This is a genomic window from Georgenia sp. X1117, from assembly GCF_057784635.1.
Genome location: NZ_CM173492.1, coordinates 57,672 through 514,997 on the forward strand (window position 1 = coordinate 57,672; position 457,326 = coordinate 514,997).

General features: G+C 73.8%; 395 protein-coding genes, 6 tRNA genes, 1 other RNA gene, 3 pseudogenes and 2 riboswitches (2 of these 407 running past the window's edge). Of the genes and pseudogenes, 209 read left to right on the forward strand and 196 right to left on the reverse strand.

Annotated features, from left to right (window positions below; translation table 11 throughout):
- The 5 genes in view from AC3D3D_RS00295 to AC3D3D_RS00315 are tightly spaced (at most 10 nt apart) and all read left to right on the forward strand, a layout consistent with a single transcriptional unit that may run on beyond the window.
- Window positions 1-1,261, forward strand: the 3' portion of a protein-coding gene (locus AC3D3D_RS00295; RefSeq protein ID WP_463661576.1) for an HNH endonuclease signature motif containing protein. Its footprint begins 875 nt before the window's first position; the window shows 1,261 of its 2,136 coding nt (coding positions 876-2,136); its start codon lies beyond the left edge, outside the window; the stop codon is at window positions 1,259-1,261.
- Window positions 1,262-1,271: 10 nt separating this feature from the next.
- Window positions 1,272-1,868 carry a thymidine kinase gene (locus tag AC3D3D_RS00300; protein WP_463661575.1) on the forward strand — a complete coding sequence of 199 codons (597 nt, stop codon included), beginning with the start codon at window positions 1,272-1,274 and terminating at the stop codon, window positions 1,866-1,868.
- Between the two features lie 10 nt (window positions 1,869-1,878).
- The gene (locus AC3D3D_RS00305) at window positions 1,879-3,114 is read left to right on the forward strand and encodes a Nif3-like dinuclear metal center hexameric protein (RefSeq protein WP_463661574.1); all 1,236 of its coding nucleotides are present in this window, start codon (window positions 1,879-1,881) and stop codon (window positions 3,112-3,114) included.
- A gap of 1 nt (window position 3,115) precedes the next feature.
- Entirely contained in the window at window positions 3,116-3,856 is a 741-nt protein-coding gene (locus AC3D3D_RS00310) for a zinc ribbon domain-containing protein (protein ID WP_463661573.1), read from the forward strand.
- Window positions 3,853-5,226, forward strand: a complete 1,374-nt coding sequence (locus AC3D3D_RS00315) for a histidine phosphatase family protein (protein ID WP_463661572.1) — start codon at window positions 3,853-3,855, stop codon at window positions 5,224-5,226. Before AC3D3D_RS00310 ends, AC3D3D_RS00315 begins: the two co-directional genes overlap by 4 nt.
- A 10-nt stretch (window positions 5,227-5,236) precedes the next feature.
- Here the strand turns inward: AC3D3D_RS00315 and AC3D3D_RS00320 are convergent, their stop codons facing one another.
- Both AC3D3D_RS00320 and AC3D3D_RS00325 read right to left on the reverse strand, forming a co-directional pair.
- Window positions 5,237-5,647, reverse strand: coding sequence for a hypothetical protein (locus AC3D3D_RS00320; RefSeq protein ID WP_463661571.1), 411 nt, complete (start codon window positions 5,645-5,647; stop codon window positions 5,237-5,239).
- A gap of 15 nt (window positions 5,648-5,662) precedes the next feature.
- A riboswitch (SAM riboswitch) is annotated at window positions 5,663-5,776 on the reverse strand.
- 93 nt (window positions 5,777-5,869) lie between these two features.
- On the reverse strand, window positions 5,870-6,712 hold the full coding sequence (locus tag AC3D3D_RS00325; RefSeq protein ID WP_463661570.1) for a YaaA family protein: 843 nt from the start codon (window positions 6,710-6,712) through the stop codon (window positions 5,870-5,872).
- 69 nt (window positions 6,713-6,781) lie between these two features.
- Between AC3D3D_RS00325 and rnpB the strand changes: the two genes are divergently transcribed.
- Window positions 6,782-7,145: RNase P RNA component class A (gene rnpB, locus AC3D3D_RS00330), an RNA gene on the forward strand.
- A gap of 18 nt (window positions 7,146-7,163) precedes the next feature.
- On the opposite strand, the gene AC3D3D_RS00335 is transcribed toward rnpB, so the two are convergent.
- From AC3D3D_RS00335 to map, 3 genes are all read right to left on the reverse strand, one after another.
- On the reverse strand, window positions 7,164-8,690 hold the full coding sequence (locus AC3D3D_RS00335) for a hypothetical protein (RefSeq protein ID WP_463661569.1): 1,527 nt from the start codon (window positions 8,688-8,690) through the stop codon (window positions 7,164-7,166).
- A 216-nt stretch (window positions 8,691-8,906) separates the two neighbouring features.
- Window positions 8,907-9,680 (reverse strand): polyphosphate--glucose phosphotransferase, encoded by a 774-nt coding sequence (ppgK, locus tag AC3D3D_RS00340; protein ID WP_463661568.1) that lies wholly within the window; start codon window positions 9,678-9,680, stop codon window positions 8,907-8,909.
- Between the two features lie 43 nt (window positions 9,681-9,723).
- A complete protein-coding gene (gene map / locus AC3D3D_RS00345) occupies window positions 9,724-10,596 on the reverse strand; it encodes a type I methionyl aminopeptidase (RefSeq protein ID WP_463661567.1) in 873 nt (290 codons plus the stop codon).
- Between the two features lie 51 nt (window positions 10,597-10,647).
- Here map and AC3D3D_RS00350 point away from each other — a divergent pair, with 51 nt between their 5' ends.
- A complete protein-coding gene (locus AC3D3D_RS00350) occupies window positions 10,648-10,860 on the forward strand; it encodes an SPOR domain-containing protein (protein WP_463661566.1) in 213 nt (70 codons plus the stop codon).
- A 26-nt stretch (window positions 10,861-10,886) separates the two neighbouring features.
- On the opposite strand, the gene panB is transcribed toward AC3D3D_RS00350, so the two are convergent.
- Both panB and AC3D3D_RS00360 read right to left on the reverse strand, forming a co-directional pair.
- Window positions 10,887-11,708 (reverse strand): 3-methyl-2-oxobutanoate hydroxymethyltransferase, encoded by an 822-nt coding sequence (panB, locus tag AC3D3D_RS00355; RefSeq protein ID WP_463661565.1) that lies wholly within the window; start codon window positions 11,706-11,708, stop codon window positions 10,887-10,889.
- Complete coding sequence (locus AC3D3D_RS00360; RefSeq protein WP_463661564.1) at window positions 11,705-13,405, reverse strand: NAD+ synthase; 1,701 nt, start codon at window positions 13,403-13,405, stop codon at window positions 11,705-11,707. Before AC3D3D_RS00360 ends, panB begins: the two co-directional genes overlap by 4 nt.
- A gap of 109 nt (window positions 13,406-13,514) precedes the next feature.
- Between AC3D3D_RS00360 and glnA (AC3D3D_RS00365) the strand changes: the two genes are divergently transcribed.
- Together glnA (AC3D3D_RS00365) and AC3D3D_RS00370 are read left to right on the forward strand one after the other, a co-directional pair.
- Window positions 13,515-14,852 carry a type I glutamate--ammonia ligase gene (gene glnA, locus AC3D3D_RS00365; protein ID WP_463661563.1) on the forward strand — a complete coding sequence of 446 codons (1,338 nt, stop codon included), beginning with the start codon at window positions 13,515-13,517 and terminating at the stop codon, window positions 14,850-14,852.
- Entirely contained in the window at window positions 14,852-17,914 is a 3,063-nt protein-coding gene (locus tag AC3D3D_RS00370; protein ID WP_463661562.1) for a bifunctional [glutamine synthetase] adenylyltransferase/[glutamine synthetase]-adenylyl-L-tyrosine phosphorylase, read from the forward strand. Before glnA (AC3D3D_RS00365) ends, AC3D3D_RS00370 begins: the two co-directional genes overlap by 1 nt.
- 142 nt (window positions 17,915-18,056) lie before the next feature.
- On the opposite strand, the gene AC3D3D_RS00375 is transcribed toward AC3D3D_RS00370, so the two are convergent.
- The gene (locus tag AC3D3D_RS00375; RefSeq protein WP_463661561.1) at window positions 18,057-18,185 is read right to left on the reverse strand and encodes a hypothetical protein; all 129 of its coding nucleotides are present in this window, start codon (window positions 18,183-18,185) and stop codon (window positions 18,057-18,059) included.
- A 123-nt stretch (window positions 18,186-18,308) separates the two neighbouring features.
- Here AC3D3D_RS00375 and AC3D3D_RS00380 point away from each other — a divergent pair, with 123 nt between their 5' ends.
- Window positions 18,309-19,031 carry a histidine phosphatase family protein gene (locus AC3D3D_RS00380; protein ID WP_463661560.1) on the forward strand — a complete coding sequence of 241 codons (723 nt, stop codon included), beginning with the start codon at window positions 18,309-18,311 and terminating at the stop codon, window positions 19,029-19,031.
- Window positions 19,032-19,059: 28 nt separating this feature from the next.
- Here AC3D3D_RS00380 and AC3D3D_RS00385 read toward each other — a convergent pair whose 3' ends face one another.
- Both AC3D3D_RS00385 and AC3D3D_RS00390 read right to left on the reverse strand, forming a co-directional pair.
- Window positions 19,060-19,761: a DUF981 family protein gene (locus AC3D3D_RS00385; protein ID WP_463661559.1), complete on the reverse strand. Its 702-nt coding sequence runs from the start codon at window positions 19,759-19,761 to the stop codon at window positions 19,060-19,062.
- A gap of 296 nt (window positions 19,762-20,057) precedes the next feature.
- Window positions 20,058-21,089: an NAD(P)-dependent alcohol dehydrogenase gene (locus AC3D3D_RS00390; protein WP_463661558.1), complete on the reverse strand. Its 1,032-nt coding sequence runs from the start codon at window positions 21,087-21,089 to the stop codon at window positions 20,058-20,060.
- Between the two features lie 180 nt (window positions 21,090-21,269).
- Here AC3D3D_RS00390 and AC3D3D_RS00395 point away from each other — a divergent pair, with 180 nt between their 5' ends.
- The gene (locus tag AC3D3D_RS00395; protein WP_463661557.1) at window positions 21,270-22,220 is read left to right on the forward strand and encodes a carbohydrate kinase family protein; all 951 of its coding nucleotides are present in this window, start codon (window positions 21,270-21,272) and stop codon (window positions 22,218-22,220) included.
- A gap of 87 nt (window positions 22,221-22,307) precedes the next feature.
- Here AC3D3D_RS00395 and glnA (AC3D3D_RS00400) read toward each other — a convergent pair whose 3' ends face one another.
- On the reverse strand, window positions 22,308-23,732 hold the full coding sequence (gene glnA, locus AC3D3D_RS00400; RefSeq protein ID WP_463661556.1) for a type I glutamate--ammonia ligase: 1,425 nt from the start codon (window positions 23,730-23,732) through the stop codon (window positions 22,308-22,310).
- A gap of 146 nt (window positions 23,733-23,878) precedes the next feature.
- Between glnA (AC3D3D_RS00400) and AC3D3D_RS00405 the strand changes: the two genes are divergently transcribed.
- Window positions 23,879-24,343: an RDD family protein gene (locus AC3D3D_RS00405; protein ID WP_463661555.1), complete on the forward strand. Its 465-nt coding sequence runs from the start codon at window positions 23,879-23,881 to the stop codon at window positions 24,341-24,343.
- Window positions 24,344-24,414: 71 nt separating this feature from the next.
- Here the strand turns inward: AC3D3D_RS00405 and AC3D3D_RS00410 are convergent, their stop codons facing one another.
- Window positions 24,415-25,143: a DUF4191 domain-containing protein gene (locus tag AC3D3D_RS00410; protein WP_463661554.1), complete on the reverse strand. Its 729-nt coding sequence runs from the start codon at window positions 25,141-25,143 to the stop codon at window positions 24,415-24,417.
- A gap of 162 nt (window positions 25,144-25,305) precedes the next feature.
- Between AC3D3D_RS00410 and AC3D3D_RS00415 the strand changes: the two genes are divergently transcribed.
- From AC3D3D_RS00415 to AC3D3D_RS00425, 3 genes are all read left to right on the forward strand, one after another.
- Complete coding sequence (locus tag AC3D3D_RS00415; protein WP_463661553.1) at window positions 25,306-27,582, forward strand: MMPL family transporter; 2,277 nt, start codon at window positions 25,306-25,308, stop codon at window positions 27,580-27,582.
- Between the two features lie 22 nt (window positions 27,583-27,604).
- On the forward strand, window positions 27,605-29,260 hold the full coding sequence (locus AC3D3D_RS00420; RefSeq protein WP_463661552.1) for a protein kinase domain-containing protein: 1,656 nt from the start codon (window positions 27,605-27,607) through the stop codon (window positions 29,258-29,260).
- Between the two features lie 150 nt (window positions 29,261-29,410).
- Window positions 29,411-30,775, forward strand: coding sequence for an MFS transporter (locus AC3D3D_RS00425; RefSeq protein ID WP_488512610.1), 1,365 nt, complete (start codon window positions 29,411-29,413; stop codon window positions 30,773-30,775).
- Window positions 30,776-30,953: 178 nt separating this feature from the next.
- Here the strand turns inward: AC3D3D_RS00425 and AC3D3D_RS00430 are convergent, their stop codons facing one another.
- The 6 genes and pseudogenes from AC3D3D_RS00430 to AC3D3D_RS00455 all read right to left on the reverse strand — a co-directional run bounded on the left by AC3D3D_RS00430 (window position 30,954) and on the right by AC3D3D_RS00455 (window position 38,863).
- Window positions 30,954-31,907 (reverse strand): TIGR01777 family oxidoreductase, encoded by a 954-nt coding sequence (locus AC3D3D_RS00430; protein ID WP_463661550.1) that lies wholly within the window; start codon window positions 31,905-31,907, stop codon window positions 30,954-30,956.
- Window positions 31,908-31,918: 11 nt separating this feature from the next.
- The gene (locus AC3D3D_RS00435) at window positions 31,919-32,899 is read right to left on the reverse strand and encodes a lipoyl synthase (RefSeq protein WP_463661601.1); all 981 of its coding nucleotides are present in this window, start codon (window positions 32,897-32,899) and stop codon (window positions 31,919-31,921) included.
- A gap of 312 nt (window positions 32,900-33,211) precedes the next feature.
- Window positions 33,212-33,784: pseudogene (gene lipB, locus AC3D3D_RS00440) on the reverse strand (lipoyl(octanoyl) transferase LipB); the annotation flags it as partial.
- Window positions 33,785-33,956: 172 nt separating this feature from the next.
- Window positions 33,957-35,813, reverse strand: a complete 1,857-nt coding sequence (gene sucB, locus AC3D3D_RS00445) for a 2-oxoglutarate dehydrogenase, E2 component, dihydrolipoamide succinyltransferase (protein ID WP_463661549.1) — start codon at window positions 35,811-35,813, stop codon at window positions 33,957-33,959.
- A gap of 27 nt (window positions 35,814-35,840) precedes the next feature.
- Complete coding sequence (lpdA, locus tag AC3D3D_RS00450) at window positions 35,841-37,217, reverse strand: dihydrolipoyl dehydrogenase (protein ID WP_463661548.1); 1,377 nt, start codon at window positions 37,215-37,217, stop codon at window positions 35,841-35,843.
- A 182-nt stretch (window positions 37,218-37,399) separates the two neighbouring features.
- Window positions 37,400-38,863, reverse strand: a complete 1,464-nt coding sequence (locus AC3D3D_RS00455) for a leucyl aminopeptidase (protein WP_463661547.1) — start codon at window positions 38,861-38,863, stop codon at window positions 37,400-37,402.
- Window positions 38,864-38,919: 56 nt separating this feature from the next.
- On the opposite strand from AC3D3D_RS00455, the gene AC3D3D_RS00460 reads away from it, so the two are divergent.
- Window positions 38,920-39,954, forward strand: coding sequence for a quinone-dependent dihydroorotate dehydrogenase (locus AC3D3D_RS00460; RefSeq protein ID WP_463661546.1), 1,035 nt, complete (start codon window positions 38,920-38,922; stop codon window positions 39,952-39,954).
- Window positions 39,955-39,985: 31 nt separating this feature from the next.
- Window positions 39,986-40,906, forward strand: coding sequence for an AEC family transporter (locus tag AC3D3D_RS00465; protein WP_463661545.1), 921 nt, complete (start codon window positions 39,986-39,988; stop codon window positions 40,904-40,906).
- A 39-nt stretch (window positions 40,907-40,945) separates the two neighbouring features.
- Here AC3D3D_RS00465 and xylB read toward each other — a convergent pair whose 3' ends face one another.
- The 4 genes from xylB to AC3D3D_RS00485 all read right to left on the reverse strand — a co-directional run bounded on the left by xylB (window position 40,946) and on the right by AC3D3D_RS00485 (window position 44,736).
- On the reverse strand, window positions 40,946-42,445 hold the full coding sequence (gene xylB / locus AC3D3D_RS00470) for a xylulokinase (protein WP_463661544.1): 1,500 nt from the start codon (window positions 42,443-42,445) through the stop codon (window positions 40,946-40,948).
- 52 nt (window positions 42,446-42,497) lie between these two features.
- The gene (gene deoC / locus AC3D3D_RS00475) at window positions 42,498-43,178 is read right to left on the reverse strand and encodes a deoxyribose-phosphate aldolase (protein ID WP_463661543.1); all 681 of its coding nucleotides are present in this window, start codon (window positions 43,176-43,178) and stop codon (window positions 42,498-42,500) included.
- 108 nt (window positions 43,179-43,286) lie between these two features.
- Window positions 43,287-44,063: a GntR family transcriptional regulator gene (locus tag AC3D3D_RS00480; RefSeq protein ID WP_463661542.1), complete on the reverse strand. Its 777-nt coding sequence runs from the start codon at window positions 44,061-44,063 to the stop codon at window positions 43,287-43,289.
- Window positions 44,064-44,106: 43 nt separating this feature from the next.
- Window positions 44,107-44,736, reverse strand: coding sequence for a DUF3043 domain-containing protein (locus AC3D3D_RS00485; RefSeq protein WP_463661541.1), 630 nt, complete (start codon window positions 44,734-44,736; stop codon window positions 44,107-44,109).
- Between the two features lie 81 nt (window positions 44,737-44,817).
- On the opposite strand from AC3D3D_RS00485, the gene AC3D3D_RS00490 reads away from it, so the two are divergent.
- The 7 genes from AC3D3D_RS00490 to AC3D3D_RS00520 all read left to right on the forward strand — a co-directional run bounded on the left by AC3D3D_RS00490 (window position 44,818) and on the right by AC3D3D_RS00520 (window position 52,555).
- The gene (locus AC3D3D_RS00490; RefSeq protein ID WP_463661540.1) at window positions 44,818-46,179 is read left to right on the forward strand and encodes a M20/M25/M40 family metallo-hydrolase; all 1,362 of its coding nucleotides are present in this window, start codon (window positions 44,818-44,820) and stop codon (window positions 46,177-46,179) included.
- A gap of 2 nt (window positions 46,180-46,181) precedes the next feature.
- Window positions 46,182-47,534, forward strand: a complete 1,353-nt coding sequence (locus AC3D3D_RS00495; protein ID WP_463661539.1) for a glycerate kinase — start codon at window positions 46,182-46,184, stop codon at window positions 47,532-47,534.
- A gap of 145 nt (window positions 47,535-47,679) precedes the next feature.
- Window positions 47,680-48,030, forward strand: coding sequence for a HesB/IscA family protein (locus AC3D3D_RS00500; protein ID WP_463661538.1), 351 nt, complete (start codon window positions 47,680-47,682; stop codon window positions 48,028-48,030).
- 89 nt (window positions 48,031-48,119) lie between these two features.
- Entirely contained in the window at window positions 48,120-49,157 is a 1,038-nt protein-coding gene (locus AC3D3D_RS00505) for an FKBP-type peptidyl-prolyl cis-trans isomerase (RefSeq protein WP_463661537.1), read from the forward strand.
- A gap of 268 nt (window positions 49,158-49,425) precedes the next feature.
- The gene (gene ctaC, locus AC3D3D_RS00510; RefSeq protein ID WP_463661536.1) at window positions 49,426-50,322 is read left to right on the forward strand and encodes an aa3-type cytochrome oxidase subunit II; all 897 of its coding nucleotides are present in this window, start codon (window positions 49,426-49,428) and stop codon (window positions 50,320-50,322) included.
- On the forward strand, window positions 50,322-52,076 hold the full coding sequence (ctaD, locus tag AC3D3D_RS00515) for an aa3-type cytochrome oxidase subunit I (protein WP_463661535.1): 1,755 nt from the start codon (window positions 50,322-50,324) through the stop codon (window positions 52,074-52,076). Before ctaC ends, ctaD begins: the two co-directional genes overlap by 1 nt.
- Window positions 52,073-52,555 (forward strand): cytochrome c oxidase subunit 4, encoded by a 483-nt coding sequence (locus AC3D3D_RS00520; protein ID WP_463661534.1) that lies wholly within the window; start codon window positions 52,073-52,075, stop codon window positions 52,553-52,555. Before ctaD ends, AC3D3D_RS00520 begins: the two co-directional genes overlap by 4 nt.
- 261 nt (window positions 52,556-52,816) lie before the next feature.
- Here AC3D3D_RS00520 and AC3D3D_RS00525 read toward each other — a convergent pair whose 3' ends face one another.
- From AC3D3D_RS00525 to ctaE, 5 genes are all read right to left on the reverse strand, one after another.
- On the reverse strand, window positions 52,817-53,434 hold the full coding sequence (locus AC3D3D_RS00525) for a superoxide dismutase (protein WP_463661533.1): 618 nt from the start codon (window positions 53,432-53,434) through the stop codon (window positions 52,817-52,819).
- A gap of 228 nt (window positions 53,435-53,662) precedes the next feature.
- Window positions 53,663-55,393 (reverse strand): cytochrome bc1 complex cytochrome b subunit, encoded by a 1,731-nt coding sequence (qcrB, locus tag AC3D3D_RS00530; RefSeq protein ID WP_463661532.1) that lies wholly within the window; start codon window positions 55,391-55,393, stop codon window positions 53,663-53,665.
- Window positions 55,390-56,493 carry a cytochrome bc1 complex Rieske iron-sulfur subunit gene (qcrA, locus tag AC3D3D_RS00535; RefSeq protein WP_463661531.1) on the reverse strand — a complete coding sequence of 368 codons (1,104 nt, stop codon included), beginning with the start codon at window positions 56,491-56,493 and terminating at the stop codon, window positions 55,390-55,392. The genes qcrB and qcrA overlap by 4 nt, the downstream gene beginning before the upstream one ends.
- The gene (qcrC, locus tag AC3D3D_RS00540) at window positions 56,490-57,275 is read right to left on the reverse strand and encodes a cytochrome bc1 complex diheme cytochrome c subunit (protein WP_463661530.1); all 786 of its coding nucleotides are present in this window, start codon (window positions 57,273-57,275) and stop codon (window positions 56,490-56,492) included. The genes qcrA and qcrC overlap by 4 nt, the downstream gene beginning before the upstream one ends.
- A gap of 90 nt (window positions 57,276-57,365) precedes the next feature.
- Window positions 57,366-58,001, reverse strand: coding sequence for an aa3-type cytochrome oxidase subunit III (gene ctaE / locus AC3D3D_RS00545; protein ID WP_463661529.1), 636 nt, complete (start codon window positions 57,999-58,001; stop codon window positions 57,366-57,368).
- A 272-nt stretch (window positions 58,002-58,273) separates the two neighbouring features.
- Between ctaE and AC3D3D_RS00550 the strand changes: the two genes are divergently transcribed.
- Both AC3D3D_RS00550 and trpD read left to right on the forward strand, forming a co-directional pair.
- Window positions 58,274-58,708, forward strand: a complete 435-nt coding sequence (locus AC3D3D_RS00550; protein ID WP_463661528.1) for a response regulator transcription factor — start codon at window positions 58,274-58,276, stop codon at window positions 58,706-58,708.
- A complete protein-coding gene (gene trpD, locus AC3D3D_RS00555; RefSeq protein ID WP_463661527.1) occupies window positions 58,705-59,775 on the forward strand; it encodes an anthranilate phosphoribosyltransferase in 1,071 nt (356 codons plus the stop codon). The genes AC3D3D_RS00550 and trpD overlap by 4 nt, the downstream gene beginning before the upstream one ends.
- A 108-nt stretch (window positions 59,776-59,883) precedes the next feature.
- On the opposite strand, the gene AC3D3D_RS00560 is transcribed toward trpD, so the two are convergent.
- From AC3D3D_RS00560 to AC3D3D_RS00575, 4 genes are all read right to left on the reverse strand, one after another.
- Window positions 59,884-60,162: an Lrp/AsnC family transcriptional regulator gene (locus AC3D3D_RS00560; protein ID WP_463661526.1), complete on the reverse strand. Its 279-nt coding sequence runs from the start codon at window positions 60,160-60,162 to the stop codon at window positions 59,884-59,886.
- Between the two features lie 50 nt (window positions 60,163-60,212).
- Window positions 60,213-62,051 carry a DEDD exonuclease domain-containing protein gene (locus tag AC3D3D_RS00565; protein ID WP_463661525.1) on the reverse strand — a complete coding sequence of 613 codons (1,839 nt, stop codon included), beginning with the start codon at window positions 62,049-62,051 and terminating at the stop codon, window positions 60,213-60,215.
- A 10-nt stretch (window positions 62,052-62,061) separates the two neighbouring features.
- Window positions 62,062-63,936 carry an AMP-dependent synthetase/ligase gene (locus tag AC3D3D_RS00570; RefSeq protein ID WP_463661524.1) on the reverse strand — a complete coding sequence of 625 codons (1,875 nt, stop codon included), beginning with the start codon at window positions 63,934-63,936 and terminating at the stop codon, window positions 62,062-62,064.
- 113 nt (window positions 63,937-64,049) lie between these two features.
- On the reverse strand, window positions 64,050-64,694 hold the full coding sequence (locus AC3D3D_RS00575) for a hypothetical protein (protein WP_463661523.1): 645 nt from the start codon (window positions 64,692-64,694) through the stop codon (window positions 64,050-64,052).
- A 135-nt stretch (window positions 64,695-64,829) separates the two neighbouring features.
- Between AC3D3D_RS00575 and AC3D3D_RS00580 the strand changes: the two genes are divergently transcribed.
- Window positions 64,830-66,056, forward strand: a complete 1,227-nt coding sequence (locus AC3D3D_RS00580) for a pyrophosphate--fructose-6-phosphate 1-phosphotransferase (protein WP_463661522.1) — start codon at window positions 64,830-64,832, stop codon at window positions 66,054-66,056.
- Window positions 66,057-66,164: 108 nt separating this feature from the next.
- Window positions 66,165-67,514 carry a class II 3-deoxy-7-phosphoheptulonate synthase gene (locus AC3D3D_RS00585; RefSeq protein WP_463661521.1) on the forward strand — a complete coding sequence of 450 codons (1,350 nt, stop codon included), beginning with the start codon at window positions 66,165-66,167 and terminating at the stop codon, window positions 67,512-67,514.
- Between the two features lie 122 nt (window positions 67,515-67,636).
- Here AC3D3D_RS00585 and AC3D3D_RS00590 read toward each other — a convergent pair whose 3' ends face one another.
- Together AC3D3D_RS00590 and AC3D3D_RS00595 are read right to left on the reverse strand one after the other, a co-directional pair.
- Window positions 67,637-69,943 (reverse strand): Stk1 family PASTA domain-containing Ser/Thr kinase, encoded by a 2,307-nt coding sequence (locus AC3D3D_RS00590; protein ID WP_463661520.1) that lies wholly within the window; start codon window positions 69,941-69,943, stop codon window positions 67,637-67,639.
- Window positions 69,944-70,041: 98 nt separating this feature from the next.
- Window positions 70,042-71,373, reverse strand: a complete 1,332-nt coding sequence (locus tag AC3D3D_RS00595; RefSeq protein ID WP_463661519.1) for a lytic transglycosylase domain-containing protein — start codon at window positions 71,371-71,373, stop codon at window positions 70,042-70,044.
- Window positions 71,374-71,682: 309 nt separating this feature from the next.
- Here AC3D3D_RS00595 and AC3D3D_RS00600 point away from each other — a divergent pair, with 309 nt between their 5' ends.
- Entirely contained in the window at window positions 71,683-72,030 is a 348-nt protein-coding gene (locus tag AC3D3D_RS00600) for an Rv2175c family DNA-binding protein (protein ID WP_463661518.1), read from the forward strand.
- Between the two features lie 138 nt (window positions 72,031-72,168).
- Here the strand turns inward: AC3D3D_RS00600 and AC3D3D_RS00605 are convergent, their stop codons facing one another.
- Entirely contained in the window at window positions 72,169-73,275 is a 1,107-nt protein-coding gene (locus AC3D3D_RS00605; protein ID WP_463661517.1) for a polyprenyl synthetase family protein, read from the reverse strand.
- 180 nt (window positions 73,276-73,455) lie between these two features.
- Here AC3D3D_RS00605 and AC3D3D_RS00610 point away from each other — a divergent pair, with 180 nt between their 5' ends.
- The 6 genes from AC3D3D_RS00610 (at window position 73,456) to AC3D3D_RS00635 (ending at window position 81,465) form a co-directional block, all read left to right on the forward strand.
- Window positions 73,456-74,685, forward strand: a complete 1,230-nt coding sequence (locus AC3D3D_RS00610; protein ID WP_463661516.1) for a DUF4192 domain-containing protein — start codon at window positions 73,456-73,458, stop codon at window positions 74,683-74,685.
- A 159-nt stretch (window positions 74,686-74,844) separates the two neighbouring features.
- Window positions 74,845-75,240, forward strand: coding sequence for a universal stress protein (locus tag AC3D3D_RS00615; protein ID WP_463661515.1), 396 nt, complete (start codon window positions 74,845-74,847; stop codon window positions 75,238-75,240).
- A gap of 98 nt (window positions 75,241-75,338) precedes the next feature.
- Window positions 75,339-76,439, forward strand: a complete 1,101-nt coding sequence (gene gcvT, locus AC3D3D_RS00620) for a glycine cleavage system aminomethyltransferase GcvT (protein WP_463661514.1) — start codon at window positions 75,339-75,341, stop codon at window positions 76,437-76,439.
- Between the two features lie 44 nt (window positions 76,440-76,483).
- Entirely contained in the window at window positions 76,484-76,870 is a 387-nt protein-coding gene (gene gcvH, locus AC3D3D_RS00625; protein WP_463661513.1) for a glycine cleavage system protein GcvH, read from the forward strand.
- Between the two features lie 50 nt (window positions 76,871-76,920).
- Entirely contained in the window at window positions 76,921-79,794 is a 2,874-nt protein-coding gene (gene gcvP / locus AC3D3D_RS00630; protein ID WP_488512612.1) for an aminomethyl-transferring glycine dehydrogenase, read from the forward strand.
- A gap of 159 nt (window positions 79,795-79,953) precedes the next feature.
- A complete protein-coding gene (locus AC3D3D_RS00635) occupies window positions 79,954-81,465 on the forward strand; it encodes an RNA polymerase sigma factor (protein ID WP_463661511.1) in 1,512 nt (503 codons plus the stop codon).
- A 115-nt stretch (window positions 81,466-81,580) separates the two neighbouring features.
- Here the strand turns inward: AC3D3D_RS00635 and AC3D3D_RS00640 are convergent, their stop codons facing one another.
- The 5 genes from AC3D3D_RS00640 to AC3D3D_RS00660 all read right to left on the reverse strand — a co-directional run bounded on the left by AC3D3D_RS00640 (window position 81,581) and on the right by AC3D3D_RS00660 (window position 85,630).
- Entirely contained in the window at window positions 81,581-82,036 is a 456-nt protein-coding gene (locus AC3D3D_RS00640; RefSeq protein WP_463661510.1) for a DUF2510 domain-containing protein, read from the reverse strand.
- A 90-nt stretch (window positions 82,037-82,126) separates the two neighbouring features.
- Complete coding sequence (locus tag AC3D3D_RS00645) at window positions 82,127-83,512, reverse strand: DUF3152 domain-containing protein (protein ID WP_463661509.1); 1,386 nt, start codon at window positions 83,510-83,512, stop codon at window positions 82,127-82,129.
- 80 nt (window positions 83,513-83,592) lie between these two features.
- Entirely contained in the window at window positions 83,593-84,423 is an 831-nt protein-coding gene (locus tag AC3D3D_RS00650; protein WP_463661508.1) for a DUF1206 domain-containing protein, read from the reverse strand.
- A 74-nt stretch (window positions 84,424-84,497) separates the two neighbouring features.
- Complete coding sequence (locus AC3D3D_RS00655) at window positions 84,498-85,190, reverse strand: hypothetical protein (RefSeq protein ID WP_463661507.1); 693 nt, start codon at window positions 85,188-85,190, stop codon at window positions 84,498-84,500.
- Window positions 85,191-85,426: 236 nt separating this feature from the next.
- Window positions 85,427-85,630: a DUF7455 domain-containing protein gene (locus AC3D3D_RS00660; RefSeq protein WP_463661506.1), complete on the reverse strand. Its 204-nt coding sequence runs from the start codon at window positions 85,628-85,630 to the stop codon at window positions 85,427-85,429.
- A gap of 140 nt (window positions 85,631-85,770) precedes the next feature.
- Between AC3D3D_RS00660 and AC3D3D_RS00665 the strand changes: the two genes are divergently transcribed.
- Genes AC3D3D_RS00665 through AC3D3D_RS00675 form a run of 3 tightly spaced genes read left to right on the forward strand, consistent with a single transcriptional unit; the run spans window position 85,771 to window position 89,609 of the window.
- On the forward strand, window positions 85,771-87,888 hold the full coding sequence (locus AC3D3D_RS00665; protein ID WP_463661505.1) for a DNA gyrase/topoisomerase IV subunit B: 2,118 nt from the start codon (window positions 85,771-85,773) through the stop codon (window positions 87,886-87,888).
- Between the two features lie 48 nt (window positions 87,889-87,936).
- A complete protein-coding gene (locus tag AC3D3D_RS00670; protein WP_463661504.1) occupies window positions 87,937-88,491 on the forward strand; it encodes an N-acetyltransferase in 555 nt (184 codons plus the stop codon).
- On the forward strand, window positions 88,488-89,609 hold the full coding sequence (locus tag AC3D3D_RS00675) for a GNAT family N-acetyltransferase (RefSeq protein WP_463661503.1): 1,122 nt from the start codon (window positions 88,488-88,490) through the stop codon (window positions 89,607-89,609). The genes AC3D3D_RS00670 and AC3D3D_RS00675 overlap by 4 nt, the downstream gene beginning before the upstream one ends.
- Before the next feature lie 75 nt (window positions 89,610-89,684).
- Here the strand turns inward: AC3D3D_RS00675 and AC3D3D_RS00680 are convergent, their stop codons facing one another.
- On the reverse strand, window positions 89,685-92,153 hold the full coding sequence (locus AC3D3D_RS00680; protein ID WP_463661502.1) for a DNA gyrase/topoisomerase IV subunit A: 2,469 nt from the start codon (window positions 92,151-92,153) through the stop codon (window positions 89,685-89,687).
- Between the two features lie 107 nt (window positions 92,154-92,260).
- On the opposite strand from AC3D3D_RS00680, the gene AC3D3D_RS00685 reads away from it, so the two are divergent.
- The 4 genes from AC3D3D_RS00685 to AC3D3D_RS00700 are packed head-to-tail and all read left to right on the forward strand — an operon-like array spanning window position 92,261 to window position 97,531.
- On the forward strand, window positions 92,261-95,068 hold the full coding sequence (locus AC3D3D_RS00685) for a GNAT family N-acetyltransferase (RefSeq protein ID WP_463661501.1): 2,808 nt from the start codon (window positions 92,261-92,263) through the stop codon (window positions 95,066-95,068).
- Window positions 95,069-95,113: 45 nt separating this feature from the next.
- Complete coding sequence (locus AC3D3D_RS00690) at window positions 95,114-95,665, forward strand: DUF5998 family protein (protein WP_463661500.1); 552 nt, start codon at window positions 95,114-95,116, stop codon at window positions 95,663-95,665.
- Between the two features lie 10 nt (window positions 95,666-95,675).
- The gene (locus AC3D3D_RS00695) at window positions 95,676-96,839 is read left to right on the forward strand and encodes an alkaline phosphatase family protein (protein WP_463661499.1); all 1,164 of its coding nucleotides are present in this window, start codon (window positions 95,676-95,678) and stop codon (window positions 96,837-96,839) included.
- Window positions 96,839-97,531: a thymidine kinase gene (locus tag AC3D3D_RS00700; protein WP_463661498.1), complete on the forward strand. Its 693-nt coding sequence runs from the start codon at window positions 96,839-96,841 to the stop codon at window positions 97,529-97,531. The genes AC3D3D_RS00695 and AC3D3D_RS00700 overlap by 1 nt, the downstream gene beginning before the upstream one ends.
- A gap of 56 nt (window positions 97,532-97,587) precedes the next feature.
- Here AC3D3D_RS00700 and sepH read toward each other — a convergent pair whose 3' ends face one another.
- Entirely contained in the window at window positions 97,588-99,048 is a 1,461-nt protein-coding gene (sepH, locus tag AC3D3D_RS00705) for a septation protein SepH (protein WP_463661497.1), read from the reverse strand.
- Between the two features lie 368 nt (window positions 99,049-99,416).
- Here sepH and AC3D3D_RS00710 point away from each other — a divergent pair, with 368 nt between their 5' ends.
- Complete coding sequence (locus tag AC3D3D_RS00710) at window positions 99,417-99,716, forward strand: DUF4193 domain-containing protein (protein WP_463661496.1); 300 nt, start codon at window positions 99,417-99,419, stop codon at window positions 99,714-99,716.
- Here the strand turns inward: AC3D3D_RS00710 and AC3D3D_RS00715 are convergent.
- On the reverse strand, window positions 99,686-100,201 hold the full coding sequence (locus AC3D3D_RS00715) for a DUF3093 domain-containing protein (RefSeq protein WP_463661495.1): 516 nt from the start codon (window positions 100,199-100,201) through the stop codon (window positions 99,686-99,688). The two genes, AC3D3D_RS00710 and AC3D3D_RS00715, sit on opposite strands and share 31 nt — an antisense overlap.
- Before the next feature lie 123 nt (window positions 100,202-100,324).
- Here AC3D3D_RS00715 and AC3D3D_RS00720 point away from each other — a divergent pair, with 123 nt between their 5' ends.
- From AC3D3D_RS00720 to AC3D3D_RS00730, 3 genes are read left to right on the forward strand one after another with little or no spacing between them, the layout of a single operon-like run.
- Window positions 100,325-101,080 (forward strand): DUF3710 domain-containing protein, encoded by a 756-nt coding sequence (locus AC3D3D_RS00720; protein ID WP_463661494.1) that lies wholly within the window; start codon window positions 100,325-100,327, stop codon window positions 101,078-101,080.
- Window positions 101,077-101,466 carry a single stranded DNA-binding domain-containing protein gene (locus AC3D3D_RS00725; RefSeq protein WP_463661493.1) on the forward strand — a complete coding sequence of 130 codons (390 nt, stop codon included), beginning with the start codon at window positions 101,077-101,079 and terminating at the stop codon, window positions 101,464-101,466. Before AC3D3D_RS00720 ends, AC3D3D_RS00725 begins: the two co-directional genes overlap by 4 nt.
- Window positions 101,463-102,308: a DUF3159 domain-containing protein gene (locus tag AC3D3D_RS00730; protein WP_463661492.1), complete on the forward strand. Its 846-nt coding sequence runs from the start codon at window positions 101,463-101,465 to the stop codon at window positions 102,306-102,308. Before AC3D3D_RS00725 ends, AC3D3D_RS00730 begins: the two co-directional genes overlap by 4 nt.
- Here AC3D3D_RS00730 and AC3D3D_RS00735 read toward each other — a convergent pair.
- A complete protein-coding gene (locus AC3D3D_RS00735) occupies window positions 102,274-102,942 on the reverse strand; it encodes a potassium channel family protein (protein ID WP_463661491.1) in 669 nt (222 codons plus the stop codon). The genes AC3D3D_RS00730 and AC3D3D_RS00735 overlap by 35 nt on opposite strands.
- Window positions 102,939-103,601, reverse strand: coding sequence for a potassium channel family protein (locus AC3D3D_RS00740; protein WP_463661490.1), 663 nt, complete (start codon window positions 103,599-103,601; stop codon window positions 102,939-102,941). Before AC3D3D_RS00740 ends, AC3D3D_RS00735 begins: the two co-directional genes overlap by 4 nt.
- A gap of 35 nt (window positions 103,602-103,636) precedes the next feature.
- On the opposite strand from AC3D3D_RS00740, the gene AC3D3D_RS00745 reads away from it, so the two are divergent.
- The 4 genes from AC3D3D_RS00745 to AC3D3D_RS00760 all read left to right on the forward strand — a co-directional run bounded on the left by AC3D3D_RS00745 (window position 103,637) and on the right by AC3D3D_RS00760 (window position 111,612).
- A complete protein-coding gene (locus AC3D3D_RS00745; RefSeq protein ID WP_463661489.1) occupies window positions 103,637-105,616 on the forward strand; it encodes an APC family permease in 1,980 nt (659 codons plus the stop codon).
- Window positions 105,609-107,102 (forward strand): class I SAM-dependent RNA methyltransferase, encoded by a 1,494-nt coding sequence (locus AC3D3D_RS00750; RefSeq protein WP_463661488.1) that lies wholly within the window; start codon window positions 105,609-105,611, stop codon window positions 107,100-107,102. Before AC3D3D_RS00745 ends, AC3D3D_RS00750 begins: the two co-directional genes overlap by 8 nt.
- 212 nt (window positions 107,103-107,314) lie before the next feature.
- Window positions 107,315-110,131 carry an aconitate hydratase gene (locus tag AC3D3D_RS00755; RefSeq protein WP_463661487.1) on the forward strand — a complete coding sequence of 939 codons (2,817 nt, stop codon included), beginning with the start codon at window positions 107,315-107,317 and terminating at the stop codon, window positions 110,129-110,131.
- A 179-nt stretch (window positions 110,132-110,310) separates the two neighbouring features.
- Complete coding sequence (locus tag AC3D3D_RS00760) at window positions 110,311-111,612, forward strand: serpin family protein (RefSeq protein WP_463661486.1); 1,302 nt, start codon at window positions 110,311-110,313, stop codon at window positions 111,610-111,612.
- A 10-nt stretch (window positions 111,613-111,622) separates the two neighbouring features.
- Here the strand turns inward: AC3D3D_RS00760 and AC3D3D_RS00765 are convergent, their stop codons facing one another.
- Window positions 111,623-113,593: an alpha/beta hydrolase family protein gene (locus AC3D3D_RS00765; protein ID WP_463661485.1), complete on the reverse strand. Its 1,971-nt coding sequence runs from the start codon at window positions 113,591-113,593 to the stop codon at window positions 111,623-111,625.
- Between the two features lie 108 nt (window positions 113,594-113,701).
- Here AC3D3D_RS00765 and dxs point away from each other — a divergent pair, with 108 nt between their 5' ends.
- From dxs to pflA, 3 genes are all read left to right on the forward strand, one after another.
- Window positions 113,702-115,636, forward strand: a complete 1,935-nt coding sequence (gene dxs, locus AC3D3D_RS00770; RefSeq protein WP_463661484.1) for a 1-deoxy-D-xylulose-5-phosphate synthase — start codon at window positions 113,702-113,704, stop codon at window positions 115,634-115,636.
- 84 nt (window positions 115,637-115,720) lie between these two features.
- Window positions 115,721-118,000 (forward strand): formate C-acetyltransferase, encoded by a 2,280-nt coding sequence (pflB, locus tag AC3D3D_RS00775; RefSeq protein WP_463661483.1) that lies wholly within the window; start codon window positions 115,721-115,723, stop codon window positions 117,998-118,000.
- A gap of 35 nt (window positions 118,001-118,035) precedes the next feature.
- Window positions 118,036-118,800 carry a pyruvate formate-lyase-activating protein gene (pflA, locus tag AC3D3D_RS00780; RefSeq protein ID WP_463661600.1) on the forward strand — a complete coding sequence of 255 codons (765 nt, stop codon included), beginning with the start codon at window positions 118,036-118,038 and terminating at the stop codon, window positions 118,798-118,800.
- 42 nt (window positions 118,801-118,842) lie between these two features.
- Here the strand turns inward: pflA and AC3D3D_RS00785 are convergent, their stop codons facing one another.
- The 3 genes from AC3D3D_RS00785 to AC3D3D_RS00795 all read right to left on the reverse strand — a co-directional run bounded on the left by AC3D3D_RS00785 (window position 118,843) and on the right by AC3D3D_RS00795 (window position 122,983).
- Window positions 118,843-120,930, reverse strand: a complete 2,088-nt coding sequence (locus AC3D3D_RS00785; protein WP_463661482.1) for a 3-hydroxyacyl-CoA dehydrogenase NAD-binding domain-containing protein — start codon at window positions 120,928-120,930, stop codon at window positions 118,843-118,845.
- A gap of 224 nt (window positions 120,931-121,154) precedes the next feature.
- Window positions 121,155-122,402, reverse strand: a complete 1,248-nt coding sequence (locus AC3D3D_RS00790; protein WP_463661481.1) for an HRDC domain-containing protein — start codon at window positions 122,400-122,402, stop codon at window positions 121,155-121,157.
- On the reverse strand, window positions 122,399-122,983 hold the full coding sequence (locus AC3D3D_RS00795) for a DUF3000 domain-containing protein (RefSeq protein WP_463661480.1): 585 nt from the start codon (window positions 122,981-122,983) through the stop codon (window positions 122,399-122,401). The genes AC3D3D_RS00790 and AC3D3D_RS00795 overlap by 4 nt, the downstream gene beginning before the upstream one ends.
- Window positions 122,984-123,048: 65 nt before the next feature.
- Here AC3D3D_RS00795 and AC3D3D_RS00800 point away from each other — a divergent pair, with 65 nt between their 5' ends.
- The gene (locus AC3D3D_RS00800) at window positions 123,049-124,296 is read left to right on the forward strand and encodes a carboxylate--amine ligase (protein WP_463661479.1); all 1,248 of its coding nucleotides are present in this window, start codon (window positions 123,049-123,051) and stop codon (window positions 124,294-124,296) included.
- A gap of 11 nt (window positions 124,297-124,307) precedes the next feature.
- Here AC3D3D_RS00800 and AC3D3D_RS00805 read toward each other — a convergent pair whose 3' ends face one another.
- Window positions 124,308-125,333 carry a lipid II:glycine glycyltransferase FemX gene (locus tag AC3D3D_RS00805; protein ID WP_463661478.1) on the reverse strand — a complete coding sequence of 342 codons (1,026 nt, stop codon included), beginning with the start codon at window positions 125,331-125,333 and terminating at the stop codon, window positions 124,308-124,310.
- Window positions 125,334-125,455: 122 nt separating this feature from the next.
- On the opposite strand from AC3D3D_RS00805, the gene AC3D3D_RS00810 reads away from it, so the two are divergent.
- The 5 genes from AC3D3D_RS00810 (at window position 125,456) to AC3D3D_RS00830 (ending at window position 130,601) form a co-directional block, all read left to right on the forward strand.
- Window positions 125,456-126,511 (forward strand): lipid II:glycine glycyltransferase FemX, encoded by a 1,056-nt coding sequence (locus AC3D3D_RS00810; protein WP_463661477.1) that lies wholly within the window; start codon window positions 125,456-125,458, stop codon window positions 126,509-126,511.
- Window positions 126,512-126,678: 167 nt separating this feature from the next.
- Window positions 126,679-127,689 carry a siderophore ABC transporter substrate-binding protein gene (locus AC3D3D_RS00815; RefSeq protein ID WP_463661476.1) on the forward strand — a complete coding sequence of 337 codons (1,011 nt, stop codon included), beginning with the start codon at window positions 126,679-126,681 and terminating at the stop codon, window positions 127,687-127,689.
- A 95-nt stretch (window positions 127,690-127,784) separates the two neighbouring features.
- Complete coding sequence (locus AC3D3D_RS00820; protein ID WP_463661475.1) at window positions 127,785-128,774, forward strand: ABC transporter permease; 990 nt, start codon at window positions 127,785-127,787, stop codon at window positions 128,772-128,774.
- Window positions 128,767-129,849, forward strand: a complete 1,083-nt coding sequence (locus AC3D3D_RS00825) for an iron chelate uptake ABC transporter family permease subunit (protein ID WP_463661474.1) — start codon at window positions 128,767-128,769, stop codon at window positions 129,847-129,849. Before AC3D3D_RS00820 ends, AC3D3D_RS00825 begins: the two co-directional genes overlap by 8 nt.
- A complete protein-coding gene (locus tag AC3D3D_RS00830) occupies window positions 129,846-130,601 on the forward strand; it encodes an iron ABC transporter ATP-binding protein (RefSeq protein WP_463661473.1) in 756 nt (251 codons plus the stop codon). The genes AC3D3D_RS00825 and AC3D3D_RS00830 overlap by 4 nt, the downstream gene beginning before the upstream one ends.
- A 13-nt stretch (window positions 130,602-130,614) precedes the next feature.
- Here the strand turns inward: AC3D3D_RS00830 and treZ are convergent, their stop codons facing one another.
- From treZ to glgX, 3 genes are read right to left on the reverse strand one after another with little or no spacing between them, the layout of a single operon-like run.
- On the reverse strand, window positions 130,615-132,411 hold the full coding sequence (gene treZ / locus AC3D3D_RS00835; protein ID WP_463661472.1) for a malto-oligosyltrehalose trehalohydrolase: 1,797 nt from the start codon (window positions 132,409-132,411) through the stop codon (window positions 130,615-130,617).
- The gene (gene treY / locus AC3D3D_RS00840; protein ID WP_463661471.1) at window positions 132,408-134,948 is read right to left on the reverse strand and encodes a malto-oligosyltrehalose synthase; all 2,541 of its coding nucleotides are present in this window, start codon (window positions 134,946-134,948) and stop codon (window positions 132,408-132,410) included. Before treY ends, treZ begins: the two co-directional genes overlap by 4 nt.
- A 29-nt stretch (window positions 134,949-134,977) precedes the next feature.
- Window positions 134,978-137,272, reverse strand: a complete 2,295-nt coding sequence (gene glgX, locus AC3D3D_RS00845; protein WP_463661470.1) for a glycogen debranching protein GlgX — start codon at window positions 137,270-137,272, stop codon at window positions 134,978-134,980.
- A gap of 158 nt (window positions 137,273-137,430) precedes the next feature.
- Between glgX and AC3D3D_RS00850 the strand changes: the two genes are divergently transcribed.
- Together AC3D3D_RS00850 and AC3D3D_RS00855 are read left to right on the forward strand one after the other, a co-directional pair.
- Entirely contained in the window at window positions 137,431-137,844 is a 414-nt protein-coding gene (locus AC3D3D_RS00850) for a helix-turn-helix domain-containing protein (protein WP_463661469.1), read from the forward strand.
- 85 nt (window positions 137,845-137,929) lie between these two features.
- Window positions 137,930-138,373, forward strand: coding sequence for a VOC family protein (locus AC3D3D_RS00855; protein ID WP_463661468.1), 444 nt, complete (start codon window positions 137,930-137,932; stop codon window positions 138,371-138,373).
- A gap of 76 nt (window positions 138,374-138,449) precedes the next feature.
- Here the strand turns inward: AC3D3D_RS00855 and AC3D3D_RS00860 are convergent.
- A tRNA-Val gene (locus AC3D3D_RS00860) sits at window positions 138,450-138,524 on the reverse strand.
- Window positions 138,525-138,708: 184 nt separating this feature from the next.
- Here AC3D3D_RS00860 and AC3D3D_RS00865 point away from each other — a divergent pair.
- From AC3D3D_RS00865 to AC3D3D_RS00875, 3 genes are all read left to right on the forward strand, one after another.
- Window positions 138,709-138,781: transfer RNA gene (locus AC3D3D_RS00865), tRNA-Gly, on the forward strand.
- Window positions 138,782-138,835: 54 nt separating this feature from the next.
- Window positions 138,836-138,906 (forward strand) — tRNA-Cys (locus tag AC3D3D_RS00870).
- A 1-nt stretch (window position 138,907) separates the two neighbouring features.
- Window positions 138,908-138,982, forward strand: a tRNA-Val gene (locus tag AC3D3D_RS00875).
- Between the two features lie 69 nt (window positions 138,983-139,051).
- Here the strand turns inward: AC3D3D_RS00875 and AC3D3D_RS00880 are convergent.
- Together AC3D3D_RS00880 and AC3D3D_RS00885 are read right to left on the reverse strand one after the other, a co-directional pair.
- Window positions 139,052-139,585, reverse strand: coding sequence for a hypothetical protein (locus tag AC3D3D_RS00880; RefSeq protein WP_463661467.1), 534 nt, complete (start codon window positions 139,583-139,585; stop codon window positions 139,052-139,054).
- The gene (locus tag AC3D3D_RS00885; protein ID WP_463661466.1) at window positions 139,582-140,085 is read right to left on the reverse strand and encodes a hypothetical protein; all 504 of its coding nucleotides are present in this window, start codon (window positions 140,083-140,085) and stop codon (window positions 139,582-139,584) included. Before AC3D3D_RS00885 ends, AC3D3D_RS00880 begins: the two co-directional genes overlap by 4 nt.
- A 173-nt stretch (window positions 140,086-140,258) precedes the next feature.
- Between AC3D3D_RS00885 and thrS the strand changes: the two genes are divergently transcribed.
- The 17 genes from thrS to AC3D3D_RS00970 all read left to right on the forward strand — a co-directional run bounded on the left by thrS (window position 140,259) and on the right by AC3D3D_RS00970 (window position 158,311).
- Window positions 140,259-142,355 carry a threonine--tRNA ligase gene (gene thrS, locus AC3D3D_RS00890; RefSeq protein WP_463661465.1) on the forward strand — a complete coding sequence of 699 codons (2,097 nt, stop codon included), beginning with the start codon at window positions 140,259-140,261 and terminating at the stop codon, window positions 142,353-142,355.
- A gap of 14 nt (window positions 142,356-142,369) precedes the next feature.
- Window positions 142,370-143,014: an HIT family protein gene (locus tag AC3D3D_RS00895; RefSeq protein WP_463661464.1), complete on the forward strand. Its 645-nt coding sequence runs from the start codon at window positions 142,370-142,372 to the stop codon at window positions 143,012-143,014.
- Window positions 143,014-143,643, forward strand: a complete 630-nt coding sequence (locus tag AC3D3D_RS00900) for a CDP-alcohol phosphatidyltransferase family protein (protein WP_463661463.1) — start codon at window positions 143,014-143,016, stop codon at window positions 143,641-143,643. Before AC3D3D_RS00895 ends, AC3D3D_RS00900 begins: the two co-directional genes overlap by 1 nt.
- Before the next feature lie 2 nt (window positions 143,644-143,645).
- Window positions 143,646-144,665, forward strand: a complete 1,020-nt coding sequence (locus AC3D3D_RS00905) for a phosphatidylinositol mannoside acyltransferase (protein ID WP_463661599.1) — start codon at window positions 143,646-143,648, stop codon at window positions 144,663-144,665.
- Entirely contained in the window at window positions 144,662-145,903 is a 1,242-nt protein-coding gene (locus tag AC3D3D_RS00910) for a glycosyltransferase family 4 protein (protein WP_463661462.1), read from the forward strand. The genes AC3D3D_RS00905 and AC3D3D_RS00910 overlap by 4 nt, the downstream gene beginning before the upstream one ends.
- A gap of 9 nt (window positions 145,904-145,912) precedes the next feature.
- Window positions 145,913-147,055 (forward strand): PrsW family intramembrane metalloprotease, encoded by a 1,143-nt coding sequence (locus AC3D3D_RS00915; RefSeq protein ID WP_463661461.1) that lies wholly within the window; start codon window positions 145,913-145,915, stop codon window positions 147,053-147,055.
- The gene (locus AC3D3D_RS00920; RefSeq protein ID WP_463661460.1) at window positions 147,048-147,623 is read left to right on the forward strand and encodes an NUDIX hydrolase; all 576 of its coding nucleotides are present in this window, start codon (window positions 147,048-147,050) and stop codon (window positions 147,621-147,623) included. Before AC3D3D_RS00915 ends, AC3D3D_RS00920 begins: the two co-directional genes overlap by 8 nt.
- Before the next feature lie 141 nt (window positions 147,624-147,764).
- Window positions 147,765-148,526 (forward strand): YebC/PmpR family DNA-binding transcriptional regulator, encoded by a 762-nt coding sequence (locus AC3D3D_RS00925; protein ID WP_463661459.1) that lies wholly within the window; start codon window positions 147,765-147,767, stop codon window positions 148,524-148,526.
- Window positions 148,527-148,555: 29 nt separating this feature from the next.
- Window positions 148,556-149,314, forward strand: a complete 759-nt coding sequence (locus tag AC3D3D_RS00930; protein WP_463661458.1) for a sulfite exporter TauE/SafE family protein — start codon at window positions 148,556-148,558, stop codon at window positions 149,312-149,314.
- A gap of 23 nt (window positions 149,315-149,337) precedes the next feature.
- Window positions 149,338-149,958, forward strand: a complete 621-nt coding sequence (gene ruvC / locus AC3D3D_RS00935; protein WP_463661457.1) for a crossover junction endodeoxyribonuclease RuvC — start codon at window positions 149,338-149,340, stop codon at window positions 149,956-149,958.
- A gap of 116 nt (window positions 149,959-150,074) precedes the next feature.
- Entirely contained in the window at window positions 150,075-150,719 is a 645-nt protein-coding gene (gene ruvA, locus AC3D3D_RS00940) for a Holliday junction branch migration protein RuvA (protein ID WP_463661456.1), read from the forward strand.
- Window positions 150,703-151,743 (forward strand): Holliday junction branch migration DNA helicase RuvB, encoded by a 1,041-nt coding sequence (ruvB, locus tag AC3D3D_RS00945; protein ID WP_463661455.1) that lies wholly within the window; start codon window positions 150,703-150,705, stop codon window positions 151,741-151,743. The genes ruvA and ruvB overlap by 17 nt, the downstream gene beginning before the upstream one ends.
- A gap of 108 nt (window positions 151,744-151,851) precedes the next feature.
- Window positions 151,852-152,280: a preprotein translocase subunit YajC gene (locus AC3D3D_RS00950; RefSeq protein ID WP_463661454.1), complete on the forward strand. Its 429-nt coding sequence runs from the start codon at window positions 151,852-151,854 to the stop codon at window positions 152,278-152,280.
- Window positions 152,281-152,290: 10 nt separating this feature from the next.
- Complete coding sequence (gene secD / locus AC3D3D_RS00955) at window positions 152,291-154,309, forward strand: protein translocase subunit SecD (protein WP_463661453.1); 2,019 nt, start codon at window positions 152,291-152,293, stop codon at window positions 154,307-154,309.
- Window positions 154,309-155,415, forward strand: a complete 1,107-nt coding sequence (secF, locus tag AC3D3D_RS00960) for a protein translocase subunit SecF (RefSeq protein WP_463661452.1) — start codon at window positions 154,309-154,311, stop codon at window positions 155,413-155,415. The genes secD and secF overlap by 1 nt, the downstream gene beginning before the upstream one ends.
- Window positions 155,412-155,960: an adenine phosphoribosyltransferase gene (locus AC3D3D_RS00965; protein WP_463661451.1), complete on the forward strand. Its 549-nt coding sequence runs from the start codon at window positions 155,412-155,414 to the stop codon at window positions 155,958-155,960. Before secF ends, AC3D3D_RS00965 begins: the two co-directional genes overlap by 4 nt.
- A gap of 53 nt (window positions 155,961-156,013) precedes the next feature.
- Window positions 156,014-158,311, forward strand: a complete 2,298-nt coding sequence (locus tag AC3D3D_RS00970; protein WP_463661450.1) for a RelA/SpoT family protein — start codon at window positions 156,014-156,016, stop codon at window positions 158,309-158,311.
- 63 nt (window positions 158,312-158,374) lie between these two features.
- Here the strand turns inward: AC3D3D_RS00970 and AC3D3D_RS00975 are convergent, their stop codons facing one another.
- The 3 genes from AC3D3D_RS00975 to AC3D3D_RS00985 form a co-directional block, all read right to left on the reverse strand.
- Window positions 158,375-159,412 (reverse strand): saccharopine dehydrogenase family protein, encoded by a 1,038-nt coding sequence (locus AC3D3D_RS00975; RefSeq protein WP_463661449.1) that lies wholly within the window; start codon window positions 159,410-159,412, stop codon window positions 158,375-158,377.
- Window positions 159,413-159,498: 86 nt separating this feature from the next.
- Window positions 159,499-160,062 (reverse strand): hypothetical protein, encoded by a 564-nt coding sequence (locus tag AC3D3D_RS00980; protein WP_463661448.1) that lies wholly within the window; start codon window positions 160,060-160,062, stop codon window positions 159,499-159,501.
- Window positions 160,063-160,143: 81 nt separating this feature from the next.
- Window positions 160,144-162,108 (reverse strand): DUF349 domain-containing protein, encoded by a 1,965-nt coding sequence (locus AC3D3D_RS00985; protein WP_463661447.1) that lies wholly within the window; start codon window positions 162,106-162,108, stop codon window positions 160,144-160,146.
- Window positions 162,109-162,267: 159 nt separating this feature from the next.
- Here AC3D3D_RS00985 and AC3D3D_RS00990 point away from each other — a divergent pair, with 159 nt between their 5' ends.
- The 4 genes from AC3D3D_RS00990 (at window position 162,268) to AC3D3D_RS01005 (ending at window position 167,853) form a co-directional block, all read left to right on the forward strand.
- Complete coding sequence (locus tag AC3D3D_RS00990) at window positions 162,268-163,005, forward strand: MBL fold metallo-hydrolase (protein ID WP_463661446.1); 738 nt, start codon at window positions 162,268-162,270, stop codon at window positions 163,003-163,005.
- Window positions 163,006-163,127: 122 nt separating this feature from the next.
- Complete coding sequence (hisS, locus tag AC3D3D_RS00995) at window positions 163,128-164,486, forward strand: histidine--tRNA ligase (protein WP_463661445.1); 1,359 nt, start codon at window positions 163,128-163,130, stop codon at window positions 164,484-164,486.
- Complete coding sequence (locus tag AC3D3D_RS01000; RefSeq protein ID WP_463661444.1) at window positions 164,483-166,240, forward strand: dynamin family protein; 1,758 nt, start codon at window positions 164,483-164,485, stop codon at window positions 166,238-166,240. The genes hisS and AC3D3D_RS01000 overlap by 4 nt, the downstream gene beginning before the upstream one ends.
- Window positions 166,237-167,853 (forward strand): GTPase, encoded by a 1,617-nt coding sequence (locus AC3D3D_RS01005; RefSeq protein WP_463661443.1) that lies wholly within the window; start codon window positions 166,237-166,239, stop codon window positions 167,851-167,853. Before AC3D3D_RS01000 ends, AC3D3D_RS01005 begins: the two co-directional genes overlap by 4 nt.
- Window positions 167,854-167,904: 51 nt before the next feature.
- Here AC3D3D_RS01005 and AC3D3D_RS01010 read toward each other — a convergent pair whose 3' ends face one another.
- Together AC3D3D_RS01010 and AC3D3D_RS01015 are read right to left on the reverse strand one after the other, a co-directional pair.
- Window positions 167,905-169,815: a DEAD/DEAH box helicase gene (locus tag AC3D3D_RS01010; protein ID WP_463661442.1), complete on the reverse strand. Its 1,911-nt coding sequence runs from the start codon at window positions 169,813-169,815 to the stop codon at window positions 167,905-167,907.
- 209 nt (window positions 169,816-170,024) lie between these two features.
- Window positions 170,025-171,536 carry an MFS transporter gene (locus tag AC3D3D_RS01015; protein ID WP_463661441.1) on the reverse strand — a complete coding sequence of 504 codons (1,512 nt, stop codon included), beginning with the start codon at window positions 171,534-171,536 and terminating at the stop codon, window positions 170,025-170,027.
- Between the two features lie 113 nt (window positions 171,537-171,649).
- Here AC3D3D_RS01015 and aspS point away from each other — a divergent pair, with 113 nt between their 5' ends.
- The 9 genes from aspS (at window position 171,650) to AC3D3D_RS01060 (ending at window position 178,830) form a co-directional block, all read left to right on the forward strand.
- Window positions 171,650-173,479: an aspartate--tRNA ligase gene (gene aspS, locus AC3D3D_RS01020; protein ID WP_463661440.1), complete on the forward strand. Its 1,830-nt coding sequence runs from the start codon at window positions 171,650-171,652 to the stop codon at window positions 173,477-173,479.
- Window positions 173,476-174,255: a GNAT family N-acetyltransferase gene (locus AC3D3D_RS01025; RefSeq protein ID WP_463661439.1), complete on the forward strand. Its 780-nt coding sequence runs from the start codon at window positions 173,476-173,478 to the stop codon at window positions 174,253-174,255. The genes aspS and AC3D3D_RS01025 overlap by 4 nt, the downstream gene beginning before the upstream one ends.
- A gap of 93 nt (window positions 174,256-174,348) precedes the next feature.
- A complete protein-coding gene (locus tag AC3D3D_RS01030) occupies window positions 174,349-174,576 on the forward strand; it encodes a ribbon-helix-helix protein (RefSeq protein ID WP_463661438.1) in 228 nt (75 codons plus the stop codon).
- A complete protein-coding gene (locus tag AC3D3D_RS01035) occupies window positions 174,569-174,919 on the forward strand; it encodes a type II toxin-antitoxin system PemK/MazF family toxin (RefSeq protein WP_463661437.1) in 351 nt (116 codons plus the stop codon). The genes AC3D3D_RS01030 and AC3D3D_RS01035 overlap by 8 nt, the downstream gene beginning before the upstream one ends.
- Before the next feature lie 24 nt (window positions 174,920-174,943).
- The gene (locus tag AC3D3D_RS01040) at window positions 174,944-175,564 is read left to right on the forward strand and encodes an L-threonylcarbamoyladenylate synthase (protein WP_463661436.1); all 621 of its coding nucleotides are present in this window, start codon (window positions 174,944-174,946) and stop codon (window positions 175,562-175,564) included.
- On the forward strand, window positions 175,561-176,064 hold the full coding sequence (locus tag AC3D3D_RS01045; RefSeq protein WP_463661435.1) for a hypothetical protein: 504 nt from the start codon (window positions 175,561-175,563) through the stop codon (window positions 176,062-176,064). The genes AC3D3D_RS01040 and AC3D3D_RS01045 overlap by 4 nt, the downstream gene beginning before the upstream one ends.
- 63 nt (window positions 176,065-176,127) lie before the next feature.
- A complete protein-coding gene (locus AC3D3D_RS01050) occupies window positions 176,128-177,093 on the forward strand; it encodes an ABC transporter ATP-binding protein (protein WP_463661434.1) in 966 nt (321 codons plus the stop codon).
- Window positions 177,086-177,994 carry an ABC transporter permease gene (locus tag AC3D3D_RS01055; protein ID WP_463661433.1) on the forward strand — a complete coding sequence of 303 codons (909 nt, stop codon included), beginning with the start codon at window positions 177,086-177,088 and terminating at the stop codon, window positions 177,992-177,994. The genes AC3D3D_RS01050 and AC3D3D_RS01055 overlap by 8 nt, the downstream gene beginning before the upstream one ends.
- Complete coding sequence (locus tag AC3D3D_RS01060; protein WP_463661432.1) at window positions 177,991-178,830, forward strand: ABC transporter permease; 840 nt, start codon at window positions 177,991-177,993, stop codon at window positions 178,828-178,830. The genes AC3D3D_RS01055 and AC3D3D_RS01060 overlap by 4 nt, the downstream gene beginning before the upstream one ends.
- A gap of 4 nt (window positions 178,831-178,834) precedes the next feature.
- On the opposite strand, the gene AC3D3D_RS01065 is transcribed toward AC3D3D_RS01060, so the two are convergent.
- Both AC3D3D_RS01065 and AC3D3D_RS01070 read right to left on the reverse strand, forming a co-directional pair.
- Window positions 178,835-180,109: an MFS transporter gene (locus AC3D3D_RS01065; RefSeq protein ID WP_463661431.1), complete on the reverse strand. Its 1,275-nt coding sequence runs from the start codon at window positions 180,107-180,109 to the stop codon at window positions 178,835-178,837.
- A gap of 1 nt (window position 180,110) precedes the next feature.
- A complete protein-coding gene (locus AC3D3D_RS01070) occupies window positions 180,111-182,354 on the reverse strand; it encodes an MMPL family transporter (protein WP_463661430.1) in 2,244 nt (747 codons plus the stop codon).
- Window positions 182,355-182,442: 88 nt separating this feature from the next.
- Between AC3D3D_RS01070 and AC3D3D_RS01075 the strand changes: the two genes are divergently transcribed.
- The 7 genes from AC3D3D_RS01075 (at window position 182,443) to AC3D3D_RS01105 (ending at window position 190,790) form a co-directional block, all read left to right on the forward strand.
- Entirely contained in the window at window positions 182,443-183,798 is a 1,356-nt protein-coding gene (locus AC3D3D_RS01075) for a replication-associated recombination protein A (protein WP_463661429.1), read from the forward strand.
- 140 nt (window positions 183,799-183,938) lie between these two features.
- Complete coding sequence (rpsD, locus tag AC3D3D_RS01080) at window positions 183,939-184,562, forward strand: 30S ribosomal protein S4 (RefSeq protein ID WP_463661428.1); 624 nt, start codon at window positions 183,939-183,941, stop codon at window positions 184,560-184,562.
- A 187-nt stretch (window positions 184,563-184,749) separates the two neighbouring features.
- Window positions 184,750-187,431 carry an alanine--tRNA ligase gene (gene alaS / locus AC3D3D_RS01085; RefSeq protein WP_463661427.1) on the forward strand — a complete coding sequence of 894 codons (2,682 nt, stop codon included), beginning with the start codon at window positions 184,750-184,752 and terminating at the stop codon, window positions 187,429-187,431.
- Entirely contained in the window at window positions 187,428-187,928 is a 501-nt protein-coding gene (ruvX, locus tag AC3D3D_RS01090) for a Holliday junction resolvase RuvX (RefSeq protein WP_463661426.1), read from the forward strand. The genes alaS and ruvX overlap by 4 nt, the downstream gene beginning before the upstream one ends.
- Entirely contained in the window at window positions 187,925-189,106 is a 1,182-nt protein-coding gene (gene mltG, locus AC3D3D_RS01095) for an endolytic transglycosylase MltG (RefSeq protein WP_463661425.1), read from the forward strand. Before ruvX ends, mltG begins: the two co-directional genes overlap by 4 nt.
- Window positions 189,103-190,086 carry a shikimate dehydrogenase gene (locus AC3D3D_RS01100; protein ID WP_463661424.1) on the forward strand — a complete coding sequence of 328 codons (984 nt, stop codon included), beginning with the start codon at window positions 189,103-189,105 and terminating at the stop codon, window positions 190,084-190,086. The genes mltG and AC3D3D_RS01100 overlap by 4 nt, the downstream gene beginning before the upstream one ends.
- A 62-nt stretch (window positions 190,087-190,148) precedes the next feature.
- Window positions 190,149-190,790 carry a prepilin peptidase gene (locus tag AC3D3D_RS01105; protein WP_463661423.1) on the forward strand — a complete coding sequence of 214 codons (642 nt, stop codon included), beginning with the start codon at window positions 190,149-190,151 and terminating at the stop codon, window positions 190,788-190,790.
- A 6-nt stretch (window positions 190,791-190,796) separates the two neighbouring features.
- On the opposite strand, the gene AC3D3D_RS01110 is transcribed toward AC3D3D_RS01105, so the two are convergent.
- From AC3D3D_RS01110 to AC3D3D_RS01140, 7 genes are all read right to left on the reverse strand, one after another.
- Window positions 190,797-191,582: a DeoR/GlpR family DNA-binding transcription regulator gene (locus AC3D3D_RS01110; RefSeq protein WP_463661422.1), complete on the reverse strand. Its 786-nt coding sequence runs from the start codon at window positions 191,580-191,582 to the stop codon at window positions 190,797-190,799.
- A 104-nt stretch (window positions 191,583-191,686) separates the two neighbouring features.
- Window positions 191,687-192,337: a class II aldolase/adducin family protein gene (locus AC3D3D_RS01115; protein WP_463661421.1), complete on the reverse strand. Its 651-nt coding sequence runs from the start codon at window positions 192,335-192,337 to the stop codon at window positions 191,687-191,689.
- Window positions 192,338-192,369: 32 nt separating this feature from the next.
- Window positions 192,370-193,407 (reverse strand): zinc-dependent alcohol dehydrogenase, encoded by a 1,038-nt coding sequence (locus AC3D3D_RS01120; protein WP_463661420.1) that lies wholly within the window; start codon window positions 193,405-193,407, stop codon window positions 192,370-192,372.
- A gap of 102 nt (window positions 193,408-193,509) precedes the next feature.
- Window positions 193,510-195,060: a xylulokinase gene (locus tag AC3D3D_RS01125; protein ID WP_463661419.1), complete on the reverse strand. Its 1,551-nt coding sequence runs from the start codon at window positions 195,058-195,060 to the stop codon at window positions 193,510-193,512.
- 219 nt (window positions 195,061-195,279) lie between these two features.
- Window positions 195,280-196,419 carry a bifunctional 2-methylcitrate synthase/citrate synthase gene (locus AC3D3D_RS01130; protein ID WP_463661418.1) on the reverse strand — a complete coding sequence of 380 codons (1,140 nt, stop codon included), beginning with the start codon at window positions 196,417-196,419 and terminating at the stop codon, window positions 195,280-195,282.
- 19 nt (window positions 196,420-196,438) lie between these two features.
- A complete protein-coding gene (prpB, locus tag AC3D3D_RS01135) occupies window positions 196,439-197,332 on the reverse strand; it encodes a methylisocitrate lyase (protein ID WP_463661417.1) in 894 nt (297 codons plus the stop codon).
- The gene (locus AC3D3D_RS01140; protein ID WP_463661416.1) at window positions 197,333-198,859 is read right to left on the reverse strand and encodes an MmgE/PrpD family protein; all 1,527 of its coding nucleotides are present in this window, start codon (window positions 198,857-198,859) and stop codon (window positions 197,333-197,335) included. It abuts the gene before it with no gap.
- A gap of 125 nt (window positions 198,860-198,984) precedes the next feature.
- Between AC3D3D_RS01140 and aroC the strand changes: the two genes are divergently transcribed.
- From aroC to AC3D3D_RS01160, 4 genes are all read left to right on the forward strand, one after another.
- Complete coding sequence (gene aroC / locus AC3D3D_RS01145) at window positions 198,985-200,202, forward strand: chorismate synthase (RefSeq protein ID WP_463661415.1); 1,218 nt, start codon at window positions 198,985-198,987, stop codon at window positions 200,200-200,202.
- A gap of 5 nt (window positions 200,203-200,207) precedes the next feature.
- Window positions 200,208-201,947 (forward strand): 3-dehydroquinate synthase, encoded by a 1,740-nt coding sequence (aroB, locus tag AC3D3D_RS01150; RefSeq protein ID WP_463661414.1) that lies wholly within the window; start codon window positions 200,208-200,210, stop codon window positions 201,945-201,947.
- A complete protein-coding gene (locus AC3D3D_RS01155) occupies window positions 201,944-202,501 on the forward strand; it encodes a shikimate kinase (RefSeq protein WP_463661413.1) in 558 nt (185 codons plus the stop codon). The genes aroB and AC3D3D_RS01155 overlap by 4 nt, the downstream gene beginning before the upstream one ends.
- Before the next feature lie 223 nt (window positions 202,502-202,724).
- A complete protein-coding gene (locus AC3D3D_RS01160; protein ID WP_463661412.1) occupies window positions 202,725-204,191 on the forward strand; it encodes an HNH endonuclease in 1,467 nt (488 codons plus the stop codon).
- Here AC3D3D_RS01160 and AC3D3D_RS01165 read toward each other — a convergent pair.
- On the reverse strand, window positions 204,186-204,932 hold the full coding sequence (locus AC3D3D_RS01165; protein WP_463661411.1) for an SDR family oxidoreductase: 747 nt from the start codon (window positions 204,930-204,932) through the stop codon (window positions 204,186-204,188). The two genes, AC3D3D_RS01160 and AC3D3D_RS01165, sit on opposite strands and share 6 nt — an antisense overlap.
- A 140-nt stretch (window positions 204,933-205,072) precedes the next feature.
- Here AC3D3D_RS01165 and AC3D3D_RS01170 point away from each other — a divergent pair, with 140 nt between their 5' ends.
- The 26 genes from AC3D3D_RS01170 to AC3D3D_RS01295 all read left to right on the forward strand — a co-directional run bounded on the left by AC3D3D_RS01170 (window position 205,073) and on the right by AC3D3D_RS01295 (window position 232,436).
- On the forward strand, window positions 205,073-205,720 hold the full coding sequence (locus tag AC3D3D_RS01170; RefSeq protein WP_463661410.1) for a hypothetical protein: 648 nt from the start codon (window positions 205,073-205,075) through the stop codon (window positions 205,718-205,720).
- A complete protein-coding gene (locus AC3D3D_RS01175; protein ID WP_463661409.1) occupies window positions 205,717-206,214 on the forward strand; it encodes a hypothetical protein in 498 nt (165 codons plus the stop codon). Before AC3D3D_RS01170 ends, AC3D3D_RS01175 begins: the two co-directional genes overlap by 4 nt.
- A gap of 91 nt (window positions 206,215-206,305) precedes the next feature.
- Entirely contained in the window at window positions 206,306-206,863 is a 558-nt protein-coding gene (efp, locus tag AC3D3D_RS01180; protein WP_463661408.1) for an elongation factor P, read from the forward strand.
- The gene (gene nusB, locus AC3D3D_RS01185) at window positions 206,864-207,472 is read left to right on the forward strand and encodes a transcription antitermination factor NusB (RefSeq protein ID WP_463661407.1); all 609 of its coding nucleotides are present in this window, start codon (window positions 206,864-206,866) and stop codon (window positions 207,470-207,472) included. It abuts the gene before it with no gap.
- Between the two features lie 79 nt (window positions 207,473-207,551).
- Window positions 207,552-208,151 carry a bifunctional pyr operon transcriptional regulator/uracil phosphoribosyltransferase PyrR gene (gene pyrR / locus AC3D3D_RS01190; protein WP_463661406.1) on the forward strand — a complete coding sequence of 200 codons (600 nt, stop codon included), beginning with the start codon at window positions 207,552-207,554 and terminating at the stop codon, window positions 208,149-208,151.
- A complete protein-coding gene (locus AC3D3D_RS01195; RefSeq protein ID WP_463661405.1) occupies window positions 208,148-209,155 on the forward strand; it encodes an aspartate carbamoyltransferase catalytic subunit in 1,008 nt (335 codons plus the stop codon). Before pyrR ends, AC3D3D_RS01195 begins: the two co-directional genes overlap by 4 nt.
- Window positions 209,152-210,501, forward strand: a complete 1,350-nt coding sequence (locus AC3D3D_RS01200) for a dihydroorotase (RefSeq protein WP_463661404.1) — start codon at window positions 209,152-209,154, stop codon at window positions 210,499-210,501. The genes AC3D3D_RS01195 and AC3D3D_RS01200 overlap by 4 nt, the downstream gene beginning before the upstream one ends.
- Window positions 210,498-211,691, forward strand: a complete 1,194-nt coding sequence (gene carA, locus AC3D3D_RS01205) for a glutamine-hydrolyzing carbamoyl-phosphate synthase small subunit (protein ID WP_463661403.1) — start codon at window positions 210,498-210,500, stop codon at window positions 211,689-211,691. The genes AC3D3D_RS01200 and carA overlap by 4 nt, the downstream gene beginning before the upstream one ends.
- Window positions 211,691-215,011 carry a carbamoyl-phosphate synthase large subunit gene (gene carB, locus AC3D3D_RS01210; protein ID WP_463661402.1) on the forward strand — a complete coding sequence of 1,107 codons (3,321 nt, stop codon included), beginning with the start codon at window positions 211,691-211,693 and terminating at the stop codon, window positions 215,009-215,011. Before carA ends, carB begins: the two co-directional genes overlap by 1 nt.
- Window positions 215,008-215,874 carry an orotidine-5'-phosphate decarboxylase gene (gene pyrF, locus AC3D3D_RS01215; RefSeq protein ID WP_463661401.1) on the forward strand — a complete coding sequence of 289 codons (867 nt, stop codon included), beginning with the start codon at window positions 215,008-215,010 and terminating at the stop codon, window positions 215,872-215,874. The genes carB and pyrF overlap by 4 nt, the downstream gene beginning before the upstream one ends.
- Window positions 215,875-216,019: 145 nt before the next feature.
- Complete coding sequence (mihF, locus tag AC3D3D_RS01220) at window positions 216,020-216,331, forward strand: integration host factor, actinobacterial type (protein ID WP_463661400.1); 312 nt, start codon at window positions 216,020-216,022, stop codon at window positions 216,329-216,331.
- Between the two features lie 38 nt (window positions 216,332-216,369).
- Window positions 216,370-216,978: a guanylate kinase gene (gene gmk / locus AC3D3D_RS01225; protein ID WP_463661399.1), complete on the forward strand. Its 609-nt coding sequence runs from the start codon at window positions 216,370-216,372 to the stop codon at window positions 216,976-216,978.
- Window positions 216,979-217,037: 59 nt separating this feature from the next.
- Entirely contained in the window at window positions 217,038-217,301 is a 264-nt protein-coding gene (rpoZ, locus tag AC3D3D_RS01230) for a DNA-directed RNA polymerase subunit omega (protein WP_463661398.1), read from the forward strand.
- An 8-nt stretch (window positions 217,302-217,309) separates the two neighbouring features.
- Entirely contained in the window at window positions 217,310-218,596 is a 1,287-nt protein-coding gene (gene coaBC / locus AC3D3D_RS01235; protein ID WP_463661397.1) for a bifunctional phosphopantothenoylcysteine decarboxylase/phosphopantothenate--cysteine ligase CoaBC, read from the forward strand.
- A 5-nt stretch (window positions 218,597-218,601) separates the two neighbouring features.
- A complete protein-coding gene (gene metK / locus AC3D3D_RS01240; protein WP_463661598.1) occupies window positions 218,602-219,807 on the forward strand; it encodes a methionine adenosyltransferase in 1,206 nt (401 codons plus the stop codon).
- A gap of 111 nt (window positions 219,808-219,918) precedes the next feature.
- Window positions 219,919-222,189: a primosomal protein N' family DNA-binding protein gene (locus AC3D3D_RS01245; protein ID WP_463661396.1), complete on the forward strand. Its 2,271-nt coding sequence runs from the start codon at window positions 219,919-219,921 to the stop codon at window positions 222,187-222,189.
- Window positions 222,190-222,247: 58 nt separating this feature from the next.
- Entirely contained in the window at window positions 222,248-223,195 is a 948-nt protein-coding gene (locus AC3D3D_RS01250; protein WP_463661395.1) for a methionyl-tRNA formyltransferase, read from the forward strand.
- Between the two features lie 161 nt (window positions 223,196-223,356).
- Entirely contained in the window at window positions 223,357-224,817 is a 1,461-nt protein-coding gene (locus AC3D3D_RS01255) for an RsmB/NOP family class I SAM-dependent RNA methyltransferase (RefSeq protein ID WP_488512262.1), read from the forward strand.
- A 9-nt stretch (window positions 224,818-224,826) separates the two neighbouring features.
- Entirely contained in the window at window positions 224,827-225,495 is a 669-nt protein-coding gene (rpe, locus tag AC3D3D_RS01260) for a ribulose-phosphate 3-epimerase (RefSeq protein WP_463661393.1), read from the forward strand.
- A gap of 165 nt (window positions 225,496-225,660) precedes the next feature.
- Window positions 225,661-225,984 (forward strand): hypothetical protein, encoded by a 324-nt coding sequence (locus AC3D3D_RS01265; RefSeq protein ID WP_463661392.1) that lies wholly within the window; start codon window positions 225,661-225,663, stop codon window positions 225,982-225,984.
- A 39-nt stretch (window positions 225,985-226,023) separates the two neighbouring features.
- Window positions 226,024-228,600: a hypothetical protein gene (locus AC3D3D_RS01270; protein WP_463661391.1), complete on the forward strand. Its 2,577-nt coding sequence runs from the start codon at window positions 226,024-226,026 to the stop codon at window positions 228,598-228,600.
- Between the two features lie 86 nt (window positions 228,601-228,686).
- A riboswitch (FMN riboswitch) is annotated at window positions 228,687-228,826 on the forward strand.
- Window positions 228,827-228,906: 80 nt separating this feature from the next.
- Window positions 228,907-229,740 carry an ABC transporter permease gene (locus tag AC3D3D_RS01275; RefSeq protein WP_463661390.1) on the forward strand — a complete coding sequence of 278 codons (834 nt, stop codon included), beginning with the start codon at window positions 228,907-228,909 and terminating at the stop codon, window positions 229,738-229,740.
- Window positions 229,737-230,783 (forward strand): ABC transporter substrate-binding protein, encoded by a 1,047-nt coding sequence (locus AC3D3D_RS01280; protein ID WP_488512264.1) that lies wholly within the window; start codon window positions 229,737-229,739, stop codon window positions 230,781-230,783. The genes AC3D3D_RS01275 and AC3D3D_RS01280 overlap by 4 nt, the downstream gene beginning before the upstream one ends.
- Before the next feature lie 17 nt (window positions 230,784-230,800).
- Window positions 230,801-231,064, forward strand: a complete 264-nt coding sequence (locus tag AC3D3D_RS01285; RefSeq protein WP_463661388.1) for a phosphoribosyl-ATP diphosphatase — start codon at window positions 230,801-230,803, stop codon at window positions 231,062-231,064.
- Between the two features lie 50 nt (window positions 231,065-231,114).
- Window positions 231,115-231,960 carry an ATP phosphoribosyltransferase gene (gene hisG, locus AC3D3D_RS01290; RefSeq protein WP_463661387.1) on the forward strand — a complete coding sequence of 282 codons (846 nt, stop codon included), beginning with the start codon at window positions 231,115-231,117 and terminating at the stop codon, window positions 231,958-231,960.
- Window positions 231,957-232,436 carry a PH domain-containing protein gene (locus tag AC3D3D_RS01295; RefSeq protein ID WP_463661386.1) on the forward strand — a complete coding sequence of 160 codons (480 nt, stop codon included), beginning with the start codon at window positions 231,957-231,959 and terminating at the stop codon, window positions 232,434-232,436. Before hisG ends, AC3D3D_RS01295 begins: the two co-directional genes overlap by 4 nt.
- 36 nt (window positions 232,437-232,472) lie before the next feature.
- Here the strand turns inward: AC3D3D_RS01295 and AC3D3D_RS01300 are convergent, their stop codons facing one another.
- Entirely contained in the window at window positions 232,473-233,651 is a 1,179-nt protein-coding gene (locus AC3D3D_RS01300) for a DUF3866 family protein (RefSeq protein WP_463661385.1), read from the reverse strand.
- A gap of 34 nt (window positions 233,652-233,685) precedes the next feature.
- On the opposite strand from AC3D3D_RS01300, the gene AC3D3D_RS01305 reads away from it, so the two are divergent.
- A complete protein-coding gene (locus AC3D3D_RS01305) occupies window positions 233,686-235,689 on the forward strand; it encodes a helix-turn-helix transcriptional regulator (RefSeq protein WP_463661384.1) in 2,004 nt (667 codons plus the stop codon).
- 4 nt (window positions 235,690-235,693) lie between these two features.
- Here the strand turns inward: AC3D3D_RS01305 and AC3D3D_RS01310 are convergent, their stop codons facing one another.
- Window positions 235,694-236,512 (reverse strand): glycerophosphodiester phosphodiesterase, encoded by an 819-nt coding sequence (locus AC3D3D_RS01310; RefSeq protein WP_463661383.1) that lies wholly within the window; start codon window positions 236,510-236,512, stop codon window positions 235,694-235,696.
- 30 nt (window positions 236,513-236,542) lie between these two features.
- On the opposite strand from AC3D3D_RS01310, the gene tatA reads away from it, so the two are divergent.
- The 16 genes from tatA (at window position 236,543) to AC3D3D_RS01390 (ending at window position 257,307) form a co-directional block, all read left to right on the forward strand.
- Window positions 236,543-236,950 carry a Sec-independent protein translocase subunit TatA gene (tatA, locus tag AC3D3D_RS01315; protein ID WP_463661597.1) on the forward strand — a complete coding sequence of 136 codons (408 nt, stop codon included), beginning with the start codon at window positions 236,543-236,545 and terminating at the stop codon, window positions 236,948-236,950.
- A gap of 36 nt (window positions 236,951-236,986) precedes the next feature.
- Window positions 236,987-237,763: a twin-arginine translocase subunit TatC gene (gene tatC / locus AC3D3D_RS01320; protein WP_463661382.1), complete on the forward strand. Its 777-nt coding sequence runs from the start codon at window positions 236,987-236,989 to the stop codon at window positions 237,761-237,763.
- Window positions 237,760-238,851: a diacylglycerol/lipid kinase family protein gene (locus AC3D3D_RS01325; protein ID WP_463661381.1), complete on the forward strand. Its 1,092-nt coding sequence runs from the start codon at window positions 237,760-237,762 to the stop codon at window positions 238,849-238,851. Before tatC ends, AC3D3D_RS01325 begins: the two co-directional genes overlap by 4 nt.
- 9 nt (window positions 238,852-238,860) lie before the next feature.
- Window positions 238,861-241,707, forward strand: a complete 2,847-nt coding sequence (locus tag AC3D3D_RS01330; RefSeq protein ID WP_463661380.1) for a DEAD/DEAH box helicase — start codon at window positions 238,861-238,863, stop codon at window positions 241,705-241,707.
- Between the two features lie 392 nt (window positions 241,708-242,099).
- Window positions 242,100-243,671, forward strand: coding sequence for an apolipoprotein N-acyltransferase (gene lnt, locus AC3D3D_RS01335; RefSeq protein ID WP_463661379.1), 1,572 nt, complete (start codon window positions 242,100-242,102; stop codon window positions 243,669-243,671).
- Window positions 243,672-243,696: 25 nt separating this feature from the next.
- Window positions 243,697-244,518 carry a polyprenol monophosphomannose synthase gene (locus tag AC3D3D_RS01340; protein ID WP_463661378.1) on the forward strand — a complete coding sequence of 274 codons (822 nt, stop codon included), beginning with the start codon at window positions 243,697-243,699 and terminating at the stop codon, window positions 244,516-244,518.
- 167 nt (window positions 244,519-244,685) lie between these two features.
- Window positions 244,686-245,039, forward strand: coding sequence for an RNA polymerase-binding protein RbpA (locus tag AC3D3D_RS01345; RefSeq protein ID WP_463661377.1), 354 nt, complete (start codon window positions 244,686-244,688; stop codon window positions 245,037-245,039).
- A gap of 395 nt (window positions 245,040-245,434) precedes the next feature.
- Window positions 245,435-247,192, forward strand: coding sequence for an ABC transporter ATP-binding protein (locus tag AC3D3D_RS01350; protein ID WP_463661376.1), 1,758 nt, complete (start codon window positions 245,435-245,437; stop codon window positions 247,190-247,192).
- Window positions 247,189-249,186 (forward strand): ABC transporter ATP-binding protein, encoded by a 1,998-nt coding sequence (locus AC3D3D_RS01355; protein ID WP_463661375.1) that lies wholly within the window; start codon window positions 247,189-247,191, stop codon window positions 249,184-249,186. The genes AC3D3D_RS01350 and AC3D3D_RS01355 overlap by 4 nt, the downstream gene beginning before the upstream one ends.
- Before the next feature lie 55 nt (window positions 249,187-249,241).
- Window positions 249,242-251,620, forward strand: coding sequence for an ATP-binding cassette domain-containing protein (locus AC3D3D_RS01360; RefSeq protein ID WP_463661374.1), 2,379 nt, complete (start codon window positions 249,242-249,244; stop codon window positions 251,618-251,620).
- Window positions 251,621-251,753: 133 nt separating this feature from the next.
- Window positions 251,754-252,962 carry an ABC transporter substrate-binding protein gene (locus AC3D3D_RS01365; protein WP_463661373.1) on the forward strand — a complete coding sequence of 403 codons (1,209 nt, stop codon included), beginning with the start codon at window positions 251,754-251,756 and terminating at the stop codon, window positions 252,960-252,962.
- An 11-nt stretch (window positions 252,963-252,973) separates the two neighbouring features.
- On the forward strand, window positions 252,974-253,858 hold the full coding sequence (locus tag AC3D3D_RS01370) for a branched-chain amino acid ABC transporter permease (RefSeq protein WP_463661372.1): 885 nt from the start codon (window positions 252,974-252,976) through the stop codon (window positions 253,856-253,858).
- A complete protein-coding gene (locus AC3D3D_RS01375) occupies window positions 253,855-254,901 on the forward strand; it encodes a branched-chain amino acid ABC transporter permease (RefSeq protein WP_463661371.1) in 1,047 nt (348 codons plus the stop codon). Before AC3D3D_RS01370 ends, AC3D3D_RS01375 begins: the two co-directional genes overlap by 4 nt.
- Window positions 254,898-255,686, forward strand: a complete 789-nt coding sequence (locus AC3D3D_RS01380; RefSeq protein WP_463661370.1) for an ABC transporter ATP-binding protein — start codon at window positions 254,898-254,900, stop codon at window positions 255,684-255,686. The genes AC3D3D_RS01375 and AC3D3D_RS01380 overlap by 4 nt, the downstream gene beginning before the upstream one ends.
- An 11-nt stretch (window positions 255,687-255,697) precedes the next feature.
- Window positions 255,698-256,390, forward strand: a complete 693-nt coding sequence (locus tag AC3D3D_RS01385) for an ABC transporter ATP-binding protein (RefSeq protein ID WP_463661596.1) — start codon at window positions 255,698-255,700, stop codon at window positions 256,388-256,390.
- Window positions 256,390-257,307, forward strand: a complete 918-nt coding sequence (locus AC3D3D_RS01390) for a PaaX family transcriptional regulator (RefSeq protein WP_463661369.1) — start codon at window positions 256,390-256,392, stop codon at window positions 257,305-257,307. Before AC3D3D_RS01385 ends, AC3D3D_RS01390 begins: the two co-directional genes overlap by 1 nt.
- Before the next feature lie 78 nt (window positions 257,308-257,385).
- Here AC3D3D_RS01390 and AC3D3D_RS01395 read toward each other — a convergent pair whose 3' ends face one another.
- The 5 genes from AC3D3D_RS01395 to AC3D3D_RS01415 form a co-directional block, all read right to left on the reverse strand.
- A complete protein-coding gene (locus tag AC3D3D_RS01395; protein WP_463661368.1) occupies window positions 257,386-257,799 on the reverse strand; it encodes an acyl-CoA thioesterase in 414 nt (137 codons plus the stop codon).
- A gap of 35 nt (window positions 257,800-257,834) precedes the next feature.
- On the reverse strand, window positions 257,835-260,210 hold the full coding sequence (locus AC3D3D_RS01400) for a bifunctional salicylyl-CoA 5-hydroxylase/oxidoreductase (RefSeq protein ID WP_463661367.1): 2,376 nt from the start codon (window positions 260,208-260,210) through the stop codon (window positions 257,835-257,837).
- A 27-nt stretch (window positions 260,211-260,237) separates the two neighbouring features.
- The gene (locus AC3D3D_RS01405) at window positions 260,238-261,914 is read right to left on the reverse strand and encodes an AMP-binding protein (protein ID WP_463661366.1); all 1,677 of its coding nucleotides are present in this window, start codon (window positions 261,912-261,914) and stop codon (window positions 260,238-260,240) included.
- 68 nt (window positions 261,915-261,982) lie between these two features.
- Window positions 261,983-262,885: an acyl-CoA thioesterase gene (locus tag AC3D3D_RS01410; RefSeq protein WP_463661365.1), complete on the reverse strand. Its 903-nt coding sequence runs from the start codon at window positions 262,883-262,885 to the stop codon at window positions 261,983-261,985.
- Window positions 262,882-263,343 carry a cupin domain-containing protein gene (locus AC3D3D_RS01415; protein ID WP_463661364.1) on the reverse strand — a complete coding sequence of 154 codons (462 nt, stop codon included), beginning with the start codon at window positions 263,341-263,343 and terminating at the stop codon, window positions 262,882-262,884. The genes AC3D3D_RS01410 and AC3D3D_RS01415 overlap by 4 nt, the downstream gene beginning before the upstream one ends.
- Window positions 263,344-263,488: 145 nt before the next feature.
- Here AC3D3D_RS01415 and AC3D3D_RS01420 point away from each other — a divergent pair, with 145 nt between their 5' ends.
- From AC3D3D_RS01420 to AC3D3D_RS01455, 8 genes and pseudogenes are all read left to right on the forward strand, one after another.
- Entirely contained in the window at window positions 263,489-263,899 is a 411-nt protein-coding gene (locus AC3D3D_RS01420) for a RidA family protein (RefSeq protein ID WP_463661363.1), read from the forward strand.
- A 619-nt stretch (window positions 263,900-264,518) separates the two neighbouring features.
- A complete protein-coding gene (locus AC3D3D_RS01425; protein WP_463661362.1) occupies window positions 264,519-268,145 on the forward strand; it encodes a PQQ-dependent sugar dehydrogenase in 3,627 nt (1,208 codons plus the stop codon).
- Window positions 268,146-268,485: 340 nt separating this feature from the next.
- Window positions 268,486-269,799, forward strand: a pseudogene (locus tag AC3D3D_RS01430) (3-keto-disaccharide hydrolase); the annotation flags it as partial.
- A 276-nt stretch (window positions 269,800-270,075) separates the two neighbouring features.
- Window positions 270,076-273,429 (forward strand): TIM barrel protein, encoded by a 3,354-nt coding sequence (locus tag AC3D3D_RS01435; RefSeq protein WP_463661361.1) that lies wholly within the window; start codon window positions 270,076-270,078, stop codon window positions 273,427-273,429.
- Window positions 273,430-273,884: 455 nt separating this feature from the next.
- Window positions 273,885-274,985, forward strand: coding sequence for a tyrosine-type recombinase/integrase (locus tag AC3D3D_RS01440; protein WP_463662106.1), 1,101 nt, complete (start codon window positions 273,885-273,887; stop codon window positions 274,983-274,985).
- 3 nt (window positions 274,986-274,988) lie between these two features.
- Window positions 274,989-275,321 (forward strand): helix-turn-helix domain-containing protein, encoded by a 333-nt coding sequence (locus AC3D3D_RS01445; protein WP_463662107.1) that lies wholly within the window; start codon window positions 274,989-274,991, stop codon window positions 275,319-275,321.
- Window positions 275,311-276,567: a hypothetical protein gene (locus AC3D3D_RS01450; protein ID WP_463662108.1), complete on the forward strand. Its 1,257-nt coding sequence runs from the start codon at window positions 275,311-275,313 to the stop codon at window positions 276,565-276,567. Before AC3D3D_RS01445 ends, AC3D3D_RS01450 begins: the two co-directional genes overlap by 11 nt.
- Window positions 276,489-277,681 (forward strand): IS3 family transposase gene (locus tag AC3D3D_RS01455; RefSeq protein WP_463662109.1). Its coding sequence is split into 2 segments (ribosomal slippage): window positions 276,489-276,773 and window positions 276,776-277,681, totalling 1,191 coding nucleotides; the frame shifts between segments, so codons are not numbered across the junction. The genes AC3D3D_RS01450 and AC3D3D_RS01455 overlap by 79 nt, the downstream gene beginning before the upstream one ends.
- A 418-nt stretch (window positions 277,682-278,099) precedes the next feature.
- On the opposite strand, the gene AC3D3D_RS01460 is transcribed toward AC3D3D_RS01455, so the two are convergent.
- Together AC3D3D_RS01460 and AC3D3D_RS01465 are read right to left on the reverse strand one after the other, a co-directional pair.
- Complete coding sequence (locus AC3D3D_RS01460) at window positions 278,100-278,978, reverse strand: cation diffusion facilitator family transporter (RefSeq protein WP_463662110.1); 879 nt, start codon at window positions 278,976-278,978, stop codon at window positions 278,100-278,102.
- Complete coding sequence (locus AC3D3D_RS01465; RefSeq protein WP_463662111.1) at window positions 278,978-279,355, reverse strand: ArsR/SmtB family transcription factor; 378 nt, start codon at window positions 279,353-279,355, stop codon at window positions 278,978-278,980. Before AC3D3D_RS01465 ends, AC3D3D_RS01460 begins: the two co-directional genes overlap by 1 nt.
- A gap of 85 nt (window positions 279,356-279,440) precedes the next feature.
- Between AC3D3D_RS01465 and cmtR the strand changes: the two genes are divergently transcribed.
- The 5 genes from cmtR to AC3D3D_RS01490 all read left to right on the forward strand — a co-directional run bounded on the left by cmtR (window position 279,441) and on the right by AC3D3D_RS01490 (window position 283,321).
- The gene (cmtR, locus tag AC3D3D_RS01470) at window positions 279,441-279,800 is read left to right on the forward strand and encodes a Cd(II)/Pb(II)-sensing metalloregulatory transcriptional regulator CmtR (protein WP_463649311.1); all 360 of its coding nucleotides are present in this window, start codon (window positions 279,441-279,443) and stop codon (window positions 279,798-279,800) included.
- Window positions 279,797-281,704, forward strand: a complete 1,908-nt coding sequence (locus tag AC3D3D_RS01475; RefSeq protein ID WP_463649302.1) for a heavy metal translocating P-type ATPase — start codon at window positions 279,797-279,799, stop codon at window positions 281,702-281,704. Before cmtR ends, AC3D3D_RS01475 begins: the two co-directional genes overlap by 4 nt.
- 68 nt (window positions 281,705-281,772) lie before the next feature.
- On the forward strand, window positions 281,773-282,381 hold the full coding sequence (locus tag AC3D3D_RS01480; RefSeq protein ID WP_463649301.1) for a cadmium resistance transporter: 609 nt from the start codon (window positions 281,773-281,775) through the stop codon (window positions 282,379-282,381).
- Between the two features lie 97 nt (window positions 282,382-282,478).
- Window positions 282,479-283,003 (forward strand): signal peptidase II, encoded by a 525-nt coding sequence (lspA, locus tag AC3D3D_RS01485; protein WP_463649300.1) that lies wholly within the window; start codon window positions 282,479-282,481, stop codon window positions 283,001-283,003.
- A 177-nt stretch (window positions 283,004-283,180) separates the two neighbouring features.
- Window positions 283,181-283,321, forward strand: coding sequence for a hypothetical protein (locus AC3D3D_RS01490; RefSeq protein WP_463662328.1), 141 nt, complete (start codon window positions 283,181-283,183; stop codon window positions 283,319-283,321).
- 423 nt (window positions 283,322-283,744) lie between these two features.
- Here the strand turns inward: AC3D3D_RS01490 and trxA are convergent, their stop codons facing one another.
- The 6 genes and pseudogenes from trxA to AC3D3D_RS01520 form a co-directional block, all read right to left on the reverse strand.
- A complete protein-coding gene (trxA, locus tag AC3D3D_RS01495; RefSeq protein ID WP_463662112.1) occupies window positions 283,745-284,068 on the reverse strand; it encodes a thioredoxin in 324 nt (107 codons plus the stop codon).
- Window positions 284,069-284,078: 10 nt separating this feature from the next.
- On the reverse strand, window positions 284,079-285,071 hold the full coding sequence (gene trxB / locus AC3D3D_RS01500; RefSeq protein ID WP_425710278.1) for a thioredoxin-disulfide reductase: 993 nt from the start codon (window positions 285,069-285,071) through the stop codon (window positions 284,079-284,081).
- A gap of 5 nt (window positions 285,072-285,076) precedes the next feature.
- Window positions 285,077-285,487, reverse strand: coding sequence for an arsenate reductase ArsC (locus AC3D3D_RS01505; RefSeq protein ID WP_425710277.1), 411 nt, complete (start codon window positions 285,485-285,487; stop codon window positions 285,077-285,079).
- Between the two features lie 37 nt (window positions 285,488-285,524).
- Window positions 285,525-285,902: an arsenate-mycothiol transferase ArsC gene (locus AC3D3D_RS01510; protein WP_488512614.1), complete on the reverse strand. Its 378-nt coding sequence runs from the start codon at window positions 285,900-285,902 to the stop codon at window positions 285,525-285,527.
- Between the two features lie 159 nt (window positions 285,903-286,061).
- Window positions 286,062-286,190 (reverse strand): annotated as a pseudogene (locus tag AC3D3D_RS01515) (ArsR family transcriptional regulator); the annotation flags it as partial.
- 68 nt (window positions 286,191-286,258) lie between these two features.
- Window positions 286,259-286,648 (reverse strand): ArsR/SmtB family transcription factor, encoded by a 390-nt coding sequence (locus tag AC3D3D_RS01520; RefSeq protein WP_463662114.1) that lies wholly within the window; start codon window positions 286,646-286,648, stop codon window positions 286,259-286,261.
- A gap of 93 nt (window positions 286,649-286,741) precedes the next feature.
- Between AC3D3D_RS01520 and arsD the strand changes: the two genes are divergently transcribed.
- Together arsD and arsA are read left to right on the forward strand one after the other, a co-directional pair.
- Entirely contained in the window at window positions 286,742-287,143 is a 402-nt protein-coding gene (gene arsD, locus AC3D3D_RS01525) for an arsenite efflux transporter metallochaperone ArsD (protein ID WP_425708799.1), read from the forward strand.
- A gap of 53 nt (window positions 287,144-287,196) precedes the next feature.
- Window positions 287,197-288,990 (forward strand): arsenical pump-driving ATPase, encoded by a 1,794-nt coding sequence (arsA, locus tag AC3D3D_RS01530; protein ID WP_463662115.1) that lies wholly within the window; start codon window positions 287,197-287,199, stop codon window positions 288,988-288,990.
- A gap of 250 nt (window positions 288,991-289,240) precedes the next feature.
- On the opposite strand, the gene AC3D3D_RS01535 is transcribed toward arsA, so the two are convergent.
- Window positions 289,241-290,155, reverse strand: coding sequence for a DUF3626 domain-containing protein (locus tag AC3D3D_RS01535; RefSeq protein ID WP_463662116.1), 915 nt, complete (start codon window positions 290,153-290,155; stop codon window positions 289,241-289,243).
- Window positions 290,152-290,742 carry a dienelactone hydrolase family protein gene (locus AC3D3D_RS01540; protein WP_463662117.1) on the reverse strand — a complete coding sequence of 197 codons (591 nt, stop codon included), beginning with the start codon at window positions 290,740-290,742 and terminating at the stop codon, window positions 290,152-290,154. Before AC3D3D_RS01540 ends, AC3D3D_RS01535 begins: the two co-directional genes overlap by 4 nt.
- Before the next feature lie 184 nt (window positions 290,743-290,926).
- On the opposite strand from AC3D3D_RS01540, the gene AC3D3D_RS01545 reads away from it, so the two are divergent.
- The 4 genes from AC3D3D_RS01545 (at window position 290,927) to AC3D3D_RS01560 (ending at window position 297,478) form a co-directional block, all read left to right on the forward strand.
- Window positions 290,927-294,598, forward strand: coding sequence for a PQQ-dependent sugar dehydrogenase (locus AC3D3D_RS01545; RefSeq protein ID WP_463662118.1), 3,672 nt, complete (start codon window positions 290,927-290,929; stop codon window positions 294,596-294,598).
- Window positions 294,599-294,939: 341 nt separating this feature from the next.
- Entirely contained in the window at window positions 294,940-296,358 is a 1,419-nt protein-coding gene (locus AC3D3D_RS01550; protein ID WP_463662119.1) for a hypothetical protein, read from the forward strand.
- Complete coding sequence (locus AC3D3D_RS01555; RefSeq protein ID WP_463662120.1) at window positions 296,247-297,320, forward strand: Hsp70 family protein; 1,074 nt, start codon at window positions 296,247-296,249, stop codon at window positions 297,318-297,320. Before AC3D3D_RS01550 ends, AC3D3D_RS01555 begins: the two co-directional genes overlap by 112 nt.
- Window positions 297,260-297,478, forward strand: coding sequence for a hypothetical protein (locus tag AC3D3D_RS01560; RefSeq protein WP_463662121.1), 219 nt, complete (start codon window positions 297,260-297,262; stop codon window positions 297,476-297,478). Before AC3D3D_RS01555 ends, AC3D3D_RS01560 begins: the two co-directional genes overlap by 61 nt.
- 15 nt (window positions 297,479-297,493) lie before the next feature.
- Here the strand turns inward: AC3D3D_RS01560 and AC3D3D_RS01565 are convergent, their stop codons facing one another.
- The 11 genes from AC3D3D_RS01565 to AC3D3D_RS01615 form a co-directional block, all read right to left on the reverse strand.
- The gene (locus tag AC3D3D_RS01565) at window positions 297,494-299,224 is read right to left on the reverse strand and encodes a DUF2510 domain-containing protein (RefSeq protein ID WP_463662122.1); all 1,731 of its coding nucleotides are present in this window, start codon (window positions 299,222-299,224) and stop codon (window positions 297,494-297,496) included.
- Window positions 299,225-299,413: 189 nt separating this feature from the next.
- On the reverse strand, window positions 299,414-300,919 hold the full coding sequence (locus AC3D3D_RS01570; protein WP_463662123.1) for a hypothetical protein: 1,506 nt from the start codon (window positions 300,917-300,919) through the stop codon (window positions 299,414-299,416).
- 13 nt (window positions 300,920-300,932) lie between these two features.
- On the reverse strand, window positions 300,933-302,480 hold the full coding sequence (locus AC3D3D_RS01575; protein ID WP_463662124.1) for a DUF2510 domain-containing protein: 1,548 nt from the start codon (window positions 302,478-302,480) through the stop codon (window positions 300,933-300,935).
- Window positions 302,481-302,594: 114 nt separating this feature from the next.
- Window positions 302,595-303,113, reverse strand: a complete 519-nt coding sequence (locus AC3D3D_RS01580; protein ID WP_463662329.1) for a MerR family transcriptional regulator — start codon at window positions 303,111-303,113, stop codon at window positions 302,595-302,597.
- A 170-nt stretch (window positions 303,114-303,283) separates the two neighbouring features.
- Window positions 303,284-303,799 carry a bifunctional nuclease family protein gene (locus tag AC3D3D_RS01585; RefSeq protein WP_463662330.1) on the reverse strand — a complete coding sequence of 172 codons (516 nt, stop codon included), beginning with the start codon at window positions 303,797-303,799 and terminating at the stop codon, window positions 303,284-303,286.
- Window positions 303,800-303,919: 120 nt separating this feature from the next.
- A complete protein-coding gene (gene ftsR, locus AC3D3D_RS01590) occupies window positions 303,920-304,720 on the reverse strand; it encodes a transcriptional regulator FtsR (RefSeq protein ID WP_463662125.1) in 801 nt (266 codons plus the stop codon).
- A complete protein-coding gene (locus AC3D3D_RS01595) occupies window positions 304,717-305,220 on the reverse strand; it encodes an FHA domain-containing protein (protein WP_463662126.1) in 504 nt (167 codons plus the stop codon). Before AC3D3D_RS01595 ends, ftsR begins: the two co-directional genes overlap by 4 nt.
- Before the next feature lie 118 nt (window positions 305,221-305,338).
- A complete protein-coding gene (locus AC3D3D_RS01600; protein ID WP_463662127.1) occupies window positions 305,339-306,250 on the reverse strand; it encodes a DUF881 domain-containing protein in 912 nt (303 codons plus the stop codon).
- Between the two features lie 8 nt (window positions 306,251-306,258).
- Window positions 306,259-306,591, reverse strand: coding sequence for a small basic family protein (locus AC3D3D_RS01605; RefSeq protein ID WP_463662128.1), 333 nt, complete (start codon window positions 306,589-306,591; stop codon window positions 306,259-306,261).
- Complete coding sequence (locus AC3D3D_RS01610; protein ID WP_463662129.1) at window positions 306,591-307,472, reverse strand: DUF881 domain-containing protein; 882 nt, start codon at window positions 307,470-307,472, stop codon at window positions 306,591-306,593. The genes AC3D3D_RS01605 and AC3D3D_RS01610 overlap by 1 nt, the downstream gene beginning before the upstream one ends.
- A 123-nt stretch (window positions 307,473-307,595) precedes the next feature.
- Window positions 307,596-308,753 carry a DUF418 domain-containing protein gene (locus AC3D3D_RS01615; RefSeq protein ID WP_463662130.1) on the reverse strand — a complete coding sequence of 386 codons (1,158 nt, stop codon included), beginning with the start codon at window positions 308,751-308,753 and terminating at the stop codon, window positions 307,596-307,598.
- A 159-nt stretch (window positions 308,754-308,912) separates the two neighbouring features.
- On the opposite strand from AC3D3D_RS01615, the gene AC3D3D_RS01620 reads away from it, so the two are divergent.
- The 3 genes from AC3D3D_RS01620 to AC3D3D_RS01630 all read left to right on the forward strand — a co-directional run bounded on the left by AC3D3D_RS01620 (window position 308,913) and on the right by AC3D3D_RS01630 (window position 311,318).
- Window positions 308,913-309,530: a nuclear transport factor 2 family protein gene (locus tag AC3D3D_RS01620; RefSeq protein WP_463662131.1), complete on the forward strand. Its 618-nt coding sequence runs from the start codon at window positions 308,913-308,915 to the stop codon at window positions 309,528-309,530.
- Window positions 309,531-309,580: 50 nt separating this feature from the next.
- A complete protein-coding gene (locus AC3D3D_RS01625; protein WP_463662132.1) occupies window positions 309,581-310,576 on the forward strand; it encodes an ABC transporter substrate-binding protein in 996 nt (331 codons plus the stop codon).
- 157 nt (window positions 310,577-310,733) lie between these two features.
- Complete coding sequence (locus AC3D3D_RS01630; RefSeq protein WP_463662133.1) at window positions 310,734-311,318, forward strand: biotin transporter BioY; 585 nt, start codon at window positions 310,734-310,736, stop codon at window positions 311,316-311,318.
- 19 nt (window positions 311,319-311,337) lie between these two features.
- Here the strand turns inward: AC3D3D_RS01630 and AC3D3D_RS01635 are convergent, their stop codons facing one another.
- Complete coding sequence (locus AC3D3D_RS01635) at window positions 311,338-312,021, reverse strand: TetR/AcrR family transcriptional regulator C-terminal domain-containing protein (RefSeq protein WP_463662134.1); 684 nt, start codon at window positions 312,019-312,021, stop codon at window positions 311,338-311,340.
- A gap of 78 nt (window positions 312,022-312,099) precedes the next feature.
- Between AC3D3D_RS01635 and AC3D3D_RS01640 the strand changes: the two genes are divergently transcribed.
- The 4 genes from AC3D3D_RS01640 (at window position 312,100) to AC3D3D_RS01655 (ending at window position 314,666) form a co-directional block, all read left to right on the forward strand.
- Window positions 312,100-312,738 (forward strand): DUF4386 family protein, encoded by a 639-nt coding sequence (locus AC3D3D_RS01640; protein ID WP_463662135.1) that lies wholly within the window; start codon window positions 312,100-312,102, stop codon window positions 312,736-312,738.
- A gap of 47 nt (window positions 312,739-312,785) precedes the next feature.
- Window positions 312,786-313,319, forward strand: coding sequence for a sugar O-acetyltransferase (locus AC3D3D_RS01645; RefSeq protein ID WP_463662331.1), 534 nt, complete (start codon window positions 312,786-312,788; stop codon window positions 313,317-313,319).
- 61 nt (window positions 313,320-313,380) lie between these two features.
- Window positions 313,381-313,758: an ArsR/SmtB family transcription factor gene (locus AC3D3D_RS01650; RefSeq protein ID WP_463662136.1), complete on the forward strand. Its 378-nt coding sequence runs from the start codon at window positions 313,381-313,383 to the stop codon at window positions 313,756-313,758.
- Window positions 313,758-314,666 (forward strand): cation diffusion facilitator family transporter, encoded by a 909-nt coding sequence (locus AC3D3D_RS01655; RefSeq protein ID WP_463662137.1) that lies wholly within the window; start codon window positions 313,758-313,760, stop codon window positions 314,664-314,666. The genes AC3D3D_RS01650 and AC3D3D_RS01655 overlap by 1 nt, the downstream gene beginning before the upstream one ends.
- 12 nt (window positions 314,667-314,678) lie before the next feature.
- Here the strand turns inward: AC3D3D_RS01655 and AC3D3D_RS01660 are convergent, their stop codons facing one another.
- Together AC3D3D_RS01660 and AC3D3D_RS01665 are read right to left on the reverse strand one after the other, a co-directional pair.
- Window positions 314,679-315,359, reverse strand: coding sequence for a response regulator transcription factor (locus AC3D3D_RS01660; RefSeq protein ID WP_463662138.1), 681 nt, complete (start codon window positions 315,357-315,359; stop codon window positions 314,679-314,681).
- Entirely contained in the window at window positions 315,356-316,522 is a 1,167-nt protein-coding gene (locus tag AC3D3D_RS01665) for a sensor histidine kinase (protein ID WP_463662139.1), read from the reverse strand. Before AC3D3D_RS01665 ends, AC3D3D_RS01660 begins: the two co-directional genes overlap by 4 nt.
- 154 nt (window positions 316,523-316,676) lie before the next feature.
- On the opposite strand from AC3D3D_RS01665, the gene AC3D3D_RS01670 reads away from it, so the two are divergent.
- The 4 genes from AC3D3D_RS01670 (at window position 316,677) to AC3D3D_RS01685 (ending at window position 320,077) form a co-directional block, all read left to right on the forward strand.
- On the forward strand, window positions 316,677-317,147 hold the full coding sequence (locus tag AC3D3D_RS01670) for a hypothetical protein (RefSeq protein WP_463662140.1): 471 nt from the start codon (window positions 316,677-316,679) through the stop codon (window positions 317,145-317,147).
- 82 nt (window positions 317,148-317,229) lie between these two features.
- Window positions 317,230-318,270: a YeiH family protein gene (locus AC3D3D_RS01675; RefSeq protein WP_463662141.1), complete on the forward strand. Its 1,041-nt coding sequence runs from the start codon at window positions 317,230-317,232 to the stop codon at window positions 318,268-318,270.
- Between the two features lie 113 nt (window positions 318,271-318,383).
- Entirely contained in the window at window positions 318,384-318,764 is a 381-nt protein-coding gene (locus AC3D3D_RS01680) for a YciI family protein (RefSeq protein ID WP_463662142.1), read from the forward strand.
- 98 nt (window positions 318,765-318,862) lie between these two features.
- Window positions 318,863-320,077: an RNA polymerase sigma factor gene (locus AC3D3D_RS01685; protein ID WP_463662143.1), complete on the forward strand. Its 1,215-nt coding sequence runs from the start codon at window positions 318,863-318,865 to the stop codon at window positions 320,075-320,077.
- Window positions 320,078-320,101: 24 nt separating this feature from the next.
- On the opposite strand, the gene AC3D3D_RS01690 is transcribed toward AC3D3D_RS01685, so the two are convergent.
- Window positions 320,102-320,395, reverse strand: coding sequence for a DUF2249 domain-containing protein (locus AC3D3D_RS01690; RefSeq protein ID WP_463662144.1), 294 nt, complete (start codon window positions 320,393-320,395; stop codon window positions 320,102-320,104).
- Between the two features lie 52 nt (window positions 320,396-320,447).
- Here AC3D3D_RS01690 and AC3D3D_RS01695 point away from each other — a divergent pair, with 52 nt between their 5' ends.
- The 3 genes from AC3D3D_RS01695 to AC3D3D_RS01705 are packed head-to-tail and all read left to right on the forward strand — an operon-like array spanning window position 320,448 to window position 324,980.
- On the forward strand, window positions 320,448-321,176 hold the full coding sequence (locus AC3D3D_RS01695) for a helix-turn-helix domain-containing protein (RefSeq protein ID WP_463662145.1): 729 nt from the start codon (window positions 320,448-320,450) through the stop codon (window positions 321,174-321,176).
- A 1-nt stretch (window position 321,177) separates the two neighbouring features.
- Entirely contained in the window at window positions 321,178-322,287 is a 1,110-nt protein-coding gene (locus AC3D3D_RS01700; protein ID WP_463662146.1) for a hypothetical protein, read from the forward strand.
- A complete protein-coding gene (locus AC3D3D_RS01705; RefSeq protein WP_463662147.1) occupies window positions 322,284-324,980 on the forward strand; it encodes a multicopper oxidase domain-containing protein in 2,697 nt (898 codons plus the stop codon). Before AC3D3D_RS01700 ends, AC3D3D_RS01705 begins: the two co-directional genes overlap by 4 nt.
- A gap of 141 nt (window positions 324,981-325,121) precedes the next feature.
- Here the strand turns inward: AC3D3D_RS01705 and AC3D3D_RS01710 are convergent, their stop codons facing one another.
- The 8 genes from AC3D3D_RS01710 to AC3D3D_RS01745 form a co-directional block, all read right to left on the reverse strand.
- A complete protein-coding gene (locus AC3D3D_RS01710) occupies window positions 325,122-326,375 on the reverse strand; it encodes a Gfo/Idh/MocA family protein (protein WP_463662148.1) in 1,254 nt (417 codons plus the stop codon).
- Between the two features lie 34 nt (window positions 326,376-326,409).
- Entirely contained in the window at window positions 326,410-327,405 is a 996-nt protein-coding gene (locus AC3D3D_RS01715; protein WP_463662149.1) for an ABC transporter permease, read from the reverse strand.
- Entirely contained in the window at window positions 327,402-328,427 is a 1,026-nt protein-coding gene (locus tag AC3D3D_RS01720) for an ABC transporter permease (protein WP_463662150.1), read from the reverse strand. Before AC3D3D_RS01720 ends, AC3D3D_RS01715 begins: the two co-directional genes overlap by 4 nt.
- Window positions 328,424-329,950 (reverse strand): sugar ABC transporter ATP-binding protein, encoded by a 1,527-nt coding sequence (locus tag AC3D3D_RS01725; protein ID WP_463662151.1) that lies wholly within the window; start codon window positions 329,948-329,950, stop codon window positions 328,424-328,426. The genes AC3D3D_RS01720 and AC3D3D_RS01725 overlap by 4 nt, the downstream gene beginning before the upstream one ends.
- Window positions 329,951-330,129: 179 nt before the next feature.
- Window positions 330,130-331,212, reverse strand: coding sequence for a substrate-binding domain-containing protein (locus tag AC3D3D_RS01730; protein ID WP_463662152.1), 1,083 nt, complete (start codon window positions 331,210-331,212; stop codon window positions 330,130-330,132).
- A 122-nt stretch (window positions 331,213-331,334) separates the two neighbouring features.
- A complete protein-coding gene (locus tag AC3D3D_RS01735) occupies window positions 331,335-332,477 on the reverse strand; it encodes an ROK family protein (RefSeq protein ID WP_463662153.1) in 1,143 nt (380 codons plus the stop codon).
- Window positions 332,478-332,623: 146 nt separating this feature from the next.
- Window positions 332,624-334,855 (reverse strand): hypothetical protein, encoded by a 2,232-nt coding sequence (locus tag AC3D3D_RS01740; RefSeq protein ID WP_463662154.1) that lies wholly within the window; start codon window positions 334,853-334,855, stop codon window positions 332,624-332,626.
- A gap of 97 nt (window positions 334,856-334,952) precedes the next feature.
- Window positions 334,953-336,755: an HSP90 family protein gene (locus AC3D3D_RS01745; protein WP_463662155.1), complete on the reverse strand. Its 1,803-nt coding sequence runs from the start codon at window positions 336,753-336,755 to the stop codon at window positions 334,953-334,955.
- Between the two features lie 372 nt (window positions 336,756-337,127).
- On the opposite strand from AC3D3D_RS01745, the gene AC3D3D_RS01750 reads away from it, so the two are divergent.
- Window positions 337,128-337,832 carry a LysM peptidoglycan-binding domain-containing protein gene (locus tag AC3D3D_RS01750; protein WP_463662156.1) on the forward strand — a complete coding sequence of 235 codons (705 nt, stop codon included), beginning with the start codon at window positions 337,128-337,130 and terminating at the stop codon, window positions 337,830-337,832.
- 219 nt (window positions 337,833-338,051) lie between these two features.
- Here AC3D3D_RS01750 and AC3D3D_RS01755 read toward each other — a convergent pair whose 3' ends face one another.
- A complete protein-coding gene (locus tag AC3D3D_RS01755; protein ID WP_463662157.1) occupies window positions 338,052-338,708 on the reverse strand; it encodes an alpha/beta fold hydrolase in 657 nt (218 codons plus the stop codon).
- 130 nt (window positions 338,709-338,838) lie between these two features.
- Window positions 338,839-338,915, reverse strand: a tRNA-Pro gene (locus AC3D3D_RS01760).
- A gap of 192 nt (window positions 338,916-339,107) precedes the next feature.
- Between AC3D3D_RS01760 and AC3D3D_RS01765 the strand changes: the two genes are divergently transcribed.
- A complete protein-coding gene (locus AC3D3D_RS01765; RefSeq protein WP_463662158.1) occupies window positions 339,108-339,698 on the forward strand; it encodes a hypothetical protein in 591 nt (196 codons plus the stop codon).
- Between the two features lie 44 nt (window positions 339,699-339,742).
- A complete protein-coding gene (locus tag AC3D3D_RS01770) occupies window positions 339,743-340,192 on the forward strand; it encodes a hypothetical protein (protein ID WP_463662159.1) in 450 nt (149 codons plus the stop codon).
- 54 nt (window positions 340,193-340,246) lie between these two features.
- Here AC3D3D_RS01770 and AC3D3D_RS01775 read toward each other — a convergent pair whose 3' ends face one another.
- From AC3D3D_RS01775 to AC3D3D_RS01895, 25 genes are all read right to left on the reverse strand, one after another.
- On the reverse strand, window positions 340,247-341,338 hold the full coding sequence (locus tag AC3D3D_RS01775) for a glycoside hydrolase family 88 protein (protein ID WP_463662160.1): 1,092 nt from the start codon (window positions 341,336-341,338) through the stop codon (window positions 340,247-340,249).
- Complete coding sequence (locus tag AC3D3D_RS01780) at window positions 341,335-343,425, reverse strand: hypothetical protein (protein WP_463662161.1); 2,091 nt, start codon at window positions 343,423-343,425, stop codon at window positions 341,335-341,337. The genes AC3D3D_RS01775 and AC3D3D_RS01780 overlap by 4 nt, the downstream gene beginning before the upstream one ends.
- Complete coding sequence (locus AC3D3D_RS01785; RefSeq protein WP_463662162.1) at window positions 343,422-344,888, reverse strand: MFS transporter; 1,467 nt, start codon at window positions 344,886-344,888, stop codon at window positions 343,422-343,424. Before AC3D3D_RS01785 ends, AC3D3D_RS01780 begins: the two co-directional genes overlap by 4 nt.
- Window positions 344,881-346,458 carry a ribosome biogenesis GTPase Der gene (gene der / locus AC3D3D_RS01790; RefSeq protein WP_463662163.1) on the reverse strand — a complete coding sequence of 526 codons (1,578 nt, stop codon included), beginning with the start codon at window positions 346,456-346,458 and terminating at the stop codon, window positions 344,881-344,883. Before der ends, AC3D3D_RS01785 begins: the two co-directional genes overlap by 8 nt.
- Complete coding sequence (locus AC3D3D_RS01795; RefSeq protein ID WP_463662164.1) at window positions 346,455-347,159, reverse strand: lysophospholipid acyltransferase family protein; 705 nt, start codon at window positions 347,157-347,159, stop codon at window positions 346,455-346,457. The genes der and AC3D3D_RS01795 overlap by 4 nt, the downstream gene beginning before the upstream one ends.
- Window positions 347,156-347,920: a (d)CMP kinase gene (cmk, locus tag AC3D3D_RS01800; protein ID WP_463662165.1), complete on the reverse strand. Its 765-nt coding sequence runs from the start codon at window positions 347,918-347,920 to the stop codon at window positions 347,156-347,158. The genes AC3D3D_RS01795 and cmk overlap by 4 nt, the downstream gene beginning before the upstream one ends.
- On the reverse strand, window positions 347,917-349,056 hold the full coding sequence (locus tag AC3D3D_RS01805) for a prephenate dehydrogenase (protein WP_463662166.1): 1,140 nt from the start codon (window positions 349,054-349,056) through the stop codon (window positions 347,917-347,919). The genes cmk and AC3D3D_RS01805 overlap by 4 nt, the downstream gene beginning before the upstream one ends.
- A 99-nt stretch (window positions 349,057-349,155) precedes the next feature.
- Window positions 349,156-349,806 (reverse strand): FMN-dependent NADH-azoreductase, encoded by a 651-nt coding sequence (locus tag AC3D3D_RS01810; RefSeq protein ID WP_463662167.1) that lies wholly within the window; start codon window positions 349,804-349,806, stop codon window positions 349,156-349,158.
- Between the two features lie 11 nt (window positions 349,807-349,817).
- Window positions 349,818-350,699 carry a tryptophan-rich sensory protein gene (locus tag AC3D3D_RS01815; RefSeq protein ID WP_463662168.1) on the reverse strand — a complete coding sequence of 294 codons (882 nt, stop codon included), beginning with the start codon at window positions 350,697-350,699 and terminating at the stop codon, window positions 349,818-349,820.
- A gap of 67 nt (window positions 350,700-350,766) precedes the next feature.
- Window positions 350,767-351,246 (reverse strand): pyrimidine dimer DNA glycosylase/endonuclease V, encoded by a 480-nt coding sequence (locus AC3D3D_RS01820; RefSeq protein ID WP_463662169.1) that lies wholly within the window; start codon window positions 351,244-351,246, stop codon window positions 350,767-350,769.
- Window positions 351,247-352,827 (reverse strand): SDR family oxidoreductase, encoded by a 1,581-nt coding sequence (locus tag AC3D3D_RS01825; RefSeq protein WP_488512291.1) that lies wholly within the window; start codon window positions 352,825-352,827, stop codon window positions 351,247-351,249. It abuts the gene before it with no gap.
- 11 nt (window positions 352,828-352,838) lie between these two features.
- Entirely contained in the window at window positions 352,839-353,732 is an 894-nt protein-coding gene (locus AC3D3D_RS01830; RefSeq protein ID WP_463662170.1) for a prenyltransferase, read from the reverse strand.
- Complete coding sequence (locus tag AC3D3D_RS01835) at window positions 353,729-354,124, reverse strand: lycopene cyclase domain-containing protein (RefSeq protein WP_463662171.1); 396 nt, start codon at window positions 354,122-354,124, stop codon at window positions 353,729-353,731. The genes AC3D3D_RS01830 and AC3D3D_RS01835 overlap by 4 nt, the downstream gene beginning before the upstream one ends.
- On the reverse strand, window positions 354,121-354,498 hold the full coding sequence (locus AC3D3D_RS01840) for a lycopene cyclase domain-containing protein (protein WP_463662172.1): 378 nt from the start codon (window positions 354,496-354,498) through the stop codon (window positions 354,121-354,123). The genes AC3D3D_RS01835 and AC3D3D_RS01840 overlap by 4 nt, the downstream gene beginning before the upstream one ends.
- Window positions 354,495-356,216, reverse strand: coding sequence for a phytoene desaturase family protein (crtI, locus tag AC3D3D_RS01845; protein ID WP_463662173.1), 1,722 nt, complete (start codon window positions 356,214-356,216; stop codon window positions 354,495-354,497). Before crtI ends, AC3D3D_RS01840 begins: the two co-directional genes overlap by 4 nt.
- Window positions 356,213-357,112, reverse strand: a complete 900-nt coding sequence (locus AC3D3D_RS01850; RefSeq protein WP_463662174.1) for a phytoene/squalene synthase family protein — start codon at window positions 357,110-357,112, stop codon at window positions 356,213-356,215. Before AC3D3D_RS01850 ends, crtI begins: the two co-directional genes overlap by 4 nt.
- A complete protein-coding gene (locus tag AC3D3D_RS01855; RefSeq protein WP_463662175.1) occupies window positions 357,109-358,185 on the reverse strand; it encodes a polyprenyl synthetase family protein in 1,077 nt (358 codons plus the stop codon). Before AC3D3D_RS01855 ends, AC3D3D_RS01850 begins: the two co-directional genes overlap by 4 nt.
- Window positions 358,182-358,751 (reverse strand): MarR family winged helix-turn-helix transcriptional regulator, encoded by a 570-nt coding sequence (locus AC3D3D_RS01860; RefSeq protein WP_463662176.1) that lies wholly within the window; start codon window positions 358,749-358,751, stop codon window positions 358,182-358,184. Before AC3D3D_RS01860 ends, AC3D3D_RS01855 begins: the two co-directional genes overlap by 4 nt.
- Window positions 358,752-358,820: 69 nt before the next feature.
- Window positions 358,821-359,564 carry a pseudouridine synthase gene (locus AC3D3D_RS01865; protein WP_463662177.1) on the reverse strand — a complete coding sequence of 248 codons (744 nt, stop codon included), beginning with the start codon at window positions 359,562-359,564 and terminating at the stop codon, window positions 358,821-358,823.
- Window positions 359,561-360,199: an SMC-Scp complex subunit ScpB gene (scpB, locus tag AC3D3D_RS01870; RefSeq protein WP_463662178.1), complete on the reverse strand. Its 639-nt coding sequence runs from the start codon at window positions 360,197-360,199 to the stop codon at window positions 359,561-359,563. The genes AC3D3D_RS01865 and scpB overlap by 4 nt, the downstream gene beginning before the upstream one ends.
- Window positions 360,196-361,158, reverse strand: a complete 963-nt coding sequence (locus AC3D3D_RS01875; protein WP_463662179.1) for a segregation and condensation protein A — start codon at window positions 361,156-361,158, stop codon at window positions 360,196-360,198. The genes scpB and AC3D3D_RS01875 overlap by 4 nt, the downstream gene beginning before the upstream one ends.
- Window positions 361,148-362,029, reverse strand: coding sequence for a ParA family protein (locus AC3D3D_RS01880; RefSeq protein ID WP_463662180.1), 882 nt, complete (start codon window positions 362,027-362,029; stop codon window positions 361,148-361,150). Before AC3D3D_RS01880 ends, AC3D3D_RS01875 begins: the two co-directional genes overlap by 11 nt.
- A 10-nt stretch (window positions 362,030-362,039) precedes the next feature.
- Window positions 362,040-363,686 (reverse strand): glucose-6-phosphate isomerase, encoded by a 1,647-nt coding sequence (gene pgi / locus AC3D3D_RS01885; RefSeq protein ID WP_463662181.1) that lies wholly within the window; start codon window positions 363,684-363,686, stop codon window positions 362,040-362,042.
- A gap of 125 nt (window positions 363,687-363,811) precedes the next feature.
- Window positions 363,812-364,762 (reverse strand): site-specific tyrosine recombinase XerD, encoded by a 951-nt coding sequence (locus AC3D3D_RS01890; protein ID WP_463662182.1) that lies wholly within the window; start codon window positions 364,760-364,762, stop codon window positions 363,812-363,814.
- Window positions 364,759-365,775 (reverse strand): heme o synthase, encoded by a 1,017-nt coding sequence (locus tag AC3D3D_RS01895; RefSeq protein ID WP_463662183.1) that lies wholly within the window; start codon window positions 365,773-365,775, stop codon window positions 364,759-364,761. The genes AC3D3D_RS01890 and AC3D3D_RS01895 overlap by 4 nt, the downstream gene beginning before the upstream one ends.
- Window positions 365,776-365,973: 198 nt before the next feature.
- Here AC3D3D_RS01895 and tkt point away from each other — a divergent pair, with 198 nt between their 5' ends.
- Both tkt and tal read left to right on the forward strand, forming a co-directional pair.
- Entirely contained in the window at window positions 365,974-368,073 is a 2,100-nt protein-coding gene (gene tkt, locus AC3D3D_RS01900; protein WP_463662184.1) for a transketolase, read from the forward strand.
- Window positions 368,074-368,158: 85 nt separating this feature from the next.
- A complete protein-coding gene (gene tal / locus AC3D3D_RS01905) occupies window positions 368,159-369,277 on the forward strand; it encodes a transaldolase (protein ID WP_463662185.1) in 1,119 nt (372 codons plus the stop codon).
- A gap of 119 nt (window positions 369,278-369,396) precedes the next feature.
- Here the strand turns inward: tal and AC3D3D_RS01910 are convergent, their stop codons facing one another.
- From AC3D3D_RS01910 to AC3D3D_RS01995, 18 genes are all read right to left on the reverse strand, one after another.
- Window positions 369,397-369,747 (reverse strand): RNA polymerase-binding protein RbpA, encoded by a 351-nt coding sequence (locus AC3D3D_RS01910; protein ID WP_463662186.1) that lies wholly within the window; start codon window positions 369,745-369,747, stop codon window positions 369,397-369,399.
- A 1-nt stretch (window position 369,748) separates the two neighbouring features.
- Window positions 369,749-369,994, reverse strand: a complete 246-nt coding sequence (gene secG / locus AC3D3D_RS01915; RefSeq protein ID WP_463662187.1) for a preprotein translocase subunit SecG — start codon at window positions 369,992-369,994, stop codon at window positions 369,749-369,751.
- Between the two features lie 174 nt (window positions 369,995-370,168).
- Complete coding sequence (gene tpiA, locus AC3D3D_RS01920) at window positions 370,169-370,960, reverse strand: triose-phosphate isomerase (RefSeq protein ID WP_463662188.1); 792 nt, start codon at window positions 370,958-370,960, stop codon at window positions 370,169-370,171.
- Window positions 370,957-372,153: a phosphoglycerate kinase gene (locus AC3D3D_RS01925; RefSeq protein WP_463662189.1), complete on the reverse strand. Its 1,197-nt coding sequence runs from the start codon at window positions 372,151-372,153 to the stop codon at window positions 370,957-370,959. The genes tpiA and AC3D3D_RS01925 overlap by 4 nt, the downstream gene beginning before the upstream one ends.
- A 120-nt stretch (window positions 372,154-372,273) precedes the next feature.
- A complete protein-coding gene (gene gap, locus AC3D3D_RS01930; protein WP_463662190.1) occupies window positions 372,274-373,281 on the reverse strand; it encodes a type I glyceraldehyde-3-phosphate dehydrogenase in 1,008 nt (335 codons plus the stop codon).
- Between the two features lie 213 nt (window positions 373,282-373,494).
- Window positions 373,495-374,475, reverse strand: a complete 981-nt coding sequence (gene whiA / locus AC3D3D_RS01935; protein ID WP_463662191.1) for a DNA-binding protein WhiA — start codon at window positions 374,473-374,475, stop codon at window positions 373,495-373,497.
- Between the two features lie 11 nt (window positions 374,476-374,486).
- Window positions 374,487-375,530: a gluconeogenesis factor YvcK family protein gene (locus AC3D3D_RS01940; RefSeq protein WP_463662192.1), complete on the reverse strand. Its 1,044-nt coding sequence runs from the start codon at window positions 375,528-375,530 to the stop codon at window positions 374,487-374,489.
- Window positions 375,530-376,471 carry an RNase adapter RapZ gene (rapZ, locus tag AC3D3D_RS01945; RefSeq protein ID WP_463662193.1) on the reverse strand — a complete coding sequence of 314 codons (942 nt, stop codon included), beginning with the start codon at window positions 376,469-376,471 and terminating at the stop codon, window positions 375,530-375,532. The genes AC3D3D_RS01940 and rapZ overlap by 1 nt, the downstream gene beginning before the upstream one ends.
- 19 nt (window positions 376,472-376,490) lie before the next feature.
- Window positions 376,491-378,659 (reverse strand): excinuclease ABC subunit UvrC, encoded by a 2,169-nt coding sequence (gene uvrC / locus AC3D3D_RS01950; RefSeq protein ID WP_463662194.1) that lies wholly within the window; start codon window positions 378,657-378,659, stop codon window positions 376,491-376,493.
- 74 nt (window positions 378,660-378,733) lie between these two features.
- Window positions 378,734-379,204 carry an OsmC family protein gene (locus AC3D3D_RS01955; protein ID WP_463662195.1) on the reverse strand — a complete coding sequence of 157 codons (471 nt, stop codon included), beginning with the start codon at window positions 379,202-379,204 and terminating at the stop codon, window positions 378,734-378,736.
- A gap of 142 nt (window positions 379,205-379,346) precedes the next feature.
- Window positions 379,347-379,748, reverse strand: coding sequence for an immunity protein Imm33 domain-containing protein (locus AC3D3D_RS01960; protein ID WP_463662196.1), 402 nt, complete (start codon window positions 379,746-379,748; stop codon window positions 379,347-379,349).
- Between the two features lie 2 nt (window positions 379,749-379,750).
- Window positions 379,751-380,329, reverse strand: coding sequence for an ankyrin repeat domain-containing protein (locus AC3D3D_RS01965; RefSeq protein ID WP_463662197.1), 579 nt, complete (start codon window positions 380,327-380,329; stop codon window positions 379,751-379,753).
- Window positions 380,330-380,392: 63 nt separating this feature from the next.
- Window positions 380,393-383,533, reverse strand: coding sequence for a GH-E family nuclease (locus tag AC3D3D_RS01970; RefSeq protein ID WP_463662198.1), 3,141 nt, complete (start codon window positions 383,531-383,533; stop codon window positions 380,393-380,395).
- 1 nt (window position 383,534) lies between these two features.
- Window positions 383,535-383,846, reverse strand: a complete 312-nt coding sequence (locus AC3D3D_RS01975) for a hypothetical protein (protein WP_463662199.1) — start codon at window positions 383,844-383,846, stop codon at window positions 383,535-383,537.
- Window positions 383,843-384,319: a hypothetical protein gene (locus AC3D3D_RS01980; protein ID WP_463662200.1), complete on the reverse strand. Its 477-nt coding sequence runs from the start codon at window positions 384,317-384,319 to the stop codon at window positions 383,843-383,845. The genes AC3D3D_RS01975 and AC3D3D_RS01980 overlap by 4 nt, the downstream gene beginning before the upstream one ends.
- Window positions 384,316-385,272, reverse strand: coding sequence for an immunity protein Imm33 domain-containing protein (locus AC3D3D_RS01985; protein ID WP_463662201.1), 957 nt, complete (start codon window positions 385,270-385,272; stop codon window positions 384,316-384,318). Before AC3D3D_RS01985 ends, AC3D3D_RS01980 begins: the two co-directional genes overlap by 4 nt.
- 137 nt (window positions 385,273-385,409) lie before the next feature.
- Window positions 385,410-388,271, reverse strand: coding sequence for an excinuclease ABC subunit UvrA (uvrA, locus tag AC3D3D_RS01990; protein WP_463662202.1), 2,862 nt, complete (start codon window positions 388,269-388,271; stop codon window positions 385,410-385,412).
- A gap of 72 nt (window positions 388,272-388,343) precedes the next feature.
- Window positions 388,344-389,120, reverse strand: coding sequence for a trimeric intracellular cation channel family protein (locus tag AC3D3D_RS01995; protein WP_463662203.1), 777 nt, complete (start codon window positions 389,118-389,120; stop codon window positions 388,344-388,346).
- A gap of 167 nt (window positions 389,121-389,287) precedes the next feature.
- On the opposite strand from AC3D3D_RS01995, the gene AC3D3D_RS02000 reads away from it, so the two are divergent.
- The 3 genes from AC3D3D_RS02000 to AC3D3D_RS02010 are packed head-to-tail and all read left to right on the forward strand — an operon-like array spanning window position 389,288 to window position 391,822.
- On the forward strand, window positions 389,288-389,986 hold the full coding sequence (locus AC3D3D_RS02000) for a 3-oxoacid CoA-transferase subunit A (RefSeq protein WP_463662333.1): 699 nt from the start codon (window positions 389,288-389,290) through the stop codon (window positions 389,984-389,986).
- Complete coding sequence (locus AC3D3D_RS02005; RefSeq protein ID WP_463662204.1) at window positions 389,983-390,636, forward strand: 3-oxoacid CoA-transferase subunit B; 654 nt, start codon at window positions 389,983-389,985, stop codon at window positions 390,634-390,636. Before AC3D3D_RS02000 ends, AC3D3D_RS02005 begins: the two co-directional genes overlap by 4 nt.
- A gap of 13 nt (window positions 390,637-390,649) precedes the next feature.
- Window positions 390,650-391,822 carry a thiolase family protein gene (locus AC3D3D_RS02010; protein ID WP_463662205.1) on the forward strand — a complete coding sequence of 391 codons (1,173 nt, stop codon included), beginning with the start codon at window positions 390,650-390,652 and terminating at the stop codon, window positions 391,820-391,822.
- On the opposite strand, the gene AC3D3D_RS02015 is transcribed toward AC3D3D_RS02010, so the two are convergent.
- A complete protein-coding gene (locus tag AC3D3D_RS02015; protein ID WP_463662206.1) occupies window positions 391,792-392,778 on the reverse strand; it encodes a helix-turn-helix transcriptional regulator in 987 nt (328 codons plus the stop codon). The genes AC3D3D_RS02010 and AC3D3D_RS02015 overlap by 31 nt on opposite strands.
- A gap of 61 nt (window positions 392,779-392,839) precedes the next feature.
- Between AC3D3D_RS02015 and AC3D3D_RS02020 the strand changes: the two genes are divergently transcribed.
- Both AC3D3D_RS02020 and AC3D3D_RS02025 read left to right on the forward strand, forming a co-directional pair.
- Window positions 392,840-393,421: a DinB family protein gene (locus tag AC3D3D_RS02020; RefSeq protein ID WP_463662207.1), complete on the forward strand. Its 582-nt coding sequence runs from the start codon at window positions 392,840-392,842 to the stop codon at window positions 393,419-393,421.
- Window positions 393,418-393,879: a VOC family protein gene (locus AC3D3D_RS02025; protein ID WP_463662208.1), complete on the forward strand. Its 462-nt coding sequence runs from the start codon at window positions 393,418-393,420 to the stop codon at window positions 393,877-393,879. The genes AC3D3D_RS02020 and AC3D3D_RS02025 overlap by 4 nt, the downstream gene beginning before the upstream one ends.
- Before the next feature lie 58 nt (window positions 393,880-393,937).
- On the opposite strand, the gene pcaDC is transcribed toward AC3D3D_RS02025, so the two are convergent.
- From pcaDC to AC3D3D_RS02085, 12 genes are all read right to left on the reverse strand, one after another.
- Entirely contained in the window at window positions 393,938-395,095 is a 1,158-nt protein-coding gene (gene pcaDC / locus AC3D3D_RS02030; protein WP_463662209.1) for a bifunctional 3-oxoadipate enol-lactonase/4-carboxymuconolactone decarboxylase PcaDC, read from the reverse strand.
- The gene (locus tag AC3D3D_RS02035) at window positions 395,092-396,519 is read right to left on the reverse strand and encodes a lyase family protein (RefSeq protein WP_463662210.1); all 1,428 of its coding nucleotides are present in this window, start codon (window positions 396,517-396,519) and stop codon (window positions 395,092-395,094) included. Before AC3D3D_RS02035 ends, pcaDC begins: the two co-directional genes overlap by 4 nt.
- 102 nt (window positions 396,520-396,621) lie before the next feature.
- Entirely contained in the window at window positions 396,622-397,731 is a 1,110-nt protein-coding gene (locus AC3D3D_RS02040) for a TerC family protein (protein WP_463662211.1), read from the reverse strand.
- Between the two features lie 196 nt (window positions 397,732-397,927).
- Window positions 397,928-400,024: an excinuclease ABC subunit UvrB gene (gene uvrB, locus AC3D3D_RS02045; protein ID WP_463662212.1), complete on the reverse strand. Its 2,097-nt coding sequence runs from the start codon at window positions 400,022-400,024 to the stop codon at window positions 397,928-397,930.
- A gap of 88 nt (window positions 400,025-400,112) precedes the next feature.
- On the reverse strand, window positions 400,113-400,949 hold the full coding sequence (locus tag AC3D3D_RS02050) for a hypothetical protein (protein WP_463662213.1): 837 nt from the start codon (window positions 400,947-400,949) through the stop codon (window positions 400,113-400,115).
- Between the two features lie 272 nt (window positions 400,950-401,221).
- A complete protein-coding gene (locus tag AC3D3D_RS02055) occupies window positions 401,222-401,965 on the reverse strand; it encodes a hypothetical protein (RefSeq protein ID WP_463662214.1) in 744 nt (247 codons plus the stop codon).
- A gap of 125 nt (window positions 401,966-402,090) precedes the next feature.
- Window positions 402,091-402,987, reverse strand: a complete 897-nt coding sequence (locus AC3D3D_RS02060) for a hypothetical protein (protein WP_463662215.1) — start codon at window positions 402,985-402,987, stop codon at window positions 402,091-402,093.
- 193 nt (window positions 402,988-403,180) lie between these two features.
- The gene (gene coaE / locus AC3D3D_RS02065) at window positions 403,181-404,305 is read right to left on the reverse strand and encodes a dephospho-CoA kinase (RefSeq protein ID WP_463662216.1); all 1,125 of its coding nucleotides are present in this window, start codon (window positions 404,303-404,305) and stop codon (window positions 403,181-403,183) included.
- The gene (locus AC3D3D_RS02070) at window positions 404,299-404,940 is read right to left on the reverse strand and encodes a pyroglutamyl-peptidase I (RefSeq protein ID WP_463662217.1); all 642 of its coding nucleotides are present in this window, start codon (window positions 404,938-404,940) and stop codon (window positions 404,299-404,301) included. Before AC3D3D_RS02070 ends, coaE begins: the two co-directional genes overlap by 7 nt.
- 37 nt (window positions 404,941-404,977) lie before the next feature.
- A complete protein-coding gene (locus AC3D3D_RS02075; protein WP_463662218.1) occupies window positions 404,978-405,547 on the reverse strand; it encodes a hypothetical protein in 570 nt (189 codons plus the stop codon).
- 162 nt (window positions 405,548-405,709) lie between these two features.
- Window positions 405,710-407,191: a 30S ribosomal protein S1 gene (rpsA, locus tag AC3D3D_RS02080; protein ID WP_463662219.1), complete on the reverse strand. Its 1,482-nt coding sequence runs from the start codon at window positions 407,189-407,191 to the stop codon at window positions 405,710-405,712.
- 203 nt (window positions 407,192-407,394) lie between these two features.
- Entirely contained in the window at window positions 407,395-407,754 is a 360-nt protein-coding gene (locus AC3D3D_RS02085; protein WP_463662220.1) for a hypothetical protein, read from the reverse strand.
- 130 nt (window positions 407,755-407,884) lie between these two features.
- Here AC3D3D_RS02085 and AC3D3D_RS02090 point away from each other — a divergent pair, with 130 nt between their 5' ends.
- Window positions 407,885-408,700 (forward strand): class I SAM-dependent methyltransferase, encoded by an 816-nt coding sequence (locus AC3D3D_RS02090; protein ID WP_463662334.1) that lies wholly within the window; start codon window positions 407,885-407,887, stop codon window positions 408,698-408,700.
- A gap of 13 nt (window positions 408,701-408,713) precedes the next feature.
- Here AC3D3D_RS02090 and polA read toward each other — a convergent pair whose 3' ends face one another.
- The gene (polA, locus tag AC3D3D_RS02095; RefSeq protein WP_463662221.1) at window positions 408,714-411,419 is read right to left on the reverse strand and encodes a DNA polymerase I; all 2,706 of its coding nucleotides are present in this window, start codon (window positions 411,417-411,419) and stop codon (window positions 408,714-408,716) included.
- A 90-nt stretch (window positions 411,420-411,509) separates the two neighbouring features.
- On the opposite strand from polA, the gene AC3D3D_RS02100 reads away from it, so the two are divergent.
- Together AC3D3D_RS02100 and AC3D3D_RS02105 are read left to right on the forward strand one after the other, a co-directional pair.
- Entirely contained in the window at window positions 411,510-412,877 is a 1,368-nt protein-coding gene (locus tag AC3D3D_RS02100; RefSeq protein ID WP_463662222.1) for an MFS transporter, read from the forward strand.
- Window positions 412,874-413,317, forward strand: a complete 444-nt coding sequence (locus AC3D3D_RS02105) for a PaaI family thioesterase (RefSeq protein WP_463662223.1) — start codon at window positions 412,874-412,876, stop codon at window positions 413,315-413,317. Before AC3D3D_RS02100 ends, AC3D3D_RS02105 begins: the two co-directional genes overlap by 4 nt.
- Window positions 413,318-413,435: 118 nt before the next feature.
- Here AC3D3D_RS02105 and AC3D3D_RS02110 read toward each other — a convergent pair whose 3' ends face one another.
- The 13 genes from AC3D3D_RS02110 to hisI all read right to left on the reverse strand — a co-directional run bounded on the left by AC3D3D_RS02110 (window position 413,436) and on the right by hisI (window position 429,256).
- A complete protein-coding gene (locus tag AC3D3D_RS02110; RefSeq protein ID WP_463662335.1) occupies window positions 413,436-414,062 on the reverse strand; it encodes an ANTAR domain-containing response regulator in 627 nt (208 codons plus the stop codon).
- A 190-nt stretch (window positions 414,063-414,252) separates the two neighbouring features.
- Window positions 414,253-414,334, reverse strand: a tRNA-Leu gene (locus tag AC3D3D_RS02115).
- An 81-nt stretch (window positions 414,335-414,415) separates the two neighbouring features.
- Window positions 414,416-415,846 carry a pyruvate kinase gene (gene pyk, locus AC3D3D_RS02120; protein ID WP_463662224.1) on the reverse strand — a complete coding sequence of 477 codons (1,431 nt, stop codon included), beginning with the start codon at window positions 415,844-415,846 and terminating at the stop codon, window positions 414,416-414,418.
- 42 nt (window positions 415,847-415,888) lie between these two features.
- Window positions 415,889-417,382, reverse strand: coding sequence for a glutamate synthase subunit beta (locus AC3D3D_RS02125; RefSeq protein WP_463662225.1), 1,494 nt, complete (start codon window positions 417,380-417,382; stop codon window positions 415,889-415,891).
- On the reverse strand, window positions 417,375-421,913 hold the full coding sequence (gltB, locus tag AC3D3D_RS02130) for a glutamate synthase large subunit (RefSeq protein ID WP_463662226.1): 4,539 nt from the start codon (window positions 421,911-421,913) through the stop codon (window positions 417,375-417,377). The genes AC3D3D_RS02125 and gltB overlap by 8 nt, the downstream gene beginning before the upstream one ends.
- Window positions 421,914-422,207: 294 nt before the next feature.
- Window positions 422,208-423,287, reverse strand: coding sequence for a prolipoprotein diacylglyceryl transferase (gene lgt / locus AC3D3D_RS02135; protein ID WP_463662227.1), 1,080 nt, complete (start codon window positions 423,285-423,287; stop codon window positions 422,208-422,210).
- Window positions 423,284-424,093 carry a tryptophan synthase subunit alpha gene (trpA, locus tag AC3D3D_RS02140; protein WP_463662228.1) on the reverse strand — a complete coding sequence of 270 codons (810 nt, stop codon included), beginning with the start codon at window positions 424,091-424,093 and terminating at the stop codon, window positions 423,284-423,286. Before trpA ends, lgt begins: the two co-directional genes overlap by 4 nt.
- A complete protein-coding gene (trpB, locus tag AC3D3D_RS02145) occupies window positions 424,090-425,328 on the reverse strand; it encodes a tryptophan synthase subunit beta (RefSeq protein WP_463662229.1) in 1,239 nt (412 codons plus the stop codon). Before trpB ends, trpA begins: the two co-directional genes overlap by 4 nt.
- 95 nt (window positions 425,329-425,423) lie before the next feature.
- Entirely contained in the window at window positions 425,424-426,236 is an 813-nt protein-coding gene (gene trpC, locus AC3D3D_RS02150) for an indole-3-glycerol phosphate synthase TrpC (RefSeq protein ID WP_463662230.1), read from the reverse strand.
- Window positions 426,233-426,547: an HGxxPAAW family protein gene (locus tag AC3D3D_RS02155; RefSeq protein ID WP_463662231.1), complete on the reverse strand. Its 315-nt coding sequence runs from the start codon at window positions 426,545-426,547 to the stop codon at window positions 426,233-426,235. The genes trpC and AC3D3D_RS02155 overlap by 4 nt, the downstream gene beginning before the upstream one ends.
- Window positions 426,548-426,588: 41 nt before the next feature.
- Complete coding sequence (locus AC3D3D_RS02160; RefSeq protein ID WP_463662232.1) at window positions 426,589-427,248, reverse strand: Trp biosynthesis-associated membrane protein; 660 nt, start codon at window positions 427,246-427,248, stop codon at window positions 426,589-426,591.
- Complete coding sequence (locus tag AC3D3D_RS02165) at window positions 427,245-428,855, reverse strand: anthranilate synthase component I (protein WP_463662233.1); 1,611 nt, start codon at window positions 428,853-428,855, stop codon at window positions 427,245-427,247. Before AC3D3D_RS02165 ends, AC3D3D_RS02160 begins: the two co-directional genes overlap by 4 nt.
- Window positions 428,852-429,256: a phosphoribosyl-AMP cyclohydrolase gene (gene hisI, locus AC3D3D_RS02170; protein WP_463662234.1), complete on the reverse strand. Its 405-nt coding sequence runs from the start codon at window positions 429,254-429,256 to the stop codon at window positions 428,852-428,854. Before hisI ends, AC3D3D_RS02165 begins: the two co-directional genes overlap by 4 nt.
- Before the next feature lie 91 nt (window positions 429,257-429,347).
- Here hisI and AC3D3D_RS02175 point away from each other — a divergent pair, with 91 nt between their 5' ends.
- The 3 genes from AC3D3D_RS02175 (at window position 429,348) to AC3D3D_RS02185 (ending at window position 431,916) form a co-directional block, all read left to right on the forward strand.
- Entirely contained in the window at window positions 429,348-430,097 is a 750-nt protein-coding gene (locus AC3D3D_RS02175) for a TIGR03085 family metal-binding protein (protein WP_463662235.1), read from the forward strand.
- Window positions 430,098-430,158: 61 nt separating this feature from the next.
- Window positions 430,159-431,064, forward strand: a complete 906-nt coding sequence (locus AC3D3D_RS02180; RefSeq protein ID WP_463662236.1) for a hypothetical protein — start codon at window positions 430,159-430,161, stop codon at window positions 431,062-431,064.
- A gap of 57 nt (window positions 431,065-431,121) precedes the next feature.
- Window positions 431,122-431,916 carry a ferritin family protein gene (locus tag AC3D3D_RS02185; RefSeq protein WP_463662237.1) on the forward strand — a complete coding sequence of 265 codons (795 nt, stop codon included), beginning with the start codon at window positions 431,122-431,124 and terminating at the stop codon, window positions 431,914-431,916.
- A gap of 52 nt (window positions 431,917-431,968) precedes the next feature.
- Here AC3D3D_RS02185 and hisF read toward each other — a convergent pair whose 3' ends face one another.
- On the reverse strand, window positions 431,969-432,739 hold the full coding sequence (gene hisF / locus AC3D3D_RS02190) for an imidazole glycerol phosphate synthase subunit HisF (protein ID WP_463662238.1): 771 nt from the start codon (window positions 432,737-432,739) through the stop codon (window positions 431,969-431,971).
- A 93-nt stretch (window positions 432,740-432,832) separates the two neighbouring features.
- On the opposite strand from hisF, the gene AC3D3D_RS02195 reads away from it, so the two are divergent.
- The 7 genes from AC3D3D_RS02195 (at window position 432,833) to AC3D3D_RS02225 (ending at window position 438,148) form a co-directional block, all read left to right on the forward strand.
- The gene (locus AC3D3D_RS02195) at window positions 432,833-433,447 is read left to right on the forward strand and encodes a uridine kinase family protein (protein ID WP_463662239.1); all 615 of its coding nucleotides are present in this window, start codon (window positions 432,833-432,835) and stop codon (window positions 433,445-433,447) included.
- A 520-nt stretch (window positions 433,448-433,967) separates the two neighbouring features.
- Window positions 433,968-434,687: a SipW-dependent-type signal peptide-containing protein gene (locus AC3D3D_RS02200; RefSeq protein ID WP_463662240.1), complete on the forward strand. Its 720-nt coding sequence runs from the start codon at window positions 433,968-433,970 to the stop codon at window positions 434,685-434,687.
- Window positions 434,688-434,837: 150 nt separating this feature from the next.
- On the forward strand, window positions 434,838-435,419 hold the full coding sequence (locus tag AC3D3D_RS02205; RefSeq protein WP_463662241.1) for a SipW-dependent-type signal peptide-containing protein: 582 nt from the start codon (window positions 434,838-434,840) through the stop codon (window positions 435,417-435,419).
- A complete protein-coding gene (locus tag AC3D3D_RS02210; RefSeq protein ID WP_463662242.1) occupies window positions 435,416-436,222 on the forward strand; it encodes a hypothetical protein in 807 nt (268 codons plus the stop codon). Before AC3D3D_RS02205 ends, AC3D3D_RS02210 begins: the two co-directional genes overlap by 4 nt.
- Window positions 436,219-436,893 (forward strand): signal peptidase I, encoded by a 675-nt coding sequence (locus AC3D3D_RS02215; protein ID WP_463662243.1) that lies wholly within the window; start codon window positions 436,219-436,221, stop codon window positions 436,891-436,893. Before AC3D3D_RS02210 ends, AC3D3D_RS02215 begins: the two co-directional genes overlap by 4 nt.
- Window positions 436,890-437,660 carry a hypothetical protein gene (locus AC3D3D_RS02220; protein WP_463662244.1) on the forward strand — a complete coding sequence of 257 codons (771 nt, stop codon included), beginning with the start codon at window positions 436,890-436,892 and terminating at the stop codon, window positions 437,658-437,660. Before AC3D3D_RS02215 ends, AC3D3D_RS02220 begins: the two co-directional genes overlap by 4 nt.
- The gene (locus AC3D3D_RS02225; protein WP_463662245.1) at window positions 437,657-438,148 is read left to right on the forward strand and encodes a DUF7507 domain-containing protein; all 492 of its coding nucleotides are present in this window, start codon (window positions 437,657-437,659) and stop codon (window positions 438,146-438,148) included. Before AC3D3D_RS02220 ends, AC3D3D_RS02225 begins: the two co-directional genes overlap by 4 nt.
- An 86-nt stretch (window positions 438,149-438,234) precedes the next feature.
- Here the strand turns inward: AC3D3D_RS02225 and AC3D3D_RS02230 are convergent, their stop codons facing one another.
- The 7 genes from AC3D3D_RS02230 to AC3D3D_RS02260 form a co-directional block, all read right to left on the reverse strand.
- Window positions 438,235-439,089, reverse strand: a complete 855-nt coding sequence (locus tag AC3D3D_RS02230) for an FKBP-type peptidyl-prolyl cis-trans isomerase (RefSeq protein ID WP_463662246.1) — start codon at window positions 439,087-439,089, stop codon at window positions 438,235-438,237.
- A 122-nt stretch (window positions 439,090-439,211) separates the two neighbouring features.
- Entirely contained in the window at window positions 439,212-440,615 is a 1,404-nt protein-coding gene (pafA, locus tag AC3D3D_RS02235) for a Pup--protein ligase (protein WP_463662247.1), read from the reverse strand.
- Complete coding sequence (locus tag AC3D3D_RS02240; protein ID WP_463662248.1) at window positions 440,612-440,800, reverse strand: ubiquitin-like protein Pup; 189 nt, start codon at window positions 440,798-440,800, stop codon at window positions 440,612-440,614. Before AC3D3D_RS02240 ends, pafA begins: the two co-directional genes overlap by 4 nt.
- A 29-nt stretch (window positions 440,801-440,829) precedes the next feature.
- Window positions 440,830-442,413, reverse strand: coding sequence for a depupylase/deamidase Dop (gene dop, locus AC3D3D_RS02245; RefSeq protein WP_463662249.1), 1,584 nt, complete (start codon window positions 442,411-442,413; stop codon window positions 440,830-440,832).
- 7 nt (window positions 442,414-442,420) lie between these two features.
- Complete coding sequence (arc, locus tag AC3D3D_RS02250; RefSeq protein ID WP_463662250.1) at window positions 442,421-444,154, reverse strand: proteasome ATPase; 1,734 nt, start codon at window positions 444,152-444,154, stop codon at window positions 442,421-442,423.
- Window positions 444,155-444,216: 62 nt separating this feature from the next.
- Entirely contained in the window at window positions 444,217-445,488 is a 1,272-nt protein-coding gene (locus AC3D3D_RS02255) for a tRNA (adenine-N1)-methyltransferase (protein WP_463662251.1), read from the reverse strand.
- A gap of 11 nt (window positions 445,489-445,499) precedes the next feature.
- A complete protein-coding gene (locus AC3D3D_RS02260) occupies window positions 445,500-446,258 on the reverse strand; it encodes a metalloprotease (RefSeq protein WP_463662252.1) in 759 nt (252 codons plus the stop codon).
- Between the two features lie 82 nt (window positions 446,259-446,340).
- Between AC3D3D_RS02260 and AC3D3D_RS02265 the strand changes: the two genes are divergently transcribed.
- Complete coding sequence (locus tag AC3D3D_RS02265; protein ID WP_463662253.1) at window positions 446,341-447,192, forward strand: RecB family exonuclease; 852 nt, start codon at window positions 446,341-446,343, stop codon at window positions 447,190-447,192.
- 13 nt (window positions 447,193-447,205) lie between these two features.
- Here the strand turns inward: AC3D3D_RS02265 and AC3D3D_RS02270 are convergent, their stop codons facing one another.
- Window positions 447,206-447,889, reverse strand: coding sequence for an HAD family hydrolase (locus AC3D3D_RS02270; protein WP_463662254.1), 684 nt, complete (start codon window positions 447,887-447,889; stop codon window positions 447,206-447,208).
- 129 nt (window positions 447,890-448,018) lie between these two features.
- Here AC3D3D_RS02270 and AC3D3D_RS02275 point away from each other — a divergent pair, with 129 nt between their 5' ends.
- Window positions 448,019-448,900, forward strand: a complete 882-nt coding sequence (locus AC3D3D_RS02275; RefSeq protein ID WP_463662336.1) for a PAC2 family protein — start codon at window positions 448,019-448,021, stop codon at window positions 448,898-448,900.
- 54 nt (window positions 448,901-448,954) lie between these two features.
- On the opposite strand, the gene AC3D3D_RS02280 is transcribed toward AC3D3D_RS02275, so the two are convergent.
- From AC3D3D_RS02280 to AC3D3D_RS02290, 3 genes are all read right to left on the reverse strand, one after another.
- Window positions 448,955-449,824 carry a VOC family protein gene (locus tag AC3D3D_RS02280; protein WP_463662255.1) on the reverse strand — a complete coding sequence of 290 codons (870 nt, stop codon included), beginning with the start codon at window positions 449,822-449,824 and terminating at the stop codon, window positions 448,955-448,957.
- Between the two features lie 68 nt (window positions 449,825-449,892).
- Entirely contained in the window at window positions 449,893-451,260 is a 1,368-nt protein-coding gene (gene mshC / locus AC3D3D_RS02285) for a cysteine--1-D-myo-inosityl 2-amino-2-deoxy-alpha-D-glucopyranoside ligase (protein ID WP_463662256.1), read from the reverse strand.
- 66 nt (window positions 451,261-451,326) lie between these two features.
- Window positions 451,327-452,190, reverse strand: coding sequence for an undecaprenyl-diphosphate phosphatase (locus AC3D3D_RS02290; RefSeq protein ID WP_463662257.1), 864 nt, complete (start codon window positions 452,188-452,190; stop codon window positions 451,327-451,329).
- A 56-nt stretch (window positions 452,191-452,246) separates the two neighbouring features.
- Here AC3D3D_RS02290 and AC3D3D_RS02295 point away from each other — a divergent pair, with 56 nt between their 5' ends.
- Entirely contained in the window at window positions 452,247-453,215 is a 969-nt protein-coding gene (locus AC3D3D_RS02295; RefSeq protein WP_463662258.1) for an aldo/keto reductase, read from the forward strand.
- Between the two features lie 82 nt (window positions 453,216-453,297).
- Here AC3D3D_RS02295 and AC3D3D_RS02300 read toward each other — a convergent pair whose 3' ends face one another.
- On the reverse strand, window positions 453,298-453,603 hold the full coding sequence (locus AC3D3D_RS02300; RefSeq protein ID WP_463662259.1) for a DNA primase: 306 nt from the start codon (window positions 453,601-453,603) through the stop codon (window positions 453,298-453,300).
- 97 nt (window positions 453,604-453,700) lie between these two features.
- On the opposite strand from AC3D3D_RS02300, the gene AC3D3D_RS02305 reads away from it, so the two are divergent.
- Entirely contained in the window at window positions 453,701-453,925 is a 225-nt protein-coding gene (locus AC3D3D_RS02305) for a DUF5703 family protein (protein WP_463662260.1), read from the forward strand.
- Window positions 453,926-453,934: 9 nt separating this feature from the next.
- Here AC3D3D_RS02305 and AC3D3D_RS02310 read toward each other — a convergent pair whose 3' ends face one another.
- Window positions 453,935-455,251, reverse strand: a complete 1,317-nt coding sequence (locus AC3D3D_RS02310) for a M20/M25/M40 family metallo-hydrolase (RefSeq protein ID WP_463662261.1) — start codon at window positions 455,249-455,251, stop codon at window positions 453,935-453,937.
- 172 nt (window positions 455,252-455,423) lie between these two features.
- Here AC3D3D_RS02310 and AC3D3D_RS02315 point away from each other — a divergent pair, with 172 nt between their 5' ends.
- A protein-coding gene (locus AC3D3D_RS02315) for a S8 family serine peptidase (RefSeq protein ID WP_463662262.1) crosses the window boundary here: on the forward strand, window positions 455,424-457,326 show its 5' portion. 1,550 nt of this gene lie beyond the right edge of the window; the window shows 1,903 of its 3,453 coding nt (coding positions 1-1,903); it begins with the start codon at window positions 455,424-455,426; the stop codon falls past the right edge of the window.

Sequence of the window (457,326 nt, forward strand, 5' to 3'; positions counted from 1 at the left end):
GCTCGACGCCCACATGGGACGCAAGGGCGCCGACGACCGCCGGACACCGGCACAACGGCGCGCAGCCGCCCTGGTCTCGCTCGCCCACCAGTCGCTCGACTCGGGCCTGCAGGGCGGATCGGCGCGTGTTCGTCCCCACCTCTCGGTCACGGTGTCGTACGAGACGTTGCAGGCACTGGCGGATGCGACCGGTTCGGTGGTGCCGCACCCTGACCACGAGCGCGCTGCCGCCCGGCTCGACATCAATGGCGGCCCGGTCAACACCGACCCCACGAACATGCGGCCCGGAGAGGTGCGGCAGTTCGCCGCCCCGGTCCCGCCGCTCACCCCGCGATCGACGCTGACTGCGCCCGGCGGACCGCGGTCCCCGGAGCGCGACCGGTACGCCTCGAGTCCTCTCGATGCCGGGGCCGGTGCTGGTGCCGGTGTTGTCGGCGGAGCTTCGACCGGTGCCGCCTTTGGGTTGCGCGCCGGGGTCCCTGGTCCGGTGGACGGGACAGACAGGACGGTCGGCACCGACCATCTGCGCCCCGAGGCGTCCTCACCTACCTGGAGCCGGGGTGACGACCACGTCATCTCCACGACGCTCGACCCCGAGTTGCTCGTGGGGGTGGAGCCGGCGACGTTCGCGGACGGGCGGCCGCTCGCCCCCGCGCTCCTGTCGCGCCTCGCCTGCAGCTCGATGCTCGCCCGGGTGGTGTTCGGTCCCGATTCCACGGTGCTCGACGCCGGACGCGAGCAGCGGATCTACCCCGCACACATGGCGCGCGCGATCCATGCGCGGGACCGGCACTGCCAGTACCCGGTGTGTGACGAGCCGCCGCAGTTCGGCGAGATCCACCATTCGCTGCAGTGGTACCGGGACCAGGGTCCGACGGACGTCGAGCACGGCATCCTGCTGTGCTGGCACCACCACGACCTCGTGCACGCCCGTGGCATCACCATCCTCCGGCGGCGAGGGCAGTGGGAGTTCTTCGCCGAGACCGGCCAGCACATCGGTACCGACGGCAGCGGATCCGCGCGGGAGTTCGAACCACCACCGGGGCGACCACCCGACAGCCCCGCCACCTCCGAGATGGCGGGCAGTTCCGGCGACCCCGGAGGACACGGTGGACCCAGGGGAAGTGATGCCTCCGGGAGAAGCGTGGACCCTGGCGGGTTCGGCGATCCCGGCAGCCCTGCGTCGGGTGCCCTCGGCGAGCCCGGCGGGTCCGACGACGCCGGCAGCCCTGCGTCGGGTGCCCTCGGCGAACCCACCTAGGCTGGCGCGCGTGCGGGACAACTCCTACGGGCGGCTGCAGGTGGTGGCCGGCCCCATGTTCGCCGGCAAGTCCGAGGAGCTCATGCGTCGTGTGCGGCGGGCCCGGCTCGCCGGACTGGACGTGGTGGTGGTCAACCACGCTCTCGACGTCCGGCACAGCGCAGCATCGGTGACGTCCCACGACGGCCTGTCGATCGGGTCGATCTCGGCGAGCGACCCCGCCGCGCTGCTCGACGCCGTCGGCGAGAGCTCCCCTGACCTCCTCGCCGTCGACGAGGCGCAGTTCTTCGGCCCGGCGTTGGTTCCCGCGCTGGAGGCCGTGCTGCGGCGTGGGACGAGCGTCGTCGTGGCGGGCCTCAGCGTCACCTTCGACGGCCGTCCCTTCGAGCCGGTGCCCACCCTCATGGCGCTCGCCGAGGAGGTCACCCGCCTGACCGCCGTGTGCTCCGTCTGCGGTGCGGACGCCGTCTTCCACCAGCGCCGCCCGGCACCGCCCGCCGGTTACGCCAGGACCGACGCCCTCGTCGGCTCACCGGCCCACGTCGGCGGTACCGAGTCCTACGTGGCGCTGTGCCGCCGGCACTTCACCCCCGAGGCGCCCGAGTAGGCTCGCGGGCATGCCGTTGCCCCTCGCCGACCTCATCGACGCGGTCCACCGGCGCTACCCGCCGGGCACGGCCGAGTCCTGGGACGCGGTCGGACTGGTGGCGGGCGACCCCGCCGCGCACGTCCGCCGCGTCCACCTCGCCGTCGACCCGACGGAGGAGGTCGTCGACGAGGCACTTGCCCTCGGCGCCGACCTGCTCTGGGTCCACCACCCCCTCTACCTCCGGGGCACGACCACCGTCGCGGCCACCGACCCCAAGGGAAGGCTGATCCACCGCCTCGTCACCGGCGGCTGCGCCCTGCTCACCTCGCACACCAACGCCGACATCGCCGTCGACGGCGTCTCGCACGCCCTCGCCGACCTCCTCGGCCTGATCCACCAGCGCCCGCTCGTGCCCACCGCCGACGCAGCCACCACCGCCGACGCTGCTACCAGCAAGAACGCGCCGGCCACCCTGGTGATCCACGTCCCGCGCACCGCCACCACCGCCGTGCTCGACGCCCTCGCGGCCGCCGGCGCCGGGCGGCAGGGCGACTACGAGCGGGCCGCCTTCACCTCACCGGGCACCGGGACGTTCCGCCCCCTCGACGGCGCCCACCCCACGATCGGAGCGGTGGGGACCACCGAGGTCGTCGACGAGGACCGGCTCGAGATCCTCGTCCCCGCCGGCACCGAGCAGGCGGTCCTCGCGGCCCTGCGAGCCGCCCACCCCTACGAGGAGCCCTCCTACGCCCTGCTGCGCCATTCCGAGCCCGCGCAGTCCGCGACCCCGTCCGTGCATCCCTCGACCGGGCACGGCCGCGTCGGCGAGCTGCCCGCGCCCCTCAGCCTGGAGGACTTCGCCCGCCTCGCCGCCGACCGCCTCCCGCGCACGCCTGCGGGCCTCACCGTCGGCGGTGACCTCGCGGCCACGGTGCGCACCGTCGCCGTCTCCGGCGGCTCGGGCGACGCCTTCCTCGCCGACGCGCGCCGCGCCGGCGCCGACGTCTACCTCACCGCCGATCTGCGCCACCACCCCGCCTCCGAGCACCTTGCCGGCGGGACGCCCGCACTGGTGAGCGCCACGCACTGGGCGACCGAACGCCCCTGGCTCGACGTCGCCGCCCGCGTGCTGCGCGAGGACGCCGTACGCCTCGACCCGACCTCGGGCACCGCTCTCGACGTCACGGTCTCCGACCTCGTCACCGACCCGTGGGCCGCGCGTGTGCACGCCGCCGCCCCGACCGCCCCACCCGAAGGGAACTGACGTGCCTACCGCACCACTCGTCGACCAGCTCCGGCTGCTCGACCTCCAGGACCTCGACACCGCGATCGCGCGGCTCGGCCACGAGCGCCGGTCGCTGCCCGTCCTCGCCCAGATCGCCGAGCTCAGCGGCCGGGCGGACGACCTGCGCGACGAGCTGGTCCTGGCCACCTCCGCCGCCGGCGACGCCCGCCGAGCCCTGACGAAGGCGGAGGCCGACGTCGAGCAGGTCCGCTCTCGTGCGGCGCGCAACCAGGAGCGCCTCGACTCCGGCGAGGGACTCTCGCGCGAGCTCCTCGCTCTGCAGGAGGAGATCGAGCACCTGGCCGGTCGCCAGGCCGCCCTGGAGGAGACCGAGCTCGAGGCGATGGAGAACGCCGAGCAGGCCGACGAGCGCGTGAGCGCGCTCCAGGCCCAGTCCGCCTCGGTGGCCACCGACCTGGAGAGCCTGGGCGCCGAGCGGGACGCCGCCTTCACCCGGATCGACGCCGACCTCGAGGCGCGCACCGCCGAGCGCGACGAGCTCGCCGCGACGCTGCCCGCCGCGCTCCTCGACGAGTACGAGGCCGCCCGCCGCCAGACCGGAGGACTCGGGGCCGTCGCGGTGCGCGGCCACCGGGCCGAGGGTGTCGCCGTCGACTTCACGCTGGCCGAGCAGTCCCGGATCGACACCGCGGCCGAGGACGAGATCCTCGTCAGCGAGGACCACGGGTTCATCCTCGTGCGGACGGGGGACCGTCGATGAGCCGCCGGCTGGTCATCCACACCGACGGCGGCGCCCGCGGCAACCCCGGCCCCGCCGGCTACGGCAGCGTCGTCACCGACGCCGATACAGGCGAACGTCTCGCCACCCGCAGCGGATACCTGGGGGAGACGACGAACAACGTCGCCGAGTACACCGCCCTGGTCGAGGGGCTGCGCGCCGCCGCACGGATCGAGCCCGAGGCCCAGGTCGAGGTGCGCGCCGACTCCAAGCTCGTCGTCGAGCAGATGTCGGGCCGCTGGAAGATCAAGCACGAGGACATGCGCCGGCTCGCCCTCGAGGCCCGCGACGCCTTTCCCACGCACCGCGTGACCTACACCTGGATCCCGCGCGCGAAGAACGCCGATGCCGACGCCCTGGCCAACAAGGCCATGGACTCGCGCGCCGACTCCGCCACCGACGAGTGGCTCACCAGCCTCGCCGAGGCCGCCGAGCTCGGCTCGGAGTCCGACGACGTCTGGCCAGGGCCGGGTGACCCGGGCGCCGACGGCCCATCCGACGCCGGCTCGTCCGACGACCCGGCCGACGCCTCAGCAGCACGCGCAGACGCGCCGCCGGCGCTCTTCGACGTCGCCGAGCCGGCACCGCGCGACGAGCCGGGTGCCACGACGTCGGGCGCGCGCCCGACGCCGAACGACAGCACACCGGACGACAGCGCACCGGCCGCCCGCCCGCGGACCGGCGACGCCACGCGCGTGTACCTCGTCCGGCACGGCGTCACCGAGTGGACCCTCCAGAGCCGCGAGTGCGGTTCGGACACGCCCGGCCCGGACCTCACCGAGCTCGGTCGACGGCAGGCGGCGAACGCCGGGACGCTCCTGTCGCGGCTGGTCGAGGGGGACGTCGCCGACCTCGGGCAGGCCGAGCTGCGCGTCTCGCCGATCATCCGCACCCGCCAGAGCGCGGAGGAGCTCGCACGGACGTCCGGCCTGCGCGCCGAGCCGATCCTCGACGACCGCCTCCGGGAGATCGAGCTCGGCGAGTGGCACGGACTGACCGGCGCCGAGATCGACGCCGGCTGGGAGGGCGGCTGGCAGCGGTGGTACCGCGACGTCGACGTCGCCGCGCCCGGCGGTGAGTCGCACCGCCAGGTCGCGGCCCGCGTCGCTCAGGTGCTCCGGGAGGTCATGGGCTCCGAGCGCCGCACGGTGGTGCTCGTCGCGCACGCCGTCGTCGTGCGGACCGCCGTGGCACTCGTCGCCGGCATCGAGCCGGGCGCCTGGGGCCGCGTCCGCGTGCGGCCCGGCTCGGTGACGATGCTCGGCGTGAGCGGCGTCGACGCCCAGGGCCGCTTCGAGGGCCAGGTCAACTACGTCGGTGCGCCCTCGGAGGGGGTCGGCGCCGCCGGCTGACCCGTGACCCTCACCGCCGGCCCGAACGGCACGGCACCCACTGCTCCGGATCCCGGCACGGGTGCATCGCCGGACGTGCCGGGTCGTCGTCCACCTCGGGATTGACGCTGAGCAACCCGTACCCGTACAGGGTGGCGCCGCGGCGCGCCCACTGCTCGAGGCGGCTGCGCGTGCGCTCGTCGTCGTGGAGCCACCAGACCTCGGGGGCGTCCCCGACGAGCACCCGCAGCTCCAGCGGGCCCGGTCCGACCGGCCCGCCTGCCGGCGTCGGGAGGCGGTCCCGTGCCACGGCGCTGTAGGAGACCAGCCGGACGTCCGTGCCGGTCGTCGTCGCGGCCAGCCTGGCCTGGATGTGATGGGGCTGGTGGCCGGCGCGGTACAGGCCGCACCGCGTGTCGGTGGCCGAGGCGTGCTCGCTCATGAGGGGCTCCTGGATGTTCGCGACTTCCCGCGACGCTCCGCCGCGGGCGGATCTTCCTCCGGGGGCACCGTGCGCGAGGCGCGGTTGCCAGGCGACCGGCCGGAGGGCTTCTGGTCGCGCTTCGTGATCCACCGATAAGGCTACGGGCAACCTCCGACATCGACGCCGACCGGCACGGCCCTACGGCAGCTGGACCACCAGCGGCCGTAGGCCGGCCCGGACCTACGGCCGCTGCACCAGCACCAGGGTGAGCGCGTGCGCCGCACCCGCGCGCGCCGGCGGCGCCAGCTCGACGTCGCTCAGCGTCCAGGTGGTGCGCTCGACACCCTTGCGCGGCGCCGCAGCAGCCTCGCGTACCGTCCCGACCAGCTCGCCCGCCGCGGTCCGCAGCGAGTCCGCGTCGTCCGGCGCCGCCCCCGTGCGCCGGAGCAGGTGCCCGACGAGGAGTCCGCGGAAGTACTTGGCGTCGTGGGAGACCACCGACCGGGTCGTGCCACGGACGGTGACCGCGCCGACCTCCACGCGCTCCGCCGTCGGGGGCACCTTCCACAGCGAGCGGTACCCGCCCGAACGGCCGTCGACGACGAGCTCGCCGTCGACCCGCGCGTCCATCGCGTCCGCCAGCGCCCCGCGCCACAGCGGGGGCAGCGCGCCGACGTCGGGCAGGGTGGCCGACGGGCCGAGCCGGTAGGCCGGGATGCGGTCGGCGGGGGAGAGCGCGCCGAAGGCACCGGACATGATGAGGACGTCACGCTCGGCCCGCTCGTGCGCCGGCCCCTCGAGCTCGGCGAGGCCCGCACGGTCGAACAGGACACCGGTGAACACCTGGTCCGCCCGGCCCGCGGGCAGCGAGAAGAGCTCGCGCTGAGCGGCGACCTCGGCAGCCGCGCCGGCCGGGGCGCGCAGCACCTCGAGGGCGTCGGGGCGGCCGCTCAGCCCGACCAACGAGGTCAGCACCCGACGCCGGACATCGGTCAGCGTCGGGAGCGAGAGGGAGCCCAGGTCCAGGGGGTCTCCGGAGGTCGGTGCGGTCTTGCCTTCGGAGGGAGGGAGCAGCACGAGCACCACGGGAGGGTAGCCGCCGAGGTCACGCTCCACGGGTGCTGTCCGCCCGGTAGACTGGTGCGCTGCGGAAGAGTCGGCCGGGCGGCCGCGTCACCCGGTCACCGGGTGCCGAGGAACGTCCGGGCTCCGCAGGGCAAGGTGGTGGGTAACGCCCACCCGGGGTGACCCGCGGGACAGTGCCACAGAGAACAGACCGCCCCGCAAGGGGTAAGGGTGAAACGGTGGGGTAAGAGCCCACCAGCGCCGCGGGTGACCGTGGCGGCTCGGCAAACCCCACCTGGAGCAAGACCAGACAGCAGGCGTTCGAGGGCGGCCCGTCCGATGCCTGCGGGTAGGTCGCTGGAGGCGTGCGGCAACGCACGTCGTAGATGGATGGTCGCCACCGACGGCTCGGCCGTCGGGACAGAACCCGGCGTACAGGCCGACTCTTCCGCCCCGCAGGGTCCCTGCGTCAGGGGGCGAGCACGTAACCGTTGGAGGAGTGGTTGACGGCGACCACCCAGTGCCCGCCGTCGATGACGTCCTCCGGCAGGCACAGGATGAGGTTGCCCTCGGCCTCCTGCCCGGCCGAGATCGGGGCGGTGTTGAACAGGTCGTCGGGCGCGAGGGCGGACGTCGCCCCATACACGTCGCCGGAATCCGTGAGCCAGTAGACCAGGGTCGAGGCGAACGGCTGGAACGGCTCGCTGCTCGTCGTCGAGACCCGCACACGCTGGGTGACGTACACGTACCCCTCGGGCGGGGGCGGGTTGCCCGGGTTCTCGGCGAGCACCGCCTCGGTGGCGTCCCACTCGGTCTCCCCGACGAGCTGGATCTCGACCCCGTCGCCGCTGTCGTCCATCGTCCACTGCATGATCGAGCGCCGACCGAAGGTGTCGGTGTTGACCAGCTCGAGGTCCGCCTCGGTGCCGAGCGGCTCGGTGTTCGTCGGCGTGCCGTCGGGGCCGGTGTGCGCGGCGGTGTCGACCCCCGCGGGGAAGGTGTCCAGGGGGCCGAGCCCGGCGAGGTCCTCGACGGCGTCGGTGCCCTCCGAGGGGCCCTCCTCGGGCAGGTCACCGGGCCCGGTCGGCCCCTCCTCGGAGCCCCCGGCCTGCTGGTCGCCGCCCTGCGGCTCACCCCCGGGTCCCGGCGGCGGCTCGACGTCGAACTTGCCCGGGCCCTCGGTCTCCGGGTCGACGGGCGGTTCCCGCAGCACGAACGCCCACACCGCGACGGCGACGAGGGCCACGCACGACGACGCCGCCACGGCGGTCGGTGCCGGGCGGGTGTACCAGGGGCCGGGGTCCGTCTGAGGCGCCGAGGTCGGGTGGTACGCCTGGTGCACGTGGGGCGAGGAGGCCGAGACCGCGGGGGACCAGGCGGTGGCCGGAGCAGCGGCGGACATCCCGGACGGGGCGTGGGCGGGGCTGCCTGCCGTGGCCGTGGGTGAGGGCGCCCCGTACGCGTAGCCGGGCGCTGGTGCGTACGTCGACGCGTGCGGTGGTGCGTGGCTGGGCGAGTGCGCGCCCTGTGGTGCGGGGCTGGGTGAGTGCGCGCCCGGTGGTGCAGGCGAGGACGCCGTCACGGGGACGGCGGGGGACCAGGCGTGCGTCGACGGGTGCTGCTCGTGCGCCGCGGTCGGGCTCCAGGGGCTCGTGCTGAGGTCACCGGAGCCGGTGTCCTGGTGGTCGGCGCCCCGGTGGCCGGCGCCCTGCAGCGCGCTGCCCTGCTGAGCGTCGGCCCGCTGCGCACGATCTCGTTGCGGGGACCAGGCCTGCGTCTCGGCCGGTTCGGGGGAGGCCCCAGAGGTGCGGCGCAGGCTGCGGCGTCGGGTCGCCTCGAGATGGTCCGGCTCCTCGGGCGAGGGGCACACCGGGTCGACGATCCACAGCTGCCAGCCGTCGGGTATCGGCGCCCAGCGCGGGTCCGGGCGCCAACCGATCGGCGGCGTGAAGCCCTCGGGCACGTCCCAGCCCGGTGGAGGGTTGAACCGCGGCACGCGGTCCTCCTCTCTCTCGACCGGGAGCTCGGGACGACGCGCCCGGGTGCGTCCCCGGGCGATGACAAGGTTACGCCGGAGCTCCCGGGGTCCGGGGAGGGCGAGAGGGGAGTGGTCCCCCTGCCCGTCTCCGGGCTGCGCAGCGACCTCGGCGCCCTGCCGGCCGCGTAAGAGATCCGGTCGGAGAGAGCCCTCGTCAACCCGCCACGGGCACCGTCAGCCCGCGAGCGTCCCCGTCAGCTCGGCGGCCCGGTGCGCGGCACCGACGATGCCGGCGTTGTTGCGCAGCACCGCGGGCACCATGGGCGCGCGGGTCTCGATCAGAGGCAGGAACTTCTCGTGCTGCCGGCTCACCCCGCCACCGACGACGATGAGGTCCGGGGAGAACAACTTCTCCACCACCGTGTAGTACTTCTGCAGGCGCTTCGCCCACTTCTTGTACGACAGGTCCTCGCGCTCGCGCGCCGCCGAGGAGGCGCGCGACTCGGCGTCGTGTCCGTCGATCTCCAGGTGCCCCAGCTCGGTGTTGGGGACGAGCTTGCCGTCCACCAGCAGCGCGGACCCGATCCCGGTGCCGAGCGTGGTCAGCAGCACCACGCCGTCGACGCCCTTGGCCGCCCCGTAGAAGGCCTCGGCCACGCCGGCGGCATCGGCGTCGTTCATCGCGATCACCGTGCGGCCGAGCTGCTCGCGCACGGCGTCGGCGACGTTCATCCCGACCCACCCCTGATCGAGGTTCGCCACGAAGGGCAGCCCACCGTGGCTGACGGGGGCGGGAAAGGTGAGGCCGACCGGGACGTCGTCGTCCTCGTCGAAGCGGTCGAGGAGCTGACCGACGACGTCGATGACGGCGGTCGGCGTCGACGGCTGCGGGGTGAGGATCTTCTGGCGCTCGGTCGTCAGCTCGCCGGTGGCGAGCTCGACCGGGGCGCCCTTGATCCCCGAACCGCCGATGTCGATGCCGATCGTGTGGGTGGAGGAGCTGGCCATCGTTGGATTCCTTCGGTCTGCGCGGGAGTGCTCGACCGGGATCCTAGGCGAGTGTGAGGATCTCCGGACCGTCGTCCGTGATGAGGATGGTGTGCTCCCACTGCGCGCTGCGCGAACGGTCCTTCGTCACCACGGTCCAGCCGTCGTCCCACTGCTCGCCGTCGGGCTCGCCGAGGGTGAGCATCGGCTCGACGGTGAAGACCATCCCCGGGACGATGACGTCGTCGAAGGCGGGCGCCGAGTCGTAGTGCGGGATGATGAGGCCGGAGTGGAACGCCTCCCCGACGCCGTGCCCGGTGTAGTCGCGCACGACCCCGTACTCGAACCGCCGGGCGTAGGACTCGATGACCCGGCCGATGACGTTGACCGCGCGCCCCGGCCGCGCCGCCTTGATCCCGCGGTGCATGGCCTCCTTCGTGCGCTCGACGAGCAGGCGGGACTCCTCGTCCACGTCGCCGACGAGCACCATGACCGAGGCGTCCCCGTGCACCCCGCCGATGTAGGCGGTGATGTCGATGTTGAGGATGTCGCCGTCGTCGAGGACGGTGGAGTCCGGGATGCCGTGGCAGATGACCTCGTTGACCGACGTGCACAGCGACTTGGGGAAGCCCTGGTAGTGCAGCGAGGACGGGTAGGCGCCCTGCTCCACGAGGAACTCGTGGCCGATGCGGTCGATCTCCTCGGTCGTCACCCCGGGCCGCGCCGCGGCCGCCGTCAGCTCGAGCGCCTGGGCGGCGATGCGGGAGGCGACGCGGATGCGCCCGATCGTGTCGGCGTCCTTGACCTCACCGGCGGTCACCCGCTCGGGACCGGTGCGGCCCACGTACTCGGGGCGGTCGATCGAGGCCGGGACCTCGCGGACGGGGGAGACGGAGCCCTTGGTCAGGGTGCCCCGCGGGGCGCGATCGGCGAGCATGGTGCCCGAGTCTACGGACCGTGGACGCCACCGAGGCCGAGGGAGACCGTCATGAGCACCGGCGAGTACTGGTTCAACCTGCGCACCAAGATCGTCGAGGAGGGCCCCGTGTCACCGGCTGCCGACCGGATGGGGCCCTACGCCACCCCAGAGGAGGCTGCCGCCGCGCTGACGATCGCCGCCGAGCGCAACGAGCAGGTCGACGAGGAGGAGAAGGCCTGGGACTCCTGGGGCGAGGAGGAGGACGACGACGAACGACGCTGACCCGCCCTTGCCGGGGAGCCCGCCGCTCAGCTGTCGAAGGTGTGCTCCGGGCCGGGGAAGCTGCGGTCCTTGACCGCGGCCACGTAGTCGCCGGCCGCGCGGCCCAGCTCCGCGCCGAGCTCGGCGAAGCGGCGGGCGAAGCTCGGTGACCAGTCGGTCATCCCGGCCATGTCGATCCACACGAGCACCTGGCCGTCGCAGCCGGCCCCGGCGCCGATGCCGATGGTGGGGATGTCGACGGCCGCGGAGGCCTGCGCGGCGACCGGGCTCGGCACCATCTCGAGCACGACGGCGACCGCGCCGGCCTCCTCGAGGGCCTTGACGTCGGCGACGAGCCGCTCGGCGCCCTCCTCGCCGCGGCCCTGGATGCGCTTGCCACCGAGCAGGTTCTCGGACTGCGGCGTGAAGCCGACGTGGGCCACCACCGGGATGCCGGCCTGCGTGATGAGGTGGACGTGCTCCGCCCGGTGCGCGCCGCCCTCGAGCTTGACGGCGTGCGCGCCGCCCTCCTTGAGCATGCGGATGCTCGTGGTGAGCGCCTGCTCGGGAGAGACCTCGTAGCTGCCGAAGGGCAGGTCCGCGACGACGAGCGCACGGCTGACGGAACGCGCCACGGACCGCGTGGCGACGACCATCTCGTCGACCGTCACCGGGATCGTCGTGGGGTGGCCGAGCATGTTGTCGCCGATCGAGTCCCCGACCAGGAGGATCTCCGCACCGGCGTCGTCGAGGATGCGGGCGGTGACGGCGTCGTAGGCGGTGAGCATGGCGATCGGCTCGCCGCGCTCCTTCATCTGCCGCAGGTGGTGGACCCGGATCCGTCGCGGCGTGCGTCCCTCGGCGGTCATCGTTCTCCCTCGGTCGTCTCGTGCTCACGCCAGCGTGACGTGACGGGCAGCCGCCGGTCGCGCCCGAAGGCCATCGCGGTCACCTTCGGTCCCAGGGGGTACTGCCGTCGCTTCCACTCCGCACGGTCCACGAGCGAGAGCACCCGGTCAACCACGCCGGGCGCGTGCCCCGCGGCCAGCAGCTCGGCGCGGCCGAGGTTCCGCACGACGTAGTCCTCCAGCACCGGGTCGAGCTCGTCGTACGGCGGCAGGGAGTCGGAGTCCTGCTGGCCCGGCCGCAGCTCGGCCGACGGCGGCTTCTCGATCGAGTTCCACGGGATCGGCACGGGCTCCCCGGCGGCGACCGCGGCCTCGTTGCGCCGGCGGGCCAGCGCCCACACGTCCGACTTCGGCACGTCCTTGATCGGCGCGAACCCGCCGACGGCGTCGCCGTAGATCGTCGAGTACCCCACCGCGAGCTCGGACTTGTTGCCGGTGGCCAGCACGAGGTGGCCCTCCATGTTGGACAGGCCCATGAGGATGACGCCGCGCACCCGCGCCTGGAGGTTCTCCTCGGCCACGCCCGTGAGCTCGACGTTCGCGAGGAACGCGTCGACCATCGGGGCGATGGGCCGGACCCGGTAGTCGAGGCCGATCGCCTCCGCGGAGGCCGCGGCGTCGTCCTTCGAATGGTCCGAGGAGTAGCTCGACGGCATCGACACGCCGACCACCGCCTCCGGGCCGAGCGCGTCGGCGGCGATCGCGGCCACCAGCGCCGAGTCGATCCCGCCGGAGAGCCCGAGGACCACCGAGCGGAAGCCGTTCTTGCGGGCGTAGCCGCGCAGCCCGGACACGCAGGCGGCGTACATCTGCCCGACGTCGTCGGCCTGCTCGTGCACGACCTGCCCCTGCGGCGCACGTACCTCGCGCGTGGCGCTGTCGCCTCCCGCCGCGCCGAGCGCATCGCCGCTGCCCGACAGCTCGACGACGATCTTCGCCTCCTCGAAGCCGGGCGCCCGCGCCACGACCTCGCCGCCGGCGCCGACGACGAAGGAGTGCCCGTCGAAGACGAGGTCGTCCTGCGCGCCGACGAGGTTGCCGTAGAGGACGGGGCAGCCGAGCCGTCCGGCGAGGCCGCGCGCCAGCTGCTGCCGCACCGCTCCCTTGCCGTGCTCGTAGGGGGAGCCGTTGAGCACGAGCAGCGCGTCCAGCCCTGCACCCCCGTACCCGTCGACGGTCCCGCCGCCGCGCCAGATGTCCTCGCAGATGGCCAGGCCCAGGCGGTACCCCTCGACGTCGAGCACGACGGGCTCGCTGCCGGCGTCGAAGATCCGGCTCTCGTCGAAGACCCCGTAGGTGGGCAGGTGGTGCTTGACGTAGGTGGCCACCACCTCGCCGCCGGCGAGGACGGCCGCGCAGTTCGTCGGCCGGCCCGCCGCCGAGGTGCCCAGCGTCCCGAGGACGACGTGGACCCCGCCGAGCCCGTCGTCGGCCAGGTCGCGGGCCAGGCGGCTGAGCGCCTCCGCCGTCGCGGACCGGAAGGAGGCGCGCAGGGCGAGGTCCTCGACCGGGTAGCCCGGCAGCACCATCTCGGGCAGGAGGACCACCCGCGCGCCGTCGGCGGCCGCCTCGGCGACGGCGGAGCGCACCAGGGCGGCGTTGCCGGTCAGGTCTCCCGCACACGGGTCCACCTGGGCGATCGCGAGCGTGAGCGGCATGCCGACCAGCGTAGTCGGGCCCCGACGTCGCGGTCGTGACGTGAGCGTGCCCCGCCCCCCGCGCGTGGGTGACAATGGACCGCCGAGCAACCCAGCGGGAGGAGGCGGGATGGACCGCCAGCAAGAGTTCGTGCTGCGCACCGTCGAGGAGCGCGACATCAGGTTCATCCGCCTGTGGTTCACCGACGTCCTCGGCACGCTGAAGTCGGTCGCGATCGCCCCGGCCGAGCTCGAGGGCGCCTTCGACGAGGGCATCGGCTTCGACGGCTCGGCCATCGAGGGCCTCACCCGCGTCTTCGAGTCCGACATGCTCGTGCGCCCCGACCCCACCACCTTCCAGGTCCTGCCCTGGCGCAGCGAGCACCACGGCGTGGCCCGGATGTTCTGCGACGTGCTGACCCCAGGCGGGGAGCCCGCCCGGTCCGACCCGCGCAACGTGCTGGCGCGCGCCGTCGAGCACGCCGCCCGCGCCGGCTTCACCCCCTATGTCCACCCCGAGATCGAGTTCTACCTCTTCGAGCAGACCGCCGACCCGACGAAGCCGCTCGTCCCCTCCGACCGGGCCGGCTACTTCGACCACGTCGCGCGCGGTTCGAGCCACGACTTCCGCCGCGAGGCGATCACCACGCTCGAGGAGATGGGCATCCCGGTGGAGTTCTCCCACCACGAGGGCGGCCCCGGGCAGAACGAGATCGACCTCCGGTTCGCCGACGCGCTGTCCATGGCCGACAACGTCATGACCTTCCGCACCGTGGTCAAGGAGGTCGCCATGCGGCAGGGCCTGACCGCGACCTTCATGCCCAAGCCCATGCCCGGCCAGCCCGGCTCCGGCATGCACACCCACTTCTCGCTCTTCGAGGGCGACACCAACGCGTTCTACGACCCGGGGCGGGAGTACCAGCTCTCCACCACGGGGCGCCAGTTCATCGCCGGGATCCTCCATCACGCGCACGAGATGGCGGCGGTGACCAACCAGTACGTCAACAGCTACAAGCGCCTGTGGGGCGGCGGCGAGGCCCCGAGCTACGTCAGCTGGGGCCACAACAACCGCTCCGCGCTCGTGCGGGTCCCGGGCTACAAGCCGGGCAAGCCCCAGTCCAGCCGGGTGGAGTTCCGGGCGCTCGACGCCGCGGCCAACCCCTACCTCGCCTTCGCCGTGCTCATCCGCGCCGGCCTCAAGGGCATCGAGGAGGGCTACGACCTGCCCGACCCGGCCGACACCGACGTCTCCACGCTCAGCCGCGGCGAGCGTCGCGCCCTGGGCATCGTCTCCCTGCCGGCCTCGCTCTCGGAGGCCATCGACGCGATGGAGGGCTCCGAGCTGGTCGCCGAGACCCTGGGGGAGGAGACCTTCGACTTCGTCGTGCGCAACAAGCACGAGGAGTGGGAGGCCTACCGCGACCAGGTCACCGCCTACGAGCTCGCCCAGTTCATCCCCTCGCACTGATGACCGGCGGCCGGGTCGTCTCCCGCTCCACGCGTCTGCGGCGCGCGGGCGTGCACGACCCGCGCCGCGGTGAGCAGCTGCTCGACGACCCGGCGCTGGCCCCCTACCTCGACGACGACGTCACCGAGCGGCTCCTCGGCCACCTCGCGCGGGCCGGCAACCCCGACCACGCCCTGCTCACCCTGGTGCGCATCGCCGAGGCGGCCACCGGCACCGAGGGGGAGGCCGCGCTGCGCACGGCCCTGACCGACGACGACGTCGCGCTGGCGCGCCTGGTGGCCGTCGTCGGCGCGTCGCGGCCGCTGGGCGACTCCCTCGTGGCCCGGCCGGAGGACATCGCCCACCTCCACGACCGCCACGGCGAGGTCCCGGTCCTCCAGCTCGAGCCGGAGGACGAACGCACCACGGCGCTGACCGCCGTCGGCGCGGACCCGGCCGAGGAGAACCCGGTGGCCGCCGTCGGCGGGAGCGAGGGGGTGGCGCTCCTGCGGCGCACCTACCGGCGCCGGCTCCTGGAGATCGCGGCCGCCGACCTCACCAGCCGCGACCCGCTGGCCGACCTGCCGCTGGTGGCGGCCTCGATCGCCGACATCGTCGCCGGCGCGCTGGACGCCGCCCTCGCGGTGGCCCGGGCGGACCTGGACGACCACGGGCGCGGCGTGCGGCTGGCCGTGCTCGGCATGGGCAAGACCGGGGGCCGGGAGATCAACTACATCTCCGACGTCGACGTCGTCTACGTCGCCGAGCCGCAGACGGACGTCGGCGGGACGCCGCTGGTCGAGGAGGACCGTGCCCTCGAGGTCGCCACCCGCCTGGCCGGCTCGCTGGCCGAGGCCGTCGGCGGGGTGGCCGACGAGCCCGCGCTGTGGCCCCTGGACGCCAACCTGCGCCCCGAGGGCCAGGACGGCCCGCTCGTGCGCACCCTGGCCAGCCACGTCTCCTACTACGACAGCTGGGCCAAGGGCTGGGAGTTCCAGGCGCTGCTCAAGGCGCGCCCCGTCGCCGGTGACCTCGAGCTGGGGCGCGAGTACTGCCGTGCCATGGCCCCGATGGTGTGGTCGGCGGCCTCCCGGGAGAACTTCGTCGAGGAGGCGCAGACGATGCGCCGCCGCGTCGAGGCCCACGTGCCGGCCAAGCACGCGGCGCGCCAGCTCAAGCTCGGCAAGGGCGGGCTGCGCGACGTCGAGTTCACCGTCCAGCTCCTCCAGCTCGTGCACGGCCGCACCGACGAGACCCTGCGCTCGCGCACCACGCTCGACGCCCTCGCGGCCCTGGCCGAGGGCGGGTACGTGGCCCGCACCGACGCCGCCACCCTCGACCACCACTACCGGTTCCTGCGCCTGCTCGAGCACCGCATGCAGCTGTGGCGCCTGCACCGCATCCAGGTGGTACCCAGCTCGGAGGGCGACCTGGAGATCCTCGGCCGCGCCTTCGGCGCCGAGGGCATCACGAGCGGCGAGGCCCTCGAGCGCGAGTGGCTCGCCGTCAGCCGCGAGGTGCGGCGCCTGCACGAGGAGATCTACTACCGGCCGCTGCTCCCGGCCACCGCGCGCCTCTCCCCGGCCGAGGCCTCCCTGCGGCCCGACGCCGCCGAGGCCCGCATGGCGGTTATCGGCTTCGACGACCCCAAGGGCTCCCTGCGGCACATCGCCGCGCTCACCGAGGGCGTCTCGCGGCGGGCCACGATCCAGCGCCAGCTCCTGCCGGTGATGATCGGCTGGTTCGCCGCCGCCCCCATGCCCGACGTCGGGCTGCTCAACTTCCGCCGGCTGTCGGAGGAGATCGGGGCCACGCACTGGTACCTCGCCCTGCTGCGCGACTCCTCGGCCGCCGCGGAGGCCCTGGCCACGGTGCTGGCCACCTCCCGCTACGTCGGCGACCTGCTGCTCCAGCTCCCCGAGGCGGTCAAGTGGCTCGACGGCGAGGCGGGCCTGGCCCCCCGGCGCCGCGAGGACCTCGCCGGGGAGATCGACGCCATGCTGCGGCGCCGCGACGACGCCGAGGAGGCCGTGGGGCAGGCCCGGTACCTACGGCGGCGCGAGACCACGCGCGCCGCCATCGCCCACATCCTCGAGCGGGCACCGCGCTCGCGGCGCCACGAGCTCTCCGACGTCGCCGACCTCGCCCTCGAGGCCGCCGTCCGGGTAGCCGGCGCCGAGGCGACCGCCCGGGCGGGGCTCGACGAGGCGCCCGGGGAGATCCTCGTCGTCGCGATGGGCCGGCTCGGCGGGCGCGAGGTCGGGTACGCCTCCGACGCCGACGTGCTCTTCGTCCACGATCCCGCCGAGGGCGCGGACGAGAAGGTGGCCGGGGACTGGGCGCTCGACGTCGCCCGGTCCGTGCAGGAGCTGCTGGGGGCCACGAGCGACGAGCCGCCGCTGCCCGTGGACGCCGACCTGCGCCCCGAGGGACGGTCGGGGCCGCTCGTGCGCACCCTGGCCTCCTACGCCGAGTACTACCAGGGGTGGTCCCACGTCTGGGAGCGTCAGGCGCTCCTGCGGGCCCGGCCAGCAGCCGGCTCGCCCGGGCTGGGCCGGCGCTTCGTCGAGCTCGTCGACCCGCTGCGCTACGTGCCCGGCGGGATCGGGGACGACGCCGAGCGGGAGATCCGCCGCATCAAGGGCCGGGTGGAGACCGAGCGCATCCCGCGCGGCGTCCCGCCCAACCGGCACCTCAAGCTTGGCCCGGGCGGGCTGGCCGACGTCGAGTGGACCGTGCAGCTGTGGCAGCTGCGCCACGCGGGCGACGTGCCGGCGCTGCGGGTGACCGGCACCGAGGAGGCCCTCGACGCGCTGCGCGAGGAGGGGCTCGTGGGCGCGGAGGACGCGGCGACCCTGCTGCACGCCTGGCGGCTGGCGGGCCAGGTGCGCGACGCGATCGTGCAGGTGACGGGTCGGACCACGGGGCCGAAGGTGGACGTGCTGCCGCACGGCGTCGAGCCGTTGGAGACCGTGGCGCGGATGCTCGGCTACGAGGCAGGGCGTCGGCAGGACCTCGAGGAGGACTACCTGCGGGCGGTGCGACGCTCCCGCGCGGTCGTCGAGCGCCTCTTCTGGGGGTAGCGGCCGTACGCCTCATCCATCGAGAACAGCGCCCGCTCTCTTCCGCGAGAACATGCCTTGTGTATCGAGAGCATGCCCGCGGCCCATCGCTTCGAGACAGGACCCATGTTCTCGACGGGAATGAGGGGCGCGCGGCCCGGGCTCAGCCGCCGAAGGCGAGGTCCACGAGCCAGTAGGCCACGAGGAAGGCGACGACCGCCCCGAGGAAGGTCAGCAGGATCCGCAGCCGACCGCGCTGCTGGGGTCCGCCCGAGGGGCGCCTGGCTGCCATGGCCCCACGGTACCGGCGGGACGGCGTCATGGAGCGTCCGAGCACAGGGTTCTCGGCGATCGGCGTTGCCCCGGGTGCGTGCGGCCACAGCGCGGCGGGGACGCGCCTGGGACACTGGACCCCATGCGTCTCATTCTCGTCCGGCACGGTCAGACCGACTCCAACGTCATCCACGCGCTCGACACCGAGGCGCCCGGCGCCTCGCTCACCGAGCTCGGCCGCCGGCAGGCCGAGGCGCTCGTCCCCGAGCTCGCCCACGAGGAGATCGAGTCCATCTGGGTCTCGAACCTCGTGCGCACCCACCAGACGGCCGCTCCGCTGGCCGCCGCCCGAGGGCTCGAGCCCGTCGAGCGCGAGGGGCTGCGCGAGATCATCGCCGGCGACCTGGAGATGCGCAACGGCGAGGAGGACGTCCGCACCTACCTCGCCGCGATCATGGGCTGGACGCAGGACCCGGACAGCCGGATGCCCGGGGGCGAGTCGGGGCGCGAGATGATGGCCCGCTACGACGCGGTGGTCGAGGAGATCGTGGCGACGGGGCAGTCCACGGCCGCGATCGTCTCCCACGGCGCGGTCATCGTGGCCTGGGCGGCGGCCACCGTCGAGGTGCCGCGCGAGTTCCTCGGCCGGGCGATCTCCAACACGGGGGTCGTCATCATCGAGGGCGACCCGCGGTCGGGCTGGCAGCTGGTGCGCTGGGAGTCGCACGCCCTGGGCGGACCGGGTGTGTCCGACGTCGAGAACGACGGCCCGGCCGGCTACCCCGACGAGCAGCACACGGACTCCCTGGCGGTGGCCGGGAGCGGCTACCGCGACGAGGCCGAGGGGACCGCCGCCGCCGACTGAGGCAGCGGCGGCGGTCACCGCCGCGACGTCACCAGCGGTAGTTCGTGCCGTAGGCGAAGTTGGTGTACATGCCGATGTGCGTGTAGAAGTTCATCGCGCCGAACAGCAGGAGCGCGATGCCGCCGAGCAGGATCGCCCAGTGGGCCCACCGCAGCAGGCCGGGCTTCTTGGCCCAGAACGTGATCGCGAAGAGCAGGGCGCCGACGGCGATGACGCCCCACAGGCCGCCCAGGAACAGGGCCTCGATCCACGGCAGGTGGCCGAACCGGCCGGTGATCGGCTCCTCGGGCGGCGCGGCGCCGAGCTGGAAGCGCACGAAGGTGACGGCGAGGACGGCCATGCCCAGGCCGAGGGCGCCGACGAAGATGCTCGCCGGCTTGAAGCCGCGCAGCGTCGCCTCGGCGGCGGCGTCGGTCATGCCCTCGCCCTCCCCGGCGAAGGCGCTGCGGTGACGCCACAGGTAGACGGCGGCGAAGGCCAGCAGGGCGCCGAAGCCGGCAGCGGGCTGACCGAAGGCGATGTTGTAGTACTCGAAACCGGGCGCCTCGTAGGGCCAGGTCATCGTGGTGTGCAGGCCGGTGACGAGCAGCAGCAGGCCGGTGACACCGAAGAAGGCGGCCCACCCCTCGCTGTCGATCGCCCTGCGCCTGAGGAGGTTGCCCAGAAACAGGGCGAACCCGATGAGACCGGCTCCCGCCGTGATGGCGATGAGCTCGTTGTAGACGACCATGCCGCCCACCTTCCTTCTGTTCAGATGTCTCGCCGCGGCACCCGGGGGAGTGCGTGCGGTGGGGGAGTGGTACGGCTCCCACCTGGGCAGAACGTCGCGGCGTGGGCGATATTCCCGACTTGTTCTGTCCGGGTCGGTGGTCCGCTTCACCGCGCCGTGTCCTTGTCGCGCACGACGATCCGCGCACGACGAACCGCGCACGACGAACGACGCCCGACGGCGGAGCCCGGGCTGGACTCCGCCGTCGGGCGGGTGGGTGGTTCCTCGTCCGGGAGGTCCCGGACCGAGAGAAGGGGCTACGGCACGAGGATGCCCCGGCCGACCAGGCGGCCGTTGTCGAGGTCGTTGATCGCGGTGGCGTAGTCGGCGAGGTCGTAGACCGACGTGTGCAGGGAGATCTTGCCCTGGGCGGTGAGGATCATCAGCTGGTCGAGGTCCTCGTACGTACCGACCAGGTTGCCGATGACGTTGATCTCGCGCGAGATGATCCCGATCGTCTCGAGCTGGACCGTCCCGCCGTAGCCGATGACGTAGTAGTCGCCCTGGTTGCGGATGAGGTTCGGGCCGAGCAGCTCCATGCCCTGCTCGCCGACGAAGTCGAGCACGACGTGCGCGCCGCCGCCGGTGATGTCGTGGATCTGCTTGGTGACGGCGTCGGTGTCGCCGGAGGCGAGAACCGTGTGGTGGGCGCCGATGGACCTCGCCAGCTCGAGCGCCTGCTCGGACCGGTCGAGGACCGTGATCTCGGCGGGGGTGAGCGCCACGAGGGACTGGATCCCGATGTGCCCGAGGCCGCCGGAGCCGATGACGACGACGTGCGTGCCCGGGTGCAGGCGCGGGGCCGCCTTGCGGACCGCGTGGTAGGCGGTCAGGCCCGCGTCCGCGAGCGCGGCGATGTCCCTCGGCTGTAGCGACGGGTCGAGCTTGACGACCGCCCGCGCGTTGGTCTTCATGTACTCGGCCATGCCGCCCTCGGCGTTCAGCCCGGGGAACGAGGCGTTCGTACAGTGCGAGTCGTTGCCCCGGCGGCACTCGGGGCACAGTCCGCAGGTGACGAGCGGGTGCATGATGACCGTGTCGCCGACCGCCACGTTCGACACCGCCGACCCGACGGCGTGGACCCACCCCGAGTTCTCGTGGCCGATCGTGTACGGCAGCGTGGGGTTCTGGATCGGGTCCCACTGCCCCTCGATGATGTGCAGGTCGGTGCGGCACAGCCCGGCCGCCCCGATCTTCACGATGACGTCCCAGGGACCCGTGATCTCGGGTTCCGGGACGTCGTCCAGCTTGGGCATCTCCTCGTACGCGTGCACACGCACGGCCTTCATGACGATCTCCCTCGTGTCGACATTGACGGGACAGCGTGCGCTCACCGTATGACCAGGTGATGCGGGGCACAAGAGTGCGCGCGCGACACCGGCAGGCGCGGCCCGGAGCTGCCGACCTATTCTCGGAAGACCGTCCTGCACGGACGGTGCACCGCTGACCGACGACGCCCAGGAGGCACCATGACCACCGCTCGAGCCCGCACCATCGGCCTGCACATCGCCGACGTCCTGGGGCGCTATGTCGACGCCATCCCCGAGGGCCAGGGGCTCACGCTGCTCGACGAGATCAAGCTGACCGTCGCCGGTACCGCGGCCGCGCCGGCGGTCAACCTCGCTCGCCTCGGTGTGCCGGTCGCGACCACCGGCGTCGTGGGGGAGGACGCGCTGGGGCAGTTCGTCCGGGACCAGATGACCCGCGAGGGCGTGGACGTGACCGGGCTGCGCGCCGACTCCGGCGCCCCGACGTCCGCCTCGATGCTCAACATCCGCCGGGACGGCTCGCGTCCCGCGCTGCACGTGGTCGGCGCCAACGGTCTGCTCTCCCCGCAGGACCTCGGCGACGAGATCCTCGAGGGCATCGAGCACATCCACCTCGGCGGCGTCGGCCTCATGCCGGGCATCGACGGGGCGCCGAGCGTCGAGTTCCTCACCCGCGTCAAGGAGCGGGGCATCACCGTGACGGTCGACCTGCTCCCGACCGACGGCGGCGACTCGGACCACGCGGCGCTCGACCCGATCCTGCCGCTGGTGGACTACATCCTCCCCTCCGACGCCGACTCCCTGCTCCTGACCGGTGCCGACACCTTCGCCGACGCCGCCCGTTGGTTCCTCGACCGCGGTGTCGGTACCGCGATCATCACCCTCGGCGCGGAGGGCGTGTCCATCAGCACCAAGGACGGCATCGACGCCCGCATGCCCACCACGGCGGTCGACGTCGTCGACACCACCGGCTGCGGCGACGCCTTCGCCTCGGGCTTCATCCGTGGGCTCCTCGACGGCGAGCCCGTCGAGGAGGCCGCCCGCCTCGGCATGGCCTGCGGCTCGCTCGTGGCCACCGGCCTCGGTTCCGACGCCGGGCTGGAGTCCTACGAGCAGGCCCGCGAGTTCCGGACGAGCATCCCCGCCGCCTGACACGACCGTCCCGGTCGCCTGACACGACGAACCGGCCCCTGACCCGCATCCACGCAGGTCAGGGGCCGGTCCGTGCGGCCGTCGGGCCTAGATGTCGTAGTACAGCTCGAACTCGTGCGGGTGCGGACGCAGGCGGATCGGGTCAATCTCGTGCGTGCGCTTGTAGTCGATCCACGTCTCGATGAGCTCGGGGGAGAAGACGTCGCCCTCGGTGAGGTAGTCGTTGTCCTCCTCGAGCGCGCGTAGCGCGGCGCCGAGCGACTCGGGCACCTGGGCGATCTGCGCGTGCTCCTCGGGCGGGAGCTCGTAGAGGTCCTTGTCGATCGGCTCCGGCGGCTCGATGCGGTTCTTCACGCCGTCGATGCCGGCCATGAGCATCGCCGAGAACGCGAGGTAGGGGTTGGAGCTCGGGTCCGGCACGCGGAACTCCACGCGCTTGGCCTTCGCCGAGGATCCCGTGACGGGGATGCGGATGCAGGCCGAACGGTTGCGCGCCGAGTAGACGAGGTTGACCGGTGCCTCGTAGCCCGGCACGAGCCGGTGGTAGGAGTTGAGCGACGGGTTGGTGAAGGCCAGCAGCGAGGGCGCGTGGTGGAGGAGACCGCCGATGTACCAGCGGGCCATGTCCGAGAGCCCGCCGTAGCCCTGCTCGTCGTAGAACAGCGGCTCGCCGTCCTTCCACAGGGACTGGTGGCAGTGCATGCCCGACCCGTTGTCCCCGAAGAGCGGCTTGGGCATGAAGGTCGCCGAGCGCCCGTACTCCCAGGCCACGTTCTTGATGACGTACTTGAACTTCATGACGTCGTCGGCGGCGGCGCGCAGCGAGTCGAAGCGGTAGTTGATCTCCTGCTGGCCGGCGGTGCCGACCTCGTGGTGGGCGCGCTCGACCTTGAGCCCCACCTCGGACATCACCCGCACCATCTCGTCGCGCAGGTCGGCGAAGTGGTCGTTCGGCGGGACGGGGAAGTACCCGCCCTTGAACCGGGTCTTGTACCCCAGGTTGCCGCCCTCCTCCCGGCTGCCGGTGTTCCACGCGGCCTCCTCGGAGTCGATGTGGTAGAAGCTCGACTGCGCCGAGGTCTGGAAGCGCACGTCGTCGAAGAGGTAGAACTCCGCCTCGGCGCCGAAGAAGGCGGTGTCGGCGATGCCCGTCGAACGGAGGTAGGCCTCTGCCTTGGAGGCGACCGTGCGCGGGTCGCGGTCGTAGGCCTGCGAGGTGAAGGGGTCGACGATCGAGAAGTTGAGCACGAGCGTCTTCTGCGCGCGGAAGGGGTCGACGAAGGCGGAGCCGATGTCCGGCACGAGCTTCATGTCGGACTCGTGGATCGCCGTGAACCCGCGGATCGAGGAGCCGTCGAACATGAGGCCCTCGGTGAAGGCGTCCTCGTCGAACGTCTCGACCGGGATGTTGAAGTGCTGCATCACCCCGGGCAGGTCGCAGAACCTGACGTCGACGAACTTGACGTCCTCGTTGCGGGTGAAGGCGATCGCCTCTTCGGGGGATGAGAACATCCGTGTCTCCTCGTTCGCGTGCACCGCCGGGGGCGGCTGGACTTGTGTGACGCTAGACCCGAGGAGTTTCCCTGCCGTCTCCCGAGTGTGTCCGCCATGTTACGGGGCGATCGGCCACCTCCCCGGACCGCCCGTAGGATGAGGCGATGCCCGACGCCGACCCCACCTCCGCGCGCCCCGTGCGCGGCGCGAGGGGCTCGGCCTCGTCAGGCGGCGGCCGTGGCCGGACGGGCGGCAGCGGGAACGGCGGCGCGCGTGGCGGTGTCCGTCGCGCGGACCTCGCCCCCTTCGGCCGGCGGGTCGGAGCCCTCGTCGTCGACTGGGCGATCGCCATGGCGATCTCGTACGGCTTCTTCGGCGGTGACGCGATGGCGATCCTCGGCGTCTTCGCCGCCCAGCGGATCCTCGTCGGCGGGCTGGGCGGCTCCTCGATCGGGCACCGGCTCCTCGGCCTGCGGCTGGTCGCCCCCGACGGCGGCCGCGCCACCTTCGTGGGCGCGGTCGTGCGGACCGTGCTGCTGTGCCTCGTCCTGCCCCCGCTGTGGCGGACCCTCGACGGCGTGCCCCTGCACGACGACCTCGCCCGCACCCGGCTCGTCCGCGTGCCGTAGGGGTGGGCTGAGCGGCCCGATGCAGGCGGGCTGAGCGGCCCGACGCAGGTGGGCGACTGCCGGACGACCGGTCAGCGGCCGCGCATGGCCTTGCGGTCGGGGCGGGCCTTGTTGGGGTCGATGCCCTTGGGCACGGACTGGCGGATCCCGCCCAGCGCGGTGAGGCGCTTGGTGACCGCCGCGATCTCGGCCGCGGTGAGCTTCGAGCCGCCGAGCCGCTTGATGGCGCGGACCAGGTCGGGCAGCGGGATCTGGCCCTCCCCGCGGCCGGACTGGACGAGGTGGACCGTGACGCCCGGGGCCACGCGCGACACCTTCTTGCGCTCCTCCTCGAGCATCCGGGTCACGCGGTGCGGCGGCCCCTCGGAGACGAGCACGATGCCCGGCTTGCCGACGGTGCGGAAGACGAGGTCCTGGTGCTTGGGGTGGAAGGCGACCGGCTCGTCCTCGACGTACCAGCCGCGCCCGAGCTGACCCATCGCCGCCGAGGCGGCACCGAGCTGGCCCTCCACGCGGGCGTACGCGGCGACCCGGGTGAGCCGGCCGAGCACGATGAGCACGGCGATGATGCCGAGCAGCACACCGACGATCCCCAGGTAGACCGGGTGACCGATCGCGAAGCCGATCCCGATCATGATCCCGAGGACCGCGACGAAGACGCCGAGGAGGATGATCGGGGTCGCCGGGCGGTGCTCGGCGGTGATCTTGTAGGCCTCGGCGAAGCTGTGGTACCACCGCTTCTTCTTGGGCTTGGGGGTCTTCTGCTCGCCGTCGTCGGCGTTCTTCCGGGTGCGGGCCATGATGCGCACCAGGGTACCCGCTGGAGCGGGGGCCCCCGGGGGCGGCAGCGGTGACGTCGGGCCCGCCCGGTTGGGTGCCGACGCTCCCGCGGGTGCACTATGGTCGACGGCGCGGGCTCGACCGTGCCCGACGACGGGCCTCGCGGCCGGGACGGAGCTAGGATGCACGGCACAGGCCCCCAGGCATCGGCCGGGCGGCGGTGGCGAGGGCTCCTCATCGTCGCCATCGTCGCCGTCTGGCTCGTCATCGGCGGCGTCGGTGGCCAGTACATGGGGCGCCTGTCCGAGGTCCAGGAGAACGACCCGTCGCTGTTCCTGCCCGGCTCGGCCGAGTCCGTGCGGGCCGCCGAGGCGGCCGAGGACTTCACCGACACCAGCAGCCTGCCCGTGCTGCTCGTCGTCCGACCGGCCTCCGGTGACGCGATGTCCGAGGCCGACCTGGCCGCGACCGACGAGCTCGCCGGGGCCGCCTCCGCCGCCACGCTCAGCGACGGTCGTGCCGTCGAGGAGGTGCTCACCGCGCCACCCGTCGTCGTGCCCTCCGCCGACGGCGCGGCCGCCATGGTGGTCCTCGGCATCGACACCACGCTGGCCGAGGAGACGCTGCCCGACGGGGAGGACGTCGTGGGCTCGGTCGTCACCGAGGTGCGGGGCGCCGTCGCTCAGGGCCTGGCGGAGGGTGACCTCGAGGGCTGGGTGACGGGGCCGGGCGGCTTCGCCGCCGACCTCTCCGCGGCCTTCGGCTCGGTCGACCTCGTCCTGCTGCTCACCGCCCTCGTCGTCGTGCTCGTCATCCTCCTGCTCGTCTACCGCTCGCCGCTGTTGCCGTTCGCGGTGCTGGCCACCGCGGTGTTCGCGCTCGCGCTGGCCGGGCTCATCGTCTACCTGCTGGCCGACGCCGGCGTGGTCCAGCTCAACGGTCAGACGCAGGGGATCATGTCGATCCTCGTCATCGGCGCCGCCACCGACTACTGCCTGCTGCTGGTCGCCCGGCACCGCGAGGAGCTGGGCCGCCACGAGGACCCCTTCGACGCCATGCGGGCCGCCTGGCGCGCCACGCTGCCGCCGGTGGCCGCCTCCGCGGGGACCGTGGCGCTCGGGCTGCTGTGCCTGCTGCTGTCCGACCTCGGCTCGAACGCCTCGCTCGGGCCCGTCGCGGCCGTGGGGATCGCGGCCGCCCTCGTCGCCTCGCTGACGATGCTGCCGGCGCTCCTGCTGCTGGGCGGCCGTCGCTCCCGCGCGGTCTTCTGGCCGCGCGTGCCCCGGACGGGTACGGACGGCGACGCCGGACCGGCCCCCGAGGACGCGCGCGGCCTGTGGGGCACGATGGCCCGCGTCGTCGGCCGTCGGGACCGGCGCATGTGGGTGGTGACCTCGCTGGCGCTGCTCGTGGCGGCGGCGTTCGTCGTCACGCTCGAGGCGGACGGGACGAGCGAGTCCGACGTGTTCCTCGCCTCCTCCGAGGCCGTCGACGGTGAGGAGGTGCTCGCCGAGCACTTCCCGGCGGGTGCCGTCGAGCCGCTCACGGTGGTGGCCGACGCCGACCTGGTCGAGGAGGTCGTCGCGGCGGCCGGCGAGGTCGAGGGGGTCGACACCGTCACCCCGACGAGCGAGGAGTCCCAGGCCGGCAGCCCCGAGGGTGGGGCGCCGGGCGGCGGCCCGGAGGGCGGGGCGGAGCCGCTCGTCGTCGACGGGCGGGTCCTCGTGGAGGTGACCACGGCCGCGCCGGCCGACTCCGAGGAGGCGATCGACGCCGTCGTCGCGCTGCGCGACGCCGTGCACGAGGTGGACCCGGACGCCCTGGTCGGCGGCGCGGCCGCCGAGACGCTCGACACGCGCACGACGTCGGAGCGCGACCTCGTGGTCATCATCCCCACGGTGCTCGTCGTCATCCTCCTCACCCTCGTGGTGCTGCTGCGCTCCGTGGTGGCACCCGTGCTGCTGCTCGCGGCCAACGTGCTCAGCTTCGGCGCGGCGATGGGGATCGTCGCGCTCATCTTCAACCACGTGCTCGTCCTGCCCGGGGCGGACCCGACGGTGCCGCTGTTCGGTTTCGTCTTCCTCGTGGCGCTCGGGATCGACTACACGATCTTCCTCATGACCCGGGCGCGCGAGGAGTCCCTGCGCCTCGGCACGCGCCGCGGGGTCCGGCGCGCGCTCGCCGCCACCGGCGGGGTGATCACGTCCGCCGGGGTCGTGCTCGCCGCGACCTTCGCTGCCCTGGGCGTCGTCCCGCTGCTGTTCCTCCTCCAGCTGGCCGTCATCGTGGCGCTCGGCGTGCTCGTCGACGCCCTCGTCGTGCGGACCCTGCTCGTGCCGGCGCTCGTGCACGACATCGGCCGGGCAGTGTGGTGGCCGCGCACGTCCGCCTTCCCCGCCGACGACGAGGGACGCGGCGAGGCCAGGCCCGCACCTGTGGAGAACTCCGCGCGGACCTGAGCGGACCTGCTTCGCTGGTGCCATGGCACGGGGGCAGACGGCGGGCGGCGCGGGGACCGCGCAGGTGCCCGGCTACCGGCTCTCCCGACCGCTGTCCGGCGGATCGGGCCGGGTGTTCAGCGCGACCGGCGACGAGACCGGCGCGCCGGTCATCGTCTCCCTCGTCGACCTGCCCGAGGGACGCGCGGGCGAGGCGCTCCGGCGGCGGCTGGCCACGCTGCGCACCGCACCGCACCCGCACCTGCCGCGCGTGCTCGACGTCGTGGCGCTCGGGGAGAGGCAGGCCGCCTTCGTCGCCGAGGTCGTTCCCGGGGCGGCCCTGGCTTCCGTGCGGGTGGCCCGCGGCGAGCTCAGCCTGCCCGAGGTGGCCGGGGTGCTCACCGACGTCGGCTCGGCGCTGGCGCACCTGGCCGCCGCGGGCATCGTGCACGGCGACGTCTCGCCGGCCAACGTCGTCGTGTCCACGACGGGCACGACCGTGCTGGTCGATCTCGTCGGCGACGTCACCGTCGAGGAGGGCACCCCCGGGCACGTCCCGCCCGAGCGGCTGGCCGGGGGACCGGCCACGCCTGCCGGCGACGTCTACGCCCTGGGCATGCTCGTGCGCGGCCTGCGCCCGGGTGACGCGGAGGTCGAGCGCCTCACCGGCGAGGCCTGCGCCGAGGACCCCGCGCGGCGGCCGGGCGCAAGGGCGCTGGCCGCCCGCGCCGCCGAGCTGGGCGGGCGCTCCGGCGTGCGGCTGCCCGCGGGCGCCGACATGGCCGGTGCGCTGCTGCGCGAGGGTGCCCTGCGGGAGGCCACCGCGCACGCCCCGCGTCGCCGCTCCCGCCGAGGGCGGGGGGCCGCGATCAGGGCTGGCGCCCGGACACCGGGACGGAGGCGCGGTCGGCCGGACGGTGCGCGCGGCGGCGGCCGGAGGACCACGCGGTGGCCGCGGGTGGCGGTCATGCTCGCGGCCCTGGTGGTGCTCGTCGTCGGCGGCGCGTCCGTCATGCACGCCCTCGGTGGCGCGGAGGGCACGGCGGACGGGTCGGCTGCGGAGGAGAGTGCCGAGGGAGCGGCTGCCGCGGCGGCGGACGAGCGGGCAGACGCGGCCGCGGCCGATCCGACTCTGGATCCGGCGGGGGAGCCTGCGCAGTCGCCCTCGGGCGCGCCCGCCGAGGATCCGGCCGACGCCGACGCCGACGCCGACGCCGACGCCGACGCCGACACAGACGCTGACCACGGCGCCGAGGCCGACCCCGGCGCCGAGCCCGACCCCGAGGCCGTACCCGACCCCGACGACCCGGCCGAGGCCGCGGCGGAGGCCTTCGACGTCGTCGCCGAGGTCGTCGCTCGCCGCGAGGCCGCGCTGCTCGCCGGCGACGTCGACGCGCTGGCGGGAGCCACCGTCGAGGGCTCGCCGGCCCGGGCCGCCGACGCGCCGCTGGCCGAGGCACTGGGCACCACGACGATCGAGGACCTGCACACCGAGGTGACCAGCGTCGTCGTCACCGACGGCGCGACCGGGGCGGGACGGCTCGTCGCCGAGGTCGCGCTCACCCAGTCCGACTGGCGATCGATCGCCGGCGGGACCACCACCGCCCACCCCGGGGCGAGCGTGTGCAGCGAGCTCACCCTCGAGCAGGTCGGGCCGACCTGGGCGGTCGCCGACGCTCGGGCCTGCGCGTCGGGGTGAGGACACCGGCGGCCAGTCCATCGTGCGCGCCCGCGGACGGCGGACCGCCGTCGGGGCGAGGACCTGGGGGGATAGCCTGCCACGGTGACCCGACGCGGACTGACCCCCCGGTCGCCGTCCAGCGTCGTCGCGGTCCTCGCGCTGGCGGGCATGACGGCGTCGTTCATGATGACCCTCCTCATCCCCATCCAGTCGGAGCTGCCCGAGCTGCTCGACTCCTCGCGGGAGGTCACCGCCTGGGCCGTGACGATCACGCTGCTGGTCTCGGCGGTGTGCACCCCGATCTCCGGCCGGCTGGGCGACATGTACGGCAAGCGGCGCGTCGCCCTGGTCCTCATGGGTGTGCTCGCGTTCGGCTCGGTGGTCGCCGCGATCTCCACCGCCGCCTGGGCACTCATCGTCGGCCGCGGCCTGCAGGGCGTCGGCATGGGCGTCATCCCCCTGGGCATCTCCATCCTGCGCGACGTCATGCCACCCGCCCGCATGGGCGGGGCCGTGGCGCTGGTCAGCGCCACCCTGGGCGTCGGCGGCGCGCTCGGCCTGCCCATCAGCGCCTTCGTCACCGAGCGCGCCGACTGGCACGTCCTGTTCTGGGTCGCCGCCGCCCTGGCGCTGGTCGTCCTCGCGCTCATGGCCCGGTTCGTGCCGCCGAGCACCCTGCGCACCGGCGGCCGGATCGACGTCGTCGGCGTCGTCGGTCTCGCCGCCGGCCTGACCGGGGTGCTGCTGGCCATCTCCCGCGGCGGGGACTGGGGCTGGACCGCGCCGGCCACCCTGGGCCTGGGGCTCGGCGGGATCGCCGTCCTGCTGGTGTGGGGAGCGTTCGAGCTGCGGGTGCGGGAGCCGCTCGTGGACCTGCGCGTGACCGCCCGGGGAGCGGTCCTCATGACCAACCTCGCGTCGGTGGCCATGGGGTTCGCCCTGTTCGCCGCCAACATCATTTTCCCGCAGCTCCTCGAGCTGCCCGAGCACGTCGGCGGGCTGGGCATGGAGCTCGTCCCGGCGAGCCTGGTCGTCATGCCCTCCGGGCTGGCCATGCTCGCGATGTCCCCGGTGGCCGGCCGGCTCATCGGGGTGTGGGGGCCCAGGTCGCTGCTCGTCGTCGGGGCGCTCATCATCGCCGTCGGCTACGGCGTCGCGGTGCTCGCGCCGACGACCGCCTGGTCCGTGCTGCTCATCAACGTGTTCGTCGGGTTCGGCATCGGCCTCGGCTTCGCGGCCATGCCCACGCTCGTCATGCGCGCCGTCCCCGCCACCGAGACCGGCGCGGCCAACGGGTTCAACACGCTCATGCGCGGGCTGGGCACGACGTCGGCCGCCGCCGCCGTGGCCGCTGTGCTCGCCTCCTCCACGGTCGACGTCGACGGCGTCGCCCTGCCCACCATCGACGGGTTCCGCACGGCGCTGCTCCTCGGCCTGGCGGCGGCGCTGACCGCCGCCGTGCTCGCGAGTCTCATCCCGCGGCACCGCCCGCACGCGGGCGAGCACCCCTCCCTGCCGGCGCAGGAGCGCTGAGCTCGACCGGGCGTGCGCCCCCGTACCGGGACCGGATCCGAGCATCTGCCTTCCCAGCAGACGGCGCGGCCCGTGGCCCGCGTGGCGGGGCTCGGCGGCACCTGCATCGGCCGATACCGGGCGCGGTACGCACACCCCACGTGCCGAGGGTGCGACATCGGCCGACGACCGTCGGTGGCTAGCGCCCCGCGACCAGCCAGCGCGCGGCGTCCTCGACCTCGGGCTGCGCGAAGTCGAAGCCGTCGCGCACGAGTGCGTCCGGCCGCATCCGCTGCGAGGCCAGGACGTCCCCGGCGAACTCGCCGAGCACCACGCGCAGCGCGGGCGAGGGGACGGGCAGCCCGAAGGGCCGGCCCAGCTCGCGGGCGATCGCGCGCAGCACCTCGCGCTGGCGCGCCTCGCCCGGTGCGGCGAGGTTGACCGGGCCGGTGAGCGTGGAGTCGGCCAGGTACAGCTGGGCGCGGACGTGGTCGGCGAGCGTGATCCAGGGCCACCACTGCCGACCACCACCGAGCGGGCCGCCCAGGCCCAGTCGGAGCAGCGGCAGCAGCTGCGCCGTCGCGCCCCCGCGGGGGGCCAGCACGATGCCGGTGCGCAGGAAGGCGGTCGAGACCCCCGCCTCGATCGCCGGGCGGGCCGCGGCCTCCCAGGTCTCGCACACCTCGGCGAGGAAGCCCTCGCCCCGGTCGGCGTCCTCGGTGAGCACGCGCTCGCCGCCGTCCCCGTAGTACCCGACGGCGCTGCCCTGGAGGTAGCGCACGCCGTCGGCGGTGCGGCCGGCCTCCGCGGCCCGTGCCAGCGTCGTGGCGAGCAGCGAGGTGGTGCCCGTGCGCGAGAGCAGCACCTCCTGCCGGTAGGAGCGGGTCCAGCGCCGGTCACCCAGGCCCGCGCCGGCGAGGTTGACCACGAGCGAGGCGCCGTCGAGGGCGCGGTCCTCGAGCTGGGCGTTCTCCGGGTCCCAGGACGTCTCGAGGACACCGCCTCGCGGGTCGGGGGCACCCGCGGTGCGCATGACACGGCGCACCCGCCAGCCCTCGGCGAGCAGCGCCGTCACCAGGGCCTGCCCGATGAGCCCCGAGGAACCTGCGACGACGGCGAGCCGCCGGTCGGCGTCCCTGCCGTGCTCGCTCATGGGTGCTCCGGTCAGCTCGTGCGGGCCAGCAGGAAGGAGGCCTCCTGGCGGGAGCTGCCCTCCTCGGTGAGGTGGCGCAGCGCCTCGGGGACCTCCTGGCCGCGGCGGACCATCGCCTGGCCCCACAGGCGGCCGGCCCGGTAGCTCGACCGCACCAGAGGACCGGCCATGACCCCGAGGTAGCCGAGCTCGGTGGCGATGTCGGACAGCTCGACGAACTCCTGGGGCTTGACCCAGCGGTCGACCGGGTGGTGGCGCAGCGAGGGACGCATGTACTGGTTGATCGTGATGAGGTCGGTGCCGGCCGCGCGGATCATCTCCAGCGCCTCGACGACCTCGTCGAAGGTCTCGCCCATGCCGAGCATGAGGTTGGACTTGGTGACGAACCCGTCCTCCCGCGCGGCGGTGAGGACCGAAAGCGAACGCTCGTAGCGGAAGCCGGGCCGGATGCGGCGGAAGATGCGGGGCACCGTCTCGACGTTGTGCGCGAGCACCTCGGGACGCGAGGAAAAGACCTCGGCCAGCTGATCGGGGTCGGCGTCGAAGTCGGGGATGAGCAGCTCCACGCCGGTGCCGGGGTTGAAGCGGTGGATCTGCCGGACGGTCTCGGCGTAGAGCCAGGCGCCGCCGTCGTCGAGGTCGTCGCGGGCGACGCCGGTGATCGTGGCGTACTTCAGCTCCATCCGGCGCACCGAGCTGGCCACCTTCATGGGCTCGGAGCGGTCGAACGCGGCCGGCTTGCCCGTGTCGATCTGGCAGAAGTCGCAGCGACGCGTGCACTGGGAGCCGCCGATGAGGAACGTCGCCTCGCGGTCCTCCCAGCACTCGTAGATGTTGGGGCAGCCCGCCTCCTCGCAGACGGTGTGCAGGCCCTGGCCGTGGACGAGCTCCTTGAGCTCGTTGTACTCCGGACCCATCGTCGCGCGGGTCTTGATCCATGACGGCTTCTCGCCGATCGGGGTCTGGGCGTTGCGCTGCTCGACGCGCAGCAGCTTCCGGCCGCCCGGGGCCGTGGTCGGGGCCGCGGTCGACGCCGGCGCGGCGGCGGTGCGCCCGGAGGCGGCGGCGTGGGCACCCCCGCAGCCGCAGCCGCCCGACGACCCGCCGCAGCCGCAGCCCCCGCCGGTGGCGCGCACGTCGGTCAGGCCCAGGTCGACCTTGGCCAGCGACCCGCCGCTGCCGGTGGGTGCGTGTGGGGCGGCGGTGGTGGCCGCCGCGGCGACGTCGGGCAGGGCGTTCGCGGCCGTCATCGGCAGCAGGTGACGCACGAGGGAGCGTTCGAGGACGTCGGCGACCTCCGGGAGGGTGAACGAGCGCCCGAGCTCGCGGCTCAGGGAGGTCACTCCGGCGTCGGGGATGCCGCAGGCCACGATCGCGTCGTACGCACCCAGGTCGGGGGAGACGTTGAGGGCGATGCCGTGCATGGTCGTCGAGCGGGCCACGCGCACGCCGATGGCGCAGATCTTGCGGTCGACGTTGCTGCCGCCGTCGACCCAGACGCCGGTGCGTCCCGCCACGCGCTTCGTGGTCAGTCCGAGCTCGGCGCAGGCCTCGATGACGGCGTCCTCGAGCGCGCGGACGTAGGCGACGACGTCGACCGGCTCGGCCAGCCGCAGCAGCGGGTAGGCCACAAGCTGGCCGGGGCCGTGCCAGGTGATCCGTCCGCCGCGGTCGACGTCGACGATCGGTGTGCCGTCGACCGGGCGCTCGGAGCGGGCGGTGCGTCGGCCGGCCGTGTAGACCGGCGGGTGCTCGAGCAGGAGCACGGTGTCGGCACGTCGGCCCGCGGCGACCTCGCCGTGGATCTCACGTTGCAGGTCCCAGGCCTGGTGGTAGTCGGTCGGTGCGGTCCCGAGGTCGAGCCTGCGCAGATCCATGCCCTCGATGCTAACCACGATGCGCCCGTGGGGTGCACCGGTCCGCGCGGGCGCCCTCCGGGGCCGATCGGGCAACCCCGCGCGGAGGAGGGCGGCGGACGACGCGGGCCCCGGCACCTCCGCGGGGGAGGTGCCGGGGCCCGCGTGGCCGTGCGCCGGTCGGCGCGTCGGCTCAGAGTCCGAGGTCGCCCTCGAAGGCGCCCTCCTCGAGGCGTGCCTTCATCGTCATGAGGAACCGCGCGGCGTCGGCGCCGTCCACCAGGCGGTGGTCGTAGCTGATCGCGAGGTACATCATCGACCGGATGCCGATGGTCTCGTTGCCGTCGGCGTCGGTGACCACCACGGGGCGCTTGACGATCGTCCCGGTGCCGAGGATGCCGACCTCGGGCTGATTGATGATCGGGGTGTCGAACAGCGCACCGCCGGAGCCGGTGTTGGTGACGGTGAAGGTCGAGCCTGACAGCTCGTCCGGGGTGACCTTGTTGTCCCGCGTGCGGGCCGCGAGGTCGGCGATCTTCTTGGCGATGCCGCCGATGGTGAGGTCACCGGCGTCCTTGATGACCGGCACGAGCAGGCCGCGCGGGGTGTCGACCGCGATGCCGATGTGCTCGGCGCCGTGGTACACGACCTCCTCGTCGACGATCGAGGCGTTGAGCTTCGGGTGCGCCTTGAGCGCCTCGGTCGTGGCCTTGACGAGGAACGGCAGGTACGTGAGCTTGACGCCCTCGGTGGCCTGGAAGGAGGACTTCGCCCGGGCCCGCAGTGCGGCCACGCGCGTGAGGTCGACCTCGATGACCGTGGTCAGCTGGGCCGAGACCTGCAGCGACTCGGTCATCCGCTTGGAGATGACCTTGCGCAGGCGCGACATCTTCTCCGTCGTCCCGCGCAGCGAGGAGGCCTCGGGGATCGTCGTCGGGGCCTTGGCAGCCGGTGCCGCGGCACCGGCCGGCGCGGCGGGCGCCGCGGCGGCCTGGGTGCGGGCGGCCTCGGCGGCGGCCTCGACGTCCTGCTTGCGGATCCGACCACCGACGCCCGAGCCGGTGACCGCGTCGAGGTCGACGCCCAGGTCACGGGCCAGCTTGCGCACCAGCGGGGTCACGTAGGACGCGGCGCCCGCGGAGTCGGCGGGCGGGGCCGGCGGCGCGGCCTGCCCGGCGGGCGGTGCCGGGGGTGCGGGCTTCTCCGCGGCGGGGGCCGGCGGCGCGGGCTTCTCGGCCGGCGGTGCCGGCTTCTCGGCGGGCGGAGCGGGCTCCTCGGCGGGCGGAGCGGGCTTCTCGGCCGGGGGAGCCGGCTTCTCCTCGGGCTCGGGTGCGGCCTCCTCGGCCGGGGCGGCGGCACTGCCTCCGGCGTCGCCGCCGATGACGGCCAGCACGGTGCCGACCTCGACCGTCTCGTCCTCGTCCACACGGATCTCGGTGAGGGTGCCAGCGAACGGGGAGGGGACCTCGGTGTCGACCTTGTCGGTGGAGACCTCGAGCAGCGGCTCGTCCGCGGCGACCTCGTCGCCGACGGCCTTGAGCCACTGGGTGACGGTGCCCTCGGAGACCGACTCGCCCAGCGCGGGCATCTTCACCTCCTGGCCGCCGCCACCGCCGGTGGAGGCGGTGGCCGGGGCGGCCTCCTGCGCCGGCTCCTCGGCGGCAGGCTCGGGAGCCTCCTCGGCCGCGGGCTCCTCGGCCGGCTCCTCCTGGGCGGCAGGCTCTTCGGCGGGCTCCTCCTGGGCGGCAGGCTCTTCGGCGGGCTCCTCCTGGGCGGCAGGCTCTTCGGCGGCCGGGGCGTCGCCGCCACCGGAACCGTCACCGATGATGACCAGCTCGGTGCCGACCTCGACGGTCTCGTCCTCCTCGACCAGGATCTTCTCGATCGTCCCCGCGATGGGGGAGGGGACCTCGGTGTCGACCTTGTCGGTCGACACCTCCAGCAGCGGCTCGTCGACCTCGATGGTGTCGCCGACGGCCTTGAGCCACTGGGTGACGGTGCCCTCGGTGACGGACTCGCCGAGCGCCGGCATCTTCACGGATTCAGACATGGTGGGTGCTCTCTCCTCGGCGCGGGCTCAGTTGTGGGAATGCAGCGGCTTGCCGGCGAGCGCGAGCGCGGCCTCGCCGACGGCCTCGTTCTGGGTGGGGTGGGCGTGGACGAGCGTCGCCAGGTCCTCCGGGTAGGCCTCCCAGTTCACCACGAGCTGTCCCTCGCCGATCTGCTCCCCGATGCGGGCGCCGACGGCGTGGTAGCCGACGATCGGCCCGTCCTTCTGCCGGACGAGCTTGATGAAGCCCTGCGTCTCGAGGATCTGCGACTTGCCGTTGCCGGCCAGGTTGAAGTCGACGGTCTCGACGTTCTCCTTGCCGTAGGCCTCCTCGGCCTGCGGCTGGGTCAGACCCACCGAGGCGATCTCCGGGTCGCAGTAGGTCACGCGCGGGATGCCGGACTCGGGGACCGCGACCGGGCGCAGGCCGGCGAGCTCCTCGGCCACGAAGATGCCCTGCTGGAAGCCCCGGTGGGCCAGCTGCAGGCCGGGGACGATGTCGCCGACGGCGTAGACCCCGGGCACGTTCGTGGCGAGCCGCTCGTCGGTGAGCACGAAGCCGCGCTCCATGGCGATGCCGGCCTCCTCGTAGCCGAGGTCGGCGGTGGCGGGGCCGCGGCCGACGGCGACGAGCAGGTAGTCGGCGTCGATCGACTTCCCGTCCTCGGTGGTCACCGTGACGCCGGAGTCGGTCTGGGTGACGCCGGAGAAGCGGGCCTTGGTGTGGAAGGCGATCTTGCGCTTGCGGAAGGCGCGCTCGAGGGCCTTGGACACGGCCGGGTCCTCGTTGGGCACCAGGTTGGGCAGGCCCTCGATGATGGTGACGTCCGCCCCGAGCGACTTCCACACCGAGGCGAACTCGACGCCGATGACGCCGCCGCCGAGGACGACGACCGAGGAGGGCACGTGGTCGAGGTTGAGCGCCTGCTCGGAGGTGATGACGCGGCCGGTGACCTCCAGGCCGGGCAGCGACTTCGAGTACGAGCCCGTGGCGAGGATGACGTTGCGACCCACGAGGCGGCGTCCGTCGACCTCGACGGTGTTGGGGGCGACCAGTCGGCCCCAGCCCGGGACGTACTCGATGGTGGCCGCGGACACCAGGCCCTGCAAGCCCTTGTAGAGCTTGCCGACCACGCCCTCGCGGTAGCTGTTCATCGCGGGCATGTCGATGCCCTCGAGCGTGGCGGTGATGCCGAGCGAGGAGGCGCTGCGGATCTCGTCGGCGACCTCGGCCGCGTGCAGCAGCGCCTTGGTCGGGATGCAGCCGCGGTGCAGGCAGGTGCCGCCGAGCTTGTCGGCCTCGACGAGGGCCACGCTCAGTCCGAGCTGCGCCCCGCGCAGGGCGGCGGCGTAACCGCCGCTCCCCGCTCCGAGGATGACGATGTCGTACTCCTGGTCTGCCACGTGCCTCTCCTTGCCGCAGGCTGTGCGATCCCCGGTGCCGGGACCGCGATGTCAACAGGTCCCACCGTAGTCGTTGGGCGCGACGGATCTCGCGGTCCGGCGTCGGGCGGGTGCGTGCCCCGATGGTGTCACGGACGGACCGGTCCGCGCGCGCTGATAGCGCGGACCGGACCGGTCGGGTCTCAGGCGCCGGCGCGCCGCTCGAGGTAGGTGAGCATCGTGCGCACGCCGAAGCCGGTCCCGCCGGCGTGGGTGTACCCGTAGGGCTTCGACTCGTTGAAGCTGGGGCCGGCGATGTCGATGTGCCCCCAGGGGGTCTCGCCGACGAACTGCCGGAGGAACACGCCTGCGGTGAGCATCCCGCCGGCGCGGTCGCCGGAGTTCTTCAGGTCGGCCACCGGCGAGCGCAGCGTGTCGATGAGCTCGTCGGGCAGGGGCATCGGCCAGGCGTCCTCCCCAGCCTCCTCGGACGCGGCGACGACCTCGGCCCGCACGTCCTCGGTGCCCATGACACCGGCCGTGCGCTGACCGAGCGCGACCACCTGCGCGCCGGTGAGCGTGGCGATGTCGAGCACGGCGTCGGGGTTCGCGGCGACCGCGTCCACCAGGGCGTCGGCGAGCACGAGGCGGCCCTCGGCGTCGGTGTTGGTCACCTCGACGGTGGTGCCGTCGCGCTGGGTGAGCACGTCGGAGGGTCGCTGCGCGGTGCCGCTGGGCATGTTCTCCGCCAGCGGCAGGTAGCCGGTGACCGCCACGGGCAGCTCGAGCTCGGCCGCCGCCAGCACCGTGTGCAGGACCGCCGCCGCACCGGCCATGTCCGACTTCATCGTCTCCATCGACTTCGGCGGCTTGAGGGACAGGCCGCCGGAGTCGAAGGTGATGCCCTTGCCCACCAGGGCGTAGCGGCCCTTGGCCTTGCGGGGCTTGTACGTCAGGGTGACCAGGCGCGGCCCGCGCGTGGAGCCCTTGCCCACGCCCACCAGCCCGCCGTAGCCGCCGGCCTCGAGCGCGGCCTCGTCGAGGATCTCCACCTTCACGCGGGTCCTGCGTGCGAGCTCCTTGGCCCGCTCGGCGAAGGAGGCGGGGTAGAGCTCGCCGGGGGAGGCGTTGACCAGCTCGCGGGTGGCGTTGACGTGGGTGGCCACCACGCCGGCGCGCTGCACGGCCGCGGCGATCTCGGCGCCCTTGGGCGCAGCGAGGGTCAGCCTCGACACCGGCGCCTCGGGCTCGGTCCGGTAGGTGCCCACGAGGAACGCGCCGAGGAGCGCGCCCTCGGCGACGGCCCCGGCCGCGCGGGCGTCGGCGGCGGGCAGGGCGATCACGGCGTGCTCGACGCCGGTCAGGGCCCGGGTCGCCGCGCCGGCCGCCCGGCGCCACGACTCGGGGCCCTGCTCCTCGACCGGTCCGACGCCGGTGAGCAGCACGGATGAGGCGGCCCACTTGGCGGGGGCGGCCACGCGCGTGGCCTCGTCGGCCTTCCCCCGCACCCCCAGGGCACCGAGCTGGTCGGCCAGGGCGCCCGCCTGCTTCCCGAGGCCCTCGGCGCCCACCAGCGCCGGGCCCGAGGGCGTGCTTCCCACACCGACGACCAGCACCTCCGCCGGGATCGATGTCGCTGACCTGTGGCTGAGCTCGAGAGTCGTCATCGCCCCAGGGTAGGACGACCGCGCGGGACGTGCCGCGCCGCGCCTACGCTGCCGGGGTGCCGCTGCCTGCCCTGTACCCGACGCTCTACCGCCGCCTCATCTCCCGGGTCGACGCCGAGGACGCCCACGTCGCGGCGCTGCGCGCCATCTCCCTGGCGGGCCGCCTCGAGCCGTCGCGCCGGCTGCTGCGCGCGACGCTGGGACGACGCCCCGCGGTGCCGCTGGCGCCCGCGCCGCACGGGCCGCTGGCCCGGCAGGTGCCGGCCGTCGTCGGGCTCGCCGCCGGGATGGACAAGGACGGGCGCTCGATCCTCGGCCTCGACGCGCTCGGCTTCGGCTTCGTCGAGGTCGGCACCGTCACGGCCCGGCCGCAGCCCGGCAACCCCCGTCCGCGGGCCTGGCGCCACCCCGAGCTGCACGCCCTGCGCAACGCGATGGGCTTCAACAACGACGGGGCGGACGCCCTGGCCGGGCGGCTGCGCGAGCTGCGCTCGACCCGCCGGGGGCGCGCCGTCGTCGTCGGGGTCAACATCGGCAAGTCGAAGGTGACCCCCGTCGAGGACGCCGTGGCCGACTACGTGCACTCCGCCGGCGTGCTGGCCCGGTGGGCCGACTATCTCGTGGTCAACGTCTCCTCACCGAACACGCCGGGGTTGCGCACGCTGCAGTCCGTCGAGGCGCTGCGGCCGATCCTGTCCGCGGTGCAGGAGCGGGCCGACGACGCCGCCGCGCGGCGGGTACCGCTGCTGGTGAAGATCGCCCCCGACCTCGCCGACGCGGACGTCGACGCCGTCGCGGACCTCGTCGCGGAGCTGGAGCTGGCCGGCGTCTCGGCGACGAACACCACCATCGACCACGACCTCGGGGCCGGGGGCCTGTCCGGCGCCCCGCTCACGCAGCGGTCACGGGCGGTGGTCCGGCGCCTGCGGGCGCGGCTCGGGCCCGCGCGGCTGATCATCGGCGTCGGCGGCATCTCCTCGGTCGACGACGCCCGCGAGATGCTCGACGCCGGGGCGGACCTCGTCCAGGTCTACACCTCCTTCGTCGAGCAGGGGCCGGTGCTCCCGGGCCGGCTCGCGCGACTGGTGTGAGCGGGCACCGACCCGTCGCGGGGGTGCCCGCGTGACCGGGGTCCTGCAGGCCTTCGGCACCGTCGGCCTCATCATCGCCGCCGGGATCCTGCTCGCGCACCTGCGCATCGTCGACCTCAGCGTCCAGCGGGCGCTCGGCAAGGTCGTCTTCTGGGTCGCCGCCCCGGCGCTCGTCGTCGGCGTCGTCGCGGAGGCGGACCTGGCCGACATCCTCTCCACCCAGGCCCTGGCCCAGGTCATCGCCGTCGCGGGAGCGTCGCTGCTGGTCCTGGTCCCCGCGCGGCTGGTCTTCGGGCACGACGTCGTCGGCGCCACCGTGTCGACGTCGCTGGTGGCCTTCACCAACGCGATCAACCTCGGCCTGCCGATGGCGATCTTCGCCCTGGACGACCCCACGGCGATCGTGCCGATGGTGCTGCTGCAGTTCCTGGTCATCCAGCCGGTGATGATCATCGTCCTCGAGGGCACCCGTCAGCGATCGGGGTCGGGGCCGCTGCGCGCGGCGGCGACCACGCTGGTCAACCCCATGTTGCTGGCCAGCGTGGTGGGCCTGGTGCTCCTGACGACGGAGCGGCGACTGCCGACCGTCGTCGCGGCGCCGCTGGACATGCTCGGCGCCATGACCATCCCGGCGATCCTGCTCGGCTTCGGGATCTCGTTGCGCCTGGGCCCGCCGGTGGGCGCGGGCGGCGTGCGGCGCGAGGTCGCCTGGGTCAGCGTGGTCAAGCTCGTGGCCATGCCGGCGATCGCGGTGGCCGCGGCCTGGACGCTCGGCCTGGACCGGACGGGGATGTTCACCGCCGCCGTCGTCTCGGCCCTGCCGACCGCGCAGAACGTGTTCGTCATCGCGGGGGAGTACGGGCAGGGGGAGCAGCTGGCCCGCGACGGCGTGGTGGTCACCACCCTGGCGTCGTTCCCGGCGATCCTCGTCGTGGCCGCGCTGCTGGGCTGACCGCGGTGCCGACGAGGACCGCCGGGGGCAGGGGGATCCTCAGCCGTTGACGGCGCCGTGCATGTCCTCGAACCACGGCTCGAGGCGCCGGTAGGCGTCAAGGAAGAACTCGTACGGCTTCCGGTACCGCTCGACCTGCTCCGGGTCGGGCAGCGTGTCGGCGGACCGCTCGGACAAGGTCGTGGCCACGGACAGGTCGTCGAACACGCCCACGCCCACACCCGCGACGACCGCGGCGCCCAGGGCGTTGGCCTCGTCGACGATGTTCCGTGCGGCCACCGGGACGTTCCACACGTCCGCCATGATCCGGGCCATGACGGGTGACTTGGCGAGACCACCGATGGCATCGATGTGCTCGATCTCGAGCCCCGCGTCGCTGAACGCCTGGATCCCGGTCGCGAGGTTGAACGAGACGCCCTCGAGGACGGCGCGCATCATGTGCGCCCGGTGGTGGCTCATGTGCAGCCCGGCGAACACGCCCCGTGCGAGGGGGTTCCAGTGCGGGGATCGCTCCCCGATGAGGTAGGGCAGGAAGAAGAGGCCGCGCGTGGCGGCCTCGACCTGTGCCGCCTTGCCGAGGGCGTCCTCGTAGGTCGCTCCCGGCTCGAGGGTCTCCATGCCCCAGCTCACGGAGGCCCCGCCCGCCTGCATGGTGGCGGTCGGGACGAACGCACCGGGGACGACGTGGTTGAAAGTCATCGACCGCATCTGCGGGTCGAGGAGGGGACGCGCCGAGGCAACCGACACCCAGGAGGAGGAACCGAGGTACGCGTACGCGCCCGAGCTCTCGTCGACGATGCCGGCACCGAGGGCGGCCATCGGCCCGTCGCCGCCGCCCATGACCACGGGGGTGCCCGCGACGAGGCCGCTGGCGCTCGCTGCCTTGGCGGTGACATGTCCGACGACGTCGGTGCTCGCCACGATCTGGGGGAACAGTGCGTCGTCCAGGCCCGCGGCGTCGATGAGGTCCGACGACCAGGTCCCGGCCGACTGGTCGTAGGCGTTGGTCGAGCTCGCGTCGGACGGGTCGGTGGCCAGCTCACCGGTCAGGCGCAGGGCGACGTAGTCCTTGGCGAGGCAGAACCGGGTGGTCCGGGCGAAGTTCTCTGGCTCGTTGTTGCGCAGCCACATGAGCTTCGTCAACGAGTACGTCGGGTTGAGCCGGTGGCCGGTCACCCGGTAGCACTCCTCCATGCCGAAGGTCGAGACGAGCTGGTCGCACTCGGCGGTCGAACGGGTGTCGGCCCAGATGATGGCGGGACGGACGGGCTCGAGGTGCTGGTCGAGCGGTACCGCACCCATCATCTGTCCGGAGAAGGAGACGCCTTCGACGGACCGGGGGTCGGTACCCGTCTCCTCGAGGAGCTCGCGGGTGGCCCGGCAGACCGCCTGCCACCAGTCCTCCGGGTTCTGCTCGGCCTTCCCGTCGTCCCCCCAGTCGGCGTCGTAGGGGATGGTCCGGGCGGCGAGCATCCGTCCCTGGTGGTCCACCAGGGTGGCCTTGTTCCCGGTCGTGCCCAGGTCATGTGCGATCAGCACGGGTGATCAGCTCCGTCCTCGTTGTCGGTGATGGTCGTGCGGCGGTCGTGGGTCAGGAACGGGCGCGCAGGGCGTCGACGAGCGCGGTGCCTCGCGAGGTGCCGATGCGGGTGACGCCGTGGTCGAGGAACTCGAGCGCGGCGTCGAGGTCCCGGATCCCGCCCGCAGCCTTGATCTGGACGCTCGTGCCGGCGACGCCCTCGCGCATGAGGTCGACGTCCTCGATCGTGGCGCCACCGCTGCCGAACCCGGTCGAGGTCTTGACGAAGTCGGGCCCGACCGAGGCGGAGATCCGCGAGAGTCGACGCTTCTCGTCCTCCGTGAGGTAGCAGTTCTCGAAGATCACCTTCGACATGGCGCCGCCCGCCCGGCAGGTCTCGACGATGCGCTGCATCTCGTCCTCGACGTAGGAGTCGTTCCCCGCCTTGAGCTCGGTGAGGTTGACGACGTAGTCGATCTCGCCCGCCCCGAGGTCGATCGCGCGCCGGGTCTCGGCCACCTTGTCCTCGACGGTGGTCTGCCCGAGCGGGAAGGAGATGGCGGCGCCGACCCGCACGCCGCTGCCCTCGAGCAGTCGGGCGCAGTGGGCTACCGGGTAGGGGTTGATGGCGACCATCGCGAAGCCGTACTCGAGGGCCTCCTCGCAGAGCACGGTCAGCTGCTCCTTCGTCGTGGACGCCGCCAGGAGCGTGTGGTCGATCTGTCCGGCGAGCTCGTTCGGGGTGATCTGCATGGTTCCTCCGTCGTCGAAGTTGTACGTACAACCTAGCAGCAGCTGGGTCGACGCACGCCCCGGGACGGAGGTGAGCGCGATCGGAGAGTGAGGTCCCGGCGCCCCGGTCTACGGCCGGTCGGACGGCGGGAGCGGTTCGACGTGGCCGCCGGCCTGGGGGTTGGACACCTCGACGACGAAACGCGAACGGTCCGCCCGGTGCCAGGCCGTGAACGTGTCGATGGGGCGGTCCGACGGGTCGCGCCCCACGGACCGCAGCACCAGGACGGGGGCACCCGTGGGGATCTCGAGTCGGGCGGCGATCGGCTCGGGTGCGGGGGCGGCCTCGACGCTGCGGGAGGCGGTGGTGACCAGCAGGCCGTAGGTGTCGGCCAGCGTGTCGTACAGCGAGACCTCGGAGAGGTCGACCGCCGTGATGCCCGGGACGAGAGCCGCGGGGATCCAGGAGTCGACGACCGTCCACGGCGCGCCCTCCGACAGTCGCACCCGGGTCAGGTGCGCGCACGGGGTGCCGACGCCCACCCGCAGAGCAAGGGCGACATCCTCCGGCGCGGGTTCGACGTCGTGCCCGAGCACGAGCGAGGTCACCGTCCGGCCGCGTGCCGCGGCGTCGGCATGGAGGCCGCGCGCGGAGGAGAGCAGCCCGTCCCTCGGCGTCATGCTGGACAGGAAGGTGCCCCGTCCGCGGAACCGTTCGACGATGCCCTGGGTCTCGAGCTCGGCGAGGGCCTGGCGGGCCACCGAGCGAGCGACGTCGAAGCGCGCGACGATCTCGTTCTCCGACCACAGCCGGTCGCCCGTCCTCAGGCCCCGGACGCGGATGTCCTCCAGCAGTGCGCGCTGGACCCGCCGGTACAGGGGGCCGGCGTCGTCCTGTGCGTTCATGCCCGTCTCACCTCACCCGTCCCGGGCGCAGCCCCGGCGCGGGCTAGCGCGGCGTGACCGGCCCGCCGCCGATACGCACCTGGGGCTTGGGCTGGCGCAGGAACCGCGGGTACATCGAGCGGATGAACGCGTACCAGACGGTGCCCTTCTGGTAGCGGTCGCCGTGCTCGGCCACCAGGCGGCGCTTCATCACCTGGACGGCGATGATCGAGGTGATCACCGAGAGGATGAGCAGCCCGTACATCGTCAGCACGATGACGCCCTCGTAGCCGGGCAGGAACTGCCCCACGACGAGCATCGCGAGCATGATGACGAAGGCGCCGGGCAGGAAGATCTGGGAGGGCAGGAACCGCGAGTCGATGAAGTCGCGGGCCGCGCGGCGCACCGGCCCCTTGTCGCGGGCGGGCAGGTAACGGTCGTCGCCGGTGCGCATCGCCTCCTGCTGGAGGGCGAAGCGTCGGTTGCGCTCGGCCTTGTTGCGCTGGCGGGCAGCCTTGCGGTCGTTGACGACCAGCGGCTGCCGGTTGCGGGCCGCCGCCTCGGCCTTCGTCGGGGTGGGACGGCCCTTGCGGGGCGTCGTCCCGCCCGGCGTCCGCTCCGCGGGCGCGTCCGTCGCGACGCCGTCGGTCTCGGAGGGCGTCGTGTCGGGCGCGTCGGTGCGGCGGAATCTCACCCCAGCAGGGTAGTTCACCGCCCCGGTGGGCCCGCCGGGGACCGGAGTGGATCCGCGCACAGGTCGCCTAGCCTTGGACCGGTGAACATCGACGACCTCATCGACCGTGCCAGGCAGGACTACCCGCGGGTCCTCACCGAGCTCCAGGAGCTCGTGACGATCCCGTCCGTCTCCAACCCGGCCTTCGACCAGGCCGCGGTGGGCGTGAGCGCCGAGGCCGTGGCCGGCCTGCTGCGCGACTCCGGTCTGCAGGACGTGCGCATCGCCACCGCCACCGCCGAGGACGGCACCGTCTCGCGCCCCGCGGTCCTCGCCCACCGGCCCGGCCCGACCGGGGCCCCCACGGTCCTGCTCTACGCCCACCACGACGTCCAGCCCCCCGGCAAGGCCGAGGGCTGGTCCACCCGCGACCCCTTCGTCCCCGAGCTGCGCGGCGACCGCCTCTACGGGCGCGGCGCCGCCGACGACAAGGCGGGGATCCTCGCCCACGTCGGTGCCCTGCGGATCCTCGGCGACGACCTGCCGGTCAACGTCACCGTCTTCGTCGAGGGCGAGGAGGAGATCGGCTCGCCGACGTTCCGGGCCTTCCTCGCCCAGCACCGCGACGCGCTGCGGGCCGACGTCATCGTCGTCGCGGACTCGGCCAACTGGGCCGTCGGCACTCCCGCGCTCACCACCTCCCTGCGCGGCGTCGTCCAGGTCGAGGTCGAGGTGCGGGTCGCCCACCACGCCGTCCACTCGGGCCTGTTCGGCGGGCCCAGCCTCGACGCCGTCACCTCGCTCGCCAGGCTCGTCGCCACCCTGCACGACGAGGACGGCGAGGTTGCCGTGGCCGGACTGACCTCCGGCCCCGAGCCCGACGTCGACTACGCCGAGTCCGACCTGCGGGCCTCGGCCGGCATCCTCGACGGCGTGCGGCTGGCCGGCTCCGGATCGGTCGCCGCGCGGCTGTGGTCGAAGCCGGCGATCGCCGTCATCGGGCTGGACGCCACCTCGGTGGAGCGGTCCTCGAATACGATCATCCCCGCCGCGCGGGCGGCCCTCTCCCTGCGGGTCGCGCCCGGGCAGGATCCTGCCGAGGCCGCGCAGGCCCTCACCGACCACATGCATGCCCACGCACCGATGGGCGCCCAGGTGACGACGACCGTCGTCGAGCAGGGTCCCGGCTTCGACGGCGCAGGCCGGACCCCGGCGCTCGAGGCCGCCGAGTGGGCGCTCGCCCAGGCCTGGGGGAAGCGGCCGGTGCACCAGGGGATGGGCGGCTCGATCCCGTTCATCTCCGACCTCACGGAGGTCTTCCCGAAGGCGCAGATCCTCGTCACCGGCGTCGAGGACCCCGATTCGCGGGCGCATGCCGAGGACGAGTCGCTGCACGTGGGGGAGCACGCCCGCGCGGTCCTCGCCGAGGCCCTGCTGCTGGCCCGGCTCGGCGGGGCGCTCTGACCGTGCGCGCGCTGCTGGCCGTCGACCGCGTCGGGGCGCTGCGGGCCGCCGACGTCGCCGCCGCGCTCGCCCAGGGCTGGCAGGTCGAGCGGCCCGACGACGAGCTGACCACCCTGCCGCTGTCCGACGGCTCCCACGGCCTGCTGCACGTCCTGCCCGGCGCCCACCGCGAGGTCGTCCTCGTGCCCGGTCCGCTGGGGGAGGAGGTGCCCGCGACCCTGGCCCGCACCGGACGGACCTGGTGGATCGACGCCGAGGAGGTCCTCGGCGCCCACCTCGTGCCCGGCGAGGAGGTCCGGGCTCTCGCCGAGGGCACGAGCGCGGGGCTCGGCGCGCTGCTGGCCCGGGCGCTGACCGACGGGGCCGAGCGCATCGTCGTCGGGATGGGGGCCGGTGTCGTGCACGACGCCGGCACGGGGCTGGTCCGCGCGCTCGCCCGGGCCGGGCGGGAGCAGGACGGCGGCGCCGGGCGGCCCGGGGTCGGTGCCGCGGCCGGGCGGCAGCCGGGCCAGGACGAGCCGGGCACGGGCCTGCCCGACCTGGACCCCGCGGAGGTCGCGCGCGCGGCCGAGGTCCTCGCCGGGGTCGACCTCGTGCTCGCCCTGGCGGCGGACGAGCCGCTGACCGGGCTGCACGGCGCCGGCGCCCAGCTCGCCGAGCGCCACGGCATCGACCCGCACGCGGCCCAGGACCTCGACCGGGTCGCCGGCCGGCGGGCCGAGGCGATCCTGCGCGCCGCCCCAGCCCCTGCCCGCACGGCCCTCCCGCTGGCCGACGCCGGGATGGTCCGAGCTGCGGGCCCGGCTCTCGACCTCCCGACCCCGACGATGGGCGACGGGGACCACGCGGGCCAAGGTCTCGACACCCACACCGGCCACACCCACGCCGGCCACACCCACGGCGTCGCGCCGCGTGAGGGCGGTCCCACGAGCCGCACCGACGGCGGCGGCGCCGGCGGCGGCAGCGCGCTGGCGCTGCTGGCCCTGGGCGCGCGGGCCTTCGACGGGTCCGACGTGCTGGCCGTCGAGCTCGACCTGGACGCCGCGCTGGACGCCCTCGACGGGGTCGGCGTCGTGGTGACCAGCGCCGGTGAGGTCGGCCCGGACCAGGCCCGTCGGTCCGTCATGGCCACGGTGGGTCGGCGGGCCGCCATGCGCGCCCTGCCGGTGGTCGCGGTCGGCCGGTCGGTGACGTCCTCGCGGCGCGAGCTCGCACCCGTGGGTATCTCCGCGACGGCCGCGCTCGTCCCGGGACGCCGGCCCGAGGAGGACCCGCGGGCCGAGGACCCCGCCGCGCTGCGCACCGCGCTCGTCGACCGGGGCGCCCGGCTGGCCCGCACCTGGTCACGCCCCTGAGCGGTCCGCCTCGCGGACGTGACGGAACAACCTCTCCCGCCCGGCGCCGTCGGGGACGTACCCTGGAGAGGGAACAGCGCGGGCCGTGTCCGCGTTCACCCGTTGCCCCGTCGGCCGGGGACGAGAACATGAGGAAGGACGTGCCATGACGGACACGACGATCGACGCGACGCACGGGGTCAACCTGACCGACGGCGCCGCCGCCAAGGTCAAGAGCCTGCTCGACCAGGAGGGCCGCGACGACCTGCGCCTGCGCGTGGCCGTCCAGCCCGGTGGCTGCTCGGGCCTCATCTACCAGCTGCACTTCGACGAGCGGGTCCTCGACGGCGACCTGCTGCGCGACTTCGCCGGCGTCGAGGTCGTCGTCGACAAGATGTCGGCCCCCTACCTCGATGGGGCGTCCATCGACTTCGCCGACAGCATCGAGCGCCAGGGCTTCACCATCGACAACCCCAACGCGGGCGGCTCGTGCGCCTGCGGCGACTCCTTCCACTGACCGGGCCCACGGCGCGCCGACGTCCACGTCGGCGCGCCGTTCGTCTGCCCGCACCCGCCACCACCTCACTCACCGAACCTGGAGAACCCGTGCGTCGACCCATCCGCATCGTCCCTGCCGCAGCCCTCTCGCTCGCCCTGGTCCTGGCGGCCTGCTCCGGCGCCGGTGACGAGGAGAGCGGTTCCGACGGCGAGACCGGCAGCGGGTCCGAGAGCGGGTCCGGCAGCGCCGAGGAGGCGACCCCGCCGGGGGAGGACCTGCCCACGGTCAACGCCGAGTTCGGTGCGGAGCCCGTCGTCGAGTTCCCGGGCACCGGGGCGCCCGAGACGCTGCAGTCCGAGGTGATCGTCGAGGGTGACGGCGCCGAGGTGGGCACCGACGACGTCGTCGTCGCGCACTACCAGGGCCAGATCTGGGACGGCGAGGTCTTCGACTCCTCCTACGACCGCGGCGCCCCGACCGCGTTCTCCCTCAACCAGGTCGTCCCCGGCTGGAAGGAGGGCCTCACCGGCACCCACGTGGGTGACCGGGTGGTCCTGTCCCTGCCGCCCGAGGACGGGTACGGCGAGACCGGCCAGCCCGCCGCCGGCATCGAGGGCGACGACACGCTGGTCTTCGTCGTCGACGTCGTGGACACCTTCGCCCCCGACGCCCAGGCAGACCCCGAGGCCACGCCCGTCGAGCCCGCCCCCGACCTGCCGGTGACCGTCGAGGGCGACCTCGGCGCCGAGGCCACGATCACCGTCGACGAGGGCGCGGAGGAGCCCACCGAGCTGGAGACCGTCGTCATCGCCGAGGGCTCGGGCGAGCCCGTCCCCTCGACCCCGGGCGGCACGGTGCTCGCGCAGTACGCCGCCGTGTCCTGGGACGGTGCCACCACCGAGTCGACCTGGGAGCTCGGCGAGCTCATCAGCCAGAACATCGGCATGGGGTCCGTCGCCGACGCGCTGTCCGGCATCCCGGTCGGCTCCCGGGTCGTCGTCCTCGCCCCGGCCCTGGCCGAGAGCGGCGCCCCGGCCTCGGCCTTCGTCTTCGACATCGTCGGCGCCGTCGACGGACCGCCGGTCGAGGGCGCCGAGTCGCCGTCGGAGTCGGGTTCCGAGTCAGGTTCCGAATCCGCCTCCTGACCCGGCCGCCCCGTCGCGCACGGCCCCCGTCCGTCCCTCTCCCGAGGGGTGGACGGGGGCCGTCGTGCTACGTGCCGGGCGGACGGGCCCGCAGGGCGCGTCGGTGGGCAACACGCGAGCCCTCACGGGTGGTCGATGGCGACGCACCGTCGTCACGTCGGGGTAGGGTGAGGCCGACGGACGCCGGTCCCACGCGCCGCAGGGCTGTGCCACCGCTGGTCAGACGGGCCGGACGTCCAGAAGTACACGACGTCAGGAAAGGTCCACCGTGCGGAGCACACAGTCCCACAAGCGGCATCGTCCGGTCCTGGCCGCCGCCGTCCTGCTGAGCGTGGTGCTCGCCGGCTGCTCGGGCGACCGCGCCCCCTCGGAGGAGGGGATGGGCCTCGACGTCGGCTTCCTGCCCTCCACGCGGGACATGACCGACAAGACCGACCAGCTCATCAGCTTCTGGAACGGCACCTGGATCGCCGCCCTCGCGGTCGGCGCCGCCGTCTGGATCATGACGCTGGTCTGCATCGTCGTGTACCGCAAGCGCAAGAACGACGACCGGCTGCCGGTGCAGACCCGCTACCACGTGCCGCTCGAGATGATGTTCACCGTCATCCCCGTGCTCATGGTCGGCACGCTCTTCTACTTCTCCCAGGAGTCCACCGCGACGATGCAGGACACCTCGGGCGAGGAGGACCTCGTCGTCGACATCTACGGCAAGCAGTGGAGCTGGGACTTCGTCTACACCACCGACGACGTCTACTACTCGGGCGGCCGGATGAGCCTGACCGGCGAGGAGGGCGTGGAGGAGACCCTGCCCACCCTCTACCTGCCCGAGGGACAGACCGTGCAGATCAACGTCCACTCCCGCGACGTCGCGCACTCGATCTGGATCCCGGCCTTCCTCTACAAGGTCGACATGCTCCCGGGCCGCACCGCGACCTTCGAGCTGACCCCCACGCGGGAGGGCGTCTACTCGGGCAAGTGCGCCGAGCTGTGCGGCGAGTTCCACAGCGAGATGCTCTTCAACGTGGCCGTCGTGCCGCAGGAGGAGTACGACGCGATGATGGAGGAGTACCGGGCGAACGGCTGGGAGGGCGACCTGCCCGCCGACCTGGGGCGTGACTACGACCTGCCCCGCTACCCGGCCGAGAGTGCGAGCGAGGGCAACTGATGGCGACGACGATCGAGCAGCCGACCGGGGCTCACGGCGAGGGCGAGCTGGTCCCGGGCCTGCGCCCGCGCAAGCAGTCCATGGGCCGGATCATCGTCTCGTGGCTGACCTCCACCGACCACAAGGTCATCGGGTACATGTACCTGATCACCGCGTTCGTGTTCTTCGCCATCGGCGGCCTGCTCGCCCTGGTGATCCGGCTCGAGCTGTTCTCGCCCGGCCTCATGCTGCAGTCGGCCGAGCAGTACAACCAGTTCTTCACGATGCACGGCACGATCATGCTGTTCCTGTTCGCGACGCCGCTGTTCACGGCGTTCGGCAACATCATGGTCCCGCTGCAGATCGGGGCGGCCGACGTCGCCTTCCCGAAGCTCAACATGTTCGCCTACTGGCTCTACCTGTTCGGCGGCCTGCTCGTCATCGGCGGCTTCCTCACCCCGCAGGGTGCGGCGAGCTTCGGCTGGACGGCCTACACCCCGCTGTCGACCGAGGCGTTCTCGCCCGGCCTGGGTGGTGACCTGTGGATCGTCGGCCTGGCGATGACCGGTTTCGGCACGATCTTCGGCTCGGTCAACTTCATCGCCACCGTCATCTGCTTCCGTGCGCCGGGCATGACGATGATGCGTGTCCCGGTGTTCACCTGGACGACCCTGGTCACCGCGCTGCTCGTGCTCATGGCGTTCCCCGTGCTCGCCTCGGCACTGTTCGGCCTCGCCTACGATCGGGTGCTCGGCGGGCAGATCTTCAACCCCGAGGCCGGCGGGGCGTTGCTGTGGCAGCACCTGTTCTGGTTCTTCGGGCACCCGGAGGTCTACGTCCTGGCGCTGCCGTTCTTCGGCATCATCTCCGAGGTCATCCCGGTCTTCTCGCGCAAGCCGGTGTTCGGTTACCAGACCCTCATCTACGCCACGATCGCGATCGCGGCGCTGTCGATGTCCGTGTGGGCGCACCACATGTACACCACCGGCGGCGTCATGCTCGACTTCTTCTCGCTGATGACCATGCTCATCGCCGTCCCCACGGGCGTGAAGTTCGTCAACTGGATCGGCACGATGTGGCGCGGGAAGCTCACCTTCGAGACCCCGATGCTGTGGGCGCTCGGCTTCATGACCACCTTCGTCTTCGGTGGTGTCACCGGCGTCATCCTCGCCTCGCCCGCGCTGGACTTCGTCCTCCACGACACCTACTTCGTGGTCGCGCACTTCCACTACACGGTGTTCGGCACGGTGGTGTTCTCGATGTACGCCGGCATCCACTTCTGGTTCCCCAAGTGGACCGGCAAGATGCTCAACGAGACGCTCGGCAAGATCACCTTCTGGCTGACCTTCATCGGCTTCCACACCACGTTCCTCATCCAGCACTGGCTCGGTGCGCAGGGCATGCCCCGCCGGTACGCGGACTACATGATCGAGGACGGCTACCAGTTCTACAACCAGGTCTCCACCGTGGGTGCCTTCATCCTGGCCAGCTCCACGATCTTCTTCTTCATCAACGTCTACATCACCATGCGTGGACCGCGCACCGTGTTCGTCGACGACCCGTGGGGCTTCGGCAACTCCCTGGAGTGGGCCACCGCCTCCCCGGTGCCCAAGCACAACTTCACCTCGCTGCCGCGGATCCGCTCCGAGCGCCCGGCCTTCGACCTGCACCATCCGGAGGTCACGGCGATGGAGCACACCGCACCCGATGAACGGGTGCTCGCCGCAGCGACCCAGGCCCGACCGGCCTCGAAGCCGCAGGAGGACGTGCAGTGACCGCGCAGCAGCACAACGGCAGCCAGACCGACGTCATCGGCTTCGTGGAGCGCGACGACGGCCGTGTGCGCCCCATGCGGGTCGAGCTCGTCACCTTCTGGTCGCTCACCGTCTTCTTCGCGGTGCTCACGGTGGCCTACGCCTGGGCCGCCGAGTTCGAGTCGGTGGGCACGGTGGGCTTCCTCCTCCTCGCCGGCATGAACGGCTTCATCGCCGGTTACCTGACGCTCACGGCGCGAAAGACCGATCCCGCCACGCGCTGGGAGGACGACCCCGAGGGCGAGATCATCGACCGGGCGGGGGACATCGGCGACTTCGCCCCGTCCTCGTGGTGGCCGCTCGTCCTCGGTGTCGGGGCGACCTTCGGTTTCCTCGGCGTGGCCGCCGGCTGGTACCTGACCGGCATCGGGCTCGTCATCTCCCTGGTGGGGGTCGCGGGTCAGATGTACGAGGCCAACCGCGGGATCCACGCCCACTGACCACCCCCGCCGGCCCAGCCGGCTACCGCCACGTGCCCGCACCCCCTCGGGGTGCGGGCACGTGGCGTGTGAGGCGCGGGACGCGCCGTGCGGGGGTTGACGCTCAGGTGCCGGTCGTCGTGCCCGCGCCGGGGGAGTACGTGGCCACGGGGGCCGCGATGCAGGCCGCCTGTCCAACCGGCCGCCGCGCATCGGCCACAGCATGACCGCGGGCCCGCACCATGATGGGGTGCGGGCCCGCGGTGGCGGTCAGGGCGTGCGTCAGGCGACGACGATCCCCGAGGCGGACTGGGCGCGCGTGAGACGGGCGGCCACGTCCTGCCAGTTGGCGATGTTCCAGAACGCCTTGACGTACTCGGCCTTGACGTTGAGGTAGTCGAGGTAGAAGGCGTGCTCCCACATGTCCAGCATGAGCAGCGGGAGCGTGCCGACGGGCACGTTGTTCTGCTGGTCGAACAGCTGGAAGACGACGAGCTTGTTGGACAGGCTGTCGAAGGCCAGGACGGCCCAGCCCGAGCCCTGCAGCGACGTCGCCGCGGCGGTGAAGTGCGCCTGGAACTTCTCGAAGGAACCGAAGGAGTCCTTGATGGCCTCGGCGAGCTCGCCCTCGGGCTGACCGCCGCCCTCCGGGGAGAGGTTGTTCCAGAAGATCGTGTGGTTGATGTGCCCGCCCAGGTGGAACGCGAGGTCCTTCTCGAGCTTCGGGGCAGCCGACAGGTCGCCGTTCTCGCGAGCCTCGGCGAGCTTCTCCAGGGCGGTGTTCGCACCGTCGACGTAGGTCTTGTGGTGCTTGTCGTGGTGGAGCTCCATGATCTTGCCGCTGATGTGGGGCTCGAGCGCCGCGTAGTCGTAGGGCAGCTCGGGGAGCGTGTACGTCATGCAAATCCTCCAACGGTCACCGGCCCGATGGGGGCCGGGTAGGTCGTGGTCGTGGGCGTGCGCCCACTGGGTGCAACAGCACGTGCTCCCCATTGTTCCCAATCCTGTGGCCCGGTGCACGGCAGTTCCGCGGACGACGGACGGCGCCGCCCCTGAAGGGGCGACGCCGTCCGTGAACGCCTGCCGTGATCGGCCGTGACCCGCTCGGTTGCGGGGCCCGCTCGCTGATCAGTCGCGGATGAGCCGCGCCGAGGAGTGCGAGGCCGGCGGCTCCTCGTGGTGGGCCTCATCGGGCTCGACGCCCTCGACCAGGCCGTGCCGGTGCTGCTCGGCCTCGTGCAGCTCGGCGGGCGTGACCGGCTCGACCCGGTCCTCGTAGAACCAGCGCGACAGCGCGATCCGGAACCTGCCCGGACCCTTCTGCCCGGCCGGTCGGTCGACGCCGTTGGCGTCCACCTCCGGCTCGGCCACGAGCGGGCGACCGGCCTCGTAGCTGACCAGCGTCCACCGCTCGTGCGCGTCGAGCGGACGGTGCCAGGAGTGCATCGAGCCGTCGGGGAGCTGGACGAGCCGCCCGGTGTTGTGCCCCTCGAGCACCAGCTCGCGGTCGCGGCGCTGCAGCGAGAGGCAGATCCGCTTGACCAGCGGGAACAGGATGAAGGGCAGCGCGAGGAACAGGATCCGGAACGCCCAGGTGATCTGGTTGATCGACATGTCGAAGTGCGTCGCGATGATGTCGTTCGCTCCGGCAGCGTTGAGCACGAAGAACTCGGAGATGAGGATGACGCCGACCGCGGTGCGCACCGGCACGTTGCGCGGCCGGTCGAGCACGTGGTGCTCGCGGGTGTCCTTCGTGGCCAGCTGCTCGATGAACGGCCACAGCGCGAGGATGCCGAAGAGCAGCCCCGGGATGATGACGCCGGGCACGAGCACGTTGAACGGGATCGTGAAGCCGCCGATGACCACCTCGGTCTCGCCGGGCATGAGCCGCAGGGAGCCCTCGAGGAAGAGCATGTACCAGTCGGGCTGCGCGCCGGCGCCGACGGGCGAGGGGTCGTACGGCCCGTAGTTCCACACGTTGTTGATCGACATGAGCGAGCCCATGAGCGCGAGCACGCCGAACACGATGAAGAAGAACCCGCCGGCCTTGGCCATGTACACCGGGAAGAGGGGGTAGCCGACCACGTTCTTGTCGGTGCGGCCCGGGCCGGGGTACTGCGTGTGCTTGTGCACGACGACGAGCATGAGGTGGACGGCGACCAGCGCCAGGATGAGTCCCGGGATGAGCAGGATGTGCACCGTGAACAGCCGCGGGATGATGTCGGTGCCGGGGAACTCCCCGCCGAACAGCCCGTAGCTGGCGTAGGAGCCGATGATGGGGATCGACTTCGCCACGCCGTCGGCGATGCGCAGACCGTTGCCGGACAGGACGTCGTCCGGCAGGGAGTAGCCGGAGAAGCCCGCGAGCAGACCGAGGATCATCAGGCTGAAGCCGACGACCCAGTTGATCTCGCGCGGCTTGCGGAACGCACCGGTGAAGAAGATGCGCATCATGTGCGTGACGATCGCCGCCATGAACAGCAGCGCGGCCCAGTGGTGGATCTGCCGCATGAGCAGCCCACCCTTGACCTCGAACGACATGTAGACGGTCGAGGCGTAGGCCTCGGACATCTCCACGCCCTGGTGGGACACCGGCAGGGCATCCATCGGGTACGTCGTGTGCCCCATCGAGGGCACGAAGAACATCGTGAGGAAGATGCCGGTGATGATGAGCGTGATGAAGCTGTACAGCGCGATCTCACCCAGCAGGAAGGACCAGTGGTCGGGGAAGATCTTGCGCGCGAACTCCTTGACGAGCTTGCCGGCGCCGACCCGCTCGTCGAGGGCGACGCCGATCTTGCCGGCGCGCGTCGTCGGTGCGGTCTGCGGCAGCGCGTTGCGCGTGGGGGTCGTGGTCACTTGAGACGCTCCCAGTAGCTCGCCCCGATGGGCTCGTCGAAGTCGGCGGTCGCGATGAGGTACCCCTCGGTGTCGACGGCGATGGGCAGCTGCGGGAGCGGCCGCTTGGCCGGGCCGAAGACGACCTTGGCACCGTCGGTCATGTCGAAGGTCGACTGGTGGCACGGGCAGAGCAGCTCGTGCGTGGTCTGCTCGTACAGGGCCACCGGGCAGCCGACGTGGGTGCAGATCTTGGAGTAGGCGACGATGCCGTCGTAGCTCCAGTCCTGCCGCTCGGGGGCCTCGGTGAGCAGCTCGGGGTCCATCCGCACGAGGATGACGACCGCCTTGGCCTTCTCCTCGTAGTAGTGCTCCTCGTCCTCCATGCCCTGCGGGATGATGTGGAACACCGAGCCGCGGGTGACGGCCGAGGCCTGCAGGGGAGTGCCGGCGGGGTCGATCGCGAGCCGGCGGCCCACGCGCCCGTCCTCGGTCTCGCCGAAGTACTCGGGGTTCGCCTCGTCGGGCGTCGCGCCCCAGATGGTGTGGCGGAACTTGTCCACGTCCCAGTCCCGGCCGAGGTTGCCCACGAGCGGCACGAGGAAGGGGAGCGGGGCCAGGGCCAGCGCGCCGGCCAGAGCGCCCTTGAGCAGCGGGCGGCGGGCGATGTTGGAGTCCTTCGCGCCGCGCTCGAGGATCTGCTGGGCCTCGAGCCGGGTGGCGGGGTCGGAGGCCTGGGGGTGGCGGTCCTCGGCGATCTCCTCGTCGTTCATCAGCGACTTGGCCCAGTGGACGGCCGCCAGGCCGATGCCGAGCGCGCCGATGCCCAGGCCGAGACCGAGGGCGAGGTTGGTGACCCGCACGCTCATCATCTCGGCCTCGAGCGGCAGCACGATGTAGAGCACGACGCCGGCGACCGACGCGATGACGGAGATCCACAGCAGGATGACGACGATCGCCTCGGACCGCTTGGCGGCGGCCGGGTCGCTGTCCCCGAGGCGGTGCCGATGGGGCTCGATGCCGGGGTTCTCGAAGCGGTCGGCGACCGCGACGGTCCCGTCCGTGTGCTCGTCGGCGCGCGCCACGTGGCGCCCGTCGTTGTCGTGGGGGGTCGTGCTCACGAGGACTTGGCTCCGATCCAGACCGAGGCGGCCACGAGGACGCCCATGCCGACGATCCACACCCACACGCCCTCGGTGACGGGGCCGACGGAACCGAGGGAGAAGCCGCCCACCGAGACGTCTCGCTGGGCGACGAGGTACGAGATGACGTCCCGCTTGCCCTCCGGGGTGATGTTCGCGTCGTTGAACACCGGCATGGACTGCGGGCCGGTGAGCATCGCCTCGTAGATCTCCGTCGGCGTCGATCCCGACAGGTCCGGGGCGAAGCGACCCTCGGACAGCGCACCACCGGCGCCGACGGCGTTGTGGCACATCGCGCAGTTGGTGCGGAAGATGTTCATGCCGCTCGCGGCGTCGCCCAGCTCGGGGTCGACCTGCTCCGCGGTGGGCACGGCGGGGCCCGGGCCCAGGCCCGCGACGAAGGCGGCGACCTGGTTGATCTCCTCGGGGCTGAAGCTCGGGTTGCCCGGGGCCGCCTGGGGGCCGTTCATGCGCATCGGCATGCGGCCGGTGGCCATCTGGAAGTCGACGCTCGCGGCGCCGACGCCGACGAGGGAGGGGCCGATGTCGGTGCCCGTCGCGTCCATGCCGTGGCAGGTCGCGCAGTTCGCCTGGAACAGTCGTTCGCCCTGCTCGGCGTCCTCGGAGGCGCTCTCCTGCGAGGTGGCGTCGGCGGTGCCCGCGTCGACGAGGGCGAGGACGCCGCCCGTGGTCAGCAGGGCGAGGAGGAGCAGGACGACCGGTGCGAACCGGCTCCTCCTGCGGGCGGCGAGTGCCTTCACGATTCTCGACCTCTCGGTGGTGATCTGGACGTGCTGGGTCGTGCGGTGCGGGGTCGGGGCTCGGCCGTCGGCGGCCGCGCCCCGGGGACGCTATCTGATGATGTAGATGATGATGAACAGGCCGATCCACACCACGTCGACGAAGTGCCAGTAGTAGGACACGGCGACGGCGGAACCCGCCTCGAGGTGGCCGAAGACCTTGGCCTGGTAGGAGCGGCCGAGCACGTAGAGGAAGGCGATGAGCCCGCCGAGCACGTGCAGGGCGTGGAAACCGGTGGTGATGAAGAAGACCGAGGCGTAGGAGCTGGCCTGGATCGTCACCCCGTGGTGCATGAGCTCGATGTACTCGGTCGTCTGGCCCGCGATGAAGACCGCGCCCAGGACGAACGTGAGCACGTACCACTCGTTCATCCCCCAGCGGCGGATGTCGAGGATGCCTCCGGTGCGGCTCTGCTGGAAGCGCTCGGCGGCCCACACGCCCATCTGGCAGGTGAACGAGCTCGACACGAGGATGATCGTGATGGTCAGCGCCCAGGGGAAGTTGAGGACGGACGACTCCTCGCCCCAGGCCTCGGGGCCGGCCACCGAGCGGTGCGTGAAGTACATCGCGAACAGGCCGGCGAAGAACATGAGCTCCGAGGCCAGCCAGACGATGACGCCGACCGACAACGGGTTGGGACGGTTGACCGTTCCCGGTGCGTGGGCGGGTGCAGAGGTAGACGACACCCGGTCATTATGTCCCACGTCAGGGGTGGTGCGAACCCGTTCGACCGGCGTGCCTGCTGCGATCTGGGGTCCTCCGGGTCGGCACGCGGCCGGAAGTCCGGCCCCGGTCACGGGTGCCGCTGCGGCGGCGAGGGTCGGGAAGCCGCACGGCCGTGCGCCAGACACTGTCATGCCCGGGGTGGCCGAGGGTCCTGCCCCGGTCGGCATACGATGAGGACGCGGCCCGGGCGTGTCCCGGCGTGCCGTGCAGCGAACGCCGTGAGGAGCGATACATGACCGTCACCAGCGCCCAGGAGGGCACGGGGCCCGCGGCCGACGAGGGTCGGCTCACCGTCCTGGTCTTCTCCGACGACTCCGCGACCCGGCGGGAGATCATCTCCTCGGTCGGCCGGCGCCCCGCGCGCGACCTGCCGCTCGTCGAGCTCGTCGAGGTCGCCACCGCCGAGGCGGTCGTCGAGCGCGTCGAGGCCGGGGGGATCGCCGCGATGATCCTCGACGCGGAGGCGCCCAAGGAGGGCGGCATGGCCGTGGCCCGCCGGCTCAAGACCTCCGTGTACGACTGCCCGCCGGTGCTGCTGATGATCGCCCGGCCCCAGGACCGGTGGCTCGCGACCTGGTCGGAGTCCGACGCCGTGGCCAGCTACCCGGTCGACCCGCGTGAGCTGCAGGAGGCGCTGTCCGGTCTGCTCCGCGCCCGGCTGTCGTGACGTCGACGCCGACGCGCCGCTGGTCGGACCTGCTCGCCCGCCTCGTCGCGGGGGAGGACCTGGCCGCCCGGGACACCGCCTGGGCGATGAACGAGGTGATGACGGGCGGGACCGACCCGGTCGTCCTCGGCGGGTTCCTCGCTGCGCTGGCCACCAAGGGGGAGACGGTCGACGAGCTGCGGGGGCTCGCCGACGAGATGCTCCAGCACGCCCTGCCGGTGGACGTGCCCAGCGATGTCGTCGACATCGTCGGCACGGGCGGGGACCGGCTGCGCACCGTCAACATCTCCACCATGGCCTCGCTGGTCATCGCCGGGACGGGCGTGCGGGTCGTCAAGCACGGCAACCGCGCCTCGTCGTCGGCCTCCGGCTCGGCCGACGTGCTCGAGCGCCTCGGGGTCGACCTCGACCTCGACGTGCCCACCGTCGAGCGGGTCTTCCGGGACAACGGGCTGACCTTCTGCTTCGCCAACATGTTCCACCCGTCGATGCGGCACGCCGCCCCCACGCGGCGGGCGCTGGGGATCGGGACCGCCTTCAACCTGCTCGGGCCGCTGACCAACCCCGCTCGGCCCCGCGCGGGCGCGATCGGGGTCTCGCCGCTGCGCAGCGCCCCGCTCGTGGCCGGTGTGCTCGCCGCGCGCGGGACCTCGGCGCTCGTCTTCCGTGGTCGGGACAACGGCCTCGACGAGCTGTCCACCACGACCGTCAACCAGGTCTGGGAGGTGGCGGGCGGCCAGGTCACGGCCCACGAGATCGACGCCGTCGCCCAGCTCGGCCTCGCCCCGAGCACGGTCGAGGACCTGCGCGGTCAGGACGCGCAGTTCAACGCCGGGGTCGCCGCCCGGGTGCTTGCCGGCGAGAGCGGCGCGGTGCGCGAGGCGGTCGAGCTCAACGCCGCCGCGGCCCTCGTCGCGGACGGCACGCTGGCCGGACTGGACGCCGAGCAGGAGCCGGACCTCGTGGCCCGCCTGCGCACGGGCCTCACGCACGCGCGCGAGTCGATCGACTCCGGCGCCGCACGCGCCCGGCTCGACCGCTGGATCGAGCTGACCACCGCGGACTGACGGTTCCGCCGATCGCATCATCAAGCCCCCTGGCTGGATTCAGAAGAATCCAGCCAGGGGGCTTGATGCTTGGGCCGAAGTGACCGGCGAGCCCCGGGGGTTCGGCGGTCAGTCCAGGCCGATGTGGAACGCCTGCTCGAGGTCCTGGCGGGAGAAGGCCTGGAAGGCGAGGTACGTCGTCGTCCCGGTGACCCCCTCCACCTTGCCGAGGCGGTCGGAGACGACGACCGCGAGGTCCTCGTGCTGGTCGACCCGGGCGATGGCGATCATGTCGAAGTCGCCGGTGACCGAGTACACCTCGGCGATGCCGTCGAGGTCCGCCACCTGCTGGGCGACCTCGGGGATGCGGGCGACGTCGGCCTCGATCATGACGATGGCGGTGAGCATGTCTCCTCCTGGCTCCGTGCCGGCCGGGCCGGCGTGCGGGTGACGCCTGGTCAGCGCCGTCGTGACCCATCATCCCCGATGAGCGAGTCCGGGCCGGGCGGCAGGGGCAGTGCGCCGGCGCCGGCGACGGGAGTGCCGAGCGCGACCTCCCCGCTGTGCTCGACGAGCCGGGTGCCGCCGCGCCAGATCCACGCCGCGAGGATCTCGGTCTCCTCGGCGGAGGCCGCGCCCCACGCGGTGGTCGGGGTGGGTACGTGCTCGGCCGTGGCCACCAGGGCGGCCACGGTGTCCATCGGGTCGGCGCCCGGTGGGCTCACGGCCGTGCCGGCCAGGCGACCGTGCCGCACGACGACGAGCTCCCAGCCGCCGGCGGGCAGGGCCCGCGCCGCGATGATCTGCGCGGTGGCCACGAGCGGCCGCAGCGTCTCGGTCCGGCGGGCGGCCACGAGCAGCGCGCGCAGCCGGTCGCGCTCGGTGGTCGCCTCCTCGTAGCGCTGCTCGGCGGCGAGTCGGGTGATCCGGGCCAGCACGGCGTCGCGGACCGGGGCCGGGTCCCCGGCGAGGACGGTGCGCACCGCGGCGACGGCGGCGTCGTGCGAGGGGGGTGCCTCCGTGCCCTCCGCCCGGGGCCGCGGGCGGAGCTCGAGCAGCTCGGGCCCGCTCACGCAGGGCGCCGGGCACCGGCCGAGCTCGGCGAGCGCGCAGGCACGCGCACCGGCGCGGGGCGTGGCCGGCAGCCGGGTCGTGCAGCGGCGCACGGGCACCGCGGCCTGGATCGCCTCCAGAGCGAGCGTGGCCGCCCGCTGCGAGGTGAAGGGTCCCAGCGAGGTGGCGAGCTGTTCGGCGTCGATCGAGCGGACGATCGTCAGCCGGGGGTGGGGCTCGTCGGTCAGCCGGACCCACGGCAGGCGCGCGGGACGCTTCGAGCGTCGGTTGTAGGGCGGGTCGAGCTCGGCGATGAGCCGCAGCTCGCGCACCTGGGCCTCGAGGACCGTGGCGCACGGGATCTCCTCGACGCCGACCGCCAGGTCGACCATCTCCCCGATGCGGGCGCGCCGCTCGGCGGTGGTGAAGTAGGACCGCACCCGCTGACGCAGGTTCGTGGCGCGTCCGACGTAGAGCACGCGCCCGTCGGGCCCGACGAACCGGTAGACACCGGGCCCGCCGGACAGGCCCGCCGCCAGGGAGGACTTGCGGCGCCGGTGCGCCGGCACCTTCTCGGCCAGGCTCGGCAGGTCCTCGCGGTGGGTGATGCCGAGCGGGGTGAGCCGTCCCAGCAGGGCGTGCAGGACGTCGACCGTGGCCCGCGCGTCGGACAGCGCGCGGTGGTCGGGCGTCGTCGTCGCGCCGAAGTAGGCCGCCAGGGTGCCGAGCTTGCGGTTGGGCACCTCGTCGTCGGTGACGACGCGGCGGGCGAGCTGGACGGTGTCGACGACCATCGGCCGGGGCCACTCGCGCCCGGCCCGGCGCATCGCCTCCTTGAGGAAGCCGACGTCGAAGCGCGCGTTGTGCGCGACGAGCACCGAGCCGCGGTCGAGGCCGGCCATCTCCAGGAAGGTCGGCAGGACCTCCTCGATCGGCGGGGCCGGCGTGACCATCGCCGTCGTGATGCCGGTGAGCACGGTGATCTGGGGCGGGATCGGCACGCCGGGGTTGACGAGGGTGCCCATCTCCGCGAGGACCTCGCCGCCGCGCACCTTGACCGCCCCGATCTCGGTGATCCGGTCGGTCTGCGCGCCCCCGCCGGTGGTCTCCAGGTCGACGACGACGAAGGTCACCTCGTGCAGGGGCGTGCCCAGCTCGTCGAGGCCGATCTGGTACGGCCGGCCCTCGCCGTGGTCCTCGGTGGCCAGGCGGCGGCCGGGGACGGGGGCGAGCAAGGACGACACGCCTGACAGGCTACGGACCGGAGGGGACATCCCCGGTCGGGGCGCTGTCCCGGCGCGCCCTGGCGTCGGTGTACAGGGCGGTGATGACGTCGGCGTTGTCGGCCAGCACGGCGGACCGCTTCACCTTGAGCGAGGGCGTGAGGTAGCCGTTGTCCACCGTGAGGTCCTCGGGCAGGATGACGAACTCCCGGATCTGCTCCGCCCGGGAGAACCGGCGGTTGATCCGGTCGACCGCCTGCTGGAGCCGCTCCTTGACGAAGTCGTCCTCGCGGGCCTGCGCCGGGGTCATCGCCTCGCGGCCGTGGTTGGCGAGCCAGCCGGGCAGCATCTCCTCGTCGAGGGTGAGCAGCGCGGCGATGAAGGGCTGCTGGTCGCCGACGACGACGCACTGCGAGATGAGGGGGTGGCCGCGCAGCGGGTCCTCCAGGAGCGCCGGGGCGACGTTCTTGCCCGACGCGGTCACGATGATCTCCTTCTTGCGGCCGGTGATGCGCAGGTGGCCGTCGTCGAGCGAGCCGAGGTCCCCGGTGCGGAAGTAGCCGTCCTCGGTGAAGGACTGCGCGTCCGCCTCGGCGTTGCCGTGGTAGCCGCGGAAGACCGGCAGGCCGCGGACCTCGATCTCGGAGTCCTCGGCGATCCGGATCTCGGTGCCCGGCATGGGCAGGCCGACCGTCCCGATCCGCAGCGAGTCGGGGCGGCACACGGCGATCGGCGCCGTCGTCTCGGTCAGGCCGTAGCCCTCGAGGACCACCAGCCCGACGCCGCGGTAGAAGTGGCCGAGCCGGGCCCCCAGCGGTGCGCCGCCGGAGACCGCGTAGCGGAGCTGCCCGCCCATGAGCGCGCGCAGCTTCGAGAGCACGAGGCGGTCGAGGACCGCGAGCCGCGCCTTGAGCAGCGGCGAGGGGCCCTTCGGGGTGTCCAGCGCTCGTGACCAGTCCTCGGCGGCCTTGGCCGCGGCGCGGAAGAGACGCAGCTTGATGCCGCTGCCGGCCTTCTGCTCGGCGGAGTTGTAGACCTTCTCCCAGATCCGCGGCACCGACAGCAGCAGGGTGGGCCGGAAGACCGCCAGGTCGGCGACCGCCTCCTTGGGGTCGGGGGCGTGGCCGAGCGGGACGCCGGCGGCGAGGATGAGGACCTCGACGAACCGGGCGAACACGTGCGCGAGCGGGATGAACAGCAGGGTGCAGGCACCGGGCTGACGCACGACCTCCTCGAGGTCGTGGACGGTCTCCACCGACAGTGCGGCGAAGTTCTCGTGGGTCAGCTCGGCACCCTTGGGGCGGCCGGTCGTGCCCGAGGTGTAGATGATCGTGGCCAGGTCGTCGAGCCGGACCGCCTGCTGACGGGCGCGCACCTCGTCGTCGGTGACCTCGGCGCCGCGCTCGACCAGGGTGTCCAGGGCGCCGTCGTCGATGACGAGCACCTCGCGCAGGGAGGGCGTGCCGCCCTCGAGCGTGCCGGCCTCGTGCAGGACCTCGGCGTTGGCGGGGGTCTCGGCGAAGGCGAGGCGCACGTCGGCGTCGCCGACGATCCACTGGGCCTGGTCCGCGGCGGAGGACTCGTAGATCGGCACGGGCACCGCGCCGACGTACCAGGCGGCCAGGTCGAGCAGGGTCCACTCCATGCGGGTGCGGCACATGATGGCCACCGAGTCGCCCGCCTCGATGCCGGAGGCGAGCAGCCCCTTGGCGAGCTGCTCGACGCGGAGCAGGGTCCAGGCGGCGTCGTGGTCGACCCAGGTGCCCCCGACCTTCTCCCGGTAGAGGATCTTCCCGGGGGTGCTGCGGGCGTGGTCGACGAGCAGGGTGGTGATCGACGACGCCGGGTCGATCTCGATCGCGCGGGGGGTCGAGGCCGGGGGGCTCGGCCGGGGGTCGCTCGACATGGGGGCCTCCGTTGGCGGGGGTGCGGGCGGTGTGGTGGCGACCCTAGCGTGGGCGCCCGCCCGCGAGCCTGCGCCCGGCCGTGGGCCCGCGCCCGACCGTGGGGCCAGGCCCCTCAGACGACGGCGCCGTCGGAACCGGGGCCGCGCTCGTCGGGGAGCCGGCGCACGAGCAGGACCACACCGCCGATGATGACGGCGAGCCCGACGAGCATCATCGGCACCGAGGGCGGGCGCCCGATCATCCCCAGGACCAGGCCGACGACCAGCGGGCCGATTGCGGCGAGCCAGCCGACGATGGCACCCGGGTCGGACAGGTTCGGGCCGGGCGGGTCGGGCTCGACGAACCCGTCCACGCCCCAGGCGGGGTCCTCGGGGTGCTCCTCGAGGATCTGGTCGCGCGGACCCAGCGCCGGGGGGACGTCGGCGGGTGCGGGTGCGGGGCGCGCGGGCGGGAGCGCGGCGGAGCCGGCCGCGGTGCCGTCGGTGGCGCCCAGGCCGGCCAGGATCGAGGCGAAGCGGCGGTCCACCTCGTCGTCGTCGAGAACCTCGGGCTCGTGCGCGCCGCCGCGCGGCCCGTCGGGGCCGTCCGATGATTCCGGCGTGCCGTCCGCCGGTTCCGGGGTGCCGTCCGCCGGTTCGGGGGAGTCGCCCCTGCCGTGCTCGTCCGGCGCCGGACCGGGGGTGACCGGCTCGTGCGCGGACGCGGCGTCGTCGGCCGTGCCGGGGCCCTCCTCGGGCTCGGGCGGTGAGGTCGTCACGCCCACCACGGTAGCCCCGCAGAGGCGGGCGGCGTGGCCGGGGCGGGGGAGCGCCCCCGTGGCCCCGTCGGTGCGGGCACCGGCCCGGCTCGTAGGATGGCGGCGATCCCCACGCACGCCGTCGAAAGGCCCGCCATGTCTGTCCGCCGCGTCGCCCTGCTCACCGCGGGCGGGTTCGCGCCCTGCCTGTCCTCCGCCGTCGGCGGTCTCATCGAGCGCTACACCGAGATCGCCCCCGAGGTCGAGATCATCGCCTACCAGCACGGCTACCACGGCCTGCTCACCGGCACCTCGATCGAGATCACGGCCGAGGCCCGCGCGCAGGCGCCGATCCTCCACCGCTTCGGCGGCAGTCCCATCGGCAACTCCCGGGTCAAGCTGACCAACGTCGCCGACCTCGTCGAGCGCGGGCTGGTCGCCGAGGGGCAGGACCCCCTGCAGGTCGCGGCCGAGCAGCTGGTCAAGGACGGCGTCGACGTCCTGCACACCATCGGCGGCGACGACACCAACACCACCGCGGCGGACCTGGCCCGCTACCTCGAGGACAACGGCCACCACATGACGGTCGTCGGCCTGCCCAAGACGATCGACAACGACATCGTCCCGGTGCGTCAGTCGCTCGGCGCCTGGACCGCGGCCGGGGAGGCGGCCGAGTTCGCGGCCAACATCGTCGGCGAGCACCGGTCCAACCCGCGCATGCTCATCGTGCACGAGGTCATGGGCCGGCACTGCGGGTACCTCACCGCCGCCGCGGCGCGCCGCTACCGCACGTGGCTCGACACCCAGGAGTGGGCGCCCGCCCTCGGCCTGACCCGGGAGCGCTGGGACGTGCACGCGGTGTTCCTGCCCGAGCTGCACCTGGACATCGACGCCGAGGCCGCCCGCCTGCGCTCGATCATGGACGAGCAGGGCAACGTCACCATCTTCCTGTCCGAGGGCGCCGGCGTCCCCGAGATCGTCGCCGAGCTCGAGGCTCGCGGCGAGGAGGTCGAGCGCGACCCCTTCGGTCACGTCAAGCTCGACACCATCAACCCGGGGAACTGGTTCGCGAAGCAGTTCGCCGAGAAGCTGGGCGCGGAGAAGGTCATGGTCCAGAAGTCGGGCTACTTCTCGCGGTCGGCCGCCGCGGACCCCGACGACCTGCGGCTCATCAAGTCGATGACCGACCTGGCGGTGCAGGTCGCGCTCGAGGGCGGCTCCGGGCTCATCGGCCACGACGAGGAGCGTGGCGGGCTGCTGCGCGCCATCGAGCACGAGCGCGTCGGCGGCGGCAAGCCCTTCGACGTATCCCAGGAGTGGTTCACCGACCTCATGGCCGACCTGGGGCAGGGCGTGCGGGCCGCGGAGCCCGCGCAGCACTGACGTCTCGGCGCCGGCACGGCACCGGAAGCACGCCGTACGCAGGTCGGCGCGCGTCCGCGCTGCGGTCGGGACGACCGCGGCGCCCGCGCGCCGACCTACGATGACCGGGTGAACGTCGAACCCTCGAAGGAGACTCTGGACGGCCTGCAGAAGTGGCGGTCCCTGCCCGCCGCCCACCAGCCGACCTATCCCGACGAGGCTGCGCTGCGCTCGGCGGTCGACGAGCTGGCGGCCAGCCCGCCGCTGATCTTCGCGGGCGAGGCGGACCGGCTCACCGACCGCATGGCCGCCGCCGGCCGCGGCGAGGCCTTCCTGCTCCAGGGCGGGGACTGCGCCGAGACCTTCGCGGAGTCCACGGCGGACCGGATCCGGAACAAGATCCGCACGATCCTGCAGATGGCCGTCGTCCTCACCTACGGCGCGAGCCTGCCGATCGTCAAGATGGGCCGGATGGCCGGGCAGTACGCCAAGCCGCGCTCGAGCCCGAACGAGACCCGCGACGGCGTCACGCTGCCGGCCTACCGGGGCGACGCCGTCAACGCGCACGGCTTCACCGAGGCCGAGCGCATCCCCGACCCGCAGCGCCTGCTGGGGGCCTACCACCGCTCGGCGACCACGCTCAACCTCATCCGGGCCTTCACCGGGGGAGGCTTCGCCGACCTGCGGCTGGTCCACGAGTGGAACCGCGGCTTCATCGAGAATCCCGCGCACTCGCGGTACGAGTCGCTGGCCGGCGAGATCGGCCGCGCGCTGAGCTTCATGGCCGCCGCCGGGGTCGACTTCGACGCGCTGCGTACCGTCGACATGTACTCCTCGCACGAGGCCCTGCTGCTCGACTACGAGTCCGCCCTGACCCGGATCGACCACCGGACCGGGCTGCCCTACGACACGTCCGCCCACTTCCTGTGGATCGGTGAGCGCACCCGTCAGGTCGACGGCGCGCACGTCGACCTGCTCTCGCGGGTGCGCAACCCCATCGGGGTCAAGCTCGGCCCCACGGTCTCCGCCGACGAGGTCCGCGCCCTCATGGACCGGCTCAACCCCGAGGGCCTGCCGGGCCGCCTCACCTTCATCACCAGGATGGGGGCCAGCACGGTCCGCGACGCGCTGCCCGCGATCGTCGCGGCCGTCCAGGCTGACGGGCGCCCGGTGACGTGGGTGTGCGACCCGATGCACGGCAACACCATCACCTCGCCCTCGGGGTACAAGACCCGCGAGATGAGCACGATCCTCGACGAGGTGCGCGGCTTCTTCGAGGTGCACGAGGCGCTCGGCACCGTGCCCGGCGGCCTGCACGTCGAGCTGACCGGGGACGACGTCACCGAGATCATGGGCGGTGCCGACCCGATCGACGACGCCGGCCTGGCCCGTCGCTACGAGACGCTGGTCGACCCGCGGCTCAACCACCAGCAGTCGCTGCAGATCGCCTTCGAGGTCGCCGCGATGCTGCGCCGCTGAGACGCCCACCGTTCCGCCGGCGAGACCGGCGCGCAGGACCTGGTTGGCTCGGACCCGTCCCCGCACCTCGGGGGCGGGTCCGCGGCGTCTGCGGGGCAGCGTCGTCCGCGGATCAGCCGCGGTCAGACCACGTGCAGGGTGATGACGGTGCCGCGCTCGACCATCTCGCCCGCCTCCGGGCTCTGCTGGCGCACCATGCCGTAGTAGGCCCCGAGCACGTCCTCCCGCTCCGCCTCCAGGCCCAGGGCCTCGAGCTGGTCGATCGCCTCGTCGACCTGGACGTTGAGCAGGTCGGGCACCTCGACGAGCTCGGGCCCCAGGGAGACCACGATCTCGACCGTGTCGCCGACGTGCGCGTCGCTCTCGGAGGGGTCCTGGGAGATGACGAGGCCCTCGTCGACGGTGTCGGAGTACTCCTGGCTGACCTCGGGCACGAGCCCCGCCTCGTCGAGGGCGTCCTCGGCCGCGTCCTGGTCGGTGCCGACGACGTCGGGGACCGTGGTCGGCTCGGGTCCGTCCGAGACCACGAGCTCGACCGGCTGGTCGTGGGGGATGACCTCGCCCGCGCGGGGGGTCGACGAGATGACCTCGCCGGCCGGGACCGTGTCGTCGTAGGTGGTGCGCACGTCGCCCAGGGTCAGGCGCGCGGTGGTGAGGAGGTCGGCCGCCTCGTCCCGGGTGCTGCCGACGAGGTCGGGCACCGCGAGCATCTCCACGCCGAGGGAGACGACGACGGTCACCTCCTCGTCGCGCGTGCGTTCCCCGGCCGCCGGGGAGGTGCTCACGACGTTGCCCTCGGCGACGTCGTCGGAGAACGCCTCCTCCGGGGTGGGGGTCAGGCCGGCCTCCTCGAGGACCGCGCTCGCGTCCGCGCCCGGCCGGCCGGTGACGTCCGGAACCGGCGTGCCGGCCAGCGGACCGGCGGTGAGCAGCCACCACGCCAGCGCGCCGAGCGCGGCGAGCAGCACGACCAGGCCGACGATCACGCCGGTGCGACGGCGGCGCACGACCCTGGCCCGCGATCGGGAGGGGCTGTCCAGGACCTCGCCCCGGGAGGCCGGGGTGGCCTGCAGGGCCGGCTGCGCCGAGTGGTGACGCACGGGGATGGGGCGCGTGGCGCCGTCGTGCTCGTCCGGGGTGGACGCAGAGGTGCGCTGCGTGGCGGGGGCGGAGGTGTGCTGCGGGCCGGACGCGCGCTGGGGGGTGGGTCGGGTGGCCGACGGGCCCGAGGCCTCGGCGCGCTGCGGGACCGGTCCCGCAGCTTCCGTCGCGCGCGAGGTGCCCGGCGGCGCTGCGCCGTCCGTGGTCGGTCCCGGCGTGGACTCGGTGGGCGCAGCTGCGGTGGGTCCACCGACGTCGGACGGGGAGGGCGTGGGAGGTGCGGCGGGGCGGCGGGCCGGCCCCCCGCCGGCGGCGCGCGCCCGGCGCGGCGCGGTGCGTCCCTCGGGGCGGATCGAGCCGATGGGGATGGCCACCGACTGCCCGGCACGGTCGGTCGGCGTGCTCGCCTGCGTCTCGTCCTCGGGCGCCTCGAACTGCACCGGGGGGCGCGGCTCGACCTCCGAGCGCCGGTCGAGCACCTCCTCGCGGAGCACGGCGCGGGTGCGCCGCACGAGCGCCAGTGCCTCGTCGCCGTCGGTCGGGCGGTCGGCCGGGTCCTGGGCGGTGAGCGCGGCGACGAGGTCGTCGACCTCGCGTGGGATCCAGGGCAGCGAGCTGCCAGGACCCGGGACGGCGGAGTTGACGTGCTGGAAGGCGACCTGGGCGGGGGTGCTCCCGGTGAAGGGCTGGGCCCCGGTGAGCAGCTCGTAGGCCACGACGCCGACGCCGTAGACGTCGGCGGGCGGGTCGGCGACGCCGTCGAGCACCGTCTCGGGGGCGATGTAGGCGACCGTGCCGAGCACCGTGCCCGAGGTGGCCGCCGTTGTCTCGCTGATCGCCCGGGCCAGGCCGAAGTCGGCGACCTTCACCCGGCCGTCGGCGGTGACGAGGATGTTCTCCGGCTTGATGTCCCGGTGGACGAGGCCGGCGCGGTGCGCCGCGGCGAGCGCGTCGAGCACCTGCTCGAGCACGTCCAGGGTCTGGCCCAGCGTGAGCGACCCGCGGGCCCGCAGCTCGTCGCGCAGGTTGGGGCCGTCGACGAACTCCATCGCCAGGTAGGAGGACTCGCCGGTGACGCCCTGGTCGTGGACGGCCACGACGCCGGGGTGGGACAGGCGGGCGGCGGCCCGGGCCTCGCGCCGGAAGCGCCGCACGAAGTCGGGGGACTCGGCCAGGTGCGGGTGCATGATCTTCACCGCCACGATCCGCTCGAGGCGGCGGTCGCGCGCACGGTAGACGCTGGCCATGCCACCGCGCGCGACGCGCTCGATGATCTCGTAGCGCTCGTCGACGAGGTGGCCGGCCAGCGGGTCGGCGCGGGTGTCCACAGGCGGATGCTAACCGGGCCGGGCAGGGCCCGGGTGGACGCGCGCCGGGCCGGGCACCCCACCCAGGGGGTGCCCGGCCCGGTGGACCTGCGGGCAGGTCAGAAGCGGTTCATCGCCGAGCGCACGGTGTCCACGTACTGCTCGGTGTCGGGGTACATGCCGTTGGCGCGCACGCCGCCCAGGCCCTGGTAGTAGGCGCCGATGCCCTGGTCGGAGTCGTCGGCCGAGCCCTGCAGCGCCCGGATGATCGCCACGCCCGCGGTGACGTTGTCCTGCGGGTTGAGGATGTTGAGCGGGCGCCCCACCAGCTGGGAGGCCCACTCGCCCGAGGACGGGATGACCTGCATGGTGCCGATGGCGTTGGCGGGGGAGACCGCGGCCTGGTTGAAGCCGGACTCGACGTAGGCGTGCGCCAGCGCGAGGGCCGGGTCCACACCCATCGCGACGGCGGTGCTGCGCACGAGCTCCTGCATCTCGGCGCGCGAGGGCACCCCGGCCTCGACGAGCGCGGTGCGGTTGGCGTTGGCCGCGCCCACGACGGCCTCGGGGTAGGTGCGTCCGGCGAAGGTCGAGCCCACGCCGCCCGAGGTGTTGCCCGGGTCGGAGGTCACCGGGCCCGAGTCGGTGGCGCCGCCGGCGCCGGGGATCGTCAGCGACTGGCCGACGTAGATCCGGTGGGACGACGACAGCGAGTTCGCCTCGGCCAGGGCCGACACGCTCGTGCCGTTGGCGGCGGCGATCCCGGTGAGGGTGTCGCCGCTGCGCACGGTGTAGGAGCCGCCGGAGCTGCTCGCCGGGGCGGCCGAGTCGGTCGAGCCGCCGCCCGCGTCGCCCCCCGAGGCGCCGGGGATCGTCAGGGACTGCCCGGCGCGGATGATCGTGCCGGTGAGGTTGTTGGCCTGCTGGAGCTCGCGCACGCTCGTGCCGTGCTCCCGGGCGATGCCGATGAGGGTGTCGCCCCGCTCGACGGTGTAGGAGCCCCCCGAGGAGGACGCCGTCTGCTCGGTGCGCGCCGAGGTGGCGCCGGGCAGGCGCAGGGTCTGGCCGGCGTAGATGAGCGACCCGGTGATCGCGTTCTCCTGGATCAGCGCGCCGACGCTGGTGCCGTGGGCGCGGGCGATCCCGATGAGGGTGTCTCCGGGCCGCACGAGGTAGGACGCGTCCTCGGGGCTCGTGCGCACGACGGGCGACATGGTGCCCAGCGGTGCGGTGCGGACCGCAGCGAGGGCGGCCGGCGCGGCGGTGGTGGTCGTGGCGACGGGGCGGGCGGCCTGGATCGCGCCGGTGCCGACAGTGGTCGTCACGGGGGCGTCGACGGCCGCCGCGGGAGCGGCGAGCAGCGTCGGCACGCCGATGGCGGTCGTGGCCAGGGTGGCGAGAGCGAGCGGGCGACGGCGCGTTCGGCGGTGGGCGCGAGCGACGGCGGGCATGTGTCCTCCGGGAAGGGTGGTACGCGTCCCGCGCTGGTGACCAGACGGGCTGGAGCGACGGACGTGAACAGATGGACTGGTGTTACTGGTGTAACGAAAGGGACACTAGTGGGAGATGGGGTTCACGTCTAACCCGTGGGCGCGGTCTCGGTCGGAAGAAGGAGTGCGCCGGTGAGGCGCTCGGTCGCAGGGACGAGCGCGGGAGCGCGGGAGCGCGGGTGGCCGAGGGGCCGGGGTCGGGAGAGCGGCGGGACGGGAGCGGCCGGGCACCGCGGACGGGGCGCCAGGCTCCTGACCTAGCCTGGCGACATGAACGAGCCCACCTGGATCTCCGTCCCCGACGCCGCCGACCTGCTCGGCGTGCGTGACCGCGACGTCCGCCAGATGGTGCGCGAGGGTCGGCTGCTCGCGGTGCGCTCGGCGTCGGGGGCCAGCGGCGTCGCGCGCGAGATGCTCGACCTGACGGCCGAGGTCCCCGGCCCGCTGGACGGGCTGCCGGGCACGCTCACCCTCCTGTCCGACGGCGGGATGTCGCCCGAGCTGGCCCTCGAGTGGCTGTGGACCCCCGACGACGAGCTCGGGTGCGCGCCCATCGAGGCCCTGCGGTCGGGCCACGTGCACGCCGTGCGCCGCGTGGCCCTCGCCCAGGCCTTCTGAGCCCAGGACTTCTCACCCCAGGACTTCTCCCCCCAGGCCTTCTTACCTCGGGCCCCTGGGCGTGGGCCCGCCGGCCGCGCGTACCCCGGACCTCGGCGTGCTGGGCGCGCGCTCGGGCGGCGCCCGACCGGTCGTCGGTCAGGCGGAGCGGGTGACGAGCGCGTCGCTGAGCGAGCGCAGCACCTCGCGGGCGTGGCTGCCGATCTCGAGCGCCCCGAGCGCGGCCGACGCCGCCTGCTCGCGCTCGCCGATGAGCCGTTCGTGGGCCTCCCGGGCCCCCGAGCCGGTGATGATCTCCCGCAGGCGCGTCACGCCGGCGTCGTCGAGGGCGGGGTTGCCGACGAGGGACTCCAGCTCGGTGCGGCCCCCGTCGTCGGTGGCCGCCCAGGTCAGGGCGAGCAGGGCGGTGCGCTTGCCCTCGCGCAGGTCGTCGCCGGCGGGCTTGCCGGTGACCAGTGGGTCGCCGAAGACCCCGAGCTCGTCGTCGCGCAGCTGGAACGCCTCGCCCAGCGGCTCGCCGACCGCCCGCAGGCCCGCCACGAGGGCGGGCGCCGCACCCGCGAGCGAGGCGCCGATGACCAGGGGGTGCTCGACCGAGTATCGGGCCGACTTGTGCCGCAGCACGGCCAGCGACCGGGTGAGCGCGTGCTCGGGGTCCACCGACAGCGGCGTCGCCGCCGCGCGCACGTCGAGGTACTGACCGGCGGCCACCTCGGCGCACATGTGGTCGAAGACCGCGCGCGCGGCACCCCCTGCCGCCGGGTCGACCGCCGCCCTGGCCGCGTCCATCTCCGTGGAGGCGGTGGCCAGCAGCAGGTCGCCGAGCAGGATCGCTCCGGCCTGCCCGTAGGCCTCCCGGTCCCCGGCGAGGTCGTCGCGGGCGTGGGTGCGCGCCACCGCGACGTGCGCCGCCGGCTGCCCCCGTCGGGTGGCCGCCGCGTCCATCACGTCGTCGTGCACGAGGGCGGCGAGCTGGAAGAGCTCCAGGGCGGCGCCCGTGCGCACGATCGGGGCGTCGGGCGTGACCTCGGCCTCGCCGCCCGCCGCGAGGTGCCCGGCGAAGGCGAGCATGGCCCGGGAGCGCTTCCCGCCGGCGAGCAGCGCCCGGGCGGGGTCGGCGAGGTCGGCCAGCTGGGGCCCGAGCTCGGCCAGCCTGTCCAGCGCGGCGTCGAAGGCGGCGAGGCTGGCCCCGTCGACCGTGGAACGCACGTCGGGCAGGGGTGCGGGCAGCGCGGTGGGGGGCATGGCCCGAGCCTACGTCGGCGCCGGTGCACAGGAGCGCCGCGCCCGCGGCCCACGGGCGCCGAGGACGATCGGCGCGCGGCGGCGTCGCGTCGGGCGCGACCTCGTCCCACAGCCCCGCGGCCACCTCGCTCGTGCACAGGGCCTGGGCGGGCACCGGCCGCCTGGTGCCAGCGTCTGGTCATGACCACCTCACTCAAGCTGTCCAGCGACGCCGACCTCGTCGGCGCGGTCCCGCACCTCCTCGGTTTCCACCCCGAGGAGTCGATCACCCTGCTGACCACCCCCATGGTCCCCGGGGGCAGAGGGGTCGGGCCCGCGGCCCGGCTCGACCTGGCCGACGCCGGCGGCCCCGCCGGCGACGAGTACGTGGCGCACGTGGTGCGCCGCTTCCACCGCGACCGGCTCGGCATCTACGCCGTGGTCGTGCACACCGACGTGCCGCTGCGCACCGCCCGCGAGCTTAACCAGGTGCTCGACGCCGTGCGCCGGGTGCGCGAGCACGACGACCCGCGCGTCGGCGCCTGGCTGGTCGCCGGGGACGGGTGGCTGCGCCTGCCCGGGCACTCACCGTTCGAGGAGCGCGCCGGCGATCGCGACCTCGCCGAGCTCGGGCACTCCCGCGCGGTCACCGAGCTCGTGCTCACGGGCTCGGCGCCCCTGCGCGACCGCACCGGTCTCGGCATCGAGCGCAGCCCCGGCAGCGAGGTCGGGCGCCTGTTCGCGGACGCCGTGTCCGCACGGATGCAGCGGCGGGCACCGTCGACGGGCATGACGGTCCGCGCCTACGACGACATGGTGCGCGCCGGCTTCCTGGGCACCGGTCGGCCCCGGGCGCGAGACCGCGAGCTGCTCGCCCGGCTGCTGGTCGGCCTCGAGCGCCTCAAGGTCCGCGACGCCGTGCTCACCCGGGTCATCGTCGGCCGGTCCCTGCCCGTCGAGCTGCTCGCCGACCCGCAGATGGTCGGGCCGCTGTGGGCCGGCGGTCCCACGGAGGATCCGGAGCGGCGGGTACCCCTGGAGGTCCTGGCCCGCTACGCCCCCGACGGCGCGGCCGCGCCGGCCCTGTCGATGCTCGCCATGCTGGCCTGGCGCAGGGGAGAGGGCGCGCGGGCGGCGGTCCTGTCCGAGCAGGCGCTGACCGACCGCCCGGGCTACTCCCTGGCCGAGCTCGTCGCCGACCTGCAGTCCTCGGGCACCGCGCCCGCCGGCCTGGGCGGTCCGGGGGCGCCCGCACCGGGCCCGCTCGGCGGCCCGCCGCCGTGGACGGACCAGGGGGAGGAGGACTGGATGGACCTCGGTACCTTCGAGGACGACCCCGACCTCGACGACGTCGATCTCGCCGCGGTGCTCGACCTCCTCGACGGTCTCGACCCGCGATGGGAGGACCACGACGAGGACAGCGCCGCCTGACGCCGCACCGGGAGCCATGGGGCGAGCAGCGCCCTCCGCTCGGGTAGCCGTGCCGATCGGGGCGCCGCAGGTGCCCGGGAGCCGAACGGAGCGCGGCGCGCGCCCGCTGACGGTAGCGTCGTGGCGTGCGCACCCCGGACGCACGTGGAGGAGGAGCGCATGCCTGTCGTCGTCGCGTACCTGGCCACCCCCGAGGGCGAGGCGGCGCTCGGAGCAGCGATAGCCGCCGCCTCGGAGGCCGACGAGACCGTCGTGGTCGTGCTCACCCGGGCGCGAAGCGAGGAGGACGACCAGACCGTCGTCGAGATCGACGCCGACGCCGCGCGGGAGCGGCTCGACGAGGCCGACGTCGCCCACGAGCTGCGCTACGTCGGACTCGGTCAGGACGCGGGGCACGAGGTCGTCCACGTCGCGACCGACACCGGGGCCCGCCTCGTGGTCATCGGGCTCGCCCGGCGCCCACCGGCGGGCACGCTCACCCTCGGCGGGGGAGCGCAGCACGTCATCCTCGAGTCGCCCTGCCCGGTCCTCGTCGTCCACCCCGAGGTGTCCTGACCCGGCGCCCGCCGTCCGGACGCCGCCCGGACGTCACCCGGCCCCAGAATCCGACGTAACCTGGGTCACGCCCGCGCCGTCGCGACCCGAGGAGCTCCGTGCCCGACCTGCTGCACACCGCCCTGCACCCTGCGCACGAACGGGCCGGGGCCACCCTCACCCCCTTCGCCGGCTGGGAGATGCCGCTGCGCTACACCTCCGAGCTCGCCGAGCACCACGCCGTGCGCACCGCCGCCGGCCTGTTCGACCTCTCGCACATGGCCCAGCTCGTGGTCTCCGGCCCCGGCGCCCCGGCGGCGCTGGACCGGGCGCTGGTCACCCGCCCCTCGACCCAGGAGGAGGGCCGGGCGCGCTACTCCGTCCTGCTCGACCAGGACGGCGGCATCCTCGACGACCTCGTCGTCTACCGTCTCGGTCCGGCCGAGTACCTCGTCGTCGCCAACGCCGCGAACCGGTTGGTCGTCCTCGACGAGCTCACCGCCCGCGCGGAGGGTGTGGCCGACGTGTCGGTCGACGACCGCACCCTGGGCCGCGCCCTGCTCGCCGTCCAGGGCCCCCGGTCGCCGGAGATCCTCGCTCCGCTGACCACCGCCGACCTCGACTCCCTGCGCTACTTCCGTGCCGTTCCCACGCAGGTCGCCGGGGTCGAGGTGCTGCTCGCCCGCACCGGCTACACCGGCGAGACCGGCTACGAGATCATGCTACCTGCCGCCCGCGCCGTGACCCTGTGGGACGCCCTGCTCGAGGCCGGCGACGGCCGCGGGCTCGTCCCCGCCGGCCTCGCCGCGCGCGACACGCTCCGGCTCGAGGCGGGCATGGCCCTGTACGGCAACGAGCTCACCCGGCAGACCGGCCCCGACGAGGTGGGCCTGAGCAGGCTCGTCAACCTCGACGAGGATCACGCCTTCGTCGGTCGTGGTGCGCTCGAGAAGGCCCGCGAGCGCCCCACCGGCCGCAGCCTCGTCGCGCTCGTGGGTGAGGGTCGCCGCGCCGCCCGGGCGGGCTCGACGGTGCTCGTCGACGGCGCCGAGGCCGGCACCGTCACCTCGGGCGCGCTCTCACCGACGCTGGGCCACCCCGTCGCGCTCGCCCTCGTCACCGGCGCCCCGGAGCCGGGCACCGCCGTCGAGGTCGATGTGCGCGGCCGGCGACAGCCGATGACCGTCGTCGAACTACCTTTCTACCGGCGCCCCGCGTAGGCGCCTCGCACCCGTCCCGCGCACGAGAACCGGAGGAGTCCGTCATGAGCAGCTACCCCGAGGACCGCAGCTACACCGCCGACCACGAGTGGATCCAGGTCGACGGCACCACCGCCCGCGTGGGGCTGACCCGCTACGCCGCCGACGCCCTGGGCGAGGCCGTCTACGTCGACCTGCCCGAGGTCGGGTCCCAGGTCACCGCCGGCGAGGCCTGCGGGGAGATCGAGTCGACGAAGTCCGTCTCCGACCTCGTGGCCCCTGCCGACGGCGAGGTCACCGCCCACAACACCGACGCCGTCGACGACCCCGCCCTGGTCAACAGCGACCCCCACGCGGCGGGCTGGCTCTACGAGCTGACCCTGAGCGCCGAGCCGACGGACCTGCTCGACGCCGCCGCCTACACCGCCCTGGCCGCCGAGGCGCAGGCGTGAACGACTTCGCCACCCGCCACCTCGGCCAGGACGAGACCGCCCGCGCGACCATGCTGGGCGCCGTCGGGGCCACGAGCACCGCCGAGCTCATGGCCCGCGCCCTGCCCGCCGACATCCGCGAGGACCCCGGCGCTGTCGCCGCCGACCTCCCGCTGCCGGGCCCGGCCGGGGAGACCGAGGTCCAGGCCGAGCTCGCCGCCCTCGCGGCGGCGAACACCGTGCGCCGGTCGATGATCGGGCAGGGCTACTACGGCACCCGCACCCCCGCGGTCATCCGCCGCAACGTCCTGGAGAACCCCTCCTGGTACACCGCCTACACGCCCTACCAGCCGGAGATCTCGCAGGGCCGTCTCGAGGCGCTGCTCAACTTCCAGACGGTGGTCGGCGATCTCACCGGCCTGCCCGTGGCCGGGTCCTCCATGCTCGACGAGGCCACCGCCGTGGCCGAGGCCGTGCTGCTCGCCGGCCGGGTCGCCAAGGGCGACCGGCGCAGAGTGGTCATCGACACGGACCTGTTCGTCCAGACCGCCGCCGTCCTGGATACCCGCGCCGAGCCGGTGGGGCTGGAGCTGGTCGCGGCCGACCTGGGCGGCGGCGAGCTGCCCGACCTGACCGGTGTGGTCGGCGTCGTCCTCCAGCTGCCCGGCGCCTCGGGCCGGATCCCCGAAGCCGACGTCGTCCGCCGCCTCGTCGAGGCCACGCACGAGGCGGGCGCCCTGGCCGTGGCGGCCACCGACCTGCTCGCCTGCACGCTCATGACGCCGCCCGGTGAGCTCGGCTTCGACGTCGCGGTCGGCTCCTCCCAGCGCCTCGGCGTGCCCATGGGCTTCGGCGGGCCGCACGCCGGGTTCCTCGCCGTGCGCGAGGGGCTCGAGCGGCAGCTGCCGGGCCGGCTCGTGGGCGTGTCCGTCGACGCCGACGGCCGCCCCGCCTACCGGCTCGCCCTGCAGACCCGTGAGCAGCACATCCGCCGTCAGAAGGCCACGAGCAACATCTGCACCGCCCAGGTCCTGCTGGCGGTCATGGCCTCGACCTTCGCCGTGTACCACGGCCCCGAGGGCCTGCGGGCGATCGCGGCGCGCACCGCCGCCACCGCCGACGCCCTGGCCGGCGCGCTCACCGCCGGCGGCGCGGACGTGGCCGCCCACGGCCGCTTCGACACCCTCACCGTCACCGTGCCCGGCCGCGCCCACGAGGTCGCCGCGGCCGCCCGGGCCGAGGACGTCCTGATCTGGGTGCACGACGAGGACACCCTGCGCGTCTCCGCCGACGAGACCACCACGGCCGCCGACCTCGACGTCGTCGTCCGGGCCGTGCTCGGGCGCGGCCCCGGCGCGGACGGGGACCAGGCGACGGTCGAGCCGGGCGGGGGCCAGGTTCCGGTCGACCCGGCGGCGAGCGGCGTGCCCGCCTCGATGCGCCGCGGCTCGGACTACCTCACCCACCCCGTCTTCCACGCGCACCGCTCGGAGACCCAGCTGCTGCGCTACCTGCGCCGCCTCGCCGACAAGGACTACGCGCTCGACCGCGGGATGATCCCGCTGGGCTCGTGCACGATGAAGCTCAACGCCGCCGTGGAGATGGAGGCGATCTCCTGGCCGGGCTTCGCCCAGGTCCACCCGTTCGCCCCCGCCGAGGACGTCGCCGGGTACCTCACGCTGGTGGACGACCTCGAGCGCTGGCTCGCCGCACTGACCGGCTACGAGGCGGTCTCGCTGCAGCCCAATGCCGGCTCCCAGGGCGAGCTGGCCGGCCTGCTGGCCATCCGGGCCTACCACCGCTCCCGGGGAGAGGAGGGGCGCCGGGTCTGCCTCGTGCCCGCCTCGGCGCACGGCACCAACGCCGCCTCCGCGGTGCTGGCCGGCCTCACCGTGGTGGTCGTCCCCTCGGCGGACGACGGGTCGATCGACCTCGACGCGCTCGTCGACCTGGCCGACACCCACGCCGACGAGCTGGCCGCGATCATGCTCACCTACCCCTCCACCCACGGCGTCTACGAGGCCCACGTGCGCCGGGTCTGCGAGGTGGTCCACGAGCGCGGGGGACAGGTCTACATCGATGGCGCGAACCTCAACGCGCTGCTCGGCCACGCCCGGCCCGGCTCGATCGGCGGCGACGTCTCCCACCTCAACCTGCACAAGACCTTCTGCATCCCGCACGGCGGGGGCGGCCCCGGCGTCGGCCCGATCGCCGTCAAGTCGCACCTGGCCCCGTTCCTGCCCGGCCACCCCCTGGCCCAGGGCGGGCTCCGGCCCGACGGCGCCGTCTCCGCCGCGCCCTACGGCTCGCCGTCGATCCTGCCGATCACCTGGGCCTACGTCCGGCTCATGGGGGCCGACGGTCTGCGCCGCGCGACCGAGGACGCGGTGCTGGCCGCCAACTACGTCGCCGCGCGGCTCGCGGACACCTTCCCGGTGCTCTACCGGGGTGCGGACGGCACGGTGGCCCACGAGTGCATCCTCGACCTGCGGCCGATGCGGGCCCGCACGGGCATCACGGTCGACGACGTCGCCAAGCGGCTCATCGACCACGGCTTCCACGCCCCGACGATGAGTTTCCCGGTCCCGGGGACGCTCATGGTCGAGCCGACCGAGTCCGAGGACATCGGGGAGATCGACCGCTTCGTCGACGCGATGCTCGCCATCGCCGCGGAGGCGCAGGCGGTGGCCGACGGGCGCTGGCCCGCCGAGGACAACCCGCTCGTCGGTGCGCCGCACCCGGCGGCCCGGCTGGCGGGGGAGTGGGACCACCCCTACACCCGCGCCGAGGCCGCCTTCCCGGCCGGCGAGGAGGGCAAGTACTGGCCGCCGGTGGCCCGGATCGACGGTGCCTACGGGGACCGCAACCTCGTGTGCTCCTGCCCGCCACCGGAGGCCTTCGCCGCACCGACCGGGCCCGCGACGACGGCGGCGGAGGGTGCCTGAGATGCGCGTCGCGCGGAAGTCGTGTAATGTGCCTGTCGGCTATAATTGTAGGGACGACGCGCGCCGCCCGGAGCCCGCGAGCCGGGCGCTCGGGAAGAGAGCGCGCGACGGGCGTGTTGAGGAATGGACGCCCCACCCCCGGCGAAAGGCCCCCTGTACATGACTGCCTCCGAGACCGACGAGACGACCACGCGTCCGACGGCGAAGAAGACCACCACCGGCACCACCGCCAGGCGGACCACCGCCGCGAAGAAGCCGGCTGGCACCACGGCGAAGAAGACCGCCGCGGGGACCACCGCCAAGAAGTCCACCGCGGCGAAGAAGCCGACCGGTACCGCCGCGAAGAAGACCACCGCGGCCGCGAAGAAGACCTCGACCCGCAAGGCCGCCCCCGCCAAGGCGACCGAGGAGACCGCGGTCGAGGAGGAGACCACCACCTCCGCCGAGGACCTCGACGAGGACCTGACGGCCGACTCGGCCGACGAGGGCGACGTCGAGGTCGACCTCGACGGCGACGACGCGGACGAGACCGCCGACAGCGCCGACAGCGCCGACACCGACGAGGCTGACGACGACGAGGAGGCCGAGGAGGCCGCCCCCGGGGCGAGGACGACCTCGCGCTCGCGCCGCGGCACCCTCAAGGCCGTCCCGGACGCACCCGCGGACAAGGACGCCAAGGAGGAGACCACGACCGCCGGCGGCTTCGTCGTCTCGGACTCCGACGACGAGGACCAGCCCGTCCAGCAGGTCGTCACCGCCGGCGCCACGGCGGACCCGGTCAAGGACTACCTCAAGCAGATCGGCAAGGTGGCCCTGCTCAACGCCGAGCAGGAGGTCGAGCTGGCCAAGCGCATCGAGGCCGGCCTGTTCGCCGAGGAGCGCCTGTCCAAGGAAGAGGGCATGGACCGCAAGCTCTCCCGGGAGCTGCAGTGGATCGCAAACGACGGGCGCCTGGCCAAGAACCACCTCCTCGAGGCCAACCTCCGCCTGGTCGTCTCGCTGGCCAAGCGGTACACGGGCCGCGGCATGCTCTTCCTCGACCTCATCCAGGAGGGCAACCTCGGCCTCATCCGCGCGGTGGAGAAGTTCGACTACACCAAGGGCTACAAGTTCTCCACCTACGCGACCTGGTGGATCCGCCAGGCCATCACCCGCGCCATGGCCGACCAGGCCCGCACCATCCGCATCCCCGTGCACATGGTCGAGGTCATCAACAAGCTCGCCCGCGTGCAGCGTCAGATGCTGCAGGACCTGGGCCGCGAGCCCACGCCCGAGGAGCTGGCCAAGGAGCTCGACATGACCCCGGAGAAGGTCGTCGAGGTCCAGAAGTACGGCCGTGAGCCCATCTCCCTGCACACGCCGCTCGGCGAGGACGGGGACTCGGAGTTCGGTGACCTCATCGAGGACTCCGAGGCGGTCGTCCCCTCCGAGGCGGTGAGCTTCACGCTCCTGCAGGAGCAGCTCAACGCGGTCCTCGACACGCTCTCCGAGCGGGAGGCCGGCGTGGTCTCCATGCGGTTCGGCCTGCAGGACGGCCAGCCGAAGACCCTTGACGAGATCGGCAAGGTCTACGGGGTCACGCGGGAGCGGATCCGCCAGATAGAGAGCAAGACGATGTCCAAGCTGCGCCACCCGAGCCGCTCGCAGGTGCTCCGGGACTACCTGGACTAGGACCACCTCGACCGAGCCGGCTCCGCCGGCAGCGCGACGGGCCCGGGACCGCGATGGTCCCGGGCCCGTCGTCGTCGGTCGGCCCGCGCGTCCGGCGCGGGCGCGTGCGGCCGGCTCAGAAGATCGTCATGATCAGCCAGATCGTCAGCAGCACGGCGAAGCCGATGGCCAGCCCCCACATCCCCCTCAGCAGCATCGAGTTCGTGCGCCGGGAGTCCGGGTCGTCGTCCCAGCGTCCCCAGGGCATGCCCCCGACGGTGGGGCTGGAGCCGGGGCGGCGCCCCTCGTGGGCGGCCATCGCACGCTCGGCGTCGCTGATGTGCGGGTCGTCGAGGCGGCCGGCCGGGCCCATCCCGCCCTCGGGTGCGTCCGGGTCGTCCGCCGCGGGCCCGTAGGGGTCGGCGCCGTCGCGGCCGGTCGGTGCGTAGGGCTCGGCGGCGTCGGGACCCAGGGGAGCGGGTCCCTGGCTGCCGACGTCGCGGACGTCGGCGGTCCACCGCGTGCCGTCCCAGCGGCGCTCGAGACCGTCCTGCCACGGGTCCGTGTACCACCCCGGTTCACGCTGGTCCATCGGTGGGCTCCTTGGTCGATGCGGCTCGGACCCGTCAAGCGTGGCACACGGGCGCCCGAGCCGCCGACGCGGACTTCCGGCCGGCGCGGGTTACGGGTAGGGCCAGCCGTTGGGCACGCAGCCCTGCATCCCCAGGGTCTGCTGCTGCATGACCGGGGCGACGCGGCCCCGCCCGGGGCAGCTCACGTGCCCGTACCCGAGGAAGTGGCCCATCTCGTGGTTGACGACGTAGTCGCGGTAGGAGGTCAGCGAGCCGCCCGCGTCGGTGAAGGGGGCGGCCCCGAAGGCCCACCTGTTGGCGTTGATGACGACCGTGGACCCCACGCGGCACGAGGTGTATCCCCGGGTGGGCAGCGGGTAGCAGAGCCGGTCGACGGTGGCCGGGGTGGTCAGGCGCAGCACGACGTCGGCCGCGCCGTCGGTCCGGGCGAAGGACACCGCCCCGTGGCGGCCCCAGCCGCGCGAGGCGTTGAGGGTGGTCATCACCAGGGAGCCGAACTCGGGCCGGTGGACGGAGATGCCGCGCTCGGTCTCGACGCGCACCCGCACGGTCCGCGCCGCACCGCCCGGCGCGGCCTCGCTGCCCGGGACGACGGCGAAGGTGCCCGATCCGCGCCACGGGGGGTCGCCGACGAGACCGCCGTTGGTCGGCGGCGCCGGTGGCGGGGTCGGGGCGGCCGGGGGGCGGCGCAGCCCGACGCCGTCCGCGCCGTCGCCGTCGAAGTCGCCGGAGAACGCGGCGTCCCCGCTGCGTCCGAATCGCACCGGCGGGAGGCCGTCGCCCCCGGACAGGGAGTTGTTCAGGTGCAGCTCGGTCCCGCGGCGCACCGCCAGGGTGTCGACGCCGTCGCCGTCCCAGTCGCCCACGAGGACCCGGTCGTCGGCACGACCGTAGCCGAGCTCGATCTCGGCCCGGCCGGAGGTCAGCGCGTTGGACAGGAAGTAGCGGTTGCCGCGGCGCACGGCCAGGGTGTCGACGCCGTCGCCGTCCCAGTCGCCCACAAGCACCTCGTCGCCGGCGCGCCCGAAGCTGAGCTCGATCTCGGCGCGGCCGGAGGTCAGTGCGTTGGAGAGGAAGTAGCGGTTGCCGCGGCGCACGGCCAGGGTGTCGACGCCGTCGCCGTCCCAGTCGCCCACAAGCACCTCGTCGCCGGCGCGCCCGAAGACGATCTGCAGGTCGGCCGTGCCGGAGGACAGGGAGTTGCGCAGGTGGTAGACCTGCCCGCGGCGCACCGCCAGGGAGTCGACGCCGTCGCCGTCCCAGTCACCCACGAGGACGTCGTCGCCCTCCCGGCCGTAGACCAGCTGCCGGTCGGCGCGGCCGTCGACGTCGTCGTCGAGGAAGAACGCAGTGCCCGAGCCGCCGACCTCGCCCGAGGAGGTGGCGGCGGCCGGCGCGAGCAGCCCGACCGCCCCCGCGGTCAGGGTCGCGAGCGCGGCGAGGAGGGTGCGTGCGGCTGACCGGGGCGCTGTCACGGAGGTCAGCGTAGGGCGTCCTCACCGGCCGCGGGAACGAGCCGGGGGAGCAGATACCGCCTGCTCGCCCGCCTGTCGCGTCAGTCCTTGACGACGTGCCGGGCGGCCAGGACGTGGAAGATCCCGAAGAGCATGAGGCCCACGGCCACCGCCCCCACGAGGACCGGTCCGGCGGGCCAGCCCAGGATCGTCGCCAGCGCGGTGTCGGTGCCGCCGGCCTGGTCGGCGTCGGCCCGCAGCGCGGCGAGACCGACCAGCCCACCCAGGACGACGAAGGCCGCCCCGCGGGCGACGTGCCCGACCCGCCCCGCCGTGACGACGTACCGGGGCACCCGGGAGTCGAGCTTGGCGGCGAAGCGGGCGGTGACGCCCGTCCACACCCACCACAGCCCGAGGGCGACGACGCCGATGCCGACCGCGCCGAGCAGCCACTGCCCGCCCGGGCTGGACAGCACGGTCTGTGCCCCCTGTTCCTCGGTGTCGCCCGAGCCGGCGCTGCCGCGCCAGATAACGAGCGCGCCGGTGACGGCCAGCGCGAGGGCGACGACGGCCTTCGCGGCCGAGCCGACGCGCCGGGCCGCGTCCGACGCCCCGTCCTCGTCCGGGTGGCCGACCACGGCCAGGACGGCCTGCCAGGCGACGTAGCCGAGCAGACCCAGGACCATGACGACGAGCAGGGCGACGCCGAGCGGGGTGCCGCCGATCTCCTCGATCGCCCCGGAGGTGGTGGCGTCCTGCGAGGAGCGGTCACCGGTGGCCAGGCCCATGGCGATCCAGCCGACGACGAACCACACCACCCCCTGGGCGGCGAACCCGACGTGTCCGAGGCGCCGCAGCCAGCCGCGCCGCGCGGAGTCCTGGGCGTCCCTGGCGGCGTCCTCCGCCTGCCGACGGATCGGTGAGGTGTCCACGGGGACATCCCACCACCCCCGCGACCGGCGCGCGCGGCGAACGGGTGGCGTACGTCCCGGACGGCCTCAGCGGCTCACACGACGCTCGTCCAGGTGGTGTCGGCGTCGATGAGCCAGTGGTTGCGCAGCATGAGGGCGCGTTCGGTCGCCGCCAGGACGCCGGCGACGAGGGTGGCGACGTTGGCCCACGGCGGCAGGGTGATCGGCGAGCGGAAGGTCCCCACCCGCTCGGCGACCGGCTCGATCCGGGTGACGAGCTCGAGCACCTGCGGCAGGGCGATGGCCAGGCCGGCGAGCAGCACGAGGACCGCCAGTGCGCCGACGGCGCGGCTCGTGCGCGGGTGACGACGGTCGAGGCGGGCGCGCCGCCCCTCGAGCGTGCGCGGGTGGGCGCGCAGCGTGCGCTCGGTGCCGTCGCCGGCCACGTGGTGCATCCGGGTGAGCCCGTAGAGGCTCCTGGCCACCTCGATGTGGCCGCCGGGGACCTCGAACACCACGGGCGGCACCGCGCGGGCCACCTGGACACCGTCCTGGTAGAGCGCCACGGGCGGTGTCTGCGCGCGGGTCTTCTCGGTCGAGTCGTCGATGTCGTCGACGACGTGGTGGACGTCGACGGCGTACTGCGTGCGGCCCCGGCCGGCGACGTCGACGTCGTGGAAGAACAGGGTCCGGTGGAACAGCTGCCACCACCGGAAGTCCTTCAGCGGCCGCCCGGTGCCCGGACGCGCACGCCGCCGGCGTCTGCTCCGCCTGCTCCACCACGCCATCGCTACCCTCCTGGTCCGCCGCGTCCGCGGCGCTCCCACCCCACTCCATCGCGGGCCGGGCGGGTCCACCAGTGCGAGCCGTCATGCATCCGCGGTGACGTCGTCACGGACGTGCGCCGCGGCGACGGAGCCGCGAGCACGGCGCGGCGGGTGCGCGGCGCGGGGTGTGCGCCTCGGGGACACGCGACGGCCGCCGCCCCGTGGGGGGCGACGGCCGTCGTCGGGTCGGGTCGGGCTCAGGCGTCGGCGCTGAGCAGCCGGTCGGTCTCGTCGTGGATCTCGGTGGCCACCTCGCCGAGCTTGTCGGCGTGCCGGCGGGCGTGGTGGGCGCAGAAGAGGAGCGAGCCCGAGCGAAGGGTCACTCGCACGTAGGCCTGCGCACCGCAGGCGTCGCATCGGTCGGCGGCGGTCAGCTGGGGGGCGGTCGCTGTATCTGTCACACCAGCATGTAATCATCCCGGACCGACATCCGTCGCCAGGTGGGCGGGGCAGTTCGCCCCCGGCGTACCCCGGTGTCGCCCGGGTCACCGACCGGCCCGGCCTCCGGGTCGGGCGGCCGCCCGCGCCGTACGATCCCCGGGTGAATCCCACCTCCGCCGCCGAGTACTCCGCGCGCCACCTCTCGGTCCTCGAGGGGCTCGCCGCCGTCCGCAAGCGACCCGGGATGTACATCGGCTCCACCGACGGCCGCGGGCTCATGCACTGCCTGTGGGAGATCGTCGACAACTCCGTCGACGAGGCGCTCGGCGGGCACGCCGGCCGCATCGAGATCCTCCTGCACCCGGACGGCTCGGTCGAGGTGCGCGACGACGGGCGCGGCATCCCCGTCGACGACGTGCCCGGTGTCGGGCTCTCCGGCGTCGAGGTCGTCTACACCAAGCTGCACGCCGGCGGGAAGTTCGACTCCGGCTCGTACGCCGCCTCCGGCGGGCTGCACGGCGTGGGCGCCTCGGTGGTCAACGCCCTGTCGGCCCGGCTCGACGTCGAGGTCGACCGCGCGGGGAAGACGCACCGCATGACCTTCCGCCGCGGGGAGCCGGGGACCTTCGCCGACACCGCGGCCGGGCCCTCCGCCGACGCCCCGTTCCAGCCCTTCGAGAAGGGCTCGAGCCTCGAGGTCACCGGCAAGGTGCGCCGCGGGGTCACCGGCACCCGCGTGCGGTACTGGGCCGACCCGCAGATCTTCCCCGCCAGCTCCCGGTTCAGCCTCGAGGACCTCGTGGCCCGGGCCCGCCAGACCTCCTTCCTCGTCCCCGGCCTCACCCTCGTGGTGCGCGACGAGCGTTCGGCCGACGCCGAGGAGCACACCACCGAGGAGTTCCGCCACGACGGCGGCACCACCGACTTCGTGGAGTTCCTCAGCCCCGACGCCGCCGTCACCGACGTGTGGCGCCTCGCGGGGGAGGGCACCTTCACCGAGACCGTGCAGCAGCTCGACGGCAAGGGGCACCTGCGGCCCGTCGAGGTCGAGCGCACCTGCACCGTCGACATCGCGCTGCGCTGGGGCTCGGGCTTCGAGACCACCTCGCGCAGCTTCGTCAACATCATCGCCACCCCCAAGGGCGGCACCCACGTCACCGGGTTCGAGCAGGCCGTGCTCAAGGTGGCCCGCAAGCAGGTCGAGGCCAACGCCCGCCGGCTCAAGGTCACCGCTAAGGACCCCCGCATCGAGAAGGACGACGTCCTGGCGGGCCTGACGGCCGTGGTCTCGGTGCGGCTGCCCGAGCCGCAGTTCGAGGGGCAGACCAAGGAGGTCCTCGGCACCGCACCCGTGCGGCAGGTCGTCGCCAGGGTCGTCGAGAAGGAGCTCACCGGGCTGCTCACCTCGACGCGCGCGGCGATGAAGACCCAGTCCACGGCGATGCTGGAGAAGGTCGTCGGCGAGATGCGGGCCCGCGTGGCGGCCCGCACGCAGAAGGACATCTCCCGGCGGAAGAACGCCCTGGAGAACTCCGCGCTGCCCACCAAGCTGGTCGACTGCCGGAGCAAGGAGGTCGAGCGCTCGGAGCTGTTCATCGTCGAGGGCGACTCGGCCCTGGGCACCGCCCGGCGGGCGCGCAACTCCGAGTTCCAGGCGCTGCTGCCGATCCGCGGCAAGATCCTCAACGTCCAGAAGGCGTCGACCGCCGACATCCTCGGCAACGTCGAGGTCGCCACGATCTTCCAGGTCCTCGGGGCCGGCTCGGGCCGCACCTTCGACCTGGACATGGCCCGGTACGGCAAGGTCGTGCTGATGACCGACGCCGACGTCGACGGCGCGCACATCCGCACCCTGCTGCTCACCCTGTTCTTCCGGTACTGCCGACCCATGGTCGAGGCCGGGCGGGTCTTCGCCGCCGTGCCGCCCCTGCACCGCCTCGAGGTCGCCGGGTCCGGGGGGAAGAAGGGGGAGGTGCACTACACCTACTCCGACGCCGAGCTCAGCGCCCTGCTCAAGAAGCTCGAGCGCTCCGGGCGGCGACCCAAGGACACGCCGCAGCGCTACAAGGGGCTGGGCGAGATGGACGCCGACCAGCTGGCCGAGACCACGATGGACCCAGCCCGCCGGACCCTGCGCCGCATCACCACCGCGGACGAGGAGGCGATCACCCACGCGGAGTCGGTCTTCGAGCTGCTCATGGGCTCCGAGGTGGCCCCGCGCAAGGACTTCATCGTGGCCGGTGCCGCGGCCGTGGACCGGGACAAGATCGATGCGTGACCGGGCCGGCGGGGAGGCCGGGGCGCCGTCCGACGTAGACTTCCGCCCATGATTCCGTCCTCGACCGGACCTGCCGTGCGCGCTGCCCGGCGCTTCGACCCGCCGGTCACCGCCGCGCTGCCCCGGCCCCACCTGGGCCTGCGCTGGCGGCCGCTGGCGCCCGAGGACGTCGACGACCTGGGTGCCCTGTGGCAGCGCTCGGACGCGGCGGACGCCCCGACCCACCCGCTCGGCCCGGGCGAGCTCACCGCGGTCCTGCACGCGGCCCGCACGACCGGCGACACGCTCGGCGGCTTCGACCAGGACGGCATCCTGCGGGCGGCCGCCGCCCTCGCCCTGGAGACCGACGGCGAGGACGCGCAGGTCCGGCTCACCGCCACGGTCGACCCCGGCACCCGGGGGCGTGGCATCGGCAAGGCCCTCATGTCCTGGCAGGACGACCGCGCCCGGCAGATCCTCGCCGCCGCGGCGCCGGAGGGTGCGGCCCGGATCGTCGTCGACGTCGATGCCCACCACAGCGACCGGCGCCGGCTGTGCGCGGCTGCCGGGTTCGCCCCCGCCCACGGCGACGGGCCACGGACGACCTTCGTGGTGAGCCTGTGAACCAGACGCCTGGACGCGGACTGCGCTCCGCACTGACCGGCCTGCGGATGTCGACCCGGCAGCCGACCGGCCGCACCGTCGCCATGCCCGTCCTGCCCGACGAGGTCGAGGCCGAGGACCTTCTGCTGCCGCGCCCGGTGGACGGGCTGGTCTGGTCCCCCCTCGATCGACCGCGGGCCGGCGAGCTCGCCGCGCTGGTCTCCCGCGTGGAGTCGGCCGACGGGACCCCGATCCGTACCTCCGCCGAGGAGGTCGATAGCTACTTCGCCGAGCGCGCCGGCTACCGCGCCGTCGCCGGCGACGACGCCGACGGCGTCATGCGTGCCTTCGGCCTGGTCCGGCCCAAGGGCGAGGTCGACGGCGTGGCCTCCTTCACCTGCTCGGGCGGAGTCGACGACGCGCTGCGCCTCAAGGGCGCCGGGGCGGCCCTCGTCGAGTGGCAGGTCGCCTCCTCCCGCGCGCTGCTGGCCGACGCGGACGCCGGGCGCGGCGTCGTCGTCGTGCACGTGGACGAGACGGAGAAGGACCTCACCGCGCTGCTCGAGGAGCACGGCTTCCGGCCGCGCAGGTGGTACGTGCAGATGCGGCGGAGCCTGGCGATGGACATCCCGGAGATCACGCTGCCGAAGTACGTCTCGGTCGAGCCGTGGACCGCGGACCTCGCCGAGCAGGTGGCTCGGGCGCACGGGCGTGCCTTCGCCGGCCAGCCGGAGGGCGCGATGGAGCGCGGCGCGGAGCTGTGGGGGCCGGAGGCCTCGGCCTTCGAGCCCGGCTGGAGCTTCGTGGCGCTCGACCGGTCCTCGGACCGGGCGAAGGTGGCCGGGTACATCATCTCCAGCCGCTACGACCAGGACTGGGAGGCGCTGGGCTGGCGCGAGGGCTACACCGAGGTGCTCGGCGTGCTCTCGGAGTGGCGCGGCAAGCACGTGGGCAGCGCGCTGCTCACGGCCGCCATGCGGGCCTACGCCACCGACGGCCTGGAGTACGCGGGCCTGGACGTCGACGTCGACTTCGCCACCGACGTCGACGACCCCGACCCGCACTCGCCGATGGCGCTGTACACCTCTCTGGGCTACGTGCCCACGAGCCGCTCGGCCCTGCACGTCCTCGAGCTCTGACCCAGCCCTCGCGCGGGGGAGAGAGCTCTGGTCGGACGACGGCGTCGCCGCCGCCGACGACGACGACGCCGAGGGTCAGCCGACGGCCGCCACGGGCACCGGCAGCGCCTTGCCCGAGCCGTCCCGGCGCTCGTCGACCTCGGGCAGCTCGACGGCCTGCCCGCCGGAGCCGACGGCGCGCATGGGCATCGGCCCGACCCAGGCGAGCTGGAGCTCGTCCTCGCCGCGCAGGAACCGGTGCGCGCGCACCCCGCCGGTGGCGCGCCCCTTGGCGGGGTAGCGGTCGAGCGGGGTGACCTTCGCGGAGCCGGGGTTGGTGCCGGGCAGCGCGTTCGCCGGCCCGGCGACGGTGACGAGCCCGTACCCGCCCAGGTCGTCGGAGGCAGCCACGCCGAGGTGGACGACCCGGGCACCGGCGGCGAGCTTGATGCCCGCGACGCCCTTGCCGGCGCGCCCGGTCGGGCGGACCAGCGAGGCCTCGAAGCGCAGCAGCTGGGCGTCGGAGGCCACCAGCACCAGCTGGTCGTCGTCGACGGCGTGCCGCGCGCCGACCACCGTGTCGCCGTCGGCCAGGGAGATGACGTCCCACGCCTCGCGGTTGGCGGGCCGGTCGGTGGGGGAGAAGCGCTTGACGACGCCGCCCCCGGTGGCCACCGCCACCGGCGGCGCCTCCTCTCCGAGTGCCACCAGAGCGACGACGCTCTCGCCGCGCTCGAGCGGGACGAGGTCCTCGACGGCGGTCCCGCCCGAGAGCCCCGGTGCCCCCGTCGTCGCCGGCAGCGCCGGCGCGTGCAGCGCCTCGAGGCGCAGGACCCGGCCGGCAGAGGTCACGAGGCCGACGTCCGCGCGCGCCGTCGTGGCGACGGCGTGAGTGACGGCGTCGTGCGCGACCCGTCCGCCCGAGCGCGAGGGGGCCTCGACGCCGGCCGTCCGCGCGATCCGGCCCGTCCCGCCCAGGAGCACCCAGCACGGGTCGTCGGGCTCCTCGAGCGGGGTGGCCGCACCCTTACCACGCGCGGGTCCGGCGGCCGCGGCCTCACCGGTGCGCGGAGCCCCGCCGGCCGACTCGAGAAGGACCGTGCGCCGCGGCGTGCCGTGTGCCGTGGCGATCTCGGCCAGCTCGGACGAGACCAGCGAGCGCAGCGCCTGGTCCGAGCCGAGGATCTCCTCGAGCTCGGCGGCCTGCCGCAGCAGCTCCTCGTGCTCGCCCTCGATTTCGAGGACCGAGTAGCGGGTGAGCCGGCGCAGCTGGAGGTCGAGGATGTAGACCGCCTGCGGCTCGGTGAGGTCGAAGACGTCCATGAGGCGGGTGCGCGCGGCCTCGGCGCTCTCCGCGGCCCGGATGAGCTGGACGACCTCGTCGATGTTGAGCACCGCGGTGAGCAGGCCCTCGAGCAGGTGCGCCCGGTCGCGCGCCTTGCGCAGCCGGTACTCCGAGCGGCGCCTCGTCACCGACAGCCGGTGGTCGACGTAGACCTCGAGCATCTCCTTGAGCCCGAGCGTGCGCGGCTGCCCCTCGACCAGGGCGACGTTGTTGATGCTGAAGGACTCCTCGAGCGGCGTGTACCGGAACAGCTGCTCGAGCACCGCGTCGGGGTTGAACCCGGTCTTCAGCTCGATGACCAGCCGCAGCCCGTGGTGGCGGTCGGTGAGGTCGACGACGTTGGAGATGCCCTCGATGCGGCGCGCGTCCACGCCGTCCTTGATCTTCCCGATCACCCGCTCGGTGCCCACCATGTACGGCAGCTCGGTGACGACCAGCCCCTTGCGGCGCGGGGTGACCTGCTCGACGCGCACGGTGGCCCGGGTGCGGAAGGAGCCCCGGCCGGTGGCCTGGGCCTCGCGCACGCCGTCGAGCCCGACGATCCGCCCGCCGCCGGGCAGGTCCGGGCCGGGCACGAAGCGCTGGAGGGCCTCCAGCGAGGCGTCGGGGTGCGCCACGAGGTGCCGGGCCGCCGCGACGACCTCGACGAGGTTGTGCGGCGCCATGTTCGTGGCCATGCCCACCGCGATGCCCTGCGCGCCGTTGACCAGCAGGTTCGGCAGCGCGGAGGGGAGGACCTCGGGCTGCATGGTTGAGCCGTCGTAGTTGGGGACGAGGTCGACGACGTCCTCGCCGAGGTCGGCCACCATCGCCTGCGCCCCGCGCGCCTGGCGCACCTCGGTGTACCGCGGCGCGGCCGGACCGTCGTCGAGGGAGCCGAAGTTGCCGTGGCCGTCGACGAAGGGCAGCCGCATGGCGAAGTCCTGGGCGAGGCGGACCATGGCGTCGTAGATCGCGGTGTCGCCGTGCGGGTGCAGCTTGCCCATGACGTCGCCGACGACGCGGGAGGACTTGACGTGCGCCTTGTCGGGGCGCAGACCCATCTGGTCCATCTGGAACAGGATCCGGCGCTGGACGGGCTTGAGGCCGTCCCGCGCGTCCGGCAGCGCCCGGGCGTAGATCACCGAGTAGGCGTACTCGAGGAACGAGCCCTCCATCTCGGAGCTGACGTCGATGTCGACGATGTGCTCGTCGGGGGTCGCAGGTGCGGAACGCGGCATGCCAGAGATGTTCGCACCTCGGCGCCCGGGCACCGCGGTGCGGCGCGCCACGTCCTGGCCCACGGCGTGCCAGGCGTGGCCACGGTCACGGCGACTAGGTTGGGACCATGGACACGCCGGAGGCAGGTGGGGACGGGTCGGCCCCCGACGGCGCGGACGCCGCCGCGTCCCCGTCCGGCCCGGTGGCCCCCCACTGGTGGGAGGCCGACGTCGTGCTGCGCGACGGCGCCACGATGCACCTGCGACCCATCGGCCCCGCCGACCTCGAGGCGCTCTCGGACTTCCACGCCCGGCAGTCCGAGCGTTCCCAGTACTACCGATTCTTCGCACCCATGCCCCGCCTGTCCGAGGCCGACGCGCGGCGCTTCACCCACGTCGACCACGTGAACCGGGTCGCCCTGGTCCTCACCGAGGGCCCCGCCATCCGGGGCGTGGGCAGGTACGACACCGTCGAGCCGGGCATCGCCGAGGTGGCCTTCGCCGTCAGCGACGCCGAGCACGGACGGGGCCTGGGCTCGATCCTCCTCGAGCACATCGTCGCCGCGGCCCGCGAGCGGGGCATCCACACCTTCGTGGCCGACGTCCTGCCGGAGAACACGCAGATGATCAACGTGTTCCGCGACGCCGGGTACGAGGTCCGCTCCCGCTACGACGACGGCGTGGTGACCATCGAGATCCCCCTGCGCAGCACGGGCCGCTCCTGGGAGGTGCTCGCCGAGCGGGAACGGCGCGCGGAGTCCCTGTCCATGCGGGCGATCACCGCCGCGGGCGCCGCCCTCGTGCTCTCCCTGGACGCCTCCGGGCACGCCCTGGCCTCCCGCGTGCTCGCCCGGGCCCGCGCGGCCGCGGGCGAGCAGGGGACCATCCCGCTGGTCGCGGTCGGCGACCTCGACCCCGCCGGCCTGCCCCACGTCGCGGACCTGGCCGCCCTCGGCGCGGACGACCTGCCCGAGGGTGGCGCCGAGCTGGCGTTCGTCGCCGGCGCGTCGGAGCGGGTCGTGGCCGCCGTCCCGCGGCTGCGTGAGCTCGGCGTGCGCGCCCTCGTGGTCCTCTCGGGCGGGTTCGCCACCGGTGACGGGCGCGAGCACCAGCTCGACCTGCTGCGGGCCACCCGCCTGGCCGGCCTGCGGGTGCTCGGGCCGGCCTCCTTCGGGGTCCTCGGGCGCGGCCCCGCCGGGGTCTACGACCTCACCCTCACCGAGCCCGACCAGGGCAGCGATTTCCCGGCCGTCGCCATCGGCGGTCGCGGGATCGGCATCTTCGCCCAGACGCGGGAGGCTGCCCTGGCGCTGCGCCGCGGTGCGGCCAACCGGCGGCTGCCGGAGGTGGCGGTGGTCGCCGCCGGCAACCGCATCGACGTCTCCGGCAACGACGCGATGCAGGGCTGGTCGACCGACGAGGAGCTCGCCGTCGGCGTCGTCCACCTCCAGACCCTGGGCAACGCGCGCAAGTTCACGCGCATCGCGCGCCGGCTCACCGCCGAGCGCGAGCTGGTGGTGCTCACCTCGGCCACCACCGCCGTCGGCACCCTCCCCGGGCACGCGGTGGCCACCTCGCCGCTGCCGCCGTCGGTCATCGGCTCGGTCCTCGACCAGGCCGGCGTGCTCACCGCGCGCTCGGTGGGCGACGCCCTGGACCTGGCCGCCGTCGCCCTGACCCAGCCCGTCCCCGCTGGGACGCGGGTGGCGCTGGCGGCGACCTCGCACTCGCTGGCCGCGACCCTGTCGGCCACCGCGCGCGCCGGCGGGCTCGACCCCGCCGGGGAGGTCCTCGTCCTCGACGGCGGCCCGGTCGCCGCCCGCGAGGCCCTCCAGGGTCTCGTGCTGCGCGAGGACGTCGACGGCGTGGTCCTGGCCGTCGCCGACGTCCTGGGCACGGTCGACGACGACCTGCTCGCCGCGGTGGGGGCAGCCGCGGCCGCCGATCCCGACCGGCCGTGGGTGGCCTGGGTCGACGGCGCACGCGGGCTCGACCCACGCCTGCGCACCGGCGAGCACCAGCTGCCCTCGGTCGGCACGCTCGAGGCCGCCGTCCGCGCCCACGCGCAGCGGGCCGCGGCCGCCGTGCGCCGCCTGGAGGGCGAGGCGAACCTCGAGCCCGAGGGCACCGACCCGCAGGCCGCCCGCGCCGCGCTGGCCGACGTCCTGCCCAGTGCCACCGACGGCTCGACCGTCACGCTCGAGCCCCGCCGCGTCGAGGAGGTGCTCGCCGCCTACGGCGTCACGGTGCTGGGCACCCGGCTCGTGCGCGCGGAGGAGCCGGGCGAGGGGCCGGCGACCGCCGACGCGCGGATCGCCGAGGAGGCGGTGCGGGCCGCCGCCGAGATCGGCCACCCGGTGGCGGTCAAGGCCGCCGACGAGGTGCTGCGCCACCGCACCGACCTCGGCGGCGTGCGCCTGGACCTGGTGGGGGAGGCCGAGGTCCGCGCCGCGGTCGTGCAGATCCGTGCGCGCTCGCGGGCCGTGCTCGGCCGCGACACCGACATCGAGGTCCAGGCGATGGCCGAGCCCGGCGTCGCGGTGGTCGTACGCGGCGGGGAGGACCCCGTCTACGGCCCCGTCCTCTCGCTGGGTGTGGGCGGGGACGCCTCGGAGATCCTCGGCGACATCACCTACCGGGTGGCCCCGGTGACCGCCGGCGACGTCACCACGATGATCACCGACCTGCGGGCCGCGGCCCGGCTGACCGGCGACCGCGGTCTCGTGCCGGTCGACACCGCCGCGCTGATCGACCTGCTCGGCCGCGTCGCCGCGCTCGTCGACGACCACCCCGCCATCATCGACCTCGAGCTCAACCCCGTCATCGTCTCGCGCCGGAACCTCGCGGTGGCCGGCGCGACGATGTCCCTGCGCGCCCCGAGCCGCCTCGACGCCGGACGTCGTGCGCTGCCCCGACCGGGCGGGACGCCGACGTGACCCGCCCGTGGACGGCGGCCCCCACCGGGATGGCAGGATGAGACGGTGCCTCGGACCAGCTCGCTACGCCAGGACCTCGACGACGCCGGCTTCTACCCGCAGCTGGTGGCCGACGTCCTCGACGTCGCCCTGGCCGGCGAGGCCGTGGGCGCGCACCTCGTGCACCCCGAGACCACCTTCGACCACGAGCTGCGCCGCCACCTCACCGTCCTCGCCCTGACCCGCAGCCGGTTCATCGTGGTCCACGTCGACGACGTCTCCGACGACGAGTCGCGCCCCGGCGCGCTGGCCACCTCCGAGACCGTCGCCCTGCACGAGATCCGGACCGTGGCCCTCACGCACGGCGTGTTCGACCCCGCCGGGACCGGCGCCACCTCCGAGCTCACCCTGTCGGTGGGCTGGGGCGCGATCCACCGCGTCGACCTCGAGCGGCAGACCTGCGCCGACCCCGACTGCGAGGCCGACCACGGGATGACCGGGACCCTGTCCCCGGAGGACGTCGTCATCCGGGTCGCCGCCCAGGCCGACGGCCAGGACGCCCTCGACCGCGCGATGCAGTTCGCCCGCGAGCTGTCCCGCGCGACCGCCGCCCAGTGAGGGCGCCGCGATGAGGGCCCGCCCGCCGGGCCCCCCGGATCTCGGCCTGCACCTGCGCGCCGTCCTGCCGGCGGCGCTCGACGCCGTCGGGCTCACGACCACCTCCGCCGGCCGGTCCTCCGCGGAGGACCGGGCCGCGCTCGACCTGCCGCAGGCCCCACGGGTGTGCGTCGTCCTCGTCGACGGCCTGGGCATGGCCCAGCTGAGTGAGCGCGGCGGGCACGCCCCCTTCCTACGCTCCCACCTGGCCGACGCCCGCACGATCGAGACCTGCCTGCCCTCGACGACGGCCGCCGCCCTGACCACCTTCGGCACCGGGGAGCTGCCCGGGCACACCGGGATGCTCGGGTACACGCTGCGCCACCCGCCCACCGGTCAGCTCGTCAACCTCGTCACCTGGGCCGACGCCCCGATGGAGGCCCGGCGCTGGCAGCGGGTCCCCACCCTGTTCGAGCAGGCTCGCGACCTCACGGGGGACCCGGGCACGACGACGGTCATCGGCCCGGCCCGCTTCGTCGGGTCCGGACTGACCGACTCGGCGCTGCGCGGGGGGCGCAGCCGCACCGGGGAGTCGCTCGGCGAGCGGGTCGACCAGGCCGTGGCCGCCCTGCGCGGCGGGTCCGCGCTCACCTACCTGTACTGGGGCGAGGTCGACCACGTCGGGCACGTCCACGGGTGGGGCTCCTGGGAGTGGGGCGAGGAGCTCATGGCCACCGACGCCGAGCTGCGCCGCCTGGCCCGCGAGGTGCCCCGCGGCACGCTCGTCCTCGTCACCGCCGACCACGGGATGGTCGACGTCGGCGAACGCATCGACCTGACCACCCACCCCGAGCTGCGCGCGGGCGTGGCGACGGTGGCGGGCGAGCCGCGGGCCTGCCACGTGTTCGTCGAGGCCGGCGCCGATCCCGCCGACGTGCGGGAGCGCTGGGCCGCCGCGCTCGGTCAGGAGTCGGTCGTGCTCACCCGCGACGAGCTCGCCGCCACCGGCGCGCTGGGCACCGATCTGCCCGAGGACCGGCTGGCCGCCGTCGGCGACGTGGTCGCCCTGCTCGGCCGCTCCGCCGTCCTGCTCGAGGAGGGTTCCGCCTCGATCGGCTCCGTGGCGCTGGTCGGCGTCCACGGATCCTCGACGCCGCAGGAGCAGCAGGTCCCGCTCCTCGTCGCGGGGCCCTGATGGGTCAGCTCGTCTTCTACTCCGGGACGATGGACGCCGGGAAGTCGACGCTCGCCCTGCAGGTCGACCACAACCATGCCGCCCGGGGCCGCGACGGCCTGCGGTTCAGCCGCAGCGACCGCGGGGGGCAGGGCGTCATCTCCTCGCGGCTGGGCCTGCGGGCCGAGGCGGTCGAGGTCACCGACGCCACCGACTTCTGGGCCGAGGTCGTCCGACGGCGCACGGCGGGCCGACGGGTCGACTACCTCGTCTGCGACGAGGCGCAGTTCTACAGCCCGGACCAGGTCGAGCAGCTGGCCCGCCTGGCGGACCTCATGGACGTCGACGTCTTCGCCTTCGGGATCACCACCGACTTCCGCACGCGCCTGTTCCCGGGCGCCGCCCGCCTGGTCGAGCTCGCCGACCGCGTCGAGCGACTGCAGGTCGAGGCGCTGTGCTGGTGCGGCGCCCGGGCCACGCACAACGCCCGCACCGTCGACGGGGTCATGGTCACCGTCGGTGAGCAGGTCGTGGTGGGGGACACCGCCGAGCGGGGGGACGACGACGCCGCGCCGGCGCCCGAGCCGGCCGGGCAGGGACCGGTCGTGGCCTACGAGGTGCTGTGCCGCGGGCACCACATGCGGGGGATGACCGCCGCGAGCGCGGGCGCGGGCGAGCTGAGCCCGATGACCCTCGACCTCGCCGGGGACTGAGGCCGGCGCGATTCGGTGCCCGGGCTCAGCCGGCCGCGGGCCGGTCGGCCGCCGACTCAGTCGGAGGGGTCTGAGCGGGAGCCGAAGACGATCTCGTCCCAGGACGGCACCGATCGGCGCGTCCTGCGCGAGGCGGAGGGCTTCTTCGCCGCGGGCTTCTGCTCGGCCTGCCGGGTCTCCTTCGTCGCCTCTCCCGCGGCCGGCTCCTCGCCGTCGGTGCGGGCGTCGTCGGTCGCCGGGCCGCTGGATCCCGCGCCGCCCGCGTCCTCGTCCGCGCCGCTCGCTGCCTCCGCCGCCGGCCCGTCCGTCGCGGCCGGATCGGTGCCGGTCGCGTGCGGCGTCGCGGCGTCCGCGTCGTCCCGGGCCGCCGCGCCGCGGTCCGTCCCGACCGCCGTGGCCCCGTCCTCGCCCGCTGCGTCCTCGTCGGCAGGGGCGGGCGGCTGCGCCCGCGCCGTCGCGTCGGGGCGCCGGCCGCGACCGGACGGGTGGCGCCCGCGCGGGTCGAGCGCGGCCTCGTCCGGGGCCGGGGTGTCGGCGGGGCGGGAGCGGCGGTGGGCGTCGAGCGAGAGCACCTGGGCGTCGCGGGCCAGGTCCGGCCGGGACGCCGGCGGGTGCGCCGCGGGGATGTCCTCGTCCTCCATCTCGGCGAGCGCGTCCAGGTCGAGCTCGTCCTGGAGGTCGTCCATGTCCTGCCGGGTGCCGCGGTGGGCGGCGAGGTCCTCCAGCAGGGCCTCGGTCTGGTCGGTGTCGGGCAGGTCGGCCGGCGAGGTGACCTCCGCGTCCGCGGCGGCCGGTGCGTCGGCGTCGTCCGCGGTGGTCGCGTCGGACGGCGTCGCGCTATCGGCCCCGCCGTCCGCCTCGGCGCCGGTCTCGCGGGCCCACGGCGGCTCGGCGGCGCCCCGGCGCCGGGTGGCGCCCAGCGGACCGTCGACCGGTCCGAGGTGCCGGCGCCCACCGCTGACGTCGGTCTCGGAGAGCCAGCGCGCCTCGTCGTCGAGGGCGAGCAGGGTGCGGGACTGCAGGTCGATGCGCCACAGCGCCGTGCGCTCCTTGTGCGCCGCGACGAAGGTGACGCCCACCTGCCACTCCTCGCCGTCCCGACGGCGGGCGTCCCAGACGAGCCGGTCCACGTCGACCCCGCGCGCGCCGAGCCGGTCGACGACGAGGTCGCCGAGGGTGGGGGAGTCGCCGTCGTGCCCCACCCGCTGCGCGCGGGCGCGCTCCGTGACGAAGTTGCGCTCGGCGAGCACCGGGGACTCGAACGGGGCGACGCGCTCGCGCGGCAGGTCGTGCTCGTCGGCGATCTCGTCGACCGACCGTCCGGAGCGCAGGAGGGCCTGGATCTCCCGGGGGCTCACGGGGCGCGCCTCCGCCCCCTCGCGGCCGGCCTGGGTGGCGCGGCGCAGGGCGTCGCGCAGCGTCTCGTCGACGGGCAGGCGGTACTCGGTCCCGTCCGGGGCACGCACGAGCAGGTGCTCGCCGGACCCGGAGGTCCCGGTGACGGTCAGATCGACCATGAATCTCCTCCTCGGCGACGACCCGACGGCTCGGGCGCGGCCAGGATAGGTGGCCGCGGGCCCCCGGCGCGGGACGTCGTCGCCCGCGATCGCGCGGCGGGGCCGCCGTGGGCGGTGGGACCGCTCACACCGGGCGCGTCCGGGACGACGGTCGGGGCACGGCGGCAGGCGCGTCCGGGGCTGCGTCGGGCGACGCCGTCATGCGCCCGACGGACGTATTCGTGGATACCGGTGGCCGATCCGCGATTCATGGTGCACAATCCGTCCGACCAGGGTCGGGAACAAACTCCGCCGCCGTGCGTTGACCGCGATCCAGGGGGGAGTCCCACCCCGCACCACTCGAGTAGAACCCGGAGCGTGACGCCAGCATGGCGACCGATTACGACGCACCACGCAAGACCGACGAAGAGCTCAACGAGGACTCGCTCGAGGAGCTCAAGGCCCGTCGTGCCGAGCAGTCCTCCAGCTCGGTCGACGAGGACGAGACCGAGGCCGCCGAGGGCTTCGAGCTGCCCGGCGCCGACCTGTCCGGCGAGGAGCTCAGCGTGCGGGTGCTGCCCCGCCAGGCGGACGAGTTCACCTGCTCACGCTGCTTCCTCGTCCACCACCGCAGCCAGCTCGCCTACGAGGAGAACGGTCAGCTCGTCTGCACGGAGTGCGCGGCCTGACCTGATCGAAGCGCGGCGGCCAGCTCGGCCGGCCGCCGCGTGGAGAGCACCCACAGCGGTGTCGGGTCCCGCTCGTCCTCGAGGACGACGGCGACCCCCGTGGGCACCCAGGAGCGGTGCACCAGGTAGGAGCGCGCGTCCGCACGCGGCCCGAGGATCGCGCGCATGCCCTGCGCGTCGAGCTCGTGCACGTCCCCGAGCCTGGCCAGGGCGATCGCCGCGCCGCCCGCACGCAGGGTCGGACCCTCCTCACCCGGGTCGCCCTGGTCGCCCGGCCCGTCGGCCACCACCTCGACGACGGGTGCCGCACGGAACAGGGCCAGCGCGATGCCCAGCGCCAGCGCCGCCCCGCACACGACGGCGAGGACGGAGCCCAGGGGCAGCAGCGCGATCCCCAGCGCCAGGCCGGCGCCGGCCGAGAGGACGAGGGCCGTGGGGCCGGGGCGCAGGCGCTCGGCGAAGATCGGGGCGGGCTGGTCGGGCATGCCGCCAGCCTGCCACCGAACGGGCCGCCGCGGCACCGGCGCCCGCGACGCGGCGGGTAGGCTCGCACGCGGTGCCCGCACGGCACGTCGCGGGTGCGGCAGCGGCGGGCAGGAGAGGAACGCATGGGACTGTTTTCACGCGGCCGCCGCGCGGCCGAGCGCACGCCGGAGCAGACCGGTGACGTCGAGGAGACCGACCCCGGCGAGCAGGGCGAGGCCGGCGCGCGGGGTGAGAAGGACCCCGCCGAGCGGGCCGAGGGCCCCTACGACGTCGCCGACCGCCCCGACCTGGACGGCCGCCTCGACCTGGGCGCCCTGCGCATCCCGCGGCGCTCGGGCATGAAGGTGCGCCTGGAGCTGGAGAAGAAGAAGCGCACCGTCGTAGGCACCTCGGTGACGCTGGAGGGGTCCGCGCTGCAGCTGCAGCTCTTCGCCGCCCCCCGCTCCGCCGGCCTGTGGGACGACGTTCGCGAGGAGCTGGTCGAGTCCGTGCACAAGCAGCAGGGCATGGTCGAGGAGGCCGAGGGCCGCTGGGGCAGCGAGCTCCTCGTCCGCCTGCCGGTGAACCGGCCCGACGGCTCGAGCGCGATGAACTCCCTGCGCTTCATCGGGATCGACGGCCCGCGCTGGTTCCTGCGCGGCATGCTCTCGGGCCTGGCCGCCACCGACGACGAGGCTTCGACCGCCCTGCGCGAGGTGCTGGCCGACGTCGTCGTGGTGCGGGGCCCGGAGGCCCGTGCGCCGCGCGAGGTCGTCCGGCTCACCGCCCCCGGCACGGGCCAGGAGGCCGCCGAGGTCGACACCGGGGGAGCCCCCGCCCGGCGCACCCTCACCCTCAAGGACCTCCAGCGGGGCCCGGAGATCACGGAGACCCGGTGAGCCCCCGCCGGCGCCTCCTCACCCCGGTCGCCGAGCTCGACGCACGCGACGAGCGCCGCGCCTCCCAGGTGCCCGGGTGCCGGGCGATCACCTCGCTGGCGCCGCGCGAACGGGTGAAGGTCGCCGGCGTGCTGCGCTCGGTCACCTACCCGCCGGTCGACGCCACCCCGGACCTGCGGGCCCACCTCTACGACGGCACCGGCGAGCTCGTGCTCGTCTTCCGCGGCCGCCGCGACGTGCCGGGCATCGAACCGGGCCGACGCCTCGTGGCCGAGGGCATGGTCCTCGACGACGGGGGTCCCACCCTCGTCGACCCCCGCTACGAGCTGCGCCCCAGCCTCGCCGAGCTCGAGGAGATCGAGCAGCTCACCGGGGCGCGCCGATGAGCGCCTCGGACGCGGGCGGCGCCGCGCCGGGCACCGGCGCGGACGGCCCGGGCTCCGCGGGACCCGGCGCACAGGGACCGGGCACGCCCGCCGGCGGCGACCGGCGCCGCGGGCTCGGGCAGGTCGTCGCCGAGGACTTCTCCCTGGCCGAGTCGATCGGTGGCGTACGCGGGGTGATCGAGGCGGCCGGCCCCGGCGTCGTCTTCGTCACCGCCTTCGTCCTCACCCGCGACCTGACGATCCCGCTCGTCGCCTCCCTCGCGGTCGCCGTCGTCCTCTGCGTCGTCCGCCTCCTCCAGCGCACCCCCGTCACGCAGGCGCTCTCGGGCCTGCTCGGCGTGGGGATCGGCGTGATCTGGGCCTGGCGCTCGGGCCAGGCCGAGGACTTCTACGCCTGGGGCCTCTACGTCAACGGCGCCTACGCGCTGGGGATCCTCGTCGCCGTCCTCGTGCGCTGGGCGCCCATCGGGGTGCTCGTCGAGCTGCTCCGCGGCCGGGGCATGGCCTGGCGCACCGACCCGGCCATGGCCGGCCTCAGGCGCCGGTACGTCATCGCCTCCTGGCTGTGGGTCGGCGTCTTCGCCGCGCGCCTGGCCGTCCAGGTGCCGCTCTACCTCGCCGGTGAGGTCGCCGCCCTGGGCGTCGCCCGGCTGGTCATGGGGCTGCCGCTGTTCGCCCTGGCCGCCTGGTTGACCTGGGTGCTCGTGCGCGAGCCGGCGAGCGCCTCGACCGCGGTCGTCGACGTCGAGGCCCACGAGGTGCCCCCGCGCGGCGAGGTCGGCGGCGAGGGAGACCCGGGCCCGCGGCTCAGCGCGGGGCCAGACGCCCCTGGAGATCGCTGAGGCCGTCCAGCCCCTGGGCGGAGAGCACGAGGAGCAGCTCGTCACCGGCCTCGAGCGTGACGTCGGACTCCGCGGCCAGCGGCGCCCCGGCGCGGATGACCGCCGAGAGCACCGCGTGCGGACCGAGGTCGACGGTGCCGATCCGGCGGCCCACCACCGGGGAGCCCTCGGGCAGCGTGAGGCCGTGGATCGAGGCGCCCGAGCCGTAGAAGCGGAACAGCGGGACGAGGTCGCCGACCGAGACCGCCTCCTCGACGAGGGACGTCATGATCCGCGGCGTGGACACCGGCACGTCCACCCCCCAGGTGGAGGTGAACATCCACTCGTTCTGCGGGTTGTTCACGCGGGCGACCACCCGGGGCACGGCGAACTCGGACTTGGCCAGCAGGGAGACGACGAGGTTGGCCTTGTCGTCGCCCGTGGCGGCGACGACGACGTCGGTGCCGGCCGCCCCGGCGTCCTCGAGGGCCTGCGGCGAGCAGGCGTCGGCCAGCAGCCACTCGGCCCGGGCCACCGAGGCCACCCGCATGGCGGCCGGCTGCCGGTCGACCAGCGTGACGGTGTGGCCGTGGCCGAGGAGCTCGCGCGCGATCGAGCGGCCCACCGAGCCGGCGCCGGCGATGAGGACCTTCATCGACCCACCGGCCCGTCCGCCAGCGTCCGGCGCGCGCCGCCGACCCGGTCCGACGCCAGGGCCAGGTGCACGACGTCGCCGTCCTGCAGCACCGCGAGCGGCCCGGGGACGACCCCCGCGCCGAGCCGGGTGAGGTAGGCGACGCGCCCGTCGGTGGCGCGCTCGACCTCGGCCAGTGGCCGGCCCACCCAGGACGCGTGCGGGTGCAGGCGGACGAGGCGGACCTGGCCCGAGCCGTCGACGTGGTCGGTGGGGCTGGCCGAGGGCAGCAGCCGGTCGAGCACCTGGTCGGCGGTCCACCGCACCGTGGCCACGGTGGGGATGCCCAGGCGCTGGTAGACCTCCGCCCGCCGGGGGTCGTAGATCCGGGCCACCACCCGCTCGACGCCGAAGGTCTCGCGTGCCACCCGGGCGGAGATGATGTTGGAGTTGTCGCCGGAGGAGACCGCCGCGAACGCGCCGGCGTCCTCGATGCCCGCCTGCCGCAGCGTCTCCCGGTCGAAGCCGACGCCGGTGACCTGCCGGCCGGGGAAGTCCTCGGGCAGCCGGCCGAAGGCGTCGGGGTCCTGGTCGACGACCGCGACGGAGTGGCCGTCGGCGTCGAGCCGCTGGGCCAGCGAGGCCCCGACCCGGCCGCAGCCCATGATCACCACGTGCACGTCGGTGACGGTACCGCGGGTCTAGCATCGGCGTCGTGCCCGACCTCGCCCCTGCGCTCAAGCGGCTGGTGGTCGGGCGCCCCGTCCGCACCGAACGCCTGGGCGGGACGCTCCTGCCCAAGCGGATCGCCCTGCCCGTGTTCGCCTCCGACGCCCTGTCCTCGGTGGCCTACGCGCCCGACGAGATCCTCCTGACCCTCGCGCTGGCCGGGGTCGCCGCAACGGCGCTGTCCCCGGCGGTGGGCCTGGCCGTCGTCGTGGTCATGCTCGTGGTGGTGGCCTCCTACCGGCAGACCATCCGCGCCTACCCCTCCGGCGGCGGGGCCTACGAGGTGGTGACGACCAACCTCGGACCGCGGGCGGGGCGCGCCTCGGCCTCGGCCCTGCTGGTGGACTACGTGCTCACGGTCGCCGTGTCCGTGTCCTCCGGGGCGCAGTACATCGCCTCGGCCGTGCCCTGGCTGCAGCCTTACCGGGTGCCGATGGCGGTGGCGGTCATCCTTCTCCTCGCCCTGGTCAACCTCCGCGGGGTGCGCGAGTCGGGCCGCGCCCTGGCCCTGCCCTTCTACCTGTTCATGGCCGCCGTCGGGTCGCTGGCCGTGGTCGGTGCCGTGCGCGAGCTGCTCGGCGGCGGCCTGCCCGAGGCCGCCACCGCCGCGCTGACCGTCGTGCCCGACCCCGCCCACGACCAGGCGCTGCTCACCCTCGGCGGCGCGTTCCTCGTGCTGCGCTCCTTCACCTCCGGCTGCGCGGCCCTGACCGGCGTCGAGGCGGTCTCCAACGGCGTGCCACAGTTCCGCCGGCCGCGCGCCGAGAACGCCGCGACCACACTGGCCCTGCTCGGCCTCATCTCCGCGGCGATGCTCATGTCGGTGGTGTGGCTGGCGACCGTCACCGACGTGCGGGTGGTCGAACGGCCCGCCGAGCAGCTGCTGCGCGACGGCGTCCCCGTGGGGCCCGACTACCACCAGGACCCCGCCATCGTGCAGATCGCCGGCTCGGTCTTCGACGGGTTCACGCCGCTGGTCGTGCTCGTCGCCGTCGCGGCCGGGGCGATCCTCCTGCTCGCCGCCAACACCGCGTTCAACGGCTTCCCCGTGCTGGCCTCGGTGCTGGCCAGGGACGGCCTCCTGCCGCGCCGGCTGCACACCCGCGGGGACCGCCTCACCTACTCCAACGGCGTCCTCGCGCTGGCCGCCGCCGCGGTGGTCCTCGTCCTCGTGCTCGAGGCCGACGTCACCCGGCTCATCCAGCTCTACATCGTCGGCGTCTTCGTCTCCTTCACCCTGTCCCAGACCGGGATGGTGCGGCACTGGCGGCGCGTCCTGCGCAGCGAGCAGGACCCGCGCGAGCGGCGCCGGGCCCGACGCTCGCGCGCCCTCAACGCCGCCGGCGCCACCCTCACCGGCGGCGTCCTGCTCGTCGTCCTGCTGACGAAGTTCACCCGCGGCGCCTGGATCACGGTCCTGCTCATGGCGCTGGTCTTCCTCGTCATGGGCGCCGTGCGGCGCCACTACGACGACGTCGCCCGCAAGGTGGCCGTGCCGGCGGGCACCGACGCGCGCTCGCTGCCCGCCCAGGTCCACGCGCTCGTGCTCGTGGCCACCCTCAACCGCCCCACCGTGCGCGCGCTGGCCTACGCCCGCGCCACCCGGCCGTCCACGCTGGAGGCGGTGACCGTCCAGCTCGAGCCCGAGGCCACCGCCGAGCTGCGCGAGCGGTGGGACGAGGCGCGCATCCCCGTGCCCCTGACGGTCCTCGACGCCCCGTTCCGCGACATCACCGAGCCGGTGCTCGAGCACGTCCGGGCGGTGCGCCGCGCCTCCCCCCGGGAGGTGGTCGTCGTCTACCTCCCCGAGTACGTCACGCCCCACGTGTGGCACCGTCTCCTGCACAACGGGTCCGCCCGCCACCTGCTGGCGCGGCTGCGGCTCGTGCCGGGCGTCGTCGTGTCGTCCGTGCCCTACCAGCTCGGGAGCGAGGACCTCGCCCCACGGGAGGAGATCGATGGCTGACCCCGGCCGCCCGTCGCAGGGAAGCGAGGACGGCGCCGAGCACCGCCCCGGGCGGGGTCGCGGACGGGGCCGCGCCCCGGGCCGGCCCCGCCGCGAGCGACGCCACCCGCCCGCCGGGCCCACGGCCTCCGGCGGGCCGGCGCCCGAGCTCGTCGACGCCCCGGTGGCCGTGGGCCGACCCGCCCACGGCGGCTTCGTCGTGGCCCGGATCGGCTCGGTGGTGACCATGGTCCGCCACGCCCTGCCCGGCGAGCTCGTCCGGGTCGCCGTCACCGCGCGCCGCTCCCGCGTGTGGTTCGCCGACGCCGTCTCGGTGCTCGAGCGCTCCGCCGACCGGGTCGAGCACGTCTGGCCCGAGGCCGGGCCCGGGGGAGTGGGCGGCGCCGAGCTCGGCCACGTGGCCCCCGAGGCCCAGCTGGACTGGAAGCGCACCGTCCTCGAGGACTCCCTGCGCCGCATCGGTGGGGAGCAGGTCGCCGCCGACGTCGAGGCCGCCGAGGGCGCCACGCAGGTGCACGCCGTCGAGCCGGGGGCCGGGCCGGGCACCCGGACCCGCGTCGAGCTGACCGGCGCCGACGACGGCCGGCCGGGCATGCACCGTCACCGCAGCCCCGAGGTGGTCCCGCTGTCCGCGCACCCGCTGGCCGACCCGCGCCTCGGCGTCCCCGACCTGCTGGCGGACCTGCGCGTGGATCCCGGCGTCCGGGTGCGCGCCGTCGTCGGCTCGGGAGGGGATCCCGACGCCGGTGCACGCGTGCTGGTCGAGGGCCGGCCAATCGCCGGCACCGACCGCGTGGCGGAGGAGGTGCCCACGATGTTCGGCCCCGTCTCGCACACCCTCGCCGCCACCGGCTTCTGGCAGGTGCACCGCTCCGCCCCGGCCGCCCTGGTCGAGACGGTGCTGTGCCTGGCCGCCGGCCTCGACCCCCGCCTGCCCGGCCGGCACGCCGACGAGATCCTCCCCGACGCCGCGGCGCACACCTGGGGCGCCGACGCGGACCGGGCCGAGAGGGTGCGCGGCGCGCTCGACGGCACCCGGGTCCTCGAGCTCTACGCCGGCGCCGGCCTGCTGAGCACCGCGCTGGCCCGCGCCGTCGGACCCACCGGCCACCTGCTCACCCTGGAGGGGGCCACCTCGGCCGTCACCGACGCCCGGGCCAACCTCGCCGACCAGGACCAGGCACGCACGCTGGCCGGCCCCGTCGACCCGGGCACGGTCCGCGCGCTCGGCGACGAGCCCCAGTGGGCCCGCGGCGGCACCGTCGTCCTCGACCCGCCCCGCGCCGGGGCCCGGGGCGAGGTGATGGCCGCCGTCGCCGCCCTGGACCCGGCGCGGATCGTGCACGTCGCCTGCGACCCGGCCGCCCTGGCCCGCGACCTCGCCGCCGCGCGTGCGGCCGGCTACGTCGCCGAGCGGGTCGTCGCGCTCGACCTGTTCGAGCACACCCACCACCTCGAGGCCGTCGTCAGCCTTGTGCGCGCCTGAGCGCGCCTCCCGCAGTGCGCCTGAGCGGGCCTCCCATAGCGCGCCCGCCGCGGTCGGGGTGCGCCGCGCCGTCGGTCGCGGTGGACAGGACGGCCCGTCAGGAACTATCTTGACATCGAGATAACTTCCCCGGTCGGTGGCGCCCGCGTGCCACGATGGGGGGCACGTCCGCCGGTCAGGGCAACCGACGGCACACACGACGAGGAGTGGACATGAGTCTGGACAGCTTCGGTTCCCGCGCGACACTCGACGTCGGCGGCACGCAGTACGAGATCTTCCGCCTGGACGCCGTGCCGGGCCTGGAGAAGCTCCCCTACAGCCTCAAGGTGCTCGCCGAGAACCTCCTGCGCACCGAGGACGGGAAGAACATCACCGCCGCCCAGGTCGAGGCGCTGGCGCAGTGGCAGGCGGACGCCGACCCGAGCGTGGAGATCCAGTTCACGCCCGCCCGCGTCCTCATGCAGGACTTCACCGGCGTGCCCTGCGTGGTCGACCTGGCCACCATGCGCGAGGCCGTCGCCCAGCTCGGCGCCGACCCGGACAAGATCAACCCGCTCGCCCCGGCCGAGCTCGTCATCGACCACTCGGTGGTCATCGACGTCTTCGGCCGCAGCGACGCCTTCGAGCGCAACGTGGAGATCGAGTACGAGCGCAACGGCGAGCGCTACCAGTTCCTGCGCTGGGGCCAGACCGCGTTCGACGACTTCAAGGTGGTGCCCCCGGGGACGGGCATCGTCCACCAGGTCAACATCGAGTACCTGGCGCGGGTGGTCATGCCCCGCGAGGTCGACGGCGTGCTGCGGGCCTACCCGGACACGTGCGTGGGCACGGACTCGCACACGACGATGGTCAACGGCCTGGGCGTGCTGGGCTGGGGCGTGGGCGGGATCGAGGCCGAGGCCGCGATGCTCGGCCAGCCGGTCTCCATGCTCATCCCGCGCGTGGTCGGCTTCAAGCTCTCCGGCTCGATCCCCTCGGGCGCGACGGCGACCGACGTCGTGCTGACGATCACCGAGATGCTGCGCGAGCACGGCGTGGTGGGCAAGTTCGTCGAGTTCTACGGCGAGGGTGTGGCCCAGGTGCCGCTGGCCAACCGCGCCACGATCGGCAACATGAGCCCGGAGTTCGGCTCGACGGCGGCGATCTTCCCGATCGACGAGGTCACCCTCGACTACATGCGCCTGACCGGCCGGACCGAGGACCAGGTGGCGCTGGCCGAGGCCTACGCCAAGGAGCAGGGCATGTGGCACGACCCGTCCCGGGAGGCCACCTACTCGGAGTACCTCGAGCTGGACCTGTCCACGGTGGTGCCCTCGATCGCGGGCCCGAAGCGCCCCCAGGACCGCATCGCGCTGTCGGACTCGAAGGACCAGTTCGTCAACGACCTGAAGAACTACGTCGTCAACGGCCACGGCATCGACAAGAGCCCGCAGGACGAGGAGCTCATCGGGACCTTCCCGGCCTCGGACGCGCCCTCGCACGACGCCCACGACTCCTCCTCGGACCTGGGCCGCCCGCAGCACTCGGCGGCGGCCCCGACGGGCTACCGCCGGCCGCACGCCAACGTCGAGGTGACCCTGGCCGACGGCACGCGCACCGAGCTCGACCACGGCGCCGTCGTCATCTCCTCGATCACCTCGTGCACGAACACCTCCAACCCGTCGGTGATGATGGCGGCCGCGATCCTGGCGAAGAACGCCGTGGAGAAGGGCCTGCAGGTCAAGCCGTGGGTGAAGACCTCGATGGCGCCCGGCTCGAAGGTCGTCACCGGCTACTACGACAAGGCCGGCATGTGGCCCTACCTCGAGGAGCTCGGCTACCACCTGGTCGGCTACGGCTGCACCACCTGCATCGGCAACTCCGGCCCGCTGCCGGAGGAGATCTCCGCCGCGGTGTCCGAGCACGACCTCGCGGTGGCCTCGGTGCTCTCGGGCAACCGCAACTTCGAGGGCCGGATCAACCCGGACGTGAAGATGAACTACCTGGCCTCCCCGCCGCTGGTCATCGCCTACGGCCTGGCCGGCTCGATGGACTTCGACTTCGACAACGACGCGCTGGGGAAGGACGCCGACGGCAACGACGTCTTCCTCGCCGACATCTGGCCCTCCCCGGAGGAGGTCGAGCACACCATCACCTCCTCGGTGAGCTCGGACCTGTTCACCGACGACTACGCCGACGTCTTCACCGGCGACGAGCGGTGGCGCAGCCTGGAGACCCCGGACGGCTCGACGTTCGACTGGGACCCGGGGTCGACCTACGTGCGCAAGCCCCCCTACTTCGAGGGCATGCCCGCCGAGCCCGAGCCGGTCACCGACATCGCCGGTGCCCGCGTGCTGGCCAAGCTCGGCGACTCGGTGACCACCGACCACATCTCGCCCGCCGGCGCGATCAAGGCCGACTCCCCGGCCGGGAAGTACCTCGCCGAGCACGGCATCGAGCGCCGCGACTTCAACTCCTACGGCTCGCGCCGCGGCAACCACGAGGTGATGATCCGCGGCACGTTCGCCAACATCCGGCTGCGCAACGAGCTGCTCGACGGCGTCGAGGGCGGGTTCACCAAGAACCACCTCACCGGCGAGCAGGAGACGATCTTCGACGCCGCCCAGGCCTACCAGGCCGAGGGCATCCCGCTGGTCGTCCTCGGCGGCAAGGAGTACGGGTCGGGCTCCTCGCGCGACTGGGCCGCCAAGGGCACCGCCCTGCTCGGCGTGCGCGCGGTCATCACCGAGTCCTTCGAGCGCATCCACCGCTCCAACCTCATCGGCATGGGCGTGCTGCCCCTGCAGTACCCCGCCGGTGAGAGCGCCGAGTCGCTGGGCCTGGACGGCACGGAGACCTTCGACATCTCCGGCGTCACCGCCCTCAACGACGGCTCGACCCCCGAGACGGTGCACGTCACCGCCACCAAGGTCAGCGGCGAGTCCGTCGAGTTCGACGCCGTCGTCCGCATCGACACCCCCGGCGAGGCCGACTACTACCGCAACGGCGGCATCCTGCAGTACGTGCTCCGGTCGCTCGTCGCGGCCTGAACGACGGGTCCGGGACGCGTCCCGGAGGATGAGCATGTGGCGCCCCGTCAGGCTTCGGCCTGGCGGGGCGCTCGTGCGTGGTGCCGCGGCGATCGACCGGCCGGGGGAGTCCTCCCCGGTCAGGAGGGCCCGCCGCGGGGGGCACGACCAGGTCGGTCACCCTTCCTAGGGTGGCGGGCATGATGCGCCGTCCCCGCACCGTCGTGGCCACGACCGCCGTGCTGCTCGCGCTGGCCGCCTGCACCGGCGACGACGGAGGCGACGCCACCTCGCCGGGACCCGACGAGGAGCAGGGCTCGCCCACGGAGGAAGTCGTCCCCGGTCCGGTCCAGCTGGGCGAGGCCACGGCCCTGGCGGACCACCTGGCCGCCGTCGCCGACCTCGGTGCGGAGCTGGTGGCCGGGGCGGGCGAGGACACGCTCGTCGTCTCGCCCGCGAACCTCACCGCCACGCTGGCCACGCTCGGCGCCGGGGCGGAGGGCGCCACCCGCACCGAGATCGAGGAGCTCCTCGGCGCCGACGTCGACGGCACGCTCGAGGCCATCCAGGCGCTGCGCGCCGCGCGGGACGACCTCGACTCGGACCCCGCGGACATCGAGCTCGACCCGCTGCCCGACCACGCGGTGCTCCACCAGGCGGGACAGGTGGTGCTCGCCGAGGACACGGCGGTGCAGCAGGGGTGGGCCGGCCTCGTCGAGGGCCGCCTCGGCACCGAGGTCGTCCCCGCCGCCGACGACGAACGGCAGCAGGTGCTCGACGACTGGGTCCGCCGGCACACGGCCGGCCTCGTCGAGCACAGCGGCGTGGAGTCCACGCCGGACACCCTCCTCGTCGTCCAGGACGCCCTGCTCGTGGCCTCCGCGTGGCGCGGCGGCTTCGACGAGGAGGCGACCAGTCAGGAGGACTTCCATCTCGCGGGCGGCGAGGTCGTCCCGCTGCCGACGATGCACGCCGAGTCCGTGCGGGACTACGCCGAGGTGGACGGCCACCAGGCCGTGCGCCTCGACCTGCTCGACGGCCTCGCCCTCGAGGTCGTCCTGCCGGCCGAGGGGAGCGCACCGACCGATCTCGGCGCGCAGACCTGGCGCGGCGTCACCGACGCTCTCGCCAGGGCGCCGGGCTCTGTCGTCGACCTCGCCCTGCCCCGCGCCGACGTCGCGACGAGCCTCGACCTCCTGCCCGCCCTCGCCCCCCTCGGCGTGTCCGGGCTCACCGGCGGCGATCCGGAGCTGGGCGGGATCCTCGCCGAGCAGGACGCCGTGGTGGACCAGATGGTCCAGCAGGCACGCCTGCAGGTCGGGGAGGAGGGCGTCGTCGCCGCGGCCGTCACCGAGACCGAGGTCAGCGGCTCCGCGGCCCCGCCGCCCGACCACGTCGAGATGACGGTCGACCGCTCCTACGCCGTGCGGGTCGTCGACACCGCCACCGGCTGGGTCCTCGTCCACGGCGTCATCGGCGACCCGCGCGGCGAGCAGGTCTGAGCCGGCCGCCCTACCCGGCCGGGGGCGCGTCGTCGCCGAGGCCCCACACGCGGGTGAGGAAGGCGATCTCGGCCTCGGCCGCGCGGACGATCGCGTCGGTGGACCGGAACCCGTGGCCCTCGCCCTCGAACATATGGATCTCGACGTCGCGGCCGGCCGCCGTCAGCGCCTCGGCGACCGCGGACGCCTGCCCGGGCGGCACCACGGTGTCCTCCGTGCCCTGCAGGAGGAGCACCGCCGACGAGATCCGGTCGACGTGGTGGATCGGTGAACGCTCCTCGTACCGCGCCTCGGCACCGGGCAGCGGGCCGACGAGGCGGTCGAGGTAGCGCGACTCGAAGTCGTGCGTGGCGGCGGCCAGCGCGCGCAGGTCGCCGATGCCGTAGCGGGAGATCCCGGCGCTGAAGGTGTCGGTGAACGCCAGCGCCGCGAGCGTGGTGAACCCGCCCGCGGAGCCACCGCGCACGGCCATCCGGCTCCCGTCCACCAGGCCCTGCTCGGCGAGCGCCCGCGCGCCGGAGGAGACGTCGGCGACGTCGACCACGCCCCAGGCGCCGTCGAGCCGGTCGGCGTAGGCGCGCCCCCGCCCGGTCGAGCCGCGGTGGTTGACGTCGAGGACCGCGAGCCCCCGGGTGGTCAGCGACTGGATCGACCCGTCCCAGGTGGCGTCCGTCGCCGCGGTCGGCCCGCCGTGGTTGACGACGACCAGCGGCGGCAGCGTCCCCTCCGGCCCGGTGAACCGCTCGGCCGTGGGCGGGTAGTAGAAGCCGTGCACCTCCTCGCCGTCGTCCCCGGTCCAGGTCACCGAGCGGGCGTGCGAGACGTCGCCGGCGGCCAGCGGGCCGCGGGCCGGTCCGGCGAGCCGCTCCCAGGTGCCGGTGCCCACCCGCAGCTCGTAGAGGGCGGCGGGCCGGTCCGCGCCGGCGAGGACGGCCAGTACCCGCCCGAAGCCGGAGGCGAGCGGCCCGACCGCCTCCAGGCCCGTCACCCACTCCTCGGTCTCCCCGTTGGCGACCCGCACGGTGCCGACGGACCAGCGGTCCTCGGTGCTCCACGTGCACACGAGGTGCTCGTCGTCGAGCTCGGCGATCGTGCGCGGGCCCAGGCCCCACTGCGGGGGCGAGAACTCGGCCTCGACGGGGTGCAGGTCGCGCAACCGGCGCTCGTCGGTGGTGGGGGACTCGGTGCGGTAGAGGTTCTGCCAGCCCGAGGAGTCGTCGCTGTGCACGAGCTCGCCGGCCGAGGTCCACGTGGGCTGGGCGGCGGCCACGCCGTGGCCGCCGGCGATGCGATGGGCCGCGCCGGGCCGCCCGTCCTCGTCCAGGACCGCCACCCACACCTCGCCGCCGGTCCACGGCATCTCCGGGTGGTCCCAGGCCACCCACGCCAGCGCCCCGCCGTCGGGGGACAGGCGCGGGGAGGTGAGGAAGTCACGGTCCTCGAGCAGCACGTCGAGCAGGGCGGCGTCGTCCGCGGCGGAGCCGTCCAGCGGCACGCCCACCACCTGCGCCCGGTGGCGCCCGCCCTCCTCGGTGGCGGGGGCGGAGCGCACCGCGAGGACCCGGTCCCGAGCGAGGTCGAGCTCGAGGTCGCCCCAGGCCGAGCCGTCGTCGGGGGTGAGGGGGCTGAGCACGTGCGTATCCAGGGCGGCGTGGAGCCGGGAGTCGGCCCGGTCGGACACGACGACGACGCCCCCGCCGACGGCGTAGGCCAGCCCCCCGTAGCCGTGCACGTCGGTGGCGACGTCGGGCAGCGAGCCGTCGGGGCGGGTGACCGCCCGGTCGGTGGCCGCGCCCTCGAGCGGCCGGTGCACGAGGACGGTGCGCGTCCCCTCGGCGGGTCTCCGCTCGGTCCACCAGGCGCCGCGGTCGTCCAGGCGGGGCTCGCCCACGCGGGTGTGCGCCGTGAGGTGCTCGACGGGCACCGGCCACGGCCAGGTACCCCAGGGGCTCACGTGCGGGACGGCGGCGTCGGCGCTCATCGGGCCAGGCTACGCCCGGCGTGCGCGTCCTCACCGCGACCGTGACGGCGGGCGCGCCTAGAGTGGGTCGCGACCCGTGCGCCGTGCACGGGGGCGAAGAGGAGTGCGATGTCCCTGCTGGCCTCGATCCGAGAGCCGTCCGACGTCCGGGCGCTGACGCGCGCGCAGCTGCCGACGCTCGCGGCCGAGATCCGCGAGTTCCTCGTGGAGAACGTCTCGAGGACCGGCGGCCACCTGGGCCCCAACCTCGGCGTCGTCGAGCTGACGATCGCCATGCACCGGGTCTTCGACTCCCCGCGGGACACGATGGTCTTCGACACCGGCCACCAGTCCTACGTCCACAAGATGCTCACCGGGCGTCAGGACTTCGCCGAGCTGCGCAAGGCGGGCGGCCTGTCCGGCTACCCCTCGCGGGCGGAGTCCGAGCACGACGTCGTGGAGAACTCCCACGCCTCGACGGCGCTGTCCTGGGCCGAGGGCATCTCGCGGGCGCGGCTGACCAGCGGCACCGAGGGCGCGGTCGTCGCCGTCATCGGCGACGGCGCGCTGACCGGCGGCATGGCCTGGGAGGCCCTCAACAACATCGCCGACGGCCCCGACCGGCCCCTGGTCATCGTCCTCAACGACAACGGCCGCTCCTACGCCCCGACGATCGGCGGGCTCGCCCGCCAGCTCGACGGCCTGCGCACGGCAGCGGGCTACGAGAAGGTGCTGCACTGGGGGCGCAGGCGCCTCCAGGGCGCCGGCGTACCGGGCCGGATGACGTACGACGCGCTGCACGCGATGAAGGCCGGGGTCAAGGACGTCGTGGCCCCCGGCGCCGGCGTGTTCGGCGCGCTGGGGCTGAAGTACCTCGGCCCGGTCGACGGCCACGACCTCACCGAGGTCGAGGCGGCCCTCGTGCGCGCCCGCGAGTTCGGCGCACCCGTCGTCGTGCACGTCCAGACCGAGAAGGGCCGCGGGTACGAGCCGGCGGAGGCCGACCTGGCCGACCGGTTCCACGCGGTGGGTCGCATCCACCCCGAGACCGGTCTGCCCGTGGCGCCCTCGCGCTTCGGGTACACCGCGGTCTTCGCCGACGAGATCGTCAAGGTCGCCCGCGAGCGGTCCGACGTCGTGGCCGTCACCGCGGCCATGCTCGCCCCGGTCGGGCTGGCCCCGATGGCGGCCGAGATGCCCGGACGGGTCATCGACGTCGGTATCGCCGAGCAGCACGCCCTCACCTCCGCGGCGGGCATGGCCTACGCCGGGCTGCACCCGGTGGTCGCCGTCTACGCGACCTTCCTCAACCGGGCCTACGACCAGCTGCTCATGGACGCCGCCCTGCACCGCGCCGGCGTGACGGTCATGCTCGACCGGGCCGGCATCACCGGCGACGACGGCGCCTCGCACAACGGCATGTGGGACCTCGCGCTGCTGCGCAGCGTGCCGGGCCTGCGCCTGGCCGCCCCGCGCGACGAGGACACGCTGCGCCGCGCCCTGCGCGAGGCGGTCGCGGTCGACGACGCACCCACCGTCGTGCGCTACCCGAAGGGCTCGGTGGCCGACCCGCTGCCGGCCGTGCGGGTCGAGGACGGTCTGGACGTCCTGGCCGAGCAGGACGACGCGCAGGTCCTCGTGCTCGGCGTAGGTTCGATGGCGCACACGGCCGTCGAGGTCTCCGCCGCCCTGCACGCCCAGGGCATCGGCGCCCGGGTCGTCGACCCGCGGTGGGTGCTCCCGGTCCCCGAGGCCCTCGTCCGCGCCTGTGCTGAGGTCCACCTCGTCGTCACCGTCGAGGACGGGCTGGCCGACGGCGGCATCGGCTCCGCACTGCGCGACGCGCTGGCCCGCGCCGAGGTGGACGTGCCGGTGCGCAGCCACGGCCTGGGACCTCAGTTCCTCGAGCACGCCTCGCGCGCGGAGATCGTCGCCGCCCAGGGGCTGCGGGCCCAGGACATCGCCCGCTCCGTCGCCGAGCACGTGGCCGAGCGGACCGGCACCGGGACGGTCGCCGACGTGAGCGGCCAGACAGCCGCACGGGGACCTTCGCCCCGGTCCTGAGCGCGCGGCGCCACCTAGCGTCGGTGGTGTGACGGGGCACCGCGTCCGAGGCGGGCCGACCGCCACCGGACGAGGAGGAGCCCGATGACGCAGACACGGTCCCAGGAGCACGGTAGCGACGGGCGAGCCCGCGGGAGCGAGGACGCCTGGCGCGGGTTCGCCACCGGGCCCTGGACCCGGGCCGTCGACGTGCGCGGCTTCATCCAGGCCAACTACACCCCCTACGCGGGCGACGCGGACTTCCTCGCCGGCCCCACCGACCGCACCCGCCGCCTCTGGGACTCCCTGGCCGAGAAGTTCGCCGTCGAGCGGGAGCGGGGCGTCTACGACATCGACGCGACCACGCCGGCGGGGATCACCGCCCACGGCCCGGGCTACATCGACAAGGACGACGAGATCGTCGTCGGCCTGCAGACCGACGCCCCGCTGCGCCGCGCCATCATGCCCAACGGCGGGTGGCGGATGGTCGAGGGCGCCCTGCGCACCTACGGCTACGACGTCGACCCCCGGCTGCGCACGATCTTCACCCGCTACCGCAAGACCCACAACGACGGCGTCTTCGACGTCTACCCGCCCGACGTGCGCCGAGCCCGCTCCGCCCACGTCATCACGGGCCTGCCCGACGCCTACGGACGCGGCCGCATCATCGGCGACTACCGGCGGGTCGCGCTGTACGGCACCGACCACCTCGTGGCCGCCAAGCGGGCCGAGCGCGCCGAGCTCGACGCGATGCCGGCCACCGAGGAGGTCATCCGCGAGCGCGAGGAGAACAGCGAGCAGGTCCGCGCCCTCGGCGAGCTCGCCGACATGGCCGCCGGCTACGGCCACGACGTCACCCGGCCCGCCCGTTCCGGGTACGAGGCCGTCCAGTGGCTCTACCTGGCCTACCTCGGCGCGGTCAAGGAGCAGAACGGCGCGGCGATGAGCCTGGGGCGCACCTCGACCTTCCTCGACGTCTACCTCCAGCGCGACATCGACGCCGGCGTCCTCACCGAGGAGCAGGCCCAGGAGATCATCGACGACCTCGTCATCAAGCTGCGCATCGTGCGCTTCCTGCGCACCCGCGAGTACGACGCGCTGTTCTCCGGGGACCCCACGTGGGTGACCGAGTCGATCGGCGGCACCGGCGAGGACGGCCGCACACTGGTCACCCGCACCAGCTTCCGCATGCTGCAGACGCTGTACAACCTGGGCCCGGCCCCCGAGCCCAACCTCACCGTGCTGTGGTCGCCCGAGCTGCCCGAGGGCTTCAAGCGGTTCTGCGCCCAGGTCTCCATCGACACCTCGGCGATCCAGTACGAGTCCGACCGGCACGTGCGCGAGCAGTGCGGCGACGACGCCGGGATCGCCTGCTGCGTCTCGGCGATGACCATCGGCCACCAGATGCAGTTCTTCGGCGCCCGGGTCAACCTCGCCAAGTCGCTGCTCTACGCGATCAACGGCGGGCGCGACGAGGTCACCGGCGCCCAGGTTGCCCCCGCCACCGAGCCGGTCACGGGCGACGTCCTCGACCACGACGACGTCCTGGCCCGCTTCGACCGGCTGCTCGACTGGCTCGCCGGCACCTACGTCGAGGCGCTCAACTGCATCCACTACATGCACGACCGGTACGCCTACGAGCGCCTGGAGATGGCGCTGCACGACCGGGTGGTGCGCCGCACGATGGCCTGCGGCATCGCCGGGCTGTCGGTGGCCGCGGACTCGCTGTCGGCCATCCGGTACGCCACGGTGCGGCCGGTGCGCGACGAGACCGGGCTGGTCGTGGACTACGAGGTCGAGGGGGAGTTCCCCACCTTCGGCAACGACGACGACCGGGTCGACGAGATCGCCGCGGACCTCGTGCGCCGCTTCATGGCCAAGATCCGCCGCCGGCCCACCTACCGGGGCGCCGAGCACACCCAGTCGGTCCTCACCATCACCTCCAACGTCGTCTACGGGAAGGCCACCGGCGCGACGCCGGACGGGCGGCCCGCCGGGGAGCCCTTCGCCCCGGGGGCGAACCCGATGAACGGGCGCGACACCCACGGGCTGCTCGCCTCGGCGCTGTCGGTGGCCAAGCTGCCCTACGCCGACTCCCAGGACGGGATCTCGCTGACCAACACGGTGGTGCCGGCCGGCCTGGGGCGCACCCGGGACGAGCAGGTGACCAACCTGGCCGGGCTGCTGGACGCCTACACCGCCATGGACGGCTTCCACATGAACGTCAACGTGCTGAGCAGGGAGACGCTCGAGGACGCCATGGAGCACCCGGAGAGGTACCCGCAGCTGACGATCCGCGTCTCCGGCTACGCGGTGAACTTCGTCCGGCTCACCCGCGAGCAGCAGCTCGACGTCGTCTCGCGGACGTTCCACGGGTCGATGTGAGCGTGGGGACCGCCGGCCTCGCCCCGGCGCCGGAGATGGACCGGGCCGAGCAGCTGGCCCGCGTCCGCTCCGGCGAGGTCGGCTCGGTGCACTCCTGGGAGCTGGTGACGGCGGTCGACGGCCCCGGCACCCGGCTCACCGTCTTCCTCGCCGGCTGCCCGCTGCGCTGCCTCTACTGCCACAACCCCGACACCCTGCGGATGCGCGACGGTCGGTCCGTGGCCGCGGACGAGGTGCTCGCGCGCGTGACGCGCTACCTGCCGGTCTTCGCCGCCACCGGCGGGGGCCTGACGGTCAGCGGGGGCGAGCCGCTCATGCAGCCGGCCTTCCTGCGCCGGCTCCTGCGGGGGGCCAGGGAGCGGGGCGTGCACACGGCGATCGACACCAGCGGCTTCCTCGGTGCCCGGGCCGACGAGGAGCTGCTCGACGACGTCGACCTCGTGCTGCTGGACGTCAAGTCCGGCGACCCGCGGGCCTACCGGGAGGTCACCGGCCGCGAGCTGGCCCCCACGCTCGCCTTCGCCCGCCGGCTCGACGCCCGCGGGACCCCGATGTGGGTGCGCTTCGTCCTCGTGCCCGGCCTCACCGACGCCTGGGACAACGTCGAGCGGGTCGCCGAGCACGTGGCCGGCCTCGGCGCCGTCGAACGGGTCGAGGTGCTGCCCTTCCACCAGATGGGCCGCGAGAAGTGGGAGCGGGTCGGGCTCACCTACCGGCTCGGGGGTACCCGGCCCCCGGAACCCGAGCTCCTCGATCGCGTGCGCGGGCAGTTCCGCGCCCGCGGGCTCGTCGTGCACTGACGCGCCACGGGCGGGGGAGCGGCCCCCGCCCGTGGCGCGCGCTCAGCGCAGCTCGCCGGCCTGACGCAGGTAGGGCGTCAGCCCGCCGCGGTGCCGCGGGAAGCCGGCCCCGAGGATCATCGCCAGGTTGACGTTGTCCTCTCTGTCGGCCACCCCCTCGGCCAGCAGCAGCCGGGTCTCCTCGCCGAGCGCCGCGACCACGCGGTCGAGCACGCCGGACTCGGTGACCGCCTGGGCCTCGGCATCCTCGTCGGTTCCGGCGGCAGCGGTGCCCGCCTGGCCGAAGCGGGCGGCGAGGTCGTCCGCGAGCCGGCCGTCCGCCGTCGTGGCCCGTGCCCGGTCGGCGACCAGCGAGGTCAGCCCGGGCGAGTGCGGGTAGCGCTCGCCGAGCCCGGCGCGCAGGGCGTCGATGGCGTGCTCGGCGACGGCGGGTCCGACGAGGTCGAGCAGGGCGAAGGGCCGCATCGGCAGGCCCATCGGGTCCAGCGCCCGGTCCGCGACGGCCGGGGGCGTGCCCTCCTCGACAGCGCCGAGCAGCTCGGCCAGCAGGCGCAGCAGCAGCCGGTTGACGACGAAGCCGGGTGCGTCGCGCACGTCGACGGCGAGCTTGCCGGCCGCGCCGACCAGGGCGCGGGCGGTGGTGTGCGTGGCGTCGTCGGTGTGCTCGGTGCGTACGACCTCGACGAGGGGCATGCGGGCGACGGGATTGAAGAAGTGCAGGCCGACGACCCGCTCGGGGTGGGCGAGGTCGGCGCCCATGGCGGTGACCGACAGGGCGGAGGTGTTCGTGGCGAGGATCGCCTCGGGAGCCAGGACGGCCTCGAGCTCGGCGAAGACCGCCTTCTTGACCTCCAGGCGCTCGGTGACGGCCTCGATGACGAGGTCGCAGCCGGCGAGGTCGGCGAGGTCGGTGGTGGCGGTGACCCGGTCGCGCACCGCGCGGGCCTCGTCCTCGGTGGTGCGGCCGGCCTCGACGTCGGCGGCCAGGGCCCGGTCGACGGCGGCGAGCCCGGCGGCGCACCGCTCCTCGTCCAGGTCGCGCATGACCACCGGCAGGCCGGGCCGGCGGGCCAGCAGCAGGGTGAGCTGGGCGGCCATGAGGCCCGCGCCGGCGACCCCCACCCAGGAGACCTGGCGGGCCCCGGAGCCGGCGGCACCGCGGGCATCGGCGCGGGCGGCCGAGCGGGCCCTGCGCAGCAGCCGGGCGGAGTACATCGAGGAGCGGGCGGCCTCGCCGGTGGCGAGCTCGACGAGCGCCTCGTCCTCGGCGGCGAAGGAGGTGACGACGTCGGTGGTGGCGGTGGCGGCGACCAGCTCCCAGCCACGCAGCGGGGCGGGGTTGCCGGTCGAGGAGGCGCGCACGACGGCAGCGCGGCGGCGTCCGAGGGCCTCGGTGGTGCGGCTGAGGTCGGCCTCGGGGCGGCCGCCCGCAGGCGCGGCCCGCAGCGTGCCGACGCGCACGACGTCCGTGAGCAGGGTGAGGGCGGCGGACAGGCCGAGGTCCTGCCCGGCGGGCACGAGCGCATCGACCAGTCCCGCCTCGAGGGCGCTGGCCGCGTCGAGGGTGCGGTCCCTGGCCGGCAGGTCGAGGATGACGCGCAACGCGGTCTCGGGACCCACGAGGCGGGGGAGGAGGGTGCAGCCGCCCCAGCCGGGGATGATCCCGAGCGAGGTCTCGGGCAGCCCGATGGTCGCCACGTCCTCGGTGGCGACCCGGTAGCCGCAGGCCAGGGCGATCTCGTAGCCACCGCCGAGCGTGGCGCCGGTGAGGTGGGCGAGCGAGGGCACGGGCAGCTCGCGGATCGCGGTGACGAGCTCGTGGCCGGCCAGGGCGAGCGGGCGCAGCTCGTCGGCGTCGGCGGCGCCGGCGAGCAGGTCGAGGTCCGCCCCGGCGATGAAGCTGCGCGCCGTGCCGGTGAGGACGACGGCGTGCAACCGCCCCGCGCCGGCGTCGGCCGCGCACTCCCGCACCGCCTCGCTGAGCCGGGCGAGCCCCAGGTCGCCGACCGTGGTCGGTCGGGCGCCGTCACCGCCGGCGGCGATGGCCAGGACGGCGACGGTGCCGAGCGGGTGGTCGACGTCGGATCGGGTGACGGTGAGCGCGCGCTCGGCCGGTTCGATGTGCTGCACGGTGGTCCTCCCTCGGACGGACAGGTATATGAGACTCACGGTAGCGGGTGTTCTGCGCGGGCGGTGCCGCACCGGGGTCGTGCGGCCGGCCCGGCCCGTCGAGGAGGGAGGGAAAGGCTGCTGCGGGCCGTGTGTACGGCGAGGGAGGAGCAGGCAAGGCGGTGGCGGGCGAGGAGCGCGAGAACCCGCTCGGGGTGGGCGGGGCGCGCGGGGTGGGCGCGCGGTCAGTGCGCGGCGTCGGTCAGCGCCTCGGCGAGGACGCCGCCGACCTGCTCGACCTGCCAGGGCCGCGCGCCGAGCTCGGCGAGGGTCTCGGCCACGTCGGCCGGCCGGGGCCCGTCCCAGGAGATGCGGCGCTGGAGGGCGGGGGCGAGCAGGTTCTCCTGGGGCAGGCCGATCTCCTCGGCCCGCCGGCGCACGGCGGCGCGCACGGCGTCGAGGCGCTCGGCCGCGTCGGGGCGGGCGTCGGCCCAGGAGCGCGGCTGGGGGAGCGCGTCGGGGTCCCGGGGCGGGCGCCGCGAGGGGAGCTGGTCCTCGGGGACGGCCAGCCCCTCCTCGACCGCCGACCACCAGTACTCGGCGCGGCGCCGGGTGCCCTTGCCGGAGAACTCCGGCAGCGCGGTGAGCGCCTGGCGCGACTCGGGCAGCGCCCTGGCGGCCGCGACGACCGCGGCGGCGGGCAGCACCCGGCCCGGGGCGCGGTCGATCTCCTCGGCGAGCCGCTCGCGGGCCTCCCACACGGCGCGCGCCACGGCAAGCCCGCGGGGCCGGCGCACCTCCTGCAGCCCCGAGGTTCGCCGCCACGGCTCGGCGCGCGGGGCCGGCGGCGGGGCCAGCCGCTCGTGCTCGAACTCCTGCAGCGCCCACGCCAGGCGGCCGGCCCGGGCCAGGGCGACCACCTGCGCCTCGCGCACCGCGGCCAGCAGCTCGACGTCCAGGGCGGCGTAGCGCCGCCAGTCCTCGGGGACCGGACGGGTCGACCAGTCCGCGGCGGAGTGCTCCTTGGCCAGCGCGTAGCCGACCTCGTCGGCGACGACGGCGGCCAGCCCCACCCGCGGGCGGCCCAGCAGCCGGGCGGCCAGCTCGGTGTCGAACAGGGAGGCCGGCGCCAGGCCGAGCTCGAGCAGGCAGGGCAGGTCCTGGTCGGCCGCGTGCAGCACCCACTCCAGCGGGTTGACGACCTCCGCGAGGGCGGCCAGGTCCGGCAGGGCGATCGGGTCGACGAGGTGGATGGCGCCGTCGGACCGCCGCAGCTGGACGAGGAAGGCACGCTGGCCGTACCGGAAGCCCGAGGCGCGCTCGGCGTCGACCGCCACCACGCCCTCGTGGGCGGCGATCTCGGCCACCGCGTCGGCCAGGGCGGCGGGGGTGTCGACGATCGGCGGCACCCCGCCGGAGGGCTCGGTCAGCGGCTCGATCTCGCGCGCCGGGACCTCCTCGGTGCCGGCCTCGTCCGTGCCCGGCGTGCTCATCGGCGCCTCGCCAGGGCCGTGACGGCGGTGGGCATCGGCTCCAGGCCCGCCGCCGTGCAGGTGAGCTCGGCCCAGGCCGCCAGGTGGGGACCCAGCTCGGGGGTGTTCGGCGTCCAGGAGGCGCGGATCTCGACCTCGACGTCGCCGGCCCGCAGCTCGACGCCGCCGAAGGTCTCCGACAGCACGCGGGTGACGGTCCCGGACAGGTGCCGGAACCCGGCGCCGTGGTGGTGGAGGGCCTCGTGCACCCAGGACCAGGCGGCCTCGCCGAGCAGGGGGTCGGCGCCCATCTCCTCCTCCAGGCTCGCGCGGGCGAGCACGACGACCCGGAAGGTCCCGTCCCAGGCGGGCTGGCCGTCGGGGTCGTGCAGGACGACGAAGCGGCCGTGACCCAGGAAGGCGTCGGGGTCGAGGTCGGCGGGCGACGTGGTGATCTCCGCGGTCAGCGCCGCGGTGAAGGGCGCCAGCCGCGCCGGGGCGGGGACCTCCTCGAGGTGGACCTCGCGGCGCAGCCGGACCTCGCGCAGCGAGAGCAGCGCCCGCTCGAAGTCGGCGGGGACCTGCCCGGACGTCCTGCTCACCCGGACAGGCTAGGCGCGCGACGCCGAGGTCGTCGGAGCCGCGCCGCACGTGGCACAGTTCCCTGGTGCGCCACCACGACCTGCGTCCCGTCGTCCTCGGGGCCGACCTCGGCACCTACTCGATCGCGCGGGCCTTCCACGAGGCCTACGGCGTGACCTCGACGATCGTGCTCAACCAGCCGCGCGGACCCGTGGACCACTCGCGGATCCTCGAGCAGCTCTACCTGGGGCGGGGCGGCACCCTGGACACCGACCTCGTCCTCGACCGGCTGACCGAGCACGCCGCCGCCCACCCCGGGCGCACCCACCTGCTCATGCCGACCATGGACCAGGACGTGGAGATGATCCTCGCCCACCGTGAGCGCCTCGAGGAGCACCACGTCGTCGGCCTGGCCCCCGCCGAGCAGGTGCGGGCGGCCTCCGACAAGGCGCACCTCGCGCAGGTGGCCGCCTCGGTGGGGGTGGCGACCCCCCGCGGGGTCCAGATCGACGTCGACGGCCCGGAGGCGGACTGGCGCGCCGCGCTCGCCGAGGTCGCGCTGCCGGCGATCCTCAAGCCCGCCGACGGCGGCACCACCTACGCCAACCTCTTCTTCGAGGGCCGCAAGAAGGCCTACCCGGTGCAGGGCCGCCAGGAGGCCGAGGACGTGCTGCGCCTCGTGCGCGACGCCGGCTTCACCGGCACCTTCCTCGCCCAGGAGCTCATCCCCGGCGACGACACCACCACCTGGGTGGTCAACGGCTACGTCGACGCCGCCGGCCGGATGACGATGGTCGCCACCGGGCAGGTGCTGCTCGGCCTGCACCAGCCGGGGTTCATCGGCAACGCCGGCATCATCTACGTGCGCGAGAACCCCGACCTGGTGGCCGACGCCCGCGCGGTCGTCGGCGCCCTGGGCCTGACGGGCCTGTTCAGCATCGACGTCAAGATCGACCCCCGCGACGGACGGCGGGTCCTGCTCGACGTCAACCCCCGCGGCGGCCGCGGCGGCTACTACGTCAACGTCGGGGGGCTCAACCTCATGGAGGCCCTCGTCGCGGACCGGCTCGAGGGCCGCGCGCTGCCCGAGCGCGTGGCCGACCGCCGCGGGGTGATGGGTTTCGTGCCGTCGGTGGTGCTGCCCCGCTACGTGCGCGACCGGGCCCTGCTGCGCGAGGTGCTCGGCGTGATCGCGCGGCGCGGCGTGGTCAACCCGCTGCTGTACCGCAAGGACCGCAACCTGCGCCGGTCGGTCTACGCCCGGCAGGCCGGCCTCAACCAGCTCCGGGCGCTGGCCGCCCACTACCCGCGGCCCACCGAGACCGGGTTCTGAGCGGCGGCCGGTCAGCGGCGGCGCAGGGCGCCCAGCCGGCGGCGCGCGGCCTGCTTGACGCCGCGCACCGCGCCGAGCGTCCGGTAGACGCTGGGCCGCACGGGCAGGTCCCGCGCGGCGGCGGCGGGCACGACGTCGGGGTGGAACTTCGTCTTGAACAGGGTGAGCCCGGCGAGCGAGTCGAACTCCTCCGAGCCGACCCCGCCCAGGTCGTAGGTGCGCACCCCCTCGGCCTGGAGCCGCTGCATGATCTCCCACTGCAGCAGGTCCGGGGCGCCGGAGTGCCGGGCGTCGGTCCCGGAGGCGCCGATGGAGTACGTGGCGTGCGACCCGATGACGTTGACCTGTGCCCACGCCACGGGCCGGCCGCCGTCGCGCACGACGAACAGGCGCATGATCTGCGGCCCGACGCGCGCCATCATCTCGAAGTAGCGGTCCGCCGGGTGCACCCCGAAGGCCGCCCGCTCCCCGGTCTCCTCGAACAGCGCGTAGAGCGCGTCGAAGGCGGCGCGGTCCAGCCCGGTGTCCTCGGTGACGCTCAGGGACTCCTCGCGCTCGGCCTTGCGCACGTCGCGCCGGCCCCGCTTCTTCATCCGCCCCAGGACGTCCTCGGGCGTACCGCTCAGGTCGACGACGACGGTGGAGTCGAAGGTGATGCCCTGCATGACCGGGACCAGGTCGGTGTCGTCGTGACGGGCGTGCAGACGGACGAAGGCGATGCCCGGGTCTACCCGGCGCAGCGAGGCCACCAGCTGGTCGCGCAGCGCCCGCTCGCGCTCCGCGGTGGGCTCGGTGAGCCAGACGGGCCCGAACTTCGCCCACAGCCACGACAGCCCGGCGCCCACGCGCACGCGGCTGAAGGAGACGACGGCGACCGCCTCGCGCCCCTCCCAGGCGGCCAGTCGCCCCCACGGGCTGCGCCCGGGCACGGTCGAGTCGTAGGCGTCCCACTCGGGGGTCTGCTCGACCGGCATGGCGGCCGCGGCGGTGAGACGGCGGTACTCGTCGTCGTCGCATGGGCGGAGCTGAAGCGTCACGTGACCTCCGGTGGGATGTCCGGCCCGCCGGTCGGGGGCCGGGGCCAGGCTATCGCCGCAGCGTAGGCTGGGCCCCGACCGGCGCACGTCCCGTGCCCCTCGTCGACCGACCCGGAGGATCCGTGCCCCGCTCCCAGATCGTGCCGCTGACACCCGGTGCCCTCGAGGAGGCCGTCGCCGCCGTCGGGGGCGAGGTGCCGGTGGAGCAGTCGGCCGCGTGGGACTGGTACGACGAGGCGATGCCCGACCGGGAGCCGGCCGGGCGGCTGGCGTGGCTGCTCGACGGCGAGCCGCAGGCCGTGCTCGCCCTGTCGCGGATGCGGGGACGCGGCTTCACCTACCTGTGGGCCCGGCACGGTCCGATCTGGCTGACCGAGGACACGCCGGCCGCCGAGCTGGCCCTGCGCCGCGCGCTCGTGCGCTCGCTGCGCTCGGCGGAGCCGAGGGCCGCCTTCGTGCGGCTGCACGCCCGGCACCGCGCCGCGGACCTGAGCGAGCTGCTCCAGTCGGTGACCTTCGACCGGACGGTCGTCCTCGACCTGGCCGGCACGGGGGACCCCGACACGCTGCTCGCCTCGATGAAGAAGCGGGGCCGGCGCGACGTGCGCAAGGCCGGCCGCAACGCCGACCTCGTCCCGGGCGAGGAGACGGGGATCTCGACGACGGGCTTCGCCGAGCTCTACGCGCTGCTCGAGGAGACCGCCGAGCGCGACGGCTTCGGGATCGCGGCGGCGAGCCAGTACACGACGATGCTCGAGGCGCTCGGGCCCGAGCACGGCCGGCTGTTCGTCGTGCGCCACGTCGACGGCCGCCCGCTGTGCTGGGGGATCGTCACCGTGGGGGAGGGCCTGGCCACCTACTACTACGCGGCCTCGAGCCACGAGGGGCGGCGCTCCGGCGCGCCGGACCTGCTCGTGTGGCACATGGCCGCCGCGCTCCAGGCCGAGGGGGTGCGCAGCTTCGACCTCATGGGCATCGACTCCGAGCGCGCGCCCCGGCTGACCGGCGTGCGGGACTTCAAGACGAAGTTCTCCGAGGAGGTCACCGAGGTGCCCGGGGCCTGGGACGTCCCGCTACGACCGGCCCTGTACCGGGGCCTGCGGCTCGCGCTGGCAGCCAAGCGGGGCGTGGCCGCGAAGGTGGCCCAGATCCGCTCGGGCACCGGCGACGGGGACTGACCGCCGGGCTCGTCCGCGCCACCGCCACAGACGACCGTCGTCCTGTGAGGTGGGTCCCACTTTGCGAGGTTCAATAAACATCACGCTGGTCTTGCGTAATCTCCGGTTAGGCTCGCCTTGCCTCACCGACACCGGTCGGTCAGCTCCCCGAGGACACTGGAGACCACATGCAGACCCTGCGCCGCACCCTCATCGGCAGTACCACCGCTCTCGCCCTGCTGGCCGTCGCCGCCTGCTCCTCGGGCGAGGACTCCGCCGCCGGTGACGGCGGTGACGCGGCCGCCGAGGAGGGCGAGGCCGGCGAGACCATCGAGGTCGAGGACAACAACGGCACCCAGACCGTCACCTCGCCGCCGCAGTCGGTCGTCGTCACCGACAACCGCAGCTTCGAGACCCTCGCCGACTGGGGGATCGAGCCCACCGCGGCCGCCGTCGCCCTCATGCCCGACACCATCTCGTTCGCCAACCAGGACGAGGTCATCGACCTGGGCAACCACAACGAGCCGGACCTCGAGCAGGTCGTCGCCGCGGACCCCGACCTCGTGGTCAACGGCCAGCGCTTCACCCAGTACCACGACGACTTCGTCGAGCTCGTCCCCGACGCCACCGTGCTCGAGCTCGACCCGCGCGAGGGCGAGCCCTTCGACGCCGAGCTCGTCCGCCAGGTCACGGTCCTCGGCGAGGTCTTCGGCCACGAGGACGAGGCGGCCGAGCTCGTCACGGCCTTCGAGGACGCCATCGCCCGCGTCGAGGCGGCCTACGACCCCGGCCAGAGCGTCATGGCGGTCAACGTCTCCGGCGGCGAGATCGGCTACCTCGCCCCGGGCGTGGGCCGCACCCTCGGGCCGGTCTTCGACTTCGCCGGCCTCACCCCGGCCCTCGAGGTCGAGGGCGCCTCGGACGACCACCAGGGCGACGACATCTCCGTCGAGGCCATCGCCGACGCGAACCCGGACTGGATCCTCGTGATGGACCGCGACGCGGCCGTCTCCGCGGACGACGAGTCCTACGAGCCCGCCGCGGAGATCCTCGAGGCCAACGAGGCGCTCTCCTCGGTGACGGCGGTCCAGGAGGACCACATCGTCTACATGCCCGCCGACACCTACACCAACGAGGGGATCCAGACCTACACGGAGTTCCTCAACGAGTTCGCCGACGCGCTCGAGGGCGCGGCCTGACCACGCGATGAACGACAGGTGGCGGGGCCGGCGCAGCCGGTCCCGCCACAACCATGACGCCCCGACCACGCGGCGACCACACGAACGGTGACCGGATGACCAGCACAGCGACCGCCCCGCCGCCGGCGCGGGCGAGGGGGCGCCTGTTCGACCGGTGGTTCGTCCTCGGTCTGCTCGGCGTCGTCGCGCTCCTGGCGGCCTCCCTGCTGACCGGCGAGTACGACATCTTCGGCGCCGACGACGGGGCGCAGATGTTCGCGATCACGCGGATCCCGCGCACCATCGCCCTCGTCCTGTCCGGGGCCGCGATGGCCATGTGCGGGCTCGTCATGCAGCTCCTCACTCAGAACCGCTTCGTCGAGCCGACGACCACCGGGACCACCGAGTGGGCGGGCCTGGGCCTGCTGACGGTGATGATCCTCGTGCCCGGCGCCTCGATCCTCACCCGCATGACCGGCGCGGTGATCTTCGCCTTCGTCGGCACGATGATCTTCTTCCTCTTCCTGCGCCGCGTCTCGCTGCGTTCCTCGCTCATCGTGCCGATCGTCGGGATCATGCTCGGCGCCGTCGTCAGCTCGGTGTCGACCTTCCTCGCCCTGAGCACCGACATGCTGCAGAACCTCGGCGTGTGGTTCGCCGGCAGCTTCACCTCCGTGCTCCGGGGCAAGTACGAGTGGCTCTGGGTCGTGCTCATCGTCGGGATCGTCGTCTTCGTCGTCGCCGACCGGTTCACCGTCGCCGGCCTCGGCGAGGAGATCGCGACCAACGTCGGCCTCAACTACGGCCGGATCGTCCTGCTGGGCACCGGACTCATCGCGGTCGCCACCGGCATCGTCACCGTCGTCGTCGGCAACCTGCCCTTCCTCGGGCTCATCGTCCCCAACGTCGTGTCGATGATCCGCGGCGACGACCTGCGCAGCAACCTGCCGTGGGTCTGCCTGCTCGGCATCGCGATCGTCACCCTGTGCGACCTCGTCTCCCGCACGATCATCTCCCCGTTCGAGGTGCCGGTCTCGCTCGTGCTCGGCATCGTCGGCGCGGTCGTGTTCGTCGGCCTCCTGCTCAGGCAGCGTCGTCGTGGCTAGCCCCGTCGTCGAGCGCACCGGCGCCGCCCCCGAACCGCGTCCCGGCCGCGGCGGCGCGGCGAGCCCCGGGGCGGCCACCACAACCGGGGCCTTCGCCACGCCGCGCCACCGGCTCCAGTTCTGGCTCGTCACGGCCGTCCTGCTCGTGCTCGCCATCGGCTTCGGCCTGGGCCTGCTCGCCTACGACAACCCCATGCCCTTCGGCACCGACGGGTTCTGGCGGATCGCCGAGCGACGCACCACCGACGTCCTCGTCATGGGGCTCGTCGCCTGCTGCCAGGCCATCGCCACCGTCGCCTTCCAGACGGTGACGAACAACCGCATCATCACGCCCTCGATCATGGGCTTCGAGTCGCTCTACGTCGCCGTGCAGACCTCGGCGGTGTACTTCCTCGGCGTCGCCGGCGTCGTCGCGCTGCAGGGCGTGCCGCAGTTCGCGCTGCAGGTGCTGCTCATGGTCGCGTTCGCGCTCGCCCTGTACGGCTGGCTGCTCTCGGGGCGCTACGGGAACCTGCAGATCATGCTGCTGGTGGGCATCATCATCGGCGGCGGGCTCGGCTCGGTCGCCTCCTTCATGCAGCGCCTGCTCACCCCCAGCGAGTTCGACGTGCTCACCGCCCGCCTGTTCGGCTCGGTGTCCAACGCCGACGTCGAGTACCTCCCGCTGGCGATCCCGCTGTGCGTCCTGGCCGGCGGTGCGCTCCTGCTGCGGGCGCGCCGCCTCAACGTCGTCGCGCTGGGCCGCGACATCTCCATGGGCCTGGGCATCAACCACCGCGCCGAGATCATGAAGGTGCTCTTCCTCGTCTCGATCCTCATGGCCGTCTCGACCTCGATGATCGGCCGGATGACCTTCCTCGGCTTCCTCGTGGCCACCCTGGCGTACCAGCTCGCCGGTACCCACGACCACCGCTACGTCTTCCCCGTCGCCATCCTCACGGGGTTCGTCGTCATCGCCGGCGCCTACTTCGTCATGCGCAACATCTTCTACGCGCAGGGCGTGGTCTCGATCCTCATCGAGTTCGTCGGCGGCACCGTCTTCCTCATCGTCATCCTCCGGAAGGGGCGCCTGTGATCACCCTCGAGCAGGTCCGCAAGGACTACACCAGCGAGGTCGTCATCGGCCCGGTCGACCTGACCATCCCCGCCTGCGGGATCACCGCGCTCGTGGGACCCAACGGCGCCGGCAAGTCGACGATGCTGACGATGATCGGGCGGCTGCTGGGCATGGACTCCGGCACCATCGAGGTCGCCGGCCTGGACGTGAGCTCGACGCGGTCGGACGACCTGGCCAAGGTGCTGTCCATCCTGCGACAGGAGAACCACTTCATCACCCGGCTCACCGTCCGCCAGCTCGTGGGCTTCGGGCGCTTCCCGTACAGCAAGGGCCGGCTGACGGCGCACGACGAGCACCTCGTCAGCGAGGCGATCGACTTCCTCCACCTCACCGAGCTGCAGGACCGCTACCTCGACCAGCTCTCCGGCGGGCAGCGTCAGCGCGCCTACGTGGCCATGGTGCTCGCCCAGGACACCGAGTACGTCCTGCTCGACGAGCCGCTGAACAACCTCGACATGAAGCACTCGGTGCAGATGATGCGCCACCTGCGGCGCGCCGCCCGCGAGCTCGGCCGCACGATCGTCATCGTCCTGCACGACATCAACTTCGCCGGCACCTACGCCGACCACATCTGCGCGATGAAGGACGGGACGGTCTGCGACTTCGGCCCGCCGGAGCAGATCATGCGCGACGAGGTGCTCTCGCGCGTGTTCGACACCGAGGTGCGGGTCATCGACGGGCCCGACGGGCCGCTCGCCGTCTACTACTGATCTCCCGCCCGGCTCAGCGGCGGACCACGGCCAGCGAACCGGCGGGCAGCGCCACGCCACCTTCCCCTAGCCCGGGCGAGCCCCAGGCGAGCAGGACCTCCGTGGCCGCTCCCGGCCGCCCGGTGCCGTCCGGCCCGAGGCCGAGGGTGACCGGCCCCTCGCCGAGGTTCGCCACGACGTCGATCCCGCCGCGCGACATCCGCAGCCGGCCCTCGTCGTCGGCCCACGCGGTGGTCGCCCGCCGGTCCCCGGAGGCGAGGTCGGGCTCGGTCCGCCGCAGCGCGACCAGGTCCCGGTAGTGCTCCCGCAGGCGCCGACCACGCGCGGTGGTGGCCTCCTCGCGGTCGAGCACCGAGGCGTCGCGCGTGCTCGGGTCCTGCGGGTCGGGCACCTCGACCTCGACGCCGTCGGCATCGCTCCAGCCGTGCGCGGCGAACTCCGCCCGCCGCCCCTCGGTCACGGCCCGGCCGAGGGCCTCGTCCACGTGGTCGGTGAAGAACTGGAAGGGGGTCGTCGAGCCCCACTCCTCACCCATGAAGAGCATGGGGGTGAAGGGGGAGAGCAGCGTGACCGCGGCCGAGACCGCCAGCGCCGCGTCGGGCAGGCCTGAGGAGGGGCGGTCCCCGACGGCGCGGTTGCCCACCTGGTCGTGGTTCTGGGTGAAGACGACGAACCGGTGCCCGTCGACGTCGGCGCCCACCGGCCGGCCCCAGTCGGTGCCGCGGAAGGTGGAGAAGCCGCCGTCGTGGACGAACACCTCGGTCAGCGCCTTGGTCAGGGTCGACCCGGCGCCGAAGTCGACGTAGTAACCCTGCCGCTCACCGGTGAGCCAGGCGTGCAGCGCGTGGTGGACGTCGTCGACCCACTGGGCGTCCATCCCGAACCCGCCGTCCGCGGTGGGGGTGACCATCGCGTCGTCGTTGAGGTCGGACTCGGCCACCAGGGTGCGCGGCAGGCCCAACTCGTCGCCCAGGGCGTGCACGGCGTCGGCCAGCTCGGCGAGCAGGTGCTTCTCGGAGCCGTCCTCGATGGCGTGCACCGCGTCGAGCCGCAGCGCGTCGACGTGGAAGTCGCGCAGCCAGCGCAGCGCGTTGTCGATGAAGAAGGCCCGCACCTCGCTCGCGTGCTCGCCGTCGAGGTCGGGACCGGAGCCCCAGGGCGTCTGGTGGCGCTCGGTGACGTACGGCGCGAAGTGGCCGAGGTAGTTCCCGTCGGGACCGAGGTGGTTGTAGACGACGTCGAGGCACACGCCCAGGCCGTGGGCGTGCGCGGCGTCGACGAAGCGCTGCAGGGCGGCCGGGCCGCCGTAGGAGTCCTGCACCGCGTACAGGGCCACCCCGTCGTAGCCCCAGCCGTGCCGGCCGGGGAAGGCGGCCAGCGGCATGAGCTCGACCATCGTCACGCCCAGCTCGGCGAGCCCTGCCAGGTGCGCGGCGGCGGCGTCGAGCGTGCCCTCGGCGGTGAAGGTGCCGACGTGGATCTCGTAGAGGATCGCGCCCGGCAGGGCCACGCCGGCGAAGTCGGCGTCGGTCCAGGTGAAGGCGGCGGGGTCGAACAGGCGGGAGGCGCCGTGCACGCCGCCTGGCTGGTGGGCCGAGCGCGGATCGGGGACCGGGGCGCCGCCGTCGACGCCGAAGCGGTAGTCGGTGTCGGCCGGCAGCGGGGCGGGGGCCGACCACCAGCCGTCCTCGGCCCGGGTCATCGGCGTGCGGACCTCGCCGTCGAGGACGAGCTCGACCGTGCGGGCCTCGGGTGCCCAGACGGCCGGCAGCAGGGGGTCGCGGGCGGGGCCTTTCTCTGTGGCGCTCACGCGGTGGCCTCCAGGACGGCGACGGGGAAGGTGGCGAGCAGCTCGGCCAGCGCGACGGAACCGCCGGGGTAGGTGGCGCCGGTGAGCACGTCGGTCCAGGAGCCCTCGGGCAGGACCACGGTGTGCTCGCCGAAGCCGCCGAGCGCCCGCAGGCCGGCGGCGAGCCGGGTGGCCACGGTGACCACGCTCGGGACCTCGTCGAGGGTGCGGGCGTAGGCCACGGCGTGCTGCGTGGTCGTGGGCAGCGGGACGTAGCCGGAGGCGGCGCCGACGAAGATCTCGCCCCGACGGCGGCGCAACCGCAGCACCTTCGCGGTCAGCGCGAGCTTCTCCTCCGAGAGGTCCACGGGCGCCCGGCCGGCGTCGAGCTCGGCGAGGGTGGCGGCGATCGCGTCGTGGTCCACCGGGCGCCGGTTGTCCGGGTCGACGAGGGAGTCGGTGAGCAGCTCGGAGCCCTGGTAGACGTCGGCCACGCCCAGGACGGTCAGCTGCATCGCCTTGGTGGACAGCACCGAGGCCCGCACGGCCGGGGCGGTCAGCTCCACCCAGCCGGCGAAGGCCGCCCGCACCGCCTCGTCGGCGAGCAGGGCGCGGACCCAATCGAGGAGCTCGTCCTCGCGGGCGGTGTCCTGCTCGGTCCACGTGGTCCACGTCTTCTGCTCGCGCACCGCCTTGAGCAGGTAGTCGGTCAGGCGGTCGGCGTCGATCGGGCCGCCTGGCCCCCAGGTGCCGGCCAGCGTCTGCCACACGAGGTTCTCCGTGCGCCCGTCCAGGTCGGCCGGGCGGGGCGGCTCGGTGGCCTCCCGCAGCGTGGTGACCAGCTCGGTCCAGGCCGCGGGGTGCTCGCTGATGACGCCGATGCGCGCCCGCACGTCCTCGCTGCGCTTGGTGTCGTGGGTCGAGCCGTTGGTCATCGTCGAGGGCCACGTGGCCTGGGTGCGGGCCACCCAGGCGTGCATCTCGTCGAGGCTGAGCCCGGCCAGGTCCGGGGCGCCGCCGACCTCGTTGAGGGAGAGCAGCTGGGTCCACCGGTAGTAGGTGGTGTCCTCGACGCCCTTGGCGGTCACCGCGCCGCAGACCTGCTGGAAGCGGACGATGATCTCGTCGCGGCGCGGCTCCCGGGTGCGGCCGGCCGACCCGGCCTCGCGGCCCAGCACGAGGTCGACGACGACGTCGAGGGTCTCGAGGCGGTCCTCGTCCAGGCGGGCGGCAGCGGTCGCGGCGGCGTCCTCGACGAGCTCGACGGACCGCGCCGGGGCGAGCTCGCCGGGCACGACGTAGGCGCGGTAGTGGTGCACGGCGACCACGAGCTCGCGCACGCACTCCAGCAGCGGACGGAAGGAGTGGTCGCGCAGCCGCACGTCGTCGCGGCAGACGTCCGAGAGCAGGGTGGCCAGGCGGTGCACCTCGGCGTACAGCGAGCCGTCGACGATCTGGTACTTCGACTCATCACGCACGGCGTCGAAGGTGCCCGGCGCGTCGCCGGTGACCTGGAGCATGAGGGCGCCCGCGGCGGGCAGGCCCGCCGGGTCGACCTGCAGCGCGTGCAGGCGCCAGGCCGTGTCGTAGCCCGTGGTCCCGGCCACCGGCCAGTCCGCGGGCAGCTCCTCGTCCGGCTCGAGGATCTTCTCCGCGACGACCCAGGCGCCGCCGGTGGCCTCGTGCAGCCGGCGGAAGTAGCCGCGGGGGTCGGCCAGGCCGTCGGGGTGGTCGACCCGCAGCGCGTCGATCACGCCCGTCTCGACGAGCTCGAGCAGCAGGGCGTGCGTGGCGTCGAAGACCTCGGGGTCCTCGACCCGCACAGCGGCCAGCGAGCCGACGTCGAAGAAGCGGCGGTAGTTGAGCTCCTCGTCGGCGACCTTCCAGTAGGCCAGGCGGTAGTGCTGGCGGTCGAGGAGCTCGGCCAGCGGGAGCTGCTCGGTGCCGGCGCGCACCGGCAGGACGTGGTCGTAGTAGGTGAGCACGTGCTGCTCGCCGGCCTCCTCCTGGCCGGGGACGACCATCGTCGTCAGCTCGATCTCGCCGTCGGCGAGCGCGGCGCCGATGCGTCGCCCGAGCACCGGCATGAGGATGCCGTCCCCCTCCTCGGACAGGTCGACGTCGAACCAGCCCGCGTACGGCGAGTCGGGTCCGTGGGTGAGCACCGACCACAGGGCGCGGTTGTGCCAGGCTGGGGTGGGCACGGCCATGTGGTTGGGAACCAGGTCGACGACGATCCCCATCCCGCGGTCGTGGACGGCCGCGGCGAGCCGCTCGAGCCCGGCGCGGCCGCCGAGGACCGCGGAGATCGTGTCGTGGTCGACGACGTCGTAGCCGTGGGTCGACCCCGGAGCGGCGGTGAGCACGGGGGAGAGGTAGAGGTCGGTGACGCCGAGGTCCGCCAGGTGCGGCAGCTGCGCCGCGACGTCGTCGAACGTGAGGTCCGCGCCGAGCTGGAGCCGGTAGGTGCTCACCGGGGTGCGGCGGCCCGGGCCGGCCACGTGGGAGGCGGCGCGGGTGTCGGCGTCGGTACGGGCGTCGTCGTGCGAGGTGGTCACGTGCGTCCTCCGGCTGGGCGGAACGGGGGCTACTCGGGGGTGTCGGCGACGAGGTCGTCGGCGGGTGGCAGGGCGTCGTCGGGCTCGGGGTCGTCTGCGGTGATCGCGGTCTGCGGCCGGCCGCCCTCCCAGGCCGGCGAGGTCGGGAGCTGGCCGGTGGTCGGTCGCGCCGGCCGCTCCGTGCGCTCGTCGCCGGCCACCGACACGGCCTCGCGCGAGCCCTGGGGGCTGAGCAGGACGATCGTCGAGCGGGCCACCGCCGTGATCTGCGCCCCCGCGGCGAGCGCGCCGACGTTCGTCGTCTCCCCGGTGGTGTCGAGCACCACCTGCCAGCTCGGTCCCCACTCGGCTTCGGGCAGCGTGGTGAGCACGTCCTCGTGGGAGGCGTTGAGGATGATGAGCAGGGAGTCGTCCACGATCCGCTGGCCCCGCACGTCCGGCTCGGCGATGGCCTCGCCGTTGAGGAAGCAGACGATCGTCTTCGACCCACCGTCCCAGTCGTGGTCCTCCATCGGGGTGCCGTCGGGGGCGAACCAGGCCATGTCCGGCAGGTCGTCGGGCCAGTCCGGGTGTGGCTCGCCGGAGAGGAACCGGCGGCGACGCAGCACGGGGTGGGCCAGGCGGAAGTCGACGAGCTCGCGGGTGAAGCCGAGCAGGTGCTGGGCGTCCTCGTCGAGGTCCCAGTCCACCCAGGCGATCTCGTTGTCCTGGCAGTAGACGTTGTTGTTGCCGCCCTGCGTGCGGCTGAGCTCGTCGCCGTGGCTGATCATCGGCACGCCCTGGCTGAGCATGAGGGTGGTGAGCATGTTGCGCTGCTGACGGGCCCGCAGCGCGTTGACCGCCGGATCGTCGGTGGGTCCCTCGACGCCGCAGTTCCACGACCGGTTGTGCGACTCGCCGTCGCGGTTGTCCTCGCCGTTGGCCTCGTTGCGCTTCTCGTGGTAGCTGACCAGGTCGCGCATGGTGAAGCCGTCGTGGGCGGTGACGAAGTTGATCGACGCCACCGGGCGGCGCCCGGAGTGCTCGTAGAGGTCCGAGGAGCCGGCCAGCCGGTAGGCGAGGTCGCCGAGCGTGCCCGGCTCACCGCGCCAGTAGTCGCGCACGGTGTCGCGGTACTTGCCGTTCCACTCCGTCCACAGCGGGGGGAAGCCGCCGACCTGGTAGCCGCCCTCGCCCACGTCCCAGGGCTCGGCGATGAGCTTCGCCTGGGAGATGACCGGGTCCTGCTGGATGATGTCGAAGAACGAGGAGAGCTTGTCCACCTCGTGCAGCTCGCGGGCCAGGGTCGAGGCGAGGTCGAAGCGGAAGCCGTCGACGTGCATCTCGGAGACCCAGTACCGCAGCGAGTCCATGATGAGCTGCAGGGAGTGCGGGCTGCGCATGTACAGCGAGTTCCCCGTGCCGGTGGTGTCGAAGTAGTGCGCCTCGTCGCCGTGGACGAGCCGGTAGTACTGCGGGTTGTCGATGCCCCGGAAGCTGAGGGTGGGGCCCATGTGGTTGCCCTCGGCGGTGTGGTTGTAGACGACGTCGAGGATGACCTCGATGTTCGCCTCGTGCATCGTCTTGACCAGGGTGCGGAACTCGTCGACCTGCTCGCCGCGGCTGCCCTGGGAGCTGTAGGCGTTGTGCGGGGCGAAGAAGCCGATCGTGTTGTAGCCCCAGTAGTTGGACAGGCCCTTGTCCACCAGGTGCGGGTCCTGGACGAACTGGTGGACCGGCATGAGCTCGACGGCGGTGACCCCGAGCGAGGTGAGGTGCTCGACGATCGCCGGGTGGCTGAGGCCGGCGTAGGTGCCGCGCAGCTCCTCGGGGACGTCGGGGTGCAGGCGGGTCAGGCCCGCGACGTGCGTCTCGTAGATCACCGAGTCGTGGTACTCGTGCCCCGGCGGACGGTCGTTGCCCCAGTCGAAGAACGGGTTGATGACGACCGAGACCATCGTGTGGCCCAGCGAGTCCTGCGGGGCGAAGCGGCCCGGGTCGGCGAAGTCGTAGGAGAACAGCGAGGGGTGGCCGTCGATCTGACCGTCGATCGCCTTGGCATACGGGTCCAGGAGGAGCTTGGACGGGTCGCAGCGCAGCCCCTGCGCGGGGTCCCAGGGGCCGTGCACCCGGAACCCGTAGCGCTGACCGGGACGGACCCCGGGGAGGAACCCGTGCCAGACGTGGGCGTCGACCTCGGCGAGGTCGACGCGGGTCTCGGCGCCGTCGTCGTCGATGAGGCACAGCTCGACGCGCTCGGCGACGGTGGAGAACAGGGCGAAGTTGGTCCCCGAACCGTCGAAGGTGGCGCCGAGCGGATAGGGCTGACCTGGCCAGTGCTGCATGGGTCAAGAGTGGCACGTACCGGGGCGCGGCGAGACCGGGGCCGCGCCGCCGCTGCTCCCGGTGCGCAGATGCTCACACCGCCGGTGCGCGATAGTGGGTCCGTGCGGCAGCGCGGGTGACGGCGCCCGGGGGTGCCGGGGTCGACGCGGGAGGACGTGTGGGACGGGACCGGGAGGACCTCAACCGGCGGATGCTGCGCGCCCGGGACGCGATGGACCGCTCCTACGCCGAGCCGCTCGACGTGCCCGCGCTCGCGCGGATCGCCCACGTCTCGCCGGCCCACTTCATCCGCAGCTTCCGCCTTGTCTACGGACAGACGCCGAACCAGTACCTGCGCGGGCGCCGCATCGAGCGCGCGATGTTCCTGCTGCGCTCGGGTGATCGCCCGGTCACGCAGGTGTGCCTCGACGTCGGGTACACCAGCCTGGGGACCTTCAGCCGGATCTTCTCGGCGATCGTGGGGGAGAGCCCGACGAGCTATCGCGCCCGCGGTCCGGTGCCGCTCGCGCCGTCGTGCTTCGTCATGTCCTGGAGCCGTCCGTCGACGCCGGTCACGGTGCCGGAAAGCTAGCCCGCGGCGCCGCCTGCCGGTGCACCGGCAGGATCGAGCAGTTCTGGAGAAGCGCCGGTCCGGGGCGCGCTCCTAGCGTGAGGCCATGATCACCAACCTGCAGATATCCCAGATCTTCGTCCTCGACCAGGACGAGGCCCACACCTTCTACGTCGACGTCCTCGGCCTCGAGCCGTCCGCGGACGTCAACTTCGGTCCCATGCGGTGGCTCACCGTGCGGGTGCCCGGCACCGACCGGGAGATCCTGCTCGAGAAGCCGGGTGCCCCGGGGTACGACGACGCCACCGCCGAGGCCGTGCGCGGCATGCTGACCAAGGGCGCCTCGGGCGGGAGCCTGTTCTTCATCACCGACGACGTCCGCGCGACCTACGAGGCCCTGCTGGCCAAGGGCGTCGAGATCGCGGAGGAGCCGACCGAGCAGATCTACGGCACCGACTTCGGCCTGCGCGACCCGTTCGGCAACCACATCCGCATCACCGAGCTCAAGGAGCTGCCCGCCGAGATGCCCACCGACGTGCCCGGATTCTGACGGAGAACCCGCCCCGTCCCGTTGGGACGACGAGGGCCCCGGACGGCGTCTCCGCCGGCCGGGGCCCTCACGTTGCTGGTGGGCGATACTGGGTTCGAACCAGTGACCTCCTCGGTGTGAACGAGGCGCTCTACCACTGAGCCAATCGCCCGTGTCGACCGCTCGCTCGCGCGGCGGGGACGGTCGTCAACTCTAGCCGATGCCCGGGCGGATCGACGACCACGACGGACGTGACAGCGTTCACCCTCCGGACAGGCCCGGTTGGTTTGAGTTTTGCTCGAGCGGATGGTTATTGTTCTGGTCGCACGAACGGCTGCGAGGTTGTTCGAGGCGATGCGGATGTAGCGCAGCTGGTAGCGCATCACCTTGCCAAGGTGAGGGTCGCGGGTTCGAGTCCCGTCATCCGCTCGGAGGTCCCACCACCCGGTGGGAGCATGGGCCCGGAGGGAACATGTACCTCAGGGTGGCGTGGCCGAGAGGCGAGGCAGCGGCCTGCAAAGCCGTACACACGGGTTCGAATCCCGTCGCCACCTCGGGCGATTGGCGCAGCGGTAGCGCGCTTCCCTGACACGGAAGAGGTCACTGGTTCGATCCCAGTATCGCCCACCACATGCGAGAGCCCCGGCCGTCGGCCGGGGCTCTCGTGCGTCATGGCCGGCGTGCGACCGCCGGCTGCGGCTACCGCTCGTCGCCGATCGTCGTGTCGCGGTGCACGTCGTCGGCCGAGCCGACGCCCAGCTCGTCCAGGGTGGCGACGACCACCGCGATCCGGACCGGGCTCGAGTCGCAGTCCGTGCCCTCGTCGGCCGGGTGCTGCACGTTGCGTGTGTCGACCCCGCCGGCGCCGTCGGTGAGCAGCGCCAGGTAGCTGAAGCAGTGGAAGTGGGCGCCCGTGACCGCCACGTGCGCTCCGAAGTCGATGTCGGTGGTCAGCTGCGCCACGGACTCATCGGACAGCGGGAGGCTGTCGAGCCATGCCTCGTACTCCTCCTGGGTACGCAGCACGGCCTCGATCTCACCGACGGAGGCATCGAGCTCCTCGCCGCCGTCCCACTCGTCCCACGAGGCGACGGTCTCGCCCACCTCCTCGATGCCTCCTCGTGCGCCACCGCCCGGGGCACCCGTCGTGGGATCGCCCCCCGTCGGGTCGCCCGAGCAGCCGGCGAGCAGGAGCAGTCCGGCGACGGCGGCTGCCCCGCTGCGCCGCGTCATGAGTCACCGCCGAGGTCCTCGACGAGCCGGGCGTCGTCGGCCGAGTCGACGCCCAGCTCGTCGAGCCCGACCTCGAACAGCGTGACCGTGAGCGGGCTCTCGGCGCAGTCGAACGTGTCCTCGGGCGTGGGGTCGTAGGTCTGGGCCGCGATCGCGCCGGTGCCGTCGGTGACGAGCCGCAGCGCGTTGTCGCACTGGTAGAAGCTCGCGACCACCGCGACGGAGCTCTGCAGGTCGAGGTCCGCCTCGAGCGCCTCGGCCAGCTCGGGCGGTCCGGTCAGGCCCTCGAGCCAGTCCCGGTATTCCTGCGGGGAGCGCAGGATCGTGTCTGCCGGGGCCTCGACCTCCTCGGCGACCGATCCCGCGCTCCAGGTCATCACCGTGGTGCCGACGATCTCCTCGCCCGCCGGCGGGTCGGTGCCGTCCACGCAGGCCGAGACACCCAGCAGGGCGAGGGCGACGGCCCCAAGGGCGGGCAGCGCCCTGATGGTTCCTGGCACGAGATCTTCTCCTGGTGTCGGCCGGCCACCAGGATGCCTGCCGCGCGGCCCCGTCGGCGGCCCCGTCGATGGGGAGCGCGACCCGGTGCGTGCGGGCGTCGGTAGCATGGCTCAGCACCCGCGCCGACGGGCGCGACGAGTCCGCAGCACCCACCGCGAGGAGCCACACCGCCATGTCCGTACCCCCCGTCACCGTCCGCCTCGACGACGAGCTCCTCGAGGTGACCCCGGGGACGACGGGCACCGACCACCTCGACTGCCGACGCGACGTCGTCGCCCTGCGCGTCGACGGCGAGCTGCGCGACCTCGACACCGACCTGTCCACCCTCGGCGATGGCGCCGTCGTCGAGTCCGTGACCATCGACAGCCCCGACGGGCTGTCGATCCTGCGCCACTCGACCGCGCACGTCCTCGCCCAGGCGGTGCAGCAGGTGAACCCGCAGGCCCGGCTCGGCGTGGGCCCGCCGATCACCGACGGCTTCTACTACGACTTCGACGTCGACGAGCCCTTCACCCCCGACCAGCTCCGCGAGCTGGAGAAGGTGATGGGCCGCATCGTCAAGGAGGGCCAGCGCTTCGTGCGCCGCGTGGTCACGCGCGAGGAGGCCGAGGCCGAGCTCGGCGCCGAGCCGTACAAGCTCGAGCTCGTCGCCCTGGCCGGCGGGCCCGGCTCGGGGGGGAACGCCGAGGACGGCACCGAGGTCGCCGAGGGCGCGGCCGTGGAGGTCGGCGGCACCGAGCTGACGATCTACGACAACGTCCGACGCGGGGGAGAGGTGGCCTGGGGCGACCTGTGCCGCGGCCCGCACCTGCCCAGCACCCGGCTCATCGGCAACGGGTACAAGCTCATGCGCTCGGCCGCCGCCTACTGGCGCGGCTCGGAGAAGAACCCCCAGCTCCAGCGCATCTACGGCACCGCCTGGCCCACGAAGGCCGAGCTCACCGCGCACCTCGACCGGCTCGCCGAGGCCGAGCGCCGCGACCACCGCCGGCTCGGCTCCGAGCTCGACCTCTTCTCCTTCCCCGACGAGATCGGCTCCGGCCTGCCGGTGTTCCACCCCAAGGGCGCGATGATCCGGATGGAGATGGAGGAGTACTCGCGCCGGCGCCACGTCGAGGCCGGCTACTCGTTCGTCCAGACCCCGCACATCACGAAGAAGAACCTCTTCGAGACCTCGAAGCACCTCGAGTGGTACGCGGACGGCATGTACCCGCCGATGCACATCGACGAGGAGGTGGGCGCCGACGGCCAGGTCACCAAGCAGGGCCAGGACTACTACCTCAAGCCGATGAACTGCCCCATGCACAACCTCGTCTACCGCTCGCGCGGCCGTTCCTACCGCGAGCTGCCCATGCGGCTGTTCGAGTTCGGGCACGTCTACCGGTACGAGAAGTCCGGGGTCGTGCACGGCCTGACCCGGGCACGCGGCTTCACGCAGGACGACGCGCACATCTACACCACCCGCGAGCAGATGAAGGACGAGCTCTCCCGTCTGCTCACCTTCGTCCTCGACCTCCTGAAGGACTACGGGCTCGACGACTTCTACCTCGAGCTGTCCACCCGCGACCCGGAGAAGTCGGTCGGCGACGAGCAGACCTGGGAGGAGGCCACCGCCACGCTCGCGGAGGTCGCCGCCGAGTCCGGGCTCGAGCTCGTCGACGACCCGGGCGGCGCCGCCTTCTACGGCCCGAAGATCTCCGTCCAGGCCAAGGACGCCATCGGCCGGACCTGGCAGCTGTCCACCATCCAGCTCGACTTCTTCGAGCCCGAGCTCTTCGAGCTGGAGTACACCGCCAGCGACGGCAGCCGGCAGCGCCCGGTGATGATCCACCGCGCCCTGTTCGGCTCCATCGAGCGGTTCTTCGGCGTGCTGCTCGAGCACTACGCGGGCAGCTTCCCCGCCTGGCTCTCGCCGGTGCAGGTCCTCGGCATCCCCGTCGCCGAGGCCTTCGAGGGGCACCTCGCCTCCGTCGCCGACAAGCTGCGCGCCGAGGGGGTGCGGGTCGAGCTCGACGTGTCCGACGACCGCTTCGGCAAGAAGATCCGCAACGCGGCCAAGGTCAAGGCCCCCTTCGTGCTCATCGCCGGCGGCGAGGACGAGGAGGCCGGCGCCGTCTCCTTCCGCTACCGCGACGGCAGCCAGCGCAACCAGGTGCCCGTCGACCAGGCGGTCGCCGAGATCGTCGCCCACGTCCGCTCACGCGTGAACGCCGACCCGGCCGCGCCCGGGTCGGAGGGTGCCGCCGACGAGACCGCCGTCGCGGGCTGAGCGGGGGACGATCGATGACCACCGAGGAGCCCGCCGAGGACCTGCCCGGGGTTCCCGACGCCCTCCAGCGGCTCTGGACGCCGCACCGGATGGTCTACGTCGGCGACGCCGGCGGCGAGGTGCGGCCCCGCGCGGGCGGCGAGGAGTCCTGCCCGTTCTGCACCTCACCGGGGCGCGGGGACGCCGAGGGGCTCATCGTGCACCGGGGGTCGAGCGCCTACGTCGTGCTCAACCTCTTCCCCTACAACCCCGGGCACCTGCTCGTGTGCCCCTACCGCCACGTCGCCGACCTCACCGACCTCACCGTGGCCGAGCGCGAGGAGGTCGCGGCGCTGTCCACCCGCGCGATGCGCGTCATCCGCGCCGTCTCCGCCCCGGCCGGCTTCAACCTCGGCATGAACCAGGGAGCCGTGGCCGGCGCCGGGATCGCCGCCCACCTGCACCAGCACGTGGTGCCGAGGTGGGCCGGCGACGCCAACTTCCTGCCCGTCGTCGCCCGCACCAAGGCCGTGCCCCAGCTGCTCGACGAGACCCGCACGCTGCTCGCCGAGGCGTGGGGCGACCCGGCGCACGACGACCCCGCGCACGACGATCCGGCGACGCCGGACGGCGCGAGCGGGGACGCCGACCGGGGCCCCGGCGCGCGGCCGAGTCCCTGATGCTCTCCTCGAACGGGCGCGGGATCACCGAGGCGCTCCTCGGACCGGTGACGCGCCTGCTCGTCCGGCTGCGGGTCCCGGCCACCGCGGTGACCCTGGCCGGGGGAGCGGTGACGCTGGCGGTCACCCTCGCCCTGGTGCCCACCGGCCACCACACGGTCGGTGCCCTCGTGCTCGGCGCGACGGTCCTCGTCGACGCCCTCGACGGCCAGGTCGCGCGGGCCACCGGCACCTCCTCCCGGTTCGGCGCCGTCGTCGACTCCGTCACGGACCGCATCGTCGACGGCGTCCTGCTGGCCGCGATCGTGCTGTACGCCGTGCGGGCGGTCCCCGGCGCCGAGGGCACCTGGCTGGCCGCCGCCGGCCTCGCGGCGCTGCTGGCCGACCAGCTCGTGCCCTTCACCAAGGCCCGGGGCGAGGCCGAGGGGTTCACGGTCACCGGCGGGCTCGCCGAACGGGCGGACCGCCTCCTCGTCGTCCTCGTCGCCCTGCTCGCCCACGGGCTCGGTGCACCGGCCGGTGTCCTGGCCGCGGCCCTCGGTCTCGTCGCGCTCGCCGGGCTGGTCACCGCCGGTCAGCGGCTCGCGCAGGTCATCGCCCAGGCGCGGGCCCAGGGGAGCGGCACGTGAGTATGGACCCGCTGCGGCTGCTGCCGGCGGCCGCCCGGCTCGTCGAGCGCGTGCCCGAACCCGTCCTCGACCGGGTGACCGCCGGCCTCGGGACGCTCGCCGGGTCGCTGCCCACCGCGCGCAACCGGCGCATCGCCACCCACACCGCGCGGCTGCGACCCGACCTCAGCCCCACCCAGGTCGATCGGGCCGTGCGTGCGAACATGCGCGGCTATCTGCGCTACTTCGCCGAGGCGCTCACCCTGGGCCGGGCGCGCCCGGAGCAGGTCCGCGCCCGCATGCGCACGGTCGGGCGCGAGCACGTCCAGCCGGTCTTCGACAGCGGCCGCCCGGTGGTCGCGGCGCTGCTGCACGCGGGCAACTGGGACCTCGCCGGGGCCTGGTCGTGCCTGGACATGGCCACGGTGCTCACCGTCGCCGAGCGGCTGCGGCCCGACGTCCTGCACGAGCAGTTCCTCGGCCTGCGCACCGATCTGGGCATGCGCATCGTCGTCGACGACGGCTCCCCCGTCCTGCCGCGTCTCGTCGAGGAGGCGCCGCGACGGCCCTACCTCGTCCCGCTGCTGGCCGACCGGGACCTGGGCCGCTCCGGGGTCGAGGTCGAGGTCTCGGGTCACCCGATGCTCGTGGCCGCCGGTCCCGCCGCGCTGGCCCTGGCGATCGACGCCACGCTGGTCGTCATCACCATCCGCCACGAGCGGCTCACCGGAGCGCGCGCGGCGCGGGCGGGCAGCCGGTGGGGGATCGTCACCAAGTTCAGCGCGCCGGTCACGGCCGGCGACCTGCGGCCCGGGGCGGACGGCGCGGGAACCGGCGGCCCGGGCACGGACGGCGGTGCGCGGCCGGTGGACCGCGCCGAGGTCGTCGCGCTCACGCGTGCCTGGGCGGGCGTCGCCGAGCCTTTCCTGCGGGACCACCCCGAGCAGTGGCACATGCTCCAGCCGGTCTTCACCGCCGACCTCGATCGCGACCGGCTCGCCGCCCGGCACGCGCGCGAGGACGTCTCGCCCGCCGTCGCATGAGGATCGGCATCGCCCACCCCTACGACGTCGCCCACCCCGGTGGGGTGGACGCCCACGTCCGCCAGCTCGCCGCGGCCCTGCGCGCACGCGGGCACGAGGTGCTCACCCTGGCTCCGGGCAGCACGCCGCGCGAGCCGCACGAGACGGTCACCGGGCCGGGGCTACCGTTCCGCTTCAACGGGTCGGTCGCCCGCGTCGCCCCGCGCCCGACGACGGCGCTGCGCGCCCGCCGGTGGGTGCGCGGAGCCGACCTCGACGTGCTCCACGTCCACGAGCCCGAGGTCCCCTCCGCGTCCGCCTTCGCCCTGCGGGCGGCCGCGCGCGCCGGCGTCCCCGTGGTGGCGACCTTCCACGCCTCGATCGACCGGATCGGACCCCTCGGCCCGCTCCGGCGCGCCCAGCGCCGCCACCTGCGCCCGCTGGCCGCCCGCATCGCCGTCTCCGCCGAGGCCGCCCGCACGCAGCGGGACTGGCTCGGCGCCGAGTGCGAGGTCATCCCCAACGGCATCGACGTCGCCGCCTTCCGGCCCACCGCGTCGGGCGCCGTCGAGCTCCCGCGCGCACAGGAGCTCCCGGACGCGCCGGAGCCGACCGCGGCTGAGGGGCAGGCCCCCCGCGTCCTGTTCCTCGGGCGGGCCGACGAGCCGCGCAAGGGCCTGCGCGTGCTCGCCGAGGCGTGGCCGGCCCTCGCCCGTCGGCACCCCGGGGCCCGGCTCGTCGTCGCCGGTCCGGGCGTACCCGCCGCCCAGCGGTTGCTCGCCGACCGCGCCCCCGGCGCGGAGATCCTCGGCCGGGTCGGTGAGGAGCACAAGATCGCGCTGCTGCGCGACGCGGATGTGTTCGTCGCCCCCCACACCGGCGGCGAGAGCTTCGGGATCGTCCTCGTCGAGGCGATGGCCGCCGGAGCCCCCGTCGTCGCCGCCGACCTGCCGGCCTTCGCCGCCGTCCTCACCGCCGGTGATGAGGCGGACGACGCCCGGCACGCGGACGAGGGCCAGGGCCGCCTCGGCCTGCTCGCCCGCAACGGGGACCCGGGCGACCTCGCCGACCGCATCGACGAGGCCCTCAACGACCGCGCGGCCGCACGCGCACGCGCCGACCGGGCCGCCGCCGCCGTGGAGCGCTACGACTGGTCGGTCGTGGCGGCCCGCGTCGAGGCGGTCTACCGGCGCGTGACCTCCGGCGCAGGGCAGGACCGCCCGGGCGGGGCACCGGCCGAGGCCGCGCGGGACTCCTAGGGTGTGCCCGTGACCTCCCCGACGAGCATCGGGCGCGGACCGGGCCCGGGCCGCACCCCCACCTCCTGGCCCGCCCCGCGACGGCGGTCGACGACCGTCACCCTGGTCGAGCTCGGCGCGATCCTCCTCGCCGCCCTCGGACTGACGTGGATCCTGCCCCAGCTCATCGGCGGGACGTCCGGCCCGGGCCAGATCGCCGTCGCCGTCGCGCTGGCGGTGGTGCCCTTCGTCGGGATCCTCCTGCTGCTGCGCTGGATCGACGCCTGGGAGCCCGAGCCGCGCGGGCTGCTGCTCGTCGCCCTGGCCTGGGGCGCGGGCGTGGCCACCGCGGTGGCGGCCACCGGGAACTCCCTCGTCCACGAGGTCCTCGCCCCCGAGGTCGGCGCCGAGCGGGCCGCCACCCTCACCGCGGTGCTCAGCGCGCCGGTGACGGAGGAGGTGATGAAGGGCCTGGGCCTCGTCGTCGTCCTGCTCATCGGGCGCGGGCAGCTCCACGGACCGGTCGACGGCGTCGTCTACTCCCTGGCGATCGGCGGCGGCTTCGCCGCGGTGGAGAACATCCAGTACTTCCTCACCTACTGGGACTCCGTCACCGCGGTGTTCATCCAGCGCGGGATCATGACCCCGCTGGTGCACCCGGTGTTCACCGTGTGCACGGGCCTGGCGCTGGGTTTGGCCGTGCGGTCGCGCCGACCCGGCCGGTGGCTGCTGGTCCTGCCCGGCCTGCTCGCCGCCGTCGCGCTGCACGCCCTGTGGAACTGGACGGCCGTGACCGGCTCCTTCCTCCAGGTCTTCTGGTCCTTCCAGGTCCCGCTCTTCGCCGCGCTCGTGGCCCTCGTGCTGTGGCTGCGCCGCACCGAGCACCGCTCGATCGCCCGCGGGCTGCGCGACTACGCCGCCGCCGGGTGGTTCGCCCGCTTCGAGGTCGACATGCTCATGTCCACCCGTGCGCGCCGCGACGCCGTGCGGTGGAGCGCGCGGGCCGGACGCCGGTCCAGGAACGCGATGATCGACTTCCAGCAGGCCGCCGTCGAGCTCGCCCTGGCGCGCCACGGTGCCCGGGCGGGGCGGCCGTCCGCCGACCACCGTGAGCGCGAGGCCGCCCTGCTGCACCGCGTCGTCACCGACCGTGAGGTGTTCACCCGTGCCTGAGTCCCGTCCCCCCGCTCCCGAGGAGCCCGACGACGTCCTCGGCCCCGAGTGGGTCCCCGGCGCCGACGGCATCCCCTTCCGCCGCGGCGCGCGGGTCCTCCTGCTCGACGAGGCCGGTGACCTGCTGCTGGTCGAGGGCCACGACGGCGACGACGACGCGCACCGCTGGTGGTTCACCGTCGGCGGCGGCATCGGCCCGGAGGAGGACCCCCGCACCGGCGCGGTGCGCGAGCTCGCCGAGGAGACCGGGATCGAGCTCGCGGCGGGGCACCTGCTCGGGCCCGTCGCCACCCGCAGCGCCACCTTCCGCTTCGTGCGCCGCACCGTGCGCCAGGACGAGATCTTCTTCGTCGGGCGCGTGCCCGGCCGCCGCCCGTCGACCTCGGCGGCGGGGTGGACCGACCTCGAGCGGGAGGTGCTCGACCAGGTGCGCTGGTTCAGCCCCGCCGAGCTCGACGCGCTCGTGGCGGAGGGCGGCACCGTCTACCCGTCCGAGCTGCCCGGGCTGCTCCGCACGCTGGCCCAGGGCTGGGACGGCAGCTGCCCGCACCTGACCCAGGACGACTGACCGGCCGCGGACCCCGTCGCGTCGACGAGGCGCGGGTCCGTGCGGAAGGTACGATGCCCGACGGACCTGGCGCCGTCGACGCGCGGTGCACGCCGCGTTCCGGACGCCGACACCGAGCGGGACCGAGGCGAGGGAGAGACGATGGCCGGACATTCCAAGTGGGCGACGACCAAGCACAAGAAGGCGGCGATCGACGCCAAGCGGGGCAAGCTGTTCGCCCGCCTGGTGAAGAACATCGAGGTCGCGGCCCGCACGGGCGGCGGTGACCCGACCGGCAACCCCACCCTGTTCGACGCCATCCAGAAGGCGAAGAAGAACTCGGTCCCGTCGAGCAACATCGACAACGCCGTCAAGCGCGGGTCCGGCGAGCTCGCCGGCGGTGCCGACTACGAGACGATCATGTACGAGGGCTACGCCCCCGGCGGCGTCGCGCTGCTGGTCGAGTGCCTCACCGACAACAAGAACCGTGCGGCCTCTGACGTGCGGGTGGCCTTCACCCGCAACGGCGGCAACCTCGCCGACCCCGGTTCGGTCGCCTACCTGTTCAACCGGCGCGGCGTCGTCGTGGTCCCCAAGGCCGAGGGCGTGGCCGAGGACGACGTCCTGGCGGCCGTCCTCGACGCCGGTGCCGAGGAGGTCACCGACGAGGGGGAGACCTTCGAGATCCTCTCCGAGGCCACCGACGTCGTCGCCGTGCGCACCGCCCTGGTCGACGCCGGCCTGGACTACGACTCCGCCGAGACCCAGTTCGTCCCCTCCATGGAGGTCACCGTCGACGCCGAGGGCGCGGGCAAGGTGATGCGCCTCATCGACGCGCTCGACGACCTCGACGACGTGCAGAACGTCTCCAGCAACGTCGACATCCCCGACGAGGTCCTCGCCGAGCTCGACCAGGAGGACTGAGCCGTCCACGGATCAGCCCCGGTGGCCTGATGTCCGGAGTCGAGATCGCGGTGGCCGTCCTCGCCGTCGCGGTGGGGGCCACGCTGCAGCGGGTCTCCGGCATGGGCGTGGGCATGGTTGTCGCCCCCGTGCTGTCGTTGCTGCTCGGACCGGTCACGGGGGTGTGGCTGACGAACGCCACCACCACCGTCTCGGCCCTGGTCATCTGGCGGGCGATGGGCCGTCCGGTGGACCGGCCCCGGCTGCGCGTCCTGCTGCCGTGCGTCGTGCTCGGCGCGGTGCCTGCGGCCCTGGTCGTGCGCGAGCTGCCGCTGGCCTGGCTGGAGATCATCGTCGGCGCCGTGCTCCTGCTGGGGCTGGCCGGCACCGCGCTGGCCGCCGCGGCCGACCGGCTCCCGCAGGTGAGCGGACGCCTCGCCGCCGGGATCGCCGGGGCGGTCGGCGGCTTCTTCAACACCACCGCCGGGGTGGCCGGCCCCTCCCTGGTGATGTACAGCCGGCTCTCGCGCTGGCCGCACGCCTCGTTCGTCGCCTCGCTGCAGCCCACCTTCTTCACCATGGGCCTGCTCTCGGTACTGTCGAAGGTCGCCGTGGGTGCCAACCCGGTCGACGCCCTGCCGCCGTGGTGGGTGGTCGTCCTGCTGGCGGCCACCGTGGTGGCGGTCGTCCCCCTGGCCGGGGTGCTCGCCCGCCGGGTGCCCTCGGAGTCGGCCCGGCGTCTCGTCATGCTCGTCGCCGGCGCCGGGGCGCTGGCCACACTCGTGCGCGGCGTTGCGCGCCTGCTGTGAGCGCGGATGACACAGTGGACGGCGTGCGCATCCTCGGAGTCGACCCCGGCCTGACCCGCTGCGGCATCGGCGTGGTCGACCGCGGCAGCGGCCGCACCGTCTCCCTGGTCCACGTCGAGGTTGTGCGCACCGACGCGGAGACCGACCCGCACCTGCGGCTGCTCGCCGTGGCCGACCGGCTCGACGCCGTGCTGGCCCAGTACCGGCCCGACGTCGTGGCCGTCGAACGGGTCTTCGCCCAGTCCAACGTCCGCTCGGTCACCGGCACCTCCCAGGTGGCCGGGGTCGCCATGCTCGCCGCCGCGCGCGCCGGCGCGGCCCTCGCCCTGCACACCCCCAGCGAGGTCAAGGCGGCCGTCACCGGGGACGGGCGCGCGGAGAAGCGGGCGGTCCAGGAGATGGTGCGCCGGATCCTCACCCTCGAGGTGGCACCCCGTCCGGCCGACGCCGCCGATGCGCTGGCCCTGGCCATCTGCCACGCCTGGCGCGGCGGCGCGCTCGGGACCGGGTCGGCGACGGCGCAGCACGGCGGGGCGGGCATGCTCCCCGACGCCTCCGGCGCGGGCCTCACCCCGGCGCAGCGCGCGTGGGCGGGGGCGGAGCGCCGGGCGCGCCGCGCGGGCGCCGTCGCCCCGCGCCGCTAGGCTGTCGAACACATGTTCTTCCGGCGGCACCCCTCGGCGCTCCCGGGGCCGGAGCGGCTCCCGGCGCGCCGAGGCAGCGGTGGCCGCCGCAGCCACGGAAGGAAGGGACCACGCCGGTGATCTCATCGCTGCACGGGACGGTGGGCCGGGTCGGCCTGCAGGAGGCCGAGATCGTCGTCGGCGGGGTCGGCATGACCGTCCAGGCCGCGCCGGGCACCCTGGCCACGCTGCGTGAGGGGGCCGCGGTGACCGTGGCGACCTCGCTGGTGGTCCGCGAGGAGTCCCTCACCCTGTTCGGCTTCGCCGAGGTCGACGAGCGCGACGTCTTCGAGACCCTGCAGACGGTCTCCGGGGTGGGCCCGCGCCTGGCGCTGGCGATGACCGCGGTGCTCAGCCCCGACCAGCTCCGCCGGGCCGTGGCCGAGGAGGACCTCACCACGCTGCAGCGCGTGCCCGGCATCGGGAAGAAGGGCGCCCAGCGGATCGTCCTCGAGCTGGGCACCCGGCTCGGCCCGCCCGAGGACCTCGCGCCCGAGGGGGGCACCGGTACCACCGACGCCGCACCCGGCGCGGGCGTCCCGGCCTCTGGCGGGCAGGCCGAGGAGGTCGTCGCTGCCCTCACCTCCCTGGGCTGGAACGAGGGGCAGGGACGAGCCGCCGTCGACGCCGTGCTGGCGGCCGAGGACGGACCCGGCGCGGACGACGTGCCGGCGCTGCTGCGGGCCGCGCTGCGGCAGCTGGGTGGTGGCCGCCGTGGCTGAGGGGCGCGAGGAGGACGACGTCCTGACGACCGGCGCGGACGACGTCGAGCGGGCCGCCGAGGCCGCGCTGCGCCCGCGCCGGCTCGCGGACTTCATCGGCCAGCGCGTGGTGCGCGACCAGCTGGCGCTCGTGCTGTCCGCCGCCGCCGCCCGAGGCACGGCGCCGGACCACGTCCTGCTCTCCGGCCCGCCCGGGCTCGGCAAGACCACCCTGGCGATGATCATCGCCGCCGAGGTCTCGGGCCACCTGCGCCTGACCTCGGGCCCGGCGATCACCCACGCCGGCGACCTCGCCGCGATCCTGTCCTCGATCGAGCCGCACGACGTGCTGTTCATCGACGAGATCCACCGCCTCGCGCGTCCCGCCGAGGAGATGCTCTACCTGGCGATGGAGGACTTCCGCATCGACGTCGTCGTCGGCAAGGGTCCCGGCGCGACGTCGATCCCGCTCGCGCTGCCGCGCTTCACCGTGGTCGGCGCGACGACCCGGGCCGGCCTGCTGCCGGCCCCGCTGCGCGACCGCTTCGGCTTCACCGCCCACCTCGAGCACTACAGCGCCGACGAGCTCGTCCAGGTGCTCACCCGCTCCGCGACCCTGCTCGACCTCGAGCTGACCGCCGACGCCGCGAGCGAGCTCGCCGCCCGCTCCCGCGGCACGCCCCGCATCGCCAACCGGCTGCTGCGCCGCGTCCAGGACTACGCCCAGGTGCGCGGCACCGGCGTCGGGGACCTCGAGGCGACCCGGGCGGCACTGACGATCTTCGAGGTCGACGCGCTGGGGCTCGACCGGCTCGACCGGTCCGTGCTCACAGCCCTGTGCACCCGGTTCGGCGGGGGACCGGTGGGGCTGACGACCCTGGCCGTGTCCGTGGGCGAGGAGCCCGAGACCGTCGAGACCGTCGCCGAGCCGTTCCTCGTGCGCGAGGGGCTCATCGTGCGCACCCCGCGCGGCCGGGCGGCCACCGCCGAGGCCTACGCCCACCTCGGGCTCACCCCGCCCGCCGAGGGCACGCTGTTCACCTGAGGCGACCGGGTCCGGCACGGGAGACGACGGTCACCGGGACCTGGGCCCCGTCGCCCGGCCGACGCCCTACACTGTCGGGGTTGCTCCCTCCGTCTGATTGGTTGACCCGTGGACCCGATCTTCCTCCTTCTCATCGTCGGCATGATCGGCATGTTCTGGTTCATGTCGCGCCAGGGAAAGAAGGCCCAGCAGCGTCAGCGCGAGCAGGTGGAGCAGGCCCTCGTCCCCGGCGGCTGGATCCAGACCATCGCCCGCACCTACCACCAGGTCGTCGAGGTCAACGGTGACATCATCACCCTGTCCAACCCCGACGGCAGCGAGTACCTCGTGCACCGCTCCGGCATCGCCTCGGCCTCCCAGTCGCCCTACGAGCTGATGTCCGACGGCTCGCACGACGACCTCGACGATGAGGACGCCACCCCCGCCGACGACGCCGCGCAGGCCACCGAGGCCGGCGGCACCACCGACCGCCCGGCGATCGAGCAGTCGGACGACTTCTTCGACGACGGCCGCAAGGGCCGCGACGACCGCGCCTGACCCGCCACCCGTGTCGGACCCCACCACGCGGCGCAGCCCGCGCCGCTCCAACGCGCCCAGGCCCCTGCGCACCCTCATCGGGCTGCTCGTCCTGACGATCGCCCTGGTGGGCACGCTCGCCGCCGGGAACCTCGCCGGCAGCGCCTCCTGGGCGCCGCGCCTCGCGCTCGACCTCGAGGGCGGCACGCAGGTCATCCTCACCCCGCGCACCACCGACGGCTCGGCCGTGGACGACGAGGACATCGCCCAGGCGATCGAGATCATCCGCAACCGCGTCGACGGCTCCGGCGTCGCCGAGGCCGAGATCACCAGCCAGGGCGGGCAGAACATCGTCGTCGCCATCCCGGGCCGGGCCTCGGAGGAGACCCTCGACCTCATCCGGCGCTCCGCCCAGCTGCGCTTCCGTCCGGTGCTCTCCATCCAGGGCCCGACGACGATCGACCCCGCCTCGCTGCTGCCCGAGGAGGCGGCCAGCGACGGTCCGGAGAGCCCCACCGACGGTGGGGAGGTGCCCACCGACGGCGGTGAGACGCCCTCGGAGAGCTCCTCTGAGTCCGCGAGCGCGGGCGTCGAGCGGGCGATCGAGGCAGCGGCGGACGCGCCGACCGACGGCCCCGGCGCGGCCGAGATCCCCGACGAGGTGCGCGGCGCGGCGTTCATCGCCGCCGACGAGGACGGCGACGGCACGCTGTCGACCGAACCCTCCGCCGAGCCGGCCGACACCTCGGACCAGGCCTGGATCTCCGAGCGCGTGATGTACGACTACTACGCGCTGGACTGCACCGACCCGGCCAACATCGCCGGTGGCTGGCCCGACGACTCCGACACCGCCGTCGTCGCCTGCGACAGCTCGGGGCAGTCGAAGTTCATCCTCGGCCCCGCGGTCGTCGAGGGCACGCAGCTGACCGGTGCGAGCTCGGGCATGCAGACGAACAGCCAGGGCGTCTCGACCGGCCAGTGGGCCGTCAACATCGAGATGAACTCCGAGGCCACCGACGTCTTCGCCGAGGTCTCCCAGCGCCTGCCCACCCTCGAGACGCCCCGCGACCAGTTCGCCATCGTGCTCGACGGCGTGGTCATCTCCTACGCGGGCTTCACCTCGCCGATCCTCGACGGCAGTGCGCAGATCACCGGGAGCTTCACCGACGAGGAGGCCAACGCGCTGGCCAACCAGCTGAACTTCGGTTCTCTGCCCATCACCTTCGAGGTGCAGTCCACCGAGCAGATCTCCGCGACGCTCGGCTCGGAGCAGCTGGTCAACGCCGCGCTCGCCGGGCTCATCGGGCTCGTCCTCGTCGTCGGCTACATGATCTGGCAGTACCGGGGCCTCGGCCTGCTGTCCGTGGCCAGTCTCGTGGTGGCGGCCGCGCTGACCTACCTCGTCATCGCGCTGCTCAGCTGGTCGATCAACTACCGGCTCTCCCTGCCGGGCGTGGCCGGCCTCATCATCGCCATCGGCACCACGGCCGACTCCTTCATCGTCTACTTCGAGCGCATCCGCGACGAGATCCGCGACGGCCGCACCCTGGCCTCGGCCGTCGAGCACGGGTGGAAGCGCGCCCGCCGCACGATCATCGCGGCCGACGCCGTCAACGTCCTCGCCGCGATCGTGCTGTACATGCTCGCCGTCGGCGGGGTGCGCGGCTTCGCGTTCACCCTCGGCCTGACGACGATCATCGACCTCATCGTCGTCGTCATCTTCACGCACCCGATGATGCAGCTGCTGGTGCGGATGCCGTTCTTCCGGGACGGACACCCACTCTCCGGGCTCTCGCCCGAGCGACTCGGTGCCGACCCTGCCCGCTACCGGGGGGCCGGCCGGTTCCGTTCCCCCGACAAGGCGGGGAAGAACGATGACCCGGACGCCGCCGGCGGCACCGGCAAGGGGGCCGCCACGGGCACGACCATCGCCGAGCGGCGGGCGGCCGAGCGCCGCGCCGAGCGGGAGAAGCGGAAGAAGGAACGGGAGAGGTCGGTGGACCCCTACGCGGACATCGGCGGTCCCGGCGACGACGGGGCGGTGGTGTGATGGCCTCGCTGGCCTCGATGGGCAACGACCTCTACACGGGGAAGCGCTCGATCGACTTCGTCGGGCGGCGCCGGACGTGGTTCGTCATCGTCGTCCTCCTCATGGCCGCCTCGGTCGCGGTGCTGCTGATCAAGGGGATCAACCCCGGCATCGACTTCCGGGGCGGGTCCCAGTTCACCGTCTCCGGCGCCTCCACGACCGAGCAGTCCCTCGCCGTCGACGCCGTTACCGAGGCCGGTGGCGAGGCGCCGCGGGTGGCGGAGGTCGGCTCGAGCACCCTGCGCGTGCAGACCTCCGAGCTGAGCGACGCGCAGACCCGTGAGGTCAGCGCGGCGCTGGCCGAGGCCTACGACGTGCCCGTCGACGACGTCACCGCCACCTTCGTCGGACCGACCTGGGGCGCCGACGTCACCGAGCAGGCGCTGCTGTCCCTGGTCATCTTCCTCGCGCTCGTCACGGTCGTCATGATCCTGTACTTCCGTGCCTGGACCTTCGCCGCGGGGGCGATCTTCGCGCTGCTCAACGACGTCGTCCTCACGGTCGGCGTCTACGCGGCCATCGGCTTCGAGGTCACCCCGTCCACGGTCATCGGCTTCCTCACGATCCTCGGCTACTCGCTCTACGACACCGTCGTGGTCTTCGACAAGGTCAGGGAGAACACGGCCGACGTCCTCGAGCAGGGCCGGGACACCTACGCCGAGCGGGCCAACCTCGCCGTCAACCAGACGCTCGTGCGATCGATCAACACCTCGGTGACGGGTCTGCTCCCGGTCGGGGCGATCCTCGTCATCGGCGTCGGGATCCTTGGGGCCAGCACCCTGGGGGACATCGCCCTCGCGCTGTTCGTCGGCATGCTGCTGTCGACCGTGTCCTCGGTGTTCATCGCGGCCCCGGCCGAGGTGAGCCTGCGGTTGCTCACCGAGGACTACCGGCAGCACACTCGCGACGTGCTCGACGAGCGCGCCGGGGCCGGCGCGGGCGACGGGCCGGGGACGGACGAGGACGAGATCGAGCTCGTCGAGGCGACCGACACCGTGTCCGCGAGCATCGACGGCGGGACCGACGACGGGGACGGCAGCGACCGTCCCGGGAGGAAGAAGCGATGACCAGCGAGCCGGCGAGCTTCGCCCCCGAGATCGCGACGATGCTCAATGAGCACATCGACCTCGTCCCGGACTACCCGGAGCCGGGCGTCCTGTTCCGAGACATCACCCCGCTGCTCGCCGACGGTCCGGCCTTCGGCGCGCTCGTGACGGCCGTCGCGGAGCGCTACCGGGGCCAGGTCGACGCCGTCGCCGGTCTCGAGTCGCGCGGCTTCATCCTCGGTGCGCCGATCGCGGTTGCCCTCGGCGTCGGCATGATCACCGTCCGCAAGGCCGGACGTCTGCCCGGCGAGGTGCTCGGCGCCGACTACGAGCTCGAGTACGGCCGGGCGCGCATGGAGGTCCGCCCCGCCACGGTCGCCGCCGGCCAGCGGGTCCTCGTCGTCGACGACGTGCTCGCCACCGGCGGGACCGCGGCCGCCGCCTGCCGGCTGATGGAGGAGGCCGGCGCCGAGGTCGCCGCGCTGGCCATGCTCATCGAGCTCGCCGAGCTCGGGGGCCGCGCCAGGCTCGAGGGACGGCGGGTCGACTCCGTCATCATCGTCTGAGGGCGGGAGCGCCGGCGTCGGCCGGGGTTGCCGGGGCCGACTAGGATCCAAGGATGACGATGGAGCGGACACCGCAGCCGACGGCCTCGCCGTCGGGGTGGGGACGCTCGCGCCTGGTGTGGCTGGGCGGACGCTCCCACCAGTTCCCGGCGGCGATCGAACCGGTCATCGGTGCGCTGCGCGCGAACCACCCCAAGTCGGACCTCCAGCTCGTCAAGCGTGCCTACGAGGTCGCCGAGCGCGCCCACGAGGGACAGCTGCGCAAGTCGGGCGAGCCCTACATCACCCACCCCGTCGCGGTGACGACGATCCTCGCCGAGCTCGGCATGCCCGACGTCGTGCTCGCCTCGGCGCTCCTGCACGACACGGTCGAGGACACCGACTACTCCCTGGACCAGGTCCGCCGGGAGTTCGGTGAGGAGATCGCGCTCCTCGTGGACGGGGTGACCAAGCTCGACAAGGTCAGCTACGGCGAGGCCGCGCAGGCCGAGACCGTGCGGAAGATGGTCGTGGCGATGGCCAAGGACATCCGCGTCCTCGTCATCAAGCTCGCCGACCGGCTGCACAACGCGCGCACCTGGAAGTACGTCAAGCCCGAGTCCGCGCGCCGCAAGGCCCGCGAGACCCTCGAGATCTACGCGCCGCTGGCCCACCGCCTCGGCGTCAACACCGTCAAGTGGGAGCTCGAGGACCTCTCCTTCCGCACCCTGTACCCCCGGGTCTACGAGGAGATCGACCACCTCGTCGCCGAGCGGGCGCCCGCTCGGGACGAGTACCTGGCCAAGGTGCGCACCCAGATCGAGCAGGACATCAAGACCCACAAGCTCAAGGCCGTCGTCACCGGCCGGCCCAAGCACCACTACTCGATCTACCAGAAGATGATCGTCCGCGGCCGGGACTTCGACGACATCTTCGACCTCGTCGGTGTGCGGGTCCTCGTGGACTCGGTCGGCGACTGCTACACCGTCCTCGGCGCCGTGCACGCCCGCTGGACCCCCGTGCCCGGGCGGTTCAAGGACTACATCGCCATGCCGAAGTTCAACCTCTACCAGTCGCTGCACACGACCGTGCTCGGCCCCGGCGGGCGGCCGGTGGAGATCCAGATCCGCACCCACGCCATGCACCGGCGCGCCGAGTACGGCGTGGCCGCCCACTGGAAGTACAAGGAGAACAACGTCTCCCGGGCGGGTCAGGCCGGCGCCGACCCCGCGGGCGGCGAGATGGGCTGGCTGCGGCAGCTCGTGGACTGGCAGAAGGAGACCGCCGACCCCGGCGAGTTCCTCGACTCCCTGCGCTACGAGATGGCGGGCTCCCAGGTCTACGTCTTCACCCCCAAGGGGGACGTGCTCGCCCTGCCGGGCGGGTCGACGGCGGTGGACTTCGCCTACGCGGTGCACACCGAGGTCGGGCACCGCACCGTCGGGGCGAAGGTCGGCGGCAAGCTCGTCCAGCTCGACCGGCGCCTGGAGAACGGCGAGACCGTCGAGGTCATCACCTCCAAGGCCCCCGAGGCCGGCCCTTCGAAGGACTGGCTCAGCTTCGTGGCCAGCCCGCGGGCGAAGAACAAGATCCGACAGTGGTTCACCAAGGAGCGCCGCGAGGAGGCCATCGAGGTCGGCAAGGCCTCCCTGGCCAAGGCGATGCGCAAGCAGAACATGCCGATCCAGCGGCTGATGAGCGCCGAGGCCGTGCACGCGCTCGCCGTGGAGATGCGCTACGCCGACGTCTCCGCCCTGTACGCGGCCATCGGCGAGGGGCATGTCTCGTCGGGCAACGTGGTCACCAAGCTCGTCCAGTCGATGGGCGGCGACGACGGCGCCGAGGAGACCCTGGCCGAGGCCACCATCCCCGGCGAGCGCACCCCGGTGCGCCGCACCGGGGACTCCGGCGTCACCGTCGCGGGCATGGACGGCGCGGACGTGTGGGTGAAGATCGCCCGCTGCTGCACGCCGGTGCCCGGGGACCCGATCGTCGGCTTCATCACCCGCTCCCAGGGCGTGTCCGTGCACCACGCGGAGTGCCAGAACGTCGAGCAGCTGCGCACGCAGAGCGAGCGGCTGGTGGACGTGTCCTGGGTGGAGAATCCCGAGTCGACCTTCCTCGTCCAGGTCCAGGTCGAGGCCCTCGACCGGCACGGCCTGCTCTCCGACCTCACCCGGGTCCTCTCGGAGAACCACGTCAACATCCTGTCCGCCTCGATCTCGACGACGCGCGAGCGCGTGGCGCTGGGCCGGTTCGTGTTCGAGATGGCCGAGACCGCGCACCTCGGCTCGGTGCTCACCGCGATCCGTCAGGTCCAGGGCGTCCTGGACGTCCAGCGGGTGATGGGTCGGAAGACCGACCGGAACTGAGGGACCAGTCGGCCACGCCTCGTCGCCGACGAGGATGGGGCCCGTGCGGCGCGTGAGCGACGCTCAGGCGACGCCGACCCGCACGACGTCCTCAGGAATCAGCGGTAGCACCGCGTCCAGGGTCGTCAGATCCGCAGGGATTCCCGCCCCGACGAGCCTGCCACCCACGGCGAGCGACGTGAGCGCGGCGGCGGTCGCCGCCGTCGCGCCGTAGTCCGAGCGGGAGTCGAAGCGCAGGCCGGCGCCACGGGCGGGCCCGTCGTCCGGGACGACGAGCGCGCGGACGACGAGGGAGGCCTCCTCCGTGCGCGAGGGGTCGTGCCGGGCGAGACGGCCGAGTCGCGGTGCGACCGCGTGCAGCAGGCCCAGCCGGGACAGGGCGGCGAGGCCGAGGGTCTGGGCGCGCGAGTCCCATCCGGTCCAGTACCGGATGCTCGCCCCGGGCAGGTGCCGGTCGAGGACGCCGGCCTCCTCGTAGCCGATGAGCCGGACCCCGTCCTCGCGCGGGTGGCGCACGGTCAGGCCGCGCACGCGCCTGTCGCCCAGCTCGACGGGGGCGGCGACGAGCTGCAGCAGGTCGGTCACGCCCGTCGGTCCGACGTCGGCGTTGGAACTCTGGCGCAGGACGAGCTCGACGTGCAGCTGGTGGATGGCCGCCCCGGGATCGCCGGTGAGGCGCGCTGCGAGGTGTGTGGCGGCCAGGCCGGACAGGCCCGGGAACATCCCCGCCATCGCCACGCTCGCCAGGCCTGCTCTCCGGACCATGCCGTCGATCGCGCGTGCCCTGCGCGCCGTGCCGGCATCGGGGGCGACGTCGAGGACGTGCACACCCAGGCGCAGCCCCACCGTACGGACGATCGCGGTGGGCGCCGGGACGGTGAGGACCGCGGCGTCGGCACCGGTGAGAGCAGCCTCGACGGAGTCGCGGTCGCCGACGTCGAGGTGGACGTGCTCGTCGGCACCCACCCGGTCCCTGGTCGCTGAGGCGCGGTCGCCGCGGTGGTCCCCAGCGACGACGACGGCGCCCGGCACGACCCTGAGTGCGGCGCACACCTGCGCGCCCAGCCGGCCGGAGGCCCCGGCGACGACGATCCTCGGCATCGGCACTCCTTCGTCGGTGCGTCGGCCTCGTGGCTCGACGCTCGATGGCGATGGCTCCCACTGTGGCACGGGTACGGCCCGTGCGCTCAGGCGCGGGCGAAGTCCTCCTCGAGCATGGCGATGGCCTCGGCGGCCCGCCGGATGCCCGGCACGCGGGGCCGATCGGCGAGCACGGCCCGCACCTCGCGCGCCACACCGGGGTCCCGCAGCAGCGCACGCGCCGGCCCGACGCCGTCGGCGCTGGGGAGCAGCCGGAGCAGGTCGACGACGGTGCGGGACCGGGTGGTCACCAGGACCCGTCCGATCGGCACCACCTCCGACTCGGTGAGCCGGAGCTTGTGGCTCGCCCGACCCGAGCTGCCCGGTCGCCGGGTGGTGTCCGGGGTGCGGGGCGCGGTACCGCCGACATGGACCCAGGCGGCCGAGCGCAGGCAGAGCACCCGTCCGGTCGGCAGCGCACGTCCCGCCACGCCCGCACGCGCGGCGACCGCGAGCCCGTCCGCGAGCGCGAGGTCCGGCGGCACGACCGCAGCGCCGGGGGACCAGCCGTCCCCGCGCAGGACGAGACCGGCGTCGGGGGAGTCCTCGACCGAGGCCAGCTGGACGTCGGGCAGCGGGTGCGGGCCGAGCCAGCGCAGCGAGGGGTGCATGGCGTCAGCATGGCCGACGTGCGCGCGGCCCCGCCCACGGGGTGTGGACGGGGCCGCGCGCGGTGGGCCTGTGGGCCGAGGTCAGCGGTCGCTGGCGCTGCGGATCTGCTCGAACCAGGACCGACGCGCGTCGAGCGCCTCCTGCGCGGCGGCGATCTTCTTGGCGTCCCCGCCGGCCTGCGCCTTGGCGAGGTCGGACTCGAGGCCGGCGATCGCGTCCTCGAGCTGGGCGAGCATGCCGTCGGCGCGGGCCTTCTTCTCCGGGTCGGACCGGTTCCACCGCTCGGCCTCGGCGTCGCGCAGCGCCTTCTCCACCGCGCGCATGCGGCCCTCGACGCGCTGGATGTCGGCGCGCGGGACCTTGCCCGCCTCCTCCCAGCGGTCCTGCAGGGGGCGCAGGGCGGACTTCGCCGCCTCGACGTCGGTGATCGGAAGCAGCGCCTCGGCCTTCTCGAGGATCTCGAGCTTGACCTCGAGGTTGCCCGCGTACTCCTGGTCGATCGCCGCGTTCGCGGCCGTGCGGTTGTCGAAGAAGCGCTGCTGGGCGGTGCGGAAGCGGTGCCACAGCTCGTCGTCGACCTTCTTCGACGCCCGGCCCGCGGCCTTCCACTGGTCCATGAGGTCGCGATAGGCGCCCGAGGTCGGACCCCAGTCGGTGGAGCCGGAGAGCTCCTCCGCGCGGGTGATGAGCTTCTCCTTGGCGCGACGGACCTCCTCCTGGTTCGCGTCGAGCTGGTGGAAGAAGGCCTTGCGCTGCTTGTCGAACTGCGTGCGCGCGGCGGAGAAGCGCTTCCACAGCCCGTCCTCGTCGGGCTTGTCGAGGCGCGGACCCTTGCGCTGCGCGGCCTTCCAGCTCTCCAGCAGGCCGCGCATCTCCTCGCCGGAGGCCTTCCAGCGAGTGTTGGCCGGGTTCTGCGCGGCGATCTTCTCGGCACGCTCGATGAGCGCGGTGCGCTCGACGAGGGCCGCGGCCTTGGCCTCGGCGCGCTCGACGCGCGCCTTCTCCCGCTCGACCTCGATGACGGACTCCACCGCGGTCAGGCGCTCCCGCAGGGCGGGCAGGTCGCCGACGGCGGCCGGCTCGGTCAGCTGCTCGGTCAGCTTGCGGTGCGTCTGCCCGGCCTCCTTGGGCGTGATGTGCCCGATGCGGGTCTCGAGCAGGGCGACCTGCGCGGCGAGGTCGAGGTACCGGCGCACGTACATGCCCAGCGCCTCCTCCTCGGTGCCGTCGGGGAACTGCCCGACGATCCGCTCCGTGTCGCCGTCCTTGACGAAGACCGTGCCCTCCTCGTCCACGCGTCCGAAGGCCGCCGCGGCCGCCGCCAGAGCGGGGTCGAGGGCCGGCTGCGGGGCGACGGGGGCCGCCGGTGCCGTCGCCGTCGGAGCGACGGCCGGCTTGGCCGGCATCGCCTTCGGGGTCGGGACGTTCCCCGGGGTCGGGGGAGCAGGGACCGGCGCCGGTGCGGGCGTGGGGGCAGGAGCCGGGGCTGCGGGCTTCTCAGCCTCGACGGGCGCAGCAGCCTCCGCGGCCGTCTCAGGAGCTGCAGGTGCCTCGGGCTGCGGCGCCGCCTCGGGCGCTGCCTCGGCCCCAGCCTTCGAAGCGGCGGGCGTGTCGGCCGTAGCCTCGGGGGCAGCAGGGGCCTCGGGAGCAGCAGGAGCCTCGGGAGCGGCGGCCGTCGCGGGCTCCGGGGCGGCCTCGGGGGCGACGGGAGTCTCGGCCTCAGGCGCAGTCGCCTCGGTTGCCGACTTCGGCTCCGGGGCAGCCTCGGCCGTAACCGCCTCGGCTGCGGTCGCTGTCTCAGCAGTTGCCTCGTCGGCCGCCGGCTCGGCTGCCGCCTCGGGAGCGACATCCGGCTCAGGTGCAGGAGCCTCCGGTGCGGGAGTGGGCACGGGCGCGGCGGCAACCTCCTCCGCCGGTGCGGCACCGGTCGTCGCCGGGGCGGCGTCGCCGGCGGGACCGCCGACGTCGGGCGTTGACTGCGCCGACTCGTCGGTGCCGTGCGGCTCCGCGGGGGCGTTCTCGTCGCTGTAGGGCTTCTCGCTCACGTCGCTCACTCCATGCCGAGGCCCGCTCGCGGGCGTCGTCGTCACCGCAGCACCGACCTGGTGCGCGGGTCCCCGGCGCGGCAGGGGACCAGGACAGCGTAGTTCGCCCCGGGGACGCACACCGACCATTTGTCACCGGCGTCCATCTACCGTGGTCCCATGCTGCTGCGCCGGGTGGTCGCGCCCGCCCTCGACGTCAACACCTACGTCCTCGCCCCCGCCCGGTCCGGCCCCTGTCTCGTGGTCGACCCGGGCGGCGGCGCGGCCGACCTCCTCACGCCGGTGCTGACCGCCCTCGACCTCACGGTGGGCGCGGTCATCGCCACCCACGGCCACCCCGACCACGTGTGGGACGCAGCCGCGCTCGCCGACCCCGAGGACCTCGCCCTCCAGCTGGCCACGCCCGACCTGCCGCGGCTCGACGACCCCGCCGGGCCGGCGCACGTCGGCCCCCTGCTCGGCGCCCAGTTCCCCCTCCTCACCGGCACGCCCTGGCGCCGGCCCGGGCGCGACGCAGCCCTGCCCGGCGAGCTGCTCACCGGCGGCGGTGCGGAGGTGCTGCCGGGCCTGGCGATCCGCGCCGTCCCCGCGCCGGGGCACACGGCCGGCTCCACCGTCCTCCTGCTCCAGGCCTTCGAGCTCGACACCGGCGCGCCGGGGGAGCCCGGGCACCTCGCCCTGCCGCCGTCGGAGCCGCCGCACCTGCTGCTGCTCACCGGCGACGTCCTCTTCGCCGGCTCCGTCGGCCGCACCGACCTGCCCGGCGGGGACCCGCAGGCCATGGACGAGACCCTGCGCACCCTGGCCCAGGTCATCGACCCGCGCGCCGTCCTGCTGCCCGGGCACGGACCGGTCACGACGATGGCGCGGGAGATCGCCACCAACCCCTTCCTCTGACCCACCGGGCGCCCGCACCACCCGTCGCGCCCGCCGCGGGCCCCTCCGCTGAGGCGTTCGGCACGCCCCGACACGTCGCTCCGGACGAGGTCCCTCGCCCGTTCGATGGAAGAATCGCAGGCATGGCTCGTACCCCCTCGCTGTCCGGCTTCCCCGAGTGGCTCCCCGACGGTCGCATCGTCGAGAACCACGTCCTGGACACGCTGCGGCACACCTTCGAGCTGCACGGGTTCGCGCCCATCGAGACGCGCGCCGTCGAGCCCGTCGAACAGCTCCTCAGCAAGGGCGAGACCTCCAAGGAGATCTACGTCCTCAGCCGCCTCCAGGCCGACGAGGACGCCGCCACCGACGCCGACCGACGCCTTGGGCTGCACTTCGACCTCACCGTGCCCTTCGCCCGGTGGGTCGTCGAGCACGCCGGCGACCTCGTCTTCCCCTTCCGTCGCTACCAGATCCAGAAGGTGTGGCGCGGGGAGCGTCCCCAGGACGGCCGCTTCCGCGAGTTCACCCAGGCCGATGTCGACATCGTCGGCGACGGCGCGCTGGCCGAGCACCACGAGGCCGAGCTCGCGCTCGTCATGGCCGAGGCTCTCGCCGCCCTGCCCGTCCCGCCCGCCCTCGTCCGGGTCAACAACCGCAAGCTCTCCCAGGGCTTCTACCAGGCCATCGGTCTGACCGACGTCGAGGCCGTACTGCGCAACATCGACAAGCTCGACAAGATCGGGCACGCGGCCGTCACGGAGCTGCTGATGAGCGAGGCCGGCGCGACGCCGGGACAGGCCGAGCAGGCCCTCGCCCTGGCCGCCGTGCGCGGCAGCGCCACCGAGGTCGCCGAGGCCGTCCGCTCCCTCGGGGTGCGCGGCGAGCTCCTCGACGAGGGCCTCGACTCGCTGCTCGCCGTGCTCTCCGCCGCCGAGCGCCGCCGGCCGGGCGCCGTCGCCGGCGACCTGTCCATCGCCCGGGGCCTCGACTACTACACGGGCACCGTCTACGAGACCACGCTGCTCGGCCACGAGGACCTCGGCTCGATCTGCTCCGGCGGCCGCTACGACACCCTGGCCACCGCCGGCGCCCGCACCTTCCCCGGCGCGGGCCTGTCGATCGGCGTCTCCCGCCTCGTGGCGCGCATCCTCGGCGCGGACCTCGTGCGCGCCTCGCGCCCGGTGCCCACCGCCGTGCTCGTCGCGGTCGCGGACGAGGAGCGCCGCACGGCCTCCGACGACGTCGCCGCGGCCCTGCGGGCCCGCGACATCCCCGTGGAGGTCGCCCCGAGCGCGGCGAAGTTCGGCAAGCAGATCCGGCACGCCGACCGCCGCTCCATCCCCTTCGTCTGGTTCGTCGGCGAGGACGGCCACGAGGTCAAGGACATCCGCTCCGGCGACCAGGTCCCGGCCGACCCCGCCACCTGGGAGCCCCCGGCCGCCGACCGGTGGCCCGCCGTCACGGCCACGACCGCGGCCACCGACGAGGCGCGCCCGTGAGCCTGCCCTCGGGCACGGGCGCGGCGGCCCGGCGGGTCCTCGCCGCTCTCACCGACCTGCGGGGCGTCCTCGGCGAGGTCACCTACCCGCTGGACACGCCCGTGGCGGCCGAGGCACGCGGCCAGGCCGAGCGCGTGACCCAGCAGCTCGACGACTACGTCGTGCCCCGCTACTCCCGCATCGAGGCGCCGCTGCTGGCTGTCGTCGGCGGGTCGACCGGAGCGGGCAAGTCCACGCTCGTCAACGCCCTGCTCGGGGCGCCCGTGACGACCTCCTCGGCGATCCGCCCCACCACCCGCCGGCCCCTGCTCGTCCATCACCCCGCCGACGAGGAGTGGTTCGCCACCGCACGCGTCCTGCCCGGGCTCGCCCGCGTGCGGGTGTCCGCCGACGCCGTGCCCACGCCCGCCGGCGAGGGCACCCACGGCGAGCTCGAGCTGCGCGCCTCGGACCGGGTCCCCCCGGGCCTGGCCGTCCTCGACGCGCCCGACATCGACTCCGTCGTGGCGGAGAACCGGCGCCTGGCCACCGAGCTGCTCGCCGCGGCCGACCTGTGGGTCTTCGTCACCACCGCCGCCCGCTACGCCGACGCCGTCCCGTGGGACCTGCTCGCCGAGGCCGCCGCGCGGCGCATCGTCGTCGCCGTCGTCCTCAACCGGGTCCCGCACGGCGTGTCCGGCCAGGTCCGCCACGACCTCGCGGCCCGCCTGGCGGCCGGCGGCCTGGGCCGCGCGCCCCTGTTCACGGTCGCCGAGGTGCCCATCCCCGACGGCGGCCTGCTGCCGGACATGGACGTCGCCCCGCTGCGTGCCTGGCTCGGCGGCATCGCCACCGACGCCACCTCCCGCGCCGCCGTCGCCCGAGCCACCCTGGGGGGCGCCGTCGACGACATCGTCGCCCGCACCGCCACCATCGCCGACGGCGCCCGCGAGCAGTCCGGAGTCGTGGGCCGCCTGCGCGAGGACGTCGAGACCGCCTACGCCGCCGCCGAGGAGCGCGCCCTGACGGCAGCCGGCGACGGCTCCATGCTCCGCGGTGAGGTGCTCGCCCGTTGGCAGGAGCTCGTCGGCACCGGCGAGATCATGCGCGCCATCGAGTCCCGGGTCGGTCGGATCCGGGACCGCATCGTCGCCACCTTCACCGGGAAGGGGGCACCGGCCGAGCCGGTGACCGAGGCGATCGAGACCGGCATGATGTCCGTCCTCGCCGAGGAGGTGCTGCGAGCCTCCGCCGAGGCCGAGCGCGCCTGGCTGCGCGAGCCGGCCGCCCGCCCCCTGGTCGCCGCGGCCGCCGCCGCACGCCCCGACGAGGCGGCCGTGCGCGAACGGGCCGCCGCCGAGGTCCGCGCCTGGCAGTCCTCGCTGCTCGACCTCGTGCGCGAGGAGGGGGCCGAGCGGCGCCAGACCGCCCGGGCGCTGTCCTTCGGCGTCAACGTCCTCGGCGCGGCCCTCATGGTGGCCGTCTTCGCCTCGACGGCGTTCATCCCCACCGGCGCCGAGGTCGCCGTCGGCGGTGGCACCGTCGTCGTCGCCCAGAAGATCCTCGAGGCGGTCTTCGGCGACGACGAGGTCCGCCGCATGGCCCAGCGCGCCCGCGAGGACCTGGCGCGCCGCACCCGCGCGCTGCTGGCGGAGGGTGCCCGGGGCTTCACCGACCAGCTCGGCGCGCTCGGCGTGGACCACGACCTCGGCGAGCGGCTCGACGTGGCCGCGCGCGCCGTCGCCGAGGCGCGCCGCGCGGAGAACGGCCGATGAGCCGCCGACGCCGGACGGCCAAGGGCGGGGACCTCGCCGGCGACCTCACCCACCTGCGCACCGCCGTCGAGGCCGCCGAGGATCACCTCCCCGGCGACGTGCTCGACCGCGCCCGGGCGGTCCTGGCACGCGCGGGGGAGCGGGACACCCTCGCGCCGGGCACCACCGTCGCCGCCCTCCTGGGCGCGACCGGCTCGGGCAAGTCCTCCCTGGTCAACGCCCTCGCCGGCGCACCCCTCGTGCGTGTCGCACCCACCCGCCCGACGACGCAGCGACCCCACGCGGTCACCTTCCCTGCGGGGCCGGACGGTCCGCAGGCGACCTCCGCACTGTTGGACTGGCTCGAGGTCGCCGAACGCACCCCCGTGCCGGGCGACGAACGCACCACGGGCCTGGTCCTGCTCGACCTGCCCGACATCGACTCCACGGCCGCCGCCCACCGGGAGCTTGCCACCCAGCTCGCGGAGCGCGTCGACGTCCTCGTCTGGGTGCTCGACCCGCAGAAGTACGCCGACGCCGTCGTCCACCGGGACTTCCTCGCGCCCATGGCCCGGCACGCCGACGTCACCCTCGTCGTCCTCAACCAGGCAGACACCCTGGCGGCAGGCTCGCGGGAGGCGGTCGTGGCCGATCTCGAGCGGCTGCTCGCGGATGACGGACTGGGCGCCGTCCCGGTGCTGCTCACCTCCGCCCGCACCGGCGAGGGCGTGCCCGAGCTGCGCGGGGCGATCGCCGACCAGGCCGCCTCCCACGTCGCCGCGCACGCGAGGCTGCGGGCCGACGTCGCGACCGTCGCCGACGAGCTGGCCGCCGCCGCGGACCTGGACCGCACCGGCAAGGTGACGGGGAGGAAGGCCGACGAGCGGCAGGTCGTCGAGGCCGCCACCGACGCCGCGGGCGTCCCGGTCGTCACCCGCGCGGCCGGCGCCGCCTACCGCCGCGGCGCGGGGCGGCACGTGGGCTGGCCGCCCGTGCGTTGGGTGGCGCGTCTGCGTCCCGACCCGCTGCGGCGCCTGCACCTGGGCGAGCGCGGCGGTCCGGCCCGAGCGACGTCCCTGCCCCCGGCCGGTCCCGCGCAGGTCGCCTCGCTCACCGGTGCGGTCCGGCGTCACGTCGAGGCGCGCGCCGCCCACGTGCCGCAGGCATGGCGCGCGGACGTGGCGGACGACGTCGAGTCCCGCGTGCCGGGGCTCCTCGAGCGGGTGGATCCCGAGATCGGCGCCGTCGACCTCGGTCAGGGCCGCCGGCCGGCCTGGTGGCGGGTCCTCGGTGTGCTGCAGTGGCTGCTCATCGCCGCCGCGCTGGTCGGCGGACTGTGGCTCGCCGCTCTGGCGGTCATGGGCTACCTGCAGGTGCCGGCGCCGGACACGCTCGAGTGGCGCGGCTGGCCGATCCCGACGCTGCTGCTGCTCGGCGGGGTCCTCGCCGGGCTCCTCATCTGGTTGATCGGCGCCCAGCTGGCCCGGGTGGGGGCGCGCCGGCGGGCTCGGCAGGTCCGCAGGCGGCTGCGCACGGTCGTCGCGGAGCGGGTGCGCGAGGACGTCACCGTCCCGCTGGACGCCCACCTCGAGCAGTACGAGTCGTTCCGCGCCGCCGTCGCGGCGCTGCGGTAGCGCCCGCGAGGGTGCCGTCCGGCCGGATGACCGCGCCGACAGCGGGCCGGCTCAGTACCTCGGCCGGCGCGGGCGCGAGGGGGAGGAGGGGCGACGCTCGTCGCGACCACGGTCCCGGCCGCCGCCCTTGCCGCCGCGGGGACCGGTGTCCTCGCGGAGGTTGAGGCGCCGACCGCCGATGACGGCGCGGGCGAGCTTCTCCTTCGAGCGGGAGTCGAGATCGGCGGTGACCTCGACGAGCGAGAAGCTCGGGAGGATGTCGATCTTGCCGATGTCGCCGCCGCGCAGCGAGGACTCTCCGGTCAGGGCCCCGACGATGGCGGCCGGCCGCACGCCGTCGCGGTGGCCGACGTCGACCCGGTAGGTCACCCCGTCCCCGCCGCGCGGGCGCCGGGCGACCTTGCCGCGCGGCTCGCGGCCCTCCTCGAAGCGGGCGCTGATGAACTCGCCATGCTCGTCGACCTGCTCCTCGCGACGCACGCGCCCGCGGCCGGAGGAGGCGGGCCGGTCGTCCTTCCAGGAACGGTCGCGCTCCTTGCGGGCGGGCAGCGCCAGCTGGTCGGGCTCCTGCTCGGCCCGCGGGCGCGGGCCCTCGTCGCCGACGGCGAGCGCGAGCAGCGTCGCGGCGACCTCGGCCGGGTCGGCGGGCGCGGTCACGCCCATGGCCTCCGCCAGCAGCCGGCGGTACATGTCGAGCCGACCGGCGTCGTGCCGCTCGGAGGTGCGCAGCAAGATCTTCTTCGTCCGGTGCGCGGAGACGTCGGCCGGGGTCGGGATGACGGCCTCGGTCAGCGTGGCGTTCGTGGCCCGCTCGATCTGGCCGAGACGGCCCCGCTCGCGGGGGGTGAGGAACGTGAGCGCCCGCCCCGTACGCCCGGCGCGGCCGGTGCGCCCGATGCGGTGCACGTAGGAGTCGGTCTCGCGCGGCACGTCGTAGTTGACGACGAGGCCGACCCGCTCGACGTCGAGACCGCGGGCCGCGACGTCGGTGGCGACGAGCACGTCGAGGGTGCCCTCGCGGAGGCGCTCGACGATCCGCTCGCGCTCCTTCTGCGGGACGTCGCCGGACAGGGCGGCGGCGTGGATGCCGCGACCCTGCAGGTCGATGGCGACCTCCTCGACCTGCGCCTTGGTGCGGACGAAGACGATGGCCGCGTCGGCGTCGGAGACGGCGAGGATGCGGGCCAGGGCGCCGGTCTTGTGCTTGAAGGGCACGACGGCGTAGGTCTGCTCGATGTTCGCCACCGTGCTCGCCGGGGGAGTGACCGAGACGTGGACGGGATCGGACATGTGGGTGGCGGCCACGCGGCGGATCGCCGCGGGCATGGTCGCCGAGAACAGCGCCGTGCGGCGGTCGGTCGGCACGTGCGAGGCGATCGACTCGACCTCCTCGGCGAAGCCCATCCGCAGCATCTCGTCGGCCTCGTCCAGGACGAGGAAGCGGACGTGGGTGAGGTCGAGCGAGCCGCGCTCGATGTGGTCGATGACCCGGCCCGGCGTCCCGACGACGACCTGCGCGCCGTCCTTGAGGCCACGCAGCTGCGGGGTGTAGGAGGAGCCGCCGTAGATCGGCAGGACCTTCAGGCCCGGCATCCGGTGGGCGAAGCTCTCGACGGCGTCGGCCACCTGGACAGCGAGCTCGCGGGTCGGGGCGAGCACGACGGCCTGGACCTGGCGCAGCGAGGCGTCGACGGCGGCCAGCAGCGGCAAGCCGAAAGCGGCCGTCTTGCCGGTGCCGGTCTGGGCGACGCCGACGACGTCGCGGCCCGAGAGCAGGACGGGGATCGTCTGCGCCTGCACCTCGGTGGGGGCGACGAAGCCGAGGTCCTCGACGGCGCGCAGCAGGTCGACCGGGAGGCCCAGGGTCGAGAAGGTGGCGGGGGCGTGTGCGTCGGCGCCCGCTGGGGCGTCGCTGCCGGTGCTGTCGGCGGGCTCGATGGGGTCGTGGGCGTGGTCGGACACGTGTCTCCTCGGGGTGCGGCGAGCGGGGCGCCCAGGACGGGGCGCATGCCGCACAGTGCCCGGGATGCGTCCGCGCCTTGTGCGCTGGAGCCAGGAGGGGCGTGCACGGCCATGGATGGCGCGCTCGGTGTCCCAACCTACTCGCGCGGGGCCGCTCGTGGCGGGTGAGGTCCCGGTGAGAACCGTTACACGGGTTCGCCCGGGTCCCGTCAGTCGTCGGCTCCGCCGAGGGTCGAACGATCGCCCTGGGAGAGGAAGTAGGCGACGGCGGAGAGCCCGGCCAGCACGAGCCCGATCCCGAGCGCGGCGAGGTAGGGGAGGGCGCCCGAGGGACCGGGCGGGGCGACGGCGACCGCCACGCCGGTCAGCGCGACGAGCACCGCGGGGCCGAGGGCGTCGGCGATCTGGAGGTGGGCGCTCACCTCGCCCTGGCGGGCCCGCGGGGTCCAGCCCAGCGCCAGCACCGACGAGGAGGACATGGCGAGCCCGATCCCGCCGCCGGCGACGACCCACGCGACGATCGTCAGCCAGGCGGGCACGACGGGCCAGGACGTGGGTAGCGCGAGGGCGATGCCGGCCGCCAGCATCGACGCCCCGATCCAGGGCAGCCGCGCCCGCGTCGCCTCCGTGCGCACCCGGGCCGCGACCACGGAGGCCGCTCCCCAGGACAGCGAACCGACGGTGAGCACGCTGCCGGCCGGCATGGCGCCCCAGTCGTGCTGCTCCTGCAGGAGCAGCACGAGGTAGACCTGGACGCTGACGTAGGAGCCGTTGAGGAGCGCGCGGCCCGAGACGAGTGCGGGCACGCGCGGGCGCAGCCGCAGCGCGCCACCGGGGAGGAGCCGGGGCAGCGTCACGGCCAGCACGAGGGCGCCGACACCCAGCAGCACCCAGTCGCTCGTGGTGAGCCCGACCGCCTCGCCCGGCGCCGATCCCGCCGACTGCAGGAGTACCGCGCCGAGCCCGCCCCCGATGCCGACGAGGATCGCGGCACCTCCGGCTCGCCCGGCTCGCCCGGCGGCCGGCCGCGTGGTGGTGGGCGGGACGGGTGCGCCGGTGGTGGCCGCCGGGACCGGCTCGATCGGCTCCCCGGGGGGCGCGACCTGCCCGCGCGTCGGTGCCTCGTCGCGGCGCAGCCGGGCCAGCACCGCAAGGACGAGGAACAGGGCAGGGACCGCGACGGCGGCGATGCCGAGGAACACCCAGCGCCAGGAGACGTGGTCCGCGAGGAAGCCCGCCAGCAGCGGGCCGACGAGCGAGGGCACCACCCACGCCGCGGAGAACGCGGCGAAGAAACCCGGTCGGCGCTTGGCCGGCACGACGGTCCCCACGAGCACGTACAGCGGGACGATGACGAGCGCCCCGCCGACGCCCTGCACGGCCCGGCCGAGGACGAGGAGCCACATGTCGGGGGCCAGCCCCGCGAGCGTGAGCCCGGCGATGAAGGTGACGATGCCGGTGACGAGGGCGGTGCGCGTCCCGCCGGCGTCGCACCAGCGGCCGGCCGCGGTCGTCGTCGCGACCTGGGTGGCCAGCGTGATGCCGTAGGCGAGCGCGTAGAGCTGTCCGCCGTCGAGCGCGCGGGAGACCGTCGGCATGGCGGTGGCGACCGCCAGGGCCTCGAAGGCGACGAACGTGATGAGGGCGATCGAGACGACGAGCAGCAGGCGGATCGTCCTTGCGTCGGTCTGCTCCGCGAGGTCGTCCGCCGGTGAGGTCACCCGCGCATCGTCGCCCGCCCCGGGCGCGCGGACAACTCCGTTGCGCGTGAGTCGTACCATCGACCCTGGCCCCGCCCGTCTCGCGGGGTGCACCCCGACGGAAGGACCCCTTCGTGCTCCGCACGCGCCCCGCAGGATCGCTCACCTCCGCCGACGCCGGCACCACCGTGACCCTGGCCGGCTGGGTCGATCGTCGCCGGGACCACGGCGGCGTGGCCTTCCTCGACCTGCGTGACGCCTCGGGCATCGCCCAGGTCGTCGTCCGCGACGAGGACGTGGCCCACGAGCTGCGCAGCGAGTACGTCGTGCAGGTCACCGGCGAGGTGTCGGTGCGGCCCGAGGGCAACGCCAACCCCGAGCTGGCCACCGGCGAGATCGAGGTCATCGCCGCCGAGCTGACGGTCCTCAACACCTCCGCCCCGCTGCCGTTCCAGGTCTCCGACAACGCCGGGGACTCCGGCGTCGTCGGCGAGGAGGCCCGCCTCAGGCACCGCTACCTCGACCTGCGCCGCTCCGGGCCCGCCTCGGCGATGCGGCTGCGGGCCAAGGTCAACCAGGCCGCCCGCCGCGTGCTCGACGCCCAGGACTTCGTCGAGGTCGAGACGCCCACGCTCACCCGCTCCACCCCCGAGGGTGCGCGCGACTTCATCGTCCCCGCGCGCCTGGCCCCGGGCTCCTGGTACGCGCTGCCCCAGTCGCCGCAGCTGTTCAAGCAGCTCCTCATGGTCGGCGGGCTCGAGCGGTACTACCAGATCGCCCGCTGCTACCGCGACGAGGACTTCCGCGCCGACCGCCAGCCGGAGTTCACCCAGCTCGACGTCGAGATGAGCTTCGTCGACCAGGACGACGTCATCGCCGTGGCCGAGGAGATCCTCGCCGAGCTGTGGGCGCTCATCGACGTGCAGGTCCCGCGCCCGATCGCCCGGATGACCTACGCGGAGGCGATGCGTCGCTACGGGTCGGACAAGCCCGACCTGCGGTTCGGTGTCGAGATCACCGAGCTGAAGGACTTCTTCGCCGAGACCCCGTTCCGCGTGTTCCAGTCGCCCTACGTCGGTGCCGTCGTCATGCCCGGCGGGGCGAGCCAGCCGCGCCGCACCTTCGACGCGTGGCAGGACTGGGCCAAGCAGCGCGGCGCCAAGGGCCTGGCCTATGTCACCGTCGCCGAGGACGGCACCCTTGGCGGCCCGGTCGCCAAGAACATCTCCGAGACGGAGCGGGCGGGCCTGGCCGAGGCGGTCGGCGCGCAGCCGGGGGACTGCGTGTTCTTCGCGGCCGGCGAGGCGAGCTCCTCGCGCGCCCTGCTCGGCGCGGCCCGCGGTGAGATCGCCCGACGCACGGGGCTCATCGACGAGGACGCCTGGGCCTTCGTCTGGATCGTCGACGCGCCGCTGTTCAAGCCGGTCGCCGAGGCCCTGGACGAGGGCGACGTCGCCGTCGGCGACGGACGCTGGACGGCGGTGCACCACGCGTTCACGTCCCCGACCCCGGAGTGGATCGACCGCTTCGAGGAGGACCCCGGCGAGGCGCTGGCGTACGCGTACGACATCGTCTGCAACGGCAACGAGATCGGCGGCGGCTCGATCCGTATCCACCGCCGCGACGTGCAGAGCCGGGTCTTCGACGTCATGGGCATCGGCGAGGCCGAGGCGCAGGAGAAGTTCGGCTTCCTCCTGGACGCCTTCCAGTTCGGCGCGCCCCCGCACGGCGGCATCGCGTTCGGCTGGGACCGGATCGTCGCGCTCCTGCACGGGGTGGACTCGATTCGCGAGGTCATCGCCTTCCCCAAGACCGGCGGAGGCTACGACCCGCTGACCGGTGCGCCCGCGCCAATCACGGACGGCCAGCGTGCCGAGGCCGGTGTCGACGCCGAGCCCGAGGAGGAGGGCGAGGTCGAGCAGGCCGGCGCAGACGCACCGGCCGGGGCCGGCACTGCCGGATGACGGCGGTCGGCACCGGCTTCCTCGCCGGCGATCTCTTCTACCGCGCCCAGGCGGCCCGGTTCGGAGCGGAGCCGCTCGCGGAGTCGCCCCGGGCGGGCATCGGGGTCGGCCCGGACCCGCGCGGTCAGGGGCTGCGCCTGCTCGCCTCCGGCGACGTCGGCGAGATCGTCGACCTCCTGCTGGCCCATCCCGTCACCGGGGTGAGCTCCGTGCAGGCGCCGCTGGGCACCCTGGCTGCGCTCCGCCGTCGAGCGGGTGAGAGCGCGGACGGGGCCGGCGCGGGTGAGAACGGCCCGGACTGGGGACGGATGGCCGCCGGCCGGGCGTGGGACCTGCTCGTCACCACCGAGCCTCCGCCGCGCCGCGGAGGCGAGGACCACGTCCGTGCGCTGACCGATGCGGAGGCGTCCGAGGTCGTCCCCGACGTGCTCGGCCGGGCCTACCCCGACACGTGGGCGCTGGCCCACCGGGGCGAGCTCGCCTGGACCGGGTACGCCGAGGACGGACGCTGGCTCGCCGTCATGGCCTGCAACCGCGCACCCATGCTCGGCGGGGGAGAGGTCGCCGTCCTGTCCGGGCTCGGCACGCTGCCCGAACACCGTGGCCGCGGCATCGGCGCAGCGGTGACGAGCGCGATCGTGCGTCGCGAGCTCGGCTCCGGCGCGCAGGCGGTGCAGCTGGGCACGTGGACCGACGTCGACGGACCGCGCCGCCTGTACGAGTCGCTGGGCTTCGAGCTGGTCATGCAGGTGGAGAACATCAGCGCGGACGCGTAGTCGGATGCGGTAGATCGTGGGGTTGCGGCAGTCGGCCGGATCTCAAGAGTCAGGTGGTAGCCCACTTGGTATACCTCACCGTATCATTGGATCATGGCGACGACGATCAAGGTGAGCAACGAGCTGCGTGATCGCATCAACCGTGATGCCCAGGAGCGCGGCGTCACGGCGGCGGGCCTCATCGAGGAACTGCTCGACGCTGAGGAGCGCCGCCGCCGGATGGAGGCATTCGGGCGGTCCTTCCGCGGAGCCGACGTCACCTACTGGGACGAGTTCCGAACGTGGGACCTCGCCCTCGGCGGCGGCACCCACGATGGATGAGATCCGCCGCGGCGAGCTGCTGTGGGCGGATCTCGACCCTGTGCGCGGACGCGAGCAGGCGGGTCGCCGTCCGGTGCTCGTCGTGGCGAGCGACCTCTACCTCGCGCAGGCCGACACTCTGGCCATCATCGTCCCGGCGACGACCAACGACCGGGGGTGGCCGAACCACGTCCGACTGTGCGGACCAGAGCTCGCGCTCTCGCGCCCCACCTTCGCCATGACTGAACAGCCACGCACGATCACCCGAGACCGACTGGTCGGGAACATCGGACAGGTCGACGTGGCCACGATGCGCGCGGTCGACGGCTGGCTACGAGACTTCCTCTCACTCCATCGCGGATGAGGCCGCCGGTGGCAGGATGAGGCGATGACCCGCCACCTCGACATCCACCCCGACGACCCGCAGCCGCGACTGGTCAGCCAGGCCGTGGACGTGCTGCGCTCCGGCGGGCTCATCGCCTACCCGACCGACTCCGGCTACGCGCTGGGTGCCACCCCGGGCAACAAGGAGGCGATCGAGCGGATCACGCAGATCCGCCGCCTGGACAAGAAGCACCACTTCACGCTCGTGTGCCACGACTTCGCCCAGCTGGGCTCGGTGGTCATCGTCGACAACTCCGACTTCCGGCTCATCAAGTCGCTCACCCCGGGGCCGTACACCTTCATCCTCCAGGCCACCAAGGAGGTGCCGCGGATGATGGTGCACCCCAAGAAGCTCACCGTCGGCGTGCGCATGCCCGACCACCCGGTGGCCCTCGCCCTGGTCCAGGAGCTGGGGGAGCCGATCCTGTCCTCGACCCTCATCCTCCCCGAGGCCGAGGAGCCGATGTCGGAGGGCTGGGTCGTCCTCGACGAGCTCGGTCACCTCCTCGACGCCGTCATCGACTCGCCCGTGACCTCCACCGAGCCGACGACCGTCCTCGACCTGTCCGAGGGCGAGGTGCGCGTGGCGCGGGTCGGCGCCGGCGACGTCAGCCGCTTCGAGTGAGCTCGCCCGGCACTGCGGGTCGCATCCCCGGCGGACCGGGCTGGTCGATCGACGCCGGCACGCTGCAGCCCGTCCTCGAGGGCGAAGGGGCGTTCCGCGCGGCCAACCCTGAGGACCCGGCGCTCGATCTTCTCGTCGCGCTGTGGTCGGGCAGGCCCGGGGCGGCCGAGCCGCTCGCGCGGGACCTCGTGCGCCGAGCTCCGAGGGTCCGCCACCGTGCGCTGCTCGCGGACGTCGTGCGCGACCTGGGGCACGCCGAGGAGGCTGTGACCACCTGCCGGGAGCTGCTCGACGAGACACGGGGGACGGGCCGCGAGGCCGCGATCTCCCAGCACCTGGGCAAGGCACTGCTCGCCGCGGGACGACCGGTCGATGCCGTGGCGGCCTTCCGCCGATCGCTCGAGCTGCGCCTCGACGCCGGCGTCGACCTTGATCTCGTCGCCTCCTCCCGAGCGGCCCTCGACCGGGCCAACGCGATCGCAGCCACCGAGGTCGGGTAGCGACCCCGCACGGCCTCCTCCCAGGTCACGGCCCCGGACGTGACCCGGCGCACGTCGTGAGGAATGAGTACGGCACCTCGGCGATGCCTGACCTACGATCCACCGGTGCCACCCGTCATCCACGCCCGGTCGCTGCGCAAGACCTATGGCGACTTCGTCGCCGTCGACGGCATCGACCTCGAGGTCGCACCGGGGGAGAGCTTCGGGCTGCTCGGCCCCAACGGCGCCGGGAAGTCCACCACGATGCGGATGATCGGCGGCACCCTCGACCGCACCGGCGGCCACCTCTCCGTCCTCGGCATGGACCCCGCCCGGCAGGGACCCGAGGTCCGGGCCCACCTCGGCGTCGTCCCCCAGCAGGACAACCTCGACGAGGAGCTCCGCGTGAGGGAGAACCTCATCATGTACGGCCGGTACTTCGGCATGTCCCGCTCCGAGCTGCTCGTCAAGGCCGACGACCTGCTCGAGTTCGCCCAGCTCACCGACAAGGCGCGGGCCAAGGTCCAGGCCCTGTCCGGCGGCATGAAACGGCGCCTGACGATCGCCCGCGGCCTCGTCAACGACCCGAAGATCCTCCTGCTCGACGAGCCCACCACCGGCCTGGACCCGCAGGCGCGGCACATCCTGTGGGACCGGCTCTTCCGCCTCAAGGAGGGCGGCACCACCCTGGTGGTGACCACCCATTTCATGGACGAGGCCGAGCAGCTGTGCGACCGCCTCGTCGTCGTCGACCACGGGCGGATCATGGCCGAGGGCTCGCCGCGGGACCTCATCCGCCGCTACTCCACCCGCGAGGTCGTCGAGCTGCGCTTCGGCTCGGCCCGCAACGCCGAGGTCGTCGCCGAGCTCGCGGACATGGCGGCGCGCACCGAGGTGCTGCCGGACCGCGTCCTGCTCTACGCCGACGACGGCGAGTCGGTCCTCGAGGAGGTCGCCCGTCGGGGACTGCACCCGGTCACCTCGCTCGTGCGCCGCTCCTCGCTGGAGGACGTGTTCCTCCGGCTGACCGGGCGGAGCCTCATTGACTGAGCACGACGGGGCGGCTCGCACCGGGTCGACCGAGCACATCCGCACCATGGACCCCACCGACCTCGACCCCGCCACCACGAGCACCGGGGCTGACGCCCGCCACCTCGCCATGGCCGCCCGCGCGCGGCGCCGGGGTTGGTGGTACGAGGTCGAGGCGTGGTTCCGGGGGTTCCGCTACTACGCGTTCTCGGCGCTGCTGTACGCCGTCGGCCAGCCGATGCTGTACATGGTGGCGATGGGGATCGGGCTGGGCACGCTCGTCGGGCAGGGCGCCGGGACCGTCGACGGCGTGGACTACCTCACCTACGTCGCGCCCGCGATCCTCGTGTCCACCGTAGTGATGTCGGTGACCGGGGAGATGACCTACCCCGTCATGGGCGGGTTCAAGTGGCAGCGCCTGTACTACGCCCCGGCCGCGACCGCGCTGAGCCCCGGCCAGATCGCGCACGGGCACTTCCTCGGCGTCATGCTGCGCTTCACCGCCCAGTGCCTCGTGTTCTGGCTCATCATGCTCGCCTTCGGGGCGACCTCCTCGCCCGCCTCGATCCTCACCGTGCCGGTCGGCGTGCTCACCGCGGCCGCCTTCGGGGCGCCCGTGCAGGCCTACGCCTCGACCCTGACGGAGGAGGGCTTCCAGTTCTCGGCGATCCAGCGTTTCGTCGTCATGCCGATGTTCCTCTTCGCCGGCACCTTCTTCCCGCTGACGGCCATGCCGGTCTACCTCCAGTGGATCGGCTGGGTCTCGCCCGTGTGGCACGGCAGCCAGCTCGCCCGGGTCGCCTCCTACGGCGCCGACGTCGCGCCCTGGCTCCTCGTGGTGCACGTGCTGTTCCTCCTCACCCTCACCGTGGCCGGGCTGGTGTGGTCGCGGCGCTCCTACACGCGCAGGCTCAGCTCATGACCGCGCACGACGACGGCGCAGCCCCCGCCGCGGGCCGGCTCCCGCTGCGCGCCAAGGTGCGCTCGGTGTGGGCGGGCAACGTGGCCGCGGTGCTCGAGCGCGGCTTCTCCGTGGTGCTCGCCCAGAACTGGATCATCCTCGTGTCCGGGTTCTTCGAACCGGTCCTCTACCTGCTGGCCATGGGCATCGGGATGGGCGGGCTCGTCGGGGAGGTGACCGGCCCCGGCGGCGAGCCCGTGACGTACGCGGCCTACATCGCCCCCGCCCTGCTGGCGACCTCGGCGATGAACGGGGCCATCTACGACTCGACCTTCAACGTCTTCTTCAAGCTCCGCCACGCCAAGCTCTACCAGGCGATGCTGCAGACCAGCCTCGGGCCGCTCGACGTCGCGCTCGGCGAGATCCTCATGGCCCTGCTGCGCGGCTTCCTCTACGCCTGCGGCTTCCTCGGGGTCATGGGGATCATGGGCCTGGTGACGAGCTGGTGGGCGCTGCTCATGGTCCCCGCCGCCGTGCTCGTCGCCTTCGGTTTCGCCGCGATCGGCATGGGGGTCACCAGCTTCATGACGTCCTTCCAGCAGATGGACGTCATCGGGTTCGTCATGCTGCCGATGTTCCTGCTCTCCGCCACGCTCTACCCGATCGAGGTCTACCCCGAGGCGGTCCGCTGGTTCATCCAGGCGCTGCCGCTGTGGCACGGGGTGGAGATGATGCGCCACCTGTCCGTGGGGCACGTCGACTGGGCCACCCTCGGGCACCTGTCCTACTTCGTGGCGATGGTCGCCGGCGGCCTGTGGCTGACGACCGCCCGCCTGAGGTCGCTGTTCCTGCGGTAGACGCTCACGGCCGCGGGTCCTGCGCGTCGTAGCCGAGGAAGCGCCGCTGGGCGGCGGTGACGCCGGCCAGGGCCACCACGCAGGCCGCGCCGGCGATCGCCGCCGCCCACCCCTCGCCGACGACGGTGGCCAGCGAGCCGAGCAGGAACTCCCCGAGCCGTGGCCCGCCGGCGACGACCACGATGAAGATCCCCTGCAGGCGTCCGCGCAGGTGGTCCGGCGTCGCGGCCTGGAGGATGGTCGTGCGGAACATCATCGCCGCCGCGTCGCTCGCCCCGGCGCAGGCCAGCGCCGCGCAGGCCAGCACGAGAGCGAGCCCGGTGCCGAGCACGTCGGAGGCGAGCACCACCACGCCGAACACCGCCACCCACACCCCGTAGCTGCCGACCGCGGCCACCGTGCCGACCCCCTGCCGGCGCACCCGTGCCAGCGGCCCCGAGAGCAGCATGGCCAGCAAGGCACCGACGGCCAGGCCGGCGGAGAGCACGCCCGTGGTGGCCTCGGTGCCGCCGAGCCAGACGATGGCCACCGCCGGCAGGAGCGCGCGCGGGTTGGCCAGGATCATGGCGCAGAAGTCGGACAGGAAGGTCATCCGCACGTTCGGCGCGGTGGTGAGGAAACGCAGCCCGTCGAGCACCGAGCGCACCCCCGGCGGTCGCGGACGCACCCCGGGCACCGTGCCCTCGGGCGGCACCGGCGGCAGGGTCCACATGCCCCACATCGCCACCGTGTAGAGCACGGCGTCGACGGCGTAGGTGGCCGTGTAGCCCACGTGCTCGACCATGAATCCGGCCAGCAGCGGACCCACGAGCATCGAGCCGGACATCACCACGGCGTTGAGCGCGTTCGCCGCCGCCAGCTGCTCGCGGGGCAGCAGCCGGGGATAGATCGCCGAGCGGGCGGGGGAGACGATGGCGAAGCCGGTCGAGTGCAGCGCCACCAGGCCGTAGAGCACCCAGGTCTCGGTGTTCCCGACGGCCGCCTGGAGGACGTTGAGCCCTCCGGTCACCCACAGCAGCACGCCCCCGGCCAGGGCGACGGTGCGGCGGTCCATGACGTCGACGACCGCGCCCCCGTACAGACCGACCACGACGATCGGGACGAGCGCGAACAGGCCCACCAGACCCACCGACATCGACGAGCCGGTGAGGGCGTAGAGCTGCAGGGCGATCGCCGTCGTGGCCAGCTGGGCGCCCACCGCGGAGGCGAGCTGGCCGATCCACAGGTGCCGGTAGGGCACCGAGTCGCGCAGCGGGGAGAGGTCGAGGAAGAGACCCATCTCAGTGCTCGATCGCGAATCGCGCGTGGAGGCGCCGCAGCGGCGCCGGCGCCCACCAGTTCCACCGGCCCAGCAGGGTCATCGTCGCCGGGACGAGCAGGAGCCGCACGAGCGTGGCGTCGATGAGGACGATGAGCGCCAGGCCCAGGCCGACCTGCTGGATCGCGTCGATCTCACCGAGCGCGAAGCCGAGGAAGACGGCGATGATGATCGCCGCCGCCGAGGTGATGATCCGCCCCGATCGCTGCAGGCCGCGCTCGACGGCGAGGTCGTTGTCCCCGGTGGCGTCCCAGTACTCCTTGATCCGCGCGAGCAGGAAGACCTCGTAGTCCATGGCCAGCCCGAACCCGAAGGCCACGATGATCGCCACCACGTAGGTCTCCAGACCGGCGTGCGGCTCGGAGAGGCCGATGAGCCCCGACCCGGTCTCCGTGGTGAACAGCCAGCTGGTCAGCCCCAGCGAGGCCGCGATGGACAGGACGTTGATGAGCAGCGCCTTGACCGGGACGAGCAGCGAACCGGTCATGAGGAAGAGCAGGACGAACACCGCGAGCACGACGACGCCCGCGGTCAGGGGCAGACCGTCGACGAGGGCGTCGGTGAAGTCGATCTGCGCGCCGGCGACGCCGCCGGTGGCGGTCTCGAAACCTGCGTCGACGTCGCGGACGGCCTCGGTGACCGCCACGCCGGTCGCGTCGCCCGGGTCGTCGGTCTCGAGCGCGATCGTCACCAGCGAGCGGCCGTCCTCGAGCGGGCTCGGGCTGCCGACGGTCTCGACGCCGTCGATCGCGGAGACCTGCTCGACCCAGCCCGCCATCTCCTCGGGCGCCGCGTCGGCCACCGTGTAGACGTCGGCGAAACCGAGACCGGGGTAGTCCTCGGCGATGATCGCCAGCGCCCGACCCGTGTCGGTGTCCGCCGGGACCATCTCCACCGACGTCGAGCGCAGCGTCATCTGCGACAGCGGGACGAGCAGCGAGCCGAGCAGGGCGACGACGGCGAGCAGCACCGCCCAGGGGTGGCGGTGGACGAATCGTGCGAGCCGGGAGAAGGCACCCTCGTCGGAGCCGGTGTCCCCGAACGCGCGGGCGAGGACGCGCAGGCCGGGTACCCGTTCGAGGGCCGAGCCGCGGGTGAGGCGGTGCCCGAGCAGGGTGAGGATCGCCGGGATGAGCGTGATCGAGGCGGCGACGGCGAGCAGGACGGCGCCGACCGCGCCGGCCGAGATGGTGGTGAGGATGTCGGGCCGCATAAGGAGCAGGCCGGCCACCGAGATCGCCACCGTCACGGCGGAGAAGAAGACGGTGCGTCCGGCGGTCTCGACCGACCGCGCCACCGCGGCGAGCAGGCGCGGGTCGCGGCGGGGGAGGGCAGGGGCAGCCGCGGACTCGCCGAGCCGGCCGACCTCCTCGCGGAAGCGGGAGACGACGAGCAGCCCGTAGTCGATGGACAGCCCGAGGCCGAGGACGGTGACGACGTTGAGGACGAAGGACTGGATGTCCATCGCGTAGGTGAGGGCGAGCAGGACCGCCATGGCGGTGACGATGGAGGCGAGCGCGCCGATCACCGGCATCGAGGCGGCGAGGAATCCGCCGAAGACGACGACCATGATGAGCAGCGCGACCGGCAGCCCGATCGCCTCGCCCTTGATGAGGTCCGACTGGATCTGCAGGTTGATCGCGTCGACGACGTGCTGGGTGGAGGTGAGGTACGCCTGCGCGTCCGGTCCGAGCGGGCCGAGGTCGGCGGCGGTCATCGTCTCGGTGACGGCGTCGTGGGTGGCCTCGACGTCGGCGTCGTGGTCGATGCTGGCGACGACCGCGACGCCGTCGCCGGCGGTCGAGAGGAACGGTGCCGCCTGCTCGTCCGCGGGGCCGGCGGGGAAGGCGGCGGGCGAGACGGCCCGGGACACGCCGTCGGTGGCGGCCAGCGCGGCGGTGAGCGGGTCGAGGACCTCGACGACCGCGGCCTGGGCCTGAGGGTCCGCGAGGTCGATGCCGGTGACCACCATCGTCACCGTGTCGGCCTCGGTGGAGCTGTCGTCGAGGGCGCGGCTCGCGATCGTCGACTCCGAGCCCTCGACGACCGGCTCGTCGCCGGCGGCCATCCGGTCGAACAGCCCGCCGCCGCCGAACCCGGTCAGCGCCCAGGTCCCGGCGAGCGCGACGACGAGGATCCAGGTGAGGACGACGGCCCTCGGGAAGGTGGTGACCAGTCGGCCCAGTGCGCGGAACACGTCGCACATGATCCCACCCCCCATCACCCGCCACCCCCGCATCCACCGCCGGCCCCACCCGCTCCTGGCGGTCGGTGGGCGTACGTAGGCTGGGGCGGTGGACCTGTTCACCTCGGCCTCGACGTCGGACGACGGCACCCCCCTCGTCCCCGCGACGGCGCCGCTGGCCGTGCGCATGCGCCCGGCCGGGCCGGAGGAGGTCCTCGGCCAGGAGCACCTGCTCGCCCCCGGCCAGCCGCTGCGCCGCCTGCTCGAGCCGGCCGAGTCCGGTCGCCGCACCGCGCCGGCGTCGGTCGTCCTGTGGGGCCCGCCGGGCACCGGCAAGACGACGATCGCCTACCTCGTCGCGCGCGCCTCGGGCCGGCGCTTCGTCGAGCTCTCCGCGGTGACCGCCGGCGTCAAGGACGTCCGCTCGGTCGTGGAGTCCGCCCGCCGGGACCTCGTCACCTCCGGGCGCGAGACCGTCCTGTTCGTCGACGAGGTGCACCGCTTCACCACCACCCAGCAGGACGCCCTGCTCCCCGCGGTGGAGAACCGCTGGGTCACCCTCGTGGCCGCCACCACCGAGAACCCCAGCTTCTCGGTCAACGCCCCGCTGCTGTCCCGATCGCTGCTGCTCACCCTGCGCCCGCTCACCGCGGAGTCCGTGCGCGCCCTCGTCGACCGCGCGCTCGTCGACGAGCGCGGCCTGGGCGGCTCGCTCACCCTCGACGACGACGCGGCCACCGTCCTCGTGCGCCTGGCCGGCCCCGACGCCCGCAAGGCGCTGACCATCCTCGAGGCCGCGGCCGCCGCCGCCGAGGAGGCCGGGGCCGAGACCGTCGCGGTGGCCCACGTCGAGGCGGGGATCGACGTCGCCGCCGTGGTCTACGACCGGGAGGGTGACCAGCACTACGACGTCGTCTCGGCGTTCATCAAGTCGATGCGCGGATCCGACGTCGACGCCGCCCTGCACTACCTGGCCCGGATGATCGCGGCGGGGGAGGACCCGAGGTTCATCGCCCGGCGGATCATCGTGCACGCGGCCGAGGACGTCGGCATGGCCGACCCGACGGCGCTGACCACGGCCGTCGCGGCGGCCCAGGCGGTGCAGATGATCGGCATGCCCGAGGGCCGCATCCCGCTCGCCCAGGCCGTCGTCCACATCGCCACCGCGCCCAAGTCCAACGCCGTCATCTCCGGTATCGACGCCGCGCTCGCCGACGTGCGCCAGGGCCGCGCCGGCCAGGTCCCGCACCACCTGCGCGACGCCCACTACGCCGGCGCGAAGGGCGTCGGCCACGGGGTCGGCTACCGCTACCCCCACGACGATCCGCGCGGGATCCTCGCCCAGACGTACCTGCCCGAGGAGCTGGCCGGCAGCCGCTACTACGCGCCGACCACGCACGGCCACGAGCGGGAGATCACATCCCGCCTGGACGCGATCCGCTCGATCCTGCGCGAGGGGCGCTGATATCCTGCCGGGGTTGCCCAGCGCCCACCGGTGCGGGCACTCCTGGGGTCCTGGCCACCGCCGGCACCGCCGGCCACCACAGGTCGACCCCACGCCGGCGGCGCAGCGTCGTCCGGTCGTGACACGAGTAAGGAAACCGCATGGCTCCCAGCCGTACCCGCCGTCAGGTGCGCCTCTCGCGCGCCCTCGGCGTCGCCCTGACCCCCAAGGCCCAGAAGTACTTCGACAAGCGCCCCTACGGCCCCGGTGAGCACGGCCGTGCGCGCCGCCGCCAGGACTCGGACTACTCGGTCCGGCTCAAGGAGAAGCAGCGTCTGCGCGCCCAGTACGGCATCCGCGAGGCGCAGATGGCGCGCGTCTTCGAGGAGGCCCGCCGCGAGCCCGGCATGACCGGTGAGTCGCTCGTCGAGCTGCTCGAGATGCGTCTCGACGCCCTGGTCCTGCGTGCCGGCTTCGCCCGCACCACCGCCCAGGCCCGCCAGGCCGTCGTGCACCGCCACATCCTCGTCGACGGCAAGATCGTCGACCGCCCCTCCTTCCGCGTGCAGCCCGGCTCGGTCGTCCAGGTCAAGCCGCGCTCGCAGACGATGACGCCGTTCCAGGTGGCCGCCGCCGGTGCGCACCGCGACGTGCTGCCCGAGCTCCCGCCGTACCTCGACGTCCAGCTCGAGAAGCTGCGCTTCGAGCTCAAGCGTCGCCCGGCCCGCCCCGAGGTCCCCGTGACCTGCGACGTCCAGCTCGTCGTCGAGTACTACTCGCGCTGACCCACCCCCGTCGACGCCCCGGCCACCGCGTGTGCCCGGGGCGTCGGCGTCCCGTCGCGGCCCGCCGAACCGGCCCGTGACCTGCCAGACCCCTGCTCGGGGCCGCGGTCATGTGCGCGCGGTACCCTGCCCATCGACCCGCGGGAGCCCGATGCCCGCGGGCCCCCCACATCGCCCCGGAGGCCTGATGCGTACCGCCGAGATCCACCGGCGCTGGAACGAGCACTTCTCCCGGCACGGACACGAGATCGCCCCGTCGGCCTCGCTGGTCTCCCCGGACCCCTCGCTGCTGTTCACCATCGCCGGCATGGTCCCCTTCATCCCGTACATCGTCGGGACGGAGCAGGCGCCGCACCCCCGCATCGCCTCGGTGCAGAAGTGCATCCGCACCAACGACATCGAGAACGTCGGCCGCACCACCCGGCACGGCACGTTCTTCCAGATGTGCGGCAACTTCAGCTTCGGCGACTACTTCAAGACCGGCGCCATCGACCTGGCCTGGGAGTTCATCACCGACCCCGCCACCGGTCTCGGGCTCGACGGCGACCGCCTGTGGGTGACGGTCTGGGAGGAGGACGCCGAGTCCCTCGACCACCTCACCGGCACCATCGGGCTCGACCCGGCGCACATCGTGCGGCTCCCGCGCGAGGAGAACTTCTGGGACACCGGCCAGCCCGGCCCCGCCGGCCCCTGCGCCGAGTGGCACTACGACCGCGGCCCCGCCTACGGCCCCGAGGCCGAGGGCGGCAACGTCGACCCCGGCGGCGACCGCTACCTCGAGTTCTGGAACCTCGTCTTCGACCAGTACCTGCGCGGCCCCGGCCAGGGCAAGGACTACCCGCTGCTCGGTGAGCTCGACAGCAGGTCGATCGACACCGGCGCCGGCCTGGAGCGTATGGCCTACCTGCTCCAGGGCAAGGAGAACCTCTACGAGACCGACCAGGTCTACCCCGTCATCGCCCGCACCGAGGAGCTGACCGGCCGCCGCTACGGCGCCGCGGAGGAGGACGACGTGCGCATGCGCGTCGTCGCCGACCACGTCCGCTCGGCCCTCATGCTCATCGGCGACGGCGTGCGGCCCGGCAACGACGGGCGCGGCTACGTCCTGCGCCGCCTCATCCGTCGCGCGGTGCGCTCCGTGCGCCTGCTCGGCGTCGAGGAGGCCACCCTGCCCGAGCTGCTGCCGGTCTCCCTGTCCGCGATGCAGGAGACCTACCCCGAGCTCGAGGAGCGCTTCGGCCAGATCTCCGACGTCGCCTACGGCGAGGAGGAGGCCTTCCTGCGCACCCTCACGGCCGGCACCACCATCCTCGACACGGCCGTGGGCCGGGCCAAGGCCCAGGGCGGCTCGACGGCTGCCCGCCTGTCCGGCGAGGACGCCTTCGCCCTGCACGACACCTACGGGTTCCCCATCGACCTCACCCTCGAGATGGCCGCCGAGCAGGGCGTGTCCGTCGACGAGGAGGGCTTCCGCACCCTCATGGGCGAGCAGCGCGCCCGCGCCCGCGCCGACGCGCTTGCCAAGAAGTCCGGGCACGTGGACGCGAGCCTGTACCAGGAGATCCTCGGCCGCCTCGGCGGACCGGTGGACTTCCTCGGCTACACCGACGCCGAGGCGGAGGGCCGCGTCGTCGGCCTGCTCGTCGACGGCGCGCCCGCACCGACGGCCACCGCGCCCGCGGAGGTCGAGCTCGTCCTCGACCGCACCCCGTTCTGGGCCGAGCAGGGCGGCCAGCTCGCCGACCAGGGCGAGATCCGGCTCGTCGGTGGCGGCGTCGTCGACGTCGCCGACGTGCAGCAGCCCGTCAAGGGCCTGTCCGTGCACCGGGGCACCCTGACCGAGGGCACCGTCACGCTCGACGAAGGCGTGCACGCGGCCATCGACACCGATCGCCGCCGGCACATCGCCCGCGCGCACACGGCCACGCACATGATCCACAAGGCGCTGCACGAGAACCTGGGCGAGCAGGCCACGCAGGCCGGCTCGGAGAACTCGCCCTCGCGCGTGCGCTTCGACTTCCGCCACGGCTCGGCCGTCGACGCCGCCGTGCTCGGCGACATCGAGGGCCGGGTCAACGAGCGCCTCACCGAGGACCTCGCGGTCACCGACGAGACGATGAGCCTCGACGAGGCCCGCGCGGCCGGGGCCATCGCCCTGTTCGGGGAGAAGTACGGCGACCGGGTCCGCGTCGTCTCGATCGGCGGGGACTGGTCCAAGGAGCTGTGCGCCGGGACCCACGTCGACCGCACCGGCAGCCTCGGGCTGGTCACCGTCCTCGGCGAGTCCTCCATCGGCTCGGGCGTGCGCCGCGTGGACGCCCTCGTCGGTGCTGGCGCCTACCAGAACCAGGCCCGCGAGAAGGCGATCGTCTCCCAGCTCGGCCAGCTCGTGGGCTCGAGGCCCGACGAGCTCGTCGACCGGGTCGGCTCGCTCATGACCAGGCTCAAGGGCGCGGAGAAGCAGCTCCAGTCCCTGCGCCAGGCCGAGCTGCTGCGCCGCGGCGCGGACCTGCTCGCGGCCGGCGAGCAGGTCGGCGCGACCACGCTCGTGGCCGCCGACCTCGGCGAGGTGGGCGGCGCGGACGACCTGCGCACCCTCGCGCTGGACGTGCGCGGGCGCGCCGGTGAGGAGCGCCCGCTCGTCGTGGCCCTCGTCGGGGCCGCCGGCGGCCGTCCGCTCGTCGTCGTCGCCACCAACGCCACCGCACGGGAGGCCGGGCACCGCGCCGGTGCGCTCGTGCGGGTCGCGAGCACCGAGCTCGGCGGCGGCGGCGGGGGCAAGGACGACGTCGCGCAGGGCGGCGGCACCGACCTCGGTGCCGTCCCGGCCGCCCTGGCGGCGCTCCGCACCACGGTGGGGAGCGCGTGACGCTGCGGCGCGGCGTGCGCCTGGGCGTCGACGTCGGCACGGTCCGCGTGGGACTGGCCCGCTGCGACCCGGACGGGATCCTGGCCAGCCCCGTCGCCACGCTCACCCGCGCGGACGACGGCGCCGACCGCGCCCAGATCGTCGCGCTCGCCGAGGAGCTGTCGGCGCTCGAGGTCGTCGTCGGGCTGCCCAGGAGCCTGGACGGGAAGGCTCGCGCCTCGGCCCGGGCGGCCACCGACTACGCCACCCGACTCGCCGGGGACCTGGCGCAGCGCACCCCGGGCGTCGAGGTCCGCCTGGTCGACGAGCGGCTCACCACCGCCTCGGCCCACCGGGCCATGCACGCCTCCGGGCGGTCGGGGCGCCGCCACCGCGAGGTCGTCGACCAGGTGGCCGCGGTGCTCATCCTCGAGACCGCGCTGGACATCGAACGGTCGACCGGCCGGCCCCCGGGCCGCACGGTCGTGCCCCCGACGCCGAAGGAGACCGGCGCATGAGCGAGTTCTTCGACGAGGTGGCCGACGGCGCCGAGGAGACGCCCGAGCAGGTGCCCGAGGAGCGGCTCTCGCGCCGCGAGGTCCGGGCGATGGAGGAGACGCGTCGCCGCCGGCGGCGCCGCCGCGTGCGCACCCTCGTCGTCGTGCTCGTCACCGTCGTCGGGCTGGGCGCGGTGGCGTGGTTCGCGCTCCCGCAGGTGCGCGAGACCCTCGACTTCCGGCCCGACACCAGCGCCGAGGACTACCCCGGTCCCGGCGGTGAGGAGGTCGAGGTGACGATCCCCATCGGCGCCTCGGGCTCGGAGATCGCCTCGACCCTCGTCGAGGCCGGCGTCGTCGCCTCCGAGCGGGCCTTCACCGACGCGTACGGCGCGAACCCTGACTCGGGCAACATCCAGCCGGGCACCTACGCCCTTCTGGAGGAGATGCGCGCCGAGGACGCCGTCGACGCGCTCCTCGACCCCGCCAGCCGCAACGAGATCACCCTGACCATCCCCGAGGGATTCAACCTCGACCAGGTGGTCGAGCGCGTGGCGGCCAACCTCGAGCTCGACGTCGAGGAGGTCGCCGCGGTGGCGGCCGACGGCGAGGCCATCGGCCTGCCCGAGGTCGCCGAGGGGGAGGCCGAGGGATGGTTCGCCCCCGCGACCTACGCGTTCGAGCCCGACGTCACCGCCGAGGAGGCCATGAGCGAGATGGTCCAGCTCCAGGCGAGCCGGCTCCAGGGCCTCGGCGTCGCGGAGGAGGACTGGGAGTCCGTGCTCAACCGCGCCTCGATCGTCGAGCGCGAGGTCAACATCGACGAGTACATGCCGATGGTGGCCCGCGTCATCGCGAACCGCATGAGCGACGAGAGCGAGACGAACGGGGTCCTCGGCATGGACTCCACGGTCCTGTACGGCCTCGGGCGCAGCGGCGGCATCCCCTCGACGGCGGAGACCGAGGACCCGGACAACCCGTACAACACCTACGTCCACCCCGGCCTGCCGCCCACGCCGATCGGGTCGCCGGGCGAGGACGCGATCAACGCGGTGCTCAACCCCGCCGAGGGCGACTGGCAGTACTTCGTGACGATCAACCTCGACACGGGCGAGACCCTGTTCGCCTCGAACCTCGAGGAGCACAACGAGAACATCCAGCTGCTGCGTGAGTGGCAGGCGGAGAACCCGTCGCAGTGAACGTCACCGGAACCGGGGGAGCGGACCTCGACGCCTCGACCACCGTGCTCGTCGGACAGGACGTGCACGCGCCCGGCGTGCGCCGCCGCGCGGCGGTGCTCGGCTCCCCGGTCGCGCACTCGCTGTCCCCGACGCTGCACCGCGCCGCCTACGCGGACCTCGGCCTGCACGACTGGGCCTACGGCCTGCAGGACGTCACCGCCGAGCAGGTGCCCGCGGTGCTCGCCGCCCTCGACGAGAGCTGGGCGGGGCTCTCGCTGACGATGCCGCTCAAGCTGGCCGCCGCCGCGGCCGTCGACGTCACGGACCCCGTCGCCTCGCTGCTGGGGGTCGTCAACACCGTCGCCGTCCAGCCCGGCGGGCTGCTCGTGGGGGCGAACACGGACGTGGCCGGCATCGTCGGCGCGCTGCGTGACGTCACCGGGGACGCCCCGCTGCCCGAGGGACCGGCCGTGCTGCTGGGGGCGAGGGCCACGGCCTCCTCCGCCGTGGCCGCGCTCGGGAGCCTCGGCGTGCGGGAGGTCGTCCTCGGCGCCCGCAACGTCGGCGGGCCCGGCTCCGCCCTCGCGGTGGCGCACCGCGCGGGCCTGGCGGCGACGCACGTGCGGCTCACCGACGAGGCGGGGCTGGCCCGTGCGCTGTCGGGTGCCGGCGTCGTCGTGTCGACCCTCCCGCGCGGCGTGGCCGACCCGGCCGCCGGCCTGCTCGGCGTCGGCGGGGTCCGGCCCGGGGCCGTCCTGCTCGACGTCGTCTACGGCCCGCACCCGACCCCGCTGGCGGCGGCCTGGGCCGCGGCCGGCGGGCGCGTGGCCCAGGGCTGGGGAATGCTCCTGCACCAGGCGGCCGACCAGGTCAGACTGTGGACGGGGCGGCAGCCCGACGTCGACGTCATGCGGCGGGCCATCGAGGCCCAGCTCGCGCTGCGGGCCGGTGGCGCCGAGGTGCCGGGCTCGCCGACGGTCCTCACGACGGGCCGCTGACCGCCCCGGGACCGCCGCGCCGCACACGCGCGGAGGACGTGGACCGCGGGGGAGATCGGGCGATGGGCGAGCAGCAGGGCGACGGCCGGCCTCCGCGGGCGAAGGCCTTCGGCGCCGTCGGGCCGGTGACGATCCTCCTCGCGGGCCTGGCCGGCGTCCTCGCGCTCGTCCTGCTGCTGCGCACGGACCCCGCCGCGACGCCGTATCCCGGCGCGGACGTGTCCCGGGTGCTGTGGGCCGTCGCGGGCGGCTGGCTGTGCGCCGTCGGGGTCCTGCTGGCGGTCACCGACCTGCGCACGCACCGGCTGCCGGACCGGCTCCTGCTCGGGGCGTCCGCCGTCCTCGTCCCGGCGCTGGTGGCCGCGGCCCTGCTCGGCGGGTCACCCGGGGCGCTGCTCACCTCGCTCGCAGGCGCGCTCGTGCCCGCCGGGGTGCTCTACGCGCTCGCGCTCGTCATGCCCGGCGGCGTAGGCCTCGGCGATGTCAAGCTGCTGCTCGTCACCGGCGCCTGGCTCGGGCACCTCTCCGTCGGGGCGGCCACGCTCGGCCCGGTGCTCGGACTCGTCCTGGGCGGCGTGGCCTCGATCCTCGCGGTCCTCGCGCGACGCGCGACGATGCGCTCCCACCTGCCGCTCGGGCCCGCGCTGCTGGCCGGGACGGCGCTGGCGACCTGGCTGGACCTCGCCGGCGCGGTCAGCGGCTGAGGACCCTCAGCGCCCGACCGTGCTCAGCACGCGCACGCCCGCCTCGGCGGCGGCGAGGAGCTGCGGGTCGGCCGGGTCGTGGTCGGTGACCACGACGTCGAAGGACGTCAGCGGACCCACCTCGTACAGCGCGGTGCGACTGAACTTCGCGGAGGTCACGGCGAGCACCGTGAGGGCGGCGCGCTCGGCGGCCAGCCGCTTGAACTCGGCGACGTCCTCGTAGGGATGGTGGACGACCCCGCTCTGGATGGCCGCGGCCCCGAGGACGGCCACGTCGACGCGCAGCGAGCCGAGCGCGGTCATCGCCGACGGGCCGTAGAAGGCCTGCAGCCGGTGGACGTAGCGGCCCCCGAGCATGATGAGCTCGGCCTCGGGGTGCTCGATGACGAGCTGGGCGGGCCCGGTGCAGTTCGTGACCACGGTCAGGGCCCCGGACCCGAGGACGGACTCGAGGACGACGTAGGCGGTCGTCGAGTCGTCGATCAGCAGCGAGCTGCCCCGGCCGACCAGGTCGCCGACGAGTGCGGCCAGGTCGCGCTTGGTGGCGGCCTCCTGGTCCAGGCGGAAGGAGAAGGGCGTCTCGGACAGCGTGCTCGCCGCGGCGGAGACCTCCCCGCGGGAGCGGACGACCACGCGGCGGGTCTCGAGGTCGGCCAGGTCGCGGTAGAGGGTCATGGGGGAGACCCCGACGCTCTCCTGGAGCTCGTCGACCCGGACGGTGCCCCGGGCGAAGATGAGCGTGGCCAGGTGGTCCTGGCGCTCCTGCTTCGACGTCGGCGGGTTCTCGCTCATGGACTCATCCTCCCTGCTCAGGGCCGCGCCGGACGGGTCCCGGCGCCGCGGCCCGCGCACGGGCGGGGCGTGCGGTGGCGCGCCGCCCGCCCGTGCGCGGCGGGTCACTTGGACTGCCCGTAGCCCTTGAGCCCGGCGCCGGCCTCGTCGAGGAGCTCGGGGGAGAGCACCTTGATCTGCGTACCCGGGGCCCCGGAGGCGGCCATGGCCCGCAGCTGCACCTCGCAGATGTACTCGAGGTAGGGCAGCAGGTTGAAGGCCTTGGCCAGGGTGGGGCCGGTCGTCAGCGCCCCGTGGTTGGCCATGAGCGCACCGGATCGACCCTCGAGGGCGGCGGCCACGTTCTCGGCCAGCTCGTCGGTGCCGAAGGTGGCGTAGGGGGCCACCCGCACCGGTCCGCCGAACATCGAGGAGTAGTAGTGCGTGGCGGGCACCTCGTCGACGACGACGCTCAGCGCCGTCGAGGCGGGGGCGTGGTTGTGGGTGATCGCGCCGACGTCCGTGGCCCGGTAGACCGCCAGGTGCAGCGGCAGCTCGCTCGAGGGCGACCAGCGGGCGTCCACCGGTGCGCCGTCGAGGTCGTGGATCCCGACGTCGGCCGGCTCGAGGTCCTCGTAGGCCATCCCGGACGGCGAGATGGCGACCTGGTCGCCGACCCGGACCGAGACATTGCCGGCGGTGCCGACGACCAGCCCGAGGCGGGCCATCTCCTGGCACACCCGCACGACCTCGGCGCGTTCCTTCTCCAGCAGCATGCGCGTTCCTTCCTTCGTGGTGGCGTCGGTGGTCAGGGCGTGAGGATGTACTTCGAGCCCTTGCCCTGGGACATGTCCTCCAGGGACTCGACGAGGGCCTCGAGCGGGCGCACCTCGGTGCACAGGCTCATGCCGTCGAACTTGCCGGTGCTCAGCAGCTCGACCGCGACAGCCACGAACCGCGGCTGGTGGTGGTACACGCCCTTGAGCGTGTACTCCTTGTAGTGCATGTCCGAGGAGTTGACCGAGAACGGGGCGTTCTTCGGGGTCCCGCCGAACAGGACGGCGGTGCCGCCGGGCCGCAGGCCGAGGACGGTCTGCTCCCAGACGGTGGGCAGGCCCACGGCCTCGATGGCGACGTCGGCGCCGCGACCGCCGGGGGTGTAGGGGCGCACCGCGGCGGCGCACTCCTCGGGGGTCTCCAGGCCGGTGAGGTCGACGACGTGCGCGGCGCCGGCGGCTGCGGCCTGCGCGAGGCGGTCGGCGGAGCGGTCGGCGACGACCACGGTCGCGCCGCGCAGCTGGGCCAGCGCGAGGAACATCTGGCCGATCGGCCCGGCGCCGTTGATGACGACGGTGTCGCCGAGCTCGATGCCGGACTCGTGCATGCCGTGGACGACCGTCGAGAGCGGCTCGAGCGGGGCGGCGGCCTCGAAGGGCAGGGTGTCGGGGATCGTGTAGGTGTTCCGCTCGACGATGGCCCGCGGGACCACGATCTGCTCGGCGAAGGCGCCGTTGAGGTACTGGAGGTTCTCGCACAGCGACTCGCGGCCGATGGTGCAGGCCCAGCAGGAGCCGCACGGGGCGGTGTTGGCGGCGACGACGCGGTCGCCGACCGCGAAGTCGGCCACGCCGTCGCCGACCTCCGTGACGACGCCGGCGAACTCGTGCCCGAACCTCGCGGGCAGGGTGGGGAACAGCGTGGGGTGACCGCGCCGGTAGGACTTGAGGTCGGTGCCGCACGTGGCGGCGGCCTTGATCTCGACGGCGATCTCGCCGGGTCCGGGACGGCCCTCGGGGACGTCCTCGAGCCGGAGGTCACCGGGTCCGTGGAACATGTAGGCGCGCATGCGCGGTCTCCTTCACTGCTGGTTTCGGGCGCGGGCGGTGCGCCGGCCCGTGGGTGGGGCCGCGTCCGGGGCGGGCGTGCCGTCCCGGACGCGGCCCGGGGCTCACTCGATGTCGCCGACCTCGGCATCGGGGTACTTCGTGGCGAAGGCCTGGAGCTTGTCGGTGGCGGGCTTGAGGGCGTCGTAGAGCTCGCCCTGGATCTCGCCGAGCTCCGCGTAGATCGCGTGGTTCTCCTCGTTCGGCTCGGTGACGTCGCCGAACCGGGCCATGGCCTGGGCCGCGGTGCGCACGGAGGTGTCGCCGTGCACGCCGGTGGAGGCCATCGCGAGGACACCGGCGCCGAGGGCGGAGATCTCGTCCTCGAGGCACGCCGTGATCGGCTTGCCGCTCGTGTCCGCCATGATCTGGCGCCACAGCGGGGAACGGACGCCGCCGCCCATCGCGCGCACGGTGGTGATCTCGGTGCCGGTCGCCTTCTCGAGGCCGGCGACCGAGCGGGCCATCTCGAGGCCGATGGCCTCGAGGATCGAGCGGTACATCGAGCCCCGGCCGTGCGACCCGCGCCAGCCGACGACGGCGCCGCGCGCGATCGGGTCCCAGTGCGGGCTCTGCACGGCGTTCCAGTAGGGCATGGTGATGAGCCCGCCGGAGCCGGGAGCACGCTCGGTCGCGATGCGCTCGAGCTCGGGGTCGGGGCGTCCGCGCAGCTCGGGGTTCCAGAAGGCGGTGCGGAACCACGTGGGCAGGAAGGCGCCCGAGGACTGGAGGATCTCAAGCACGTAGGTGTCGGCGACGCCGCCGGCCAGCGTGCGGTAGATCGGTCCGAAGGCGTACTCCTCGGACAGGACGCCGGCCACGACCGCCGTGCCGAGGTTCATGTACAGCGTCTGCTCGTCGACCGAGGCCGCGCCGACGCCGGCGCCCTGCCCGTCGCCGAGACCGGCGACGAGCGCGACCTCCTGGGTGAGGCCCCAGCCGTCGAGCACGGACTCGGAGATGGTGCCGAGCACCTCGCCCGGCTTGTGGAGCTCGACCATCTGCTCACGGCGCACGCCGGCGATGTCCATGAGGGAGTCGTCGTAGTCCTGGCGCGCGATGTCGAACAGGCCGAGGGAGTCGGCGCAGGCGACCGAGTCCTTCCACTCGCCGATGAGCTTCTTGACGAGGAAGGCGTGCACGTTGACGACGCGGTCGGCCTTCTCCAGGACGCCGGGCTCGTTCTCCTTGACCCAGGCCATCTTGTAGATCGCCGGGGTGACGTCGGGGGGCTTGCCGGACAGCTCCCAGATCTCCTTCGTGCCGTGCGCGAGGATCTGGTCCGAGGCCCGGATGTCCATCCACAGGATGCCGTCGCGCAGCGGAGTGCCGTCCTCGGTGAAGGGCGCGAACGTCTCGCGCTGATGGGTCACGCCCATCGCGACGATGCGCTCCTTGTCGGCGTTCTTCAGCTGGGAGACCGCGGCGGCCACGGCGTCGTTCGTGGAGTTCCACCAGGCGTTCGGGTCGTGCTCGGCGAAGCCCGACCGCGGGCTGCGGAGCTGGATCTCGCGCTTGCCCAGCGCCAGGACCTTGCCCTCGGGATCGACGATGATCGCCTTGGACGACGTCGTCGAGGAGTCGACGGCGATGACGAGCGGTGAAGACGTGGACATGCGGGACCTCGAATCGTCGTTGATCGGCACCCCGGCCGTGTCCGGCCGGCGGCGGGGCCGGATGTCCGGGATCGGCCCTGACCAGAAGTTCACCACGTTCGGTGGTGAAAACACCAGCCGACCTGGTGATGTGCACGATCGTCCGCGAGTCGTGACCCGACGTGCGGTGACATTCGAGGTGCGGCACACGCGTGCCGCAGCGGTGACGTGGTGCGCCGCTCAGCGCCCGACGCCGTCGAGGTGGCGCTCGTCCGGACCGGAGTACGCCGACAGCGGCCGGATGAGCGCGTTCGCCGCGCGCTGCTCCATGATGTGCGCCGTCCAGCCGGTGATCCGGGCGGCGACGAACAGCGGGGTGAACATCTCGGTGTCGAAGCCCATGAGGTGGTAGGCCGGGCCGGAGGGGTAGTCGAGGTTGGGCCGGATGTCCTTGGCGCCCGCCATCGCCTCCTCGAGCGCCTCGTACAGGTCGAGGAGCTCGGGGCGGTCGTAGTGCGCCACGAGGGTGTCCAGCGCGGCCCGCATCGTCGGCACCCGCGAGTCGCCCTTCTTGTAAACGCGGTGCCCGAAGCCCATGATCTTGCGCTTCTCCACGAGGGCCTGCTCGAGCCAGGCGGCCGCCCGGTCGGCGGTGCCGATCTCGTCGAACACGTGCATGACCATCTCGTTGGCCCCGCCGTGCAGCGGGCCCTTGAGCGCCCCGATCGCGGCCACGACCGCGGAGTGCAGGTCGGACAGCGTGGAGGTGACCACCCGGGCGGTGAAGGTCGAGGCGTTGAAGGAATGCTCGGCGTAGAGCACCATCGAGCGCCGGAAGGCGTCGACGACGACCGGGTCCGGCACCTCGCCGAAGGTCATCCACAGGAAGTTCGCCGAGTGGTCGAGCTCGTCGTCGCTCTCGACCGGCTCCAGACCGCGCCGGCGCCGCTGGTCGTAGGCGACGACGGCGGGCAGCTGGGCGAGCAGGCGGATCGACTTGTCCAGCTCGGCCTCGCGCGAGGAGTCCTCGGCGGCCGGGTCCTGGGCGCCGAGAACGGAGACCGCCGTGCGCACGACGTCCATCGGGTGGGCGGTGGCGGGCAGGGCGTCGATGACCTGGCGCAGCCCCGGCGTCAGTGCCCGGGCGGAGCGCTCGGCGCCCACGAGCGCGTCGGTCTCGGCGGCGCTGGGCAGCTCGCCCTGCCACAGCAGGTGGGCGACCTCCTCGAAGGTGCACCGGTCGGCGAGCTCCTGGACGGGGTAACCGCGGTAGAGCAGGGAGTTGGTCTCGGGGTTGACCTTGGAGATCGCGGTGGTGTCGGCGACGACGCCGACCAGCCCCTTGCGGATCTCGGGCTCGTTCGTGCTGGTCTCGCTCACGGTGGTTCCTCCTTGCCGCTCAGGGCTCGTAGGTGAAGATCGAGGAGTCGAAGGTGTTGTAGGCCGCGTAGTCGAGCAGCTCGTAGAGGCGGGCGCGGGTCTGCATCTCGGGCACCACGCCGGCGAGGGTGCCCTCGGCGCGCAGGGTGTCGAGGTGGCGTTCGGCGGCGCCCATCGCCGAGCGCAGCAGCGAGACGGGGTGGATGACGAGGTCCACCCCGACGTCGGCCAGCTGGGCGTGCGTGAACAGCTCGGACTTGCCAAACTCGGTCATGTTGGCCAGCAGCGGGACGTCGACGGCGGCGCGGACGGCCGCGAACTCCTCCAGCGTGCGCATGGCCTCGGGGAAGATCGCGTCGGCGCCGGCGTCGACGAGGGCGCGGGCCCGGTCGGTCGCCGCGTCGAGCCCGTCGACGGCGCGGATGTCGGTCCGCGCCATGATGAGCAGGTCCGGGTCCCGGCGCGCGGACACGGCGGCGCGGATGCGCTGGACGGCGGTGGCACGGTCGACGACCTGCTTGCCGTCGAGGTGGCCGCAGCGCTTGGGGTTGACCTGGTCCTCGATGTGCAGCCCGGCCAGGCCCGCGTCCTCCAGGACGTGGACGGTGCGGGCCACGTTCATCGGCTCGCCGAACCCGGTGTCGGCGTCGACGAGGGTGGGCAGGTCGGTGACGCGGGCGATCTGCCCGGCCCGGGCGGCGACCTCGGTCAGGGTGGTCAGCCCGATGTCGGGCAGCCCGAGGTCCGCCGCGAGCACCGCGCCGGAGACGTAGACGCCGTCGAACCCCTTGTCCTCGATCAGCCGGGCGGCCAGCGGGTTGAAGGCGCCGGGCAGGACCTGCAGGCGGCCCGAGGCGAGGCCGGCGCGCAGCGCGCGGCGCTTGTCGGAGGCGCTGGCGGGGGCGTGCAGCATCTACAGGATCCCTTCGGGTCGTCCGGCGCCGTCGATCGTGTCCGCCGGTGCGGTGAGGGTGAGGCCGCCGAGCTCGGCGGGGGAGAGGTCGGACAACCGGTCGGCGAGGGCGAGGAACCGGGCGGTCTCGGCGTCCTCGAGCACGCCGTCGGCGAGGGTCTCGAGCTTGGCGACGTACTGGGGCCGGGCGAAGGGCCGGGCGCCGTCGGGGTGGGCGTCGGCCAGGGCGAGCTCGTCGGTGAGGGTGCGGCCATCGGCCAGGGTGACCGTCAGGCGCCCGCCGAAGGCCTTCTCGGCCGGGTCGGTGGCGTGGTAGCGACGCGTCCAGGCCGGGTCCTCGGTGGTGGTGATCCGCTGCCACAGCGCCACGGTGTCGGGGCGCCGGGCGCGGTCGGGCGCGTAGGAGTGCTCGTGGTGCCAGGCACCGTCCTGCAGCGCCACGGCGAGGATGTAGGGGATCGAGTGGTCGAGGGTCTCCCGGGTGGCCTCGGGCGAGTACTTCTGCGGGTCGTTCGCTCCCGAGCCGATGACGTGGTGGGTGTGGTGGCTGGTCTCGAGCACGATGCTCGCCACCTGCTCCGGGTCCCGCACCTCGGGGTGGGCGCGACCGAGACGACGGGCGAGGTCGATGAGCGCCTGCGCCTGGTACTCGGCCGAGTGCTCCTTGGTGTAGGTGCGCAGGATCGCCCGCCGGGGCTCGCCCGGGGCCGGCAGGTCGACCTCGTAGGCGGCGTCCGGCCCGTCGAGGAGCCACGCGATGACGCCGTCCTCACCCTCGTAGATCGGCTCGGGCGAGGTCTGGCCGCGCACCGCCCGGTCGACCGCCTCGATCGCGGCCTTGCCGGCGAAGGCCGGCGCGTAGGCCTTCCACGTGGAGATCTGGCCCTTGCGGGACTGGCGGGTCGCCGTCGTCGTGTGCAGGGCCTGGCCCACGGCCTGGAAGATCGTCGTCGTGTCCAGGGCGAGCAACGTGCCCAGGCCGGCGGCGACGGCCGGCGCGAGGTGGGCGACGTGATCGATCTTGTGCCTGTGCAGGCTGATGGCGTCGACGAGGTCGACCTGGACCTCGTAGGCGGTGGCGATCGCCGCGAGGACGTCGGCCCCCGTGATCCCGCGCGCCTCGCCCAGGTGCTGGGCCACGGCGAGGATCGGGGCGATCGTGTCGCCGGGGTGGGAGTACTCGGCCGCCAGGTAGGTGTCGTGGTAATCGAGCTCGCGGACCGCGACGCCGTTGGCCCAGGCCGCCCACTCGGGGGCGACCCGCACGTCCTGCGGCAGGCCCACGACGGTGGCGCCCGGCGAGCGCGGACGGTCCAGCGCCTGGGCGCGCGCCGCGACGACGGGCGCGCGGGTGAGCGAGGCAGCCGCGACGGCGTGGTTGTCGATGACGCGGTTGACCACCATGTCGCTCACCTCGGCGTCGGGGGCGACGCGGGCCGCCGCCAGCTCGGCGATCGCCCAGGCGAGCTGCCGCTCGCGCGGCAGGTCGTCGGAGGAGGGGTGGACGCGGACGTGGTGGCGGGTCATGGGTCCCTCTCGACGGCGGTGGCGTGGCACCAGGATGGCACGGTCAGGCTGCCCGGGCGGGCCGTGCGTGTCCGGACCCCGGCGCGCGTCGGGGCCGGGTCGCCGTCGATGGGATGATCGGCCCCATGCTGAGCTGGACCACCGCCGGAGAGTCACACGGTCAGGCGCTCGTCGCCGTCCTGCAGGGGGTGCCCGCGGGCGTGTCGATCACCACCGGGCAGATCACCGCCGCGCTGGCGCGCCGTCGCCTGGGTTACGGGCGCGGCGCCCGCATGAAGTTCGAGACCGACGTCGTCACACTGCTCGGCGGGGTGCGCCACGGCGTGACGATGGGCGGTCCGGTGGCGATGACGATCGGCAACGCCGAGTGGCCCAAGTGGGAGACGGTGATGTCCGCCGACCCCGTCGACCCCACCGACCTGCTCATCGACGCCGGCACCGGCGACGAGCGCGAGGTCGCCCGCAACCGGCCGCTCACCCGGCCCCGCCCCGGGCACGCCGACCTCACCGGCATGCGCAAGTACGGGCTCGACGACGCCCGGCCCGTCCTCGAGCGCGCCTCCGCCCGCGAGACCGCGGCCCGGGTGGCTCTGGGCACCGTGGCCGCCGCCGTCCTCGAGCAGGTCGCGGGCGTGCGCCTGGTCTCGCACACCCTGGCCGTCGGTCCGGTCCGGGTCCCCGAGGACGCGCCCCTGCCCACTCCCGATGACGTGACCGCCCTCGACGCCAGCCCGCTGCGCTGCATCGTGCCGGGTACGGACGAGGAGATGGTGGCCGAGGTCGACGCGACCAAGAAGGACGGCGACACGGTCGGCGGCGTCGTCGAGGTGCTCGCCTACGGCCTGCCGCCCGGGCTGGGCTCGTACGTGTCCGGGGCCGAGCGGCTCGACTCGCGCCTGGCCGCCGCGGTGATGGGCATCCAGGCCGTCAAGGGCGTGGAGATCGGGGACGGGTTCGAGACCGCCCGACGCCGCGGTTCGGCCGCCCACGACGAGATCGTCCGCAACGAGGCCGGGCGCATCGTGCGCGCCACCAACCGGGCCGGCGGCACCGAGGGCGGGATGAGCAACGGCGAGCTGCTGCGTGTGCGGGCGGCCCTCAAGCCGATCTCCACCGTGCCGCGCGCGCTGGCCACCGTCGACACCGCCACGGGGGAGGCCGCCACCGCGCTGCACCAGCGCTCGGACACCTGCCACGTGGCGCCGGGCGCCGTCGTCGCCGAGGCCATGGTGGCACTCGTGCTGGCCCAGGCCCTGCTGGAGAAGACCGGCGGGGACTCCCTGGCGGAGGCGAGCCGCAACCTGCGCGGCTACCTCGACTCCTTCCCGGAGCACCAGAGGTGAGCGGGGTGCACGAGGTGGACCCGCAGCGGGCCGGGGGAGCGGCGGCCGCGGAGGACGCGCTGTCCACGAGCAACGCGGCGACCGCGGAGGACGCGCTGCCCGCCGAGGAGGCTCGGCCGGAGCGGCTCGGCGGCGCCGTCGTGCGCCCGATCCCCGGGATGCCCGTCCCGGGACGGGGGCCGGACCTCGTCGTCGTCGGCATGCCGGGGGCGGGGAAGTCCGCCGTGGGACGCCATCTGGCGCGGCTGCTCGGCACCACCGTGAGCGACACCGACGACCTCGTCGAGCAGCGTGCCGGCCGCTCGGTGAGCGATCTCTTCGCCGCCGGCGGGGAGGCGGGCTTCCGCCAGCTCGAGCGCGAGGTGGTCGCCGACTCGCTCCGCCACGGCACGGGCGTCCTCACCCTCGGCGGGGGAGCGGTGCTCGACGCCGACACCCGCCGCGACCTGGTTGAGCGCCGGGTGGTGCACCTGGAGGTCTCGCCCGCGCAGGCGCACGCCCGTGTCGGTGCGGCCGCGAGCCGGCCGCTGCTGGCCGAGGACCCGGTGGGACGGTTGACGGCGCTGGCCGCCGAGCGCGCGCCCCTGTACGCCGAGGTCGCCACCTGGACGGTCGACACCGACGGGCGCGAGCTGTCCGACGTCGCGGGGGAGGTCGCGTCGCTGGCCGCCGCGCCGACGGTGCTGACCGTGCCCGGGCAGCGGCCCTACCCCGTGACGATCGGTCGCGACCTGTCCGGGGAGGTCGCCCGCGCGCTGCCGGACACCGCCGAGCGGGTGCTCCTGCTGCACCCCGAGCCGCTGGCCGAGCGGGCCGGCCGGATCGCTGCCGCCCTGCGGTTCGGCGGACGCGAGGCCGTCACCCACCAGCTGCCCGACGCCGAGGCCGCGAAGACCTGGGAGGTCGTCGGCCGCTGCCACGAGATCCTCGGCGAGCACGCCTTCGGCCGGCAGGACGTCGTGGTCACGCTGGGCGGCGGGGCGACCACCGACGTCGGCGGGTTCGTCGCGGCCACCTGGCTGCGCGGCGTCGGTGTGGTGCACGTGCCCACCACCCTGCTGGGCATGGTGGACGCCGCGGTCGGCGGCAAGACCGGGGTCAACACGGCCGCGGGCAAGAACCTCGTCGGCGCGTTCCACCCGCCGCTGGCCGTGGTCTGCGACCTCGACCTGCTGTCCGGACTGCCCCCCGCGGATCTCGCCGCCGGGCTCGCCGAGGTCGTCAAGGTCGGGTTCTTCAGCGACGAGCACGTGCTCACTCTCGTGCGGAAGCGGCCCGAGGATGCCCTCGACCCGGGCTCGGCCGTGCTGCGCGAGCTGGTGGAGCGGGCGGTCGCGGTCAAGGCGCACGTCGTCGGGCAGGACCTGCGCGAGGCCGCGCTGCGCGAGGTGCTCAACTACGGGCACACGACGGCGCACGCGATCGAACGCGTCTCCGGCTACCGGTGGCGCCACGGCGACGCCGTCGCCGTGGGGTCGGTGGTGGCGGCCGAGCTCGCCGAACGGGTCGGCCTGGCCGAGCCCGGGCTCGCCGACCGACACCGCGAGGTGCTCGACGCACTCGGGCTCCCGGTGCGCGCCGAGGGGTACGCGTGGGCCGACGTCCGCGCGGCCATGGGCAGCGACAAGAAGGTGCGCGGCGGTCGCCTGCGCTTCGTCGCGCTGCGCACGGAGGGGGTGCCGGTGATCCTCGACGGGCCCGACGAGGACGCGCTCGAGGCCGCGTGGACGGCGGTGTCGGTGTGAACGAGGAGGAGCAGATTCTGGACGACGGCTCCGGCGCGCAGCGCCGGCCGGTGCTCGTCCTCGTGGGCGTGCCGGGATCGGGCGTGTCGACCGCTCTCACGGCGGTGGCCGAGGCCCTGGGCGTCGAGGCCCGCGACACCGACGAGATCCTGGCGGAGCGACTCGGCGCCCCCGTCCACGAGCTGGTGATCGACCTGGGGGAGGCCGCGTTCCGCGACGCCGAGACCGACGTCGTCACCGAGGTGCTCGCCGAGGACGCGGCCGTGGGGCTGGGCTCCGGTGCGATCGCCCGGGCGGGGGAGACGCTGGCCGGGCTGCGGGAGGCGGGCGTCCCCGTCGTCCACCTCCGCATCACGCCGGGCACGGCGCTGCGCCGGCTCGGCATGTCCGGGCTCGGGTCGGTCGCGCTGCCGAACCCGCGGGCCATGTGGACCACCATGGCCGCCGAGCGCGACGCCGCCTTCGCCGCGCTCGCCACGACGTCGATCGACGTGACGACGCTCAGTGAGGAGCAGGTCGCCGAGGCTGTGCTCGAGGTCGTTCGCGGGGGCTGACCGCCTCAGCACGATGCTGCCGATGCGCGCGTCCGGTGTCGATCGATGTGCGTCCGATCGAGCCACGCGGTTCCCACAGCCGTTGCCGCCTGCACGTTGTCCACACACCCGCCTCGCACCGCCGACGGATGTCAGTGGTGCGCGCTAACCTGGACGCAGATCGAACAGACGTTCGGTTGGCACGGCAAGGCGATCGCGACGGGGCATCGGGAGGGGGCGCACGATGAGCACGGGGACCACCACCGGCGCGACGAGCGCGCCGCTGCAGCTCCGCTCCGCCGACGACGTCATGGCCGTGGTGGCCGCACTCGCTCATCTCGAGCCCGAGACGGAGGGCGCGGCGATCGCACTCGTCGGTGCGGCGGAGTCGCTCAAGGCCGCGAGCGCGGCGACCCAGGCCAGGGCGTCGTCCCGGCTCGACTCGATGCGCCGCGCGGCCGAGGCGGAGCGCGGCGTCCCGGTCGAGCACCGCGGGCGGGGCCTCGACGAGGAGATCGCCCTCGCCAGGCGTGAGTCACCGACGAACGGCGGGATCCACCTGCGGCTGGCCCGCTGCCTCGTCGACGAGATGCCGCGCACCCTCGAGCTGATGACGGCCGGCCAGGTGCCCGAGTGGCGGGCCACCGTCGTCGCCAAGGAGATCGCGTTCCTCGCACCGGACGATCGGCGCGCCGTCGACGAGGCCCTCGCCCCGGACCTGCCCACGATGGGTGACCGTCAGGCCGGCAACCGCGCCCGGCGGCTCGCGCAGCAGCTCGACCAGGAGGCCGCCGTGCTGCGGATGGACCGCGCCGTGCACGAGCGGCGCGTCACCGTCCGGCCCGCACCCAACGGGATGGCCTATCTCACCGCGCTCATGCGCGTGAGCGACGCGGTCCGGGTCAGGGCGACCCTCGAGCGCGATGCCAGGAGCCAGGTCTCCGTCGGGGTGGCCGCCGGGCGCACGCCCACGCAGATCGCCGCGGACCTCCTCGTCGAGCGCTGCACGGGCTTCGGCTTCGACGAGCCCCGCGACGTCGGGCTCACCCTCGTCATGACCGACGAGACGATGATCGGCGGTCCGGCGTCGGCCTGGATCCCCGGTGAGGGCCCCGTCCCCGCCGCCGTCGCGCGGGGCTACCTGTCGAAGGAGCAGGCCGCCGACGTGCGCATGCGGCGGATCTGGGTGCGGCCGGACGACGGCGAGATCGACGCCGCGGACTCGCGCTCGCGCGACTTCCCCAAGTGGCTCCGGCACCTCGTCACCACCCGCGACGACATGTGCCGCAACCCGTTCTGCGGCGCGCCGCTGCGCCAGATCGACCACGTCACCCGCCATGCCGACGGCGGTCCGACCGCACTGGCGAACGCGTCCGGGCTGTGCCAGCGATGCAATCTCGTCAAGGAGAACCCGGGTTGGGCCAGCCGGACGGGCGCCGACGGCCTGACCGTGACCACCCCGACCGGGGCCAGCTACCGGGCCGGGCGCTCGGTGCTCGCGCAGCACGCCACCGACCGCCGGATCGACGAGCTGCGCGCCCGCGTCGCCGCGAACCGGGAGGCCCTGCGCGCCCTGGACGACGAGCCAGCCCGCCCCCGTGCCGGGCCGCGAGACCTGGTCGGACCTCCCGATGGGGAGGCCGCCCGTCCCCGGGCCGGGCCGAGAGACCTGACCGGACCCGCGGACGGGGAGTCCGCCCGCGCCTCATGACCGGCGGGGGCGGCGCTCCTCGAGCCACTCGGAGTAGGTCGGCCCCAGGATCTCCACGCCCTCCTGCCTGGCGAGCGTGCCGTCGCGGAAGGCTCGTCCCGCTCGCCCAGGCACGGGCAGCGGGACGAGCCGGACGCGCCGGTCGGGCACCTGCCTGGCCATCTCCCACAGGGTGAGCTCCTCGGGCCCGGCCACGTCGTGGCGCGCTCCCGTCCGCATCCCGAGCGCGCACTCGGCGACGACGCCGGCGACGGCGGACAGCGCGACCGGCCTGATGCGCATCGTCGGCACCGCGGCCACCGGCCCGAGGCGCAGACGCTGGAGCGTCTGGCCCGCGAACTCGAACCACTGCGTCGACCGGGCGACGACGAGGTGCTCGCTCTCCTGCGCCGCCACCCGCTCCTGGGCGGCCTTGCCGGCGAAGTACCCGTAGCCCTGGACCGCGTCCAGCTCGCAGTCGACGATGGAGACCAGGACGTGGCGTGCCCCCGTGGCGTTGGCGGCTCGCGCGACGGCACGCGTGGAGCGGGTGAAGAAGTCGGTCGCGGTGCGCGCGCTCGTGGTGAAGCGGCTGGCCGCCTCGACGATCGCGTCGAACCCCGCCAGGTGCGTGAGGGGGTTGTCGCAGATGACGTCGTAGCCGGTGGACCGGGACAGCAGCAGGGCGGTACCGCCCCGTTCGGTGACGGCGCGCTCGATCGCCCGTCCCGACATGCCCCCGCCGACGACCGCCACTCGCATCGCTCGGCCCTCCTTCGTCGCCCTCGTCGGACGACCCGTCCGCACCAGCGTAGGCGGGTCCAACCGGCGACGTACAGAGGTATTCGGGCCACGCCACGCCACTGGTTGATCCGCCGCAATCAAGCACATAGCCTTGATGCATGTTCGTCGTCACCGCCGACCAGAACCGGTCGACCCAGCGCGGCGTCCTCGTCGACGAGGTCCTCGCCGAGCTCGGCCCCTGGCAGCGCCGCGCGGGCGCGACACTCCTGCTGCCCTTCGAGCGCACCGTGGGTGACGAGATCCAGGGCGTCCTGGCGAGCGCTCCCGCCGCCGTCGACGTCGCGCTGCGGCTCGTCCGTCTGGACTGGGCCGTCGGCGTCGGCGCCGGCCCGGCCGACGAGCCCCTGGCCGCGACCGCCTCGGCCTCCTCGGGCCGGGCCTTCGTGCTGGCCCGCGAGGCGGTGGAGACCGCCCGGAGCAAGGCCTCACCGGTCCCGCTGGTCGTGCACGGCGCCGACGAGGACGCCGCGGGGGCCGCCACCGCCGTCCTCCACCTGGTCGGCGCCCTGCGGCGCACCCGCTCCGACGCCGGCTGGGAGGTCGCCGACCGCCTCGTCACCGGGGTCACCCAGCGCGCGGTCGCCGAGGAGCTGGGCATCACCTACCAGGCCGTCCACGACCGGGTCCGGGTCGCCGGCGTGCGGGAGGAGCTCGCCGCGCTGCCCTACGTCGCCGAGCTCGTCGCCCGGGCCGAGCGAGGCGCCTCGGGCACGCAGGCCGCCGGGGCCGAGCAGGGCGCCTCGTGAGCGGCTGGCAGCTGGGCCTCGTCACCGCCGGGATCGTCGTGGTCGCGGCGCTGGGCGCCGCGCTCACCGGCAGCCCCCTCGTCGCCCGGCTCCTGCGGCGGTTCACCGTGTCCGACGCCGACGGCTCACGCACGCCCGCGATGCTCGCCCACCCCGTCGGCCTGGACAACGGTGGTCGGTGGATCGGCTACCTCGAGCGCGCCGCCGTCGCGGCCGGGCTGATCGCCGGCTACCCCGAGGCCGTCGCCGTCGTCCTGGCCGTCAAGGGCCTCGGGCGGTACCCCGAGCTGCGGTCCGACCACGGTCCGGCGCGCGACGCCGACGCAGCCCTCCTGCTCCCCGAGGAGCCCGAGCCCCGGCCGGTCGCCGAGCCACCGCGCGTGCCGCCCGCCGGACTGACCGCCGAACGTTTCATCATCGGCACCCTGGCGTCCTACCTGTGGGCGGCCTCATGGGGGCTGGCCGGACTGGGGATCCTCGTCGCGATATCCTGAGCCACCGCGGAGCGGCTCGCCTGACCCACCCGTGGATGCGGCGCCCCGCACACCTGACCACGTGCCTCGACCCATAAGGACGGCTACACCCATGGCATCGACGAACGACCTGAAGAACGGCATGGTCCTGGTGATCGACAAGCAGCTGTGGTCGGTCGTCGAGTTCCAGCACGTCAAGCCCGGCAAGGGCCCGGCGTTCGTCCGCACCAAGCTGAAGAACGTCCTGTCCGGCAAGGGCGTGGACAAAACCTTCAACGCGGGCGTCAAGGTCGAGACCGCCACGGTCGACCGTCGCGACATGCAGTACCTCTACAACGACGGCACGGACTTCATCTTCATGGACTCCGAGACCTACGAGCAGATCCCGGTCAGCCCGGAGACCGTCGGCGACGCGGCGAACTACATGCTGGAGAACACCGACGTCGTCATCGCCACCCACGAGGGCAACGTGCTCTTCGTCGAGCTGCCGAGCTCGGTGGTCCTCGAGGTCACCGAGACCGAGCCGGGCCTGCAGGGCGACCGCTCGTCGGCCGGCACCAAGCCCGCCACCGTGGAGACGGGCCTGCAGATCCAGGTTCCCCTCTTCCTCGAGCAGGGCGTCAAGGTCAAGGTCGACACCCGCTCGGGCGACTACCTCGGACGCGCCTGAGTGACCGGAGAGCTGCCGCAGACGCCTGCGCACGATCCCGCAGGCTCTGCCGATCTCCCGGCCGATCTCACCCCCGAGGAGCCGGCCACCACGATCGAGATCGACGAGGCCGACCTGCCCGCCGGGGCGGTGCCGGTGACCGCGCCGAGCACCCGCCGTGACCGCCCGGTCGCGCACGTCACCGCCCGCACGAAGGCCCGCAACCGCGCCCTCGACGTCCTCTTCGAGGCCGACGCCAAGGGCAAGGTCTCCTCCGCCGACGAGCTGCTCGCGGTGCTCGCCGAGCGCCGCGCCCGCACGATCGCCCAGGACGGCCTGCCGCCGTACGCGATCGAGCTGGTCGAGGGCGTCGCCGACCACGTCACCGTCATCGACGAGATCCTCACCGCCACCTCGCACGGCTGGTCGCTGCGCCGGATGCCCTCCGTGGACCGTGGCCTGCTGCGCCTGGGCGTGCTCGAGGTCGTCTTCCTCGACGACGTCGAGGACGCCGTCGCCATCGAGCAGGCCGTGCACCTGGCCGGACGCCTGTCCACCGACGACTCCGCGCGCTTCATCGGCGGCGTGCTCGGCGAGGTGTCCAGGAACAAGGACCTCTACCGGGTCTGAGTCCGAGCGGGCGTAGGCTCGCCCCACCGACATCCTTTAACGATCTGTCCAGCGAGGCAGGGAAGGAGGTCACGGCACGATGTGCCCCGACCCAGGATCTGAGTCGCCGACGCCCCAGGACGCGACGGCCGACGGCCGCGAGGTCCTCGGTCCCGACGACGTCGACCGTTCGCTCACCCGCATCGCCCACGAGATCGTCGAGCGCAACCAGGGCACCGACGACCTGGTCCTGCTCGGCATCCCCACCCGTGGCGTCCCGCTCGCCGAGCGCCTGGCCGCCCGGGTCGCACGCGCCGCCGGCCTCACCGAGGCCGTCCCGCACGGCTCCCTCGACACCACGATGTACCGCGACGACCTGCGCGACCACCCGGTGCGCGGGCTCGGCCGCACGGAGGTCCCGGTCGACGTCACCGGCCGCACCGTCGTCCTCGTCGACGACGTCCTCTACTCGGGCCGCACCATCCGCGCCGCCCTCGACGCGCTGAGCGACCTCGGCCGCCCGCGCCGCGTCCAGCTCGCCGTCCTCGTCGACCGCGGCCACCGCGAGCTGCCGATCCGGGCCGACTTCGTCGGCAAGAACCTGCCGACCTCGCGCGAGGAGAGCGTGCGCGTCACGCTCGCCGGCACCGACGACGCCGAGGACTCGGTCCGCATCCTCGGCGGGGAGGAGACCCGATGAGGCACCTGCTCTCCGCCGCCGACCTCGACCGCGCCGAGGCCGTCCGCGTCCTCGACACCGCCGAGCAGATGGCCGCCACGCAGGAGCGGGAGATGAAGAAGCTCCCCACCCTGCGCGGCCGCACCGTGGTCAACCTCTTCTTCGAGGACTCCACCCGCACGCGGATCTCCTTCGAGGCGGCCGCCAAGCGACTCAGCGCCGACGTCATCAACTTCTCCGCCAAGGGCTCCTCGGTGTCCAAGGGCGAGACGCTCAAGGACACGGCCCTCACGCTGCGGGCCATGGGCGCCGACGGCGTCGTCGTCCGGCACCCCGCCTCGGGCGCCCCGCACCGCCTCGCGCACGCCGGGTGGACCGACATCCCGATCCTCAACGCCGGCGACGGCGCCCACCAGCACCCCACCCAGGCGCTGCTCGACGCCTTCACCCTGCGCCGTCACCTGCACGCCCGCACCGAGGATCCGGCCGCGGGGGAGCCCCCGACGACGGACACCCCCGCCCCACCGGGCAGCGACCTGGCCGGCGCGCGCGTCGTCGTCGTCGGGGACGTCCTGCACTCGCGGGTGGCCCGCTCGAACGTCGACCTGCTCACCACGCTGGGCGCCGAGGTCACCCTCGTCGCCCCGCCCACGCTGCTGCCGGTGGGCGCGCGCACCTGGCCCGCCCGGGTCGAGCACGATCTCGACGCGGCCCTGGCCGCCGCGCCCGACGCCGTGATGATGCTCCGCGTCCAGCGCGAACGCATGTCCTCCTCCGGCGGCGGCTTCTTCCCCTCCGAGCAGGAGTACCACCGCCTCTACGGGCTCGACGCCGCCCGCCTCGGCGCCCTGCCCGCCCACGCCGTCGTCATGCACCCCGGACCGATGAACCGCGGGCTGGAGATCTCGGCCGAGGCCGCCGACTCCGAGCGCAGCGTCGTCCTCGAGCAGGTCCGTAACGGCGTCGCCGTGCGCATGGCCGTGCTCTACCTCCTGCTCGCCGGCTCCGAAGGGACCACCGCATGACCACCCACCGCACGACCAGTCACCTCGTCACCGGCGCCGCCGTCCTCGGGGGTCCGCCCACCGACCTGCTGCTCGTGGACGGCCGGATCGCCGCCACCGGCGCCGAGGCCGCGGAGCAGGCAACCGCCGACGCGCGCCACGTCGACGCCGACGGCCTCGTCGCCCTTCCGGGCCTCGTCGACCTGCACACCCACCTGCGCGAGCCCGGCCGCGAGGACACCGAGACCGTGCGCACCGGCTCGCGGGCCGCGGCCGCCGGCGGCTTCACCGCCGTGCACGCCATGGCCAACACGATGCCCGTGGCCGACACGGCCGGCGTCGTCGAGCAGGTGTGGCGCCTGGGCCGCGAGGCCGGCTACGTCGACGTGCGCCCCGTCGGGGCGGTCTCCGTCGGGCTCGCCGGCGAGCAGCTCGCCGAGCTGGGAGCGATGGCCCGGTCCGCCGCCGCGGTGACGGTCTTCTCCGACGACGGCCGCTGCGTGTCCGACCCCGTCCTCATGCGCCGCGCCCTGGAGTACGTGCGCTCCGTCGACGGCGTCATCGCCCAGCACGCCCAGGACCCCCGGCTGACCGAGGGCGCCCAGATGCACGAGGGTGACGTATCGGCCGAGCTGGGCATGACCGGCTGGCCGGCGGTGGCCGAGGAGTCGATCATCGCCCGCGACGTGCTGCTCGCCGAGCACGTCGGCTCGCGCCTGCACGTGTGCCACCTGTCCACGGCCGGCTCGGTCGACATCGTGCGCTGGGCCAAGGCCCGCGGCATCGCCGTCACCGCAGAGGTCACCCCGCACCACCTGCTGCTGACCGACGAGCTCGCCCGCGACTACGACCCCCGGTACAAGGTCAACCCGCCGCTGCGCACGGCCGCCGACGTCGAGGCGGTCCGCGCGGGCCTCGCCGACGGCACGATCGACATCGTCGCCACCGACCACGCCCCGCACGCCGCCGAGGACAAGGACACCGAGTGGGCGGCCGGGGCGATGGGCATGACCGGCCTGGAGACCGCGCTGGCGGTCGTGCAGACCACCATGATCGAGACCGGCCTGCTCGACTGGGCCGGCGTCGCCCGCGTGCTCTCCGCCGACCCGGCCCGCATCGGCCGGGTGGCCGACCAGGGCCAGGGCCTCGTCGCCGGGGCACCCGCGCACCTCACGCTGGTCGACCCCACCGCGCGCACCGTCGTCGACCCGACGACGCACGCCTCCCGCTCGCGCAACTCCCCGTTCGAGGGGCGCGAGCTGGCGGGCGCCGTCGTGCACACGTTCTACGCCGGGCGGGCCACGGTCCGCGACGGCGTCCTGGTCGAGGATCTCGACCCGCTGCCCGAGAAGAAGGAGCTCGCATGAGTGCCGAGCGCACACCGGCCCTGCTCGTCCTGGAGGACGGGACCACCTACCGCGGATCGAGCTACGCGAGCGACGGCCGCACGCTCGGCGAGATCGTCTTCTCCACCGGCATGACCGGCTACCAGGAGACCCTCACCGACCCCAGCTACCACCGCCAGATCGTCGTGATGACGACCCCGCACGTGGGCAACACCGGGGTCAACGAGGACGACGACGAGTCCGGCCAGGTCTGGGTCGCGGGCTACGTCGTGCGCGACCCCGCCCGCCGCACGTCGAGCTGGCGCGCCACCGGCGGCCTCGAGGAGCGCCTCAGCGCCGAGGGCGTCGTCGGCATCTGCGAGATCGACACCCGGGCCCTGACCCGCCACCTGCGCGAGAGCGGCGTCATGCGCGCCGGCATCTTCTCCGGCTCCGCCCTGCCCGCCGGCGCGGCCGACGGCCACGCCCAGTCCGTCGAGGTGCTCGTCGACGTCGTGCGCGACTCGCCGTCGATGGCCGGCTCGGACCTGGCCGGCGAGGTCTCCACCGCCGAGACCTACACCATCGAGCCCGACGGCGAGCCGATCGCCACCGTCGTCGCCGTCGACCTGGGCATCAAGACCCGCACCCCGGCCCAGCTCGCCGAGCGCGGCGTGCGCGTGCACGTCGTCCCGCGCAGCACGAGCCTCGCCGAGGTCCTCGCCCTCGAGCCCGACGGCGTGTTCTTCTCCAACGGTCCCGGCGACCCGGCGGCCGCCGACCACGAGATCGAGCTGCTGCGCGGCGTCCTCGACGCGGGCGTGCCCTACTTCGGCATCTGCTTCGGCAACCAGCTCCTCGGCCGCGCGCTCGGCTACGGCACCTTCAAGCTCGCCTACGGCCACCGCGGGGTCAACCAGCCGGTCCTCGACCGCCGCACGGGCCGGGTGGAGATCACCGCCCACAACCACGGCTTCGCCGTCGACGCCCCCGTGGAGGAGACCTCCGTGGCCCCCTACGACGACGGCCGGTACGGCCGCGTCGAGGTCAGCCACGTCGGCCTCAACGACCAGGTCGTCGAGGGCCTGCGGGCGCTCGACATCCCCGCCTTCTCCGTCCAGTACCACCCCGAGGCCGCGGCCGGCCCGCACGACGGCGAGCACCTCTTCGACCGCTTCCTCAAGCTCATGGCCGCGCGCCAGGGGCAGCCGACCACCACCGAGGAGAACTGATGCCCCGCCGGACCGACCTGAGCTCCGTCCTCGTCATCGGATCGGGGCCGATCGTCATCGGGCAGGCCGCCGAGTTCGACTACTCGGGCACGCAGGCCTGCCGGGTGCTGCGCGAGGAGGGCCTGCGGGTCATCCTCGTCAACTCCAACCCCGCGACGATCATGACCGACCCCGAGATCGCCGACGCCACCTACGTCGAGCCGATCACGCCCGAGGTCGTCGAGGCGATCCTCGTCAAGGAGCGCCCCGACGCCGTCCTGCCGACCCTCGGCGGGCAGACGGCGCTCAACACGGCCATCTCCCTGCACGAGTCCGGCGTGCTCGACCGCCTCGGCGTCGAGCTCATCGGCGCCTCCGTCGACGCCATCAACAAGGCCGAGGACCGCCTGGCGTTCAAGGAGGTCGTCGAGCGGGCCGGGGGAGAGTCCGCCCGCTCGGCCATCGCCCACGACCTCGACCAGGTGCACGCCGTGGCCGACGAGCTCGGCCTGCCGCTCGTGGTCCGGCCCAGCTTCACCATGGGCGGGCTCGGCTCCGGCCTGGCCTACACGCGCGAGGACCTCGACCGCATCGCCGGCGCCGGCCTGCACTTCTCGCCGACCACCGAGGTCCTCCTCGAGGAGTCGATCCTCGGCTGGAAGGAGTTCGAGCTCGAGCTCATGCGCGACAAGGACGACAACGTCGTGGTCGTCTGCTCGATCGAGAACGTCGACCCGGTCGGCGTGCACACCGGTGACTCGGTCACCGTGGCCCCGGCGATGACCCTCACCGACCGCGAGTTCCAGAAGATGCGGGACATCGGCATCGCGGTGCTGCGCGAGGTCGGCGTCGACACCGGCGGCTGCAACGTGCAGTTCGCCGTCGACCCCCGCGACGGGCGCATCGTCGTCATCGAGATGAACCCCCGCGTCTCGCGCTCCTCCGCTCTGGCCTCGAAGGCCACCGGCTTCCCGATCGCCAAGATCGCCGCGCGCCTGGCGATCGGCTACACGCTGTCGGAGATCCCCAACGACATCACCGGCTCCACGCCCGCCAGCTTCGAGCCGGCGCTGGACTACGTCGTGGTCAAGGTGCCGCGCTTCGCGTTCGAGAAGTTCCCGGCGGCGGACCCGACCCTGACCACCACGATGAAGTCCGTCGGCGAGGCCATGGCGCTGGGTCGCAACTTCACCGAGGCCCTCGGCAAGGCGCTGCGCTCCCTGGACCGCTCCGGCCAGCAGTTCCACTGGCGCGGCGAGGCCCCGGCCGGCGAGGAGCTCGCCGCGCTGGTGGAGTCCACGAGGATCCCCACCGAGGGGCGTCTCGTCGACGTCCAGCAGGCCATCCGCGGCGGGGCGAGCGTGGAGGAGCTCTTCGAGGCCACGGCCATCGACCCGTGGTTCCTCGACCAGCTCCTCCTCGTCGACGAGGTCGCCCGGGAGGTCGCCGACGCGCCCGCGCTGTCCGCCGAGGTGCTGCGCCGGGCCAAGCGGCACGGCCTGTCCGACGCCCAGATCGGGGAGATCCGCGGCCTCTCGGAGGACGCGGTGCGCGAGGTGCGCCGGGCCTTCGACCTGCACCCGGTGTACAAGACGGTCGACACCTGCGCCGCCGAATTCGCCTCGGACACGCCCTACCACTACTCGGCCTACGACGCCGCCACGGAGGTGGCGCCCCGGGAGAAGCCGGCGGTCATCATCCTCGGCTCGGGGCCCAACCGGATCGGTCAGGGCATCGAGTTCGACTACTCCTGCGTGCACGCCGCGCTCGAGCTCGCCGACCGCTTCACCACGGTGATGGTCAACTGCAACCCGGAGACGGTCTCGACCGACTACGACATCTCCGACCGGCTCTACTTCGAGCCGCTCACGTTCGAGGACGTCATGGAGGTCTACCGGGCCGAGCTCGCCGCCGGCCCGGTCGAGGGGCTCATCGTCCAGCTCGGCGGGCAGACCCCGCTCTCGCTCGCGCAGCGGCTGTCCGACGCGGGCGTTCCGATCCTGGGCACCTCGCCGGAGGCGATCGACGCCGCCGAGGACCGGGAGATCTTCGGCCGGGTCCTCGACGACGCCGACCTGCCCTCGCCCGCGCACGGCACCGCCACCTCGCCGCAGGAGACCCGCGAGGTCGCCGCGGAGATCGGCTACCCGGTGCTCGTGCGGCCCAGCTACGTCCTGGGCGGGCGCGGCATGCAGATCGTCTACGACGAGGCCGGCCTGGACGAGTACCTGGACAACGCCACGGTGCACGCCGGGGACGCCAGCCGCCGGGCCGCCCCGCTGCTGGTGGACCGCTTCCTCGACGACGCCGTGGAGATCGACGTCGACGCCCTGTACGACGGCGAGGAGCTGTTCCTCGCCGGCGTCATGGAGCACATCGAGGAGGCCGGCATCCACTCCGGCGACTCCTCCTGCGTGCTGCCACCGGTCTCGCTCTCGGCCGCCGAGATCGCCCGGATCCGCGCGTCGACGGAGGCCATCGCCCGCGGGGTCGGCGTGCACGGCCTCATCAACATCCAGTTCGCGCTGGTCTCCGACGTCCTGTACGTCATCGAGGCCAACCCGCGAGCCTCCCGCACGGTCCCGTTCGTCGCCAAGGCCACCGGCGTGCCGCTGGCCCGGGCCGCGGCCCGGGTGATGACGGGGGAGTCGATCGCCGAGCTGCGCGGCGCCGGGATCCTGCCGGCCGTCGACGCCGGGGTCGTCGACCTGGGCGCCTCGATCGCCGTCAAGGAGGCGGTGCTGCCCTTCAAGCGCTTCGCCACCAAGGGCGGGCAGGTCGTGGACTCCCTCCTCGGCCCGGAGATGCGCTCCACCGGTGAGGTCATGGGGGTCGGCGGCACCCTGCCGGTGGCCTTCGCCAAGTCGCAGACGGCGGCCTTCGGCGGGCTGCCGCGCTCGGGGCGGGTCTTCGTCTCCGTCGCCGACCGGGACAAGCGCGACATCGTGCTGCCCGCGGCCCGGCTCGTCGACCTCGGTTTCGAGCTGCTCGCCACCGAGGGGACCGCGGCGGTCCTGCACCGGCACGGCATCCCCTCGACCACGGTCCGCAAGCACTCGGCGGGGCGGGGGCCGGCAGGCGAGCCGACGATCATCGACCTCATCACCGAGGGCTCGGTGGACATGGTCATCAACACCCCGGGCGGCCAGGGGACCCGGGCCGACGGCTACGAGATCCGCACCGCGACGACGGCGATCGACCGCGCCATCATCACCACCACCGCCCAGCTGGGCGTGGCGGTGCGGGCCATCGAGGCCGAGCGCTCGGGCGCCTTCGACGTCGCCTCCCTCCAGGAGCTGGACGAGGCGCGCGCCGCACGGCTCGCGGCGGGTGCGCTATGACCGCCGAAGATGGCACCGCCGACTTCGGTGAGCGCCTCGCCGCGGCGATGGACGCGCACGGCCCGCTGTGCGTGGGTATCGACCCCCACGCCGCGCTCCTGGCGCAGTGGGGGCTGCCCGACGACCCGTCGGGGCTACGCGAGCTGGGGCTGCGCGTCGTCGAGGAGCTCGCGGGCCACGTCGCGGCCGTCAAGCCGCAGTCGGCGTTCTTCGAGCGGCACGGCCCGGCCGGGTGGGCCGCCCTGCAGGAGGTCCTGCTCGCCGCCCGCGAGGCCGGCCTGCTGACGATCCTCGACGTCAAGCGCGGCGACATCGGCTCGACGATGGCCGCCTACGCGGCCACGCACCTGACCGACGACGCCCCCATGCCGGCCGACGCCATCACGGTCTCGCCCTACCTGGGCACCGGCTCCCTGGACGAGACCGTGGCGACCGCCGCCGCGCACGGGCGAGGCATCTTCGTCCTCGCCCTGACCTCGAACCCCGAGGGGCATCAGGTCCAGCACGTGGGCGGCCCGGGCGCCTCCGTGGCCGGCGAGGTCGTGCGCTGGGCCGGCGAGCAGAACGCGCGCCACGGCGGGACGCCGGGCCCGGTGGGCCTGGTCGTCGGCGGCACCACCGGCGACGCCGCGCGCCGCCTGGGCATCGACCTGGCCGCGGCCGGCGGCATCGTCCTGGCGCCGGGGCTCGGCGCCCAGGGCGCCACCACGAGCGACCTGCGGGCCGGACTGGACGACGTCCGGGACCGGGTGCTGGCCACCTCCGCGCGGGCGATCCTGTCCGCCGGTGCGGCCCGGGGCTCGGTGCGCGAGGCCGCCGCGGCCATGGCCGTCAGCGCCCGGCGGGCACTGCGGGACCGCTGAGCCGGGGCCGCGGGGCGGACGGACGTCGGGTTCACCCGATGTCCATCCGCCGTGCCGGGCGCGTTCACCTGGCGCGCGGCGTGCCGCACCGGCTACTGTCAGGGTCCTGATCAGGTCCGATCAACACGATGACGAGGTGGTCGACGTGGCAGTACCCCCGCTGACGGCGCAGGAGCGCGCCGCTGCCCTGGCCAAGGCCGCCGAGGCGCGCCGCGTGCGTGCCGACGTCAAGGCGAAGCTCAAGGCCGGGGCGCTCCAGCTCTCCGAGGTCCTCCAGCGGGCGGGTGAGGACGAGGCGCTCAACAAGCTCAAGGTCGTCGCCCTGCTGGAGTCGATGCCCGGCGTGGGCGCCTCGACGGCCCGCGCGATCATGGCGGAGTTCGGGATCGCCGAGTCGCGCCGGGTCAGGGGCCTGGGCCCGCACCAGCGCTCGCACCTCGTCGAGCGCTTCGGCTGAGCGACAGGGCCCCGGTGGGGACCTGTCAGAATGAACCGGTGCCGAACCAGCCTGCAGCGACGGACCGCGGATCCGTCGACACCTCACGCCTCACCGTCCTATCCGGCCCCACCGCCGTCGGCAAGGGCACCGTCGTCACCGAGCTGCGCCGGCTCTACCCGGACCTGTGGTACTCCGTCTCGGCGACCACCCGGCCCCGGCGCCCCGGCGAGGTCGACGGCGTGCACTACCACTTCCTCACGAGCGAGCAGTTCGACGCCGCCGTCGAGGCGGGTCAGATGCTGGAGTGGGCGGTCGTGCACGGCGTGCACCGGTACGGCACCCCGCGCCAGGCGGTCGTCGAGCACCTCGCCACCGGCCGGCCGGTGCTCCTCGAGCTCGACCTCCAGGGCCACCGTCAGGTCCGGGAGGGCCTGCCCGGCGGCCGGCACGTGTTCCTCGCCCCGCCGGACCGGGCCGAGCTCGTGCGGCGCCTGGTGGGCCGCGGCACCGAGACCGAGGAGGAGCGCGAGCGGCGCCTGGCCACGGCCGACGTCGAGCTGGCGTCCGTGCGCGAGTTCGACGAGATCATCGTCAACTCCGACGTGACCGAGGCCGCACAGGCCCTGGCCGGTCTCATGGGGCTGGTTCGGGAGCCGACGCGCTAGGATGGGAGGCCGTGCGCCCGCCGTCAGGCCGGGGCGCCCGCCGCCACCGAGGAGGACCCATGCTTGGAACCGTCGCCGAGCCTATCGGCATCACCGACCCGCCGATCGACGAGCTGCTCACCACCGTCGACTCGAAGTACGCCCTGGTCATCTACGCCGCCAAGCGCGCGCGTCAGATCAACACCTACAACCAGCAGCTGCAGGACGGCCTGCTGGAGTTCGTCGGCCCGCTCGTCCCCTCCGCCCCGGAGGAGAAGTCGCTGTCGATCGCGCTGCGCGAGATCAACGCGGGCCAGCTCACCCTCACGCGCACGCAGGACTGATCCCGCTCGTGGCGACGGGCCGGTCCCTCGAGGTCGTCCTCGGCGTGAGCGGCGGCATCGCCGCCTACAAGGCGCCGCTCGTCCTGCGGCTGCTGACCGAGGCCGGCCACCAGGTCCGCGTCGTCCCGACGGCGGCGGCCCTCGAGATGGTGGGCGCCCCCACCTTCGCCGCCCTGTCGGGCCGGCCCGTCCGCACGGGCGTCTTCGAGGGGGCCACGGCCGTCGACCACGTCGACATCGGCCGTCGCGCCGACCTCGTCATCGTCGCCCCCGCGACGGCGAACACCCTGGCCCGGGCCGCCGCCGGCATGGCCGACGACCTGCTCACCGCCACGCTGCTCACCGCCACGTGCCCCGTGCTCCTGGCACCGGCGATGCACACCGAGATGTGGCGCCATCCCGCCACGGTCGCCAACGTCGCGACCCTGCGCAGCCGCGGCGTCACCGTGCTCGACCCCGACTCCGGGCGCCTGACCGGCGCCGACTCCGGCCCGGGCCGCCTGCCCGAGCCCGAACGCATCGTCGCGGCGGCCCTCGCGCTCGTCGAGCCCGAGGCCCGCGCCCTGCCGGAGGGCGCCGCCGGCACCTGCCCGCCCCGGCGCCAGGACCTCGCCGGCCGCACCGTCGTCGTCTCCGCCGGCGGCACGCACGAGCCGATCGACCCGGTCCGTTTCATCGGGAACCGCTCCACCGGCCGGCAGGGCGTCGCGGTGGCCCGCGCCGCGGCCGAGAGGGGCGCGCGCGTGACGCTGCTGGCCGCCAACGTCGAGGCCGCGCTCCTGCCCGACGAGCTCGCCGTCGACGTCGTCGAGGTCGGCTCCACCCTCGAGCTCCAGAAGGCCGTGACCGGGGCGGCCCGGCAGGCCGACGTCGTCGTCATGGCCGCCGCCGTCGCCGACTTCCGGCCCGCGCAGGTCGCGGGCACCAAGGGCAAGAAGGACGGGACCGGCCGCCGCACCATCGAGCTCGTCGAGAACCCCGACATCCTCGCCTCCCTGGCGGCCGACCGTCCCCGCACGGGGCAGCTCGTCGTCGGCTTCGCCGCCGAGACCGGGGACGAGTCCGGGTCCGTCCTCGAGCACGGCCGCGCCAAGGCCCGCCGCAAGGGGGCCGACCTGCTCGCGGTCAACGCCGTCGGGGAGGGGATCGGGTTCGGCGACGTCACCACCGAGCTGACGATCCTCGACGGCCGGGGCGAGACCGTGGCGACGGCCTCGGGGTCGAAGGACCAGATGGCGGACGCGCTGCTCGATGCCGTGGTCGACCTCCTGGCGGGCACTACGATCGAGCGGTGAGTCAGCTGCGCACCTTCACGTCCGAGTCCGTCACCGAGGGGCACCCGGACAAGATCTGCGACCGGCTCTCCGACGCGATCCTCGACGAGCTCCTGCGCGAGGACCCCCACGCGCGCGTGGCTGTCGAGTGCCTGGTCACCACCGGTCAGGTGCACGTGGCCGGGGAGATCCGCACCGAGGGGTACGTCGACATCCCCACGATCGTGCGCCGCGAGATCAGCCAGATCGGCTACACCTCGTCCGAGGTCGGCTTCGACGGCCGCTCCTGCGGGGTGTCGGTGAGCGTGGGGGAGCAGTCCGCCGACATCGCCGCGGGCGTGGACAAGTCCCTCGAGACGCGTGACGACGCCCGGGGCATCGACCCCCTCGACGTCCAGGGCGCCGGTGACCAGGGCCTGATGTTCGGGTACGCCACCGACGAGACCGACTCGCTCATGCCGCTGCCCATCCACCTCTCCCACCGGCTGGCCGAGCAGCTCGCCGTCGTGCGCCGCGAGGGCCAGGTGCCGTGGCTGCGGCCCGACGGCAAGACCCAGGTCACCATCGGCTACGACGGCGACGGCCCCGCCGCCGTGACCGGGGTGGTCGTGTCCACCCAGCACGACGAGGACGTCACCCAGGACATGCTCGACTCCGCGGTGCGCTCCCTCGTCCTCGAGCCGGTGCTCGCGGCCGAGCTCACCGGCGCCGCCGCGGGCATCGACAGCTCCGCCGTCCAGGTGCTCGTCAACCCGACGGGCCGGTTCGTCCTCGGCGGGCCCATGGGGGACGCCGGACTGACCGGGCGCAAGATCATCGTCGACACCTACGGCGGGATGGCCCGCCACGGCGGCGGCGCGTTCTCCGGCAAGGACCCCAGCAAGGTCGACCGCTCGGCGGCCTACGCCATGCGGTGGGTGGCCAAGAACGTCGTGGCGGCCGGCCTCGCCCGTCGCTGCGAGGTCCAGGTCGCCTACGCGATCGGTCGCGCGACGCCGGTCTCCCTGTACGTGGAGACCTTCGGCACCGCACGGGTCGCCGAGGAGGAGATCGAGCGCGCCGTGCGGGCCGTCTTCGACCTGCGCCCGCTGGCGATCATCGCCGACCTCCAGCTGCAGCGCCCGATCTACCGCCCGCTGGCGGCCTACGGTCACTTCGGCCGCCGCGACCTCGACCTGCCCTGGGAGCGGCTCGACCGCGTCGACGCGCTGCGCGACGCGATCGCCGGTTGAGCGGGGGCAGATCTCCCGCTCCGGTGACCACAGGTCGCCCGGCCGACGCCCCGTCCACCGTCGCGTCGATCCGCGCGCTCCGCTGTCCCACGCCCGTGATGGGATGGGGCGATGACCCCCCGCGCCGAGCAGCCCTCCCTGGGTGAGCTCGTCGACCTCGCGCCGCCGGCCGCGGCCGGGGGCGACCCGGACGCGGACGTCGTCTCGGTCCTGGTGGAGACGCCGCTCGCGCATCTCGACCGCCCCTTCGACTACCTCGTCCCGGCCTCGATGACCGAGCAGGTCGCCGTGGGCTCACGCGTGCGGGTGCGGTTCGCCGGCCGGGACCTCGGCGGGTTCGTCCTGGCCCGGACCAGGGGCGCGGAGCGGGCGGACCTGGCCCCCCTGCGGCGCGCCATCAGCCCGGTCCCGGTGCTCGCCCCGCCGGTGGCGCGGCTCGTCCGCGCGGTCGCCCGCGCCCACGGCGGCACCGCGGCCGACGTCGTGCGCCTCGCCGTGCCCCCGCGCCACGCCGCGACCGAGACCTCGGTGATGGAGCGGGCCCGGCCTCTAGGCGGCGAGGCGGCGGCCGGGGGCGGCGGTCGCGCGGACGCCGATCGCACCGCACCGGACGGCGGGTCGCTGGCCCCGGCCGGGGGAGGCGACACGGTCGCCGACGACGGCGAGGTGCCCGAGGCCGAGGCGGCGCCTGAGACACGTGACCCCGGCGCCTGGGCGAGCTTCACCGCCGGTCCCGCCTTCCTCTCCCACCTGGCGGCCGGCGAGTCCCCGGCGGCCGTCGTCACCGCCCTGCCCGGCACGACCGCGGCCCTGGTCACCCGCGCGGTCCGGGCCACCCTGGCCGGCGGCCGCACCGCGCTCGTGGTCGCCCCGACGGCGCGGCACGTCGACGAGCTCGCCGAGGCCCTCACCGAGGCCGGGGTGCCGGGCCTGGCCAGGCTCTCGGCCGAGGACGGCACGGCCCGGCGCTACCGCACCTTCCTGCGCGCCCTGACCGGCTCGGCCCGGGTCGTGCTCGGCACCCGCTCGGCGGCCTTCGCCCCGCTGGTCGACCTGGGGCTGGTCGTCCTCGTCGAGGACGGCGACGATCGGCTCGCCGAGCCGCGCGCCCCCTACCCGCACGCCCGGGACGTCCTGCTCGCCCGCCACCTGCCCGAGCCGGTCGCGGGGACGGGGGAGGGCACCGAGCCCGACCGGGCGACCGATGGCGGATCGGCCGAATCGCCCGTGCGCCGCGACGAGCCCGCACACACCTCGGGGGAGCGGGCGGCGCTGGCCGTCATCGGCGTGTCGAGATCCGTGGCCGCCCAGCAGCTCGTGGCCTCCGGCGCCGCCGCCTCCCTGGTGGCTGACCGGGCGCTCGTGCGGGAAGGGTCCCCGCGGGTGATCGCCCCGAACGACCTCGACCTCGCCGCGGACGGCCCGGCGGCCGCGGCCCGGATCCCGCACGCGGCCTGGCGGCTCGTGCGCGAGTCCCTGGCCGCCGGCCCCGTGCTCGTCCAGGTCGCCCGGGCAGGCTACGTCCCCGCGCTCGCCTGCGCCCGGTGCCGCGAGATCGCCCGGTGCCGGCACTGCCACGGCCCGCTGGCCCTGGGCCGGGGCGACACCCCGCCGTCGTGCCGCTGGTGCGGCCGGCACGCCGCCGACTTCCGCTGCACGACCTGCGGGTCGTCCGCACTGCGGGCCGTACGGGTCGGCGCGGCCCGCACATCCCACGAGCTCGGGCGGGCCTTCCCTGGCGTCCCCGTCGTCACCTCCGGGGCGGGGGAGGACACGGGGGTCGCCCGCACCGTCGACGACCGGCCCCGGCTCGTCGTCGCCACCCCCGGTGCGGAACCCGTCGCCGACGGAGGCTACCGCGCCGCGCTGCTCCTCGACGGCGGCGTCGCCACCGCCCGCCCGGGCCTGGCCGCCGCCGAGGAGGCGCTGCGCCGGTGGATCTGGGCGGCCTCGCTCGTGCGCCCGGCCCCCGACGGGGGGCGGGTCATGCTGCTCGGACGCCCCGCCCCGGCCGTCGCCCAGGCACTGGTGAGGTGGGACCCCGTGGGCCTGGCCGAGCGCGAGCTCGTTGAGCGCACCGAGCTCGCCCTGCCGCCCGCGGTCCCCGTCGCCTCCGTGGTCGGCCCGCCCGCCGCGGTGCGCTCCTTCCTCGCCCACCTCGGCCAGGACGCGCGCGCCGGGGCCGTCGACGTCCTCGGACCGGTCCCGGTCGAGATCGCGGGTGGTCCGGTCACGGGCACCGAGGAGCAGGTGCGCGCCGTCGTGCGCACGGACGCCGGCACGGAGCTGGGGCCGCTGCTCGCCGCCGCGGCCGCCGCCCGGTCCGCGCGCAAGGAACGGGGCGGCGTGCGCGTGGAGATGTCGCCCGCCGAGCTGCTGTGAGACCCGGCGTGGTCGCCGGCGTGCGACACCCCGTCGGACGGCGCCTACCATCGTGAGGGTGCGAGTCCTCTTCGCCGGCACCCCGGTCGCCGCGCTCCCGGCCCTGCACCACCTCCTGCACTCACCGCACGAGGTGGTGGGGGTGCTCACCCGCGCGCCGGCGCGACGAGGTCGTGGCCGCACCCTGTACCCGTCCCCGGTGGGGGAGGCCGCCGAGGAGGCCGGCCTCGAGGTCCTCACCCCGCGCACGCTGCGGGACGCCGACGTCGTCGAGCAGATCCGTGCGCTGGACGCGGACGTGGCCGCCGTCGTCGCCTACGGCCTGCTCGTCCCGCCACCGGCGCTGGCGGCCACGACCCACGGCTGGGTCAACTTGCACTTCTCGCTGCTGCCGGCCTACCGGGGCGCCGCCCCCGTGCAGCGGGCCCTGCTCGCGGGCGAGGACGTCACCGGTGCCACGACCTTCCTCCTGGACGAGGGACTGGACACCGGTCCGGTGCTGGCGACGATGACCGAGACCGTCCAGCCGAGCGACACCTCCGGGGACCTGCTCGACCGCCTCTCCGTGGCCGGTGCGCCGCTGCTCACCCGCTCCCTGGAGACCCTCGTCTCCGGGCTCATCGACCCGGCACCACAGAGCGAGCACGGCGTGTCGCTGGCCCCCAAGCTCAATCCCGCCGACGCCTTCGTCGACCTGCAGGCACCCGCGGCCCAGGTCGACCGGCTGGTGCGGGCCACGACCCCGGCGCCGGGCCCCTGGACGACCCTGCCCGACGGCGCCCGCCTCAAGCTGCGCCCCGTGCGGCTGCGCCCCGACGTCGACGACCTGGCCCCCGGCCAGGTGCGCGCGAACCGTCATGAGGTGCTGGTGGGGACCGCCACCCACGCTGTCGCGCTCGGCGAGGTCGCCCCCGCCGGCAAGAGCTGGATGGCCGCCGACGCCTGGGCGCGCGGCGCCCGCCTCGAGCCCGGTGCCACCCTGGGTGAGAGCCGACCCGAGGCATGAGTCCCCGCGAGGACGGCCCGCGCGGAGGCGATCGGCGTCGAGACCAGCGCGGCGGCGGCCGCGGCGGTCGCAGCGGCCCGGGACGCTCGGGCCGCCCTGCCGGACAGGGCCGACAGGCCCGACCGTCCCGCACCGACCCGGCCCGACGCGCCGCCTACCAGGTGCTGCACCAGGTCCGCACCGAGGACGCCTACGCCAACCTCGTGCTGCCCGCCCTGCTGCGGGAGCGCGGCCTGACGGGCCGCGACGCCGCCTTCGCAACCGAGCTCGCCTACGGCACCCTGCGCATGTCCGGGCGCTACGACGCGATCCTCACCGTGGCCTCGGGCCGCGACGTGGCCACCCTCGACGCACCGGTGCTCGACGTGCTCCGCCTGGGCACCCACCAGCTGCTCGGCATGCGGGTGGCCGCGCACGCGGCGGTCGCCGAGTCGGTCGCCCTCACGCGCGAGGTCGCCGGGCCCGCCCCGACCGGGCTCGTCAACGCGGTGCTGCGCAAGGTCGGCGCGCGCGACGTCGAGGACTGGCTCGACGACGTCGCCGACGACGTGCGCGAGCGCGGCGGGCAGTGGTACGACGTCGCGGCCGCCGTGGAGTCCCACCCCGCCTGGGTGGTGCGCGCCCTCCAGCAGGCCCTGCTCGCCGACGGCCGCGACGCCCGCGAGCTCGGTGACCTGCTCGACGCCGACAACACCCCCGCCCGGGTCACCCTCGTCGCCCGGCCGGGCTGGTCCTCGGTCGGCGAGCTCGGCCGTCAGGCCCGCGACCTCGGCGGTGACGTCGAGCAGCACCCGTTGCCCGGCGCCGTCGACCTGGTGGGGATCTCACCGGGTGACCTCAAGGACGTGGCCACCGGTCGCGCCGGCGTCCAGGACGCAGGCAGCCAGCTCGTCGCGCACGCCCTGCTGGCGGCGCCCCTCGGCGCGGGGGCCCACGACGACGGCGGCACGTGGCTGGACCTGTGCGCGGGCCCCGGCGGCAAGGCCGCCCTGCTCGCCGCCGCCGCGTCCGGGCGCGGCGCCCACCTGGTCGCCAACGAGGTCCAGCCGCACCGCGCCGAGCTCGTCCGGCGCGCCGTCGCGCTCGCCAGGGACGCGGTGACGGTCACGGTGGCCGACGGCCGCACGGCCACCGACCTGATCGAGCCCGTCGCCCCGCGCGGGGCGAGCCGCATCCTGCTCGACGCGCCGTGCACGGGCCTGGGTGCGCTGCGCCGGCGTCCCGAGGCCCGGTGGCGGCGCACCGCGGAGGACCTCGAGGTGCTCACCGGCCTGCAGCGCGAGCTGATCGCCGCCGCGGCGCGAGCCCTGGCACCGGGTGGGGTCCTCGCCTACGTCACCTGCTCGCCGCACGTGGCCGAGACCCGCGCGCAGGTCACCCACCTCCTGCGCACCACGCCCGGTCTCACGCTGCTGGACACCGCCGCGGTGATGCGGTCCGTGGCCGGCGGCCTGGCCGAGCGGGTCACCGGCACCGCGCTCGACCGGCAGGGCCGCGACGAGCAGGAGCAGGGGCAGCGGGAGGGGCCGGCCCCGGACTCCTCCGTGGTCCAGCTGTGGCCCCACGAGCACGGCACCGACGCGATGTTCCTCGCCCTCCTGCGCCGCGAGGGACGCGACTAACCTGGGAACATGGCCTCCATCGTCGTCTCCCCGTCCATCCTCACCGCCGACCTCTCCGACCTCGCCGGGGAGCTCGGCCGCATCTCGGGCGCGGACTACGCCCACGTCGACGTCATGGACAACCACTTCGTCCCCAACCTCTCGTGGGGGCTGCCCGTCGTCGAGGCCTGCGTGCGGGTCAGCCCGGTGCCGATCGACGCCCACCTGATGATCGAGGCCCCCGACCGCTGGGCGCCCGCCTACGCGGAGGCCGGCTGCGCCTCGGTGACCTTCCACCTCGAGGCGGCGATGGCGCCGGTCAAGCTCGCCCGTGAGCTGAGGGCGGCCGGCGCGAAGGCCTCGGTGGCGATCCGCCCGGGCACCCCGGTCGAGCCGCTGGTCGACCACCTCGCCGAGTTCGACATGATCCTGCTGATGACGGTCGAGCCGGGCTTCGGCGGTCAGACCTTCATCGAGTCGGTGCTGCCGAAGATCCGTCGCGCCCGCGAGGCCGTGTCGGCCGCGGGCCTGGACATCCGCCTGCAGGTCGACGGCGGCGTCTCACGGGCGACCATCGAGCGGGCCGCCGAGGCCGGTGCCGACACCTTCGTCGCCGGCTCCGCGGTGTACAACGCCGAGGACGCCAACGCCGAGATCGCCGCGCTGCGCGAGCTCGCCCAGGGGGCACACGCGCACTGACGGGCAGACGCCCAGCACCACGGGGACCTCTCCCCACCGCGACGAGGCCGTCGGCACCTGCTGTTCACCTGCTCGCCATGGTGGGTTCAGCCCCTGCGGACAGCATCGGGCATCGTGCACCGCCGGTGACCCGCCCGGTGCCCCGCCCGCGAGGAGGAGCCCGTCATGACGCTCGAGATCGATCCGTACTCCACCTCCGCGGTGGGCGACGACGTCTGGGTCGACGGGATGCTCCTGCGCGACGCCGCCGGCGAGCTGCCCGAGGAGAGCGTCCTCAACCGGGGCGTCGGCAACGGGCCTGACGCGATCGCCGGCGACCTGTCCGCCCTGCGCTCGGCGCTGGCCGACTTCGCCTCCACGCACGACACCGGGCTCCTCGCCCTCGCCGCAGCCACGGAGGCGTGCGGCTCGGCCACCGTCAGCGTCGCCGAGGGTTTCGAGGAGGTCGACCACGCCTCCGGCACCGGTTTCGACTTCCTCGAGGTCTGAGCGCCCGGCCCCCCCACCTGATCCCCGAGAGGAACCGCCATGAGTGGTGCTGACCAGCTTCCCCTGCCCGACGGTGTGGCCCAGACGTTGATGGTCCAGGGCACCAACGTCTCCCGCATCCAGGGCCGCCTCGAGCAGACCCTCCTCTCGGACGGGTCAGCCTCCGAGCGGCTGCGCGGCGCGTTCCCCGAGGGCGTGTCGTCCGACGCCATCGACACCGAGCTCTCCGTCCTGTCCGGGCACGTCCAGACGGCGACCGGGAACATGGGCAGCGCCGGGCAGCACATCTGGGACTTCGGTGCCTCCCTGGAGCACTGCACCTCCACCGTCGAGGCCCTGCAGACCGAGTGGGACGAGCTCGACGCGTGGTTCGACCAGTCGCTGGACACCATCAACAGCGACCCCTACTACGCCGACCCGGCGAACCAGCGCGACAAGTCCGAGGCGATCGAGTCGATCGACATCCAGCGCGAGAACCAGCGCGAGGACATCAAGGACCGGTACGACTCCGCGGTCGACGTCCTCGGGGACGCCGCTCGCACCACGGCCTCCAGCCTCACCAGCCTCACCGACGGGTTCGTCCCCGCCTCCCAGCAGGGCAGCGCGAGCGACATCGCCGCCGCGATGACCGCGGGGACCACGATCGCCGACGGCGACCGTCAGCAGCACGTCGCCGAGGAGGAGGCCGAGGAGGCCGCCGACCTCCTCGAACGGGGTGAGAACGGCGACACGGAGGCGCTCGAGGAGTTCAACCAGACCTACGGCGACCGTGTCGACGACCCGTACTTCGCCGTCGCGCTCATGCAGCAGATGGGCGCGGAGGGCCTCGACGACACCTCGCAGTGGCTCATGTCGACCATCGACGCCTTCGAGGGCTACCCCGAGGAGCAGAAGCTGCTGCGGGAGACCTTCGGGATCCTCGGCACCGCCTACACCACCTCGACGGGATCGCTCGACGAGGGCGACGTGTCCAGCCAGTTCGAGTCGGTGGACCCACAGACGCGCGCCGAGATGGCCGAGTGGCAGCAGAGCTGGCTCAACGACCTCCAGACGACCGGTCGCGTCGGCGTCAACCCCCACACCGGAGAGCCGTACGACCCCAACATCGACTACACCGCCCTGTACGGGTACGACATCCAGAGTCAGCTGCTCGCGGCCGGCATGGCCCACGACCCCTCGCTCGACGTCGGCCGGGAGTACATGGAGACCGTCGGTGTCGACATGGTCGCCTGGGACCAGGAGATGACGGAGCTGCACCCCAACCGCACCAACTACCAGCACTCCGGCGGTTCGCTCGGCGACCTGCAGGCGTCGCCCCTGGGGGACCTCGGCCCCAGCGACTCCCGCCGCGACCCGCTGCACAACCTGCTCGTCGCGGCCGGGACGAACGAGCAGGCCGCCTACGGCCTGCTGCTCGCCGACCCCGACGGCAGCGGTGGTGCGGAGTCGGTGCTGGACTACTACATCTCCGAGCGTGGCAACGGCCAGGGCCTCCAGGGCATGACCGACCTCGGCACCACGATGGGCGACATCCTCGAGTCCTACGCACTCGACGACACCGACCAGGAGTCGGTCCAGCTCGCCCAGGAGTCGATCACCTCGTACAACGAGGCGATCTCTAGATCGGAGCCGTGGGCCGGCGACACGGCCGAGACACGAGCCGGGATGAACATGATGGCGCTGCGGCCCGCCATGGGCACGGTGACGGCCACCTATATCGACGACCTCCACGCCGCGTTCGACGGTCAGGGGTCGAGCGACATCGTGTCCGAGGGTGCCAACGGCACGTGGAACATCCACTTCAGCGACGCGACCTTGAACAATCTTCATCACATGTTCGGGGACCTCGGCTACGACCGGCCCGACGAGATCGTCAGGCCCGGTGAGGACGGGTCCGTCATCGGCGACCCGGACAATCCTCCGGCGCTCCAGCGGGTCCTCAACGCCTCCTACGCGCACACCAACAACGCCATGTACGAGGCGCTCAGCGCGGGCAACATGGACAGTGCGCAGTCCGCGTTCGGCCGTGGGAGCTACTTCGACGCCTTCGTCCTGGAGTCGCTGTCGGACGAGAAGGGCGACTCGGCGAGCGCGCTGGACTCCTACAACCAGTACATGCAGGACCTGGCGAACGAGGGCATCGGGCTCGTCCCCTTCGACGACATCCCCGTCGTCGGCGGCGGGGTCGACAAGGTGGTGGACTGGGCGAAGGACCCCGTCCTCGAGGCGATGTTCGACACCGGCAACGAGGACGCCTCCCGTGTCGATGCCGCGCAGTGGCAGCAGGCGCAGAACGCCATGGTCAACGACCGGTTCTACTCCGTGGTCGCCGCGGCAGGATCCTTCGACGGCGTGCCGAGCCCCGCGGAGTGGGCCGAGTCCACCGGCCGTTCGGGGACCGACCCGTTCTGGAACGAGGACGGCAGCGTCGTCCCGTACGACCAGATGACCGACGACCAGCGCGCGCAGTTCATCAGCTACCTCAACGACCACGACAACGGTGCCGGTGCGCAGTACGGATCGATGACCGACGACGCCGAGGGGCGCATGAACGACGCACGGACCCGGGCGAGCAACGACAACGTCGCCGACCAGGGGGACAAGGACGGCGGCTGAGCCGCCCTCGCCGCACCTCCCGCCACGCCCACCTCGGGGCCCGGACCTTCGTGCCCGGGCCCCGACGTCGTACACTGCCCCCGAGCACGTGCTCCGGGGTCGGTGAAAATCCGAACCGGCGGTGACAGTCCGCGAACCCGAGCCCACGCAGGCAGCTGCGCGGGGGAGGGCCGATCCGGTGGAACTCCGGGACCGACGGTCAAAGTCCGGATGAGAGGAAGCACGCGAGGCAGGCCACCCGGCCTGCCTCCTGGGACTCTCCGCGTCCCCTCGCCCCGGTCCACGTCGACCGGGAAGGAGGACGCGATGGCACTGCCGATCGAGCACGGTGAGCCGACCCCCACGGGGGCCGTGCCCGAGGGCCCCGCGCGTCCCCGCCCACCCGCACGCACCTCCGCGAGGCGCGCGCTCGCCCCGGTCGGCCTGGGCGTGGCCGTCCTGCTGGTCTGGGAGCTCGTCTGCCGCACCGGCCTCGTCGACCCGTACTTCCTGCCCGCCCCGAGCGAGGTGCTCGCCCGCGTGGCCGAGGACCTGCGCGGACCGGCCCGCGGCTACCTGTGGCCCACCCTCGTCTCCGCCGGGGCCGGCTCCCTGCTCGGCGCCGCCGTCGCCCTGCCGCTGGGCATCACCATCGCCTCGTCGCCGGTGGCGCGCCGCATGCTCGAGCCCTACGTCGCCGCCTCCCAGGCGTTGCCCGCCGTGGCCGTCGCCCCGCTGCTGGCCCTGTGGCTCGGCTACGGGGCCGCGCCGGTGATCGTGCTGTGCGCCCTCATGGTCTTCTTCCCCATGCTGCTGGGCACGGTCCACGGCCTCACCCACGTCGACCCCGAGATCGTCGAGGCCGCCCGGCTCGACGGCGCCGGCGGACCGGTCCTGCTCGGCCGCATCCTGCTGCCCCTGGCCGTGCCCTCGATCCTCACCGGGGTCCGCAACGGCGTCACCCTCTCGCTGACCGGCGCCATCGTCGGCGAGATCGTCACCGGCGGGCGGGGGCTCGGGATGCTGCTCTCCGCGCGCGCCTCGTCCGCGGACACCGTCGGCCTGTTCTCCGTCCTCACGGTCCTGTGCGTCCTCGCCGCGTCGCTGTTCGGCGCGGCCGGGGCGCTCCAGCGCCACCTCCGTCACCGACAAGGAGCATGATGTCCCCCCGCCGCAGCACCGCCCCCCGACGCCGACCGGCCCGGGTCCTCACCGCACTGACCGTCACGGGCCTGGCCGCCGCGACGCTCGCCGCCTGCTCCGCGGACGACGCCGACGAGCCGGCCGACACCGAGCTGACGATCGGCCTCACCTACGTCCCCGACGTCCAGTTCGCCCCCTTCTACGTCGCCGAGGAGCGCGGCTACTTCGCCGACGAGGGCGTCGACGTCACGCTGCGCCACCACGGCGCCTCCGAGGGCCTGTTCACGGCCGCCGAGTCCGGCGAGGAGGACGTCGTCGTCGCGGGCGGCGACGAGATGCTCCAGGCCGTCGCCGGCGGCGCCGACCTCACCACCGTGGCCACCATGTACCAGGAGTACCCGGTGGCCGTCCTCGTGCCCGAGGACTCCGAGATCACCTCCCTGGCGGACCTGCCGGGCCACAGCGTCGGCGTCCCCGGCGAGTTCGGGGAGACCTGGTTCGGCCTCCAGGCGGCCCTGGCCACCCTGCCCGACGGCGGGGAGGAGGTCGCGGTCGAGACCATCGGCTTCACCCAGGTCGCGGCGCTGACCGCCGGCCACGTCGACGCCGTCGTCGGGTTCGTCAACAACGACGCCGTCAGCCTCGAGCGCGCCGGCAGCCCCGCACGCGCGATCGACCTGGGCGAGGACGTGCCGCTCGTGGGCGTCGGCCTGGTCGCCACCGGCAGCGCCCTCGAGGAGGACGAGGAGGCGGTCGCCGCCGTCGTGCGCGCCGTGCTGCGCGGCATGGCCGACGTCGCCGAGGACCCGGAGGCCGCCGTCGACGCGTCGGCCGCCCACGTCCCCGACCTCACCGAGCCCGAGGCCCGCGAGTCCGCCCTGGCGGTCGTCGAGGCCACCGCCGAGCTCTACGGCAGCGAGGACGAGGCCGGCCGGATCGACGCCGCCCGGTGGGAGGCGATGGCCACCTTCATGACCGACGCCGGGCTGCTGAGCGGCGAGGTCGACGCCCGCGCCGCGGTGCGCGCGCCGGCGGACACGCCCGTCGTCGTCGACGAGTGAGCCGTAGGCTGGCACCCGTGAAGACGTTCGACCAGCTGTTCGCCGAGCTCACCTCCAAGGCCGCCGAGCGCCCCGAGGGTTCGGGCACCGTCGCGCAGCTCGACGCCGGCGTCCATGCGATCGGCAAGAAGATCGTCGAGGAGGCCGCCGAGGTGTGGATGGCCGCCGAGCACGAGAGCGACGAGGCCGCCGCGGAGGAGATCAGCCAGCTGCTCTACCACCTGCAGGTCCTCATGCTCGCCAAGGGCCTGAGCCTCGACGACGTCTACCGCTACCTCTGAGCAGCCCCGTCCGCCACGGACCGGGCCCGCGTCCCCCAGGAGAGAGACCCATGCTGCGCATCGCCGTCCCGAACAAGGGCGCGCTGTCCGAGCCCGCCACCGACCTGCTCGCCGAGGCGGGCTACCGGCGACGCCGGGACTCCCGCCAGCTCGTCGTGGCCGACCCGGACAACGACGTCGAGCTGTTCTTCCTGCGTCCCCGCGACGTCGCCGTCTACGTCGGCGCCGGCACCGTGGACTGCGGGATCACCGGCCGTGACCTGCTCGTCGACTCCGGGGCGGACGCCATCGAGCACCGCGCCCTGGGCTTCGCCCGCTCGACCTTCCGCTTCGCCGCCCCCGAGGACGGTCCGCGCACCATCGAGGACCTCGCCGGTACCCGGGTGGCCACCTCCTACGACACGGTGGTGCGCGGGTTCCTCAACGAGCGCGGCATCGACGCGAGCACCGTCCACCTCGACGGCGCCGTGGAGTCGGCGGTGCGGCTCGGCATCGCCGACGTCGTCGCCGACGTCGTCGAGACCGGCTCGACCCTGGCGGCCGCGGGGCTGAGCACCTTCGGCGAACCCCTGCTGGAGTCCGAGGCGGTGCTCGTGCGCCGCGCCACGAGCGAGGAGCCCGCCGGCCTCGAGGTGCTCGACCGCCGCATCCAGGGCGTGCTCGTGGCCCGCCAGTTCGTCCTCATCGACTACGACGTGCGGCGCGCGGACCTCGACGCGGCCATCGCCGTGGCGTCGGGCAGCGAGTCCCCGACGATCTCCCCGCTGCGCGACGACGACTGGGTCGCCGTGCGCGTGATGGTCGAGCGTCACCGCATGAACAAGGTGATGGACGAGCTCTACGGGGTCGGCGCCCGGGCCATCCTCGTCACCGCGATCCTGGCCAGCCGCCTGTGACGGACCCGGCCCGGATCCGCGCCGAGCTGCACGCCCCGGTCCGGCCGCGCCTGGTGCGCCTGGTCGCCCGGGCGCTGCAGGTCGCGGTCGTGGTGGGCGCGGTCCTCATCATCATCTTCACCGGCCGGGTGCCGGGCGTGGAGCACTGGGGACTCGTCGACCAGGCCGGCACCGCTCTGCTGGCCGTGATCATCGTCGTCGTCCTCGAGCGCCAGGTGAGGGTCGCGGCCCTGCCGGACGAGGAGGGCCTGACGGTGCGCAACTTCTTCGGCGGGCGCCGGGTGACCTGGCCGGAGATCCTCGGCGTGGAGTACGGCGAGCACCGCCCGTGGGCCAACCTCGACCTCTCGGACTCGAGCACCCTGGCGGTCATGGCCGTCCAGCGATCCGACGGGACGCGCGCCCGGGAGGCGGCGGCCCGGCTGTCCACGCTCGTCGAGCTGCACGCCCGGGAGGGCGGCGCGGACCAGGGCTGACGGGCGCGCCTGCCCGGACCGTCGCGGCCGGGCCCGTCAGCCGAGCAGGGTCGCGGCGTGCACGCCGGCGGCGGCCGCGGCGAGGAAGGGCACGGGGTCCGCGCTCAGGTCGCGGCCCATGCTCGACATCCGCACCCCAGCCAGTTCCTCGACCTCGCGCAGCGCCGCCGGCAGGTCCGCCACGTCGACGTCGACGCGGCGGTGCCGCCCGGCCAGCGTCGCGGGCAGCCGGTCCTCGACCAGGGCGGAGTGGTCCGGGCCCGGCCAGGCCAGGGGCGTGGGCACGACGACGTCGCACCCGGCGAGCGCGACCCGCCCGAGCGCGGTGACGCTGTGGTGGGAGAGCCCCTGGTGCCGCTCGCGCGCGTCGGTGCCGGACATCCGTAGCACCGCCACCCCGCGGCCGCCGAGCGTGGCGGCCGCGTTGAGCGCCTCGCCGGCCGCGACGCCGGAGTATCCCCAGCGTGTCCCGGTCCCGAGGTTGCCGGGACCCTGGGCGACGACCACGACGTCGGCATTCAGTACGAGCCGGGCGCCCAGCAGGCCGGTGTGCACGGTCACCGCCTCGAGGTCGCCGCCGAAGGCCTGGCCCACGGTCACCGTCCCGGCGATGAGGCCCGCGCCGGTGAGCCCCGCGGCGGTGCGGGAGAACCAGGCGGGCAGCGCCCCGCCGTCGGTCATCACCGAGATGAGCCGGGCGCGCGGGCGGACCTGGCGCACACCGGCGACGACGGCGGGCAGCGCGGAGTGCAGGTCGGCCACCACCACCGGCATGCCGGCGAGGTCGTCGGCGCCCGTCAGGTCCTCGTGGTGCGCGGACTCCTGCTCGTCGACGCCGAGGACCATCACCTGGCCGGGGGTGTAGCGCGCCTTGACGAGGTGGCCGGGCCCGGGCGGCGGGTCGTCGGGCAGCCGGTCGGGCAGCGCGACGACGAGCGCGTACCCGCCGGTGCCCAGCCCGCGCGCGAGCGCGGTCGCGTTGAGCAGCACCCGGTCGCCCGGCACGGGGTCGCCGACCATCGCGGGGTAGGCGAGCGCGCGCACGCGGGAACCGGGGGAGACGGCGGAGCCGGAGGAGTCCGCGTCGGCCGGGGAGCCGTCGGGACCGTCGGTGCCGGGCTCGGTCGGCTCCCCGTCGAGGACGACCTCGAGCTCGACCGCCCCGGGCCACTCGCGACGCCGGGACACCACCTCACCGCCGCGCCACAGGATCACGTCGTCACGCTACCCCGGCAGGTAGCGTGGGCCCGTGAACGAGGCGGCGGTCAAGGTGTCGAAGGAGGAGCGCCTCCTCAACCTTCTGGCGGCGCTGCGCGCGAGCTCGCGCGGGCTGTCGAAGGCGGACGTGCGCCGCCAGGTCCACGGCTACGGCGGTCAGGGCGACGAGGCCTTCGAGCGCATGTTCGAGCGGGACAAGGACTCGCTGCGGGCCCTGGGCGTGCCGCTGGAGAACATCATCTCGCCCACCCACCGCACCGACATCACCTACCGGGTCGCCGACCAGGGCGACGCCGTCGCCGAGCTCAGCCTCACCGCCGAGGAGTCGGCGGTGCTCGCCGCGGCGGCCGGCGTGTGGCGCGACGCCTCGCTCAGCTCCCCGGCCCAGCGCGGGCTGACCAAGCTGCGCGGCCTCGCCGGCGGACCGGGGGAGGGCAGCCCCGGGGCGGCGTCCGGCCCGACGCTCACCCCCGGGGTCGGGCTCGCTGAGCCGGGCCCCGCCTTCGCCGTCGTCATCTCCGCCCTCGAGGAGGGGCACGCCGTGCGCTTCGGCTACCGCGCGGCCTCCACCGGGGCGCTGAGCACCCGCGTCGTCGACCCGTGGCGGCTCGTGGCCCGGGGCCGGTCCTGGTACCTCGTCGGCCATGACCACGACCGCGGCGCCGCCCGGGTCTTCCACCTGGCCCGCATCCGCGGCCGCGCCCGCGCCGAGGAGGGCGGGACGCGCGTCCCGCCGCCCGCGGACCTCGACCCGGCCGCGCTGCTCACCGTCGCCTCCGGTCCGTCGGTCGACGCCCGCGTGGCCGTGGCCCCCGGACGGGGTGGCACGCTGCGCGGCCACGGCACCCTCGAGCCCGACGCGGCCGACGCCCCCGAGGGCTGGGAGGTGATCGCCCTGGCCGCGACCGACGTCGTGGGGCTCTCCGCCGACGTCGCCGCCCTGGGCGAGGCGGCGCTCCCGCTCGACCCGCCGGAGCTCGCCCTGGCCGTCCGGGCGCGCCTGGCGCACCTGGCCGAGGTCCCGGTGTGCGAGGCGGAAGCGCCGGCGGCCGCCACGCGCGCGCCGGAGCAGGCACGCCGGCCGCGCCGCGAGGTCGCCGAGGACCGGCTCACCCGGCTGCTCGCCATGGTCGTGCGGCTGCGGGAGCACGGGGACCAGACGGTCGCCGACCTCGCCGAGCACTTCGGGGTTCCGCAGCGCCAGATCCTCGCCGACGTCGACCTGCTGTGGGTCACCGGTCTGCCGGGCTACCAGCACGACGACCTCATCGACTTCTCCGCGGACGCCCTCGACGCGGGCGTCGTCTCCCTGGCCAACGACCAGGGCATGGCCCGGCCGCTGCGCCTGGCCACCGACGAGGCGGTGCTGCTGCTCGTCGCGCTGGGCCCGCTGCGGGCGGTGGCCGCGGGCGTGGGGCTGCCCACCGGGATCGTCGACCGCCTCGCCGACAAGCTCGAGGCCGCCGGCGGTGCGGCACCGAGGGTCGCCGGCGTCGTCGACGTCGCGGTCCCCGACGCCGACCCGGTCGCCCTGGAGCGGGCGCGCGAAGCCATCGAGACCGGCCGGCGCCTGCACCTGGACTACGTCTCGGGGGCGGACGTGCGATCCGAGCGCGACGTCGACCCCCGCTCCCTGGTCAACGACTCCGGTTCCTGGCTGCTGTCCGCGTGGTGCCTGCGGGCCGGTGCGCCGCGCACGTTCCGCATCGACCGAGTCCGGTCGGCCGAGGTGCTCGACACCCCCGCCGAGGACCACCCGTGGCCGGAGCGCACCGGCCAGGTGGGCGAGGCCGGAGAGCTCGTCGTCGTCGAGCTGGTCTCGGTGGCCCGCTGGTTCGCCGAGACCGTCCCCTCGGTCGCCCTCGAGGACCTCGACGACGGCGGGGTGCGGCTCTGGCTGCGGGTCGCCGACCCGGCGTGGTTCGTCTCGGCGATGCTCGACCTGGGGCGCGACGTCCGCCGGATCGGTCCGGCACCGTGGGCGGACCGGGTCCGCGCCGCGGCACGGGCGGCCCTGGCCCGGCACGGCGCCTGAGTCCTCAGCGTCCCGGCCCCGGGCGCGCGGCGAGGTGCCGGAGCATCGCGGCGGGGTCGTCGGTGACGAGCACCTGCGCGCCGAGGGCCAGCGCCCGGTCGGCGTCCGCGGGGGAGTTGACCGTCCACGCCCAGGTCGCCAGGCCCGCCCGTCCGGCCCGGTCGGCCAGGTCGGTATCGAGCCAGGCGTGCTCGGCGGCGATGGCCACCGCGCCGAGGGCGGTGGCGGCCCGGACCGGGTCGGGGTCGGCCCAGGCCGCACCGCCCGCGTCCCGACCGCCCAGGAAGGGCGATCCCGCGGCGGTCGTCGGCGCGTCGGCAAGGACCGCGCGGGGGACCTCGGGCAGCCGGGCGGCCGCCTCGGCGAGGACGGCCCGGTCGAAGGACTCCACCACGCACCGCCCGCCGAGGGGGTGCGCCCGTAGGACAGCGGCGACGGCGTCGACGGCCGCGTCGGGCGGTGCGGCGAGCGCGGGCTCACCGGGGGAGGACTTGATCTCGACGAGCACCCACGGGCGGGTGCCCGCCGCGGCGCCGGCCCCGGCGACGGCGTCGAGGCACTCGAGCAGGGTGGGCACGCCGAGCGCCGCGAGCTCGGCGGCCTCGAGCGCCCGCGTGGGACGGCCGTCGACGAGCAGGTCGTGGCGGACCACGGCGACGCCGTCGGCCGTCAGGTGGGTGTCCAGCTCGACGCCGTGCGCGCCCTCCTCGACGGCGAGCGCGAGCGCCTCCGGGGTGTTCTCCGGACGTCGCAACGGTGCGCCACGGTGACCCAGGACCTCGGGCTCAGGCGCCGGGGGCGGTGCGGCGTCTATCCTGGGCATGTTCCGACCTCCCGTGCAAAGGTGACCACCATGTTCCGCAACGGCCTGCAGCCGATGCACCTCATCATCCTGCTCGTGGTGATCCTGCTGGTGTTCGGCGCCTCGCGCCTGCCCGACATCGCCTCGTCGATCGGGAAGTCGCTCAAGGTCTTCAAGAAGGAGGTCCGCGAGCTGCGCGACGACGAGCCCGACGGGCAGAACGGCCAGGGCCAGGCACCGCACGGGCAGCAGGGCCAGGGACAGGCGCCGCAGGGACAGCCGCCACAGGATCAGCAGGGATACCAGCAGCAGGGATACGCGCAGCAGCAGGGCGGCCAGGGGCAGGCGCCGTACGGACAGCCCCCGCAGCAGCCCTACCCGCAGGGCCACGACCAGCACCCCGGCCAGGGCGCGACCGCCTCCGGCAGCACGCCCCCGCCGTCGACGCCCGCCGGCTAGCGGGTGGCGCGCCGCAGGCGCGATCCCGAGGGACGGATGCCGCTGCGCGAGCACCTCGGTGAGCTGCGCAGACGTCTTCTCCTCGCGCTCGCGGGCATCGCACTCGGCGCCGTGGGCGGCTGGTTCCTCTACGAACCGGTCCTGCGCCAGATCACCTCGCCGCTGACGGCGGCCCGCGTCGACGGGGCCCTGTCGGGGCTCAACTTCACCACCCTGGGCTCCGCGTTCGACCTGCAGGTCCAGGTCGCCGTCGTCATCGGCGTCTTCCTGTCCTCGCCGTGGTGGATCGCCCAGCTGTGGCTCTTCCTCGCGCCCGCGCTGCGCCGCGGCGAAAAGCTCGTGGCCGTCGCCTTCGCCCTGTCGGGGGCGCTCCTGTTCCTCGCCGGCGGGACCTTCGCCTGGTTCCTCGTCCCGCACGTCGTCGAGATCCTCACCTCCTTCGTCCCCGACGGCGGCACGAGCCTGGTCGACGCCCGCTCCTACCTGGTCTTCGTGCTGCGCGTCCTGGTGGTCTTCGGCGTGGCCTTCCTGCTGCCCGTGGTCATGGTCGGTCTCACCGCGGCCGGTGCCGTGCGCGCCCGTGCCTACCTGCGCGCCTGGCGGTGGGCGGTCATCGGCGCCTTCGTCTTCGCCGCCTTCGCCAACCCGCTGCCCGACGCCTGGTCGATGATCGCCATGGCCATGCCCATCCTCGTGCTCTACTTCGGGGCGATCGGGGTCTGCGCGCTCATCGAGCGCCTGCGCTCGCGCCGCGCGGCCCGCCGTGACGCGGACCCAGCCGTCGAGGTCCCACCCGCACCGGAGGTCGCATGAGCGCGCGCGTCGGACTCGTCATCAACCCCTCGGCCGGTGCCGGCAACGGCGCCCGGGTCGCCCAGGAGGTCCGCGGGGTGCTCGGCGACCTCGTCGAGACGCACGACCTGACCGGCACCGACGCGCTGCACGCGCTGGCCCGCGCCCAGCGGGCCGCGCGGGAGAACCGGATCGACGCCCTCGTCGTCGTCGGGGGCGACGGCATGGTCCACCTCGGGCTCAACGCAGTCGCCGGCACGCGGGTACCGCTCGGCCTGGTCTCGGTCGGCTCGGGCAACGACGTGGCGCGCGCGCTCGGCCTGCCGGTCAACCGGCACGTGGACTCCCTGCGCCTCATCCACGCCGCCCTCGACCCGGCCGACCCCTCGGCCGGCACCCGCCCCCTCGACGCGATCCGGGTCAGCCGACCGGGACCGCCGCGCGGGCGCCACGCCGCCGGGCCCACGCTCGGCCTCGTGCCCGGCGGGGAGGACGTGCGCTGGTGCGCCTCCTCCCTCGTGGCCGGCTTCGCCGCGCAGATCAACCTCACCGCCAACCGGATGTCCTGGCCGCGCGGGTCGCTGAAGTACCTGCGCGCCACGGCCGTCGAGACGGCGCGGTTCACCCCCTACGGGGCCACCGTGACGATCGACGGCGAGGGGAGCACCGGCCCGGTCACGCTCGTCTCGGTGTCCAACACCGATCTCATCGGCGGCGGGCTCACGGTCGCCCCCGGCGCCGACCCCACCGACGGCCTGCTCGACGTCGTCCACATCGACGCCGTGGGCCGGGGGACCATCACCCGGCTCTTCCCGCGCTTCTCGAACGGCTCGCACGTGCAGCTGGACCCCGTCACCGTCACCCGCGCCCGCGAGGTGCTCCTCGAGGACGCCCCCGGGCACGGCCGCACGGTGCCCACCGTCATGGCCGACGGCGAGGAGGTCGGCACCCTGCCGCTGCGCGCCCAGGTCGTGCCCGGCGCATGGCGGGTGTGCGCGCCGCAGGCGCCGGCGGACCCCGACGGCAGCGCGGACGAGACCGCCGGCAGCACCGATGCCTCGGCCGGGCCGGGCGGGCGCCTCGCGCGGCTGCGCCGACGTCGGACCTAGCCTGGGGGCATGACCAGCCCCGCCGAGCGCTACGCCGCCGCACGACGACGCCCGGCCGGCCCCGACCCGGAGCTCGAGCTCGACGAGTTCCGCGCCGCGTTGGCCTTCTCCCTGGACCCCTTCCAGGTCGAGGCCTGCCGCGCGGTGGCCGAGGGCCGCGGGGCGCTGGTGGCCGCACCGACCGGCGCCGGCAAGACGGTGGTGGGGGAGTTCGCCGTCCACCTCGCGCTCGCCCGCGGCCGCAAGGCCTTCTACACCACCCCGATCAAGGCGCTGAGCAACCAGAAGTTCACCGAGCTGCGCGCCCGGTACGGGGCCGGCCGGGTCGGGCTGCTCACCGGGGACACCTCGATCGACGGCGACGCCGACGTCGTCGTCATGACCACCGAGGTCCTGCGCAACATGCTCTACTCCGGCTCGCCCGCCCTGACGGGCCTGGGCTTCGTGGTCATGGACGAGGTGCACTACCTTGCCGACCGCTTCCGCGGACCGGTCTGGGAGGAGGTCATCCTCCACCTCGACGAGCGCGTGCAGATCGTCTCCCTGTCGGCCACGGTGTCCAACGCCGAGGAGTTCGGCGACTGGCTCACCGAGGTCCGCGGCGACACCGCCGTCGTCGTCTCCGAGCGGCGGCCGGTGCCGCTGTGGCAGCACATGATGGTCGGGCGGCGCATCCTCGACCTGTACTCCCACGTCGTCGACCCCACCGACGTCGGCGCCGACCCGCCGCTGAGCCCGGACCTCCTCGAGGCCGTGCGCCGCGCCGAGCGGGCCACGAAGGGCCAGCACGGCCGGCCACAGCGCCGCAACCGCCCGCGCGGACGCAACCGGGCGCTCGAGGCGCGCCGGGACGACACCCGACCCGTGCGCCGGCCCGCGCGCCCCGACGTCGTGCGCGCCCTGGACGACAAGGCGCTGCTGCCGGCGATCGTCTTCATCTTCTCCCGCGCCGGCTGCGAGGACGCCGTGCGCGCCACCGTGGGCTCGGGCGTGCGGCTGACCACCGCCAAGGAGGTCGCCGAGATCCGCCGCCACCACGAGGCCGCGACGGCCGCGCTGCCGCCCGCCGACCTCGGCGTGCTCGGCTACGACCGGTGGGCCCACGCGCTCGAGCAGGGCGTGGCCGCCCACCACGCCGGCATGCTCCCGGTGTTCAAGCAGGTCGTCGAGGAGCTGTTCGCCGCCGGCCTCGTCAAGGTCGTCTACGCCACCGAGACCCTGGCCCTGGGCATCAACATGCCCGCCCGCTCCGTCGTCGTCGAGCGCCTGGACAAGTGGGACGGCTCCGGCCACGCCGCGCTCACCCCGGGGGAGTACACCCAGCTGACCGGCCGGGCCGGGCGGCGCGGCATCGACGTCGAGGGGCACGCCGTCGTCCTCTACGCCGACGGCGTGGACCCCACGCACGTGGCGGGCCTGGCCTCCCGGCGCACCTACCCGCTGCGCTCCGCCTTCCGCCCCACCTACAACATGGCGGTCAACCTCCTCCAGCGCCTCGACCTCGCCGCCGCCCGCCACGTCCTCGAGCAGTCCTTCGCCCAGTTCCAGGCCGACCGCTCGGCCGTCGGCCTGGCGCGGCAGGTCCGGCGCCACGAACGCGCCGTCGCCGACCTCGCCGAGCAGATGCGGTGCCACCTCGGGGACTTCGCCGACTACCAGCGCCTGCGCGAGGAGCTCTCCGCCGCCGAGGGCGAGGAGTCGAAGGCCCGCTCGGCCGCCCGACGCCGGGAGGCCGAGGCCACCTTCCAGGCCGTGCGGCGCGGCGACGTCGTGGCCATGAGCCGCGGGCGGCGCACCGAGCACGCCGTCGTCCTCGAGCAGGCCACCTCGGCCATCGACCGGGCCGGCATCCAGGTGCTCGGCGACGACCGCCGGGTGCGGCGCCTCACCACCACCGAGGTCCCGCACGGGCTGCAGGTCGTCTCGAAGGTCCAGGTCCCGCGCCGGTTCAACCCCCGCAACGCCGAGGAGCGCCGCGACCTGGGCTCCTCCCTGCGCAACGCCCTGGCCCAGGGCACGCGGCCGCGCGCCGACGCGCCTGGCCGCCCGGGCGCCCCTGACGCAGGTACCGCCCGTCCCGGTTCCGCCGGCTCGGGCGCCACCGGGTCGGACCGTACGCCCGGGCCCGCCGCCCGGGCCGAGCAGCTGCGCGACGCCCTGCGCGCCCACCCCTGCCACGGCTGCTCCGACCGGGAGAGCCACGCCCGGGTGGGCAGGCGCTGGTCGAGGACCCGCGCCGAGCTTGCCGACCTCACCGGACGGATCGAGGAGCGCACCGGCTCGGTCGCCCAGGACCTGGTGCGGGTCTGCGAGGTCCTCACCGACCTGGGCTACCTCGAGGACGAGCTGGTGACCGAGGACGGACGCTGGCTCGCCCGCCTGTACGCCGAGCGGGACCTGCTGCTGGCCCAGTGCCTGCGGTCGGGGGACTGGGACGGCCTGAGCCCGGCCGAGCTGGCCGCCGTGGCCACGATGATCGTCTCCTCCAACCGCACCGCCGACCTGGCCGCCGCGGGCGCCATGCGCCCCACCGGCGCACTCGGGGCCGCGGCCCGCCAGACCCACCGCCACGCGGCCCGCCTGGCCGACCTCGAGCGCAGCCACGGCCTGCCGCCGGCCGAGCCCGTCGACGACGCCCTCGTGCGGGCCGTGCTCGAGTGGGCCCAGGGCGGCTACCTCGCCGACGTCCTCGACCTGGCCGGCATCGGCGCGGGCGACCTCGTGCGCCAGTGCAAGCAGCTGCTCGACGTCCTCGACCAGGTCGCCGTCGCCGCCCCGGACCCCGCCCTCGCGCACGCCGCCTGGGAGGCGATCGGCCTCGTGAGGCGTGGCGTGGTCGCCTGGTCCTCCGTGTGAGCGGAACTTGTCCACAAGCCGTGGAGGACACGCCGAGGACCGACACGCCGGGGACTCTGCACCGTCTTGACCTGCCGCCAAGCCCCTGACCTGCACAGACACCAGATCGTTATCGATCACACCGTGCCCGACAGCCCGCGGCCCCGGGATATGTTCTCCCAACGCCCTGCGGCGGTCGGCCGGTCCTCGGACCGGCCGATCCGTCGTAGGAGACGCGGCCCGCGCGCCCAGTAGAAAACGGGGCAGGCCCCACGGGAGGCCTCCACGGTCCGAAGGGTGCGCGGGCCTCCCCCCGACCTGCAGCCGGGGAACGGTTCCGGCGCAGGTCGGCGGGGGAGCGGTGCCCCGCGGACGGATCAGCGCCCCGGCCCCGCGTTCCCTAGGCTTTCTCGGTGCCCGCCACGCTCCCTCGCCCGATCGCCCTCGCGGCGGCCGTCGTCGCCGGGCTCGCCGCCGACCTCGCCTTCGCCCCGCGCACCTGGTGGTGGATGGCGATCCTGGCGGTGGGCGTCCTGCACCTCGCGCTGCGGGGGCAGCGCCCCGGGTTCTCCTACCTCGCCACCAGCGCCTTCGGCCTCGCCTTCATGCTGCGCCACCTGTCCTGGGCGGTGCAGGCCGTGGGCGGCGGGGAGTGGCTCCCGTGGGTGGCCCTGTCCGTCCTCGAGGCGCTCCTGCTCGGCCTGTACGGACCGCTGCGCGCCTGGGCGGTGCGCGCCCTGGGGGCCGCGCGGCGCCCCGCCGTCGGGGCCCTGCTGGCCGCCGTGGCCTGGGTCGCCGTCGAGGTCATCCGCAGCAACGTGCCCTTCGGCGGCCTGCCCTGGGGCATCCTCGCGCACAGCCAGGTCGACGGCCCGCTGCTGTCCCTGGCCCGCTGGGGCGGCGAGCCGCTCGTCTCCGCGGCGGTCGTGCTCACCGGCGTCACCCTGGCCGAGGGCCTGTCCGCCACCACCCGCCTGCGCCCCTTCCGCGGCGCGCGCCTGGTGCTCACCGCCGGGCTCGTCCTCCTCGTCGGGCTCGTCGTCCCGGTCCCCACCGGGGCCCAGTCCGGGACGCTGACGGTCGGGGCGGTGCAGGTCCATGTCCCGGGCGACGGGCTCACGAGCAGCGACGAGGCCCGCCAGGTCACCGCCGACCACGCCGACGCCACCGAGGAGCTGGTCGCCTCCGGCGGGGCCCTCGACCTCGTCCTGTGGGCGGAGTCCGCGGCCGACGTCGACCCCCGCACCGACGCCGGCGTCGCGGACTCGGTCGAGCGGGCCGCGCAGGCGGCCGGCGTGCCGATCGTCCTGGGCACGCAGCGCTACGTCGACGGCGAGGACGGTGCGCGCAACCGGTACAACGAGGTCCTCGTCTGGGAGGCCGGCCAGGGTCCGGTGGGGGAGGCCTACGCCAAGCAGCACCCCGTCCCCTTCGGCGAGTACATGCCCTTCCGCGACTTCTTCCGCTTCTTCTCCCCGGCCGTGGACCGGGTGACGACCGACATGCTGGCGGGGGAGGACCCGGCCCTCGTCGAGGTCGACGTCGAGCGCCTCGGCCGCACGGTGCCCGTCGCCACCGCGATCTGCTTCGAGGTCGGCTACTCCGCCATCCTCACCGAGGGCGTCGAGCTCGGCGGGGAGATCCTCCTGGTCCCCACCAACAACGCCACCCACGGGGACACCGCGGTCAGCGAGCACCAGCTGGCGATGACCCGCTTCCGCGCCGTCGAGCTGGGCCGGTCCGCGGTGCAGGTCGGGCGCACCGGCGCCTCGGGCGTCGTCGCCCCCGACGGCGAGCTCCTCGAGCGCACCGGCGTCCTCACGGAGGCGATCTACACCGGGCAGGACCTGCCCCTGCGCACCGAGATCACCCCGGCCGTGCGCGTGGCCGGGACCGCCGGCCACCTCAGCATCGTCGTCGCGGCCGGGCTCGCCCTCGCCGGTATCGTCAGGGGCCGCCTCGACGGCTCCGGCCGCGCGCGATAGGACCGAACCACCGATGGAGCAGCACGTGAGCCGACCGACCGACCCGGACGCACCGAGCCCGGAGCACCCGCGCACGCTCGTCATCATCCCGACGTACAACGAGCTGGCCTCGCTGCCGACGGCCGTGCGGCGGGTGCGCGCCGCCGTTCCGTGGGCGGACATCCTCGTCGCCGACGACGCCAGCCCGGACGGCACCGGCGAGGCCGCCGACGCGCTGGCCGCCGAGGACCCCGGCGTGCACGCCCTGCACCGCGCGGGCAAGGAGGGCCTGGGCCGGGCCTACGTCGCCGGCTTCGGCTGGGCGCTCGAGCGGGGCTACGAGCTCGTGGTGGAGATGGACGCCGACGGCTCTCACCGCGCCGTCGACCTGCCGGTCCTGCTCGAGCGGGCCGAGCAGCCCGACGCCCCCGACCTGGTCATCGGTTCGCGCTGGGTCCCCGGCGGTGAGGTCGAGAACTGGCCGCGCAGCCGGGAGCTCATCTCCCGCACCGGCAACACCTACGTCCGGCTCGTCCTGGGCATGGGCGTGGCCGACGCGACCGCCGGCTTCCGGGTCTTCCGGGCCGGGACCCTGCGGGCGCTCCCGCTGGACGAGGTCGAGTCCGCCGGCTACTGCTTCCAGGTGGACATGACGTGGCGGGTGCACCGGGCGGGTATGCGCATCGTGGAGGTCCCCATCGTCTTCGTCGAGCGCGAGGAGGGGGTCTCGAAGATGACCGGGGGCATCGTCCGCGAGGCGCTGTGGCGCACCACCGCCTGGGGCGTGCGCCACCGGGCCGGCCAGCTGCGCTCCCTGGCCACCCGTGGCGCCCGCCGGGACCGGTCCGGAGCGGCCGAGAAGGAGTAAGGCAGGTCACACCGAAAGTTGTCCGTCCGGGGAACACCGGACGTCCGTCCGGTGTTGGCCAGGTCAGCAGGAGGTGGGTCCGAGCCCCGCGACCCCGGATCGCGGCGGGCCGGAGGACCACCGGCGCGGCGGACAGCAGCCGTGGCCCCAGAGGTGAGGAGACAGACATGGCAGACCGAGCACTGCGCGGCATGAAGATCGGCGCGTACTCGATGGAGTCCGAGGACGGCGTCGACTTCGCCGAGCGCCAGCGCATCACCTACGACTGCGTCGACGGGCACACCTACACGGTGCCGTTCTCGATGGAGGCGGAGATCCCCGCCCTGTGGGACTGCCCGACCTGCGGCAAGGAGTCCCTGCGCCGCGACTCCGAGCGCCCCGAGCCGGCCAAGCCCGCGCGCAAGGTGCGCACGCACTGGGACATGCTCCTCGAGCGCCGTTCCATCGAGGAGCTCGAGGTCCTGCTCGACGAGCGACTCGAGCTGCTGCGCAGCGGCCGGCTGCGCCGTCGCAGCGCCTGACGCCCACGCCAGACCACGCACGCGGCTCCGGACACCCCGACGGGTGCCCGGAGCCGCTCGCTGTCCGCGCCTGCTCCGGCCGTGCCCGGGGGCGGACCCTCGCCGGCTCGCCCGCCGCGGGCCGACGTCGACGGGCCCGCCGACGCCGTCCACCGGTCGGTGGACGCCCACCCGTGCCCGTCATCCCGAAGAGGGATGTGCCGTGCCGGGGGAGGAGGGTTAACCTCCCCCAGCGGCACCCGGGGTCCCGAACAATCACCTGGCGCACCCGGGGGCACCTGCCCCTACTGTGAGCCGGCCGGTCCGACGCCCTGCACCCGCACGCACCGGTCCACCCACCCAGTCCCACCGGGGCCTCGCCACCCCGCGCTCCGCACCCACGGGAAGCAGCACCCATGCTCTGGAAGCTCGTCCGGACGCACTCGCGTCCGTACCGCTCGCTCATCGCGGCGGTCCTCGTCCTGCAGCTCGTGGCCACCCTGGCCACGCTCTACCTGCCCAGCCTCAACGCCGACATCATCGACCACGGGATCGCCACCGGGGACACCGACTACATCTGGCGGGTGGGCGGGCTCATGCTCGGCGTGGCCCTGGTCCAGCTCGTCACCGCCGTCTCCGCCGTCTGGTTCGGCGCGCGGATGTCGATGTCGCTCGGCCGCGACCTGCGGCGCGCGGTCTACACGCGGGTCGACTCCTTCTCGGCCGAGGAGATGGGCCGCTACGGCGCACCCACCCTCATCACGCGAGGGACCAACGACGTCCAGCAGGTCCAGATGGTCGTCCTCATGGCGCTCAACTTCATGGTGATGGTGCCGATCATGTCGATCGGCGGGATCATCATGGCGATCCAGGAGGACCCCGGCCTGTCCTGGCTGGTGTGGGTCTCGGTCCCGATCCTGCTCCTCCTCGTCGGTGCCCTCGTCCGGCGCCTCATGCCGCTGTTCGAGCGGATGCAGTCCAACATCGACGGCGTCAACGACGTCATGCGCGAGCAGATCATCGGCATCCGCGTGGTGCGTGCCTTCGTCCGGGAGCGCCACGAGACCGCGCGCTTCGGCGACGCCAACGCCCAGCTCACCCGCACCTCGGTGCACATCGGCCGCCTGTTCGTCCTCATGGGGCCGCTCATCACCGTCGTCCTGCACCTGGCCACCGCCGCCGTCCTGTGGTTCGGCGGGATCCGCGTCGACGACGGCGCCGTCGACGTCGGGGCGCTGACGGCCTTCATGCAGTACCTCCTGCAGATCCTCATGGCCGTGATGATGGGGACCTTCATGTTCATGATGCTGCCGCGCGCGATCATCTGCGCACGCCGCATCGGCGAGGTCCTCCAGACCTCCGGCTCGGTCGCCCAGCCGGCCCGTCCGGTCGAGCCCGCCCGCGCCGACGGCACGGTCGAGCTCCGCGACGTCACTTTCGCCTACCCGGGCGCCGACGCGCCCGTCCTCGACGGCATCTCCTTCACCGCACCGGCCGGCCGCACGACGGCGATCATCGGCTCCACGGGCGCGGGCAAGTCCACGCTCGTCCACCTCGTACCGCGCCTCTACGACGCCACCGCGGGGGAGGTGCTCGTCGACGGCGTCCCGGTCACCGACCTGTCCCGCGACTCGCTGACCCGCGCCGTCGGGCTCGTCCCGCAGAAGCCCTACCTGTTCTCGGGCACGGTCGCCGACAACCTCCGCTTCGGCAACCCCGACGCCACCGACGCGGACCTGTGGACCGCGCTGGAGACCGCCCAGGCCGCCGACTTCGTGCGCGCACGCACCACCGGGGAGGGGGAGGCGGCCCGCACCGGGCTGGACTCGGCGATCTCCCAGGGTGGCACCAACGTCTCCGGCGGGCAGCGCCAGCGGCTGTGCATCGCGCGGGCGCTGGTGGCCCGGCCGCGGGTGTACGTCTTCGACGACTCCTTCTCCGCCCTCGACGTCACCACCGACGCCCGGCTGCGCGCCGCGCTGCGCGGGTACACCGACGGGGCGACCACCATCGTCGTCGCCCAGCGCGTGGCCACCATCACCGGCGCCGACCAGATCCTCGTGATGGAGGACGGGCGCATCGTCGCCCGCGGCACCCACGACGAGCTGCTCGGCTCGTCGACGACCTACCGCGAGATCGTCGACTCGCAGATGACCGCGGAGGAGGCACGATGAGCGCGGACCACTCCCTCAGCGAGGCCGAGATCGCCGAGCTGCAGGACAGCGTCGGCACCGGCGAGTGGGGCGAGGGTGGCGCCCCGCGCAAGGCCAAGAACTTCTGGGGCTCCCTCGGACGGCTCTTCAAGACCCTCGGCGGGCACAAGCTCGGGGTCGCCGGCGTGCTGCTGCTCGGCGCGATCTCCACCGTGCTCGCGGTCTGGGCGCCGACGATCCTCGGCGACGCCATGGACGTCATCTTCGACGGCGTCATCACCGGCACCGGCGTCGACTTCACCGAGCTCGGCCGGCTGCTGCTCATCGTGCTCGGCATGTACGCCGTCGCCTCGATCTTCGACTGGGCCCAGGGCTTCCTGCTCAACGAGATCGTCATGAAGGTCGTCTACCGACTGCGCGAGTCCATCGAGACGAAGGTCAACCGGCTACCGCTCAGCTACTTCGACACCCGCCAGCGCGGCGACCTCCTCTCGCGCACCACCAACGACGTCGACAACGTGCAGACCGCGATGCAGCAGGCCTTCGCCTCGCTGTTCTACGCGGTGATGACGATCGTCGGCATCACCATCATGATGTTCGTCCTGTCGTGGCAGCTCGCGCTCATCGCGCTCACCGCCCTGCCGATCGCCGGCATCGCGATCGCCGTCATCGGGCAGAGGTCCCAGAAGCTGTTCGCCGACCAGTGGCGCCACACCGGCCGCGTCAACGGCCACATCGAGGAGTCCTTCACCGGGCACGACCTCGTCACCGTCTTCGGCCGGCACGAGGCCATGCGCGAGCGCTTCGACGAGCGCAACGAGGAGCTGTTCGACGCCTCGTTCAAGGCGCAGTTCTACTCCGGGATGATCATGCCGATCATGCAGTGGGTAACGTACCTGGGCTACGTCGGCATCGCCGTCGTGGGTGGCCTGCGGGTCGCGAACGGGCAGATGTCCCTCGGCCAGGTCACCGCCTTCATCCAGTACTCCCGCGAGTTCAACGCCCCGCTGGGGGAGGTCGCCGGCATGGCCAACATGCTCATCTCCGGCGTCGCCTCGGCCGAGCGCATCTTCGAGCTGCTCGACGCCGACGAGCAGGAGCCCGACCTCGCCGAGCGCGCCGCCGACGGCACCCTCGACCCCGACGGGCCCCGGCCGGGCGTGCTCACCGAGCCCGTGCGCGGGCGCGTCGAGTTCGACCGCGTCTCCTTCTCCTACAGCGCCGACGAACCCCTCATCACCGATCTCACCCTCACCGCCGAGCCCGGGCGCACCGTCGCCATCGTCGGGCCGACCGGAGCGGGGAAGACAACGCTGGTCAACCTCGTCATGCGGTTCTACGAGATCGACTCGGGACAGATCCGGCTCGACGGCGTCGACACCGCCACCCTGGACCGCGGCGTGCTGCGCGGCCATATCGGGATGGTCCTGCAGGACGCGGTCCTCTTCGGCGGCACGATCATGGACAACATCCGCTACGGCCGCCTCGACGCCACCGACGACGAGGTCCTCGCCGCCGCGCGGGCGACCTACGTCGACCGGTTCGTGCGCTCCCTGCCCGACGGGTACGACACCGTCGTCGAGGGGGAGGGGGTCGACATCTCCGCCGGCGAGCGGCAGCTGGTCACCATCGCCCGCGCCTTCCTCGCCGACCCCGCGCTGCTCATCCTCGACGAGGCCACCAGCTCGGTCGACACCCGCACCGAGGTCCTCGTCCAGGAGGCGATGTCCGCGCTGCGCACCGACCGCACCTCTTTCGTCATCGCGCACCGCCTGTCCACCATCCGTGACGCGGACACGATCCTCGTCATGGAGCACGGCGACATCGTCGAGCAGGGCGACCACGACGAGCTCATGGCGGCCGGCGGCGCCTACCACCGGCTCTACCACTCGCAGTTCTCCCAGGGCGTCGACCCCGACGAGCTCGAGGTCGACCAGGAGACCGCGGGCGGCCGGGCGACCGCCGCGATGCCGCAGGACGCACCGGGCGGGGAGGCTGGTCCGACCACCGCCTGACCGGGCCGCACCCGGGTGTAGGGTGACCCGCCGCACCGCACCGACGGAGGACCCCATGGCGTCAGAGCCGAGCACCCAGGACGCGACCACCCACGCCGCCGACAGCCACGACCTCATCCGCGTGCACGGGGCGCGGGTGAACAACCTCAAGGACGTCTCGGTCGAGATCCCCAAGCGACGGCTCACCGTCTTCACGGGGGTCTCCGGATCGGGGAAGAGCTCGCTCGTGTTCGACACGATCGCCGCGGAGTCCCAGCGGATGATCAACGAGACCTACTCGGCGTTCGTCCAGGGGTTCATGCCGCGTCTCGACCGTCCCGAGGTGGACGCGCTGGACGGGCTGACCACGGCGATCGTCGTCGGGCAGGAGCGGCTGGCGGCGAACATCCGCTCCACCCTGGGCACGGTTAGCGACGTCAACGCGATCCTGCGCATCCTGTTCAGCCGTTTCGCCACCCCGCACATCGGCTCCCCGCAGGCCTTCTCCTTCAACGTCCCCTCCGCCACCGGCAGCGGGGCGCTGACGGTCGAGCGCGGGAAGAAGACCCAGGCGGAGAAGGCCACCTTCACCATCGTGGGCGGGATGTGCCCGACCTGCGAGGGCACCGGGTCCGTCGCCGACATCGACCTGGCCCAGATCGTCGACGAGGAGAGGTCCTTCGCCGAGGGCGCGGTCCTCGTGCCCGGGTACAAGGCCGACGGCTGGTACGCCAAGGTCTTCGGCGCCGTCATCCCGCTCGACGTCCCCGTCAAGGACCTGACGAAGAAGCAGCGCCACGACCTGCTCTACGCCCCGGCCCGCAAGATCAGGGCCGCCGACATGAACATCACCTACGAGGGGCTCATCCCGCGCATCGAGAAGTCGATGCTCAGCAAGGACCGCGACGCCCTCCAGCCCCACATCCGCGCGTTCGTCGAGCGCGCCGTCACGGCCGGCACCTGCCCGGACTGCGCCGGCACCCGCCTCGCCGAGGGGGCGCGCACCGCCACCATCGACGGCGTCTCCATCGCCGACGCCTGCGCCATGCAGATCTCGGACCTCGCCGACTGGGTGGCGGGGCTGGACCTGCCGGCGGCCGGGCCGCTGCTCGAGGGGCTGTCCGACACGCTGGCCGCCTTCGTCGAGATCGGCCTCGGCTACCTCTCGCTCGACCGGCCGGCCGGCACCCTGTCCGGCGGCGAGGCGCAGCGCACGAAGATGATCCGGCACCTGGGCTCGGCGCTGACCGACGTCACCTACGTCTTCGACGAGCCGACGATCGGGCTCCACCCGCACGACATCGCCCGGATGAACGACCTCCTGCGCCGCCTGCGGGACAAGGGCAACACCGTGCTCGTCGTCGAGCACAAGCCCGAGACGATCGCGGTGGCGGACCACGTCGTCGACGTCGGCCCGCGGGCCGGCTCTGCCGGGGGAGAGGTGGTCTTCGAGGGCACCGTGGCCGGGCTGCGCGCCTCGGGCACGCTGACCGGGCGCCACCTCGACGACCGTGCCCGGCTCAAGGACGAGGTGCGCCGGCCCACCGGTGCGCTGGAGATCCGCGGCGCCGCGACGAACAACCTCACCGGCGTCGACGTCGACGTGCCCCTGGGGGTCCTCGTCGCCGTCACGGGGGTGGCCGGCTCGGGCAAGAGCTCGCTCGTGCATGGCTCGCTGGAGGGGCGCGAGGGGGTCGTCGTCGTCGATCAGAGCCCGATCCGCGGGTCGCGCCGGTCGAACCCCGCGACCTACACCGGTGCGCTCGAACCGCTGCGCAAGGCCTTCGCCAAGGCCAACGGCGTCAAGCCCGCCCTGTTCAGCGCGAACTCCGCGGGCGCCTGCCCGGCGTGCAACGGCGCGGGCGTCATCTTCACCGAGCTCGGCTTCATGGAGACGGTGACCACCACGTGCGAGGAGTGCGGCGGCCGCCGCTACCAGGCCGAGGTGCTGCGCCACACGCTGGGCGGCCGGTCGATCGCGGACGTGCTGGAGATGCCCGTCGTCGAGGCTCTCGACCTGGTCTCCGCCGAGGACTCGGCCGTCCCCGCGGCGCGAAGGATCCTCGAGCGGATCGTCGAGGTCGGGCTCGGCTACCTCACCCTCGGCCAGCCGCTGACCACGCTGTCCGGCGGCGAGCGGCAGCGCCTCAAGCTCGCCGCCCAGATGGGCCAGGCGGGGGACGTCTTCATCCTCGACGAGCCCACCACCGGCCTGCACCTGGCCGACGTCGAGCAGATGCTCGCCATGCTCGACCGGCTCGTCGACGAGGGCCGCTCGGTCATCGTCATCGAGCACCACCAGGCCGTCATGGCGCACGCGGACCACCTCATCGACCTGGGGCCGGGGGCCGGGCACGACGGCGGCAAGGTGGTCTTCGAGGGCACGCCGGCCGAGCTCGTCGCGCAGGCGTCGACGCTCACCGGTGAGCACCTGGCGGCCTACGTCGGCCTGTGAGCCCGACGGAGACGGTAGGGGGCACAGGGTCCCGGGGTGGCTCGAGTACCGCGGAAGTTTGACGACCGTCACAAGGACGCCGTACGCTGACGGGGTCGTTGCAGTGCCGCAAACGAGCTTCCGGAGGTCCACCATGGATCGGTCCCCCCGACCTGCCCGCCGCGCCGTCGTCCTCGGCGCGGGACTGACGTCCATGGCCCTGCTCGCCGCCTGCGGTGGCGGCAGCCTCGGCGGTGGCGACGACGACGGCGGCGGCGGTGAGGACGGAGCCACCTCCATCACCGTGGGCCTGTCCTACCCGCAGTCCGGCGTCTACGCGCCGCTCGGCGAGGACATCAGCCAGGGGTTCGAGCTCTACCTCGACCAGAACGACGGTCAGCTCGGCGGGCTCGACGTCGAGCTCGTCACCGCGGACGAGGGGGAGGGGCCGCAGACCGGGGTACCCGCCACCGAACGGCTCGTCACCCAGGACGGGGCCGACGTGGTCGTCGGCATCGTCAGCTCCGCCGTCGCGCTCGGCCTCCAGGACGCGTTCGACCAGGCGGAGGTGCCGCTCATCATCGCCAACGCCGGGGCCGACGACATCACCGCCGAGGCGTCCGACTACATCTGGCGCAGCTCCTACCGCAACGGCGACGTCAGCGGCGCCATCGGCGAGCACGTCGCCGAGGCGGTCGGGGACGGCTCCGTCTACCTCATCGCGGCGGACTACGCCGCCGGCGAGGAGCACGTCGCCGGCTTCCGGGAGGCCTTCGAGGCCGCCGGCGGCACCGTCGCGGGCGAGACCTACACGCCGTTCGGGACCACGAGCGACTTCCAGCCCTACCTCAGCGAGATCCAGGCGTCGGACGCGTCGGCGGTGTTCGCCTTCTACGCGGGGGCCGAGGCCGCGAGCTTCGTCCAGCAGTACGACCAGTTCGGCCTCTCGGAGGACATCCAGCTCTACGGCAACGGATTCATCGTCGAGGGGGACCTCCTCGACGCGCAGGGTGAGGCCGCGCTGGGGATCCAGACCTCTCTGCCGTACAGCGCCATGATCGACACCGAGCGGAACACCGAGTTCGTCCAGGCCTACGAGGAGGCGTACGGCGAGTACCCCACCATCTACGCCGTCTCCGCCTACGACGCCGCAGCGGCGGTCGACGCCGCCGCCGAGGCCGCCGAGAGCATCGACGGTCCCGGCCTGGCCACCGCGCTCGGTGAGATCGGCGAGATCGACAGCCCGCGCGGCCCGTGGAGCTTCGACGAGAACCACGACCCGCAGACGCCGTACTACATCCGTGAGGTCCAGGAGGTCGACGGCGAGCTGCGCAACGTGATCATCGCCGAGCTCGAGGGCTGAGGAACCGCGGCGTGCTCGACTGGTTCGCAGCCAACTTCACGACCCTGCTCAACGGGCTCGCACTGGGCTCCGTCCTGTTCCTCATCGCCATCGGACTGTCCCTGGTCTTCGGCACGATGGACGTGCTCAACCTCGCGCACGGGGCGATCTCGCTCGTGGGCGCCTACGTCGGCGTCGCCATGTTCGACGGAAGCCCCTCGACCGGGACGTTCCTGCTCGCGGTCGTCGTCGCCGCGCTCGTCGGGTTCGCCGCCGGGGGGCTCCTGGCGGCGATGACCGGGCCGGTGCGCAACCACCTGCGGCAGGCGCTGCTCACCCTGGGCGTGGCCCTCATCGCGGCGGAGCTGCTGCGCGAGGTCTTCGGGTCGAACGTGCGCTCCGTCGCCGCGCCCGAGGCACTCGCCGGAACCGTCTCGCTGGGCGGCAGCCCGTACCCGGTCTACCGGCTCGTGATGATCGGGGTCGGCGCGGCGATCGCCGTCGCCCTGTACCTGGCCCTGGACCGCACCCGGGCGGGCGCGATCGTCCGGGCGACGGTCGCAGACCGCGGGATGGTCGAGTCCATCGGCATCCGCACGCGGGTCGTGCTCCTGCTCGTCTTCGGGGTCGGCGCGGCGCTGGCCACGGTCGGAGGGCTGCTGGCCGCGCCCATCCTCGGCGCTCAGCCGGGACTCGACGACCAGATCCTCCTCCTCGCCCTCGTCATCGTGGTCATCGGCGGCCTGGGCTCGCTCGGCGGCGCCGTGCTGGGTGCGCTCATCGTCGGCCAGGTGCAGTCGATCGGCGTGGTCCTCGCCGGGGACTTCGCCTCCTTCCTGCTCTTCGCCGCCATGGCGGCGGTCCTCCTGCTCAGGCCCCAGGGCCTGCTGCCCGCACGGACGGGGTCCCACGCATGACGACGACCGTCGAGACCGCCGAGGCCGTACGCCCGACCGCACGGACCAGGGCTCCCTCCCGCGCCTGGCTGGGCCGCCTGCTCATCGCCCTCGCCCTGCTGGCACTGGCCCTCCTGCCTTTCATCCTCGCCCCCTACCCGCTCGGTCTCGTGGCCAGGGCGCTGTCGTTCGCCCTGCTCGTGGTCAGCGTCGACATGCTCACCGGGCTCATGGGTATGCCCACCCTGGGACAGGTCGCCTACTTCGGTGCGGGTGCGTACGCCGCCGGCCTGATCGGCAAGCACGTGACGACGAACGGGTTCGTCCAGCTCGGGGTGGGTGTCGCCGTCGGTGCCGTCCTGGCCGCGTTGACGGGCGCCGTCGTCGTACGCACGTCGGGAGTCTTCTTCCTCATGGTGACCCTCGCCGTCGGCGAGCTCGCGCACCGGGCGGCGGACACCCTGCCGGCCCTCGGGGGCTCCAACGGGCTCACCGGGATCCCCGCCGTCACGCTCGTCCCCGGCGGGGATCCCCTTGTGCTGCAGGGATACGTGTACTGGTGGGTGCTCGGCGTCTTCCTGCTCGGGCTCGGCGCGGCGGTGCTCGTCTCCTCCTCGCCGCTCGGCCGGTCGATGCGCGGCGTGCGCGACGGCGAGATGCGTCTGCGCGCCCTCGGGCAGTCGACCTACACCACCAAGCTGCTCGCGTACACGCTCGCGGGCGGGATCGCCGGTGCGGCCGGTACGGCCTGGGTCGCCCAGACGCGGTTCATGTCACCGGGGGACATGGGGTTCGACGTCTCGGCGTTCGCCCTCCTCGCGGTCGTCGTCGGAGGGGCGGGCGTCCTGTGGGGACCGGTCCTCGGCGCGGGCCTTGTCATCTTCGTGAGGGACTGGCTGGGCGGCTACTTCGACGGCCGGGGCACGCTCCTGCTCGGGATCGCCTTCGTCGCCGCCGTGTATCTGCTGCCGCGGGGCATCGCCGGGATCCGGGCCCGGTGGCCCCTGGGCCTGCTGCCCGACCGACGACGAACCGGAGCGGGCGGACGGAGGACCGAGCAGTGAGCCCACCCACCGACGACGCGATCCTGCGCACGCACGACCTCACGCTGCGCTACGGCTCGCTGACGGCCGTCGACTCCGTGACGCTCGAGGTCATCCGCGGCGCCCGGCACGCCCTCATCGGCCCGAACGGGGCCGGCAAGTCCAGCCTCTTCGCCGTGCTCGCGGGCCGGACCCGCGCGACCTCCGGGACCGTGCACCTCGAGGGGCAGGACATCACCCATCTGGGTGAGGCGCGCCGCGCACGCGCCGGTCTGGTCCGGACCTTCCAGCACTCGAGCCTGTTCCTCGGGATGAGCGTGCTCGACAACGTGTGGGCCGCCGTCGAACGCTCCTCCGGTCGTCCGGTGCGGCCGTGGCCGAGCCCGCGCCGCGACCGTGCGATCCGTGCCGCCGCGATGACGCACCTGGAGAACGTCGGCCTCGCCGACCGGCACGCCGCCCTGTGCGGGGCGCTCTCCCACGGTGAACGTCGTCAGGTGGAGGTCGCGATGGTGCTTGCCTGCGACCCGCGGCTCATCCTCCTCGACGAGCCGACGGCGGGGATGTCCGTAGCGGAGACCGAGCTCTTCGCCTCCCTCGTGGAGTCCTTGCCGCGCACCGTGACCGTCGTCGTCGTCGAGCACGACCTCGACGTCGTCTTCCGGCTCGCCGAGCGGGTGAGCGTGCTCGCCGCCGGGCGCCTCATCGCGGACGGCTCGCCGGAGGCCGTTCGGGCCGACGACGCGGTGCAGGAGGCCTACCTCGGCCGGTCCGCGGGCACCGAGATGTTCGAGGTGTCCTCGTGAGCGCGGCACCGCTGCTCGAGGTGAGCGCCCTCGTCTCCGGGTACGACGGCAGCCGGGTGCTGCAAGGCATCGACCTCGCCGTGACGGCGGGGGAGTCGGTGGCCGTGCTGGGCCGCAACGGCGCCGGCAAGACGACCCTCATCGAGACGATGATGGGCCTCGTGCGAGCGAGCGCGGGCACGGTCCGGATCGACGGGAGGGACGTCACCCACCGCTCGGCCAGCGCCCGGTCGCGAGCGGGACTGGCGATCGTGCCGCAGGGCCGGCGCGTGTTCGCGCCGCTGACCGTGCACGAGACGCTGCAGATCTCCCACCGGCGGTCGGGCGACTGGACCCCCGAGCGGGTCTACGAGCTCATGCCGCGCCTGGCCGAACGCCGGACGAACCTCGGCTCCCAGCTCTCGGGCGGCGAGCAGCAGATGCTCGCCATCGGACGGGCCCTGCTGGGCTCCCCGCGGGTCCTCCTGCTCGACGAGCCCTCGGACGGGCTCGCGCCGGCCGTCGTCGACCAGGTGCGGGAGATTCTCGAGAGCCTGACCTCAGGCGGTCTGGCGACGGTCGTCGTCGAGCAGGACCTTCGCCTGGCGTTCGCCGTGGCGGACAGGGTCGCGGTCATGCGCAAGGGGGTCGTCGTGCACGAGAGCACCGTGGCGGAGTTCCGGCGCGACGAGGCGGCCGCGCGGAGCCTCCTCGGGGTGGGCTGATGGCGACCACGCGCGGCACCGGCTCGGGGGACGGGCACGGGGGCGGGACCCGCGTCGAGGCTGGTGCCGGGGGCGGTGGCGGTGGCGGTCACGAGGGCAGGCTCGCCCCGCTCATTCTCACGATCTTCGGCCTGTACGCGCGGCGCGAGGACAACTGGATCTCGGTGGCCTCGGTCGTGTCGCTCATGGCCGATCTCGACGTCGACGGGCTCGCGGTGCGGTCCTCGATCTCACGGCTCAAGCGACGCGGCGTGCTGCGCAGCGAGCGGCGCGGGGGCGCCGCCGGATACGCGCTGAGCGAGGACGCTCTCGGGGTCGTCGCCGAGGGCGACCGGCGCATCTTCGACCGGCGCCGGGCCACCGAGGAGGACGGGTGGCTGCTCGTGGTGTTCTCGGTGCCGGAGTCGCATCGGGCGCGTCGCCACGAGCTGCGCTCGCACCTCACGCGGCTCGGCCTGGGAACGATCGCCCCCGGCTTCTGGGTGGCGCCGGCCCATCTCGAGTTCGAGGTACGGCACACCCTCGAGCGGCACGGCCTGCACACCTACGTCAACCTGTTCCGCGGGGAGCACCTCGCCTACGGCGACCTGCGGGAGCGGGTGGCCCGCTGGTGGGAGCTCGACGAGCTGGGTGCCCTGTACTCGGAGTTCCTCGCGCGCCACGACCAGGACCGCGAGCTCGCCGAGTCCGGGCGAACCTCCGCCCGCGACCACTTCCGCGCCTACGTCCCGATGCTCACGCGATGGCGGCGACTGCCGTACCGCGATCCCGGCCTTCCGCTGACCCTGCTGCCCGAGAACTGGCCGGGGGAGTCGGCGCGGACGCTGTTCGAGAAGCTCGACGCCGTCATGCGCCCGCGCGCCGAGGAGCACGCACTGGGCGTCATCCGCGACCCCCGCCGGGGCGAGTCAGGCTAGGCGTGCACTGGCGGTGGGTCGGGCGAGGTACGTCGTCCGTGCCGGGCACCGGACCACGGTCCCGCGCCGGGTGCGTCCTCAGCCGTCCGTGCCAGGGCCCAGCGCGGAGACGACGTCATGGGGCCACGGCCGGGCGGACGGCGAGCCGACCGGCACGTGGGCCACGACGACGACACCGCTGGCCGCGCGGGCGCGCGGCAGGTCGCGGAACGGCTCGCCCCACACCTCGAACCGGTAGGTCATCGACGTGCGTCCCATCCGCTCGACCGTCACCACCGTGGTGGTGGGTTGGTCGAAGTAGAGCTTGGCCTCGAAGTCGATCTCCTGACGCACCCGGGGGGTGACCCCGAAGTAGTCGGTCAGTCCGTGCTCGCGGACGAGCTCAGCCTCCGCGGCCTCGAACAGCCGCATGATGGTGCTGTTGTGGTAATGCCCGGACGCATCGGTCTCGTCCCAGGCCACGGTCCGTCCGTAGCTGATCGACGCTCCCACCGTTCCTCCGTCTCCTCGAATGTCCGCGCGAGCGCTCACGCACGGCTCGGCGAGCTCGGCGCCCACCGCCGATGCGTACCGGCGTCCGTCTCCTGGTCACGCAGCAGCGACAGCCGCGGGCGGACGGCGTCGGTCCGCGCGGTCGGCGGCTTGCGGCGCCCGGCCCGGAACTGCGGAGGCCAGGTGACCGCCGGCCCGGCGTACTCCTGCTCGGCCGCGGCGTGGAGTGTCCACTGCGGGTCGTAGAGATGCGTCCGCCCCAGCGCGCACAGGTCGGCACGACCGGCGAGCAGGATGGAGTTGACGTCGTCGTAGGAGGAGATCGCGCCCACCGCGATGACGGTGGCGCCCGCCGGCGCCGCCACCTCGTTGCGGATGCGGTCCGCGAACGGCGTCTGGTAGCTGCGCCCGAACCTCGGCCGTTCCTCCTTGGCGATCTGTCCGCTGGAGACGTCGATCCCGTCCACGCCGTGCGCGATCAGCGCACGGGCGATCGCGACCGCATCGTCGTCGGTGTTCCCGTCCGGCAGCCAGTCGACCGCGGAGATGCGGGCGAGCAGCGGTCGGTCGGCAGGCCAGGCGGCGCGGACCGCGTCGACGACCTCGAGGGGGTAGCGCAGCCGGTTCTCGAGGCTGCCGCCGTAGGAGTCAGTGCGGCGGTTCGACACCGGCGAGAGGAACGAGGACAGGAGGTACCCGTGGGCGAGGTGGACCTCGAGAAGGTCGAACCCGGCCTCGGCAGCTCGGCGGGTCGCCGCGACGAAGTCCCCACGGATCGTGTCCATCTCGTCGCGGGTGATCTCCCGCGGCGCGACGTTGCCAGGGCCGTACGGGATCGCGGAGGGGCCGACGGTCTCCCAGTTGCCCTCCTCGAGCGGCTCGTCGATGCCCTCCCACATGAGGCGGGTCGAGCCCTTGCGCCCGGAGTGGCCCAGCTGTACACCGATCGCGGCCTGGCTGTGTGCGTGCACGTAGTCGACGACCCGCCCCCACGCGTCACGCTGGGCATCGGTGTAGAGGCCGGTGCACCCGGGCGTGATCCGTCCGTCCGCCGACGTGCAGACCATCTCGGTCATCACCAGGCCGGCCCCGCCCATGGCCTTCGACCCGAGGTGGACGAGGTGGAGGTCCTGGGGCACGCCGTCGACGGCGGAGTACATGTCCATCGCCGAGACGACGATCCGGTTGCGCAGCTCGAGGGACCCGATGCGGTGCGGCTGGAACATCGCCGGTACGACCTCCGAGCCACCCACGCGCGCGGCGAACGCCGCATCGATCCGATGCGCGAAGTCCGGGTCGCGGAGCTCGAGGTTGGCCTGCGTGATGCGCCGGGACCTGGTGAGGAGGTTGAAGGCGAACTGGTCCGGGTCCTGTCCGACGTACCGCCCGATCGACTCGAACCAGCCGCGCGAGGCCTCGGCGGCCCGCTGCGTGGACTCCACGACCGGGCGCCGCTCCTCCTCGTACGCGGCCAGCGCGGTGGGCAGGTCCGCGTTCTCGTGGAGGCACGCGGCGAGCGCGAGGGAGTCCTCCATCGCGAGCTTGGTACCGGAGCCGATCGAGAAGTGTGCGGTGTGCGCGGCGTCCCCCAGGAGGATGACGTTCTCGTGCCGCCAGCACTCGTTGCTCACCGTCGGGAAGCTGATCCACTTGGAGTTGTTGGCGAGCACGTCGTATCCCTCGAGGTCCTCGCCGAAGATCTCCCTGATGCGGGCGATCGCGTGCTCGTCGCTCTCGCCCGGAGCGAGCACGAGGTCCTCCGTCTCGTCGAAGCCGGCCCGGCGCCACGTGGGCTCGTCCATCTCGACGATGAAGGTCGAGCGGTCCGCGGAGTAGGGGTAGCCGTGGATCTGCATGACGCCCCACGGCGTCTCCCTGATGATGAACGTGAACGCCTCGAAGACCTTGTCGGTACCCAGCCAGATGAACTTCGAGCGTCCCGTCTGCACGTCCGGGCCGAACGAGGTGGCGTAGCGCCCTCGGACCGACGAGTTCACGCCGTCGGCCGCGAGCACGAGGTCGTTGGCCGCGGCGAGCTCCGCCACGTCCGGGGCCGTCGTGCTGTATCGGACGTCGATGCCGAGGTCCGCGCACCGCTGCTGCAGGAGTCGGAGCAACTCCTTGCGCCCCATCGCCGCGAAACCCTGCCCGCCGACGGTGACGACCTCACCGCGGTAGTGCACGTCGATGTCGCTCCAGTGCGCGAACTGGCTGGTCATCGCGGCTGCCACCGTCGGGTCGGCGTTCTCGATGCCGCCCAGGGTCTCGTCCGAGAACACGACGCCGAACCCGAAGGTGTCCTCCGCCCGGTTGCGCTCGTATACCACGATCTCGTGAGCGGCGTCGAGCTGCTTCATCAGTGCGGCGAAGTACAGTCCTCCGGGCCCACCGCCGATCACGGCGATCTTCATGGCTGACGTCCTTTCGGGGTGTGGAGATCAGGCGCCGGACGTACCGGCGGTGGTGGGGGAGGCGGAGCGCGCCGCCTGTCTCGCCAGCTCCTGGCGCAGGCGGAAGTGCTGGAGCTTGCCGCTCGGGTTGCGTGGCAGGGCGTCGACGAACCGCACGTCGCGCGGGTACTTGTACGGGGCGATGGTCTGCTTGACGAAGTCCTGCAGCTCGCGTCGCTTGGCGTCGTCGCCGACCGCACCCTCGCGCAGGACGACGAACGCGCAGACGACGGTGCCGCGCGCCTCGTCAGGACGCCCGACCACCGCGGACTCGAGCACGTCGTCGTGCCGGGAGAGCGCGATCTCGACCTCGGGGCCCGCGATGTTGTAGCCCGAGCTGACGATCATGTCGTCCCGTCGCGCCTGGTAGTGGAAGTAGCCGTCGGCGTCGCGGGAGAAGGTGTCACCGGTGACGTTCCACCCGTCCGAGACGTACGCGGCCTGACGCGGGTCGTCGAGGTAGCGGCAGCCGGTGGGACCGATGACGGCCAACCGGCCGGAGACGTCGGGACCGACCTCGTGCCCGTCGTCATCGAGGATCGTGGCCCGGTACCCGGGGACGGGGCGACCGGTGGCTCCCGGCCGGATCTCCCCGACCGGGGAGGAGAGGAAGATGTGGAGGAGCTCGGTCGAGCCGATCCCGTCGATCACCTCGAGGCCGGTGCGCCGCCGCATCTCCTCCCAGTCGGGGGCCGGGAGGTGTTCGCCCGCCGAGACGGCGGTGCGCACCCCGGCCAGGAGGTCCTCCCGCCCCGCGCGCAGGATGGCGCGGTAGGCGGTGGGGGCGCTGAAGATGACGGTCGCGCCTGCCGCGTGGATGTGCTCGGCGAACTCCACGGGAGTTGCCTTCTCGAGCAGCAGCGACGACGCTCCGAAGCGCAGGGGGAACACGACGAGCGCACCGAGGCCGAAGGTGAAGGCGAACGGGGCGGTGGCGGTGAACAGGTCCTCGGGCTCCGGCCGCAGGACGTGGCGGCCGAACGTCTCCGCGTTGGCCAGGATGTCCCGGTGGAAGTGCATGGTGATCTTCGGGACGCCGGTCGTGCCCGAGGTGGGGCCGAGCAGGGCGACGTCGTCCGCCGCCGTCGGCACGGCGTCGAACCTGCCGTCCTTCGTCGCGCACCGTGCGGCCAGGTCCTCCGGCCCGTGCCCGCCGTACCGGAGCACGGCGATGTCCACCCCCGACCGGGCGACGGCGACGTCGAGGTCCTCCGCGAACCGCTCGTCGACGAGCGCCACGGACGGGCGTGTCGCCTCGATGAGCTGGCCGATCTCCACGGCGCGCAGCGCGTGCATGGTGGTGACGACGACGGCCCCCGCCTTGAGGACACCGAGCCAGGCGGCCACGGTCCACGGGTTGTTCGGTGAGCGCAGCACGACCCGGTTGCCCGGGACGATGCCGAGATCCTCGACGAGCACCTGGGCGACCTGGTCGGACCGGCGCCGCAGCGCGCCGTAGGTCCACGTCTCGCCCGCGGGCGTGCGCAGCGCGACCCGGTCCGGGCCCCACCGCTCGACCTGGCGGTCGAGGAGCTCGACGGCCGCGTTGAGGCGGTCGGGGAACTGCAGCTCGGGCAGGGTGAACTCGAAGGTCGGCCACAGCTCCTGAGGCGGGAGGTGGTCGCGCGCAAAGGTGTCGACGTGCGACGACGGGGTCAGGTCCATCCGTGCAGGTTCCTCTCCAGGTGGCCGGATCAGGGGTGGCGCCGTCGCCGCCCCTCGACGCGGCTTGGTCAGTCGGCAGGTGGTCGGACGAGGGCCTCCTGCACGACGGTCGCGACGAGCCGGCCGTCGCGGTCGAAGAATCGTCCGGTGGCGAGACCACGCCCGTCCTGTGCGGAGACGGCCTCCTGGGCGTACAGGAGCCAGTCGTCCACCCGTGCCGTCCGGTGGAACCACATCGCGTGGTCGAGGCTCGCCGTGACGAGTCCGGGCGCCGCCCACGGGAGCCCGGCCGCCCTGAGGATCGGCTCGATGATCGTGTAGTCGCAGACGTAGGCGAGAGCGGCGCGGTGAAGGAGGTCGTCGTCCGGCAGGGGCTCGAACGCGCGGACCCACACCGCCTGGTGCCGCGCGCGACCACCCTCCACCTCGAGGTAGAGCGGCCCTGGCACGTGGCGCATGTCGAAGCTGCGTCCCCGGCTCCAGTACTCCTTCGACTCGGCGGTCATCGCGCCCGCGGAGGGTGAACCCGGCTCGACCGGCGCCAGCACGTCGGCGGACGAGGGCAGGGAATCGGGGCCCGGGATGTCCGGGGGTGCCGGCGCGGCGACCTCCGGGCCGGCCGCTGGGATGTGGAAGGACGCCATCATGAGGAAGGCGTCCTTGCCCGACTGGATGCCGCGCACCTGCCGGGTGGAGAAGCCCCGGCCGTCCCGGGTCCGTTCGACCTCGTACCGGACGGGTCGGCCGATCTCCACGGGACGCATGAAGTACCCGTGCATCGAGTGCAGCGCGCGCCCCGGGTCGACGGACCGCATGGCAGCGAGAGACGCCTGCGCGACCATGTCCCCGCCGTACGCCTTCGGCCACGGGCACGGACCGGTCACCGCGGTCCACGCCTCGTCGGCGCCCTCACGCTCGGCGGCCGTCAGCTGCAGGGCGCCGAGCAGCACCGAGCTCGTCGGTCCGGTCATGGCCGGCGGTACCCCTCGAGCGACTCGTCCGGCACCTCGTCGAGGTTGACGACGATGTTGTCGGGTGTCCGTGCGGTGAGCCAGACCAGGTCCTCGGTGACAGACATGTTGGCCTCGACGTGGGGCATGTAGGGCGGGACGAACACCCAGTCGCCGGCGGTCATGTCGAGGAAGTCCCGGTATCCCTCACCGAAGTAGATGCGGCCGTGCCCGCGCAGCACGTAGCCGCCGGTCTCGGCCTCGCCGTGGTGGTGCGGGGGAGAGCGGTAGCCGGGCGCGTTCGACACCTGGCCGAACCAGATCCGCTTGGCAGGGGTGTGCTGCGGCCCGACACCGGACACCCGGACGGCATCGCCGGACTGCATCGTGGCGGTGTCCTCCTCGCCGGCGCGGGTGACGACGGGGACGACGTCGGGACCGACCGTCGGAGCGGGATGCGTGGGTTCCGGAGATGTCATGGGTGTCCTCCCGGGTGAGACCAGCGACAGCGATGGGCTCGATCGGCATATCGTCAATCTGCCGACCGTCACGTATGCTCAATATAGCACCGGGTCGCCAGGGGGCGGAAGAACCCGGTCCCAACCGCTAGCGAAGGAGCAGCACATGGCCCGCCGCCGCACCGTGAACCCCTCATCCATGGCCGACCCGTCCGGGTACGCGCACGGCATCGAGGCGGACGGCATCGTCTACCTCGGCGGTCAGACCGCGCTCGACAAGGACGGTCGGATCGTCCCGGGAGGGGTCGTCGAGCAGTTCCACCAAGCCTTCTCGAACGTGCTCACCACGCTCGCCGAGGCCGGCGGCTCGCCCGCGGACCTCACCTCGGTCCGGCTCTACCTCACCGACGTCGACGACTACATGGCCAACGGTCGCGAGATCGGACGGATCTGGCGCGAGCTGGCCGGACGCGACTACCCGGCGATGGCCGGTATCGGTGTCACGCGACTGTGGCAGAAGGAGGCGGTCATCGAGATCGAGGCCGTCGCCCACCTCGGGTCGGGCACCGACGACTGACCGTTCCGGGCGCCGCCGCTCCATCACCTCGAGGACGTTCGCGTCGCCACCGGACAACTGGCCGCCAGGGCGGCGGAATGCGCAGCAGGGGCGACCTCGCCGACGGTCACGGCGAAGCCCTCGACATCGAGCGTGCTGCACCGACGGTCACCGCTGCTCGCGCTGGGGAGTGACATGGCGCCTGCTCGAGGTGCTGCACCACTCACTGGATGGCTGATCGATCAAGGCTGTGCCGGAGAGGCCGGACGTCGAGGTTCTCGACCTGGACTCCGCCGAGGATTCGGCCACGCCCGCGGCGGGGCATGAGGCATGATCCGCAACATCAGGACGGTAGCCCATATTGCCGCGAATCAAGCGGTAGGCCTTGTACTTTTGAGCTCATACCTTCGTCGGGACTTTTTTTCAAACTGAGCGAAACCCCTGGTGCTCGCACTTTTCTGATGCTTCAATCGCGTCAGCCGTAGACGACGCGAGTGGCGCCTGGCCCCTGACGGAGGGGGTGAGGGTCCCCTCGTCCGCGGCAGCTCCGGGGGGCCGATGCAGCGGATCGACCGCACCTTCCGGGGCTGCGTGCCGCTGTCCTCGCGGTGCGTTCGGCAAATGGATTCAAGGGGGAATCGTGTCCCACAGATCAAGAGGCCGGCGTTGGCTGGCCCGCGCGGCGGGCACCATGCTCGCCGGTGTGCTGGCGGTGCCCATGGTGGTCACCGCGGGCAGTGCCCATCCCGACCACCCCGAGCCGGGGGACCCCGGCGAGCCTGCTCCGGTGCAGGAGGGGGAGACCGACTGGAACGACTACGAGCGGGTGCTGCTGTCCAAGGACACCGGTGAGCCGATCGACCTCGCGGTGCTGCCGGACAACCGGGTCCTCCACACCGCACGCGACGGCGTCATCCGCCTGACCGACCCGGACACCGGGGCGACCCAGGAGATCGCCGACATCGACGTCTACGCCAACTCCGAGGACGGGCTCCAGGGCATCTCGCTCGACCCGAACTTCGAGGAGAACGGCTGGGTCTACATCGTCTACTCGCCCCGCGAGATGAACGGTGTCTCGCCGTCGGGCCTGGAGTACCCCGCGGAGACGCCGCAGGGTGCGGCGCCGGAGCAGGTCGAGGGCACCGACAGCCTGGAGGAGTGGAACCAGTGGCTGGGGTACAACGTGCTCTCCCGCTTCCAGTTCGACCCGGAGACCAACGTCTTCGACGTCGACTCGGAGGAGGAGATCATCCGCATCGAGGCCCAGCGTGGTCAGTGCTGCCACGTCGGCGCCGACATGGCCTGGGACGCGGACGGCAACATGTACCTGTCCACGGGTGACAACACGCCCGCGGGCACGCCGGGCGCCAACGGGTACACCCCGATCAACAACGCCCCGGGCATGAACCCCGGCCTCGACGCCCGCCGCGGCGCCGGCAACACGAACGACCTGCGCGGTGCGATCCTGCGGATCAACCCCCTCGACGAGATCGCCGCCGACGCGGAGGTGGGCCCCGGCACGACCTACGAGATCCCCGAGGGCAACCTCTTCGACTCCGACGAGTACGACTCGGACCTCGTGCGCGAGGAGATCTACGCGATGGGTCTGCGCAACCCGTTCCGGATCGACTACGACCAGGAGACCGACACGCTGCTGTGGGCCGACTACGGTCCCGACGCCGGCTCGGCCAGCGACGAGCGCGGCCCCATGGGCTTCGTCGAGTGGCAGATGACCTCCGAGCCGCTCAACGGCGGCTGGCCGTACTGCCACGGCCCCAACGACGGCGGCGCCTACAACGAGTGGGACTTCGAGACCTCCACCCCCGGTGAGTTCTTCGACTGCGCCGGCGGCCCGGTCAACAACTCGTCGTGGAACACCGGCCTCGATCAGCTCCCGCCGGTCACCGAGCCGCAGATCTGGTACGGCGACAACCCGGGCGACCAGCCCGAGGAGTGGGACCTGCTCGTCACTCTCGGCGGCGGCGGCCAGGCCCCCATGGGCGGCCCCGTCTACCGCTTCGACGAGGCCAACGCGGACTCCGCGTCGGCGTTCCCCGAGGAGTGGGACGGCACGCCGTTCATGGCCGAGTTCTCCCAGGACTACGTGGTCACCTTCGACGTCGACGAGCTCGGTTCGAACGGGTCGGTCACCGGCATCCACGACTTCCTGCCCAACGCCCACCTGGAGAACACCAACCAGCCCATCTGGGACAACGTGATGGACATGGAGTTCGGGCCGGACGGTTCGCTGTACGTCCTGGACTACGGCGACGGCTTCTTCCGTCAGAACCCCGACGCGGGCCTGTACCGCGTCGACTACGCCCCGGACAACAAGACGCCCCAGGCGTTCATCACCGCCGACCCGATCTCCAGCAGCGACGCGCCGCTGACGGTCGCGTTCGACGGGTCCGACTCGCGCGACCCCGAGGGCGGCGAGCTGACCTACGAGTGGGACTTCGACGGTGACGGCGAGTTCGACGCCACCGGCGCCGAGGCCGAGTACACGTACGAGGAGGAGGGGCAGTTCCACGCCACGCTCCGGGTCACCGACCCCGAGGGCAAGGTGGGCCTGGCCAACGTGGAGATCACGGTCGGCAACACCGCGCCCGAGATCTCGCTCAGCGTCCCGGACGGTGCGATCTTCGACTGGGGCGACGACATCCCGATGACGGTCTCCGTGACCGACGCCGAGGACGGCGACAACCCCGAGTGCAACCGAGTGAACTGGACCTTCGGTCTCGGCCACAACGAGCACGCCCACCCGGAGGTCTCCGGCCGCGGCTGCGAGTTCACCATCGAGACCAACGAGAGCGCCGTCGAGCACGGCGAGGGCGAGAAGATCTACGGCACGCTCGTGGTGACCTACACCGACGAGCCGCAGGGCGAGGTCCCCGCGACGACCGGCGAGGCCACCTCGATCTTCAAGCCCGAGGACCAGCAGGCCGAGTGGTTCGACGCCCAGGAGGGCGTCGAGGTCGCCACCGAGGCCGGCGTCGGCGCCGGCGGGTACGTCACGTCCTTCGACGAGGGCGACCACATCGCCTTCACCCCGATGGCCATGGTCCACGCCGCCACCGGCGAGACCATCGACACGGTCGAGACGACGGCCCGCGGCGAGGGCACCCTCTCGCTGCACTGGGACGACGCCGCGGCCGAGCCCTTCGCCCAGGTGGAGATCTCCGGCGGCGACGACTGGGAGACGGTCTCCACGGTCTTCGACTCCGTCCCGGAGGGCTCCGGCACCGTCTACGTCACCTCCACCGGTGGCGTCGAGGTCGACGTGCTCACCTTCCTCGCCGGCGACGGCGAGGAGCCGGGTGAGCCCGAGGTGGTCGAGCCTGCGGCGGTGACGTTCGCGGACGAGGACGGCACGGCCGACGACACCTACACGGTGCCTGAGGTCGAGGGCGTGGAGTACCTGCTCGGCGACGAGGTCGTCGAGGCGGGCACCTACCCGGGCGAGGGCACGGTGACGGTCACCGCTCGCGCGATCGAGGGCTACGAGCTCGCCGAGGGCGCGACCACCGAGTGGTCGCACACCTTCGACGCCACGGAGCCCGAGGAGCCGGAGGAGCCGACGCTGCCGGCGCCGGGTCGTGGATTCTACCTCAACGACGGCTGGGACGCTCGTGCGGACCACGTCTTCGCCTACGGCCGCTCCGGTGACGAGGTCCTCGTCGGTGACTGGGACGGAGACGGCTCCGACACCCTCGCGGTTCGCCGCGGGAACCGGTACTTCCTCAACAACACCCTGGTCGGCGGAAACGCGGACGTCGAGCTCGGCTTCGGCCGCGCGAGTGACACCGTGCTGGTCGGTGACTGGGACGGTGACGGCGTCGACACCTTCGCCGTGCGCCGTGGCAACGCCTACTTCCTCACCAACACCCACGAGGGTGGCAATGCGGAGGTCGAGCTGAACTACGGCCGTGCGGGCGACGAGGTGCTCGTCGGTGACTTCGACGGCGACGGGAACGACACGTTCACCGTCCGCCGTGGGAACACCTACTACATCTCCAACAGCCTCACCGGCGGTCGCGCCGATGCGGAGCTCGGCTACGGCCGGGCCAGCGACGACGTCGTGGTCGGTGACTGGGACGGTGACGGCGTCGACACCTTCGCGGTGCGCCGCGGGAACCTCTACCTGGTGTCCAACTCGCTGACCTCGACTCGTGCGGAGATCGAGCAGCGCTACGGCCGGGCCTCCGACGAGGTGTTCGTCGGCGACTGGAACGGCGACGGCACCGACACCCTCGGCATCCGCCGCTGACCGTGTGACGATCGGGTGCCGGCCGGTCCACGGCCGGCCGGCACCCACCCGTCGCACACGCACCACCTCATGAGGGGCGGGGAACCCGACCGGGTTTCCCGCCCCTCTCGCGCGGCGGCGCGCGACCGGCATGTCGGCCACCAGTTCTTTCTCTACCGAGCCGAACCCCTGTTGCTCGGGCGCCGTCCGTGGTTGGCTCGTCAGGGCCCACACCCGCACCCGCATGACCGCTCAAGGAGGAGCCGTGGCCACGTCCACCGTCCGACGCACCTCGCGCAGGGGGGCCGCCGCCGTCCTCGCCGGCGCACTCTCGCTGCCCGTCCTGGCCTGCGGAGCAGGCGCCCAGCCGGACGCCGCACCCGACGACTGCGAGCCGGGGGAGATCGAGGAGGGCTACACCGCCCTGTTCGACGGCACGCAGCCCAGCCTCGACACCTGGAACCAGGCCGGGCCCGGGTCCTTCGAGCTGCAGGACGACTGCAGCGCGCTGAGCACGGGCGGCATGGGGCTGCTCTGGTTCCCGCAGGAGTTCGACTCCTACAGCCTCCGCCTCGACTGGATGATGGCGGGGGACGACAACTCGGGGGTCTTCGTCGGTTTCCCCGACCCCGGGGACGACCCGTGGGTCGCCGTCGACGAGGGCTACGAGATCCAGATCGACGCCACCGACGAGCCGGATCGCACCACCGGCGCGATCTACACGTTCCAGGGCGCCGACCCCGAGGCGCGTGACGCGGCACTGAACCCGCCGGGGGAGTGGAACTCCTACGAGATCGTCGTGGACGACCCGATGATCGAGGTCCACCTCAACGACGTGCTCATCAACTCCTTCGAGTCGACCGACCCGGCGCGCGACCTCACCTCGGGCTTCATCGGTCTGCAGAACCACGGCGAGGACGACGACGTCGCCTTCCGGCACGTCCGGATCGCGGAGCTCGACGACGATCCCGAGGAGCCGAGCCCGACGCCGCCGGCACCGGGCGTGGGCTTCTACCTCAACGACGGCTGGGACATGGTCGCCGACCACGTCTTCGCCTACGGCCGGGTCGGTGACGAGGTGCTGGTGGGCGACTGGGACGGAGACGGCTCGGACACCCTCGGGGTCCGCCGGGGGAACCGGTACTTCCTCAACAACACCCTGGTCGGCGGCAACGCGGACGTCGAGCTCGGCTTCGGCAACGCGAGTGACACCGTGCTCGTGGGTGACTGGGACGGCGACGGCGTCGACACCTTCGCGGTCCGCCGCGGCAACGCCTACTTCCTCGCCAACACCCACGAGGGTGGCAACGCCGAGGTCGAGCTCAACTACGGGCGCGACTCCGACGTCGTGCTCGTGGGCGACTTCGACGGCGACGGGGCGGACTCCTTCACCGTGCGACGTGGGAACCGGTTCTTCATCAACAACAGTCTCACCGGTGGTCGCGCCGATGCGGAGCTCGGCTACGGCCGGGCGTCGGACGACGTCGTCGTCGGTGACTGGGACGGCGACGGGACTGACACCTTCGCGGTGCGCCGCGGGAACCTCTACCTGGTCTCCACCAGCCTGACCTCGACGGTCGCGGAGATCGAGCAGCGCTACGGCCGGGCCGACGACGAGGTCTTCGTCGGCGACTGGAACGGCGACGGCACCGACACCCTCGGCATCCGCAGGTAGTCCAGACCTGCCCGATCGAACCCACCCCGCGGCCGGGGGCTGTACCCCTGACACCACTTTTTTTCAATCTGAGCGAAACCCCTGTTGCTCGGCCGCTTCCGATGATTGAATCGGAGAACCCACCGGCGACGACCGGCCCGGTACCGCGCCGACGGAGGCGCGGTGCGGTTGGTGCCCGGTGGCGTGCCCGAGGTCAGTTCGGCGGATCGACCGCCGACCCGGGGCGACACGACGTGCTCCTACGGCGTGTCAGGTATGCGAATTCGAGGAGGAATCGTGGCCAGAAGTTCCACGGGCGGGAGGTTGCTGCGCAGAGCAGCGGCCGCCGTTCTCGGGGGCGCGATCGCGCTGCCCATGATGGTGAGCGGAGCGGCCGCGCAGCCGGCTCCGCAGGACGAGTCGCCGGCGCCCGACCAGGTGGCCGAGCCGATCCACGTGCCGGTCGAGCAGGTCTCGATCCAGATGTACTCCCTGGGCCCGTGGGTGGACGAGGCCGATCTCGAGCCGGTCCTGGGTCGCCTGGCCGAGATCGGGTTCCAGAACATCGAGCCCTACGGCAGCAACTTCTCCGGCTACACCGCCGAGGAGTTCCGCGAGATGACCGACGGTCTGGGCCTGAGCGTGCCGTCCTCGCACTACAACAACGACGAGGACAGCTTCGACGAGACCCTGGACTTCGTCGGAACGCTGGGGCAGGAGTACGTCGGGTCGGGCGGGTTCGCCAGCCCCGGCATCGACACCTACGAGGACACCCTGGCCACCGCCGAGGCGATGAACCGTCTCGGCCAGCGCTCCGTCGACGCCGGGATCGGGAAGTTCTTCGGTCACAACCACGACGGCGAGTTCACCACCGTCTACGAGCACGACGGCGAGGAGATGTCGGCCTGGGAGATCCTCGTGGCCGAGACCGACCCCGAGCTCGTGACCTTCGAGCTCGACGTCGCCTGGGCCGCCCACGCCGGCGTCGACGTCCCCGCCCTCATCGAGCAGTACGGGGACCGCATCGAGCTCCTGCACATCAAGGACGCCACCAACGTCGGGGGAGAGGGCCGTCCGGTCTTCACCAACCTCGGCGACGGCGACGTCCCGCTGCAGGACATCCTGGCCGCGGCCGAGGAGCACGCGACGATCTCCTACTACGCCCTCGAGTACGACCGGGCCGCCGACGGCGAGAGCTTCGTGACCACCGGTTACGAGTACCTCACCGGCCAGGAGGCCGGTGGGCCCGAGGAGCCCGAGCCGCCGGTCTGCGAGGACCCCGAGGCCGAGATCTCCGCGGACGACGAGTTCGACGGGACGGAGGTCGACGTGTGCCGCTGGGACATCATCGACCACGACCCCGAGCGCGCCGAGGTCTCCGACGGCGCCTACCGCGTCACCACCACCGACGCGGACTTCTACCAGGGCGACAACCACGTCGTGCCGAACATCCTCCAGTCGCAGGTCGTCACCGGCGACCAGTGGACGGTGGAGACGTCCTTCAGCGCCGATCTCGCCAGCGCCTACCAGCAGGGCGGGATCATCGTCTACGGGGACAACGACAACTACGTGAAGATCGACCCGGTCTACGCCACCAACGGCAGCGCGACCCCGCTGCGGGTCGAGCTGCGCAGCGAGGTCGGCGGCGTGGTGCAGGACCCGCAGGACGACCTGCGCGACCTGCCGCTGGCCGACGAGTACTTCGTCCGTCTCACCCGTGACGGGGACACCTTCACGGGCGCGTTCTCCACGGACGGTGAGAACTGGCAGGACCTGCCCAGCGCGGTGACCAACTCCGCGGTGGGTGATGCGGCTCCGGGCATCTTCGCGCTCGGCGCCCAGCAGGCGGCTCCGACGACGGTGAGCTTCGACTACTTCCGGGTGGTCGAGGACGAGCCGGAGCCGACGGTCGTCACGCCTGCTGACGTGGTCTTCACCGACCGGGTCGGCACGGACAACGACAGCTACACCGTTCCCGAGGTCGATGGCGTCGAGTACCTCCTCGGCTACGAGACGGTCGCCGCCGGTACCTACCCGGGGGAGGGCGAGGTCACGGTGACCGCCCGCGCGATCGACGGTTATGAGCTCGCCTCGGACGCGACCACCGAGTGGACGCACACCTTCGACGCGACGACGCCGGACCCGATCCACATCCCGGCCGAGCAGGTGTCGATCCAGATGTTCTCGCTCATCCCGTGGGTGGGTGACGCCGGCCTGGAGCCGGTCCTGGACCGCCTGTCGACGATCGGGTTCCAGAACATCGAGCCCTTCGGTGGCAACTTCGGTGACTACACCGCCGAGGAGTTCCGTGAGCTGACCGATGGTCTGGGCCTGAGCGTGCCGTCCTCGCACTACAACACCGACGAGGACAGCTTCGACGAGACCCTGGACTTCGTCGGAACGCTGGGGCAGGAGTACGTCGGGTCGGGCGGGTTCGCCAGCCCGGGCATCGACACCTACGAGGACACCCTGGCCACCGCCGAGGCGATGAACCGTCTCGGCCAGCGCTCCGTCGACGCCGGGATCGGGAAGTTCTTCGGTCACAACCACGACGGCGAGTTCACCACCGTCTACGAGCACGACGGCGAGGAGATGTCGGCCTGGGAGATCCTCGTGGCCGAGACCAACCCCGAGTGGGTGACCTTCGAGCTCGACGTCGCCTGGGCCGCCCACGCGGGCGTCGACGTCCCCGCCCTCATCGAGGAGCACGGGGACCGCATCGAGCTCCTGCACATCAAGGACGCGACCAACGTCGGGGGAGAGGGCCGTCCGGTCTTCACCAACCTCGGTGAGGGCGAGGTCCCGCTGCAGGACATCCTCATCGCCGCCCAGGAGCACGCTCCCGTCGCGTACTACGTCCTCGAGTACGACATGGCGCCGCAGGGCGAGGACTTCGTGACCACCGGCTACGAGTACCTCACCGGCCTCGAGGCCGGCGACCCGGAGGACCCGCAGCAGCCGGCGCCGCCGACGCCGGGTCGTGGGTTCTACCTCAACAACGGTTGGGGCGTCTGGGCCGACCACGAGTTCTCCTTCGGTCGCCCCGGCGACGAGGTCCTCGTGGGTGACTGGGACGGCGACGGTGCGGACACCCTGGCGGTGCGCCGTGGCAACCGGTACTTCCTCACCAATGACCTCTACGGCGGGTACGCGGACGTCGAGCTCGGCTTCGGCCGCGCATCCGACACCGTGCTCGTGGGTGACTGGGACGGCGACGGCGTCGACACCTTCGCCGTGCGTCGCGGCAGCGCCTACTTCCTCACCAACTCGCTGACCGGTGGCAACGCCGAGATCGAGCTGCGGTACGGCCGCTCCGGTGACGAGGTCCTCGTCGGCGACTACGACGGCGACGGGAACGACACCTTCGCCGTCCGCCGTGGCAACCGGTACTTCGTCAACAACGCGCTGACCGGCGGCAACGCCGACGTGGAGTTCGGCTACGGCCGGGCCACGGACGACGTCTTCGTCGGCAACTGGGACGGCGAGGACGGCGACACCTTCGGTGTGCGTCGTGGTCACGTCTTCTTCCTGTCCAACACGCTGACCGGCGGCAACGCCGACATCGAGCTGGGCTACGGCCGCGCCGGCGACGAGGTCTTCGTCGGCGACTGGGACGGCAACGGCACCGACACCCTCGGTGTGCGCCGCTGACCCGGTCCGGCTCATGACGAGTGAGCACCTGTCTGCCTGACGAGTGAGCACTCATCCGCACGACGGCGAGCCCCCGCACCACACGGTGCGGGGGCTCGCCCCTTTCCGTCGCGGCCAGGCGATGATCGGGGTCGGGCGCCACCTCTGCCGCCCTTCCACCGCGATCCGATAATGTACATTATGTCATTCTAAGTCGGCATTATTGCATCGGATGCGCGACGGCGCTCTGCCTCCACGGGAGGCAGGCTCCCCCGCCGTGGGGTGTGGGGCAGGGCTTCTGACCTGCATGGTTGGTGATGTCATCGGAGTTGTGGTGGATGCTGTCGCGTGCCCTGCGGGTTGGAGCTCGTCGCGTTGTGTCGCGTCCTGCGGCGCCGTGACCTGCTCTCTTGCGCCTTCCGTGCAGTGGGTGCATGATACGTGCACGGTACGGGCGCGTGAGGGGTCGTGGTCACATGGGTGTCGACGCGGTGGGCCGGTTCGTGGATGTGGCCGGCTTCCAGGCTCTGCGGCCGGACGAGCACGTCTTCGGCGAGATGCTCGACGGCTGGCGCAACCAGCAGCTGAGCCGGAACTTGCAGCACGACACGATCGCTGCGCGTGAGCAGTTCATCCGACGCTTCGTCGACGCGACCAACGAGTACCCGTGGCGGTGGAGCGTGACGCATGTCGACGAGTTCTTCGGTGACCTGCGCTCGATCCGGCACGTTCGCCGCTCGACGGTCCGCGGCTACCAGTGCGCGCTGCGGCTGTTCTGCGACTACGTCACCGCCTCGGACTACGGGTGGCCGACGGTGTGTGAGCGACAGTTCGGCAGCCATCCGGCGCAGGTGTGCTTCGAGTGGAACACGGCCCGACACGTCCAGGACGAAGAGTCTGATGCCAGCCGGCGGGCGTTCACCCGGGCCGAGCTCCAGCGCTTCTTCGACCGCGCGGACGATGAGGTTGTCGACATCGCTGGCCGTGGTCGCAAGGGCTGGCTCGCGGCCTACCGGGACAGCGTGGTCTTCAAGAGCGCCTACGCCTGGGGACTGCGCCGCAACGAGGTCCGTCACCTGCAGTCGGTGGACTTCTCCCGCAACCCGCACGCCCGGGAGTTCGGGCGATACGGCGTGCTGCAGGTGCGCTGGGGCAAGGCGAAGAAGGGCTCTGCCCCGAAGCGGCGCAGCGTGCTGACCGTCTTCGACTGGGCGCCGGAGGTGATCGAGGACTGGATGAGCACCGGACATGCCCACAGCGGCGCCGGGCTGGACCTGTTCGTCACCGAGCGCGGCACTCTGGTCTCGGAGACAGCGCTGCTGGCTCGCTTCCGCCGCTACTGCGAGGACCTGGAGCTCGCTGCGGGCCTGGACTTCCACTCGCTGCGCCGCAGCTACGTCACGCACCTGATCGAGTCCGGCATGGACGCCCTGTTCGTCCAGCAGCAGGTCGGGCACGAACACGCCTCGACGACCGCGATCTACACCTGCGTCTCCAGCGACTTCCGGGTGAGGACGTTGCGGCGAGCGCTGGATGGCACTGTCAAGGCCGCGTTGGCCGGATACGAGAGCGAGTAGACGATGCGTCGCACGATCACCTACCACTGGCACCTTGCCGAGCTGATGGCCAAGGCCGGCATGCACAACAGCACCGACCTCCTCCCCCACCTGGCCGAGCGGGGCATCGATCTGTCCCCGTCGCAGGTCTACCGGCTGGTGACCGGGCGCCCGGAGCGGGTCTCCTTGCAGTTCGTCGCCGCGGTCTGCGACATCTTCGGCTGCGAGCCGGGCGACCTGGTCACCTACACCGCGGCGGCACAGACCAGCCGCCGAGCCGCCGCCGGCCCGAACGTCGTCGATCTCGACAAGACCGCACGCCCTCGCCGAGCTCGGATCGTGCCTGATGACGATTGACGTTCACCCGCGCACCACCGTCCGCGGGCGCCCGCGCACGAGTGGCACCCACATCTGCGCGCGATGCGGCCGCGCGGCCGCGAAGATCCGGATCCGCTGGCCCGAAGGGCCGATCTGCGGCATCTGCTTCCACACCGCCATGCGCACCCACGGCACCTGCGCACGCTGCGGCGAGGACCGGCTCCTCCCGGGAGTCGACAAGCGGCGCGGCTCCCCCCTCTGCGCGCCTTGCGCCGGCATCCCCGAGATCGTCTGCCGCGAGTGCGGCGCGGAGGCTGAGCACTATCGGCGCGGCCGCTGCGCGCGATGCGTGCTGCGCGAGGACCTGGAGCGGCTACTTGTCGACCAGGCGGCCGAGCCCGAGCCCATGCGCCGACTCTCCGGCGTCCTCGCCGCCGCCGAGCAACCCGAGAGCGTCCTGACCTGGATGCGGCCAGCAGTCGTTCGCGACCTGCTCCGCAGACTAGCTACGGGCCAGATCCCGCTGAGCCACGAGGGCCTTGACGGTGAGCCGGCCGACCGCCGCGTCGAGCACCTGCGCAGCATCCTGGAAGCACACGAACTCCTGCCCCAGCGCGACCACCACCTCGCCCTGTTCGAACGTTGGCTTGCCAGCACGCTCGACGCTGTCGACGACCCTACGATTCGCCAACCCGTGGAGCAGTTCGCCCGCTGGCACCACCTCGCCCGCATCCGAGCATCGAGCCGGCCCGGCACGGGCAGCCGCGGCTCGGTCCACGGCGCCAAGCAGGAGATCACCGAGACGATCCGCTTCCTCTCCTGGCTCCGCGACGACCAGCACCTCAGTCTCCAGGACTGCACCCAGCTCGACGTCGAGGCCTACGTTGCCGCCGGGCCCAGCACGCGCATGATCATCCGCACCTTCCTCATCTGGTGCAGACGCGCCGGCGTCAAGGTGGGGCTGACGCTGCCGCACCGGCAGGCCCGATATCAACCGCTACTGACCCAGGAGCAACGCCTGGCGTGGCTCCGCGAACTCCTCACCGGCGACGCCGAAAGCCGCACCTACCGAGTCGCCGGCACCCTGCTTTTGCTCTACGCCCAACCCGTGACTCGGCTCGTCACACTGAGCATGGAGGGACTGCTGCACGGACAGGTGACATCTGATCTGTGGTGCCGAGGGGCACCGCTGGAAGGATGTGCACTGTGCCCAAGCCCTACCCCAAGGAGTTCCGCGACGACGTCGTGCGCGTCGCGAGGAACCGTGAGCCAGGTCAGCATCTGAAGCAGATCGCGGCCGACTTCGGGATCAGCGAGTCGTGCCTGACGAACTGGTTGAAGACCGCGGACGTCGAGGACGGTGTCAAGCCCGGTGCGACCGCGGCAGACACCGCCGAACTGCGAGAGGCCAAGAAGCGGATCCGGCTGCTGGAGCAGGAGAACGAGGTCCTGCGCCGGGCAGCCGCCTACCTCTCGCAGGCCAACCTGCCGGGAAAATGATGTACCCGCTCGTCCGCGAGCTGGCCGACGGCGGGATCCCCGTCACGGTGACGTGCCGGGTATTGAAGATCGCGCGTCAGCCCTACTACCGCTGGCGCACCACCCCAGTCACTGACACCGAGCTCAAGCAGGCCTACCGCGCCAACGCACTGTTCGCTGCTCACCGCGACGATCCGGAGTTCGGTTACCGGTTCCTGGTCGACGAAGCACGCGAAGCCGGGGAGCCCATGGCCGAGCGGACCGGGTGGCGGATCTGCTCGCAGCAGGGCTGGTGGAGCGCGTTTGGTAAGAAGCGTGGCAAGAACGGCAAGAGTCCCGGCCCGCCGGTCCACGACGACCTGTGCGCTGTGATCGACGACAAGGGCAGGATCCGGCACGAGTTCACGGCCGAGGGCCCCAACGAGCTGTGGCTCACCGACATCACCGAGCACTGGACACGCGAAGGCAAGCTCTACGTCTGCGCTCTCAAGGACGTCTACTCCAACCGAATCGTGGGCTACTCCATCGACTCCCGGATGAAGTCCCGCCTGGCGGTGGCGGCGCTCAACAACGCCGTCGCCCGTCGCGGTGACGTCACCGGCTGCATCGTGCACAGCGACAGAGGATCGCAATTCCGGAGCAGGAAATTCGTCCACGCTCTCAACCGACACGCCATGGTCGGATCGATGGGCCGCGTCGGTGCAGCCGGCGACAACGCCGCCATGGAGAGCTTCTTCAGCCTGCTGCAGAAGAACGTCCTCGACCGCCGTACCTGGGTCACTCGCGAGGCACTACGAATCGCCATCGTCACCTGGATCGAGAAGACCTACCACCGGCGCCGCGGACAAGACGCCCTCGGCCGATTGACCCCCATCGAGTACGAGGCCATCATGACCGCGCCAGCCACGCAGGCTGCGTGACCCAACCTGTCACCAATCCGTGCAGCAGTCCCGGACGATCTCACGATCACCCCCGAGGGCCCCGCACTGCGCTTCAGCACCGACCCGATACCGGTCCCGCAGCCGTTCGCCGATCTCCTCTCGGCGCACGCCCTCGACCGCCCCAACCGACGCGGCGCCAACGCCAACAGCACCTGGCTGTTCCCGAGCATCCGCGCCGGGCGTCACCTGCATCCGAGCACCGTCCACACGCGTCTACGCGCACTCGGCATCGAGAGCCTCGCCGCGCGAACCCGCTCCATCCAAGACCTGGTGATGGAAGTCCCCGCACCGATCGTCGCCAAGCTCCTCGGCTACAGCGACCCCATCACGGCCAAGCACGCCGCGAGCGCTGCTGCCCCGCTCTCGCGCTACGTCAGCCGGCGCCTCTCCTCGAACCCTAAACCGGCGGCAGACTGCCGCGAATAATGCGGACGCGAACACTTGCCGCTACCGGTTGAGTGCCAGCAAGGACAGCGCCATGGTCAGCGTCTGCCTGAGCGACGAGGTGAGCGGTGGCCACGTTCATGCCCGAGGTCAGGGTCCACAGGTGCAGGTCGTGGACCTCCGCCACGCCCTCGACCGCGTCCAGGTCACCGGCGACGTCCTCCGGGTCGACCCCCTCCGGGGCGTGCTGGGCCAGCACCGCGATCACCTGCCTGCCCAGAACCACCGCCCGGACGATGACGAAGACCGCGATGAGGGCCGCGACCACGACGTCCCAGACCGGCTGGCCGGTGAGGATGATCAGCACACCGGCGACCATGACGCCCACCGACCCCGCCGCGTCGGCGATCACCTCGTAGTAGGCGCCCTTGACATTCAAACTCTCCTTGGACCCGCTGCGCAGCAGCAGCATGGAGGCGATGTTGATCACCAGGCCGGCGAACCCGACTACGAGCATGGCACCGGAGGCCACCTCCGGCGCATCGCCCAGCCGGCTGATGGCCTCGACCACCACGTACACCCCCACCGCGAGCATCGCCAGCACCGCCAAGCCTGAGGCGAACACCTCGGCCCGGTAGGAGCCATAGGTGCGTCGCCCCGTGGAGTCCGGGCGACTGGCAATACGCGTCGCCAACAGCGCGGCGCCCAGCACCACCACGTCCGCGGCCATGTGCCCGGCATCCGACAGCAGCGCCAACGACCCCGACACCAGTCCAGCGACGAGCTCGATCAAGAAGAAGCCGGCGGTCAGGGCGAACGCCCCGGCCAGCCGCCGGCGGTGACGGCCACCAGCGTGCCCGGGCGCCGGGGCGTGGCTGTGTCCCGCGCCCATCAGTCCTGCCCCCCGTCGTGGCGGGCGTGCTCACGTGAGACGTCCAGCAGCATCCGCACGTGAGCGTCGGCCAGCCGGTAGTACACCATCCGGCCCTCCCGCCGGTTGGCCACCACCCCGGCGCTGCGCAGCACGCGCAGCACCTGGGACACCGACGCCTCCGCGACATCGACCGACGCCGCCAGGTCACACACGCACAGCTCCCCCGCCTCCAGCAACGCATACAGCACCCGGGCACGGCGCGGGTCCCCCAGGAGCTTGAACAGCCCGGCGAACCTGCCCGCCTCCCCCTCGTCGGGGATCCTCTCCCGGGTCAGCGCCACCTTCTCCGGATGAACGGCGGTGACCTCACACGAATCCAACGGCGTCACACTCATGCCACGACCATACACCTATGCAGATGTGCAGATGATGTCGTGGAGAGCAGCCGCCAGAGATCAGCGTGTGCTGTATGATCAGCGCATGCTGACTATTGCTTCGCGGTTGGACGTGATGAACCGGCTGGGCCGGGCGATGGCCGACCCCACCCGCTCCCGCATCCTCATGACCCTCCTCGAGGGCCCGAGCTATCCGGCGGTACTCGCCCGCGACCTGGGCCTGACCCGGTCGAACGTGTCGAACCACCTCACCTGCCTGCGGGACTGCGGCATCGTCGTCGCCGAGCCCGAAGGGCGCCAGACACGGTATGAGATCGCCGACCCGCACCTGGCCGCGGCGATGATCGCCCTGGTTGAGGTGACGCTGGCCGTCGATGAGAACGCGCCGTGCGTCGATGCCACCTGCACGGTGCCCGGCTGCTGCCCGAGCGGGACCGTGGCATGAGCGCGACCACCCACGCCCCCGTTGAGCAGCACGAGAGCGACGACGAGCACGAGGCCCCGTGGTGGGGTGACCGTGCCGTCCTAATCCCCATCGCCTCGGGGGCCGCGTTCGTCGCCGGGATGGCCTGTGAGTGGTCCGACGCCCCGACCGCGGCGCTGGTGCTGTTCTGGGTCGGCCTGCTGCTCGGGGCCTCCACGTTCGTCCCCGGTGCGCTGCGCAAGCTCGCTACCGGAAAGCTCGGCATCGCGCTACTGATGACGATGAGCGCCACCGGCGCGGTCCTCCTGGGGCACGTGGAGGAGGCCGCGGCCCTGGCCTTCCTCTACTCCATCGCCGAGGCCCTGGAAGACCGCGCCATGGACCGCGCGCGTGCCGGGCTGCGCGCACTGCTCAAGCTCGTGCCCCAGAGCGCCACCGTCCTCACCGACGGCCAGAGCGTGACCGTCCCGGCGCGAGACCTGGCCGCGGGGCAGGTCATGATGATCAGGCCCGGTGAGCGCATCGCCACCGACGGAATCATCCGTACCGGGCGCAGCAGCCTGGACACCTCGGCCATCACCGGTGAGTCCATCCCCGTCGAGGTCGGCCCGGGTGATGAGGTGTCCGCCGGGGCGATCAACACCACGGGAGTCCTGCAGGTCGAGGCGACCGCACCCGGCACCGACAACTCCCTGACCACGATCGTGAGCCTGGTCGAACGCGCCCAGGCCGAGAAGGGGCACCGCGCCCGGCTCGCCGACCGCATCGCCCGCCCGCTCGTACCCGGCGTCCTGCTCCTGGCCGTGCTCGTCGCCGTCATCGGCTCGCTTGCCGGTGACCCGCAGACCTGGATCACCCGCGCCCTGGTGGTGCTCGTGGCCGCCTCCCCGTGTGCGCTGGCGATCGCGGTGCCCATCACCGTGGTCTCCGCGGTCGGCTCGGCGAGCAAGTTCGGCGTCATCATCAAGAGCGGCGCCATCTTCGAACGCTTCGGCGACATCGGGCACGTCGCCTTCGACAAGACCGGGACCCTGACGGCCAACCGGCCCACCGTCACTGCCGTCGTCCCCACCACCGGCCTCACCGAGGAGCAGGTCCTGGCCTGGGCCGCCGCACTCGAGCAGCACAGCACCCACCCCCTCGCCACCGCCATCACCCAAGCCACCACCGCAACCCCTGCGGCCGCGGGTATCACCGAGCAAGCCGGTCACGGCATCCACGGCACCGTCGACGGCGCCGAGGTGCGGGTCGGCAGCCCCCGCTGGGTCGACCCCGGCGACCTTACCGACCCAGTGCGCGACCTGGAATCGCAGGGGATGACTGTCGTCGTCGTCCACCGCGACGGCACGGTCGCCGGGGCGATCGGGGTGCGCGACGAGCTGCGGCCCGAGGTCCCCCAGGTCATCAGCACCCTTACGGGCCGCGGCATCGGGGTCACGATGCTCACCGGGGACAACGAGCGCACCGCGCGTGCCCTCGCAGCGCGGGCCGGCATCAGTGACGTGCGCGCCGAGCTGCGCCCCGAAGGCAAGTCAGCCGCCGTGGACGAGCTCAGCGCCCGCCGGCCCACCGCGATGATCGGCGACGGCATCAATGACGCCCCGGCCCTTGCCGCAGCCCACGTAGGGATCGCCATGGGCGTCACCGGCTCCGACGCCGCCATCGAGTCCGCCGACATCGCCTTCACCGGCCAGGACCTGCGCCTCCTGCCCCAGGCCATCGCCCACGCCCGGCGCGGGCGGCGCATCGTCAACCAGAACATCGTCCTGTCGCTGCTCATCATCGCCGCCCTACCCCCGCTGGCCATCACCGGCGTCCTGGGCCTGGCCGCCGTCGTGCTCATCCACGAGGTCGCCGAGGTCCTGGTCATCCTCAACGGCCTGCGCGCCGCACGCACCCACCACGCCACCACGCCCGGACACTGACCCCCCGCCGCGGTCCACCCACCCTCGTCGTGCACCGGCGGCGGTCGGCCGCGCCCTGAAAGGCACCGATGGAACTGCTCACCCCGATCCTGCAGGCGGTCGGCCTGTTCGTGGCCACGAACATCGACGACATCATCATCCTGTCCCTCTTCTACGCCCGCGGCGCCGGCCAGCGGGGCACCACCCGCAAGATCCTCGCCGGCCAGTACCTCGGCTTCGGCGGCATCCTGCTGGCCGCCGTGCTCGTCTCCCTGGGAGCCCGCACCTTCCTGCCCGAGGCCGCACTGCCCTACTTCGGGCTCATCCCCCTGGCCCTGGGCCTGTACGCGGCCTGGCGAGTGTGGCGCAACCGCGACGAGGACGATGACGACGACGAGGCCAAGGTCGGTGACCGCCAGGTCGGCACACTAACCGTCGCGGCCGTCACCTTCGCCAACGGCGGGGACAACATCGGGGTCTACGTCCCCGTCTTCGCCACCGCCTCCACCACCGCGGTCATCGCCTACTGCGCCGTCTTCCTCGCCCTGGTCGGCCTCCTCGTGCTCGCCGCGCGGTACGTCGCCACCCGCCGGCCCATCGCCGAGGTCCTCGAACGCTGGGAGCACATCCTCTTCCCGCTGGTCCTCATCGGCCTGGGCGTCGTCATCCTCCTCGAGGGCGGTGCCTTCGGCCTATGAGAGCGCTGACGCTCGACGGATCGTTTGAAGGAGCAACCGTGAGCCCTCACGTGCAGGGAGTAGTAGCCGACGCGGCCCACACAAGAACGGCGTCCCCATGACCACACGGAACCTCGGCTCAGCGAGCAGCGGCACCCGGGCTCGGGCCACCCTCCTCCTCACCGTCGTGCTGCTGGCCGCGGTAGACCTGGCGGTGAAGGCATGGGCAGGTGGGGCACTGGCCGACGGCCACTCGGTAGACCTGGGACCCATCGAGCTTCGCCTCGGTTTCAACGCCGGAATGGCCTTCAGCCTCGGCGCCCAGCTGCCAGCCGGTGTCGTGCTCGCCACCACCGGGCTCATCATCGCCGCGGTGGCCGTTTTCGCCTGGCGTGCCACCCGCACCGAGACACGCTCAACGTGGCTGCCGCTGGCCGTCATCCTGGCAGGTGCGGTGGCAAACCTGATCGACCGTGCCACCGACGGCGTCGTCACCGACTACCTGCACACCGGCTGGTTCCCCACCTTCAACCTCGCTGACGTCTACATCACTGGTGGGGCCATAACCCTGATGGTGACAGCCCTCATCACCGGCGACAGGACCGAGAACCCGACGCCCGGGACGGACCACGGACGTCACTGAGCGGATCAACCAGTTGGAGCGGGAGAATCGTGAGTTGAAGCGGGCGAATGACATTCTTCGCACGGGGATTCATACGACAACGCGATGGCCGAGGCGTTCAACTCGCTGTTCAAAGGCGAGCTGATCGAGAATCCATACATGCGTGGTCGCGGCTGAAAGTCGATCAACGACGTCGAGATCGCGGTCGCCGAGTACGTCGACTGGTACAACCAGCGACGCCCCCACGGGGAGTTCGACCAGCGCCCGCCGGCCGAGGTCGAGCAGCTCCACCAGCCCAACGGCTACGATCGACCCATCGAGCTCGCCCGGGCTCGGTGACAGACACTGAAGCCTGCACCAAACCCGGGGCGCAACACCTGGCTGTTCCCGAGCATCCGCGCCGGGCGTCACCTGCATCCGAGCACCGTCCACACGCGTCTACGCGCACTCGGCATCGAGAGCCTCGCCGCGCGAACCCGCTCCATCCAAGACCTGGTGATGGAAGTCCCCGCACCGATCGTCGCCAAGCTCCTCGGCTACAGCGACCCCATCACGGCCAAGCACGCCGCGAGCGCTGCTGCCCCGCTCTCGCGCTACGTCAGCCGGCGCCTCTCCTCGAACCCTAAACCGGCGGCAGACTGCCGCGAATAATGCGGACGCGAACACTTGCCGCTACCGGTTGCCAGGTCAGCGTGCGTGTCGGAGGCTCCCCTCGTAGAAGCCGTCGGAAGGCGGTCGGGCGTACGTGTGGGCCTGGGTGGCTCAGAGGTACTCGGCGAGCTCCTCGAGGAACTGGGTCTTCGTCCGCGCACCGGTGAGGCTCTTGACGAGTTCGCCGCCCACGAACAGGTTGAATGTGGGGATGGAGGTGACGCCGTACCTGGTGACCGTCTCGGTGTTGGCGTCGGCGTCGACCTTGACGAACTGGGTCTTGTCGCCGTGCTCGGCGGCGAGCTCCTCGATGATCGGGGTCGTGCGGCGGCACGGGGCGCACCAGGTGGCCCAGATGTCGACCAGGACAGGCTTGTCGGAGCCGAGGACCGTGGCGTCGAAGGTGGCGTCGGTGATGTCGGGAACGCTGCTCATGTCGGTCCTCTCAGTGGGTGAGCGCGAGCTCGGAGGCAGTGGGCTCGGGGGTGAGCACCGGAAGGTTGGCGAGATAGCGCGCGGCGTCCAGCGCTGCGGAGCAGCCGGTGCCCGCGGCCGTGATCGCCTGTCGGTAGGTGTGGTCGACCGCGTCCCCGCACGCGAAGACGCCGGGGATGTTGGTGGTGGTCGTGGGCGCGGCCGTGAGGATGTAGCCCTCGTCGTCGAGCTCGATCTGGCCGTCGAGGACGGCTGTGCGGGGGTCGTGACCGATGGCGACGAACAGGCCGGTGACGGGCAGGTCGCGGGTCTGGCCAGTCGCTGTGTCACGGAGGGTGAGTCCTGAGACCTTGTCCTGACCGTGGATCTCGGTGACCTCGCTGTTCCAGACCAGCTGGATCTTGTCGTTCGCCAGGGCGCGGTCCGCCATGATCTTCGATGCGCGGAGGCTGTCGCGGCGGTGGATGAGGTAGACCTTGTCGGCGAACTTCGTCAGGAAGGTGGCCTCCTCCACGGCGCTGTCACCGCCGCCCACGACGGCGATCTCCTGGCCGCGGAAGAAGAACCCGTCGCAGGTCGCGCACCAGGACACTCCGCGGCCGGTCAGCCGCTCCTCGTCGTCGAGCCCGAGTTTTCGGTAGGCCGAGCCGTTGGCGAGGATCACGGACCGCGCGCGGTAGGTGGCCTCGTCGGTGGTGACGGTCTTGACCGCCCCCGTGAGGTCGACTGCGGTGGCAGTGGCGAACACTACCTCGGCCCCGAACTTCTCGGCCTGGATCTGCATCTTGTCCATGAGGTCGGGTCCCATGATCCCGTCGGGGAATCCGGGGAAGTTCTCGACCTCGGTGGTGTTCATCAGGGCGCCACCGGCGTCGAGCTCGCCGGCGATGACCAGCGGGCGCAGCTCGGCGCGGGCCGCGTAGATGGCTGCTGTGTAGCCGGCAGGGCCGGAGCCGATGATGATGACGTCGCGGACGTCCGCCGTAGCGGCAGCTGTGGTCACGGGGATCACGCCTTGACGGGCAGGAGCTCGGCGAGGAGAACCTCCACGCGGCCGCGGATCTCGTCGCGGATCGGGCGCACGGCGTCGATCCCCTGGCCCGCCGGGTCGGCCAGGGGCCAGTCCTCGTAACGCACGCCCGGGAAGAACGGGCACTCATCCCCGCAACCCATGGTGATCACCACGTCGGAGGACTGGACCTCGTCGGCCTGCAGGACCCTCGGACGCGCGGTGGTGATGTCGATACCCTCCTCGCGCATCGCCTCCACGGCGACGGGGTTGATCTGCTCCGCCGGCATGGTGCCGGCCGACCGGACCTCGACCCGGCCGTCAGACAGGGCGCTCATGTATCCGGCGGCCATCTGGGACCGCCCGGCGTTGTGGACGCAGACGAACATGACGCTGGGCTGCTTGCTCATGTGGTGACTTCCTTGGGGTGGCTGGACGTGCTGACAGTCAGGCTGGATCGAGGACCTGGGCCAGGCTCGTGACCCGGTGAGCGAGATCGTCATAGGCCGCCTCGAAGGCTTCGTTCGATCCCGTGCCGACGGGCTCCGGGACGGACCAGTGGATGTCGATCGGGAGGTCGAGCTCCTCGTGCGCCCGGTCGCAGACGCTGACGATGAAGTCATCCGGGGCATGTACTGCGTCGATGTGCTTCGGGGTGGTCGACGGCATGTGCAAGCCGTGCCGGTCGGCGGTGGCGACCGCGGACGGGTTGATCCGATCGGCCGGGTGCGTGCCGGCCGAAGCCGCCGGCACTGCGCTCGCCCGCCGCCACAGGGCAGCCGCGAGGTGAGAACGGGCGGAGTTGTGGGTGCAGACGAACAGCACGCGTGGGACCACACGGGCCGGCCGGAGCGATAGGACGTCGAGCGCGCCAGGGACGAGCTGGACGTAGCTCCTTCTGCGATCGCCCTCGGACCTCTTCCGCGCGAGGATGCCCGCGCGCTCGAGGACCGCCAGGTGGTGCGCCACCAGGTTGGACGGCATGCCGATGCTTCGTGCGAGCTCGGAGGGCGCGGCATCCCCCAGGGTCAGTGTGTCGACGATCCGTAACCGGGCGGCGTCGGCAAGAGCAGAGTGGAGCCCCACCCTCTGCGAAAGCGCCTCAGTATCCATTGAGTCAATGATGGCTGAGATGGTTGGGTGCAGTCAAGTGGTACGCGTCCGGGGCCAGGCGCTGCGCGTCAGGAGCTGGGCTCACCAGGCAACGCGTGGTTCGCAGCGTCACTCAGGGCGGCACCGAGCTCGCGCAGCGCTCCGGGCAGAAGGCGGTAGTGCACCCAGGTACCTCGGCGTTCCCCCTCGATCAGCCCGGCCTCACGAAGGACCTTCAAGTGGTGGGAGACGGTCGACTGGCTCAGCCCGAGCGGCTCGGTCAGGTCACAGACGCAGGCGCTGTCCCCAGGATGTCCGCCGATACTGGCAAGGAGACGCAACCTGGTCGGGTCACCAAGGGCCTTGAACGCCCTGCTCAGGGCGGCCACTTCCTCGACTACTACGTGCTCACGCACCACTACCGGGCAGCAGTCGTCGGCCGCGGCGAGCGGAGCAGCCAACGTCATCGGGTTCGTCATGCTCCCAGTATGGCCCGTGAATCGACAGCGGTCGATCTAAGGGTTTACGCTCGTCCTTGCATCGATCAATCTCGATCCATCTAGGGAGTCATCATGAGCACCATCGAGGTCTACGAGTCGGCCATGTGCTGCAGCACGGGCGTGTGCGGTCCTGACGTCCCGCAGGAGCTGGTGAACTTCTCGGCCGATGTGGACTGGCTCAAGAACCAGGGAGCCACCGTGAACCGCTTCAACCTCGGCAGCGAGGCACAGGCCTTCGCCGAGAATCCCCAGGTCCTGCAGTTCCTCAAGGTCTCCGGCTCCGAGCAGCTCCCGCTCGTGCTCGTGGACGGCACCGTCGCACGGACGGGCGCCTACCCCGCCCGTGCAGAGCTCGCCCGCTGGGCCGGCATCGAGGACGACGAGACCGCCGCTCCGGCGCCCAGCGGGCGGCCCGAGCTGTCGATGGTCCCGGCCAGCGGCGGCTGCTGCGGCGGCGGATCCACCGGCTGCTGAACCGCCGTCCCTCGCTGCCCCGACACTCGACCAGAGCTCCTGAAAGGCTTCTAATGATCCCGACCTTCCTCACCGACGCCCCCCGCTACCTGTTCCTCACCGGCAAGGGCGGCGTCGGCAAGACGTCGATCGCTTGTGCCAGTGCGATGCACCTCGCCCGGGCCGGACGGTCGGTGCTCCTGGTGAGCACCGACCCAGCCTCCAACGTGAGTCAGGTGTTCGACACGGCGATCGGCAACACGATCACCGAGATCGCCGCCGTACCCGGCCTGTCCGCGCTCGAGATCGACCCCGAGGAGGCCGCGACCACCTACCGGGAGAGCATCGTCGGGCCCGTGAGGGGCATCTTGCCCGAGCCCGAGGTCGATCTCATCGAGGAACAGCTCTCGGGGGCGTGCACCACCGAGATCGCTTCGTTCAACGAGTTCACCGGCCTGCTCACCGACACGCAGACCACCGCCGCGTTCGACCACGTCGTGTTCGATACCGCCCCGACCGGCCACACGATCCGCCTGCTTCAGCTTCCCGGGTCATGGACGGACTACCTCGACGAGGGCAAGGGGGATGCGTCGTGCCTGGGGCCGCTCTCCGGCCTTGAGCGCCAACGCTCGACCTACGCCGAAGCCGTCGACGCTCTCGGAGACCCGGCACGCACCCGTCTCGTGCTCGTCGCCAGGCCGCAGACCGGCGCTGTCACCGAGATCGCGAGAACCCACGGGGAGCTTGCCGAGCTCGGTCTGCGTCAGCAGCACGTCGTCGTCAACGCTGTGCTGCCGCCCCCGGGCGACGGCGACGTGCTGGCACGCGCCGTCCACGACCGCGAACAGGCCGTGCTGAACGACCTGCCCAAGGCGCTGCGCGGCCTCCCGACCGATCTCCTTCCGCTCAGGGCCGACAACATGGTCGGCCTCGACGCGCTCACCAGACTTTTCGACGAGGCCAGTACCAGCCGCGAGGCACCCATCGAGGAGGCCCCGACCGGACTTCCTGCCGGCACCGACGACCTCGAAACCCTCGTCGACGAGCTCGCGCAGCAGGACCATGGCCTGCTCATGTTCATGGGCAAGGGCGGGGTCGGCAAAACCACCATCGCCTCGGCCGTCGCCGTCGCCCTCGCCGAACGGGGGCACGACGTCCACCTCACCACGACCGATCCGGCCGCCCACCTGGCTGACACCCTCGACGAGGCGGTGGACGGGCTTCAGGTCTCGCGCATCGACCCGGACGAGGCCACGCGCACGTACCGTGAGACGGTGCTCCGGAACCGTGGTGCGGCGCTCGACGAGGCCGGCCGGGCCGCGCTCGAGGAGGACCTGCGTTCGCCGTGCACCGAAGAGATCGCCGTCTTCCAGGCCTTCTCCCGGGCCGTCAACGAAGCGCGCCGGCGCTTCGTCGTCATGGACACCGCCCCCACCGGGCACACCCTCCTCCTGCTCGACGCGACCGGCTCCTACCACCGCGACGTCGTACGCCAGATGGGCGACAGCAACAACGTCATCACCCCGATGATGCGCCTCCAGGACCCCGAGCACACCAAGGTCGTTGTGATCACGCTTCCTGAGACCACACCGGTTCTCGAAGCGACGCACCTGCAGGACGATCTGCGGCGCGCGGGCATCGAGCCATGGGGATGGGTCGTCAACAACTCCCTCACCGCCGCACAGACCACCAACGCCCTGCTCCTCAAGCGCGCAGGCAACGAACGCGCAGAGCTGGAGCAGGTCCTTGCCACCGCCGAGCGGTGCGCCGTCCTGCCGCTCCTCCCAGCCGAGCCCATCGGTATCGCCGGACTTCGCGAACTCAGCCAGCGCGATCGAACCGTCGAGATGGTGCCCACGTCGGCGTGACGTGTCCAGGAGCGACGCCCGGCGGGCCAGGCCGGGCGTCGCTCGGACGAAACACGAGCCGGCGATAGCCACTCCCCCGTGCGCGTTTCGCGACCGAGGACCTACGGGCCGCCGACCACCGTCACCCCACGTCCCCTGGTTCGACTCGCTGTCGCTGTCGCTGTCGCTGTCGCTGCCCGCCTCCGCCAGCACCTCGAAAGGTGACTCGACGTCGCCGCGCCAGGCCCCGATGCCTGTCCTGTTCGCAGTGTCAGAACAGAGAACCCGGCACGTCTCGATACGCAGGGGTGCCAATAGACGAGGGTGCGGCGCCGCCACCCCCTCCCTCGCGATGGTCCGGGTCACCAGCCCTGCCGAACCTCGCCAGGCAGTGCCACAGGTGCTTGAGCACCGGCGGCTCGAACCGCTGCTCCCGCGCCGCGTCACCGAGCATCGCCGGCGTGAGCGGTCCGCCCAGCGACCGCGCCGCCTCGACGACGTGCGCACCCCGATAGCCGGCCTCGAGCTGATCCGCCGTCGCCTGGAATCCGGCGTGCACCTCGATCGCACATCCCAGCCCGCGCGCCTGCTCCTCGACGTGCGTCCCGAGGAAGCTCGGGTCCAGGACGACGGCCGCGACGTCGGCCGCGAACCGGACCGGACCGTGCACGTGCGCCTCGACGTAGTCGTCCAGGTCGTCGAACCCCGCCCGGTCGGCCTCCGCACAGAGCGCGGCCAGCCCGTCGGGCCCGACCACCCCCGTGGGCCCGTAGGTCGAGTCAGGGAAGCAGAACGTTGTTCTGCTCAGCACCCCGGGTCGTAGCCGGACGTAGGACGAACCGAACCGGATCGCGCCGCCGTACGGATCGCCACCCCGGTTCCACGCCCCGTACACGGGACGCCGCTCCCCCGGGCCGGCGTCGTAGCGGCCGTCGAAGAGCCGACTCTCCCAGCGCCAGCGGTCGCCGCCCGGGTGCGCCGTGAGCCCACCGTTGGAGGTCCCGGTGACGAACTGCGAGCGGTAGCGGCCGTCCCGGGCCATCGCGCCAAGAACGGTGGTCGCGCCGTGCGGGTGCTCGGGGTGGAACTGCAGCGTGACCGCAGGGACCTCGGCTGCCGCGGGATGCACCGCGGCTCCACCGTCCAGCACCACCGCACCGTCCTCCGGCTGCCGCACCCGGCTCACCCGATGCGGTCGAGGAAGGCGAGTGCCCGCTCGACGACGAGGTCCGTCGCCCCCGCGTCGAACGTCTCCAGCGAGGAGTCCGTGAACAGGTGGACGCCTCCCGGATAGGTGTAGAGCTCGCCGACCGGGCCGGCGGCGGCGACGATCTCTCTGGCGGAGTCGATGTCCCCCTCGCCCGCGAAGAAGGGGTCGGCATCCATGCCGTGGATCTGGACGGGCACGCCGTCGGGCCAGGGTCCGGTCGCCCACTCGCCCGAGATCGGCAGCGCACCCTCGAGGAACAGGGCGCCGCCCGCTCCCCCGAGCTGCTGCAGCAGGCGCTGGGCCACCAGGACGCCGAGCGAGATGCCGGCGTGCACCACGGGTCCAGCCATCGCGTCGACCGTCCGGGCGCCGCACGCGAGGACCTCGTCCTCGCCGAGCGCGGAGAAGGCGGCGAACCCCTCCTCGATGCTGCTGAAGGTGCGGCCGTCGAACAGGTCGGGCGTGACGACGTCATGGCGACCTCCCCCGGTGAGCCGCTCGGCGAGCTCGCGCACGCCGGGCGTCAGCCCGCGCACGTGATGGAACAGGACGACTCCGGCCATGACGACTCCCCCTCGAGGACGCATCGACGCCCCGAGGCTACGGCCCCGTACCCACATCCACCCACACGGCCCGGAGATCACCTCCCCACGCCCCGATGTCATCCCCGAGGAGGAGGCCCCCACCGCACCGCTCCCCTAGCATCGAACCTGCCAGGTAAGCGCTTTCCAACGAAGGAGCGTGACAATGAGGTCAACGAGGCATCCCAGACAGCACGCCCGCCGGTCGCCGGTGACGGCAGGGGCTGCGGGGCTCGCCCTGGGCGTCACCCTCGCAGTGACTCCGGCGGCATGGGCGGACGACCCGGTCGGCGACCCGCTCGAGAACCCCCTGCCCGACCCGAACCTGTCGACCCTGGGCATCGAGGTCGAGGAGCTCGTCCAGCTCCCGGAGTCCTCCCCCACGCCCGAACCGACGGACGAACGGCTCATCCGCCACAACCGGATCACCCATCTCGACGAGGTGCCTGACGGATCCGGGCGCCTCATGGTCGTCGACATGAACGAGATCCTCTACATGGTCGACCGCCGGACGGGCGAGTACGTCGACTACCTCAACGTGCGCGACCAGTTCGCGGACAACTTCCACAACCACGCCGGCCTCGGCACCGGCTTCGGCTTCGCCGAGTTCCACCCCGACTTCGCCGAGAACGGGATCTTCTACACCGTCCACACCGAGGGGGGAAGCGCTCTCACGGAGGACGAGCCCGACTTCCCGGGCTACGGCGAGACCCAGTTCCACAGCGTCATCACCGAGTGGACCGCCACCGACCCGGCGGCCGAGACCTTCGAGGGCACCAGCCGCGAGGTCATGCGCGTCCCCTTCGCCGGACGGGTGCACACCGTGCAGCAGATCGCCTTCAACCCCACGGTCGAGGCCGGCGACCCGGACCACGGCATGCTCTACATCCTCGTCGGGGACGGCGGCAACGGCGTCGACAACGGCAACCCGCAGGACCTCACCACCCCGCAGGGCACGATCTTCCGCATCGACCCGCTCGGCGACGACAGCCCGAACGGCCAGTACGGCATCCCGGCGGACAACCCCTTCGTCGACTCCGACGTCGAGGGCGCGCTCGGTGAGATCTACGCCGTCGGCATGCGCGACCCGCACCGCATCAGCTGGGACACCGCAGGGGACCACGCCCTGTACCTCGGGCACATCGGTGAGTGGCAGGTCGAGTCGATCTACGAGGTCGAACCGGGCGACAACTTCGGCTGGTCCGAGCGCGAGGGCTCCTTCCTCGCCCACGACCGCCAGATCTACCCCCTGCCCGACGACGACGCCGGCTTCACCTACCCGGTCGCCGCCTACGACCACAACCGCGATCCCGGCCAGACCGGGGACGCCGGCGTGGCGGTCAACGGCGGGTTCGTCTACCGCGGCTCGATCCCCGAGCTCCAGGGCCGCTACCTGTTCACGGACCTCGTGCGCGGCTGGGTCCTCTCGACGGACGCCGAGCAGATGCAGCGCAACGACGGCGACATCGAGGACCTCGCGCCCATCGAGGAGCTGCGGGTCTTCCACGAGGGCGTCGAGACGACCTTCGCCGAGCTCGTCGGCGACACGCGCGTCGACCTGCGTTTCGGTGCCGACGCCGACGGCGAGCTCTACCTCGTCTCCAAGGCCGACGGCCGTATCTGGGTCGTCACCGGTGCACGCGAGGTCCCCGCGACCAACGTGCTGCCCGAGCTCGCCCGCAACGTCGTCGCGCACTACACCTTCGACGCGCCCCTGGCCGAGGACCCCACCTGGGAGTCGGACCTGGGTCGGTCCGGCACGCCCATCGAGCTCGTCAACGGGGGCGAGCTGCAGCGGGTCGCCGACCCCGCCTACCCGGGCGCCGGCCGCGCGCTGCAGACCCAGCAGCTGAGCCCGACCGAGGAGTCGAACGACGACTGGAAGGCCGGCGTCTACGACCCCGAGGGCGTGGCGTCGCTCGACGCCTTCGCCGACGCGGGCCAGATCAGCATCATGGGCTGGTTCAAGCCCACCGGCGACCATCCCGCGCCCAACTCCCGGTCGACCGACCCGGACGACGTGTTCAACGCCGTCGGGCTGGCCGGGGTCCTGTCCGGGAACTCCGACGGTCACGGCGTGCGCGCACTCCTGGAGGTCATCCAGGTCGACGCCGAGCTCCGGCTCGTCGCGCTCGGCCGCCGCGCGGACGACGGCAGCTCGTGGACCTTCGCCGCCGACGAGCCCTGGGACGAGATCCTCGTCCGCGACGAGTGGGTGCACCTGGCCGCGACCTTCGACTACGAGGCCGGCGAGATGCGGCTGTTCATGAACGGCGAGGAGCTCGCCGGCGAGTACACCGCCGAGAACCCCTGGGGCGAGGGCCGCACGTCGGACACCGACCCCGCAGGGATCAAGATCGGTGGCAGCTACCCGCAGAACTCCGCCGAGCAGAACCCCTTCCACGGCCGGATGGACGACCTCGTCCTCCTCGACAGCGCGCTGACGCCGGAGCAGGTCGCCGCGCAGTACGCGGCCTACGGGGCCGAGCCGGTCGAGCCGCCCCCGACGCCGGAGTGCTCCTTCGACGAGTCGGTCACCGACCTCATGGACGAGGAGGACTGGACGCCCCGGACCCCGGAGCTGTGGGACTTCCCCGGCGACCAGATCTCGCTCGTCGAGCCCGGCACCGACCCCGGTGACGGGATCCGCCGCCCCTTCGAGTACGCCGTGCTCGCGGAGGGTGACCCCGTCGGCTCGGTCCAGATCGAGGCCGAGGTCAGGCTCGACACGCCGTCGTCGGTGAACAACCGCGACGTCATCCTCGTGTTCGGCCACCGCTCGGACACGGAGTACTACTACGCGCACCTCTCGCAGGACAACACGATCTACGCGCACAACGGCATCTTCCGGGTGGACGGCGCCGACCGGGAACGGATCGACGACCAGTGGGACGAGGAGGCCTCCGTGGGTGCGCCACCGGCGATCACCGACGAGGAGTGGCACGACGTGCGCCTCGTGCACTGCGCCGAGACCGGGCAGATCGCCGTCTGGGTCGACGGCAACGAGCGGCCGCTGATGACGGCGACCGACGACACCTTCGTCTCCGGGCGCATCGGCTTCGGGTCCTTCGACAACACGGGCAGCATGCGTGAGCTCGTCGTCTCGACCCTGGCCGGTGAGGACCCAGGGCCTGACCCGGAGGAGCCGGAGCTTCCGGCGCCGGGTCGTGGGTTCTTCCTCAACGACGGCTGGGACGCGCGGGCGGATCACGTGTTCGCCTACGGGCGTTCCGGTGACGAGGTGCTCGTCGGTGACTGGGACGGGGATGGTTCGGACACCCTGGCCGTGCGTCGGGGGAACCGGTACTTCCTGGGCAACACCCTCGTCGGCGGTAACGCGGACGTCGAGCTCGGCTTCGGCCGCGCCTCCGACACCGTGCTCGTGGGTGACTGGGACGGCGACGGCGTCGACACCTTCGCCGTCCGTCGTGGTGACGCCTACTTCCTCACCAACACCCACGAGGGTGGCGACGCGGAGGTCGAGCTGAACTACGGCCGCGACTCCGACGAGGTGCTGGTCGGTGACTACGACGGCGACGGCGCGGACTCCTTCACCGTGCGCCGCGGGAACCGGTATTTCATCGCCAACTCGCTGACCGGTGGCAACGCGGATTCTGAGCTCGGCTACGGCCGCGCCTCGGACGACGTGGTGGTCGGTGACTGGGACGGCGACGGGTCGGACTCCTTCGCGGTGCGCCGCGGCAACCTCTACCTCGTGTCGAACAGCCTGACGTCGACGCGTGCGGAGATCGAGCAGCGCTACGGCCGGGCCTCGGACGAGGTTGTCGTCGGCGACTGGAACGGCGACGGCACCGACACCCTCGGCATCCGCCGCTGACCGATCTGGAGGTGCCGACCCGCCACCACCCCTGTGGTGAGTGAGCACTTTCCTGCCTGACCAATGAGCACGGCCCGGTCCAGAGGGACCGGGCCGTGCTCACTCGTCGGACCATTCTCGGCTCACTCGCCAGACCAACGTTCGCTCGGCGGGTTCAGGTTTCAGTGCAACACGGATCGCCAGGGAGGCGTCGTGGTCAGTGCTGGTACCGGTTCCAGGATCAAGGGCGGACGAACTCATCGGCCACGTCGGGCAGACGGGCCGGGCCCGGCTCGCTTACCGTAAGGACGTCGCCGTACGCGGGAGACTCCCGCGCACCGTGACCGAGGAGGAGATCGGGCATGTGGCCGTTCAGGCGATCGGGCGCCGACCGACGTGACACGACCGCCCGGCCGTCCGGCCCCCGCACAGGCAGCGGGTCCGAGGAGCTCGACCGCCTCGGCCTCCACCTGCGGGCGGGCATCGACCTCGCCGACCTGCGCGCGGCCACCACCGGCGACGACCTCTACCCCGCCCTCCTGCTGGGCTACGGCCCCGGGGACCGCGACCGCCCGGTCACCGAGCTGGTCACCGGCAACGCCGCGCTCGCCGACGACACCGACGGCACGGCCGTCGCCGCCGCGCTGCGGGCCACGCTCGCCACCGCGGAGGACGCCGTGGGGAGCAGCGGCTGGGTCGGCGACGTGGCGGCCGAGTACGACCCGGAGACCGCGAGCGGAGAGGTGACCGTCGAGCTCGGCGGCACCCCCCTGAGCGTGCCCGTCGACGGGCGCGACCTCTCCCCCGTCTACGACGCGCTGCTCGCCCAGCTCCTCGCGCCCGGCGTCGTGTCGATCCCCGTCATGCGACGCACCGCGGACCCCGACGGCGGCGCGGACTACCGCCGACTCCTCGTCGCACGCGAGCACGCCCAGGCGGCGCGCGCGACCGCCGTCGCCCTCGTCCGGGCCGATCCGCCCGCGCGCCGCAGCACCTCGACGACCACCTCCGAGGCCCCCGAGGGGGACCTGGCCGACGAGACCACTCGGACCGAGGGGGACCTGGCCGACGAGATCTCCCGGCCCGACGACGCCGCCACCGCCTCCCCCGCGCCGGCCTCCTCCCCCACGACTTCCGCCGAGCCGGCCCCACCTGCTACGGCCTCCCCTGCCACAGACACTCCTGCCGCGGCCTCCCCGGCGACCGCAGGCGCCACGCCCGCCCGCGCCTCGTCCCCCACCACCCGACCGCCCGTGCAGGTGCGGCGACGGGTCGCCGCCCTCGTCGAGGCGGGCCTCAAGATGGACCCGCGGCTGTCGGTCGACCAGGTCGCCGCCGCCGTGCGGCCCGTCCCCGACGACGCCGACTGGGACCCCTACCTCGACGCGGTCGTCGAGCACCCCGTGCGCGGCCGCATCCCCGCGTGGGCGAACGTCTTCCGGTTCCCGCCCGACGACACGATGGCCGACTCGTCCGACGACTGGATCGGCGTCGTCGGCGAGGTGGCGCGCTCCGCCGGGTCCTGGGACCGGCTCAGCGACGTGCGCGTGGACTACGAGAGCACCGACGAGCTCCCGGCAGGGATCGACCTCGAGCTCGGGGGCCGGCGGATCCGGGTGGAGGCCGACGTGTGGGGTGCCCTCATCGATCTCGTCGCCGTCGCGCGGCTGTGCGAGGCCCTCACGCCGAAGGGACGGGCCGCCGTGCACCTGCCCAACCACGCGGCCTGGGTGCAGCCCGACCGCTCCGCCGCACTGTCCCGCCTCATCGGCGAGTACTGACCACCGGCGCGTCGCCCCACCGGGCCCGGCCCGACGTCTCCGCCACGACTCCGGTCGACCTCGACGGACGATCCGTCCCGGTCCTCGACCTGCTCGAGTCCTTCCTCACGGCCCTGCGCACCGAGCTGGCCACGCGCTCCTCGCTCGCCCCCGAGCTCGAGGCCGCCGACGGGTCGCCCACGCCCCACCACCCGCTCACCGCGGCGATCGGCGTCCCGGCCCACGCGCACACCGCCCAGCGCTTCCTCACCCTCGAGGCGTTCCGCCGGGCGGGGTTCGACGTCGTCGCCGTGCTCAACGAGCCCTCCGCGGCCGGCTTCGAGTACACCCACCGGCAGACCCGCACGATCTCCGGGCGCCGCAGCCGCGTCGTCGTCTACGACCTGGGCGGTGGCACCTTCGACGCCTCCGTGGTCACCGTCGACGGCACGAGCCACGAGGTGCTGGCCTCGGCGGGCCGCAACGACGTCGGCGGCGACGACCTCGACCTCGTCCTCGCCACGATGGCGGCAGAGGCCGTGGGCGCCGATCTCGGCTCGATGCCCGCCCGGGGCGCGGACCGGCTCCTCGAGCAGGCGCGCGTCGCCAAGGAGGCGGTCCGCCCGCAGACCCGGCGGCTCCCGCTCGAGGTCGAGGGCCGGGAGGTCGACGTCCGCGTCGACGACTTCTACGACGCCGCCGCGCCGGTCCTGGACGCCACCGTCGAGACGATGGCCCCGCTGGTGGGCGGCACCGACGACTCCGCGCCGGGCCTGAGCGAGGTCGCCGGCATCTACCTCGTCGGCGGGGCGACCGGGCTCCCGCTCGTGCCGCGGCTGCTGCGCCGGCACTTCGGCCGCCGGGTGCACCGCTCGCCCTACCCCTCGGCCTCGACGGCGAGGGGCACCCGCGCGGGGACATCGTGCCCTTCGGGCAGGTCACCTTCCCGTTCGCCGCCGAGCTGGCCGACGCCGACGACCTGACCTCGCGGGCGGTGCGGCGCACCGGAACCGGCCCGCGCATCACCGAGGAGTACCGGGTCGACCGGCACGGCCTCGTCGAGGTCGTGCTCGCCAACGAGGACAGCGGGCTGACGCGGACCTACCGCCTCGGCGCGCTCGGCGGCCTCGCGGGCGACTGACGTCCGCGGCGCCGGCTACCGGTCGTTGTAGGTCACCGACATGTCGCCGCCACGATCGCGCCAGGTCCCCACGACCACGAGGAACGGCGAGGAGCCCGAGGTCTCCACGTAGGAGTCGAGGCTGTTCATCTGGCTGCCGATGTCCGACGGGGCGAGGGACGTGCCGTCGTCGTTGTCGTCGACCGGATCACCGTTCGGGTCCCAGCTCATGAGGCGGGGGTCCACCCCGGACGGGGAGACCGTGTGCACCGAACCGCTGCCGGCGCCGGGCTCCACCGCGACGATCGCGACGTCGTTGGCGGGCACGCTGACGTCGACCGGTGACCCGCTCGTCAGGGTCCCGACCAGGCCCGTGCGGTACTCCAGCGGGACGGACCCGCCGTTGTTGCGCCAGTCGGTGACCTGGATCGTGTACTCGCCCGGTTCGAGCACCAGGCCGGCGGCGGCGTCGAGTCCCGAGCCGGACCCGAGGGACTCCAGCACCGAGCGGCCGCCCTGCCCCACGTCGTCGACGTCGACGGAGACACCGGGCCCGCTGATGGCGATCTGCGGGTCGGTGGCGCCCTCGGCGGCCACCACGAGGAAGCCGGTGCGCTCCTCGACCGTGATCGTGCCTTCCCAAGCGCCGTCCGCGGGAACCTGCACGGTCCCCGACTCCGGGACCTCGGCGCCGGTGGAGTCGACGAAGCTGAGCCCGCCCTCGACGGTCGTGGTCCCGCCGCCTCCGGTGCCTCCGCCGCCACCGCCGCCGGTCCCGGCCTGCTCGTCGTCGTCGCCGGCGAAGAAGAGGAAGTAGGAGCCCACCCCGAGGGCGGCCACCACCACGACGCCGATGACGGCCAGGATCGCCGGCGAGACGCCGGAACGCTTCTGGGGGCCGGTGTATCCGGTGCCGTACTGCTGGGGCGGCGGGCCGCCGGCGCTCGGGGGCGAGCCGGCCCACGCCGGCCCCTGCCCGTAGGCGTCGACCCCGCCGGAGGCGTAGCCGCCGGCGCCCGCCGCGGGGTAGTCGCCGTAGACGCCGGCCGCCATGGGTGCGGTGTGGCCCGAGCCGGCGACCGGACCGGTCGAGGACGGCGAGCCCGCGCCGGGAAGGTTGTAGAAGCCGGGACCGGTCTGGCCCGCCCAGCTGGTCTCGGGAGAGGAGCCCGCGGACCAGCCGCTCGCCTGCGGGGACTGCTGCCCGGGGCCGTAGCCAGGTGCGGAGGGGGCCGAGGGAGGCATGGGCCCGTAGCCCGGCGCGGAAGGCGCCGAGGGAGGCATCTGCCCCTGGCCCGGCGCCGGGGCCATGGGCCCGTACCCGGGGGCGGAGGGGGCCGACGGAGGCATCGGGCCGTACCCGGGCGCGGAGGGGGCTGACGGTGTCATCGGCCCGTAGCCCGGCGCGGAGGGGGCCGACTGCGGCATCTGCCCGTACCCCGGCGCCGAGGGGGCCGACGGCGGCATCTGCCCGTACCCGGGAGCGGAGGGGGCCGACGGTGTCTGGGCGCCCCAGGCGCCGCCGTTCGCGGGTGCGCCCGGGTCCTTCGCGGGGGCCACTCCCTCGGGACGCATCCCCTGCGCCTGGAGCACCGAGGAGGGGGCGACGGTGTGGTCCACCGGCGGGGCAGGGTCCTCCGCACCGTGGACGTCGTACTCGGAGTCCTCGGCGTCGTACTGCTCGTCGGTCCAGGTGACCCCGTCCCAGTACCGGATCTTTCCGTCCTCCCAGGGGTCGGAATACCAGCCGGCTTCGACGGTGCTCAACAGATCCTCCGAGGGACGGGCGGGGGGACGGGAACGCAGCGGCTCGCCGTCAGGTCTCGTCCGAGGGTAGCCACGACCGCGGGCGGATCGAGGCATTCCGGGCGGGGAGGGGGACCCGTCCGGACGAGGATCACATCGTCACGAACCTGCCCGACCCCACCCACGGGCGTCCGTCGACCGCCCAGCCGGTCAGTCGACCGACACGTCGAGGGTGACGTCGCCGCCCCGGCCGGCGTAGGTGTAGACGACGATGACGTAGTCCCCCGCGCCCCGGGACACGGTCAGTCCCGAGTCGAGGCCGCTGGGGAGGTCGCCGGTGAAGCTCGACGAGCTGCCCCAGTCGTCGTTGGTCTCGATCTCGCCGTCCGGCCCGACGACCTGCAGGTACGGGTCCGTGGAGTCACCGGTGAGCGTGACGGTGAGGTCCTCGTCCTCGTCGTCGAGCGTGACCGAGTACAGCTCGGCGCCCTGCGGCTCGACGGCGACGTCGACCTGCTCGCCGGCAGCGACCTCACCGGTCCCCGTGATGACGACGAGCTCGAAGGCGCTGGCGTGATCGTCCTCCTCGGTGATGACCATCTCGTAGTCGCCGGGCTCGAGCACGAGAAGCCCGGCGGGGTCGTCCGAGTAGGGGAAGCCGCTGAAGCCGAAGAAGGAGAACTCGTCACCGGAGTCGGTCAGCTCCTCGGAGACGCCCTCGCCCTCGATGCTCACCGTCAGGTCGCGCAGGTCCGGCGAGAAGGCACCCACGGCGACGACGGAGCGCTCCGTGACCCGCAGGGTCGAGGTGTACTGGCCGGCCGCGGGAAAGGCGCCGTTGAGCCGTGCGCCGAGGTCGTTGCCGGCGGTGTCGACGACGTAGGCGCTGCCCGAGACGTCGCCGTCGCCGCCTGCTGAGCCGCCCTGCCCGGGCTGCGGCGGGCTCGTCGTGCCGGGGTCCGTGGTCCCGGGATCCGAGGGTGCGGTCGTGGTCGGTGCCGGCGTCGTCGCGTCGGTCGTGCCGTCGTCGCCCAGCCAGCCGATGAGGAAGTAGGCGCCGGCGCCGAGCACGACGACGCCGAGGATGACGAGGACGGCGATGAGCGGTCCGCGTCCCTGCCCTCCCGAGGGCGCACCGCCCGGTCCGGCGGGGCCGTGCGGTGCGGCGGGTGCGTAGGGGCCGGCGGGTCCCTGGGCGCCGGCGCCGTACCCGTAGCTGCCGCGCGGGGCACCGACGCCGGGCACGGGCGCGCCGTAGCTCGCCCCGGACACCTCCGGTCCGGAGGCCGGGGCGGACCACGGCATGGTCGCGGGGTCCTGACCGCCGTAGGGGTCGATCCCGCCCGATCGGTAGGCACCCGCACCGACCGGGGCGTAGCCGTCGTAGCCGCCGTCGGGGACCTGGACGGGGTAGGTGCCGGTCGTCGTCTCGGCGGACTCGGCCACCTCGTCCTCGGCCCAGTGGCCGGCGACGACGTGCTCCCCCGTCGGGACCGGGCTCGCCGACCCCGCGTAGGACATCGCCTCGGCACCGCCGTACCCGGGCGCCGCGTCCTGCTGCGGCGCGCCCTGGTCGCCCCTGCGCCGCCCGGCGGCGGGGCGCCGGACGGTGCGCTCGACCTCCTCCTCGGCCGCGATGTCGGACAGTGGGTCGTGCGCACCGGGGAGCGCGCCGCCGGAGTGGTCCGGGTGCTGCCGGGGGCGAGGGTCTTCCATCCGGGGGCGGCCCTCAGTTGGGGTGGATGCTGACGACGGCGTCGGTCGGGTCACCCCAGTAGGTGCTGCCGACGATCACGCTGTCGCCCACCGGCATCGACGGGACGTCGACCGAGGCGTCCAGCGGGTTGCGCGGCTCGTGGTCGGCCGGCGCGTCGTCGTTCTCGTGGACGTAGAGCTCGGGGTCGATGACGTGGATGACCGTGTCCTCGTCGCCGTGGATGCCTGCCCTCAGCGGCGTCTCCTCACCGACGTGGAGGATGAAGACCGAGGGCCGTCCCTCCTCGATCGTCACCGCCGTGTCCGAGGGGACGCCGACGACCAGCGAACCGGAGTGGACCTCCATGACCACCTGGGAGGCGTCGCCGAAGTACTCGTCGACCGTGAACTCGTACTCCCCCGCGTCCATCACCCAGGCGCCGGCCGGGTCGAGCGGGGACTGGTAGAAGCCGAAGACGTCGAGCAGGCCGTTGGAGTCGTCGCCGGTGTACTCCTGCTCCTCGTTCGCGGCGCGGAAGCGCAGGTCCTCGCCGTCGGGCGAGTGTCCGCCGAAGATGACGGCCGCGCGCTCGTCGAGGCGCAGCGTGACCGTGAGGGTCTCGTCCTCGGCGATCGCGGACTCGAACCGGGTCCCGAGCACCTCACCGTCGGCGTCGACGAAGGTCGCCGCGCCGGTCTCGCCGTTGCCGACGATCTCGCCCGGCTCGAGGCTCGGCTCCTCCGTGGTCGGCTCCTCGGTGGTGGGCTCCTCCGTGGTCGGCTCCTCGGTGGTCGGGTCCTCCGTGGGCTCGTCGGTGACGGGCTCCTCGGTGGTGGGCTGCTCCTCGGGCGGCGGGAGGGTGGGGGCCGCGCTGGGAGTGGCGGGGTCGGTGGTCGCGGCGGTGGTGTCCTCGTCGTCGCCGGCCACCGCGTCGTAGACGAAGTAGCCGCCGACAGCGACCACGGCGAGGCCGAGGATCGCCAGGACGGCGATGAGGGCGGGGTTGCGGCGCTTCTCGGGCTGCTGCCCGCCGGGACCGCCGGGTCCACCGGGGCCACCCGGGCCGTACCCGCCAGGTCCGCCGTAGCCGGCGCCGGCCGCTCCGCCGTAGCCGGGGCCGCCCGGGCCGTAGGCACCGGGTGAGCCGGCGACGGGAGGGCTGCCCGCCGCGGTGTGCCCGGACGCGGCATACCCGGCGGCGGCCGCTCCTCCGTACTGCGGGGTGCCGCCGTACGCGGGGCCACCGTGCTGCGGCCCACCGTGCTGCGGACCGCCCTGCTGGGGGCCACCGGCACCCTGGGCGGACATCATCGCGGTCGCATCGGTGCCGCCGCTGTCCGCGGCGGAAGGGGCGTGCTCCGGGCTCTGGCCGTAGAGGGATCCGGTGGCCGCCGCGCCCTGGGAGGCCTGCGGGTCCTGCGCCGGCAGCACGCCGGTGGCGGCCTCCGACCCGGACGGCACGGTGCCGGCGTCCGGGGTCGAGCCGCGCTCGGCCGAACGGTCGGTCCACGTCGACCCGTCCCAGAATCGGATCCGGGACTCGTCGTAGGGGTCGGTGTACCAGCCGGGCTGCACGCTCATGAACGGCATGCTAATGCCGCTCGGGTCACATTCAGGTCACTCCGCGCGACATCGCCCGGGCAGATCTTCCCCGGGGCGCCCCCGGGCCGCGACGCAGCGGTCGGGTGGCGCGGGTCAGACCGCCTCGCGGCGGCGGGCCTGCCGGCGGCGGGAGAGCTCGTCGGGCTCGTCCGCGTTCTCCGCGCGCTCGGTGGGCAGCTCGGCGAGGCTGCCCTCGACCTCGCGCCACACGCGGCTCACGGCGATGCCGAAGACGCCCTGGCCGCCCTGGACGAGGTCGATCACCTCGTCGTCGGAGGTGCACTCGTAGACCGAGGCGCCGTCGGACATCAGCGTGATGCTCGCGAGGTCCTCGACCCCGCGCTCCTTGAGGTGCTCGATGGCGACCCGGATCTGCGGCAGCGAGACGCCCGAGTCGAGCAGGCGCTTGACCACCTTGAGCACGAGGATGTCGCGGAAGCTGTAGAGGCGCTGGCTGCCCGAACCGTGCGCGCCGCGCACCGAGGGCTCGACCAGGCCGGTGCGCGCCCAGTAGTCGAGCTGGCGGTAGGTGATGCCTGCCGCGCCGGAGGCCGTGGGACCGCGGTAGCCCGTGTCCTCGTCGATGTCCGGGAGCGTCTCGCCGAACAGCATGCCCTGGGCGAGCTGCGGGCCGCGCGCCTGTGCGCCGGTCGCTTCCGTGGGGCTCACGGTGGGCTCCGTTTCTCGTGGCAGGACCGGGCGCGTGCGCCCCGGTGATGATGTCACGCTAGGACGCCCGCACGGCGGGGTCAACGACGACGGTCGGCGGGTCGCGCACCAGTTTACGCCCGGTCGCCGAAGTCCTCCGGTCCGAGCCGGTCGAGCTCCCGACGCAGCTGGGCCACGGCGTCCTCGATCGCGGCTCCGTCGGTCCCGCCCGCGCTGCCGCCGTCGGGTACGGCCGTCCCCGGGCCCGTGCCCGCCACCGGCGTGGCGCCGGCCAGGAGCGCGGCCTCGCAGCGGATCGGGGCGTCGGCGCGCAGGGCGAGCGCGACCCCGTCCGAGGGGCGGCAGTCGATGCGTTCGCCGGTGGTCAGGGACAGCTCGGCGTAGAACACGCCGTCGAGCTGCTCGGTGATGAGGACCGCCGCGACCTCCGAGCCGAGCGCGCGCACCACCGAGAGCAGCAGGTCGTGCGTGAGGGGTCGAGGCGGGACGAGGCCGGCCTGCACCGAGGCGATCGCCGCACCCTCACGGGCACCGACCACGATCGGGAGGACCTGACCGTTCTCCCGGTCCTTGAGCATGAGCACGACGCGGCCGCCGTCGAGGGTGACCTCGACGCCCAGGACCTCCATCTCGCGCACGGCGCCAGCATAGGCGCTCGGGACCGCCGGTAGCAGGTTCCCGAGAGGCAACTGCCGGCCCGGGGCAGGACCGGGGCGACGGGCCTCGCCCGGGCCACGCCCGTGCGCCGCTCAGGCCTCGTCGAGGGCCCGCCGGAGCAGCTCGCCGTGCAGCTGGACGTAGAGCTCGCCCATCTCCCGTGCCCGGGCGTTGACCCGCTCGAGGTCGGCACCCGAGCGGCCCGAGCGCAGCGGCGCCACGGCAGCGGCGATGGTGCCCGCCTCCCGCTCGGCGGCCTGCCGCACGGTGCGCAGGTGGCGGGGGTCGACGCCGAGCCGCCCCAGGGCCACGGCCGCCTGGACCACCGCCACCGAGGACCCGGGGTGGCGCCCGCGCGCGTCCACCGGCACGAGGCCCGCCTCGAGCAGCCCCTCGACGTCGGCGACGCTGGCCCCCGTGGCGTCCGCGAGCTCACCGGTGGTCATGCGCGCGCCGCTCGGCGGTGCCACGACCTGCCCGTCGCTGGCCACGAGCCGCGCCAGGGTGGGGTCCTGCACCCCCCTGCCCGCGTCGAGGTCGTCGAGCTGGTCGCGGATGACGCGCAGCGGCAGGTAGGCGTCGCGCTGGGCGGCCAGCGCGAAGCGCAGCCGCTCGACGTCGGCGCGGGAGTACTTGCGGTAGCCCGACGGCGAGCGGTGCGGACGGACGAGGTCCTGGTCCTCGAGGTAGCGGAGCTTGGACAGGGTCATCGCCGGGAACTCCTCCTTGAGGATGGCGACGACCTGGCCGATGGCCATGACGGGCCGCCGGCTCACGTCGGGCGGCCAGCTCCCCGGCGTCGACGGACCGTCCGGGTCCTGCCCACCACCCGGGCCGGGGTCCCGCTCCTCGTGCGCGTCCCGTCCGGTGGCCCGGGACTGCGCGGCACTCACGCGCCGTGCGCCTCCTCCACCCGGGCCTGGCTCGGGTGGTAGGTCAGCCGGTACTTGCCGACCTGGACCTCGTCGCCGGCGCGCAGGCGCACGGAGTCGATCCGGGTGCGGTTGACGTAGGTGCCGTTGAGCGAGCCGACGTCGCGGACCTCGAAGCCGCCCTCCCTGCTGAGGAACTCGCAGTGGTGGCGCGAGACCGTGACGTCGTCGAGGAAGATGTCGGACCTCGGGTGGCGGCCGACCGAGGTGCTGTGCGCGTCCAGGAGGAACCGGGCGCCGGAGTTGGGTCCGTGCTGGACGATCATCAGCGCACTGCCCGGTGGCAGGGCGGCCACGGCCTTCGACTCCTCCGCCGACAGGCCCCGCAGACCGGGGTCGGCGGACGCCTCCTCGCCAAGGACGCCGAAACGGGCCGTGGAGTCGGCGCTGGTGCCGTCCTCCTCGAGGTGGAGCCGCGGGTCGTCCCAGGGCTCGGGGGCGGGAGGCGGAGGGGTGGACATCGGGATGCCTCCTTCGTCGGACGGTGAGCACGGCGCCGGTGTGGGCGGGCGTGCCCACCATCGTAGTCTGATCGTGACCTTCCATGTCACAGGGGTCACAGGGCCAGGTCAGCGGTGGTCAGTCCTGGACGACCCGCGACTCGTCGAGCTCCCGCGGCTCGGCCACCGACCATATCTCGAGGCGGTCGCTCTCGGTGATCGAGACGTCGGCACCGAGGCCGCGGGCGGAGGACAGGGCACCGCCGGGGATCTCGAGGGCCACCCGCATCGTCTCGGGGTCGCCGATCGCCCGGAAGACGTACGGCGGCTCGACGACGGTGCCGTCGATGATCATCCCGGCGCTCGCGCGCTCGACGTAGGAGGTCGCCGTCAGCCGGACCCCGCCGACCTCGATCGCCTCCGCGCCAGCATTGCGCAGCTCCTGGATCATCGTCACCATCGTCTGGGCCCGCATGCCGTCGTCGGGGTCCGCCACCGTGACGACCACGCCCGGCCCACCGGCCGGGACCGTGCCGGCGAGCACCCCCTGTGAACCGGCGAGCTCGGCGGCGGCCTCGGCGGCCGCCTGGGAGGAGTCGGCCGCGGTCCGCAGGCCGTCGAGCTCCGCCTCGAGGCGGTCCTGCTCCTCGACGAGGTCGATGTTGCGCCGGTCGAGCTCGTCCAGCAGCCGCACGAGGTCGTCCTGGCGCAGCGTGGCCAGCGGGTCCTCCTGCGTGTGGCGCACCTGCGCCACGAGAGCGATCCCCAGCAGCGCGCACAGCACGAGCACGAGCAGGTCCGACACGGGGGCATGCCAGCGTCGCCGGGGCCGGTCTCCCCCGTCGTCGGCCGCCTCCGCGGGGGCGGCGGGGCCGGCCGACCCGTCCGCAGGGGCCGCGGAGTCCTCCGTCTCGTCCGCAGGGGCCGCGGAGTCCTCCGTCTCGTCCGCACGAGCCGCGTGGTCCTCCGCTGGGTCGGCGGTGTCCTCGGCGGCGGCCGCGGACCTCTCCGCGTCCTCGCCCTGCTCCCGCCCGGTGCTCTCCTCGACCACGCCCGACCTCAGGCCTTGAAGATGTGCCGACGGATGGCGGCGACGTTGGAGAAGATCCGGATCCCGAGCACGACGACGATCGCGGTCGTCATCTGGCCGCCGACCCCCAGCTGGTCGCCGACGTAGACGAGGAAGGCGGCGACGACCGTGTTGAAGAGGAAGGAGGTGATGAAGACCTGGTCGTCGAAGACCCCCTGGAGCCGGGCTCGCAGGCCGCCGAGCAGGGCATCCATCGCCGCGACGACGGCGATCGGCAGGTAGGGCACGAGCCAGCCGGGCACGGTGGGGTCGAGCACGATCCCGATGACCACCCCGAGCGCCAGACCGATGACGGCGAGCATCAGCCCTCCTCCCCCGCGCCGTCGGCGCCGCTGACCCCGAGCGGCTGCGCGTGCACCGTCGACCGCGCACCCACGGCGGGGACCGTGGCCTCGTCCAGCTCGGCGTAGGCGACGCCGACCTCGTACCGGTCGGCGAGCCGCGAGAGGTGCTCGCCCGCCGTGCTCCCCCGCAGTCCGTCGCGCAGCGCGTCGTGGTCCCCGAGCGCGACGATCGTGTACGGCGAGCTCGTCGGCTCGAGGTTGACGAGGATCGCCCGGCCGGCGGCGCGCACGGCCGTCGTCGAGGCCAGGCGCCGCCCGTCGATGCTCACGGCCTCGGCGCCGGCGGCCCACAGCCCGTTGACCACCGTCTGGATGTCGGTGTCACGCACCCGGCCGTCGTCGGCGCCCGAGACCCCGGCGGATGCGTCCGCGGAGTCGGTGAGGGTGATCTCGAGCGCGGGCCCCACGAGCGAGTGCTGGGCGGCGCCGACCAGGGCGTCGTGCGCCTCGGCACCCACCGCCCCGGGCGCGTCGGCGACGACGTCGTCCCGCAGGTCGTCGACCTCGCCGGCCAGCTCGGCGTTGCCGTCGCTCAGGGCGTCGGCCGCCTCCTGGGCGCCGGCGATCTGCGCGGCCAGCTCGGCGCGCACCGGGTCGCGCCCCTCGGCGGGCGCCGCCAGCTCGCGGCCGGCCACGACGAGCCCGACGCCGAGCGCCACCACGGTGAGCACCGTCGCCGAGCGCAGCACCGGCCGGCTGCCCGTGCCCTCACGCTGGCGACGCGCGCTCGCCTCGGCGTAGCCGGCGTCGAGCGGGTGGTCGATGAGCGCGCGCAACGGCGACTCCCACGACCGTGCGCGCGGCTCCTGCCGCCGCCCCGAGCTGCCCCTGTCCGCCACCGGGCCACTGTAGGTCCGGGCGGCGCCGGTCCGGCCGCACCGCGCCGCAGCGCGGTCCCGGTGCCGCGCCCGGCACCGGTCCGGGAGCCGAGCCCGGCGACACGGCGGACGCCCGCCGCGCCCTCAGCGGTAGGTCCACCACCGCACGAGGCTCTCCACCGGCCCGCGCCGGCCGGCGGCGGACACGGCCGCGGCCAGCAGCACCGACGCCGCCCAGGCGCCCAGTGCGATCCCGGCCGCGCCCGCGGTGGAGACCGAGCCGCCCAGCCCCACCGGCCCCCACGGCACGACCACGACGACGAGGACGACGGTCTGCAGCAGGTAACCGCTCATCGACATCTGGCCCAGGGACCTGATCGCGGCCGCGACCACCCCGGGGCCCGCGCTCCCCGGCGCCGTGAGGCGGGCGGCGAGCAACCCCGCCAGTGCCGCGTACCCGATCCCGCCGGCGTATCCGCCGACGCCGTGCAGGAGCGACATCAGCGGAGCGAGCCCGGCCGGCGGGGGCGCGAGGACCCCGGCGCCCACCGCCGCGAACCACGCGCCGAGCGCGACCGCCGCGACGAGGCCGACGAGCGCGCACCGCCGCAGGAGCGCCCGGTGCTCGTGGGGCCGGTCCAGCACGCCGTACCGCGCGGCGAGCACGCCGACCGGGATCATCGCGCTCACGCCGATCGCGTTGGCCAGGACGCCCGCGGTGAGCCACTCGCCCGCGTGCTCCGCGACGGCGTCGGCGAACGTGGTGGGCAGGACCTGCGCGCCGGCGCCCATCGTGCCGCTGCCGGTGAGCAGCAGGGCGGTGAGCAGCGCGGCGCCCCCCGCCCAGGCGGCGAGGGCGGCGTCGTGGGCCCGGACCATGACACCGGGGAGCAGGAGGAGGTAGAGCCCGTAGGCGGCGAGGATCTCCCCGGGGAAGAACAGGACGCCGTGCAGGGCGCCGATCGTCACGAGCGCGAGCGAGCGGCGCCGCAGGAGGCCGACGACCGCGGATGGCGACACTCCGGCCGCGGTCCTGCGCAGCGCGAGCTGGCCCACCCCGTAGCCGAACAGCAGGCCGAAGAGCGGGTAGGCGCGGCCGTCGACCAGGGCGAGCTGGGCCCCGGTGACGAGCGCGTCGAGCGCGCCGGCGCCGTCGGGGTGGGGGTAGCCGCGCAGGCCGGCGTCCGGGACGTCGACGAAGGCCCGGACGTTCGCCAGGGCGATGAGCGCGAGCATCGCCCCGCGCGCCAGGTCGGGGGCGAGGACGCGGGCGGCGAGCGGCGTCGGACCGGGCGTGGCCATCGCGTCATCGTGGCAGAGCGCCCGCCCGGGCACCCGGCCGGTCCGCCGCCCGCCGTGACCGAGATGAGACGAACGTCGCGGACGGTGACCGTCTGTCGTCGGATACCCTCGGGAACCGGCCGGCACCGAGGACGCCCGGCTTCAGGACGAGGAGGTTCCATGCCCGTGGACGACATGCTCGCCCGCCTGCGCATCCGCGAGGTGGTGGAGAACTGGGCGCTGTGGCGCGACGCCGGTGACTGGGAGCGCTTCGCCACCGTCTGGCACAGCGACGGCCACATGACGGCCACCTGGTTCCAGGGCAGCGCGGCCGACTTCGTCGAGGCCAGCCGGGCGGGCTTCGACGCCGGGGTCTCCATCCTCCACTTCCTCGGCGGCACGACCGTCGACGTCGTCGGCACGCGGGCGATCGCCCAGACGAAGATGACGATCTCCCAGCGGGCGGACGTGCACGACGTGGCCGTCGACGTCGTCTGCACCGGGCGCTTCTACGACTTCCTCGCCGTCGAGGACGACGACTGGAAGATCGTGCGCCGCCAACCGATCTACGAGAAGGACCGCCTCGACGTCGTCGACCCCGCGAGCAGCCTGACGCTCGACGAGAAGGTGCTCTCCTCGTTCCCTGTCGGCTACCGGCACCTCGCCTACCTCCAGCAGGGCATCGGCCACACCGTCAAGGACGGCCTGCCGGGCCTGACCGGGCACGCCGTCGAGACCCTGACGGACGAGGGCCGCGCCTGGCTGGCCGGCTCCGCGACCCCCGGGCACCCCCGCTGACCCGGCCCCGCACCCCCGCACCTCACACCCCCGCACCCCCGAGGAGAACCATGAAGCACAGCACCCCCCGACGCCGGCCCGTGGCCGCGGCCGCCGCACTGACCGCCACCGCACTGGCCCTGGCCGCCTGCGGCGGCGACGGCGGCGAGGACGGCGGCGACGGCGAGGACGGCGGGCTCACCCCCGTCACCGTCGGCGTCATCCCGATCATCGACGTCGCCCCCCTGTACATCGGCATCGAGCAGGGCATCTTCGAGGAGCACGGCCTCGACGTGACCGCGTCGACCGGTCAGGGCGGCGCCGCCATCGTCCCGAGCGTGGTCTCGGGCGACTTCGACTTCGGCTTCGGCAACTCGATGTCGACCGTCATCGCCTCCTCCACCGGCCTGCCGCTGCAGATCATCGCCTCGGGCGTGTGGTCGACCGGGGACCCCGAGGACGACGCCTTCACCATCATGTCCACCGACCCCGAGATCCAGGGTCCCGAGGACCTCGAGGGCGCGACCGTCGCCACGAACACCCTCAACGCCATCGGCGACTCGGTCGTCATGGAGTCCGCGGAGCTCGCCGGGGTCGACCCGAACTCGATCGAGTTCGTCGAGATGCCCTTCGACTCCATGCCGGCCGCGATGGCCAACGGCGACGTCGACGCGGCCTGGATCGTCGAGCCCTTCATCACGGTCGCCGAGGAGGACAGCGGGGCGCACGTCGTCACCGCGGTGCTGCTCGACATCGCGGACGAGTGGGAGATCTCGACCTACTTCACCACCGACACCTACGCGGCCGACAACGCCGAGACGGTCGAGGCCTTCCAGACGGCGATCGCCGAGGCCAACGCCTACGCCCAGGAGAACCCGGACGCGGTGCGCGAGATCCTCACGACCTACCTCGAGCTCCCCGACGGGCTCGAGGAGCGCGTCACCCTGCCGGGCTGGCAGCCCGACGTCTCGCCCGAGACGGTGCAGATCTACCACGACCTCGCGGACGAGCGCGGTCTGCTCGCCGGCGAGGTCGACCTCGACGGGCTGCTCGAGCACGCGCAGTAGCGCGGCCGACGACGCCCGCGACGGGCCCCGGGCACTCTTCGCCCGGGGCCCGTCGTCGTCCGCGCGGCCGGATGGCGGGCGGGCGTCCGTGCCGGGGCGCGGACCTGGCAGGATGCCCTGGCCCGACCCGTCCGCACCGCCGACCCCTGGAGCTGAGATGACCACCGCCGCAGCGTCCCGTCGCCACCCCGTCCTCGCCGACCTCGTCCCCGGGACCGTGGTGCGCGACGTCGTGCTCGTGCTCACCGGCACGGTGCTGGTCACGCTGGCCGGGTGGGTGACGGTGCCGCTGCCCTTCACCCCGGTGCCGCTGTCGCTGGCGACCTTCGCGGTGCTGCTCACCGGCGCCGCCCTCGGGCCGGCCCGGGCGGCGGCGAGCATCGGCCTGTACGCCGTGGCCGGGACGCTCGGCGCCCCGCTCTTCGCCGACGGCGCCTCGGGCTGGGCCTTCGCCTCGTACGGCTACGTGCTCGGGTACCTCGTCGCCGCCGTGCTGGTCGGCGTGCTCGCCCGGCGCCGGGCCGACCGCTCGGTGCTCGGCACGGCCTGGCTCGCGGTCCTCTCCACGACGACGATCTACGCCCTCGGTCTGCCCTGGCTCATGGCCTTCCTCGACGTCGACCTGGCCACCGGCCTGGCGCTGGGCGTGGTGCCCTTCCTCATCGGTGACGCGATCAAGGCCGGCGCCGCCGCCCTGCTCCTGCCCGGCGCCTGGGCCCTGGTGGCCCGCTTCCGCCGCTGACCACCCCGGCACGGGCAGCTCAGCCGCGCAGCCCCGCCAGGCCGTCGAGGACGATGCCGAGCCCGACGGCGAACGAGTCACCGAAGGCGTAGCCCGGCCGGAGCACGTGCTCGCCGACGAGCTCGGCCATCCGCGGGTGGCGCTCCAGGGCCAGCCCGGCCGAGGTCTCCTCGGGGGCGTCGATTCCGGCGGCCCCGAGCTGGGCCTCCTGCAGCGCGAAGCCGTAGACGAAGGCGTCGAGCACGGCGTAGGCGTGCGCCGTGGCGCCCACCGTGAAGCCGTGCGTGCGCAGGACGTCGAGGACGTTCTCGTGGCGCGCCAGCGTGGCGGGCCCCGGACTGCTGCGAGTCTCCATCAGGGCGAGTGCCCACGGGTGGCGCCGGAGCGCGGCGCGCAGGGAAAGGCACCGCCGCTCCAGCTCGGCGCGCCAGGGCAGCGCCGGGTCCATCTCGATCACCTCGGCGAACACCTCGTCCACGATCGCGTCGAGCACCGCCTCCTTGTGCTCGAGGTGCCGGTAGATCGCCATGGGCCGCACCCCCAGCCCGCCGGCGAGCGAGCGCATCGTCAGCGCGCCGAGCCCCTCGGCGTCGGCGAGCGCGACCGCGGCGGCCACCACCTTCTCCTGGGTCAGCCGGGTGCGCCCCGCGACCGCGTCACCGCCCCCCGCACCCGGCCGAGGTGTGCGTCCTGCTCTCTCCATGCGTCCTCCTGGTCGACCCGCACGATCCTGCCGCACCGCGGCGTTGCGCCCTGCCAACCCTTAGTGTACTAAGTACACATGACCTCGAGCAGCGTGCTCCCGCCCCCCGTCCCGACGACCCCCTCCCCCGCACCGGCCACCGTCGCCCGCACGCCGGTGCGCACCGCCGCCCTCGTCGCCGCGGCCGGGCTCTCGGCGATGGCCGTCCTCTCCCCGCTCGCGGTGTTCCTCGCCCTGCCCGAGGGGCGCACGGGCACGGCAGGGGCGCTCATGGCCGTCGTCGCCGCGCTCGACGTCCTCGTCGCCCTCGCGCTCCTGCCGGTCCTGCGGCCCGCCGGCCGCTCGCTCGCCCGGACCGCCGCCGCGCTGCGCCTGGTCTACGCGGCCGGCCTCGCCGGGGCGGCCGGGGCGCTGCTCGTCACGGGCGAGGCCGCGCTGTTCGACCGCGTGTGGGACCTCGCGCTGGGCGTGTTCGGCCTCTCGCTGCTGGCCGTCGGCGCGCTGCTGTGGCGCCTGGCCGGCGCACCCCGCTGGCTCGCCGTCCTCGTGGGCCTGGCGGGGGCGGGCTACCTCGTCGACGCCGTCCTCGCCCAGGTGGTCGCCGAACCCGCCGTCGAGCTCGGCACGGTGACCTTCGTCGGCGAGGTCGCGCTCATCGTCTGGCTCCTTGCCCGCGGCGGACGGGCGCGCGCGGGTGCCGTACCGTCGGCCGGGTGACCACCAGCGGCAGCCACGACGACGGGGCCCGCACCACCCGCGAGCGCATGCGGGCGGGCGAGCCCTACGTCGCCGACGACCCCGAGCTCGAGCAGATGCAGGTGACGGCCCGGGCCCTCCAGGACGCCTACCTGCGCGCGCACCTCGCGGCCGACGGCACCGCCCCCGACCTGCTGCGGCGCCTGCTGGGGCACGTCGGCGAGGGCGTCGAGGTCCGCCCCCCGCTGTACGTGGACTACGGGGTGCACCTGAGCATCGGTGCGGGGACCTTCGTCGACTACCACCTCGTCGCCCTCGACGTCGCCGACATCACCATCGGCGAGGACTGCCAGATCGGCCCGAACGTCCAGCTGCTCACCCCGACCCACCCCGTCGAGGCGCAGCCCCGGCGCGAGAAGGTCGAGGCCGCCCACCCCATCCGCATCGGGGACAACGTCTGGCTCGGCGGTGGCGTCATCGTCTGCCCCGGCGTGAGCATCGGCGACAACGCGGTGATCGGCGCCGGAGCGGTGGTCACCGGGGACGTCCCCGCGAACGTCGTCGCCGTCGGCAACCCCGCGCGGGTCATCCGCGAGCTCTGACCCGTCCACGCAGGAGCCCCGCCCCCTTCTCGGAACCGTCACCGCCGCCTATCATCGCCATATGACGATCAATCAGGAGGCGGCTCCCCCGCCCGGCACGGCAGCCCCCTCCCCCGCGCACCTCGACCTGGCCGCCTGCCTGTTCCACGCGCTCGGCGACCGCTCCCGGCTGACGATCCTGCGCCACCTCCTGCTCGGCGAGCACCGGGTCGGCGAGCTCGTCGAGCACCTCGGTCTCGCCCAGTCCACCGTCTCCAAGCACCTCGCCTGCCTGCGCGACTGCGGGCTGGTCGACGTCACGGTGCGCGGGCGTTCGTCGGTGCACCGCATCGCCCACCCAGCGCAGGTCACCGGCCTGCTCGCCGCCGCCGAGGGCGTCCTGGCGCGCACCGGCGAGGCCGTCGCGCTGTGCCCCCGTCACCACGCCCCGGAGCCGTGATGTCCGGCCACCACCACGGACCACCGCCGACGGTGCACCCCGGCTCGCGCTACCGGGGCCGCCTCGCGGTCGGCTTCGCCCTCATCGCCGTCTTCTTCGTCGTCGAGCTCGCGGCCGGCCTCGTCTCCGGCTCGCTCGCGCTGCTGTCCGACGCCGGACACATGGCCGCCGACGTCGTCGCGCTCGGCGCCGCGCTGGCCGCGACCCGCATCGCGGGCCGGCCCGACACCACGGGCCGGCGCACGTACGGCAGCTACCGGGCGGAGATCTTCGCCTCGGGGTTGGCGGTCCTGCTGATGATCGGGGTGGGGGTCTACGTCGTCGTCGAGGCCGTGGGCCGGCTGGGTACCGCGCCCGAGGTCGACACCGGGCCGATGATCGTCGTCGGCCTGCTCGGCCTGGCCGTCAACGTCGTCGTCATGCTGCTCCTGCGCGACGGGTCCAAGGAGAGCCTGGGCGTGCGCGGCGCCTACCTCGAGGTGATGGCCGACGCGGCGGGCTCGGTCGGCGTCGTCGTGGCCGGCGTGCTCGTGGCCACCACCGGCGCGGCGTGGTGGGACACCGCCGTCGCGCTCGCCATCGGGGCGTTCATCGGCGTGCGCGCGGTCATGCTCGGCCGGCAGGTCCTCGGCGTGCTGGGCCAGCAGGTGCCCGAGGGCTTCGACGTCGAGGAGGTGGCCCGTGAGCTGTCCGCGCTCGACGGCGTCGAGGACGTCCACGACCTGCACGTGTGGGTACTCACCTCGGGGATGAACGTCGCCACCGCGCACCTGGTGGCCGGCCGCACCGACCGGCACGCGGAGATCCTCGACGCGGCCCGCGACCTCCTGCGCGAGGCCGGCGTCGAGCACGCCACCCTCCAGCTCGAGCAGGAGCCCTCGGCGCGCTGCCACGAGATCACCTGGTGACGCGCCGGCCGCTCACGCGTCGTCCGCCCCGGGCGCGACCAGCCCCGACTCGTAGGCGAGGACGACGAGCTGGGAACGGTCACGTGCACCGGTGCGGGCCAGCAGCCGGCTGACGTAGGTCCGGGCGGTCGCCGGGCTGATGTGCAGGCTCACGCCCACCTCGTCGTTGGACATGCCCCGTCCCACGCGGGCGAGGACCTCGCGCTCGCGCTCGGTGAGGTCCGCGGCCAGCTCGGGCCGTGTTCGTCCCGCGGTCCCGCGCGCGACGTGGCCGAGCAGGGTTCCGGCCACCGTCGGGCCGAGCAGCGACCCGCCCGCGGCGACCACGCGGATCGCGTGGCGCAGCCCGGCGGGGTCGACGTCCTTGAGCAGGTACCCCGCCGCCCCGGCACGCACGGCGTCGAGCACGTCCGCGTCGTCGTCGAAGGTTGTCAGCACGAGCACCCGGACCCCCGCGAGCTCCGGGTCCTGCGCGATGCGCCGGGTCGCGGCGATGCCGTCGAGGACGGGCATCCGGATGTCCATGAGGACGACGTCGGGGCGCAGCCGGCGCACGAGGGCCAGCCCCTCCCTCCCTTCCGACGCCTCGGCGACGACCTCGATGTCCCCGTCGTGCCGGGCCAGGGCGCGCAGCCCGGCGCGGACGAGCTCCTGGTCGTCGACGAGGACGACCCGCACCGCCGGGCCGGTCATGCCGCCCCCTCGGGCAGCGCGACGGGCAGGGCGGCGTCGACGACGAACCCGCCCGCCGACGACCGCGCGTCGAGCGTCCCGCCGAGCAGCCGGACGCGTTCGGCCATCCCGGTCAGGCCGTGGCCGGGGCCGCGGTCGGCGGGCGCCCCTGTGCCGTCGTCGCTCACGCTCAGCAGCAGCACCCCGTCCTTGACGACCCCCTGCACCCGCGCGAGCGAGGCCCCCGAGTGGCGCAGCACGTTGGTCAACGCCTCCTGCACCACCCGGTAGGCCGCGCCGTCGACCGGGCCCGCGAGCACCCCCTCCTCGATGTCGACGGAGACGTCGACCTCGAGACCGGTCGTCCGCGCCCGGTCCGCGAGGGAGGCGACCCCCGCCAGGGTGCAGGAGTCGCGCGTCCCGTCGTCCGCGCGCAGGACCCGGAGCAGGGCGCGCAGCTCGCCCAGCGACCGTGAGCTCTCGGTGCGCACGCGGGTCAGCGCACCGGCGGCCGCCTCCGGGTCGCCGGGGACCGCGTCGAGCCCGACGCCGGCGTGCAGCGCGATCACGGACAGGGAGTGCCCCACGGTGTCGTGGAGGTCCCGGGAGATCCGCTCCCGCTCCCGCTGGACCCACAGGTCCCGCTCGCGCCGGTGCTGCTCCTCGGTCAACGCCTCGATGTGCGCCCGCTGCGCGGCACGGATGCGCGAGACGTGCACGACGTGGCCCAGCGCCACCGCAGCGGCGACCAGCGCGAGGTTGGCCACCGTCTCGTGGCCGAGCACGTACCCGGCAGGCTGCGGGTCGTCACGCAGGCGGAACCCCTGGGCGACGACGAGGACGAGCGCTCCGGCGACCACCGCACTGCGGCCGGCCCCGGCCTCCGCGGCGGAGAAGAGCGCGGCCGCCACCGGCACGGCCACCCCGACGACCGGGAGCTCGAGGACGTAGTACGTGAACGTCAGGGCGACGCTGATCCACAGCACCGCCCGCGGGTGGCGACGGCGCAGGAGCAGCACCCCGCCCAGCGTTGCCGCGAAGAGGTACGCCACCGCGTCCGGCGCCGCCCCCGCACCGGGCTGGGCAAGCGCGACGACCAGCGCCAGCGCACCGGCGACGCCGAGCGCCACCAGCGCGTCCACGACCCGCGGGGCGGGTACGCGCCACGCTGGTCGCCCCGACATGTCGGCCACCGTAGGACGGAGACCGCGCGGGCGCCTCCTCCCCCGGTGCCGTGCGGAGTCGCCCCCCGACGACACCGGATGTCGCCTCCTGCGGGGGCGCGTCGGGAGCAGGGACGGACGCGCGTCCCGGCGACGCCTTCCTAGCGTGCGGAGCATGACTTCTCCCGCACCGCACCGCATGCCCGACCGGCAAGGCCCGCACCCGGACCGGCCCCACCTCCTCCTCGTCGTGGGCCTCGGACTGTTCGCCCTTCTCCGTTCGATCACGCGCATCGTCGAGGGACAGCTGGGTCTCGACGCCGGCCCGGTGCTCCCGATCGCCATGACCGCGCTCATCACCGTCGTGTGGGTCGCGGTCGTCGGCCTCGGCAGCGCGCCGCGCCCGTTCGCCACGCTCGTGCTGGCCGGGCTCGTCTACGCCGTGGCCGCGATGCTGCTCAGCGCGGTGCTCTCCCCGATCCTCGACGGCGAGCTCGCCGGGCCCCTCGCGCGACCGCTCGCGATCGTGCCCGTGCTCGCGGTCAACGCCGGATGGGGTGCGATCGCCGGCCTGCTCGCGCTCGCGGCGCCGGTCGGCGCGCGCCGACCGGCGCCGCGGGCGCTGAGGGGCGACCGCGGGAGCTGAGGAGCGCACGCGGCACGCGTCCCCGTCGACACGCGGCGGGACGCTCGAGCGTGCCGGGCGCGGGGCGGCGCATGCTGGGGCGATGGCAGCCACCCGCGCGGACACCGTGCGCGCCCTCGTCCCCGGCGTCGCCCTCGCTCTCGTCGTCGCCGCAGTGGCCACCGTGGTCGGCCGCGCCCTGCCGGTGCTCGGCCCCGCCGTCGCCGGCGTGGTCCTCGGACTCGTGCTCGGCCAGGTGCTCCGTCCCGGCGACCGCACCCGGCCCGGACTGACCTGGACGAGCAAGCGCGTGCTGCAGGCCGCCGTCGTGCTCCTCGGGGCGGGGATGTCCCTCGGCGAGGTGTGGTCGGTGGGCGTGGACACCCTGCCGGTCATGCTCGGCACCCTGGCCGTGTGCTTCCTCGCCGCCGTGCCGCTGGGGCGCCTGCTCGGCGTCGACGGCGAGCTGCGCACCCTCATCACGGTCGGCACCGGCATCTGCGGGGCCTCCGCGATCGCCGCGGTCTCCCCGGTCGTGCGGGCCCGAGGGGCGGCCGTCGCCTACGCCGTCGCCACGATCTTCCTGTTCAACGTCGGCGCGGTCCTGCTCTTCCCCCCGCTCGGGCACCTGCTGGGGATGGACGAGGAGGCCTTCGGCCTGTTCGCCGGGACCGCCGTCAACGACACCTCCTCGGTGGTGGCCGCGGCCAGCGTCTTCGGCGGGGCGGCCCTCGGGCACGCGGTCGTCGTCAAGCTCGCCCGGACCCTGATGATCATCCCGGTCACCGTGACCCTGGCCGTCCGGGAGCAGCGCCGCGCCCTGCGCGCCGCGCGCGGGTCGGGCGAGGCCGGGCCGGGCCGCCTCACCCTCCGGTCGGTCGTCGGGCTGGTCCCGTGGTTCCTCGTCGGGTTCCTCGTCATGGCCGCGCTCACCAGCCTCGGCGCCATCCCGACGGACCTGCGGCCCGGCATCGTCACGGCCTCCACCTTCCTCATCACCGCCGCGCTGGCCTCGATCGGCATGCTCACCGACATCGCGTCCCTCCGGGCGGCCGGCTGGCGGCCCCTGGCCTTCGGCGGCCTGCTGTGGGTCGTCGTCGCCTGCTCGGCCCTGGCGATCATGTGGGTCACCGGCGCGCTGTGACCCGCCGCGGGCAGGCGTCACCGGCCGGATGTCGATCGGGCGGTGCGACGATCGTCATCGAGGTGCAGCCGGCCGTCCGCCCCGGAGGGCCGCACGACGAGAGAGGCGAGACCATGCGATACACCCTGCTCATGCACCACCCGGAGCCCGCCGAGGGCGAGCTCGACGAGGACACCATGGCCGAGGGGATGGCCGCCATGTCCGCCTACGCGTCCACCCTGCACGCTGCGGTCGTCCTGCTCGGGGCCGAGGTCCTGCAGCCCTCGGCGTCGACGACGACGCTGCGCACGGTCGACGGCGTCCTCCAGGTCCAGGACGGCCCCTTCGCCGACACCAAGGAGCAGCTCGCGGGCACGTTCGTCCTCGACGTCGACGACCTCGACGCCGCCATCGGCTGGGCGCGCCAGGCTCCGCAGCTGGCCTGGGGCGGCACCGTCGAGGTGCGTCCGGGTGCCACCCACACCGTCGACGGCGCATGGGTGCCGAACGCCTGAGCGCGCGGGCGTCGGGTCCGCAGCCTGACCCGGCGGCCCGGGAGGCGCGAGAGGCGCCGACGGACCCCGGGGCACCGGCGCTCCGGGAGGCGCGCGCGGTGCTCGAACCCGTCGTCCGCGCCTCCCACGGGCGCCTGCTGTCGGTGCTCGCCGCCGCGACGGGGGACATCGCGCTGGCCGAGGACGTCCTCGGGGACGCCTACGAGCGGGCGCTGCGCACGTGGCCCCGGACGGGAGTGCCCGACAACCCCGCCGCCTGGCTGCTCACCGTGGCGCGCAACCGGCAGCGCGACGTGCTGCGCTCGAGCGCACGCCGCACCGCCGTCCCGCTCGAGTCGGCGGCCGACCCGGCGGACCCCCGTGCCGACGCGCCGGACCCGGACGCCGTCGGGGACCGTCGGCTCGAGCTCATGCTCGTGTGCACCCACCCGGCGATCGACCCCGCCGTCCGCACGCCGCTCATCCTGCAGGCGGCGCTCGGCATCGAGGCCGCCGACGTCGCCGCCGCCTTCGCCGTGCCGGCCGCCACCATGGCGCAACGTCTCGTCCGCGCCAAGCGCCGCATCCGCGACACCCGCATCCCCTTCCGCGTCCCGGGCCGCGAGGAGCTGGCCGAGCGGCTGCCCGCGCTGCTCGAGGCCGTCTACGGCGCGTTCGCGGTGGGGCGCTCGGCGGGCGGCCCGCACGGCGCGGCGCTCGCGCGGGAGGCGCGCGAGCTCGCTCTGCTCCTCGCCGGGCACCTCCCCGAGGAGCCGGAGGTGCTCGGCCTCGCCGCGCTCCTGGCCCTGTCCCTGGCGCGTGGCCTGGCATCGGCGGAGGAGTTCGTGCCCCTCGACGAGCAGGACGCCGGCGCGTGGGACACCGCGCTCGTCGCCGAGGGCGAGGCGCTCCTGCGTCGCGCGCAGCTCGCGTCGACGACGCCGGGCCGTTTCCAGCTCGAGGCGGCGATCCACGCCGTGCACTGCGACCGCGCGCGGACCGGGCGCACCGACCTGCCGGCCCTGCGCACGCTCTATCGCGCGCTCGTGCTGGTCGCGCCCTCCCTGGGTGCCCGGGTGGCCCTGGCGGCGGTGATCGGCCGCACCGACGGCGCCGCCGCCGGGCTCGCGGAGCTCGATGCGATCGCGGCCGGCGGGGGCCGCCGCGGGCCCGACGCCGAACGCTTCGGGCCCTTCCACGCCGTGCGCGCCGCGCTCCTGGCCGAGGGCGGGCACGCCGAGGCGGCCGCACAGGCCTACCGCCGCGCCGCGGAGCTCACCGCCCACGGCCGGTCGCGCGACCACCTCCTGCGCCTGGCAGGGATCGACCCGTGATCGCGCAACGGGACTGCCGCCGCGTCAGCGACGCGTGAACAGCACCGCCCAGGACTCCGGGCCGCGCTCGCGGTAGGTGATCTCGAACGCGCCCGGCGAGCGCTCCTCGAGCTGGTTGATGAGCGGCACCGGGTCGTGGGTGGCACGCAGCACGAGTGCACCCCCCGGCAGCAGCGAGTCCAGCGCGCCCAGCAGCGCGGCATGACGCACCGCGTGCGGGATCGTCTGGACGTCGATCTCCGGCACGGCGTCCTCCCCCGCGCACCCGCACGCGCACGAGCTCCGGGCGGGGACACCGATCTCGACCTGGGACTTCATCTGGGACCTTTCGTCGTGGTGGACTCCCCCAGACTTTACTACGCTTAACCCCGTGGTTAATACCGGTGGTCCCGAGCGCCGCGGCAGGCGAGCGCTGTCCCCCTCCCGCGCCCAGATCCTCGACCTGGTCCGACGCAACCGGCGCGGCGTCACGCTGCCCGCACTGGTCCGCTTCACGGGTCTGCACGAGAACACGGTGCGTGGTCACCTCGAGGCGCTGCTCGCCGACGACCTGCTCGACCGGACACCCGGCGAGCCGAGCGGTCGTGGGCGTCCGCCGTGGGTGTGGGTGCCCCGCAGCGAGGAGCCGGACAGCGGCTACGCGGGGCTCGCCTCGGCCCTGGCCGCGGCGCTGGCGGGGAGCGCAGCTGACGCGCCCCGGCTCGCCCTCGAGGCGGGTCGGTCCTGGGGCCGGGACATCGGTCGGACCGACGACGGCGAGGTGGCCGGCGGCGGTGACCGCGGGGCGGGCGACGGCGAGGTGGCCGGAACCGGTACGACGGACCCCGGCGACCTCGCAGACCCCGACGAGCCGGCCGAGCAGGTCGTCCGGCTCATGCGACGCCTGGACTACGAGCCGGAGCGCGAGCCCGGCTCGCCGGTCATCGCCCTGCGCGCCTGCCCCCTCCTCGACGCCGCGGTGGACCATCCCCAGGTCGTCTGCGCGGTGCACCACGGACTCGTCCGCAGCGCGCTGGAGGCGCAGGGCCACGCGGACGTGACCACCGAGCTCGAGCCCTTCGCGAGCCCGGGCACCTGCCTGCTGCGGGTGGGAGGCTGAGATGCCCGCTCGCCGACCGTCCCCGCGCGGTCTCCTGCTCCTGCCCGGCGGCTTCGCCCTGCTCACCGGGCTGGCCGGCGGGCTCGCCCTGCTCGGCCTGGCCCCCGGCCTGCCCGGCGTGCTGGCCGACCGGCACGGCTGGCTGATGACCCTGGGCTTCCTCGGCACCGTCATCGCCCTCGAACGGGCCGTCGCCCTGGCCCGCCCGTGGGGCTACCTCTCCCCCGCCCTCCTCGGCGCCAGCGGCGTGACCCTCGTCCTCGGGCACGAGGCGGGGCTCGTCCTGCTGGCGGCCGGGGCCTCGGCGCTCGTGGCCGTCTACCTGCCGCTGTGGCGGCGCACCCGCGACGACGCCGTCCTCGTCCAGCTCCTCGGGTCGGTCGCCGCGGCCGGCGCCGCCCTCCTCGGTGCCCGCGGCGTCCCGGTCGGCGACCTTCACCTGTGGCTGGCTACTTTCGTCGTCGCCACCATCGCGGGTGAGCGCCTCGAGCTGGCCCGACTGGCGATGCCCCGCGGCGCCGGCCGGGTGCTGCTCGCGCTCGTCGGCGCCCTGACCGCGGCCCTGCCGGTGGCGCTGCTGTGGCCCGCGGTCGGCTACCCGGTGGCCGGGGCGGCGACGGTCGGGCTCGCCGGGTGGCTCGCCGTGCACGACGTCGCCCGCCGCACGGTCCGCGCCCGGGGGCAGGCCCGGTTCATGGCGGCCTGCATGCTGGCGGCCTTCGTCTGGCTCGCCGTCGCCGGCGCCGTCTGGCTGCTCGGGGAGCCCGGCGGGACCGCCTACGACGCGGTCATCCACGCCGTGTTCGTCGGCTTCGCGCTGAGCATGGTGATGGCGCACGCGAGCGTCATCCTGCCCGCCGTCCTGCGCGTCCGCCTGCCCTACCGGCGCGCGATGTGGGTGCCGGCCTCGCTCCTGCACGCGGGCCTCGTCCTGCGCGTCTGGCTCGGCGACGGACTGGGCATGACCGGCGTCCACCAGGTCGGGGCGATCGTCACCGTCGTCGCCCTGCTGGCCTTCGTCCTCGCCGCCGTCTCCTCCGCCCTGCTCGCCGAGCCCCGCTCCCCCGCCCCCGCCCGCCGGCACGACCCCTCGAAGGTGACCCACCCGTGAGACAGCGTTCCTTCCGCCCCCTGCGCGACCTGCCCGCCCTCGTGTGGCTGGCGCTCCTGGTCCTCGCCGTCCTCGTCCACCCCTGGGTGCCGGCGCCCCGCTGGCTCATGCTCCACCTGCTCTTCCTCGGCGCCCTCACCCACTCGGTGCTCGTGTGGAGCGAGCACTTCGCCTCGGCCCTCCTGCGACGCTCGACGGGCCGCCGCGGCCAGACGGTCCGGCTCGCCCTGAGCAACGGCGGGGCGGCCGCCGTGATCGCCGGGAACCTCACCGACACCTGGCTCCTCGTCCTGGCCGGGGCGGTGGCGGTGGCCACCGCGGTCGTATGGCACGGCGCGGACCTGGCCGTCCGGCTCGTGCGGGCGCTCGGCTCGCGCTTCGCGGTCACCGTCGGCTACTACGTGGCCGCCTCGGCCGCGCTCGCCGTCGGGGCCACGCTCGGCGTGCTGCTCGCCCGGGACCCCGCCGGGGCGCTCTACGACCGGCTGCTCCTGGCGCACGCGCTCGTCAACGTGCTGGGCTGGATCGGCCTGACCCTGCTGGGGACCCTGGTCACGCTGTGGCCCACCGTCCTTGGCACCCGGCTGCTCGACGGCGCGGTGGCCTCGGCGCGCCGCACGCTGGTCGTCCTCGTCGTCGGCCTGGCGCTGACCGTCACAGGCGCGCTGCTGGGCCGCTCCCTCGTCGTGGCGCTCGGACTCGGGCTCTACCTGGCCGGCGCGGTCGTCTCGGTGCGGGCGATGCTCGCCCACGCCCGGGTGCGTCCGCCGCGCGGCTATGCGGGCTGGTCGATCGGCGCCGGCGTGCTGTGGCTGACCGGCTGCCTGGCGGTGCTCCTTCTCGGTGCCGTGCGCGGCGTCCCGGGCGAGCCGGCGGCCGCGGCGGACGCCCTGCGCGCGGTGGCGCCCGTCCTCGCCGCGGGTGTCGGCGCGCAGGTCCTGCTCGGTGCGCTGTCCTACCTGCTCCCCGTCCAGGTCTCCCGCGGGCCCGCCTCCGCCCGCGCGGCGCACGCGGCGATCGACCACCTCGGTGCCTTCCGGGTGTGCGTCGCCAACGTCATGCTCGTCCTCGCCCTGCTGCCGGTGCCGTCCGCGGTGCGGGTGGCCGCCACGGTGCTCTACCTGGCGGTCATGGTCGGCTTCGTCCCGGCCGCCTACCGGTCCGTGCGCGCCGCGCGCCGAGCGACGGCCGCCCCCGCGCCGGGATCGGGGCCCACCCCCGCGCCGGCCGCGGGGTCCACCCCCGCACCGGGCGCCGCGGCGCCCACGACGACGGAGGAGAGCTCGCTGCGCCCCCAGCTCGCGGGCGCCCTGGTGGCGGTGCTCGGCGTCGTCGTCGCCGGTGCGATGATCGACCCCGCCTCGGCCGGGCTGACCGCCGCCCCCGCCGTCGAGGTCGCCGCCAACGGTCGCACGCAGACCGTCGAGGTCGAGGCCGAGGGGATGGCCTACACCCCGGACCGCATCGAGGTCGAGGCCGGCACGCGCCTGGTCCTCGAGGTCCACAACGCCGACGAGGGCCAGGTGCACGACCTCGTGCTGGCCACCGGCGCCGCCACCCCGCGGCTGGCCCCCGGCGAGAGCGCGACCCTCGACGTCGGCGTCGTCGGCACCGACATCGAGGCCTGGTGCTCGATCATCGGCCACCGCCAGCAGGGCATGACCCTCGACATCGTCGTCACCGGCGGGAGCGGGCCCACCGACGTCGCCGCGGAGCAGGGCGACTCCGCGCACGACCCGGCCGCCTCCCACGACGGTTCGTCCCATGGCGACGGGTCCACCGGCGCACCGGACGGGTCCGCGCCCGCCGTCGTCGACCCCTCGGCGGTCCCGCCGGAGGAGTTCGAAGCCGCCGACGCCGCCCTCGACCCGTTGCCTCCCGACGAGGGACCGGTCACGCACCGGGTGACCTGGGCGATCGAGGAGACCGTGATCGAGGTGGCCCCCGGCGTGACGCAGGAGCTGTGGACCTTCGACGGCCAGGCACCCGGGCCCGTGCTGCACGGCCAGGTCGGGGACACGTTCGAGGTGACGATCGTCAACGACGGCACGATGGGGCACTCGATCGACTTCCACGCCTCGCACCTCGCCCCCGACGAGCCCATGCGTACGATCGCGCCCGGCGAGCAGCTGACCTACACCTTCACGGCCCGGCGGTCGGGGATCTGGATGTACCACTGCGGCACCGCGCCGGCCAGCGCGCACATCGCCAACGGGATGGCCGGCGCCGTCGTCATCGAGCCCGAGGGCCTGCCCGAGGTGGACCGGTCCTACGTCATCACCCAGTCCGAGCTCTACCTCGGCCCCGAGGGTGGCCCGGTGGACACCGAGGCCCTAGCGGCGCAGCGACCGTCGGCGATGACCTTCAACGGGTACGTCGACCAGTACCTGCACGACCCGCTCGAGGCCGACGTCGGCGACCGCGTCCGGTTCTGGGTGCTCGACTTTGGGCCGAACCGCCCGACGTCGTTCCACGTCATCGGCGGCCAGTTCGACACCGTGTGGTTCGAGGGTGACTACCTGCTGCGCGACGGCGGGACCACCGGGGACGGCGGGTCGCAGTCGCTCGCGCTGGCCGCCGCCCAGGGCGGGTTCGTCGAGCTCACCTTCCCCGAGGCCGGGCACTACCCCTTCGTCACGCACATCATGGTCGACGCCGAGATGGGCGCGCGCGGGACCGTCGAGGTCGGGTGAGGCGGGGCTCGGACGGGGGCACGGGTGCGCGTGTCGCCACGCGCACCCGTGCTACCGCGCACATCCCCCGGTCAATGAGTGCACGGTGGTGGAGCCCTCGGTCGTCCGGGGACGGACCCGGACGACCGAGGAGTTCATTGGTCAGGCGCGGGGGTTCCAGGTCCCCTTCGCCACGGCCGGGACGAAGTCCTTGACCTCGAACGGGAAGGTCACGGTCTGCCCGGTCTCGGCCGCGTGGTAGGCGGCCATGAGCAGCTCGACGACGTCGAGTCCGTTGCGCAGGTTGACCTGCGGCTGCTCGCCGGCGAGGAAGGCCGAGGCGAAGGCGGCGTTCTCCCCGGTGTACCCGTAGGAGACGGCCTCGTCGGAGACGATGGGCATGAGGCCCTGCTCGGCGTTCTGCTTCTCGACCATGTCCTCGCCCTCGGCCTGCACCAGGGCGCGGGAGAGGAAGATCTGCGACTCGGTCGACAGGGTGTCGGACTTCATCGAGTACTCCGGGCCGAGCAGCTCGAAGGACAGGCGCAGGCCGGCACCGACGAAGCTCCACGAGGTGGTCGCCTCGACGACGACGGGCTCGCCGTCGCCGTTGACGAACTCGTAGACCGCGTGGGCGTAGTCCTCGCTGGGCGAGCGGGTGTAGTCCACGACGCCGGGGTAGGTTTCGCTCAGCTGCTTGGCGTAGGCCGGACGCCCCCACTTGAGCGAGGCGATGGTCGCGGTGACCGAGACCGGACGCAGCCACTCGGCGATGTCCTTCCCCGGGGGCGTGAGCATGTAGCGGCCCGACTCCACCGAGTGGCACATCATGTCGTTGAGGACGCCGCCGCCCTCGTCGGCGCCGTTCCAGAACCAGGTGTTGTGCGGGCCGGAGTGCTCCTCGGCGGCACGGGCGAGGTAGGGGGTGCCGGCAACCTGCGCGCCGCGGGCCCACAGGAGCTCGTGCGCCCGGGTGATGCCCGGGGAGAAGACCTGGTTCTCCAGGTAGCCGTGCAGGAGCCCGGCGCCCTCGACCATCGCCAGGACCTGCTGGGCCTCCTCGATGGTGCGGCCCAGCGGCTTCTCGATGGCGATGCCCTTGAGCTGGGCGCGCCCGCTGGTCACCTCGTCGGTGATGGCCTTGACCACCTCGAGGCGGGAGAAGTTGGGGGTGAGCACCCACACCGCGTCGACCCGCGGGTCGCGGACGAGCTCGACGACGTCGTCGTAGGCGGTGACGTCAGTGCCGACACCGATCTCCTCGGCCTTGGTGGCCAGGGCCTGGGCGGAGGTGAGCCGGCGCGAGGTCACCGCGACGATGTCGGCGTCGCGCACTCCGCGCCAGGAGTCGACGTGGAAGTTGCCGATGAAGCCGGCCCCGACGATGCCGACGCCGAGGGTGGAACGTTGCGCCATGGTGTTGATCTCCTTGTGAGGTCGTGTGTGGTGGTCAGGAACGGAGCCGTCGTTGGCGCCCGAACAGGGTGAGGATCGAGAGCAGGACGAGGCCGGTGATGATGGTCCGCCAGGACTCGGGGATCCGGACCGTGGTGAGGAAGCTGCTGAGGAACTGCAGGACGACGGCACCGACGGCGGTCCCCGCGTACCCGCCGACGCCACCGGCGGCCAGGGTGCCGCCGATGATGACGGCGGCGACCGTGGTCAGCGTGTAGCTGTCGGCGAGGTTGAGCAGGACCGATTCGTTGTAGCCGAGCAGCATGAGCCCGCCGATGACGGCGAAGGCACCCGAGGCGGCGTACGCCCCGATGACAGTCCGCTTGACCGGCACGCCGGACAGGCGCGCGGCCCGCCGGTTGGTGCCCACGGCGTAGAGGTTCCAGCCGTAGGACGTGCGGCGCAGGAGGAGGGTGACGATGATGATGAGCGCGATCCACACGTAGACCACGCCGGGGATGCCGAGGAACCACCGCGTGTTGACCAGGCTGGTCAGCGCCGGGGCGCTGCGGCCGGCGGCCACGCCCTGGGTGTAGGCGAGCGAGAGCCCGCCGGCGACACCCATCATGCCCAGCGTCATGACGAACGGGGGCAGCCGCAGCGCGACGATGCCGATGCCGTTGACCGCCCCGAGCCCGGCGCCGAGGAGCACCGGGACGAGGATGCCGACCAGGAGGTTCCCGTTGTCCCCGTCCATGAGACGGGCGCCGACGATCGCGCCGAACGTGGCGACCGCGCCGACGGACAGGTCGATGCCGGTGTTGCCGGAGAGGATGACGATGGTCTGGCCGATCGCCATGATGCCCAGGAAGCTGGCCACGCGCAGCATGGAGACGATCTGGCCGTAGCTCGCGAATCCGGGCGAGACGATCTGGCCGACGATGAGGATCGCGATCGCGGCCAGGGCGGCGATGACGATCGGCTGCCGGACGACGGTCAGCAGGCGCGCGCGCAGGTCGTCGCCGGCGCTCAGGTCCGTTGCCGAGCTCATGCGGACTCCCTCCGGTTGGTCAGGACGGACAGGGCGAAGGCGGCGATGATGACCAGTCCGCTGATGAGGGGGCGCCAGAAGGTGGGTACCCCGAGCGGGCCGAGCACGTTGTCGATGACGGTGAGGATGACGGCGCCGGCCACGGCGCCGATCGCGCTCCCCCGACCGCCGGACAGGGCGATCCCGCCGAGGACCACCGCGGCGATCGAGTCGAGCACGAAGGCCTCGCCGATGAACGGGTCGCCGGAGCCGGAGTTGGCCAGGATGGCCAGCGAGGCGGCGCCGACGAAGGCGCCGGCGAGCGTGTAGGTCGAGGCGCGCGCCCGCACCACCGGGACGAGCGAGGTGTAGGCCGCCTGCTCGCTGCCGCCGACGGCCCGGATGTGCCGCAGGAGCTGGGTGCGGTTGAGCACCAGCCAGGCCGCCATGCCGGCGAGCACGACGAGGGCGGCGATCGGGAGGCCGAGGACGACGTCGCGGTAGGCGCTCACCATCTCCCCCGGGACCTGGCCACCGGGGGCCGGGCGGACCACCAGTGCGGCACCGGCGAACACGGAGCTCGTGGCGAAGGTGGCGATGAGCGGCTGGAGCCGCACCACGGCGATGACGAACCCGTTGAACAGGCCGCAGGCCGCACCGGTGAGGATGCCGGTGAGCACGCCGAGCAGGATCTTGGAGTCGTCGCCGTCCATCACGTGCAGCGCGACGACGCTGGACAGGGCGAGGTTCGATCCCACCGACAGGTCGAGGCCGCCGCCGATGACGACGATCGCCTGCCCGATGGCCACGAGCACCAGCGGCGCGAAGGTCGCGAAGTTGCTGGTGATCGAGTAGGAGGTGAAGAAGTTGGGCTGCACCCACGCGTTGACGGCGATGACGGCCACCAGCAGGCCGAGGGTGACCCAGGCCGACAGGGAGAACGTCAGCCTGCGCTGCCAGCCGCCGTCGCGCAGCAGGTCGCCGGTGCCCCTCGACCCCCGCGGTGTCTCCGCGGTGGTGTCCCGGGTGGTGGACTCCGTCATGCCGGCATCGCCTCCTCGTCATCGTCGACCAGCAGGGCGCTCGCGACGAGCGCGCTGTGGGTGATCTCGTCGCCCTCGAGCTCGTTGACCACGGCGCCCTCGAACAGGACGAGCACGCGGTCGGCGAGCTCCTCGAGCTCGGTGTCATCGCTGGAGTTGAGGATGACGGCGACGCCGTCGGCGGTCAGCTCGCGGATGATCGTGTAGATCTCGGCCTTGGCGCCGACGTCGACGCCCTTGGTCGGGTCGTCCAGCAGGACGACACGGGGCCGGGCGGGCAGCCACTTGCCGATGACGACCTTCTGCTGGTTGCCGCCGGACAGGCTGCTCACCGGGTGGTCGAGCGAGCCGATCTTGATGCTCATCGAGCGCACCTGGTCGCGGGCCACGGCGCGTTCCTTGCGCATGGAGATCGCGCCGAGCACCGTGCGGCTGGGGAGCGAGACGGTCGAGATGTTCTCCTGGATGGAGCGCTTGTCGTACAGGCCGTCGGCGCCGCGGTCGCCGGGGACCAGGGCGACCCCGGCGCGGATGCCGGCGCGCGGGGTGCGCAGGTGCCGGCGGCGTCCGCCGATCGTCACCGTCCCGGCGGTGGCCGGGTTGGCGCCGAACAGCGACAGGAGGAGCTCGGACTGGCCCTGCCCCTGCAGGCCGCCCAGGCCGAGCACCTCGCCGGGCCGCACGGCCAGGGAGATCCGGTCCACGCCGGGAGCCACCAGGTCGGTCGTCTCGACCACCGGCGCCTCGCCGTCCTGCCGGTTGGTCTCCGCGGCGCTACCCACGCGGGACGCAAGCTCGTCGCCGACCATGAGGCGCACGAGCTCCTTGTCGGTGGTCTCGGCCAGCTCGACGGTGGCGATGTTGAGGCCGTTGCGCAGGACGGTGGCGCGCTGGCACAAGGCCATCACCTCCTCCATCCGGTGGGAGACGAACACGACGCCGACGCCGTCGGCGGTCAGCTCGCGCACCACGGAGAACAGCAGCTCGACCTGGTCGCGGTGCTGGGAGGCGGTGGCCTCGTCCAGGACGAGGAAGCGGGGGTCGCGCAGCCAGGCCTTGCCGAGCTCGACGATCTGGCTCTGACCGGGGCTCAGGCGGGAGGCGCGGGTGTCGGGCCGGATCTTCGGACCCAGGCCCGGGGCCAGGCGCTCGAGGACCTCGTCGATGCGCCGGCGCTGACGCCGGGGCGCGAGGAAGCCGGCGCTCGTGGCCTCGGTGCCGAGCACGAGGTTCTCCGCGACGGTGAGGTGCGGGACGAGCGAGAGGTGCTGGTACACGGAGGCGATGCCGTGCCGCTGGGCGTCCAGCGGGCGGTCGATGCTCACCTCGGTGCCGTCGATGCGGATGCGTGCCTGGTCGGGCCGGACCGCCCCGGACAGGACCTTGTTGAGGGTCGACTTACCCGATCCGTTGGGACCGAGGAGCCCGTGGACCTCGCCGGAACGCAGCTCGAGGGATGCGTCCTTCAGGGCCTGGACCCCGCCGTATCTCTTGCTGACCTGGTCGATCTCGAGGGTGGTCACGTGGGCACCTCCTTGTGGGCGGACGTGGTGGACGGATGTGGTGGTGCGGGTGGTGCGTGGGCCGGCCCCGCCGGGCACGACGAGGCCACGGCGGGATCGGGGACCCGGGTCACGGGCCCGCCGGGACCGGCCGGCAAGGAGGGCGGCGCCACCGGGCGGAGGTGGCGCCGCCCCCGGTCTCACTCGCCGAAGTAGACGGCGACGTCCTCGGCGGTCAGGACGGAGTCGAGGACGTAGGTGTCCGGCTGGTCGGAGACCTCGGCCCACTGCTCCTCGATGTTCTCGTTCGTCACGGGCTCGGCGAGGTCGAGGATGACGGTGTTGCCGTTCTCCAGCTGCGACTCGTCGAGCTCGTCACCCTGGAGCATCCGGATGGCGATGTGCATCGCCGCGGCACCGGTCCCCGGGGGGTTGATGACGCCGATGCTGGAGAAGTCCGTGCCCTCCTCGAGCATGGTGGTCCAGCTCGACATGAACGCGACGCGCGCCTCGCCACCGATGACGAGGTCCTCGACGGCGTCGGCGGCCTGGACGGCGCGGAGCACGCCCTGGGCCATGCCGTCGTAGGTCCAGATGCCGTCGATGTCGGGGTTGGTCGAGATGAGGTCGGTGGCCGTGGTCTGGCCGACCGACTGGTCCCAGCCGCCGTCGCCGCGGGCGACGACCTCGATGCCGGCCTCCTCGAAGACCGGCTCGGCGCCGGCCCAGCGGGCGTCCGTGGCCGGGTTGCCGGCCGCGCCCTCGACGGTGACGATCTGGGCGCCCTCGCCGACCTCCTCGGCGAACCACTCCGCGCTCGTGCGGCCGAGGTCCTCCTGGGAGATGCCGACGTTGACGACGTCGGCGGTCTCGACGGCCTGGTCGATGGCGAAGACGAGGATGTCCTGCCCGATGGCCTCCTGGAACACCGCGTCGAGCGCGGTGGCCGAGTTGGGGTCGACGATGATCGCGTCGACGTCCTGGTTGATGAGGTTGCGGATCTGCTGGATCTGGCCGTTGACGTCCGCGTCGGCGTTCTCCATGACGAGCTCGTCGACGACGCCCTCGGCCTCGTACTCGGCGAACGTCTCCTCGATGACCTCGATCATCTGGGTGCGGTACTCGCTGCCGACGAAGGCGTTGCTCACGCCGATGGTGAAGGGGCCCTCGCCGCCCTCACCGTCGCCGCCGCCGTTGCCCTCGTCGTCGCCGGACCCGCACGCTGCCAGCGTCAGCGTGAGGGCAAGTCCGGCAGCTACCGCGGCGCCTGTGCTCTTGCGCATGTCAGTTCCTCCTTGAACCGGGGGTCGACTTATTTTCGGGGTGATTTTAAGTCGTGGGGAGAACATACGTGGCTCTCGTGGTCCCTGTCAACGACGAGGGCGGCGCGCCGCGCCGGGAGCGGTCAGGCCGGGATGAGCGAGGCGAGCCCGCCGCGGGACTCGAAGGCCCGGATGCCGGCGCCGGTGAGTGCGGCGGGGCTGCCGATCGAGGAGCGCTCGAGGCGCGGCATGGTGACGACCTGCCCGGCCATGCGGGCGCGCAGCCGGGGGGCCACGAGCTCGCCCCAGGTGTCGAAGAGGCCGGACATGACGACCACGTCGGGCTCGAGGAGCGCGCAGATGTTGACGAGCGCGAAGGCGTAGCCGTCGAGGATCTCGTCGAGCAGGCCCACCGCGTCGGGCACGCCGGCCTCGGCCTGCTCGAGCACCGCGTCGGCGTGGCCCGGCTCGCCGGAGTCGACCAGGCCGCGGCGCACGGCCCGCGAGGCGATGCCGACGCGGCCCAGGTGCAGCTCGAGGTCACCGAAGCCGGTGAAGGTGGTCGCGAGCGACTCCGGGGTGAAGAGCATGCGGCCGACCTGGCCCGCCGCGCCGGTCGAGCCCCGCCAGACCTGGCCGCCCTCGACGATGCCCATGCCGACACCGTCGAAGACCGCGATGGTGACGAGCGCCTGGACCGACTCCCACGGGCCGCGCGAGTACTCGGCCAGGGCGATGAGGTTCGCGTCGTTCTCGACGACGACGGGCAGGCCGGTGGCCTCGGTCAGCATCTGCCCCAGCGGGACGTCGTGCCAGTCGAGGGCGGGGGCGAAGATGACCGCACCGTCGTGGTCGACCGGTCCGGGGACGGACACCCCGAGGGCCAGCAGCGGCGGCCCCTCGGCGGGGTGGGCGGCGGCGACGACGTGGCCGAGCACCTCCTCCAGGCGGGCCGCGCCGATCTCGCCCTCGGTCGCGATCCGCTCGGTGCCGACGACGTGGCCGTAGAGGTCGAGCGTGGCGATGTCGAGGTGCCGGTCGGCGACGTCGACGGCGAGGATGAGGCCGTGGTGCTCGTCGATCTCGATGAGCACCGAGGGCCGCCCCCCGGTGCCCAGGTCCGCGCCGACGGCGCGCAGCAGGCCCGAGTCCATCATCTTCGAGACCCACCGGTTGACCGTGGCGGGGGCGATGCCGGTCCGCCGGTGGACGTCGACCCGGGAGATGGGGCCGTGCGCACGGATGCAGTCCAGGACGCGCGGCCCCGTCGACGTCGGTTCGTCCACCGGAGCCGGCCCCTCTCGCCTTCGAGCGTGATGTGCGCCACGAGAGATGTGGCACTGTCGCAGGACGATACCCCCACGAGGCACGTCCCCGGGGCCGCCCGGCGGGCACACCTCTCCCGACGACGCCCCGGAGCCGCTCCCGCGGGTCAGTTCTGCGGCAACCAGCGACGCCGCAGGTCGGTCGAGCTCACCGCGGTGCCGTCGCGCGCATCGAGCCGTGCGGCGAGCTCTCGGGCCCGCTCCGTCAGGCTCGCCCCGCGCGGGTCCTGCGGCGCGACCTCACCCAGCACGCGGCCCGCCGCGGCGAAGACCTCGGCGTCGGGGACCCACGTCTCCGTCAGCACCGCGTCGACCAGCTGCAGCAGCTCGCGGGGGCGCCCGGCCCACCGGTCGCGGGCCAGGTCCAGCACGACCCACTCGGGGACGGCGCCCAGCTCGGCGGTGTCCCCCTCGGCCTGCGCGACCAGCTCGAGCAGGTCGTCGACGTCCGTGGCGGCGGGGGCCGCACCGTCGCGGGTCAGCCACGCGGCCCACATGCGCGCGGCGCGCACCTGCTCGGCGTCGTTGCTCAGCGCGACCACCCGGCGCATGAGGGCGGCGCCGTAGTCGGGCGAGTAGGGCTCGACCATGGCGACGACCTCGAGGTCGACGTCGAAGCGGTCGACGTCGTCGGACTCGTCCTCCACCGCCTGGTCGATCTCGCCGATGAGCGTCCGGAGGGTCTCGCCGTCACCGATCTGGGCGGCGACCTTGGCCCGGGCCAGCAGCAGGTGGGTGACCGGCCCGACGGTGCGGGTGCGGACCTGAACCTCGCGGGACATGATCGCCTCGAGCGCCCGCCAGGTGACGTCCGGGCTGGCCAGAGCGACGGTGACGACGGAGACGTAGGTGCGCTCCGCCGCGTGGCGCACCCCCGGCAGGACGTGCTCGGGCTCGGCGAGCAGCACCTCCTGGGCGGCGGCGTAGCGGTCGAGGAAGGTGCCGAGGTCGCCGTGCTGCGCGGCGCGCAGCCCGGCGAACAGCCGGGCCGCGAAGGCCGCGGTGGCCATGCGGAGCTCGGCGGCCCGGGTCTCGACGTGGGCGGCGATGGTCCGGGCCTCGTCGTCGGTGTCGGCCTCGAGGACCGCCATCGCCTGCAGGCCCAGCTCGCGGTAGCGCATCTTGAGCACGATCGGCGGGTGGTCGGGGTCGATGCCGCTGTTCAGTCGGCGCAGCCAGCCGGCCCGGAGGATCGCCTCGCCGCGCTCCTCCACGTCGTCCCACACCTCGGGCCGGTCCAGCACCGCGGGCCGGGGTCCCGCGGGCAGGCCCGCGGCCCAGAACTGCGTGAGCTCGCGGGTGTGCAGGTCGCCCCCGGCCCGCTCGTCGTGCCGGGCGGCGTTCTCGGCGGCCAGGGCCATGAGCATTCGCCCCTCCTCCCCCGCCGGGTCGGCGAGGATGCGGGCGCGCGCCACCCCGGCGACCTCCCGCCATCCGCTCGAGTCGAGGGCGAGCTGGGCGAGCAGGTGGTCGGTGACCGTCAGGGCGTCCGCCGGGCGGTGCTCGAGGACGACGACGAGGTGCTCGCCGGCGGCCATCTCGATGAGCCGCGCGGTCCCGAACCGGTCGACGAGCTCGTCCCCGATGCGCCTGGTGACGTCGGGCCTGGACAGGCGCGCGTAGAGCAGCGCCTGGGCGAGCCGCACATGGACGAGCTCGTCGACGTCGGGGTGGGTGGGATCCAGCGGGCCCGGCGCCACGCCCATCGCGGCCAGCCGCCGCTCGAGCACCTCCAGGGCGCTGTGCGGGTCGACGGCGGACAGCAGGAGCTGCTCGCGCATGACGGTCCCCGGTGCGAGCGGCGGCCACCCGGGGTCGCCGGCCATCTGCCACCGGTCGAGGTGGGTGAGCATCTGGTCCTGACGGCCGAGGTCGGCGGCGACGTGCGCCCGCGCGAGGTGGACGTCGGCGAGGTTGAGCCCCCGGGCGCGGACCTGCTGCTCGACGAGGTCGACGACCCGTTCGACCCGGGCGACCGGGACCGTCGGGTCGTTCATCGCCCGCGCGGCCAGGCTCGCGACCTCCCCGAGGAAGCGGCCGAGGTTCTCCGGGTGGATGTGGTCGCCGTACCTGGACACGATCTGCATGAGGCGCACGTAGTACTCGGTCGCCTCCGCGGCCATGGCTGCCTTGACGAAGATGAGGAACTGGCCGAACCGCGCGCTGGCGGCCAGGTGCGGCACGCCCTCCGCCTCGCAGTCGGCGACCTGCTGCTCCCAGGCCTCGACCGTGCCCATGTCGTCGGGCATGTCCCAGATCTCGCTGCTGCGCTCGATGAGGGCGTGGACCCGTTCGGCCGCGTCACCCGTGAGGTCGGCGACCTCGTCGTACCGGTACATGGGGTCTCGTTCCTGTGCTCGTGCAGCGCTGGCGGCCGCGGTGGTCGGTCGTGGAGGCCCGCCGGGGTCAGCGGGTGGAGGCAGCGGGTGCGGGCGGTCAGCGTGCGCCGCCGGCGGCGGACGCCGAGGCGGCGACCAGGAGGGCGCGCAGCGCGTCGGCGAGCCCCGCCTGCTCCTCGGCGTCGAGCCGATGACCGGACTGGAGCAGGCCGAGCAGGTGCAGGGCGCGCACCGCGTCGGTCTCGAGGCCGACGGTCAGGGGGCCGCCGACGGCCCGGACCGCGGGCGAGCGCAGGTTGAGCACGAGCCGGGCGCGGCCGTCCGGCTCGGCCACCGGCCCGAGGTCGGAGAGCAGGTCGTCCCACGGGTCGCCCGCCGACGGCGCGTCGTCGCCGGGGTCCGGGTCGAAGCCGCCGCCGCGCGCCGGCAGGTGCAGGACCATGAGCGAGTCGGGCGCGAAGTCGCGGACCTCGACGGCGACCCCGAGCGGCTCGGTCACGCGTCGGGCACTGGTGATGATCCGCTCCGCGAGCGCATGGTCGTCGCTGCGCGCCTGCGGGAGGTCCTCGAGCACCGTGCGCAGGTCGAAGCGGCGCAGGTCGGTCCGGGACTGCGAGCGGTCGTAGGCCCGCAGGGTCTTGACCCCGTGGGCGTAGGCGCCGTTGACGAGCAGTCCGCCACGCGCCGCGAGCAGTGCGGCGTAGGCGTTGAAGTCCCCCAGGCGCTCGGCGTAGGTGACGTCCCGGGGCATCTCCACCAGCCGCAGCGGGCCCGCGCTGGTCTCCCAGTGCAGGTGACGGGCGACCAGGTCGAGCATCTGCTCGTCGGTGGCGGCCATGGCCAGCAGGCTCTGGCCGTGCACGCGGACGAGGTGCGCGAACACGTCCGGCCGTTCGGCGCCCAGGCGTTCGAGGCCGGCCCGGATCTGGCGACCGGTCTCGGCCCGGACGTCCTCGACGGTCCCCGAGCTCTGCAGCGCCTCCCGCGAGGCGGTCAGCGGCAGGTCACCGGCTTCGACGGCGGCGCGCAGGAAGGTGGCCCACTCCGGCAGCAGCTGGGTGTTGGCGTCGGCGACGAGCATGCCGCGCGAGTAGACGAGGTCCCCGCTGCGTGCGTGGTTGCCGACATCGCTGCCGGTGACGAAGGCGCGCCCGCGCACGCCGAGCACGCCCAGCTCGAGCGGGATCGCGGCCAGGGGCGTGAACCCGAAGGCGTCCGCGCACCAGCCGGCGGCCGCTTCGCCGTCCAGCTCCCAGGGCGGGGTGTCGTCGCTCACGAGGACCGGGGCGTCGTCGGGGCCGGTGCGCAGGGTGATCGGCACGGGCAGGAGCCGGGCGAACTCCCGGGCGAGGAGCCGGACCCGGTCGGCGGCGACCCACTGCGCGTCGTCGGGGCGGGCGTGCACCCGCACCTCGGTACCCGGCTCGGCGAGCGGGTCCTGCGCGGTGGCGACGGTGAAGGTGCCGTCGCCGTAGCCGACCCAGCGCATGGTGGGCGCCGCGGGGTCGAGCGCGCTGCGCGAGCGCACGACGATCTCGTCGGCGACGAGGAAGCAGGAGAGCAGGCCGATGCCGAACTGGCCGAGGTAGTCGGTGCGGGTCTCGGCGAGGTTCCCGCGCTTGCTCGAGGCCCCGATGGTCGACAGCAGCGTGCGTGCGTCGTCCTCGGTCAGGCCGATCCCGTGGTCCCGGACCACGACGGCGTTCCCCGGCCCGTCGACGAGGATCTCCACCGGCGCCCGCCCGGCGCCGTCCCACGGCGTACCCGATCCGGCGCGCGCGACGACGGCGTCTCGCGCGTTCTGGATGAGCTCGCGCAGGTAGACGCGCGGGCTGGAGTAGAGATGGTGGGAGAGGATCTCGACGATGCCGCGCAGGTCGACCTGGAAGTTGTCCTTCACGGCGCAAGGATAGGGACCCGCACGGATGGCGCTCGCGCGCCGTCGGTGGTCCGACGTGTCGCACGACACGGCGGCTGAGCGCCGCGCACGGTGGACAGAAGCCCCGTGGTCTCCTTACTGTGTCGGTCAGGACACGAAAAGGTAACGGCCTGGAGTCTGCCGTGACCGCCCGTGCGACAGGCACGGCACGCATGACCCGTTGACAGCCGAACAGCTGACCTGAGCACGCAGAGCTGGCGCCCGCCCCCTGCGGACGTCACGCGTGCACGTGTCCACACAGGGGTCCGCCAGCCTCGATCGCTGCCGGGTGGTCCCCTTCTCCGATGTCGATCAGCAGGTGGCAGCCTGACGCGAGGCGCCCAGGAAGAGATCATGCGCACCAAGACCCAGACCGCCCTCCGGACCTTCGCCGTGGCAGGCCTCATCGCCGCCGGTGGAGTCATGGGCGCCCAGTCCGCCAGCGCCTCCACGTGGGACGACCTCGCCCAGTGCGAGTCCGGCGGCAACTGGTCCATCAACACCGGCAACGGCTACTACGGCGGCCTTCAGTTCCACCCGGACACCTGGGCGGCCAACGGCGGTACCGGCAACCCGGCCGACGCCTCGCGCGAGGAGCAGATCCGGGTCGCCGAGAACGTCCTGGCGACGCAGGGCTGGGGCGCGTGGCCCGCCTGCTCGGCCCAGCTCGGGCTCTCGGGCAACACCCCGCCCAGCGGTGGCAGCGGCTCGGCCCCGGTCGAGGAGCAGGCCCCGCAGCAGGAGGCCGCTCCCCAGGAGCAGGCGCCGCAGCAGCAGGCCCCGGTCGAGCCGCAGGCGCCGGCCGAGCCGCAGGCCGCCCCGCAGGCGCCGGCCCCGCAGCAGGAGGCTGCTCCCCAGCAGCAGGCCCCGCAGCAGCAGGCCCCGGCCGTCGAGGGCTCCGGCGAGGAGTACACCGTCGCCGCGGGCGACACGCTCAGCTCGATCGCCGAGGCGCACGGCGTGGCCTCCTGGGAGGACCTGTACCACCTCAACGCCGACACGGTCGCCGACCCCGACCTCATCTTCGTCGGCCAGGTCCTCGAGCTCCCCGTTCGCTGATTCTGACGGGCAGGGTCCGCACGACGACCCAGCCACGTGACAGGGACCGCCGGTCCATCTTCGGATGGGCCGGCGGTCCTTCTCATGTCCGGCCGGCGCAGCCCCGCCTCGAGGCGGGACAAAATGCTCGTGGTGACGCCGGTCGCCTCCGCCGGGGCGGTCAGCGTGACGTCGGGGCACGAGCACCACCTCGGGCGTGTTGCGCCGTCGGATCGGGGTTCAGAGATCGACCCGCGCAAGGAAGTCGATGAGGCGCGCGGAGAACTCGTCGGGCAGCTGGGTGTTCCACTCGTGGCCGGCACCGGGCACGATCTGGAGCTCGGCACGCGGTATCCCGGCGGCGAGCCGGCGTGCGGCCGGCAGGTTCGCTCGATCCTCGCTCCCGCACATCACCAGCGTCGGCGCGCTGATCCGGGGCAGCTCCGGACGGAAGTCTGTCCTGCCGACCGCCCTGAGGACGGCGAGCTGGCTGCGTCGGCTCATCCCCGGCGGGACGATGTGCCGTGCGGGGATCACTCGCACGAGGACCTGATGCAGCCCCATGAGCGCGCGCGACGGACTGACCTGGCCGCCGGAGAGGGTGAGCGAGGTGGTGCGTGCCGGCTGGTCGATCGCGAACCGTGTGGCGACCATCGCCCCGAGCGACAGACCGCACACGTGCGTCGCCGCGATCCGACGCCGGTCGAGCTCGTCGGCCAGCGAGCGCGCGGCTCTCTCCAACGTGAACGGGGACGCATCGGCGTCGCTGAGGCCGGGAACCGCCACAGCGATCCCCTCGAGGCCGGCAGGCATGGCTCGGACCTGGGCGTCCCATGACTCGGGCCCCGCACCCACCCCGTGCAGGAAGACGACGGTCCGTGTCTCCGGGTCGCTCATCCCGTGATCGTACGGAGCCGGGCGGTGCGCCCGACCGACGATGCTCCGGCGAGCGCCCCACACCGCGCGAACCCACGAAAAAAGTCCTGAGCCGCGACACCGCAAAAAACGATGTCGCGGCCCAGGACGATGGTCGGGCTGACAGGATTTGAACCTGCGACCCCTTGACCCCCAGTCAAGTGCGCTACCAAGCTGCGCCACAGCCCGCCTCCGCGGAGCTCCGCGGGACCGGTTGAGATTACACCGACGTCGGGCCGGTTCTCCAATCCGCCAGACGTCGCGCGCGTCACTCACCTGCGCTCGGCCCACCTGCCCCGCCGTCTCGTTCCGTGCCAACCCCCGAGGGGTAGCGCTCCCCTGCCCGTTGACCGCGCGGACTGCCGCGGGCACTGTGTCGTCATGTCGGCATACCCCCCGAGCCCTCCCCCCAATCACCCCCACGACCACGGACCACCCGCGTACCAGCCGGACGCCTCCTGGAACCAGGGCCAGTACCCGCCCCACCCTGGTTCCCCGCCCGACCCGTACCCCGGCCAGGCCGGCGGACCGCCCGGCCACGTCCCAGCCGGCGACGCAGGGCAGCGCCGCCGCTCCGGGCCGGGCGTCGCCGTCGCGCTCGGCATCCTCGTCGTCGTCGTCGGGCTCGGCGTCGGGGCCGGCTGGTTCCTCGACGACGAGGCTGTCGCCGACGAGCCGAGCCAGGCCGAGCTTGACGCCGCGCACGCGTGCGGCATCGTCGACCGGCTCGGCGTCGACTGGGACCTCGGCGAGATCGGGTCGTACGACGAGGATCCCGAGCCCGAGCTCGCACGGGCGATCGGCGAGCTCACCACCGCCGCCTCGCTCGCCGACCCGACCTACGATGCCCTCGCCGAGCAGGGCATCGCCCTGCGGGAGGCGATGTACATCTTCAGCACGGCTGACGTCTCGGTGGCGCTCCATGGCCTCACCGACGAGTGCACGACGCTCGGGCTCGGCGGTGCGCGATGACGGACCACGGCCACGCACCGGTCCCCTACGGAGGTCCGCCCTCGATGCCCCCACCCACCACGTACGTCTCCGACGCCCGAGGCGGCAGCCCGGTCCTGCGCTGGGTCATGCTCGCGCTCGCGCTCGCGCTGGGCGTGACCGGTGGGCTGCTCGGCTACCAGGTCCTCACGGCGGAGCCGGCGGACGCCGACACGGAACAGGGTCCCGCCGACGACGCGCGCCACGTCTGCCGGATCGCGACCGCGCTGCCGGCGAACCTCGATCCCTTTCAGTTCGGCGGGTACGACGACGACCCGGTCCACTCCCACCTCGGTGCCCTGTACCTCCTGTCCACCGCCGCCGCCACCGCGGATCCCGCCTACCGTGCCCTCGATCTGCATGCCGAGGACCTGGTGGACTCCGTGCGGTTCTCCCGGGCCGATGACGCGGCGGAGGCACGCGACCTGCTCCTCGGCGCCTGCGAGCAGCCGGCGATCGCGGGGGACGGCGGCTGACCGGGCCCGGGCAGGGTCACGGGCTGCGTGGCGGCCCGGCGCCGGGACCACGGCTCAGCTCATCCGCTCGTCCTCGAGCGCGGCGAGGGCGAGGGCGGCGAGCCCCCAGGGGTGGTCCCGGCCCGGGCGGACCGTCAGGTAGCCCAGCCGCGGCAGGAGCGGCAGCGGGATCGTCGGCCCGGAGACCTCGGGCAGCGACCACCGTCCGCCGTGTCGGTCGACGGCCCCGACGACGGCGGTGAGCGCCCGCCTGGCCGGGGCCGAGTACGCACCGGGCAGCAGCCCGAGGCGCACCGCACGGAGCCAGCCGCCGGCGACCAGCGCTGTCGCCGAGAGCTCGCGGTAGCCGCCCGGGCCCGCGAGCAGCGTCGGCCAGGTCCCGTCAGCCTGCTGCCGGCGCAGCAGCGCCTCGCTCGTGCGCGCCAGGACCGGCCGGGTGCGCTCGTGCGCGTCGCCATGGAGATCGGCGCGAGCTCCTGTTCCCGCCTCGATCATCATCGGCAGAGCGGCGACGACCCAGGCGTTGCCCCGGGCCCAGGGCAGGGACGGGAAGCGGCGTCCGCGCGGCCCGGCAAGGGTGCCGGGCGCCCACCACGAGTGCGACCACAGGCCGGTGCCCGGGTCCTGGAGCAGCTCGGCGAAGGCCCCCGGCATGTGCGCGGCCATGGCGGTCAGCCGTCGGTCGCCGCGCACGGCCCCCTCCCGGGCGGCGAGGACCCCGACCATCATGAGCGAGTCCACCCAGACCGAGCGCGGGTAGACGCGGGAGTATCCCGAGACGCCGAGGTGGTTGGCGGTCCCCGAACCGGGCGAGCCGGTGAGCTCCGGCTCGGCCAGGGCGAACTCCAGCGCCCGGTCGGTCGCGGCCCGGTACCGCTCCTCGCCGGTGCGCCGGGCCAGCTCGGCGGTCACCAGGGCCGGGGCGATGGTGTCGGCGCTCTCGGGCCGCGCCCCGCGCGCCAGGTGGTGGTCGGCGAACCGGGTCAGCCACCGTTCGTAGCCTCTGTCCCCGACGGCGGCCTCCACCTCGATGAGCGCGAGTCCGAGCAGGGCCGGCCCCCACATCCACGGCCGGACCGCGCGCCGGGCGTCGCGCTCGACGACGTCGTCGAGCAGCTCGAGGGTCCGGGCGAGCGCGTACCTCACGCGTCCTCCCCCGTCGGCTGCGGACCCGCGGCGTGCACGCGACCGGCCTCGGTCAGCTCGAGCGCGTGCCCGCCGTGCCGCACGACGATGCGCTCGGGGAACCGTTCGACGTCGGTGTCCCCGAAGCGCAGGCGCGGCGAGGACCCGCCGACCGGCATCCCGTCGCGCTCGAGCCCGCCCTGCCAGGTGAGGATCCACTCCCCGTGCGGGAGGGAACCGTCCTGGGGCGTGGTCTCCCCCGCGGGGCGGGCCGTACCGTGCGCGGCACCCGGGGAGAAGGCGAGCTCGGTGCCGGAGGCCCCCAGCTCCATCGTGGCGCCGGCCATGGCCGTGCGGAGGGCGTCGAGCCCGGCGTCGGCGTGCGCGACGACCACGGCCCAGCCGGTGACGTCGCCGGCCTGGACGAGCTCGCCGGTCTCCCCCCGGCGCACGGGCGCGAGCGAGCGTACCCCCACCATGCCCTCACCGGCGACGGCCACCGCCCAGTGCTCCCCGACCTCGCTGTGGTCGAAGCGGTCCTCGGGCCAGTACAGGTGCGTCCACCGGTGCCGGTGCCGCTCGAGGTAGCCGTGCCGCACCGGGAGGCGGTGCAGCGCGAGCAGGACCTGCCCGTCCTGGGCGACGTCGGGGTTGCGACCGTTGCCGGTCCAGGCCGAGGGCGAGAAGTTCCGCGCGACGTCGTCGAACATCGCCCGTCCCGGGTGGGTGGCGAAGACGGGCACGGCACCGGGCAGGGTGGCCTGCCAGAGGTGCTGCTGGTCGCCGTAGCGGCCGACATTGTGGTGCTGGGCCGAGGACAGGGCCAGGCCGCCCGAACGCCAGGTGACGACGTCGGCCCGGGTGATCGCCACGCCCCGGCTGGCGGGGTCGACCAGGCGGGTGAGCGCGGGCAGCAGCGGGCGCGGGAGGTGCCGGAAACCGGCCAGCGGCGCCAGGAAGCGGTTGTCCCACATGTCCCACCGGTCCATCAGCGTCATCGTCGGGCGCACGGACTCCGGGTCGGTGAAGGACTCCATGGCCCACAGCAGGTGACCGGTGCGTTCGAGGTCGTCCTCGCCGACGTAGTCGGCCACCTCGCGCAGGTCCAGTCCGAAGCTCTCCTGCACCAGCAGCGGTCCCCCGTCGGCCACGATCGCCCGGGCGACCGCCGGCGCCCGGTAGCTGGAGACCCGGAGGAGGCCGCCGAGGCGGTCCGCCGCGCTGCCGCCCCAGGCCACCGGTGCGTCCCAGGTCCCGGACGCGTCGGCGGCCCCGCCCGCGGCGCCGCCCTCGTCGTCGCCGGGCGGGCGCAGCAGCAGGTGGGCGAGTACGGGGGCGATCTCCTGGGTGCGCGGGGCCTTCTTCTGCGTGACGTAGGCCCGTCCGGCGCTGCCGACGAGGACCCCGTCGGTCGAGTGCAGGGCGAGGTCGATGGTCAGCAGGTCGAGGACGCCGCGGGCCCGCTCGCGCAGGTCGTCGTCGTCGGTGACGTCGATGAGCACGGCCAGCGCCGCCGCGTCCTCCTCGTAGTAGGTCGGCGAGAGCCACTCGATGAACCCGATGCGGAAGCGGTCCGCGAGCCAGGTGCGCAGCCGCCGGGCGGCCGCCTCCGCGTGGGAGGCGCCGGTGGCCCCCGTGGCGGCGAAGCGGCGGCCCGGGTAGAGGAGCCCGGCGGCGTGCTCGGCCACCGCGACGACCACCTGGTGGTTCTCCGACCAGAGGCACATCGAGTCGGTCCCGGGCACGTCCAGGGAGTAGCGGAACCCCGTCAGGGAGTCGGCGATCGTCGTCGAGACGTGGGACGGCAGCCGCCAGGGGCGCCGGCCCTCCGCGTGAGCACCGTCAACGTCCGGCCCCGCCGCGGCCCGCGCGTTGGCCCGGTCGGCGTGCACGACGCGCGCCAGGGTCAGCGCCCGGAAGTCCGCGCAGTCGATGCGTGCGTCGACGAACCGCGCCCGCTCCAGGAGGGGCTCGACGTCGACGGACCGGCCGGCGACCAGGTCGGGCAGCGCGGCGAACCCGGCCGGCCCCATCTTGCGGGCCATGCCCGGGTCGACGGGGCGCGGACGCCGGCCCGTGCCCGCGGCGCGTCGCTGGGCGTCCGTCATGTCCGCCCCTCCCCCGCCGGCCCGGGGGCCGCGTCGGCCCGCCGCTCGGCCAGCGTCGCCGCCGTGGCCAGCGCGCGCTCCCGGGTGATCGGGTAGCGCCGGGAGACGAGCCAGCCGGTGGTGAGCAGGCCGGCCACGCCGATGCCGAGCACGAGGCGGATGCCCCAGCGGACGGCGTCGTCCTGCACGACGATCTCGTCGGCGACCGGCGCGACGTAGCCGGTCAGCTCGAGGACCAGCCCGATCGCCTGCGCCACGACGGCGGTGGCGAGCCCACGTACGAAGGTCATCAACCCGGAGAAGGAGCCGGCGTCGCGGCGCCCCTCCGTCAGCTCGGCGTCGTCGACGACGTCGCCAAACATCACCCAGGGCATGAGCTGCGCCCCGGACATGCCGATCGCCAGCAGGCCGGCGCCCAGGTAGAGGCCCCACAGCGGCCAGGAGGCGGGGTACAGGGCGACGACGACGGCGGCGAGCACCCCCAGCGGCAGCAGCGTGCGGTAGACGCGGGCCTTGGACACCCGGCCCACGAGCCGCGTGACGATCGGGTAGGCCACGACGTTGACGGCGATGAAGGCACCGAGCACGACCTGAGAGGAGGCGCCGGTGACGACGTAGAGCGTGTAGTACAGGAGCGTGGCGGTGATGATGTCCAGGGCGATCGAGTGGCACAGGTACATCGACAGCAGTCGCCGGAAGGTCGCCACCCGCAGGGGCGCGACGAAGGTGCGCACGGTCAGCGGCCGGCCCGCCGGCGGCGGCGGGGTACGCTCGCGGGAGACGAGCCCAGCGGTGAGGACGCAGGTGGCGAACACAGCGCCGAAGCCGAGCACGACGCAGGCGTACAGCGCGCTCAGGGACAGCCCGCCGTCGCGGTAGGCCTCGAAGAGGGCGCTCGCCACCAGGGTGCAGACCGCCGAGGAGACCGTCGAGAGCAGCAGGCGCAGCGTGTTCGCCCGGTTGCGCACGTCGTAGTCGGTGGCGATCTCGGTCGACAGCGAGGCGTAGGGCACGGCCATCACCGTCTGCACGCTCGCGTAGACGACGTAGGTGCCCACGGCCCAGGCGAAGAGGGTCGCCTGGCCGGTCACCGGTGGTGCGGGGAGCCAGAACAGGGCCATCACCGGCACGAGCAGGACCGCGCCGAGAACGAGGAACGGACGACGGCGCCCCCAGCGGGTACGCGTGCGGTCCGACAGGGCGCCCATGAGCGGGTCGTTGACCGCGTCCCAGATCTTGGCCAGGAGGATCACCGAGCCGGCCAGCCCCGGGCGGAGCCCGACCACGTCGGTGAGGAAGATGAGGTACATCACCGAGATGAGGGACGAGGCGCCGCCCATGAAGACGTCGCCGGTGGCGAAGGCCAGCCGTTCACCGCGCCCGGGCTGGTCCCGGGCGGCCCGGCCCCGGGCGGCCTGACCGCGGACGCCCTGGTCGCGGGCCGCCCGCCGCCGGTCAGGCACGGCGGCGTTCGCGCACGCGGACCGAGATCTCAATCGGCGTGCCGACGAAGCCGAACTCCGAGCGCAGCCGGTTCTCGATGAAGCGCCGGTAGCCGGCCTCGATGAACCCCGAGGCGAAGAGCACGAACCGCGGCGGCCGGGTGGAGACCTGCGTGGCGAACAGGACGCGGGGCTGCTTGCCCGAGCGCACCGGGTGCGGGTGAGCGGCGGCGAGATCGCCGATGAAGGCGTTGAGCCGGCCGGTGGGGATGCGCGTGTCCCAGGAGGCGAGGGCGGCGTCGAGGGCCCGGGTGAGGCGGTTCGTGTGCCAGCCCGTCATCGCCGCGAGGTTGATCCGCGGCGCCCAGGTCACCTGGACGAGGTCCTTGTCGATCTCCCGCTCGAGCTGGTGGCGCCGCTCCTCGTCGACGAGGTCCCACTTGTTCATGACGATGACCAGGGCGCGGCCGGCGTCGACGACCTGCTGGACGACGCGCAGGTCCTGCTCGGCCAGCGGCTCGGAGGCGTCCATGAGCACGACGCCGACCTCGGCCCGCTCGAGCGCGGCCTGGGTGCGGATCGAGGCGTAGTAGTCGGCGCCGCTGGTCTGGTGCACGCGCCGCCGGATGCCGGCGGTGTCGACGAACCACCACGGCCGCCCGTCGAGGTGGACGACCTCGTCGACCGGGTCGCGGGTGGTGCCGGCGACCTCGCTGACCACGACCCGCTCCGCACCGGCCAGCGAGTTGAGCAGCGAGGACTTGCCGACGTTGGGCCGGCCGACGAGGGCCACGCGCCGCGGACCGCCCGCGGGCAGCGGGGCGGCGACGGCGGAGACCTCCGGCAGGGCGGCCATGGCCGCGTCCAGGGCGTCACCGCTGCCCCGGCCGTGCATGGCGGAGACCGGGATGGGCTCGCCCAGGCCGAGCGACCAGAGCATGGCGGCGTCGGGCTCCTGGTAGGCGGAGTCGACCTTGTTGGCCACGAGCACGACCGGCTTGCCCGAGCGGCGCAGCAGCTGGACCACCCGTTCGTCGGTGTCGGTGGGGCCTACCGTGGCGTCCACGACGAGGACGACGGCGTCGGCGAGGTCGATCGCGGTCTCGGCCGCCTGGGCGACCTGGGCGTCCAGGCCGCGCGCGTCGACCTCCCAGCCGCCGGTGTCGACCAGGGTGAAGCGGCGCCCGCCCCACTCCGCGGGATAGCTCACCCGGTCCCGGGTGACGCCCGGGGTGTCCTGGACGACGGCCTCGCGCCGGCCGAGGATCCGGTTGACGAGCGTCGACTTGCCCACGTTGGGGCGCCCGACGACGGCCAGGACCGGCAGCCCGGCCTCGATCTCGTCCTCGGCGTCTTCCTGCGCCTGCCCCTCGAGGACCGCGAGGTCCTCCTCGGCGAGGTCGTACTGGCGGAGCCCCGCCAGCAGCGCGTCGGCGCGGCGGGCGTCCTCCTCGGCGTCGACCTCGGGGATCTCGGGCCGCTCGGGGGCGGCGCCGAGGTCGTCGTCGGCGAGGTGGTGGCCGATGCCCGGAGCCGGGTCGCTGCCCGGGCCGTCCTCGGGTCCGTGCGTGGGGGGCGTGGGCCCGGTCATGGGATGTCCTTGTCGTCCGGGAGCTGGATGCCGGTCTGGTCGACCGAGTCGGCGACGTGCGCGGCGAGGCCGCTGCCGATCTGCTCCATGGCGGCGGCGATGGCGGTCCGGCCCGAGGCCCCGGCGGGGACCTCGATCGTCATCGGCTCGCCGATGACGGCGGTGAGCCGCGACCGCGGCGGGGAGACGTACGTGCGCGGGGTGCCCGGTGGGCGGGTGCCGAGGATGGCGACGGGCACGACCGGGGCGCCGGACTGCAGCGCCAGCCAGGCGACGCCGGCGTGCACCTGGGCGGCGTCGCCGCGGCCGCGCGACCCCTCGGGGAAGATGCCGACGACGCGCCCCTCGGAGAGGAACTGCTTGCCGACCTGGAGGGCGTTGCGGCCGGCCCGGCGGTCGACCGGGATCTGGCCCGCCAGCGTCATGAGGAAGCCGATGGGGTTGTCCCAGAACTCCTGCTTGATGAGGACGTGCGAGCCGCGGGGCAGGATGCCGTGCAGGAGGGGCCCGTCGACGATGCCGGTGTGGTTGGAGGCGACGAGGACCGGTCCGGTGGGCGGCACGTTCTCCGCGCCGATGACCGTGGTGTCCCACCAGACGTGGGCGAGGACCTGGCCGACGCGCCGGGACCACACCGGCCCCCACCTGAGGATGTCGTCGGCCGAGGTGCGCTGGCCACGCGTGCGGGTGTCGTCGCTCATCTCGTTCCCTTCTGCGACCCGACGAGGTCGAGCACGGCGGCGATGACCTCGGGCAGGTCGAGGTCGGAGGTGTCCAGGGTGGTCACACCGTCGGCGGCGGTGTGGAAGCTGGTGGTGGCGGAGTCGGCGCGGTCGCGCCCCAGGACCTCGGCCCGGGTGGCGGCCACCGCCTGCTCGTCGGCGCTGCCGCGGACCTCGCGGGCCCGGCGCGCGAGGCGCGCCTCCTCGCTGGCGGTGAGCAGGAGGCGGACGTCGGCGTCGGTGGCCAGGACGGTGGTGACGTCGCGTCCCTCGGCGACGACGCCGCGCCCCCGGGAGACGGAGTCGTGCCCGGGGGTGGTCTCGTCGACGAGGATGGCGCGCTGGCGGCGCAGCAGGTCGGCGCGGACGTCGAGGTTGGAGGCCACCGCGGCCACGCGGCGGGTGAGCTCCGGGGTACGGATCGCCGCCGAGACGTCCTCGCCGTCGACGAGGGTGCGCGGGCGCGTGGGGTCGAGGACCATCGTCAGCGGCATCGTCGCCACCCGTGCGGTGACCGCCGCGGGGTCGGGCTCGGCCAGGTCGAGGCCGCCGCTCAGGCACCAGTGGGTGGCGGCGCGGTACATGGCGCCGGTGTCGAGGTAGGCCAGGCCGAGCTGCTCGGCGACCCGCCGGGAGACGGTGGACTTCCCCGACCCGGCGGGGCCGTCGATCGCCAGGAGGACACCGGGGCCGCGATCGGGCAGGTCGGGCCAGCGGTCGTGGGGGGTCATCGTGCTCATGGTGCCACCACCCGCCACCCGCGACGGTCGAGATCCTCCTCGAGACCGGCGGCGGCCGAGGGCACCACGGACAGCCGGACCAGGCCGACGCGCTGCCCGGCGGAGTGCTCGATGCCCAGGTCCTCGATGTTGACGCCGGCCTCGCCGACGTCGGAGAACAGCCGCCCCAGGGAGCCAGCCGTGTCGGGCACCAGCACGGTGACCTCCGCGTACCGGCGCGGGGCGCCGCCGTGCTTGCCGGGGATGCGGGCGGCGCCCTCGTTGCCCGCGCGCACCGCGCCGGCGAGGGGGCCGATCGCACCCGGGGCCAGCGGGTCGCTCGCGCCGGCGCGCAGGGCCTCGAGCACCTCGCCCAGCGCGGCCTGCACGGCGGTGACCTCCTCGGCGAGCGCGGCCGCGTTCCCGGTGAGGATCGCGGTCCACAGGCGTGGGTCGGCGGCGGCGATGCGGGTGGTGTCGCGCAGGCCCTGCCCGGCGAGCTCGAGGGCGCCCTCGGCGGCGTGGTTGAGCCGGCCGGCCAGGACCGAGGAGAGCACCTGCGGCAGGTGGGAGACGACGGCGACGGCGCGGTCGTGCTCCTCGGCGCCCATCTGGACCACGAAGGATCCCACGTCCTGGGCGAGGTGCCGGGCGACCGTGACGGCGTGCGGGCCGGTCGCCGCCGTGGGGACCACCACCCAGGGGCGGCCGGCGAACAAGTCCGCGTCCGCGCCGGTGGCGCCCGAGCGCTCCCGGCCGGCCATCGGGTGGGAGCCGACGTAGCGCTCGGCCGCGTCCCCTGCGGCGTCGAGGACCTCACGGGCGACGACGGACTTCACCGAGGCGATGTCGGTGACCACCGCGCCGGGGTGCTCGGCCAGCTCGCGCAGCACGACCTGGGCGGCGACGTCGGGCGGGGTGGCCACGACGACGAGGGTGGGCGGGGCGGCCGGGCCGCCGGCGGCCTGCGGGTCGGTGATCACACCGGCGCCCAGGTCGCGCGCCAGGGCGAGGGAGACCGGGGAGGTGTCGGCGAGCTGGACGTCCACGCCGCTCGCGCGCAGGGCGAGCCCGAGGCTCGCGCCGAGCAGCCCGGCGCCCACGATCCGTACCGGTCCGGTGGTGGCCGCGGTGGGTCGGGGCAGGTCGTCGGTCACCGGGGAAGGCTAGTCGACCGCGGCGGACGTCCCGGTGCCCCGCGCCGCGGGACAGTCACGACCGGCTCCCGCTCCGGCACGGGGGTCCGTTCGAGCGCCTCAGGAGACCGTCTCGCGCGCGAGCCGCTCCCCGAGCTCCCGGGCGGTCTGCACCGCGGTCGCCCGCTCGTCCGCGGCGCGCTCCCGCAGCGGCTCCATCGCCGGCACGAGGTCGGCCAGCGTGGCGTCCGCGCCGACATAGGTCAACGACATGCCCATGGCCTCCCCGAGGACGGCGTCGAGCACCGGCCGGGCGTGGTCGGCGGGACCGGCGTCGTCGTCGTAGGTGGCCCCGCGGGTGGAGACGACGACGACCGGGGTGCCTGCCAGCGGCTGGGTGTCGAGGTCGAGGAACGGGGCGGTGACGCCGAGGACGTGCACGTGGTCGAGCCAGGCCTTGAGTGTCGAGGGCAGCGAGTAGTTGTACAGCTGCGCGCCGAGGAGGACGACGTCGGCGCCGAGGAGCTCGCCGATGATCTCCTGCTGGGCGCGGGCGACGTGGTGGCCGATCGTCGCGCCGGCGGGCCGCAGCGCCGGTGCGAGGTGCAGGTCGGCGTGCGGGAGGTGCGGCACCGGGTCGGCGTGGAGGTTGCGGCGCGTGACCGTGGTCCCCGTGACCGCGCACCACGCCGCGTCGAAGGCGGAGGTGATCTCACGGGAGACCGAGCCGTCGGGGCTGGCCGAGGAGTCCAGACGCAGGAGGTGAGCCATGCCACGTCACGCTACCGCGCTCCGGTCCTGCCCGCCCCGGTCCGGGCACCACGGGCCCTGACCGGCACACCCGCCCGTGCGGTGCGGACCCGAGCGAGGACGGTCACCGCGGCGACGACACCGGCGGCGACCAGCGCGGCGTACGCGGCCGGCTCCGAGCGCAGGTCGCCGCTCAGCCGGGCCACGCCGACCCAGGCGAGCCCCCAGCAGATCGCCGCGCCCGGCGCGAGCCTGCCGCGGGACCACAGTGCGAGCGCGATGCCGACACCGCCGGCGACGCCGAGCACGACCACCGCCCACACGTCCGGGGCCGTCACCGACGTGCGCAGTCCCGCCTCCGCGAGGACGACGGCCACGTTGCCGACCGACGCGACGACGATCCATCCGAGGTAGAGCCCCATGGTGCCGTCCGTGACGACGGCGTCGACGATGCCCGCGGCGCGGTGCCGCCGGAGCCGGACGAGGGCGACGACGAGGACCGCGAGCAGGAGCGCCATGACGACGAGGCTGAGCCAGAGGAGCGCGGACTGGACGGCGAGCAGCCACGCCGCGTTGAGCAGCATGGACGCGGCGACCCAGGGCCCCAGCCGTCGGTGCCGCGCGGACGCCGCCTGGGCCGGCAGCCACTGCCACAGGGCGTAGGCCACGAGTCCGACGTAGATCACCGACCAGATCGAGAAGGCCGGCCCCGCGGCGGCCACGGGGGTGGCGTCGGCCGCGAAGGCGCCGCCGGCGGACTCGGACACGGGGTCGCCGCCGAGGGCGCCTGAGCCGGCAAGCGCGCCGACGACCACCAGGACGGCGCTCAACGTGACGATCGCCTGCCGTCGGCGGTCGGCCGCCGTCACCGGCCCTCGGTCGTACGCGCGAGACTCGGGTGCGGGATGTGCCATGGCGTCCTCTCCTCGGTGGTCGCGGCCGTGGTCCGGCCGTGGTGGCGTCGCGCCGCACCGGCGGTGCTCAGCCGCCCCGTCCCCGGTCCGGACGGTGCCGTTCCCATGGCGCGACGGGTCCCGGTACCTCGTGGAACAGCGGGTGCGGGTCGGGGTGGCTCAGGTCGGCGAGCCGGGCGTGGTGGTCAGGGCTGCGTCCGGCGAGCTTGGCCAGCAGGTGCTCCCACTCGAGCGCGACCTGCCCGCGGGTGACGGCCACCGAAGCGGACGCGTCCTCGGCACCGGGGGCATCGGCGCCGGGAGCCCGCAGGATCTTCGTGCGGTCGAACCGATAGCCGCGCTCCCCCGCCTCCGTGTGCAGGCCGATGAGGAACGCGCCGATCGCCGCCACGGGGTCCGGCTGCGCACGGAACCGGTCGAGCTGCGGGTGCCGGGCGTACCCGCGCGTGCGACCGCTCAGCACCGCCTGCGCGAGCAGCGCCTCCCGCCACGCCGCCGTCAGCCCCTGCCGGTCGAGGTACCGGGGGTGGACGGACCACAGCCGCATCTAGCGGACCACCAGGTCGCTCGTGTCGTCCGCGGCGGTCCCGGCGGCGTCGGCCTCGGCGGCCTCCGCGGCCTCCGCGGCCTCGGCGGCGGCGACGATCCGCTCCGTCATCCCGCCGAAGATCACCGCATGGAAGGGGACGAGCACGAGCCAGTACAGGCGTCCGGACAGCCCTCGTGGGAGAAAGATCGCGCGCTGGCGGTAGACGGCACCCACGCCGTCGGGCGCCGGCTCGACGCCGAGCTCGAGCCAGGCGCGGCCGGGCATCCGCATCTCGGCGCGCAGGCGGAGGAACCGCTCCCGGTCCAGGGCCTCGACGCGCCAGAGGTCGAGGGCGTCGCCGACGCGCAGGTGGGCGACGTCCCGCCGGCCGCGGCGCAGGCCCACCCCGCCGGCGAGCCTGTCGACCAGGCCGCGGACCGCCCATGCGAGCGGGAAGGAGTACCACCCGTTCTCTCCCCCGATTCCCTCGACGAACGACCACAGTGTGCGCGGCGAGGCGGTCGTGGCCTTCTCGCGCTCGTCGGTGAGCACCCGCCGCCCCGCCCAGGACGGGTCGGAGGGCATGGGGTCGCTCGGGGCGCCCGGGGTGGCGGCGCCACGCCAGCTGGTGGGGACGTCGCGGGAGCCGATCCTGCGCAGGGCGAGGCGAACCGCGGTGCCGTAGTCGAGGAGTCCGCCCGGCGGTGGTGGGATCACGTCGTCGATGGTCCGCTCGAGGACCACGCAGGAGTGACGCAGCGACCCGATGAGCGGCACCGCGAGGTTCCGCGGTATCGGCGTGACGAGGCTGACCCAGTGCGACGCGAGGGTCGGGGTGAGCACCGGCAGCGCGACGATCCCGCGGCGGGGCAGGCCGACCGCCGCGGCGTACCCGTTGAGCATCTCGGCGTAGGTGAGCGCGTCGGGTCCGCCGATGTCGAAGACCCGGTCGATCACGCCGGGAACGGTGGCCGCTCCGAGGAGGTAGTGCAGGACGTCGCGCACGGCGATCGGCTGGACCCGGTTGCGCACCCACCTGGGTGCGGGCATGAGCGGCAGCACGTCGGCGAGGTGGCGCACCATCTCGAAGGAGGCCGAGCCCGACCCGATGACGACTCCGGCCTGAAGGACGATCGAGGGCACGTCGCAGCCGAGGAACGCCTCGCCGACGGCGACGCGCGAGCGCAGGTGGGAGGACAGCTCCTCGCCGCGCGGGTGCAGACCACCGAGGTAGACGATGCGTCTCACGCCGGCGTCCTCGGCGACCCGGGCGAATGCACGGGCGGCCTGCAGCTCTGCCGCCTCGAAGTCGCCCCGAGCGCTCATGCCGTGGACGAGGTAGTAGGCCACGTCGACGCCGTCCGCCGCGCCGACGAGGCTGTCGACGTCCATGAGGTCCCCCTGACGGACCTCGACGTCGGCCGACCACGGAACCTCGCGCAGCTTGTCCGGCGTGCGGGCGAGCACCCGCACCCGGTGGCCGGCCCGGAGCAGCTCGGGGACGAGTCGCCCGCCGACGTAACCCGTCGCACCGGTGACGAGGACGGACAGGGGGTGCTCGGCGCGCGGGACCGGTCGGGGTGCGGGCAGGTCGGGCACGGGGATCTCCTTCACGGGCGAGCGAGGATGAGCAGCATCGTGATGGCGAAGCCGCAGACGTAGTTGATGACGAGGAAGTGCGTCCAGCCCCGGGTGCTCCGGGCGGAGTCGGGGTCCGAGAGGTTGACGAAGGGCGCCGCCGCGAGCAGGTAGGGCACCACCACGAGCGCCGCGAGCGGACCGGGCCAGGGCAGCGCGAGCACGAGCGCACCGGAAGCCGTCCACGCCAGCAGCGCCGCGCGGACCGTGCGCCGGGCGCCGAGCACGGTGGCGATCGACGACAGCCCGGCGGCGCGGTCGGGCACGATGTCCTGCACCGCGCCGAACGCGTGGCTCGCCATGCCCCAGAGGAAGAACGCCGCGAGCACGAGCGCGGTGGCACGGGAGATTCCCTGGTCGGCCAGCGCGACGCCGTACACGGCGGGCCCCGTGAAGTGGGCGCTCGAGGTCATGGAGTCGAGGAACGGCACCTCCTTCAGCCGCAGGCCTGGCACCGAGTAGGCGGCCGCGGCGAGCAGGACGAGTCCGAGGACGACCCACGAGCCGGGGCCGCCGAGCGCGACGAGCACCACGGCGAACGGGAGGACGCAGGCACCGGCCGCCACCAGCACCGCGCGATGCTGGTCGGGCGCGACCAGGGCTCCCTGCACGCCGCCCTTGCGCGGGTTGCGGAGGTCGGAGGCGTGGTCGAAGACGTCGTTGACGCCGTAGAGCATGAGGTTGTAGGGGACGAGGAAGAAGACCGTGCCGACGACGAGGGCGAGGTCGACCGTGCCCACGGTGAGCAGGTACGCGGCCGCGAAGGGGTAGGCGGTGTTGATCCAGCTGATCGGTCGCGAGGCGAGGAACAACGCCACCAGGAGGGGCCGGGCACCGGCCGGACGGGTGGCGGGAACGTCGGTCACTGCGCCTCCCCCTGCCCCGGTCGGTCGGCCGCACCCCGCCGGGCCGAGGTCCTCGGTCGGCGGTCCGAGCCCGGCGGCGGCCGGCGTGGGGCGAGCAGGAGCCACACGCCCGGGAGAAGCAGCAGGGCACCGAGGGGGTAGGCGAAGTCCTCGACCGGGATCCGGCCCACCCGCAGGCCGGTGAGGCCGGACCAGTCGTAGTCGAACAGCCCGGCAGCGACCATGAGGTTGTCGAACACCGCGGTGAGCAGGGCGAGCGCCGCTGCCGTCGCGAGCGCGGGGACCGCCCAGGCGCGCAGGAGCCGTCCGGCCCGGCCCGAGCGCCACAGCCCGACGGCGAGGACGAGCGCCGCGCCGGGCAGGAAGATCGCGCACAGCAGGAGGTACGTCACGGGTCTCCCCCGTCCCGTCCCGTCGTGGAGGTCGCGGATCCTGCGTCGGCTCCACGCCTGCCGCGTGCTCCCCAGAGCCTGCCGGCGCCCGTGAGGAGCACCATCGTCAGGTACGAGAGGAAGACGAGGAAGACGATCTCCTCGATCGGCAGTTGGGGAGCGACGAGCAGGCCGGTCGCGAAGGAGGAATCCAGGTGCCGGAACAGGCCCAGCGCGATGCCCGCCGCGTCCCACGCGAGGAGGTAGACCAGCCCGCACAGCACGACGAGGGCCGCCCGGACCGGGGCTCGCCACAGGAAGAGCCGGTGGCGGGCGTCGATCGTGCCCATGCCGATCGTCGAGACCACGAGGGCGGTGAGGTAGGCCCAGCTCATCTCTCTCCCCCGGGGTCCGGCGGGCCGATCGGCCGGGTCGGGGCGCTCCCGGCCGGGACCGCGCCGGCGGCCGCCCCGAGCGTCGCCGCGGCCGACCCGGACCGGGTGGGCGACCCGGGCCGGGCGGCGGGCTCGGGCAGCGGGCCGGCGGTGCGGTCGCCGCGCACGTGCTTGAGCACGAGCTCGGCGCTGATGAGGCACATGGGGACGCCGATGCCGGGCACCGTCGTCGCGCCCGCGACGACCAGCCCCGCGGTGCGCCGCGACGCCGTGCGCCCGCGGAGGAACGCGCTCTGCGACAGCGTGTGGGCCGGCCCGAGCGCGCCGCCGCGGAAGGCGGAGAAGTCCCTGGCGAAGTCGGCCGGTCCCACGGTGCGCCGCAGGACGATTCGCTCGGCGAGGTCGGGGATCCCGGCCCAGCTCGCGATCTGTTCGATCGCCAGGTCGGCGACCCGCTCGACCTGCTCCGCACCGACGCCACCCGTGCCGCCCGAGCCGATCGCCGGCCGGGCCGGCACGGGCACGAGGACGAAGAGGGCCTCGTGGCCGGCCGGCGCCACCGTGGGGTCGCTCGCGCTCGTGCGGCTCACGTACAGGGACGGCGTCGTCGGCACGCGGGGGTCCGCGCCGAAGATCTGCTCGAAGTTCTCCCGCCAGCGGTCCGCGAGCACCAGCGTGTGGTGCTCGAGCTGCGGCAGCGGGCCCCGCACGCCGAGCATGACGAGGACGGCGCCCGGCCCCGGGTCGAGCCGACGCCAGTGCCGCGCCGAGCGATCGCGCGCGTGGGGTGGGAGCAGCGCAGTCTCGGTGTGGTGCAGGTCGCCGGTGGCGACGACGAGGTCGGCGTCGATCCGGTGCGGCGCGGTCCCCGGGGTGGCGGCCGGCCGCCACCGGACGCCGCGCGCCCGACCGCCGGCGACGTCGATGCCGGTGACCTCGGTTCCCGTGCGGACGGTGACGCCGTGGGCGCGGGCCAGGGACTCGATCGCGTCGACGACGGCGGCGAAACCGCCGTGCGGGTACCAGACCCCTTCGACCAGGTCGAGGTGGCTCATGAGGTGGTACATCGCGGGCGCCGAGAACGGCGAGGCACCGAGGAGCACCGCGGGGTAGTCGAGCACGCGCCGCAGCCGCGGGTCGCGCACGGCCGTGCCCGAGCGCCGGTGCAGGGAGGTGGCCAGCAGCCCGGCAAGGGCGGGCAGCCTGCGGAGCACCGGGCCCTGGAGCAGGGAGCGGACGTCCCGGAACGGGTTGTAGAGGAACGAGCCGGTCGCGGTGGCGTAGGTGGCGGCCGCCGAGTCGAGGTAGCGGGCGATCCGTCGACCGGCGCCGGGCTCGATGCCCTCGAACAGGGCGATCGTCGCGGACCGGTCCGAACGGACCAGCAGGTCGTCCGGGATCTGCCCGGCCACCGGCTCGAACACGACGCGGTAGGCCGGGTCCAGCCGGTCAAGTCCGTACTGCTGCGCCACGGTGGTTCCCATGAGCGCGAAGAAGTGCTCGTAGACCTCGGGCATGAGGTACCAGGACGGACCCGTGTCGAAGGTGAAGCCCTCGCTCGTCCACCGTCGCGCCCGACCGCCGAGCCGGTCGTGGCGTTCGAGTACGGTGACCTCGTGCCCGTCGCGGGCGAGCAGGGCGGCGCTCGCCAGCCCGCTGATCCCGCCGCCGACCACGGCCACGCGCAGTCTCCGGTCGGTCGCCTCGGACGTCTTCATGCGGACCGCCTCCCCTCGCGCAGCGCCCGGGCGAGGATGCGCACCTTGACGATGTTCGGGACCCGTACACGCACCTCGGGCAGGGTCGCCGCCGGGGTGTGCTCGAGCCGTCGGGTCAGCTCCTCGAACAGTCGGAGGGCGGCGGTCACGGCGGGGCGTGCGCCGTCAGGGAGCTCGCCGAGCGTGGCCTCCGCCGTGGTCAGGTCGTCTCGTACCGACGCGGTGATCGCGGCCTTGGCCGCCTCGGTGATCACTCCGTCCGGCGCCGTCGGGAGGTACGAGCGTCCCAGTCGGCGGTGGTCCTCCCCCAGGTCGCGCAGGAAGTTGACCGTCTGGAACGCGGCGCCCAGCCGGCGGGCGCCGTGCTCGAGGCGTGCGCGCCGGGCACGGTCGACGTCGAGCTCGGCGAGGAAGACCCGCAGGCACATGAGGCCGACGACCTCCGCGGAGCCGTAGATGTAGCTCGCCAGCTCCTCGGCGGTCCAGCGCGAGCGCGTGAGGTCGTCGCGCATGGAGGCGAAGAACGGCGCGGTCAGCTCCTCGTCGATGCCGACGAGGTCCGCGGTCCGGGTGAAGCTCTGCACGAGGGGGTTGGCGCTGTAGCCGAGCGAGCGCGCCCGGCGCACGTCGTCCTCGAGGCGGTCGAGCAGTTCCCGCCGGACCTCGACGCGCAGGCGGCGCGCCGGGCCGTCGACGATCTCGTCGGCGACGCGGACGAGGCCGTAGACATTGACCACGTGCGGGCGCATCTCCCTCGCGAGGAGTGTCGTGGCGTGGCCGAAGGAGGTCGAGTACGCGCGGAGCACGACCCGGGACGCCTTCTCCGAGGCGCGTAGGTAGGTGTCGTCCTCGGGCTGTGTGACCGCGAGACTCGTCTCACGGCGCAGGGCGGTCATGAGTCGCGCTCCGTGCAGCGCAGTGCCAGGTCGAGGAGGAACGCCTCGAGCGCGGGCGGCAGGTCGGCCTCGGTGACGTGTGCGCGGACGGCCGTGCACCGGGCGTCGATCGACTGCTCGACGCGCGCGAGCGCACCGGTGGTGCGCAGGACGTCGCGCAGGCGTCGCGCGCCGTCCTCCGTCAGGCCCGGGTCGCCGAACAGCGGCGCGACCGCGTCCCATGCCGGCGAGGTCCGGGCGAGGGCGACGAGCAGGGTCTGTTTGCCCTCCCTCAGGTCGCCAACGACGGACTTCCCCGTGGTGCCCGGCGACCCGAAGACGCCCAGCACGTCGTCGCGCAGCTGGTAGGCGATGCCGAGGCCCCGGCCGATCTCGGCGAGCGCCGCGGACCTTGCGGGATCCGCGTCGGCGAGGACCGCGGCCGCCTCGAGGGGGGCCTGGAAGGAGTATCGGGCAGTCTTCAGCTCGACCGTGCGCAGCGCCTCGTCCGGCCCGACGTCGTGCAGCCGCAGGCCGGACCAGGCGTCGGCGTGCTCGCCGGCCGCGGTGGCGACGATCGTGTCCTCGACAAGACGGACGATGCGGCACCGTGTCGTGGCCGGTGCCTCGCACGCACCGACGAGGGAGAGCGCCGCGCTGAGGAGCAGGTCGCCGACGATGATGCCGGCGGCCGCTCCGAAGCCCTCGGCGGCCGGGGCACCCGCCCCGAGCCGGGTGGCGCGCTCGACGGCGTGGCCGCCGACGTTCGGCGCGCCGCGGCGCACCAGGTCGTGGTCGATGACGTCGTCGTGGACGAGGAACGCGGCGTGCAGCAGCTCGATCGCGCAGGCCACCTCGATCGCCACGGCCGGGTCCCGCTCGTCGCCGGTCAGTCCGCGGAAGGCGGCGAGCAGGAGCGCCGGGCGCACCTTCTTCCCGCCGATCACGACGTCGACGAGGGCGTCGCCCGTCTCGCGGAAGCCGGCGTCGTGCCGCACGGCCCGTCGTCGCAGGTCGTCGACGACCTCGCCCAGCCGGAGATCGACGAGCTCCTCGTCCGCCGGCGTGCTCGCCAGCTGCGTCGTCCCCGTCATGTGGCACCTCGCGTCGCACCGGGCACGTCCGCCTCCGGACCGGCAGCCAGGTCCTCGAGGAAGCGCGTGACCGTGCGGCGCTCGGCCGAGGTCAGCCGCGCGGCCGCTCGGAAGCGGCGGGCGTGCGCGACGCCGACGTGCTCACGCGCGTTCTCCCGGGTCGCCGGGGTCACGGTGAGCACGACGCCCCGCCGGTCGCTGGGGTGCGGGTGACGCTCGACGTGCCCCCCGGCCTGGAGCCGGTCGAGCAGCTTCGTCACCGCGGCGCTGGTCAGGCCGAGGTAGTCGGCCACCATCGCGGGCGTGACGGGCTCGCCGACCCGGTTGCCGCCCATGATGAAGCGCAGGGCCCGCATGTCCCGCTCCGCGAGGGCCATGTACTCGGCGGACGCCCTGCTCTGGCTCGCATCCTCGGCCTTCCACACCTGCAGCGCCCGCATGAGGTCGGTGATCTCGGCGAGATCGTCCGCGCTGAGACCGGTGCGGTCCAGCAACGAGCCGTCCGGGTCCATGGTCGCGTGGTCGTGGAAGCCGGCGACGATGCGCCGCACGTGGTCCGAGGTCACGCAAACATACTAACCGGGTAAGTAACTTACGCAAGACGTGACCGACCCGTCGTCGTCGGTCGGCTGCGGCTACAGGCCGACCGAGGCCATGAGCGCCCCGAGCTCGGGGCCGGCGATGACCCGGGTGCGGCCCGGTCGCAGGTCGCCGAGCGCGATCGAGCCGATCCGGGTGCGCAGCAGCCGGGTGACCGGGTGCCCGACCTGCTCGAACATGCGCCGCACGATGTGGTTGCGCCCCTCGTGCAGGACGACCTCGACGAGCGTGGCGTCGGGGGCGGTGTCCTTGACCGTCACCTCCTCGGGCCGCACGAACCCGTCCTCGAGCTCGAGGCCCTCGCGCAGCTGGTTCGATACGGCCTTGGACAGTCGGCCCTCGACGGTGGCCAGGTAGGTCTTGGGCACCTCGTAGGAGGGGTGCATGAGCCGGTGGGCGAGCTCGCCGTCGTTGGACAGCAGGAGCAGCCCCTCCGAGTCGGCGTCGAGCCGCCCCACGTGGAACAGGCGCTCGGAGCGCCCCTCGACGTACTGCGCCAGGGAGGGCCGGCCGTCGGGGTCGTCCATCGTGGAGAGCACCCCGCGCGGCTTGTTGAGCGCGAGGGTGAGCAGGGTGTCGTCGAGCTGCACGCGTGCGCCGTCGACGTGGATGACGGCCGTCGTGGGGTCGACCCGGGTGCCCAGCTCGCGGACCACCTGGCCGTCGACGGTCACCCGCCCGGCGGTGATGAGGTTCTCCGAGGCGCGGCGGGAGGCCACGCCGGCGCCGGCGAGCACCTTCTGCAGTCGGACGCCCTCGGGGTCGTGGGGGTCGGTCATGTCGCTCCGTCGGTCGGGTCGAGGCCGAGGTCGGCGTCGAGGTCGGGCAGGTAGGGGGCGAGCGGCGGGAGCTCGTCCAGGGAGGACAGGCCCATGCGCTCGAGGAAGGCGGTGGTGGTGCGGAAGGTCATGGCGCCGCCCTCGCCGTCCTGGCCGGCCTCCTCCACGAGGCCGCGGGCGAGGAGGGTGCGCACGACGCCGTCGACGTTGACCCCGCGTACGGCCGCCACCCGCCCGCGGGTGACGGGCTGGCGGTAGGCGATGACGGCGAGGGTTTCCAAGGAGGCCTGGGTGAGGCGGGCGGTCTGCCCGTCGACGACGAAGCGCCCGACGACGTCGGCCACCGCCGGCGAGGAGTAGACGCGCCAGCCGCCGCCGACCTCGCGCAGCTCGAAGCCGCGACGCCGCGTGCCCCCCTCGCCGCGGTACTCCGCCGCGAGCTCCTCGAGCGCCTCGACGACCACGGGGGTGGGCACGCCGAGGACGCCGGCGAGGTCGCTCGCGCCGACCGGGTCGTCGACGATCATCAGCACGCCCTCGATGGCGGCATGCAGCTCGTCCCGGCCGGGCCGGGCGTGCACCTCCTCGAGGGTGTCCTGCGTGCCGGCCTGATCGGTCTGCTCGGTCCCGCTCACCCCTGGCTCCTTCCGTCCTCGTCCTGCGTGCCGTCGGCGTCGTCCTCGCTAGCGACATCGGCGTCGGCGTCGGCGTCGGCGTCGGCCAGCGTGGGGTCGCCGACGACGACGTCGCCCTGCTCGGGCCCGGTCCAGCGCACGGTCAGCTCCGCGAGGGCCTCGGCCTGCTCGAAGGCGACGGCGCCCTGCCGGAAGAGCTCGAGCAGGGCGAGGAAGCGGGAGACGACGTGGCCGGTCGTCGCGGCGTCGGCGACGAGCCCGCGGAAGGTCACCGTGCGCCCGGCCCGCAGGCGGTCGACGAGGATCGCCGCCTGACCCGGCACGGGCACCAGCGGGTCGTGCAGGTGGTCGACGCCGACGCCGGGCGGTGCGGGCCTCCCGGCCAGGGCGCCGGCTGCGAGCCGGGCCAGGTCGTGCGGGCCGACCGACCACACGAGCTCGGGCAGCAGCGCCGCCAGGTGCGGCTCGAGCGGCACCGAGCGCGCCCACGAGCGGGCCCCGCGCTCCCATGCCTCCGCCAGGTCCTCCGAGACGTTCTTGTAGGCGCGGTACTGCAGCAACCGGGCGAACAGCAGGTCGCGGGCCTCGAGCAGCGCGAGGTCCTCGGCGTCCTCGACCTCGCCGCGGGGCAGCAGCCGGGCGGCCTTGAGATCGAGGAGGGTGGCCGCCACGACGACGAACTCGCTGGCCTCGTCCAGGTCCCAGATCTCGGCGGCCGCGAGGTAGGCGATGAACTCGTCGGTCACCCGCGCGAGCGCGACCTCGGTGACGTCGAGGCGGTGCTTGGCGATGAGCGAGAGGAGCAGGTCGAAAGGGCCGGAGAAGTTGTCCAGCACCACCGAGAAGCCGAGCTCGCCGGCGCCGCCCGCCGTCGCGGCCCCGTCAGCGCCGGCGCCGCCCGCCGCCGCGGTCCCGTCCGCCGCGGTGCTGGCTGCGACCTGCTCGCTCTCAGGCTGCATCGCCGCGGGCGACGAGCTCGCGGGCCAGGCGCCGGTAGGCGTCCGCCCCCGGGTGGGTGGGGGCGTAGCTCGTGATCGGCTCCGCGGCGACCGAGGCGTCGGGGAACTTCACGGTGCGGGAGATGACGGTGCGGAAGACCTTGTCGCCGAAGGCCTCACGGACCCGGTCGAGGACCTCGCGCGAGTGGAGCGTGCGCAGGTCGACCATCGTGGCCAGGATCCCGTCGATGCGCAGGCGCGGGTTGAGCCGGTCGGTGACCTTCTCGATGGTCTCCACCAGCAGGGCGACGCCGCGCAGCGCGAAGAACTCGGCCTCGAGCGGGATGAGGACCCCGTGGGCGGCGGTCAGGGCGTTGACCGTGAGCAGGCCGAGCGAGGGCTGGCAGTCGATGATGATGACGTCGTACTCGTCGAGCACCGGCGCCAGCACGCGGGCCAGCGCCTGCTCCCGGGCGACCTCGCCGACCAGCTGGACCTCGGCCGCGGACAGGTCGATGTTGGCCGGCAGCACGTCGAGGTCGACCACGGGGCTCGACAGGATCGCCGAACGCACGTCGGGGCGGCGCTCCATGATCAGCTGGTAGACGGTCCGGTCGAGCTCGTTCGCGTTGATGCCGAGCCCGGCCGACGCCGCGCCCTGCGGGTCGAAGTCGACGATGAGCACCTTGCGGCCGTACTCGGCCAGCGCGGCACCGAGGTTGATCGTCGTCGTCGTCTTGCCGACGCCGCCCTTCTGGTTGCACATGGCGATGACACGGGCGGGGCCGTGGCCGGGCAGCGGCGGGGGCACCGGGAAGTCCTCGTCGCCCCAGGCAATCGGCGCGGACGGGTCGCTGCCTGCCGCGTCCAGGGTCGGCTGCTCGCTGCTCATCGGGTCAAGGTTAGTCGAGGTCCTGCCCCCGGCGTGCCGCGCGGTAGCGGCGCACGAGCTCGGTGGTCGAGGAGTCGTGCGCGGACGGGTCGGGGTCGGCCTCGGCGTCGAGCTCGGCGGCGATGCGCGTGGCGAGCACCTTGCCCAGCTCCACGCCCCACTGGTCGAAGGAGTTGATGCCCCAGACCACGCCCTGGACGAACACCTCGTGCTCGTAGAGCGCGACGAGCTGGCCGAGCACCGAGGGGGTCAGGCGCGGGGCGAGGATCGTCGTCGTCGGCGTGTTGCCGGGGAAGGTCTTGTGCGGCACGAGGGCCTCGGGCACGTCGTCGGCCCGGACCTCCTCGGCGGTCTTGCCGAAGGCCAGGGCCTCCGACTGGGCGCACAGGTTGGCCGTGAGCAGGTCGTGGTGGAGCGCGATCTCCTCGCGCGTGGGGCGCACGAACCCGATCATGTCGGCCGGGACGAGCTCGGTGCCCTGGTGGATGAGCTGGTAGAAGGCGTGCTGGCCGTTGGTGCCCGGCTCGCCCCACACGACCGGGCCGGTGCCGGTGTCCACCGGTGAGCCGTCCATCTTCACGCGCTTGCCGTTGGACTCCATGTCCAGCTGCTGGAGGTAGGCCGCGAACCGGCCCAGGTCCTGCGCGTAGGGCAGCACGGCGGAGGTGCTCGCGCCGAGCAGGTTCCGGTTCCAGACCTTGATCATGGCCAGCAGCGCGGGCACGTTCTGGTCCAGCGGCGCGGTGCGGAAGTGCTCGTCGACGGTGTGGAAGCCGTCGAGCAGCTCACGGTAGGCCTCCGGCCCCAGGGAGATCATGAGCGAGAGCCCGACGGCGGAGGTGAAGGAGTACCGGCCGCCGACCCAGTCCCAGAAGCCGAACATGTTGTCGGTGTCGATACCGAAGTCGGCGACCTTCTCCGCCGCGGTCGACACGGCCACGAAGTGGTCGGCCACGGCTCGCTCGTCCCCGAGGACGTCGACGAGCCAGGTCCGCGCCGAGCGCGCGTTGGTCAGCGTCTCGATGGTGCCGAAGGTCTTCGAGGCGACGATGAACAGCGTCTCCTCGGGGTGCACGTCCTGCAGGACCGAGGCGAGGTCGTCGCCGTCGATGTTGGAGACGTAGTGGACGTCGATGCGCGGGTCGGCATGGGCGGCCAGGGCGCGGTGCGCCATCGCCGGGCCCAGGTCGGAGCCGCCGATGCCGATGTTGACGATCGTCGAGATCGCCTTGCCGGTGAACCCGGTCCACTCCCCCGAGCGCACCTTCTCGGCGAAGGCCGCCATCCGGTCGAGGACCTCGTGCACGTCGGCCACCACGTCCTGGCCGTCGACGACGAGCTCGGCGTCGCGCGGCAGCCGCAGGGCGGTGTGCAGCACGGCCCGGTCCTCGGTGGCGTTGATGTGCTCGCCGGCGAACATCGCCGCCGTGCGGCCGGGCAGGTCGACCTCGCGGGCGAGGTCGCCGAGCAGCCTCAGCGTCTCGTCGGTCACCCGGTTCTTGGAGTAGTCCACGTACAGGTCCCCGACCTGGGCGGTCAGCCGGGTCCCGCGCGTGGGGTCGTCCGCGAACAGGTCCCGCAGGTGCGCCTGTCCGACCTCGTCGTGGTGCGCTGCCAGTGCCTGCCAGGCGGGCGTGGCCGGGACGTGGGCGGTCATGGTGTCCTCCGGAGGTCGACGACTGTGCACCCCATCGTGGCCCACTTCACGGCCGCCGTGCCAGCCGGTCCGCGGCCCGGCCACCGGGCCACCGCGGCGGGCCCGGGCGGCGCGGGCCCGCACTCTCAGGTGCGCCGCGCCGCCAGCGCCCGCGGGTGGCTGGTCGCGTAGACCTCGCGCAGGGCCTGGATCGTCACCCGGGTGTAGATCTGCGTGGTCGTCACCGACGCATGGCCGAGCAGCTCCTGGACCACGCGGACGTCGGCGCCGCCGGCCATGAGGTGGGTGGCGAAGGAGTGGCGCAGGGTGTGCGGCGAGAGGTGCTCGGTGTCGATCCCGGCGCGCTCGCCCGCGGCCCGCAGCACCCCCCAGGCGCTCTGGCGCGACAGCGGGCGGCCGAGGGTGTTGAGGAACAGCGACGCGGTGCCGCGCCCCTTCGCGGCCAGCGCCGGGCGGCCGCGCACGAGGTAGGCGCCCACGGCGTCGGCCGCGGGGCCGCCGAGCGGGACGACCCGCTCCTTGCGGCCCTTGCCGAACAGCCGCACCGCGCGGGACTCGAGGTCGACGTCGTCCACGGCCAGGCCCACGGCCTCCGAGATCCGGGCCCCGGTGCCGTAGAGCACCTCCACGAGCGCGGCATCGCGCACCCCCAGCGGTTCCTCGGCCGCGCCGGCGGCGGCGATGAGCGCCTCGACGTCGGCCAGCGGCACGGCCTTGGGCAGGCGCCGCCCCTGGGCGGGCGGGCGCACGCGGGCGGCGACGTCGTCGCCGACGATCCCCTCCTCCAGGGCGAACCGGTGCCAGCCGCGCACGGCGGTCACCGCCCGGGCGGCGGAGGAGGCCGCCAGCGGCCGTCCACCGTCGGAGCCCTCCCGCAGGACGGCCGCGTAGCCGGCCACGTCCTCCTCGCCGACGTCGGCGACCGTGACGCGGCCCAGGGCACGCAGGTGCTCGACGTAGCGGCCGAGGTCGCGCCGGTAGGCGGCGACCGTGTGGGCGGACAGGCCCCGCTCGACACCGACGTGGGCGAGGTACTGCTCCAGGGCCCGGTCCAGCGCGTCCGGGCCGTCGCTCACGGGATGAAGGGGTCGATCGCGACGGCGAGGAAGAGCACCGAGAGGTAGGTGATGGAGCCGTGGAAGACCCGCATGGCCTGCCGGCGCCCCGCCTTGGGGTCGTCCGAGCGACGCACCAGGTTGACGCACTGGTGGAGGAACCAGGCGCCCGAGAGGACCGCCGCGGCGGTGTAGAACCAGCTGGTGCCGGCCACCGGCACGAGGACCAGCGAGGTGGCCACGGTGAGCACCGCGTAGACCAGGCCGTGGGTGGCGACCTTGGGGGCGCCGGCCACCGCGCCGAGCATGGGGACGCCGGCGCGCTGGTAGTCCTTGGTGAACTTCATCGACAGCGGCCAGTAGTGCGGCGGCGTCCAGAAGAAGACGATGAGGAAGAGCACCAGGGCGGACCAGTCGAGGCCGCCGGTGACCACCGACCAGCCGATGACCACCGGCATGCAGCCGGCCACCCCGCCCCACACGATGTTCTGGCTCGTGCGGCGCTTGAGGATCATCGTGTAGAAGACGACGTAGAGCAGGATCGCGGCGAGCGTGAGCGCCGAGGCCACGAGGTTGGCCAGCGCGGCGAACCAGGCCACCGAGACGACGCCGAGCGCGAACGCGAAGATCAGGGCGTTGCGGGGGCGGATCTCGCCGGTGACGAGCGGGCGCTCCCGGGTCCGGTTCATCACGGCGTCGATGTCCCGGTCGAGCACCATGTTGAAGGCGTTGGCCGAGCCGGCGGCGATCGCACCACCCACGAGCGCGACGACGACCTTCCACCAGCCGGGCCAGCCGTCGGCGGCGAGCACCATGGTCGGCAGGGTGGTGACGAGCAGGAGCTCGATGATGCGGGGCTTGGTCAGCGCGACGTACGCCGCCAGCCTCGAGCGGCGCCGGCCGGGGTGCAGCGGTCCGGCGGTCTCCGCCCCCGCGGCTCCGCCGCCGGGAACCTCGCCGCCGGCTCCACCGGTCGGGTGCTGCTCGTCGTGGGACCCGGTCTGCGGGTCCGACGCCAGGTCGCGCTCGCTCACGCGCTCCACCTCTCTGCTCGGCCCGGGCATCGGCGCGCAGGTCGGGCACGGCGGGCGGAGCTCAGGACATCCTATCGTCCTGCCCGCCGGTGTCGACCGCTCTCCGGGCGCGCCGTGCCACGCGCTCCCGGCCCCACTAGGCTCGTGGGAGTTGACTGCGCCCCCGGGCGCGATCCCGACCGAACGACTGGAGGAACCGTGAACGAGAACGCACCGGTGCTCGACGAGCTCGACCTCAAGGCGGTGGACACCGCGCGCCTGCTCGCGCTGGACGCCGTGCAGAAGAAGGGCAACGGCCACCCCGGCACCGCGATGTCCCTCGCCCCGCTCGCCTACCTCCTCTACCAGAAGGTGCTGCGCCACGACCCGGCCGAGCCCCGCTGGATCGGCCGCGACCGGTTCGTCCTGTCCGCCGGGCACTCCTCCCTCACCCAGTACGTCCAGCTCTACCTCGGGGGGTTCGGCCTCGAGCTCGACGACCTCAAGGCGCTGCGCACCTGGGGGTCGAAGACGCCCGGCCACCCCGAGTACCACCACACGGACGGCGTCGAGGTGACCACCGGTCCGCTCGGCCAGGGCCTGGCCAACGCGGTCGGGATGGCGATGGCCGCCCGTCGCGAGCGGGGCCTGTTCGACCCCGACGCCGCGGCCGGCACCTCCCCGTTCGACCACCACGTCTACGTCATCGCCTCCGACGGCGACATGCAGGAGGGCGTCACCGGCGAGGCGAGCTCGATCGCGGGCACGCAGAACCTCGGCAACCTCATCGTGTTCTGGGACGACAACGAGATCTCCATCGAGGACGACACCTCGATCGCCTTCTCCGAGGACACCGTCGCCCGGTACGAGGCCTACGGCTGGCACGTGCAGGTCGTCGACTTCACCCAGGGCGGCACGGGCTACAAGGAGGACGCCGACGCCCTGCTCGCGGCGATCGAGGCGGCCAAGGCCGAGACCGACCGTCCCTCGTTCATCGCGCTGAAGACCGTCATCGGCTGGCCGGCCCCGACCCTCCAGGGCACCGGCACCGCCCACGGCGCCGCGCTCGGCGAGGACGAGGTCGCCGGCACCAAGAAGGTCCTCGGCTTCGACCCCGAGGAGCACTTCGCCGTGGCGGACGAGGTCATCGAGGCCACGCGCTCCCGCCTGGCCGAGCGCGCCGCCGCCGAGCGCGCCGAGTGGTCCACGGGTTACGAGGCGTGGCGCACCGCCGCCCCCGAGCGCGCGGCCCTGCTCGACCGCCTGCTGGCCAAGGAGCTCCCCGAGGGCTGGACCGACGCCCTGCCGCAGTTCGAGGCCGGCAAGGACGTCTCGACCCGGAAGGCGTCGGGCCAGGTCCTCACCGCGCTCGCGCCCGTCCTGCCCGAGCTGTGGGGCGGCTCGGCCGACCTCGCGGGCTCGAACAACACGACGATGGACGGCGAGCCGTCGTTCCTGCCCGCCGAGCGCGCCTCGAAGAAGTTCCCGGGCGACCGCTATGGGCGCACCCTGCACTTCGGCATCCGCGAGCACGCGATGGGCTCGATCCTCAACGGCATCTCCGCCTCCAGCGTCACCCGCCCGTACGGCGGCACGTTCCTCGTCTTCTCGGACTACATGCGCGGCGCCGTGCGCGTGGCCGCGATCATGGGCACGCCCTCGATCTACGTGTGGACCCACGACTCCATCGGCGTCGGCGAGGACGGCCCGACCCACCAGCCGATCGAGCACCTCACGGCGCTGCGGGCGATCCCCGACCTCGACGTCGTGCGGCCGGCGGACGCCGCCGAGACCGCGGTGGCCTGGCGCGGGATCCTCGAGCGCACCGACCGCCCCGCGGGCCTCGTCCTCTCGCGGCAGAACCTGCCCAACCCGGCGCGCGGCGGCGAGACCGGTCTGGCCGACGCCGAGGGCGCGCTGCGGGGCGGCTACGTCCTGGCCGACTCCCCCACCGGCACGGTCGACGTCCTGCTCGTGGCCACCGGCTCGGAGGTCCAGCTTGCGCTGGCCGCCCGCGAGACCCTGCAGGGCGAGGGCGTCGGCGCGCGCGTCGTGTCCATGCCCAGCGTCGAGTGGTTCGCCGAGCAGGACGAGGCCTACCGCGAGGAGGTCCTGCCCGCGGGGGTCCGTGCCCGCGTGAGCGTCGAGGCCGGCCTGGCCATGCCCTGGCGCGGCATCGTCGGCGACGCCGGCCGGTCCGTCAGCGTCGAGGGCTACGGCGCCTCGGCGTCCGGCTCGGTCATGTTCGAGAAGCTCGGCATCACCGCGGACGCGGTCGTGGCCGCGGCGAAGGAGACCATCGAGGCGGCCTCGGCCTGACCTCATCCACGCTCGACCTGACGACGGGCCGCGGACGGCGTTCGCCGTCCGCGGCCCGTCTCGCACCCCACCACCGGAGGACACGATGACCAGCGAGAACACCGCCCTGACCGAGCTCTCCGCCCACGGCGTGTCCGTGTGGCTCGACGACCTGTCCCGCGACCGCCTCGAGGGCGGCTCCCTGCGCGACCTGGTCGACTCGCACGCCGTCGTCGGCGTGACGACCAACCCCACGATCTTCGCCGGCGCCCTGTCGTCCGGCTCCGCCTACGACGCCCAGGTCGCCGAGCTCGCCCGGGCGGGCACCGACGTCGAGGCCGCCGTCACCACCATCACCACCGACGACGTGCGCGCCGCCTGCGACCAGCTCGCCGGGCTGTACGAGTCCACCGGCGGGAAGGACGGCCGCGTGTCCATCGAGGTGGACCCGCGACTGGCGAACGACACCGCCGCCACCGTCGCGCAGGCCCGCGAGCTATGGGCCCGGGTGGACCGGCCGAACGTGATGATCAAGATCCCCGCCACCGCGGAGGGGCTGCCCGCGATCGCGGACACCATCGCCGAGGGCATCAGCGTCAACGTCACGCTCATCTTCTCCCTCGACCGCTACCGGGCCGTCGTCGGCGCCTACCTCGACGGCCTCGAGCGGGCCCGGGAGGCCGGCATCGACCTGTCGACGATCCGTTCCGTGGCCTCCTTCTTCGTCTCCCGCGTCGACGCCGAGGTGGACAAGCGCCTCGACGCGATCGGCTCGACCGAGGCGGCAGCCGTGCGCGGCCGCACCGCGATCGCCAACGCCCGCCTGGCCTACGCCGCCTTCGAGGAGTCGGTGGCCTCGCCCCGCTTCGAGGCCCTCGCCGGGGCCGGGGCGCACGTCCAGCGCCCGCTGTGGGCCTCCACCGGGGTCAAGGACCCCGCCTACCGGGACACGATGTACGTCGAGGAGCTCGTCGCCCCCGAGACGGTCAACACGATGCCGGAGAAGACGCTCCTGGCCACCGGCGACCACGGCGAGATCGGCGGGGACACCGTCCGTGGGCGCGCGCAGGAGTCGCAGGAGGTCCTCGACGCCCTGGCGGCCCTGGGCGTCGACATCGACGAGGTCACCGCGCAGCTCGAGACCGAGGGGGTGGCGAAGTTCAAGGACTCCTGGACCGAGCTCCTCGACACGGTGACGAAGGCCCTGCAGGACGCCCGGCCCTGAGGCGACCGGCCGGCCGCCTGCGCGCACCGGCCGGTCCCCGACGCCACGAACGCCCCCGACCGAGGTCGGGGGCGTTCGTCGTGCAGGCGGGTCGTCCGCCGCCGCCGGGCGCGGCCGCGTCAGGCGGTGCCGCGGCGGGCACGCAGCGCGGTGAGGGCCTCGTCGAGGAGGGCGGCGCCGTCGTCGTCGCTGCGGCGTTCCTTCACGTAGGCGAGGTGGGTCTTGTAGGGCTCGTTGCGCGGCGCCTCGGGCGGGTTGTCCCGGTCCTGGCCGGCGGGCAGGCCGCAGCGCGGGCAGTCCCAGGTCTGCGGGGGCACGACCTCGGCGTCGACGGCGAACACCGGCCGGGACTCGTGGCCCTGGGCGCACCAGTACGACACCTGGACGCGGGGGGCCAGGTCCCCGCGCTCCATCTCCCCCATCGGGCCGGCGCCCACGCGCGAGCCCCTGATCGCACTGCCGCCGGACATGTCAGTCTCCGAACTTCATGATGAGTCCGAGCATGACGACGCACAGCCCCCACACCAGGGCGATGCCCACAGTGATGCGGTTGAGGTTGCGCTCGGCCACGCCGGAGGAACCGATCGAGGAGGTGAGGCCGCCGCCGAACATGTCCGACAGGCCGCCGCCGCGGCCCTTGTGCATGAGCACGGTGAGGACGAGCAGGACGCTCGTGAGGACGAGCAGCACGCTCAGGATCACCTTGAGCCAGATCACGGTGGGACAACTCCTCGGGGGACGGCGCACGGCGCCGGTGGGCACCGACGTCGATGATAGGCGATGAGGGCGTTCCCGACCGCCGCCGCGCCAGCGTCCTGTGCGGGCCGGGCGGGTCCGGGGACGACGACGGGGGTGACCGCCGCGTGGCGGTCACCCCCGTCGTCGGTCGGCTCAGGAGCCGACGTGGTGCTGGTAGCGCACGATGGCCGCGAACTCCTCGGCCTTGAGGCTGGCGCCGCCGACGAGCGCCCCGTCGACGTCCTCGCCCGCCATGATCGCGGCGATGTTGGCGGACTTGACCGAACCGCCGTACAGGACGCGCACGGAGTCGGCCAGCTCGGCGGAGTAGAGCTCGGCCAGGCGGGCGCGCACGGCGGCGCACACCTCCTGCGCGTCCTCCGGCGTGGCGACCTCGCCGGTGCCGATGGCCCACACCGGCTCGTAGGCGACGACGACCCGGGCGGCCTGATCGGCGTCCAGCGCCGCGAACACGCCCGTGACCTGGTCGGTGACGTGGGCGACGTGCTCGCCGGCCTGACGGACCTCGAGGCCCTCGCCGACGCAGATGATCGGCGTGATCCCGGCGCCGAGCGCGGCGGCCGCCTTGCGGCCCACCAGCGCGTCGTCCTCACCGTGGTACTCGCGGCGCTCGGAGTGCCCGACGACCGCGTGGCTGACGCCGAGCCGGGCGAGCATGGCCGCCGAGATCTCGCCGGTGTAGGCGCCCGAGGCGTGCTCGGAGACGTCCTGCGCGCCGTAGGCGATGTCGAGCTTGTCGCCGTCGACGAGGGTCTGCACGGAGCGCAGGTCAGTGAACGGCGGGACGACCACGACCTCGACCTCCGCGGCGTCGTGCTTGGCGTCGGTGAGGGTCCACGCGAGCTTCTGCACGAGGTGCGTGGCCTCGTGGTGGTCGAGGTTCATCTTCCAGTTGCCCGCCATCAGCGGGGTGCGGGTGCTCATGCGTGGTCCTCCAGGACGCTCAGGCCGGGCAGCTCCTTGCCCTCGAGGAGCTCGAGGGAGGCGCCGCCGCCGGTGGAGATGTGGGAGAAGGTGGCCTCGTCGAAGCCGAGGGTGCGCACGGCGGCAGCGGAGTCCCCGCCGCCGACGATGGTGTACCCCTCGGCGTCGGACAGGGCCTGGGCGACCGCCCGGGTGCCGGCCGCGAAGGGCGCCATCTCGAACACGCCCATCGGGCCGTTCCAGACGACGGTACGGGCCTGCGCGATCGCCGCGGCGTACGCCGCGGAGGTCTCGGTGCCGATGTCCAGGCCCATCTGGTCGGCCGGGATCGCGTCCGCGGCGACGGTGGTCGCGGGTGCCTGGGCGGAGAACTCCGGGGCCACGACGACGTCCGTCGGCAGGAGGATCGTCACGCCCTTCTCCTCGGCCTGGGCGAGGTAGCCGCGGACCGTGTCGATCTGGTCCTCCTCGAGCAGCGAGCTGCCCACCTCGTGGCCCTGGGCGGCGAGGAAGGTGAAGGCCATGCCGCCGCCGACGAGGAGCGTGTCGGCCTTGCCGATGAGGTTAGCGATGACGCCGAGCTTGTCGGAGACCTTCGAGCCGCCGAGCACCACCGCGTAGGGGCGCTCGGGGTCGTTCGTGGCCCGCGAGAGGGCACGGACCTCGCCGACGACCAGGTCGCCGGCCGCGGCCGGGAGCACCTGGGCGATGTCGTAGACCGAGGCCTGCTTGCGGTGGACGACGCCGAAGCCGTCCGAGACGAAGACGTCGGCGAGCTCGGCGAGCTCGGCCGCCATGGCCTGCCGGGCGGTGTCGTCCTTCGCGCTCTCGCGCGGGTCGAAGCGGACGTTCTCCAGGAGCAGGACCTCGCCGTCGCCCAGGGCCGCGACGGCCGCACGGGCACCCTCGCCGACGACGTCGGGGGCCAGCGTGACGTCGAGGCCGAGCAGCTCGCCCAGGCGGGCGGCCACGGGCGCGAGGCTGAACTCGGGGTTGACCTCGCCCTTGGGGCGGCCGAGGTGGGCCATGACGACGACCTTCGCGCCGGCGGTGATGAGGCGCTGCAGGGTGGGCAGCGCGGCACGGATGCGGCCGTCGTCGGTGATGGTGGTGCCGTCCAGCGGGACGTTGAAGTCCGAGCGGACGAGCACCCGGCGGCCGGACAGGTCGCCGAGGGACTCGATGGTCTTCATCGGATGAGCTCCTGTTGCGTCGAAGGGGGTTCGTGGGCGCGGCCCGACAGGCCGCGACGCCCGCACCCTGCGCGCTGGGCGCGGTGGGCGGGCGTCGCGGTCAGGCCGGTGCGGGCAGCGTCAGAGACGCTCGCCGATGTAGCCGGCGAGGGTGACCAGCGAGGACGAGTAGCCGAACTCGTTGTCGTACCAGGAGACGACCTTGACCTGGTCGTCGATCACCTTGGTCAGGCCCGCGTCGAAGATCGAGGTGTGCGGGTTGCCGACGATGTCGGAGGAGACGATCGGGTCCTCGGTGTACTGGAGGATGCCCTTGAGCTCGTCGGACTCGGCGGCGGCCTTGAGCGCGGCGTTGACGGACTCCACGGTCACCGGCTTCTCGGCGGTGAAGGTGAGGTCGGTGGCCGAGCCGGTGGGCGTCGGCACGCGCAGGGCGTAGCCGTCGAGCTTGCCCTTGAGCTGCGGGAGCACCAGCGAGACGGCCTTGGCGGCACCCGTGGAGGTCGGGATGATCGACAGGGCCGCGGCGCGGGCGCGACGCAGGTCCTTGTGCGGGCCGTCCTGGAGGTTCTGGTCCGCGGTGTAGGCGTGGATGGTCGTCATCAGGCCGCGCACGATGCCGAACTCGGCGTCGAGGACCTTGGCCAGCGGGGCGAGGCAGTTCGTGGTGCACGACGCGTTGGAGACGACGTGGTGGTTCGCCGGGTCGTACTCGGTGTGGTTGACGCCGACGACGAAGGTGGCGTCCTCGTTCTTGCCGGGCGCGGAGATGATGACCTTCTTGGCGCCGGCCTCGATGTGGGCCTTGGCCTTGGTCGCGTCGGTGAAGCGACCGGTGGACTCGATGACGATGTCGGCGCCCAGCTCGCCCCAGGGGAGCTTGGTCGGGTCCGGCTCGGCGACGGCGCGGAAGGTGGTGTCGCCGACGGTGATGTTCTCGTCGTCGTAGCTGACCTCCTGGTCGAGGACGCCGAAGATCGAGTCGTACTTCAGGAGGTGCGCGAGCGTCTTGTTGTCCGTGAGGTCGTTGACGCCGACGATCTGGATGTCGGCCCCGGACCGGAGCAGCGCGCGGGTGAAGTTGCGTCCGATGCGGCCGAAGCCGTTGATGCCAACCTTGATGGTCACAGTGGTTTCTCTCCTCCTCGGTGCACCGGTGGTGCACGCATGTCGGTCGGGCAGGTGTGAGCGGGCCGTGCGCCGGGACGCGCCCGGCCGGCTCTCTCACCGCGCCTCCCAGCCTAGTGCGTCGCGGGACCGCGCGGCGGGGACGATCGTCCGGGATGCGGGCACCGCGGACGTGGGCCGCCCCGACGTGCGAGGCGCCGGCCGGCGGTCGGTTCAGGCGTCGTCGTCCTCGGGCGGGATGACCGCCTGGGTGTCGGAGACGCCGAGCTCCTCGGCGCGGCGGTCGGCCATGGCCAGCAGGCGCCGGATCCGGCCCGCGACCGCGTCCTTGGTCATCGGCGGGTCGGACATGGCGCCGAGCTCCTCGAGGGAGGCCTGCCGGTTGGCCATCCGCAGCCGGCCGGCCTCCTGGAGGTGCTCGGGCACGTCCTCGCCGAGGATCTCGAAGGCACGCTCCACGCGGGCGCCGGCGGCGACGGCGGCGCGGGCCGAGCGGCGCAGGTTGGCGTCGTCGAAGTTGGCCAGGCGGTTGGCGGTGCCGCGCACCTCGCGGCGGGTGCGCCGCTCCTCCCAGGTCAGCACCGCGTCGTGGGCGCCCATGCGGGTGAGCAGCGCGGCGATGCCGTCGCCGTCGCGGACGACGACCCGGTCGACGCCGCGCACCTCGCGGGCCTTGCTCGGCACGCCGAGGCGGCGCGCGCAGCCGACGATCGCCAGCGCGGCCTCGGGGCCGGGGCAGGTGATCTCCAGGGAGGAGGAGCGGCCCGGCTCGGTCAGCGAGCCGTGCACGAGGAAGGCGCCCCGCCAGGCCGCGGTGGCCTCGGCCGCGCCGGCGCCGACCACCGCGGTGGGCAGCCCGCGCACGGGCCGGCCGCGGTTGTCCAGCAGACCGGTCTGCCGGGCCAGGGCCTCCCCGTCCTTGACCACCCGCACGATGTAGCGCGTGCTGCGGCGCAGCCCGCCGGGCGAGACGACGAGGATGTCGCCGTGCAGGCCGAAGAGCTCGTCGATGCCGGTGCGCAGGCGCCGGGCGACGATCGCGGTGTCGAGCTCGGCCTCGAGGACGATCCGACCGCTGACGATGTGCAGGCCGCCGGCGAACCGCAGGATGGTGGAGAGCTCGGCGCGCCGGGCGGAGGCCTTGGGCACGTCGACGCGGGCGAGCTCGTCCTTGACGGCGGCGGTGAGCGACATGATCCCCATCTTCACATCCCCTCGGCGCCCGTGCGCCCCGTGGTCCCCACGTCCCCCTCGACCCGCTCCATCGCGTCGCGCAGGGCGGCGGCCAGCCGCAACGGGTCGTGCACGGAGGGCTGGCCGGCGCTGCGGACCTGGCGCAGCATCGCGTGCGCGCCGAGGGCCTCCGAGGCCTGCTGGAGCTCGTCGAGGTCGTCGACGGCGAGCGGGTCGGCGACGACGACGTCGAGGGTGAGGTCCGGCGCGTGCTCGCGCAGCGAGCGCAGGTGGTCGGCCACGGACATGCCCTCGGACTCGGCGTCGTCCCGCGAGAGGTTGAGCACGAGCGCCCGGCGGGCGGAGGTGGTGCACAGGGCCTCGGCGAGGTCGGGCACGAGCAGGTGGGGCACGACCGAGGTGTACCAGGAGCCCGGACCGAGCACGACCCAGTCCGCCGCGCGGACCGCGGCGACGCCCTCGGGCCGCGCGGGCGGGTCGGCGGGCAGCAGCCGCACCGAGCGCACCCGCCCGGCGACCTTGGCCACGCGGGACTGCCCGCGCACCACGCGGATGGCCCCGGTGGCCGGGTCCTCGACGTCGGCCTCGATGTCCAGCGGGACGGCCGACATGGGCACCACGCGCCCCCGCACCCCCAGCAGGCTCGCCACCCACTCCAGGCCGAGGACCTCGTCGCCGAGGATGGACCACAACGCGACGATGAGGATGTTGCCCACGCTGTGGTTGTCCAGCGGCCCGTCCGAGCGCAGCCGGTGCTGGAGGACGTCGCGCCAGGTCTGGCCCCACTCGCCGTCGTCGCACAGGGCGGAGACGGCCATCCGCAGGTCGCCCGGCGGCAGCACCCCGAGCTCGCTGCGCAGGCGGCCCGAGGAGCCGCCGTCGTCGGCGACCGTGACGATGGCGGTGACCTCGGAGGTGAGGTGGCGCAGGGCGGCGAGCGTGGCGGACAGGCCGTGCCCGCCGCCGAGGGCGACGACCGCGTCCCCGCGGGAACCCCGACGCTGCTCCCCGGACGGTACGGGCAGGCCCGGCCGACCCGGGACGGGTGCCCCCATCACTCGCGCCCGACGTCGCGGTGCAGGGTCCGGACCTGCTGCCCGCGCGCCCGGAACAGCTGGGCCATCCGCTCGGTGACGGCCACCGACCGGTGCTTGCCGCCGGTGCACCCCACCCCGATGGTGACGAAGGGCTTGAGCTCGTCGAGGTAGCGGTCCAGCACGGGGGCCAGGGCGTCGACGTAGCGCTCGACGAACTCCTCGGCGTCGGGCTGGCCGAGCACGTAGGTCGAGACCGCCTCGTCGCGGCCGGTGAGGTGGCGCAGCTCGGAGACCCAGTAGGGGTTGGAGAGGAAGCGGACGTCGACGATGTGGTCGGCGTCGAGCGGGAGCCCGTACTTGAAGCCGAAGGAGGTGATCGAGAGCCGGATCTGGCGGTCGATCGCCTGGCCCATCTCCTCGCGCACCCGGCGGGCGAGGTCGTGCACCGACAGCTCGGAGGTGTCGATGAGGATGTCGGCCCGGCTGCGCAGGTCGCGCAGGAGGGCCCGCTCGGCGGAGATGCCGTCGAGCAGGCGCCCGTCGCCCTGGAGCGGGTGCGGCCGGCGCACGGACTCGTAGCGGCGCACGAGCTCGCCGTCGTCGGCGTCGAGGAACATGATCCGGTAGTCGGTGCCGCGCTCGCGCAGCTCGCCGAGGACCGCCACGAGCTCGGAGAAGAACGCGCCGGAGCGCACGTCGACGACGGCGCCGAGGCGGCGCACGCCCGCCCCGGGGGTGACCAGCCCGGCCAGCGCCCCGAGCAGGCGCGGCGGGAGGTTGTCGACGACGTACCAGCTGAGGTCCTCCAGGGCGGCGGCCGCGCGGGAGCGGCCCGCACCGGACATGCCCGTGATGATGAGCAGCTCGGCGGGCTCCGCGCGGGGCAGCGACGAGGACTCGTCGAGCTCGGGGATGCCGTCGGGGACCGTCGGGGGTCGAGGATCGTCGCCGGTGGTCATGGCGTCAGTGTGCCAGTGATCACGCGTCCTGGGGCCCCTCTCCCGCGGCCCCGGGCTCGGGTGCTCCCGGCGTCGCGGGGGCGGCGTCGGCCTCCTCGTCGAGGGTGGTGACCGGGGCGAGGACCGCCAGGACGGCGCGGGCGGTGGCCGGTCCGACGCCCTTGACCTCGGCGATCTCGTCCACGGTCGCCTCGCGCAGCCGCTTGACCGAGCCGAAGGCGCGCAGCAGGGCCTTCTGGCGGGCCGGTCCGAGCCCCGGCACCTCGTCGAGGACGGACCGGGTCTGCCGTTTCGAGCGGCGCGAGCGGTGGTGGGTGATGGCGAAGCGGTGGGACTCGTCGCGCAGGTGCTGCAGCAGGTACAGCGCGGGCGAGGTGCGCGGGAGGATGACCGGGAACGTCTCGCCGGGCAGCCACACCTCCTCGAGCCGCTTGGCCAGGCCGACGACGGGCACGTCGTCGACGCCCAGCTCGTCGAGCGCGCGCCGCGCGGCGTTGACCTGGGGCTCGCCGCCGTCGACGACGACCAGCTGCGGCGGGTAGGCGAACCGGCGGGCCCGGCCCGTGCCGGGGTCGACCGGCCCGACGTCGAGCGGGATGCCGTCCTCGTCGACCTCGACCGGCCCCGACGGCGCGGCGGGGGTCTCGCCGGCCGCGGCCAGGGCGCGGCGCTCCCGCTCGGCCACGTAGCGGGTGAAGCGCCGGCGCAGCACCTCGTCCATCGCGGCGGTGTCGTCGCGGGCGCCCGAGCCGTCCTCGCCGCGGACGACGTAGTGGCGGTAGTCGGCCTTGCGGGGCAACCCGTCCTCGAAGACCACCATCGACCCGACCTGCTCGGTGCCCTGGGTGTGGGAGATGTCGTAGCACTCGATGCGCAGCGGGCTCTCCTCCAGGCCGAGGGCCTCGGTGAGCTCGGCCAGCGCCTGGGAACGGGAGGTGAGGTCGCCCGCCCGTCGGCTCTTGTGCAGGGTGAGGGCCTGCTCGGCGTTGGTGGTCACCGTGGCCATGAGGGTGGCCTTGTCCCCGCGCTGCGGCACCCGCAGGCGCACCCGTGCCCCGCGGCGACGGGTGAGCCAGGAGGTGAGCTGGGCGGCGTCGACGGGTTCGGTGGGCACGAGCACCTCGGCGGGCACGGCGGTGGTGGGCGTGTGCTCGACGTCGTCGGGGCTGGTGGCGCCGCCGTCGTCGGGGCGCGCCCGCTTGGTGCCCACCGACCGGGGGTCGTCCGGCGCGCGGCCCCCGGGGGCGGCGGCACCCTCGCCGTAGACCTGGCCGAGGAGCTGGGTGAGCAGACCGGCGTCGCCGATGTCCTCGACCCGGTCGACCACCCAGCCCCGCTGCCCGCGGATCCGGCCGCCGCGCACGTGGAAGACCTGGACGGCGGCCTGCAGCTCGTCGGAGGCTAGGCCGAAGACGTCGACGTCGGTGCCGTCGGGCAGGACCACGGCGTTCTGCTCGACGACGCGGCGCAGGGCCGCGACGTCGTCCCTCAGCCGGGCGGCCCGCTCGAAGTCGTGCTCGGCGGCGGCCTCGCGCATCTCGCGCTCCACCTGACGCAGGTAGGGGCCGGTGCGGCCGGCGAGGAACTCGCACATCTCCTCGGCGATCTCCCGGTGCTCCTCGGGGCTGACCCGGCCTACGCAGGGCGCCGAGCACCGGTCGATGTAGCCGAGCAGGCAGGGGCGGCCCGAGGAGGCGGCCTGGCGGTACACGCCGGGCGAGCAGGTGCGCACGGGGAAGACGCGGAGCAGCTGGTCGAGGGTGTCGCGGATCGCCCAGGCGTGCGTGTAGGGCCCGAAGTACCGGGTGCCCTTGCGCTTGGTGCCCCGCAGCACCTGCGCCCTCGGGATCTCCTCCCCCATCGTCACCGCGAGGTAGGGGTAGGACTTGTCGTCGCGGTACTTGACGTTGAACCGCGGGTCGAACTCCTTGATCCACGCGTACTCCAGCGTCAGCGCCTCGACCTCGGTGCCGACGACGGTCCACTCGACCCGGGAGGCCGTGGTGACCATCTGCCGGGTGCGTGGGTGCAGGACCGCGAGGTCCTGGAAATAGCTCGTCAGGCGCTGGCGCAGCGACTTCGCCTTGCCGACGTAGACCACCCGGTCGTCCTCGTCGAGGAAGCGGTAGACGCCCGGGTCGGTGGGGATCTCCGCGGTGGCCGGGCGGTAGAGGGACGGGTCGGCCATGGGCCGAGCCTACGTCCGGGGGCCGACGGTGCGGCGGTCACCTCCGCGCTCGCGTGCCGGGGTCCCCGTGCGGGTCACGCGCCGACGGCGACGGCCTCCACGCGCACCGGGACCCCGAGGGAGCGGGCGAGGTGGTTGTGGTCGCGGGCGGCGGCGTGCAGGCGGGCCGCGGTCTCCTCCCCCACCCGGGCGGCGTACGTGACCTTGGGCCGCAGGACGATCTCGGTGAAGGGACCGGAGCCGCCGCCCTCGATGCGCTGGGTGGCGGTGGCCTGGTCGACGTAGCCCGTGACGACGACGCCCTCCTTCGCGGCCGTGCGCAGGAACCACAGCATCTGCGCCTGGGCGAGGGCCCCGACGAACAGCTCCTCGGCCTTGTAGCGCGACACGTCGCTGCGCACCCGCAGGTCCGAGCTCGCCAGCAGGGTCGGCTTGCCGTCCACCCGCACCTCGTGGTCGCGCGAGTAGGAGGTGTAGCTGGTGGTCCCCTGCTCGTCCGCACCCGTCCAGTCCACCGTGACGTCGAAGGTCTGCAGTGCTCCCATGACCACACTCTAGGTGGTGCGGGTCACGTCCATGGGCAGCCCGTCCGTGGAGCGCCGGGGCACGTCGTCATTCGTGAGCCCCACCCAGGCGAACGCGTCCCGAGCGGCCCTGTCGACGCGCAGCCGTCGCGGGTGGACGGCGCTACGCGTCGTCGTCCGGTGCGCCGTCCACGCGGATGACGGTGGGGGCGCCGCCGGGGACGTAGAGCTCGACCTCGTCGAGCTCACGCCCGGTAGCCGTCTCGACGATCCGCTTGCGACCGTCCTCCACGACGATCTGCAGGTCCGAACCGACCGGGAAGCCCCAGATCCCCACGAGGGCCGGCTCCACGTTGCACACGTCGTTGAAGTCGACGACGGAGAGCTTGTCCGGGTCACGAAGGTCGTCCTCGGTGTCGACGGCGGAGAAGAGCCGCCACCCCGTGTCCTCTGCGCGCCGTGGCTCGTCGCGCACCATCCACTTCAGCGGCGCGGACCCGTCGAGCACGGCGTTCGACACGACACACCGACCGGAGTCCTCGATGAAGATCACCTTGTCCGGCATGGTCACCCCTCCTTCCGGTCCTGCCTGGGCGGCACGTCCACACCGCGGGCGGACAGGTACGTCTCGATCCGTCCGACGAGATCGGCACGCTGGCGAAGCTTGCGGGCATGGTCGAGGACCGACTCGTCCCACGGGTTGGCCGGCTCCGTCAGCTCAAGTCCGTCGAGGTCGAGCACGACGTCGTAGAGCGGCGCCAGCTCCGTGTCCGGGACCCGGAGCTTGACCATGAGGGCGAGCGGGCGCCAGCCGTCGCCGTCGCGCAGGTTGATGTCCGCGCCCGCATCGATGAGGCGGGGCACCAGCTCCGCCTTCTCCGCGGTATCCAACCCGCGACTGGCGAGCAGCACGTGGAGCACGTTGCCCCCCTCGGGGGCCGTGGTGGCCGACGCATCGGCCCCGGCCGCCAGCAGCTCGTCGATGATCGCGCGGCGCGACGCGCCGTCCGCGTTGGAGATCGCGGCGACGATCGGCGGGAGTCCCGTGTCCGAGACGTCGTCGACGCCGTCGACGGCGAGCCGTTCACGGACCTCGTCGACCGTCCCGTACCTGGCCGCCGATGCCAGGGATCGCTCCTTCGTCACTGCCTCAGCCTCCATCTGTTCCTACCGACACTGGCACACGGGGTCGCGACGCGAGGACGCGACTCACGGTGTGGTCCGACCCCGTGAATCCATCTCCCCGGGCTGCAACGGCTTCTCGCCCTGGTGCGAGGCGTTGTGGGACGCGGTCTCGAGCTCGTAGTTGCCGAGGTCGTTGTACGCCTCGAGGAACTGTTCCTGAGTCAGGTCGCCGTTGAGGTAGTCGCGCTTGAGACGCCAGTACTCGTCCCCGTACGTGTGCCCCGCCTGGAGGTGCTCACGCAGCTCCGACGGGACCGGCCCGCCGGCCTCCCACGTGAAGGTCTCGGTCCGCGGCGGCGGTCCGGCGTACTCGACCGTCACGGTCCTGGTCGTGGCATCGGGCGAGCTTCCGGGAGCATCGGTGCGGGTGACCGAGACCGTGTCGCCGTCCGCGAGCTCCAGGTCCGTGGCCTGCCCCTCGGGCAGGTCCCGCTCGATGAGCCGATCCATGAAGTCGGGGTCGTGGTCCGGCCGGGCACCTGGCTGGGCGTAGGGAAGCCTGTCGCCGTCGGCGTCGTAGCCGAAGCTGTCCGGCTCTCCTGTCAGCGGCATCTCGTCCGGTCCGCCGTGTCCTGGGTTCTCGAGGACCCACTCGTCGTTGTCGGGGTCCCACTTCATGTGGGTGTTGCGCCCGCCGTCAGCACCGTCGGGTCGCAGCGGCTCACCGGTGCGGTGGTCGACGGGGTCGCCGTCCGAGTTGCGCGGCGCACGGTCGAGCGCGTCGGCGACGTCCTGGTCCGAGTAGCTGCTCGGTGCGCGGTCGTCGGACTGCGGGACCGTCTCGCGCGGCGACTCCTCCGGGTCCCACCGGTTGTCGGGGCCGTCGGACTCCGGGTCCGGGCGCGGGCTCTCGGGGTCCGACCCGGGCGGGTCCGAGGACTCCGGGGTGTCCTGGTCGGCGCGGGGCGTCGGCCCGTCCGCATCCGTCCCGTCCGGCGAGCCCGAGGAGTCCGCGGCGTCCTGGTCGGGTCGCGGCGTCGGGCTGTCGGCGTCCGGCGCGTCGGACGAGCCCGGGCTGTCCGAGTCCGGACGGGGCGTGGGACCGTCCCCACCCGGCGCGTCCGAGGAGCTCGGCGTGTCCGAGTCCGGACGCGGCGTCGGGCCGTCGGAGGAGCTCGGCGTGTCCGACTCCGGGCGCGGCGTCGGGCCGTTCGCGTCGGCACGAGGGGTCGGGCTCGAGGGCGAGCTCGGCGACGAGGGGTTCGACGGCGAGCTCGGGCTCGACGGCGTCGACGAGGCGGGCGGTCGCGCACCCGGGCCGGAGGATCCCGAGCCGGAGGATCCCGAGCCGGAGGATCCCGAGCCGGAGCCACCGGTCGAGCCCGTGCTCCCCGGTGTCTGGCCGCCCGGGCTGGTGCCGGCGGGTGCCGGCGCCGAGCGGGGTGCGCTCGAAGAGGCCGGGGACGTGCTCGACGAGCCGCCACCCTGACCACCGGAGCCGCCCGACGAGCCGCCGCTGTTGTTGGCGACGACCGGGCCGTCCGGCTGCGGCGTCGCCCGAGGCGTCGCGGCCGGAGTCGACGAGCTCGTCGGCTCGGGGGCCGCCGTCGTGGTGGGCCGTGCCTCGGGCACAGTGGGGGCCGCGGAGTCCACCGACGGGTCCGAGTGCGGGGTCGGCGACGGCGAGCTCGATCCCGAACCCGGGGTGGACGTCTGCGCGGGCGCCGGCGAGCCCGAGGAGGGGCTCGTCGATCCGCTCGAGCCCGAGGTGCCGGAGCCACCGCCGGAGTCCGGGGTGGTCGACGCGGGTGTCGGCGCCTGGTCCGCCCCCGAACCGTTCGAGCCGGGGCTGTTCGAACCCGAGCTGTTCGAACCAGACGAGTTGGAGCCCGCGTTGCCGGGCGGCGGCGAGGTGGTCGACGCGGATCCGTCCGAGCCGGAGCTGCTCGAGCCGGACCCGTCCGACCCGGAGCTGTTCGAGCCAGAGCTGTTCGACCCAGAGCCGTCCGACCCGGAACTGCTCGAACCAGAGCCGTTCGAACCAGGGCCGCCCGACCCGGAGCTGCTCGAGCCTCCGTCGCCGGAGCCAGAGCTGTTCGAGCCAGAGCCGTTCGACCCAGAGCTGTTCGACCCAGAACCGTTCGAGCCAGAGCCGTTCGAACCAGAGTTGTTCGAGCCGGAGCTGTTCGAGCCAGAGCTGTTCGAGCCAGAACCGTCCGACCCGGAGCCGGTGGAACCCGAGCCGTCCGCACCTGGCCCGTCCGTACCGGGCGTGCTGTCCCCCGGCGTGCTGTCCCCGGGTGTGCTGTCCCCGGGTGTGCTGTCCCCCGGCCGGGTCGATCCGGGCGGGGTGTGCCCCGCCGGTACGGAGTCGCCGGGCGTGCTCGGCGAACCGGGGCCGTCCGGCGAGCTGCCTCCCGGTGGCCGCGGCGTCGGCGGTGTGGCGAACTCCCAGCCCGGGCGCGCCGGGATGACCGCGTGCGGATTGGTGAGGATCCGCGGGAGGCGCTGCATGAGGCCATCGAGACGGTCGAGCAGGCCGCGCAGGGCGGAGACGGAGTCGATGACGCCGTCGACCTTGCGCTGCAGGCGCGCCGCCGCCGCCGACACCTTGGCGACGAGGCCGCGGATGGCCTCCGGGAGGAGGGGCGGGACGAGCGCCTTGAGCCCGGCGCTGACGATCGCGCCGACGATCTCGGCGATCGCGTCGCGCACGATGTCGTGCACCGCCTGGACGATCATCGCGGCACCCTGCAGCGCCATCGCCGCGGCCCCGGCGCCGCTGGCGCAGTGCCCCATCGCGTCGATGTTGCGCTGCTGGACCGCGCGGTAGGTCGTGATCGCCCCGGCCGACATCCAGCCCATCTCGTTGTCGAGGTGGCTCTGGAGGGCCGTCTGGGTCTCCTCGAGCTGGGTCTGGACGTTGGTCCAGGTCTGCGAGAAGGCGGTGACCGCGTCCGCGTCACCCGTGAGGTCGTCCAGCCAGCCCTTGAGCGGCTGGAAGTGCTCCATCAACCAGCCCACGCCCATGGAGATGATCGCGCCGAAGGGGTCGACGAACATCGTGAGGTCGAGGACGGCCGTCAGGCCGGAGACCGAGGCGGCCACCCAGTCCTCGTTCTGCAGACCGGTGACCACCCCCTCCATGCCCTCGAGCGCGAAGGTGCCCTGCAGCGCGGTGGACGAGTCGGTCGCCTCGGCGACGAGCGGGTTGGGAGCGGACATGTCAGACCTCCACGCCCTCGAACTCGACGGCCGAGTCGTCGTCGGTCTCGTCGAAGGAGTCGGCCATGTCCCGCAGCGGCACGACGGTCCCGTCGATCTCCTCGGCGACCGAGGCGATCGCGCTCGAGATGACCGAGGTCAACGGGGCGATGATCGGCGGCAGGAACGGGGTGCACATGAGCCCGAAGGCGCCGTCCCAGAGGTTGACGCTGCCGGCCGCGTCGGCGGCCTGCTGCACCGCTGCCTGGTCGGTGGACACGCTGCTCGCGTGCCCCCGGATCTCGTCGCTGCTGATGTCGATGGTGTCGTTCATCGGACCACTCCTGACCCTCGGCCGTGCGTCTCGCCGTCGTCCCCGCCGTCGTCCCTGTCGTCGTCCCCGCCGAGCCGCGGGCGGTAGAGCTCGGCGAGCGAGGCGGCCGTCTCGGGGTCCGTGCCGCCGACCCCCTGTGCGAGCTCGTCGACGGCGCGGGCCAGCTCGGCGCGTGCGTCGTCGTTCGCCTCGAGCAGCTCGGTGCGGATCTGCACGAGGGTCGCCTCGCTCAGCTTCTCGGTCAGCGCGAGGTCGAGCATCGCGCCGTGCACGTCGAGCGTGACCTCGGCGCCGCCGGCGCGGCTGCGGCCCACCGCCCGCACCTCCTGGACGCGGCGGCCGAACTCCTCGTACGCGGAGGCCTTGCGCTCGGCGTCGCGGACCTGCTGCTCGATCTTCTTCTTCTGCTCGTCCCGCTGCCGGGCCACGTCGGGCGAGACGAAGGCCGATCCGTAGGGAAGCTGGCTGCTCATCGGGTCTCCTCGGGCTGGCAGGGGTAGTGCTCGGCGGGCGCTCCGGTCGCGGGGTCGAGGACCTGACGTCCCGCCGACCCCCGGGCGGCGACGAGGCGGGTGCCGACCGGCATCCCCCACGCACCGACGACGTAGTGGTCGATGGCCGCGACCTCGTCCACGGGGACCGCGAGTGTCTGGCGGCGGTCCTCCGTGTAGCGCGGGACGTCCTCCTCGGACCAGAAGCGCCACCCGGTGTCGTCCGCCCCCGCCGGCTCCTCACGCACCATCCAGCTCACAGGGGCGGCACCTTCGACGACGTGCCGGGTGGCCAGGCAGTAACCGGCGCCGAGGATGAGGCTCGGTACCTCGGGCACGGCGTGGGCCGATGCCGGCCCGCTCCCCCCGTGGGCGGCCCGGTGCTCCTGCATCCGACGCAGCAGGCGGGGTCGGCCCCCGGTGCGTCGTACCAGGTCCACCGGGTCGACACCGAAGGCGTTGGGGGTGTCGAGGTCGAGGGTGTCGACGTCGAACCACAGGTCGTACAGACCTTCTGCCCGCTCGTCCGGCACCGGCAGCTGGGCGAGGAGGTGGCTCGGGGTGCGACCGTCGTAGGTGCCCGCTTCAGGGTCCGCCCCGGCAGCGAGGAGCCGGCGGACCAGGTCGCTGAGCATGTCAGGGTCCGCCCAGGCACGCGCGAAGGCCAGGTGCAGCGGGCCGAAACCGGCGCGGTTGGCGACCGGGCGCGCGCGCTGGTCGATGAGGAACCCGGCGATCCGGTACCGCTCGGCGGGCTCGGGGTTGCCAAGCGCGGCGAGCAGCAGCGGGTGACCGAGGCGCCGGGCGTCCTGCTCGTCGTCGCCGTAGTGCTGGAGGAACTCGTCGAGGTCGCCGCACTCGGCCGCCTCGAACAACGACAGCAGGCGGTCGAGAGGGACCTTGGGGGTCAGCGCCTCCTGGGCGGTTCCTGTCACGCGCTCGTCCTTCCCGATCGGTGCCACCGGACGAGGAGAGACGATAACGATCCGGTGTCGGTACCCGGTGCACCCGGGTGGGGAGCACTACCCCCGTACCCGGGTGGCGTGCGCCGCCGCCACCCGACGGGCACCTCTCAGGCCGGGACCCGGTCGGAGGTGCCGACGTCGAGCACGTCGGCGAGGAACTCCCCCGTGTAGGAGCCCTGGACGCGCGCGACCTCCTCGGGCGTCCCCTCGGCCACGACCAGCCCGCCGCCGGACCCGCCCTCGGGACCCAGGTCGAGGATCCAGTCCGCGGACTTGATGACGTCGAGGTTGTGCTCGATCACCACCACCGAGTTGCCCTTGTCCACCAGCCCCTGCAGCACGAGCATGAGGCGCCGGATGTCCTCGAAGTGCAGCCCGGTGGTGGGCTCGTCGAGCACGTAGATCGTCCGGCCGGTCGAGCGCCGCTGCAGCTCGGCGGCGAGCTTGACGCGCTGCGCCTCGCCGCCGGAGAGGGTGGTCGCCGACTGCCCCAGGCGCACGTACCCCAGCCCGACGTCCACCAGGGTCTGCAGGTAGCGCGTGATCCGGGTCGAGGCGGAGAAGAACTCCACCGCCTCCGAGATCGGCATGTCGAGCACCTCGGCGACGTTCTTGCCCTTGAACCGGACCTCGAGGGTCTCCCGGTTGTACCGCGCGCCGCCGCAGACCTCGCAGGGCACATAGACGTCGGGCAGGAAGTTCATCTCGATGCGCAGGGTGCCGTCGCCCTTGCACTCCTCGCAGCGCCCGCCCTTGACGTTGAAGGAGAACCGGCCCGGGCCGTAGCCGCGGACCTTGGCCTCGGTGGTCTCGGCGAAGAGCTTGCGGATGATGTCCCACAGCCCCGTGTAGGTCGCCGGGTTCGAGCGTGGGGTGCGACCGATCGGCGACTGGTCGACGTGCACCACCTTGTCGAGGTGCTCGGTGCCGGTCACGCGCTTGTGGCGCCCCGGGATCTGCTTGGACCGGTTGAGCGTCCGCGCGAGCGAGGTGTAGAGGATCGAGTTGACCAGCGAGGACTTCCCCGAACCGGAGACGCCGGTGACCGCGACGAGCACGCCCAGCGGGAAGGTCACCGACACGTTGCGCAGGTTGTTCTCGGTCGCCCCGACGACGGTGAGCACACGGTCCGGGTCGACCGGGCGCCGCTCCGCAGGCACGAGGATCTCGCGCCGGCCGGCCACGTAGTCACCGGTGATCGAGCCCTCGGCGTCGGCCAGGCCTGCGTAGGGGCCGGAGTAGACGATCCTGCCGCCGGTCTCCCCCGCACCCGGACCGATGTCGACGACCCAGTCGGCGGTGCGCATCGTGTCCTCGTCGTGCTCGACGACGATGAGGGTGTTGCCCAGGTCGCGCAGCCGGGACAGGGTGCTGATGAGCTTGCGGTTGTCCCGCTGGTGCAGGCCGATGCTCGGCTCGTCGAGGACGTAGAGCACGCCCACGAGGCCGGAGCCGATCTGGGTGGCCAGACGGATGCGCTGGGCCTCGCCGCCGGAGAGCGTGCCGGCCGGTCGCGAGAGCGTGAGGTAGGTGAGCCCGACGTCGACGAGGAACCCCAGCCGGGCGTGGATCTCCTTGAGCACCTGCTCGGCGATCGTGGCCTCGCGGCGGTCGAGCTCGAGGGCGTCGAGGAAGACCTTGGCCTCCGCGATCGACAGGTCGCACAGCTCGGCGATCGACTTCCCGCCGACGGTGACGGCCAGGACCTCGGGACGCAGGCGCGCCCCGCGGCACGTGGGGCACGGCACCTGCCGCATGTACCCCTCGTACCTCTCCTTCGACCACTCCGACTCGGTCTCCTCGTGGCGGCGCTTGACCTGCGCCATCGCGCCCTCGAAGCCGGTGGTGTAGGTCCGCATCCGGCCGAACCGGTTGCGGAAGCGCACGGTGACCTCGTGCTCGTGCCCGTGCAGCAGGGCGTGCTGGGCGTGCTCGGGTAGGGCGCGCCAGGGCACGTCGAGGGAGAAGGCGAGCTCCTCGGACAGGGCCTGGACCTGGCGCAGGTAGTGCTCGCCCTGGCCCGACCACGGGTGGATGGCCCCCTCGTTGAGGGTGAGGTCGGCGTCGGGGACGATGAGCTCGGGGTCCACCTCGAGCCGGGTCCCGATGCCCGTGCAGTCGGGGCAGGCGCCGTAGGGGGCGTTGAAGGAGAAGGTGCGCGGCTCGACCTCCTCCAGGGTGAGCGGGTGCTCGTTGGGGCACGAGCGTCGTTCGGAGAACTTCCGCTCGCGGCCCGGGTCCTCGGGGTCGAGGTCCACGTGGTCGACGACGAGCATGCCGTCGGCCAGCCGCAGCGCCGTCTCCACCGAGTCGGTCACACGCTGGTGGACGCCCTCGCGGACGACGAGCCGGTCGACGACGACCTCGACGTCGTGCTTGCGGCGCTTGTCCAGCGCGGGCACGTCGGTCAGGGGCACGACCTCGCCGTCGACGCGGGCGCGCGCGTAGCCCTGCCCGGCCAGCTCGCGGAAGAGCTCGAGGTGCTCGCCCTTGCGGCCGCGCACGACCGGGGCGAGGACCTGGAAGCGGGTGCCCTCGGGCATGGCCATGAGCTGGTCGACGATGTTCTGCGGCGTCTGCGACTGCACGACCTCCCCGCACACGGGGCAGTGCTGGGTGCCGGCGCGAGCGTAGAGCAGGCGCAGGTAGTCGTAGACCTCGGTGATCGTGCCGACCGTCGAGCGCGGGTTGCGGCTGGTCGACTTCTGGTCGATCGCCACCGCCGGGGAGAGGCCCTCGATGAAGTCGACGTCGGGCTTGTCCATCTGGCCCAGGAAGAGGCGCGCGTATGAGGACAGCGACTCCACGTACCGGCGCTGCCCCTCGGCGAAGATCGTGTCGAAGGCGAGGGAGGACTTTCCCGAGCCCGACATCCCGGTGAAGACGATGAGGGAGTCGCGCGGGAGGTCGAGGTCGACGTTGCGCAGGTTGTGCTCGCGCGCGCCCTGAACGATGAGGCGGTCAGTCACCCGACCAACGATAGGTCACGGCACCGACATTCGCACAGGCGTTCGAGGGGGGGCTCTGTCACTTCCGGCCCCTCAGGCGGACCCGCCCGCGACCGGCCCCTCGGCCCCGGGACCGCCGGCTCCCGCGGGCCCCTCCTCCCGCCGGGACCGGCGGCGCGAGCCGCGCGGGCGTCGTCTGCGGCGCCGCACATGGAGAGCGAGCCGCGGCGCCTGGCCGGGCAGCTGCCAGCCCCGCCAGCGGGCCAGCAGCGCGAAGGCGGCGGTCACCACGATGGCCACCGCGAAGGCGATGGTCTCGACGTCGAGGACCGCCCCGAGAAGGACGATGACCGAGCCCACGAGCGCCGGGACCGCGTAGAGCGTGTTGCCGCCGAACACCGCCGGCGGACGACCGACGAGGATGTCGCGGATCATGCCGCCCCCGACGGCGGTGATGAGCCCGAGCAGCAGCGACGGGATCGGGGCCAGGCCGGCGTGGTGGGCCTTGACCGTCCCGGTGGCGGCCCAGCAGCCCAGGGCGAGCGCGTCGGCGACCATGAGCGAGCGCCCGGACCACCTGCCCTCGAAGGTCATGAGGTAGCCGATGACGGCGCCGACGAGCGCCGTGGGCAGGTAGGCCGCGTCGTGCAGCGCCACCGGCGGGACCTGGAGGAGGGTGTCGCGCATCAGTCCCCCGCCCAGGCCGGAGATGCCCCCCAGGACGAGGAAGCCGACGAGGTCGAAGCGCATCCCCCTCGCGACGGCGGCGCCGAGGACGCCGTTGGCGAGCACCCCGAGCAGGTCGACGGCGTCGAACGCAGGGCGCAGGTCCAGCGGGACCGTGAGGGCCTCGGTACCGATGTGCAGCACAGGCCGATCGTCCCCCATCCGATGCGCCACCGCGGACGTACGGGCGAGCGCGCGCCGCGCACCTCCCGCGTGCGTGACGTGGGCACGTTCGCCAGGAGCGCCCCGGTCGGGGGACGATGAGGGCAGGATCGACCCTGGTGACCGCGATCAAGGAGGAACGCACCACGATGCCGGAATTCATCGAGCACGCCGCCGAGGCGGTGGCGGACATCCCGGACGGCTCCACCGTCCTCGTCGGGGGGTTCGGCACCGCCGGTCAACCCGTCGAGCTCATCGACGCGCTCATCGACAGCGGTGCGGGTGACCTGACGATCGTCAACAACAACGCCGGCAACGGGGACGTCGGGCTCGCCCGGCTCATCCACCTCGGCCGCGTCCGAAAGATCATCTGCTCGTTCCCGCGGCAGTCGGACTCCTACCACTTCGACGAGCGGTACCGGGCGGGACAGATCGACCTCGAGGTGGTCCCCCAGGGCAACCTCGCCGAGCGGATCCGCGCCGCGGGCGCCGGGATCGGCGCGTTCTTCACGCCCACCGGTTACGGCACCCTGCTCGCCGAGGGCAAGGAGACCCGGGAGATCGACGGCCGCCACCACGTGCTCGAGCACCCCATCAAGGGTGACTTCGCGCTCGTCAAGGCGCTGCGTTCGGACCGGGTGGGCAACCTCGTCTACCGCAGGACCGCCCGCAACTTCGGCCCGATCATGGCGGCCGCGGCCACGACGACCGTCGTCCAGGTCGCCGAGGTCGTCGAGACCGGCACCATCGACCCGGAGACCGTGGTGACCCCCGGCCTCTACGTGGACCGGGTGGTCACGGTCCCGCGCGCCACCCACGACGACGTCACCGAGGAGCCCGAGGCATGAGCGAGCACCCCCTGACCCGCGACGAGATGGCGGCCCGCGTCGCCCGCGACATCCCCACCGGGGCGTTCGTCAACCTCGGCATCGGCATGCCCACGAAGGTCGCCGCCCACCTCACCCCGGACCAGCAGGTCACCCTCCACACGGAGAACGGGATGCTCGGCATGGGCCCGGAGGCGACCGGCGACGAGATCGACGACGAACTCATCAACGCCGGCAAGATCCCGGTCACCGAGCTGCCCGGGGCGAGCTACTTCCACCACGCGGACTCATTCGCCATGATGCGCGGCGGGCACCTCGACGCCTGCGTGCTCGGCGGCTTCCAGGTCTCCGTCGGCGGCGACCTCGCCAACTGGCACACCGGAGCGCCGGACGCGATCCCGGCCGTCGGCGGTGCCATGGACCTGGCCATCGGTGCCAAGCAGGTGTTCGTCATGATGAACCTCCTCACCAGGGACAAGACGCCGAAGCTCGTCGAGGAGCTCACCTACCCGGTCACCGGTCTGGCGTGCGTCTCCCGGGTGTACACCGACGTGGCCGTGTTCGAGCTGGGCGGCGGGCGCGCACGCGTGCTCGAGACCTTCGGCACCACCGTCGACGCGCTGCGCGAGCTGACCGGGCTCGACATCGACGACGCCACCGACCAGGCCTGAGAGAGGACCACCCATGACCGCCTTCGTCTACGACGCCGTCCGCACCCCGTTCGGGCGGTACGGCAAGTCCCTCGCCGGCGTCCGCCCCGACGACCTGCTCGCCGACACGATGCGGGCGCTCCTCGCCCGCCACCCCGACCTCGACCCGGCCCGGCTCGACGACGTGGTCATGGGCAACGCCAACGGCGCCGGCGAGGAGAACCGGGACGTCGCCCGCATGTCCTCCCTGCTCGCCGGCATCCCGGTCAGCGTCCCGGGCGTGACCGTCAACCGCCTGTGCGGCTCCGGCGTCGAGGCCGTCATCCAGGCCTCCCGCGCGATCGAGGCCGGGGACGCCGACCTCGTCCTCGCCGGCGGGGTGGAGTCGATGTCCCGGGCGCCCTGGGTGGTCCTCAAGCCCGAGCGCCCCTTCCCCGCGGGCCCGGTGACCATGGAGTCCACCTCCATCGGGTGGCGCCTGGTCAACCCGAAGATGCCGAAGGAGTGGACGGTCGCCCTCGGCGAGGGCGCCGAGATCCTCGCCGACCAGCACGCGATCTCCCGCGAGGAGCAGGACGAGTTCGCGCTCGCCAGCCACCGACGCGCAGCCGCCGCATGGGACGAGGGCGTCTACGACGCCGAGGTCGTCCCCGTGCCGGGCGTCGAGCTCGCCCGCGACGAGTCGATCCGGGCCGACACCTCGCTCGAGGCCCTCGCCGGGCTCAAGCCTGCGTTCCGCAAGGAGGACGGGACGGTCACGGCCGGCAACAGCTCCCCGCTCAACGACGGGGCGTCGCTCGTGCTCGTCGGCGGCGAGGGCGCCGAGGGGCTGGGGGACCCGATCGCCCGGATCGTCTCGCGCGGCGTCTCCGGCGTCTCCCCCGAGGTGTTCGGCATCGGCCCGGTCGAGGCCGCCGACCGCGCACTCGCGCGGGCGGGGAGGACGTGGGCGGACGTCGACCTCGTCGAGCTCAACGAGGCCTTCGCGGCGCAGTCGATCGCGTGCCTGCGGATGTGGCCGGACCTCGACCCGGCGAAGGTCAACGTGCACGGAGGCGCGATCGCCATGGGTCACCCGCTCGGGGCGTCCGGGGGCCGGATCGTCGGGCACCTCGCGCACGCGCTGCGGGCGCGCGGCGGCGGCATCGGCGTGGCCACGATCTGCATCGGCGTGGGTCAGGGGCTCGCCGTCGTGCTCGAGGCCTGAGCGCCGCCACCCATCGCGGTCAGCCTCTCCCCCAGCCGCGCGCACGCCTCGCGCAGGGCGTCCGGCTCGAGGACCTCGGCCGGCAGACCGAGCCGGGCCACGTGCAGCGCGAGCCAGTCCAGGTCGTCGGCGCCGGCGACGAGCACGCACCAGCCGTCCGTGTCATCGTCGACCCGTCCGACCTGCGGCGGGACGAGGGCACGGACGTCCTGCGCCGAGGCCTGCAGCCGGACGCGGCACACGTGCCGGTACGGGCCGGCCGTCACGGAGTCCTGCACGAAGCCCACGGGGTCGGGGTGCGCCCGCGGCCGGAACTGCCAGGTCGTGCGGACGACGTCGGCCATCCGGTCGAGCCGGAAGGTGCGCCAGTCGTCCCGGTCCACGTCGTACGCCATGAGGTACCAGCGCCGACCGGTGGTGACCATCCGGACCGGCTCGACCGTGCGCTCGCCGGTGCGCGCCTCTCGCCCGGTGTAGGCGAACCGCACCCGCACGGCGTCGCGGCAGGCCCGCGCGATGGTCACGAGCAGCTCGGGGTCGACGCCGCCGTCGGCGCTCGCCACGGTCGCGGTCGCGTCGTGCAGCGCGCGCACCTGGACGCGCAGCGCCGGCGCCATCACCTCGTCGAGCTTGGTGAGCACGCCGAGCGCGGCCTCCGCCACGCCCTCCACGGTGCCGCCGGCGGCCAGCCGCAGGGAGAGCGCGGTGGCCGTCGCCTCCTCCGGGTCGAGCAGCAGCGGCGGCAGGCGCGTCCCGGACCCCAGCCGGTAGCCGCCGCCCACGCCCGGCGTCGCGTGCACGGGGTAGCCGAGCGAGCGCAGGCGTGCGGCATCGCGGCGCACGCAGCGGTCGGTGACGCCGAGCTCCTCGGCCAGCTCGCGGGCCGTCCAGGACGCGCGGCGCTGCAGCAGCCCGAGCAGCCGCAGCACCCGTTCGGTGGTCGCCTCGGCGCGCATGCCCCCACCCTCTCCTCGATCACGGAACGAATCGGTCCGGGTCGGCTGCCACGCTAGCGGTATGGACACCATCGGATGGAACGAGACCCTCCGCGACCAGACCGACTGGCACTGGACGAACCAGATCCGGCAACGGCTCGACGGGCTGACCGACGAGGAGTACTTCTGGGAGCCGGCACCGGCGTCCTGGAGCGTGCGGCGCCGTGGGGGCAGTACCGCCGAGGTCCAGGCCGGGGGCGGCGAGATGACGATCGACTTCGCCTTCCCACCGCCCGACCCGGCTCCCCTGACGACGATCGCCTGGCGGCTGGGGCACGTCGTCGTCGGCGTGCTCGCCGTGCGCAACGCCGCCCACTTCGGCCGCGCCCCGACCGACTACCAGAGCTACGAGTACGCGCCCGACGCCGCGACCGCGCTCGCCCAGCTCGACGAGGAGTACGCGCGGTGGACCGCCGGCGTCGCCGCGCTCGGTGAGGACGGGCTCGCGCGCCACTGCGGCCCCGCCGAAGGACCCTTCGCCGAGGCCCCCATGGCACGCCTGGTGCTGCACATCAACCGCGAGCTCATCCACCACCTCGCCGAGGTCGCCCTCCTGCGCGACCTCTTCCTCCACCAGAACGTCGCGACGGGGGGTCGGTCATGAGCAGCGGCGTCCAGGTGACGTTCGACGCCCGCGACCCGCGAGCCCTGTCGATCTTCTGGCGGGACGTGCTCGGCTACGTCCATCCCGCCCCGCCCGGGGTCGAGCTGCCCGACGGCGCGGACCCGCTCGCGGCGTGGGAGGTCTTCCTCGAGGAGAACGACGTGCCGACCGAGCTGCGCAACAGCTCCTCGGCGCTCGAGGACCCGGACGGGACGGGGCCGCGGATCTTCTTCCAGCAGGTCCCCGAGGAGAAGGTCGCGAAGAACCGGGTCCACCTCGACGTGCGCACCGCGACCGACCTGAGGGGGCCCGAGCGGATGGTCGCGCTCGAGGCCGAGTGCGAGCGGCTCGTGGCGCTCGGGGCGACGCGGCTGCGCCGACACGAGCCCGAGCCGCCGACGAGCATCGGCTTCATCGTCATGGCCGACCCCGAGGGCAACGAGTTCTGCCTCGACTAGGCCCGCTCCCTCACCCGGCGCGCCCAGGGGGGGCGGGCACGAGGGTCCGTGGCGGTCGTCAGGTCCCGAGCAGGCCCTCCTCGCGCAGGACCTCCGAGGCCAGCGCGAAGGCACGGTTGCTCACCGGCACGCCCGCGTAGAGGCCGACCTGGAGGAGCACCTCCCGGATCTCGTCGACCGTGAGCCCGTTGCGGAGCGCGGCCCGCACGTGCATGGCGAACTCCCCCTCGTGACCGAGCGCCGCGAGCACGGTGAGGGTGATCGCGCTGCGGGTGCGCCGGTCGAGGCCCGGCCGCGACCAGATGTCCCCCCAGGCGTACCGGGTGATGAGGTCCTGGAAGTCCGTGTCGAGAGCGCCCTGCCGGGCGCGTGCGCGGTCGACGTGGGCGTCCCCGAGCACGGCGCGGCGCGTGGCCTGACCGCGCGCCACGTCCGGCCGAGCGGCGTCGAGGTGCTCGGTCACCAGGCCGGTGACGGTGCCGGCCTGCTCGACCGCGGCGATGTGGGCCGCGCCCTCGACGATCTCGAGGCGTGCCTCCCCGCCGCCGGCGCGGATGCCGGCGACGGTCTCCTCGCTCTTCGCCACCGGCGTCGCCCGGTCCTGCGCACCCGCCACCACGAGCGTCGGCGCGGCGATGCGGCCGAGCCCGGGGCGCAGGTCCATCGTCGCGATGGCGTCGCAGCACTGGGCGTAGCCCTCCGGGTCGCACGCGAGGAACGCTGCGCGCAGGTCGGCGACCGCGTCGGCGTCGTCGAACGCCTCGGTGAACCAGTTCGCGAGGACGGCCTCGACGACGGCGCCCGTCCCGTGCTCGCGCACCGTGGCGGCGCGCTCGCGCCACGGGCCGGGGTCCGCGGTCACCGAGGAGGAGCACACGATGGCCAGCCGGTCGACCCGTTCGGGGTGGTGCTGCGCCGTCCAGCTCGCGAGCATCCCGCCGATGGACAGGCCGACGTGGTGCGCGCGCTCGACCCGCAGCTCGTCCATGAGCGCGACGACGTCGGCGCCCATGTCGTCGATGGTCACCGGGGAGCCGGCGGTGGGGGTCGGGGTCGCGCCGTGGCCGCGGATCTCGTACCGCACGACCCGGTAGCGCCGCGCGAGCACCGACGCGGCGTGGCGCCACATGCGGCGGTCGGTCCCGAGCGAGGACCCCATGAGGACGACGGGGGCGTCCTCGGGTCCGTCGACGGCGTGGGCGAGTCGGGTGGTCATGCGTCCTCCGTCAGTGAGGCCAGGGCACGGTCGATGAGGTCGGGCACGGCGCTCAACGCCGCCGTGGGGTCGAGGAGCCCGGGGTCGGCCAGCTCGGGCAGGTCGCCCGCCCGGTCCCGCAGGCGGGCGAGGACGACGGTATCGGCGGGCGTGCGCCCGTCGTCGACGGCGAGGGCGTCGGCGACGGCGCGCTGGGCCGGCCCGCGGCCGAGCCGGGGGGCCAGGGCCGCCGCGAGGGTCTCCGACATGACGTACGGGCGGGCGGCGTCGAGGTTCCGCGTCATCGCCGCGGCGTCGACGTCGAGGTCGGCGAGCAGCTCGGCGACCCGCTCGGCGGCGCCGCTGCCGAGGCGGACGAGGTCCGCGAGCGGCTGCCACTCGGCGTGCCAGGCACCGGTCGCCCGTTCGTTCTCCTGCAGGGCGGCGGCGAACACCGTGGCCAGCAGTCCGGGTGCGCGCGTACCGGCGGCGCGCAGGAGGGCGGAACGCACGGGGTTGCGCTTGTGCGGCATGGCCGACGAGCCCCCGGCGCTCCCCTCGGCGAGCTCGCCGACCTCGGTGACCGCGAGGGCGGTGACGTCGGTGCCGACCTTGGCGGCGGCGGCGCAGGCCCCGGCGAGCGCGGCCGCCGCCGACCGGACGCGGGAGCGTTCGGTGTGCCACGGCGCCTCGGGCACCGGCAGGTCGAGGCGCCGCGCGAGGTTCTCGGCGACGGCCGGCCAGGCCCGGCCGTGGACGGAGGAGGCACCCGCGGCGCCGGAGAGCGAGATCGCCAGGTCCGACGCCGCGGCGTCGGCGTCCCGGGCGGCGCGATCGAGGCCCACGGCCCAGCCGGCGCAGGTCAGCCCGAACGTCGTCGGGGCGGCGACCTGCCCGAGGGTGCGGCCGACCCGCGGGGTGCGTGCGTGCTCCCGCGCGAGACCCGCCGCCCGCTCCGCGGCGGTGCGCAGGTCGGCGGCCGTGCGGCGCAGGGCGTCCCGCAGCACGAGGGACTGCGCGGTGTCCACGACGTCCTGGCTCGTGGCGCCGAGGTGCACCCAGGGGCGCAGGTCCGCCGGTGCGGCCGCCAGGACGTCCGCGACGAGCGGGATGACGACGTTGCCGCCCGTGCGTGCGCGGCGGCCGAGGTCGGCGGGCGGGTCGGCCGCGAGCGCGGCGCGCAGCCGCTCGTCCGGCGCCGTCGTGCCGCGGCCGCCCCCGCGGGAGTGGTCACCCGCGGAACCGCGCGCGACGCCGCCCGATCCGCCGTCCTCCGACCCGATGTCTCCCGACCTGCCGCAGGCCGTCCCGGCGGCCAGGAGACCGGCGTCGGCCAACGCGCCGAGCAGCTCGACCTCGACCCGCACGTGGGCGTCGAGCAGCCGCTCGTCCGGCGTCGGTCCGTCCGGCCCGTCGCCGGGACCGAACAGATCGTCGTCGATCATCACACCCTCGTCTCTCGCCCGGACCGTCGAGGCGATCCTACGGGCCGGGCGCGGCGGGGCCCGGCGCCCGCCGGGTGGCGGCGCCGGGCACGCGGGGTGCCATTACCGTCGCCCGCCGGAGGAGCCGTCGTGCTCGCCCGGGTTGTCGGCCCAGGAGTCGGTGCCGGGCGCGCTCGCCCAGCCCTGCGACCCGGTGCCGGTCGTGCCGGTCGTGCCGGTCGTGCCTGAGGTGTGGTCGTCGTCGGGGGTGGTGTCGACCTTGCCGGTGCGGCTGGCGTACAGCGACGTGACCACGGTGACGAGCAGCGCGACCACGATGAAGCTGAGCGAGACGGCGATGCTCGGCTCCGGGATCGCCTCGAGGATGCCGTAGCCGTGGAAGGCGTGCAGGAGCAGCTTGACGGCGATGAAGCCGAGGATCGCGGCCAGTCCGTAGTGCAGGTAGACGAGGCGGTCGAGGAGCCCGTCGATGAGGAAGTAGAGCTGGCGCAGGCCGAGCAGCGAGAACGCGTTCGCGGCGAAGACCAGGTAGGCCTCCTGCGTGATGCCGAAGATCGCCGGGATGGAGTCGACGGCGAACATGACGTCCGCGGCGCCCAGGGCGATGATGCACAGCAGCAGGGGCGTGATGTAGGTGCGGCCCTGGTGGCGGGCGAGCAGCTTGCCGCCCTCGAAACCGTCGGTGACGGGCAGGATCCGGCGGGTGAGGCGGATGAACCAGTTCTCCTCGTACTCCTCGTCCTCGCCGGGCTTCTCCGCGCCCTGGCGGGCCTGGGAGATCGCCGTGTACAGGAGGAACGCGCCGAAGATGAAGAAGATCCACACGAAGCGCTCGACGAGGGCCGCGCCGATGAGGATGAAGATCAGCCGGAGCACGAGCGCGATGATGATGCCGACGAGCAGGGCCTCCTGCTGGTACTTCCGTGGCACCCGGAACCCGGCGATGATGATGACGAACACGAAGAGGTTGTCGATCGACAACGACTTCTCCGTCACGTAGCCGGCGAAGTACTCGCCCGCGAACCCGGCGCCCCAGAAGTACCAGACGACGAAGCCGAAGGCGACACCCATCGCGATGTACCCGATCGACCACCAGGCCGATTCCTTGAGGGTCGGTTCGTGCGGCGTGCGCACGTGGCCGACGATGTCGATGGTGATCATCGTCAGGATGACTGCGGCCAGCCCGATCCAGGCGATGGCGTGGACGTCCATGCATACCCTCCGGTACGTCGTGAGAACTGGTACCGGAGGTCTCTTCCACCCACCTGCGGTGGGCCCGCGGTGCCGAGCGGGAGTGGTCCCGCCGTGGTGACGACATCGCGGTCGGGGAATACTCCCCTCCGTCGCAGGCGAGGCTACCGGAGGTCGATGCCCGTCCGCGTGCGGTGTCGAGAGACCTTGGTCGCGCTCAGGCGTTGGCCGCCTGCATCTGCCGCAGCTCCTTCTTCAGCTCGGCGATCTCGTCCCGCAGGCGCCCGGCGAGCTCGAACTTCAGCTCCTCGGCGGCCGCCTCCATCTGCCCGGTCAGCTCGGTAATGAGCTCGACCAGCTCCGAGGCCGCCTTGCCGGCGAGGTCGCCGCGACGCCCGTCGGCGGCGCTGCGCGCCGGGGTGGGCGTGCGGCCGCCGGCCTCCTTGCGGTAGCCCCCCTCGAGGAGCTCGGCGGTGTCGATCTGCTCGCGGGCGAGCATGTCGGTGACGTCGGCGATGCGCTTGCGCAGCGGCGTCGGGTCGATACCGTGCTCGGTGTTGTAGGCGAGCTGCTTCTCCCGGCGCCGCTCGGTCTCCTCGATGGCGATCGACATCGACTCGGTGACCTCGTCGGCGTACATGTGCACCTGCCCCGACACGTTGCGGGCTGCTCGACCGATGGTCTGGATGAGGGACTTCGAGGAGCGCAGGAAGCCCTGCTTGTCGGCGTCGAGGATCGCCACGAGCGAGACCTCGGGGAGGTCGAGACCCTCTCGCAGGAGGTTGATGCCGACCAGGACGTCGGCCGAACCGGTGCGCAGCTCGCGGAGCAGCTCGACGCGGCGCAGGGTGTCGACGTCGGAGTGCAGGTACTGGACCTTGGGGCCGCGCTCGAGGAAGTAGTCGGTGAGGTCCTCGGCCATCTTCTTCGTCAGCGTGGTCACCAGGACGCGCTCGTCCTTGGCCACCCGGTCCTGGATCTCGCCGAGCAGGTCGTCGATCTGACCCTCGGTGGGCTTGACCACGACCTCCGGGTCGACCAGGCCGGTGGGGCGGATGATCTGCTCGACCACGCCGTCGGACTGACCGAGCTCGTAGTCGCCGGGGGTGGCCGAGAGGTAGACGGTCTGACCGATGCGCTCGAGGAACTCCGCCCAGCGCAGGGGGCGGTTGTCCATCGCCGACGGCAGGCGGAAGCCGTGCTCGACCAGGGTCCGCTTCCGGGACATGTCCCCCTCGAACATCGCGCCGATCTGCGGCACGGTCACGTGCGACTCGTCGATGACGAGGAGGAAGTCGTCGGGGAAGTAGTCCAGCAGGGTGTGCGGGGCGGTGCCGGCGGCTCGCCCGTCGATGTGCCGGGAGTAGTTCTCGATGCCCGAGCAGCTGCCGATCTGCTGCATCATCTCCAGGTCGTACGTGGTGCGCATCCGCAGCCGCTGCGCCTCGAGCATCTTGCCGGCCGACTCCATCTCGGCGAGGCGCTCGGCGAGCTCGGCCTCGATCGAGGCGATGGCCCGCTGCATCCGCTCGGCGCCGGCCACGTAGTGCGAGGCCGGGAAGACGTGCACCGAGCCCGGGGTGCTGACCACGTCACCGGTGAGCGGATGCAGGTAGGACAGGGCGTCGATCTCGTCGCCGAACATCTCGATACGGATGGCCAGCTCCTCGTAGACCGGGATGATCTCGATGGTGTCCCCCCGCACCCGGAAGGTGCCGCGGGTGAAGGCCAGGTCGTTGCGGGTGTACTGCATCTCGACGAAGCGGCGCAGCAGCGCGTCGCGGTCGATCTGCTCGCCGCGGCTCAGGTGCATCATGCGGGCCACGTACTCCGTGGGCGTGCCCAGGCCGTAGATGCACGAGACCGAGGAGACGACGACGGTGTCCCGGCGGGTGAGCAGCGAGTTGGTCGCCGAGTGCCGGAGCCGCTCGACCTCGTCGTTGATCGAGGAGTCCTTCTCGATGTAGGTGTCCGTCTGCGGGACGTAGGCCTCGGGCTGGTAGTAGTCGTAGTACGAGACGAAGTACTCCACCGCGTTGTTCGGCAGCAGCTCGCGGAACTCCGTGGCCAGCTGGGCGGCGAGGGTCTTGTTCGGCGCCATGACGAGGGTGGGGCGCTGGACCTGCTCGACGAGCCACGCCGTCGTCGCGGACTTGCCCGTGCCGGTGGCCCCGAGCAGCACGATGTCCTTCTCCCCGGCGCGCAGCCGTTCCGTCAGCTCGGCGATCGCCTTCGGCTGGTCGCCGGCCGGGGTGTACTCGGAGATGACCTCGAACGGTGCGTCGTCCCGCTGGATGTCGATGGTCTCGCGCATGGCACCAACCTACGACGACGCACGGACAACGGCCCGGGCCGGGCGGACGCCGCCGCTCGGTCCGGGCCGTCGTGGCCGCCGGGGACGATCAGGTGACGACGAGGGAGACGAAGCCTGCGTCGCCCGCCCAGGACTCGACGATGGCCACCGCCGGGCCCTCGAGGTGGTCGGCCTCCACGGCCGCGGCGCGCCAGTTGGACAGGCCGATCTCGTTGTCGTCGTTGCTCCAGTGCGACTCCGCCGCGTCGACGACGTGCAGAACCGGGTCGACCTCCGGGCTGTCGGCGGAGATGAGGGCCGGGCCGGAGTCGACGTCGACGATCGCCAGCGAGGGCGTGTCCGCGGCGAGGTCCACGGACGTGGAGCCGAGGCGCTGCATGCTGGCGGTCCCGCTGAGCAGCTCGAAGGACATCGGGGTCGCGTCGTCGCCGAACTCGGAGAAGGTGATGTCGTAGACGCCGGCCTCGAGCACGGTCACCGCGGCCGAGTCCAGGGCGTTGGTGCTGGTGGTGAACAGGTCGAGGATCTGCGAGCGGTCGTCCCAGCGACCGTCGACGCCGTTGCCCTCGATCTCGATGACCATGTCCTCGTCGGCGCTGGTCGCGGCCAGCGCGATCGCGGAGCGCTCGGTGACGACGAGCCGGCCGTTCCAGTCGTCGCCCTGGACGAGCTCGCCGTCGCCGGAGACGCCGACGGTCTCGCCCTCGTAGGACTCGATGTAGGCGCTGCCGGTGACACCGTCGCCGTACAGGGTGCTCTCCGCGACGGGGGGCGACGTCGGCGTGCCGGGGCCGTCGGGGCCGGCACCGGTGCCGGGGCCGCCGGCGCCGGGCGGGAGCGGGTCACCGGCGCAGGCCGAGAGGCCCGCTCCGAGGACGAGGACAGCTGCTGCCGCACCGATGCGGCGACCTGCGTGGGTGTTCATGGCCACTCTCTTCCGGGAGGTCGAAGACCCGGCGGCGGGTGCTCCGCAGGGTCTGGCCGGTTGGTCCGGCGTCGTGTCCACAACGCTAGGGAGGGCTGCCTCGGCGGGCCAGGGCTCGTGTGGGGCAGGGCACACCTCCCCTGCTCCCACCCTCCTCCCCCGCCCTTCCGCAAGGCTGTGACCAGGCACGACGCCACGGGTCCACGCACGACGGCGGCGGCCTCCCCGCAGGGAGACCGCCGCCGTGGGTGCACCGCGAGGCGGTGCGTGGGTCAGGCCGCGCGCAGCTCGGCCGGCACGTGCTCGACGAGGATCTCGAAGACCTCCTGGTCGAGCTCGGCGTCGCCCTGGCTGCCGGCGATCACCTCGTTGGTGGCGTTGGAGCCCAGCTGCCAGAAGTAGCCCTCCTGGGTCTCGTCCGGACCGGCCATGTCGAGCGGGTCGGCGGCCGGCAGACCGAGCGCGAGGAGGTCGGTGCGCACCTGCTCGGCGACCTCGGGGTCGAGCTCGACCGTCTCCTCGACCTCGGGCTCCTCGTTGGCGGTGTCCCCGTACTGGTAGCTGATGACGTCCCCGTCGATGCCGACCACCTCGGCGAGGGAGGCGCCGTCCTCGGGGACGATGTGCACGGCGTACAGGGCCGACTCCTCGGGCATCTCGGAGATCGGCTCGCCGATCGGCGTGCCGTCCGCACCGACCCCGGACCCGCCGGCCGCGTCGTCGCTCGACGTCTCGACGTCGTCGGAGGGCGGGGTCTCGATGCCGGTCTCCGACTCGTCGCCGCCGTCCTGGCCGTCCGACGTGCCCTGCGAGGCGCTGTCCTCGGGGACCGCGGCCGCGTCGTCGGACCCGGACTCGGAGCCGCTGCCGGCGTCCTCCTCGTCGGTCCCCTGGGAGGTGGAGCCCTCCTCGGTGCCGTCGGTCTCCTCGCCGCCGCCGCAGGCGGCCAGCGTGAGGCCGAGTGCCGCCGCCAGGGCGGTCGTGGTCAGTGCTCGTCGTGCTCGGGTGGTGCGCATGGTGCGCCTCCGTCCTCGTGTCGGGTCCCGTCCGGTCGGTGGACCGGGAGGGGCGGGTATCGGGTGTGTTCACGCTCGACGGCGGCCGGCGCCCGAGGGGGTGCCGGCCGCCGTCGGGCGCCTGGTCAGCTGATGCTCACGGTGGTGGTGCCGCCGGAGCTGCCGTAGGAGTCGACCGCGATGACGATCGGCTCGACGGGCTCACCGGGCAGGGTGATGAGCGAGTTGAGGCCGTCGCCGCTGTCGTCGTCCTCGTAGGCGGTGTGCGAGGAGGGGATGAAGGCCCACAGCACCGAGTCCATGGGGCCGTTGGTGGCGATGGACTCGTTGCCGGTGGCGATCTCACCGATCGCCAGCGTGGCCTCGCTGCCGGAGGCCTCCAGGTCGGCGCTGCCGCCGGCCGGGATGGTCGTGGTGCCGGAGAGGACCTCGACCTGGTACTGGCCGCCGGTGCCGCTGTAGCCGGTGATCTCGAGGGTGTAGCTGCCGGGCTCGAGGACCTGGGTGATGGCCGGGTCCAGGCTGGCCTGGTCGAAGCTGAAGATGTCGGCGTAGCCGTAGGTGTCGTCGATACCGGTGTCCACACCGCCGCCGGAGATGGCCAGCTGCAGGTCGGTGCCGTCGGGCGAGGTCGCGCCGATCGCCACGGCCGCACGCTCGCTGACCTCGAGGGTCAGCGTGGCCGCACCGTTCTGGGGGACCTCGCCCGCGAGCTCGCCCGAGACGCTGACACCCTCGCCCGAGGGGGCGGGCGGCTCGGACTCGGTCGGCGGCTCCTCCGTCGGGGGCTCCTCGGTGGGGGGCTGCTCCGTCGTCGGGGGCTCCTCGGTGGGGGGCTGCTCCGTCGTCGGGGGCTCCTCGGTGGGGGGCTCCTCCGTCGTGGGGGCCTCGGTCGGCGGAGCCGGCGGCGCACCGGTGGGAGCGATCGGCTCGGAGTTGCCGCAGGCGGCGATCCCCGAGGCAGCCAGCAGGACGATGCCGGCGGCGGCCATGCGGCGGCGGTTCGTGGAGATGATGCTCATGTCGTTCACTCTCTGTCTCTCGATGGCGACGATCGCCACGTGGATGAAGGGGCGTCCGGGCGGCGACGGTGCTCGACCGCTGCCCAGGTGGCTGCACATCCGGCTCGCCGTGCTTGCGATCCCTGTGACCGGTTGCCACTGGTGAAACCGTAGGGCCCGGCCGATCGCACGAACGGCGTTTCATACGGGGAGGTCACCCCGCCCCATCCCCTCCACGGCTGTGACCTGGGCCGACGTCGGGACGCTCCCCAGACTCCGTCCCTGGCCGGCCCGTCGCCCCCGGGTCCCGACCGGCCGGGGCCCGCGCCATGAGGTGCACGAGCGCGGGCCTGCCGGGGTCGGCGGCGGCGTGACGGTCGACGTCCGGGCCCAGGTCCCCGTCGTCGTGCGGCTCGGCCACGGAGCCGGGGCCGGCCGCGGGGAAGCCCGCCGCGGTGAGCACCTCGCGCAGCAGCCGGGGGTCGGCGCCGCTGGTCGTCACCCGCAGGTCGAGCACGTCGGGCGTGGTTCCCCGCGGCGCCGCGGTGAGGCCCACGTGGGCGACCTCCGCGTCGATCCCGGCACCGGCCAGGGCCGCGTCCAGGCGGGAGACGAGCCGCCCGCCCTGGTCCGCCCAGGTCTCCGCCGTGGTGCGGCCGTCCGGGCCGGTGGCGGCGGGGTTGAGGAGCGCGGGGGCACGGTCGGTCGGGGCGGGGCGCCGTTCGAGGACGTGGCGCGCGTACGGCACGATGCGCCTCTCCCAGGCCTCGCGCACGGCGGTGGCGAGCTCCTCGGGCGTGCCGTCGTTGTCCAGCCACAGGTCGGCCACCGCGCGTCGCTGCCGGTCGGTGGCCTGGGCGGCGATCCGCGATCGGGCGTCGTCGACGCTCATGCCGCGGCTCTCGACCATGCGGGCGACGCGCACCTCGACCGGGGCGTCGACGACGACGACCAGGTGGTAGCGGTCCGCGAGGTCGCCCTCGACGATGAGCGGGACGTCGTGCACGACGATCGCCCCCGGGTCGGCGGCCACCGCCGCCGCCTCGGCCCGGGTGTGCTCGTCGTGGATGAGCGGGTGGGTGATCCGGCCCAGGCGACGGCGCGCGTCGGGGTCGGCGAAGATGATCCTGCCCAGCGCGGGCCGGTCGAGGGACCCGTCCGCGGCGAGCACCCCCGGTCCGAAGTGCTCGACGACGGCGGCAAGGCCGGGCGTCCCGGGCTCGACGACCTCACGGGCGATCGCGTCGGCGTCGACGACCACGGCACCCATTCGGCCGAGCTCGGCGGCGACGGCGGACTTCCCAGCCGCGATCCCGCCGGTGAGGCCGACGCTCAGCACGACGCCGGCACGAGCGCGCGGAGGATCGCGCGCACCGCCTCGGTCGCGGCCGGCACGCTCAGGTGCTCGACCGGCGGGAGGTGGACGAAGCCCGCCCGGGTGGCGGCGGAGGCGGAGCGGGCGGCGTCGAGGGCCGTGTAGAGCACCGCGTTGCACACGTACAGGCCCGCGCTGGCGGAGGTGCGCGCAGGGATGCCGGTGGCCCCGGCGGCCGCGACGGCGCCGCGGACGTCGATCGTGCTCAGGTGGGCGTCCGGCCCGTCCGCCCGCACCGAGACGTCGACGGGCTGCTCACCGTCGACGTCGGGGATGCGCGCGTCGACGAGGTTGACCCCGACCCGCTCGACGGACAGCTCGGTGCGGTCCTCGGCCAGGCCGAGGGCGAGCAGGACGACCGGCTCGTGCATGGCGACGAGCTCGCGCACCCGTGCGGTGGCCCGGGCGAAGGAGGTGGGCAGCACCTCGGTGACGAGCGCGGTCCCCCCGACGGGCGGCCCGCCCGCGGCGAGCGCGGCGACGACGTCGGCGCTCGGGTTCGACCGGTGCCGGCCGAAGGGGGTGAATCCGGTGACGACGACGACCGGCGGGGTGCTATCGGCTCGCTGCTCGGTGCGAGGGGTGACGGGGCTGTCCACCCGGCCAGGGTATCGGCGCCACGGACGGCCCCCGGACTCATCCGTCCTCGCTGTCGTTGTACTCCTCGATGACGGCCTGGCCCTCGGCGCGGACGTCCTCGGGCACCTGGTCGAGGGCCACGGCGACGAGCTCGTCCATGGCGTCGTCGTCGCCTGTGGCCGTGGAGTCGTAGCCCGTGCCGGTGACGTAGGTGATGACGTAGTCGCCGCCGACGCCCTCGGAGTGGTGGCTGTCGTCGTAGTCGGCGGTGGCGGGCGGCACGTCGAGGGCCTCCCAGGCGGCCATGACGGCCGCCAGCGCGCCGTCCTCGGGCTCGAGGGTCTCGGAGAGCATGGGCTCGTCCTCGTAGCGCGAGCCCGCGGTGTAGGTCAGGCCGTCCGGGCCGATGGTCACGGTCTCCAGGGAGTCCCAGGGCGGGGGGACGGAGCCGGAGAGGTCCTGCACCTCGACGACGAGGTCCTCGGGGTACTCCGCCGTCGCGTCCCCGTCCGTGGTCTCCTCGGGGCCCGTGGGCTCCTGGGGCGGCGTCGGGGTGTCCCCGCAGGCGGCCAGGGCGGCGGTCAGCGAGACGGCGGTGAGGAGCACGAGGCTGCGGCGGTGACGCACGGGAGAGGTCCTTCGTCCGGGGGCAGGGGGTATGGGCCGACGGTAGGACCTGGCCGTGGCCCCTCGGGCCGCCCGATCGGGGTACCCCTGTCCCCCACCGACGCCGGACGCCCGGCCCCCGCGAGGGGACCGGGCGTCCGGACGTGCTCGGCTCGGCCGGGGTCAGTTGCCCGTGAGCTTCTCCCGCAGCGCGGCGAGGGCCTCGTCGGAGGCCAGGGTGCCCGCAGCCTCCTCGGCCGGCGCCGTCGTGGAGTACGAGGCGGAGGTGTCCTCGCCGGCGACGGCGTCGTCCGCATCGAGGTCACCCGCGGCCTCGGCCTCGCGCGACGCGGCGATCTGCGCCTTGTGGGCCTCCCAGCGGGAGTGCGCGGCCGCGTACTCGGCCTCCCACGCCTCGCGCTGGGTCTCGAAGCCCTCGAGCCACTCGTTGGTCTCGGGGTCGAAGCCCTCGGGGTACTTGTAGTTGCCCTGCTCGTCATAGTCCGTGGCCATGCCGTACAGCGAGGGGTCGAAGTCCTCGGAGTCCGGCTCCACGCCCTCGTTGGCCTGCTTGAGCGACAGCGAGATGCGGCGACGCTCGAGGTCGATGTCGATGACCTTGACGAAGAGCTCGTCTCCGACCTTCGCGACCTGCTCGGGCACCTCGACGTGGCGCTGGGCCAGCTCGGAGATGTGCACCAGGCCCTCGATGCCGTCGTCGACGCGGACGAAGGCGCCGAAGGGGACGAGCTTGGTGACCTTGCCGGGCACGACCTGGCCGATGGCGTGCGTGCGGGCGAAGGTCTGCCACGGGTCCTCCTGGGTCGCCTTCAGCGACAGGGAGACACGCTCGCGGTCCATGTCGACGTCGAGCACCTCGACGGTGACCTCCTGGCCCACCTCGACGACCTCGGACGGGTGGTCGATGTGCTTCCAGGACAGCTCGGAGACGTGCACGAGGCCGTCGACGCCGCCCAGGTCCACGAACGCACCGAAGTTGACGATCGAGGAGACGACACCGGGACGGACCTGCCCCTTCTGGAGGGTGTTGAGGAAGTGCGAGCGCACCTCGGACTGGGTCTGCTCGAGCCAGGCACGGCGGGACAGGACCACGTTGTTGCGGTTCTTGTCCAGCTCGATGATCTTGGCCTCGATCTCCTTGTCCACGTAGGGCTGGAGGTCGCGCACGCGACGCATCTCGACCAGGGAGGCCGGCAGGAAGCCGCGCAGGCCGATGTCGACGATCAGGCCACCCTTGACCACCTCGATGACCTTGCCCGTGACGACACCGTCCTCGTCCTTGATCTTCTCGATCGAGGACCAGGCGCGCTCGTACTGCGCGCGCTTCTTCGACAGCAGGAGGCGACCCTCCTTGTCCTCCTTCTGGAGGACGAGCGCCTCGATCTGGTCGCCCACGGCCACGACCTCGTCGGGGTCCACGTCGTGCTTGATCGACAGCTCGCGGGACAGGATGACGCCCTCGGTCTTGTAACCGATGTCGAGGAGGACCTCGTCGCGGTCCACCTTGACGATGGTGCCCTCGACGATGTCCCCGTCGTTGAAGTACTTGATGGTCTTGTCGATCTCGGCGAGGAGCTCGTCCTCGTTGCCGATGTCGTTGATCGCGACCTGCGGGGTGGTCGGGGCGGGGGTGGTGGTGGTCATGTAGCGGGAAACTCCGATGCGGACAGGGATACTCGTGCGGACAGGGAACAGGTGGTGCTCGGCGGGCGCGGCTCAGGCTGAGCGGGCACAGGTCGCCGTCCAGCATGGTACCGGGGCACGGAAACCCCGACAACCACCACGACGCCGCCCCGCCCGAAGGTGGTGCGGCTCACCTCCGCCCCCTCCGGGTCCGGGGGCCGACGTCAGAGCGCGATGAGCACGCCGAGACCCATGAGCAGCGGCAGGCCGAGGAAGAGCCCGAGGTACAGGGCGATCGCCAGCACCGACAGGCCGTGCGCGCCGCCGCGCCCCGCGTCGGTGTCCGCCGGCGCGTGGCCGTAGTCGTTGCGCGGCCCGAGGTCGTGACCGCGGGGCGCGCCATAGCCGGGGTTCGCGTCGTAGCCGGGGTTCGCGCCGTAGCCCGGGTCGGTGTCGTAGCCGGAGCTGGTGCCGTACCCCGGGTTCGCGCCGTACCCCTGCGGCGCGCCGCGGGCGGGGTCGTACGCACCCGGGCCGCCCACCGCGTAGGGGTCCTGCTGGTCCCAGCCTGATCCGGTGCTCATCGCGCTCCCTCCGGTCCTCGGGGTCCCGCGTCCCCGGACGAACCGTAGCGCCCGGAGGCACCCGACGAACCGTGCCCGGGCGGGCCGCTCTGCCCACGCGTGCGACCATCCGGGCGTGGACGCGACGCGGATGGGCGGGACACCCGGACCCTGGGCGGGCTTCGGGGAGGTCGACGGCGCGGCGGCGGCCCGCGCCAACGCCGCCGCCTGGTCCGCCGACGCCGAGGAGTACCTCCGCGAGCACGGCTCGGTCCTCGGGGCGGCCGACCACATCTGGTGCCCCGAGGGTCTGCGCGAGGCCGACGCCGGGCTGCTCGGCGACCTGGAGGACCTGCGCGGACGCCTCGTCGTCGAGGTCGGCGCCGGCGCCGCGCAGTGCTCCCGGTGGCTGACCGGGCAGGGCGTGCGCGCGCTGGCCACCGACGTCGCGGAGGGGATGCTCACCGCGGCCCGCCGCCTCGACGCGGCCACCGGGACGCGCACGCCCACGCTGCTCGCCGACGCCCGGGCGCTGCCGCTGCCGGACTCGTGCGCGGCGGCCGTCTTCACCGCCTTCGGGGCGATCCCGTTCGTGCCCGACGCGCAGGCGGTGCACCGCGAGGCCGCCCGCGTGCTGCGGCCCGGCGGCCGGTGGGTCGCCGCCGTCACCCATCCGGCCCGCTGGATGTTCCCCGACGACCCGACCCGCGCCGGCACCACCGTCACCCGCTCGTACTTCGACCGTCGCCCGTACGCGGAGGGCGAGGGCGGGCAGGTCACCTACGCCGAGTTCCACCGCACCGTCGGGGACCACGTGCGCGACGTCGTCGGGGCCGGGCTCGAGCTCGTCGACGTCGTCGAGCCCGCGTGGCCCGAGGGCCGCGAGGTCGTCTGGGGCGGGTGGGGGCCGCAGCGTGGCGCCCTGGTGCCCGGCACGCTCATCCTCGTGGCCCGCCGGCCCGGCTGAGCCGCAGCGCCGGTCAGTGGGCGGCGTCGCGCCAGGACCGGCCCACCCCCACCGAGACGTCCAGCGGGACCGACAGGTCGACGGCCGAGCCCATCGTCTCGCGCACGAGGGCCTCGAGCTCCTCGCGCTCGCCGGGCGCCACCTCGAGCACGAGCTCGTCGTGCACCTGGAGCAGGACGTCGGAGACCAGTCCGCGTTCGGCGATCTCGGCGTCGAGCCGGATCATCGCCAGCTTGATGATGTCCGCCGCCGAGCCCTGGATGGGGGCGTTGAGGGCGATCCGCTCCGCCAGCTCGCGGCGCTGGCGGTTGTCCGAGGTGAGGTCGGGCAGGTAGCGGCGCCGGCCCAGGATGGTGGCGGTGTACCCGCGCGTGCGCGCCTCGTCCTGGACGCCGCGCAGGTAGTCGCGCACGCCCCCGAACCGCTCGAAGTAGCCCTCCATGAGGCCGCGCGCCTCGTCGACCTCGACGCCGAGCTGCTGGGACAGGCCGAAGGCGCTGAGCCCGTAGGCCAGGCCGTAGCTCATCGCCTTGATCCGGCGGCGCTGCTCGGCGCTGACCTGGTCGACCTCGACGCCGAAGACCCGGGCCGCGACGAAGGCGTGCAGGTCCTCCCCCGAGCGGAACGCCTCGATGAGACCGGCGTCGCCGGAGAGATGGGCCATGATGCGCATCTCGATCTGTGAGTAGTCCGCCGTCATCAGCGACTCGCCGGCCGCGCTGACGACGAAGGCCTGCCGGATGCGCATGCCGTCCTCGCTGCGCACGGGCACGTTCTGCAGGTTGGGGTCCTTCGAGCTCAGGCGCCCCGTCGCCGCCACCGTCTGCTGGAAGGTGGTGCGGATGCGGCCGTCGTCCTGGACCTCGGCCCGCAGCCCGTCGACGGTCTGGCGCAGCTTGATCTGCTCCCGGTGCCGCAGGAGGGCTACGAGGAAGGGGTGCTGCGTCTGGGCCAGCAGCCACTCCAGCGCGTCGGCGTTCGTGGTGTAACCGGTCTTCGTGCGCTTGGTCCGCGGCATGTCCAGCTGGTCGAAGAGCACCTCCTGGAGCTGCTTCGGGCTGCCGAGGTTGACCTCCCGGCCGATCGCCTCGTAGGCCGCGGCCGCCGCGGCCTCCACCTCGCCGCCGAAGCCGGCGGAGAGCTCGTCGAGGTAGTCGGTGTCGACCGTGATGCCCCGCTGCTCCATCCCCTGCAGGACGCGCTGGACGGGCAGCTCGAGATCGGTGAGCAGCCCCGAGCCGCCGGCCTCCTCGAGCTCGGTGGCCAGCGGCACGGCCAGCGCCAGGCTCGCGTGCGCACGGCGGGCCAGCGCCTCGTCGGCGGCCCCCTCGTCCGGGGAGAGGTCGAGCTCGCCCTGCGCCGAGGCGGACTCGGGGTCGAGCTGCAGGCCGAGGCGCTCCATCGCCAGGTCGGCGAGCTCGAGGTGCCGGGCGTCGGGCCGGGCGATGTACCCGGCCAGGGCGGGGTCGAACGTCACGCCGGCGAGCACCAGGCCCGAGCCGTGCAGCGCGTGCCAGGCGGACTTGGCGCCGTGCACCGCCTTGGGGGCCGCCGGGTCGGCGAGCCAGTCCCGCAGCGCCCGCTCGTCCGCCCGGGTGACCTCGGTGAGGTCGCGCACGAGCGCGTGCGCCTCGTCGTCGGCGACGGCCACGGCGGTCGCCTCCCCGCGGCCGGGCCGCCCGGAGCCCGCCACGTGCAGGCCGAGCCGGTTCCCGGCCCGCGCCGCGAACCACTCGCCCAGCTTGCCCTCGGCGACCACGTCGACCGTGAGCACCGGGCCCTGCGGCTCGGGCGCGGTGCCGTCGTCGGGCAGGGCGGCGAACAGGCGGGTGCGCAGCTCGGTGAACTCCAGGACGTCGAAGAGCCGGGTGAGCTCGGCCCGGTCCGGCTCGCCGAGCGGCAGGTCGGCCAGGGCGGCGCCGACGTCGGCGTCGGTGAGCAGGTGGTTGAGCCGGCGGTTGCGCAGGACGTCGGACAGGTGGGTACGCAGGGACTCCCCCGCCTTGCCCGGGACCTCGTCGACGCGGGCGACGATGTTGTCCAGCCCGTCGAACTGGTTGATCCACTTCGCCGCGGTCTTGGGCCCCACCCCGGGCACGCCGGGCAGGTTGTCGGCGGTCTCGCCCGTCAGTGCCGCGATCTCGGGGTAGCGGGCGGGCGGCACCCCGTACTTCTCCTCGACCGCCGTCGGGGTCATCCGGGTCACGGTCTTCACGCCCTTGATCGGGTAGAGCACGGTGACCTGCTCGTCGACGAGCTGGAAGACGTCCCGGTCGCCCGAGACCACCGAGACCGTCATCCCCTCGGCCGAGCCCTGGTGGGCGAGCGTGGCGATGATGTCGTCGGCCTCGATGCCGTCCTTCTCCAGCGTCGGCACCCCGGCGGCCCGGAGCACCTCGGCGATGAGCGGCACCTGACCCTTGAAGGCCTCCGGGGTCGCGTCCCGGCCGCCCTTGTAGTCCGCGTACTCCTCGTCGCGGAAGGTGGGGCCGTGGGTGTCGAACGCGACCGCCACGTGCGTGGGCCGCTCGTCGGTGAGCAGGTTGACCAGCATCGCCACGAATCCGTAGATCGCGTTGGTGCTCTGGCCCGCGGAGTTGACGAACTTCTCCGCCGGCAGGGCGAAGAAGGCGCGGAAGGCCATCGAGTGCCCGTCGACGAGCAGCAGGCGTCGCTCGGTGGGCTCGGGGGTGTCGCTCGGTCCGGTGGTGTCGCTCACCCGGCCCAGCCTAGGACCCGGCGCCGACACGGTCGCGCCCGACGGCGGGACGGCTCCGCCGTCTCCTCCGCGTCCTGGCAGGCTGACCCGGTGCCTCCCTCCCCCGGCCGCCGCCGCCTCGCCTACGCGGCCGGCATGTTCGGCTCGTCGCTGCCGATCAACCTCGTGCGCGGCTCGATCCTCCTGTACTACGTCGACACCCTCGGGCTGGACGCCCGCGCATACGGCACGGTGATGGCGGTGTACGCGGTCGTCGACGCCGTCGACAACCCCGTCTTCGGGCACCTCTCGGACCGCACCCGCACCCGCCTCGGCCGCCGTCGCCCCTGGCTGCTGGTGGCCGTGCCCGCGCTCGTCGCGGTCTTCGTGGCCCTGTTCTCGGCCCCCACCACCCTCGACGGCGCCGCGCTGGTCGCCTGGTTCGCCGTCTTCGTCATCCTCACCGAGGCCGCCGACTCCCTGTTCAACGCCAACTACACCGCCCTGCTCCCCGAGCTGTTCCCCGGCGAGGCCGAGCGCAGCACCGTCAACGCCATGCGGCAGGCCTTCCAGCTGGCCGCGATGGTGGTCTCGGTGGCCCTGACCCCGGTGCTCACCACCCGCTGGCTCGGCAGCGAGCACGGTCCGGAGGGCTTCACCCGCACGGCCCTCCTGCTCGGAGTGGTCGCCCTGCTCGTCATGGGCGCGATGGCGCTGACCGTGCGGGAGGACCTCGAGGTCCAGGCCGAGCCCCGCACCCGGTTCACCGCCGCGATCGGCGGCGTGCTGCGGACCCGCGAGCTGTGGCTGGTCGGGGTGACCACCGCCGGCTACGGGGCGGCCCTCGGGCTCATGCTCTCGGGCCTCCAGCTGTGGATGCGCTACACCCTCGAGCGTCCCGTCGCGTGGGCGACCCCGGTGCTCGCGGCGGCGATCGTCGTCGCCGCGGCGGTGCTGCCGATGTGGGCCTTCCTCGTGCGCCGCGTCGGAGCGCCGCGGGCCTGGCGGTGGGCGCTGACCTGGCTTGCCCTGTCGTTCCTGCCGCTGTGGTTCGTCGGCTCCGTGCCCGCCGCCGTGGCCGTGGCCGGCGTCATCGGGGTCGGCTACGGCGGGGTGCTGGCCACCACCGACCTCGTGACCGCGCGGGTGCTCGACCGGGACGCCCGCCGCACGGGGCTGCACCGCGAGGGCGTGTTCCTCGGCACGTTCGGGGTCTTCGCCCGCCTCACCGGGGCGCTCGCCGGGCTCGCCCTCGCCTCGTTGGACCCGCTGTTCGGGTACGTCTCCGGCGATCAGCCCGGCGAGACCCCCGGGCTCGCCTTCCGCGTCTACACCTGCCTGTACCCGGCCGCGCTGGTCGGGGTCGCGGTGGTCGCCTCGCGCCTCGTGCGGGTCGACGACGAGACCGGCGGCCGACCCGCGGTCCGCGCGGACGAGCCCCCGCAGCCCCCGCCGGGTCGTGGCACCCTGCCCGCATGACCGAGAACACCACCGCCGGGCAGGGACCGGCCGACGCCGACCTGCTCGCCCGCTTCGCCCAGGTCGCCGAGAGCGGGCTGGCCGCCGCCATGGGCCTCGAGCTGCTCCACGCCGAGCGCGGCGACGTCCGCGCCCGCATCCCCGTCGAGGGCAACACCCAGCCGATGGGGCTGCTGCACGGGGGCGCCAGCGCCGCGCTGGCGGAGACCGTGGGCAGCTGCGCGGCGATGCTCGCCGCCCCCGAGGGGCACGTCCCGGTCGGCACCGACCTCAACGCCACCCACCACCGCGGCGCACGCGCCGGCCACGTCACCGCGCGGGCGACCCCGCTGCACGAGGGGCGCCGCGCCGCCAGCTACGCCGTCGAGGTCCGTGACGACGAGGGCAGGCTGGTCTGCACCGCGCGCCTGTCCTGCCTGTTCGTGGCCGCCCGCCCCTGAGACCGGTCCCCCGGGGCTGGCTCACGGGGCCGGCCGTCGGCGTCGGCCGCCGGGACACCGACGACGAGGCGCCCGGACCCCACCGGGTCCGGGCGCCTCGTGGCAGCGGGGGCGCGCGTCAGCCGCGGCCGCCCACCTGCTCGATGACGGCGTCGGCGACCTCGCGCATGGTCAGGCGGCGGTCCATCGACGTCTTCTGGATCCAGCGGAAGGCCTCCGGCTCGGACAGGCCCATCTTCGTCTGCAGCAGGCCCTTGGCCCGGTCCACGCGCTTGCGGGTCTCGAACTGGTCGACCAGCGAGGCGACCTCGGACTCCAGCGCGATGATCTCCTCGTGGCGGCTGACCGCGATCTCCACCGCCGGCACGAGGTCGGCGGGGGTGAACGGCTTGACGACGTACGCCATCGCCCCGGCCTCCCGGGCGCGCTCGACGAGCTCCTTCTGGGAGAAGGCGGTGAGCATGACGACGGCGCAGGTCCGGTCGGCCATGATCTTCTCGGCCGCGGTGATCCCGTCCATCACGGGCATCTTCACGTCCATGACGATCGCGTCGGGCTCGAGCTCGGCAGCCAGGCGCACGGCCTGCTCGCCGTCGGAGGCCTCGCCCACGACCTCGAAGCCGGCGTCGCGGAGGGTCTCGACGATGTCGAGGCGGATGAGCGTCTCGTCCTCGGCGACGACGACACGCCTGCCGTCGCCGTCCGTGCCGGTCTCCTCGCTCGCCTCGGGGGCGGACGTGAGGATGTCCGAGAGGTCGTCGGACTCGCGCTTGCTGGTGTCCGGCTCGGCGTCGTCGCCTGCGGAGCGTTCGGTCGTGGTCACCGGTACAGCGTAGGACACGGCGGGATCACGGGGCGATCCTGCGTGCATGTGAGCCTCGCCCCGTGAGGGCGGTGCACGATCGTGCTCGGCTCCGTGCACGGAGGCGCGGGGGTGCTCCCGGCGGGACTCGAACCCGCACACCCGAGGGCGCCGCATTTTGAGTGCGGTGTGTCTGCCAGTTCCACCACGGGAGCGCACGCCCCGCGCCTTGTGGGCGCGGGGACGGCTGCGTCCCGGGGGTACGGCGCCGTGCCGCTCCCCCGGGACGCCCGGTCTCAGCGCTTGTCGAGCCGGTAGGTCTCGCCGACGCGGTGCACGCGGATGGAGTTCGTGCTGCCCACCTTCTGCGGCGGCATGCCGGCGACGATGACGACCGGGTCGCCGTCGGCGGCCAGCCCGTTGTCCCGCAGGAAGCCGTCGACCTGGTCGACCATCTCGTCGGTGTGCGCGACGGCCTCGACGAGGTAGGGCTGCACGCCCCAGGACAGCGCCAGCCGGTTGCAGGTCTCCGCCGAGGGCGTGAAGGCCAGCAGCGGGATCGGCGAGCGCAGGCGCGACATGCGGCGCGCGGTGTCGCCGGACTGGGTGAACGTGGCCAGGTAGGGGACGTCGAGCGTGGCGGCGACCTCGGCGGCGGCGCGGGTCATCACGCCCGAGCGCGTGGCGGGCGTCGAGCCGAGCGGGGCGATGCGCTCGCCGCCGTGCTCCTCGGTGTGCTCGACGATGCGGGCCATCGTGCGCACGGCCTCGATCGCGTACTTCCCGACCGAGGTCTCGCCGGAGAGCATGACCGCGTCGGCGCCGTCGAGCACCGCGTTGGCGCAGTCCGAGGCCTCGGCGCGGGTCGGGCGCGGGTTGCCGATCATCGACTCCAGCACCTGGGTGGCCACGATGACCGGCTTGGCCCGGCGGCGGGCGATCTCGATGGCGCGCTTCTGCACCAGCGGCACGTCCTCGAGCGGGAGCTCCACGCCGAGGTCGCCGCGGGCGACCATGATGCCGTCGAAGGCGTCGACGATCTCCTCGAGGGCGTCGACGGCCTGGGGCTTCTCGATCTTGGCGACGACCGGGAGGCGGCGCCCCTCCTCGTCCATCACGTCGTGCACGGCCTGGACGTCCTCGGCGTTGCGCACGAAGGACAGGGCGATGAAGTCGACCGGCAGGCCGAGCGCCCAGCGCAGGTCCTCGGTGTCCTTCTCCGACATCGCCGGCACGGAGACGGCCACGCCGGGCAGGTTGAGGCCCTTGTGGTTGGAGACCGGGCCGCCGACCTCGACGCGGGTGATCACGCGGGGGCCGTCGACCTCGACCACGCGCACCGCGACCTTGCCGTCGTCGATGAGGATGCGGTCGCCGGGCTTGCAGTCGCCGGGCAGGCCCTTGTAGGTGGTCGAGGCGAGCTCGACGGTGCCCTCGACCTCCTCGGTGGTGATGGTGAAGGTGGCGCCGTCGACGAGCTCGACCTCGCGGTCGATGAAGTTGCCCAGGCGGATCTTGGGGCCCTGGAGGTCCACGAGGACGGCGACCGGACGACCGGCGGCCTCGGCGGCCTCGCGGACGCGGTGGATGACCTTCTCGTGCTCCTCCGCGACCCCGTGGCTGCGGTTGATGCGGGCGACGTCCATGCCCGCGTCGACGAGCTCCTGGACCTTCTCGGGACTGTCGGTGGCCGGACCGAGGGTGGCGACGATCTTTGCTCTGCGCATGGCCTCAGCCTAGTTGTCCCGCGAGCGCGTGCGCGCCCCGGCTCATACGGTGACCTGGACGGTGGTGGGACGCACCGGGGCGGGCAGCTCGGTGGCCCCGCGCAGCGACCGGTCGACCGCCGCGGCAGCGGACCGGCCCTCGGCGATGGCCCAGACGATGAGCGACTGGCCGCGCCCGGCGTCGCCCGCGACGAACACGCCCGGGACGGACGTGGCGAAGTCCTCGTCGCGCTCGATGCGCCCGCGCCCGTCGACGGCCACCCCGAGCTGGTCGACGATGCCGTCGGTGGGCACGCCGGTGAAGCCCATGGCCAGCAGGACGAGCTGGGCGGGGATGGTCCGCGTCGTGCCCGCCACCGGGACGGGGCGGCCGTCCTCGAACCGCACCTCGGTGACCTCGAGGTGGGTGACGGCCCCCTCGCCGGCGCTGCCGTCGGAGACGAAGCGTGCGGTCGAGGTCGCGTACACCCGCTCACCGCCCTCCTCGTGGGCCGAGGAGACGCGGTAGATCATCGGGTAGGTCGGCCAGGGCTGGCCCGGCGCCCGGTCCTCGCCCGGTCGCGGCATGATCTCGAGCTGGGTGACCGAGCGGGCCCCCTGCCGGGTGGCGGTGCCCAGGCAGTCCGCGCCGGTGTCGCCGCCACCGATGATGACCACGTCCTTGCCCTCGGCGGTGATCTGGTCGGGGACCTCCTCGCCGTGGACCACGCGGGTGGCCTGCGGCAGGTAGTCCATCGCCTGGTGGACGCCGGCCAGCTCGCGCCCCGGCACGGGCAGCTCGCGCGGGATCGTCGAGCCCAGCGCGAGCACGACGGCGTCGTACCGCTCGAGGAGGTCCTCCCCCGACAGCGCGTCGGCGCCGGACCCGCCGACGTCGGTCGAGGGCCGGAAGATCGTGCCCTCGGCGCGCATCTGCTCCAGACGCCGGTCGAGGTGGGCCTTCTCCATCTTGAACTCGGGGATGCCGTAGCGCAGGAGCCCCCCGACGGCGTCGGCACGCTCGAGGACGGCCACGGTGTGGCCGGCCCGGGTCAGCTGCTGGGCGGCGGCGAGCCCGGCGGGCCCCGAGCCGACGACGGCGACCGTGCGCCCGGTCAGCCGCTGCGGCACCTGCGGGGTGACGTAGCCCTCGTCGAAGGCGCGGTCGATGATCGACTGCTCGACGTTCTTGATCGTCACGGCGGGCTGGTTGACCCCGAGCACGCAGGCGCTCTCGCAGGGGGCGGGGCACAGCCGACCGGTGAAGTCGGGGAAGTTGTTCGTCGCGTGCAGACGCTCGATCGCCCGGGCGAAGTCGCCGCGGCGCACGAGGTCGTTCCACTCGGGGATGAGGTTGCCCAGCGGGCAGCCGTTGTGGCAGAAGGGGATGCCGCAGTCCATGCAGCGGCCGGCCTGCCGGCGCAGGGTCGGCTCGAACGAGGGGTCGGCGCCGCGCTCGGCGTAGACCTCGCGGTAGTCGCGGATCCGCACGGGCACGGGCCGCCGGGCGGGCAGCTCGCGCTCGCGCCGGTCGAGGAATCCTCTGGGGTCAGCCACGGGTCGCCTCCATGATGTCGGTCCACACGCTCGGTGCGGCGGGGTCGAGACCGTCCTCGGTGGCGCGGGCCAGGGCCGCGGAGACCGCGGCGTAGCGCCGCGGCAGGATCCGCGTGAGGCGCGTGCGCAGCGCGGGGCGGTCGGTGAGCAGCTCGGCGGCGACCGTCGACCCGGTGAGGTCGCGGTGGCGCTCGAGCAGGTCGACGACGACGGCGAGGTCGTCGGTGTCAGGCTCGTCCAGGAGCAGGTCCCCGGCCGCGGCCGCGTCCGGGTTGAGCAGGTCGCGGTCGAGGTCGAGCACGTAGGCAGTGCCGCCGGACATGCCGGCGCCGATGTTGCGGCCGGTGGGGCCCAGGACCAGCATCGTGCCGCCGGTCATGTACTCCGCCGCGTGGTCGCCCACGCCCTCGACGACGAGCGTCGCGCCGGAGAGCCGCACGCCGAACCGCTCGCCGACGCGGCCGCGCAGGAAGATCTCGCCCGACGTGGCGCCGTAGCCGATGACGTTGCCGGCCACGACGTTGTCCTCCGCGACGAAGCCCGCCTGCTCGTCGGGCCGGACCACGATCCGGCCGCCGGACAGGGACTTGCCGACGTAGTCGTTGGCGTCGCCGAGCAGGGTGAGCGAGACGCCGCGCGGCAGGAGCGCCCCGAAGGACTGTCCCGCCGAGCCGCGCAGGGTGAGGTCGATGGTGCCCTCGGGCAGGCCCTGGGCGCGGTACCGACGGGTGACCTCGTGACCGAGCATCGTGCCGACGGTGCGGTTGACGTTGCGCACCGCCAGCTCGGCGCGTACCGGCTCGCCGCGCTCGAGGGCCGGGGCCGCGAGCCGGATGAGCTCGTTGTCCAGGGCGCGGTCGAGGCCGTGGTCCTGGGCACGGACGTGGTGCAGGCGCGAGCCCTCCTTGGGCTCGACGCGGGACAGCATCGGCGCGAGGTCCAGGCCGGCGGACTTCCAGTGCCGGACCGCACGCTCGCCGTCGAGGAGCTCGACGCGGCCCACGGCCTCCTCGATCGAGCGCAGCCCCAGCGAGGCGAGGATCTCGCGGACCTGCTCGGCGAGGAACTCGAAGAAGGTGACGACGTGGTCGGCCTGCCCGGCGAAGCGGGCGCGCAGCTCGGGGTTCTGGGTGGCCACGCCCACCGGACAGGTGTCGAGGTGGCAGACCCGCATCATCACGCAGCCCGAGACCACCAGCGGTGCGGTCGCGAAGCCGAACTCCTCGGCGCCCAGCAGCGCGGCCACGACGACGTCGCGCCCGGTCTTGAGCTGGCCGTCAGTCTGCACGACGATGCGGTCGCGCAGGTCGTTGAGCACCAGCGTCTGCTGCGTCTCGGCCAGGCCCAGCTCCCAGGGGCCGCCGGCGTGCTTGAGCGAGGTGAGCGGGCTGGCGCCGGTCCCGCCGTCGTGCCCCGAGACGAGCACGACGTCGGCGTGGGCCTTGGACACGCCCGCCGCGACGGTGCCGACCCCGACCTCGGAGACGAGCTTGACGTGCACCCGGGCCGAGGGGTTGGCGTTCTTCAGGTCGTGGATGAGCTGGGCGAGGTCCTCGATGGAGTAGATGTCGTGGTGCGGGGGCGGTGAGATGAGCCCGACGCCCGGGGTGGAGTGCCGGGTCGTGGCCACCCACGGGTAGACCTTGTGGCCGGGCAGCTGCCCGCCCTCGCCCGGCTTGGCGCCCTGGGCCATCTTGATCTGGATGTCGTCGGCCTGGGTGAGGTACTCCGACGTCACGCCGAAGCGGCCCGAGGCGACCTGCTTGATCGACGAGCGACGCTCGGGGTCGTAGAGCCGGTCGGCGTCCTCCCCGCCCTCGCCGGTGTTCGACTTCCCGCCGAGGCGGTTCATGGCGATCGCCAGGGTCTCGTGGGCCTCGGCGGAGATGGAGCCGTAGCTCATCGCGCCGGTGGAGAAGCGCTTGACGATCTCGCTGACCGGCTCGACCTCCTCGAGCGGCACGGGGTCGAGCTCGCCGGTGCGCAGGCGCAGCAGCCCGCGGACGGTCATCAGCCGCTCGGCCTGGTCGTCGACCCGGTCGGTGTACTGGCGGAAGATGTCGGAGCGGCGGTTGCGGGTGGAATGCTGCAGACGGAAGACGGTCTCGGGGTCGAACAGGTGGGGCTCGCCGTCGCGGCGCCACTGGTACTCCCCGCCGGTCTCCAGCTCGCGGTGGGCCGGGGAGATGCCCGAGCGCGGGTAGGCGACGGCGTGCCGCGCGGCGACCTCCGCGGCGATGACGTCCAGGCCGACCCCGCCCAGCGGCGTCGGGGTGGCGGTGAAGTACTCGTCGACGAGCTCCTGGGACAGGCCGACGGCCTGGAAGAGCTGGGCGCCGCGGTAGGAGGGCACGGTGGAGACGCCCATCTTCGACATCACCTTGAGCACGCCCTTGCCGAGGGCCTTGATGACGTTGCGCACCGCCGCCTCGGCGCTGACGCCGGTCACCTCGCCGTCCTCGACGAGGCGCTCGGCGGTCTCCATGGCCAGGTAGGGGTTGACGGCGGCGGCTCCGTAGCCCACGAGCAGGGCGACGTGGTGGACCTCGCGCACGTCGCCGGCCTCCACGAGCAGGGAGATCCGCGTGCGGGTCCGACGCCGCAGCGTGTGGTGGTGGACCGCCGAGGTGAGCAGCAGGGACGGGATGGGGGCCATCGCGGCCGTGGCGTGCCGGTCGGAGAGCACGACGAAGCTCGCGCCGTCGGCGACCGCGGCATCGACCTCGGCGAAGATCTCCTCGAGCCTCTCGCGCAGCGCCTGACCGCCGCCGGCGACCGGGTACAGGCCCGAGATCGTCACGGCGGTGAAGCCGCGGCCGGTGCGGCGCGCCCGGTCGATGTGGCGCACCTTGTCCAGCTGGTCGTTGTCGATCGTGGGGAAGGGCAGCACGAGCTTGCGGGCGTGCTCTGGGCTCTCGACGAGCATGTTCGGCTCGGGGCCGATCGCCCCGACCAGCGAGGTGACGAGCTCCTCGCGGATGGCGTCCAGCGGCGGGTTGGTCACCTGCGCGAAGTTCTGGGAGAAGTAGTCGAAGAGCAGGCGCGGGCGGGTGGAGAGCACGGCGATCGGGGTGTCGGTGCCCATGGAGCCGATGGCCTCGGCGCCGGTGGCCGCCATCGGCCGCACGAGGACGCGCACCTCCTCCTCGGTGTAGCCGAACATCTGCTGCCGGCGGACCACCGACTGCGCGGAGTGGCCGGTGTGCTCCCGCTCGGGCAGCGCCTCGAGGCGGACGAGGCCCTCGTCGAGCCACTCCTGGTAGGGGTGGGCCGACGCGAGGGAGGTCTTGATCTCCTCGTCGGGGACGATCCGTCCCTCCTCGGTGTCGACGAGGAACATCGTGCCCGGCTCGAGCCGACCCTTCGCGACGACGGTCGCCGGGTCGAGGTCGAGCACCCCGGACTCCGAGGCGAGCACGACGAGACCGTCGGCGGTCTGCCACCACCGTCCGGGCCGCAGGCCGTTGCGGTCCATGACGGCCCCGGCCACCGCGCCGTCGGTGAAGCAGATCGCCGCGGGCCCGTCCCAGGGCTCCATGATGGTGCCGGTGTACTCGTAGAAGGCACGCAGGTCGGCGGGCATGCTCGCGTCGTTCTGCCAGGCCTCGGGGACCATCGTCAGCACCGCGTGCGGCAGCGAGCGGCCACCGAGGTGGAGCAGCTCGAGGACCTCGTCGAAGGTGGCCGAGTCCGAGGCGCCGGGGGTGTTGATCGGCAGCAGCGGGGCGACGTCGCCGAGCAGCTCGGAGGTCAGGGTGCCCTCCCGGGCGGCCATCCAGTTGCGGTTGCCGCGCACGGTGTTGATCTCGCCGTTGTGCGCGACGAAGCGGAAGGGGTGGGCCAGCGGCCAGCTGGGGAAGGTGTTGGTCGAGAAGCGCGAGTGCACCAGGGCGATCGAGGTGACCACGCGCTCGTCGGTGAGGTCGGGGAAGAACGGGCCGAGCTGGCCGGTGGTAAGCATCCCCTTGTAGGTGATGGTGCGCGGGGAGAGCGAGGCGAAGTAGACGCCGGCGTTGTCCGAGCGCTTGCGCAGGCGGTACACCCTGCGCTCGAGGTCGATGCCGGTCAGGCCGTCGGCCGCCACGAACAGCTGGCGCATGGTCGGCATCGTCGCGCGGGCGGTGGGACCCACGTCCGAGGGGTCGACGGGCACCGAGCGCCAGCCGAGGACCTCGATGCCCTCCTCGGCCGCGATGGACTCGACCAGCTCGACGGCGGCGCGGCGCTCCCCCGGTCCGGGGAGGAAGGCGATGCCGACGGCGTAGGAGCCGGCCGGGGGCAGCTCGAAGTCCACCTCGGCGCGCAGGAAGGCGTCGGGGACCTGCAGGAGGATGCCCGCACCGTCACCGGTGGCCTCCTCGGCGCCGACCGCCCCGCGGTGCTCGAGGTTGGCCAGTGCCGTCAGAGCGGCGTCGACGATGTCCCGGCCGGGCCACCCACGCGTCGTCGCGACCATCGCGACGCCGCAGGCGTCGTGCTCGTTGGCCGGGTCGTACAGGCCGTGTCGTGCGGGGATCCCGGTCTGGACCATCGTCCGTCCTCCATCTGGGCAATCGTCGGCGCCCTGGTGGTGCCCGGCGCCGCCGGCCGGACCTCGGCTACACCCTACGCATCCTTGACCCTCGAGAGACCGATGCTTGGCGCCCTGTTGACGCACGCCGGGTGACGCGCGGACCGCCAGTGTGCGCCCGTGACTGTTTCGAGGATGTTTCATCGAGGTGACCCCATGTGACGGCATACGAGGAGCCCGTCCCCGGAGAGCACCTGGGTGCTGCCCGGGGACGGGCTCCTCGACGCCGGCGGCCGCGCCGGCCCGGTGGGGCGACTAGCGGGTGGGCCGCTCCTCGGCGGGCGGTCCGGCCTCGTCGACCTCGTCGGTCGTGCCGGTCTCGTCGGCATGCTCGGCGTCGTCGGTCGGACCGCCGTCGTCGGTGGCCTCGCCGCCGGGCGGATCGTCGTCGGTCGGGTCTGCGTCGTCGGACGGACCGGTCGTGTCCTTCGGGTCGGCCCCCTCGCCGTCGACGACCGCGGACGCGGCCGGGCCGCGGCCGGGCAGCCAGATCTCGTCGCGGTCGGGGCGCGCCCGCGCGCGGCGGGTGAGCCAGACGATCATCGCGACGCCGACCACCCAGCCGATGATCGCCAGGATCTGGTGGATACGCATGCCGGCGATGATCATCGACGGGTCGGTGCGCAGCGACTCCGTCAGCGTGCGCCCGGTGAGCCAGATGATGACGTAGAGCCAGAACACCCGGCCGCCGTCGAGCCGGAGCCGGCGCTGGAGCGCGACGAGGACCACGGCGCCGGCGAGGTTCCACAGCCCCTCGTAGAGGAACGTCGGGTGCACCAGCTCGGGCAGCTCGCGGTCGATGCGCAGGCCCCACGGCAGGTCGGTGGGGGTGCCGTAGAGCTCCTGGTTGAAGTAGTTGCCGAGGCGCCCCACGGCCTGGGCCACGAGCATGCCCGGCGCCAGGGCGTCGGCGAACGGTCCGATGCGCAGGCCGCGCCTGGTCAGGCCGATGTAGGCACCCAGGGCGCCGAACACGACGGCACCCATGATCCCCAGGCCGCCCTCCCAGATCTTGAGGGCGTCGAGCAAGTTGCCGTCCGGGCCGAAGAAGTCCTGCGGGTGGGTGGCCACGTGGTAGATGCGCGAGCCGACGATCCCGAAGGGGACCATCCAGTACAGGGCGATGTCGAGCGCGGTCTCGGCCGGACCGCCCTTGCGGGTGTAGCGGCGGTCGAGGATCCACCAGGCCAGGACGGCGCCGAGGATGATCGCCAGCGCGTAGGCGCGCAGCGGGAACGGTCCGAGGTACCAGACGTTGCCCGGCGGGCTGGGGATGCCCGCCTGGGCCGCCACGGTGCCGGCCTGCGCGAGCAGCGCCCCGGCGCCGTGGATCATGCGCGGCCCTCCCGCACGCCCTGGGCCAGCTCGGCGGTGAGGTCCCCGAGCGCGGCCAGCCCCTCGGCGGTGGTGCGCCCCGAGCCGAGGGCCTTGATGAGCGCCGAGCCGACGATGACGCCGTCGGCGTAGCCGGCCACCTCGGCGGCCTGCTCGCGGTTCGACACGCCGATGCCCATGCAGGCGCGCTCGGCGCCGGCGGCCTTGGTCCGGGCCACCAGCTCGGCGCCTCCCCCGGCCAGGGAGTCCTGCAGCCCGGTGACGCCCATCCGGCTGGCGACGTAGACGAAGCCGCGCGAGGCGGCCGCCACCGTGCGCAGCCGCTCGTCGGAGGAAGCGGGGGCCACGAGGAAGACCTTGTCCAGGCCGTGCTCGTCGGCCGCGACGGTCCAGCGACCCGCCTCCTCGGGGATGAGGTCGGGGGTGATGAGGCCCGCGCCGCCGGCGGAGGCCAGGTCGGCGGCGAAGCGCTCGACCCCGTAGGCGTAGACCGGGTTGTAGTAGGTCATCACCAGCACGGCGGCCCCGGTGGCCGCGACCTGCTCGACGGCGGAGAGCACCTCGCGGGTGCGGGTGCCCCCGGCCAGGGCGACGTCGCCGGAGTGCTGGATGACCGGGCCGTCCATGCCCGGGTCCGAGTAGGGCAGGCCGAGCTCGACGACGTCGGCGCCGTTGTCCACGGCCACCCGGGCGGCCTCGACGGAGGCGGCGAGGTCGGGGTAGCCGGCCGAGAGGTAGGCCACGAGCGCGGCCCGGCCCTCGCCGAGGGCCCGGTCGATGGCGTCGCCCGCGTGCGTGGTGCTCATGCGTCCTCCCCGAGGCCGAAGTACTCGATGGCCGTGCCCATGTCCTTGTCCCCGCGGCCCGAGAGGTTGACGAGGATGATCGGCGGCTCACCGTCCGCGCCGCTCTCGCGCCACTCGCGGCCGATGCGCAGGGCGCCGGCCAGCGCGTGCGCCGACTCGATGGCCGGGATGATGCCCTCGGTGCGGGAGAGCAGCGCGAAGGCGTCCATCGCCTCGGCGTCGGTGACCTGCTGGTACTCGGCGCGGCCGAGGTCGGCGAGCCAGGCGTGCTCGGGCCCCACGCCCGGGTAGTCCAGGCCGGCCGAGATCGAGTGGGACTCGATGGTCTGCCCGTCCTCGTCGTGCAGCAGGTAGGACAGCGAGCCCTGGAAGACGCCGGGGCGGCCGCCGCCGATCGCCGCGGCGTGCCGGCCGGTGTCGACGCCGTCGCCGGCGGCCTCGAGCCCGACGAGCCGCACGCCCTCGTCGTCGAGGAAGGCGTTGAAGATGCCGATGGCGTTCGAGCCGCCGCCGACGCAGGCGGTGACGACGTCGGGCAGGCGGCCGGTCAGGGCGAGCACCTGCTCGCGGGCCTCCTCGCCGATGACCTTCTGCAGGTCGCGCACGAGCTCCGGGAAGGGGTGGGGGCCGGCGGCCGTGCCGAACACGTAGTTCGTGGTGCCGACGTTGGTCACCCAGTCGCGGAAGGCCTCGGAGATGGCGTCCTTGAGGGTGGCCGAGCCGTTGGTCACGGACACGACCTCGGCGCCGAGCAGCTGCATCCGGGCCACGTTGAGCGACTGGCGCCGCACGTCCTCGGCGCCCATGTAGATCGTGCACTCCAGGCCCATGAGTGCGGCCGCCGTGGCGGTGGCGACGCCGTGCTGGCCGGCCCCGGTCTCGGCGATGACCCGGGTCTTGCCGACCTTCCTCGTCAGGAGGCCCTGGCCGAGGACGTTGTTGATCTTGTGCGAGCCGGTGTGGTTGAGGTCCTCGCGCTTGAGCAGGACGCGGGCCCCGCCGGCGTGCTCGGCGAACCGGGGCGCCTCGGTGAGCAGCGAGGGTCGGCCGATGTAGGTCGCGGCCAGCTCGCCCATCTCCCGGTGGAACTCCTCGGAGTCCTTCATCTCCTCCCAGGCGCGGGTGAGGTCGTCGAGCGCGACGATCAGGGCCTCGGAGACGAACCGCCCGCCGAACTGTCCGAAGTAGGGGCCGCTGGCCTCGGACAGCTTGCCCGGGTCGTCGGTGTACTGCACGTGGAACTCCTTCCGGGCGCGGGGCGCCCGATCTCGCGCGGACCGCTGCGGTCCGGTGGTGCGTGGCGGGCCCGCGTGCGGTCCGCCGGGCGTCCTCAGGCCCGACCGTTGCTCGAGGAGGGGTGGGCGCCGGCCGACACGTAGTCGGCGACCGCGCGGCGCGGGTCGTCGTGGACGACGAGGGCCTCGCCGACGAGCACGGCGTCGGCGCCCTGGCGGGCGTAGTCCAGGACGTCGTGGACGCTGCGCACCCCGGACTCGGCGACCCGGACGATGCCGTCGGGGACGACGTCGACGACCTCGGCGAAGACCCGCCGGTCGACCTCGAGGGTCTTGAGGTTGCGGGAGTTGATGCCGATGACGCGGGCGCCGGCGTCGCGGGCGCGCATCGCCTCCTCGCGGTCGTGGGCCTCGACGAGCGCGGTCATGCCCAGGGAGTGGACGCGCTCGACCAGGGAGGTCAGCACGGTCTGCTCGAGGGAGGCGACGATGAGCAGGACGATGTCGGCGCCGTGGGCCCGCGCCTCCCACACCTGGTAGGGCGTGACGACGAAGTCCTTGCGCAGGACCGGGACGTCGACCGCGGCGCGCACGGCGTCCAGGTCGGCCAGCGAGCCGCCGAAGCGGCGCTCCTCGGTGAGGACCGAGATCGCCGCGGCCCCGCCCTCGGCGTAGGCGGCGGCCAGCACCGCCGGGTCGGGGACGTCGGCGAGGGCGCCCTTGGAGGGGCTGCGGCGCTTGCACTCGGCGATGACGGTCACGGAGCCGTCCCCGCGCAGGGCGCTGACGGCGTCGCGCGCGGCGGGCCGGGAGCGGGCGATCTCCTTGAGCTTGTCGAGCGGGAGCGCGGCCTCGCGGACGGCGAGGTCCTCGAGCACGCCCGCGACGATCTCGTCGAGGACGTTCACTGCGACCGGTCCTCCGCCTGCTCCGCCGACGGCTCGTACCACTCGGTGGGCTGCCGGCGCTCGACCTTCTGCCCGCGGCCGGCCAGGCGCAGGACGAGGCCGAGCAGGAGACCGACGACCATGACGACCGGGCCGGCCACCCAGGTGAGCACGTCCCGCTCGAGGATGAGGCCGACGCAGGAGACGAGCACGCCGAGGGTCACGACGACGACCATCGCCCAGCCGGCCACGGTCTTGCCCTCGTTGTGGGGCGGCGCGGCACGCGGCAGGCGGTAGCCGTCCTGGTGCTGCTCGAGGCTCGTGCCGGTCACGGCGGCTCCTTCGTTCGTGGTGCGGGGCGTCGGCCCCGAGCCTACCTGTCGCCCGCGGTCGGGTCCTCCCCGCGTCCGAGCGCGTCCCAGTCGTCGACGTAGCGGTCCCGGGCGGCGTCCGCCGCGGCGCTGGCCGAGCCCGGGTGGGCGATGCCGTCCGGGTCCGTGGCGGGCGACGCCGGGCGCGACCCGGCGGCGGGCACGCCGCGCTCGAAGCGGCGTCCGGCCGACGACCACCGGGGCGCCAGGGCGAGCAGCACGACGCCGAGCAGGCACATCGCGGCGCCGATGACGACGGCGCCCCAGGGCCACAGGGTCGCGGTGGCCTCGTGGACGGTGGGCGCGTTGGTGCCGGTGGCCACGCGCGCGTCGGCGAGCATGAGCGCGGCCGGTTCGCGGGCCGCCCCGGCCGCGCCGATGACGACGACGACGCCGGCCCCGAAGGTGGCCACCCCCGCGACGGTGGTGCCCACCCGGCCGGACATCGCGGCGAGCAGTGCGGCGGCGCCCGCGACCAGCGCGCCGGCCCACACCGCCGGAGCGCCGGACATCCCGGTGGCCGAGAGCTCGACCGTCCCGGTGGCGGTCTCCAGGCGCCCCTCGGCCCACGTGGGCAGCGCGAGGACGACCGTGGCCGCCACCGCCACCAGGACGAGCAGGACGATGCGGCCCCGCCCGGGCACCGTGCGCGTCCGGGTCATCCGGCCGTCCCGGCGTCGGGGCCGGCCGCACCCGCCGGTCGCAGCCGGGAGGCGAGGCGGACCGAGCGGATGGCGGCCGCGGCCTTGTTCGTGGCCTCCTCGAGCTCGGTGGCCGGCTCGGAGTCGGCGACGATCCCCGCCCCGGCCTGGACCGAGGCGCGACCGCCGTGCAGCACGGCGGTGCGGATGGCGATCGCCAGGTCCGCGTCGCCGGCGAGGTCGAGGTAGCCGACCACCCCGCCGTACACGCCGCGACGGGCCGGCTCGAGCTCGTCGATGAGCTCGACCGCGCGCACCTTGGGCGCCCCGGACAGGGTCCCGGCCGGGAAGGTCGCCCGCAGGCAGTCCAGGGCGGTGACGCCCTCGCGCTTGCGCCCGGTGACGGTGGAGCTGATGTGCATGATGTGGCTGAACCGCTTGATCTCCATCAGCTCGGTGACCTCGACGCTCTCCGGGCGGCAGACCTTGGACAGGTCGTTGCGCGCGAGGTCGACGAGCATGACGTGCTCGGACAGCTCCTTGGGGTCGGCGAGCAGCTCGTCGGCGAGCTCGCGGTCCTCGGCGGCCTTCGTGCCCCGCGGGCGGGAGCCGGCGATGGGGAAGGTGACGACCTCCTCCCCGGTGACCCGCACGAGGGTCTCGGGCGAGGAGCCGACCACGTGCAGGACCCCGTCGGCGCCGTCGTCGAGAGCGAACAGGTACATGTACGGGCTCGGGTTGACGGTGCGCAGGATGCGGTAGACGTCCAGCGGGTCGGCCTCGGTGGCCACGTCGAGGCGCTGGGACAGGACGACCTGGAAGACCTCGCCGTCGACGATGGCCTGCTTGCCCACGCGCACCGCCTCCTGGAAGTCCTCGTCGGAGAAGCGGGGCGTGACCGGCGGCAGGGGCGCCGCGGGGTCGAGCACGGCGGCGTGCGCGGGGCCGGGGGCGAGCAGGTCGGCCTGCATGGCGTCCAGACGGGCGAGCGCGTCGGCGTGGGCCTCGTCGACGCGCTCGTCGCTGCCGTCGGTGTTGACCGCGTCGGCGACCAGCCACAGGGTCCCGTCGGCGTGGTCGAGCGCGACGAGGTCGCTGGCCAGGCACAGCGCGACCTCGGGGACGTCGCTGTCGGCGGGGGCCCGCCGCGGCAGGGTGGGCTCCCACTCGTGGACGACGTCCCAGCCGAGCGAGCCGACGAAGCCGCCGGTCAGCGGGGGCAGGCCCTCGATCGCGGGGGTGCCCAGCACCTCCAGCGCCGCGGTGAGGACCTCGAGGACCGGGCCCTCGGTGGGGATGCCGGCCGGCACGTCGCCGCGCCAGGCGGCCCGGCCGCCGCGGGAGGTGAGCGTGGCGCGGGAGCCGACGCCGACGAAGCTCCACCGCGACCAGCGGCCGGCCTCGGCGGACTCCATGAGGAAGGTGCCGGGCCGGGAGGCGGCCAGGCGCCGGTAGACGCCGATGGGGGTGACGTCGTCAGCGAGCAGCCGGCGCACGACGGGCACGACCCGGCGGTCCGCGGCCAGCTCGCGGAACTCGGGCAGGCTCGGCCACGTGGTGCCCCACGGCAGGTCGCCCGGCGTCGGGCCGCCGGTGGCGGCGTCGGGTGCGTCGTGCGAGCCGGTCATCGCTCGGCCCCCGGTGCGAGAGCCAGCTCGCCGCCCGCCTCGAAGCACGAGCGGGTGCCGGTGTGGCAGGCCGGGCCGACCTGGTCGACGGTCACCAGCAGCGCGTCCCCGTCGCAGTCGAGCGACACCGAGCGGACGTGCTGGACGTGCCCCGAGGTGTCGCCCTTGCGCCACAGCTCCTGACGGGAGCGTGACCAGTACCAGGCCCGACCGGTGGTCAGGGTGCGGTGCAGGGCCGTCTCGTCCATCCACGCCACCATGAGCACGTCGCGGGACTCGTGGTCCTGGACCACGGCGCACACCAGGCCCTGCGGGTCGAGGCGCAGCCGCCGGGCGACCTGCGGGTCGAGGGCGACGCCGTCCGTCGTCGCGGGGGGCGTCGTCGAGGGGGTCTCGGGCACCAGGCCATGGTGCCACGGGGCCGCACGGCGTCCGGTGGGGGTTCGCGGGCGGGGATGCGCCCGGGCGCCCGGTCGTGGGAACGTGCGGGGCGTGACCAGTGACACCCGTCCTGTCGACGACGAGCGCGCGGCGCTCGCCCGCACCCTGGCCGACGCCGACCCCCACGCGCCCACCCTGTGCGCCGGCTGGCGCGTCGTCGACCTCGCCGCCCACCTGGTGCTGCGGGAACGTCGCCCCGACCTCATGGTCCGCGACGTCCTCTCCCGGGCCGAGCCCGGGCGTGAGCCCCACCTCCAGCGGCTCGTGGCCGACGCGATCGACCCGGTGGGCTATCACGCCCTCGTCACGAGGGTCGCCGCGGGTGGGCCGCGCTGGTCGCCGATGCGCTGGGCGGAGACCACGACGAACCTCGTCGAGCTGGTCGTCCACCACGAGGACGTGCGCCGCGGGCCCCGGGGCGCCGACGGCCTGTCCGGGCCGGCCGAGCCGCGCGCGGACCTCGACCCCGACCTGCTGCGGGGCCTGTGGCGGCTGGTCACCCGCACCGCGGGGCTGAGCTACCGGGCCGCGGGCACCGGGGTCGTGCTCGTGGTCCCGGGCGGGCCGCGCGCGGTCGTGCGGCGGGGCGCGGACTCCGTCGCGGTCGTCGGCGACCCGGTCGAGCTCGCCCTGCACGCCGCGGGGCGCCATCGCGCGGCGCAGGTCGTGCTCGAGGGGCGGCCCGGGACGGTCGACCGCTTCCTGGCCGGGCTCGCCGGCGCCGGAGGTGCGGGCGCGCGGGACGAGGACCCCGACCCCGCACCGGGGCTCGCCGGTGGGGCCGGCCACGCCGGCGCCTGACGCGGGTCCGCACACTGGTCGTGCCCCGACCGGGGCGGCGGACCGGCCCTAGGCTGGTGGCGTGTCGACGGGAGCAGCATGGGCGGGATCCCGGCCGCGACCCGGCCTGCTGCACAGCGCGGACGGCACGGTCGCCCCGGTGCGCACCACCTCCTTCGACGTCGGCGCCTTCGTCCGCACCGCCTTCGGCGACCGGGCCGAGACGGAGCAGGAGGTGTCCCTGGGCGGTCCGCCTCCCACCGCCGCCCGGCGCGTGCTCACGTACCTGTGGGCGGTCGAGCGCTCCGCCACCGACACCCTGCGCCGGGTGCTCGCCACCGCCACCTCCCGGGAGGCGCGCTACACGGCCTTCCTCACCACCTGGGCCCACGACCGCTACTGGTTCGCCGACCGGCTCGCCCGTGCGCTGACCGCGGCCGGCGCGCGGCCGGAGGAGCCCCGCCTCGAGCACCCCACCCGCATCGACCGGTCCGCCAGGTTCCGCGACCTCCTCGCCCAGCACGTCGATCCCGTGTGGACGACGCTCGTCGGCGAACCGACGACCGCCCTGCACGCCACGCGGGGGCTCGCCGAGGAGTCCGCGGGCCTCGCCGCCTACGACCGGCTCACCGAGCTGGCCGGCGGCACGCTCGACGCCGTGCTCGCGCCGCTGGTCGCCCGCAAGCAGACCCACCGGGCGTTCTTCCTCGCCGAGGCCCGGATGCGCCTCGCGGACGACCCCGCCGCACAGCGTCTCGTGCGGGCGCTGCTCACCCGCGGCTTCCACCCGCTGCGCCCCGGCCTGCTGCCCGCGCGGGAGAGCCACGCCTTCCTGCGGCTGCTGCTCGCCGGCGGGTCACGCCGTCGCGTCGTCGACCGGGCGGACGCCGACGTGCGCGCGCTCCCCGGCCTCGCGGGCGTCGGGCCGCTCGCCGCCGCACTCTCCCGCGAGCGGCCGCTCGTCCCGCCGCCGCCGGCACCGACGTAGTCCACGACCGTCGATCCGCCGTCCGCGAGACCACCCACCCACGAGAGGTAGCCAGCCGTGGCATTCGACATCGACGAGTACGCCGCCACCAGCGTCCCCGTCCGGTACGAGGACCTCGACCTCACCGTCTTCCGTGACGACCCGCTGCCCGCGGACACCCTGCGCTGCCTGCGCTACATGTGCGACGTCGAGTACCACACCGTCTGCTACCTGCGGGACCTGCTGGTGACGCCGTCGAGCCGGGAGCACGACGTCGCGGGGTTCATGACGATGTGGAACCGCGAGGAGTTCTGGCACGGCGAGGCCCTCGCGGCGGTCCTCGCGGAGCACGACGTGACCGTGGACTACGACGAGCTCAAGGCCAAGCGCACCAAGCTCGGCTGGCGCGAGGCGCTGTCCTCCCTCAAGCAGTCCGTGCTGGCGGGCATGGTCGGCAAGGACTTCGTGGCCACCCACATGCTGTGGGGTGCGGCGAACGAGTGGTCCGCGGTGGCGGCCTACCGTCGGCTCGCCGACCTGGAGAAGCACCCGGTCCTCGCGGTGCTGCTGCGCCGGATCGCCCAGCAGGAGACCCGGCACGTGGCGTTCTACGCCTCCCAGGCGCGCACCCGGCTGGCCGCGAGCGAGCCGGCCCGGCGGGTCGCGCGCCTCACCCTGGAGAAGTTCTGGCGGCCGGTCGGCACGAGCATCATGGGCTCGACCGAGGTCCGGCACGTCATGGGGCACCTGTTCGCCGGCGCCGAGGGGCGCGCGGAGGTCGCGCGCATCGACCGCACCATCTCCCGGCTGCCCGGCATGACGGGGGTGCGCGTCTTCCAGGACGCCCTGGACAAGGAGGGCGTCGCCGCCTGAGACCCCGCCGATGACGGCGCGAGGGACGGCGGGTGCGCGGAGCGCCGGGGAGCTAGCGGACCTCGAGGCCGTCGGCGCGCATGGCGTCCTTGACCTCGCCGACGCTCAGCGTGCCGAAGTGGAAGACGCTGGCGGCCAGGACGGCGTCGGCCCCGGCCCGGGCGGCCTGGGCGAAGTGCGCGGCGGTCCCCGCGCCGCCCGAGGCGATGAGGGGGACGCGGACGGCGGACCGGAAGGCCCGCAGCATCTCGAGGTCGAAACCGGCCTCGGTGCCGTCGGCGTCGATGGAGTTGAGCAGGATCTCGCCCACGCCGAGCTCGGCCGCCCGCACGCACCAGGCCAGCGCATCGGTCCCGGTCCCCCGCCTGCCGCCGTGCGTGGTCACCTCGAAGCCGGACTCGGTGGTCACGTCCCCACGGACGCGCCGCACGTCGGCGGACAGCACGAGGACCTGGGAGCCGAAGCGGTCGGCGACCTCGGCGATGAGCTCGGGCCGCTCGACGGCGGCGGTGTTGACGCTCACCTTGTCCGCCCCGTGGCCCAGCAGCCGGTTGACGTCCTCGGCGGTGCGCACCCCGCCACCGACGGTCAGCGGCACGAAGATCTCCTCGGCGGTCCGGGCCACCACCTCGTAGGTCGTCGACCGCTCCTCGACCGAGGCGGAGACGTCGAGGAAGGTCAGCTCGTCGGCGCCCTCGGCGTCGTAGCGGCGGGCGAGCTCGACCGGGTCACCGGCGTCGCGCAGCCCCTCGAAGCGCACGCCCTTGACGACGCGGCCGGCGGCGACGTCGAGGCAGGGGATGACACGGACGGCGAGCGACACGGATGGACCTCCAGGTGGCGCCGGCGGCGCCTCCCGGCCACCGTACCGAGCCGGGACGGCGGCCGGCGCGGGTGCCCGGTAGTTTGACGCGCCATGCCCTCCCCCGCCGAGCAGGTCGCCGACCTCGTCCCCCAGCCGGCCGTCGGTGACCCCGCCGGGACCTTCGTGCTCGGGATCGACGGGCGCTCCGGGGCGGGCAAGTCGTCGCTGGCCACCGAGGTCCTCGACCTTCTCCGTACCCGCACGGGTCAGGACGCCGACCGCACCGCCCCCGACCGGGTGGCCCTACTCCGCCTGGACGACCACTACCCGGGGTGGACCGGCCTGCGCGCCGGCATCGAGGCCGTGGCCCCGCTCGTCACCGCGGTCCGTCGCGGCCGACCGGGCTCGGCACCGACGTGGGACTGGCACCGGGGCGCCCCGGGGCCCGCGCGCCACGTGCCCGACCGGCACATGCCCGAGCCCCACGCACCCGGGCGCGCGGCCGTCCACCCCGCGGTCCTCGTCGTCGAGGGCTGCGGCGCCACGCTCCTGCACGCCGAGCTCGACGCCCTGGTCTGGCTCGAGGTGCCCGAGGGCGTGCGCCGGGCCCGGGCGGCCGACCGTGACGGCGAGGTCGCCTCCTGGTGGGCGGCCTGGGCGGCCCAGGAGGCCGAGGCGATGCGGGCGGCCCCGCCCGAGCGGCACGCCGACCTGCGCCTCACCTGAGGACCCTCCCCCGCCCGCCACGCCGGGGCTGTCTCGACGCGACGCCGGTCGACCACAGCGTCGTCTCGTCGTCGCGTTTCGCCGGCATTTCCCACGCGCTTGATCAAATCGCTCGCGCGGAATGCGTCCGTCGCATCTGAATTTCTGGTCGACAATGCGTCAACACCTCGACGACCGGTCGTCGATGAAAGCGCGAGAAAGTCGCGAGACATACGCGCGGTGATGCGCGGACGGTGTCGAGATCGCGTCCAGGCCGCGCCCGGCTTGCGCGGATCATGGGGCCAGGACCTGCGCATTCATGGGCACGACGGCCTCGTCGCGCACGTCTGGAGCGCTCGCACCGCGGTGCCGGATCCGCGGCGGGATGCCAAGAATCAGCTTTTTCCGGCGTGCGGACGCGGCGGCTCGAGCGATTTTCTGTGCGTCTTGCGCGCCCGCATTTCGCTGCTACGTTTCTGCCCGCGAGCTCCTTTCGGAGTCGCCATCCCCTCCCCCCCCCACCATGAAATGGAGCTCCATCGTGCGTAAGAAGACTGTCGGCGCCCTCGCCGGCGCCGCGGCCGCAGCTGTCGCCCTCGGCTCGGGCGGCACCTTCGCCCTCTGGTCCGACTCGACCACCGTGGACGCCGGCACCATCACCGCCGGCAACCTCGACGTCGACACGGTCGGTGAGTTCGAGTGGTACGACGGCACGTTCAACCGGGACACCGTCTGGGTCGGCCTCCCCTGGCCCCTCGACTTCATCGGCACCTGGGTCGACATCCCCACGCTGCGCGCCGACTGGGGACACCGCATCGACAACATCGACACCTACCGGGTCGTCCCCAACGACCTCCTCGTCGGCGGCCAGGGCATCCAGTTCGCGCTCGAGGGCGACAACCTGCGTGCCGACCTCACCGTCAGCGCCGGCGACGCGGGCGCGGTGGACGACATCGAGGGCCTCAACGTCGGCTACGTGCTCTTCGACCACACCAACGGCATCGAGGTCACGCCGCTCATGCCGTTCAACGACAGCACGACGCTGCAGTTCCAGGCGGGCCAGGACGGTCAGGACGACGGCCTGCCGGACCCGGGCTGGCCGGAGCACGACGTCATCACCCTGCCCGCCGACGCGAGCCTCACCGTCGTCGTCTTCGCCTATTTCGACGAGGGCACCGAGGACCGTGACGACACCCAGGCGCAGACCGCGCTCGACCAGGTCGACATCGAGCTCGAGCAGGTCATCCGCACGGCCCCCTGACCCTGCTCCCGGGACAGCACCCCCACCTGTCCGGACGGTCGGCCGCCCCAACCGGGGCGGCCGGCCGCCAGGCCCGCAGCGCACCGAGCCCCCCTACGTCGAGACCCCGTGATCGAGGACCCCATGCCCGAAGCCCCCAGGCGACCTGCCGTGAGGAGGCCCGCTGCAGTCCTGGCGCTCGCCGCCGCCGCCGTCGCTCTCCTCGGCGGCGCGGGCACCTATGCGCTCTGGAGCCACACGGCCTCGGGCGGTGCGGGGACGATCACCGCCGGTGACCTCGACGCCGTCGCAATCGGAGCCCTCACCTGGTCCACGGCCGACGACGCCGACGAGCCGGACGTGCTCGGCTCCGGCGAGCGCGCCTGGGCGGTCCAGGGCTTCGACCTCGCGCTGGAGGGACACAACCTCGTCGCCGACGCCACCGTCGACATCACCTTCTCGGCCGAGCTGGACTACCCGTACCAGTGGTTCGTCTCGACCGATCACTCGATCACCGATCCGCATGCCGCGCTCGCCGACGGTGTCCCGGGCCTCGTGCTCGACGCGTCGACGGCGACGCAGGGGACGCTCCCGGGGCTCACCGGGTCCGACCTGCCCGACTCGCTCGACGGCGCCGCCGACTGGTCCGTCTACGTGCTCGTCGAGAATCCGCACCCGCCGACGCCAGGCGACCCCTCGGACCTCGACCTCGTCACCGTCCGTGTCGACCTCACGCTGGAGCAGACATCATGACCACCCAGCGGCGCGACCGGGCACTTCTCGCCCTCGCCACCGCGGGCGTCCTCGGCGCCGCTACGTCGGCCGGGACGTTCGCGCTGTGGTCGGTGACCGCGAGCGGCGAAGGAACGATCGGGGCCGAGCGCTTCTCGGAGACCGCTTCTGACGGGCCGGCCGAGTCCCCCAGCGAGGGGCCGGCAGCGTCCCCGAGCGAAGCGGCCGGCGAGTCCGCCACCGACGGCCCGGTGGAGTCGGTAACCGACGGCCCCACGGATGCCCCCGCGGACGGCCCTGACGAGGACGCAGCCGGTGGGCCCACCCAGGACACGCCTGCACCGGCTGACGGCCCGGCCGAGGCGGAGGCGCCCGACGGGCCGGCGGACGTCGTCCGCCTCGACCTGCCCGCCGAACTTCTCGACGACGTCAACGCAAACGGCCGCGGCGCGTCCGTGCTCGAGCACGACCTGACCGGCGACGAGATCGCGACGTTCCGCCTCACGCTCGTCACGGACGTTCCCGACCTCACCTGGCACATGGCGGTCCGCACGGTCACGGCACCGGAGATGTGCGCGGTGACCGACGTCGAGCTGCCGGTCGACGACGGCACGCCGGTCGAGGTCGAACTCGACGCGTCGACCCTGCTGTGCCTCGAGCTGGCGACCGCCACCACCGAGCGCTCCGGGAGAGTGAGCGCGAGCGGCAGCTCCGGGTCCGGCGACGTCTCCGCCGACCAGGACTGGGCGACCACCGTCCACGGCACCCTGACCACAGACGACCTCGAGGTCGTCCTCACCCCCGTCAACGAGGTCACACCATGAGCACCAGCCGTTCCGGACGCCGCGAGCTGTGGGGCGGCGTCGCGCGTGGATTCTTCGCCGTCGTCGCCGTGCTCGCCGTCGCCGTCGCGGCCGCGGCCTTCGTCGTGCCCCGGTTCATGGGCTGGGTCCCGCTGACGATCCTGTCGGGCTCGATGGAGCCGACCTACTCCCCGGGTGACGTCGTCGTCGTCGACCCCGACTACGACGCGCCGCTCATCGGGGACGTCGTGACGATCCAGCCCGAGTCCGGTGACCCGACGCTCGTCACCCACCGGATCATCGGTGTGACGATCGGCAGCGACGGCGCGTTCGGCGTCACCACCCAGGGCGACGCCAACAATGTGGTGGACGACCCCGTGACGATGGCGCAGATCCAGGGCCGGGTCATCTACGGCGTGCCGTGGGTCGGCCACCTCACCCAGCCCGAGGTGCGGCCGTGGCTCGGCGGGGTGGCGATCGCGATCCTCGCCTGGGTCGTGCTCTCGTCGATCCTCGGCGGCCGCACGAAGGACGACGCCGACGGCGCCGAGGAGAGCGAGGGCGGCACGGCGCCCCCCGCGCACGACGACGAGGCCGACGCCGAGGCCACGGGCACCGACGCCGGCACCTCCGCACCTGCTCCCGCCGACGGCCGCGCGGACCGGGACCGGAGCGAGGCCGTGCCGACATGAGCGACCACCTGCGATCCGCACCCCGCCGCGGCACGGCCATCGGCGCGGTCACCCTCGGCCTCGGGATGCTCACCACGGCAGGAGCCGCGGCCGACGATCCGTCCGCCACCGAGGCGATCGTCATCGACGTGGGAACGGGGTTCGCCCCCGAGGTCACGGTCCACATGTTCGACGCCGTCATCGTGCCCGGCGACACCATCGAACGCACCTTCCGCGTGCGCAACGACGGACCCACCGACGCGACGATGACCGTCGACCTCGTCGACGTCACGCACGTGGGCGAGCTCGACGCGTTCTTCGACGACCTCACGATGAACGGGACGCCGGTGGCCCAGCTCGTCGGGGTCGACACCCGGCTGCAGGAGTCGGAGATCGCCCTCGGCGAGATCGTCGACGTTCCTCTCGAGCTGCACTTCCCGGCCGAGGCCACCTCCGGCGACCGTGCGGAGGTCGGCGAGCGCGGTGCGAGCTTCCGCGTCCGCGTGACGATGACCGGGGACACGCCCGGCCCCGGGCCGACCGAGCCTCCCGGCGGAACGGCGACCCCGACGCCCGGGCGCCCCGGCTCCGCCGTACCCGCCGGCGGCACCACCTCCGTGGGCCTGCCGGTCGACGGTGCGCGGGCGGCCGGCCCCGTGGCCATGCCACGGACCGGTCCCGACGTCCGCACCACGCTGCTGCTGGCGGTCGCACTCGTCGGCGGCGGACTCGCCGCCCGCGCGGCACGGCGACGGTTCGGCTCCGGCGGGACGGGAGAGTCCTCATGACCACCGCGCGTCGTCCGGCCACGGGCGCGCTCGTCGCCGTCGCCGCCCTCCTCCTGGCGGCCTCCGGCTCGACGGCGATCGCCGACACGGGCACGCCCGTACCGGCGGGCAACGAGACCGCACCGCCAGCCGGTCCCGCGCCTGCACCGGCGCCCGTGCCGGCAGAAGGCTCGGCAGAAGACTCGACAGAAGATCCGGCAGCAGACCCGGCACGAGAGCCGGAGTCGGCCGCCCCGCCGACCGAGGAGGTGCCCGACCCGCCGGGCGCGGCGGCGATCACCATCACCGAGCACGACCTCCTGCCCGCCCTCGTCGCCGAGGACGAGGAAGTCACCTGGAGCTACCTCGTGACCAACACGGGCGAGGTGGCGGTCACCGGGATCGCCGTCACCGACTCCGCGGGCGCCACGATCACGTGTCCCGACACCTCGCTCGAGCCGGGCTTCTCGATGATCTGCACCGCCCGTTCCGTGCTCACCACGAACTGAGCCGCCCCCGCGGGGCGGCGGCGCACCTGCCGCCCCACCCGGTCCGCCGGTCGTCCGTCCCCCCGCGGGCGGCCGGTGGGACCGGCTCAGCGCACGACGTCGGACCCGCCGGTGGCGGCGAGGACGTCGAGCACGACGACAAGGGTGCGCGTGCCGTCGCCCAGGGCCGGCGGTACCACCGCCAGGATCCGGGATCCGACCCGACGGTCGAGCACCGCCAGCCGCAGCCCCTCGGCGAGGTCGTCGACCGCGACCTGCACGGGTGAGCCGTCTGCCCACGTCGAGGAGAGCACCTCGCCGGTGGCCCAGTCCATGCTCAGCGACTGGACGACGATCTGCTGGCCCGGCAGCACGCTCGCGCCCCGGCCCGCCACGACGGTCCGGTCGAGCAGCTCCTCGGGCGGGTCGCCCGGCGGGATGCCGACGACCGGGGCGCCGTCCCCGGTCGTGCCCACGGTCGGCCAGCCCTCGCCCGCCTGCTCGCCGCCCGAGGCGCTCTCGGACGGACCCTCCGACGGGCTCTCCGAGGAGCTCTCGCCCGCGGGGCCACCGACGACCGTGGGCAGGACGTCGACCACGACGACCTGCATCGTCAGGGCGCCCTCGAACGAGACGGGCTCGGCCACGACGAGCCGGCTGCCCTCCCGGACCCCGGGCAGGTGCTCGGCCAGGGTGGCCCCCACCTCGTCCTCCGTGACGGTGACGAGCTGCTCGGCGACCTCCTCACCACCGCCGGAGCTCACGCCCGTCGTGCCGTCCCAGGCCGCCACGCTCAGCAGCGCCGGACCGCCCTCGACCAGGGCCCGCCCCGCCCCCTCCTCGACGACGGCGGCCACCGGGTCGGTCACCGCCAGCGGGGTGTCGATGACGACGACCGGCTGACCGGGCGCGCCGGCCACCGACACGCCTGGCACCCCGGAGCCCGGGTCGGCCTCGGTCACGCTCTCCTCGCCCGTCCTAACGCTCCCGGGGTCCCCGTTCCCGCAGGCCGCCAGCACCAGGGCGGCGGCCAGTGCCAGGGCCGCCCCCCGCCGGCGGGGGCCGCGGGCCCCCCGGGCGGGTCTCACGCCATCTCCGCCACCAGCTCGTCGACCCGCTCGTCGACGGCGGAGAACGGGTCCTTGAGCGCGACGGCGTGGTGCACGCCGTCGACGAGCTTGAGGTGGACCCAGTCCACGGCGACGTCGCGACGGGCATCCTCGGCGGCGGCGACGAACCGGCCGCGCAGCGCGGCCCGCGTCGTGGCGGGCGGGGTCGTGCGCGCGGCCTCGACCTCCTCGTCCGTGCCCACCGTGGCGAGCACCCCGCCGGCGAGCAGGCGCCCGCCGATGCCGTGGGCGGTGATGTCGTGGTAGGCCAGGGACAGCCGGGCCACCCGCGGGTCGTCCAGCGCCACCCGGTTGCGCTCGCGGTAGCGCTCGACGAGGGCCCGCTTGGCGGCGACGTCGAGCTCGGTGGCCACCGGTGTGAGGTCGCCGGAACGCAGCGCGGCCAGGCCCCGCTCCCACAGGTCGAGCACGCGGGTGCGGCTCGGGGTCAGCAGCTCGCCCCAGCCGCGACGGTCGACGTGCCCGCGGACCCGTTCGAGCAGCTCGGTCTGGATCTCGACGGCGGTGCGGCGCCGGCCCGAGGCGAGCTCGACGTCGGTGCCGGCCGTGATGTCGTGGCTGATCTCGCGGATGGCCCGCATCGGCTCGGCCAGCTCGAGGTCGTCGATCCGCAGGCCGTCCTCGAGGCAGCCGATGAGCAGCTCGGCGCAGCCGACCTTGAGCAGCGTCGTCGCCGGCGCCACGTTCGAGTCGCCGACGATGACGTGCATGCGCCGGTAGAGGTCGGCGTCGCCGTGCGGCTCGTCGCGGGTGTTGATGATGGGGCGCGAGCGGGTCGTCGCAGCCGAGACCGCGTCCCAGGTCTGGTCCGCGCGCTGGGCGAAGGCCCAGGTCACCCTGCCGTCGGGGCGGCGGCGCAGGTGCCCCGCGCCGGTGAGGACCTGGCGCGTGACGAAGTGCGAGACCAGGGCCTCCGCCGTCGAGCGGTAGTCGCGGCGGCGGCGCACGAGGTAGTTCTCGTGGCAGCCGAAGGAGGCGCCGACCGAGTCGAGGTTGTTCTTCAGCAGGTGGACGGTGCCCGGCGTGCCGGCCGCGGCCAGCGACGACTCCGCACCCACGGCGAGGTCGGCCAGCAGCCGCTCCCCCGCCCGGTCGTTGACCACGAGGTCGGTGACGTCGTCGCACTCGGCCGTGGCGTACTCGGGGTGCGAGCCGACGTCGAGGTAGAGCCGCGACCCGTTGCGCAGGAAGACGTTGGTCGAGCGTCCGCGCTCGACCACCGGGCGGAACAGGTGGCGGGCGACCTCGTCGGGCGACTGGGCGTGGGCGGGGTCGGTCGGGGCGAAGGCGAGCCCGTACTCGGTCTCGATCCCGTACAGGCGCCGCAGCGGGTGATCGACCGGGACGGTCGCCGTCACTGCCCGCCCTTCTGCACGAAGCCCTGGACGAACTCCTCGGCGTTGCTCTCCAGGACCGTGTCGATCTCGTCGAGGATGTCGTCGACCCGGGAGACCTGCTCGGCGCGGGCCGCGGGCGCGGGGGCCGGCCCGTCGTCTCCGGCGGGCTCGGGGCGCGGGCGCTGGGTCTGTTCCTGCTCGGACATGGTCTGCCTTCCTGAGGGTCGTCGCGGTGTCAGTCGGTCGTGGTGCCGGTCAGCCCGGCGAGCAGCGCGGCGGCGTCGGGGCTGGCGTCCAGGAGCGGGCCGACGCGCTCGCGGCTGCCGCGGGTCGGGTCGGGCAGCGTGACGCGGGCCAGGGTGGGCCGGCCGGGCAGGTCGAGGACCAGGCTCGCCCAGCCGGCCCCGGTGACCTGCTCGGGGTAGCGGCGCAGCGCCTCCCCGCGCAGGTAGGCCCGCGTCCCCGTCGGCGCGAGGTGCTCGGCCGCGCCGACCGCGCGCTCGTCGGCCAGGCGCGTGACCCGGCCGGCCGCCGCGAGGCGGGCCACCACCGAGCGGGCCGGGCGCAGGTCGTGCCACTGCAGGTCCAGCGCGGCCAGCCGGGGGCTGTCCCAGCCCAGCTGCTCGCGCTCACGCATCCGCTCGAGCAGCTGCTTCTTGGCCACCCACTCCACGTCGGGCGCGGCGGCGTCGATGTCCGTGGCCAGGGTGTCGAGCACCCGGGTCCACAGGTCGAGGACGCGGGCGGTCTCCTCGTCGGCGCCGCCGGCGTCCTCGACCGCCTCGGCGAGGATGTCGCGGTAGGTGCGCTGGATGTCCAGCGCTGTGCGGTCGGGGCCCTCGCGCATGGCGATCTTGTGGCGCAGCGTGGGGTCGTGGCTGATGCGCTGCACCTCGGGCACCGGTGAGGCGATGACGAGGCTGTCCATCCCCAGCGGCACGGCGCCGCGCTCGAGCAGCCAGAGCAGGAGGCTGAGCGTGCCGGTCTTGAGCACGAACGGGACGTCGAACATGTTGGCGTCCCCGCCGATGACGTGCAGGCGCCGGTAGCGCGCCGCGTCGGCGTGCGGCTCGTCGCGGGTGTTGATGATGGGCCGGTTGAAGGTCGTCTCCAGCCCGACGTCGTTCTCCACGTAGTCCGAGCGCTGGGCGATCTGGAAGCCGGGCCGCTCGCTGCGCTGGCCCAGGCCCACCCGGCCGGCGCCGGCCACCACCTGGCGGGTGACGAGGAAGGGGGTGACGTAGCGGACCAGGTCGCCGAGGTCGACGTCACGGGAGAGGAGGTAGTTCTCGTGGGTGCCGTAGCTGGCGCCCTTGCCGTCGACGTTGTTCTTGTAGAGCGTGAGCCCCTCGCCGCCGTCGGCGTGCATGGCCCGCATGGCCACGCGTTCCCCGGCCCGGTCGTGCACGAGCGCCTCGAAGGGGCCGAGCACCTCGGGGCCCGAGTACTCGGGGTGGGCGTGGTCGACGTACAGACGCGCGCCGTTCGTCAGCAGGGCGTTGGCGGCGACCGGGAGCTCGAGCTCCTCGTCGCTGGGGCGGGCGACCGGCTGGGCCGGGCCGGCGGGGGCCGGACGCGTCGGGTCGTCGGTCAGCTGCGAGGGGTGGGCCGAGGCGCGTCGCACGCGGTGGCCGCGGAGGTCGTTGAGGGGGTCCTCGGAGACGTAGTCCCAGCGCGCCGCGGGGTGCGCCGCGGTGCCCTCGGCCAGCTGGTAGGCGTGCACCACCCGGGTCGAGAGCTGGACGGCGCCCGCCGAGAGGTCGGAGTGGTCAAGGACCCCGAACTCGGTCTCGGTGCCCATCACGCGTCGCACGCTCATGCCGCGCTCACAGGAATCCGCCGGTGGTCGGGACGTCCTCGATGACGCGCGCCCCCGGCCGCGAGTCCTCCGGAGGGGTGGCCGCGGCCGCGGGGGCGGGTGCGCCGTTCGGCGCGTGCTCACCCGGCGCGTCCTCGCCCGCGGGTGCGTCGGGGCCGGACGCCCCGGTGCCGCTCAGCTGCCGGATGGCGGTCACCGGCTCCTCCCCCGCGCCGGAGACGCGGGCCCAGTCGGCGGGCTTGATCGCGGTGCGCAGCGCCTCGTTCTCGGCGATCTCGGTGCGCAGCCCGGCGAGCAGGTGGGCGGTGCGCAGCCCGCGGCCACGGCCGCCCACGAGGTCCTGGATCGCGTGCTTCTTCGCCCGGTCCACGACCGAGGCGAGCATGGCGCCCGAGGCGAGGTCCCCCACGTGCAGGACGCGCCGGGTCCCCGAGGCGTAGGTCAGCTCCAGCACCTCGGTGCTCGCGGTGCGCTCGAACATCGCGTCGACCACGGCCTGACCCATCGCCGCGACGGCGGCCTCGGGCGTGCCGTGGGCGGCGAGCTCGTCGTCGTGGATGGGCAGGTCGGCGGTGAGGTGCTTGGCGATGATCTCCACCGCGCCCGCGGCGTCGGGACGGCCGATGCGGATCTTCACGTCGAGCCGGCCGGGCCGCAGGATGGCGGGGTCGATCATGTCCTCGCGGTTGGAGGCGCCGATGATGATGACGTTCCCGAGCTTCTCGACGCCGTCGATCTCGGCGAGCAGCTGCGGCACGATCGTCGTCTCGACATCGGAGGAGACCCCGGAGCCGCGCGTGCGGAACAGGGCCTCCATCTCGTCGAAGAAGACGATGACGGGCACGCCCGTGCGGGCCTTCTCCCGGGCGCGCGAGAAGATCACCCGGATCTGACGCTCGGTCTCGCCGACGTAGCGGGTGAGCAGCTCGGGGCCCTTGACCGACAGGAAGTAGGAGTGGGCGCGGTCGGCGCCGCTCTCCTCCGCGGCCGAGCGGGCCAGCGAGGTGGCGACGGCGCGGGCGACGAGGGTCTTGCCGTTGCCCGGGGGGCCGTACAGCAGGACGCCGCGCGGGGCGCGCAGGCCGTGCTCGGCGTAGAGCTCGGGGTGCAGGAAGGGCATCTCGACGGCCTCGCGGATGCGGGCGATCTGCGGGCCGAGGCCGCCGATGTCGGCGTACTCGGTGTCCGGGTCCTCCTCCAGCAGCAGGTCCTCGACCTCGGCGCGCGGGACGAGCTCAAGCACGAACCCGGTGCGCAGGTCGGCCCGCACGAGGTCGCCGACGCGCAGGCGGGACTCGCGCAGCGCGCCGCCGACGCTGAGGACGCGCTCGTCCTCGCCGCGCCCGACGACGAGGACCCGGTGCTCGGGCAGGATCTCCTTGACGGACAGGACCTCGCCGGTGGGCTCGAAGCCGGCCGCCGCGACGACGGCGAGCTGGTCGTTGAGCACGACGCGCTGGCCGGGCAGGAGGGCACCGACGGGGACCACGGTCGAGACGGCCAGGCGCATGAGGCGGCCGCCGACGAGGACGTCGGCGAGCCGGTCGACCGGCGCGACGTCGACGACCGTGCCGTAGGTGCTCGGCGGCGCGGTCAGCGAGTCGACCTGCTCCTGGAGCTCGACGAGCCGCTGCCGCGCACGGCCGAGCGACTCCGTGAGCCGCTCGTTCTTCGCGGCGAGCGAGATCGCCTGCTGCTCGAGCTCGCGCGCACGCGCCTCGGGGTACTTCTCCTGCGTCATTCCGCTCCTGTCACCTGGCAGACATCCAGCGTATGCCGAACGGGCGTGGCCGTCAGGGGATGTCATTCCTCGGGAACGGTCCCGCCCGGCCCCTCGCCGCCGTCCGCGCCGACGTCGTAGCCGCCGTTCGCGCCGCCGTCTGCGCCGTCGCCCTCGCCCTCGACGTCGGCACGCGGGCCTTGCCCGGGCGCCTCGTGCGCCGTCGCCGGCGGGACCGCCGCGGCGGGGCCCGCAGCCGGGGTGACCGAGGAGTAGCCGCTCGTCTCGATCTCGGCCCGGCGCCGCACGTCGCGGCCCACGCGGCGCAGCTTCTTCACCGAGATCGTCCGCTCGGCGGACGACAGCGCGCCCACCCAGTCCTCCTCGCCGCCCGCCTGCCCGGCGTGCGCGCCGGAGTCGACGCCGACGGGCGGCGCGTGCCGGGAGGTGTCCTGCGGCGTCGTGCCGAGCGGACCGGCACCCTTGGCCGGTCGACGGGTGCGCTGCGGCGGCCGCGAGCCGGGCGCGAGGGCGCGCGCGGTGACGAGGAAGCCGGTGTGGGCGACCATGCGGTGGTCCGGGCGCACGGCGAGCCCCTGGACGTGCCAGCCGCGCACCATCGACTCCCAGGACTGCGGCTCGGTGAACCGCTCGCTGCCGCGCAGGTCCTCGACGACGCGGCTGAGCTGGGTGGTCGTGGCCACGTAGGCGAGCAGCAGCCCGCCCGGGGCCAGGGCGCGGGCCGCGGGCAGCACGTTCTCCCAGGGCGCGAGCATGTCGAGGACGACCCGGTCCACGCTCGCGGGGGTGAGCCCGTCGAGCACCTCGGCCACGTCGCCGACGGTGAGGCGCCAGGCGGGGTGGCGCCGGCCGAACCAGGAGTCGACGTTGGCCTCGGCGATCTCGGCGAAGTCGTCGCGCCGCTCCACCGAGTGCAGGTGCCCGTGCTCACCGACCGCGGAGAGCAGCGACATGCTCAGCGCGCCGGAGCCGACCCCGGCCTCGACGACCCGCGCGCCGGGGAAGATGTCGGCCATCTGCACGATCTGGCCGGCGTCCTTGGGGTAGATGACGGCGGCGCCACGGGGCATCGACATGACGTAGTCGGGCAGCAGGGGGCGCAGGGCGAGCAGGTCGTGGCCCGTGGGGGTGGAGATCACGGTGCCCTCGGGGCGGCCGATGAGCTCGCGGTGGTGGAAGGAGCCGCGCTGGGACTGGAAGTAGCCGTCGTGGGTGAGCAGCACGGTGTGCAGCCGTCCCTTGACGTCGGTGAGCTGGACGCGCTCACCGGCCCGCAGGGGGCCGCGGCGACGGTCGGGCCCGTCGGGGTGCTGGGGTGCGGGCTCGGTGGTCACGGCCCGGGAGTCTACGGGTCGCCCGGGTCCGCGCCCCGCCCGCGACGGATGCGGCGCGCGTCGGCCAGCGCCTGGCTGCCGCCGGACCACAGGGTGGCCCCCGCCGAGGCGGCGCCGGCGACGACGATGATCCCCGCCCACCCGCCGGTGCGCACGAACAGCCAGACCGCCAGGGCGACGACGACGAGCGCGAGCAGGCGGCCCAGGTGCCCGAGCGTGCGCAGCCCGGCCAGCGGGCGACCGGTGATCCCCTCGGCCACCTCGAGCCAGAGCCGGCCCCCGTCCAGCGGGAGCGCGGGGACGAGGTTGAAGGCCGCCAGGACGAGGTTCATCACCACGCCCACGCCGATCGCCGCCGCCCACGGCCCCTCCTGCGGGGCGAGGGGCGCGAGCAGGTGCAGGGCCCCACCGAGCAGGAGGTTGGACACCGGACCGGCCGCGGTGACGGCCGCCGCCGACCAGGGCCCGCGCCCGGTCCCGTCGAAGGAGGTGTGCCCACCGACGAAGGTGAGGACGAACTCGCGCGGCCGCATCCCCACCGCGAGGCCGACGAGCCCGTGGGCCAGCTCGTGGACGAGCACCGCGAGGGTGACCGCGGCCGCGGCCAGCAGACCCATGGTCAGGCCCGAGGCCTCCGGACCGGCGAGGATCCGGCCGTAGACGACCGCGACGACGACCACGAGCAGGACCCAGGTGCCGGTGAGCACCACCGGCGCACCGCCGATGCGCGCCACGACCAGGCCCGGGGTTCGGCTCCGCTCGGTGTGCACCGGTCCAGCCCACCACACCGCGTCCACAGGCGGGAGCCGCGGTCCACCGCCGGTGTCCCCGCCCGTGGCTAACCTCGGTGCCATGCCCGCCTCCCCCGTCGACGCCCCCACCCCCTACCGGGCCGCCCTGTCCCCGTCCCGGGCGAAGGACTTCCAGCAGTGCCCGCTCATGTTCCGGCTGCGCGTGGTCGACCGTCTGCCCGAGGCGCCCTCGCCGGCAGCCACCCGCGGCACGGTCGTGCACTCGGTCCTCGAACGCCTCTACGACCACCCGGCCACCGAGCGCACGGAGACCACCGCCCAGGGCCTCGTGGACCCGGCGTGGGCGGACGTGCGGGCCGCGGACCCCGCGCTCGACCGGCTCTTCACGACCCCGGAGGACGCCGAGGCGTGGATGGCCCAGGTCCGCTCCCTGGTCAGCCAGTACTTCCGGATGGAGAACCCCCGTCGGCTCGAGCCGGCCGGCCGGGAGCTCCACGTCGAGGCCGAGCTGGGCTCGGGGGTGCTGCTGCGCGGCATCGTCGACCGGCTCGACGAGGCCCCCAGCGGCGCGACCCGGGTGGTCGACTACAAGACCGGGAAGTCGCCGTCGCAGCGGTTCGCCGACGAGGCGATCTTCCAGCTGACGTTCTACGGCCTCGTGCTGTGGCGCTCGACCGGGGTGGCACCCAGCCGGCTGCAGATCGTCTACCTCGCCGACGGGCGCACGCTGACGGTGGACCCCACCGAGGCGGACCTGCTGGAGACCGAGGAGCGCATCGGGCAGATCTGGGGCCGGATCGAGGAGGCCGCGCTCAGCGGCATCTTCGCGCCGCGCCCCTCCAAGCTGTGCCCGTGGTGCTCCTTCCAGGACCACTGCCCCCAGTTCGGGGGCACGCCGCCGGAGATCTCCCGCGCCGGGATCGACCGGCTGCTCACCGTCCGGCGCGCCTGAGGGCGCTCAGGGCTCAGGCGGCGAGCAGGTCGACGGCCCGGCCCAGTCCGATCTCCCGGATGGTCCCCAGGTCGACCTCGGTGAGGCTGGACACGCGGGAGAGCCCCGCGGCACCGGGGATCTCGGCCATGTGCGGGACGGCCAGGCAGCGCGCGCCCGAGGCGCGGGCGGCCTGCAGCCCGGTGGGCGAGTCCTCGATCGCGACGCACCGCTCGACGTCGGCCCCGAGCAGGCGGGCGGCGAGCAGGTACCCCTCGGGGTCGGGCTTGCCGTGGGTGACCCGGTCACCGGGGACGACGACGTCGAACCCGCCGGCGAGCTCGGCGACGACCTCGGCGAAGCCGGCGTAGGAGGCGGTGACGAGGGCCTGCGGGACCCGGGCCTCCCGCAGCTCGGCGATGAGCTCGAAGGCACCGGGGCGCCGGTCGACGCCCTGGTCACGGACGTGGCCGACGACGCGGGAGACGACCACGTCGAGGAACTCCTCGACGGTGGTGTCGATGCCGCTGCCGTCGATCATCAGCCGGGCGGCGTCGGGCAGGTTGTGACCGACGATCGCCAGCGACTGCTCGTCCGTCCAGGTGCCGCCGGACTCCTCGATGAACGCCTTCTGGTACTGGAACCACAGCGGCTCGGAGTCGATGATGGTGCCGTCCATGTCCCACAGCACGGCCTCGGGAAGATCGGGGTGCGTCACGCCAGCACACTACCTGGGCATCCGCCCGGCCCACCTACGCTGGAGTCCATGCACGACGACACCGAACGGCCCGAGGGGCCGAGCAGCCCAGCCGGGCCCGACGAGGCGCCCGACGAGACGCGCGACGCGATGGACTCCGTCCCGCCGCCGCGCGACGGCCTCGTCGCCATCGCCGCCTTCGACGGCTGGAACGACGCCGGCTCCGCGGCCACGTCCACGCTCGACCTCATCGCCGAGGACTGGCTCTCCGAGACGCTCGTCGTCCTCGACCCGGAGGAGTACCACGACCTGCAGGTCAACCGCCCACGCGTCGAGCGCGGCCCCGACGGCAAGCGCGTCATCACCTTCCCGCACACCGAGGTGAGCCTGGCCACCTCCCCGACGACGGACCAGCAGGTCGTCCTCGTGCGCGGCATCGAGCCGTCCCTGCGCTGGACCCGGTACTGCGAGGAGATCCTCGACGCGCTCGAGGCGGCCGGCGTGCAGACCCTCGTCTCGGTCGGCGCCCTGCTGGCCGACGTGCCGCACACCCGGCCGATCCCGGTGCAGTCCTCCTCGGAGGACCCCGTCATGCAGGAGTCGCTGGGCATGTCACCGCCGGACTACGAGGGCCCCACCGGCATCGTCGGGGTGCTCTCCACGCTCGGCCAGTCCCGCGGGCTGCGCACGATCGGGATGTGGGCGGCGGTCCCGCACTACGTGGCCCAGCCGCCCTCGCCCAAGGCGACCCTCGCGCTCGTCGTGGCGCTGGAGGACCTGCTGGGGATGTCCCTGCCCAGCCGCGAGCTCGCCGAGGACGCCGCCGCGTGGCAGCGCGCCGTCGACGAGCTGGCGCAGGAGGACGCCGACGTGGCGGAGTACGTGGAGATGCTCGAGACGTCCAAGGACACCGCCGAGCTGCCGGAGGCCAGCGGTGAGGCGATCGCCCGCGAGTTCGAGCGCTACCTGCGCCGCAGGGACGACGGCAACCCCGGCAAGGGGCCCGGCAGCGGGCCGCCGGCGGGGATGTAGCGGCGGCGCCCCGCCCCCGGGTGCTCCCCCGTGGGCGGGGCGCCGCAGCGCTGATCAGGCGAGGAGCCGGAGGCGGTTGCCCCAGGGGTCGTCGACCTCGAGGGCGGCGCCGTCGTCGTCGACCTGGTGACCGGCGGCGCGCAGGCGCTCGGCGGCCGCACCGACCGCCTCGGCATCGCCGAGGTCGATGACCGCGCGCCCCAGGCCGAGGGCCGGCGCGCGGAAGCCGGCGCCGCGCGAGCCCCAGGTGTTCATCGCCATGTGGTGGTGGTAGCCGCCCGCGGAGACGAACAGGGCCTGGTCGCCCGCCTCGAGGGTCGGGGCGAAGCCGAGGGTGTCGACGTAGAACCGGCGCGCGCTCGCGGTGTCGCCGACCTGGAGGTGGACGTGGCCCACCTGCGCACCGACCGGCACGCCGTGCTCGGCGTCGAGGTGCGTAGCGAGGAACTGGTTGGGGTCGAGGTAGATGGTGGCCATGGACACCGTGCCGCCCGTCCAGGTCCACTCCTCGCGGGGGCGGTCGACGTAGAGCTCGACGCCGTTGCCGTCGGGGTCGTCGAAGTAGAAGGCCTCGGAGACCAGGTGGTCCGAGGAGCCGGTGAACCGGGCGCCCGCCCGGGCCAGCCGCAGGACGGCGGCGGCCAGGTCGGCGTGGTTCGCGTACAGGATCGCGGTGTGGAAGAGCCCGGCGGAGCCGCTGGGACGGACCGGCAGCTCGGGGGCGTGCGTGACCTCGACGAGCACCTGGGCGGGCGCGTCCGGCGTCGCGGGCAGCCCGAGCTGGACGGTGGACGCGCCCTCGCCGACGCGGACGAGGCCCGCGCCGTCCTCGTAGAAGCGCACGACGGGGTCGAGGTCGCGCACGCGCAGGCGCACGGTACCCATGGCGGTGGTGGCGGGGAGCAGTCCGGTGGAGATCGTCATACCGGCAAAACTAGTTGAAGCCTCAACTTATTCCTGCGGCGCAGCGCACGCCGGGACCGCGCCGTACCTCACACCGCCGGGGAGGCACCCACCGGGACTTTCCCCGCCGGGGCGTCCGCCGCGGGCGCGAGGTCGACCCCCAGGAGCGCGTCGACCGTGTCGCGCACGACGCTCCCGCCGGCTCCTCCCCCGACGCCGGAGCCGCGGGCCCCGTCCGTCGCGGCCGCGGCGTGCACCTCGGCCGCCCACGCGTCGACGACCCGCAGGGCGCGCGGCGAGTCCAGGTCCTCCCGCACGGCGGCGCGCACGTCGTCGAGGACGCCGCGCTCGCGGTCGGCCGCCGCCTGACCACCCGGCGCCGCAGCCACGGCGGAGCGCCACGTGGCCAGGCGCTCCCGGGCGGCGGCCAGCACCTCGTCGGTGTACTCGCGGTCGGCCGCGTAGTGGCCGGCGAGCAGCGCGAGGCGGACGGCGGCCGGCTCCGCGCCGCCGGCGACGAGGCGGGAGACGAGGACGAGGTTGCCCAGCGACTTGCTCATCTTCGTGCCGTCGTAGGCGACCATGCCGCCGTGGGCGTGCATCCGCACCGCGGCCGGGCGGCCGGTGAGCATCCGCAGGTGCGACTCCGACATCTCGTGGTGCGGGAAGAGCAGGTCGCGGCCGCCGCCCTGGACGTCGACCGGCAGCCCGAGGTGGGCCGCGGCGATGCAGGCGCACTCGATGTGCCAGCCGGGCCGGCCCGCGCCCAGCGTGCCGCCGTCCCAGGCCGGCTCCCCGGCCCGCTCGGCGCGCCAGAGCAGCGCGTCGAGGGCGTCGCGCTTGCCGGGACGGTCCGGGTCCCCGCCGTTCTCCCCAAAGGTGGTGACCATCTGCTCCCGGTCCAGGCCGGCGACCGTGCCGAAGGCGGGGTCCGCCGCGAGGTCGGCGTAGACGTCCCCGGGGGCGTCGGGGTCCGCCGCGTCGGGCGTGGGCACCCGGTAGGCCGCCCCCGAGGCGAGCATGCGCTCCACCGCCTCGACCACCAGCGGGATCGACTCGACCGCGCCGACGTAGTCGGTCGGCGGGAGCACTCGCAGGACGGTCATGTCGGAGCGGAACAGGTCGGTCTGCCCCTCGGCCAGCTCGCGCCAGTCGACTCCGGTCTCCCCGGCGCGCTCGAGCAGCGGGTCGTCGACGTCGGTGACGTTCTGGACGTAGCGGACCTCCACGCCGGTGTCGAGCCAGGCCCGCACGAGCAGGTCGTAGCCGACGTAGGTCGCCGCGTGCCCGAGGTGGGTGGCGTCGTAGGGGGTGATGCCGCAGACGTAGAGCCTGCGCACCCCGGCCTCGGCGTCCTCGCAGGGCGGCGCCTGGGGCAGACCGCGGGTGGGCGCCAGACGCACCTCACCCCCGCGGTCGGGAAGCACGGGCACGTCGGGGGCAGACCAGGACCTCACCATCCCGACCCTAGTTGGCGCGGGCGCATGGGCGGGCCGCGGTCCGCACCGCGGCCGGGGCGTTGGTCACGGGGTGGCGGAGATGACCCCGCCGACCACCAGGCCGACGATGACGACGGCGAGCGCGATCCGGTAGACGACGAACGGCAGGTAGGTGCGGGTGGAGACGAGCTTGAGGAACCAGACGATGACCCAGTAGCCGACGACGAACGCGACCACGGTCGCGAGGAACGTCGCGAACAGGCTGGGCTCCCCCGGGGCCGGCGGCGCGTCGCTGAGCAGCACGTCGGAGAGCAGCTTGTACAGGCCGGACGCGACGACGGCCGGGATGGCGAGGAGGAAGGAGATCCGGGCCGCTGTCTCGCGGGTGAGCCCGAGGAAGAGCCCCATCGTGATCGTCGCGCCCGAGCGGGATACGCCGGGCACGAGGGCGAGGGACTGCGCGAGGCCGAGGAGGATCGCGTCGCGCCAGGACAGGTGGTCCAGGGTCTTGACCTGCTTCGCGGTGCGGTCGGCGATGAGCAGGAGCAGGCCGAACAGAGCGAGCATCGCGGCGGTGATGAACAGGTGGCGGAACGTCGTGTCGATCCAGGACTCGAGCAGCAGACCGAGGACCCCGATGGGGATCGACCCGACGATGACGAACCAGCCCATGCGGGCGTCCGGGTCGCTGGCGGGCAGGCGCTGCTTCCACGGGCCGACCGGGAGCGCCTGGAACCAGTGCGAGACGATCCGCGCGATGTCCTTGCGGAAGAAGACGACGACGGCGGCCTCAGTGCCGAGCTGGCTGATCGCGGTGAAGGCCGCACCGGGATCGACACCCGAGGGCAGGAGCTCCCCGACGATGCGGATGTGCGCCGAGGAGGAGATCGGCAGGAACTCCGTGAGTCCTTGCACGATCCCCAGGACGATCGTCTCCCACCAGGTCACGGGTCGTCACGGTACCCCTCGACGGAACCGGGTCGTGCTCCGGCTACGGTGACCTCATGCGCACCTCCCGCCTCGGGGCGACCGGCCTCGCCGTGTCCGCCGTCGGTCTGGGCACCCTGACCTGGGGACGGGACACCGACGAGCACGACGCCGCCGAGCACCTCGACGTCTTCCTCGAGGCGGGCGGGACCGTCGTCGACACGGCCGCCTCCTACGCGGACGGGGCGGCCGAGGAGATCCTCGGCGCGCTGCTCGCCGAGCGCGGGGTGCGCGACGACGTCGTGGTGGTGTCCAAGGCGGGCACCCGCGTCCGCGGCGGGACCGGTGTGGTGGACGCCTCGCGGGGCTCGCTGCTCACCGAGCTCGACGCCTCGCTGGCGCGCCTGGGCACCGACCGCCTCGACCTGTGGCTCGTCCAGCGCCCGGACCCCGACACCGCGCTGGAGGAGACGCTCGGCGCCCTCGACCACGCCGTGCGCACCGGGCGGGCCCGCTACGTGGGCCTGGCCAACCACCCGGCCTGGGTGACGGCGCGCGCGGCGACCCTGGCCGAGTCGATGCTCCCTGCCCCGCACCTGGCGGCGGTCGAGGTCGAGCACTCGCTCCTGCAGCGCGGCGTCGAGCGGGACCTGCTGCCCGCGGCCGAGGGGCTCGGCCTCGGCGTGCTGGCCTGGTCGGCGCTCGGCCGGGGCGTGCTCGCGGGCCGCTACCGCTCCAGCGTGCCGCCGTCCTCCAGGGCCGCCTCGGCGCACCTGCGCGGGTTCGTCGAGCCCTACCTGGGCACGCGGGCGGCCTCGATCGCCGAGGCGGTGGCGACGGCCGCCGACGGGCTGGGGGTCTCCCCCGCCGAGGTGGCGCTGGCCTGGTCGCTGCGCTCCGGCGTGGACGTCTCGCTGGTGGGGGCCTCGTCGGTGGCCCAGCTGCGCCAGACCCTCAAGGGGGCCGAGCTCGACCTGCCGGCGTCCCTGGAGGCCGCGCTGGACGAGGTCAGCGCGATCGAGGTGGGCTACCCCGAGCGACTCTGACCTGGCGCCGCGCTCCCGAGCCAGGCGGTGAGGTCGACGGCGTCACGTGGTGCACGGGCGGGGCGGTCCCTGGGGCGCAGGCTCAGGAGCCCCGGTGGTCCGCGTCGTCGAGGTCCTCGTCGTCGAGGTCGTCGTCCTCGTCGTCGTCGAGGTCCTCGTCGTCGTAGTCGTAGTCGTCGTCGTCCTCGTCGTCGTAGAGGTCGAAGGGCAGGTCGACGCCGTAGGCGGTGAACAGGGCGTCGTCGTAGGTGACGAACACCTCGGCGATCGTCGAGGAGGCCGCGAGAACGCGCGGCGAGTCGGGGTCCTGCGCCGCCGCGGCGGCGAGGTGGTGCTCCTCGAGCGCAGCGATCAGTCGGTCCAGGGCTGCACGCGGGTCGGTTGCCATGAGACCGAGCCTAGCGGTGCACGCGAACTTCGACAGCCTGGTACAGGATGGGCCGAGCGGGTGACCCACGGGGTCGCCCCCGATCGGAGGAGGCTGCATGGCGCGAGCGGGTTCGGCGTACGCCGGCGATACGTTCTACGAGTTCCGCACGGTGACCATCGGGGCGGACGTGGCGCGGGCGGACGCGCGGCGGCTGCTCACCGCGGAGGCCGAGTACGGGCGCTGGGAGCTGGCCCGCAGCGTCCTGTACGAGGGCGGTGCGCGCAAGGTGGTCCTGCGGCGCCGGGCGATGCGCGTGGTCTCGACGCTCAGCGAGTACTGACCGCCGGGCTCAGCTCGTCCGCACGACCCGCTCGAGCACGCGCGCCCCGAACGTGAGGGCGTCGATGTTCACCCGCTCGTCGACGCCGTGGAACATCGCGGGGAAGTCCAGCGAGGGGTCCAGCCGCAGCGGCGCGAACCCGTAGCCGGTGATCCCCAGGCGGGACAGGGCCTTGTTGTCCGTCCCGCCCGAGAGCATGTACGGCAGCACCTGCGCCTCGGGGTCCTCCTCGGCGAGGGCGCCGACCATGGCGTCGACGAGGTTCCCGGCGAAGGGCACCTCGAGCCCGACGTCGGTGTGGATCTCCTCGATGCGGACGTGCTCGCCCGCCAGCTCGGCGAGCGTGGCCCGCACCTCGGCCTCGTGGCCCGGCAGGGGGCGGACGTCCAGCGCGGCGGTCGCGGTGCCGGGGATGACGTTGACCTTGTACCCGGCGTCGAGCTGGGTGGGGTGGGCGGAGGTGCGCAGGGTCGATCCGACGAACTGCGCGACCGACCCGAAGGACGCCACCAGCTCGTCGACCGACGTCGGGTCCTCGGGGTCGAACCGGGTCCCGGTCAGTTCGGCGGCGCCGTCGAGCAGCGCGCGCACGGTCTTGGTCAGGTGCAGCGGCCACTCGTGCTGCCCGATGCGGGCGATCGCCGCGGCCAGGTGGGCGACCGCGTTGTCCTCGTTGACCTGGGAACCGTGCCCGGCCCGCCCCTCGGCGACCAGGCGCAGCCACGCCAGGCCCTTCTCGGCGGTCTGCAGCAGGTAGACGCGCCTGCCACCGATCTCGGCGGAGTAGCCGCCGACCTCGCTGATCGCCTCGGTGGCCCCCTCGAACAGCTCGGGCCGGTGGTCGACGAGCCAGTGGGCGCCGTACCGCCCGCCGGCCTCCTCGTCCGCGAGCAGGCCGACGACGAGGTCGCGCGGGGGGCGCCAGCCGTCGCGGCCCATCGACCGCACGACGGCGAGGATCATCGCGTCCATGTCCTTCATGTCCACCGCGCCGCGGCCCCAGACCATGCCGTCGCGGACCTCGGCGGCGAAGGGGTCCACGCTCCAGTCCTCGGCGGCCGCCGGCACGACGTCGGTGTGGCCGTGCAGGACGAGGGCGCCGCGCGAGGGGTCGGTGCCCTCGACCCGCAGGACGACGCTGGCCCGTCCGGGGGCCGACTCGATGAGCTCGGGGGCGAACCCGACCTCCTCGAGGAGGCCGACGACGTACTCGGCGGCCGCGCGCTCGCCGGGACCCGAGCCGTCGCCGTAGTTGGAGGTGTCGATGCGGATGAGGTCGCGGCAGATCTGCAGGACCTCGTCCTCGGGGCGGATGGGTGCGGTCATACCCGCAACCTACCCGTGACGCGACATGACCTGGTCGTTACGCATTCGCAACCTGAAAAGGAGAAGCTGGACAGGAACCCGCCGATCCAGGGCGGTGATCGAGGGCATGATGTGATGCGCACCATGACTCTCGATGTCGAGCGTCATCGTCTAGGTACCGGAGGTTCAACGCGTGTCCACCTTCCCACTCCCGAGAGCACGACGGGGAGGTGGACGAATCGCCGGCGTTGCCGCGGCGTCCGCCGCGCTCCTCGTCGGCGTGCTCGCCGCACCGGCCTCGGCCGACGTCGTCGAGATCGACCCGCCCGACCCGGCCGCCAGCCGGCTGTCGATGTCCGCCGCCACCGCAGAGGCCCTGCGCACCGGTTCCCCCACCGGTGCCTGGTTCATCGGCATGGACCGCACGGCCACCGCCCTGGGCGGCAGCCGCGCGAACGTCACCGCCCAGCAGTCGAGCTTCATGTCCTCGGCCGCGAGCGCCGGCATCTCGATCGACGTGCGCCAGCAGTACTCCACGGTGTGGAACGGCCTGTCCATCGAGGTCGCCGACTCCGACATCGACGCGATCCTGGCGATGCCCGGTGTCTCCGGGGCCTGGCCGGTCGAGGTCGTCGACGCGCCCGAGACCCTCCCGAACGAGTCGCCCGAGATGGGGACGGCGGTCACCATGACCGGTGCCGACATCGCCGTCAGCGAGCTCGGCCTCGACGGCACCGGCGTGCACGTGGCCGTCATGGACACCGGCATCGACTACAACCACCCGGACCTCGGCGGCTCCGGCACCCCCGGCGGGGACGCCTTCCCCACGGAGCGCGTGACCACGGGCTACGACTTCGTCGGCGACACCTACAACGCCGACCCGAGCTCCCCGGCCTACCAGCCGGTCCCGCACCCGGACGACGACCCGGACGACTGCCAGGGCCACGGCACCCACGTCGCGGGCATCGTCGGCGCCTCCGGCGACAGCGCCACCGACGGCGTCCAGGGCGTCGCCCCGGGCGTCACCTTCGGTTCCTACCGCGTGTTCGGCTGCGACGGCTCGACCGAGACCGACATCATGAACGCGGCCATGGAGCGCGCCTACGCCGACGGCGCCGACGTCCTCAACATGTCGATCGGTTCCGCGTTCGCCGGCTGGGCCGACTACCCCACCTCGGTCATCGCCTCGCGCCTGCACGACCTCGGCATGGTCGTCACCGCCTCCATCGGCAACGAGGGCGAGCTGGGGCCGTGGGCCGCCGGCGCGCCGGGCAACGGCGAGAGCGTGATCGGCGTCGCGATGTACGACAACCTCGCGGTCACGGCCGACGCGCTGGAGATCGGCCCCGACGGCGAGGTCATCGGGCACATGCCCGCCACCTCGGCGCCCGAGCCGGTGCCCGGGACGGTCTACACCGACATCGCCGCCGTGGGCACGCCCGGCGAGGCGTCCGCCCAGGGCTGCGAGCCGCTGGCGGAGGACCACACGGGCCAGCTCGTGCTCATCAAGCGCGGTAACTGCACCTTCCACATCAAGGCGCTCAACGCGCAGGAGGCGGGCGCGGAGGCCCTCATCATCTACAACAACTCGCCAGGCCTCGCGGCCGCGACGGTCGCGGGCGACCCGGCGATCACCATCCCGGTGACGGTCGTCAGCCAGGCCGACGGGCGCGCGCTCGTCGAGTCCATCGGCGCCGAGGGCCTCTCCGTCACGGTCACCGACCAGGAGATCGAGGTCGTCAACCCGACCGGCGGCCTCATCAACGTCGGCTCGTCCTGGGGCGGCACCGCCTCGCTCGACCTCAAGCCCAACCTCGGCGCACCGGGCGGGTCGATCTACTCGACCTACCCGCTCGAGGACGGCGGCTACGCCACCCTCACCGGCACCTCGATGTCGGCCCCGCACGTCGCGGGCACCGTCGCCCTCTACCTCGAGGCGCACCCGGGTACCGACTCGGGGACGATCCGCGACGTCCTGCAGAACTACGCCGAGCCGGCGATGTGGAACGGCGACCCGGAGTACGGCCTGCTCGAGGCGGTCCACCGTCAGGGCGCCGGCATGGTCCAGATCGACGAGTCGATCCTCGCCGGCGTCG

Bases quoted from the DNA above. Each gene is read 5' to 3' on its own strand.
- AC3D3D_RS01070 (WP_463661430.1), bottom strand. From the start codon at position 182,354: ATGTGCGACGTGTTCCGCGCACTGGGCCGACTGGTCACCACCTTCCCG.
- glnA (WP_463661563.1), top strand. From the start codon at position 13,515: ATGGACCGCCAGCAAGAGTTCGTGCTGCGCACCGTCGAGGAGCGCGAC.
- AC3D3D_RS00375 (WP_463661561.1), bottom strand. From the start codon at position 18,185: ATGGCAGCCAGGCGCCCCTCGGGCGGACCCCAGCAGCGCGGTCGGCTG.
- lspA (WP_463649300.1), top strand. From the start codon at position 282,479: ATGACCACACGGAACCTCGGCTCAGCGAGCAGCGGCACCCGGGCTCGG.
- AC3D3D_RS01740 (WP_463662154.1), bottom strand. From the start codon at position 334,855: ATGTACCGGTACGACGAGGTCGCCGACCTCACGGGTGACGCGGCCGAA.
- AC3D3D_RS00975 (WP_463661449.1), bottom strand. From the start codon at position 159,412: ATGCCGAGGATCGTCGTCGCCGGGGCCTCCGGCCGGCTGGGCGCGCAG.
- AC3D3D_RS01450 (WP_463662108.1), top strand. From the start codon at position 275,311: ATGACGATTGACGTTCACCCGCGCACCACCGTCCGCGGGCGCCCGCGC.
- AC3D3D_RS00900 (WP_463661463.1), top strand. From the start codon at position 143,014: ATGCTCTCCTCGAACGGGCGCGGGATCACCGAGGCGCTCCTCGGACCG.
- AC3D3D_RS01200 (WP_463661404.1), top strand. From the start codon at position 209,152: ATGACCACCCACCGCACGACCAGTCACCTCGTCACCGGCGCCGCCGTC.
- pyrF (WP_463661401.1), top strand. From the start codon at position 215,008: ATGACCGCCGAAGATGGCACCGCCGACTTCGGTGAGCGCCTCGCCGCG.
- AC3D3D_RS00715 (WP_463661495.1), bottom strand. From the start codon at position 100,201: ATGCCCGACCAGCCCGCCCCGATCTTCGCCGAGCGCCTGCGCCCCGGC.
- AC3D3D_RS00925 (WP_463661459.1), top strand. From the start codon at position 147,765: ATGGCCGGACATTCCAAGTGGGCGACGACCAAGCACAAGAAGGCGGCG.
- AC3D3D_RS01780 (WP_463662161.1), bottom strand. From the start codon at position 343,425: ATGACGGACGCCCAGCGACGCGCCGCGGGCACGGGCCGGCGTCCGCGC.
- AC3D3D_RS00880 (WP_463661467.1), bottom strand. From the start codon at position 139,585: ATGACGCGGCGCAGCGGGGCAGCCGCCGTCGCCGGACTGCTCCTGCTC.
- AC3D3D_RS01060 (WP_463661432.1), top strand. From the start codon at position 177,991: ATGACCGCGCACGACGACGGCGCAGCCCCCGCCGCGGGCCGGCTCCCG.
- gcvP (WP_488512612.1), top strand. From the start codon at position 76,921: ATGCTGGGCGCCGTCGGGGCCACGAGCACCGCCGAGCTCATGGCCCGC.
- AC3D3D_RS00415 (WP_463661553.1), top strand. From the start codon at position 25,306: ATGCACGGCACAGGCCCCCAGGCATCGGCCGGGCGGCGGTGGCGAGGG.
- AC3D3D_RS01460 (WP_463662110.1), bottom strand. From the start codon at position 278,978: ATGGGCGCGGGACACAGCCACGCCCCGGCGCCCGGGCACGCTGGTGGC.
- whiA (WP_463662191.1), bottom strand. From the start codon at position 374,475: ATGTCGCTCACCGCCGCCGTCAAGGACGAGCTCGCCCGCGTCGACGTG.
- AC3D3D_RS00500 (WP_463661538.1), top strand. From the start codon at position 47,680: ATGACGGACACGACGATCGACGCGACGCACGGGGTCAACCTGACCGAC.
- AC3D3D_RS00480 (WP_463661542.1), bottom strand. From the start codon at position 44,063: ATGAACGCACAGGACGACGCCGGCCCCCTGTACCGGCGGGTCCAGCGC.
- AC3D3D_RS01850 (WP_463662174.1), bottom strand. From the start codon at position 357,112: ATGACCGCCCTGCGCCGTGAGACGAGTCTCGCGGTCACACAGCCCGAG.
- AC3D3D_RS02025 (WP_463662208.1), top strand. From the start codon at position 393,418: ATGAGCAGCGGCGTCCAGGTGACGTTCGACGCCCGCGACCCGCGAGCC.
- AC3D3D_RS00640 (WP_463661510.1), bottom strand. From the start codon at position 82,036: ATGGACCAGCGTGAACCGGGGTGGTACACGGACCCGTGGCAGGACGGT.
- AC3D3D_RS02160 (WP_463662232.1), bottom strand. From the start codon at position 427,248: ATGACCCGGACGCGCACGGTGCCCGGGCGGGGCCGCATCGTCCTGCTC.
- AC3D3D_RS00765 (WP_463661485.1), bottom strand. From the start codon at position 113,593: ATGAGCGCCGACGCCGCCGTCCCGCACGTGAGCCCCTGGGGTACCTGG.
- AC3D3D_RS01440 (WP_463662106.1), top strand. From the start codon at position 273,885: ATGGGTGTCGACGCGGTGGGCCGGTTCGTGGATGTGGCCGGCTTCCAG.
- AC3D3D_RS01160 (WP_463661412.1), top strand. From the start codon at position 202,725: ATGAGCACGGGGACCACCACCGGCGCGACGAGCGCGCCGCTGCAGCTC.
- tatA (WP_463661597.1), top strand. From the start codon at position 236,543: ATGTTCCGCAACGGCCTGCAGCCGATGCACCTCATCATCCTGCTCGTG.
- AC3D3D_RS01465 (WP_463662111.1), bottom strand. From the start codon at position 279,355: ATGAGTGTGACGCCGTTGGATTCGTGTGAGGTCACCGCCGTTCATCCG.
- carB (WP_463661402.1), top strand. From the start codon at position 211,691: ATGCCCCGCCGGACCGACCTGAGCTCCGTCCTCGTCATCGGATCGGGG.
- AC3D3D_RS01650 (WP_463662136.1), top strand. From the start codon at position 313,381: ATGACGATCAATCAGGAGGCGGCTCCCCCGCCCGGCACGGCAGCCCCC.
- AC3D3D_RS01645 (WP_463662331.1), top strand. From the start codon at position 312,786: ATGCGGGCGGGCGAGCCCTACGTCGCCGACGACCCCGAGCTCGAGCAG.
- arsD (WP_425708799.1), top strand. From the start codon at position 286,742: ATGAGCACCATCGAGGTCTACGAGTCGGCCATGTGCTGCAGCACGGGC.
- AC3D3D_RS02310 (WP_463662261.1), bottom strand. From the start codon at position 455,251: ATGACCGCACCCATCCGCCCCGAGGACGAGGTCCTGCAGATCTGCCGC.
- AC3D3D_RS02090 (WP_463662334.1), top strand. From the start codon at position 407,885: ATGGGCGGGACACCCGGACCCTGGGCGGGCTTCGGGGAGGTCGACGGC.
- AC3D3D_RS00680 (WP_463661502.1), bottom strand. From the start codon at position 92,153: ATGCCGCGTTCCGCACCTGCGACCCCCGACGAGCACATCGTCGACATC.
- AC3D3D_RS00815 (WP_463661476.1), top strand. From the start codon at position 126,679: ATGCAGACCCTGCGCCGCACCCTCATCGGCAGTACCACCGCTCTCGCC.
- AC3D3D_RS00550 (WP_463661528.1), top strand. From the start codon at position 58,274: ATGACCGTCACCAGCGCCCAGGAGGGCACGGGGCCCGCGGCCGACGAG.
- AC3D3D_RS01575 (WP_463662124.1), bottom strand. From the start codon at position 302,480: ATGAGCGTGCAGCCCGGCTGGTACACCGACCCCTACGACGAGTCCCGG.
- AC3D3D_RS00990 (WP_463661446.1), top strand. From the start codon at position 162,268: ATGCTGCTGCGCCGGGTGGTCGCGCCCGCCCTCGACGTCAACACCTAC.
- AC3D3D_RS01970 (WP_463662198.1), bottom strand. From the start codon at position 383,533: ATGTCCGCTCCCAACCCGCTCGTCGCCGAGGCGACCGACTCGTCCACC.
- AC3D3D_RS00730 (WP_463661492.1), top strand. From the start codon at position 101,463: ATGAGCGCCTCGGACGCGGGCGGCGCCGCGCCGGGCACCGGCGCGGAC.
- AC3D3D_RS01280 (WP_488512264.1), top strand. From the start codon at position 229,737: ATGATGTCCCCCCGCCGCAGCACCGCCCCCCGACGCCGACCGGCCCGG.
- AC3D3D_RS00390 (WP_463661558.1), bottom strand. From the start codon at position 21,089: ATGAAGGCCGTGCGTGTGCACGCGTACGAGGAGATGCCCAAGCTGGAC.
- AC3D3D_RS00350 (WP_463661566.1), top strand. From the start codon at position 10,648: ATGAGCACCGGCGAGTACTGGTTCAACCTGCGCACCAAGATCGTCGAG.
- AC3D3D_RS02275 (WP_463662336.1), top strand. From the start codon at position 448,019: ATGGACTCCGTCCCGCCGCCGCGCGACGGCCTCGTCGCCATCGCCGCC.
- AC3D3D_RS02060 (WP_463662215.1), bottom strand. From the start codon at position 402,987: ATGAGCATCATCTCCACGAACCGCCGCCGCATGGCCGCCGCCGGCATC.
- AC3D3D_RS00315 (WP_463661572.1), top strand. From the start codon at position 3,853: ATGAGCCGCCGGCTGGTCATCCACACCGACGGCGGCGCCCGCGGCAAC.
- AC3D3D_RS00710 (WP_463661496.1), top strand. From the start codon at position 99,417: ATGGCGACCGATTACGACGCACCACGCAAGACCGACGAAGAGCTCAAC.
- AC3D3D_RS01165 (WP_463661411.1), bottom strand. From the start codon at position 204,932: ATGCGAGTGGCGGTCGTCGGCGGGGGCATGTCGGGACGGGCGATCGAG.
- AC3D3D_RS01355 (WP_463661375.1), top strand. From the start codon at position 247,189: ATGAGCGCGGACCACTCCCTCAGCGAGGCCGAGATCGCCGAGCTGCAG.
- AC3D3D_RS00930 (WP_463661458.1), top strand. From the start codon at position 148,556: ATGTCCGGAGTCGAGATCGCGGTGGCCGTCCTCGCCGTCGCGGTGGGG.
- AC3D3D_RS01350 (WP_463661376.1), top strand. From the start codon at position 245,435: ATGCTCTGGAAGCTCGTCCGGACGCACTCGCGTCCGTACCGCTCGCTC.
- AC3D3D_RS01765 (WP_463662158.1), top strand. From the start codon at position 339,108: ATGTCGGCATACCCCCCGAGCCCTCCCCCCAATCACCCCCACGACCAC.
- AC3D3D_RS01820 (WP_463662169.1), bottom strand. From the start codon at position 351,246: ATGCGGCTGTGGTCCGTCCACCCCCGGTACCTCGACCGGCAGGGGCTG.
- AC3D3D_RS01110 (WP_463661422.1), bottom strand. From the start codon at position 191,582: ATGAGCGAGAACCCGCCGACGTCGAAGCAGGAGCGCCAGGACCACCTG.
- AC3D3D_RS00425 (WP_488512610.1), top strand. From the start codon at position 29,411: ATGACGGCGTCGTTCATGATGACCCTCCTCATCCCCATCCAGTCGGAG.
- AC3D3D_RS02220 (WP_463662244.1), top strand. From the start codon at position 436,890: ATGAGCGACCACCTGCGATCCGCACCCCGCCGCGGCACGGCCATCGGC.
- AC3D3D_RS02015 (WP_463662206.1), bottom strand. From the start codon at position 392,778: ATGCGCGCCGAGGCGACCACCGAACGGGTGCTGCGGCTGCTCGGGCTG.
- AC3D3D_RS00670 (WP_463661504.1), top strand. From the start codon at position 87,937: ATGATTCCGTCCTCGACCGGACCTGCCGTGCGCGCTGCCCGGCGCTTC.
- AC3D3D_RS00560 (WP_463661526.1), bottom strand. From the start codon at position 60,162: ATGCTCACCGCCATCGTCATGATCGAGGCCGACGTCGCCCGCATCCCC.
- AC3D3D_RS01065 (WP_463661431.1), bottom strand. From the start codon at position 180,109: ATGGGTCTCTTCCTCGACCTCTCCCCGCTGCGCGACTCGGTGCCCTAC.
- pflA (WP_463661600.1), top strand. From the start codon at position 118,036: ATGGACCGGGCCGAGCAGCTGGCCCGCGTCCGCTCCGGCGAGGTCGGC.
- AC3D3D_RS02165 (WP_463662233.1), bottom strand. From the start codon at position 428,855: ATGACCGGCTCGCACGACGCACCCGACGCCGCCACCGGCGGCCCGACG.
- alaS (WP_463661427.1), top strand. From the start codon at position 184,750: ATGCGTACCGCCGAGATCCACCGGCGCTGGAACGAGCACTTCTCCCGG.
- AC3D3D_RS02225 (WP_463662245.1), top strand. From the start codon at position 437,657: ATGACCACCGCGCGTCGTCCGGCCACGGGCGCGCTCGTCGCCGTCGCC.
- rpsA (WP_463662219.1), bottom strand. From the start codon at position 407,191: ATGACCACCACCACCCCCGCCCCGACCACCCCGCAGGTCGCGATCAAC.
- pflB (WP_463661483.1), top strand. From the start codon at position 115,721: ATGACGCAGACACGGTCCCAGGAGCACGGTAGCGACGGGCGAGCCCGC.
- AC3D3D_RS00455 (WP_463661547.1), bottom strand. From the start codon at position 38,863: ATGACGACTCTCGAGCTCAGCCACAGGTCAGCGACATCGATCCCGGCG.
- gltB (WP_463662226.1), bottom strand. From the start codon at position 421,913: ATGGTCCAGACCGGGATCCCCGCACGACACGGCCTGTACGACCCGGCC.
- AC3D3D_RS01265 (WP_463661392.1), top strand. From the start codon at position 225,661: ATGACGCTCGAGATCGATCCGTACTCCACCTCCGCGGTGGGCGACGAC.
- AC3D3D_RS00380 (WP_463661560.1), top strand. From the start codon at position 18,309: ATGCGTCTCATTCTCGTCCGGCACGGTCAGACCGACTCCAACGTCATC.
- AC3D3D_RS00820 (WP_463661475.1), top strand. From the start codon at position 127,785: ATGACCAGCACAGCGACCGCCCCGCCGCCGGCGCGGGCGAGGGGGCGC.
- ctaD (WP_463661535.1), top strand. From the start codon at position 50,322: ATGGCGACGACGATCGAGCAGCCGACCGGGGCTCACGGCGAGGGCGAG.
- AC3D3D_RS01245 (WP_463661396.1), top strand. From the start codon at position 219,919: ATGACCCCCCGCGCCGAGCAGCCCTCCCTGGGTGAGCTCGTCGACCTC.
- AC3D3D_RS02010 (WP_463662205.1), top strand. From the start codon at position 390,650: ATGACCGCCTTCGTCTACGACGCCGTCCGCACCCCGTTCGGGCGGTAC.
- AC3D3D_RS01680 (WP_463662142.1), top strand. From the start codon at position 318,384: ATGCGATACACCCTGCTCATGCACCACCCGGAGCCCGCCGAGGGCGAG.
- AC3D3D_RS01980 (WP_463662200.1), bottom strand. From the start codon at position 384,319: ATGAGCAGCCAGCTTCCCTACGGATCGGCCTTCGTCTCGCCCGACGTG.
- deoC (WP_463661543.1), bottom strand. From the start codon at position 43,178: ATGCAGATCACCCCGAACGAGCTCGCCGGACAGATCGACCACACGCTC.
- AC3D3D_RS01615 (WP_463662130.1), bottom strand. From the start codon at position 308,753: ATGGCCACGCCCGGTCCGACGCCGCTCGCCGCCCGCGTCCTCGCCCCC.
- AC3D3D_RS00605 (WP_463661517.1), bottom strand. From the start codon at position 73,275: ATGCCCCCCACCGCGCTGCCCGCACCCCTGCCCGACGTGCGTTCCACG.
- AC3D3D_RS01625 (WP_463662132.1), top strand. From the start codon at position 309,581: ATGAAGCACAGCACCCCCCGACGCCGGCCCGTGGCCGCGGCCGCCGCA.
- AC3D3D_RS00405 (WP_463661555.1), top strand. From the start codon at position 23,879: ATGCCCGACGCCGACCCCACCTCCGCGCGCCCCGTGCGCGGCGCGAGG.
- AC3D3D_RS02020 (WP_463662207.1), top strand. From the start codon at position 392,840: ATGGACACCATCGGATGGAACGAGACCCTCCGCGACCAGACCGACTGG.
- AC3D3D_RS01975 (WP_463662199.1), bottom strand. From the start codon at position 383,846: ATGAACGACACCATCGACATCAGCAGCGACGAGATCCGGGGGCACGCG.
- AC3D3D_RS00695 (WP_463661499.1), top strand. From the start codon at position 95,676: ATGAGGGCCCGCCCGCCGGGCCCCCCGGATCTCGGCCTGCACCTGCGC.
- AC3D3D_RS02240 (WP_463662248.1), bottom strand. From the start codon at position 440,800: ATGTCCGAGCAGGAACAGACCCAGCGCCCGCGCCCCGAGCCCGCCGGA.
- aroC (WP_463661415.1), top strand. From the start codon at position 198,985: ATGCTGAGCTGGACCACCGCCGGAGAGTCACACGGTCAGGCGCTCGTC.
- AC3D3D_RS01325 (WP_463661381.1), top strand. From the start codon at position 237,760: ATGAGCGCGCGCGTCGGACTCGTCATCAACCCCTCGGCCGGTGCCGGC.
- AC3D3D_RS00600 (WP_463661518.1), top strand. From the start codon at position 71,683: ATGAACGAGCCCACCTGGATCTCCGTCCCCGACGCCGCCGACCTGCTC.
- AC3D3D_RS02005 (WP_463662204.1), top strand. From the start codon at position 389,983: ATGAGCGAGCACCCCCTGACCCGCGACGAGATGGCGGCCCGCGTCGCC.
- AC3D3D_RS01595 (WP_463662126.1), bottom strand. From the start codon at position 305,220: ATGTCCACCCCTCCGCCTCCCGCCCCCGAGCCCTGGGACGACCCGCGG.
- AC3D3D_RS01275 (WP_463661390.1), top strand. From the start codon at position 228,907: ATGGCACTGCCGATCGAGCACGGTGAGCCGACCCCCACGGGGGCCGTG.
- gcvH (WP_463661513.1), top strand. From the start codon at position 76,484: ATGAGCAGCTACCCCGAGGACCGCAGCTACACCGCCGACCACGAGTGG.
- AC3D3D_RS01585 (WP_463662330.1), bottom strand. From the start codon at position 303,799: ATGGAGGTCCTGGGCGTCGAGGTCACCCTCGACGGCGGCCGCGTCGTG.
- AC3D3D_RS01035 (WP_463661437.1), top strand. From the start codon at position 174,569: ATGGATGAGATCCGCCGCGGCGAGCTGCTGTGGGCGGATCTCGACCCT.
- AC3D3D_RS01410 (WP_463661365.1), bottom strand. From the start codon at position 262,885: ATGACCGGACCGACGAGCTCGGTGCTGCTCGGCGCCCTGCAGCTGACG.
- AC3D3D_RS01940 (WP_463662192.1), bottom strand. From the start codon at position 375,530: ATGGGGGCACCCGTCCCGGGTCGGCCGGGCCTGCCCGTACCGTCCGGG.
- AC3D3D_RS01480 (WP_463649301.1), top strand. From the start codon at position 281,773: ATGGAACTGCTCACCCCGATCCTGCAGGCGGTCGGCCTGTTCGTGGCC.
- AC3D3D_RS02000 (WP_463662333.1), top strand. From the start codon at position 389,288: ATGCCGGAATTCATCGAGCACGCCGCCGAGGCGGTGGCGGACATCCCG.
- AC3D3D_RS00395 (WP_463661557.1), top strand. From the start codon at position 21,270: ATGACCACCGCTCGAGCCCGCACCATCGGCCTGCACATCGCCGACGTC.
- AC3D3D_RS01570 (WP_463662123.1), bottom strand. From the start codon at position 300,919: ATGGAAGACCCTCGCCCCCGGCAGCACCCGGACCACTCCGGCGGCGCG.
- AC3D3D_RS00755 (WP_463661487.1), top strand. From the start codon at position 107,315: ATGAGTCTGGACAGCTTCGGTTCCCGCGCGACACTCGACGTCGGCGGC.
- crtI (WP_463662173.1), bottom strand. From the start codon at position 356,216: ATGAAGACGTCCGAGGCGACCGACCGGAGACTGCGCGTGGCCGTGGTC.
- dop (WP_463662249.1), bottom strand. From the start codon at position 442,413: ATGAGCGTGCGACGCGTGATGGGCACCGAGACCGAGTTCGGGGTCCTT.
- map (WP_463661567.1), bottom strand. From the start codon at position 10,596: ATGCTCGCCGATCGCGCCCCGCGGGGCACCCTGACCAAGGGCTCCGTC.
- AC3D3D_RS01755 (WP_463662157.1), bottom strand. From the start codon at position 338,708: ATGAGCGACCCGGAGACACGGACCGTCGTCTTCCTGCACGGGGTGGGT.
- AC3D3D_RS02300 (WP_463662259.1), bottom strand. From the start codon at position 453,603: ATGGCAACCGACCCGCGTGCAGCCCTGGACCGACTGATCGCTGCGCTC.
- AC3D3D_RS02105 (WP_463662223.1), top strand. From the start codon at position 412,874: ATGACCGAGAACACCACCGCCGGGCAGGGACCGGCCGACGCCGACCTG.
- AC3D3D_RS01030 (WP_463661438.1), top strand. From the start codon at position 174,349: ATGGCGACGACGATCAAGGTGAGCAACGAGCTGCGTGATCGCATCAAC.
- AC3D3D_RS00410 (WP_463661554.1), bottom strand. From the start codon at position 25,143: ATGGCCCGCACCCGGAAGAACGCCGACGACGGCGAGCAGAAGACCCCC.
- pcaDC (WP_463662209.1), bottom strand. From the start codon at position 395,095: ATGACCACCCGACTCGCCCACGCCGTCGACGGACCCGAGGACGCCCCC.
- AC3D3D_RS01710 (WP_463662148.1), bottom strand. From the start codon at position 326,375: ATGGCGCAACGTTCCACCCTCGGCGTCGGCATCGTCGGGGCCGGCTTC.
- rpe (WP_463661393.1), top strand. From the start codon at position 224,827: ATGGCCTCCATCGTCGTCTCCCCGTCCATCCTCACCGCCGACCTCTCC.
- AC3D3D_RS01550 (WP_463662119.1), top strand. From the start codon at position 294,940: ATGTGGCCGTTCAGGCGATCGGGCGCCGACCGACGTGACACGACCGCC.
- AC3D3D_RS01700 (WP_463662146.1), top strand. From the start codon at position 321,178: ATGCCCGCTCGCCGACCGTCCCCGCGCGGTCTCCTGCTCCTGCCCGGC.
- AC3D3D_RS01345 (WP_463661377.1), top strand. From the start codon at position 244,686: ATGGCAGACCGAGCACTGCGCGGCATGAAGATCGGCGCGTACTCGATG.
- AC3D3D_RS02215 (WP_463662243.1), top strand. From the start codon at position 436,219: ATGAGCACCAGCCGTTCCGGACGCCGCGAGCTGTGGGGCGGCGTCGCG.
- AC3D3D_RS02305 (WP_463662260.1), top strand. From the start codon at position 453,701: ATGGCGCGAGCGGGTTCGGCGTACGCCGGCGATACGTTCTACGAGTTC.
- AC3D3D_RS01520 (WP_463662114.1), bottom strand. From the start codon at position 286,648: ATGACGAACCCGATGACGTTGGCTGCTCCGCTCGCCGCGGCCGACGAC.
- AC3D3D_RS00980 (WP_463661448.1), bottom strand. From the start codon at position 160,062: ATGCACCCCTCGCTGCGCTGGCTCGGCCCGCACCCGCTGCCCGACGTC.
- AC3D3D_RS01880 (WP_463662180.1), bottom strand. From the start codon at position 362,029: ATGAGCAGCGAGCAGCCGACCCTGGACGCGGCAGGCAGCGACCCGTCC.
- AC3D3D_RS01630 (WP_463662133.1), top strand. From the start codon at position 310,734: ATGACCACCGCCGCAGCGTCCCGTCGCCACCCCGTCCTCGCCGACCTC.
- AC3D3D_RS00905 (WP_463661599.1), top strand. From the start codon at position 143,646: ATGGACCCGCTGCGGCTGCTGCCGGCGGCCGCCCGGCTCGTCGAGCGC.
- AC3D3D_RS01420 (WP_463661363.1), top strand. From the start codon at position 263,489: ATGGCCCGCCGCCGCACCGTGAACCCCTCATCCATGGCCGACCCGTCC.
- der (WP_463662163.1), bottom strand. From the start codon at position 346,458: ATGACCGGGCCCACGCCCCCCACGCACGGACCCGAGGACGGCCCGGGC.
- AC3D3D_RS01770 (WP_463662159.1), top strand. From the start codon at position 339,743: ATGCCCCCACCCACCACGTACGTCTCCGACGCCCGAGGCGGCAGCCCG.
- AC3D3D_RS01405 (WP_463661366.1), bottom strand. From the start codon at position 261,914: ATGGACCTGACCCCGTCGTCGCACGTCGACACCTTTGCGCGCGACCAC.
- AC3D3D_RS01620 (WP_463662131.1), top strand. From the start codon at position 308,913: ATGCCCGTGGACGACATGCTCGCCCGCCTGCGCATCCGCGAGGTGGTG.
- AC3D3D_RS00570 (WP_463661524.1), bottom strand. From the start codon at position 63,936: ATGTCGAGCGACCCCCGGCCGAGCCCCCCGGCCTCGACCCCCCGCGCG.
- AC3D3D_RS00635 (WP_463661511.1), top strand. From the start codon at position 79,954: ATGACTGCCTCCGAGACCGACGAGACGACCACGCGTCCGACGGCGAAG.
- sucB (WP_463661549.1), bottom strand. From the start codon at position 35,813: ATGTCTGAATCCGTGAAGATGCCGGCGCTCGGCGAGTCCGTCACCGAG.
- AC3D3D_RS01910 (WP_463662186.1), bottom strand. From the start codon at position 369,747: ATGTCCGGCGGCAGTGCGATCAGGGGCTCGCGCGTGGGCGCCGGCCCG.
- AC3D3D_RS00750 (WP_463661488.1), top strand. From the start codon at position 105,609: ATGGCTGACCCCGGCCGCCCGTCGCAGGGAAGCGAGGACGGCGCCGAG.
- AC3D3D_RS00525 (WP_463661533.1), bottom strand. From the start codon at position 53,434: ATGACGTACACGCTCCCCGAGCTGCCCTACGACTACGCGGCGCTCGAG.
- AC3D3D_RS01730 (WP_463662152.1), bottom strand. From the start codon at position 331,212: ATGCGCAAGAGCACAGGCGCCGCGGTAGCTGCCGGACTTGCCCTCACG.
- rapZ (WP_463662193.1), bottom strand. From the start codon at position 376,471: ATGACCACCGGCGACGATCCTCGACCCCCGACGGTCCCCGACGGCATC.
- efp (WP_463661408.1), top strand. From the start codon at position 206,306: ATGGCATCGACGAACGACCTGAAGAACGGCATGGTCCTGGTGATCGAC.
- AC3D3D_RS01640 (WP_463662135.1), top strand. From the start codon at position 312,100: ATGACCTCGAGCAGCGTGCTCCCGCCCCCCGTCCCGACGACCCCCTCC.
- AC3D3D_RS02280 (WP_463662255.1), bottom strand. From the start codon at position 449,824: ATGACGATCTCCACCGGACTGCTCCCCGCCACCACCGCCATGGGTACC.
- AC3D3D_RS00685 (WP_463661501.1), top strand. From the start codon at position 92,261: ATGGACACGCCGGAGGCAGGTGGGGACGGGTCGGCCCCCGACGGCGCG.
- AC3D3D_RS01140 (WP_463661416.1), bottom strand. From the start codon at position 198,859: ATGACCCGCCACCACGTCCGCGTCCACCCCTCCTCCGACGACCTGCCG.
- pyrR (WP_463661406.1), top strand. From the start codon at position 207,552: ATGTGCCCCGACCCAGGATCTGAGTCGCCGACGCCCCAGGACGCGACG.
- AC3D3D_RS01390 (WP_463661369.1), top strand. From the start codon at position 256,390: ATGGCGACCACGCGCGGCACCGGCTCGGGGGACGGGCACGGGGGCGGG.
- AC3D3D_RS01105 (WP_463661423.1), top strand. From the start codon at position 190,149: ATGGGCGAGCAGCAGGGCGACGGCCGGCCTCCGCGGGCGAAGGCCTTC.
- AC3D3D_RS01025 (WP_463661439.1), top strand. From the start codon at position 173,476: ATGACGGCGGTCGGCACCGGCTTCCTCGCCGGCGATCTCTTCTACCGC.
- pyk (WP_463662224.1), bottom strand. From the start codon at position 415,846: ATGCGCAGAGCAAAGATCGTCGCCACCCTCGGTCCGGCCACCGACAGT.
- AC3D3D_RS00420 (WP_463661552.1), top strand. From the start codon at position 27,605: ATGGCACGGGGGCAGACGGCGGGCGGCGCGGGGACCGCGCAGGTGCCC.
- AC3D3D_RS00305 (WP_463661574.1), top strand. From the start codon at position 1,879: ATGCCGTTGCCCCTCGCCGACCTCATCGACGCGGTCCACCGGCGCTAC.
- thrS (WP_463661465.1), top strand. From the start codon at position 140,259: ATGTCCGTACCCCCCGTCACCGTCCGCCTCGACGACGAGCTCCTCGAG.
- AC3D3D_RS01360 (WP_463661374.1), top strand. From the start codon at position 249,242: ATGGCGTCAGAGCCGAGCACCCAGGACGCGACCACCCACGCCGCCGAC.
- prpB (WP_463661417.1), bottom strand. From the start codon at position 197,332: ATGCTGCACGCCCCCGCCAGCGCCTCCGACAAGCGCCGCGCGCTGCGC.
- AC3D3D_RS00610 (WP_463661516.1), top strand. From the start codon at position 73,456: ATGACCACCTCACTCAAGCTGTCCAGCGACGCCGACCTCGTCGGCGCG.
- AC3D3D_RS01170 (WP_463661410.1), top strand. From the start codon at position 205,073: ATGTTCGTCGTCACCGCCGACCAGAACCGGTCGACCCAGCGCGGCGTC.
- arc (WP_463662250.1), bottom strand. From the start codon at position 444,154: ATGACGCAGGAGAAGTACCCCGAGGCGCGTGCGCGCGAGCTCGAGCAG.
- AC3D3D_RS01540 (WP_463662117.1), bottom strand. From the start codon at position 290,742: ATGGCCGGAGTCGTCCTGTTCCATCACGTGCGCGGGCTGACGCCCGGC.
- AC3D3D_RS00895 (WP_463661464.1), top strand. From the start codon at position 142,370: ATGACCACCGAGGAGCCCGCCGAGGACCTGCCCGGGGTTCCCGACGCC.
- AC3D3D_RS01365 (WP_463661373.1), top strand. From the start codon at position 251,754: ATGGATCGGTCCCCCCGACCTGCCCGCCGCGCCGTCGTCCTCGGCGCG.
- AC3D3D_RS01545 (WP_463662118.1), top strand. From the start codon at position 290,927: ATGAGGTCAACGAGGCATCCCAGACAGCACGCCCGCCGGTCGCCGGTG.
- AC3D3D_RS01125 (WP_463661419.1), bottom strand. From the start codon at position 195,060: ATGTCCACGTCTTCACCGCTCGTCATCGCCGTCGACTCCTCGACGACG.
- AC3D3D_RS01445 (WP_463662107.1), top strand. From the start codon at position 274,989: ATGCGTCGCACGATCACCTACCACTGGCACCTTGCCGAGCTGATGGCC.
- AC3D3D_RS00700 (WP_463661498.1), top strand. From the start codon at position 96,839: ATGGGTCAGCTCGTCTTCTACTCCGGGACGATGGACGCCGGGAAGTCG.
- AC3D3D_RS01605 (WP_463662128.1), bottom strand. From the start codon at position 306,591: ATGCTCGCCGTCATCGGTCTGGCGCTCGGGGTGGTCATCGGGATCGTG.
- AC3D3D_RS01875 (WP_463662179.1), bottom strand. From the start codon at position 361,158: ATGCAGCCTGAGAGCGAGCAGGTCGCAGCCAGCACCGCGGCGGACGGG.
- dxs (WP_463661484.1), top strand. From the start codon at position 113,702: ATGTCCCTGCTGGCCTCGATCCGAGAGCCGTCCGACGTCCGGGCGCTG.
- hisG (WP_463661387.1), top strand. From the start codon at position 231,115: ATGCTGCGCATCGCCGTCCCGAACAAGGGCGCGCTGTCCGAGCCCGCC.
- AC3D3D_RS01475 (WP_463649302.1), top strand. From the start codon at position 279,797: ATGAGCGCGACCACCCACGCCCCCGTTGAGCAGCACGAGAGCGACGAC.
- AC3D3D_RS00965 (WP_463661451.1), top strand. From the start codon at position 155,412: ATGACCAGCGAGCCGGCGAGCTTCGCCCCCGAGATCGCGACGATGCTC.
- AC3D3D_RS02085 (WP_463662220.1), bottom strand. From the start codon at position 407,754: ATGAGCACCGGATCAGGCTGGGACCAGCAGGACCCCTACGCGGTGGGC.
- AC3D3D_RS01270 (WP_463661391.1), top strand. From the start codon at position 226,024: ATGAGTGGTGCTGACCAGCTTCCCCTGCCCGACGGTGTGGCCCAGACG.
- AC3D3D_RS01310 (WP_463661383.1), bottom strand. From the start codon at position 236,512: ATGCCCAGGATAGACGCCGCACCGCCCCCGGCGCCTGAGCCCGAGGTC.
- pgi (WP_463662181.1), bottom strand. From the start codon at position 363,686: ATGACCGCCCACGTCCCGGCCACGCCCGCCTGGCAGGCACTGGCAGCG.
- AC3D3D_RS00580 (WP_463661522.1), top strand. From the start codon at position 64,830: ATGTCTGTCCGCCGCGTCGCCCTGCTCACCGCGGGCGGGTTCGCGCCC.
- mltG (WP_463661425.1), top strand. From the start codon at position 187,925: ATGAGCGAGTTCTTCGACGAGGTGGCCGACGGCGCCGAGGAGACGCCC.
- uvrB (WP_463662212.1), bottom strand. From the start codon at position 400,024: ATGCGCGAGACCATCGACATCCAGCGGGACGACGCACCGTTCGAGGTC.
- lgt (WP_463662227.1), bottom strand. From the start codon at position 423,287: ATGATCCACGGCGCCGGGGCGCTGCTCGCGCAGGCCGGCACCGTGGCG.
- cmtR (WP_463649311.1), top strand. From the start codon at position 279,441: ATGCTGACTATTGCTTCGCGGTTGGACGTGATGAACCGGCTGGGCCGG.
- uvrC (WP_463662194.1), bottom strand. From the start codon at position 378,659: ATGGCCGACCCGTCCCTCTACCGCCCGGCCACCGCGGAGATCCCCACC.
- AC3D3D_RS02035 (WP_463662210.1), bottom strand. From the start codon at position 396,519: ATGATCGACGACGATCTGTTCGGTCCCGGCGACGGGCCGGACGGACCG.
- AC3D3D_RS00595 (WP_463661519.1), bottom strand. From the start codon at position 71,373: ATGCCCGCCGTCGCTCGCGCCCACCGCCGAACGCGCCGTCGCCCGCTC.
- AC3D3D_RS00735 (WP_463661491.1), bottom strand. From the start codon at position 102,942: ATGAAGGTCCTCATCGCCGGCGCCGGCTCGGTGGGCCGCTCGATCGCG.
- tal (WP_463662185.1), top strand. From the start codon at position 368,159: ATGACCAGCGAGAACACCGCCCTGACCGAGCTCTCCGCCCACGGCGTG.
- AC3D3D_RS01815 (WP_463662168.1), bottom strand. From the start codon at position 350,699: ATGGCACATCCCGCACCCGAGTCTCGCGCGTACGACCGAGGGCCGGTG.
- AC3D3D_RS02055 (WP_463662214.1), bottom strand. From the start codon at position 401,965: ATGCGCACCACCCGAGCACGACGAGCACTGACCACGACCGCCCTGGCG.
- AC3D3D_RS01810 (WP_463662167.1), bottom strand. From the start codon at position 349,806: ATGGCTCACCTCCTGCGTCTGGACTCCTCGGCCAGCCCCGACGGCTCG.
- AC3D3D_RS02040 (WP_463662211.1), bottom strand. From the start codon at position 397,731: ATGGACGTCCACGCCATCGCCTGGATCGGGCTGGCCGCAGTCATCCTG.
- AC3D3D_RS00320 (WP_463661571.1), bottom strand. From the start codon at position 5,647: ATGAGCGAGCACGCCTCGGCCACCGACACGCGGTGCGGCCTGTACCGC.
- rpsD (WP_463661428.1), top strand. From the start codon at position 183,939: ATGGCTCCCAGCCGTACCCGCCGTCAGGTGCGCCTCTCGCGCGCCCTC.
- sepH (WP_463661497.1), bottom strand. From the start codon at position 99,048: ATGGTCGATCTGACCGTCACCGGGACCTCCGGGTCCGGCGAGCACCTG.
- AC3D3D_RS01955 (WP_463662195.1), bottom strand. From the start codon at position 379,204: ATGGGAGCACTGCAGACCTTCGACGTCACGGTGGACTGGACGGGTGCG.
- AC3D3D_RS00855 (WP_463661468.1), top strand. From the start codon at position 137,930: ATGATCACCAACCTGCAGATATCCCAGATCTTCGTCCTCGACCAGGAC.
- trxA (WP_463662112.1), bottom strand. From the start codon at position 284,068: ATGAGCAGCGTTCCCGACATCACCGACGCCACCTTCGACGCCACGGTC.
- AC3D3D_RS01795 (WP_463662164.1), bottom strand. From the start codon at position 347,159: ATGAGCGACGACACCCGCACGCGTGGCCAGCGCACCTCGGCCGACGAC.
- AC3D3D_RS01750 (WP_463662156.1), top strand. From the start codon at position 337,128: ATGCGCACCAAGACCCAGACCGCCCTCCGGACCTTCGCCGTGGCAGGC.
- AC3D3D_RS01050 (WP_463661434.1), top strand. From the start codon at position 176,128: ATGAGTACGGCACCTCGGCGATGCCTGACCTACGATCCACCGGTGCCA.
- carA (WP_463661403.1), top strand. From the start codon at position 210,498: ATGAGTGCCGAGCGCACACCGGCCCTGCTCGTCCTGGAGGACGGGACC.
- AC3D3D_RS00760 (WP_463661486.1), top strand. From the start codon at position 110,311: ATGATGCGCCGTCCCCGCACCGTCGTGGCCACGACCGCCGTGCTGCTC.
- AC3D3D_RS00720 (WP_463661494.1), top strand. From the start codon at position 100,325: ATGGGACTGTTTTCACGCGGCCGCCGCGCGGCCGAGCGCACGCCGGAG.
- AC3D3D_RS01925 (WP_463662189.1), bottom strand. From the start codon at position 372,153: ATGAAGACCATCGAGTCCCTCGGCGACCTGTCCGGCCGCCGGGTGCTC.
- AC3D3D_RS00430 (WP_463661550.1), bottom strand. From the start codon at position 31,907: ATGAGCGAGCACGGCAGGGACGCCGACCGGCGGCTCGCCGTCGTCGCA.
- AC3D3D_RS01675 (WP_463662141.1), top strand. From the start codon at position 317,230: ATGGCAGCCACCCGCGCGGACACCGTGCGCGCCCTCGTCCCCGGCGTC.
- AC3D3D_RS01655 (WP_463662137.1), top strand. From the start codon at position 313,758: ATGTCCGGCCACCACCACGGACCACCGCCGACGGTGCACCCCGGCTCG.
- AC3D3D_RS02295 (WP_463662258.1), top strand. From the start codon at position 452,247: ATGCGCACCTCCCGCCTCGGGGCGACCGGCCTCGCCGTGTCCGCCGTC.
- trpA (WP_463662228.1), bottom strand. From the start codon at position 424,093: ATGAGCACCACGCACGCGGGCGACGCCATCGACCGGGCCCTCGGCGAG.
- tatC (WP_463661382.1), top strand. From the start codon at position 236,987: ATGCCGCTGCGCGAGCACCTCGGTGAGCTGCGCAGACGTCTTCTCCTC.
- AC3D3D_RS01505 (WP_425710277.1), bottom strand. From the start codon at position 285,487: ATGAGCAAGCAGCCCAGCGTCATGTTCGTCTGCGTCCACAACGCCGGG.
- AC3D3D_RS00615 (WP_463661515.1), top strand. From the start codon at position 74,845: ATGCCTGTCGTCGTCGCGTACCTGGCCACCCCCGAGGGCGAGGCGGCG.
- AC3D3D_RS01715 (WP_463662149.1), bottom strand. From the start codon at position 327,405: ATGAGCTCGGCAACGGACCTGAGCGCCGGCGACGACCTGCGCGCGCGC.
- AC3D3D_RS01840 (WP_463662172.1), bottom strand. From the start codon at position 354,498: ATGAGCTGGGCCTACCTCACCGCCCTCGTGGTCTCGACGATCGGCATG.
- AC3D3D_RS01195 (WP_463661405.1), top strand. From the start codon at position 208,148: ATGAGGCACCTGCTCTCCGCCGCCGACCTCGACCGCGCCGAGGCCGTC.
- AC3D3D_RS02265 (WP_463662253.1), top strand. From the start codon at position 446,341: ATGCCCGCCTCCCCCGTCGACGCCCCCACCCCCTACCGGGCCGCCCTG.
- AC3D3D_RS02195 (WP_463662239.1), top strand. From the start codon at position 432,833: ATGCCCTCCCCCGCCGAGCAGGTCGCCGACCTCGTCCCCCAGCCGGCC.
- AC3D3D_RS01415 (WP_463661364.1), bottom strand. From the start codon at position 263,343: ATGACATCTCCGGAACCCACGCATCCCGCTCCGACGGTCGGTCCCGAC.
- AC3D3D_RS01040 (WP_463661436.1), top strand. From the start codon at position 174,944: ATGACCCGCCACCTCGACATCCACCCCGACGACCCGCAGCCGCGACTG.
- AC3D3D_RS01005 (WP_463661443.1), top strand. From the start codon at position 166,237: ATGAGCCGCCGACGCCGGACGGCCAAGGGCGGGGACCTCGCCGGCGAC.
- AC3D3D_RS01665 (WP_463662139.1), bottom strand. From the start codon at position 316,522: ATGTCGGGGCGACCAGCGTGGCGCGTACCCGCCCCGCGGGTCGTGGAC.
- secF (WP_463661452.1), top strand. From the start codon at position 154,309: ATGGCCTCGCTGGCCTCGATGGGCAACGACCTCTACACGGGGAAGCGC.
- glnA (WP_463661556.1), bottom strand. From the start codon at position 23,732: ATGTTCTCATCCCCCGAAGAGGCGATCGCCTTCACCCGCAACGAGGAC.
- AC3D3D_RS01580 (WP_463662329.1), bottom strand. From the start codon at position 303,113: ATGCTGTTCGGCGAGACGCTCCCGGACATCGACGAGGACACGGGCTAC.
- AC3D3D_RS01375 (WP_463661371.1), top strand. From the start codon at position 253,855: ATGACGACGACCGTCGAGACCGCCGAGGCCGTACGCCCGACCGCACGG.
- AC3D3D_RS01330 (WP_463661380.1), top strand. From the start codon at position 238,861: ATGACCAGCCCCGCCGAGCGCTACGCCGCCGCACGACGACGCCCGGCC.
- AC3D3D_RS01690 (WP_463662144.1), bottom strand. From the start codon at position 320,395: ATGAAGTCCCAGGTCGAGATCGGTGTCCCCGCCCGGAGCTCGTGCGCG.
- panB (WP_463661565.1), bottom strand. From the start codon at position 11,708: ATGACCGCCGAGGGACGCACGCCGCGACGGATCCGGGTCCACCACCTG.
- AC3D3D_RS01635 (WP_463662134.1), bottom strand. From the start codon at position 312,021: ATGGAGAGAGCAGGACGCACACCTCGGCCGGGTGCGGGGGGCGGTGAC.
- AC3D3D_RS00655 (WP_463661507.1), bottom strand. From the start codon at position 85,190: ATGGCGTGGTGGAGCAGGCGGAGCAGACGCCGGCGGCGTGCGCGTCCG.
- AC3D3D_RS01855 (WP_463662175.1), bottom strand. From the start codon at position 358,185: ATGACGGGGACGACGCAGCTGGCGAGCACGCCGGCGGACGAGGAGCTC.
- hisS (WP_463661445.1), top strand. From the start codon at position 163,128: ATGGCTCGTACCCCCTCGCTGTCCGGCTTCCCCGAGTGGCTCCCCGAC.
- glgX (WP_463661470.1), bottom strand. From the start codon at position 137,272: ATGCAGCACTGGCCAGGTCAGCCCTATCCGCTCGGCGCCACCTTCGAC.
- AC3D3D_RS01120 (WP_463661420.1), bottom strand. From the start codon at position 193,407: ATGCGCGCCTACATGTTCCACGGACCCGGTGACCTCCGGCTCGAGGAC.
- AC3D3D_RS02050 (WP_463662213.1), bottom strand. From the start codon at position 400,949: ATGAACACCCACGCAGGTCGCCGCATCGGTGCGGCAGCAGCTGTCCTC.
- AC3D3D_RS01670 (WP_463662140.1), top strand. From the start codon at position 316,677: ATGACTTCTCCCGCACCGCACCGCATGCCCGACCGGCAAGGCCCGCAC.
- tpiA (WP_463662188.1), bottom strand. From the start codon at position 370,960: ATGAGCACCCGCACCCCGCTGATGGCGGGCAACTGGAAGATGAACCTC.
- AC3D3D_RS00910 (WP_463661462.1), top strand. From the start codon at position 144,662: ATGAGGATCGGCATCGCCCACCCCTACGACGTCGCCCACCCCGGTGGG.
- AC3D3D_RS02210 (WP_463662242.1), top strand. From the start codon at position 435,416: ATGACCACCCAGCGGCGCGACCGGGCACTTCTCGCCCTCGCCACCGCG.
- cmk (WP_463662165.1), bottom strand. From the start codon at position 347,920: ATGAGCACGATGACCCCCCACGACCGCTGGCCCGACCTGCCCGATCGC.
- AC3D3D_RS00370 (WP_463661562.1), top strand. From the start codon at position 14,852: ATGACCGGCGGCCGGGTCGTCTCCCGCTCCACGCGTCTGCGGCGCGCG.
- AC3D3D_RS01720 (WP_463662150.1), bottom strand. From the start codon at position 328,427: ATGACGGAGTCCACCACCCGGGACACCACCGCGGAGACACCGCGGGGG.
- rpoZ (WP_463661398.1), top strand. From the start codon at position 217,038: ATGCTTGGAACCGTCGCCGAGCCTATCGGCATCACCGACCCGCCGATC.
- AC3D3D_RS00385 (WP_463661559.1), bottom strand. From the start codon at position 19,761: ATGGTCGTCTACAACGAGCTCATCGCCATCACGGCGGGAGCCGGTCTC.
- arsA (WP_463662115.1), top strand. From the start codon at position 287,197: ATGATCCCGACCTTCCTCACCGACGCCCCCCGCTACCTGTTCCTCACC.
- AC3D3D_RS01660 (WP_463662138.1), bottom strand. From the start codon at position 315,359: ATGACCGGCCCGGCGGTGCGGGTCGTCCTCGTCGACGACCAGGAGCTC.
- AC3D3D_RS01115 (WP_463661421.1), bottom strand. From the start codon at position 192,337: ATGCTGCTGGAGAAGGAACGCGCCGAGGTCGTGCGGGTGTGCCAGGAG.
- ppgK (WP_463661568.1), bottom strand. From the start codon at position 9,680: ATGGCCAGCTCCTCCACCCACACGATCGGCATCGACATCGGCGGTTCG.
- AC3D3D_RS00360 (WP_463661564.1), bottom strand. From the start codon at position 13,405: ATGCCGCTCACGCTCGCGATCGCCCAGGTGGACCCGTGTGCGGGAGAC.
- AC3D3D_RS00970 (WP_463661450.1), top strand. From the start codon at position 156,014: ATGACGATGGAGCGGACACCGCAGCCGACGGCCTCGCCGTCGGGGTGG.
- AC3D3D_RS01400 (WP_463661367.1), bottom strand. From the start codon at position 260,210: ATGAAGATCGCCGTGATCGGCGGTGGGCCCGGAGGACTGTACTTCGCC.
- AC3D3D_RS01865 (WP_463662177.1), bottom strand. From the start codon at position 359,564: ATGACCGACCCCCACGACCCCGAGGGCGTCCGACTGCAGAAGGTGCTC.
- AC3D3D_RS01960 (WP_463662196.1), bottom strand. From the start codon at position 379,748: ATGCCGGACAAGGTGATCTTCATCGAGGACTCCGGTCGGTGTGTCGTG.
- AC3D3D_RS00790 (WP_463661481.1), bottom strand. From the start codon at position 122,402: ATGAGCACGCCGGGCACGGACGAGGCCGGCACCGAGGAGGTCCCGGCG.